General features: G+C 41.1%; 428 protein-coding genes, 3 tRNA genes and 1 pseudogene (1 of these 432 only partly in view). 223 read left to right on the forward strand and 209 right to left on the reverse strand.

Annotation, left to right across the window (positions count from 1 at the left end; translation table 11 throughout):
• The 10 genes and pseudogenes from EW142_RS01200 to EW142_RS01245 form a co-directional block, all read left to right on the forward strand.
• A pseudogene (locus EW142_RS01200) lies at positions 1–1,384 on the forward strand (hypothetical protein); the annotation flags it as partial.
• Between the two features lie 239 nt (positions 1,385–1,623).
• Positions 1,624–3,333 (forward strand): glycoside hydrolase family 3 protein, encoded by a 1,710-nt coding sequence (locus EW142_RS01205; protein ID WP_130608499.1) that lies wholly within the window; start codon positions 1,624–1,626, stop codon positions 3,331–3,333.
• A gap of 68 nt (positions 3,334–3,401) precedes the next feature.
• Complete coding sequence (locus EW142_RS01210; RefSeq protein ID WP_130608502.1) at positions 3,402–4,694, forward strand: glycosyl hydrolase family 17 protein; 1,293 nt, start codon at positions 3,402–3,404, stop codon at positions 4,692–4,694.
• A 37-nt stretch (positions 4,695–4,731) separates the two neighbouring features.
• Positions 4,732–6,228 carry a glycoside hydrolase family 30 protein gene (locus EW142_RS01215; protein WP_130608504.1) on the forward strand — a complete coding sequence of 499 codons (1,497 nt, stop codon included), beginning with the start codon at positions 4,732–4,734 and terminating at the stop codon, positions 6,226–6,228.
• A gap of 10 nt (positions 6,229–6,238) precedes the next feature.
• Entirely contained in the window at positions 6,239–7,804 is a 1,566-nt protein-coding gene (locus EW142_RS01220; RefSeq protein ID WP_130608507.1) for an MFS transporter, read from the forward strand.
• 41 nt (positions 7,805–7,845) lie between these two features.
• Positions 7,846–8,733: a glycoside hydrolase family 17 protein gene (locus EW142_RS01225; RefSeq protein ID WP_130608510.1), complete on the forward strand. Its 888-nt coding sequence runs from the start codon at positions 7,846–7,848 to the stop codon at positions 8,731–8,733.
• Positions 8,734–8,808: 75 nt separating this feature from the next.
• Positions 8,809–10,296, forward strand: coding sequence for a xylulokinase (locus tag EW142_RS01230; protein WP_130608513.1), 1,488 nt, complete (start codon positions 8,809–8,811; stop codon positions 10,294–10,296).
• Between the two features lie 4 nt (positions 10,297–10,300).
• Complete coding sequence (xylA, locus tag EW142_RS01235) at positions 10,301–11,626, forward strand: xylose isomerase (RefSeq protein WP_130608516.1); 1,326 nt, start codon at positions 10,301–10,303, stop codon at positions 11,624–11,626.
• A gap of 97 nt (positions 11,627–11,723) precedes the next feature.
• A tRNA-Arg gene (locus tag EW142_RS01240) sits at positions 11,724–11,797 on the forward strand.
• 254 nt (positions 11,798–12,051) lie between these two features.
• Positions 12,052–13,071 carry a hypothetical protein gene (locus EW142_RS01245; RefSeq protein ID WP_130608519.1) on the forward strand — a complete coding sequence of 340 codons (1,020 nt, stop codon included), beginning with the start codon at positions 12,052–12,054 and terminating at the stop codon, positions 13,069–13,071.
• Between the two features lie 96 nt (positions 13,072–13,167).
• On the opposite strand, the gene EW142_RS01250 is transcribed toward EW142_RS01245, so the two are convergent.
• The 17 genes from EW142_RS01250 to EW142_RS01325 all read right to left on the reverse strand — a co-directional run bounded on the left by EW142_RS01250 (position 13,168) and on the right by EW142_RS01325 (position 27,310).
• Positions 13,168–13,950 carry a hypothetical protein gene (locus EW142_RS01250; RefSeq protein ID WP_130608522.1) on the reverse strand — a complete coding sequence of 261 codons (783 nt, stop codon included), beginning with the start codon at positions 13,948–13,950 and terminating at the stop codon, positions 13,168–13,170.
• Positions 13,951–14,250: 300 nt separating this feature from the next.
• Positions 14,251–14,517: a hypothetical protein gene (locus EW142_RS01255; protein WP_130608524.1), complete on the reverse strand. Its 267-nt coding sequence runs from the start codon at positions 14,515–14,517 to the stop codon at positions 14,251–14,253.
• 187 nt (positions 14,518–14,704) lie between these two features.
• Positions 14,705–14,881, reverse strand: coding sequence for a hypothetical protein (locus EW142_RS16625; RefSeq protein ID WP_165395198.1), 177 nt, complete (start codon positions 14,879–14,881; stop codon positions 14,705–14,707).
• A 3-nt stretch (positions 14,882–14,884) separates the two neighbouring features.
• Positions 14,885–15,334: a hypothetical protein gene (locus EW142_RS01260; RefSeq protein WP_130608527.1), complete on the reverse strand. Its 450-nt coding sequence runs from the start codon at positions 15,332–15,334 to the stop codon at positions 14,885–14,887.
• 132 nt (positions 15,335–15,466) lie between these two features.
• Positions 15,467–16,072, reverse strand: a complete 606-nt coding sequence (locus tag EW142_RS01265) for a hypothetical protein (protein WP_130608529.1) — start codon at positions 16,070–16,072, stop codon at positions 15,467–15,469.
• On the reverse strand, positions 16,054–16,374 hold the full coding sequence (locus EW142_RS01270; protein ID WP_130608532.1) for a hypothetical protein: 321 nt from the start codon (positions 16,372–16,374) through the stop codon (positions 16,054–16,056). Before EW142_RS01270 ends, EW142_RS01265 begins: the two co-directional genes overlap by 19 nt.
• A 166-nt stretch (positions 16,375–16,540) precedes the next feature.
• On the reverse strand, positions 16,541–16,843 hold the full coding sequence (locus EW142_RS01275) for a hypothetical protein (RefSeq protein WP_130608533.1): 303 nt from the start codon (positions 16,841–16,843) through the stop codon (positions 16,541–16,543).
• Positions 16,833–17,192 carry a hypothetical protein gene (locus tag EW142_RS01280; RefSeq protein WP_130608536.1) on the reverse strand — a complete coding sequence of 120 codons (360 nt, stop codon included), beginning with the start codon at positions 17,190–17,192 and terminating at the stop codon, positions 16,833–16,835. The genes EW142_RS01275 and EW142_RS01280 overlap by 11 nt, the downstream gene beginning before the upstream one ends.
• Positions 17,182–17,487, reverse strand: coding sequence for a hypothetical protein (locus EW142_RS01285; RefSeq protein ID WP_205783209.1), 306 nt, complete (start codon positions 17,485–17,487; stop codon positions 17,182–17,184). The genes EW142_RS01280 and EW142_RS01285 overlap by 11 nt, the downstream gene beginning before the upstream one ends.
• The gene (locus EW142_RS01290; RefSeq protein WP_130608542.1) at positions 17,484–18,341 is read right to left on the reverse strand and encodes a helix-turn-helix domain-containing protein; all 858 of its coding nucleotides are present in this window, start codon (positions 18,339–18,341) and stop codon (positions 17,484–17,486) included. The genes EW142_RS01285 and EW142_RS01290 overlap by 4 nt, the downstream gene beginning before the upstream one ends.
• A gap of 3 nt (positions 18,342–18,344) precedes the next feature.
• A complete protein-coding gene (locus EW142_RS01295) occupies positions 18,345–18,671 on the reverse strand; it encodes a helix-turn-helix transcriptional regulator (protein WP_130608545.1) in 327 nt (108 codons plus the stop codon).
• Positions 18,672–18,780: 109 nt separating this feature from the next.
• On the reverse strand, positions 18,781–19,596 hold the full coding sequence (locus EW142_RS01300) for a hypothetical protein (protein ID WP_130608548.1): 816 nt from the start codon (positions 19,594–19,596) through the stop codon (positions 18,781–18,783).
• Complete coding sequence (locus EW142_RS01305; RefSeq protein WP_165395199.1) at positions 19,596–20,822, reverse strand: site-specific integrase; 1,227 nt, start codon at positions 20,820–20,822, stop codon at positions 19,596–19,598. Before EW142_RS01305 ends, EW142_RS01300 begins: the two co-directional genes overlap by 1 nt.
• A gap of 583 nt (positions 20,823–21,405) precedes the next feature.
• Positions 21,406–22,527 (reverse strand): serine hydrolase domain-containing protein, encoded by a 1,122-nt coding sequence (locus EW142_RS01310; protein WP_130608553.1) that lies wholly within the window; start codon positions 22,525–22,527, stop codon positions 21,406–21,408.
• Positions 22,528–22,819: 292 nt separating this feature from the next.
• The gene (locus tag EW142_RS01315; RefSeq protein ID WP_130608556.1) at positions 22,820–23,959 is read right to left on the reverse strand and encodes an alpha/beta fold hydrolase; all 1,140 of its coding nucleotides are present in this window, start codon (positions 23,957–23,959) and stop codon (positions 22,820–22,822) included.
• Between the two features lie 192 nt (positions 23,960–24,151).
• Complete coding sequence (locus EW142_RS01320) at positions 24,152–24,997, reverse strand: LytTR family DNA-binding domain-containing protein (RefSeq protein ID WP_130608558.1); 846 nt, start codon at positions 24,995–24,997, stop codon at positions 24,152–24,154.
• Positions 24,998–25,375: 378 nt separating this feature from the next.
• Positions 25,376–27,310, reverse strand: a complete 1,935-nt coding sequence (locus EW142_RS01325) for a sensor histidine kinase (protein WP_130608561.1) — start codon at positions 27,308–27,310, stop codon at positions 25,376–25,378.
• Positions 27,311–27,347: 37 nt separating this feature from the next.
• Here EW142_RS01325 and EW142_RS01330 point away from each other — a divergent pair, with 37 nt between their 5' ends.
• The gene (locus EW142_RS01330; protein ID WP_130608564.1) at positions 27,348–28,106 is read left to right on the forward strand and encodes a LytR/AlgR family response regulator transcription factor; all 759 of its coding nucleotides are present in this window, start codon (positions 27,348–27,350) and stop codon (positions 28,104–28,106) included.
• Between the two features lie 205 nt (positions 28,107–28,311).
• A complete protein-coding gene (locus EW142_RS01335; RefSeq protein ID WP_130608567.1) occupies positions 28,312–28,665 on the forward strand; it encodes a hypothetical protein in 354 nt (117 codons plus the stop codon).
• Between the two features lie 215 nt (positions 28,666–28,880).
• Here the strand turns inward: EW142_RS01335 and EW142_RS01340 are convergent, their stop codons facing one another.
• From EW142_RS01340 to EW142_RS01365, 6 genes are read right to left on the reverse strand one after another with little or no spacing between them, the layout of a single operon-like run.
• Positions 28,881–29,396 carry a hypothetical protein gene (locus EW142_RS01340; protein WP_130608570.1) on the reverse strand — a complete coding sequence of 172 codons (516 nt, stop codon included), beginning with the start codon at positions 29,394–29,396 and terminating at the stop codon, positions 28,881–28,883.
• Positions 29,389–30,594: a hypothetical protein gene (locus tag EW142_RS01345; RefSeq protein ID WP_130608573.1), complete on the reverse strand. Its 1,206-nt coding sequence runs from the start codon at positions 30,592–30,594 to the stop codon at positions 29,389–29,391. The genes EW142_RS01340 and EW142_RS01345 overlap by 8 nt, the downstream gene beginning before the upstream one ends.
• The gene (locus EW142_RS01350; RefSeq protein ID WP_130608576.1) at positions 30,594–32,792 is read right to left on the reverse strand and encodes a type II secretion system protein GspD; all 2,199 of its coding nucleotides are present in this window, start codon (positions 32,790–32,792) and stop codon (positions 30,594–30,596) included. The genes EW142_RS01345 and EW142_RS01350 overlap by 1 nt, the downstream gene beginning before the upstream one ends.
• A gap of 5 nt (positions 32,793–32,797) precedes the next feature.
• Complete coding sequence (locus EW142_RS01355; RefSeq protein WP_240740130.1) at positions 32,798–34,207, reverse strand: GspE/PulE family protein; 1,410 nt, start codon at positions 34,205–34,207, stop codon at positions 32,798–32,800.
• Between the two features lies 1 nt (position 34,208).
• The gene (locus tag EW142_RS01360; protein WP_130608579.1) at positions 34,209–34,697 is read right to left on the reverse strand and encodes a general secretion pathway protein; all 489 of its coding nucleotides are present in this window, start codon (positions 34,695–34,697) and stop codon (positions 34,209–34,211) included.
• Positions 34,694–35,110: a general secretion pathway protein GspG gene (locus EW142_RS01365; protein WP_130608581.1), complete on the reverse strand. Its 417-nt coding sequence runs from the start codon at positions 35,108–35,110 to the stop codon at positions 34,694–34,696. Before EW142_RS01365 ends, EW142_RS01360 begins: the two co-directional genes overlap by 4 nt.
• Before the next feature lie 725 nt (positions 35,111–35,835).
• Between EW142_RS01365 and EW142_RS01370 the strand changes: the two genes are divergently transcribed.
• From EW142_RS01370 to EW142_RS01395, 6 genes are all read left to right on the forward strand, one after another.
• Positions 35,836–38,994, forward strand: a complete 3,159-nt coding sequence (locus EW142_RS01370) for an RHS repeat protein (RefSeq protein ID WP_130608584.1) — start codon at positions 35,836–35,838, stop codon at positions 38,992–38,994.
• Positions 38,995–38,996: 2 nt separating this feature from the next.
• Positions 38,997–39,443 carry a hypothetical protein gene (locus EW142_RS01375; RefSeq protein WP_130608587.1) on the forward strand — a complete coding sequence of 149 codons (447 nt, stop codon included), beginning with the start codon at positions 38,997–38,999 and terminating at the stop codon, positions 39,441–39,443.
• 12 nt (positions 39,444–39,455) lie between these two features.
• A complete protein-coding gene (locus EW142_RS01380) occupies positions 39,456–45,038 on the forward strand; it encodes an RHS repeat domain-containing protein (protein WP_130608590.1) in 5,583 nt (1,860 codons plus the stop codon).
• Positions 45,031–45,624, forward strand: coding sequence for a hypothetical protein (locus tag EW142_RS01385; protein WP_130608593.1), 594 nt, complete (start codon positions 45,031–45,033; stop codon positions 45,622–45,624). Before EW142_RS01380 ends, EW142_RS01385 begins: the two co-directional genes overlap by 8 nt.
• 214 nt (positions 45,625–45,838) lie before the next feature.
• A complete protein-coding gene (locus tag EW142_RS01390; RefSeq protein ID WP_130608596.1) occupies positions 45,839–47,011 on the forward strand; it encodes an RHS repeat domain-containing protein in 1,173 nt (390 codons plus the stop codon).
• A 2-nt stretch (positions 47,012–47,013) separates the two neighbouring features.
• On the forward strand, positions 47,014–47,247 hold the full coding sequence (locus tag EW142_RS01395; protein WP_130608599.1) for a hypothetical protein: 234 nt from the start codon (positions 47,014–47,016) through the stop codon (positions 47,245–47,247).
• Positions 47,248–47,315: 68 nt separating this feature from the next.
• On the opposite strand, the gene EW142_RS01400 is transcribed toward EW142_RS01395, so the two are convergent.
• Positions 47,316–47,885 carry a hypothetical protein gene (locus EW142_RS01400; protein ID WP_130608602.1) on the reverse strand — a complete coding sequence of 190 codons (570 nt, stop codon included), beginning with the start codon at positions 47,883–47,885 and terminating at the stop codon, positions 47,316–47,318.
• A 224-nt stretch (positions 47,886–48,109) separates the two neighbouring features.
• On the opposite strand from EW142_RS01400, the gene EW142_RS01405 reads away from it, so the two are divergent.
• From EW142_RS01405 to EW142_RS01430, 6 genes are all read left to right on the forward strand, one after another.
• A complete protein-coding gene (locus tag EW142_RS01405) occupies positions 48,110–48,304 on the forward strand; it encodes a hypothetical protein (RefSeq protein ID WP_130608605.1) in 195 nt (64 codons plus the stop codon).
• Between the two features lie 9 nt (positions 48,305–48,313).
• Positions 48,314–49,447, forward strand: a complete 1,134-nt coding sequence (locus EW142_RS16950) for an RHS repeat domain-containing protein (RefSeq protein WP_130608608.1) — start codon at positions 48,314–48,316, stop codon at positions 49,445–49,447.
• Positions 49,448–49,462: 15 nt separating this feature from the next.
• Positions 49,463–49,903, forward strand: a complete 441-nt coding sequence (locus EW142_RS01415) for a hypothetical protein (protein WP_130608611.1) — start codon at positions 49,463–49,465, stop codon at positions 49,901–49,903.
• A gap of 435 nt (positions 49,904–50,338) precedes the next feature.
• Complete coding sequence (locus tag EW142_RS01420) at positions 50,339–51,481, forward strand: RHS repeat domain-containing protein (protein ID WP_130608614.1); 1,143 nt, start codon at positions 50,339–50,341, stop codon at positions 51,479–51,481.
• A 120-nt stretch (positions 51,482–51,601) separates the two neighbouring features.
• A complete protein-coding gene (locus EW142_RS01425) occupies positions 51,602–51,997 on the forward strand; it encodes a hypothetical protein (protein ID WP_130608617.1) in 396 nt (131 codons plus the stop codon).
• Between the two features lie 198 nt (positions 51,998–52,195).
• Positions 52,196–52,795: a hypothetical protein gene (locus EW142_RS01430; protein WP_130608620.1), complete on the forward strand. Its 600-nt coding sequence runs from the start codon at positions 52,196–52,198 to the stop codon at positions 52,793–52,795.
• Between the two features lie 140 nt (positions 52,796–52,935).
• Here the strand turns inward: EW142_RS01430 and EW142_RS01435 are convergent, their stop codons facing one another.
• Positions 52,936–54,186 carry an aminotransferase class V-fold PLP-dependent enzyme gene (locus EW142_RS01435; protein WP_130608623.1) on the reverse strand — a complete coding sequence of 417 codons (1,251 nt, stop codon included), beginning with the start codon at positions 54,184–54,186 and terminating at the stop codon, positions 52,936–52,938.
• Between the two features lie 359 nt (positions 54,187–54,545).
• Here EW142_RS01435 and EW142_RS01440 point away from each other — a divergent pair, with 359 nt between their 5' ends.
• From EW142_RS01440 to EW142_RS01485, 9 genes are all read left to right on the forward strand, one after another.
• Positions 54,546–55,325 (forward strand): hypothetical protein, encoded by a 780-nt coding sequence (locus tag EW142_RS01440; protein WP_130608626.1) that lies wholly within the window; start codon positions 54,546–54,548, stop codon positions 55,323–55,325.
• Between the two features lie 135 nt (positions 55,326–55,460).
• Positions 55,461–56,189: a hypothetical protein gene (locus EW142_RS01445; protein ID WP_130608629.1), complete on the forward strand. Its 729-nt coding sequence runs from the start codon at positions 55,461–55,463 to the stop codon at positions 56,187–56,189.
• A 3-nt stretch (positions 56,190–56,192) separates the two neighbouring features.
• The gene (locus tag EW142_RS01450; RefSeq protein ID WP_130608632.1) at positions 56,193–56,885 is read left to right on the forward strand and encodes a hypothetical protein; all 693 of its coding nucleotides are present in this window, start codon (positions 56,193–56,195) and stop codon (positions 56,883–56,885) included.
• A 1-nt stretch (position 56,886) separates the two neighbouring features.
• On the forward strand, positions 56,887–57,348 hold the full coding sequence (locus tag EW142_RS01455) for a hypothetical protein (RefSeq protein ID WP_130608635.1): 462 nt from the start codon (positions 56,887–56,889) through the stop codon (positions 57,346–57,348).
• Entirely contained in the window at positions 57,345–58,616 is a 1,272-nt protein-coding gene (locus EW142_RS01460) for a hypothetical protein (protein ID WP_130608638.1), read from the forward strand. Before EW142_RS01455 ends, EW142_RS01460 begins: the two co-directional genes overlap by 4 nt.
• The gene (locus EW142_RS01465) at positions 58,613–58,927 is read left to right on the forward strand and encodes a hypothetical protein (RefSeq protein WP_165395200.1); all 315 of its coding nucleotides are present in this window, start codon (positions 58,613–58,615) and stop codon (positions 58,925–58,927) included. The genes EW142_RS01460 and EW142_RS01465 overlap by 4 nt, the downstream gene beginning before the upstream one ends.
• Position 58,928: 1 nt before the next feature.
• Positions 58,929–59,384, forward strand: coding sequence for a prepilin-type N-terminal cleavage/methylation domain-containing protein (locus EW142_RS01470; RefSeq protein WP_165395201.1), 456 nt, complete (start codon positions 58,929–58,931; stop codon positions 59,382–59,384).
• Positions 59,384–60,523, forward strand: a complete 1,140-nt coding sequence (locus EW142_RS01475; RefSeq protein WP_130608646.1) for a type II secretion system F family protein — start codon at positions 59,384–59,386, stop codon at positions 60,521–60,523. The genes EW142_RS01470 and EW142_RS01475 overlap by 1 nt, the downstream gene beginning before the upstream one ends.
• Positions 60,524–60,957: 434 nt before the next feature.
• Complete coding sequence (locus tag EW142_RS01485) at positions 60,958–62,115, forward strand: glycoside hydrolase family 130 protein (protein ID WP_130608649.1); 1,158 nt, start codon at positions 60,958–60,960, stop codon at positions 62,113–62,115.
• A gap of 31 nt (positions 62,116–62,146) precedes the next feature.
• Here EW142_RS01485 and EW142_RS01490 read toward each other — a convergent pair whose 3' ends face one another.
• Positions 62,147–62,545: a winged helix-turn-helix transcriptional regulator gene (locus EW142_RS01490; RefSeq protein WP_130608652.1), complete on the reverse strand. Its 399-nt coding sequence runs from the start codon at positions 62,543–62,545 to the stop codon at positions 62,147–62,149.
• An 88-nt stretch (positions 62,546–62,633) separates the two neighbouring features.
• Here EW142_RS01490 and EW142_RS01495 point away from each other — a divergent pair, with 88 nt between their 5' ends.
• Positions 62,634–63,350, forward strand: coding sequence for an SDR family oxidoreductase (locus EW142_RS01495; RefSeq protein WP_130608655.1), 717 nt, complete (start codon positions 62,634–62,636; stop codon positions 63,348–63,350).
• Between the two features lie 23 nt (positions 63,351–63,373).
• Here EW142_RS01495 and EW142_RS01500 read toward each other — a convergent pair whose 3' ends face one another.
• The 4 genes from EW142_RS01500 to EW142_RS01515 form a co-directional block, all read right to left on the reverse strand.
• Positions 63,374–64,630, reverse strand: a complete 1,257-nt coding sequence (locus EW142_RS01500) for a serine hydrolase domain-containing protein (protein WP_130608658.1) — start codon at positions 64,628–64,630, stop codon at positions 63,374–63,376.
• 24 nt (positions 64,631–64,654) lie between these two features.
• A complete protein-coding gene (locus tag EW142_RS01505) occupies positions 64,655–65,413 on the reverse strand; it encodes a DUF6090 family protein (protein ID WP_130608661.1) in 759 nt (252 codons plus the stop codon).
• A 125-nt stretch (positions 65,414–65,538) separates the two neighbouring features.
• Positions 65,539–67,971 (reverse strand): ABC transporter permease, encoded by a 2,433-nt coding sequence (locus tag EW142_RS01510; protein ID WP_130608664.1) that lies wholly within the window; start codon positions 67,969–67,971, stop codon positions 65,539–65,541.
• A gap of 183 nt (positions 67,972–68,154) precedes the next feature.
• The gene (locus EW142_RS01515; protein ID WP_130608667.1) at positions 68,155–68,568 is read right to left on the reverse strand and encodes a hypothetical protein; all 414 of its coding nucleotides are present in this window, start codon (positions 68,566–68,568) and stop codon (positions 68,155–68,157) included.
• 207 nt (positions 68,569–68,775) lie between these two features.
• On the opposite strand from EW142_RS01515, the gene EW142_RS01520 reads away from it, so the two are divergent.
• The 7 genes from EW142_RS01520 (at position 68,776) to EW142_RS01550 (ending at position 80,498) form a co-directional block, all read left to right on the forward strand.
• The gene (locus EW142_RS01520; RefSeq protein WP_130608670.1) at positions 68,776–70,296 is read left to right on the forward strand and encodes a helix-turn-helix domain-containing protein; all 1,521 of its coding nucleotides are present in this window, start codon (positions 68,776–68,778) and stop codon (positions 70,294–70,296) included.
• 242 nt (positions 70,297–70,538) lie between these two features.
• Positions 70,539–73,556, forward strand: coding sequence for a SusC/RagA family TonB-linked outer membrane protein (locus EW142_RS01525; RefSeq protein WP_130608673.1), 3,018 nt, complete (start codon positions 70,539–70,541; stop codon positions 73,554–73,556).
• A gap of 15 nt (positions 73,557–73,571) precedes the next feature.
• A complete protein-coding gene (locus EW142_RS01530) occupies positions 73,572–74,984 on the forward strand; it encodes a RagB/SusD family nutrient uptake outer membrane protein (protein ID WP_130608676.1) in 1,413 nt (470 codons plus the stop codon).
• Positions 74,985–75,362: 378 nt separating this feature from the next.
• The gene (locus EW142_RS01535; protein ID WP_130608679.1) at positions 75,363–76,055 is read left to right on the forward strand and encodes a DUF4331 family protein; all 693 of its coding nucleotides are present in this window, start codon (positions 75,363–75,365) and stop codon (positions 76,053–76,055) included.
• A 20-nt stretch (positions 76,056–76,075) separates the two neighbouring features.
• Positions 76,076–76,858 carry a hypothetical protein gene (locus EW142_RS01540; protein ID WP_130608682.1) on the forward strand — a complete coding sequence of 261 codons (783 nt, stop codon included), beginning with the start codon at positions 76,076–76,078 and terminating at the stop codon, positions 76,856–76,858.
• A gap of 94 nt (positions 76,859–76,952) precedes the next feature.
• Positions 76,953–78,227: a tetratricopeptide repeat protein gene (locus tag EW142_RS01545; protein WP_130608685.1), complete on the forward strand. Its 1,275-nt coding sequence runs from the start codon at positions 76,953–76,955 to the stop codon at positions 78,225–78,227.
• 45 nt (positions 78,228–78,272) lie between these two features.
• Positions 78,273–80,498 carry a TonB-dependent receptor gene (locus tag EW142_RS01550; protein WP_130608688.1) on the forward strand — a complete coding sequence of 742 codons (2,226 nt, stop codon included), beginning with the start codon at positions 78,273–78,275 and terminating at the stop codon, positions 80,496–80,498.
• A gap of 93 nt (positions 80,499–80,591) precedes the next feature.
• Here the strand turns inward: EW142_RS01550 and EW142_RS01555 are convergent, their stop codons facing one another.
• A complete protein-coding gene (locus tag EW142_RS01555) occupies positions 80,592–81,383 on the reverse strand; it encodes an anti-sigma factor (RefSeq protein ID WP_130608691.1) in 792 nt (263 codons plus the stop codon).
• Entirely contained in the window at positions 81,383–81,919 is a 537-nt protein-coding gene (locus EW142_RS01560; protein ID WP_130608694.1) for an RNA polymerase sigma factor, read from the reverse strand. The genes EW142_RS01555 and EW142_RS01560 overlap by 1 nt, the downstream gene beginning before the upstream one ends.
• Before the next feature lie 284 nt (positions 81,920–82,203).
• Between EW142_RS01560 and EW142_RS01565 the strand changes: the two genes are divergently transcribed.
• Complete coding sequence (locus EW142_RS01565) at positions 82,204–82,587, forward strand: hypothetical protein (protein ID WP_205783210.1); 384 nt, start codon at positions 82,204–82,206, stop codon at positions 82,585–82,587.
• A 26-nt stretch (positions 82,588–82,613) separates the two neighbouring features.
• Here the strand turns inward: EW142_RS01565 and EW142_RS01570 are convergent, their stop codons facing one another.
• Together EW142_RS01570 and EW142_RS01575 are read right to left on the reverse strand one after the other, a co-directional pair.
• The gene (locus EW142_RS01570) at positions 82,614–83,681 is read right to left on the reverse strand and encodes an NAD(P)-dependent alcohol dehydrogenase (protein ID WP_240740131.1); all 1,068 of its coding nucleotides are present in this window, start codon (positions 83,679–83,681) and stop codon (positions 82,614–82,616) included.
• A 140-nt stretch (positions 83,682–83,821) separates the two neighbouring features.
• A complete protein-coding gene (locus tag EW142_RS01575; RefSeq protein WP_130608700.1) occupies positions 83,822–84,508 on the reverse strand; it encodes an arylesterase in 687 nt (228 codons plus the stop codon).
• 72 nt (positions 84,509–84,580) lie between these two features.
• Between EW142_RS01575 and EW142_RS01580 the strand changes: the two genes are divergently transcribed.
• The 8 genes from EW142_RS01580 to EW142_RS01610 all read left to right on the forward strand — a co-directional run bounded on the left by EW142_RS01580 (position 84,581) and on the right by EW142_RS01610 (position 95,114).
• Positions 84,581–85,270, forward strand: a complete 690-nt coding sequence (locus EW142_RS01580) for an ABC transporter ATP-binding protein (protein ID WP_130608703.1) — start codon at positions 84,581–84,583, stop codon at positions 85,268–85,270.
• 50 nt (positions 85,271–85,320) lie between these two features.
• Positions 85,321–87,822, forward strand: a complete 2,502-nt coding sequence (locus tag EW142_RS01585) for an ABC transporter permease (protein ID WP_130612372.1) — start codon at positions 85,321–85,323, stop codon at positions 87,820–87,822.
• 113 nt (positions 87,823–87,935) lie between these two features.
• Positions 87,936–88,076, forward strand: coding sequence for a hypothetical protein (locus EW142_RS16630; protein WP_165395202.1), 141 nt, complete (start codon positions 87,936–87,938; stop codon positions 88,074–88,076).
• A gap of 68 nt (positions 88,077–88,144) precedes the next feature.
• Positions 88,145–88,762 carry a collagen-like protein gene (locus EW142_RS16635; protein ID WP_205783211.1) on the forward strand — a complete coding sequence of 206 codons (618 nt, stop codon included), beginning with the start codon at positions 88,145–88,147 and terminating at the stop codon, positions 88,760–88,762.
• An 11-nt stretch (positions 88,763–88,773) separates the two neighbouring features.
• Positions 88,774–89,382, forward strand: coding sequence for a collagen-like protein (locus EW142_RS01595; protein ID WP_130608706.1), 609 nt, complete (start codon positions 88,774–88,776; stop codon positions 89,380–89,382).
• A 20-nt stretch (positions 89,383–89,402) separates the two neighbouring features.
• Positions 89,403–90,986 carry a hypothetical protein gene (locus tag EW142_RS01600; protein WP_130608709.1) on the forward strand — a complete coding sequence of 528 codons (1,584 nt, stop codon included), beginning with the start codon at positions 89,403–89,405 and terminating at the stop codon, positions 90,984–90,986.
• A gap of 54 nt (positions 90,987–91,040) precedes the next feature.
• Complete coding sequence (locus EW142_RS01605; protein ID WP_130608712.1) at positions 91,041–92,042, forward strand: hypothetical protein; 1,002 nt, start codon at positions 91,041–91,043, stop codon at positions 92,040–92,042.
• 99 nt (positions 92,043–92,141) lie between these two features.
• Positions 92,142–95,114 carry a response regulator gene (locus tag EW142_RS01610; RefSeq protein ID WP_130608715.1) on the forward strand — a complete coding sequence of 991 codons (2,973 nt, stop codon included), beginning with the start codon at positions 92,142–92,144 and terminating at the stop codon, positions 95,112–95,114.
• A gap of 30 nt (positions 95,115–95,144) precedes the next feature.
• Here the strand turns inward: EW142_RS01610 and EW142_RS01615 are convergent, their stop codons facing one another.
• Both EW142_RS01615 and EW142_RS01620 read right to left on the reverse strand, forming a co-directional pair.
• Positions 95,145–96,713, reverse strand: a complete 1,569-nt coding sequence (locus tag EW142_RS01615) for an aldehyde dehydrogenase (NADP(+)) (protein ID WP_130608718.1) — start codon at positions 96,711–96,713, stop codon at positions 95,145–95,147.
• 42 nt (positions 96,714–96,755) lie between these two features.
• On the reverse strand, positions 96,756–97,691 hold the full coding sequence (locus EW142_RS01620; protein ID WP_130608720.1) for a dihydrodipicolinate synthase family protein: 936 nt from the start codon (positions 97,689–97,691) through the stop codon (positions 96,756–96,758).
• 207 nt (positions 97,692–97,898) lie between these two features.
• On the opposite strand from EW142_RS01620, the gene EW142_RS01625 reads away from it, so the two are divergent.
• From EW142_RS01625 to EW142_RS01650, 6 genes are all read left to right on the forward strand, one after another.
• On the forward strand, positions 97,899–99,029 hold the full coding sequence (locus tag EW142_RS01625; protein WP_130608722.1) for an AraC family transcriptional regulator: 1,131 nt from the start codon (positions 97,899–97,901) through the stop codon (positions 99,027–99,029).
• 90 nt (positions 99,030–99,119) lie between these two features.
• Entirely contained in the window at positions 99,120–99,713 is a 594-nt protein-coding gene (locus EW142_RS01630; protein WP_130608725.1) for a YceI family protein, read from the forward strand.
• A 2-nt stretch (positions 99,714–99,715) separates the two neighbouring features.
• A complete protein-coding gene (locus tag EW142_RS01635; RefSeq protein WP_130608728.1) occupies positions 99,716–100,279 on the forward strand; it encodes a YceI family protein in 564 nt (187 codons plus the stop codon).
• Between the two features lie 114 nt (positions 100,280–100,393).
• Positions 100,394–101,104, forward strand: a complete 711-nt coding sequence (gene rpiA, locus EW142_RS01640; RefSeq protein WP_130608731.1) for a ribose-5-phosphate isomerase RpiA — start codon at positions 100,394–100,396, stop codon at positions 101,102–101,104.
• Complete coding sequence (locus tag EW142_RS01645; protein WP_240740132.1) at positions 101,104–101,883, forward strand: carboxylesterase family protein; 780 nt, start codon at positions 101,104–101,106, stop codon at positions 101,881–101,883. The genes rpiA and EW142_RS01645 overlap by 1 nt, the downstream gene beginning before the upstream one ends.
• Positions 101,884–101,905: 22 nt before the next feature.
• Positions 101,906–102,604, forward strand: a complete 699-nt coding sequence (locus tag EW142_RS01650) for a M15 family metallopeptidase (protein ID WP_417935716.1) — start codon at positions 101,906–101,908, stop codon at positions 102,602–102,604.
• A 7-nt stretch (positions 102,605–102,611) separates the two neighbouring features.
• On the opposite strand, the gene EW142_RS01655 is transcribed toward EW142_RS01650, so the two are convergent.
• The 3 genes from EW142_RS01655 to EW142_RS01665 form a co-directional block, all read right to left on the reverse strand.
• Complete coding sequence (locus EW142_RS01655) at positions 102,612–103,736, reverse strand: THUMP-like domain-containing protein (RefSeq protein WP_313790894.1); 1,125 nt, start codon at positions 103,734–103,736, stop codon at positions 102,612–102,614.
• Positions 103,737–103,809: 73 nt separating this feature from the next.
• A complete protein-coding gene (locus EW142_RS01660) occupies positions 103,810–104,910 on the reverse strand; it encodes an AI-2E family transporter (protein ID WP_130608737.1) in 1,101 nt (366 codons plus the stop codon).
• A 4-nt stretch (positions 104,911–104,914) separates the two neighbouring features.
• Positions 104,915–105,565, reverse strand: coding sequence for a DUF4159 domain-containing protein (locus tag EW142_RS01665; protein ID WP_130608740.1), 651 nt, complete (start codon positions 105,563–105,565; stop codon positions 104,915–104,917).
• Positions 105,566–105,604: 39 nt separating this feature from the next.
• Here EW142_RS01665 and EW142_RS01670 point away from each other — a divergent pair, with 39 nt between their 5' ends.
• Positions 105,605–106,390, forward strand: a complete 786-nt coding sequence (locus EW142_RS01670) for a DUF1223 domain-containing protein (protein ID WP_130608743.1) — start codon at positions 105,605–105,607, stop codon at positions 106,388–106,390.
• Here EW142_RS01670 and EW142_RS01675 read toward each other — a convergent pair.
• The 3 genes from EW142_RS01675 to tsaD form a co-directional block, all read right to left on the reverse strand.
• Positions 106,387–107,091 carry a 16S rRNA (uracil(1498)-N(3))-methyltransferase gene (locus EW142_RS01675; protein ID WP_130608746.1) on the reverse strand — a complete coding sequence of 235 codons (705 nt, stop codon included), beginning with the start codon at positions 107,089–107,091 and terminating at the stop codon, positions 106,387–106,389. The genes EW142_RS01670 and EW142_RS01675 overlap by 4 nt on opposite strands.
• A 3-nt stretch (positions 107,092–107,094) precedes the next feature.
• Complete coding sequence (locus EW142_RS01680) at positions 107,095–107,427, reverse strand: TfoX/Sxy family protein (RefSeq protein WP_130608749.1); 333 nt, start codon at positions 107,425–107,427, stop codon at positions 107,095–107,097.
• A 61-nt stretch (positions 107,428–107,488) separates the two neighbouring features.
• Positions 107,489–108,517: a tRNA (adenosine(37)-N6)-threonylcarbamoyltransferase complex transferase subunit TsaD gene (gene tsaD, locus EW142_RS01685; protein WP_130608751.1), complete on the reverse strand. Its 1,029-nt coding sequence runs from the start codon at positions 108,515–108,517 to the stop codon at positions 107,489–107,491.
• A 150-nt stretch (positions 108,518–108,667) separates the two neighbouring features.
• Between tsaD and EW142_RS01690 the strand changes: the two genes are divergently transcribed.
• The 4 genes from EW142_RS01690 to EW142_RS01705 all read left to right on the forward strand — a co-directional run bounded on the left by EW142_RS01690 (position 108,668) and on the right by EW142_RS01705 (position 116,105).
• Complete coding sequence (locus tag EW142_RS01690; protein WP_240740133.1) at positions 108,668–113,041, forward strand: translocation/assembly module TamB domain-containing protein; 4,374 nt, start codon at positions 108,668–108,670, stop codon at positions 113,039–113,041.
• Positions 113,042–113,171: 130 nt separating this feature from the next.
• The gene (gene pfkA, locus EW142_RS01695; RefSeq protein ID WP_130608757.1) at positions 113,172–114,158 is read left to right on the forward strand and encodes a 6-phosphofructokinase; all 987 of its coding nucleotides are present in this window, start codon (positions 113,172–113,174) and stop codon (positions 114,156–114,158) included.
• An 18-nt stretch (positions 114,159–114,176) separates the two neighbouring features.
• A complete protein-coding gene (gene gap, locus EW142_RS01700; protein WP_130608760.1) occupies positions 114,177–115,178 on the forward strand; it encodes a type I glyceraldehyde-3-phosphate dehydrogenase in 1,002 nt (333 codons plus the stop codon).
• A 75-nt stretch (positions 115,179–115,253) separates the two neighbouring features.
• Positions 115,254–116,105, forward strand: coding sequence for an N-acetylglucosamine kinase (locus EW142_RS01705; protein ID WP_130608763.1), 852 nt, complete (start codon positions 115,254–115,256; stop codon positions 116,103–116,105).
• Here EW142_RS01705 and EW142_RS01710 read toward each other — a convergent pair.
• Both EW142_RS01710 and EW142_RS01715 read right to left on the reverse strand, forming a co-directional pair.
• Positions 116,098–116,478, reverse strand: coding sequence for a RidA family protein (locus tag EW142_RS01710; protein ID WP_130608766.1), 381 nt, complete (start codon positions 116,476–116,478; stop codon positions 116,098–116,100). The two genes, EW142_RS01705 and EW142_RS01710, sit on opposite strands and share 8 nt — an antisense overlap.
• A gap of 18 nt (positions 116,479–116,496) precedes the next feature.
• A complete protein-coding gene (locus tag EW142_RS01715) occupies positions 116,497–119,187 on the reverse strand; it encodes a putative LPS assembly protein LptD (protein WP_130608770.1) in 2,691 nt (896 codons plus the stop codon).
• A 128-nt stretch (positions 119,188–119,315) separates the two neighbouring features.
• Between EW142_RS01715 and EW142_RS01720 the strand changes: the two genes are divergently transcribed.
• From EW142_RS01720 to EW142_RS01805, 18 genes are all read left to right on the forward strand, one after another.
• Positions 119,316–120,551 carry an N-acetylmuramoyl-L-alanine amidase family protein gene (locus tag EW142_RS01720; protein ID WP_130608773.1) on the forward strand — a complete coding sequence of 412 codons (1,236 nt, stop codon included), beginning with the start codon at positions 119,316–119,318 and terminating at the stop codon, positions 120,549–120,551.
• Positions 120,552–120,618: 67 nt separating this feature from the next.
• The gene (locus EW142_RS01725; RefSeq protein ID WP_130608776.1) at positions 120,619–121,581 is read left to right on the forward strand and encodes an MlaD family protein; all 963 of its coding nucleotides are present in this window, start codon (positions 120,619–120,621) and stop codon (positions 121,579–121,581) included.
• A gap of 6 nt (positions 121,582–121,587) precedes the next feature.
• Positions 121,588–122,913, forward strand: coding sequence for a 4Fe-4S dicluster domain-containing protein (locus EW142_RS01730; protein ID WP_130608778.1), 1,326 nt, complete (start codon positions 121,588–121,590; stop codon positions 122,911–122,913).
• A 9-nt stretch (positions 122,914–122,922) separates the two neighbouring features.
• Positions 122,923–123,714: a (Fe-S)-binding protein gene (locus tag EW142_RS01735; protein WP_130608781.1), complete on the forward strand. Its 792-nt coding sequence runs from the start codon at positions 122,923–122,925 to the stop codon at positions 123,712–123,714.
• A gap of 2 nt (positions 123,715–123,716) precedes the next feature.
• Positions 123,717–124,199, forward strand: a complete 483-nt coding sequence (locus EW142_RS01740; RefSeq protein WP_130608784.1) for an ABC transporter ATPase — start codon at positions 123,717–123,719, stop codon at positions 124,197–124,199.
• A 93-nt stretch (positions 124,200–124,292) separates the two neighbouring features.
• A complete protein-coding gene (locus EW142_RS01745) occupies positions 124,293–127,205 on the forward strand; it encodes a glycoside hydrolase family 3 N-terminal domain-containing protein (RefSeq protein WP_130608787.1) in 2,913 nt (970 codons plus the stop codon).
• A 28-nt stretch (positions 127,206–127,233) separates the two neighbouring features.
• A complete protein-coding gene (gene bshA / locus EW142_RS01750) occupies positions 127,234–128,376 on the forward strand; it encodes an N-acetyl-alpha-D-glucosaminyl L-malate synthase BshA (protein ID WP_130608790.1) in 1,143 nt (380 codons plus the stop codon).
• Positions 128,377–128,466: 90 nt separating this feature from the next.
• A complete protein-coding gene (locus EW142_RS01755; RefSeq protein WP_130608793.1) occupies positions 128,467–128,853 on the forward strand; it encodes a hypothetical protein in 387 nt (128 codons plus the stop codon).
• A 124-nt stretch (positions 128,854–128,977) separates the two neighbouring features.
• On the forward strand, positions 128,978–130,156 hold the full coding sequence (locus EW142_RS01760) for an OmpA family protein (RefSeq protein ID WP_130608796.1): 1,179 nt from the start codon (positions 128,978–128,980) through the stop codon (positions 130,154–130,156).
• A gap of 34 nt (positions 130,157–130,190) precedes the next feature.
• Entirely contained in the window at positions 130,191–130,997 is an 807-nt protein-coding gene (gene cysQ / locus EW142_RS01765; protein ID WP_313790895.1) for a 3'(2'),5'-bisphosphate nucleotidase CysQ, read from the forward strand.
• On the forward strand, positions 130,997–131,425 hold the full coding sequence (locus EW142_RS01770; RefSeq protein WP_130608799.1) for a DUF2061 domain-containing protein: 429 nt from the start codon (positions 130,997–130,999) through the stop codon (positions 131,423–131,425). The genes cysQ and EW142_RS01770 overlap by 1 nt, the downstream gene beginning before the upstream one ends.
• The gene (gene cysC / locus EW142_RS01775) at positions 131,410–132,000 is read left to right on the forward strand and encodes an adenylyl-sulfate kinase (RefSeq protein WP_130608802.1); all 591 of its coding nucleotides are present in this window, start codon (positions 131,410–131,412) and stop codon (positions 131,998–132,000) included. The genes EW142_RS01770 and cysC overlap by 16 nt, the downstream gene beginning before the upstream one ends.
• A 2-nt stretch (positions 132,001–132,002) precedes the next feature.
• Positions 132,003–132,908 (forward strand): sulfate adenylyltransferase subunit CysD, encoded by a 906-nt coding sequence (gene cysD, locus EW142_RS01780; RefSeq protein ID WP_130608805.1) that lies wholly within the window; start codon positions 132,003–132,005, stop codon positions 132,906–132,908.
• Between the two features lie 11 nt (positions 132,909–132,919).
• On the forward strand, positions 132,920–134,173 hold the full coding sequence (locus EW142_RS01785) for a sulfate adenylyltransferase subunit 1 (protein WP_130608808.1): 1,254 nt from the start codon (positions 132,920–132,922) through the stop codon (positions 134,171–134,173).
• A gap of 85 nt (positions 134,174–134,258) precedes the next feature.
• A complete protein-coding gene (locus EW142_RS01790; RefSeq protein ID WP_130608811.1) occupies positions 134,259–135,947 on the forward strand; it encodes a carbamoyltransferase family protein in 1,689 nt (562 codons plus the stop codon).
• A gap of 6 nt (positions 135,948–135,953) precedes the next feature.
• On the forward strand, positions 135,954–136,682 hold the full coding sequence (locus EW142_RS01795; protein WP_130608813.1) for a class I SAM-dependent methyltransferase: 729 nt from the start codon (positions 135,954–135,956) through the stop codon (positions 136,680–136,682).
• Between the two features lie 417 nt (positions 136,683–137,099).
• On the forward strand, positions 137,100–138,140 hold the full coding sequence (locus tag EW142_RS01800) for an MBOAT family O-acyltransferase (protein ID WP_313790896.1): 1,041 nt from the start codon (positions 137,100–137,102) through the stop codon (positions 138,138–138,140).
• 2 nt (positions 138,141–138,142) lie between these two features.
• On the forward strand, positions 138,143–139,090 hold the full coding sequence (locus EW142_RS01805; protein ID WP_130608818.1) for a hypothetical protein: 948 nt from the start codon (positions 138,143–138,145) through the stop codon (positions 139,088–139,090).
• 10 nt (positions 139,091–139,100) lie between these two features.
• Here EW142_RS01805 and EW142_RS01810 read toward each other — a convergent pair whose 3' ends face one another.
• The 4 genes from EW142_RS01810 to EW142_RS01825 all read right to left on the reverse strand — a co-directional run bounded on the left by EW142_RS01810 (position 139,101) and on the right by EW142_RS01825 (position 143,240).
• A complete protein-coding gene (locus EW142_RS01810; protein WP_130608821.1) occupies positions 139,101–140,153 on the reverse strand; it encodes a lipid II:glycine glycyltransferase FemX in 1,053 nt (350 codons plus the stop codon).
• Positions 140,150–141,238: a GNAT family N-acetyltransferase gene (locus tag EW142_RS01815; protein WP_130608823.1), complete on the reverse strand. Its 1,089-nt coding sequence runs from the start codon at positions 141,236–141,238 to the stop codon at positions 140,150–140,152. Before EW142_RS01815 ends, EW142_RS01810 begins: the two co-directional genes overlap by 4 nt.
• Positions 141,239–141,300: 62 nt before the next feature.
• Positions 141,301–142,542, reverse strand: a complete 1,242-nt coding sequence (locus tag EW142_RS01820; RefSeq protein ID WP_130608826.1) for a GNAT family N-acetyltransferase — start codon at positions 142,540–142,542, stop codon at positions 141,301–141,303.
• A gap of 62 nt (positions 142,543–142,604) precedes the next feature.
• Positions 142,605–143,240, reverse strand: a complete 636-nt coding sequence (locus EW142_RS01825) for a sugar transferase (protein WP_130608829.1) — start codon at positions 143,238–143,240, stop codon at positions 142,605–142,607.
• A 135-nt stretch (positions 143,241–143,375) separates the two neighbouring features.
• Between EW142_RS01825 and EW142_RS01830 the strand changes: the two genes are divergently transcribed.
• A complete protein-coding gene (locus EW142_RS01830; RefSeq protein WP_130608832.1) occupies positions 143,376–144,119 on the forward strand; it encodes a hypothetical protein in 744 nt (247 codons plus the stop codon).
• A gap of 27 nt (positions 144,120–144,146) precedes the next feature.
• Here the strand turns inward: EW142_RS01830 and EW142_RS01835 are convergent, their stop codons facing one another.
• The 20 genes from EW142_RS01835 to EW142_RS01925 all read right to left on the reverse strand — a co-directional run bounded on the left by EW142_RS01835 (position 144,147) and on the right by EW142_RS01925 (position 166,995).
• Entirely contained in the window at positions 144,147–144,743 is a 597-nt protein-coding gene (locus EW142_RS01835; protein ID WP_313790898.1) for a sugar transferase, read from the reverse strand.
• A gap of 71 nt (positions 144,744–144,814) precedes the next feature.
• On the reverse strand, positions 144,815–145,948 hold the full coding sequence (locus EW142_RS01840; protein ID WP_130608838.1) for a glycosyltransferase family 4 protein: 1,134 nt from the start codon (positions 145,946–145,948) through the stop codon (positions 144,815–144,817).
• Positions 145,949–145,970: 22 nt separating this feature from the next.
• Positions 145,971–147,872 (reverse strand): asparagine synthase (glutamine-hydrolyzing), encoded by a 1,902-nt coding sequence (gene asnB, locus EW142_RS01845; protein WP_130608841.1) that lies wholly within the window; start codon positions 147,870–147,872, stop codon positions 145,971–145,973.
• A 12-nt stretch (positions 147,873–147,884) separates the two neighbouring features.
• Positions 147,885–149,021 (reverse strand): glycosyltransferase, encoded by a 1,137-nt coding sequence (locus tag EW142_RS01850; RefSeq protein ID WP_130608844.1) that lies wholly within the window; start codon positions 149,019–149,021, stop codon positions 147,885–147,887.
• Positions 149,022–149,027: 6 nt separating this feature from the next.
• Positions 149,028–150,881: an asparagine synthase (glutamine-hydrolyzing) gene (gene asnB / locus EW142_RS01855; RefSeq protein WP_130608847.1), complete on the reverse strand. Its 1,854-nt coding sequence runs from the start codon at positions 150,879–150,881 to the stop codon at positions 149,028–149,030.
• A 23-nt stretch (positions 150,882–150,904) separates the two neighbouring features.
• Entirely contained in the window at positions 150,905–151,864 is a 960-nt protein-coding gene (locus tag EW142_RS01860; RefSeq protein WP_130608850.1) for an ATP-grasp fold amidoligase family protein, read from the reverse strand.
• A 9-nt stretch (positions 151,865–151,873) separates the two neighbouring features.
• Entirely contained in the window at positions 151,874–152,962 is a 1,089-nt protein-coding gene (locus tag EW142_RS01865) for a glycosyltransferase (RefSeq protein ID WP_165395203.1), read from the reverse strand.
• On the reverse strand, positions 152,955–154,097 hold the full coding sequence (locus tag EW142_RS01870) for an O-antigen ligase family protein (RefSeq protein ID WP_165395204.1): 1,143 nt from the start codon (positions 154,095–154,097) through the stop codon (positions 152,955–152,957). Before EW142_RS01870 ends, EW142_RS01865 begins: the two co-directional genes overlap by 8 nt.
• Complete coding sequence (gene murJ, locus EW142_RS01875; protein ID WP_240740135.1) at positions 154,098–155,447, reverse strand: murein biosynthesis integral membrane protein MurJ; 1,350 nt, start codon at positions 155,445–155,447, stop codon at positions 154,098–154,100. It abuts the gene before it with no gap.
• 43 nt (positions 155,448–155,490) lie between these two features.
• Entirely contained in the window at positions 155,491–156,603 is a 1,113-nt protein-coding gene (locus tag EW142_RS01880) for a glycosyltransferase family 4 protein (protein WP_130608858.1), read from the reverse strand.
• 69 nt (positions 156,604–156,672) lie between these two features.
• Positions 156,673–157,590, reverse strand: coding sequence for a hypothetical protein (locus tag EW142_RS01885; RefSeq protein ID WP_130608861.1), 918 nt, complete (start codon positions 157,588–157,590; stop codon positions 156,673–156,675).
• A gap of 12 nt (positions 157,591–157,602) precedes the next feature.
• Entirely contained in the window at positions 157,603–159,045 is a 1,443-nt protein-coding gene (locus EW142_RS01890) for an MBOAT family O-acyltransferase (protein WP_130608864.1), read from the reverse strand.
• Between the two features lie 38 nt (positions 159,046–159,083).
• Positions 159,084–160,361 (reverse strand): nucleotide sugar dehydrogenase, encoded by a 1,278-nt coding sequence (locus EW142_RS01895; protein WP_130608867.1) that lies wholly within the window; start codon positions 160,359–160,361, stop codon positions 159,084–159,086.
• 5 nt (positions 160,362–160,366) lie between these two features.
• Positions 160,367–161,695: a UDP-glucose dehydrogenase family protein gene (locus EW142_RS01900; protein ID WP_130608870.1), complete on the reverse strand. Its 1,329-nt coding sequence runs from the start codon at positions 161,693–161,695 to the stop codon at positions 160,367–160,369.
• Positions 161,696–161,727: 32 nt separating this feature from the next.
• Positions 161,728–162,726, reverse strand: coding sequence for an SDR family oxidoreductase (locus EW142_RS01905; RefSeq protein ID WP_130608873.1), 999 nt, complete (start codon positions 162,724–162,726; stop codon positions 161,728–161,730).
• 135 nt (positions 162,727–162,861) lie between these two features.
• Positions 162,862–163,887: a hypothetical protein gene (locus EW142_RS01910; protein WP_130608876.1), complete on the reverse strand. Its 1,026-nt coding sequence runs from the start codon at positions 163,885–163,887 to the stop codon at positions 162,862–162,864.
• Positions 163,862–164,251 carry a hypothetical protein gene (locus tag EW142_RS01915; RefSeq protein ID WP_130608879.1) on the reverse strand — a complete coding sequence of 130 codons (390 nt, stop codon included), beginning with the start codon at positions 164,249–164,251 and terminating at the stop codon, positions 163,862–163,864. Before EW142_RS01915 ends, EW142_RS01910 begins: the two co-directional genes overlap by 26 nt.
• A gap of 1 nt (position 164,252) precedes the next feature.
• Entirely contained in the window at positions 164,253–164,405 is a 153-nt protein-coding gene (locus EW142_RS16640; protein WP_165395205.1) for a hypothetical protein, read from the reverse strand.
• A gap of 11 nt (positions 164,406–164,416) precedes the next feature.
• Positions 164,417–165,748 carry an arylsulfotransferase family protein gene (locus EW142_RS01920; protein ID WP_130608882.1) on the reverse strand — a complete coding sequence of 444 codons (1,332 nt, stop codon included), beginning with the start codon at positions 165,746–165,748 and terminating at the stop codon, positions 164,417–164,419.
• 221 nt (positions 165,749–165,969) lie between these two features.
• Complete coding sequence (locus EW142_RS01925; RefSeq protein WP_130608885.1) at positions 165,970–166,995, reverse strand: NAD-dependent epimerase; 1,026 nt, start codon at positions 166,993–166,995, stop codon at positions 165,970–165,972.
• A gap of 313 nt (positions 166,996–167,308) precedes the next feature.
• Here EW142_RS01925 and EW142_RS01930 point away from each other — a divergent pair, with 313 nt between their 5' ends.
• Positions 167,309–168,817 carry a pectate lyase family protein gene (locus tag EW142_RS01930; RefSeq protein WP_130608887.1) on the forward strand — a complete coding sequence of 503 codons (1,509 nt, stop codon included), beginning with the start codon at positions 167,309–167,311 and terminating at the stop codon, positions 168,815–168,817.
• A gap of 22 nt (positions 168,818–168,839) precedes the next feature.
• Here EW142_RS01930 and asnB (EW142_RS01935) read toward each other — a convergent pair whose 3' ends face one another.
• Positions 168,840–170,654 carry an asparagine synthase (glutamine-hydrolyzing) gene (gene asnB, locus EW142_RS01935; protein ID WP_130608890.1) on the reverse strand — a complete coding sequence of 605 codons (1,815 nt, stop codon included), beginning with the start codon at positions 170,652–170,654 and terminating at the stop codon, positions 168,840–168,842.
• A 355-nt stretch (positions 170,655–171,009) separates the two neighbouring features.
• On the opposite strand from asnB (EW142_RS01935), the gene EW142_RS01940 reads away from it, so the two are divergent.
• The 4 genes from EW142_RS01940 to EW142_RS01955 are packed head-to-tail and all read left to right on the forward strand — an operon-like array spanning position 171,010 to position 177,224.
• On the forward strand, positions 171,010–172,098 hold the full coding sequence (locus tag EW142_RS01940) for a DegT/DnrJ/EryC1/StrS family aminotransferase (protein ID WP_313790899.1): 1,089 nt from the start codon (positions 171,010–171,012) through the stop codon (positions 172,096–172,098).
• On the forward strand, positions 172,095–174,041 hold the full coding sequence (locus tag EW142_RS01945) for a polysaccharide biosynthesis protein (protein WP_130608896.1): 1,947 nt from the start codon (positions 172,095–172,097) through the stop codon (positions 174,039–174,041). Before EW142_RS01940 ends, EW142_RS01945 begins: the two co-directional genes overlap by 4 nt.
• Positions 174,042–174,054: 13 nt before the next feature.
• A complete protein-coding gene (locus EW142_RS01950; RefSeq protein ID WP_130608899.1) occupies positions 174,055–174,819 on the forward strand; it encodes a polysaccharide biosynthesis/export family protein in 765 nt (254 codons plus the stop codon).
• Positions 174,820–174,851: 32 nt separating this feature from the next.
• On the forward strand, positions 174,852–177,224 hold the full coding sequence (locus EW142_RS01955; RefSeq protein ID WP_130608902.1) for a GumC family protein: 2,373 nt from the start codon (positions 174,852–174,854) through the stop codon (positions 177,222–177,224).
• 1 nt (position 177,225) lies between these two features.
• Here the strand turns inward: EW142_RS01955 and EW142_RS01960 are convergent, their stop codons facing one another.
• Together EW142_RS01960 and mnmE are read right to left on the reverse strand one after the other, a co-directional pair.
• Positions 177,226–177,966: a tyrosine-protein phosphatase gene (locus EW142_RS01960; protein ID WP_130608905.1), complete on the reverse strand. Its 741-nt coding sequence runs from the start codon at positions 177,964–177,966 to the stop codon at positions 177,226–177,228.
• Positions 177,967–177,987: 21 nt separating this feature from the next.
• A complete protein-coding gene (gene mnmE / locus EW142_RS01965) occupies positions 177,988–179,358 on the reverse strand; it encodes a tRNA uridine-5-carboxymethylaminomethyl(34) synthesis GTPase MnmE (protein ID WP_130608907.1) in 1,371 nt (456 codons plus the stop codon).
• Between the two features lie 84 nt (positions 179,359–179,442).
• Here mnmE and EW142_RS01970 point away from each other — a divergent pair, with 84 nt between their 5' ends.
• Together EW142_RS01970 and EW142_RS01975 are read left to right on the forward strand one after the other, a co-directional pair.
• The gene (locus tag EW142_RS01970; protein WP_130608910.1) at positions 179,443–179,802 is read left to right on the forward strand and encodes a DUF4870 domain-containing protein; all 360 of its coding nucleotides are present in this window, start codon (positions 179,443–179,445) and stop codon (positions 179,800–179,802) included.
• A gap of 230 nt (positions 179,803–180,032) precedes the next feature.
• Positions 180,033–181,046: a glycosyltransferase gene (locus EW142_RS01975; protein WP_130608913.1), complete on the forward strand. Its 1,014-nt coding sequence runs from the start codon at positions 180,033–180,035 to the stop codon at positions 181,044–181,046.
• A gap of 182 nt (positions 181,047–181,228) precedes the next feature.
• Here EW142_RS01975 and EW142_RS01980 read toward each other — a convergent pair whose 3' ends face one another.
• From EW142_RS01980 to EW142_RS02010, 7 genes are all read right to left on the reverse strand, one after another.
• A complete protein-coding gene (locus EW142_RS01980) occupies positions 181,229–181,939 on the reverse strand; it encodes a GNAT family N-acetyltransferase (RefSeq protein ID WP_130608916.1) in 711 nt (236 codons plus the stop codon).
• A complete protein-coding gene (locus EW142_RS01985; protein ID WP_130608919.1) occupies positions 181,846–182,205 on the reverse strand; it encodes a hypothetical protein in 360 nt (119 codons plus the stop codon). Before EW142_RS01985 ends, EW142_RS01980 begins: the two co-directional genes overlap by 94 nt.
• Before the next feature lie 415 nt (positions 182,206–182,620).
• A complete protein-coding gene (gene dnaN / locus EW142_RS01990; protein ID WP_130608922.1) occupies positions 182,621–183,739 on the reverse strand; it encodes a DNA polymerase III subunit beta in 1,119 nt (372 codons plus the stop codon).
• A gap of 117 nt (positions 183,740–183,856) precedes the next feature.
• Positions 183,857–185,524 carry a gliding motility-associated ABC transporter substrate-binding protein GldG gene (gene gldG, locus EW142_RS01995; RefSeq protein ID WP_130608925.1) on the reverse strand — a complete coding sequence of 556 codons (1,668 nt, stop codon included), beginning with the start codon at positions 185,522–185,524 and terminating at the stop codon, positions 183,857–183,859.
• On the reverse strand, positions 185,521–186,252 hold the full coding sequence (gene gldF / locus EW142_RS02000; protein ID WP_130608928.1) for a gliding motility-associated ABC transporter permease subunit GldF: 732 nt from the start codon (positions 186,250–186,252) through the stop codon (positions 185,521–185,523). Before gldF ends, gldG begins: the two co-directional genes overlap by 4 nt.
• Positions 186,252–186,554, reverse strand: coding sequence for a putative quinol monooxygenase (locus tag EW142_RS02005; protein ID WP_130608930.1), 303 nt, complete (start codon positions 186,552–186,554; stop codon positions 186,252–186,254). Before EW142_RS02005 ends, gldF begins: the two co-directional genes overlap by 1 nt.
• Complete coding sequence (locus tag EW142_RS02010; protein ID WP_130608933.1) at positions 186,555–187,385, reverse strand: SAM hydrolase/SAM-dependent halogenase family protein; 831 nt, start codon at positions 187,383–187,385, stop codon at positions 186,555–186,557.
• A 122-nt stretch (positions 187,386–187,507) separates the two neighbouring features.
• Between EW142_RS02010 and EW142_RS02015 the strand changes: the two genes are divergently transcribed.
• Positions 187,508–188,461, forward strand: a complete 954-nt coding sequence (locus tag EW142_RS02015) for a PhoH family protein (protein WP_130608936.1) — start codon at positions 187,508–187,510, stop codon at positions 188,459–188,461.
• Between the two features lie 4 nt (positions 188,462–188,465).
• Entirely contained in the window at positions 188,466–189,422 is a 957-nt protein-coding gene (locus tag EW142_RS02020; RefSeq protein ID WP_130608939.1) for a phosphoribosylaminoimidazolesuccinocarboxamide synthase, read from the forward strand.
• A 60-nt stretch (positions 189,423–189,482) separates the two neighbouring features.
• Here EW142_RS02020 and EW142_RS02025 read toward each other — a convergent pair whose 3' ends face one another.
• Complete coding sequence (locus tag EW142_RS02025) at positions 189,483–190,295, reverse strand: DUF5018 domain-containing protein (protein ID WP_130608942.1); 813 nt, start codon at positions 190,293–190,295, stop codon at positions 189,483–189,485.
• Between the two features lie 224 nt (positions 190,296–190,519).
• Here EW142_RS02025 and EW142_RS02030 point away from each other — a divergent pair, with 224 nt between their 5' ends.
• On the forward strand, positions 190,520–190,774 hold the full coding sequence (locus EW142_RS02030; RefSeq protein WP_130612387.1) for a DUF4212 domain-containing protein: 255 nt from the start codon (positions 190,520–190,522) through the stop codon (positions 190,772–190,774).
• The gene (locus EW142_RS02035; RefSeq protein WP_130608945.1) at positions 190,774–192,549 is read left to right on the forward strand and encodes a sodium:solute symporter family protein; all 1,776 of its coding nucleotides are present in this window, start codon (positions 190,774–190,776) and stop codon (positions 192,547–192,549) included. Before EW142_RS02030 ends, EW142_RS02035 begins: the two co-directional genes overlap by 1 nt.
• A 53-nt stretch (positions 192,550–192,602) precedes the next feature.
• On the opposite strand, the gene EW142_RS02040 is transcribed toward EW142_RS02035, so the two are convergent.
• Positions 192,603–193,286: a 3'-5' exonuclease gene (locus tag EW142_RS02040; protein WP_130608948.1), complete on the reverse strand. Its 684-nt coding sequence runs from the start codon at positions 193,284–193,286 to the stop codon at positions 192,603–192,605.
• Complete coding sequence (locus tag EW142_RS02045; RefSeq protein ID WP_130608950.1) at positions 193,286–195,205, reverse strand: DUF294 nucleotidyltransferase-like domain-containing protein; 1,920 nt, start codon at positions 195,203–195,205, stop codon at positions 193,286–193,288. Before EW142_RS02045 ends, EW142_RS02040 begins: the two co-directional genes overlap by 1 nt.
• Before the next feature lie 92 nt (positions 195,206–195,297).
• Between EW142_RS02045 and EW142_RS02050 the strand changes: the two genes are divergently transcribed.
• On the forward strand, positions 195,298–197,073 hold the full coding sequence (locus tag EW142_RS02050) for a MutS-related protein (RefSeq protein ID WP_130608953.1): 1,776 nt from the start codon (positions 195,298–195,300) through the stop codon (positions 197,071–197,073).
• Between the two features lie 56 nt (positions 197,074–197,129).
• Here the strand turns inward: EW142_RS02050 and EW142_RS02055 are convergent.
• Positions 197,130–197,203, reverse strand: a tRNA-Met gene (locus EW142_RS02055).
• Between the two features lie 137 nt (positions 197,204–197,340).
• Between EW142_RS02055 and EW142_RS02060 the strand changes: the two genes are divergently transcribed.
• A complete protein-coding gene (locus EW142_RS02060) occupies positions 197,341–197,724 on the forward strand; it encodes an START-like domain-containing protein (protein ID WP_130608956.1) in 384 nt (127 codons plus the stop codon).
• Between the two features lie 51 nt (positions 197,725–197,775).
• The gene (locus EW142_RS02065; RefSeq protein WP_130608959.1) at positions 197,776–198,630 is read left to right on the forward strand and encodes an aminotransferase class IV; all 855 of its coding nucleotides are present in this window, start codon (positions 197,776–197,778) and stop codon (positions 198,628–198,630) included.
• Here the strand turns inward: EW142_RS02065 and EW142_RS02070 are convergent.
• From EW142_RS02070 to EW142_RS02090, 5 genes are all read right to left on the reverse strand, one after another.
• Entirely contained in the window at positions 198,623–199,183 is a 561-nt protein-coding gene (locus tag EW142_RS02070) for a YqgE/AlgH family protein (RefSeq protein WP_130608962.1), read from the reverse strand. The two genes, EW142_RS02065 and EW142_RS02070, sit on opposite strands and share 8 nt — an antisense overlap.
• Before the next feature lie 123 nt (positions 199,184–199,306).
• Complete coding sequence (locus EW142_RS02075) at positions 199,307–199,579, reverse strand: HU family DNA-binding protein (protein WP_130608965.1); 273 nt, start codon at positions 199,577–199,579, stop codon at positions 199,307–199,309.
• A 175-nt stretch (positions 199,580–199,754) separates the two neighbouring features.
• The gene (gene fmt / locus EW142_RS02080; protein WP_130608968.1) at positions 199,755–200,717 is read right to left on the reverse strand and encodes a methionyl-tRNA formyltransferase; all 963 of its coding nucleotides are present in this window, start codon (positions 200,715–200,717) and stop codon (positions 199,755–199,757) included.
• A complete protein-coding gene (locus EW142_RS02085; protein WP_130608970.1) occupies positions 200,698–202,593 on the reverse strand; it encodes a RecQ family ATP-dependent DNA helicase in 1,896 nt (631 codons plus the stop codon). The genes fmt and EW142_RS02085 overlap by 20 nt, the downstream gene beginning before the upstream one ends.
• Positions 202,593–203,156: an AAA family ATPase gene (locus tag EW142_RS02090; RefSeq protein ID WP_130608973.1), complete on the reverse strand. Its 564-nt coding sequence runs from the start codon at positions 203,154–203,156 to the stop codon at positions 202,593–202,595. Before EW142_RS02090 ends, EW142_RS02085 begins: the two co-directional genes overlap by 1 nt.
• An 89-nt stretch (positions 203,157–203,245) precedes the next feature.
• Between EW142_RS02090 and EW142_RS02095 the strand changes: the two genes are divergently transcribed.
• The 3 genes from EW142_RS02095 (at position 203,246) to murA (ending at position 205,596) form a co-directional block, all read left to right on the forward strand.
• Entirely contained in the window at positions 203,246–203,533 is a 288-nt protein-coding gene (locus EW142_RS02095; protein ID WP_130612390.1) for a DUF493 family protein, read from the forward strand.
• A gap of 86 nt (positions 203,534–203,619) precedes the next feature.
• Entirely contained in the window at positions 203,620–204,273 is a 654-nt protein-coding gene (locus tag EW142_RS02100) for a DUF4290 domain-containing protein (RefSeq protein WP_130608976.1), read from the forward strand.
• 15 nt (positions 204,274–204,288) lie between these two features.
• Positions 204,289–205,596 carry a UDP-N-acetylglucosamine 1-carboxyvinyltransferase gene (gene murA, locus EW142_RS02105; RefSeq protein ID WP_130608978.1) on the forward strand — a complete coding sequence of 436 codons (1,308 nt, stop codon included), beginning with the start codon at positions 204,289–204,291 and terminating at the stop codon, positions 205,594–205,596.
• A gap of 405 nt (positions 205,597–206,001) precedes the next feature.
• On the opposite strand, the gene EW142_RS02115 is transcribed toward murA, so the two are convergent.
• From EW142_RS02115 to EW142_RS02150, 8 genes are all read right to left on the reverse strand, one after another.
• The gene (locus EW142_RS02115; protein ID WP_130608980.1) at positions 206,002–206,424 is read right to left on the reverse strand and encodes a BLUF domain-containing protein; all 423 of its coding nucleotides are present in this window, start codon (positions 206,422–206,424) and stop codon (positions 206,002–206,004) included.
• Positions 206,425–206,525: 101 nt separating this feature from the next.
• Positions 206,526–207,527, reverse strand: coding sequence for a pirin family protein (locus EW142_RS02120; protein WP_130608983.1), 1,002 nt, complete (start codon positions 207,525–207,527; stop codon positions 206,526–206,528).
• 1 nt (position 207,528) lies between these two features.
• Positions 207,529–208,413, reverse strand: a complete 885-nt coding sequence (locus tag EW142_RS16845; RefSeq protein ID WP_240740137.1) for a VOC family protein — start codon at positions 208,411–208,413, stop codon at positions 207,529–207,531.
• Positions 208,413–208,589, reverse strand: a complete 177-nt coding sequence (locus EW142_RS02130; protein ID WP_130608986.1) for a Lacal_2735 family protein — start codon at positions 208,587–208,589, stop codon at positions 208,413–208,415. Before EW142_RS02130 ends, EW142_RS16845 begins: the two co-directional genes overlap by 1 nt.
• A gap of 9 nt (positions 208,590–208,598) precedes the next feature.
• Positions 208,599–210,029: an amidohydrolase gene (locus tag EW142_RS02135; protein ID WP_130608989.1), complete on the reverse strand. Its 1,431-nt coding sequence runs from the start codon at positions 210,027–210,029 to the stop codon at positions 208,599–208,601.
• A gap of 75 nt (positions 210,030–210,104) precedes the next feature.
• A complete protein-coding gene (locus EW142_RS02140; protein ID WP_130608992.1) occupies positions 210,105–211,412 on the reverse strand; it encodes a cryptochrome/photolyase family protein in 1,308 nt (435 codons plus the stop codon).
• Positions 211,412–212,104, reverse strand: a complete 693-nt coding sequence (locus EW142_RS02145; RefSeq protein WP_130608995.1) for an SDR family NAD(P)-dependent oxidoreductase — start codon at positions 212,102–212,104, stop codon at positions 211,412–211,414. The genes EW142_RS02140 and EW142_RS02145 overlap by 1 nt, the downstream gene beginning before the upstream one ends.
• Complete coding sequence (locus tag EW142_RS02150; protein WP_130608998.1) at positions 212,105–212,596, reverse strand: SRPBCC family protein; 492 nt, start codon at positions 212,594–212,596, stop codon at positions 212,105–212,107.
• Positions 212,597–212,772: 176 nt separating this feature from the next.
• Between EW142_RS02150 and EW142_RS02155 the strand changes: the two genes are divergently transcribed.
• Positions 212,773–213,615, forward strand: a complete 843-nt coding sequence (locus tag EW142_RS02155; RefSeq protein ID WP_130609001.1) for a DUF2911 domain-containing protein — start codon at positions 212,773–212,775, stop codon at positions 213,613–213,615.
• A gap of 46 nt (positions 213,616–213,661) precedes the next feature.
• Here EW142_RS02155 and EW142_RS02160 read toward each other — a convergent pair whose 3' ends face one another.
• The 6 genes from EW142_RS02160 to EW142_RS02185 form a co-directional block, all read right to left on the reverse strand.
• Complete coding sequence (locus EW142_RS02160; protein ID WP_130609004.1) at positions 213,662–215,368, reverse strand: sodium:solute symporter family protein; 1,707 nt, start codon at positions 215,366–215,368, stop codon at positions 213,662–213,664.
• Positions 215,369–215,479: 111 nt separating this feature from the next.
• Positions 215,480–218,011 (reverse strand): PIG-L family deacetylase, encoded by a 2,532-nt coding sequence (locus EW142_RS02165; RefSeq protein ID WP_130609007.1) that lies wholly within the window; start codon positions 218,009–218,011, stop codon positions 215,480–215,482.
• A 115-nt stretch (positions 218,012–218,126) separates the two neighbouring features.
• A complete protein-coding gene (locus EW142_RS02170) occupies positions 218,127–219,080 on the reverse strand; it encodes a septum formation inhibitor Maf (protein WP_130609010.1) in 954 nt (317 codons plus the stop codon).
• Between the two features lie 36 nt (positions 219,081–219,116).
• A complete protein-coding gene (locus tag EW142_RS02175; protein WP_130609013.1) occupies positions 219,117–219,719 on the reverse strand; it encodes a Maf family nucleotide pyrophosphatase in 603 nt (200 codons plus the stop codon).
• Positions 219,712–220,239 carry a KdsC family phosphatase gene (locus tag EW142_RS02180; RefSeq protein ID WP_130609016.1) on the reverse strand — a complete coding sequence of 176 codons (528 nt, stop codon included), beginning with the start codon at positions 220,237–220,239 and terminating at the stop codon, positions 219,712–219,714. Before EW142_RS02180 ends, EW142_RS02175 begins: the two co-directional genes overlap by 8 nt.
• Positions 220,223–220,984 (reverse strand): Rossmann-like and DUF2520 domain-containing protein, encoded by a 762-nt coding sequence (locus tag EW142_RS02185; protein WP_130609019.1) that lies wholly within the window; start codon positions 220,982–220,984, stop codon positions 220,223–220,225. The genes EW142_RS02180 and EW142_RS02185 overlap by 17 nt, the downstream gene beginning before the upstream one ends.
• Positions 220,985–221,117: 133 nt before the next feature.
• Between EW142_RS02185 and EW142_RS02190 the strand changes: the two genes are divergently transcribed.
• The 4 genes from EW142_RS02190 (at position 221,118) to bshB1 (ending at position 227,805) form a co-directional block, all read left to right on the forward strand.
• Entirely contained in the window at positions 221,118–224,288 is a 3,171-nt protein-coding gene (locus EW142_RS02190) for a cytochrome c biogenesis protein CcsA (RefSeq protein ID WP_130609022.1), read from the forward strand.
• Positions 224,289–224,459: 171 nt separating this feature from the next.
• On the forward strand, positions 224,460–225,869 hold the full coding sequence (locus tag EW142_RS02195; RefSeq protein ID WP_130609025.1) for an MATE family efflux transporter: 1,410 nt from the start codon (positions 224,460–224,462) through the stop codon (positions 225,867–225,869).
• 33 nt (positions 225,870–225,902) lie between these two features.
• Positions 225,903–227,072 carry a trans-sulfuration enzyme family protein gene (locus EW142_RS02200; protein ID WP_130609028.1) on the forward strand — a complete coding sequence of 390 codons (1,170 nt, stop codon included), beginning with the start codon at positions 225,903–225,905 and terminating at the stop codon, positions 227,070–227,072.
• Positions 227,073–227,082: 10 nt separating this feature from the next.
• Positions 227,083–227,805, forward strand: coding sequence for a bacillithiol biosynthesis deacetylase BshB1 (bshB1, locus tag EW142_RS02205; protein WP_130609031.1), 723 nt, complete (start codon positions 227,083–227,085; stop codon positions 227,803–227,805).
• Here the strand turns inward: bshB1 and EW142_RS02210 are convergent, their stop codons facing one another.
• The gene (locus EW142_RS02210) at positions 227,806–229,893 is read right to left on the reverse strand and encodes a tetratricopeptide repeat-containing sensor histidine kinase (protein WP_130609034.1); all 2,088 of its coding nucleotides are present in this window, start codon (positions 229,891–229,893) and stop codon (positions 227,806–227,808) included.
• 308 nt (positions 229,894–230,201) lie between these two features.
• Here EW142_RS02210 and EW142_RS02215 point away from each other — a divergent pair.
• Positions 230,202–230,277: transfer RNA gene (locus tag EW142_RS02215), tRNA-His, on the forward strand.
• 49 nt (positions 230,278–230,326) lie between these two features.
• Here EW142_RS02215 and EW142_RS02220 read toward each other — a convergent pair.
• Entirely contained in the window at positions 230,327–231,883 is a 1,557-nt protein-coding gene (locus EW142_RS02220) for a M28 family peptidase (RefSeq protein WP_130609036.1), read from the reverse strand.
• A 176-nt stretch (positions 231,884–232,059) separates the two neighbouring features.
• On the opposite strand from EW142_RS02220, the gene EW142_RS02225 reads away from it, so the two are divergent.
• From EW142_RS02225 to EW142_RS02280, 12 genes are all read left to right on the forward strand, one after another.
• Positions 232,060–233,070 (forward strand): 4-hydroxyproline epimerase, encoded by a 1,011-nt coding sequence (locus EW142_RS02225; protein ID WP_130609039.1) that lies wholly within the window; start codon positions 232,060–232,062, stop codon positions 233,068–233,070.
• Complete coding sequence (locus EW142_RS02230; protein WP_130609042.1) at positions 233,071–234,321, forward strand: NAD(P)/FAD-dependent oxidoreductase; 1,251 nt, start codon at positions 233,071–233,073, stop codon at positions 234,319–234,321.
• Between the two features lie 83 nt (positions 234,322–234,404).
• A complete protein-coding gene (locus tag EW142_RS02235) occupies positions 234,405–235,328 on the forward strand; it encodes a hypothetical protein (protein ID WP_130609045.1) in 924 nt (307 codons plus the stop codon).
• 48 nt (positions 235,329–235,376) lie between these two features.
• The gene (locus EW142_RS02240) at positions 235,377–235,799 is read left to right on the forward strand and encodes a PaaI family thioesterase (RefSeq protein ID WP_130609048.1); all 423 of its coding nucleotides are present in this window, start codon (positions 235,377–235,379) and stop codon (positions 235,797–235,799) included.
• Complete coding sequence (locus EW142_RS02245) at positions 235,780–236,841, forward strand: isochorismate synthase (RefSeq protein ID WP_240740138.1); 1,062 nt, start codon at positions 235,780–235,782, stop codon at positions 236,839–236,841. Before EW142_RS02240 ends, EW142_RS02245 begins: the two co-directional genes overlap by 20 nt.
• Before the next feature lie 53 nt (positions 236,842–236,894).
• Positions 236,895–238,631 carry a 2-succinyl-5-enolpyruvyl-6-hydroxy-3-cyclohexene-1-carboxylic-acid synthase gene (gene menD, locus EW142_RS02250; protein ID WP_130609052.1) on the forward strand — a complete coding sequence of 579 codons (1,737 nt, stop codon included), beginning with the start codon at positions 236,895–236,897 and terminating at the stop codon, positions 238,629–238,631.
• Positions 238,632–238,672: 41 nt separating this feature from the next.
• Positions 238,673–239,014, forward strand: a complete 342-nt coding sequence (locus EW142_RS02255; RefSeq protein WP_130609055.1) for a DUF2853 family protein — start codon at positions 238,673–238,675, stop codon at positions 239,012–239,014.
• Positions 239,015–239,078: 64 nt separating this feature from the next.
• The gene (locus EW142_RS02260) at positions 239,079–239,912 is read left to right on the forward strand and encodes a CvfB family protein (RefSeq protein ID WP_130609058.1); all 834 of its coding nucleotides are present in this window, start codon (positions 239,079–239,081) and stop codon (positions 239,910–239,912) included.
• A gap of 147 nt (positions 239,913–240,059) precedes the next feature.
• On the forward strand, positions 240,060–240,659 hold the full coding sequence (locus tag EW142_RS02265; protein WP_130609061.1) for an SPOR domain-containing protein: 600 nt from the start codon (positions 240,060–240,062) through the stop codon (positions 240,657–240,659).
• 2 nt (positions 240,660–240,661) lie between these two features.
• A complete protein-coding gene (gene menA, locus EW142_RS02270) occupies positions 240,662–241,570 on the forward strand; it encodes a 1,4-dihydroxy-2-naphthoate octaprenyltransferase (RefSeq protein ID WP_130609064.1) in 909 nt (302 codons plus the stop codon).
• Between the two features lie 33 nt (positions 241,571–241,603).
• A complete protein-coding gene (locus EW142_RS02275; RefSeq protein WP_130609067.1) occupies positions 241,604–242,359 on the forward strand; it encodes a LytR/AlgR family response regulator transcription factor in 756 nt (251 codons plus the stop codon).
• 450 nt (positions 242,360–242,809) lie between these two features.
• A complete protein-coding gene (locus EW142_RS02280) occupies positions 242,810–244,858 on the forward strand; it encodes a sensor histidine kinase (protein ID WP_313790900.1) in 2,049 nt (682 codons plus the stop codon).
• A gap of 2 nt (positions 244,859–244,860) precedes the next feature.
• On the opposite strand, the gene EW142_RS02285 is transcribed toward EW142_RS02280, so the two are convergent.
• Positions 244,861–245,655, reverse strand: a complete 795-nt coding sequence (locus tag EW142_RS02285) for an SDR family oxidoreductase (RefSeq protein ID WP_130609073.1) — start codon at positions 245,653–245,655, stop codon at positions 244,861–244,863.
• Positions 245,656–245,701: 46 nt separating this feature from the next.
• Here EW142_RS02285 and EW142_RS02290 point away from each other — a divergent pair, with 46 nt between their 5' ends.
• The 6 genes from EW142_RS02290 (at position 245,702) to EW142_RS02315 (ending at position 253,142) form a co-directional block, all read left to right on the forward strand.
• Complete coding sequence (locus EW142_RS02290; RefSeq protein ID WP_130609076.1) at positions 245,702–246,754, forward strand: o-succinylbenzoate synthase; 1,053 nt, start codon at positions 245,702–245,704, stop codon at positions 246,752–246,754.
• Complete coding sequence (locus tag EW142_RS02295) at positions 246,745–247,683, forward strand: CPBP family intramembrane glutamic endopeptidase (protein WP_130609079.1); 939 nt, start codon at positions 246,745–246,747, stop codon at positions 247,681–247,683. Before EW142_RS02290 ends, EW142_RS02295 begins: the two co-directional genes overlap by 10 nt.
• The gene (locus EW142_RS02300) at positions 247,649–248,734 is read left to right on the forward strand and encodes an AMP-binding protein (RefSeq protein ID WP_240740139.1); all 1,086 of its coding nucleotides are present in this window, start codon (positions 247,649–247,651) and stop codon (positions 248,732–248,734) included. Before EW142_RS02295 ends, EW142_RS02300 begins: the two co-directional genes overlap by 35 nt.
• Before the next feature lie 32 nt (positions 248,735–248,766).
• On the forward strand, positions 248,767–250,113 hold the full coding sequence (locus EW142_RS02305; protein ID WP_130609081.1) for a M24 family metallopeptidase: 1,347 nt from the start codon (positions 248,767–248,769) through the stop codon (positions 250,111–250,113).
• A gap of 87 nt (positions 250,114–250,200) precedes the next feature.
• Entirely contained in the window at positions 250,201–251,994 is a 1,794-nt protein-coding gene (locus EW142_RS02310) for a hypothetical protein (RefSeq protein WP_130609084.1), read from the forward strand.
• Positions 251,995–251,996: 2 nt separating this feature from the next.
• Positions 251,997–253,142, forward strand: a complete 1,146-nt coding sequence (locus EW142_RS02315; protein ID WP_130609086.1) for a carboxypeptidase-like regulatory domain-containing protein — start codon at positions 251,997–251,999, stop codon at positions 253,140–253,142.
• Between the two features lie 2 nt (positions 253,143–253,144).
• On the opposite strand, the gene EW142_RS02320 is transcribed toward EW142_RS02315, so the two are convergent.
• Entirely contained in the window at positions 253,145–254,773 is a 1,629-nt protein-coding gene (locus tag EW142_RS02320; RefSeq protein ID WP_130609089.1) for an acyl-CoA carboxylase subunit beta, read from the reverse strand.
• Positions 254,774–254,839: 66 nt separating this feature from the next.
• Here EW142_RS02320 and EW142_RS02325 point away from each other — a divergent pair, with 66 nt between their 5' ends.
• The 3 genes from EW142_RS02325 (at position 254,840) to ettA (ending at position 257,793) form a co-directional block, all read left to right on the forward strand.
• Positions 254,840–255,823 carry a Gfo/Idh/MocA family protein gene (locus tag EW142_RS02325; RefSeq protein WP_130609092.1) on the forward strand — a complete coding sequence of 328 codons (984 nt, stop codon included), beginning with the start codon at positions 254,840–254,842 and terminating at the stop codon, positions 255,821–255,823.
• Positions 255,824–255,893: 70 nt separating this feature from the next.
• Positions 255,894–256,070: a CAL67264 family membrane protein gene (locus EW142_RS16645; protein ID WP_165395206.1), complete on the forward strand. Its 177-nt coding sequence runs from the start codon at positions 255,894–255,896 to the stop codon at positions 256,068–256,070.
• A gap of 31 nt (positions 256,071–256,101) precedes the next feature.
• Positions 256,102–257,793, forward strand: a complete 1,692-nt coding sequence (ettA, locus tag EW142_RS02330) for an energy-dependent translational throttle protein EttA (protein ID WP_130609095.1) — start codon at positions 256,102–256,104, stop codon at positions 257,791–257,793.
• Positions 257,794–257,797: 4 nt separating this feature from the next.
• Here ettA and EW142_RS02335 read toward each other — a convergent pair whose 3' ends face one another.
• Positions 257,798–258,478 carry a hypothetical protein gene (locus EW142_RS02335; protein ID WP_130609098.1) on the reverse strand — a complete coding sequence of 227 codons (681 nt, stop codon included), beginning with the start codon at positions 258,476–258,478 and terminating at the stop codon, positions 257,798–257,800.
• 64 nt (positions 258,479–258,542) lie between these two features.
• Positions 258,543–259,316 carry an MBL fold metallo-hydrolase gene (locus EW142_RS02340; RefSeq protein WP_130609100.1) on the reverse strand — a complete coding sequence of 258 codons (774 nt, stop codon included), beginning with the start codon at positions 259,314–259,316 and terminating at the stop codon, positions 258,543–258,545.
• Positions 259,317–259,482: 166 nt separating this feature from the next.
• Here EW142_RS02340 and EW142_RS02345 point away from each other — a divergent pair, with 166 nt between their 5' ends.
• Positions 259,483–260,370: a hypothetical protein gene (locus tag EW142_RS02345; RefSeq protein ID WP_130609103.1), complete on the forward strand. Its 888-nt coding sequence runs from the start codon at positions 259,483–259,485 to the stop codon at positions 260,368–260,370.
• A 72-nt stretch (positions 260,371–260,442) separates the two neighbouring features.
• Here the strand turns inward: EW142_RS02345 and fumC are convergent, their stop codons facing one another.
• On the reverse strand, positions 260,443–261,840 hold the full coding sequence (gene fumC, locus EW142_RS02350; protein ID WP_130609105.1) for a class II fumarate hydratase: 1,398 nt from the start codon (positions 261,838–261,840) through the stop codon (positions 260,443–260,445).
• A gap of 138 nt (positions 261,841–261,978) precedes the next feature.
• On the opposite strand from fumC, the gene EW142_RS16650 reads away from it, so the two are divergent.
• Positions 261,979–262,152, forward strand: a complete 174-nt coding sequence (locus tag EW142_RS16650; RefSeq protein ID WP_165395207.1) for a hypothetical protein — start codon at positions 261,979–261,981, stop codon at positions 262,150–262,152.
• 30 nt (positions 262,153–262,182) lie between these two features.
• On the opposite strand, the gene EW142_RS02355 is transcribed toward EW142_RS16650, so the two are convergent.
• The 3 genes from EW142_RS02355 to prfB form a co-directional block, all read right to left on the reverse strand.
• Positions 262,183–262,656, reverse strand: coding sequence for a hypothetical protein (locus tag EW142_RS02355; RefSeq protein ID WP_130609108.1), 474 nt, complete (start codon positions 262,654–262,656; stop codon positions 262,183–262,185).
• Between the two features lie 83 nt (positions 262,657–262,739).
• A complete protein-coding gene (gene arsC / locus EW142_RS02360) occupies positions 262,740–263,081 on the reverse strand; it encodes an arsenate reductase (glutaredoxin) (protein WP_130609111.1) in 342 nt (113 codons plus the stop codon).
• Between the two features lie 11 nt (positions 263,082–263,092).
• Positions 263,093–264,188, reverse strand: a protein-coding gene (gene prfB / locus EW142_RS02365) for a peptide chain release factor 2 (RefSeq protein WP_130609114.1) whose coding sequence is annotated in 2 segments (ribosomal slippage) — positions 263,093–264,124 and positions 264,126–264,188 — 1,095 coding nt in all. Because the reading frame shifts where the segments join, the coding sequence is not laid out codon by codon here.
• Positions 264,189–264,271: 83 nt separating this feature from the next.
• Here prfB and EW142_RS02370 point away from each other — a divergent pair.
• Positions 264,272–266,674 carry a zinc-dependent metalloprotease gene (locus tag EW142_RS02370; RefSeq protein WP_130609117.1) on the forward strand — a complete coding sequence of 801 codons (2,403 nt, stop codon included), beginning with the start codon at positions 264,272–264,274 and terminating at the stop codon, positions 266,672–266,674.
• 15 nt (positions 266,675–266,689) lie between these two features.
• Complete coding sequence (locus EW142_RS02375) at positions 266,690–267,715, forward strand: threonine aldolase family protein (RefSeq protein WP_130609120.1); 1,026 nt, start codon at positions 266,690–266,692, stop codon at positions 267,713–267,715.
• A gap of 6 nt (positions 267,716–267,721) precedes the next feature.
• On the opposite strand, the gene EW142_RS02380 is transcribed toward EW142_RS02375, so the two are convergent.
• Complete coding sequence (locus EW142_RS02380; RefSeq protein ID WP_130609123.1) at positions 267,722–268,048, reverse strand: YbaB/EbfC family nucleoid-associated protein; 327 nt, start codon at positions 268,046–268,048, stop codon at positions 267,722–267,724.
• A 137-nt stretch (positions 268,049–268,185) separates the two neighbouring features.
• Here EW142_RS02380 and EW142_RS02385 point away from each other — a divergent pair, with 137 nt between their 5' ends.
• From EW142_RS02385 to EW142_RS02395, 3 genes are all read left to right on the forward strand, one after another.
• Entirely contained in the window at positions 268,186–270,240 is a 2,055-nt protein-coding gene (locus tag EW142_RS02385; RefSeq protein ID WP_240740140.1) for a S9 family peptidase, read from the forward strand.
• Positions 270,241–270,312: 72 nt separating this feature from the next.
• Complete coding sequence (locus EW142_RS02390) at positions 270,313–271,353, forward strand: cysteate synthase (RefSeq protein WP_130609129.1); 1,041 nt, start codon at positions 270,313–270,315, stop codon at positions 271,351–271,353.
• Between the two features lie 124 nt (positions 271,354–271,477).
• Positions 271,478–272,737: a cysteate-C-fatty acyltransferase gene (locus tag EW142_RS02395; protein ID WP_130609132.1), complete on the forward strand. Its 1,260-nt coding sequence runs from the start codon at positions 271,478–271,480 to the stop codon at positions 272,735–272,737.
• A gap of 21 nt (positions 272,738–272,758) precedes the next feature.
• Here the strand turns inward: EW142_RS02395 and EW142_RS02400 are convergent, their stop codons facing one another.
• From EW142_RS02400 to EW142_RS02410, 3 genes are all read right to left on the reverse strand, one after another.
• Positions 272,759–273,625 carry a fructosamine kinase family protein gene (locus tag EW142_RS02400; RefSeq protein ID WP_130609134.1) on the reverse strand — a complete coding sequence of 289 codons (867 nt, stop codon included), beginning with the start codon at positions 273,623–273,625 and terminating at the stop codon, positions 272,759–272,761.
• A 32-nt stretch (positions 273,626–273,657) separates the two neighbouring features.
• Positions 273,658–274,776 carry a GNAT family N-acetyltransferase gene (locus tag EW142_RS02405; protein WP_130609137.1) on the reverse strand — a complete coding sequence of 373 codons (1,119 nt, stop codon included), beginning with the start codon at positions 274,774–274,776 and terminating at the stop codon, positions 273,658–273,660.
• A gap of 66 nt (positions 274,777–274,842) precedes the next feature.
• Positions 274,843–275,814, reverse strand: coding sequence for a transporter (locus EW142_RS02410; RefSeq protein ID WP_130609139.1), 972 nt, complete (start codon positions 275,812–275,814; stop codon positions 274,843–274,845).
• A gap of 84 nt (positions 275,815–275,898) precedes the next feature.
• Here EW142_RS02410 and EW142_RS02415 point away from each other — a divergent pair, with 84 nt between their 5' ends.
• Genes EW142_RS02415 through EW142_RS02430 form a run of 4 tightly spaced genes read left to right on the forward strand, consistent with a single transcriptional unit; the run spans position 275,899 to position 281,356 of the window.
• Positions 275,899–276,159: a DUF4834 family protein gene (locus EW142_RS02415; protein ID WP_130609142.1), complete on the forward strand. Its 261-nt coding sequence runs from the start codon at positions 275,899–275,901 to the stop codon at positions 276,157–276,159.
• A 24-nt stretch (positions 276,160–276,183) separates the two neighbouring features.
• Positions 276,184–278,625, forward strand: a complete 2,442-nt coding sequence (locus EW142_RS02420) for a YfhO family protein (RefSeq protein ID WP_130609145.1) — start codon at positions 276,184–276,186, stop codon at positions 278,623–278,625.
• A complete protein-coding gene (locus EW142_RS02425; RefSeq protein WP_130609148.1) occupies positions 278,625–279,899 on the forward strand; it encodes a glycosyltransferase family 4 protein in 1,275 nt (424 codons plus the stop codon). The genes EW142_RS02420 and EW142_RS02425 overlap by 1 nt, the downstream gene beginning before the upstream one ends.
• Positions 279,899–281,356, forward strand: a complete 1,458-nt coding sequence (locus EW142_RS02430) for a lipopolysaccharide biosynthesis protein (protein ID WP_130609151.1) — start codon at positions 279,899–279,901, stop codon at positions 281,354–281,356. The genes EW142_RS02425 and EW142_RS02430 overlap by 1 nt, the downstream gene beginning before the upstream one ends.
• Before the next feature lie 92 nt (positions 281,357–281,448).
• Here EW142_RS02430 and EW142_RS02435 read toward each other — a convergent pair whose 3' ends face one another.
• Positions 281,449–282,711: a hypothetical protein gene (locus tag EW142_RS02435; protein WP_130609154.1), complete on the reverse strand. Its 1,263-nt coding sequence runs from the start codon at positions 282,709–282,711 to the stop codon at positions 281,449–281,451.
• 115 nt (positions 282,712–282,826) lie between these two features.
• Positions 282,827–285,604 carry an excinuclease ABC subunit UvrA gene (gene uvrA / locus EW142_RS02440; protein WP_130609156.1) on the reverse strand — a complete coding sequence of 926 codons (2,778 nt, stop codon included), beginning with the start codon at positions 285,602–285,604 and terminating at the stop codon, positions 282,827–282,829.
• Positions 285,605–285,852: 248 nt separating this feature from the next.
• On the opposite strand from uvrA, the gene EW142_RS02445 reads away from it, so the two are divergent.
• A complete protein-coding gene (locus EW142_RS02445; protein WP_130609159.1) occupies positions 285,853–286,434 on the forward strand; it encodes an RNA polymerase sigma factor in 582 nt (193 codons plus the stop codon).
• A gap of 247 nt (positions 286,435–286,681) precedes the next feature.
• Here EW142_RS02445 and EW142_RS02450 read toward each other — a convergent pair whose 3' ends face one another.
• Positions 286,682–287,344 carry an endonuclease III domain-containing protein gene (locus EW142_RS02450; protein WP_130609161.1) on the reverse strand — a complete coding sequence of 221 codons (663 nt, stop codon included), beginning with the start codon at positions 287,342–287,344 and terminating at the stop codon, positions 286,682–286,684.
• Positions 287,345–287,397: 53 nt separating this feature from the next.
• On the opposite strand from EW142_RS02450, the gene bcp reads away from it, so the two are divergent.
• On the forward strand, positions 287,398–287,850 hold the full coding sequence (gene bcp / locus EW142_RS02455) for a thioredoxin-dependent thiol peroxidase (protein WP_130609164.1): 453 nt from the start codon (positions 287,398–287,400) through the stop codon (positions 287,848–287,850).
• A gap of 40 nt (positions 287,851–287,890) precedes the next feature.
• Here bcp and EW142_RS02460 read toward each other — a convergent pair whose 3' ends face one another.
• Positions 287,891–289,354 (reverse strand): TonB-dependent receptor, encoded by a 1,464-nt coding sequence (locus EW142_RS02460; RefSeq protein ID WP_130609167.1) that lies wholly within the window; start codon positions 289,352–289,354, stop codon positions 287,891–287,893.
• A 77-nt stretch (positions 289,355–289,431) separates the two neighbouring features.
• Here EW142_RS02460 and EW142_RS02465 point away from each other — a divergent pair, with 77 nt between their 5' ends.
• The gene (locus tag EW142_RS02465) at positions 289,432–290,217 is read left to right on the forward strand and encodes an MBL fold metallo-hydrolase (RefSeq protein ID WP_240740141.1); all 786 of its coding nucleotides are present in this window, start codon (positions 289,432–289,434) and stop codon (positions 290,215–290,217) included.
• On the forward strand, positions 290,214–290,708 hold the full coding sequence (locus tag EW142_RS02470; protein WP_130609170.1) for a hydrolase: 495 nt from the start codon (positions 290,214–290,216) through the stop codon (positions 290,706–290,708). Before EW142_RS02465 ends, EW142_RS02470 begins: the two co-directional genes overlap by 4 nt.
• Here EW142_RS02470 and EW142_RS02475 read toward each other — a convergent pair.
• The 11 genes from EW142_RS02475 to EW142_RS02525 all read right to left on the reverse strand — a co-directional run bounded on the left by EW142_RS02475 (position 290,705) and on the right by EW142_RS02525 (position 302,458).
• Entirely contained in the window at positions 290,705–291,364 is a 660-nt protein-coding gene (locus EW142_RS02475) for an alpha/beta hydrolase (RefSeq protein WP_130609173.1), read from the reverse strand. The two genes, EW142_RS02470 and EW142_RS02475, sit on opposite strands and share 4 nt — an antisense overlap.
• A gap of 10 nt (positions 291,365–291,374) precedes the next feature.
• Positions 291,375–291,698 carry a hypothetical protein gene (locus EW142_RS02480; protein WP_130609175.1) on the reverse strand — a complete coding sequence of 108 codons (324 nt, stop codon included), beginning with the start codon at positions 291,696–291,698 and terminating at the stop codon, positions 291,375–291,377.
• Positions 291,691–292,956 carry a dihydroorotase gene (locus EW142_RS02485; RefSeq protein ID WP_130609178.1) on the reverse strand — a complete coding sequence of 422 codons (1,266 nt, stop codon included), beginning with the start codon at positions 292,954–292,956 and terminating at the stop codon, positions 291,691–291,693. Before EW142_RS02485 ends, EW142_RS02480 begins: the two co-directional genes overlap by 8 nt.
• Positions 292,953–294,875: a BatA domain-containing protein gene (locus EW142_RS02490; RefSeq protein ID WP_130609181.1), complete on the reverse strand. Its 1,923-nt coding sequence runs from the start codon at positions 294,873–294,875 to the stop codon at positions 292,953–292,955. The genes EW142_RS02485 and EW142_RS02490 overlap by 4 nt, the downstream gene beginning before the upstream one ends.
• Before the next feature lie 149 nt (positions 294,876–295,024).
• On the reverse strand, positions 295,025–296,032 hold the full coding sequence (locus tag EW142_RS02495) for a glycosyltransferase family 2 protein (RefSeq protein WP_130609184.1): 1,008 nt from the start codon (positions 296,030–296,032) through the stop codon (positions 295,025–295,027).
• Between the two features lie 30 nt (positions 296,033–296,062).
• Positions 296,063–296,839 (reverse strand): sterol desaturase family protein, encoded by a 777-nt coding sequence (locus tag EW142_RS02500; RefSeq protein WP_240740142.1) that lies wholly within the window; start codon positions 296,837–296,839, stop codon positions 296,063–296,065.
• 283 nt (positions 296,840–297,122) lie between these two features.
• The gene (locus EW142_RS02505; RefSeq protein WP_130609187.1) at positions 297,123–298,817 is read right to left on the reverse strand and encodes a tetratricopeptide repeat protein; all 1,695 of its coding nucleotides are present in this window, start codon (positions 298,815–298,817) and stop codon (positions 297,123–297,125) included.
• 124 nt (positions 298,818–298,941) lie between these two features.
• The gene (locus EW142_RS02510) at positions 298,942–299,580 is read right to left on the reverse strand and encodes an SGNH/GDSL hydrolase family protein (protein ID WP_240740143.1); all 639 of its coding nucleotides are present in this window, start codon (positions 299,578–299,580) and stop codon (positions 298,942–298,944) included.
• Positions 299,581–299,736: 156 nt separating this feature from the next.
• Complete coding sequence (locus EW142_RS02515; protein ID WP_130609193.1) at positions 299,737–300,375, reverse strand: chloramphenicol acetyltransferase; 639 nt, start codon at positions 300,373–300,375, stop codon at positions 299,737–299,739.
• A gap of 6 nt (positions 300,376–300,381) precedes the next feature.
• The gene (locus EW142_RS02520) at positions 300,382–300,960 is read right to left on the reverse strand and encodes a hypothetical protein (RefSeq protein ID WP_130609196.1); all 579 of its coding nucleotides are present in this window, start codon (positions 300,958–300,960) and stop codon (positions 300,382–300,384) included.
• A gap of 10 nt (positions 300,961–300,970) precedes the next feature.
• Complete coding sequence (locus EW142_RS02525; protein ID WP_130609199.1) at positions 300,971–302,458, reverse strand: S10 family peptidase; 1,488 nt, start codon at positions 302,456–302,458, stop codon at positions 300,971–300,973.
• 140 nt (positions 302,459–302,598) lie between these two features.
• Here EW142_RS02525 and EW142_RS02530 point away from each other — a divergent pair, with 140 nt between their 5' ends.
• Positions 302,599–303,735 (forward strand): Gfo/Idh/MocA family protein, encoded by a 1,137-nt coding sequence (locus EW142_RS02530; RefSeq protein WP_130609202.1) that lies wholly within the window; start codon positions 302,599–302,601, stop codon positions 303,733–303,735.
• Between the two features lies 1 nt (position 303,736).
• Here EW142_RS02530 and EW142_RS02535 read toward each other — a convergent pair whose 3' ends face one another.
• The 5 genes from EW142_RS02535 to EW142_RS02555 all read right to left on the reverse strand — a co-directional run bounded on the left by EW142_RS02535 (position 303,737) and on the right by EW142_RS02555 (position 308,029).
• Positions 303,737–304,900 carry a serine hydrolase domain-containing protein gene (locus EW142_RS02535; RefSeq protein WP_130609205.1) on the reverse strand — a complete coding sequence of 388 codons (1,164 nt, stop codon included), beginning with the start codon at positions 304,898–304,900 and terminating at the stop codon, positions 303,737–303,739.
• A gap of 12 nt (positions 304,901–304,912) precedes the next feature.
• Positions 304,913–305,506: a hypothetical protein gene (locus EW142_RS02540; protein ID WP_130609208.1), complete on the reverse strand. Its 594-nt coding sequence runs from the start codon at positions 305,504–305,506 to the stop codon at positions 304,913–304,915.
• A gap of 102 nt (positions 305,507–305,608) precedes the next feature.
• Positions 305,609–306,424: a LytR/AlgR family response regulator transcription factor gene (locus tag EW142_RS02545; protein WP_130609211.1), complete on the reverse strand. Its 816-nt coding sequence runs from the start codon at positions 306,422–306,424 to the stop codon at positions 305,609–305,611.
• Between the two features lie 168 nt (positions 306,425–306,592).
• Positions 306,593–307,357 carry a TIGR02757 family protein gene (locus EW142_RS02550; RefSeq protein WP_130609214.1) on the reverse strand — a complete coding sequence of 255 codons (765 nt, stop codon included), beginning with the start codon at positions 307,355–307,357 and terminating at the stop codon, positions 306,593–306,595.
• 9 nt (positions 307,358–307,366) lie between these two features.
• A complete protein-coding gene (locus EW142_RS02555) occupies positions 307,367–308,029 on the reverse strand; it encodes an ABC transporter ATP-binding protein (RefSeq protein ID WP_130609217.1) in 663 nt (220 codons plus the stop codon).
• 155 nt (positions 308,030–308,184) lie between these two features.
• Here EW142_RS02555 and msrA point away from each other — a divergent pair, with 155 nt between their 5' ends.
• From msrA to EW142_RS02570, 3 genes are read left to right on the forward strand one after another with little or no spacing between them, the layout of a single operon-like run.
• A complete protein-coding gene (gene msrA / locus EW142_RS02560) occupies positions 308,185–308,748 on the forward strand; it encodes a peptide-methionine (S)-S-oxide reductase MsrA (protein ID WP_130609220.1) in 564 nt (187 codons plus the stop codon).
• A 2-nt stretch (positions 308,749–308,750) separates the two neighbouring features.
• Positions 308,751–309,353: a GTP cyclohydrolase I FolE gene (folE, locus tag EW142_RS02565; RefSeq protein ID WP_130609223.1), complete on the forward strand. Its 603-nt coding sequence runs from the start codon at positions 308,751–308,753 to the stop codon at positions 309,351–309,353.
• A gap of 36 nt (positions 309,354–309,389) precedes the next feature.
• Positions 309,390–309,671: a hypothetical protein gene (locus tag EW142_RS02570; protein ID WP_130609226.1), complete on the forward strand. Its 282-nt coding sequence runs from the start codon at positions 309,390–309,392 to the stop codon at positions 309,669–309,671.
• 57 nt (positions 309,672–309,728) lie between these two features.
• Here EW142_RS02570 and EW142_RS02575 read toward each other — a convergent pair whose 3' ends face one another.
• The 9 genes from EW142_RS02575 to EW142_RS02615 form a co-directional block, all read right to left on the reverse strand.
• On the reverse strand, positions 309,729–310,283 hold the full coding sequence (locus tag EW142_RS02575; protein WP_130609228.1) for a type 1 periplasmic binding fold superfamily protein: 555 nt from the start codon (positions 310,281–310,283) through the stop codon (positions 309,729–309,731).
• A 27-nt stretch (positions 310,284–310,310) separates the two neighbouring features.
• The gene (locus EW142_RS02580) at positions 310,311–312,707 is read right to left on the reverse strand and encodes a TonB-dependent receptor (RefSeq protein WP_130609231.1); all 2,397 of its coding nucleotides are present in this window, start codon (positions 312,705–312,707) and stop codon (positions 310,311–310,313) included.
• A gap of 58 nt (positions 312,708–312,765) precedes the next feature.
• The gene (locus tag EW142_RS02585; RefSeq protein WP_130609234.1) at positions 312,766–313,065 is read right to left on the reverse strand and encodes a hypothetical protein; all 300 of its coding nucleotides are present in this window, start codon (positions 313,063–313,065) and stop codon (positions 312,766–312,768) included.
• Positions 313,066–313,117: 52 nt separating this feature from the next.
• A complete protein-coding gene (locus EW142_RS02590) occupies positions 313,118–313,633 on the reverse strand; it encodes a DUF6787 family protein (protein ID WP_130609237.1) in 516 nt (171 codons plus the stop codon).
• A gap of 30 nt (positions 313,634–313,663) precedes the next feature.
• Entirely contained in the window at positions 313,664–314,119 is a 456-nt protein-coding gene (locus EW142_RS02595) for a DUF6146 family protein (protein WP_130609240.1), read from the reverse strand.
• Positions 314,120–314,186: 67 nt separating this feature from the next.
• The gene (locus EW142_RS02600) at positions 314,187–314,825 is read right to left on the reverse strand and encodes a DUF937 domain-containing protein (RefSeq protein WP_130609243.1); all 639 of its coding nucleotides are present in this window, start codon (positions 314,823–314,825) and stop codon (positions 314,187–314,189) included.
• Positions 314,826–314,900: 75 nt separating this feature from the next.
• Complete coding sequence (locus tag EW142_RS02605) at positions 314,901–315,851, reverse strand: D-2-hydroxyacid dehydrogenase (protein WP_130612412.1); 951 nt, start codon at positions 315,849–315,851, stop codon at positions 314,901–314,903.
• Between the two features lie 6 nt (positions 315,852–315,857).
• Positions 315,858–316,922, reverse strand: a complete 1,065-nt coding sequence (gene serC, locus EW142_RS02610; RefSeq protein ID WP_130609246.1) for a 3-phosphoserine/phosphohydroxythreonine transaminase — start codon at positions 316,920–316,922, stop codon at positions 315,858–315,860.
• 89 nt (positions 316,923–317,011) lie between these two features.
• Positions 317,012–318,061 carry an acyl-CoA reductase gene (locus EW142_RS02615; RefSeq protein ID WP_130609249.1) on the reverse strand — a complete coding sequence of 350 codons (1,050 nt, stop codon included), beginning with the start codon at positions 318,059–318,061 and terminating at the stop codon, positions 317,012–317,014.
• Between the two features lie 85 nt (positions 318,062–318,146).
• Between EW142_RS02615 and EW142_RS02620 the strand changes: the two genes are divergently transcribed.
• The 6 genes from EW142_RS02620 (at position 318,147) to EW142_RS02640 (ending at position 325,481) form a co-directional block, all read left to right on the forward strand.
• Positions 318,147–318,500 carry a 4Fe-4S dicluster domain-containing protein gene (locus tag EW142_RS02620; RefSeq protein ID WP_130609252.1) on the forward strand — a complete coding sequence of 118 codons (354 nt, stop codon included), beginning with the start codon at positions 318,147–318,149 and terminating at the stop codon, positions 318,498–318,500.
• Positions 318,501–318,548: 48 nt separating this feature from the next.
• On the forward strand, positions 318,549–318,674 hold the full coding sequence (locus EW142_RS16925; RefSeq protein WP_262708047.1) for a hypothetical protein: 126 nt from the start codon (positions 318,549–318,551) through the stop codon (positions 318,672–318,674).
• 66 nt (positions 318,675–318,740) lie between these two features.
• A complete protein-coding gene (gene ychF, locus EW142_RS02625) occupies positions 318,741–319,835 on the forward strand; it encodes a redox-regulated ATPase YchF (protein ID WP_130609255.1) in 1,095 nt (364 codons plus the stop codon).
• 115 nt (positions 319,836–319,950) lie between these two features.
• Positions 319,951–321,804: a DNA topoisomerase IV subunit B gene (locus EW142_RS02630; protein ID WP_130609258.1), complete on the forward strand. Its 1,854-nt coding sequence runs from the start codon at positions 319,951–319,953 to the stop codon at positions 321,802–321,804.
• 28 nt (positions 321,805–321,832) lie between these two features.
• Positions 321,833–324,460 (forward strand): DNA gyrase/topoisomerase IV subunit A, encoded by a 2,628-nt coding sequence (locus EW142_RS02635; protein ID WP_130609261.1) that lies wholly within the window; start codon positions 321,833–321,835, stop codon positions 324,458–324,460.
• Between the two features lie 64 nt (positions 324,461–324,524).
• The gene (locus EW142_RS02640) at positions 324,525–325,481 is read left to right on the forward strand and encodes a sterol desaturase family protein (RefSeq protein WP_130609264.1); all 957 of its coding nucleotides are present in this window, start codon (positions 324,525–324,527) and stop codon (positions 325,479–325,481) included.
• Positions 325,482–325,492: 11 nt separating this feature from the next.
• Here the strand turns inward: EW142_RS02640 and EW142_RS02645 are convergent, their stop codons facing one another.
• From EW142_RS02645 to EW142_RS02655, 3 genes are read right to left on the reverse strand one after another with little or no spacing between them, the layout of a single operon-like run.
• Positions 325,493–326,302, reverse strand: coding sequence for a TerC family protein (locus EW142_RS02645; RefSeq protein WP_130609267.1), 810 nt, complete (start codon positions 326,300–326,302; stop codon positions 325,493–325,495).
• A 2-nt stretch (positions 326,303–326,304) separates the two neighbouring features.
• Positions 326,305–326,682, reverse strand: a complete 378-nt coding sequence (locus EW142_RS02650; protein ID WP_130609270.1) for a DNA topoisomerase IV — start codon at positions 326,680–326,682, stop codon at positions 326,305–326,307.
• A gap of 42 nt (positions 326,683–326,724) precedes the next feature.
• On the reverse strand, positions 326,725–327,114 hold the full coding sequence (locus tag EW142_RS02655) for a helix-turn-helix transcriptional regulator (protein WP_130609273.1): 390 nt from the start codon (positions 327,112–327,114) through the stop codon (positions 326,725–326,727).
• Between the two features lie 286 nt (positions 327,115–327,400).
• On the opposite strand from EW142_RS02655, the gene EW142_RS02660 reads away from it, so the two are divergent.
• The 3 genes from EW142_RS02660 (at position 327,401) to EW142_RS02670 (ending at position 329,625) form a co-directional block, all read left to right on the forward strand.
• Positions 327,401–328,510, forward strand: coding sequence for a M14 family metallopeptidase (locus EW142_RS02660; RefSeq protein WP_130609276.1), 1,110 nt, complete (start codon positions 327,401–327,403; stop codon positions 328,508–328,510).
• A gap of 104 nt (positions 328,511–328,614) precedes the next feature.
• Entirely contained in the window at positions 328,615–329,094 is a 480-nt protein-coding gene (locus tag EW142_RS02665; RefSeq protein WP_073176813.1) for an Lrp/AsnC family transcriptional regulator, read from the forward strand.
• A 15-nt stretch (positions 329,095–329,109) separates the two neighbouring features.
• Entirely contained in the window at positions 329,110–329,625 is a 516-nt protein-coding gene (locus tag EW142_RS02670; RefSeq protein WP_130609279.1) for a DinB family protein, read from the forward strand.
• An 8-nt stretch (positions 329,626–329,633) separates the two neighbouring features.
• Here the strand turns inward: EW142_RS02670 and EW142_RS02675 are convergent, their stop codons facing one another.
• Both EW142_RS02675 and aroB read right to left on the reverse strand, forming a co-directional pair.
• Positions 329,634–329,972 carry a hypothetical protein gene (locus EW142_RS02675; protein WP_130609282.1) on the reverse strand — a complete coding sequence of 113 codons (339 nt, stop codon included), beginning with the start codon at positions 329,970–329,972 and terminating at the stop codon, positions 329,634–329,636.
• Between the two features lie 94 nt (positions 329,973–330,066).
• Entirely contained in the window at positions 330,067–331,122 is a 1,056-nt protein-coding gene (gene aroB / locus EW142_RS02680; RefSeq protein ID WP_130609285.1) for a 3-dehydroquinate synthase, read from the reverse strand.
• Between the two features lie 90 nt (positions 331,123–331,212).
• Between aroB and EW142_RS02685 the strand changes: the two genes are divergently transcribed.
• Entirely contained in the window at positions 331,213–332,385 is a 1,173-nt protein-coding gene (locus EW142_RS02685) for a proline dehydrogenase family protein (RefSeq protein WP_130609288.1), read from the forward strand.
• Here the strand turns inward: EW142_RS02685 and EW142_RS02690 are convergent.
• The 6 genes from EW142_RS02690 to porX all read right to left on the reverse strand — a co-directional run bounded on the left by EW142_RS02690 (position 332,382) and on the right by porX (position 336,908).
• Complete coding sequence (locus EW142_RS02690; protein WP_130609292.1) at positions 332,382–332,750, reverse strand: DUF4258 domain-containing protein; 369 nt, start codon at positions 332,748–332,750, stop codon at positions 332,382–332,384. The two genes, EW142_RS02685 and EW142_RS02690, sit on opposite strands and share 4 nt — an antisense overlap.
• Before the next feature lie 3 nt (positions 332,751–332,753).
• Positions 332,754–333,953, reverse strand: coding sequence for an alanine dehydrogenase (locus EW142_RS02695; RefSeq protein ID WP_130609295.1), 1,200 nt, complete (start codon positions 333,951–333,953; stop codon positions 332,754–332,756).
• A gap of 44 nt (positions 333,954–333,997) precedes the next feature.
• Positions 333,998–334,540, reverse strand: coding sequence for a hypothetical protein (locus EW142_RS02700; RefSeq protein WP_130609298.1), 543 nt, complete (start codon positions 334,538–334,540; stop codon positions 333,998–334,000).
• An 89-nt stretch (positions 334,541–334,629) separates the two neighbouring features.
• A complete protein-coding gene (locus EW142_RS16655; RefSeq protein ID WP_165395208.1) occupies positions 334,630–334,767 on the reverse strand; it encodes a hypothetical protein in 138 nt (45 codons plus the stop codon).
• Between the two features lie 177 nt (positions 334,768–334,944).
• A complete protein-coding gene (gene tsaE, locus EW142_RS02705) occupies positions 334,945–335,358 on the reverse strand; it encodes a tRNA (adenosine(37)-N6)-threonylcarbamoyltransferase complex ATPase subunit type 1 TsaE (RefSeq protein WP_130609301.1) in 414 nt (137 codons plus the stop codon).
• 5 nt (positions 335,359–335,363) lie between these two features.
• Positions 335,364–336,908, reverse strand: a complete 1,545-nt coding sequence (gene porX / locus EW142_RS02710; RefSeq protein ID WP_130609305.1) for a T9SS response regulator signal transducer PorX — start codon at positions 336,906–336,908, stop codon at positions 335,364–335,366.
• Between the two features lie 35 nt (positions 336,909–336,943).
• Between porX and EW142_RS02715 the strand changes: the two genes are divergently transcribed.
• From EW142_RS02715 to hisIE, 20 genes are all read left to right on the forward strand, one after another.
• The gene (locus tag EW142_RS02715) at positions 336,944–338,161 is read left to right on the forward strand and encodes an HD domain-containing protein (protein WP_130609308.1); all 1,218 of its coding nucleotides are present in this window, start codon (positions 336,944–336,946) and stop codon (positions 338,159–338,161) included.
• A gap of 32 nt (positions 338,162–338,193) precedes the next feature.
• Positions 338,194–339,231, forward strand: a complete 1,038-nt coding sequence (lpxD, locus tag EW142_RS02720; RefSeq protein ID WP_130612415.1) for a UDP-3-O-(3-hydroxymyristoyl)glucosamine N-acyltransferase — start codon at positions 338,194–338,196, stop codon at positions 339,229–339,231.
• Positions 339,215–340,618 (forward strand): bifunctional UDP-3-O-[3-hydroxymyristoyl] N-acetylglucosamine deacetylase/3-hydroxyacyl-ACP dehydratase, encoded by a 1,404-nt coding sequence (locus tag EW142_RS02725; RefSeq protein WP_130609311.1) that lies wholly within the window; start codon positions 339,215–339,217, stop codon positions 340,616–340,618. The genes lpxD and EW142_RS02725 overlap by 17 nt, the downstream gene beginning before the upstream one ends.
• Positions 340,619–341,404, forward strand: coding sequence for an acyl-ACP--UDP-N-acetylglucosamine O-acyltransferase (lpxA, locus tag EW142_RS02730; protein WP_130609314.1), 786 nt, complete (start codon positions 340,619–340,621; stop codon positions 341,402–341,404). It begins immediately after the preceding gene.
• A 4-nt stretch (positions 341,405–341,408) separates the two neighbouring features.
• On the forward strand, positions 341,409–341,975 hold the full coding sequence (gene efp / locus EW142_RS02735; RefSeq protein ID WP_130609317.1) for an elongation factor P: 567 nt from the start codon (positions 341,409–341,411) through the stop codon (positions 341,973–341,975).
• 6 nt (positions 341,976–341,981) lie between these two features.
• Complete coding sequence (locus tag EW142_RS02740; protein ID WP_130609320.1) at positions 341,982–342,920, forward strand: UDP-3-O-(3-hydroxymyristoyl)glucosamine N-acyltransferase; 939 nt, start codon at positions 341,982–341,984, stop codon at positions 342,918–342,920.
• Between the two features lie 58 nt (positions 342,921–342,978).
• Positions 342,979–343,851, forward strand: a complete 873-nt coding sequence (gene sucD / locus EW142_RS02745) for a succinate--CoA ligase subunit alpha (RefSeq protein ID WP_130609323.1) — start codon at positions 342,979–342,981, stop codon at positions 343,849–343,851.
• A 110-nt stretch (positions 343,852–343,961) separates the two neighbouring features.
• Complete coding sequence (gene fabG / locus EW142_RS02750; RefSeq protein WP_130609326.1) at positions 343,962–344,708, forward strand: 3-oxoacyl-[acyl-carrier-protein] reductase; 747 nt, start codon at positions 343,962–343,964, stop codon at positions 344,706–344,708.
• A gap of 5 nt (positions 344,709–344,713) precedes the next feature.
• Positions 344,714–346,747 (forward strand): vWA domain-containing protein, encoded by a 2,034-nt coding sequence (locus EW142_RS02755; RefSeq protein WP_130609329.1) that lies wholly within the window; start codon positions 344,714–344,716, stop codon positions 346,745–346,747.
• A gap of 12 nt (positions 346,748–346,759) precedes the next feature.
• Positions 346,760–347,575, forward strand: a complete 816-nt coding sequence (locus tag EW142_RS02760; RefSeq protein WP_130609332.1) for a prohibitin family protein — start codon at positions 346,760–346,762, stop codon at positions 347,573–347,575.
• 201 nt (positions 347,576–347,776) lie between these two features.
• Positions 347,777–348,634, forward strand: a complete 858-nt coding sequence (gene hisG / locus EW142_RS02765; protein ID WP_130609335.1) for an ATP phosphoribosyltransferase — start codon at positions 347,777–347,779, stop codon at positions 348,632–348,634.
• Positions 348,634–349,920: a histidinol dehydrogenase gene (gene hisD, locus EW142_RS02770; protein ID WP_130609338.1), complete on the forward strand. Its 1,287-nt coding sequence runs from the start codon at positions 348,634–348,636 to the stop codon at positions 349,918–349,920. The genes hisG and hisD overlap by 1 nt, the downstream gene beginning before the upstream one ends.
• A complete protein-coding gene (hisC, locus tag EW142_RS02775; RefSeq protein WP_130609341.1) occupies positions 349,917–350,963 on the forward strand; it encodes a histidinol-phosphate transaminase in 1,047 nt (348 codons plus the stop codon). The genes hisD and hisC overlap by 4 nt, the downstream gene beginning before the upstream one ends.
• Positions 350,963–352,099: a bifunctional histidinol-phosphatase/imidazoleglycerol-phosphate dehydratase HisB gene (hisB, locus tag EW142_RS02780; RefSeq protein ID WP_130609344.1), complete on the forward strand. Its 1,137-nt coding sequence runs from the start codon at positions 350,963–350,965 to the stop codon at positions 352,097–352,099. Before hisC ends, hisB begins: the two co-directional genes overlap by 1 nt.
• Positions 352,100–352,681, forward strand: a complete 582-nt coding sequence (gene hisH, locus EW142_RS02785; protein WP_130609347.1) for an imidazole glycerol phosphate synthase subunit HisH — start codon at positions 352,100–352,102, stop codon at positions 352,679–352,681. It begins immediately after the preceding gene.
• A complete protein-coding gene (locus EW142_RS02790; RefSeq protein ID WP_205783212.1) occupies positions 352,678–353,097 on the forward strand; it encodes a GNAT family N-acetyltransferase in 420 nt (139 codons plus the stop codon). The genes hisH and EW142_RS02790 overlap by 4 nt, the downstream gene beginning before the upstream one ends.
• On the forward strand, positions 353,098–353,883 hold the full coding sequence (locus tag EW142_RS02795; RefSeq protein ID WP_130609349.1) for a 1-(5-phosphoribosyl)-5-[(5-phosphoribosylamino)methylideneamino]imidazole-4-carboxamide isomerase: 786 nt from the start codon (positions 353,098–353,100) through the stop codon (positions 353,881–353,883). It begins immediately after the preceding gene.
• Complete coding sequence (locus EW142_RS02800) at positions 353,870–354,388, forward strand: DinB family protein (RefSeq protein ID WP_130609352.1); 519 nt, start codon at positions 353,870–353,872, stop codon at positions 354,386–354,388. Before EW142_RS02795 ends, EW142_RS02800 begins: the two co-directional genes overlap by 14 nt.
• The gene (hisF, locus tag EW142_RS02805) at positions 354,388–355,143 is read left to right on the forward strand and encodes an imidazole glycerol phosphate synthase subunit HisF (RefSeq protein ID WP_130609355.1); all 756 of its coding nucleotides are present in this window, start codon (positions 354,388–354,390) and stop codon (positions 355,141–355,143) included. The genes EW142_RS02800 and hisF overlap by 1 nt, the downstream gene beginning before the upstream one ends.
• 10 nt (positions 355,144–355,153) lie before the next feature.
• Positions 355,154–355,753: a bifunctional phosphoribosyl-AMP cyclohydrolase/phosphoribosyl-ATP diphosphatase HisIE gene (gene hisIE, locus EW142_RS02810; protein ID WP_130609357.1), complete on the forward strand. Its 600-nt coding sequence runs from the start codon at positions 355,154–355,156 to the stop codon at positions 355,751–355,753.
• A gap of 22 nt (positions 355,754–355,775) precedes the next feature.
• Here hisIE and EW142_RS02815 read toward each other — a convergent pair whose 3' ends face one another.
• From EW142_RS02815 to EW142_RS02835, 5 genes are all read right to left on the reverse strand, one after another.
• Positions 355,776–356,498, reverse strand: coding sequence for a GIN domain-containing protein (locus EW142_RS02815; RefSeq protein WP_130609360.1), 723 nt, complete (start codon positions 356,496–356,498; stop codon positions 355,776–355,778).
• 161 nt (positions 356,499–356,659) lie between these two features.
• Positions 356,660–357,325 carry a hypothetical protein gene (locus tag EW142_RS02820; protein WP_130609363.1) on the reverse strand — a complete coding sequence of 222 codons (666 nt, stop codon included), beginning with the start codon at positions 357,323–357,325 and terminating at the stop codon, positions 356,660–356,662.
• Positions 357,326–357,387: 62 nt separating this feature from the next.
• Positions 357,388–358,452 (reverse strand): hypothetical protein, encoded by a 1,065-nt coding sequence (locus EW142_RS02825; RefSeq protein WP_130609366.1) that lies wholly within the window; start codon positions 358,450–358,452, stop codon positions 357,388–357,390.
• Between the two features lie 13 nt (positions 358,453–358,465).
• Entirely contained in the window at positions 358,466–359,002 is a 537-nt protein-coding gene (locus EW142_RS02830; protein ID WP_130609369.1) for a hypothetical protein, read from the reverse strand.
• Positions 359,002–359,541: an RNA polymerase sigma factor gene (locus tag EW142_RS02835; RefSeq protein ID WP_240740144.1), complete on the reverse strand. Its 540-nt coding sequence runs from the start codon at positions 359,539–359,541 to the stop codon at positions 359,002–359,004. Before EW142_RS02835 ends, EW142_RS02830 begins: the two co-directional genes overlap by 1 nt.
• 167 nt (positions 359,542–359,708) lie before the next feature.
• On the opposite strand from EW142_RS02835, the gene EW142_RS02840 reads away from it, so the two are divergent.
• The 3 genes from EW142_RS02840 (at position 359,709) to EW142_RS02850 (ending at position 363,608) form a co-directional block, all read left to right on the forward strand.
• Positions 359,709–362,114, forward strand: coding sequence for a TonB-dependent receptor (locus tag EW142_RS02840; protein WP_130609372.1), 2,406 nt, complete (start codon positions 359,709–359,711; stop codon positions 362,112–362,114).
• 4 nt (positions 362,115–362,118) lie between these two features.
• Positions 362,119–362,976, forward strand: a complete 858-nt coding sequence (locus EW142_RS02845) for a DUF4249 family protein (protein ID WP_130609375.1) — start codon at positions 362,119–362,121, stop codon at positions 362,974–362,976.
• A gap of 191 nt (positions 362,977–363,167) precedes the next feature.
• Positions 363,168–363,608: a hypothetical protein gene (locus tag EW142_RS02850; protein WP_130609378.1), complete on the forward strand. Its 441-nt coding sequence runs from the start codon at positions 363,168–363,170 to the stop codon at positions 363,606–363,608.
• Positions 363,609–363,659: 51 nt separating this feature from the next.
• Here the strand turns inward: EW142_RS02850 and EW142_RS02855 are convergent, their stop codons facing one another.
• A complete protein-coding gene (locus EW142_RS02855; protein ID WP_130609380.1) occupies positions 363,660–364,466 on the reverse strand; it encodes a DUF1853 family protein in 807 nt (268 codons plus the stop codon).
• 75 nt (positions 364,467–364,541) lie between these two features.
• Here EW142_RS02855 and EW142_RS02860 point away from each other — a divergent pair, with 75 nt between their 5' ends.
• Both EW142_RS02860 and EW142_RS02865 read left to right on the forward strand, forming a co-directional pair.
• A complete protein-coding gene (locus EW142_RS02860) occupies positions 364,542–365,696 on the forward strand; it encodes a vWA domain-containing protein (protein WP_130609383.1) in 1,155 nt (384 codons plus the stop codon).
• A gap of 10 nt (positions 365,697–365,706) precedes the next feature.
• Entirely contained in the window at positions 365,707–367,179 is a 1,473-nt protein-coding gene (locus EW142_RS02865) for a MoxR family ATPase (protein ID WP_130609386.1), read from the forward strand.
• A 1-nt stretch (position 367,180) separates the two neighbouring features.
• Here EW142_RS02865 and EW142_RS02870 read toward each other — a convergent pair whose 3' ends face one another.
• Both EW142_RS02870 and EW142_RS02875 read right to left on the reverse strand, forming a co-directional pair.
• The gene (locus EW142_RS02870; protein WP_130609389.1) at positions 367,181–367,663 is read right to left on the reverse strand and encodes a hypothetical protein; all 483 of its coding nucleotides are present in this window, start codon (positions 367,661–367,663) and stop codon (positions 367,181–367,183) included.
• Positions 367,664–367,790: 127 nt separating this feature from the next.
• Positions 367,791–369,011, reverse strand: coding sequence for a DUF418 domain-containing protein (locus EW142_RS02875; RefSeq protein ID WP_130609392.1), 1,221 nt, complete (start codon positions 369,009–369,011; stop codon positions 367,791–367,793).
• Positions 369,012–369,166: 155 nt separating this feature from the next.
• Between EW142_RS02875 and EW142_RS02880 the strand changes: the two genes are divergently transcribed.
• Positions 369,167–370,042 carry an alpha/beta hydrolase gene (locus EW142_RS02880; protein WP_130612424.1) on the forward strand — a complete coding sequence of 292 codons (876 nt, stop codon included), beginning with the start codon at positions 369,167–369,169 and terminating at the stop codon, positions 370,040–370,042.
• Entirely contained in the window at positions 370,029–370,826 is a 798-nt protein-coding gene (locus tag EW142_RS02885; RefSeq protein ID WP_130609394.1) for an alpha/beta hydrolase, read from the forward strand. Before EW142_RS02880 ends, EW142_RS02885 begins: the two co-directional genes overlap by 14 nt.
• Positions 370,827–370,829: 3 nt before the next feature.
• Here EW142_RS02885 and cysM read toward each other — a convergent pair whose 3' ends face one another.
• Both cysM and epsC read right to left on the reverse strand, forming a co-directional pair.
• Positions 370,830–371,714 carry a cysteine synthase CysM gene (cysM, locus tag EW142_RS02890; RefSeq protein ID WP_130609397.1) on the reverse strand — a complete coding sequence of 295 codons (885 nt, stop codon included), beginning with the start codon at positions 371,712–371,714 and terminating at the stop codon, positions 370,830–370,832.
• A complete protein-coding gene (gene epsC, locus EW142_RS02895) occupies positions 371,707–372,495 on the reverse strand; it encodes a serine O-acetyltransferase EpsC (RefSeq protein ID WP_130609399.1) in 789 nt (262 codons plus the stop codon). Before epsC ends, cysM begins: the two co-directional genes overlap by 8 nt.
• A gap of 95 nt (positions 372,496–372,590) precedes the next feature.
• Between epsC and EW142_RS02900 the strand changes: the two genes are divergently transcribed.
• Positions 372,591–373,271, forward strand: coding sequence for a DUF2461 domain-containing protein (locus tag EW142_RS02900; protein WP_130609402.1), 681 nt, complete (start codon positions 372,591–372,593; stop codon positions 373,269–373,271).
• Here the strand turns inward: EW142_RS02900 and EW142_RS02905 are convergent.
• On the reverse strand, positions 373,263–373,670 hold the full coding sequence (locus EW142_RS02905; RefSeq protein ID WP_130609405.1) for a glyoxalase: 408 nt from the start codon (positions 373,668–373,670) through the stop codon (positions 373,263–373,265). The two genes, EW142_RS02900 and EW142_RS02905, sit on opposite strands and share 9 nt — an antisense overlap.
• A gap of 128 nt (positions 373,671–373,798) precedes the next feature.
• On the opposite strand from EW142_RS02905, the gene EW142_RS02910 reads away from it, so the two are divergent.
• Positions 373,799–374,698, forward strand: a complete 900-nt coding sequence (locus tag EW142_RS02910; RefSeq protein ID WP_130609409.1) for a DUF72 domain-containing protein — start codon at positions 373,799–373,801, stop codon at positions 374,696–374,698.
• Here EW142_RS02910 and EW142_RS02915 read toward each other — a convergent pair.
• Entirely contained in the window at positions 374,695–375,546 is an 852-nt protein-coding gene (locus tag EW142_RS02915; protein ID WP_130609412.1) for a phosphatidylserine decarboxylase, read from the reverse strand. The two genes, EW142_RS02910 and EW142_RS02915, sit on opposite strands and share 4 nt — an antisense overlap.
• Before the next feature lie 195 nt (positions 375,547–375,741).
• Between EW142_RS02915 and EW142_RS02920 the strand changes: the two genes are divergently transcribed.
• Positions 375,742–376,152, forward strand: a complete 411-nt coding sequence (locus tag EW142_RS02920; protein ID WP_130609414.1) for an acyl-CoA thioesterase — start codon at positions 375,742–375,744, stop codon at positions 376,150–376,152.
• On the opposite strand, the gene EW142_RS02925 is transcribed toward EW142_RS02920, so the two are convergent.
• Entirely contained in the window at positions 376,145–377,440 is a 1,296-nt protein-coding gene (locus EW142_RS02925; RefSeq protein ID WP_130609417.1) for a dipeptidase, read from the reverse strand. The genes EW142_RS02920 and EW142_RS02925 overlap by 8 nt on opposite strands.
• A 138-nt stretch (positions 377,441–377,578) precedes the next feature.
• Here EW142_RS02925 and EW142_RS02930 point away from each other — a divergent pair, with 138 nt between their 5' ends.
• Together EW142_RS02930 and EW142_RS02935 are read left to right on the forward strand one after the other, a co-directional pair.
• Positions 377,579–378,343 carry a hypothetical protein gene (locus tag EW142_RS02930; RefSeq protein ID WP_165395209.1) on the forward strand — a complete coding sequence of 255 codons (765 nt, stop codon included), beginning with the start codon at positions 377,579–377,581 and terminating at the stop codon, positions 378,341–378,343.
• 8 nt (positions 378,344–378,351) lie between these two features.
• Positions 378,352–378,714, forward strand: a complete 363-nt coding sequence (locus EW142_RS02935) for a hypothetical protein (protein WP_130609423.1) — start codon at positions 378,352–378,354, stop codon at positions 378,712–378,714.
• A gap of 411 nt (positions 378,715–379,125) precedes the next feature.
• On the opposite strand, the gene EW142_RS02940 is transcribed toward EW142_RS02935, so the two are convergent.
• Positions 379,126–379,989 (reverse strand): sigma-70 family RNA polymerase sigma factor, encoded by an 864-nt coding sequence (locus tag EW142_RS02940; protein WP_130609426.1) that lies wholly within the window; start codon positions 379,987–379,989, stop codon positions 379,126–379,128.
• A 236-nt stretch (positions 379,990–380,225) separates the two neighbouring features.
• Between EW142_RS02940 and EW142_RS02945 the strand changes: the two genes are divergently transcribed.
• Both EW142_RS02945 and EW142_RS02950 read left to right on the forward strand, forming a co-directional pair.
• Positions 380,226–381,737 carry a DEAD/DEAH box helicase gene (locus EW142_RS02945; protein ID WP_130609429.1) on the forward strand — a complete coding sequence of 504 codons (1,512 nt, stop codon included), beginning with the start codon at positions 380,226–380,228 and terminating at the stop codon, positions 381,735–381,737.
• A gap of 5 nt (positions 381,738–381,742) precedes the next feature.
• Positions 381,743–382,990, forward strand: a complete 1,248-nt coding sequence (locus EW142_RS02950) for a glycosyltransferase (RefSeq protein ID WP_130609432.1) — start codon at positions 381,743–381,745, stop codon at positions 382,988–382,990.
• Positions 382,991–383,060: 70 nt separating this feature from the next.
• On the opposite strand, the gene EW142_RS02955 is transcribed toward EW142_RS02950, so the two are convergent.
• Complete coding sequence (locus EW142_RS02955; protein ID WP_130609435.1) at positions 383,061–383,672, reverse strand: hypothetical protein; 612 nt, start codon at positions 383,670–383,672, stop codon at positions 383,061–383,063.
• Between the two features lie 98 nt (positions 383,673–383,770).
• Entirely contained in the window at positions 383,771–384,583 is an 813-nt protein-coding gene (locus tag EW142_RS02960; protein WP_130609438.1) for a hypothetical protein, read from the reverse strand.
• A 200-nt stretch (positions 384,584–384,783) separates the two neighbouring features.
• Between EW142_RS02960 and EW142_RS02965 the strand changes: the two genes are divergently transcribed.
• Positions 384,784–385,626 (forward strand): 1,4-dihydroxy-2-naphthoyl-CoA synthase, encoded by an 843-nt coding sequence (locus tag EW142_RS02965; protein WP_130609440.1) that lies wholly within the window; start codon positions 384,784–384,786, stop codon positions 385,624–385,626.
• 272 nt (positions 385,627–385,898) lie between these two features.
• Here the strand turns inward: EW142_RS02965 and EW142_RS02970 are convergent, their stop codons facing one another.
• Positions 385,899–387,233 (reverse strand): serine hydrolase domain-containing protein, encoded by a 1,335-nt coding sequence (locus EW142_RS02970; protein WP_130609443.1) that lies wholly within the window; start codon positions 387,231–387,233, stop codon positions 385,899–385,901.
• Positions 387,234–387,281: 48 nt separating this feature from the next.
• Between EW142_RS02970 and EW142_RS02975 the strand changes: the two genes are divergently transcribed.
• From EW142_RS02975 to EW142_RS02990, 4 genes are read left to right on the forward strand one after another with little or no spacing between them, the layout of a single operon-like run.
• The gene (locus EW142_RS02975; protein WP_130609446.1) at positions 387,282–388,163 is read left to right on the forward strand and encodes a pirin family protein; all 882 of its coding nucleotides are present in this window, start codon (positions 387,282–387,284) and stop codon (positions 388,161–388,163) included.
• A 34-nt stretch (positions 388,164–388,197) separates the two neighbouring features.
• Positions 388,198–388,626, forward strand: coding sequence for a 3D domain-containing protein (locus EW142_RS02980; protein ID WP_205783213.1), 429 nt, complete (start codon positions 388,198–388,200; stop codon positions 388,624–388,626).
• A 10-nt stretch (positions 388,627–388,636) separates the two neighbouring features.
• Positions 388,637–389,287, forward strand: a complete 651-nt coding sequence (locus EW142_RS02985) for a peptidoglycan recognition protein family protein (RefSeq protein WP_417935766.1) — start codon at positions 388,637–388,639, stop codon at positions 389,285–389,287.
• A gap of 4 nt (positions 389,288–389,291) precedes the next feature.
• On the forward strand, positions 389,292–390,755 hold the full coding sequence (locus tag EW142_RS02990) for a M14 family zinc carboxypeptidase (protein ID WP_130609451.1): 1,464 nt from the start codon (positions 389,292–389,294) through the stop codon (positions 390,753–390,755).
• On the opposite strand, the gene EW142_RS16660 is transcribed toward EW142_RS02990, so the two are convergent.
• From EW142_RS16660 to EW142_RS03000, 3 genes are all read right to left on the reverse strand, one after another.
• The gene (locus EW142_RS16660) at positions 390,752–390,919 is read right to left on the reverse strand and encodes a hypothetical protein (RefSeq protein WP_165395210.1); all 168 of its coding nucleotides are present in this window, start codon (positions 390,917–390,919) and stop codon (positions 390,752–390,754) included. The genes EW142_RS02990 and EW142_RS16660 overlap by 4 nt on opposite strands.
• A gap of 160 nt (positions 390,920–391,079) precedes the next feature.
• Positions 391,080–392,018, reverse strand: coding sequence for a 3-keto-disaccharide hydrolase (locus EW142_RS02995; protein ID WP_130609454.1), 939 nt, complete (start codon positions 392,016–392,018; stop codon positions 391,080–391,082).
• A gap of 98 nt (positions 392,019–392,116) precedes the next feature.
• Positions 392,117–393,211 carry a vWA domain-containing protein gene (locus EW142_RS03000; protein WP_130609457.1) on the reverse strand — a complete coding sequence of 365 codons (1,095 nt, stop codon included), beginning with the start codon at positions 393,209–393,211 and terminating at the stop codon, positions 392,117–392,119.
• Positions 393,212–393,385: 174 nt separating this feature from the next.
• On the opposite strand from EW142_RS03000, the gene EW142_RS03005 reads away from it, so the two are divergent.
• Genes EW142_RS03005 through EW142_RS03050 form a run of 10 tightly spaced genes read left to right on the forward strand, consistent with a single transcriptional unit; the run spans position 393,386 to position 403,032 of the window.
• Complete coding sequence (locus EW142_RS03005) at positions 393,386–393,847, forward strand: (2Fe-2S)-binding protein (protein ID WP_130609460.1); 462 nt, start codon at positions 393,386–393,388, stop codon at positions 393,845–393,847.
• 36 nt (positions 393,848–393,883) lie between these two features.
• Positions 393,884–396,118, forward strand: a complete 2,235-nt coding sequence (locus EW142_RS03010; RefSeq protein WP_130609463.1) for a xanthine dehydrogenase family protein molybdopterin-binding subunit — start codon at positions 393,884–393,886, stop codon at positions 396,116–396,118.
• A 4-nt stretch (positions 396,119–396,122) separates the two neighbouring features.
• Entirely contained in the window at positions 396,123–396,377 is a 255-nt protein-coding gene (locus tag EW142_RS03015; protein ID WP_130609466.1) for a MoaD/ThiS family protein, read from the forward strand.
• A 38-nt stretch (positions 396,378–396,415) separates the two neighbouring features.
• A complete protein-coding gene (moaA, locus tag EW142_RS03020; protein ID WP_130609469.1) occupies positions 396,416–397,405 on the forward strand; it encodes a GTP 3',8-cyclase MoaA in 990 nt (329 codons plus the stop codon).
• A gap of 24 nt (positions 397,406–397,429) precedes the next feature.
• Positions 397,430–398,038, forward strand: a complete 609-nt coding sequence (locus EW142_RS03025; RefSeq protein WP_130609472.1) for an NTP transferase domain-containing protein — start codon at positions 397,430–397,432, stop codon at positions 398,036–398,038.
• Positions 398,028–399,095, forward strand: a complete 1,068-nt coding sequence (locus EW142_RS03030; RefSeq protein ID WP_130612430.1) for a HesA/MoeB/ThiF family protein — start codon at positions 398,028–398,030, stop codon at positions 399,093–399,095. Before EW142_RS03025 ends, EW142_RS03030 begins: the two co-directional genes overlap by 11 nt.
• A 28-nt stretch (positions 399,096–399,123) precedes the next feature.
• A complete protein-coding gene (locus tag EW142_RS03035; RefSeq protein WP_240740145.1) occupies positions 399,124–400,341 on the forward strand; it encodes a molybdopterin molybdotransferase MoeA in 1,218 nt (405 codons plus the stop codon).
• Between the two features lies 1 nt (position 400,342).
• Positions 400,343–401,347, forward strand: a complete 1,005-nt coding sequence (locus EW142_RS03040) for an XdhC family protein (RefSeq protein ID WP_130609475.1) — start codon at positions 400,343–400,345, stop codon at positions 401,345–401,347.
• A gap of 3 nt (positions 401,348–401,350) precedes the next feature.
• A complete protein-coding gene (locus tag EW142_RS03045) occupies positions 401,351–401,956 on the forward strand; it encodes a nucleotidyltransferase family protein (protein ID WP_130609477.1) in 606 nt (201 codons plus the stop codon).
• Positions 401,953–403,032, forward strand: coding sequence for an amidohydrolase family protein (locus EW142_RS03050; RefSeq protein WP_130609480.1), 1,080 nt, complete (start codon positions 401,953–401,955; stop codon positions 403,030–403,032). Before EW142_RS03045 ends, EW142_RS03050 begins: the two co-directional genes overlap by 4 nt.
• Positions 403,033–403,036: 4 nt before the next feature.
• Here the strand turns inward: EW142_RS03050 and EW142_RS16665 are convergent, their stop codons facing one another.
• Both EW142_RS16665 and EW142_RS03055 read right to left on the reverse strand, forming a co-directional pair.
• Positions 403,037–403,180 carry a hypothetical protein gene (locus tag EW142_RS16665; RefSeq protein ID WP_165395211.1) on the reverse strand — a complete coding sequence of 48 codons (144 nt, stop codon included), beginning with the start codon at positions 403,178–403,180 and terminating at the stop codon, positions 403,037–403,039.
• A gap of 31 nt (positions 403,181–403,211) precedes the next feature.
• A complete protein-coding gene (locus tag EW142_RS03055) occupies positions 403,212–403,853 on the reverse strand; it encodes a GntR family transcriptional regulator (RefSeq protein ID WP_130609483.1) in 642 nt (213 codons plus the stop codon).
• Positions 403,854–403,942: 89 nt separating this feature from the next.
• On the opposite strand from EW142_RS03055, the gene treF reads away from it, so the two are divergent.
• Together treF and EW142_RS03065 are read left to right on the forward strand one after the other, a co-directional pair.
• Entirely contained in the window at positions 403,943–405,520 is a 1,578-nt protein-coding gene (gene treF, locus EW142_RS03060; protein ID WP_240740146.1) for an alpha,alpha-trehalase TreF, read from the forward strand.
• Positions 405,521–405,595: 75 nt separating this feature from the next.
• Entirely contained in the window at positions 405,596–406,690 is a 1,095-nt protein-coding gene (locus EW142_RS03065; protein WP_130609489.1) for a DUF2652 domain-containing protein, read from the forward strand.
• Here EW142_RS03065 and EW142_RS03070 read toward each other — a convergent pair.
• Together EW142_RS03070 and EW142_RS03075 are read right to left on the reverse strand one after the other, a co-directional pair.
• On the reverse strand, positions 406,687–407,010 hold the full coding sequence (locus tag EW142_RS03070) for an ArsR/SmtB family transcription factor (RefSeq protein WP_130609491.1): 324 nt from the start codon (positions 407,008–407,010) through the stop codon (positions 406,687–406,689). The two genes, EW142_RS03065 and EW142_RS03070, sit on opposite strands and share 4 nt — an antisense overlap.
• The gene (locus EW142_RS03075) at positions 407,000–407,425 is read right to left on the reverse strand and encodes an SRPBCC family protein (protein WP_130609494.1); all 426 of its coding nucleotides are present in this window, start codon (positions 407,423–407,425) and stop codon (positions 407,000–407,002) included. The genes EW142_RS03070 and EW142_RS03075 overlap by 11 nt, the downstream gene beginning before the upstream one ends.
• A gap of 181 nt (positions 407,426–407,606) precedes the next feature.
• On the opposite strand from EW142_RS03075, the gene EW142_RS03080 reads away from it, so the two are divergent.
• From EW142_RS03080 to EW142_RS03095, 4 genes are all read left to right on the forward strand, one after another.
• Positions 407,607–408,650: a helix-turn-helix domain-containing protein gene (locus EW142_RS03080; protein WP_165395212.1), complete on the forward strand. Its 1,044-nt coding sequence runs from the start codon at positions 407,607–407,609 to the stop codon at positions 408,648–408,650.
• A 97-nt stretch (positions 408,651–408,747) separates the two neighbouring features.
• Entirely contained in the window at positions 408,748–410,196 is a 1,449-nt protein-coding gene (locus EW142_RS03085) for a M61 family metallopeptidase (protein WP_130609499.1), read from the forward strand.
• 155 nt (positions 410,197–410,351) lie between these two features.
• Complete coding sequence (locus EW142_RS03090) at positions 410,352–413,600, forward strand: VPS10 domain-containing protein (RefSeq protein WP_130609502.1); 3,249 nt, start codon at positions 410,352–410,354, stop codon at positions 413,598–413,600.
• Positions 413,601–413,606: 6 nt separating this feature from the next.
• On the forward strand, positions 413,607–414,254 hold the full coding sequence (locus EW142_RS03095) for a class I SAM-dependent methyltransferase (RefSeq protein WP_240740147.1): 648 nt from the start codon (positions 413,607–413,609) through the stop codon (positions 414,252–414,254).
• A gap of 10 nt (positions 414,255–414,264) precedes the next feature.
• On the opposite strand, the gene EW142_RS03100 is transcribed toward EW142_RS03095, so the two are convergent.
• A complete protein-coding gene (locus EW142_RS03100) occupies positions 414,265–414,777 on the reverse strand; it encodes a hypothetical protein (RefSeq protein WP_130609505.1) in 513 nt (170 codons plus the stop codon).
• Between the two features lie 145 nt (positions 414,778–414,922).
• Between EW142_RS03100 and EW142_RS03105 the strand changes: the two genes are divergently transcribed.
• Complete coding sequence (locus EW142_RS03105) at positions 414,923–415,723, forward strand: hypothetical protein (RefSeq protein WP_130609508.1); 801 nt, start codon at positions 414,923–414,925, stop codon at positions 415,721–415,723.
• A gap of 70 nt (positions 415,724–415,793) precedes the next feature.
• Here EW142_RS03105 and EW142_RS03110 read toward each other — a convergent pair whose 3' ends face one another.
• Genes EW142_RS03110 through EW142_RS03120 form a run of 3 tightly spaced genes read right to left on the reverse strand, consistent with a single transcriptional unit; the run spans position 415,794 to position 419,071 of the window.
• Complete coding sequence (locus EW142_RS03110; RefSeq protein ID WP_130609511.1) at positions 415,794–417,956, reverse strand: xanthine dehydrogenase family protein molybdopterin-binding subunit; 2,163 nt, start codon at positions 417,954–417,956, stop codon at positions 415,794–415,796.
• A gap of 4 nt (positions 417,957–417,960) precedes the next feature.
• The gene (locus EW142_RS03115) at positions 417,961–418,446 is read right to left on the reverse strand and encodes a (2Fe-2S)-binding protein (RefSeq protein WP_130609514.1); all 486 of its coding nucleotides are present in this window, start codon (positions 418,444–418,446) and stop codon (positions 417,961–417,963) included.
• Between the two features lie 13 nt (positions 418,447–418,459).
• Positions 418,460–419,071: a hypothetical protein gene (locus EW142_RS03120; RefSeq protein WP_130609517.1), complete on the reverse strand. Its 612-nt coding sequence runs from the start codon at positions 419,069–419,071 to the stop codon at positions 418,460–418,462.
• Between the two features lie 129 nt (positions 419,072–419,200).
• Here EW142_RS03120 and EW142_RS03125 point away from each other — a divergent pair, with 129 nt between their 5' ends.
• Both EW142_RS03125 and EW142_RS03130 read left to right on the forward strand, forming a co-directional pair.
• The gene (locus EW142_RS03125; protein ID WP_130609519.1) at positions 419,201–420,043 is read left to right on the forward strand and encodes a dienelactone hydrolase family protein; all 843 of its coding nucleotides are present in this window, start codon (positions 419,201–419,203) and stop codon (positions 420,041–420,043) included.
• 152 nt (positions 420,044–420,195) lie between these two features.
• Positions 420,196–420,999 carry a universal stress protein gene (locus EW142_RS03130; RefSeq protein WP_130609522.1) on the forward strand — a complete coding sequence of 268 codons (804 nt, stop codon included), beginning with the start codon at positions 420,196–420,198 and terminating at the stop codon, positions 420,997–420,999.
• A gap of 34 nt (positions 421,000–421,033) precedes the next feature.
• Here EW142_RS03130 and EW142_RS03135 read toward each other — a convergent pair whose 3' ends face one another.
• Both EW142_RS03135 and EW142_RS03140 read right to left on the reverse strand, forming a co-directional pair.
• Entirely contained in the window at positions 421,034–423,265 is a 2,232-nt protein-coding gene (locus EW142_RS03135; protein ID WP_205783214.1) for a carbohydrate binding family 9 domain-containing protein, read from the reverse strand.
• 42 nt (positions 423,266–423,307) lie between these two features.
• On the reverse strand, positions 423,308–424,666 hold the full coding sequence (locus tag EW142_RS03140) for a helix-turn-helix domain-containing protein (protein WP_130609525.1): 1,359 nt from the start codon (positions 424,664–424,666) through the stop codon (positions 423,308–423,310).
• A gap of 245 nt (positions 424,667–424,911) precedes the next feature.
• On the opposite strand from EW142_RS03140, the gene EW142_RS03145 reads away from it, so the two are divergent.
• On the forward strand, positions 424,912–425,772 hold the full coding sequence (locus EW142_RS03145; protein ID WP_130609528.1) for a DPP IV N-terminal domain-containing protein: 861 nt from the start codon (positions 424,912–424,914) through the stop codon (positions 425,770–425,772).
• A 59-nt stretch (positions 425,773–425,831) separates the two neighbouring features.
• On the forward strand, positions 425,832–426,653 hold the full coding sequence (locus tag EW142_RS03150; protein WP_130609531.1) for a hypothetical protein: 822 nt from the start codon (positions 425,832–425,834) through the stop codon (positions 426,651–426,653).
• Positions 426,654–426,705: 52 nt separating this feature from the next.
• Here EW142_RS03150 and EW142_RS03155 read toward each other — a convergent pair whose 3' ends face one another.
• Positions 426,706–427,854, reverse strand: coding sequence for a phosphatidylserine decarboxylase (locus tag EW142_RS03155; protein ID WP_130609533.1), 1,149 nt, complete (start codon positions 427,852–427,854; stop codon positions 426,706–426,708).
• A 223-nt stretch (positions 427,855–428,077) separates the two neighbouring features.
• Complete coding sequence (locus tag EW142_RS03160; protein ID WP_130609537.1) at positions 428,078–428,683, reverse strand: hypothetical protein; 606 nt, start codon at positions 428,681–428,683, stop codon at positions 428,078–428,080.
• 169 nt (positions 428,684–428,852) lie between these two features.
• Here EW142_RS03160 and EW142_RS03165 point away from each other — a divergent pair, with 169 nt between their 5' ends.
• Entirely contained in the window at positions 428,853–429,386 is a 534-nt protein-coding gene (locus EW142_RS03165; protein ID WP_130609540.1) for a hypothetical protein, read from the forward strand.
• A gap of 79 nt (positions 429,387–429,465) precedes the next feature.
• Entirely contained in the window at positions 429,466–430,488 is a 1,023-nt protein-coding gene (locus tag EW142_RS03170; protein ID WP_130609543.1) for a DUF4405 domain-containing protein, read from the forward strand.
• Positions 430,489–430,658: 170 nt separating this feature from the next.
• On the opposite strand, the gene EW142_RS03175 is transcribed toward EW142_RS03170, so the two are convergent.
• The gene (locus tag EW142_RS03175; protein WP_130609545.1) at positions 430,659–431,222 is read right to left on the reverse strand and encodes a DinB family protein; all 564 of its coding nucleotides are present in this window, start codon (positions 431,220–431,222) and stop codon (positions 430,659–430,661) included.
• A 200-nt stretch (positions 431,223–431,422) separates the two neighbouring features.
• Between EW142_RS03175 and EW142_RS03180 the strand changes: the two genes are divergently transcribed.
• Positions 431,423–431,974 carry a hypothetical protein gene (locus tag EW142_RS03180; RefSeq protein WP_130609548.1) on the forward strand — a complete coding sequence of 184 codons (552 nt, stop codon included), beginning with the start codon at positions 431,423–431,425 and terminating at the stop codon, positions 431,972–431,974.
• A gap of 557 nt (positions 431,975–432,531) precedes the next feature.
• Here EW142_RS03180 and EW142_RS03185 read toward each other — a convergent pair.
• The 3 genes from EW142_RS03185 to EW142_RS03195 all read right to left on the reverse strand — a co-directional run bounded on the left by EW142_RS03185 (position 432,532) and on the right by EW142_RS03195 (position 435,933).
• Positions 432,532–433,656, reverse strand: a complete 1,125-nt coding sequence (locus tag EW142_RS03185) for an MATE family efflux transporter (RefSeq protein ID WP_130609551.1) — start codon at positions 433,654–433,656, stop codon at positions 432,532–432,534.
• A 127-nt stretch (positions 433,657–433,783) separates the two neighbouring features.
• Positions 433,784–435,256, reverse strand: coding sequence for a hypothetical protein (locus EW142_RS03190; RefSeq protein WP_205783215.1), 1,473 nt, complete (start codon positions 435,254–435,256; stop codon positions 433,784–433,786).
• A 152-nt stretch (positions 435,257–435,408) separates the two neighbouring features.
• A complete protein-coding gene (locus tag EW142_RS03195; RefSeq protein ID WP_130609556.1) occupies positions 435,409–435,933 on the reverse strand; it encodes a GNAT family N-acetyltransferase in 525 nt (174 codons plus the stop codon).
• 32 nt (positions 435,934–435,965) lie between these two features.
• Between EW142_RS03195 and EW142_RS03200 the strand changes: the two genes are divergently transcribed.
• The 3 genes from EW142_RS03200 to EW142_RS03210 all read left to right on the forward strand — a co-directional run bounded on the left by EW142_RS03200 (position 435,966) and on the right by EW142_RS03210 (position 438,032).
• Positions 435,966–436,871 carry a helix-turn-helix transcriptional regulator gene (locus EW142_RS03200; protein WP_130609559.1) on the forward strand — a complete coding sequence of 302 codons (906 nt, stop codon included), beginning with the start codon at positions 435,966–435,968 and terminating at the stop codon, positions 436,869–436,871.
• A gap of 106 nt (positions 436,872–436,977) precedes the next feature.
• On the forward strand, positions 436,978–437,793 hold the full coding sequence (locus tag EW142_RS03205) for an aldo/keto reductase (RefSeq protein WP_130609562.1): 816 nt from the start codon (positions 436,978–436,980) through the stop codon (positions 437,791–437,793).
• Between the two features lie 17 nt (positions 437,794–437,810).
• Positions 437,811–438,032, forward strand: a complete 222-nt coding sequence (locus EW142_RS03210) for a putative antibiotic biosynthesis monooxygenase (RefSeq protein WP_130609565.1) — start codon at positions 437,811–437,813, stop codon at positions 438,030–438,032.
• A 21-nt stretch (positions 438,033–438,053) separates the two neighbouring features.
• Here the strand turns inward: EW142_RS03210 and EW142_RS03215 are convergent, their stop codons facing one another.
• Positions 438,054–439,157, reverse strand: a complete 1,104-nt coding sequence (locus EW142_RS03215) for a hypothetical protein (RefSeq protein ID WP_130609568.1) — start codon at positions 439,155–439,157, stop codon at positions 438,054–438,056.
• A gap of 127 nt (positions 439,158–439,284) precedes the next feature.
• On the opposite strand from EW142_RS03215, the gene EW142_RS03220 reads away from it, so the two are divergent.
• Entirely contained in the window at positions 439,285–440,544 is a 1,260-nt protein-coding gene (locus tag EW142_RS03220) for a hypothetical protein (RefSeq protein WP_130609571.1), read from the forward strand.
• 37 nt (positions 440,545–440,581) lie between these two features.
• Here EW142_RS03220 and EW142_RS03225 read toward each other — a convergent pair whose 3' ends face one another.
• Both EW142_RS03225 and EW142_RS03230 read right to left on the reverse strand, forming a co-directional pair.
• A complete protein-coding gene (locus EW142_RS03225) occupies positions 440,582–441,586 on the reverse strand; it encodes a metal-dependent hydrolase (RefSeq protein ID WP_130609574.1) in 1,005 nt (334 codons plus the stop codon).
• A gap of 163 nt (positions 441,587–441,749) precedes the next feature.
• Positions 441,750–442,361: a hypothetical protein gene (locus tag EW142_RS03230; protein WP_130609577.1), complete on the reverse strand. Its 612-nt coding sequence runs from the start codon at positions 442,359–442,361 to the stop codon at positions 441,750–441,752.
• Positions 442,362–442,591: 230 nt separating this feature from the next.
• Here EW142_RS03230 and EW142_RS03235 point away from each other — a divergent pair, with 230 nt between their 5' ends.
• Positions 442,592–443,077, forward strand: coding sequence for a hypothetical protein (locus tag EW142_RS03235; protein ID WP_130609580.1), 486 nt, complete (start codon positions 442,592–442,594; stop codon positions 443,075–443,077).
• Between the two features lie 96 nt (positions 443,078–443,173).
• Here EW142_RS03235 and EW142_RS03240 read toward each other — a convergent pair whose 3' ends face one another.
• Together EW142_RS03240 and EW142_RS03245 are read right to left on the reverse strand one after the other, a co-directional pair.
• Positions 443,174–444,091 carry a helix-turn-helix domain-containing protein gene (locus EW142_RS03240; RefSeq protein ID WP_130609583.1) on the reverse strand — a complete coding sequence of 306 codons (918 nt, stop codon included), beginning with the start codon at positions 444,089–444,091 and terminating at the stop codon, positions 443,174–443,176.
• Positions 444,092–444,249: 158 nt separating this feature from the next.
• Positions 444,250–445,359: a type 1 glutamine amidotransferase domain-containing protein gene (locus EW142_RS03245; RefSeq protein ID WP_130609586.1), complete on the reverse strand. Its 1,110-nt coding sequence runs from the start codon at positions 445,357–445,359 to the stop codon at positions 444,250–444,252.
• A gap of 184 nt (positions 445,360–445,543) precedes the next feature.
• On the opposite strand from EW142_RS03245, the gene EW142_RS03250 reads away from it, so the two are divergent.
• Complete coding sequence (locus tag EW142_RS03250; RefSeq protein WP_130609589.1) at positions 445,544–447,736, forward strand: amino acid permease; 2,193 nt, start codon at positions 445,544–445,546, stop codon at positions 447,734–447,736.
• A 90-nt stretch (positions 447,737–447,826) separates the two neighbouring features.
• On the opposite strand, the gene EW142_RS03255 is transcribed toward EW142_RS03250, so the two are convergent.
• The 7 genes from EW142_RS03255 to EW142_RS03285 all read right to left on the reverse strand — a co-directional run bounded on the left by EW142_RS03255 (position 447,827) and on the right by EW142_RS03285 (position 454,204).
• Complete coding sequence (locus EW142_RS03255; RefSeq protein WP_130609591.1) at positions 447,827–449,017, reverse strand: hypothetical protein; 1,191 nt, start codon at positions 449,015–449,017, stop codon at positions 447,827–447,829.
• A gap of 201 nt (positions 449,018–449,218) precedes the next feature.
• Positions 449,219–449,920, reverse strand: a complete 702-nt coding sequence (locus EW142_RS03260) for a hypothetical protein (protein ID WP_130609593.1) — start codon at positions 449,918–449,920, stop codon at positions 449,219–449,221.
• Between the two features lie 58 nt (positions 449,921–449,978).
• Positions 449,979–450,374, reverse strand: a complete 396-nt coding sequence (locus tag EW142_RS03265; RefSeq protein ID WP_130609596.1) for a nuclear transport factor 2 family protein — start codon at positions 450,372–450,374, stop codon at positions 449,979–449,981.
• 83 nt (positions 450,375–450,457) lie between these two features.
• Complete coding sequence (locus tag EW142_RS03270) at positions 450,458–450,967, reverse strand: hydrolase (RefSeq protein WP_130609599.1); 510 nt, start codon at positions 450,965–450,967, stop codon at positions 450,458–450,460.
• A gap of 30 nt (positions 450,968–450,997) precedes the next feature.
• A complete protein-coding gene (locus EW142_RS03275; RefSeq protein WP_130609601.1) occupies positions 450,998–451,777 on the reverse strand; it encodes a GNAT family N-acetyltransferase in 780 nt (259 codons plus the stop codon).
• Positions 451,778–451,922: 145 nt separating this feature from the next.
• Positions 451,923–453,557 (reverse strand): hypothetical protein, encoded by a 1,635-nt coding sequence (locus tag EW142_RS03280; protein ID WP_130609604.1) that lies wholly within the window; start codon positions 453,555–453,557, stop codon positions 451,923–451,925.
• Between the two features lie 110 nt (positions 453,558–453,667).
• Positions 453,668–454,204 carry a DinB family protein gene (locus EW142_RS03285; protein ID WP_130609607.1) on the reverse strand — a complete coding sequence of 179 codons (537 nt, stop codon included), beginning with the start codon at positions 454,202–454,204 and terminating at the stop codon, positions 453,668–453,670.
• Between the two features lie 152 nt (positions 454,205–454,356).
• Between EW142_RS03285 and EW142_RS03290 the strand changes: the two genes are divergently transcribed.
• A complete protein-coding gene (locus tag EW142_RS03290) occupies positions 454,357–455,604 on the forward strand; it encodes a mechanosensitive ion channel family protein (protein ID WP_130609609.1) in 1,248 nt (415 codons plus the stop codon).
• 44 nt (positions 455,605–455,648) lie between these two features.
• Here the strand turns inward: EW142_RS03290 and EW142_RS03295 are convergent, their stop codons facing one another.
• From EW142_RS03295 to EW142_RS03320, 6 genes are all read right to left on the reverse strand, one after another.
• Positions 455,649–456,959: an APC family permease gene (locus EW142_RS03295; protein WP_240740148.1), complete on the reverse strand. Its 1,311-nt coding sequence runs from the start codon at positions 456,957–456,959 to the stop codon at positions 455,649–455,651.
• A 3-nt stretch (positions 456,960–456,962) separates the two neighbouring features.
• A complete protein-coding gene (locus EW142_RS03300; protein WP_130609612.1) occupies positions 456,963–457,682 on the reverse strand; it encodes a protein-L-isoaspartate(D-aspartate) O-methyltransferase in 720 nt (239 codons plus the stop codon).
• Positions 457,683–457,791: 109 nt separating this feature from the next.
• Positions 457,792–458,973, reverse strand: a complete 1,182-nt coding sequence (locus EW142_RS03305) for a PQQ-dependent sugar dehydrogenase (RefSeq protein WP_130609615.1) — start codon at positions 458,971–458,973, stop codon at positions 457,792–457,794.
• Between the two features lie 21 nt (positions 458,974–458,994).
• Entirely contained in the window at positions 458,995–459,861 is an 867-nt protein-coding gene (locus EW142_RS03310; RefSeq protein ID WP_205783216.1) for a sugar phosphate isomerase/epimerase family protein, read from the reverse strand.
• A gap of 99 nt (positions 459,862–459,960) precedes the next feature.
• Positions 459,961–460,188: a hypothetical protein gene (locus tag EW142_RS03315; protein WP_130609617.1), complete on the reverse strand. Its 228-nt coding sequence runs from the start codon at positions 460,186–460,188 to the stop codon at positions 459,961–459,963.
• Between the two features lie 109 nt (positions 460,189–460,297).
• Positions 460,298–461,373, reverse strand: partial view of a TonB-dependent receptor gene (locus EW142_RS03320; RefSeq protein ID WP_165395214.1) — the final stretch only. Its footprint extends 1,486 nt past the window's final position; the window shows 1,076 of its 2,562 coding nt (coding positions 1,487–2,562); its start codon lies beyond the right edge, outside the window; it ends in the stop codon at positions 460,298–460,300.

Below are 461,373 nucleotides of genomic sequence, written 5' to 3' on the forward strand. Positions count from 1 at the left end.
AAGCGTGGACCTTTCCAGCATGACCAACTTCCATATTGACGTGTGGACAGCCACCAGCTTTGACTTCGTGACCGGTGTGGTCGATTTTGGGGGAGACGGCTTCGGAAGCGGTAACGACACCCGTGGCGATGCCACGACTACGCTGGCGGCCGGTTCGTGGACCTCCATTGACGTGACCATCGCGGACCTTCAGACGGCCGGATTGACGGCAACGCCCACTGACTTCAGCCAGTTGATACTCGACGTGGTGACCGTGACCGGAACGGTGTACGTGGACAACATTTATTTCTACAATGATTCACCGGGCGGCGGTGATACACCCACCACGGCGGCACCTACCCCTCCCACGAGGGATGCAGCGGACGTTATCTCGCTCTTCAGCAACGCCTATACCGACATTACTGTGGACACCTTCTACGCTGGATTCAGCGCTGGCGGCGGTGTTGCGGACGTACAGGTTGCCGGTGATGATACCAAGCTGTACACCGATCTTGACTTCGCGGGCATCGAGACGCTCACGGCAAGTGTGGACCTTTCCAGCATGACCAACTTCCATATTGACGTGTGGACAGCCACCAGCTTTGACTTCGTGACCGGTGTGGTCGATTTTGGGGGAGACGGCTTCGGAAGCGGTAACGACACCCGTGGCGATGCCACGACTACGCTGGCAGCCGGTTCCTGGACCTCCATTGACGTGACCATCGCGGACCTTCAGACGGCCGGATTGACGGCAACGCCCACTGACTTCAGCCAGTTGATACTGGACGTGGTGACCGTGACCGGAACGGTGTACGTGGACAACATCTATTTTTACAATGATGGCGGTGGCGGCGGTTGTACAATTGGAAGTGCGCCAACGGGCCCAGCATCCACACTCCCCGTAGGTTTTGAAGATTGTGTAGGTTTTGATAGTACTTTTGGAGGTGTTACAGCTGTTTTGGCAGATAATCCCTCAGCCACCGGAATCAATACCTCGGCCACAGTACTTCGAGTAGATAAGCCAACTACGGCGAATTTCTTTGGTGGATTCCAAAATTCGGCTGGATTCGACACAGGGCAGTTCAATGGAAATTCAATAACAGTGACTTTCCAAGTCTATTCTAACTTGAATGACATCACGTTCAGGTGTGAGCTGATCGCCAACCCGACACCAAATCCGGACCTGGGCAACCCGCCTCCACAGTTTGCCACACTCGGAAGTAGTGACGCCAATACGTGGGTAGAGCTTTCAGTAACATTTACCCCTAACCCAGGAGCAGAGACGGATTATTACAACTTCCTTGTCATTAAACCAGATGACAATCAGGATGATCCCAATGGTTCGGAAACTGACCCACCTGCTGCTGATGGTATTTATTATATAGACAATATAACTGTCCAATAAGAAAAACGAATAGGACATTTCCATTTGTTTAGTTAAACTAAAGGCCGAGCCTATTAACTCGGCCTTTTTAAACCAAAATTATATCACATAGAGTAATTGCTAAGAAACTAGTTGGCATAGGTTGAACTGAAATGGCTATAAATCATCGCAAATTGGTTGTAATACGATTGGTTGTATTCATTTGCTTTATTACACCAACACGGAGCCAGGAAAAAATAAGTGAAAACAGGGATGACCTAATGGAAAAAAAGATAGACTCTTTACTAAGCGAAATGACCTTGAATGAAAAAATTGGTCAGATGACGCAAGTGCGACATTTTGATGATATTTCTGAAGAGGATATCAAGTCTAAGTTTATAGGATCTGTAATTCATACACAAGGCCCTCTACCTGGGAACAGTGCAAAGGAATGGCAGGAAAAGTTTACAGGTTTGCAGAAGAAAGCATTGTCTACCCGATTGGGGATTCCCTTATTGTTTGGGGTTGATGCCGTTCATGGGCAAAACACCTATGAAGGGGCAACCATTTTTCCGCACAACATCGGTCTGGGAGCAACCAGAAATGCAGAGTTGGTTGAAAAGGCAGCCAGAATTACCGCGCTTGAATCTCAAGCCACCGGATTCAATTGGGTCTTTTCTCCTTGCATAGCAATCCCCTACAATGAAAAATGGGGAAGGGTGTACGAGGCATTTTCTGAAAGTACCGAATTGACCAATGAATTGACAGTGGCTTCCGTTAAGGGACATCAGGGTATGCTATCCGATACCCATACCGTAATGGCAACGGCAAAGCATTTTGTTGGGGACGGGTCTACCGACTATGGCGTTGAGGGGGGCGAAACCTCCTTGCAAAGCGAAGAAATAAAAGCTCGGTTGATTTCTCCCTATAAAGTAGCCGTAGAAAATGGGATTGGCGCCATTATGGCTTCCTTTAATACCCTTTTTGGTAAAGCCATGCATGCGCACAAAGCAATGATAACCGATACCTTAAAAATCGGAATGGGCTTTGAAGGCATTGTGGTTTCCGATTGGAAGGGCTATTCAAGGTTTGGAGAGTTTGAAATCATTAATGCAGGGATTGATATAGTAATGGCCGTGGATGGCGATTTAGACCTATTTCAGAATGGGCTGAAACAAGCGGTTCAGACCAACCAGGTCTCTGAAGAACGCATCAATGACGCTGTTCGGCGCATTCTACGACAGAAGTTCAGGCTAGGGCTCTTTGAAAATCCTTATCCTGACACAAGTCTGGTTCAAAAAATCGGAATTCAAGAACATCGTGATGTTGCTCGACAGGCTGTCCGAGAGTCTCTGGTTTTGCTTAAAAATGAGAAAAACATACTTCCTATATCCAAAAGCACCTCCAAGATTGTAGTGATCGGCGAACATGCCAATAGCACGGGTTTGCAATCTGGTGGATGGACCGTGAACTGGCAGGGGACCCATGAGAGTTACAAAGGTGCAACAACGATTCTTTCAGGCATTGAAAGTCTTGCCGAGGGAGAAGTGATTTACGATGCTGATGCTTCTGGAAACCATTTTGATGCTGATGTGGCCATCGTTGTTGTTGGAGAACCACCTTATGCTGAGTTTTTTGGCGATATCGGTCATGAATCCAATAGTTTGACCCTCACCATGTCAGACAACCACCAAAATTACATCAATACCTATTCCACTAATGGGGTGCAAACCATTGTTGTGTTCATTTCAGGAAGGCCCATGGTTGTCACTGAACAAATTGAACGATCTACAGCCTTTGTGGCCGCATGGTTACCGGGTTCTGAGGGAAATGGCATCGCCGAAGTACTTTTTGGAGATTATAACTTTAAAGGAAAACTGCCGCATACCTGGCCAAAATCTATGGAGGATTTTAATGGGAAATTCGGCCCAAATTATTGGGATGAAACCAGCGAAATCCTGTTCCCATTGGGCTATGGTCTGGAGTATTAAAAACTGTGATCGAGCTAAAAAGGACTAGCCACGTGCAGATGAATATTGAAAAATAAAACAATGTAGTGATGAAAAAAGCCAGAAAGATAACAATTGCACTAATGGCCATTGTATTCTGTGTAGCTTGCAACAACAAGCAAAACAAAAAAGAAGAAACCAAAACTGAAACAATAAAAGAAGTGACGGCAAAGGATATTCTAGGTAACCCAGACTATTTGGCCATTTCCTATGGCGGTTATAGAGACACGATAAGAGAGATCCAACCTACTTTGGAAGAACTCAAGGAGGACATGAAAATTCTGTCCGCAATGGGAATAAAACTGCTGCGCACCTATAATGTGCAGTTGGAACAGGCACCAAATTTATTAAAGGCCATTCAAGACCTTAAAAAGGAAGACCCCAATTTTGAAATGTATGTGATGTTGGGCGCATGGATTGACTGCAAGAACGCATGGACCGATAAGGCGCCTGATCATAATGTGGAGAGTGATCAAAATGAAGGGGAAATAGCTAGGGCCGTTGCCTTGGCCAAGAAATATCCAGACATTGTAAAGATTGTGGCTGTCGGAAATGAAGCCATGGTAAAATGGGCGGAAAGCTATTATGTGCAGCCAGAGGTTATTCTGAAATGGGTAAATCATCTCCAAGAACTGAAAAAGCACGGAGAACTCCCAGAAGAACTGTGGATTACAAGTTCCGATGATTTTGCATCCTGGGGTGGTGGGGAAGACAGCTATCACACTGAGGATTTAGAGAAATTGATTAAAGCCGTTGACTATATTTCCATGCATACCTACCCTTATCACAACACCCATTACAACCCAGAGTTTTGGGGCGTTCCTGAGGAAGAGCAAAGTCTTTCAGAAATTCAAAAAATTGATGCTGCAATGGCAAGGGCCAAAGGCTTTGCCATGAATCAATACAAGGCAGTGTCGGATTATATGAAAAGTCTTGGGGTAGATAAACCTATTCATATAGGGGAAACGGGATGGGCCACCATATCAGATGGCTTTTACGGACCTGAAGGCTCCAAGGCTACCGATGAGTACAAAGAAGCCTTATATTACAATCATATCCGGGAATGGACCAATGAATCCGGAATCTCATGCTTTTACTTTGAAGCATTCAATGAAAAATGGAAAGATGCCCATAACCCTCAGGGTTCTGAGAACCACTTTGGATTGTTTACCATTGACGGCAAGGCGAAATATGTATTGTGGCAACTGGTAGATGAAGGCGTTTTTGAAGGATTGACCCGAAATGGGAATGTAATAACCAAAACCTACAATGGTGTTAAAGAAGAACTCATGAAAGATGTTTTGGTGCCACCGGCCAAAGAAGAACAGGCAGTCGCACATTGATTTATTTTCAATGCAGACTGCTAGAAAAAACACGAAAATGAAACTGATCTACAAACTTAAAACCGCCTTAATACTCACTGTGTTACTTAGTGCTTGTACCCAAGAAAAATTGGAGTTGGAAGTTTACGAAACTTCAGCCAATGGAAACCAACTTGACCCAATAACCGACTTTTCCACAAAATCTACGGACGATAGAATAGTGCTATTGCCAAATCAAGAATTTCAAACCATTACCGGTTTTGGAGGGTCTTTTACAGAAGCCTCGGCCCATCTTTTGAATCAACTGGGTCCTGAAAATCGAAAGAAGGTGGTTGAGGCTTATTTTGGTTCCAAAGGCGCCAAGTATTCTTTGACACGGACCCATATGAATTCCTGCGATTTTTCGGTAAGCAATTACTCCTACGCAGAGGTAGAAGATGACAAAGAATTGGAACATTTCACCATCCAAGAAGATAAAGACGATATCATTCCCTTTATTAAAGAAGCGATGGAGGCTTCCGAGGAAGGCTTCAAAATATTGGCCTCTCCCTGGACAGCACCCCCTTGGATGAAAGACAACAAGGATTGGCGAGGAGGTAAATTACTTCCTGAATATTATGATACTTGGGCGTTGTTCTTTTCAAAATACGTAAATGCATATGCCTCTGAAGGAATCGATATTTGGGGTTTTACCGTTGAGAATGAACCACTGGGCAATGATAATAACTGGGAGAGCATGCATTATACCCCAGAGGAAATGACCTATTTCGTACAAAACTATCTAGGCCCCAAATTGGAATCAGATGGTCATGATGTAAAGATTTTGGGGTATGACCAAAATCGTGAACATCTAAAGGAATGGGTAGATGAAATGTTCAAAACTGAGGCTACCTCAAAATACTATGATGGTACTGCAATACATTGGTATGCCAGTACTTTTGAGATATTCCCAGAGGCATTGCAATATGCTCATGATAAATCTCCCAATAAATATTTGATTCAGTCCGAAGCCTGTGTCGATGCGGAAATTCCAAAGTGGAGGGACGACCTGTGGTATTGGTCCAAAGAAGCGACCGATTGGGGTTGGGACTGGGCACCAGAGGAAGATAAACATTTGCATCCCAAATATGCACCTGTCAATCGTTATGCCAGGGATATTATTGGATGCCTCAATAATTGGGTCGATGGTTGGATTGATTGGAATATGGTGTTGGATAAACAAGGAGGCCCCAATTGGTTTAAAAATTGGTGTGTCGCGCCGGTAATTGTTGATCCAGAAAAAGATGAGGTATATTTTACCCCTATTTACTACGCCATGAGCCATTTTAGTAGATTTATCCGCCCTAATGCCATTAGGATCGGATTTACCAACACAGATGATGACCTTATGGTGACCGCAGCCAAGAACCCAGATGGAACAATCGCTGTTGTAGTATTCAACGAAGGGGAATCACCTAAAGATTTTGAACTGGCTTTAGGGGAAAAAACACAGATGATTTCAATAAGCGCCCAAGCGATTCAGACGCTGGTCATACAACCAACACCAACTAACTAAAACAACGATTATGTCAAACGTAGTAACACCCAAAAAAGATAAAGTCCCAGTGGGGCAAAAGGCCGCCTTTGGGGCAGGCCATTTTATTTTGAATATTCTACCGGGAACCCTGGGAGTGTTCATTCAATTCTTTTTGTTGACAGCTTGGGGAGTTGATCCTTTATGGGCAGGACTTTTAGGAGGGTTACCTAGGATTTTTGACTCTGTGACAGACCCCATTATGGGCTTTATCTCTGATAACACAAAGTCGCGATGGGGACGGAGAAGACCTTACATTTTTGTGGGAGCCATTGTAAGTGGCATACTTTTCTTTTTAATGTGGCAAATAGATGATAATGCTTCCCAATCGTACATCATTTGGCATGTAATGGTGCTGCAACTGTTATTCCTTATAGGAAATACGATGTTCGCGACACCTTTGGTGGGTCTTGGCTATGAAATGACTCCAGACTACAACGAACGTACCCGTTTGATGGCATTTTCCAACACCATGGGTCAAATCGCTTGGATGATTGTGCCTTGGCTTTATGTAATCATTCCAGATTCGAACACTTTTAACACCCAGACCGAAGGGGTCCGAACCATGGCTCTTATTGTAGGGGCGTTGTGTATCGTATTTGGAATTCTGCCCGCTATGTTTTGTCGCGGTATTGATTCTGCGAATATGGCAAATCGGAAAGAAATCAATTTTAAAACCCTTGCTGCCAATATGAAAGAATTGTGGGCTGGAATTGTTCAAGTTTCCAAAAACAAGCCTTTTATGAAACTTTGTGCGGCTACGTTTTTGGTTTTTAATGGGTTCCAACTGGTAGCAGCATTCGGGGTTTTTATCATTGTATTTTATATGTACAGTGGCAGCTACGAACTAGCAGGAACTTGGCCAGCCTGGTTCAATACCATAAATGCCATTATAACAGCCTTTTTGGTGATTCCCATTATCTCCAGAATGGCCAGCAAATGGGGGAAGAGGAAAGCTTTTATCATATCCACGGCACTATCTATTGCTGGATATCTTCTAAAATGGTGGGGCTTTGACAAAGAATTGAACAATAAGTTTAGTGAAACCGGACTGGGGAAAGGATTGAATTCAGCAGTAGGTTCGCTTTTTGAATCTTTAAATCCCGTTCTTGAAAATATTGGGATGTCATGGTTCAGCGTTGACCCAGGAAGTGATATTCCATGGCTAATATTTGTACCAATTCCCTTGTTTGCCTTTGGAATGGGAGGCTTATTTACCTTAATGATGAGTATGACCGCAGATGTTTGTGATTTGGATGAACTCGAGAACGGGATGCCTCGAAAGGAAGGCACTTTCGGTGCAATTTATTGGCTGATGGTTAAAATAGGTCAGTCCATTGCCCTGGTCTTGGGCGGATTGATATTGAAGATAGTTGGTTTCGATCCCAATGTAAGTGAACAAACATTGGATACCATGAACCGACTACGGGTGGCCGATATCGTAGTTCCTTCCTTAACGGCCGCACTGGCTATTTGGGTTATGTGGAAATACAGTTTAAATGAGCAGAGAGCAAGGGAAATAAAGGCGAAGTTGGTAGAGCGGAGAGGGGAACTTTAACCTATATTTGAAAAAGAAAAATTGTTTTATAAAGTAACACTATGTCTTCAAGTAGATCGGAAAAATTTTTGACCCTTGCAGCTCTTGACTACGAGGGAAAGTCCACAGCAGAATTAAAGGATCTATGTCGAAAATTTGTTGAACAGGGTATGCATGGTCTGTGTTTCAGCCCCTATTTGGAGGGTCAAAAGCCCGGTGACCAGATTTCAGAGGATCAAATACGAAGAAGAATGGAAATCATAAAGCCCTATACGAAATGGATTCGTTCTTTCTCGTGTACGGAAGGAAATGAGGCCATTCCGCGTATTGCCCGGGAATATGGTATCAAAACCATGGTAGGGGCATGGTTGGGAGATGACCCAGACATCAATAGAACCGAGGTGGAAAATCTATTGGAACTTGCACAAGAAGGCTATGTTGATATTGCCGCGGTTGGCAACGAAGTTTTGTTGCGTGGGGATTTGACCGAAGACGAGCTTTTGGATTTTATCCACATGGTCAAGGAAGCAATTCCGGATGTCCCCGTGGGTTACGTTGATGCATATTACGAGTTTGCAGACCACCCGCGAATTGCTGATGCCTGCGATGTGATCTTGGCCAATTGTTATCCTTTTTGGGAAGGCTGCGATTTGGACTATTCTATTCTTTATATGAAGGATATGTACCAAAAAGCAATTCGTGCCGGAAATGGGAAGAAGGTTATCATTTCAGAAACAGGATGGCCGAGTCAGGGCACGAACCTTGAAGGAGCTTACCCCTCCCTTGAAAATTCCTTGAAATATTTTATGAGTACCCAAAAGTGGGCTCAGGAGGATGACATTGAGATATTCTATTTCTCTTCCTTTGATGAAGGTTGGAAGGTAGGGGCTGAAGGCGATGTAGGAGCCTATTGGGGCCTCTGGGACATGCATGAAGAAACCAAATTCTAGGAGAACCAACAACGACTTTTTATCAGCCATTGGTGATGAGGGAACGATTCTTATCTTTGATAAGGACCTATACCTATGGCATCCAACTACTACTTAGGAATCGATATTGGAAGTTCTTCCATCAAGATTGCCCTTGTTGAAAATGAAACGGGAAAATGTCTTGCCCAGATTCAAGAACCACAAGATGAAATGTCTATGGTTTCCATTCAAAAAGGTTGGGCAGAGCAAGACCCGAAAGATTGGTGGAACTATGCATGCATTGGGGTAAAAAAGATAATTAAGGAGAGTGGGATTTCCGCCAATGATATCCATGGTGTTGGTATTGCCTATCAAATGCATGGCTTGGTTGTTGTCGATAAAGAAGGTCGTCCTTTGCGCAAATCCATAATATGGTGTGACAGCCGAGCTGTTGAGCTAGGGAACCGAGCTTTTGAGGAGCTGGGCCCTGAGTATTGTGAAACGCATCTTTTGAACTCCCCTGGAAATTTCACAGCTTCAAAGCTTCGATGGGTAAAGGAAAATGAACCCCATCTCTTTGAAAAGATTTATAAAATAATGCTTCCAGGAGACTATATGGCCTATAAGCTTTCCGGAAATATATGCACAACCCTTTCAGGCCTTTCAGAAGGAATTTTCTGGGATTTTAAAAGGAGTGAAGTCTCAAAAGAGCTTTTGGCTTATTACGAGTTAGACACTGATGTCATCCCCAAATTGGTGGAAACTTTCGGGGAACAGGGCACAGTATCGGAAAAAGGTGCTGCAGAAAGTGGTCTTTCCGAAGGCACACCCATTCTTTATCGTGCAGGGGACCAACCCAATAACGCCTTGGCTCTTGACGTATTCAATCCAGGTGAAATTGCGGCAACAGGTGGTACGTCAGGCGTGATCTACGCTGTGACGGATAAACTTTCAACCAGGGAAACATCCAGAATAAACAATTTTGCCCATGTGAATCATAGTTTGGATAACAATCGCATTGGGAAATTGTTGTGCATTAACGGGGCAGGAATCCAGTACCGATGGTTACGCAATACTTTGAACGTGTCTTCTTATACCGAAATGAATGATTTGGCCGCTGAAGTAAGTGTCGGTTCTGAAGGTGTTTTCTTGATTCCGTTTGGAAATGGTGCCGAGCGAATGTTGGGAAACAAAATTGTGGGTTCCAGCGTTTCAAATCTCGATTTAAATCGACACACCAATGCCCACATTTGCAGAGCAGCACTGGAAGGTATTGCCTTTGCCTTCGCCTATGGCATGGAAATACTGGAAAAAGATGGGGTAAAGACATCAATCATCAAAACTGGCAATGATAATCTTTTCCGCTCCGAGATATTTGCCAAGACGGTATCCACATTATTGGATACGGAAATAGAAATATACAACACTTCGGGGGCTGTGGGTGCAGCACGGGCCTGCGCTCTCAAAGAGGGTTCCTATGACGGTTTTTCTGCCTTTTTGAAAAAAGACAAGGGGGTAACCGTCTGCCCTGATAAAAATGTATCCGCTTATAGGAATGCCTACCAGAACTGGAAAAAAGAATTGCAAACAATCTTAAATAAATAGACCTATGGCAGTACTAGGTAACAAAGAGTATTTTAAAGGAATCGGAGAAATACCGTATGAGGGGAAAGAGTCGGATAACCCATTGGCCTTTAAGCATTACAATCCGGAACAGGTGGTTGCCGGGAAACCCATGAAGGAACACTTCAAATTTGCCATGGCTTACTGGCATACCCTATGCGGAACAGGAGGTGATCCCTTCGGACCTGGCACAAAGCAATTTCCTTGGAATGCATCTTCGGAACCCATAGCCGCAGCAAAGGAGAAGGCGGACGCAGCCTTTGAGTTCATTACAAAAATGGGATTTGAATATTACTGTTTCCATGATTTTGATTTGGTGGATGAAGCCGACTCCTTGGCCGAATCGGAAAAGCGTATCCAAACAATGGTGGATTATCTTAAACAAAAGCAAGAAGCATCTGGGGTGAAGTTACTTTGGGGAACGGCCAACTGCTTTTCTAATCCGCGTTATATGAACGGAGCCGCCTCCAACCCCGATTTTAATGTTGTGGCCCATGCTGGGGCTCAAATAAAGATTGCACTTGATGCTACGATTGAGCTTGGCGGTCAGAATTATGTATTCTGGGGCGGGCGTGAAGGCTATATGTCGCTTCTTAACACCCAAATGAAATTGGAACAGGACAACATCGGGCGATTTTTGAACATGGCCAAAGACTATGCGCGTGGGCAAGGGTTTAAGGGAAATTTTTTCATTGAACCTAAGCCTATGGAACCTATGAAACACCAATATGACTTTGATGCGGCTACCTCTATCAACACCATTCGGGAGTATGGACTACAAGATGATTTTAAATTGAATATTGAGGTGAACCATGCAACCTTGGCCCAACACACCTTTCAACATGAGCTTCAGGTGGCGGCCAATGCGGGCATGTTGGGAAGCATTGATGCAAATCGTGGAGATTATCAAAATGGTTGGGACACCGACCAATTTCCGAATAACGTAACTGAAATTGCCGAGGCCATGTTGGTGTTGCTAAAATCGGATGGACTTGAGGGTGGGGGAGTGAACTTTGATGCGAAAACAAGGCGCAACTCTACCGATTTGGAGGATATCTTCTTGGCCCATATTGGTGGGGCAGACACCTTTGCGAGAGGATTGTTGGTTGCAGATGCGGTTTTACAAAAGTCTTCATATGAAGATCTATTGGACAAGAGGTACGCCTCTTTCGCTTCAGGAGCAGGACAGAACTTTGTGGATGGAAAACTGACACTTCTTGATTTGTATCAGCATGCCCAAAGTAATGGAGAGGCCAAGCAAATTAGTGGGAAGCAGGAGTTATACGAGAATTTGCTCAATCAATATGTATAAACGTGAAAAGGAGGGACCATACCCCTTGGGTTTGGGATAGTTCAATTTTTATTGCAAAAAAACATAGGTTAATTGTATATTTGCACCCGCAAAACCAGGTCGCGTAGCTCAGCTGGATAGAGCATCTGCCTTCTAAGCAGACGGTCGAAGGTTCGAATCCTTCCGCGATCACACTAAAAATCAACCACTTACATTTTGTAGGTGGTTTTTTTATTTTAAAGTGTAACACATTTGTTACACAAAACCTCATTTAATGACCTGTGGATTGATATACAACTAGAGAATATTCTTCTTTATTAATTTTCATTTTTTATTCTTTGTTTACAAATTTGATATTCTGACTAAGTACTTTCTTTATTGAATTTTTAGCATGGACATTGAAATTTCCCAGTAAATGTTTTCAGACGAACTAATTTGTATAGGTTATGATTTGGCATTTACCTTTTTTGCTTTTTTTTATTGGTTTAATTATTTATTCCATTTACCGTCAATTCAAGTCAAAAACTCCGGAAAAGGGTTTCGAAATCCCTGAAACACTTGTTTGGGTCGACGATAACACTTCAATAAAGCCCCAACAAATTTTTGATTTTCAAAGAGAGCTGTTATTGCAAATATTTAGTTCTGAAGATGTAATTCGACGACTTGATAAAGATCATGAGGCCCGTAAATTGTGGTTTTTATGTCAAAAAATTATTGAGCAAAACTATTTGTGGAAGTTCCCTGGCGATGCGATCTACATGAAGGATTATTGTTTAGCGTCACTCACGTTTTCAGCATTAATCTTGTCCAGCGGCGGCAATTATTTAGACTTTAAGCTTGGAGATTTTACTAGTTCAGGTGATATGTCACTTGAAAAAAGGTTAAGGGCGATTTCCCGCGATAAAGACAACTACTATGCCTTGTTAGCCGAACTATATTTTCTAGGATGGAACATATCAAAGGGGTATAAGATAACCGCATTTGAAAAAGAAGGATATCCAGATTTCAAGATAGTGAATGATAGCTATAAATATCCCTTTGTAGTGGAATGTAAATGTATTTTGGAAAATACCCTAATGGTGAAAAGAATTCCAAAAATTATTGCAAAAGCGAATAAGCAAATAAAGGCAGTCAATGAAAAGTGCTATGGCCTATGTATTATTGATGTCTCAACAAAGGTTGAAATATTTATGAATAAAAGTGACCCTACTATTCCAGAAGAGATAATTGAAATTGAACGGATGGTTAAGAAATCACTTAAAAATAAAAATACAAGTGTTAGTGCTGTTATGCTATGTTGGAAAAAGATTTATCAGATTGGTAAATTTACGGAGGGTGACTTGTCTAATTGGATACGCTTGAGTTCTCATATTATTGAACATCCAAATGCAAAGCTTTCTTTTCCAAAAAACTCTAATTTGAGAGAATATGGATTAACCCATCTCTCACATATACGTATATCATAGTAATTAGACATTAGGCTTCCGAAAAAGGAGATAGTTTCTGATCGCAAATAGCTGATAAAATCGGTTGCTGATTCAGTAAAAGAAGAAAAAAGTGAATTACAGATTCTCTTTAGTCAAAAAAACCTCCTTGTCGTTTTCCTTTAGGTAATTGATTACAAGATTTTGTATTCGATAGGTTGCTGTGCTATACCTGAATTTTCCACTTTCGTATTGATTTACCAACACAAAATAATTTTTAAAGAACCTTGTACCTGTTGGGATATCAGCATATTCCATTTTCCATACATAGACCAATCCACTATTGATATTATCAAATTTGTTTTCCATATTATTTGTAAAGGGGGTATATAAATAGAACATATTGTTAATGGGAATGGTATTTATGTTATATCCATAACCCTCCTCCCGAGCCATTATTGCCGTCTTGAATGAAGGTGATTCGTCCAATACATCGAAATACAGTGCCAAAAATGAGTACTTGAGATTTGAAGCCACTCTTTGTCCAACATTTTTGAATGCAAAAACTACCTCCTTAATTTCTTGTTCTCCGGTAAACTTCATCCTAGTAAATGATGGTTGACTAATAATAATTGGTGCTTCTACCCTAAACTTTTCTCTTTCTAAATCAACAAGTTCTTTCGATTTTTTCACAATCCCCCGTAAAACAATTACCTGATTGTCCACACTATCTTTTAAATTTCTAAGTACTGTATCCACACCTGCTAAACTTCTACTGGTACGTCGTACCGCCTCAACATTATTACTTAAATCTGAGGTAATCCCCTCAGTTTTTTCCATAATTTCATTGGTTTTGACAATTAGCGAATCAGCTTTATTTACCAAATCATTATCATCTTTAACTTGAGTAACTACATCCATAAAAGACAGGATAGATAACGATGCAAGAGCTAAAAGGATGACCTTCCTTCTTAATTTCTTTTTGAAATTTTTGAACACGTCAACGTATTCATCAAACAAAAGAAATAAGGTAATGAAAGTAATGGCTATCTTAATTAACACCTAAGAATCGATTTATTGCTGTGATTATCCCTAACCAGGACTTTATTTTGAATATCAAAAGCCAAGGCAGTTGTTGTGTGAATCACATAGGTTTTTCTGTATTTAAAAAATATCAAAATGGAATTTGGATAGGTCTTTGAACATATACAATCATGTTTGTTACTTCGAATATTCGAATTCATCAAAATATTCTTTGTCTAAGTCAGGTGTGACATACTTTTTTACAACAGCAACTTCCTTCCCATCATTGTCCAAATAAGTTTGAAGAAATTGCACAAACACCATGTTTTTACTATCTCCTATACCAATAGTTTTTGTAATTCCAGTTCTCATAAGTTGAACTTCATACTCACCTTTTATTACTTTTTTTTGTACTTCGAGAAATTCCTCACTATTGTAGTTGGTAATATACTCTTGTTCGGACATAACAGTAAATTAAGTTTTTATTTTGAATGTTTTTTGCGAACCCACCGATCCCGTTCAAAGTAATATTCATAGTCCCCATGCTCTAATCTACCATACTTGTTTATTAGCCCTTTTAGAATTCTTTCAATGGCTTCGGGACGCTTTTTCTCCCTCCAAATGAGGCCTTCATTAAAAAGTTGTATCCCCGTTATCCTACTCCAGAACCTCCACAACAACTACACGGGCTTCCGGAAGCTTGCATTGTATGACGAAGCTTTACTATGGCTTCTCTGATGTCTTTATCCCAAACCTTACTAGTGTCAGATGTTAACTCTAGTTCCTTGGTTAATCTGTCCAATTCCTTTTTGATCTCATATTTGGTCATATACTATAATTTTGAAATTACTTTGCTAAGATCGGTCGAATTCATGGAGTTGTAGGCCCTTCTAATATCTTCAGTAATCAGTTCAGAACATTTTTCGGACTTTCCTGGTGGTGACTTATCCAAATCGACTAATGTTTCGTAAAGTTGTTTGAAATTATTCCAATACGATTGATAAATAACAGCTTTCTCCAAAGCGTCATGATTCCACAAAGATGACGTCAGGGATAAAGCATTAATTGCCTTAACAACATGTGGTGAAATTAAGTTTTCAGGATCTATTTCGTTAATATCGGTCCAAGCAAAATGCAGTTCAATTATTCCCTGTCGTTTAAACATTTTGATGTTGGCTTTATTGGCATCTAACGCAATTCTGTTTGCGCTCCTAGCTTCTGCAAAAGCTAGACCTGCAACTAGCAATGAGAAAATTGAAACAAAAAAGGCCCAAACCTCCATAGCAAGACTATTTTTTTAATCAAGAAATCTTAGTAAAAGGTAAATAAATGATGTGGTATGACCTAAAAAAACCGCCCCCAACTAAATATTGAGGACGGCAAAACAAAATCCAAAGAAAAAAAGTAAACTAGACTATGGCTTCAATTGTGCAATGCGTTTAACTGCAGGAACGAACACCTGTTCTTCCTTCCTACCGGGCGATAGTTCCACATGCTTGCGCAAGGCGTTCACCAACCTTGTTCTTTCATCCAAGTTGTAAACATCATTAGCAAAACCTTCGTTTAAGGTTTCACATAGCTCTTGGGCCATTTTAAAGGCTTCTATTTGACGTTCGTTATTGGCATAATGTGTATGCCGTTTTCGGACCTTATCGATTGTTCTCGGGCTTACTTCAACTCCATTTTCAGTGATGGTGAAGCCCACGGCGGCATGTCTGTTCGGCACGTGGGTAAATGCTGCCATGGCCGAACTACCGTCCAAACCGTTAAGATCAAGCACTACATTGACTTTAGCTTTAGGGTGTCCATATACGTGGCAAATGAGCTGCTCCAATGCGCTCCATCCTTGATTTAGCAACAAGTCCTTCTGCTCAATAGATAATTGATCTGGAAGCAGCTTTTGGGCTTCGTTCAAAGCGTTGTTCGCTTCCGCTGCCCAGGACTGATATTGCTCCATGGTTTTGGCTATTCCTTCTTTATTGACGTACAATAGTTCTTTTTTCATTTCCGTTGTTTCCATAATCTGCGTTTTTTATTCTTAGTTTGATTCATTAATCGTTTTGCTTGTGCAATGCTCTCCTCAGATGGCTCGACTATCTTGGTCACTACACCATCAAAGAATGTCAACAACTTACCATCCGGCATGAGATACTCTCCTTCTGCTGGAATTCCGTCAACGGTCGCATAATCCCCTACTGATGGATCGTCAGGTGCATCTAAATCTCTGAACACGATCTCAGTTCCACAACAATCTTGATAGGTGACTTGATTTCTTGGTGTTTTCCACAAACGGCGGCTGGCCCGTTCTTTTGTTGCTTTCATAATTCTTGATTTTAACTGTTATTTCTTCGATTTTGAACTTACATTTTGAAGTCAAACGCTGGTTTTTAACATACAGGTGTAATCCTTGGCGATTAGCTTTGTTTTTAAATATTTCATTTTCAATACTTTAAGTCACTATTTGACATAATGGTTGTTATAACACACCCTAATTTTCACCTTTGATGACCTCGATATCATCCTCTGAATAAGTGCGGATTATGGTAGGTAGCGATATCATCAAATGCGTTAAACTGTAATCCTGCAAAAGCTTCAGATAGTTACCGATATGGATTCGCCCGTCTTCTTCCAGTCCGATTGTTCCCCCCGTTGCTTCAACATACTCCTTAATCTGGATTGGCACCTCAACATAAGGGTCGTCGGCATAAACCGTGGGTGTTGGTAGGAAGCCCGGTCTTTGGGGCATGTCTGCCAAGCTTTTCATCAATTCAAGTTTTTGTTCATCGTCCATTTGGGTACTGTTTTAGTGTTTTCTGGATTCGTGCCTTTTCGACTTCGGCTATGTGCTGAAGCCTTTGCGTTTTGGTCATATTCAAGAATGCGTCAATATTGAAGGTGACATCTTCGACCTCGGTTCTTGATAGCTTCGGTATAATAAAATCACCAAATTTGATTATTATTTCCAAAGCCTTGGCAGGGTCTTCTTCTGCGACCTTCTGAAGCCATTTATTCAAGTTTGGTAGCTGCTGCGACACCAACATCTTAAAAGCTGTTCTAATCTCATTAGATGACTTGTTGGGAATTCCTTTTCTGGAAGACTTGGCCCCGGCTTTTGCTGCTGTATCCTTATTAAACTTCATCGTTACTATTCCGTTTGTTTAGCGGCATAGACAATACATATGATGCGACTAACTCCGCTGCCTCCTTAGCCTGTTTTGGGTTACTACTTGCTGTAAACTCCAACAGCCGTGCCGCCAACATTTCATCTCTCCGCATCTTAATAGTAACACTACCACCGGAATGAATCTTTACTACATCCGAAGCATCAATTTTAAGTTGCCCTTTTTTCTCTATCAGCTTTAATAGAGCTTCGGTCATTGGTCTTTTGCTTTCTGTTTTTTTCATGGGTTTGCTTTTTTTTTTGATTGTTTTCAACTTGCTTTTTTTTTGAACCTACTAAGAGGAGTTAAAGAGGAGATGGAAATATGTGGGCTACTTTCTACACAGATTCCTTTAGAAGTAACAAAGGCACCTCCTTTGAAATCATCATCTTCAGACATTTCCTTTGCAAACTTTTTATTTTGAATCCCTGGGTATTTTAATTCAATTACCCGTTTTTGATTTATTAGATTGCTTCCTAACATTTTGCTTTTGTGGTAGTTGCCAGCACTTTTGGTATTTTTGTTTTCAGAAGGTCTTATCAACTTATCAAAACCCAGATTGGATAGAGTACTGTTTAAACGACTTTCCGCCAGGTCAGCCACAGTCAAACCGTCTTTTTCCAATTGCTTCGCACGCTTAAGGTCAGACAGTTTCTTAGTGCTGCCTGAGGTAAGCTCCTCTAATAGTTTGATCCGTTCAGTCCGTTTCACAATCTGGGGTATTTGACTTTTCAAATTACTATGAACCCTTATGTATCTTGAACTCATTTTAGTGTCCGTGAATTTGCTGTAAATCAGCATTGGAAGAAGTTTCAACTTCCTTTGTTTTGGAAGGTGCCTGTATGTCCATTTTCGTCCTTTTACAGCGACGTTTCCGTTCTTATGCAATACCACCAAGCCAAAGTCCAATAACTTGCTTAGATAACGCTCTATTGCGGTTCTGGAAAGGCCAGTGGCAGCACTTATGGTAGCAGTTACGCCTTTCTTGCCAATCTTCTTGATTACAGCACCTTTCTTGTGAAATCGCAGGGTTGCGAAAAAGGAAACCAGATTATCACCTCCTTCATTGAAAAGAAAGTTGTATTCGAGATTTGTTAGTAGCGTGAAGCCTAATGGTTTTGGTTGCATTTCCTACTTTTTTGAGTTCAAAAATGCTTCTGCATCCGCTTCGATTTCGACCTTTGATTTTTGGTGACCTTCCTTTATCCAATTGAGGATTGTTTCACGATCGAAATAGAGTCGCTTACCTCTTTTATAACCACCGGGAAGTTCACCTTTTGAGTGCTTGGTGTAAACGGTTGGTTTGGCGATGTCCAACAACGAAGCAACACCATCAACCGTTAGAAACGGTTCCGGATTGTCTTTAGGCGCAAATTGTATTGAAGGTTTCTTTAGATCGAGGATGAGATTCTCAATGCTATTAAGCCTGGCTTCAAGTATTTCGAAAGGGTTATGCATTTGAAACAGCTTTTATTTATGATTAACTGCTGCAAATGTGTGTTATAGTTTGTGAGCCTAAAACTTATTAGGTTTCGTAGGTTTATTTTTAGGCTTGTTATCTATGTTTTTAGGCTTTGATATTAGAATTCTGCTTATTGAACTCTTTCCAATCCGTTTCGTTAAATCCGAAAAAGGACTTATCTAAAATGTCATAATATTTCTGCCTTAAACCAGCTTGCTTACTTTCTTTAATAGTAGAGTTTTTGTAAAACCGATAGAAGACACTTCTAACATCTTTTTTATTGTCAGGTGCACCATTGAACTTTTGTTTCACTGGGTTTCTCTTTATGAAAGTACCTTGAATAAAAATTATTAGCTGTTCTTCGGTTAGGTAGGGAATTCCCTCTTTATTGGTGCTCTTTGTTAATATCTCAAAAAAATCGAAAACTTCTTTGATACTGATTTTCGGGATTAGCTGGTTTTGCTGCTTAAGAAGATTCTCCTTGGTGGTATTATGGAACAGAGTTGATTCCATTTTACAACGCTGGATAAGACCATTGTAATAGCCTCTATATAATATTCTTTCTGAATTCAGCTTTAAATGGTATTCAGAATTTGATTTGGTTGATATTCGTAAGAGTTCCGTCACTTGATTTTCTCTTTCAGCTGGATTTGTAGAAACTAAAGGGTCTATTTCTTTAAGGGCTTTTACATAACCTTCTCCCTTCCCATAGTTATATCCTTCATAAAACTTATCGTAGAAAAACAAACGTTCGCTTTTTTCTAATTTGTTCAATTTTTCGGAAATAATGAACTGGGAGAATAAGTCATAAACTCTGACTTTGTTGCCGTTTTTATCTATTTGAAGAAACTCCTTATCGATGCGATTCTGTTTCCAGTCTTCAAAACTCACTTTAAAATCCTTGTCCAAAACAAATTCCATCAGTTAGCGGCTTTAAATCCTGTGGTAAGAACATTGGTCTGCTCTTTTATCTGATCGTCTTCAAAGCTGTCTAAATAGCTTTGAGTGACACTAATGTTAGAATGCCCCAGTAAATCACTTATCATTGAGACATTGGCCCCAGAACGCTTTAAAACGGTTGCAAAGCTGTGACGTGCGCTATACGTAGTAACGTGCTGAGGTATTTCAAGCTTCTTGGCAATGATTTGAATGTATTTGTTGATAATCTTGGTTAGTTGCTGGTAAACCTTTCTTTGCCGGTCTGGGGACATGGTTTTATCCAAGTGTGGGAAGATGAAATCCTTTTGATTTAATGAGGGCTGGCCCCACTTACGAATAACCTCTTTGCTTTCAGGTTTTAGGGCTACTCTGATGGCTTTTTTGTCTTTTTTGGTAGATGAGGTCTTAGAACGTTCATAGGTCAGTATATCGCCCTTTAAATCCTCCCATTTCAACAAACACAAATCCTTTACGTTCATTCCGTTGCATAGGTAAAGGAACATCCAATAATCCCTAGCCCTGGCCTGGGCATCATTTTCAGGTTCATAGTTGTAGATTTTGGCTACTTCCTCTAAGGTTAAAGCTTTCTTTACATTCCGCCCTGTCGTAATGGTATATTTACCATTGCCCTTCCCAAACGGATAATTGGCTTTATCAATGTTCTGATTGTTGAATATGGCCCTTAAAGCCCTTAGATAGATGCTAATGGTGGTAATACTGCGATTATTGTCGAGCATGTACTTTTCATATTTCCGCAGCCATGTAGGTGTTATTTCGGCAAAGGTCAATTTAGGACTGAAATCGGATAAACTTCTTTGCGCACATTCATAGGTTACAGCCGTACCTATTTTCCCATTTTCTCTGAGCTCCTTTATGCGTTCATCAAATGCGTAAGAAACATCCTGGTGAATGTCCCTGCTTTCAAAGTACCCTTCTTTGAATTTTGCGAAGGTGAAAACATTTAAATTTTCGATTATAGATATTGCTTTGGTCTTTTGGTAATTGAGACTTTTTAGAACGTCTTTTTCTTCCCTTGTCCGCCTTTGGGCGTACATTATCTTATCAAACTCCTCTGGGAGTAAATCTATTCCGGTAGAGAAGTATTTGCGGTTACGTTTGTGGGTAACTTTGATTTTGACAGAGCATTTACCGTCAGCCTTTTTTCGGGGATCTAAATAAATATCTGCGTATGCATCGATTTTTTTCACCTTGTTACACGTTTGTAACACAAATGTAACACAGCATCACAAAGTAAAACGATACGAATACAAAGTAGTTATTAACATAAATCTATTGATAACAGGGGATTTGAATTGATTTGTTTGTTTTTGGATGTTTATGTTTTGTTACGGATTTATGCCTTCTAAGCAGACGGTCGAAGGTTCGAATCCTTCCGCGATCACCTATAAATAAAAGGCTTCCAAATACTGGAAGCCTTTTTGTTTACCCGAAATATACCTACTTTTTAAGAGATTGGGAACAAAAACATGTTTATACATATTCTTTAAAAAGAATATCAATCACTGTAAAACAGTTATTTATAATTTAACCCTTTTCCAAGTCGGGCATTTCTTCCGCTCCAAAAGCAGACGGTCGTTATAGTTGTGGTTGTTTGAAATACATTTATTTACAAATAGTCTTGGCTGTAAGATCACTTGCTAACTTTACGATGTTTTCCAAGGGGATTTTTTCTAGTGACTTAACTATGGATTAGGTATTTTTAGGGTAGTTGCTGACAATTATAATCCTTTATTTAAGCTTTAATAGACCATACTCTATTACTTAATAGGGTTATCGTCTACCTTGTGAAACCATAAATATGAGGTTTTCAATTTTATCACTAACCGTTCTATTGGCTTCTCGATTACCTTCAATCACACCGCAGCTTGTTAAAATTAGGATGGCCACATCTTCTTCCACGAACCATCTGATTGCACTGTTATGTCCAAATGACTCTCCCCCACGGGACCAAACCTCTTTAGTTCCCCTCGATGTTGTGGTTGTGTACCAACCATATCCGATTCCCGTACCACTTCCAAGGGTTTTGTGCGGGCCAAATAAATTGCCCAATGATTCCTTATTTAAAATTTCATAGCCCTTAAGAGTCTGATAATACTGTTTTAAGTCAATGATATTGGTGGTTACACCTCCGGATGCCCGGTAACCCCAATTGGGATCTAGATTACCGGGAGGGAATTTTTTTTGCTTCTGGGCAAATAGGCTCTCGTTATCTTCGTCTGCCTCAAACCAAAAATCTGTACTCTCCATTTTTGCTCTTTCAAATAAATTTTCCCGAGTAAACTCCTCATAGGTAATCCCTGTTGAACTCTCAATGATGGAAGCTGCTAACCAATAGCCAGCACTAGAGTAGTTAAATTCGCCTTTTGGACCTAATGGTCTTTTATATAATAATCTAATATTGTCAATCCGGTTGGTTGCTCCATAGGTATCATATTCGCTGCTCAAACCAGATGTATGAATTAGCATATCATGAATGGAAATATTCCTGAAATCAGTTGGACAATTCTCGTCAAACATGGATAGGGAATCGGATGTTTTCAGTATGCCCTTTTGTTGAGCGATAAGAGCTACAGTACCGGCAATACCTTTTGTCGTGGAGGCCAGGTAAAATTTGGTGGAAGGCTTTATTAGGTTTTTTTTTAAAGAATCGGTCCAGCCATAACCATTTTGAAGAACCACACTATCGCTAACCGTTACGACCACGGATCCTGAAAATCCTATAGCCGTTTCTTTTGAAAGTAACGAATCAATACGTTTTCCTAACCCTTCACCGACAATCGTACGATCGCTATATGAATCATCCGTATTTCGGGTCTCTGAATGAGCAGAAGGTTTTTCTCTACATGAACTTAGAAGTACTATAACTAGAGCAATTAATAACCTTTCTTTCATCGTTTTTCTGAACTTAAGTTTGGTTTTTGTCGTTAAGTATGGCTTAGAAGATATATGGCTAAAACAAACAAGAGCATGGTTCCCAGACCTACTAAAAAGGAATGCTTGTGTTCGCTATAATGTTTCCATTTCCCTTTAAAAAGCTTGCTTACCCACATTACTAAACCTACTTAGGAGCTTAACTTAGATAACCCATTTTATAAATCCTTTAATTATACTTTTGACAATTCTAACTGTTGAGATTCATTTTATTTTTTTGAAGGCAGTTGTATTTAGAAAACTCTGAGCATTGTTATTCTTGTTTTAGTTGCTTCAACATTTTTTTTCCATTTTCATTTTCTGGATTCAACTCAATTGATTTCTCATACATTTCAATTGCTTCTGCTTTTCGATTTGATTCCAACAAGGCTTCGCCATAACTATCATATGCGTTAAAACTATTTGGAAATAAAATCGTAGTCACTTTAAAAACTTCTAGAGCCTTATCCAATTCTCCATTTCCCAAAAATGAATACCCCAATGCATTCAAATCCTGTTCTGAACGATTGTTCATCTTAGCTTCAATAGATAATTCCATCGCATTATCCAAAGCCTTTTGTAACAGCTCATTTTGGTGCTCTTCATCCAGTGTTTTTGAGTACGCTTTAATAATTGCATTTATGACCAAAGCCGGGTTATCTTGAAATACAGCATGACCACTTCCTTTGGCGACAATGTTTGTTACGTTGTCCTTGCCCCCAAGCTCCTCGTGAAGTTTTTTCCATCTATTGGAAAGTACATCAGGAAAACCTGGGAAGGAGTTTTCAGGAAAAATATTCAAAATTGGGATGTTTTCCGAGAAATTCAAGTTTCTTACATACCGCATGGTTTCATTAAAATTTACATTTAAATAGTAGTCGCCCGAAGGTTTTGGTATTGAACTGATATCTACATTTTGATCTCTCATTGTAAGTAACTCCTCATTCCAAAAATCTGGCGGAGTAGCATCGATCAAAACGACCGACCTTACTTTTTCAGGATGTTTGTGGGCGTATAGCAGATTATACAACCCACCGTAAGAATGGGAAACCAAAATAATTTCATTGTCAAGACCCAATTTTGAAAGTCCCTTTTCAAGTTCATTAATCCCATTTACTATTCCAAAATCCGATTCATTTTTAAGGTTTGGGTTTAACTCGCTTTTTCCAAACCCAGACCTGTCATATGTTATTAATGTTGTACCAGTGGCTTTATGTATTTTTTCCAAAATGTTGTTCCAAATGGAACCATCATTACCACCGCCTGATTCAAAAAGAATTGGTGTCCCAACACCCTTCATTATATTAAAGTGCAATTTTTGTCCACCAATGTCAACTAACGTATCTAGAGTTTGGGAATGCATGGAGATATAGGAGAAAAAAACTATTGAGAATTTTAAAAAGAAGTGTCGCATTTGGTTTTAGGATTAAGTTTTAAAAAAGTACAGCATCTATATAAATGATTGAAATATTGATGGGAAAACAAGCTTGGTATCTTAAGAATGGATTTGGCCTTATGATTATACTAGTTTTGCTTTGCAAACCCATAAAAAATACACAGAGCTTAATTTACGAAAAAGAAAGCGTTCGATTTTGTGGCGAAATGACTAGGTTTTGGTACTAGTGGATAAGTAGTTTTTGACTGAGGCATAATACGATTTGGAAACTGGAACTGAAACGCCTACATCTTTAAAGGAAATTGCCGCTTTATTGGAATTGCCTTCCAAACGCTCCACCTTATATGGATTCACAACAAAAGATCGATGTACTTTGAGTAGAAAAACAAAGTCCTTTAAAATTTTCTTTAATGTTCCTCGCATTAAATGTTTGTTATGATTACCATCTTTCAAATAATGTATCTCAATGTAGTTATCTTGGGATTGGATATACAAAAGGTGTTTTAGTTCTACGCTAAACCCAACTATTCCGGTATTTTCTTTGATGTCTAGTACATTTTCCTCTTTCGATACATACTCTTTCTTGAGGGGCGGATAAATTCGAATGGGAAACACCGATATTTTTAAAAAATGGAAAATAAAGAGGATAATCGGGTAAAAAGGCAATGCTATTATTAAAATATATTCTAAGAGGAAGCCTAAGGTAACATGACCATCTTTTACAACGATAAGGCGGTCATAAAGAAAAATAAGTATAACACTTATTAGGGCCAGAAAAACATCAAAAAGAATCAGTTTTACAAAATTGAATTTTACAGTGTTAAACCACCTTAGCAAAATTTCATAACCAATAATATAGACCACCGTGCAGATAAAGCCAACCCCAATTCTTACAAGTGTTATATGCGGATGGTCTATTATACTCTTTTCGTATGGCCTTAGTCCGATTAAAATCATGGAGACAAAAAAGCCCAAAAGAAAGGCCGAATACCAATATTTTTTTCGGTTACCACTTAAATAAAAACTTCGTTTATGGTTTTGTAAAGGATTGGTCATGGAGATTATAAAAAAAACTATCTTTTATGGATGTCCTATTTTGATGTTCAATTGTACTAAAATTTAATTACTTAATTTATTTTCATCGTTTATTTGAACTTCCTTCGATTACATTTTCTGAAGCAACTTTCCTTAGAATTTTGGTTTTTTCCTCGCTGACACTTGTCGATACAGCACATTTTTTCCAAAATTCTTTTATTAGCAAGTCAATGTCTTCTTGTGTGAGGTAATTATTATCTCCCAAATTCCCAAGAATAGCAGATTACCTATCAAAACTAAAATCTTCATCTGGCATCATGTTAATTGTTACTAAAATCATACGTTGACCTTTCTAGGAATTTTTTATTAAAGAAGGGTAAATCAAATGAAAAATACAGGCTAGTACTCCACAATATAGGGGATACTTATATCTACTGTTGTTCCATTTCCAATATTCTGATCTCTACCCTTAATTCTATAAAAAGCATCTGTCTTAAGATATTTGGCATATAACATAATGCGGTCTTTTAAGATATTGGATGACTGAGGGCTATCTCTTTTTTCTTTCGAAGAAGAAATAGCTTTAGAATATCCCTGCCCATTATCCAATATTGTGCAGTTTAGGACTTTTTTCCCTTTGTCAATACCTATTGATATTTTAATGATGTTATTCTGATTGTCAACAAAACCATGCTCAATGGAGTTTTCCACGAAAGGCTGTATGAACATGGGCGGAATCAGTTTTTCCTTTAATTCGTTGGAATTGTCGATTTCAATTTGATAGTCGAATTTTTTAAAAAAACTAGATTGAAGATCCAAATAATTCCTCAGGGCGTCTATTTCATCTCTAATTGGAATAAATTCCTCTCTGGAATTTTGGAGTGTTTGCCGAAGTAAACTACTAAATTTTAAAAGGTAAGACTGTGCATTAGATGGTTCCTTTGTAATAAGGCCGTGAACAGAATTCAAGGAATTAAAAATAAAATGTGGATTTAATTGGGACCTGAGAAGTCTCTGCTGTAACGAAATTATCTGGTATTTGCTTTTTAGTTTTCCCTGTTGAACCCAACCGTATACCAAGAGCAGGAAGATTATTATAAGTGCAAGAATTATATACAACACCGTGTTTCGCTGTCTTATCTTGGCTTTTTGGACTGCATTTAAAATTCCAAGTTCATTTATTTCATTTTCCTTCTCTTTCAAATCAAAGCGAGCCTGTAATTCTTCAATATTCTCCTTTAGAACAAGATCGTTTAATTGTTCAATCAAAACATTTTTCCTTTCAGCTTCTCTGAAAGCCATTCTATAGTTCCCTCCTTTTTTATAACCATCAATAAAAGTCTCCGAGAGTAATATTCTAAGGTCTAGCTTTTCCCTGCTAACTACGTCCAGGCCATTGGTGAAAATGGAATCCCTGATAGCGTTCAGTTCCTTCAAAGCGTTATTTACATCACCCTTGTGTATATCCAAATAGGCAAGACTTGCTTTCTTATTGAGCAACGAAATCAAACTTCTATTTGGCAATCTTTTTGATTCTATATAGGGCTTATCACTATTTGCCATTTTATAGTAATACAATGTCGAATCCAAATTGCCTGATTTTCTGAAAACATTTCCTGTATTTATCCATAGAGTTTCTTGAATCTCAATGAAATCAGGCTCCTCCTTTTCCTTTTCAAGTGTGGTCAATCCCTTTTTAAAATAGTACTTGGCCGAATCTAGTTGGTTCTCATACGAATGCAATATCCCTAGCTGGTTGTATATGTAAATTCCTTCTCGTTTCATATACCAATCATTTGTTATGAGATAATGGGCATATTTTTTAGCTGAGGAGATATATCCTAAATCGACATAGGAATACATAATATCCCGATAGAAGTAAGGTAAATATTTGCTAGGTCTGGCATAAAGTCTTTGCATTGTTTTTGCCAGTTCAACCCCCTTTAAATTGTATTCGACTGCTTTTCTATGATTTTCCTCGAGCCTAGCATACCAGCCTAGGATAAAATAAGGTTTGGTCAAAGCTTCCTGCTGGTAATTGTTCATGTCCCCAAATTCTTCAAAATATGAAATGGCTTTATTGGCAAAATAAAGAGCGGAATCCTTGTTGTAGTCGGAGCTGAAATACCGGTATGCGCTCAAAGAATAATACTTGCTCCATCCCTTTAATTCCTTATCTTTTTCCAGAACTTCTTTGAACTTTTTAAGTTTTAACCTGGTAATTGGTCGCATCTGGAAGGTATCTATATATTGTTGGGTAAAGAGACTTTCTTGGCTAATTCCTCCGACATGTAGGAGAATTGCGATAAGTACAACGAATATTCTATTGTTCATAGCTGGTAATGGAGGTCTAAAAATATTTTTTGGGTATATGAAAATAACCAATAAAACATCACTTAAGGTAGGTATAGTTGAGGATAATCAAATCTGTTCCTCTCAATTGAAGTTATTTTTATTAGAAGAGTACGAGAACATCAAAATTGTAGGGGAAATCGATACTGTAGGAAACAGTGACAAATTATTCAGTAATCAACCAGACCTTGTTTTTTTGGATATAAAATTGCCAGACGGAAACGCATTTGACATATTGGAAAAACACAAGGAAGGGAAGCATGATATAATTTTCGTAACAGCTTATGATACTTACTTCCAAAGGGCCTTTGAGCACTATGCCTTTAACTATTTGTTGAAACCACTGCAACAGGAAAAGATTAAAAGGGTTATGGATAGATATTTTCTCTCTGTAAGAGAAAAAAAAAGATTTGCACAAAACCACTACGATTTATCCAGTTTTATTTCAAAAAACAATTCCAAATTGCTCTTAAATCTTGGAGGTGAACACATTTTTATTAATATAGATGAAATTGTGCAGTGCCAGGCAGAGGGAAACTACACCCAATTTCTTTTGAATGACAACAAGAAATACTTAGCCAATAATACATTGAAGTATTTTACCGAGTTATTGGGACAAAAAGGCTTCTTTAGAGCCAACAGAAAAGTTCTAATAAACATCAACCATATCCGAAAAATTAAAAAAGGGGGCTATCTAGTTTTAAAAAACAACGAAGTAGTATTAGTCTCTATTCGGAACAGGAATAATCTCAATGCCATCATCCAAGATTTCTCTTAAACTGAAATAGTTACCGCTTAAATGTTTAAGACCTACACTTATTCTTTTTAGCTAGGACACCCTTATTGGAAAGCCTAATATTGACCGCATGAAATTGTAACGAATATTCTTACTCATCAAGATATTCTGTCTTACAAGTTTAGGGTAAATAGGGCAAGTCGAAAACCTATTAAAAGAGTAGACATAATTAAAATCCAATGAAGTAATGAAAAAGGTAGTTTTCTTTTTAGGCATGGTAATTCTATTTTGTTTTTCAGGAAGTTCTCAAAGCAATCCATTAATTGCAGATTATTCTTCCCAAGGTTATCAAACAGGTTGTGAGCTCGCTTCCACCTATGATGTGCAAACGTATCAAGCCACAATTTCTAATCCGCATTTTCCAGCAGATTATAAGGATGGTGTCAGGTTGGCTTGGCAAAATTGTCCTAAGCCCTCTCAACAAGGCGCCTTAACAGAAAGTCAATATGGAGATTTAATAGGCAGGTATTTTCAAAATGGACTATTGGCTATTATTTTGGACTATTACAGCGAACATCGACACACGTATCACAACGAATAATATTTTTTAAAGACGATCCGCTTTAGGATCGTCTTTATTAATCCGTGGAAACGTAAAGGAATATAGTTTTTCACTCGGTTAAAGTTATGTGTATTGATTACTAAATTGAGAGACTTCCTTTTTGATGCTTATTTCATTCGGGTTTGCGTGATTAAGCAGTGATTTTCGTAAATCCTGACCAAAAGAGACTTTTATCAGAAGAAATAGGAACCCCATCATTTGTATTCTTCTAAATATAGGGTGGATTGCAGCTTGCTTTTTCGTGTTCTTCGGTCTTTAATTTTTTGAAGATGAACATGTGCTATTCTTCCAATGTGGTGATTGTACTCAAGCTCAAATATTGTTCTTAATAGCCCGCTGAAATCTCCTTCCAATGTTATCTCATAGGTAACCAAAGTACCCTGGTCCAAGTCGACGGTGTGCGGAGGATTAAAATCCATTACAAATACTTGGTTCTCGTTTTTTAATCCATCGAAAATTGAAATCAAATTATTTTCGGTTTGATTATGGTTTAGACTGAAACTCTTTAAAATCGAATCTACTTGGGCTTCTCTGCTACTAAGGGCGGCCAAACGTTGGTTCAAATTAAGAATTTGGCTTTCGTTCTTACTTAATTCCTTGTGTTGACCATAGAGGTCGATGGTGTTGGAGATGGCAAAGTTGTAACATATGATTGCCAGCAATGGAATCATCACCAAAACAACCTTAATTTTCGTATTCGTATCAATCATTTATGTAAACCCTTAGTTCAAACAGGGAGGTTTTCTTATTCTGATAGTCGTATTCCAGAGTTTTCACCTTATTTACCCAACCTAAGTTGTCCAGTTTTGTGACCCAATCGGAAAAGTCAATACCACTCCCGGTAAGTCCAATAATTTTAATCTCATCCATGGCATAGGCCATGGGCTTCAAATCTTTTTTGGGTTTCAGCAAAGGTTGATAAATCACAGTTTCCAAAGTAATTGAACCAGGAACTGTTCGCCCCAATTCATCCAGATAGTAAGAAACTTTGGAGTTGGAGGTGGAAAGGGCCTTTTCCAGCCTTTTTTCTTTTGATTCCACACGTTCGTTCAATTGGGCAATGCTCTCAAGACTTTTTGCATTTACCGCTTGCTCGTTGGCTAAGTTTTGTATGGAACCGCGATAGTGATCGAAAAAAAGGAAGTTTACCATCAGAACGCTTAGAAAGAAAATTAACGAAGACCAGGTCAATAGATTCAAAAGTTTTTTGCCTTTGACTTCAATCTCAAGGCCTCTATTCAGTTCAGACATGCTTGAGTTTTTATTACCGGTCAAAAGAATATTTGAAGCTATGGTACCAAAAGCCAATAAATACTTGTTTTGAACCTGTAGTCCATTCAGACTGTAAACTCTTTCCTCCTCTTCATTTGTGGTGGAGATGGTGATGCTATTGCCCAAGGACTCCCTGGTCAATTTGTAAGAAGTGCCGATAATCTCCTTTTCATCGATATAATTCAAAAGTGTCTGGAGACCAGATAGACCAAGTGAGACAGAAAAAATAGAAACCTTCAAATCGTTGAGCCTTTCCAAAAAATCGAAAACGATATTTTTCCGAATAATCGACACAAAACGCTCGTTTCCAAGGGTGTATATTTCATAAAACAAAAGATTGTAGTCCATATTGGGGAAAAGGCTATTGGCCAGCGCCTTGTCCTCAAGTTTTGAATCTCCGGCACTTTTGGTGATTACATCCCTTGTATTGACGGTAAGAAACAAAGGAGTGGACGGCTCAATGCTTTTCGCCAATTTTTCAACATCCTCAAACTCTAGCTGTTCAACAATTTCCAACTCCTTTTTTTTCTTTTTTATTTTGACCAAATAGAGTTTTTGTCCATTGTTGAACTGACAGATTTCCAATCCGTAAAAATGATGTCCAATGGGGGTGTATTTGGAGAGCGTATCGACCACTAATAAATGACTGTAGGTTTGATCAGAATGGTTAGTTTTTGCTTGGAATCCTCTCTTCTTCGTTGGCTGAACAACCACTTGATTACGGGTATCCGCGCTAGAAAGGGAACACCGCTGCCCGTATCTCGTTTAACTTTTTCCTCCAAGCCGCCCAATATGGCCAAATCTTGGTTTTGCATTCGAATAATGGAACTGAACTCACGGGAGGTCAATCCTGGAGGGGCATCCTCGTCAATGCGTTCGCCACTGAAGTCGGATTGGATTACATTGATGTCCAAGGTGACCTGTCCATTTCCGGAGACCAGGGGTTTAATGCTTACCGCCAATTCCGCATCGATGGGCTCAAAATTTCGGATTTCGGATGCGGTCGGAATTTGTGATCCAAAGAAGTTTTGGCTTGTCACCACATAATAGGTGGTTTCCCCTATTGAAAGATTGGCACGGTGCCCGTTCAGGGTTGATAGTTTTGGGGTGGACCGAATTTTTATATTTCCATTTTCCTCCATGGCCTTTATGGTTGCAAAAAACTCAGGCACCACCTTACCAATGTTAAATGATCCAAATCCATCAAACCCACCAATGATTTTGTTTACGGTATTGGCACCCAAAGTGATATCTGCATTCGGGAATATGGCTCCTTGCGTATCCACGGGGCCATCACCGATGCCCCAACTTATTCCCGTTTCAACGGTTGCAGTTTTTCGCACCTCAATGAGCATAACTTCAATGAGCACTACGGGCACAGGTTTATCAATTTCCTTGATAAATTTTTTAAATCGATTGATGTTGGCCGCTGGACCGCTTATCAAAAAACTATTCAGTTCAAAATCTACTTTGATGTCCAAGTCGGCGACCACCTCATCGGGCAGAATACTGACTATGGCTTCTGCAGAAGAGCTAAAATCCCCAAATTGGGAATTACGGGCGTTGATGGTGCGACGGTTGTTCAAATTCTGTCCAACACGGTTTTGTGAGGCTCCAAAGCCGTTGGTATTTTGGAAACCACCACCTAAATAGTTGACCCCGCCGGTTACAGTTCTCCCGGCTGATCTGCCAAGTCCAGCGGATGGGGTAGGGTCACCCAATAATTCTACTGAGCGATACATCATCTGTACCACTTCAAAACGCCTAACACTCAATTGATCTACAGTACCGAAGAAATAAATATCATCCTCTTTTTTGAAAGTAAAGCTTAAGCCACCGTTAACCGATGTTGTATTGGGTCGCTGTCTTATATCGTTGGAATTGCGTGATGGATTATTCGGGTTTTGGGGCAATGGAGTTTGATAGGAGGCTTGGCTCTCAAAAATTTTGGTCAAAAGCTCATCAAAGTATATGTGCTTGGTCTTTATGCTGGCAAAGCCTGCTTCTGTCAAAGGAGTCGCCACATAGTAATCAAGATCAAGGTCAAAGGCCAAGGCCTGGATAATGTCAGCGACCGGAACATTCTCAAAATCCACAGTAACGATACGCTTGAGCGTATCAATGACCTGATAGTTGAAGTTACTACCTCGTTGGGAGGACATTGGATTCCCATTGGAGACTTCGTTCGAAGTGTTAGTTCGGTCGAAAAGATAAAAGCCCTCTCGGGATTTGGAGAAAATCAAGTTGTTGGTCTCGGCTAACTTCTTAAGAGCGACTTCAACAGGTACCTCCTTTAAATACAAGGTCAAGGGGATATTTTCCATACCGGGGTTGAACAATAAGTTTTGCCCAGTAACATCAATAATTTTTCGGAAAGTCTTGTCAAGAGCGTCTCCTTTGAGATCCAGGGATACCAAATTATTTATAGCATCAAAGGCGACCAATATTTCTTTTTCAGGAACAGGTTCGGGTTCGCGAATATATCTTCTTATGGAAAGGATGTTACCCGTAAAATCGATATCCAAATCAAATTCTTTACAAAGGAAGACGAGCAAATCTGAAACCGTAACATTTGAAAAGTTGTTTACCAGGTTGATGCCTTGAAGACTGGGATCAACATTCATGTTGATTTGGTGCACTTCCGAAACGGCGAGAAGAAAGTTGGAAAGGGAAACACTACCGACATTGATATCCAACTTCAGCTTTTCCGATAACCCTTTGTTATCTACCTGCAGGGCTTCCAAATTGTTTTGGATGGTAAGAATGCGGTTGTCGGTTTGCCCAAAGGAATAAAAGCCAAAGAGTAATACAAAGAACAACAAGTAGTGCTTCATGGGGGTTAGTTGGTTAACAGTGGGTATACCTCTTCAATGGAAGTGCTTCCGTCCTCGATAAGAGCCAGGGCATTTTCCCGTAAGGTAGTAATTTTATTTGCTTTTAGGTAAGAATCTACTTCCAATACATTGTTTCGAATTTCAGCGGATAGGGCTTTTGTGATTGGTATAACTTCGTAAATGGCTTTTCTTCCCTGGTAACCAGTATGATGGCATTTTGGACACCCAATTGCTGTGTAATGCTGTGTAAGATGGCTTGGTATTTTGAATCCGGTTGGAAAAAGATCTTCTTCAATTTCCCTTCGACTTTTGCAATTCGAACAGAGTTTACGAACCAATCGCTGCGCTACACTAAGATTGAGGGTACTGGCAATGAGAAAAGGTGGTATTCCCATATCAATCAATCGGGAAACTGTGGCCCAAGCGGAGTTGGTATGTATTGTGGAAAGTACCAAATGTCCGGTCAGGGCGGCCCTAATGGCCATGTTGGCGGTTTTTACATCCCGTATTTCCCCAACCATGATAATATCGGGGTCTTGTCTTAGGAAGGTACGGAGTGCACTGGCAAAATCCAGGCCTATATTTTCCTTGAGCTGCACTTGGTTTACACCCTCAAGGGTATATTCTATGGGATCCTCAATGGTGAGGATATTGGTTTTTTCATCGTTGAGAAGCTTTAAGGTGGCGTACAATGTGGTTGTTTTTCCTGAACCCGTAGGGCCAGAAATCAAAACAATGCCATTGGGGACTCTGGTAGCTTCTTTATACCGAAGCAGCTCAAGGGCATTCAGCCCCAATCTTTCCAAACTTAATCCTTGGGTACCTCTTTTTAATATTCTGAGTACAATTTTTTCGCCAAAAAGCGTGGGTAAGCAGGAAACCCTGATGTCGAATTCCTCAGTATCCCTTTTGACGGTGATTCGACCATCTTGCGGGAGTCGTTTCTCTGCAATGTCCATACTGGCCCGTATTTTGATCTTATTGACGATTGAAGCATAGTCTTCTGAAGGAATTTGATAGTGCTCCACCAATTTCCCATCCAAACGGAACCGGATACGGCAGTAATTTTCATAAGGTTCAAAATGGATGTCGCTACTATCCAATTCTTTTGCGGTCAGCAGGATGTTCTCCAAAAAATCAGGAGTAAATCGCAGCTGATTCCCATTGTCCTGCCTGCCCCTTCGATAATTGGCAGTCAGATAGTTTTGAAGGGTTTCAGAATCGGTTCTTTCAAGGGCGACCGGAGCATCCAAAACCATGAACAATTCGGTTTCCAGTGCTGTGGAGGGCTCAGCATCCGTTAGAAGACACAAGAGTTTATTTTCTATGGCCCTTGGCACAATACGATAATGAAAAGCCTGCTCTGCCGTGAGGCATTGTGTAAGTTGGGCTTCTATTTGGAAATCGGTCTTCAAATCAGTACAGGTATAGGGAAGGATTGGGAAAAAAAATAGAGTATGCCAAAACGGTGGCGTAGAAAAGACCCATTAAACCGGCCAGCGGAACGGTGGCCTCTTTCAATTTACTTTTTAAGGCTAGAAATGCAAGAAGTGAAAAAATCAGGGAAGCAACAAACAATATGGCGAACGTGATTGTGGGAAATCCTAAAGCGAGGGTCAAAAACAATAATATATCGCCCAAACCCAAGCTGTGGTCCACGAACCTTCTTCTTAATATGAGTTTTGCATACAGATAGGAAAGCAATAGAAAGGCGCCAACCAACAACAAGTTGAGAACAATATTCAAAAAAGGAACCAAGGGTTCTGAAGAAACCCTAAAATATAGGGTGCAAAGAAGGAGCCCAAGGATTGGAAAAATAACCCAATATACCTTTCGTTCCTTAAAATCCTGAAAACAAATACTTCCGAAGCAAAGCATGGCCATAATTTTTAGGAAGATGATCAATCCTTTACAATTTGTTTGGGATTCCCATTCTCATCGACCTCCCATACATTGAAGACACCATCGCCATCAAAGTCCGTAATAGCTTCTGCCCGTGCCGTGAAACTTGCATTATCGGCACTAACAATTTGGTACACGTAATTGGCTGTACCATTTTCCTTAACCGTTTTTGGGGGTTCAAAATCAATTTCAGAAATATCGGATGAAAATTTACTGTACATATATCGGTGTGTGGTCTGCGCATTGTAGATGGCCTTTAACTGCACTTGGGCCTCCACACTCTTGGCTTTGGATATCAAGGGCATAAGATTGGGCAAAGCTAAAAGCAACAAAATTCCGATTATGGCCAGAACAATTAAAGTCTCTTGGAGGTTAATGGCATGCACTTGTTTCTTGAAAAAACTACGGTCTATCATTATATAAAGTGTGAAGTATGATTCTTAATTCTAAAGTAAGAATTTTAACCCTATTATTTAAGTAAAAAAAAACAATTAGCAGGAAAAGAACACAATAAATGGGACAGGCGCGGAATTTGGCATGTATTCCCTTTGAAATTGAAAAAATGTGTATTCTGATGACGATAGTTGGAGCTAAATGCACTCAATATATTCGTAAGTATTTGGTTTTCAAAAATCTATTGGAGCATTGAAAAAGATTATCCCTTTCATTACTATTTTTTATGATAAATTATATTTCCAAATTAGAAGAAAATACCTACATTTAAGTCAGAATGCTGTCAGTCTTTTTTCTATTACAAACTTGATGTTGTCGCAAGCAATATTCAGATTTGATAATCCGACGCTTTAATCCATTTCAGTAATTTGAACAATCGCTTTTGTTGAATTTGGAGAGGACCTAAATTATAACCATAACCGATTAGATTAACTAACGCTTAACACTATTGCTATACACCCAAAACTGAATTCCGCAAATTGCATTCCGCCTTTCTGAGTATTTCCACTATTCATCCTCTTCTCACTAGAGTGATGTAACAACCTCTTCGCGGCTCCCACTTCATCTTGCTGATGACCATTTCGGTTAACAGCAACAGGGATGGCTATGGCCAATGCTTAACCATCAATTCAGATAGGGTTACTTAAAGTAATACACGATTAAAAACACTTTTATCAAACATTAAATCATGACAAAAAAGATTCTTCTAGCCCTCTGTCTTTTAAGCATACATTTTATGTATGCCCAAGGAACACCGCCCGAGACCGATTATGAACTCCCTCGAATTATTCCCCCAGCACCTGACGTGCAGCAAATGGAAAAATACGGTGAAATACCTGTGGGCTATTACACAGGTACACCCAATATCAGCATTGACCTATATGCAGTGCCCACGAGATCAGACTTGTCGGTACCCATTAGCCTAAGCTACCATCCTTCTGGGGTTCGGGTAGATGAGAAGGCCTCACGTGTGGGCCTTGGGTGGTCCTTGAATGCCGAGGGGGTAATTTCCCGCAGTGTTGCAGGCATTAAAGAGTTCACGGTTTCGCCAGGTACAGCTCGACCCGATGTAGGAACCTTTGATCCCAATGATTACGCAAACCGAATTGCGGATTATAATTATGCGGTTGATGTGGTGGCAGGGGACGAGGACTCTGAACCTGATGTTTTTCAATACAATTTTATGGGACGTTCCGGGAAGTTCATCTTTGATGAATCGGGTGATATCCATCTTATTCCCAAAGAAGCGTTTTCGATAACTACCAATCCCTTAATGACCCAGTTCACCATAGTTGATGAAATGGGCAACACCTTTTTGTTCACGGCCCAGGGGATGTCCGTTGTGGGTTCCAACTGCAGTCAGGGAGGAGCCTCCAACTATCTTGGGAACAATGTTTCTACCAGTTGGAAGCTTACACAGATCACCACACACACTGGAGAGGTTATAGATTTTCTTTACCGCACGTTCACCTATCAGTACATTTTGGCCAAAGAGGCGACGGATTACCATCCAATCAGTTTGCCTTTTGGTTGCTCCACAAAAGCTCCGGAGAATTGCGAAAAGACCATTACGCACACGGAACGCGTACTGGACCGCATTAATTTCTCAAGTGGTAATGTACAGTTCACCTATTCGGATGACCCATCCTATCCTATAAATGGTTCCAACACCCGAACTGATTTTTCTGGCAACCATGCCCTTCGAAAGGTCGCCATTTCCAATAGCAGCGGGGTGGTAAAAACCTTCGAGTTGGTATATGATTACTTTGGTCCAACAGGTACTTCAACCGAGGACGACAACCGCTTAAAACTAACGGAGCTGATCGAGGTGAACTCTGAAAAAAAGCACCGGTTTACCTATAATGAATCCGTCAACCTGCCACCCCGTTTCAGCTATTCACAGGATTTATGGGGATTTTACAACGGCAAGTCCAATACCACCATTTTACCGGAAACCTACCATGCAGGTACGCTGATAGCGGGCGCCGACCGTTCGGTGAGCACCACACACAGCCAGGCCGGGGTGTTGACCAAAATCACCTATCCCACACAAGGCACCTCTGAATTCTTTTATGAGTCCAATGATTATTACGAGGACCAGACCACGACCGAATACGTACCTGGGGGGTTCACTAGGTATGCCGATTTCGGTCCTCCCTACGACAACACCCATGCCTTTACCATACAGAGCTCCTACCAAAACATAAACTTAAATATCCTCAATCAGTGTGGTAATCCGCCCAGCCAAATAGTACTTCAAGATGGAGCCTTGGCCAAGATTCTCGATAGCAACAATCAGGAGGTGGGCCGTTATGTCTCCTCAGATGACCATGCTTTAACCCTAAGCCCTGGGAACTATACCTTGGAGTTTGAGGTGGATGGCAGTGCCTGTATGTTCAGGGCAAGGTTCTCTTGGTATGAGGAGCAGACCGTTCCGGCCCAAAACAAACTTACGGGTGGGCTTCGTATCCAGAAAATAAGAAATTATGATGGTGTGGATTACGAGGAACGCACCTACAGTTACAACAAGGCAGGTTCCACACAATCCAGTGGGTATTTACAGGGAATTCCCCAATTCCATTATGTTGTCTACCAACAGAATCAGTCGAACTCCAATATTTGCACCTATTTGGGCAGGGGGCATTCCAGTATTTATCCCTTGGCCACCGCTTTGGGGAATTCGGTTGGCTATTCTCGAGTCACCGAAATCAACAACAGTGAGGCGGGCAATGGCAAAACGGTGTATCACTTCACCAACGACATTGACACCTACAATGGAACAGGGCTCAAGTTTCCGAATATTCCCCCAACATCCTATTCTTGGAAAAGGGGCCTTCTTTTAAAGAAGGAAATGATGAACAGCGCTGGTAGCAAGGTGCAGGAGGAGATCAATACCTATGCCTTTGATACCCAATTCGTGGGGAACTCCTCAGAGAATTATGGCGGGGATAAACTGTCTGCCGGTTTTGTGATACGACAAGTGCAGGCCGAATTCTTCCCCACCAATGCCACTTTTGCCTGGGACCATTATTATATCACCAGTGCCTGGGTCAAACCCGTTTCCAAACAGACCATTAGTTATTTTCCGAACCAGGTAACCCGAACTGAGAACTATTATTATGATAACCCCACGCACCAGCAGCGTACCCGAATGGAGACCACCGATAGCCAAGGCTTGGCGCAACAGCAAAGGTGGTATTACCCTGATGATATACAGACGACATCTAGCTTGCCTGGAGGAAATCTTACTGGACCTGACTCCATTGTAATTGGCAAATTGAAGAAAAATGGCACCCACCCCAAAATCGGAGAGATTATTCAGACCAACCAGAAAACAGGAGGTTCTGAAATGATGACCCGAAAATTGTACGAAGTCTATGGTCCCAATGTGCTCCCCAAAAGTCTGAATTCCAAAAAGGACGGAACGGATATGGAAAGTAGAATCGTCTACCACGATTATGATGACCAAGGCAACATCATTGAAGTAGGTCTGGAAAATGGCACGCCTATCTCCTATATATGGGGCTATAATAATATGTATCCGGTAGCAAAGATTGAGAATGCCACATTTTCCCAAATTGAGTTACTATCAGGTTTTGGTTCTGGATTTGATCTCGGAAGTGGTGGATTAAATTCTACTCAACTCAACAGCTTAAGAAGTTCTTCGCTTTCTGAAGCCATGGTCACCACCATGACCTATGACCCACTTGTCGGCCTTACTTCAATCACCGACCCTCGAGGCTATACCACCACCTACCACTACGACAGCTTTAATCGGCTCTCTGAAATCAAAGACCAGGATGGAAACATCGTCTCCCACTATCAATACAACTACAAAAACCAATAGCCATGACCATTTTTCAACGATATAGTATTCTCATTTTTCTTGTTTGCACCTGCACGGTATGGGGACAAGGGAACAAAAAAGAACAGACACATCCCATTGTAGGATCTTGGACCTACGATGCCAGCACTTTTGAAGCCAGTCTCGAACAGAGTTCCAAAAGACGTTTGGATACCATTCCCCAGCATAAATTGACGATCCGGGGCTATTATGTTGGGCGTACCGAAACCTTTGCGCCAGATGGCCGATACACCATAACTCTTGCTGACGGAAGTACGCTTCAAGCCCAATGGGCGGCCCAAAACAATAATATTGTTTTGGTTACCACTCCAAGCGGGGATGTCTTCCGCAAGCGAATTTCCTTCCCAGCACCCGGTCGTATGGTGATAGAATCCATTGCTTCGGGCAACACCAAAAGTGTTATGAACGCCCTTCATTTTATCAAAAACTAAATCCAAACGGTCATGAAATACAAATCATCATTTTTTGCAACACACAAGTACGTTTTCGGACTGTTTTTATCGATGCTTTTCACAGCCATGGGCTATGGGCAGTATAGCCTAAATGGGCCCTCTCCTGTACCTGTTTCTCAGACTAGGACCTATACCATATCAGGTCCTGGAATTACCAATACCCATTGGACCGTATCTAGTGGTGTAACTATCACGTTGAGCTCAAATACCTCTATTACCGTTCGATTTACTAGCACCGGTACCAAGACCATTTCAGCCTCCATTTTAGGAGCCGATTGGAACGCCTATAGTGCCTCAAAGAATGTGAGTGTTACGGAAAATCCGCCTTCCAACCCTGGTAATCCCACACTTGTGAGTAACAATTGCGGGCAAATTACCCTTCAACGAAGTGGGAACCCACCAAGTGGGACTACTTGGTACTGGCAGGGCACCAATTCCAATGGAACAAGTACCAGTTTGGGCTCAGGTAGCACCTATACTACCACTAGCTCAGGAACATTCTATATTCGTGCACGGAAAAATAGCACAGGAACTTGGAGTACGGGCTCGGGCAGTTTGTCTGTTTCCAGAGTGAACTTTTTGCCTGGGACCATTTCCTACAGCGGCCAAACTTCTCTTTGTTACGGAGGAAATCCCCTTCAGCTGAATAACTACTCCTCGGCAAGTGGAGGCAGTGGCGGCTACACCTATCAATGGCAATACCAAGATTCGGGAAGCAGTACATGGAACAATATCAGTGGAGCCACTGGAACAACTTATAATCCTGGAAACATGTACAACACACGCTCCTACCGCAGACGGGTCACCTCCTGTAGCGGTCAGCAGAAGTATACGAACGTCATCACTATTTCCATTTACCCAAATTTAACTGCGGGAGGCGCCAGTGGTCCATCCGCGGTTTGTTATAACCAGCCAGCTACACTTTCTTCAACAGGTTCTGCTTCGGGAGGCAACGGGAGCATCGCCTATCAATGGGAACACCGGAATTTAAGTGGGGGTTCTTGGAGCCAAATCAGTGGTGCAATGGGTGTTTCCTACACAACCGGATCCCTGACGGTCTCCAAACAATACCGCCGAAGAGCAATTTCATGTAGCCAGACGGTGTACACCAACAACATTGATGTCGTTGTGCGCCCACAACTCTTGGCTGGTGACATTAATGGGGCCCAGACCGTGTGTTCGGGAGATAACCCCGGTGTACTCGGAAGTACAACAGCGGCCTCTGGGGGGTACGGGGGCATTTCATACCAATGGCAGTATGCAACGGGTTCAGGAGGACCCTGGAGTGACGTCGGGGGAGCCACTTCGGCTACGTATGACCCGGGCGCGCTAACCTCTTCCCGCTGGTATCGCAGGGAGGCCACCTCTTGCAGTCAAACCGTACATACCACCTCTGTTGCGGTGACGGTGAACACACCCACAACCTGGTACGCTGATACCGATTTGGATGGATTTGGTGATCCAGGGAACACAACTAGCAGCTGTACAAAACCAACAAATTATGTGAGCAATAATTTGGATGCCTGCCCCAGCATTTATGGGGTTTACAATGGATGCGGCTACGCGGCCCCAGCCCCCAGCGACGAAAATTACGTATATGTGCGCAACTTTCAGAAAGCAGTGAACAGTGCAACCAATCCGGCACTGATCACCAGTGATGCCGATGTCATTGAAGAGATCAACTATTTCGACGGATTGGGCCGCCCGCTTCAAAACATTGCCATAAAGGCAAGTGGAACCGGTGCGGTTCGCAATGTTTCGGAATGGGTGATGGACTGGACCCCTGGCAGTGGGGGAACCTCATTTTTTCAACAAAACGGAAGCACCTCTGAGAATGAACGGGAGGTGGGCACCAATCCCTTGGGAAAACAGGAACTCCTCTGGAAATGTGGCAATGATAGTAGTTCCGGTCCCGATGGCGGATGGAACACCGACTATTTCAATGTGGACAAAACGGCTACCTATCGCTATACGGTTTGGGTAAAACGCACACACTCCCAAGATGGAAAAACCTGGCACGGTACCCAAAACGTGAATAATCTTGATGGGACGGCCAACGGCAATCCCTATTTCTGGCATGGAGACCTGCCCCAATTGGATCAATGGTACCTTATGGTGGGAATCATCCATCCCCATTCGCACGGCACTACCGACACCGGAGTTAGCGGGGTATATGATTTACAGGGCAACAAGGTCATAGACGGCACAGAATTTAAATGGCGCTCGGACACCACTACTTCGCGATTTAGAAACTATCTATACTATGCCACGGATACTTCGGTTCGTCAATATTTTTGGAACCCTACCTTGCAAAAGGTCGATGGCTCCGAAGCTCCCTTGTCCAGCTTGGCCCAGCAGAACCTGCCCTTTGATATCATTACCCAATTTCACTATGATGATTACGGGCGACAGGCCGATGAGTTTTTGCCCTATTGCGAACCCAGTGGGACATTGGGTGCCCATAGAGGAGATATGGCGACGGCCACCCGCGATTTTTATGAGACCCATTACAAATCCGATTTCCCTACTTTGACCGGGGGCAATGTAAATGCCCATGCCGAAAAGGAATTCGAGGCCTCACCCCTTAATCGGGTTCTGAAACAGGCGGCACCTGGCGAGGCTTGGCGAATGAGCGGGGGAGCGACCATTGATTTTGATTACAATACCAATGGGAGCACCGAGGTACGAAAGTTTTCGGTATCACTGAGTTTTGCCAACAATACCCATACCCCTTCACTGGTTCAGAGTGGGCATTACGGACAATATGAGCTCTATAAGAACATCACCTATGATGAAAACTACCCCGGTACGGGCACGGACCATACCACCGAGGAGTTTATGGACAAAGACGGCAGGGTAGTGCTCAAGCGCACCTATAATGCTGGGGCGCACGATACCTATTATGTATACGACGAATACGGTAACCTCACCTATGTATTGCCACCCAAGGTGACCACCAGCAGTGTGAGCAGCACGGAGTTGAACGAGCTTTGCTACCAGTACAAATACGACCACCGCAACCGTTTGGTGGAAAAGAAACTGCCTGGCAAGGGATGGGAGTATATTGTGTACAACGCATTGGACCAGCCCATTATGACCCAAGATGCTGAACAAGAGCTCGATGATGAATGGTTGTTTACCAAATACGACCCTTTTGGTAGGGTAGCCTTCACAGGTATGGTCAGTTCAACGGACGATCGATCCACCCACCAGACAGCTGCGGATATTGAAGCGGACCAGTATGAATCACGAAGGAGTGCGGCCATCAACTATGAGACAGGTACTCTGGTCCCTGTATTTTATAGTAATGATGCCTATCCCAATACAGGAATTGATAAGATCTACACGATCAACTACTATGATGACTATTTGAATCCCACTGATATGGATAATTTAGACGTTCCTTCGACGGTTTTGGGAGAACCCAAGGCCACAAATGTGACCGGCCTCCCCACCGTGAGCAAGGTTCGGGTGTTGGACACCAGTCATTGGATCACCACCATCACCGGGTACGACCAAAAGGGGAGGGCCATTTATACGGCCAGCAAAAACAATTATTTGAGCACCACGGATGTTGTAGAGAGCGAACTCGACTTCCCCGGGAAGGTGCTACAGACCAAAGCTACCCATACCAAGGGGGCGAACCCTGCTATTGTCACCATTGATGACTTTACCTATGATCATATGGGCCGTGTGCTTAAACAGACCCAGACTCTGGGCGGGCAGACCGAAACCTTGGTGGAGAACGCCTATGACGAACTGGGCCAGTTGGTGCAGAAAAACGTGGGTGGCGGCCTACAGAACGTAGACTATGACTATAACGTACGGGGCTGGTTAAAACAGATCAACGACCCCAGCAGTTTGGGCAACGACCTGTTTGCCTTTGGTATCAATTACAATACCGTGGGCCATGGGGGCACGGCACTCTTGAACGGCAACATTGCCGAGACCGAGTGGAAGACCGCCAATGACAATACCCTGCGTTGGTACCGTTATGGGTACGATGCCCTTAACCGCATTACCAGTGCCACGGCCTACAGCAGCAATTACAATGTGAGCGCCATTACCTATGATAAAAACGGAAACCTGGAGACCTTGACCCGAAGGGGGCATACCAACAGCGGGGCCACCAGTTTTGGCAATATGGACGTACTTGACTATGACTACGACCTGGGCAACAAGCTCACAAAGGTCACCGATACCGGCAATGGCACCTACGGCTTTGCCGATGGGGTAAACCAGACCACGGAGTACACCTACGATGACAACGGTAATATGGAGACCGATACGAATAAGGGCATTACCGGTATTACTTATAACCATTTGAACCTGCCCACCAACATTTCGATAAACGGTGCTGGCGGCAGTGGAAATATCACGTATATTTATGATGCCACGGGCGTAAAATTAAAAAAGACCGTGGGAAGTTCTGTGACAGAGTATGCTGGTAACCATATCTACGAGAATGGCACCCTGCAGTTCTTTAACCAGCCCGAGGGCTATGTTACGCCCAATGGCGGTGGCGGCTACGACTATGTGTACCAATACAAGGACCATTTGGGCAATGTACGCCTGAGCTATTTGGACAATGGCAGTGCCACCGAAATTGTGGAGGAGAGCAACTACTACCCCTTTGGCCTTAAGCACAAAGGGTACAACACCGCGATATCCGCCAATGGAAACAGTGTGGCGCAGAAGTGGAAGTTTAATGGCAAGGAGTTGGAGGAGGACTTAGGATTGAATTGGCTGGATTATGGAGCAAGAAGTTATATGCATGATTTAGGTAGATGGACATCTATTGATCCTCATGCCGATAGTTATTTTTCAGCAACCCCATATAGTTCATTTGCAAACAATCCGATTTCCTTTGTTGACCCAACAGGTGAAGACATCAAATTCTTTCAATGGGTAGCTAATGAAGAATTATCTACGGGCGGGGAATGGAAGGAAGTGAGTTTCGACCAATTAGATAGCAATATTCAAAAAGGCTTAGAGAATTTTGCCAAGACTAAAGAAGGATTTGCACTCTTTTCTAAATTTGCGAATAAAGGAGATAAGATTGGATCTGTTGAATTTGGCTCTACAGGAGAATATGCAAATCATAATCTTGGTTTTGGTGAATTTGCTAATCAAGGTTCACCGGAAGGGTTTACAGATGACCCGATAAACCACAGTGTGTTTGGACCTGTTCGAGAAGGTAAAACGAATGATTATATAGACTTTTTCATAGGTCTAAATAGTAAAATTTCAAATAGTTTTGATATAAATTTCGCTGAAACTGTAGGTCATGAAGTTTTTGGACATTTGGAACAATATTTGGATGACTATATCAAGGCTTTTGAAGAATCGGGAGCAAATGCGGCAAATGCCGTGTTTTCGGAATATAGAAAGAAGAATGAAAGGGGATATCAGGATCATTTTGACTTGGCTGGGGGTAAAGTCCAAAGGTATAACACCTTCGTTACACAATTAAAAGCTATTTTCAATCCTGCTCAGGTCCAAAAACATGTCAACGCGGAAATGAAAAAGACTCTAAAGGCTGCGAAAGCACAAAAAGCGAAATCAAATGATTAGAAAAGTTGTTTTTTTGGTTTTAATGATAACAATTCTCTTTTCCTGTAAAAAGAGAACGGAGGTGGAGGCTATTACTGAAGCTTACTTTTACGAAATTAGGTATAGAGATTCTGATAAAATCGATTATAGTTATAGGCTTTATGAATCTAGCGCCGACACACTAAAAATTAAGGCTCTAGCCTATGACGTACTAGGAAATGAGCTGAAAAGACATGGTGATGGAGGCTTTTATTTGAAATCAGAAAATAAATTATATATGTTAGAGGGATTGAAATCAAACCCGTCATTAGGTGAAATCGTCTATGATTTCTCTAAAAAAGATTGTACGAGATATTTCCACCCTTTCCACAGGCAAGTTACAAACTGTTTTATAGGAAAAACTGTTGATGACAAATATAAATTTAGTTCCACACAAAATGCTACTGACGGTTATGATTGGGAGATTATTTTGGACAAAAATTATCGCTTAATTGAGAAACGCAGTAGGTCACCTCTAGAGAATTTTAGGTCTGAGATTAGAGTTGATAAATCAAAGGTGCCTGAAACTGTAGTAAATAAGGTCCTAAGCTCTCCCCACTCTCATTAGTCTTTGGTTAGTGGGGTAGAGCCCCGCTACCGCTAGATTGCATCTAGTGGTGGGGTAGAGTAAGCAAAAAGAGAACCACGGCAGCAATGTCGTGGTTTTTTTAGGTTTCATTTAGATTTACGATGCCACGGGCGTTAAATTGAAAAAGACCGTGGGAAGTTCTGTGACAGGCTGGAGCCCGACTGCCGATACGGTAGGCGTTTAAAAATGTACAGTGTACATTTTTGGCGAACAGGCCAGCTGGCGCGTTGGCCGGGGTAACCATATCTACGAGAATGGCACCCTGCAGTTCTTTAACCAGCCCGAGGGCTATGTTACGCCCAAGAGCGGTGGCGGTTATGACTATGTGTACCAGTACAAGGACCATTTGGGCAATGTACGCCTAAGCTATATGGACAATGGCAGTACTACCGAAATTGTGGAGGAGAGCAACTACTACCCCTTTGGCCTTAAGCACAAGGGGTACAACACCGCGATATCCGCCAATGGAAACAGTGTGGCGCAGAAGTGGGGATACCTCGGACAGGAAATCCAAGATGAGCTGGGACTAGATTGGTTGACTTTTAGATATAGGAACTACATACCTGAGTTGGGAAGATTCTTTGGTGTCGATCCCATTAGTGAAGAGTATTTTTCTATTACCAATTATCAATTTGCACATAACAATCCGATTTGGAAAGTGGAAATTGAAGGTTTAGAAGGAGCCACTTCTACAGGTAACGGTAACGATGATACCACTAATCACGAACCGGTAAAGGTCAAAACGCAAGAAGCTTTTGTAGGAGATGGCCCCTTAGGTCCAGCAGTAGGTACAAAAGTTGTACAAGAAACTGTCAAAAGAACAGTAGGCCAAAAAGTGCTGGGAGCGCTAACAAATATTGCTAAAGGTGGTGGTACGCTCATTACAGCATTATTGATGCCCCAAATGGCTCATGCACCAACAGGAGACAATGCGCCATCAAATGTTGAAAACTTTGCTATTGATGAGAAACTAAGGCCTGATAACCTACAAATAAATGTTCAAGGTGAAAGCGACTCACCTATACAAAGATTCGATGATACTTTGATTGATGTAGAATCTAGTGTAATTTTAGAGACTTTTGGCGGTGATGGTGATATTACCAGTGAATTTGAATTAACAGAAGACCAAGCTCTTGATGTTGGTATGGATTTTGTTGGTGATGATTATAAAGAATTAGGAAAACCCGGATCAGGTGTGTTCCGAAGCAACGTGCAAAATGAAGATGGGACATACAATCAATTTAGAATTGATAATAATTCCTTGGAAGGAAAACACAAACCAAAGGTGCCACACGTGCATTTGGAAATAATAGACCCTAGTAGGAAAGAACCTTTAGTTAACAACCATATTAGAATAATACAATAGAAATGGAAATTAAGTATGATGTTTTAGGAAAAATAATAGAAGGAAAAAAGACAGGATGGTATGTCAGGTTCATAGACGATAGTGAAAATACAGGAGGATTTTACATTTATAAGTTCGAAGATCCCGATAGCGATGAGGGTTTTGATACTTGGCTTGAAACCGAAAATGATGTTAAAGGTTATATCTATGAAAGTGAATGGAAGATTGAATGGATGCAGGAAGCAGAAAGTCCTTAGTTATTAACGGTTATATGAAGTTTCTTTAATCAAAGCCAGTCCCTTGTATTTGGGGCTGGTTTTTTGGTTTAGGGATTCTTATATAGCTCTCTCGCCATAAGTTCATTCCACTTTTCAGATTGCTCAGCATTTAGCCCGTGCTCCGATTCAGAATCAAAAACATGCTGGATACTATCGGAAATGGCGAAAAAATATTCGATAACTTTATACTTTTCCATGTAGGAGGAAAATATCATTTGATTCACACTATCCTGTGCTTTTCTTCTGTATATTTCAGTAATATCAAAGTGCCTTTTTTCATGCTCTAGAAGTTCAGATAATGCCCTTTGGTCTTCAGAGGAATCGTCAAAAGAAGCTGTATCAATCCAAGACTTCCCAATTTCATCTGACGTGAAGAGCACTGCAGCAGGATAGTTGTAGACTTTGCTTATTTGACCAGTAATCATTGGATGTACCATTGCTGTGGTGTCTGATTCAGCATTTTCCCATATTCGAAAATGGGATAAGTCCAAAGGCTTCTCTGACCAGAAATATCTATCAGATTTACGCAGCTTATAAACTATTCTATCAGGAGTAACCAAACATATGAGATTCAAAACCAGTAATCCGGTGAAGAACTTTTTATAATCTTTTGACACTATGCATTTCTTTAAAATGATGCCAATTGTTATTGTTAAGACTATTGGAAATAATAGGTTATAGTGTAGAAATTTAAGTTTAACCACAATAACAATAACGGTCAAAAAAACAAGTGGAATTAAAGTAATCTTTGGGAACTTGGTTTTAATAGTTGAAGGATTTTTGATTTCTGTAAAGTTAATTGTTAACCGCTAAAAGCAATAATTAAAATAATGACTTTGCAATGAAAAATACAGAGCGCACAACCGCTACCGCTAGACTGCGACTAGTGGTCAGGACAAGAGCAAGTAAAAACACAACCACGGCAGCGATGTCGTGGTTTTTTGGTTTCCAGTATATTTATGATGCCACGGGCGTAAAATTGAAAAAGACCGCGGGAAGTTCTGTGACAGGCTGGAGCCCGCCTGCAGGCGTTTAAAAATGTACGGTGTACATTTTTGGCGAACAGGCCAGCTGGCGCGTTGGCCGGGGTAATTATGTGTACCAAGGGGGCACATTGCAGTTCTTTAACCAGCCCGAGGGCTATGTAACGCCCAAAAGCGGTGGCGGTTATGACTATGTGTACCAATACAAGGACCATTTGGGCAATGTGCGCCTCAGCTATTTGGACAATAGTGGCACCACCGAAATTGTGGAGGAGAGCAACTACTACCCCTTTGGCCTTAAGCACAAAGGGTACAACACCGCGATATCCGCCAATGGCAACAGCGTGGCGCAGAAGTGGAAGTTTGGTGGCAAGGAGCTTGACGAAAGCTTGGGTCTTGAGACGTACGACTTTGGTGCGCGCAACTATGACCCTGCATTGGGCAGGTGGATGAACATTGACCCGCTTGCGGAGAAGATGCGTAGGCACAGCCCGTACAACTATGCGTTCAATAATCCAATGTTCTTTATTGATCCTGATGGGATGGAGGCGATGGCTCCGGATGATATCAAAATTTATGGAAAGAACGAAAATGGAGAAAGGCAACTTATAGTAAATCTAAAGACAGATAAAGTACATCTTGAAATTGATACTGATGTAACAGTACCTACGCTAATGGACCCAATTACCAATCAAGATACTGAACAACCGATATTGGGTGAGCACAAAATCGATCCATTATTACCTAATATCAAGGATTTGCCCAAAAATTCTAATGTTGTACTTTCAGTTGGATTAGAAATTACAGTGGTGGAAGGAAAAAACAGGAGTTTGGACGTAGCCTTGTTTAGAAATGAATCAGGAGTCGTGGATGCTGCTTCTACTTTTGATACTAAGGGAGAGACGAAAGGGTTATTTGGAGGTGGAGGTATCCAAGCAGGAATAGTCGCCTCCAAAACCGGAGCGCCCCTTACAATTCAGGATTTTGAAGGACAATCAACTACTTATAATCTTGGTTTAATGCATGCAGGAGGATCTTTTATTGATTCAGAATCATACTCTGGTTTCTTAATAGATGTTCCAAATGCTGGAGGGTCTTCCGGTTTTTCAGTATCAAATAATTTCTCAGAAAATATTGCTAATGTTGGTAACTTTAAGAATTATTCCAAGACCGGTACGACTATTAAAAATCAATGATAATGTAAACTAGTTATGGGAAAGCTTAAACCATTTTTTTTCTGTGTTGTTGTTTCAATAACATTCTCCTGTGATTTTCTCGAAGGACAGGACAAACCACAGATTTTTCCAGAATATGATTACAGCGCCATTGAGGAACTGGTTCTGTACGAGTTTGAAACAGACAATCAAGTTGTCATAAACGATTTTAGTACTATTGAGAGGATACGGCAAACATTTCTCGATCAGGAGAGCTACTTCAAAAATGAGCTCAGAAAATTCAATGGTGTAAAACCTGATTATTCAATTACTTTATTCAGTTTGAAGGATACCCTCGAGCTCATGGTCTATCCAACGCCTATTGAAGATAAAATTGAATTAGGTTTCACTGAGAAGTACGATCCGAAGAATCCTATGAAAACTAGATTGGTTCATAGATTTTATATGAATCGTGAAATATTGGAATTATTGAGATAGAATCGATGGTTTTATCTATTTGATAATAGAATTCAACTAATCAAAGCCAGTCCCTTGTACTTGGGGCTGGTTTTTTTGAGTAATGGAAATAATGACTTTGCGATAAAAAATTCAGAGTGCTTTAGATGGCAAATAGCTACACCTAACTTGTACTACCGAAAATTTTGAAGAAGCTGGTTATTTCTGTTATTCGGAGAATAGAGCTCGTTGTGAATTTCAAAAAGCGTATTTCACGTGAATATGTCCAATATTGAGAATTGTAACCTATTAAATTACGGATATTTTTTATGGTACCGTCAGATTAGGTTTTTTTTATATGGGCAGGTGCAGAAACAAACATCGCTCCCAATACAAATGAAATTGCATCCTCAGCTCCCGCTAGTCTGCGACTAGTGGTACGGAGCAAGAGTAAGCAAAAAGAAAACCACGGCAGCAATGTCGTGGTTTTTTGGTTTCCAGTATATTTATGATGCCACGGGCGTAAAATTGAAAAAGACCGTGGGAAGTTCTGTGACAGAGTATGCCGGTAATTATGTGTACCAGGGGGGAACCTTACAGTTCTTTAACCAGCCCGAGGGCTATGTAACGCCCAAAAGCGGTGGCGGTTATGACTATGTGTACCAGTACAAGGACCATTTGGGCAATGTGCGCCTGAGCTATATGGACAATGGCAGCACCACCGAAATTGTGGAGGAGAGCAACTACTACCCCTTTGGCCTTAAGCACAAGGGGTACAACTCCGCGATATCCGCCAATGGAAACAGTGTGGCGCAGAAGTGGAAGTTTGGTGGCAAGGAGCTTGATGAAAGCCTAGGTCTTGAGACGTACGACTTTGGTGCGCGCAACTATGACCCTGCATTGGGGAGGTGGTTTGTAGTTGATCCCAAGGCTGATGATATTATGCAAGTTGACCTTACTCCGTACAATTATAGTTGGAACAATCCTACTAACATTAATGACCCAGATGGAGAATGTCCTTGGTGTTGGGGGGCTGTGATTGGTTTTGCGGTAGAATATGGGTCACAAGTTGCTGAAAACCTTATAGCAGGCAAGGATTTAGGTGATGCCCTAACGGATGTAGATGGAGGAAAAATTTTAATTGCTACTGCCACTGGAGCAGCTACAGGGGGTCTATCAAGTATTAAAGTCGTAGGTGCAGCTGCAAAGATTTATAAGGGAGTTGCTGTAAGCTCTACCGCTGCAGGTGGAAATATATTGAAACAAGGAGTAGTAGATGAAAACAAGACCGTAGATCCCTTTGAAATGGCAACAGATGCTGTTCTAGAAAATGTTGAATTACCCAAGGTCAAGTTGCCTGAAGTCTCCGATGAAACAATCAAAACAGCCGAGAGAAATCTAGACAGAGTAGAAAGAGTCGCGGGAGACAATCCTAGACCTTCTCGAGCGGAAGCAGTCAAGGAATCGAAAAAGGAAGTTAAAGATTTAAAAAATAAGCAAGAGACCGTTAAGAAAACAAATGAAGTAGGTAACGCGGCAAAAGATGCAGCAGTGAAAGAAGTTGCAAAAAAAGGTCTAGAAAAACTGTCTAAGGATTTTCAATTCAATAACAAAATGTAAGTATAACGGCCAATTCTAATATTGATAGATATAACTAATCTGACGAAGTTTTAATAAAGAGAAGGTCTTTGAAGATTATCAATTTAGATTAAATCAATAATAATAATCTGTTTTTTGAAAATGAAGAGAAACTGGCTCAATGTTCTTTTTTTAGTAGGGGTAGGTTTAATGGTAGTTGTTTCATGTGTGATTATCATAAAGACTTTAGAGAAAAAGTCTATCACTGATCATGGAATAGAGGTTTTGGCGAAAGTTGTAGAAGCTCCAAGCTCTTGTGACGACCTCGGTAGAAGGCCCCCTTACAGTAAAATCGAATATAACAATCAAATATTCATTAAAAAGACTGGAAATCAATTTTGCCATCTTGTCTCAAAGAAAGACAGTGTGAAGATGCTAACTAATAGAAAGGGAGACGAACTTTTGTTCCCAAATGAATATAACCCTGCACAGTTTGTATACGCCTCACTATTAATTCTTATAGCTGTTGTAATTACTATAAGAAAGTTTTGGTTTTAAATTGATTGCGGTTAATATGAATATCCTCAGCTCCCGCTAGTCTACTTCGGCAAGCTCAGTACAGGTGCGACTAGTGGTACGGAGCAAGAGTAAGCAAAAAGAAAACCACGGCAGCGATGTCGTGGTTTTTGTGTTATTTTGGTTTCGAGCGGTTGCAAACTGGGGGTAGCGGGGTGAACTTTAAATACACAATAAGTAATGAGAAATTTAATTTTGCTGTTGTCCTTTCTTGCGGTCTTATTAGGATGCAAGGACAATAAAAAAAACAAAGAAAGCCCTGTTTTGGAAGAACGTCAGGCAAACACGGAAGAAGTAGAAGTAGCGAAACAAAAACCCGTTGCTTATGGTCCAATGGATAGCGAATTGGTGGATTTAATCAAGGAAATCGTAAATGATTACCCTATTAAAAAAGTTGAAGAAACTCCCGAAAACGTACACCAATCTTATTATGTAAGCTTTTTTAAGGTAGGTTCTGACACACTTTTAGCACTTTGCAGGCAACCATACTTTTTTGAGGGCTTCCCGGATTATGCGTTTGCTAAAAACGAAACCCCAAAAGAAAAGCCCGAATACGTAGGTATGGTAGAAGATGCTGACATGCCGATATTCATATTCGATTCAGATGGTGTTGGTAATTGCTTTTATAAAAATGCACCTTTGGTCAAGGAATACCCGGAAAAATATTTAACCGATGAAGGTAAATCCCATGCACCTGAAATTCCACCCATTTACAAGTATAAAGTCCAAAACGGTAATTTTAAGTTTTTGGGCAAATCGAAAAGTCAATGGATAGACTGACCCCTCTCCCGCTAGTCTTTGACTAGTGGTGGTATTGAGCTTGAGTAAGTAAAATGGTAACCACGGCAGCGATGTCGTGGTTTTTTGTGGTATTTTGGTTTCCCATCACATGCATACTGGCGGTAGCGGGGCTTCCGAATCTAGCTTTTGGCAATCGTAGATATCCCATCAAGAAGTCTATCCAGTTCGTTTTCCAAATTGTAAAGGTTTGGCGTAACCCGTACAACGGTTTGGTTGTTTAATTTCCGAATAACCGTAAAGATGTTGAACTCATTTTTTAGCCTATCAACAATTTCCGTAGCGGAGTGGCCATCAATTGCAAAGCTTGCTATGCCACAGGACATTCCAGATTCCAATGGGGTCACAATATCCACCCTATCCATTTTTTTGGCCTCTTCGGCCCAATACAATTGCAATTCTTTTAGACGGCTTTGCTTCTTTTTAATGGTAACGGAATTATGGAATGCTATGGCTGCCTTTAAAGTCATAACCACCGGGGCGGCAGGAGTGCCGTAGTGCCCAAGCTTTTGTATATTATCTTCATCTAACTTCACATCTCCGTATAGCGGTTGAATATCCCTTATTCTATCTTTTTTTATGTACAGTAAACCCACTCCCAGCGGATTGCCGAACCATTTATGGAGATTCACCCCTATAAAGTCCGATTGCAACTGTGGAAACGTGTAATCTATCTGGCTGAAACTATGGGCTGCATCGACTAAAACGTCAATATTTCTTTCTTTGGCCAAGGCACTGATCTCGGCCACAGGCAAGATCTGGCCTGTTAAATGCGTAAGATGGGTCACTAAGATGCATTTGGTTCGGGGCGTTATGGCATCCTGATAGGCCTGTACGACTTCGTCTTGGGTTTTGGGCAGCAAGGGAACATCCACATATTTCAACTTTATTCCTTTTCGTTCCTCCAGCATTTTAAAGGTTTCTATCATGCTATGGTAATCATGATGCTGAAGCAGTACTTCATCGCCCTTGTTTAAGGATATTCCTTGAATAAGGATGTTCATCGATTCCGTCGCATTTCGGGTGATGAGAAGTTCGTCTGGTGATGCTCCGGTAATAGCTCCTAGCTGTTTTTTAATTTCCGGGATGTCTTTTTGGTAATAGACTTCCCTCATATATTTTGAAGACCGAGTATTTATTAGTTCTATATTTTTTCTATAAGCTTCTAGAACAGAATTCGGCTGCACTCCAAAATATCCATTTTCTAGATTTATGAATTCAGATGAAACAGAATAATGCTTCTTTCGAAAGGCCCTCCAGTCTTCAGATGATGTGATCTTTGGTTGGGAGCTGGGATAAGCGGCTACCAGTTTTGAAAGAGGTGCGGATAGGCTAGCTAAACTGACCAATTTTATTGCCTCTCTTCTTTTCATTTTATGAAACCTTAGAACACGAATTTAATAAAAATGAAGTTCCCCGTTTCCACTGGTCCGAGCCTGAGGTGAAGTAGGATAAAAAGCCAGTCCCTGTATTTGGGGCTGGTTCTTTGTTCTAATTCGTTTCCATCAAATACGAATTGGTTGGAGTATAGGTCATCTAGTTCTTCTAAAAAAGGCATTTAGGAGTAAACAACAAATCCATAAAATCGTTGCATATATGCAAAATTTTGGTTGTAAAAAACGGGTAAATTCTTAAAAATCCCTTCTTTTTTATAAATTATCGTAATTACCTGACTATCAACAAAAACAAAACCTTAACTTTAGGGAAGTCGCTAATTCAAATACCAATTATCATGAAAAAAGTAATAAGCCTCGCCTTTATGGCGTTTTTTGGCAGTGCTGCCATGTATGCCCAAGGCACAGTACATGCCGCTTGCGAAGCAAGCGTTGTAGGGTATACCGAAACTAGGATCCCTTCCAATTTCTTTACGTTTGCCGATTTAAAATCAGCCAATGCCCAAGGTACAACCGTTCAAATCTCGGATGTTCTGGGAAGCCCTTACCTAGCGGATGCTTTTCAAAAAGGTGCTTTATTTTATGGGGAAGAACGTGTAGGCACTTTCTATGCCCGATACAACGGGTTTAATAAAGAAATGGAAATCAAAAAAACCAATTCCCCCGATGAGGTGGCCAAAGCATTGGTCAAGGATAAAAACCTAAAATTTGTTTTTGACAACCAAGATGTGTTAAAGTTTGTCGCCTTTATGGATAAAAAAGGGAACAGATATGATGAGTATTTATTGACCAAAAGCAAAGGAGATAAATACCAGCTTATGGAAAGACCCTTAGTGACCTATAAAGAGGGAAAAAAGGCTGCTAATTCCTTTATGCTCGATGTGCCGAGCAAATTCGTACACCGTACTGAACTGTATGCCTTGGACCTCAATACGAATATTGCAAGTCAAATTCCAAGTAAAAAATCCAAATTGATTGATTTTTTTGACGACAGTGAGCAAATTCAAATTGCAGCCTTGATCAAGAAAAAATCGTTGAACATTAAAGATTTCAACGACTTATCCCAGATATTTGATTTTGCTAACACTATTAGTCGGGATATTGCCTTCAAAGAATAATAGCCCAGGTACTACTGCCCTGAACCGGCGGTGACCTAACTTTTATAACCAGCCCCTTATATTTGGGGCTGATTTTTTGATAGAAGTACGAAAAAACTGTACAATTTTGTTATTTTTAATACACAAAGTTGTACGATGCGAAGTACGTTTCTTTTTTTATTTTCTACCATTCTGGTTTCCATGCTTTTGGGATGTTCCAGTTACAAAACCAAAAAACAGGAATCCCAATTGGTGCTGCCCGAACTGGGCAATGTGGTGCAGACCCAAGGCGATATGTTCTACTCCACCGTGGAACCTGCGGGTATCCCTTCCTGGCCCACCCTTAAGGTGGAACTGCAACAAATGCCCTTTAATACCAAAAGCTACACCACTTATGCGCGATTGATGCAACGCGCTGCGCGAATCAATTCCATTTCCTATAATGATTCCCTGCCCTATAAGCCCAAATATGTTCGGCTACAGTTAACCGATAAAGTAGCCTTGACGCAAATGCTCAACTCCGAAGCCCATGAAAGTTTACGGGAGTATTTGACAGCGGACGATGCCTACAAACTGGTAACCGGTTTGGATTTGGCCTTATCCGAAAGCGAATTGGTGGTATTCTTGAACGCGGAGGCCGTTCAATTGCAGAAAGATGAATATGGCTCCCTAAAAGTGGTCTTGATCAATGGCAATCAGCAAAACAGCTTTTTCTTTTCCGAGCTCCAGGTGTTCGATTATCAGCTGTCCAGTTTCTGTTGGGGGGAAGATGTTCTGCACCGCAAAAAAATCAAAAATCTGATTGCCGAAGGGGAACGTTGCCCTAAAGGTACCTTTTTAAAGGCCCGAAAGATGGAAAAGGACGAATCCTACTTAAAGTTCTAAACTATGAAATGGAAAATAGGGATGTACGTAGCGGCTGTGGTGCTTTTTTTGACCGCTTGTGAAGATATTTTGGAAGAAGTGGACCTCTCCGACCGACAGGTCGCCATCTTTGCCCCATTGGATAGCACGGTGGTCAACTCCAATACCGTAAACTTTAATTGGGATAGGGTAGAGGATGCCACTGCCTATCGCTTTCAGTTGGCTGCCCCAAGTTTTGTGGATACCCAGCAATTGGTCCTGGACAGTATTTTTGAGGTGGATACTTTGGGCAGGGTAAGCACGCAGATTCAGCAAGAATTGGTCAACGGCAACTACGAATGGCGAATAAGGGCCCAAAACAGTGGTTTTGAAACCCCATATACTTCCAGCACCTTTACAGTCAACGGTGACGAAAATGTGGATTTGGACCCGCCCAATACCCCGCAGCTTATAGCACCGCTGAACGGAGCCTCCCAAGATGAAGCCACGGTAAATTTCAGTTGGACCCGTGAAGATGTTCCCGGCACCGCTGAGCGGGACAGTATTTATTTCTTTTCGGATGCCGGCCTTCAGAATTTGGTCGGAAAAGATATCGGGGCCAATAAGGCATATGCGGCCAACTTTGCTTCAGGAACTTTTTATTGGTTCGTAAAGGCCTTTGACGCCGCCGGTAACGAGAGTGACGATAGCAGTACCTTCAGTTTTACAGTAAACTAAGATGGGAAAGAACATTAAAACCTACATACTGTTGGGTGTTGTGCTCATCATCTGGGGAGTTATCGCCTATCGCATCTTTGCTACACTTTCCCCGGAACCTCAAAAACAAAACTCCTTTGTTGCGAAGAGTTACGCTCCCATGGAAATGGCAGCCCGGGACACCTTTAGCATCAAAGCCGATTATCGGGATCCATTTTTAGGCACCCTGACCAGCTCGAAACCCAAGAAAACACCTCAAGCCAAAGTGGTGAAAAGGGAAATTCCGTCAATTGATGTGAGGTACACCGGTTCCATGTACAATAGCAGCACCAAAAAACGAATCTATTTTGTGACCATTAATGGGCAACAGCATCTATTGGAAAAAGGTCGGTCGGTCGCTAAGATCACTTTAGTTCGGGGTTCAGAGGGGAGCATTACCTATCGCTATCATGGGGTATTAAAAAAGGTAAGCCTTACGCCATGAAGTACAAGAAAAAAATAAGAGGGGGATCCCTGCAATTTGTCCTCTTCATTGGAGCGGTAATTGCAGTTCTGTTGCTCACTTTTGTGTTGTTGAGCTATACCCATTTGCTCTTTTCGAAGAAAACAGATCGGTTTGTGGAGACCATAAAGCGTACAGACCTGGTGCTTCAAATGGCATTGCAAGAAGAAAGTTCAATGGAGCGTAATTCCCAGCGCTTGCCCAATGATGGCATCAGTACGGAAATAGACCAAAAATTTTGGGGTGTTTATAGCTTAAATACAGTGACCGCAACCTTCCAAAAAAATAGTTTTACCCGAGTGGCATTGACAGGGGGGAGGCTTCCTGGCCCCACCACCGCGTTGTTCTTAAAGGATAACGACCGACCTATGGTCATTGTGGGGCGTGCCAAGATTCAGGGTGATGCCTTTCTTCCAAAACAAGGAATACGCCCTGGTAATATCGGAGGACAAGCCTTTTATGGGAATCGACCCATTCAAGGAAGACAACGTTTGAGTAGCCGACGGTTACCGGGAATTGATGGTGAAATACGCTCGTCGATAGCCCAACTACTGGCAGAGGCCCATCAAAAAAACATTGTGCAGCCAAGTCTGGTTACTACAAACGAGATCAAAAATTCGTTTAAGGAGCCCACCCTGTGGTTGGATGGGGATGTTTTGAATCTTTCCGGAAAAAAACTGATTGGAAACATCATTGTTCGAGGAACGCAACAATTGGTCATCGAACCTACCACCCATTTACAAGATGTTATCCTGGTCGCTCCCCAGGTCATCATCAAAGATGGGGTAAAGGGTACGTTTCAGGTAATTTCATCCAAAAACATCTCTGTAGGAAAGGAATGCGAGCTTTCTTATCCATCCGCTTTGGTTATTTTGGACAGGGAGAAAAATAAATCTGCAGGAAGAAACTCTTTTGGGACATCCCCGGAAATTCTTATTTCCGACCATAGCATTGTAAAGGGGGTGGTGAGCTATTTTAATGAGGATGATAAACAGCGCTATTATCCTCAGATCAGAATTGATGCGGATGCACAAGTGGTGGGCCAAGTGCATTGTGAAAAGAATTTGGAGTTAAAGGGAAGGGTCCTGGGCAGTGTAACCACAGCATCCTTCATTGCCATGGAAAATGGGAATGTGTACCAAAATCATTTGTTCAATGGCGAAATGGATGTTACCCAAGTTCCTGGCGAATTTGTAGGTGTGGGCTATGCCTCCAATGCTAAACAAGGTGTTGCCAAATGGCTGTATTGAGAAAAATAAAAGCTTCAACATTGATGGAAACCATGGTGGCCACGGTTTTGATCGTTGTTGTTTTTATGATAGCCAGTTTGGTCATGAACACCCTGATGGCGGCTCAGGTGAAATCCAATTTAAGTCCAATAAAAGAACATCTACAGCAGCTGGAATATGCTTGTATGAACAAACAGCTTACGGTGCCCTATTATGAAGAATGGAAAGGTTGGGAAATAGCGCTGACCCAAGAGGGTGCCATGATTCTCATAGAGGCGACCCATTTGGACAACCAAAAGCAAGTGGAAACCCTTGTGATACAAAATGAGTGAAATGAAATCAAAAATAAAGGCTTTCACCCTTAGTGAAATGTTGGTGGTTCTGTTGATCACCGTAATCGTAGTAGGGCTTGCATTTTCGGTTTTAAACTTGGTGCAAAAACAGATGTTCGCTGTACGCGAGGATTTAGAACTAAGAAGTGGGGAAAATGAATTGAAGCAGGCCTTATGGCGCGATTTTCGAACGTTTTCCAGAATTTATGGGAATCGTATCGACGGCAGTATACAGTTGGAGAACCCTTTTGAACAGGTTCGCTATCAATTCCAGGAGAAGGTGGTCCTTCGAAATCTGGACACTTTTCGGGTCGAAATAAAAAACAAGGATTTCTTTTTTTTGGGCAATCCCATTGAAACAGGGGAGTTGGATGCTTTGGGACTTGGAGTTCGAAATCAGGAGGGAGCATCCATTTTTGTGTACAAAGCAAATGCTGCTGAAACCTATATGGACTAATGGGATTTAAATTAGAAAACATAGCGACAGAGACATCCACTGATGTTACCAAAGGTCCGGAGCGGTCCAACATTTGGCAGAAGGAAATTGCCCTTTTTGGTTCTACATTTTCCAACAAACGCAAAGAAGATTTTTATACTGAACTCAGTGTTCTATTGAAAGCAGGCATTACGCTAAAAGAAGCCTTGGAGCTGATTCAAGAAGGCCAAAAAAAGGAAAAGCTACAGAATTTCATACAGGATATGGCCAAAAGTCTGGTCTTAGGGAGTAGCTTTTCCGATACCATAAAAGATAAGAAAGAATTCACCGAATACGAATACCACTCCATACGTATCGGTGAAGAATCTGGGACTTTGACTGAGATTACCAAGGAGTTGGGAAGTTTTTTTTCCAAGAAGAATGAGCAGCGTAGAAGCTTGATCAATGCGCTTACCTATCCCATAATAATTTTGGTGACGGCGGTTTTAGTGGTTCTTTTTATGCTTCGGCTTGTGGTTCCCATGTTTCAAGATATTTTCGAACAAAATCAGGTCGACCTGCCCTGGATAACGAAAATGGTGGTTGCGGCATCAGATTTCTTTACCAATTTTGGCTGGTGGTTGGTAATCGGTGTCTGCATTCTGCTGATAGTCAGAAAACAGCTCTTTAAAAACCCCAGAATCAGGGGGTTTCGTGATTGGTTCCTATTAAAAATTCCTTATTTGGGAAGTTTTGTGAAAGCGGTGTACATGGCGCAATTGACGAGGGCCATGAGCCTTTTGGCAGCCTCGAAGGTACCCATGCTCAACAGTATAGAACTAGCGGGTAAAATGATAGATTTTATTCCAATAAAAGAAGGATTGGATGAAATTAACAAAAACATTCTTCAAGGAAATAGTCTCTCCAAAAGCATGATGCTGGCTGGGGTTTTTGATGCTAAAATGATTTCCTTGATCAAAGTGGCCGAGGAGACCAACCAAACCGAATTTATTTTTGAGCGCTTAAATCACCAATACAGCATAGAGGTACAACAAAAATCCAAACTACTTTCAACGCTTTTGGAACCCATGATCATCCTATTTGTTGGATTTTTTGTAGGTGTTATTCTTGTTGCCATGTATTTGCCCATGTTTAAATTGGGAGGTGTTTTGGGTGCTTAGTGGGGTATTCTTTCGAACTTATTCTGGACTTTAAATAAGTTTAAATACACAATTATATTAATATAAATTGCTTAGAAAATTAGTAAACCTGCCTTCTAAGCAGACGGTCGAAGGTTCGAATCCTTCCGCGATCACCACTTCGAACCCCCAGTATTTCTGGGGTTTTTATTTTCGATACTTAGATGCCACATGTAATTGAGCATGAAATAGGATTTTCTTCTTTTTATCCCCCGAAAAATAAGGTCGATGGAAATGTCCCTCTGTACCCACAAAATCACCAAGTCCTTTTGCTTATTACCATCAATGGGCTTTGTACATCTTGCCTAGTCCCAAGTACATTTTCTCTATATTTATACTGGCTGCCCGTGAGACCTGCCCTATGCCGTCATGTTCAACCCATTGTCTGCAATCGAAACAATTGAATATAAAACGAAATGAAACCATTAATACCGCTATGTATTGTGTTCCTCTTTTTCGGTTGTGAACCCAAAAAACCTATTAAAGAGTTTCAGTATAACAATGCTGCAAATTGGGCCTTCCCGTATTTTGAAAAAGTAGATAGCATCAATCCCATTTTAAGCCCTTCCCCTGAATTGGGATTTCTAGAGCCTATAACAACCGATACTGTGAAATGGGAAGAAAGGAATGTCCTTAATCCAACGGCTGTCGTAAAAAACGACCAGGTTTATCTATTGTACAGAGCGCAGGATTCAAGTGGAACTTCACGAATCGGAATGGCCACTAGCACCGACGGTCTTCACTTCCAGAAAATGCCTTTCCCCATATTTTATCCGGATAATGATTCTATGAAAATTTATGAGTGGAATTATAAAAAGAGTTTACCCCAACAACCAAACTCAGAAGATTGTTATTTCTGCTATTTTGATGGTGTTGAAGACCCTAGAATTATACAAAGTGAAACAGGGGATTATATAATGACTTACACCTCCTATGACGGAAAAACAGCGCGATTAAGTATTGCCACATCAAAAGATTTGTTTTCGTGGGTCAAACATGGCTTGGTATTGAAGGACGAGAAGTATAAGGATACTTGGTCCAAAGCCGGAGCAATAGTAAGTGAACTACAAGGAAACCAAATAATCGCAAAAAGAATCAATGGGAGGTATTGGATGTACTTTGGCGATACAAATATCTTCTTGGCATCATCTGAAGACCTTATCAATTGGGAAGTGGCAGAAAATTCGGAGACTGGTAAACGGATTTCTGTGCTACATCCAAGAATGGGTTACTTTGACAGTCGATTAGTAGAACCTGGGCCTTATGCTTTGATAAGGGATGAGGGTATTCTATTGATTTATAATGGCAGCAACGCTGAAAACTACAATGATTCAAGTTTACCAAAATTTACATATTCTGCAGGTCAGGCACTATTCGATAAAAATTTGCCTTATAAACTAATAGATAGGACAGAAAACAGCTTTATCCGTCCGGACAAAGACTATGAGAGAGTAGGTGAGGTTAATGAAGTCTGTTTTGTGGAAGGGCTAGTTTATTTTAGAGAAAAGTGGTTTTTATACTATGGAACGGCTGATTCTAAAATTGCTGTTGCCATCTATACCGATTCAAGGTAGTAAGAAAAACATCAAACAGCATAAAAAACCACTACCTGTGTTTAGTTCTTGGCTCCTCTTTGAAAGGTCCAACAGAGTATTTAGCTGCAATGTCGTTCTCTTTGCCCCAGTCATAAATCTTCCGTAAAATAGGAAGGAACGATAAACCTAGTTTTGAAAGCTTATATTCAGTTCTTGGAGGGATTTCCTTAAAATCGGTCTTGTATACCCACCCTTCCTCAACTAAGGATTTTAACTGTTGGGTCAGCATCTTTTGTGAAATGTTTGGGATGGCTCTAAAGAGCATATTATATCTCATGGGACTGTCTCTAAGTTGCCAGATTATCACTAGTTTCCACCGCCCACCAATGGCCAGCCATGTAGATGTTATTGGACAATCTTCCAATATTGATTTTTCATTGATGGAATTTGAAGAGTTGGACTTTCTCATTATTGAAAACGAACAAAATTGTATGTATACCCTGATTTGTTAGTAAAGATACCCGATAATACATTTGCTGAAACAAAAATTACGGACTATGAATTTGAAAGAAAAGCAAATCTTGGTTGTAGGCGGCACTTCAGGAATTGGCAAAGCAGTGGCGGAGCTAGCATTTGGCTACGGGGCAAAAGTTGTACTTACCGGACGCAATGGTGAAAACGCGTTTAAAGTAGCCAAAACAATTGGCCCATCCGTTGAAGGGGCTCAGTTGGATATAGTCAACGACTTGGAGATAGAGGCATTTTTTAAAGGCATAGACAGCTTGGACCACATTTATATCGCTGCTGGATCTACCAAATTGGGTCCTGTAACCGAGGGCGAGTTGGAAGAAAATATGAAAGCCTTTGATACAAGAATCTTGGGAAGTCTCAGAGTGGTCCGCGCCGCCATTGAAAAAATGAAAGATTCAGGCTCTATAATTTTCACCGGAGGAGTCTCTACCGATAGACCCATAAAGGGTGCTTGGGTCTCAGGCTTGGCAACTTCGACTGCAGAGCAAATGGCCAGGGTCTTGGTGATGGAGTTCCCACATGTTAGGTTCAATGCCGTGGCTCCAGGATACACAGATACACCAATGTGGGACCACATTTTGGGCGAGGACAAGGAAAAAGTTTTGAAAAATGTAGCCGCCTCCCTTCCTGTAAAAAAAATCGCATCCTCCGAGGAGGTTGCATCTGCTGTAATCTTTTTAATGTCCAACGCGTCTGTTACGGGAGAAATCATCCATGTGGATGGAGGCGGGAGGTTGGTTTAGATTTTAATGCCTTAATTGAGCTTTCAACGTTCGGTTTGTTGGCCCATTCTTTTTTCGTACACCCCTAATTTATCCCAAATGTTATAGAACTCATCGGCACCTTCTCTATCAAGATCTGTGTTCACAAAAAGTAATTTTCCAATTTTGGTTTTGGGATCAAAGAACATAAAGGTTGATACTCCGGGATCCCCTCCCATATGGCCTATCTGCCCGATAGGGGTGTGCCCAATAAAGAGTCCGCTGTTATACTCATCATCAAACGGTCTATCCGTGTCCCGTTCCTCTTCAAAATTGCTTTCTGAAAGAAACTCGCTAAAGAAAAGTCTATAACTCTTTTCGGATAGTAATTTACCGTTACCTGAACCCCCCCTAATAATTTCGGAAAGATATTTTGCTTTGTCGGTAACCGAAGTTATCAGTCCGCCATCTGGGTACGTAATCAATTTATAGTCCGGTATTTGTTTACCATCGACGGTAAAAAGTTGCGTTAGTAATGTAGTGTCCAGCTCGGCAGTATTCCAGCCAGAAGAAGTCATTTCCAAAGGTGCCAAAATGTGTTTTTTTGTAAACTCGGCATATGAAGTTCCTGTGACAATTTCTATTATGTAGGCCGCTAGTGTGGCACCAACATTGGTATATTCATAGAGCTGACCAGGCTTGTTTTCCAAAAAGTTTGTACGCTGGTACCACTCACCCTTGGATGATAAAAAGTTTTTTAGAAACAAACCCATATCCATGTCCGATCCGGGTGCATTGAAGGCTTCGGCGCTAGGTATCGATTTGATTCTTAAAGTATCTTCCGTATTCTTAAGAATGTATGACTTCTGTCCATACAAATCACCATCTTGAATGGAAGAGGTGTGGGTCGCGAGGTGCTTAATGGTTATGGTATCTTCGGGATGAAAGGGATTGAATATCTCGAATGGCAAATAGTTGTTCACCGGATCTTCCAGGCTTAGTTTGTCCATTTCCTGAGCTTTCAACAAGGAAATACCAATAAGTGTCTTTGAAACGGAAGCAATGTTCTGAAGTGTTTTTATGGTGTATGCACGTTCCGGGTCAACATTTGAGTGGCCAAATCCCTTGGCATATAGGGTTGTATCTTCATTGACAATGGCCACACCAAATCCCTTAATGGATCCTTGCTTTTGGATTTCAGCCAACTCATAGGACAATGAGTCCTTTAAAATCTCAAAGCTTGGTGCATTTTGAATATTTGCTTCCCTCTTGCAGGAAAAAAATGCAATGCATATTAAAGTGATCAGTAAGGTTCTCTTCATGAATATTGTGTCTTTTAGCTTTTTTTATTTTTTTAGCTCCGATTGACAAATTGCAATTATTTCATCAATATAGGCCCGTAGTTTTTCTTGATAGCCAACTCTAAGGGTTTCGAGCCATGTCTTTGAAATCAGGAAGCCCAGATAGGCATCATTTCCCATAAGTTTTTTTATGGGCGCATCAAGGTCTTTACTATTTACTATCACTCCAAGTTCCTTACGTTGAATGTCGTGAATAAGGGCTGGAGCAACATCAGCGGATATCTTGTTCATCTCGACTAAATAGCTCATAGATTCTTCATGGTCCTCAAACCCTAAATTGATATCTGCGGCGAATTGGGAGAGAATCCTTTTTAGGTTATCATTTTCCAGAATTTCAATTTTACCGGAACTTACCATGGCATCGTAGGTGCCCGTCACAAATCCAGCCTTCCACCACGACTTGGCTCCGGAAGCAACCCAGAATCTAATGGAATCCGTATTCATGGTTTTTTGGTCCGATTGCATTGCACCAATTAGGGACCTGCTCATTTTAATCATATCCTTTTCCCGACTGATGGCTTCATCAATTCTATTTTTGTTCTCCTCAAAGTCCTCGATTAGTGCAACGAGCAATTCTTCTTCTTCGATATTCCGCTTTCTTGCCTCGCTCCAATTGTTGATTTGTAGTGCAATCAAAATTCCAATAACTACAAGTACTATTTCACCTATCGCATAAAGCAAATACTTACTGAATCTATTTTCTTTCAATAATGTCTGTCGAATTTTCCTAAAAACTTTTGACATAGGGAACATGTTTGATTTAAGCGGAACCTAGTAGGCTTTTTCGTTATTCCCTAAAGATAACTGATTGCGGAATTTTTAGGAGCGGAATTTTTTCGGATACTGAATAAGATATCCATTTAGAAGGTCTATTCCGTCCTTAAGCAATTTACAGGGTTAGCCATTGCAGCGCGTATAGTCTGGAGACTAAGAGTTAACAGGGCGATCAACATACTGCTAAGTCCAGTTATCGCAAAGATCCACCAACTTAGGTCTACTCTAAAGGCAAAGTCCTGTAACCATCCCTCCATGGCCCACCATGCAATGGGCACTGCTATCCCAAATGAGATGAGCACCAGCTTTAAAAAATCCTTGGAAAGCATTGTCACAATTCTTGAAACCGAGGACCCCAGTACCTTTCGTATCCCAATTTCCTTGGTGCGCTGCTCAGCTATGTAAGTCGCCAGTCCAAATAATCCAAGACACGCAATAAGAATGGCTAGGAAGGCAAAGGTCAATGCTACCTTTCCGACACGTCGTTCCTGATGGTACATGGTGTCAAAGGATTCGTCTAAAAATGAATAGTTGAACGGCATCTCAGGTGCCACATCTTTGTATTTATCTTTAATTGAAGCAATCATTCCCGCTATGTCCGATGTTTGTAGTCGATAGGCGGTCCTCCAGCTATTATTACCCAGTCTTAGTGACACAGGGCCTATATTTTGGCGCAATGATGAGAAATTGAAGTTTTTAACTATACCAATAACTGTATAGACCAATGGATTGTTGTCCCTATCGGCCGTGTATAATTTCTTGCCAATGGGTCTATCAAAACCCGCTAGTTTGGCAGCGGATTCATTAATGATTATTGCAGTGGAATCTGTGCCAAACTGAGAGGAGAAGTTTCTGCCCTCAATTATTTCCATGCCAAGGGTAGAAATATAATCATAGTCGATTCTCCAATTTTGCATATTGAATCCGTTTGATTCGGTCATGACGGCTTCTGTTGAAAACGAGGAGTCGGATCTTGATGAATTCGAAACGGGAAGATACCCAGCAAATGAGGTTGATTTGATACCGTTTTGTTGCTCTATTTCCTTCCTTAAGGTTACACGCGATGGATTAGGAATCCCTGAATTATCCACAATCAAGACCTGATCTTTATCAAACCCTACTTGGGTGGTCTGTATGTAATTCAATTGTTTATATATGACTAGGGTCGCTATTATTAACGCTATTGAAGTTGTAAACTGAAACCCCACCAAAAAGTTTCTTAGATTGTTTTTTTTATGTCCAGATGTCATTTTTCCTTTTAAAACCGTCAATGGACGAAAAGCGGAGAGAAAAAAGGCAGGATATATTCCAGCCAGTGTTCCGACCACAAAAGGCAACATCAGCAATGGAATAAGGCTAAATGGATGCAATAACATAGAAATGCTCATTTCCTTTCCTGCAAGCGTATTGAACCAACCCAACGACAGCCAAACCATTATCAAAGCGAAAAACAAGGCTAGGAATGTAATCGATATCGATTCCACCAAGAATCCATAAATAAGGGATTTTCTTTTTGTCCCCAAGACCTTTCTTATACCAACTTCCTTTGCTCTGCCGGAAGAACGTGCAGTGGTCAGGTTGATAAAATTTATACAGGCGATTAGAAGAATAAACAGTGCCACTGCAGAAAAAATGTAGACATATTGGATATTGCCATTAACCCCCATTTCCACTCCTCTTGAGGAATACAAATGGATATCGGTCAAGGGTATTAACGAGTATTCAAGTCTATTGCCTCCTTTTTCGAACTCTTCCATACTATCTATTTGCATGTATTCTGATGCCTGAGGAAGAATATATGTTTGGATGATCTGTTCAAAATTTTGATTGAAAACCTTATAATTTGTTCCAGGCCTCATCAAAACATAGGTATGAAAGTTATGGCTAAGAAAATTTCCGAATGGATAATCCACATTGTGCATAGAGAAGAAGAAATCGAAATTGAAATGGGAATTCTTCGGAATATCCTCAATGACCGCCGTTATCTTATAAGGTATGTCCTGATCGTCATCGGTTTCCAAGACTTGGCCAATTGCATCGTTTGCTCCTCCGAAATATCGCTCCGCAGTTGATTGGGTGACGACCACAGTATTAGGTTCGTTCAATGCAGTTTTGAGGTTCCCAATAATGGCAGGGAGCGTAAATACACTGAACAATGTAGAATCAACATGAGTGACTCTTTCTTCTTTGATGAACTCATTACCCTTTTTAATCAATTTGGAACCGCTTGAATTATAAAAACGCACATACTCCTCCACTTCTGGATAGTCGTTTTTTAAGGTTTGTCCCATCGGGTCTGCGCTTACTGCCATATTAAGGTCAGTACCCCCAAATCGAAGGTCTGAATTTACTCTGTAAATCCTATCGGCTTTCTCATTATACTGGTCATAGCTTAATTCGTCGGCAACGTACATTGCTATCGCAATAAAACAGGCTAAACCAATTGAAAGCCCAATGATATTGATTACTGTAAAGCCCTTGTTTTTAAGAAGGTTTCGCCGGGCTAGTCTTATGTAGTTTTTAAGCATGGTCTTGGTCTCTGCATTTGATTGTTCTTGGACTTGGAAAACAACTTTAGGTACCTCAAATGTTTTTAACCTAGGCTTGTTCCTACAGAAAAGATATCCTTTTTGGCATTTTGTTACAGTCCCACAAAACAATCCTTTGGGACCGTGGGTTGCTGTTCATTATATGCAAGGGGATCCTTCTAGCTATTCAACGGGAATCTCGTAAGTAAGGAATTGGCTTTCGCCGTTGGAATCTCTGCCGGTGAAGAAATGAAAAACATGGAGTTGGTCGTAAAACACCTCAAACTCGAAAGTAGCTGTACGTTCTTCAATGTCTAGAGTACAGGCTTCTTCAGGAAAACGACTGGCTATGGGGATAACCTGTCGTTCGGTCTGCCCTGTACCTATTATATCAAAGGTTTCGAAGAAGGTGCAGGCATCTGGGTTGAGATAGGTTACTTCAATGGAATACACCTCCCCAACAGTAAACGCGTCGGGAAAGTTTGCCTCAGTGACCTCCAAGAGCACAAACTGAAAGCCCGTGGAACCATCATCGTCCCCGCAGCCCATCAAACCGAGCAGGCCAATCATTAGAATAAGGAGGGTCGTTCTTTTCATACGGCTCTTTATAATGGGATGCATGTCCTTGGCGAAGGTTGCTTATCAGACTTTTTAGAGAAATAAATAGTGGTTTTGAACCTAGCTTTGAGCTTACCGGATAAGATTTTTAGGCAATTTTAGGGCTGTTTCATAATATCCTATCGGGAGTTATATATTATTTATATTGGATTTTATATTTCAGCCATAATTTGGGGATAATTGCCGATGGAAGGTAGGAAACTAAGTTTTATAAGCTTTACACTAATATTCTGGATAGGGTTACATGGCATTTCCCAATCTGGGAGCGATACCCTTTTGCTTGATCTTAGCGGAAATAACAGTTTTGAAATTGGGGAAGGGAATTATACCAAGGGTCGCTTCGAGCTCGCAATAGCCTATTATAAACAAGCGCACCTGCTTCAATATCCCGATAGCGTTGTTCTCTTTGAAAAAATATCCAAATGTTATGGGATCTTGGGTCAAAAGGAACAAGCAACAGAATATCTACGAAAATATATCAAAAGCAATTTCGATGTCTCTATCCTTGAAAGCTCCGAATTTGAAACCATACGGGATTCGAAGAACTTCAAATCTATCGAGAAAAGCTATAGGCCCAATTTGAGTGTTTTCGCTTTGGTCTATTTCAATATAGGATTGATTGGTTTTTTTCTTTTCCTACTGCTTAATGTCAGAAAAACCAAGGACATTCTTGCTCAAAGGCTTATTAGTTTCTATGTGCTCTTACATAGTATATTCATTGTGCAAATATGTATGTACATTACCAACTACCGATTTAGTTTCCCTCATATTCTTTTTGCTTCTGCCTCTTTTTCCTTTCTGTACGGACCATTGGTCTATTTCTACTTCAAAAGGGTTACAAGGGGACACCGGTTTAAATGGATAGATGGTCTGCATTTGTTGCCCTGTCTGCTTTATATCCTTAAAAATTCCCATCTGTATCTCTCAAGTGGACAGCAAAAACTGATGTTCATGCTGAATTTCAAGGGTGTGAAAATCCTAGATTGGGTGATTTTGGCCAAAATAATCTCCCTGATTTTATATGGCCTCTTTGTTTACCTTTTGTTTCGAGAAAACAAAGACAGCCAAAAGGAGGCACAGGCAGGAAGGGAAAACATTAAATGGCAAAAGTTCTTCATGACCTTTTATATTCTCTACATAATAGGATATGTATTTTACATCATTAGTGTGACTCTTGGCAGTATTTCCCCATTGGTACCAATTCATACATGGATTTCTTTTATGTCCTTATCCGTATTATTGGTGGGATATTTTGGTTATGCGCAACCAAAAGTTTTTGCAGGGACCATAACGGTCAAAGATGCCATTCTTTTTAAGTATAGTAAATCGGGTCTTACCGAATCCTTTTCAAAAGAACTTAAACAGCAACTTGAGATTTTAATGACCAAGGAAAAAGTATACCGTGAACATAATCTGGACCTTGAAGCATTATCGAATAAATTGGGTACCAACAGACATAATACATCACAAGTCATCAACGAGCATTTTGGCATGAATTATTTTGATTTCATTAACCACTACAGAATTGAAGAGGCAAAGCAAATGCTATTGGAATATTCCAGTTCGGGTTGGAAGTGGGAAATTTTGGATATACTCTACCATGTTGGTTTCAACAATAGGATGACATTCAACAAGGCATTTAAAAAGTATACCTCCTCAACCCCCTCGGCTTTTAGAAAAACCAGCCAATTGAAACCTCTTGGGTAATCTGCGATTTTCGCCACCGATATAATCTATTATCGGACGTTATCAGACCTGTATCGAAATCCACTTCTTTTATTTCGCAATTGTAAAGGTAGGGCGGTGAGAGGCCTTACTTCCTACAGAACAGTATCCATTTGGTTTTGTTCTCATTTAGATGAAGTGTTTTTGAATTAGCTATCTGCGCACCTTCCGCCCTCCTTTCTCAGTTGCACAAATTCTTAATTACTAACAAAACTCAAAACTCTATGAAACTAAGAAGACTTTTCGGGTCAATGGTTCTGTTGCTGTTGTGCGTCATTACCGTAAGGGCCCAAGAGAAAACAATCACCGGTACGGTCACCGATCAAAATGGACTACCTCTCCCTGGGGTAAATATTGTGGTGGTGGGTACAAATACCGGTACTCAAACCGACTTCGACGGTAATTATTCTATTAAAGCCAGTGTTGGCCAATTCCTTTTATATAGCTATATCGGCCAAAGGGACGAAAGAAGGACTGTAGGAAGTAATAGTATCATCGATGTCGATATGAGCGAAGACGCCGAGGCCCTTGATGAGGTCGTGGTGGTAGGATATGGCGGTCAGGAAGAACGCAAGATTATACAGAACGTGGGCATTGTTAAAGAAGAAGCGATTGAAAACCTCCAAGTAGTCTCCGCGGATCAACTTTTACAAGGTCAAACAGCGGGCACCCAGATTGTCAATGCCTCTGGAGTGCTTGGATCAGCCGCAGTTATACGTATTCGAGGTGTAAATTCAATTAATTCGGGCAGCCAACCCTTAATTGTTATTGATGGGGTGCCCATTACCGATAATATAAATACATTCAACTCAGGAGGTAATACTGGGATAAACCCTTTGTCTTATGTAAACCCAAATGATATTGCCACCTTAACCATACTGAAGGATGCCGGAGCTACTTCAATATATGGTGCGCGTGGAGCTAATGGGGTTATTCTAATAACTACAAAAAAGGGAAAAAGGAACTCTCGAACGACAGTTACGTTCGACATGAACACCCAGTTTTCTGAATCAACCGACGCACCTGACATCCTTACAGCGGATGAATTTAGAAGCTTTAAAGCAGAGGTTGCCTCTATTCAACAAGGTACGACCGTGACACCAGAAAGTTTGGGCCTAGGATCAATTGGCTCTGGCGGAACAGATTGGCTGGGAGGTGTTCAAAGAACTGGAATTTCCCAGAATTATAATCTAGGTGTGAGAGGAGGTTCTGAAAAAACATCGTTCTTTTTTGGATTGGATTATCAAGATTTGGAAGGGTTCGTAATCGGTAACAATTTGGAAAGAGCTGGTGCAAGGCTCAATCTGGACACCAATGTGAATGATTGGTTGAAAGTAGGAATGAACCTTGGAGTTACCAATACGCGATTGAATAGGATTTCCGTTGAAAACTCCATAAATGCGCCATTCACGACTGCGTTTCTTCAAAGCCCCATAGTTTCAGCCTTTGACGATGAGGGAAATTTTGCTCAATCGGGGTCGTTTATCCCCAATATATTTGCGAGAGTTGCTCTAGATACAAGGGAACTCAAAACATTCCGTGTTATCGGAAATGTTTTTACCGAAGTTAGTTTTTTACCCGGATTTACATGGCGTTCTGAATTCGGTATCGATAGATTGGAGTCGGATGAATTCATAAGAAATGCTGAGTTCAATACTCCTGGCGGTAGCGCTTCTTCCTTAAAGGCCACCGATGAAAGATGGCTTACCAATCAGATATTGACTTACAGCGACCAATACGGTGATAGTCATAACTTAACCGTTCTTTTAGGTCTGAACTATGAGGAATCCCTTCAAGCCAGGCTTAATATCCAAGGAACAGGTTTTCTAAGTGATGACCTTCGGAACTTGGGATCTTCCTCTACTCCTACAATTAATGAGGGCTTTAGAAATCCTACCAGGTACTATGGTCTTTTTTCAAGAGTCACCTATGATTATCAGGGGAAATATCTCGTGGAAGGTTCGGTAAGAAGGGATGGCTCATCGCGTTTTGGGGCAAACAATCGATTTGGATATTTCTGGTCGGGGGCTGTGGGATGGACGCTTTCAGAAGAACCCTTTGTAAAGAATTTGGATTTCTTCGATTTTTTATCCCTGAGAGCCAGTTTGGGTACGGTTGGAAATGACCGACTTGGTACTTTTCCCTCCTTGGGTCTCTTCAGTGCGGGTGCAATAGCCGATTATAACGGTGAATCCGGAGTGATACCTGCTCAGCCGGAAAATCCTGATATCAAATGGGAAGAAAGTGAGACTTTGGATATTGGTCTTAAATCTACATTTCTAAATGGTAGAATTAGTTTCAACACGTCCTATTTCAAAAAAAAGACCAGCGATTTATTGTTGAATCAAGTACTCCCACCATTAACTGGTTTTTCTGCCATCAGTAGGAATATTGGGGTCATGGAAAATACAGGTTGGGAATTCGAGCTTAATACCATAAATGTGCGCACCACGGACTTTCAATGGAACACCTCAATAAACCTTACCACCATAGATAATAAGGTATTGCAACTCAATGAGGATGCCGCAACGGATGCGCAAGGAAGAAGAATTATTGACGGAGCAATCCAACGTGCTATCGAAGGTGAGTCATTGAACAATTTCTTCCTAATTCGCTACCAAGGTGTAAATCCACAGACCGGAGATGCCGAATGGCTGGATATTAATGGAAATCCAACAACAAATCCTGGGACAGGAGATAGGGTGGTAACAGGTAGTCCGTTACCAGATTTCTCTGGAGGTATGACAAACACATTTAAATACAAGAATTTTGACTTGTCTGTGTTGATGAACTATTCATACGGGAATGATGTTGTAATTGATGGGCTCCGATTCGCTGATGGAAATGATGCTCTCGGAGGAATTGTCAATATCAGAAGACAGAACCTAAATTTCTGGAGACAACCGGGCGACCAAGCTTTTCTTCCTAGCCCTACAAGTAGCACATTTAACCTTTTCAATCAGCGATCAACAGTACAACAGCTAGATGCTTCTTATTTAAGAGTGAAAAATGTAACTCTTGGATACAACATGCCGAAAGCCATACTGGACAAATTGGGCAACACCCTTACCGGTTTACGATTTTATGCTACCGCTATTAATCTATTCACCTTAAAGGCTGATGAAATGGATGGAATAGATCCTGAGGTTACCGATGATATCGATCCATTGTTCCAAGGAGAATCGTTTTTTACAGCACCACAGGCGAAATCCTACCTCATTGGTGCCAGACTTCAATTTTAACAAAAAAAATAAGAGATGAAAAAAATAAATAAATCGATAGGAATTCTTTTACTGGCGATGTTGATGGTCTCATGTGAAAACCGTCTTGAGGTTATACCAGAGGACAATGTAGCATCTAATACGGTGTTCAACAGCTTCGCCACTATCAATGGTGCTGTGGTTGGTACCTATAGCAAAAATCAAAGTGGAGACCTCAATGGAATGGCTCAACTAATTTCGGAGTTTATGTCAGATAACGTGAACTTCGTGGGTAGCTTTCCCAGTCTTCAAGAAATCGATCAGTATCAAACATTGGCTACAAACACGAGTATCGATAACGTCTGGATTGACGGGTATGAATTGATCGGAGCTGCCAACAATGTAATTGTCAACCTACCAGAGGTTACCGATGTTTCCAACCTCACCGAAGAGAACAAGAGAGTTTTTGTTGCCGAAATGAAGTTTCTAAGGGCGCTAACGTATTTTCAACTTGTTAATCTGTTTGCCCAACCATTTCAATTTTCGGGAGGTACAAATTTTGGTGTGCCAATAATAACGCAACCATTTGGGGGAGGTGATATATCAGAGTTTCAATTGGAACGGTCCACGGTTAATGAGGTTCACTCATTTATTGAACAGGATTTGTTGGAGGCTATTGCCGATTTACCCGAAGATAACGGTGTTCGTGCCGAGGCGGGATCGGCAAGGGCACTTTTGGCAAGATTGTATCTGTATCGCGAACAATGGCAAAACGCCGCGGATTATGCCAACCAGATAATTTCATCGGGGGAGTACAGTTTGGCTGCAGATTATGATTTCTATGACGCAAATTCTACCTCTTCAGAGCATGTTTTCGTAGTAGTCAATACACCGACAGACGGTCCTCAAGAAGCCAACGGTTCAGATGAAACATACACGAATTTCTTTAATCCCGCCCCAGGTGGTAGGGGTGATGCACCCTTCACTCAGGATTTGATTGATGAATTTGCCAACGAGCCGGGTGATAGGCGTTTTGATGAACTTTCCCAAGCTGCATCGGATGCGGGTGGTAACAACACTTTCTTTACAACAAAATATCCCGATATCACAAATAATGCCTCCGACGGCATGGTTTTAAGGGTAACGGAAATGCTTTTGATACGTGCTGAGGCGAATCTAAGGGGTGGACTATCAATTGGCGGAACGCCCCTTGATGACATCAATCTTTTACGTACTAGGGCAGGGCTTACAACCCTAGTGTCTGTGGATTTGGACGATATCCTTTTGGAAAGAAGAAAGGAGCTATGCTTTGAAGGTCATCGTCGTATGGATCTTTTAAGAAATAATTTGAATTTGAGGCCTGGTGGAGGCTCTGAATCTGCACCAGGAGCCAACAAGGTAATATTTCCCATTGTTGATGATGAAATAACGAACAATCCAAACATAACCCAAAATCCGGGTAACTTTTAAAATGATCTAAGAACATGTCGGTTAAAAGAAGCCGACATGCTTTATGCTTTAAGATCCAATTTTGAGATTGGTGAATTTTGACTAGGTCAAAGAAAAAAGCAAGGGACTTTCAGCACTCAATGTGCTGGATGTCCCTTTTTTTTGTCATTCTCATTTTCTTGAATTTATCACTGTTGAAATTGGAAAGCCGGTTATCACTTGTGCTTGCTCAATTGTGAATAGTTAGCTGGCGTTTTGTTTGAAGTTTTCAAAGAGACTCACAACCGCACCTAAAATTGGAATTCATCTTCTGTTAACAGAGTTTTAACAACTAAAACTGAACCTCCAATAAATCACTCCGTAGGTAGGGCAAACAATTAAAAATTAAAAATGTTTAAAATGAGAAAAACAACTAAACAATTGTTAGGAGTTGGTGCCTTGGTATTAACAGGAGTGATACTGCTGTCTGCCGATCATATTGATGCACCATCTTCTAGAGGCACTACCGCCGACATTGCGGACTTTTTTGCCTTTGAACCCACTGAGGGATCGGACAACACCGTTTTTGTGGTGGATTTGCAATCCGATGTTCTTCCTGAACTGGCCTATGGTAGTTTCGATGAGGACGTCCTTATTGAAATCAACATCGATTTGGATGATGATTTGGTGGAGGATACGGTCATACAGGCTATACCAAGAGATGGGAGAATGTATTTTTTTGGACCAGCAGCCCCCGCTCAAACAGGCCTTAACAGTGAAGTATTGATCAATGCACCATTGGGGGATGTTGAAATTTCCTCGACCAGTGCCGTAGTAGAAACCACCGCAAACGGGGTTTCACTCTTTGCAGGCCCAAGGCAGGACCCTTTCTTTTTTGATTTCTTCCAGTTCAATGCAGTAATCAATCCTGAAGTTTCTTCGGCGCCTGGAGGATTTTTTGCCCCGAATGAGGCACAAGATACGTTTGATGGTGCAAACACCATGGCCATTGCGGTGGAAATCCCCAATAGCCTTTTGGGTACTCCAACGGCTACAAATGCCCTTGGATTAACGGTATACAACACCTGGGTTACGGCAAACAGAAAACAATAATGGAACTTAAAACGATAAAGATGAAATACAATAGAATACAATACCTTTTTTGGTCATTCGCATTAATTGCGTGCTTTACATCTTGCAGCAATGATGATGATGTGCAGGCAATGATGCCTGAACCCATGGCCACCTGTGATGATAATATAATGAACGGAGACGAAACGGGAGTGGACTGCGGAGGTTCGTGCATACCCTGTGAAACCATGTCAATGGACCCCGATTTCAGTGGAACGTTTGCTCAGGTGGATTTTATGGGACGCCCTGGTATAAATACTACTCTGAGCTTCGATATGGACGGGCAACCCAGCGTTAAAGATGCACATAACGTAGCAATTCCTTCCGAAATGGTATTGGGTTTCCAAGCAGGTTTTCAGGCCAGACTGGAACAATACCACGATGTGTACGCCAACAAATTGGGGCTTGACCCGAATGACGTGGATTACGAATCCAATATTTTAGGGCTCGATGCCGCTACTTTAACAACGGTTTTAGCCGCTGATGTGTTGGAGGTCGCTCCAAATCTTCCGACCACCTATTTTGATCCTGGTACCGATAACAACAACGATGGTATCCTTTTGGTTCCAGATGGCGATGAGGTTGCATTGACAGGAAGAAAGCTAACCGATGATATTATCGATGTTTCCCTAATTCTGTTCTTTGGCGGAGCCCAAGGTGACCGTTTTAGTGGACAGGATCTTGATATGGACGGTACTTCAGACTTACCTAGACTTACTTCAGATGGTGTGGGTTTTACTGGAGAAGTGCTCTCCGAGTTTCCATATATCAGCAACCCAGAATAACAATTCAACTTTTGAATAAAATAGGGGAGAGGACCATGAGGTTATTCTCCCCTTGATAAAGTATTTCAGCATAAACAATTTTAAAAACAACACCATGAGATTTCTTTTCATTTTGGCACTTATACTAGTGACCCATTCATGCGACAGCGAGAAACAATTCGCAACAAATGTCAAGGACTATGAAAAATACTTAAACATGGAAGCCTCTAAAACGACTTCCAAGTATTTTGAACTGTGGAATTCAAAGATCACTTCGGATAGCACCCAATTACTAAGTTTCGGTAATGTAGCAAGTGAATACAACAGGTTTTTTCAGAACACAGGAAATATTAAGTATTTAAAAAAGGCTGAAAAAGCCCTGAAAAAGGCAGTAGAGATTGCTGCGGTGAACAAATCAGGGTACTTAAGGGCATTATCAAGAAATTACATCTCCCAACATCGATTTCAGGAAGCACTTGAGTCGGCTCTTTCTGCCAGAAGTTTAGGAAGCGGAGTAAAAGAATCGCAACAGCTACTTTTTGATGTGCATATGGAACTCGGGAACTATCGCACCGCATATCATTACCTCGATAGTATTAAGGATATGGCCAACTTTGGCTACCTCATCCGAGCTGCAAAATATAAGGACCACAAAGGTAATTTGGATGGAGCTATTGCCTTTATGGAAAAGGCAAAACAGAAAGCAGAATCGTCCAAAAATAAAAAGTTAATGGTCTGGACGTATACCAACCTTGCCGATTTTTACGGCCACGCAGGTCGCTTAGACGAATCCTATGGCCACTATCTCAAAACCTTGGCCTTGAATCCCTCCAATGCATACGCCAAAAAGGGAATTGCCTGGATTATTTTTTCGCATGAACGAAATGGTAAAGAGGCTTTGCGAATTTTGGATTCGGTGGAAGGGTATCACGCTTCTCCCGACCACTATCTCTTAAAGGCTGAAATAGCTGAATTTATAGGCGATGAAACAGAGAGAATGGATAATTTGAAAAAGTACGGGAATTTGGTCGGGAATGCTTCATACGGTCTTATGTATAACCTTCCCAACATCCAGTTGTACCTAGAAGAATCGGAAAAATTGAATATGGCCATTCAAATCGCAAAGGATGAGGTTGCCAATCGGGCAACTCCAGAAACCTATAGCATGTTGGCCCTTGCCTATCTCAAAAATGGGTATGACCAGAAAGCTCTTACCATTGCCAACAGCGAGGTCTACGGAAAATCGTTTGAACCAGAAGTTTTATTGCGCTTGTTGAAGATTTATAGGGCAAATGGGCAGTACGACCGAGCTACTAATTTGAAGAAAGAACTGGAAGAAGCAATTTTTGAATTGGGTCCTCTTTCCCAACAAGTGATTGCATCCCTTTAGCAGCACTCTTTAACTGGATAACTGTTACAACACCACACCTAAGCAATGAGAAGTATAGCTATTATCTGTTGTCTTTTGTTTATGGGCAAAATGACGGCACAAAAAATCTATGGCAGATTAGTGGATGAAAATCAGATTCCCATAGAAGGAGCCTATATTTTCAATATCCAATCAGAGTCACATGCCCATACCAATGAATTGGGAACATTTAGAATTAAAGAATCCCAGATTGGGGATACGCTTCGAATAGGAGCTTTGGGATATAGTACAATACTGGTTCCCCTTCAAGAGAAATCTTATGTAGACCCCTTGGAAATTGAGCTTGAAGAATCCGCTTTGGAATTGGGAGAGGTGGTAGTGCGTCCAAAAACCAATGCACTTTCCGTACTAAGCGCAATCGATTTAAAGGTCCGTCCTGTAGGCTCCTCCCAAGAGATCTTACAGAAAGTTCCGGGGCTGGTCATAGGCCAGCATGCTGGCGGGGGTAAAGCAGAGCAATTGTTCTTAAGGGGTTTTGATATAGATCACGGAACGGATATCGCCCTTGCCGTAGATGGGATGCCCGTAAACATGGTGTCACATGCCCATGGTCAAGGATATTCCGATTTACATTTTGTGATTCCCGAGACCATCGATAATATCGATTTTAACAAGGGTCCCTATACTGCGGACAAGGGTAACTTTGCCACCGCGGGCCATGTTGATTTTAAGACGAAGGAAGTCTTGGAAAACAACAGGGTTGGGTTCGACTATGGAGAGTTCGGTTGGAACCGTGGTTTGGGGATGTTCAATCTCCTGAAAACCAAAAAAGATAAGGCCTACGTAGCAGGTGAGTTATTGCGTTTTGATGGTCCCTTTGAAAGCAGTCAGAACTTTTCAAGGGTAAATCTATTTGGAAAATATACCAAGCAACTTTGGAACGATGCCAAACTATCTATGGGGGTGTCTTACTTTACCAGCAAATGGGATGCATCGGGACAAATTCCTGAGCGAGCGGTAAATTCCGGACGTATTACGCGGTTTGGTGCCATAGATGATACAGAGGGAGGTACTACTTCCAGGAGCAGTGTTACTCTAAAATTTCAGAAGCCAATCGGCAAACAAGGTTTTATTACTTCAAATGCTTTTTTCAGCAGGTATGACTTTGATCTCTTCTCAAACTTTACTTTTTTTCTGGTTGACCGGGAAAATGGGGACCAAATCGTTCAACGCGAATCTCGTAACCTTTTTGGGTTCAATACGGTGCTGAACCAAAACATTGAATGGGGAGATATTGATTTAAGATTACGCGCCGGAGTCGGACTTCGCACCGATATGGTTCAAGGAAACGAACTGTCACGAACGTTAAACCGAGGTACTGTTCTACAAAATATTCAGTTGGGCGATGTTAGGGAATCTAATTTCAATAGTTTTTTGGAAGGAAGAATTGAATTTGGAAAATATGCAATTGTTCCGGGTATACGCCTTGATCACTTTAGGTTTGGATACCTTGATAATCTTAGAACAGACCAGGAGGAAGGGAAAGTTAAAAAAACAAGGCTTTCCCCAAAATTGAACTTCCTTTTTGATCCAACCGAAAATTTGCAACTATTTCTAAAAACCGGCATTGGCTTTCACTCCAATGACGCTCGTGTCTCAGTTTCCCAAAATGGAGAAGATGTGCTCCCCGCGGCTTATGGTGTAGACTTGGGATCACTATTTCGAATAAATTCAAAGATTTTTGTGAATTCCGCACTTTGGTACCTGCATTTGGATCAAGAATTTGTCTATGTGGGTGATGCTGGTATTGTGGAACCCAGTGGACGTTCTGAGCGTTACGGTCTTGATATGGGTCTTCGTTATCAAATTAGTGACCGAGTCTTCTTCGATTCAGACCTTACCTATACAGTGGCTCGAAGCAAAGATGAACCTAGAGGTATTAACTACATTCCTTTGGCACCTGATTTTACGGCTTCGGGAGGAGTTACGTTTTACGGACGCAATAAGTTTTCAGGCGGTATTCGATATCGTTACTTGGACGACAGACCTGCCAACGAGGATAACTCGATTGTGGCCGAAGGGTACTTTGTTGTAGATGCCAATGCGAACTACGAACTAAGTAAAGGACTGACCTTGGGGCTTTCCATTCAAAATCTATTCAACACCGATTGGAACGAAACCCAGTTTGCCACACTTTCCCAGCTTCGTAATGAATCTCAACCCACAGAAGAAATTCACTTCACACCAGGTGCTCCATTCACCGTACGGGCTAGCCTTCAATATCGATTTTAATTTTGTGACCAGCCCTGATTTACTTAACGAAGATCAGTAGTCCTTTCAATTTTAGGGCCGCTTAGGAAAGTAAACAAAAGTTATTGGGCGAATTTAAGATGAAACCGTTCCCAACACGTACAATTGTTCAAGGTTGGGGGCGGCACTTCCACCTTCAGGTTCCAAGGTAATTCCAAAAGCCTCAGATGCATTGGAATTCACCAGGGTAAATACGCCGTTATCATTGCTTTCAAAATTTTCTAAAAGGCCGACACTGGTTGGCGTAAGCGGGTCTAGGGTAAGTGACCAAACCTGATATGCCATTCCTTCAGGAGGTTCTGGTAAGCCCTGTGCATCAATAAAGAGTTGCCCTTCCTCTTTGTTCCAATACGCCTTGGCAAAAGATTCTGGGGATACGCTTTGCCCACCTAATTGGACAACCACTACATCTTTGTTCCTTAATTGGTCCAATAATTGGGTAGATTTCTCAAGCGATTCGTTGGCTTCTTTAATTTCTTGCTCCAGTTTCTCAATTTCCGTATTGGTAACTTCCATCCCCGAGTTTAATTGCTCATTTTGATTGTATAAATAAACAATCCCCAATGCACAGACCACTGCAGCGGCCCATCCTACGTAAGGTTTCCATGAGGAGGATTTTTTCTCCATGGGAATGACTTTGCCCTCTTGCCCCTCCAACTTTTGTCTTATGGCGTCAAAGGAGGGAACACTCTTGGGACTGGCCGATCGGGAGACAGCCAAAATGGTATTTTCTACCTCTAGTATTTCTTTTTTGATTTCAGGATACATACGAGCATAACGTGCCACCTCCAAATTTTCCTTTTCGGTAAGCTGGCCCGCAACATACAGTTCTATAATACCTGATTCTATATATGCTTTGGTATCCATCAGTTATTTTTCATGTTTTCCCTCAGTTGGGAGATACAATTTCTATTTCTTGTTTTGACCGTACCCAACGGGATATCCAATGCTTCAGCTACTTCTTTTTGAGAATACCCCTTAAAATACAAAAGGTCAATAATTTGTTTGCATTTCTGTTTCAATCCTACTACCCAATTTTTGAGCTGACTCGAATTCATTTCATCGTTTTCAGATTCGTTGGGCTGGTCCAGAATACCTACGAACAAATCTGCTGATAGGTTCAGTTTCTGTTCTTTGTGGGATTTTGAACGCAATTCGTCGATTGCTGCATTTCTGGCAATGTTTAAAAGCCACGTAAAAAAACGGCCTTTGGAACTGTTGTAGGAATCCGATTTTTGCCAAACCTTCATAAAAACATCCTGGCAAATCTCTTGGGACAGTTCATCATCTTGAACTATCGAATTGATAACGCCGCAAATGTTGGTAGCATACATTTCGTACAACTTTTCAAAGGCTTTAGTGTCCTTGAGTTGAAACCGTTGTATTAAATGCTCGAGGTCCATTGCATGATTTGTTTAAAAGTATGTAATGGGGGAGTACTTTCCAAACTTGAGGTCATTGCAACAAGCGGATTTTAAAATTGATCATAAACAAAAACTTATAATCATTGGATAGATTATTGGTGTAGTAGATGGAAGTTGGCTTGGTAGAACTATCTGGCTCAAAATCTTCAGATGGGAATCATAAAAGGCCGTTTTAATGTTTTTAAGGTGAAGAAAGTCATTTTAATTTCCAACCTGTTGCGGTAAATTGGGAACAAAGGCATTCAGAATTTAACAAAGCAATTATGTGGAAATATGTTTTGGCCTGGCTGCCCATGGTAATTATCGCAATTGCCAATGGACTGCTGCGGGAAAGGTTCATCGCCAATCGAATAAAGGAATTATATGCACATCAAGTCTCAACGCTGATATTAATCCTTTTTTTTGGAATTTACATATGGCTTGTCTTTCAAATGTGGAGACCTGAATCGCCCCAACAAGCTCTTAATATCGGATTGTTTTGGCTTGTGCTGACCGTAGTATTTGAATTTCTATTTGGACACTATATTGCAGGTCATACTTGGAGTAAACTACTTGAAGATTACAACATCATGGCCGGACGCGTTTGGATTCTGGTGCTTATTTGGGTTACTATAGCGCCCTATGTGATTTATGAATTACAGAAATAGTTTATGCTGATTACATTCTGGACAGCTTATTGCCTTAATGCATTTCTACTTCCTGCAACATCGTGTTGCTTTTGATTGGAACCGTTGTTTTGGGTTACTGATACTACAATTTTTCCGTGGTGAAGTCCATTCCCAAACCGTCGAATCGCTTGGGGTATTTTTTCAAAACTGTAAGGGCCATCTATAACACAACCAATCTTGTTTTCTTCGCAAAGTTTATTGATGTACTCCAAGTCCTTATTTGCCTTTAACATCACCATGTGCATCCGTTTCTGGCTAAACAACCTTAGTAATGGCTTCATATAAATCAGTTGCAACAAGTTGCCAGACCTACCTCCAATTGAAACATATTTACCCTTGGGTTTAAGAACCTTTAAAAATTTCGATAGGGATCGATTGGTCTTGCAATCAAGGATAAGATCATATTGCTCTCCTAACTTGGTAAAGTCATGTAGTTTATAGTCAATAACGTGGTCAAACCCTTGAGTTTCCATCGCTTTTAATTTTTCACCTGTATCGACCCCAGTAACATTTGCGTTGTAAAGTTTTGCTAGTTGAATTCCAAATGAACCAACACCGCCGCCGCCGCCATTGATTAGAATCTTTTGGCCTTCTTTGATCTGTCCCACGTCTCGAAGACCTTGTAAGGCGAGCATTGCTGCATGCGGAATAGTGGCTGCCTCTTCAAAACTCATACCATCTGGCTTTAGGACAATCGCTTTTTCGTCTATACAAAGAAACTCGGCAAAGCTGCCAAAGCCAAATTCAGAGATGTCACCATAAACAGCATCACCGGCTTTAAATTTTGTTGCATTTTTTCCGACCTTTTGCACAATTCCAGCAAGCTCCATTCCCGGTATCCTTAATTTTCTCTTGGGGCGGAATAGTCCAAAGAACAGACGATAAGCAAAGGGTTTTCCAGTAGCAATGCACCAATCGTAGTCATTGATTGTGGTTGCACAAACTTTAACCTGAACCTCGGTGTCTTTTGGTTCGGGCTGTTCAACGTCTAGAAGCCTAAGAACTTTTTCAGGCTCTCCGTAGTTCTTGATGTTATATGCTTTCATTTTTACTAAGATACCAAGCTGAATCAAATGAAGTTGCTTTAACTATGCGCAGGGCCTTGTTTTGTAGTGCAAGAGATTACCGTGCATTTGCCAATCGTATATTTGAACTTTGACCCTAACTCGTTTTTTTAAAGTTCAAAAAATTTCATAGTTCAAACAACATTGGCCTACTGTACCGACTGCTGCAGCACCTTCCAAACATTGTCCCGAACAATTTGATGTCCTTCTGCAGAAGGATGTATGCCGTCTTCTAAATTGAGTTCTGGGATACCAGCTACGCCTTCCAGTAAAAAAGGAATCAAAGCGATTTCATTTTCTTTGGCCAATTCGGGAAATATTTTCCGGAATTCAGTAGTGTATTCAGGCCCCATGTTAGGTGGAATTTGCATTCCGGCCAGTACAATCTGGGTATCAGCATTCTTTTTCCTGACCAAATCGATCATGGCTTGCAAATTGTTGCGGGTTTCTGTTAAAGGAATACCGCGGAGCCCATCATTGGCACCCAACTCCAATACAAACACATCGACCTTTTGGTTCAATACCCAAGCCAAACGATTACGTCCGCCTGAGGTGGTCTCCCCACTAAGACCTGAATTTATCACAGTGTACTGGAGACCCAACGAATCCAAACGGTTTTGAATAAGCGCTGGGAAAGCCTCTTCGAGTTCCAGACCATAACCTGCGGTAAGGCTATCCCCAAAAAACAAAATCACTTTTTCGGTAGTATCATCAGCGATGGTGGTATTCGAGTTGCTATCGGTATCTTGGGTGGCTGCAGCTTTCTTTGGGGCATCTCCACAAGAAATCACAAGGAATAGCAGAAAAAAATAACGAAACTTTAAGAGGTCTTGCATGGGTTACGGGCCTTAAAATCAAAATCAATTGCCTATTTTTCTTGTTTGAGAAAAACGGAAGCAAAAAGTGCTATGTCAAAGATATTAAACGTAGAGCACCTGGGGAAGACCTATACGAGTGGCTCAAAACAATTAACGGTGTTGGACGATATCAATTTCAGCATTGAAGAAGGGGAAACCTTCGCCATTGTGGGGCCTTCAGGCAGTGGGAAGACCACCCTTTTGGGGCTCTGCGCTGGGCTGGATTATCCCGATACTGGAATGGTTGAACTGTGTGGCACAGACCTGGGCAGTTTGAACGAAGATGAGCGTGCTGGATTACGCAACGAAAAAGTGGGCTTTATCTTTCAGAATTTTCAATTGTTGCCCACTCTTACGGCCCTTGAAAATGTTGTTGTCCCATTGGAACTGCAGGGGGCAAAAAACCCAACCAAAGTAGGCCGCGAACTTTTGGGTAAGGTCGGTTTGGGTGACCGTATGCACCACTATCCCTCACAGCTTTCTGGCGGGGAGCAACAACGTGTGGCCCTCGCCCGGGCGTTTTCAAATAGTCCCTCTATTTTGTTTGCTGATGAACCTACGGGCAATCTCGATCAAGATACGGGTGATCGAGTGGTGCAACTGTTGTTTGAGCTGAACCAAGAGGCAGGAACCACTTTGGTCATTGTCTCCCACGATTTGGAATTGGCCCAAAAATGTCAACGTCTGCTGCGATTGCGAGGTGGCAAAGTAGTCTCGAACGAAGTTTTGGTCGAGTCGTGAGAAATTCCCCCAAAAAAATATCCCGAGCAGGATGGAAATGGCTGCTGAAAATGGCCTGGCGCGACAGTAAGGCCAGTGGCAGCCGCCTACTTTTATTTATGGCCTCCATCATCTTGGGGATAGCCGCGGTAGTGTCCATCCAATCTTTTAGTGAGAATTTGGAAGAAAACATTGCCATTCAATCCAAGATCCTAATGGGAGCGGATTTTGTCATCGATAGCAACAAGCCCCTTAATGAAAAGGTGCTAGCCATAATTGATTCTTTGGGTGGTGCTGATGGGCGTTCCGTTGGATTTGGATCCATGGCGATTTTTCCGAAAACCGGAGATACCAAATTGGTCGGAGTACGGGGTATGGAAGGGGCTTATCCATTTTACGGTGAAATGGAAACAGAACCTGTTACAGCGGCGCAAACCTACCAAGAATCTGGAGGGGCTTTGGTCGATGCAACACTTATGTTGCAATATGGTCTGCAACAAGGGGATTCAGTCAAATTAGGTAATACCGTTTTTCCTATAGCTGGAAGTTTGATTTCTGCCCCGGGAACCTCGGGTGTAGGTGCCTTGGTGGCACCCCCTGTGATCATTCCCTATGATGCCGTGGAGGGTACAGGTCTCATACAAGTGGGAAGCCGAATCGGATATGATTATTATTTCGTGGCCGAACCGGAGCAAGATTTAGTTGAGTTGGATGAAGTGGTCGACCCACAACTCGACGTTGAAAATGCGGATTTGGATACCCATATCAGTACGGCGGAACAGCTAGGGAGAAGCTATGACAATTTCGGCAAGTTCCTCAATCTTATTGCGTTTATTGCTCTGCTACTGGGCTGCGTGGGTGTTGCCAGTTCGGTACACATCTATGTCAAAGAGAAATTACGATCTGTGGCCGTATTAAAATGTATTGGGGCTACACGAAGACAAACTTTTTTGATTTATCTATTGCAAATCGCCGGCATGGGTCTCCTGGGCGGAATTTTGGGGGTGCTGTGTGGATTGCTACTCCAACAGTCATTTCCTTTGCTGTTAGAAGGTTTTTTACCCTTCGAAGTGCAGATTTCCCTCGTACCGAACGCACTTTGGTCCGGATTGATATTGGGAGTATTGTTATCGGTATTGTTTGCATTAATGCCCTTACTGAACACATGGTTTGTTTCGCCTCTGCAGGTATTACGGGTAGAAGAGAACGGGTATCAAAAATCACGAAAAGCACAGTTGTGGGTCTTGTTGGGGATTGTACTGTTCATTTTTTCCTTTTCTTTCTGGTTATTGGGAAGCGCACGTTATGCACTCTATTTTGTTCTGGGTATTTTGGTGGTATTTGCTCTTCTCGGCGGTGTAGCGACACTATTTATGAGGGGCATCAAAAAATATTTTCCGACTTCTTGGGGGTTTACGGCCCGGCAGAGCCTCTTGAACCTGTATAGGCCCAACAATCAGACTACCGTCTTGGTCTTGGCCATTGGTGTGGGCACTTTTTTGATCAGTACGCTTTACTTCACTAAAGATATTTTACTGGCCCAAGTTTCATTGGAAGCTTCTGAAGATACACCCAATCTCATACTTCTGGACGTGCAGAGTGATGAAAAACTGGCTGCTGCCAATAGTATCGAGGCATCAGGACTTCCAGTTTTGAATAACATTCCCATTATCACCATGCGAATGCATCAAATCAAAGAACGCCCAGTAAGAGAACTTATCCTTGATTCCACTGTAACCATGAATCGATGGGTTTTGTTTCATGAATTCCGGGTCACCTATCGCGATTCTTTGGTCCCCTCGGAACGTACTGTAGAGGGTACATGGCCCCTTGAACGGCAAGGTAATGGGATTATTCCCATATCGATATCGGATAATGTGGCGGATGGCGCACAAGTCAAAATAGGAGATACCATTGTATTTAACGTGCAGGGCGTGTTAATGGAAACCAAAGTAGCCCATCTCCGAGAGGTGGATTGGGCCCGTATGCAGGTCAATTTTTCCATTCTATTCCCTTCTGGGGTTTTGGAAGAGGCTCCGCAGTTTCATGTATTAACAACGAAAGCTCCGGATGCAATTAAATCGGCCGAATTGCAGCGTGACCTGGTACGAAAATTTCCTACCGTGTCCATTATCGATTTGCGACAGATTCTTACGGTCATCGAGGATATTTTGGGCAAAATTGCTTGGGTCATTAACTTTATGGCTTTCTTCAGCATTTTAACCGGGATTATTGTTCTTATTGGGTCGGTACGGACAAGCAAGTACCAAAGAATCAAAGAAAATGTGCTTTTGCGGACTTTAGGAGCAAAAGGGAAACAAATTCTTCGAATTACCACTCTCGAATACCTCTACTTAGGCCTTTTAGGCGGGGGCATTGGAATTGTTCTGTCTTTGTTGGGAAGTTTACTGCTAGCACGTTTTGTCTTTGAGGTCAGTTTTGTGCCATCGAGCGTTCCTTTTTTAGTGGTATTGCCTGGTATTATGGTGCTGGTGCTTCTTATCGGATTGTTGAACAGCAAAAGTGTGTTGCAAAGCCCACCACTCGAAGTGCTCCGCAAGGAGGGAGTGTAGAATCAACCAGTATTCCCATTTAACTATTACTCCAAATTGATTTTATTTCCTTTTCAGGTGGGTTGGGAAACCACAAGGAATTCCAAATTCACATTACCCTTGTTTCGAATTTGATGAACGACTTCAGCATCGATGTGGATGTCATTCCCGTTGCCATGGATTTGCCTCATGTTACATTTCCAAAAGTATTGGTTACATATCAAAAAAGTCAGAGAGCAACCTATATCTACTTTTGGGACATCGACGGATTGTAGGTTGTAAAAACATTTCGGTCCAAAGAGAACTTCCCCTAAAAGCTAACCGTAACAATAATTCTGAAGGTATGAAAACAAAACATTTCATTTTTATGATTATCCCATTGGCACTTTGCGCCTTATTGGCTGGGTGCTCAGGAGAGGATGGTGAAATCGGACCTCAAGGTCCACAGGGAGAACAAGGTGAGCAAGGTCCTGCAGGTGCTGATGGTGTTGATGGAATTGATGGAATTGATGGAATTGATGGAATTGATGCCAACTCAACTGTGATTTCATCCGGATGGTTTGAAATCAATACTTGGGATACTGATTTATCGGCTTTCAAATTTCAAAGGATTCCTGATTTGATATTGAGCGATTTTCAAATTGAAAACAATGTTTTTTTGGTATATCGTAGATATCAGATGACCCCAACCTTTACGGCTATAAACCTATTGCCTTTGTACGAACTTGATATCAATGGCGACATCGAGTTGGCTATCCAGAACAGAATCAGTGGGAATGGACTATTTCTTCAAATAGAATCCTTTGGACGTTCGGTGGCAAACGAAGAGTACTTGGGTCCCAGCACCCAATTTCGGTACATGATCATCGAGCCCGCATCAACTTCAGACAAAAAGAACAGCATAGATTTTTCTAAAATGAGCTACCAAGAAGTGGTTGAATACTTAGGCATAAATCCATAAAACAAAATGATATGAAAAGTTTCAATTATTTCGGGACAATAGGTCTAATGTTGTGTATTATTTTCTTTCTGTCGTGCAGTGCCAAAGATGGCGAAGTAGGCCCCCAAGGTGAACAGGGACCAACTGGCCCTCAGGGTGAACTCGGACCTCAAGGAGTCCAAGGTCCACAAGGGGAGACTGGACAAGATGGTGAGGACGGCCAAGACGGTAATGCCAATGTGATTTTTTCAGCTTGGATACGAGCCGATTGGAATTCGTTGGACCTCCCAACAGTTAAGGAGATGCATGTTCCTATTGACGGGATTATTAATAATGATCTTAGGGACAAGACCTTGGTTTTTGTGTACTTCCGTCAATGGGGAGATGGCAGAATCCACGTAATGCCAAGTGAAGGCCGCTGGAGCAACACCTGGTATTCATTTACCTTCGGACTTATTTCAGTGAACGGAATAACCATTGCACTTGAAAGTACCGATGGTGTCACCCTAACAGAAAATCAGTATTCTGGGGACAGAAATAATAGATTCCGTTACGTCTTAATTCCGGAAAGCGCCCAATCCAGTAAACTGGATTACTCCAACTATGATGCGGTCAAAGCCTTTTATAGCTTCCCCGATTAACATTTATAAAACCATACATAATGAAAAAGATAGTCTTGATCGCAGCTTTGCTCATTCTAGGAAATCCGCTATTGGGCCAGACCAAAAAAATGACTGCATTTAAACCGGTACAACACGGTTTTAAATTCGATAATAGCTTTAAGAACATCTTTATTGATGCTATTGACTGGAGAACAGGTGGACTATGTGGGGGTATGTCTTATTCCGCCTTGGATTATTATTATGCAAGAACTATCTCCACCCCAAAAACTTCCATCCGTCCCACAGAAGGTAGCCCCTTGCAGAAATATTTGTACGACCGTCAGGTGACCTCTATTACCTCCAATTTGGATAAATGGGCGGAAATTGGGTTTAATCCTGGTGGCGCACGAAATGGAGAGTTCTTTAATTGGGGAGTGGAGAACAAAAAGGGGAGCAGAATCAATGAACTCCTTTCCTTTATCGACCGTGGCAGACCCGTGCCTTTAGGCTTGCAAAGTGTTGGTGAGAAGGACTCAGACCCCGGCAATCATCAGGTTTTGGCCATTGGCTATGATTTCGGTACAGTACAAGATTTGGCGAACGGAGCTTATAAGCGCAAAATGAAAATCTACACCTATGATCCCAATTATCCCAACGACATCAATACGTTGGTGCCGAATTTCAAAGAACAGGTATTTTACTACCTGGAGAAACCATACATGCGTTGGCGCACCTATTTTGTAGATAAGAACTATCGTGCCAAGACTCCCATTCGAATGTCCTTACGAGACTATCCTAAAGATGGTAAGATTCATGAATTGGTTTTTGAGTTCGGTGTGGGCAAGGATGACCTCCGAGGTGGAAATGACAACCTGAACCTTACCATCATGTTCCATAATTCACAACCCCAGAGGGTTTATAACGTAAATAAGGGTAGTAAGTGGATTGATAATTATGCTCAGTTCATTACCATTCCTCTACGGAGGCCGGCAGCTCTGAATACCATCAAATCGGTTCAACTCAATACAGTTTCAGGAAATGACAATTTCAACCTGAACCGCCTTCGAATCCATGCCAAAGGTTACAATCTGAACAGAAAGATCTACGAAAGAATGGGAGCTCCTCTAAAACGCTTTACCGGAAAGGATAAATCCTTTTTGGCTATTATCAAGAATACATCACCCAATACAGTCTCAACTTCCGGTACAAGAACTTCTAGTACCGCTGGTTCAGGCAGAACCACACCAGTAAGACAGCCTATCGATAAACTACGATTTTGGATTCGAACTGGAGATGATGACTTAAGAGGGGGGGATGACAATCTGAATATTGTTGTACATTATAGAGACGGACGAACACAAATGGTAAAAAATGTGAATAAAGGAACACGATGGAAAGACCACTCAACCAACTCCTTGGATATTAAATTGAACAGATCCATATATTCCACCTCGGAAATCGCAAAAGTGGTTTTACAAACTACCTTTGAAGGTGGAATGGGAGGTGACAACTGGAATCTTAACTATTTGCATATCGAGGCTTATAAAGGCAATACCAAAGAGAGGGATTTATACAAACAGGGGTCAGATGACACACGATTGTATCGGTTTACGGATAAAAGTAACGCTTTTGTGGCAAGATAACTCTATATAAAAATGCGTTGTAAAAACTCTTGGACAAAATGTGTTTTAGGCTTAATGATAATTGCCTTCGGGGTGGCCTGTGGTGGTGATTCTGAGAGTGAGCCCCCACCACTTTCGGCATGTGAAACAGGCTCGAATCCCAATGTAAATTTTACAGCTTCTTTTACCGATCTGGATGATATTGACCATATTGAGCCCCTTGGAGAAGTACAGGCCTTTCATAATTATTCAGCACATTCGTATGTGTTCATCAAAGCAGGAGTGACCGAGGTTCCGGTTTATGCCCCCGCTGATATGGACTTGATCAACGTTACCGATGACGGAGCCGACTTTGGTTTGATGTTCCGTGCTAGTTGTGAGGTAGTACTCCGTTTTGGACACATCACAAATCCCATTACTTCGATTCGGAATCTAGCAACAAATCAAGGAATTAGCATGTTCGAGGGTCAACCTCCAACCTTATTGCAAGTTTCCGCAGGAGAGCTGATTGGCACTACCTCGGGCACGGTACAGGCCAAAAGTTTTGATTTTGGGGTATATCACAGTGAACGACCGCAGACCTTTGTGAACAACGAACGTTTTCATCCCGTGGAGACTTTTAGATATTCCAGTTGTCCGTATGATTATTACTCCGGTGCTTTGCGGAACCAGATGTACGACCTTTTTGGCCCCAAACCTTTGGCTCAGCCTTTGGACTGCAGGGGACCCAGGGGAGTCACTGGCACCATTGCAGGACCATGGTTTGATACGGAAGAAGTGTTCTCTACACCCTATTTTGGACAGACTGAGTTTTCACCTTTGGTGGTGGCCACGGCCTTGAATGGAACTGTGAAGATAATTCGCGGAACGGAACCCAATGTATACAGAATTGATCTAGGAGCGGCAAGTTATGCAGACCCCGAGCAAGTGACCAGCGAACACTGCTATGAGCTATCCACAGGGGGCTATTTTTACTTGCAGTTGCAACCCGATGGCACATTACATGTGGTTAGGGAAACTGTTGGAAGTTGTCCTTCGGAATTTCCTACATCTGGGTTTACGGTCTATTATCGATAGATAGCATTTAGCAGTATGCTTATCATGTATGGCGCTTGCGAAAACCAAAGGTGAATTTTTGTATTTTGAAATACCCTAAGAAGGATTAAATAACTGAAAATGAGATTCTGTCTTTTCCTTATTCTTGTTGCTCTACTCAGCATTAAAACGTTTTCACAGCAGCATAAGGCAGATTCCCTGCGACAGGTTATTGCCTCTACTTCAAATGATTCCTTAAAAATTGATGCCTACCTAGGATTTTATGACCTTTATCAGAATTCCCACCCTGATTCCGTAAAGTATTACTTAAATCAAGGTTTGTTATTCACGCGCAAGATAAGGGACTTAAAAAACCATGCATATCTTTCAACTTTTCTTGCCTTTGTCGACTACCGACAGGGCGCTTTTGTGGAAGCACACCAGATTCTGGATCGTTCTCTAGCCCTAGTAAAAGGTAATCCCGAATATCTATCGAGCGAACTGAAATTGTTGAATTGGAAAAGTGTAGTACTCCAAGGTCAGCGAAAAATTGATTCAGCTCAGGTGATATTGACCAAAATTGTTGACCTTTCTGATGATTTTCCCTTGGAACAACTAAAGGCACATTTGATATTGGGCAATATTGAATTAAGAAAATTGCATTTTCAAAGGGCCTTGTATTTCTATCACAATGTTGATTCCATTTGCCAGGCCAATCAGTTCGAAAGTAATGCCTGTGTTAGCGCCCTTGCAAACTCTGGGCTTGTATTGATGGAAATTGGACAATTGGATGAATCACTGAAGTATTTGGAGAAAGCGACTCAAAAATTTCTTCACGAGAACGATGAGATTGGAGTCCTTGCCATTTCTGATGATATGGCCCGTATACATTTAAAGAAAGGAAATCTTGATTTGGCGGAAAAAATTCTGGTAGAAAGAAATGCTCGTTTAAAAGAGAGTAACTCATACAAATTGGAGGTGCAGGGGTTAAAGGTTTTAAACAAAGTTTACAGGGAACAATCCAATTTTGAAGAGGCTTTGCCTGTTCTAAATAGAGCACTTTCCCTATCTGAAAAAATCAACGACACGGTCAGCATCACAGAGGTATATATTGATTACGGTAAATTCTATACAGAAACACAAGCCTATGACCAGGCAGGGGTCTACGCGGATAAGGTAATTGACTTACTCGATACATCCCATCAAATTGAACTGCTGGATGAATACTATCAACTAGAATATAGAATAAGTGTTTTTGAAATTCTTGTAGCCATTCAATTGGGCAACAAAGATTTTAAGACAGCTTTGGGGCTTAATGAAGAACTGCAAGAGTTCAAGGATAAGTTTAGTGCGGTAAAAGATGCGAGAACCATTAGCGACATTGAATCCAAATACCAAAATGAAAAGAAACAAAAAGAAATAGAATTACTTACCTCAAAAGCCCAATTGGTAATCCAAAAAGCCAGAAACCAACGGAATCTTTTAATAGCGGGTATTTCTATTTTGGGCCTTGCGTTCGTTACCGTATTTCTTCTGTTTCGAAACAAGCAAAAAACCAACCAAAGGCTCAGGGAACTGGAATCTGCCAAATCCAAGTTCTTTGCCAATATTTCCCATGAGTTTAGAACTCCCTTGACGCTCATATCTGGTCCTGTGGCTCATCAATTGTCTAAGGATGACCTTTCATCTGATGACAAAACAGATTTAGGTTTGATACAACGGAACGCGAATCAATTACTCAAATTTGTGGATCAAATACTAGATCTTTCAAAAATAGAAGCGGGGCGAAGAAAACTAAGAGTTTCCAAAGGAAACTTGGACCTTTTTCTAAAACATCTGATTGAGCCTTTCCGCTATCAGGCGAAAAAAAAGGATGTGACCTTCAATGATATAATTGATATTCAAAATGAAGTGTGGTTTGACCGGGATGTTGTGGACAAAATTGTTGCCAATCTCTTATCCAATGCCCTAAAATACAATCAGAATAAAGAAAAAATTGTTTTTAAGGCTGTGGCGAAAAATCAAGAACTGATTCTGACTACAATTAACGGGAACGATGATTTAACAGAAAAAGAACTCCCTCTATTATTTGATCGTTTTTATCAGAACAATACGATACATCAAGGATTTGGCATAGGACTTTCTTTGGTAAAGGAGTTGGCAACCCTGTCCTATGGTACGGTACATGCCCATAGGCCCGATGATAAAACAATTGCTTTTGTTGTAACACTGCCCCTAACGAAAATCGCATTTTCCAAGGAGGATTTGATTATGGAGGACAAGATGCCTGAAATCATCAAAAAACCAAATGAGGAAGCAATTTCTGAACCTTATGAAAAAGATGAAGAGCTTGGACAAAGTTCGCTTCCCGTTTTATTGGTCGTGGATGATAATGCTGAAATCAGACTCTTTATTAAAACCCTTTTCAAAAAGGAATATCATATTCTTGAAGCCGAAAATGGAGAGGTTGGAATGCAAATTGCGCTTCAAACGATTCCCGACCTAATTATTTCTGACATCATGATGCCCATAAAAGATGGGATAGCAATGAGCAATGCTCTAAAGAACGATGAAAGAACGTCACACATTCCTATTGTACTACTTACCGCAAAATCAGGGGAGGAAAATGAGCTCACAGGGTTAAAAACAGGCGCAGATGCTTATATGGTCAAACCCTTTAAGGAAGAAAAACTGAGGGTTATCATTGAAAAGCTAATCGCCACAAGAACCGCAATCCAAGAGAAGTTCAGCAAGCAGTCATTGATGAGAATAAAGGGTGTTGAGCTTACCAAAGTAGATACACGCCTTATGGAACGAATTCAACAGATATTGGATGTTGAATTGACGAATCCGGAGTTTAATGCAAAAGCTTTTTCAGAACAAGTGGGATTGAGCCGTATGCACCTACACAGAAAATTAAAGGCATTGACGGGACTTTCCACTTCTGAATTTATTAGGGTCCAACGCTTGAAAATGGCCGCCAAGTTACTGAAGGAAGGGCACACCAATATTTCAGAAGTGGGATATGCCACAGGATTCAATCAACCGGCCTACTTTTCAACGGCGTTCAAGCAGCATTTTGGGTATTCGCCTTCCGAATACGCTACAGTTTAATAATAAGATGGAAAATTGACCATGGTATTTTTATTCCCGGGTTTTCATGCCGTTGACCGTCCTTAGTATTTTCAACGGGTTGTCTTGTTTCAATTCTTCGGGCAATAGGTCATCTGGCATATCTTGAAAGGAGACTGGCCGTACAAATCGCTTAATGGCATCCATTCCCACAGAAGTAAATAGGGCATTCGAGCTTGCTGGAAATGGGCCTCCATGATGCATGGCCGGGCATACTTCAACACCCGTAGGAACACCGTTGAAAATAACCCTTCCTGCTTTTTGCGCTAGTATTTCTGATAGTTCTAGGGCATTTGCCAAATCTTGTGCGTTTCCCATAATTGTTGCGGTCAATTGCCCGCGTAGATGACTCGCTACTTGCAGCATTTCCGGTTTATCCTCACAAACCACAATTAGGGTAAAGGGACCAAAAACCTCCTCTTGCAAGTCTACGTTATCCATAAATTTTGAAGCAGGAACACTGGCAAAGGACGGACCCGCCTTCCAGTCATCATTTGAACTTTTATGCTCAAACATAGGGGTGACACCCGAAATATCGAAGCAAGATGCTTTTCCCCTGTTGTATGCCTTATAAATACCTTCGTTCAACATAGTATCGGCGGAAAGCTTTTCAAAGGCAATTTTTAAAGCAGTTATAAAACCATCAGCTTCCTTACCTTTTTCTAGTACTAAAATACCCGGATTAGTGCAGAATTGCCCTGCTCCTAGATTCACGGAATTTGCAATGGTACTGGCCAGTGTTTCAGCATTTTCACTCAACTTTCTGTTCAAAATAAAAATAGGGTTGTTACTTCCCATCTCAGCATAAACTGGAATTGGAGTAGTACGACGATTGGCCAAATCGAACAAAGCCTTACCCCCCGTGTATGAGCCTGTAAAGCCAACAGCTTTGATCAAGGGATGTCCCACAAGTTGTTGTCCAGTTTCAACACCTCCGTTCAAGGAGGCAAAAACGCCCTTGGGCAAGTTATTCTTTTGCGCCGCCTGTATTATGGCACCGGCGACCAAATGGTTGGTCCCCAAATGTGACGGATGCGCTTTTACCAGTACCGGACAGCCTGCTGCCAATGCCGAGGCGGTATCGCCCCCTGCTGTTGAAAAGGCCAAGGGAAAGTTACTAGCGGTAAAAACGGCAACCGGACCCAGAGCCACGGACATTTTTCGAATATCAGCCCGTGGAAGCGGTTCACGATGTGGAAGGGCCTCGTCAATAATCGCATCTACCCAATCACCTTCTTTCAGAAGGTCTGCAAATTGCAAAAGTTGATTACAGGTTCTTCCGAGCTCCCCGCGTATTCTGCCTTCCGGAAGGCCAGATTCTTCCATGGCCTTATGGACAAGGGTATCCCCAAGGGATTCCAGTTCCAAAACGATATCACTCAGAAAGCTTGCTTTCTCTTTACCGGATGTTTTTCTGTAGGTTTTCCAGGCCTCGTTGGCATTTTCTGCAGCGCTATTGATTTCATCTGAGGTGGCAACAACGAATTTTTGTGGTATTACGGTTTGTGTAACCGGATTGATGGATTGAAGATTTTCTCTGCCAGTCATTTTTTGGATGTTGCTATTTGTATTCTCTTTCATCACCTACGGTATTGCTTTTAGCCTTGAACCTCTTTGATTGTCTTAAATAACTGAGTCAACTTCAATACTCAAGTAGTCAGGTAATTTCGGTCGTGTAGCCATTCCTTTTTCCAGAATGTCCAGCACCCGTTTTCTTTCCTCACCCGTTAAAACTTGTCGTGGAGGTCTAACATCTTCGGTTCCAATCCCAGTGATTACTTCTGCCAGCTTAATGTTTTGCACCAATTGTGGGCTGATGTCCAACTCCAAAATAGGTAAAAACCACCGATATATTTGGAGTGCCTCATCAATCCTGCCAGCCTTCACTAAGCGATATATGGCTACAGTCTCCGCGGGAAAAGCATCGACAAGCCCAGCAACCCAACCGTCTGCACCCATCAAAAGCTCTTCCATAGCCAGGGTATCCACCCCGCATAAGATTTTAAAACGACCTCCAAACGCATTTTTCAGTCGGGTGACATTGGAAATATCCCGGGTACTTTCCTTTACTGCTTGAATGTTCTTTAATGGGATGAGTTGTTCAAAAATCCCAAGGGTTATCTCAATTTTATAATCCACCGGGTTGTTATAGAGCATAATGGGCGACTCCGTGCTTGTGGCCACAGCCTTGATGTAATCTGCAACCTCTTGTTCCGTGGGCTTGTACATCATCGGCGGCAGAAGCATAAAGCCATGTACACCAATGGCATCAGCAGCCTTGACCAACTCTATGGCTTTTTCCGTGGCGCCTTCCGCTACGTTCATTATCACATCAATTTTGTCCCCAAATGCTTCCAATGCGACTTGGGTCAAAGTCAAGCGCTCATCATGGGTAATGGTACTGCTTTCACCCAATGAACCCCCAATGATAATGCCATCGACACCTGCTTCTGTTTGAAACTCTATGTTTTTTAAAAACATGGGAATATCCAAATCCCCATTTGATTTGAATTTGGTCGTAACTGCAGGATAAACCCCGGTCCATTTTACTTTTCGCATACGAGTTGTTTTCAACAAATGTAAACTATAGATGATCAAGTTAGAAGAATCTATTTATCAATAAAAGCTACTTCTGTGAGCTTAAAACTACATTGGGATTGTCGCTGGAAGATTCAACCCAATAAAAGGAATATAGCAGCAATGAGTTAACTTTGAAATCAACCAATCCTTTGCTTTGCAAGTACGAGGATTATTTCGGGGAATTTTATGATTGACATCTGGTCAATAGCAATCATCGTATTTGCCGTTCAAGGCCTCTTCGTACTTTTTTCTCTTTTGACCTCTGCCAAGAGGAGAACGAAAAAAGAGGGTCTGTTCTTGATTCTTATCGTCATAGTACTATTGTGGTACCTGATAGAATTTCTGTTTGTTAGAAATAAAATCAACGTAGGACTGAATATTTTCTATGGAACGCGCTACGGGTCATGGTTGGTTTTAGGCCCTTTGGCGTATTACTATTTCAAATCGATTACCGAGCACGAATGGAGGTTTTCCAGCAGGAATTGGGTTCATTTTCTCCCTTTTGCCCTTTGCGTATTGTTTATTCCTTTGATTCTCGAAAATACAATAAATGATAGGCAGGTACACTACGGAATGCTTTCGGTTTTTGACCACCGAGAAAAAGTCATAGCACCAATACAATACTTCTATTCTGTTATTTTCATCGCGCAATTTCTTCACTTGGGTACTTACTTGTACTCGAGTCTGAAGTTAGTGACCCACTACAAGAGTTTGTTGAAAACAGCATATGCCCAAATACACAAAAAGGTGAATTGGTTAAGCGCATTTTTGATTGTCTTTATCTTCATTCTGGTATTCACGTCCCTTTTCCTTTTCATTTTGTTCAAAACGGATATCTACAGAAGACATCTGGATTATCTCTATGTGATGCCCATAGGGCTATTATTTTATATGATAGGCTTTTATCTCATTGATGTGAATTGGGAAACTGTGGACAAAAAGATGGTCAAATATGCCAATAGCTCTTTGGACAAAGAAAAGCTTGAAAGCTATATCATAAAACTTGACGGTTTGATGATCGATGAACAAGTGTATATGAACCCGGAAATTCGTCTTAAGGATTTGGCGGGAAAAATGGACATCAGCACCCACCATCTGTCCCAAATTATCAATGAAAACTATGAGAGTTCGTTCTTCGACTTTATCAATAAACATAGAATTAAGATGGCCAAGAAACGTATTGCTGAGAATCCCTCTAGGTTGTTAATTGATATAGCATTCGAGTGCGGATTCAATAATAAGACTTCCTTCGTTAACGCCTTCAAGAAGTTTGAAAAAATGACACCTTCGAAATTTAGGGATACGCATTTTTCTTAATTTTTTCCTAAAACAAGCCAATAGTTATAAAGGTTGCCATGGGTAAAAAATTCCAACGCTAATATTACCTGAATCTTTAAAACAAGTACAATGAAAACTTTTTCAGCCGCTATCCTTGTTGGTTTGGCATTTCTGTTCTCACCTTCCAACACCCTTCAAGCCCAAAAGTATACGATTGATTCGGGCCATAGCAATATTCAAATTAAGGTGGAGCGTTTTGGGGTGGTGGACGTCGTTGGCAGGTTTAAAGACGTTAGCGGAACTATTGTTTATGATGCCCAAGATGTAATGAAAACAGGGGCAGAGGCCACAATCAAAGTTGAGAGCTACGACGCCAACAATCCTGGAGGTGAAGCAGCCGTTAAAAGTCAAGCATTTTTGCATGCTGAGAAATATCCTGAAATTCGTTTTTTAGGAAAATCCATATCAGCTAAAGATGGGGAAAACTTTCTGGTCGGGGACCTTACCATTCATGGAACTACCCAAGAAATTGAACTGCCCTTTTCAATTAAGGGACCATTGCTTGACCTTCCTTCCAAGAAACAGTCCATTGCCTTTAACGGATCCATAGTTATTAACCGGCAGGATTATGGTGTGAGCTTTGACAGAAAATTGCCCAATGGGACCCTTCTCGTAGGCAATGAGGTGGAAATAACACTGAACGTTCTTGCCCTTGAAGAGTAAAGATGTCCAATTGTAGATTTGTTTGGTTTACTCTGTTGGTGATAGGTTTGTTTTCAGCATCAGTAAAAGCTCAAAAGCATACGTATTATTTTGACCAGATTGAATCTAAGATTGCGTTTGAGGTAAGTCATTTAGGTTTTTTGACCGTCACAGGAAATTTTGGAGAATTCTCGGGAACCTTGGTTTTAGAAGAAAATTTCCTACGATTTGTGGATTGCAGCATTCAAGTTAAAAGCATTTATACCAACGACAAGTCTCGGGACAATACACTAAGGAGTGAAGCCTATCTCGACGTTGCTACTTATCCCAATATTATATTCTCTACTCGGTCAATTAGTCATACCGGTCAAAAATTGAAGGTGAGTGGGTTTTTGAAAATTAAAAATGTACAAAAACCCATAGATCTTACTTTTCAATCCGATGTTGACCAAGAGCGGGTTGTTCTTACGGCCCATACCATTGTAAATCGAAAAAACTTTGAACTAGACTTTGGTGCCATGGATGGGCTTATCGGTCAGAATATCAAAGTAGACCTAAAATTGGTGGGGACCAAACGGGTTCGTTGAAAAAAATGCATTGACCAAGATTTCGACTTTTTCATTTCCCAATTGGCTTTTTTGATTGGCAGGATGAAAGGCATATCCCTATCTTTAGGTCCATCGAAACTATTGCCTTTCTCTATGGAATTGGAAAAAAAGAAAGCCGCTGAAGAGGCGGTAAAATGGGTGAAAAACGGAATGGTCTTGGGGCTAGGTACAGGGTCCACAGTAGAGTTTATGATACAAGCTTTGGCAAAGCTCGTGGCCAAAGGCCTTCAGGTAGTAGGTGTTCCTTCTTCGGAAAGAACCAAAGAATTGGCGGGGAATTTAGGTATACCTTTGACCACTTTGGATGAGGCTGGTATTTTGGATTTAAACATTGACGGAGCCGATGAGTTTGACTCGAATTTCCGACTGATCAAAGGGGGAGGTGGAGCACTGTTGAGGGAAAAGATAATCGCATTCAATTCCAAAGTAAACTTAATTATTGCCGATTCCACAAAACAGGTGGAGAAGTTGGGAAAATTCAAGCTACCGATAGAAGTCATTCCTTTTGCCAAAAAAGGAGTTTTGATGAAATTGGAACATATGAACTTGCATCCTGTTCTTAGGCTGCAATCTGGAAAGCCCTTTACTACAGACGAAAACAACCTCGTCATTGATGTGGACATTTTTGCAATTGAAGATGTGGAGGCTTTGAATCACACTTTAATGGAGATTCCCGGGGTTGTTGAAACAGGACTTTTTTTGAATTTAGCCGATGTGATACTCATGGGGAAGGACTCTAAAGTACTGGTTTTTGAAAACAACTCGGTGCAAACAAGCTTTCGCGTACATACGAAAAACACTTAATGAGCATGCTAATCCGAGGAAATCGCACTCAAACTTTTGTAACTTTCCGCATGCAATATTCCAAAACAGTTGCTGCTTTGTTTTTGCTGTGCAGCTTTCTTTTATTGAAATCTTGTGCCGCCCAAACCAATTTGGTGGAAGGAGAGTTGGATACGGTTACCAAAGAAAATCTTCAGTACTATTTGTATTACCCAGAAACGTATGAAGCAGAAAAAGATGCTTCTTTTGGTTTATTGTTATTTCTTCATGGTGGAGGTGAAGCAGGAAGGGACTTACGGGCCTTAACATCTGATGGACCACCCAAAATGCTTGTTGAGGGCAAACAGTTTCCCTTTTTGGTATTGGCCCCGCAAAACCCACACAAGAAAAAATGGTGGAACACCCAAGCTGTGATGCAATTGCTCGACTCCGTAGTTGCAAATAGTAGGGTGAATCCCAAACAGATCTATTTAACGGGACTAAGCCGGGGTGGGAGTGCAGCCTGGGAGCTGGCCACCCAATACCCTGATACATTTGCCGCAATGGCCGTCGTTTGCGGAATGACGCCCATACCCTATGCGCACTGGATTGATAAACATATGCCTATCTGGGTTTTCCATGGCGACCAAGATGAGGTGATTCCCGTTTCGGAGTCAGATGATATGGTCCAAAAACTGACTGCCATGGGATACAATGTCAAATACACGAGATATGAAAATGTAGGTCACAATGCTTGGAGCAAAGCCTACACAAATGATGAGTTATATGAATGGTTCACTTTACAAGAACGCAAGGATTAGTTCAATCCTACTAAGCTTTCTTTTGCTTAGTTTACAATTTGCTTGCCGGGAAAAAGCACAACCCATCAAAACGGATTCTACAATTGAGATTCCTCCTCCCGTGACAATTGATTCTTCAAAGAAGGAAGTATTGGCAAAAACCCGATTAAAATCCTTCAAAAATATTGCCGACACCACTTTTGTTAGACTGGCCAATTATAGTGATGATTTTGTGTACGATATGCGCTACGCAACAGAAAACAACTTTCTTAAGGCCCAGGTTTACGATTGCCCGGAATGCTATACCCGGGTAAAGACCGCGAAGGCCCTCATAAAAGCAAACGCCGAGTTCATGGAAATGGGGTATAAAATCAAGTTCTTCGATTGCTACAGGCCTAATTCGGTACAGTATAAAATGTGGGAAATTGTTCCAAATCCCCAATACGTGGCCAACCCGGTTAAGGGTTCTATTCACAATAAGGGTGGGGCGGTCGATATAACTTTGGTAGATTTCGATGGAAACGAAGTGGCCATGGGTACTGATTTTGATTTTTTTGGAAAGAGGGCCCATCACGATCATTTGGATTTGCCCGAAGCGGTATTGAAAAATAGAGCAATCCTGAAATCCATCATGGAGAAACATGGATTCTGGTCCATTCGAACCGAGTGGTGGCACTACAACCTTTCTGCTGGTTCAAATGACCAGGTGGCAGACTTTAAATGGGAATGTCCAGAAGATTAAACATTCTCTACTCTGTTGACAAAACTCGTCTACATTCGATGATGATTAGACCTTCATCATGATTTTTGGTGAAAAAAAGATAAGTATCACCTCCGTCCAAAATCTTGTTTTTCTTCCGGATTTCGGCTACGGTAATGGGGAAGTTTCGAACCGTGATATTGGCTTTTTGTCCTTTAAATCGTTTTATGTTTTTCTGGGAAAACGACTCAACGGATTCAATTAGAAATCGCCTCCCTGGAAATTTCAGCAATTCTTCAGAGGTGTACAGATGGGAATTTAAATGTAGTTTGGCCAGCCCTAACCTTTCCCCTGTTAGTTTAAATGCTCCAGATTTCAGGATGGCCGCATTGGGCTCATAAAGGTACTTTTTGGGTGCATCAAGTACCAATGCCGCTTGTTTTTCTTGCGATGGAATGAACTCAAAGGTATCAGTATCTTGGTTCAGTAAATTCACCGTTTTGAATATGCTTTCTCCTTCAAACCCTTTCTCCAAAAGATATAGCACCTCTTTTACTTCGTTGTCCACAGCAACCACATGAACCTCTTTTACGAATAAAAGCTCTCTTATGGCTTCGGAGATGTCCAAAATAGGAGACGTTTTAATAAGAATATTTTTGGTTCGCTCAAAAAGGAAGAAAAGATTTTCCGGCACGTTTGGTAGACAATCCTGAAGCAGGATTACTTTCTTTTTCAAATCATTGCGCCGGGATGGGTCAGCATAGATCCAATCAAAACTTAAATCGAATTTTTTTAAAAAGCTGAGACCATCTTCGGGAATGCAACGAACGTTCTTTTTGCTCAGCACTTCAAAATTATATTCGGCTATTTGGCTAAGCTCCAAATTAACTTCACAATGGTAAATCGTGTCCACCTTCTTTGAAAAATAATAGGAGTCGATGCCTAACCCTCCGGACAAATCCAAGAGTGTTTGCCCAGTTACCAAATTCGATTTGTACGCTGCTGTCCGTTCAGAACTCGATTGTTCAACACTGAGTTTATTGGGGTAGAAGATATTCTGCGTCGAGAACCAAGTAGGAAGCTTATCCTTGCATTTTTTTTTGGCCTCCAACTGTTCTGCCAATTCCTTTTGCGAAATCCCTTCAAAAAAAGGTTTTTTAAGCAATACTGACACGATGTCAGTATTCCAGTTTTTATTTATAAAATCCTGTACACCAGTATTTAATATTAATTTATTCAAATAAAAACTATAAGTTTTTGGTCAACTTTTTTACAAAGGCATTTTCGGCTAAAAACTCCTTTAAAATAACCTTGATTGCGGTGTAGCCAGGTACCGCAACGACCATTCCAACTACGCCAAAAAGAAGTCCGGCAATTATGATGACCAGAAAGATTTCCAAGGGATGTGACTTTACACTCGTAGAAAAAATAAATGGTTGTGAAAAGAAATTGTCAATCAATTGGCCTATGACAATACCTATGAGCACATAAGTCGCCTTAGGTAAAATTACCGCACTAAAATCGGCTCCTAAAAAACTAGTCATGGTTAATGTAATCATGACAACACCGCCGATGATGGGACCGATGTATGGAATGATATTAAAGAGCGCACAGAGAAAGGCAATAACAATGGCATTTTCTACCCCGACGATAAACAAAGTGATGGTATAAATGATAAACAGAATTAGTAATTGAAGCAGAATGCCGGCAAAGTAACGGGACAGGAGTCCATTAATTTTATCGATTGAGGCCACTAGGTTTCCTTCCTTTTGATCGGGAACAAAGGTCAAAATCCCATTTTGCATAAGCTTACTGTCCTTCAAAAAGAAAAAGGAAATAAAGAGAACCGAAAAAAGCCCAATGCTAAAATTGCTTAAAACGTTAATAAAAGAATTCAGAAAATTGGGAATAAATCCCAAATCCAACCCTTGAATCACGCTTTCCTCCAAACCAGATTCCTCGATTAGGTCAGTGACCCGGTCTGTTGTGGCGCCAAAATATTCCAAAATCTGAAAATATAGGGTGTTGAGATCCGCTTTTAAGGCCTCAAGATCCAATAAGGATAGGTTTCTGCTCTGTTCCGATATCAAGGGAATAAATAGGGAGAGGATACCCACAAAAATACCGAGCATAAAAACCATGGTAGCCACTACGGCCAAGGTATTGGGAAATTTGAGTTTCCGTCTAAGAAAAATAACTACGGGTCTACCTAAAAGGGCTATAACGGCGGCTATGGCCAAATACGCGATAACAGACTTCACCTTAATGAAAAAATAGATCAAGAGGACAACTGCTACAATTATTCCGACGGCCCTTAGTATCCCATTGGAAACGGTTTTTGCGTTCATTTGGCTAGTTTTTAAATGCGTATTCAACAATATTTGCGCCCATTCGAAGGGCTTTTAATCGCACCTCTTCAGGATCATTGTGCACTTCGGTATCTTCCCATCCATCCCCAAGATCACTCTCATAAGTGAAAAGGAGCACCAAGCGCCCCTGCTCAAAAATTCCAAGTGCCTGTGGGCGCTTGCCGTCGTGTTCATGAATTTTGGGCAGACCATCAGGGAATACAAACTTTTGACTGAAAATAGGATGGTCTGTCCCAAGTTCCTCGAGTTGTTTGGCTGGAAACACTTTTTCAAGCTCACGTCTTAAATAGGGCTCCATACCGTAGTTATCATCCACATGCAAAAATCCTCCAGAAAGTAAATATTCCCTCAGGTTTTGGGCTTCCTCATCAGTGAAGAAAACATTACCGTGCCCGGTCATATGGATGTAAGGAAATTGGAAAATGGACACGCTACCCACCTCTACCGTTTGAGGTTTGGAACCTATTTTGGTGTCGATATGATCATTACAAAATTGAATCAGATTGGGAAGCCCAGTTGGATTGGAATACCAATCGCCTCCACCACCATATTTTAAAATGGCAATCTCCTGAGAATTACCCACATGTATCACAAAAAAAGTTAAAAAAAGACCCCAAAAGGTAAGTTGTTTCATGAATATTCGAATAACCTTAATATCAAAAATACTCTATTCATGTTTAAAAAAATCATAATTCCGTCCGCAGCTTTTTTCCTGATGTCGGCTATGGCTTTTTATACGGCCAAAATGGAAGGTCCCCTCCATGAACCTCAAGATACTGTTGAAACGACCGCCTATGAGCCTATAGTGGTTTTGGAATTGTTCACCTCCCAAGGATGCTCAAGTTGTCCGCCAGCGGATGAACTCTTGGATCGAGTAAAAAAGCAATATCCCAAGGAGGTTTTTGCACTATCATATCATGTTGATTATTGGAATTATATCGGCTGGGAAGATCCTTTTAGCAAATCTGCATTCACAAAAAAGCAAAGGGATTACAATGTGAAGTTCCAAAGTAGAAGTAACTATACACCACAGTTGGTAGTCAACGGTCTTGAGCACATGGTTGGGTCCCATACGGCGAAGGTGTATTCGAAAATTGACGGATACAAAAAGCAAAGCCCTCAAAATCAAATTTCGATTGCAAACCTTGATGTTCAAAACAAAGATTTGGAATTCGAGTATGACGTGGAAGGAGATTTAAAAGGAAAGCAATTACGAGCCGTTTTAGTCTTGGATGAAAGGACAACTTCTGTGAAAAGAGGGGAGAATCGAAACAGAACATTAACGAACACCAATATCGTTGTTGCTGAAAAGTATCTTCCTGAACTGCAATCAAATGGGAAGTCAAACATTGAGATTCCTGCAATTATTGGAAATAATGAGAGTTTCACGCTTATACTTATTGTGGAGTCGGAAAATTTGGATATCACTGCTGCCGCAAAATCGAAAGTGCTAGGCTAGCTATTGGCCAGTGCAACTATGGCGCATGCTACAATAGCTGCGGTCTCAGTTCTCAATCTAGTTTTGCCCAAAGAAACGGGTAGGAAACCTTTTTTTAAGGCCGTGGAGATTTCCTCTTTCGAGAAGTCACCTTCAGGTCCTATCATGATCAGAATGGAACTATCGGGCACAATCCGGCGTTTTAACTCCATTCTTTCCCCATCGTCGCAATGAGCAATAAATCCTGTTGCATTATGATCTTGAGCAACAAAATCTTCATAGGCTATGGGTGGGTTCAATTTAGGTAAGAACGTTTGTAGGGATTGTTTCATGGCCGATTGAAGCACCCTTTCCATGCGCTCCAACTTCAGCGTCTTTCTTTCTGAATGATCACACAGGATGGGAGTGATTTCATCAATTCCGATTTCTGTTGCTTTTTCAAGAAACCATTCGTAACGATCATTCATTTTTGTTGGTGCAACGGCCAAGTGAAGCCTATGTCTTTTGGGGATGGTCTTTTCTTCTTCGGTGATTTGAACTTTGCATTTGCGAATATCAGCTGCCAAAATTTTTGCGGTATACAAGGATCCCTTACCGTTTGTTATATGAAGTTCATCGCCCTCTTTTTTTCTTAGAACCTTAACAATGTGACGACTTTCGTCCGCAGAGAAAAAGAACTGGGCGCTGCTGTTATCCAATCGCGGATTGTAGAATAGTTGCATGACCTAAGATTCAAGTTTGCTTTTGGCATGTTCCAAGCCCATTTCAATCCAGTATTGAAGCTGTTCCTCGGTTTGGAAACCCTCTTCCGAAACAAAAACAAATTCCTTCATGGGCTTTCCAGTGAAATTCATGGGTCTGGTGAATGGCTTTGAAAGTTCTTTATCCATTTTATTGGAAGGAACCCTGACCACCATTTCGTCCTTGATTACCCCAACCGTCATTTTTCCTAAATAGAGGAAAGAAAGGCCCCCAAACATTTTCTTTTCGGAAAATTCTTCAGGAAAAAGCCTTAGGGCATTTTGAATTCGTATGACCAATTCTTGATTATATGCCATGAAGTGATTTTAGGGCTAGCGGTGCTAACAGTCCTAAATTAACCATTTAGCCGTACAAAACTCAACTTCCAATGGCATATCTTGCTTTGGCAGCGATGCTCTGATTCGTAAACAACCCCTCTTTAAATTTAAGATACCCCACAATACCTATCATGCCAGCATTGTCCGTACAATACTGAAATTTGGGAATGTAGGTCTTCCAACCCAGTTTTTCTTGGGCTTCGGTGAGCCGGGCACGAATTCCCGAGTTTGCGGCAACCCCACCACCTATGGCAACCTGCTTTATTCCAGTTTGCTCTGCAGCCAACTCAAGCTTGCCCATCAATATTTCAAGAATGGTGTATTGTACTGAGGCGCAAAAGTCGTCAATGTTCTCTTCGACAAAGTTTGGGTTCTCCTTGGTTTCGCGTTGTAGGAAATATAAAATACTGGTTTTAAGCCCACTAAAACTAAAATTTAGCCCCTCTACCTTAGGTTTTGGAAATTTAAAGGTATGGGGATTGCCGTTTTTAGCATGCTTATCCACCAATGGGCCTCCAGGGTAGGGTAGTCCCATTAGTTTGGCACTTTTGTCAAATGCCTCACCCACAGCGTCGTCCAAGGTTTCTCCCAAAACCTCCATATCAAAATAATCGTTCACCTTGACGATTTGCGTATGACCACCACTGATGGTCATGGCCAAAAAAGGAAAACTGGGAGCGACCATTTCCTCGTCGTCAATGAAGTGTGCCAAAATATGGGCTTCCATATGGTTAACTTCAATAAGTGGAATGTTCAGGCCCAAGGCCATTGATTTTGCAAAGGAAGTGCCCACAAGCAATGAGCCCATAAGACCAGGACCTCTTGTGAATGCTATGGCTGAAAGCTGTTTTTTGTCGATATTTGCCTTAGCTAAGGCTTGATGAACCACAGGTACAATGTTTTGTTGATGGGCCCTCGATGCGAGTTCGGGCACAACACCGCCATATTGCCTGTGTATTTCTTGTGTGGTCACCACGTTGCTCAACACCTTGTTGTTGCACAAAATTGCAGCTGAGGTATCATCACAGGAAGATTCAATGGCAAGAATGTAGATTTTTTCTGTAGACACAGGCTTTGGAATGGAAATTGAACGTGCAAAGGTAAAACATAAAGCCCTATCAAAAAATTTAGAAAAATACTGATACGACTCCTACTGTCGGTTCTTGTATTGATGGTATTGGGCTCATTGATTCTTTCTATTCCTGCGGTTCAAACACGAATGGCCAAATATGCAACAGACACCTTGAATGCAGAATTTGGCACCAATATTTCAATAGACAGGCTTAGTCTTTCCTTGTTTAGTTTAAATACCGGGCTGAAAGGGATTTATGTTGAGGATTACAAACAAGATACGCTGATTTATATCCAAAAACTATCTACCTCCATATTGAATTTGCGCAATATGGCGAATGGGAAAATGGAGTTCGGGGAAATCGATTTGGATGGCCTGTTTATGAATCTAAAAACCTATCAAGGTGAACGAGACACCAACCTCGATGTTTTTGTGGCCAAATTGGATGATGGACAACCCAGAGCTCCTGGGACGCCACCATTTTTTATGTCTTCCGAAGAAATTGAAATTTCGGATGGAAGATTCAAATTGATTGATGAAAATTTAGAATCGGAAGAAACCTTGAATTTTACCAATCTCAGGGTTTTGGCCGATGATTTTCAGATTCTGGGCCCCGAAGTGACTTTAAAAATCAAAGACTTGTCCCTATCTGATAAAAGGGGGTTGGAGTTGGAAAAACTCTCTACGGATTTCACGTATACCAAACAACAAATGCGGTTCGATTCTTTACGAATCAAAACCACACAATCCCACCTTAAGGGGGACTTGTTGTTCAGTTATAACCGAGAAGATTTTTCAGAGTTTGTGGATAAGGTCAATGTGCTGGCCAATTTTAACGAATCGACCATTGCATTAAATGAAATCAACACATTTTATAATGAGTTTGGCACAGAAAAGGTAGTATCCTTTTCTGGAAACATCAGCGGGGTTTTAAATAACATTTCAGTTCAAGAACTTTTCGTGGAATGCGAAAACACCGGCATCCGTGGTGATTTCAATTTTGAGAATCTGTTTTCGTCTGAAGCCCCCTTTGTTATGCGGGCCGATATCAACAATATTACCTCAAATTATTACCAGCTTCGCTCACTTTTGCCCAATATTCTTGGAAAAAACATTCCTGGGTCCTTCCAGAAGTTGGGCCAATTTACCGTAAGGGGAGACGCAGAAGTGACTGAGACCTCCTTAGATGCAAAGGTGAACTTGGTGACAGCCTTGGGCAGTAGTTATACCGATTTGCAAATGACCAATATTCAGACCATTGATGAGGCCTCCTACATAGGGTTCATTTCCTTAATCGATTTTAATCTGGGCTCTTTTGTCAATAATAAACAATTGGGGCTTACATCTTTGGACGTGAATGTTGAGGGCAAAGGGTTTATTTCGGAATATTTGAATACCGAGGCCATTGGAGAAATCTACAAATTGGAGTTTAATGGCTACGAGTACAATGGCTTACGAGTGTCAGGGATTTTTAAGGAAGAATTGTTCGATGGTTCACTAGTGAGCAATGATGAAAACTTCAAGTTCGACTTTGAGGGTCTTGCCAATTTTGCTGATGATGAAAACAAGTTCAATTTTATTGCATCAGTGGATTATGCGGACTTGAAGAAACTCAATTTCATCAATGATAGTGTTTCAATTTTTAGTGGAAATCTAAATATGGATATCCAAGGTTCAACCTTGGATGATATGAACGGGCAAGTGCGTTTTTCAAAAACTACCTATCAGAATAAGAATGATACCTATTACTTTCAAGATTTTGCCGTATCCTCCACATTTGACCAAGATACCGTTCGTACGGTGGAAATAAATTCGCCCGATATCATAACAGGATACATGAAGGGTAAGTTTAAGGTTGAAGAATTGGGAAGATTGGTCCAAAATTCCGTTGGGAGCATCTATACCAATTATAAGCCCTATGAAATATCCAGTGGACAAAAATTGGACTTCAACTTCAAGATCTACAACAAAATTGTGGATGTATTCTTTCCAGAGGTCACCTTCGGGCCCAATACTTTCATTCGAGGTAACATCATTGCAGACCAAGGAGATTTTAAACTGACCTTTAAATCTCCAGGAATTGGTGCCTACGGAAATACGTTTGATGATTTGGAGCTGAAAATTGACAATAAAAACCCGCTATTCAACACCTATCTTTCCGTAAGTGATATGTCCACCATTTATTACGATGTTCAGGATTTTAACCTGATCAACACTACTTTAAAGGATACCCTTTTCTTTAGAACGGAGTTTAAGGGCGGAAGAGGCTTTGATGATAGTTACAATCTCAACTTCTATCACACTTTCAATAACCAGAACAAATCTGTAATAGGATTGAAGAAATCCGAACTGAACTTCAAAGGGAATACCTGGGTACTCAACAAAGATGGTGACAACAAAAACAAGGTCATTGTCAATAGAACCTTAGATAGCATTCGAATAGAGGATGTGGTCATGGACAATAACAACGACGAGCAAATTCGCCTTCGCGGTGAGCTCGCTGACTCCACGTATAAAGATCTGGACCTTCAATTCAAAATAGTTTCGTTAAGCAAAATCACCCCGGCAATTGATAGTCTAAAACTTGATGGAACAGTGAATGGCTTCCTGAACATTCTTCAAAAAGATGGAAAGTATTTGCCCACTTCGAGCCTTAATGTGGATAACTTTAGTGTAAACGACATGCGATTGGGAGATTTGGAAGTGGGAATCTTTGGTAACAACGACCTTACCCAGTTTGGGGTCAGTACATGGCTTGATGACAATGGGAAGGAACGTCTCAGCATCAATGGGAAGGTGACCAACCGAAACCAAAATACCCAAGTGGATCTATCGGCCAATTTCACCGATTTTGCATTGGAACCCTTTAGTCCCTTGGGGGAAGATGTTATTTCCAACATCAGGGGAAGCCTCATCGGTAGCGTAAAAATTGTGGGGGATGCATCCAACCCATCCATAAATGGAAATTTAAGTTTGGTTGATGCAGGTATAGGAATACCATACCTGAATGTAGATTATGACTTTGCACCATATTCAAGGGTGCGGTTGTTCGATCAAACCTTTTACTTTGAACAAGTAGGCCTATCGGATGTTGTTGAGGGAACAACAGCTACCTTGGATGGAACCATCAATCATACGGCTTTTGGGGATTGGTCTCTTGACCTTGATGTCGACACGAAAAATGACAGGTTCATGATTCTCAACACCGGGTTTAATGAAGAAGCACTGTACTACGGCACAGGATTCATCAACGGTACCGGAAGCATTTTCGGACCTACCGATGCTTTAAATATCACGGTGGATGCAAGCACTGCCGAAGGCACCTCCTTAAAAATACCGCTGAGCGATGTCACCAGTGTTGGGGACTATTCCTTTATCAATTTTGTTGAAAAGGAAGGTGTGGAAACCTTTAGGGAAGAGCGGGTTCTTCAAGACTATCAAGGATTGGAAATGGCCTTTGATTTGGTGGTGACCCCCGATGCCGAAGTGGAAATTGTAGTGGATCAAAATTCAGGAAGCTCGCTTAAAGGAACGGGGGAAGGAATTCTGCTTATTGAGATCAACACCAACGGGAAGTTTAATATGTACGGGGAATTTGTAGCGGTTACCGGGGAATACAACTTTAGATATGGGGGTGTAATAGATAAAAAATTTCAGGTTCGACCCGGGGGGACCATTCTTTGGGAAAGAGACCCTTTGGCCGCTCAGTTGAATCTGGAAGCCGTCTATGCGCTTAATGCAAACCCCGCACCCTTATTGGACAACCAAGGTTTTACGGGAAGGATTCCCACAGAAGTGGTCGTGCGTTTGGATGGGGAGTTGGAAAATCCAAATATCAACTTTGACATTGATTTTCCAGGAACGAATTCCGTTATACAATCCGAATTGGAATACAGACTTCAAGATCCTACGGTCAAGGAACGGAATGCCTTCTTTCTTTTGGCACAGGGCACTTTTGTCAATGACCAAACAGGAATTAACCAGCAAGCTGTTACCGGAAATCTGATTCAAACGGCCTCAGGTTTGTTAAACCAGATTTTGGCAGGGGAGAATGACAAATTCAATCTCGGGGTTTCCTACGAACAGGGCCTTTTGGACCCCAATGCGGATATCCGAACCGAGAATCGCATCGGTGTTACCGTCTCCACCCAAATTTCAGACAGGGTACTGGTCAATGGAAGGGTCGGGGTGCCAGTGGGCGGAGTTTCAGAGACTGTTGTGGCTGGGGATGTTGAGGTCCAGGTGCTTTTAAACGAAGAAGGGACTCTTAGCGCTAAAATTTTCAACCGTGAAAATCAGATTCAGCAGTTTTTAGCAGAACGGCAAGGATATACTCAAGGCGTAGGTCTTTCCTACCAAGTGGACTTCAACAGTTTTAAAGAGCTTATGCAAAAGGTTTTTAAAAGGAAAGAAAAACTGGAAAAAGAGGAACCCAAAATAGAATCCACTGAAATCATGGGAAAAGACAGCCTTATACGTTTCAAACCAAAGCGAAGTACGGCAAAAACTTCAATCAAATAGGGCCTAATTCCTTCAAATCCCAAGAAAATAAATTACGAAAACGTTTGCGAAACTCCTTGATTTCAAATAACTTAATCTGTCATGAATTAATTAAATAAAGTTTCCTAGTTTTGGCTTTTTAAACTTTTGAATGGCATCAAAAATTAAGAAAATTGGAGTGTTTACCTCAGGGGGAGATTCACCAGGAATGAATGCAGCCATTCGCTCCGTGGTGCGTACCTGTGCGTATTTAAAAATTGAGTGTGTCGGTATCTATAGAGGATACCAAGGAATGATAGAAGGCGACTTTAAGCCAATGGATGCCCGTAGTGTAAACAACATTATCAACAAGGGCGGAACCATTCTTAAATCTGCCCGCTGCGAAGAATTCAGAACCAAAGAGGGCAGAAAAGAGGCCCATGACCAGTTGGTCGCTGAGGGCATAGATGCCCTAGTGGTCATTGGGGGAAATGGAAGTTTCGCTGGAGCGCTTCTTTTTAATGAGGAGTACAATTTCCCAGTAATGGGAATCCCTGGAACCATTGACAATGATATTTTAGGTTCTTCCTTTACCATCGGTTTTGATACTGCAATCAACACGGTGGTCGGCGTAATCGATAAGATACGGGATACGGCCAGTTCCCATAATAGACTCTTCTTTGTGGAAGTAATGGGGCGCGATGTAGGACACATTGCATTGAACGCAGGAGTTGGTGCTGGAGCTGAGGAAATTTTAATTCCCGAACAAAATTTGGGTCTGGAACGATTGCTTGACTCTTTGAAAAGAAGTAAGAAGTCGGGTAAATCTTCTAGTATCGTTATTGTCGCCGAGGGCGATAGGATTGGTAAAAATGTATTCGAACTCAAGGAATATGTTGAAGAACATTTACCTATATACGATGTAAGGGTATCCGTATTGGGACATATGCAACGAGGTGGTAATCCCACTTGTTTTGACCGTGTGTTGGCCAGTAGAATGGGAGTGAAAGCAGTTGAAAGTCTTTTAGAGGGCAAGTCCAATTACATGGTTGGAATTCGAGACAACAAGCTAATACTTACACCGATAAGCGAAGCTATTAAGGCCCATACAGAAGTTGACGAAGAACTCATTAGAGTTTCAGATATAATGACTACATAACTAAAACCAAGTATAAAAATGTCAAATTTAAAAATTGGAATCAACGGATTTGGAAGAATAGGAAGATTGGTATTCAGGGCTTCCGTTCAACGGGACAACGTAGATGTTGTTGCCATTAACGACCTCTTGGATGTTGAACATCTTGCCTATTTGTTGGAGTACGACTCCGTACACGGGAGATTCGATGGAACCGTGGAGGTAAAAGACGGACATTTGGTGGTCAATGGTAAGACCATCAGAATCACCGCAGAAAGAGACCCAAAAAACCTGAAGTGGGATGAGGTAGGTGCTGATATCGTTGCAGAATGTACAGGGATTTTCACAACTTTGGAAACAGCCCAATACCATATTGATGGTGGTGCCAAAAAAGTGGTTATCTCCGCACCTTCCAAAGATGCTCCCATGTTTGTAATGGGTGTCAACCATCACGAAGCCAAAGCTTCGGATGCGATTGTTTCAAACGCGTCTTGTACCACAAACTGCCTTGCTCCAGTTGCCAAGGTATTGAACGATACCTTTGGTATCGAGGAAGGTTTGATGACGACAGTTCATGCCACTACAGCCACACAGATGACTGTTGATGGACCTTCACGAAAAGATTACAGAGGAGGAAGAAGTGCTTTATTGAACATTATTCCTGCTTCCACAGGTGCTGCAAAGGCAGTGACCAAGGTAATTCCTGCACTTCAAGGAAAACTTACCGGTATGGCCTTTAGGGTACCAACGGCTGATGTTTCCGTTGTTGATTTGACCGTAAGATTGGAAAAGGAAACCTCCTATGACGAAATCAAGAAAGCCTTTAAGGAAGCTTCTGAAGGAGCTTTGGCCGGAATTTTGGGCTATACTGATGAACCCGTCGTCTCCCAAGATTTTGTAGGCGATGCACGTACCAGTATTTTTGATGCCGGCGCAGGAATTGAACTTAATTCCAAATTCTTCAAAATCGTTTCATGGTATGACAATGAAATGGGATATTCCAACAAATTGGTGGATCTAGCGGAGTATGTTTCCAAGCTATAGAGTGATTATCCTTTAAAAAACCATCCCGGAGTCCTATTTATGGGCTCTGGGATTTTCAACCTAAATACCTAACCTATGATCCTTATTGTTGATAGCGGGGCAACCAAATCTGACTGGATCGCCCTAGATGACAAGGGAGAGCAATTATTTCTCACGCAAACCTTGGGGCTTAGTCCAGAAGTGCTTACGCGCGAAGTGATTGAAGACCGTATGGCCAATAATTTTGAACTCTCCAAGAACAAGAATAAGGTCAGTCACTTATACTTCTACGGCGCAGGATGTGGTACAGACCGAATGAAGAAGTTTTTGGGAGACATTTTCAAGGATTTTTTCCCCAAAGCCAAGGCCGAAGTAATGGAGGATACCTATGCGGCTATCTACTCCACCACGAAAATTGGACACCAAGGTATCGTCTGCATTTTGGGAACAGGATCTAACTGCAGCTATTATGATGGGCATCAACTGTTCCAAAAAGTTACTTCTTTGGGATACATCCTTATGGATGACGGCAGCGGAAACTTTTTTGGAAGGAAGCTATTAAGGGATTACTATTTTCATAAAATGCCGCAGGATCTTGGGATTCGCTTTGCCAAGGAGTATGACCTGGACGCAGACGTTATAAAAAACCACCTATACAAACAGCCGAACCCCAATACCTATCTCGCTACTTTTGCAAGATTTATTATTGAAAATAAAGACCATCCGTATTGCAAGGGAGTTATTGATAAGGGATTGCAGCAGTTTGTGAACAACTACATCATGCAGTTCGAACTGGCCACTAAGGTGCCTATTCACTTTGTTGGAAGTATAGCCTATTTCCTTCAAGATGAATTGACAACGGTCTTGGAGAGAAACGACCTTATCGTAGGGTCAATTCGACAACGCCCGATTGATGGGCTAGTGGAATTTCACCGGCAGACTATTTAATTGCAATCATCGAGATTTCAACATTGACGAATTTAGGAAGGTTGGCCACTTCAACCGTTTCACGGGCCGGTGCCGTTGCGGCATCAAAATAAGAACCGTACACTTCGTTGATTTCTGCAAATTGGTGCATGTCCTTGATAAAGATTGAGGTCTTCATCACATTTTCAAAGGTCATTCCGGCTTCTTCCAAAATGGCTTTGAGGTTTTCCATGGATTGCCGTGTTTCTTCTTTGATATTGCCTTCAACCAAAGAACCTGTGCTGGGATTAATCGGAATTTGACCAGAGATGTATAATGTATCTTTTATCAAAACGGCCTGGTTGTATGGGCCTATTGGAGCAGGAGCTTTAGGGGTGTTGATGATGGTTTTCATATTGTCGTTTTTAAATTTTTATCTCACGCTTCTAAAAGGCTGGCTTCGATTTTCCCACTTAAGGTCGCTAAGAATGGAACTCTTTATCCCAATAAAGAAATACCAACGTTCAAACTGCCCAAAAGGGGTCCAATCGAAACTTAATCGGAAACTGTCCAAATCCCGATTGAAATTGAACCGGGTATCCGTGAACCCTTTATTTCTAAAATCATAGCCCGAATTGAAGCCTACTTCCCATTTCGGGGTAAGCTTAACATTGCCCGAGAACATTAAAGAGTGATTCGTTATCTCTCTTTGCCTGTTATTGTTGTTGTAGGTCGCCACGTAGGTAAGTCGCATATCCCAGGGCAACTTATTCGTAAAGGCCGGATTTTCGACATCCCCATCATCGTTTTCCTCCCGCCTAAAAAAGGTTTCTCCCGTTTGCACACCATCTAGGGCGAAAGGATTATCACCATATTGGGGATCCTGGTTCTCTTCCCCCAATGTTTTCCTTCCCCCTTTTTTAAACATTTCACTATTTATGGAAAAACCCGTATTGATACGGGCAGAGGTAAGGCGCAACAGTCCACCACCATTGTTGATGTTAAAGGTGTTTATTCTTCTTCCATTATTGTCAATGGCATAAGGGTCAAATGTTGCGGCAAAATTAATGGGTACATTTCTGATAATTTCCGTGGCCCCGTTCATGTTGATGGGACTGAGTTTTAAGGAATCAGCCTCAAAATTATAACCTGCAGAAAAAGTGAGGTTGCTCAAAATACTCACCTTCCGGGGTTCGATAGCGGTTGAATCTTTATCGCGAACCTTTGCTTCAAGCGTATTCTGCAATGAAAAGTTAAGCGAATTGCTCCTATTTAGCGAAGGTCGCCCATAAAGACTGGTTTCAAAAGGGGTAAACTGGACTTCCTCTCCATCACCATCAATGTACGAATCAAAAAACTGCTCAAATGAGGGAGCATAGCTATAGCTAATGGAGGGCCGCATAACGTGACGAATGGCCTGTATTTTTTTATCTTCTCCGAAATTAAAGGTTCCGTATAATACCGTACCAATGCTGGCACCCATACTATAGCGATTGAAGCGGTCAAAACCAGATATGGTATCGGTAACCACCTCCTGTTGGTCGGCATCAAATCTTCTTTGGATGGTTTCCAAGGTCCATACATCCTCATAATTACCATTCAAACTGACACTTAAGTATTTGGCCAACTTAAAGTTGGTGGCCAGTGGAATTCGATGGCGTGCACCAATACGGGCATCGTCGAACATGGCACTGGTAAAAAAGTTTTCCTCATCGGTGGTAAGTGTGTTCTGCGCGTTTACGTCGTATTGAAAATTGACATTCTGTATAATCCCTTTTTTGATACCGTCCCTTTCGGCAAAAGGAAAAATACGCTCCATGCTCGCTTGAAAAGTAGGGAGGGACATAGTGATTTGCTCCGTACGTGAGTTTTGGGTATGCGTCAAAGTCATACTCGCATTTACCGAAGGATATGCCGGAAAGGTTTTGGCATAGCTGATGGACGACGCAAAGGTGTTGGTCTGAACATCATTACGATTGTTCTGATTCAGGGAATTTGAGAAAAATTGACTGCTTCCCAAGTTCACCGATGCTGAAAACCGTGAATTGGGATTGGATTTAGGGTCCTGTGTATGCCGTATCTGAATGTTGTAATTACTCGATCGACTGAAATCATCAAAACCCTTTTGACTCTGTATCAGGTTTTCAAAACTAAAATTGATGTTCCCCCTAAACTTATAGCGTTTGGTATAAATAGAGGCCCCGCGAAAGCCATAGCTTCCATTGGTATAGAAATCCCCTGTGACACTTAAATCGATGTATTCGCTTATAGGAAGATAATACCCCCCATTTTGTATAAAATACCCCCTTTGCGGGTCGTTACCGAAGGTCGGAAAAATCAATCCGGCCGTTCGACCTACGGTCAGCGGAAAATAAGCAAAAGGCAGAGCAATGGGAGTAGGTACATCAACTATGTACATATTACTAAAGCCGGCAATAATTTTCTTTTTTGGGACAAACTTTGCTCTTCGAATGCGAATGTAATAGTCTGGGTCGACTGTATCTTTTGAAGTGGTAAGCTTGGCCTCGCTCAAAAAGTAAACAGAGTCATTTTCCTTCTTGGTAACCTCGGCATAGAATTTCATGGCATCACTTCCCAGTTGTCCCAGTCCTGCTTGCTGTTCGCTTCGCGAGTTCCAAATCAAGGCCTTTTGGGTGTCGAAATTAAATCGGATGGAATCCGGTCGTACCTCATTGTCCCCTTGTTTAAAATAGGGGAGTTGCGTATACGTCCCTGTTGAATCCTTTATCCGTCCGGCGTATACTTCGTTTTTTACATAATCCATCACAATGATGCCTGCCTTGAGCTCCGTATCTTGATAATAAATTTCCGCTTCGTTGTAGAGGTAGATTTTGTTTTCAGACTGGCTTAGTTTTACATAATCCTTGGCCCTGTATTTAATCTGATCCGTTAAGAAAGAAGGCTGTTTTTGAACGGAATCCGTTGCCGCAGTATCAACACGAATCGAATCGTTCAAAATATTTGCGGGAAGCAGCGGAGCGGTAATACTATCCTGCACGGCTTTAATGGGCAAAGGGGTAATTGGATCTTCCTGTGCCAAAAAAGTTGTGTGGATGCCTATGAGTGCAAATAGGAATACAAAGAGATGTTTGTTTGATTGCAACGTGATAAATCCTATTTTTGTGCTAGTTTGGCTCAGTTTTTGGGCTCAAACTTACATATATTTTTTCTTCCGTTATTGGGCAATTACAATATTTTAACCTTAATGGAAAGCTAAAAATCAGTAGTTCTATGAATACATGTCGGTTTGCTTTTTTCTTTGTATTACTTCTAATTCCTCCTCTATCCTCGTTCACCAAGAATAATACCGAACTACTTCAAAAAGATAAATTTGTTGTGGTATTGGACGCAGGTCATGGTGGACACGACCCTGGTAACCTCGGAAATGGGTATCTCGAAAAGAACATCGCACTCCAAATTGTATTGAGTGCAGGCAGGGAACTCGAAAAAGACCCAGATATTAAGGTGGTGTATACAAGAAAGGACGACACATTTGTGGATTTGTTCGTGAGAGGAAAAATTGCGAACGAGGCCAATGCTGACTTATTTGTCTCGGTACACTGCGATTCCCATTCATCGGATGCACATGGTGCGGGCACTTTTGTTTTAGGATTGCATGCCAATCGACAGAACTTTGAAGTGGCCAAAAAAGAGAACTCTGTAATTTACTTGGAAGACAACTACGAAGAAAGATATGCCCAGTACGATATCAATTCTCCCGAATCGGTGATTGGTTTGACCATAATGCAGGAAGAATTTTTACAGCAGAGTATCTATCTCGGTAAGAAGTTGCAAGATAACTTCACCAAAAGTTTGAAAAGGAAAGACCGCAAGGTGGAACAGGCCGGCTTTATTGTTTTGCATCAAACTTTTATGCCCAGTGTTTTGGTGGAAACAGGCTTTTTGACCAACAAAAACGAAGGGGGTTATCTGAATTCCACAAAAGGGCAAAACGAGATGGGAAAGGCTATAGCCAAAGCCATCAAATCGTATAAGGCCGACCTAGGTAGTGGTTTGGAACTGGAAACTCCCAAAGAGAAGGTTGAGGACTCTACTGTGGACCTCAATATTCCCAAGGAGACATCATCCACGAACGAAAAGGTAAGCTCACAAGAAACCAAACCCAAGGAGACCAAGCCCGAGGAAACAAAAGTCGTAGAAAACACTGAGGTTGCATCCAATACAACTGAAAAACAGGAGCCTACGGCCAAAAAAGATGTTATATTCAAGGTACAGCTTATGGCCAGTTCAAGAAACATCAACCTAACTCCAGGTAACTTTCGTGGATTGGACATGCTCTCAAAAGAGCCCTATAAAAATCTTTATCGCTATATGTACGGCAATGCGGAGAGTTATGAGGAAGCCAAGCGCCTTAAAACCAAGGCGGATGCCCAAGGGTACACCACTTCCTATATTGTGGCCTATAAAAGTGGGGAACGGGTTCCCTTGAAGAGCGTAGTCAAATAGCTATTTAAAACCTTGACAACCTTGTAAAAAAAGCCCTAATTTTGTTTGGAACAGTAAACCAAGCCTTTTGAAACTTACCAGGGAAATTAAAGCTGGGATAATTGTATTGACTGGGATATTCGCCTTTATTATAGGATACAATTACCTTAAGTCCTCCTCACTTTTTGAAGATACCAAGACGTTTTATGCGGTATATGACCATGTAGGTGGTCTACAACCCGGCACCCAAGTGACCATTAATGGCTTGGCCGTTGGAAATGTCAATAGCATCCGTTTCAAGGATAGTTCAGGTAAACTTCTGGTAACTTTTTCAATAAATAATGACTTTGAGTTCTCTAAAAATAGTAAAGCCGAATTGTACGACACAGGGATTATTGGAGGTAAGGGGATTCAAATAAATCCTGTTTTTGACCAAGCCCCGTCGGCACAATCCGGCGATACACTTACCAGTGTCACCAAGCCAGGCCTTACAGAACTGGTTCAACAAAAACTCACCCCGCTACAGCTTAAAGTTGAAGGGGCTGTGTCTCACGCGGATTCGTTATTGATGAATGTAAATGCGATTTTGGATGAGCCCACTAAGCTTGAACTTCAAAGAGGGATAGCAGGGCTAAGTGACCTTGTGGCCTCTTTCAAATCCAGTGCTGATAAGTTGAATGTTCTTCTTGAAAATAACAGCGAACAATTGGATAGTTCCATTAAGAATGTGGGTAACATCACGTCAAATTTTTCCAAGCTTTCAGATTCCTTGAGCAATGCTGGCCTAGCTGAAACAGTTTCGAATTTTCAAATCACCGTTGAACGATTGAATTCGGTTTTGGGTAAAATAGAAAAGGGAGAAGGTTCTTTGGGCAAATTGGCGAAAGACGATAAATTGTACAACAACCTTGCAGAAGCTTCTCGCGAGCTCGATTTGTTGTTGCAAGACTTTAGATTAAATCCCAAGCGATATGTGAACGTATCGGTTTTTGGTAAAAAACAGAAAGACTACGAACTTCCCGAAAACGACCCTGCATCCCAAAAACAATAATCCACAATGCAATATATCCCCAACATCGTATTTGCAATAGCCCTTATTTTGGGTATTGGTTACTTCATCCGAAACGTTAAAAAACTATCGCGTAACATAAAATTGGGTAAAGATGTGGATGTTAGTGATAACAAGCCCCAACGATGGACCAATATGGCCAAAATTGCATTAGGACAAACCAAAATGGTGGTTCGGCCCATTGCGGGATTGATGCACATTATTGTTTATGTCGGATTTATCATCATCAATATTGAAGTTCTTGAAATTATATTGGATGGTCTTCTGGGGACCCATCGTATTTTCGCACCCTTGGGAGCAGTTTATGATTTTTTGATAGGCTCATTTGAAATTTTAGCGCTTCTGGTCATTGTGGCTGTGGTAGTTTTTTGGATTCGTAGAAATGCTATCCGCCTGCAGCGATTTATCAAACCAGAAATGGCAGGTTGGCCCAAGAATGATGCAAACCTGATTCTATATATTGAAGTGGTGTTGATGCTTCTTTTCTTGACCATGAATGGGGCGGATTATCAATTGCAGCAACTAGGCGCCGCACATTACGAACAAGCGGGGGCATTCCCAGTTAGCCAGTATATTGCCCAATTGTTTGATGGGCTTACCATTTCGAACCTTATTCTGATTGAACGCACGGCCTGGTGGCTCCATATTTTGGGAATATTGGCATTTTTGAACTATCTCTATTATTCCAAACACTTGCATATTCTTTTGGCTTTCCCCAACACCTACTATGGAAAGTTGAAACCACAGGGTGAATTTGATAATGTGGAAGCTGTGACCAATGAAGTAAAGTTGATGATGGACCCTTCTGCCGACCCCTTTGCTGCTGCTGATGAAAATCAAGCGGATCCAGACAAATTTGGCGCTTCGGATGTTTTGGATTTAAATTGGGTACAATTACTGAATGCCTACACCTGTACGGAATGTGGTCGATGTACTTCGGAATGTCCGGCCAACCAAACCGGAAAATTGCTTTCTCCTAGGAAGATTATGATGGACACCCGTGACAGATTGGAAGAAGTAGGAAAAAATATAGATGCCAACAAGGGAGAATTTGTTCCAGACGGAAAACAATTGCTGGATGACTATATCACCCGGGAGGAACTTTGGGCATGTACGACCTGCAATGCATGCGTTGAGGCATGTCCTGTAAGCATTGACCCTCTCTCCATAATTGTGGAGATGAGACGATTTTTGGTCATGGAGCAATCCGCTGCACCATCCGACCTTAATAATATGATGGGCAATCTGGAGAATAACGGAGCCCCATGGCCCTTTAATCAAATGGACCGATTGAATTGGGCTCAAGAATCTTAATACGAGTGTATGTCAGATAATATGAATGTGCCTACCATGGCGTCCCTTTTTGCGGAAGGAAAACAGCCTGAAGTACTTTTTTGGGTAGGATGTGCCGGAAGTTTTGACGACCGTGCAAAAAAAATCACCAAGGCCTTTGTCAAAATATTGAACAAAGCAGGAGTAAGTTTTGCTGTGCTTGGAACAGAGGAAAGCTGTACCGGTGACCCAGCAAAGCGGGCCGGAAACGAATTTCTTTTCCAAATGCAGGCCATGACCAATATTGAGGTCTTGAACGCATACGAAATTAAAAAAGTGGTCACGGCATGTCCCCATTGTTTCAATACCATAAAAAACGAATATCCGGGCTTAGGAGGAAACTATGAAGTAATCCATCACACTCAATTTTTAAAGCAATTGGTGGATGAGGGTAAGATTTCCATTGAAGGTGGCACCTATAAAGGAAAACGAATTACCTACCATGACCCCTGTTATTTGGGGAGGGCCAACAACGTTTTCGAAGCGCCCCGAGAGCTGATTCAGAAATTGGATGCTGAGCTTGTGGAGATGAAGAACTGTAAAAAACGCGGTCTTTGTTGTGGTGCAGGAGGTGCACAAATGTTCAAAGAGCCTGAAAAGGGAGATAAGGACGTGAATGTTGAACGAACAGAACAAGCTTTGGAGACCCAACCCGAAATTATTGCTGCGGCATGTCCGTTTTGTAATACGATGATGACCGACGGAGTCAAAAACAAAGAAAAAGAAGCTTCAATTGCGGTATTGGATGTTGCCGAGTTGATAGCGAATGCACAAGATTTATAATTATGCTAGTACCTTTCAATACATTACCCGATAGTGCTCGCGTTTGGATATATCAGGCCAATCGGAGTTTTACGGAAGAAGAAATCAAGGAAATCGAACATTATTTGGGAGAGTTCATTACGGGCTGGACGGCACACGGCAGTCAACTTAAGGCAGGTTTTGAAATCAAATATCGACGTTTTATCATCATTGCTTTGGACCAATCCCATGCCGGCGCTTCGGGCTGTTCCATTGATGCATCGGTTCATTTTATTCAAGGCCTCGAAACCAAGTATAAGGTTAATTTGATGGATCGTATGAATGTATCCTTCAAACAAGGAGAATACGTTGCTTACAAACCGTTGAAGGATTTCAAAAAGATGGCCAAGAATAAATCCATCTCCAAGGATACGGTGGTATTCAATAATTTGGTCACCAACAAACAGGAATATTTGGAGCATTGGGAAGTTCCTGCCAGTGAAAGTTGGCATGCCAGATTTATATAATCTTTATCCTTATTTTGTCTTAAATAGCCTTTGTTCTTCGATGAAATGCAATATTTTTATCGGTAATAAGTTTATGACCTATATCGAAGATTTATGAGGATAAACTTTTACTTCCCTCTTTTCTTACTGATGTTTATGAGTATCAATGGACAAAACAGTCCTTTGATTGCCCAAGATTCCCTGGCCCAAATCCAATGGGTAGAATCGCAGTATCAGGCTATGTCCGTTGAAGAAAGAATTGGACAGCTGCTGATGGTCAGTGTGTCTTCCAACCAAGGTCAATCTGCTTTGGATGAGATGGAACGTCTCATTCAAGAACATAAAATTGGAGGGGTGATATTCTCCAAAGGAGGACCGGTAAAGCAAGCACAGCTTACCAATAAATTTCAGTCCGCGTCAAAAATCCCTTTGCTAATTGGAATGGATGCGGAATGGGGACTCGCTATGCGTCTAGACTCTACCTACGCTTTTCCTTGGAATATGACCCTTGGTGCCATTTCCGATAGCTCAGTTATCGAGAAAGTGGGATATCAAATTGGGAAACATGCCAAACGTATTGGAGTGCATATCAATTTTGCACCAGACCTTGATGTAAACAACAATCCCAGAAACCCCATTATTGGCAATCGTTCCTTTGGTGAGTCAGCAGCAAATGTAGCCGTTAAGGGCGCCGCTTTCATAAAAGGAATGCAAAAGGCGGGAGTCTTGGCATCAGGGAAGCACTTCCCGGGACACGGCGATACCGATATGGATTCCCATAAAGCGCTACCTCTAATAGATGTTACTAGAGAACGAATGGATTCCATCGAGCTATTTCCCTTTAGGGAATTGATAAATAAAGGATTAAGCTCCGTTATGGTTGCCCATCTGGAAGTGCCTGAATTGGATATACGCGAAGGACGGCCTTCTTCTCTCTCAAAACCAATCATATCTGGACTCCTCAAGAACGATTTAAACTTCAAAGGACTTGTAATCACGGATGCCCTCAACATGAAAGCAGTATCTGAATTTGGAGAAGATGGGGGAGTGGAGCTGGAAGCGTTTTTAGCTGGAAGTGATGTATTGCTAATGCCCAAAAATGCAGAATTGGCAAAACAAAAATTACTTGAGGCTTATCAATCGGGGATTGTCACAAATACAAGACTTGAAGAGTCTGTGAAAAAGATTCTAATGGCCAAGTACAGGGTGGGCTTACATCGCTATGAACCTGCACAATTGGAAGGTATCATTCAGGATTTGAACAGTATAGACAACAACCTACTTTATGAGGAAGCCATCGAAAACGCTGTAACGGTGGGCAAAAACAATTTTTCCTTAATGCCCATTAAAAATTTGGAAAATAAACGTATCGCCTATGTGAAGTTTGGGGATGCGGATGGCACCTCTTTTTACAAGATGCTTTCCAACTATGCCAAGGTAACTTGGATTGAAGCCAAGGATATTGCAGGGTACAAGAAGCAGTTGGCCAACTACAATGTGGTCATCATTGGGCTTCATAAAAGCGATGAAAGTCCATGGAAGCCCTATAAATTTAGCGAGAATGAACTTTTTTGGTTACAGGAAATTGCAAGACTGCGTACAAGCAATACCATCTTGAGCGTGTTCACAAAACCTTATGCCCTTTTAGATGTAGCCGGCTTTGAAACCATTGATGGTTTGGTGGTTGGATACCAGAACAGCCCAATGGCCCAGGAAAAAGCAGCCCAGGCCATATTTGGCGCCATGGGCACCAAAGGAAAACTGCCGGTATCCATAGGTTCAGAATTCCCTGTCGGTTCTGGAATTGAATTAAAGCCCTTACAACGATTGGGCTACAGCTTACCCGAACGCGTGGGATTGAGTTCCAGGGGACTGGCTACGGTAGACAGTTTAGTGCAGATAGGTCTTGATTCCCTCATGTTTCCGGGTGCACAAGTGCTCATAGCCAAAAAAGGTAAAGTGGTGTACAACAAGAATTTTGGTAAACCCACCTACAGCTCTGAAGAAAATATCACAGGGGAAAATATTTACGATCTGGCTTCCTTAACAAAAATTCTCTCCACCTTGCCCTTGATCATGCGGATGGAGGAAGAAGGCCATATTGCACTTAACCATACTTTTAAAGACCTTATTCCGGAATATGAAGAAACCGAGCTGAAGGATGTGACCGTACTAAAGGCATTATCGCATTATGGTAGATTGCCTGCATGGATTGCTTTCTACATTGATACTTTGACCAAAGAAAGACGCCCCTCACAAGAGTTTTATCGATATCGACCTGTTGACGGATTTACAAAGAAAGTAGCAGATAATTTGTACATCACCGATGCATATCAAGATTCCATTTACAATCGAATAGGACGGCAGGAACTTAAATCCAATAGATATCGCTACAGTGATGTGGCGTATTATGTATTTAAAAAGTACATAGAGGAGTTTTACGATAAGTCTTTGGACAAACTTATTTCTGATTTTTTGTTCACTCCAATGGGACTGCAGCGTACGGCATTTAATCCGCTCAATACGTTTTCGGAAGAAGAAATTGTTCCTACTGAGGAAGATCAATACTTTAGGTATCAAACCGTGCAGGGCTATGTACATGATATGGGGGCCGCCATGCAAGGTGGAGTAGGAGGGCATGCAGGTTTGTTCAGCAATGCGAACGATGTGGCCAAAATTATGCAGATGTATTTACAAGGGGGATCCTATGGAGGTAAGCGGTTTTTCAACGAAAGAACAATCAAAAAGTTCAATACGTGCTATTTCTGCCATAAAGAGGTGCGAAGGGGAGTAGGTTTCGATAAGCCTCAATTGAAGGAAAAGGGACCTACCTGTGGATGTGTTTCATCAAAAAGCTTTGGCCACAGTGGTTTTACAGGAACCTATACCTGGGCAGACCCTGAGGCAGAGATTGTTTATGTGTTTCTTTCCAATAGAACCTACCCTACGGCCAGAAATACCTTATTGGTGAAATCCGCATTGCGTACCAGAATCCAGCAGGCTATTTATGATTCCATTATCAATTAGTACGCAAATATTCCTTTAGATTTGTCTTATGAAGATTGCAATCGTTTGTTATCCAACATTTGGTGGAAGTGGCGTAGTGGCCACAGAGTTGGGCATCGCTTTGGCCGAAAGGGGTCATGAAGTACATTTTGTAACCTATAAGCAACCTGTTCGGCTTGAATTGTTGAGCAACAACATTCATTTCCACGAGGTCCATGTCCCAGAATATCCTCTTTTTCATTATCAACCCTATGAGTTGGCGCTTTCCAGTAAACTGGTGGATACCGTTAAACTCTATGGAATTGAACTGTTGCATGTGCATTATGCCATTCCACATGCCTACGCTGGGTATATGGCAAAGAAAATGCTACAGGAAGAGAACATTTATGTGCCCATGATCACCACTTTGCACGGTACAGATATCACTTTGGTGGGCAAGCACCCCTATTACAAGCCAGCAGTGACCTTTAGTATCAATAAATCTGATGTGGTCACCTCGGTTTCAGAGAACTTGAAACAAAGTACGTTGCGCATTTTTGATATCCACAAAGACATCGAGGTCATTCCCAATTTCATAGATTCAAAGAAATACAGTCAAGAGTATACGGATTGCCAACGCTCCTTGATGGCCAATGATGACGAACGAATTGTGACCCATATTAGTAATTTCAGAAAGGTAAAGCACATTCCAGATGTGATCAACGTGTTCCATCGAATTCAAAAGGAAATGCCAGCCAAATTGATCATGGTCGGTGAAGGCCCCGAAAAGGAAGGCGCAGAACGATTATGTGACCATTTGGGAATAGCAGATAAGGTCGTGTTTTTGGGAAACAGCAATGAAATTGATCGTATTCTTTGCTTCTCCGATTTGTTCCTTTTGCCTTCAAAATCTGAGAGTTTTGGACTTGCTGCCCTCGAGGCGATGATTAATAGGGTTCCCGTAATATCCAGCAATACAGGGGGTATTCCAGAGGTTAACATCCAAGGTGTTTCTGGATTTTTAGCGGATGTAGGGGATGTGGATGAAATGTCGAAAAAGGCGATTTACATTTTAAGCGATGATGCTATTCTTGAGAAATTCAAACAGAATGCTCACGAAGTAGCCTCCAAGTTTGATATTTTGAATATCTTACCCTTGTATGAAGAGGTTTATGAAAAGGCCTACAGGTCAAGATATAAAAACAGTTATTAGTCTTTCCTTATGAAAACGGGTTGGAACATATGTACTTTTTTGATTTTTTGCTGTTTGGTTTCATGCAAGGCCCAAAAAGAAGCAAATAACATGGAAGCCGAACAACAGAGCGAAATCACCTTGGTTGACCATGATGGATTCAGTGGTTTTTTCGAATATGAAACCATGGTGGTTAGGGATTCAAAAAGCCTGGCCAAGTTTTATGCCCAAGTGAATAAAACAAGAAAACCGGGATTGCCCGTACCCCAGATAGATTTCTCCAAAGAAACGGTAATAATTGTGTGCTCTGGTGAACAAAAGGGGGAAATGGAGACTAAGCTCATGTATAAAGAAGAAACTGATAATGAATTGGTTATCAATGTAGAAATGCAGAAGCCCGAAAAAGGGAGCGCAACAGGTAACTCGGTGGTTTCCTATCCCTTTTACCTTTATAAAATTCCTCATACCTCGAAGTCCGTCGTCATCCAAAGACCTTAATTTCTTACATTTCCCACTTCAAAATTTGACTGCTTGTCGAATTTTGTGACACTTCAAGGTACAAACTCAATCTTTTTTGAAGGTTGCCCCTAATTTTGTCTTTAGTAACCTCAAATCTTAACCAATGAAAAAGGTTTTACACTTTGCAATTGTGCTTTTTTTTGCAGTTTCTTTTACTGGTAATGCCCAAGATTTGGAATTAACGGCCAAAGATACTATCGTGAAAAGTTCATGGATGGTTTCCCTAGGGATAAATGTTGTGGATGACTCAGGAGATGAGTTTGGAAACCTCTTGGATATTGAAGATGGATGGAACATGGTTCCTTTTCCTTCGAGAATAAGTGTGGGCCGGTATTTCAAAAATGGGGTTGGACTAGAAGCGATTGGTACGTACAACCGCTATAAGGAGGGAAAAGTGATTGATAATGAAATAAACACAGAGGATATCGATTACTTCGGCATTGACTTTAGAGTGAGTTATGATCTCAATCAAATTTTGGGAGAAACTGGTTTCTTTGATCCTTATGTTGGTATCGGCGCAGGATACACCGATGCGAACAATGAAGGTAGAGGAACGTACAATGCAGTTGTAGGATTCAGGACTTGGTTTTCCGATCACTGGGGATTGGATTTTAACTCCACTGGAAAATGGGCCATGAGCACGGAAAACGCAACCAACCATATTCAGCATGCCGTTGGTGTGGTGTATCAGTTTGATATTGAAAAAGGACTGTCTCAAAAAGGTGAGGAAAAGCTTGCATTATGGCAAGAATTGGAAAAAGAACAACAGCGTGTACAAGATTCCATAGCTGCCAAACAAAGAGCTGATGAAGAAGCTCGCTTGCTCGCAGAGCGTTTGGAAAAAGAAAAAGAAGCAGCGCGATTGGCGGAAGCGGAGAAAAACAAAAAAGAAAGTGAGCAATCTCGACGAACCTCCATCGAAAATGAGCTAAATGCCCTTGGGAATGTATACTTTGCTCTAAATTCTTCATATCTGACAACGCGGGACAAGGAACTTCTTGATAAATTGGTCGTGATTTTGGAGACCACACCAAGTTTAGAGCTTGAAATTTCTTCGCATACCGATTCCAGAGGAACCGATAAGTATAATCAATGGCTTTCCGAAAGACGGGCAAAGCGAACCGTAGATTATATAGTGGATAAAGGGATAGCTTCCGATAGGGTAGAACCTAGTGCATTTGGTGAAACCCGATTGGTCAATGAATGTGGAGATGGAATCTCTTGTGAAGAGGAGAAACATCAAAAAAATAGAAGATCTGAGTTTGTGATTAGTCAATACTAGACGCGAACCACGAATTTTTGGAAAAATCAATACATTGATAAACCCTACCGAACTACTCGAGACCGCTATTACCGCAGCTATTGAGGCTGGACAGGCCATAATGTCGATTTATGAAAACAGTGCTGTCGACTTAACTTTAAAGGACGACAACTCTCCTCTTACCAATGCGGATTTAGCCTCTAATTCGATTATCATGGGTTACTTAAAGAAGACGGGTATCCCTATCATTAGCGAGGAAAACAAAAAAATTGAGTATTCCGTCCGAAGGGATTGGAAGACGGTTTGGCTGGTTGACCCACTGGATGGAACAAAGGAGTTCATTAAAAGAAACGGAGAGTTTACAGTGAACATCGCACTAGTTGTGGATGGAGTCCCAACGATGGGCGTGATTTATGTGCCGGTAAGCAAGGAACTATTCTTTTCAGAGAATAAGGGAGAAAAAGCCTTTAAAACTGTAGTGGGCCCAAATTTTAAATTCAACAAGGAGTTTTTGAAGGATCAATACCGCATAACACCCAATGTTGAAGTCAAAAAGGCAATAAAGGTAGTTGGAAGTAGGTCACACATGAATCCTGAAACGGAAAACTTTGTTTCCCATCTACAAAAGGAACATAATGAGGTCGAAATAGTTTCGAAAGGAAGCTCCTTGAAGTTCTGCATAGTTGCAGAGGGCAAAGCTGATATTTATCCGAGATTTGCCCCAACAATGGAATGGGATACTGCGGCCGGGCATGCAATATGCAACGCTGCTGGACTTACAGTTACCTCAAAGGGTACGGAAGAAGAACTTCGTTACAACAAAGAAAATTTACTTAACAATCATTTTATTGTGAAGAAGTAATGGAAGCAGTTTCTTATAAACGACATCTTGCTAAGACCATTACTTGGAGGGTTATTGGAACCTTGGATACTATAGTTCTATCGTGGTTGATTACTGGAAACCCACTTATGGGCTTTCAAATAGGAACTTCAGAATTAATCACAAAGATGGTTTTGTACTATGTGCATGAGCGAGTCTGGCTGCACGTTCAAGTTGTCAATAGTAAGCGTAGGCATTTGCTGAAAACCATCACGTGGAGATGTATTGGAACCCTGGATACGGTGGTGATATCCTGGATAATATCTGGTGACCCCTTTATTGGATTTAAAATAGGAGCTGTAGAAATTATAACAAAGATGGCTTTATATTACTTGCACGAACGTGCATGGTATCGCATTAATTTTGGGCTAGACAGAAGACAAAGAGCAAAAAAGTGGAAAAGAACATAATAACATACCAATACAAAGTAAGTGTTGAGGAAAGGAGGAAGTCCAACGGACATAACTCATTCCTTATCTTCTTTACAGGTCTTTCTGGTTCAGGAAAATCGACCATAGCCAATGCCTTGGAGCAAAAATTATTTGAACTTGGGATAAAAACCTATGTTTTGGATGGGGACAATGTTCGTAGGGGTATTAATAAAAACCTATCTTTCAGTCCAGAGGACCGTTCAGAAAATAACAGAAGAATCGGGGAGATTGCCAAGCTGTTTGTGGATGCAGGAGTGGTTGTACTTGCGGCCTTTGTGGCTCCGTATGCCAAGGATAGAAAACATATACAGCAAACGGTCGGGGAAGAGAACTATGTTGAGGTGTTTGTAAATGCCAGTTTGGAAGAATGCGAAAAAAGGGATGTGAAAGGATTGTATAGGAAAGCCCGAAAAGGAGAAATAAAAAATATGACCGGAATATCAGCGCCCTACGAAGCTCCCATTGAACCCGATGTGGAGGTAACACATCTAAACGCTTTGGAAGAATGCGTTGAGATCATTTTTAAGAAAATCAAACCAAAACTTCAGAGGTGACCATGAGTAAATATTATTTAGATTATTTGGAAGAACTGGAATCTGAGGCAGTTTATGTACTGAGAGAGGTTTGGGCACAGTTCCAAAATCCGGTGATATTGTTCTCCGGAGGAAAAGATTCAATCGTAGTTACCCATTTGGCCCAAAAGGCCTTCCATCCCAGCAAAATCCCTTTCGCATTATTGCATGTAGATACGGGACATAATTTTCCGGAAACCATAAAATTCAGGAATGATTTGGTCCAGTCCTTGGGTGTTAGACTATTGGTGGGTTCAGTTCAGGAATCCATTGATACCGGAAGGGTATCTGAAGAAAAAGGTAAAAATGCCACTAGGAACGCACTTCAAATTACCACATTACTCGATGCCATCGAAGAAAATAAAATTGACTGCGCCATAGGTGGGGGAAGAAGAGACGAGGAAAAGGCAAGGGCCAAGGAAAGGTTTTTTTCGCATAGGGATGATTTTGGACAATGGGACCCAAAAAATCAACGTCCGGAATTGTGGAATCTTTTCAATGGGAAGCATTTTGAAGGAGAACATTTTCGAGTATTCCCTATTAGCAATTGGACTGAAATGGATGTCTGGAATTATATCAAAAGAGAGAACATACAAATACCCTCATTGTATTTTGCCCATGAACGCGAAGTGGTTTGGAGGAACGACTCTTGGATTCCAAACTCGGAATTTCTACAATTGGATGATAGGGAAGAAATCGTTCAAAAGAAAATACGGTTTAGGACCCTAGGCGACATAACCATTACCGGAGGTATTGAATCCAATGCCGATACCTTAGAGAAAATAGTTGATGAAGTTGCTGCAATGCGGCATACGGAACGGGGTAACCGCAGTGATGATAAAAGGTCTGAAACTGCTATGGAAGACAGAAAAAAACAAGGATACTTTTAAGCTTAAGAACAATGGTGGATAACAATCAGTTATTACGATTTACAACTGCTGGCAGTGTGGATGATGGTAAAAGTACACTTATAGGACGCTTGCTGTATGACTCCAAATCAATTTTTGAAGACCAGTTGGAGGCTATTGAAAACACGAGTAGAAAAAAAGGTCATGAAGGCGTTGATTTAGCCTTATTTACCGATGGTTTGAGAGATGAAAGGGAGCAGGGCATTACCATAGATGTAGCCTACAGGTATTTTACGACTCCCAAAAGAAAATTTATAATTGCCGATACTCCAGGGCACATTCAATACACCCGTAACATGGTCACTGGAGCCTCCACTGCCAATGCGGCCATTATCTTGGTAGATGCCCGGCACGGGGTAATCGAGCAGACGAAAAGGCATGCTTTTATAGCATCATTGCTTCAAATTCCGCACATCATTGTTTGTATCAATAAGATGGACCTAGTTGATTTTGATGAATCGGTTTATCATAAAATCACCGCTCAGTTCGAGGAGTTTTCATCCAAACTTTTGGTAAAGGATATTCGATTTATTCCGATAAGTGCATTGCTAGGGGATAATGTGGTGAACCGTTCAGAGAACATGGGGTGGTATCAAGGAGCTCCGTTATTACACACTTTGGAAACACTGCACATTAGTAGCGATTTGAATAAAGTGGACGCTCGTTTTCCAGTTCAAACTGTTTTACGACCCCAAAGCGAAACTTTCAGGGATTATCGGGGCTATGCCGGAAGGGTTTCAAGCGGGATTTTTCGAGTTGGGGATGAAGTTACGGTGATGCCCTCTGGGTTCACTTCTACAATTAAATCTTTGGATACCATTTCCGGTCCTTTGGATGAGGTCATTGCTCCCATGTCAATTTCAATGACTCTGGAAGATGATATCGATGTGGCAAGGGGGGATATGATTGTTCGCTCCAATAATAAGCCCGAGGCGAAACAAGATTTGGAAGTAATGCTCTGTTGGTTGAACGATAGCCCAGCTTCGCCCAGAACCAAATTCACGGTAAAACATACCTCCAATGAACAAAAGGCAATGATAAAGGAGGTGATATATAAAATAGATATCAATACACTTCGCAGGCGCACCGATGATGTAGAATTGGGGATGAACGACATATGCAAGGTAAAACTAAGGACCACCAAACCCCTTATGGTCGATTCGTATCGCGAAAATAGAGTTACGGGAAGTATCATCTTAATAGACGATAGAACAAACGAAACCGTGGCGGCAGGGATGGTCGTTTAGCCTAAGCCTAACCATTATTTAAAGAAAGAATTTCAGAAAACAATCAAACACAACTTCAACCAATACCAGACTAAAAAATAAATTCATGACAATTTTAGGGTTAAATTATTACTTCCATGACTCTACGGCCTGTATTCTTGTGGATGGACAACTTGTAGCGGCCATAGAGGAAGAACGGTTGAATAGGGACAAACATACCCGAGTATTTCCACAAATGGCGGTTGACCGCTGTTTGAAGATAGCCGGGTTGACCTATTCTGATATTGATCATATAGCAGTATCGATTAAACCTACACATAATCTTGGAAAAAAAATGGGGCATTGTGTAACCCATTTGAAGACCTTGAAACCTTTTATTAACCATGAGTTTGTTCATGCGTATAACAAACAGAAAGGATTTTGGAACTGGTACAAGTACCACTACAATAGCAAGAAAGAGGGTCCTGAGGTACACTTTATTCCACACCACTTTAGTCATGCCCCTGGGTCGTTTTTCGTTTCTCCGTATAAGGAAGCGGCATTGTTGGGAATTGATGGTTCTGGGGAATGGGCAACCACTTGGTTGGGTTATGGTAAGGATAACGAGGTAAAATGCCTAGGGGAATCCTTTTTCCCCCATTCATTGGGATCATTCTATGAATCCATTACCCAGTTTTGTGGTTTTCGAACAAGTTATGATGAAGGAAAGACGATGGGCTTGGCCCCTATGGGTGACCCAGAAGTGTTTAAGGACGAAGTGGGAAAAATGGTCCGCGTGGACGAAAAAGGAAGTTTGCACTTTGATTTGAGTTACTTCAATTTTCAAAACATGAGTTGGAGGAGACTTTCACCAAAATTCTATAAAACATTTGGTAAGGGCCGAAAGCACGGGGAGGATTTTGAAAAACATCACATGGATTTGGCCGCGGCTTTTCAGAGGGTCTTGGAAGATAGAGTATTGGAAATCTGTGATATCCTGCACAAAAAAACAAAGGCAGATTATCTTGTGATATCCGGAGGAGTTTCCTTGAATAGTGTAATGAATGGTCGCATAGTGCGCGAAAGCGCCTTTAAGGATGTATACGTTATGCCCGCAGCAGGGGATAATGGAACCGCTATAGGAGCGGCATATTACCTATATAACGGACTGTTCAAAAAAGAGCGCAATTTTGTTCATGTAGACCCCTATGTCGGGACCAGCTACACCAATGAGGAGATAGAAAAAGTCCTGAAGGGCGCAAAATTGGATTATGAATATCATGAAGATATTTGCGAAAAGGCGGCATCACTTCTTGAAAAAGGGAAAATTATTGGATGGTTTCAAGGAAAAATGGAAATCGGTCCCAGAGCTTTGGGCAGCAGAAGTATATTGGCCAATCCGGCCTTTCCCGATATGAAGGACAAAATCAATGCCGAAGTAAAGTTTAGAGAGGCTTATCGTCCTTTTGCCCCATCGGCAATTGTTGAGGCCAAAGATGACTTTTTTGATTTAGAGGTTGAAGCACCATTTATGTTAAAGGTTTGCAATGTACTACCAGAAAAACAAAGTGTAATTCCTGCAGTGACCCATGTTGATGGCAGTGCTCGACTGCAAACCGTAAGAAAAGAACTTCATCCAAGATATTATGAGGTCATTGAAAAATTGGGTAAGAAAACAGAGGTTCCGGTAGTTTTGAACACAAGTTTCAATATTCAGGGAGAACCTGTTGTAGAATCGCCTAAAGATGCCATAAGATGCTATTTTTCCACAGGACTGGATGCTTTGGTCATCGGAAATTATGTGTTAGTGAAGTAAGTGAATATGGAAAGTTTTTTCTCAGAAGATTATGAGGCCCACACAATCCACAATTGGATTGATAGGGCCAATGTTAATAGTACTGAGAGGGAACTAATTGATAAAGTATTAAAAAACAAGGATTCCATTGCCATGGAAGCCGGAACAGGTTCGGGAGTGATTGCCTTCTATCTCGAGTCTTTGGGAGTAAAGGAAGTTCATGCTTTTGATATCATCGAGGCCATGGTAACCAAAGCTAGAAACTCTGCCAAGGAACGAAATTCAAAAGTGAACTTTGAGCAAGCCAATGCCATTGCACTTACCTGTTACGCGGACTCCAAGTTTAACTACCTTTTTTATCTTCAGCAAGTGTTGAGCATGGTACCGTACAAAGAACTTCCCAGTGCGTTAAAAGAAGGTCTTCGGGTGGGGTCCGATGATGCAACCTATGTGTTCAGCTTTATGGACTTCAGCTCAAGATGGTATAATGGCCTTTTACTTTTTTTAAGAGGTATTGCACTTTTGCTGCAAGGAGTTAAACCTAAATATCGTGGAATTCCAGAACTGGTCGTCGATGGAAAGTATAATTTTAAATTTTTTGGTAAAAATCAGTTCTGTATTCAGTGGTATCGATTAAGGGAAATTGAGGCCCTTGTCAAAAAAATGGGGTATCAGGTGCTAGAGTCCTATAGTGGTGGACAAATATATTCGAATAGCCAGCAAAACCTATTCTTGATTTGTAAAAAGAAGGTCTAATACTACATCGCCATGTTATTCAATAGTTTGGATTTCTTCATCTTTCTGCCTATTGTCTACATCTGCTATTGGGCTTTTTTACGTAAGACAGGCCAGAGAAATGTACTATTGGTCATATCTAGCTATATCTTTTATGGTTGGTGGGATTACCGGTTTTTATCCTTGATATTGATTTCTACGCTCATAGATTTTTTTGTTGGGCAAGCTGTGTATAATTCCAACTCCGTTTCTAAAAAACGCCTATTCGTATCTATCAGTGTTTGTCTAAATCTTGGGATTTTAGGTTTTTTCAAATACTTCAACTTTTTTGTTGACTCCTTTTTGGATTCGATTCGCTTTTTTGGCATACAAATGGAACCGTCATGGACATTGAACGTAATACTCCCGGTGGGGATATCTTTTTACACTTTTCAGACATTGTCCTATACTCTTGATATCTATCGTGGAAAATTACAACCAACCCATAATTTCATTTCGTTTGCGGCTTTTGTTGCCTTTTTTCCACAATTGGTGGCTGGACCGATTGAAAGAGCTTCCAATTTACTCCCGCAGATTTCCAGAACCCGGGTGTTTCGGTATAACCAGCAGGTCGAGGGGTTACGTTTGATGTTATGGGGATTATTTAAAAAAGTAGCAATTGCTGATTCTTTGGCTCCTATTGTGGATGATATTTTTCTTAATCATGCAGCATATCCTTCATCGACTTTATTGCTTGGTGCTATTTTCTTTGGGTTTCAGATTTACGGCGACTTTTCTGGCTATAGTGATATTGCCATCGGAACCGCAAAACTGTTTGGCATTGAGTTAATGTCCAACTTTAAGTTCCCCTATTTTTCTAGGGATATTGCCGAATTTTGGCGAAGGTGGCACATATCTTTATCTACTTGGTTTCGCGATTATCTCTATATCCCATTAGGAGGGTCTAGGGTTAAAAAAATATTGACCATTCGAAATGTTTTTATAATATTTTTGGTGAGTGGTCTATGGCATGGGGCCAACTGGACCTTTGTCGTTTGGGGCCTTCTACATGCCGTATTGTTTCTGCCGCTTTTTTTCCTAAAATCGAATAGACGTTATTTGGACACACCCAATGTTCTTAATTCGGTACATACGTTTTTTTCTGAAGTGCCCCGCATCTTATGGACCTTTGCGATGGTAACTTTCGGTTGGATATTTTTCAGGAGCGAATCCTTGGGGGAAGCGGTTCACTATTTCCAAGGGATGTTTGATTTTTCTTGGGATTCCTACCTTCATCCGAGGGGATACCGTATGATTGATTATTTTATTCTCCTTATTTGCTTTGTCCTTTTTGAATACTTTATTCGAAAAGATGAGCGAAATCCACTTGGATTTTCGCATAGATCAATACGTTGGGCTAGTTACTGCCTCTTGATGTTTTTAATCATACTGTTCTACGATGATGGTGTGGACCGATCATTTATTTATTTTCAATTTTGATTATGGCAAAGTTTATCGCACGTTGTATTTTTTTTGGATTTGTATTCTTCCTCTGCTTTGAACTTTTGGTGCGTGCTTTCCATTTACACAATCAGAGGCCCATAAGATATTTGGATGAACAAGATGTGGAGAAATGGGTGCCACATCAGGAGGGGTATTCCGTTGTGGGCAATCGAAGGCAGAATGTGGGTCACTATAGAATCAATTCTTTCGGATTTAATTCAGTTTACGATAGTTATAGACCTAAAGAGTCAGAGAAATCGGTGGCTTTGATAGGTGATTCTTTTATAGAAGGATTTCATCAAGATTTTGACAACTCCTTAGGTCAAAAAATTGAAGGGAAACTCAAGAGTAATTCTAAAGTATTTGAGTTTGGTTATGCAGGCTATGATTTTGCCGATCAATTGCATCTGATTCACTCATATTCGGTACTTTTCGACGATATGGACCAAGTATTGATCTATATGCGTTTTATTGATGACCTTGAGCGGTCTGAATACGAGGTAAGCAGCAGATTGTCGTTAGATACACCGATAAGCAGACTGGCCAAACATTTTAAATCTATTGTTTATTTAAAGGATATCGGGCTATTGGACCCCGTAACCCACGCTATCTCCAAATTGGGCAATTTACGGGCAAAAAACAGGGTGTCAGATTCTACCGAAGAGACCGAAAGCGACATTACTTTTGCTAGAATCCAAAATTTCAAGGATTTGGTAGACTTTTATGACTATGATAAAAGTAAGAATGTGCTTTTGGTGGATTATAGGCTTTGTCCTTCCGAATTTTTGGATTTTTTGAAAGAAAACGAATTCAAAACCATAGACTTTGGAGAATCCTTGGCCCGGTCGAAAAGCCCCACTGACCTAATCTATGACCAACACTGGAATGATCACGGTCGGGAATTGATTGCCAAGGAAATTGCAAATTACCTTAATAACTTTGACTAGGGGTTTTACCTTAATCTGCGACAGGTTCATACCTATACAAGGGAAAAAATGCGGTTTCCGTTGTACCATCTTGTTTTAATTTTGCCTGTGACAGTTCGTCGTATTTTTTTGGATTTACAATCAATTTCCAAACCTTAAAGTCCTTAAAGTCTTTGGAAAAAGAAGACTTGAACATTAAAAGGGAATCATTTTGGCTGCCGAGTCCTCCACCAAGATTAAAATAGGTATACCCCTCTTCAGTTCCCTTAATCCGCATGGTATCGATCAAAAGGCGTACAGGTGTTATATCGAGATAATCGGTTAAGGTCCCAGAGATATGATATTGAATGATATTGTTGGTTTTGACCATCATGGCGGCAGAAATAATCTCCCCGGTCTCTTTCAATTCAGCAAAGAGAACATCCGTATCTAATTCGGGGCTCTCAATAAAGTTGAAAAAGTAATCCTCACTGAAATAATAGCTTTTATCCGCATTTACCCTGTCCATGTTTTCATAATAGAGCTCTTTGAATTTTAGGATATCCTCTTTAGTCTTACTTATTTTGACGGTACAGAGTTTTCGAACCTTATTAAGGTGCCTCTTGGTGCTCTTGGAAAATAAGGTCCTTTGCTCATCCAAATCTTTGGTGAGATCTATGTTTACAATAGAGCCTAAAACCTCAATGTCGCCCAATTTTTCGAGTATTGCCTCTTGATTTGGTATGTATGGGTTTAATCTGGAGAAGACACTGATGATGTTGTTCTTTTCAAAAAACCCTTTCAGGTGTACTATAAAGTCATCAACAATTTCCCTAGAAATATCCTCTGAGCTGCACAATGGTCCGGGATAGCCATAAACTGATGTGGCATCAAAGAGATTGGCCTCCCCTGGAATTGATCGTATCAACAAGGGCAGATGTATAAAACTCGTTTGGTTTTCATAGGCCAAAAGAATTGCATTTTCATCAGGTTGCTTTGATAAACGATGGTAATCAAACGTATGATAAAAGTCGTAGTGCTCGTGCTTTTTTAGAGCATTGTTCCACTCTTCTCTGGTCGAGATTGGTGCCAAGGTAGATTTCATGCGGGTATAGGTTCTCTGTATTTAGGGAAAAATCCGGTTAATTGGGGGTTTGTGTTTCCACTGTTTACATGTTTTGGATTTCTGTCCGCCACTATGGCATCATAAATCCCAGGCAAAACAATTTTTCTTCCTGTATAAAAAACTACATCCTCTTGCTTCGGAAAGAAAGATTTCTTGTATTGGTACAGACTGTCTTTGTCGCTTCGGCCACCACCTAAAACATAATTTTCCATTCCATTTTGTACGGCCCATTTCATAACGTTTATTTTCAGAAAATCATTGGGTCTGGTATGAAAATAATCAGATCGTGTACCCCCAAGGAAGGAATAGAGCGTCTGTCCATAAATGAGAACCAGTTCTGTGGAAATGGCAACATCATCCTTATAAACTAAAGCAAGAAGACACTTTTCAGGATTTTTATTGATAAAATTTTCAAAATATCCGATTTCGAAAAAATAATTATCCTTCGCTTGATTCCGCTTCATGGTCGATGTGTAGATTGAGTAGAAAATTTCAATCTGATCTTTTGTAATATTCTGGTGATACAGTTTAAAGTCCAAGTCATTGTTCACAGCTCTGCGATAATTGTTTCGCACTTTGGGTTTGAAACTTGTCCACATAACATCCTCATTTTGGATGGTTCCCGACACATTGTTGAGTGTATGGACCAATTGGCCATTGTAGCCTCTGTAGTTTCCGTTTAGGGAAAATCGTATAAACTCAGAAATAACATTGTTGTTTACATACCAATCATCCAATTTCTTCCAAAAGTCTTCAAGGTTTGATTCGGTAACACACTGTTTAAGAGCAGGACCCGCATATCCATAGGGAGAAACCACATCAAAATATGCAATACTATCCCGTTTCTCCACAGGTCTTAAAAAAAGTGGCATAAGTATTTTAGGTTCCCCAAACTCAAAATATATGCAGGCATAGGGTATTTTTTGATGTCCCGCATCATTCGTAATTAGCTCTGGCCTGAGAAATGGATTTTGGAAGTCTATACCGTCAAGCAATTGGGTATACAATTTCAAGGAATCCTCTTCCTGTAGATTCAAAATTTTCAGTTCTGTGTTTTGATCCATATTATTTGAAGTATTATGGGGAGAACTCTCTTAATTTATAGAATTGAAGGGAACTAAATGATTTAATAGGTTAAACTTAATTGTTTTTTCGTTCCAATGATGTGAAATTTATTGTCTTGAATCACCTTGTACACGGAGACCTCATTAAAATGTTCTTGGGTTGAATAAATAAAGTCAACCAAAATTCTTTTGATCTCCAGATATTGCGGTTCGTTAATATCTATTTTTTGACCATCTGACGGAAGCGCAACATCAACATTCTCTATTTTGGATAGGCCAATAGCCCCACCCTTCTTTTTTTTCGAAACCCTTAGTTGAAACCTTATTTTATGGTATAAATCATTGAACCCACGATCTCGTAATGATTGTAGAAACCTAAATTTTATACTTTTTTGGAGTCTCATCATCTTGCAAGACAATGATGACTTATCATAATAGATGTGGTGTTCATGTTGATAAATTTCATCGGTCCAATTTTTTTTGTACCCATATTCCCCTTTGCCCATGTCGAATTTCTCGCAACCGCGCTCCATGCAATATTCAATAGTCTTAATTAGGCCGATGGTGCCCAATCCAAACTTAGCGTAATCGCTATCATAAACTGGGGTGATTGCATGTGATATTTTGTCAAAGTGATAGGTTAATCGAATAGATATTGGTTCTTCTTTGTTATAAACAACGTCCAATGTAGCATTTCCTCCTTTAAGGAGCGAGAAGGTCAATTCGCGGTTGAATTTCCAAGTTTCTGGTCTTAAGCTTTCATAGTATTCACCTTTGCGATCAAATTTCTTCTTTAGCAGTAGATAGAAAGTTGAAAAAATAAGATCAAAAGTTTTCTCATCAATTTCCTGCCCATGGCTGTAGTAAGAAATATCAAAACACTTTTCAAGTCTCGCTTTTCTACTACGAAAACTTTTCAGGGATTTTTTAGACAACTTTTCAGCAAGGTAGTCGTCAACACTAATAAACCGGTGTAGATTGCAAATAAACCCCTTGTACTCCTTTATAACGTCATGACCCAATTTTTTGCCAAAATCGCTTTTCACAGGATTTATTTCGTTGTAACTGGGAACATTGTAAAGAATGAACACTTTGCCCAATAGATCTTTTTGTTTGTCAAGATTCAATTGATAGTGTAGAGCAGGGGATAGGGTACCACCTATTACCTGAAAAATACTACTTCCTTTTCCACCGACGAAGGTTATATTTGGAAACAAGCCAAACTCGAATAGATTTTGCCCTTCTCCCAAAAACCTTTTGTAGGTCTCTTTGAATGCATTGGAAGTTATCAATTGGTCTTTCATTTGAAACGTAATACTGTAAACGTTACTCTTTAATTCAGTTCTAAGCTTATTAACCGATTAGGCTAACTCCCCTCTTCATTTGATCCTCTGAAAAAAGACATTGTCTCATTTTCATCGGTATTGACATCCCTCGGAAATAGTATTTTTTTAACGGTCAAAGCCAAGATTCTCAGGTCCAGAAAAAGACCAATATGGTCCACATAGTATAGATCATGGGCAAATTTTTGTTCCCAAGAAATGGTGTTTCTGCCATTAACTTGGGCCCATCCTGTAACCCCGGGTTTTGCATCATGCCTTCTCATTTGTTCTTCTGAATAATATTCTAAATATTCCTCTCTGAGTGGTCTGGGACCAACCAAACTCATTTGGCCTATAATGACATTGATAAGTTGTGGAATCTCATCCAATGAATATTTTCTGATGAAAGTGCCAAAAGGGGTGATTCGTTCCATATCTGGGAGTAATTCACCATGCGAATCCCTTTTGTCGTTCATGGTTTTGAACTTGATAATTTTAAAAATCTTTCCTTTTAAACCGGGTCGACGCTGAATAAAGAAAACCGATCCGCTATTGTAAAAAGCCAACAGGCAGCATACCAAAAAGAAGATTGGTAATAACAGTATGAAGGTGATTAAGGAAACAATAAAATCAAAAAACCGTTTAATCGGTAAATAAATTTGTATTTTATTTTGCTTCATAAAGTCATACTTTTTGAACTGTAAGTATTTTTGGGCAAATGTTTGCAAAAAAAAAGAAATGGGCCAATAAATCGGACGTCCGCTATTTATTTTTGTTGTTAGGTATTCTTCGTTATGAATTTAAAAAAACTAGTATTGTCCTCACCTTTGGCAAAAGTGGCCAAAAATAGTGAGGCTTTTCTCGACGCTGCAAAGGTAAATCTATCCAGACAACCTTCAAATAAGCAGAATACGGCATATTTAATATCCCCTTTTAAAACAGGGACCTATTATTTAAGCAGCTGTTATAAAAGTGATTATGTTCAACAGCAGCCCATGCAATATTTGAGCCTAAAAAAGCTCGATAAGAATTTCAGCACATTTTTTGAAAAGAGAAAGGACTTTTTGAATTTGAAATTGGAGTGCTCGGGTTTTTGGTCAGTCTACCTAGAGGAATTGGCGAATGATGACTTAGCAAAAAACCTTACCTATATATGTTTATTAAGGCCACCCTCAAAATGGATAAGTTCAGTAATCAATTATTGGGGCATTCTTGATTACCTCAAATTCGATTACCTGAATGAGCTTTTTTGGAAAAACAAAGTAGGAGTGGATTTAACGGATTTCAATCTAAAGACCGAAAAAGAAAAGGCTATGGTTCTAAATCGTTTGGCTGATTTTTATATGGACTTTACGAGAAAAACGGCATTATTGGAAAATGTGATCTACTTGGACCTTAACAAGATTGATGAGCAGTTGCCAATAATCGATAAGTTGATTGAACTTGAATCACAACCGCAAAAGGCTTCAAAAAATAAGAACAAAACCAAAAGTTTTGAATACTCCAATCCCGATTTGGATAGGGAATACAAGGAGATGACGGATAAGCTCAGGGCATAGAAAGGCTAAAGATAAGTTTGTGATGCCCTATTTCCCTTGCATTTTTTTGTAGGTAATAAAGTCTACCATTTTAGAGTAAGGGTCGACCTCTACATCTTCTCGCTTAATTACTTTAATTACAGTTTTGAATAGGATGACCAAATCTGTTTTTAATGAAATACGGTTTACATATTCAATGTCTTTTTCCAAGCGCTTGTCCCAATAAAGCAAATTTCGCCCCGAGATCTGAGCGAGACCTGTAATGCCGGGCTTAACGTTATGTCGAGTTCTTTCAACACTATCGTAATACGGTAAATAACTCATTAATAGAGGTCTCGGACCAATAAAACTCATATCTCCCTTTAGAACGTTTATCAATTGGGGAATTTCATCCAAAGAAAATTTCCGTACGATTTTACCAACTTTAGTGAGGCGCTCCGTGTCAGATAGAAGATTTCCATCCTTATCCTTCAGGTCTCGCATGGTTTTGAATTTTACCAAAGTGAAAGTTTTCTCATATTGTCCCGGCCTTTGCTGAAAGAAAAGAAAACTACCGCCGTGGTAGGACACAAACAAGAAAACAGAAACCATTAGCCAAATGGGCAGCGTCAACACCAACATGGTGAGTGCAAAAAAGAAATCCATAAGTGGCTTAAAAATTTTTACGTAAAAAGAACCCATAGATGCTTTTGATTTATTGCCAAAAAATGAATTGGCTATTCCAACGAAGATTCAATTACCTTGATTAAGTCTGCATTTATTAATTGTACATCGAACTTCTTTTTGGCCAGTTCATTACTGGCTTTCCCCATTTTGTTGATTTCAGCTGTATTTTCCAATAAAAACTGCATGGCTTCTATTAAGCTATCTAAACTTTGGGGGGCTATCAAAAATCCATTTTCCCTATTGACCACAGTTTCTCTACATCCAGGCGTATCGGTTGTAATTACTGGCAGTCCTACTGAAAGTGCCTCAAGGATTGATCTTGGGACGCCCTCCCTGTAATAGGTCGGCAATACAAACACATCAGAACGCTCAAGAAACTCGGGTACAACGTTTGAACGGCCGTGATATACTACAATTTCGCTTTCATGAAATTGGGTCAAATCTTCAAGCTTTATCGCTGAAGGTGATTTATCAGGTGCTCCGATAATATGAAATTCGGCCAAAGGGAATCGCGGTTTAAGCTGCTTGGCTGCTTCAATATACAGATGGATTCCTTTTTCACGGATTAAGCGCGCTACAAACAAAAAAATGATTTTTTCAGAATCGATTTTCTTTTGGCGAAAAGGATATCGTTCCAAGTTAACACCCGAGCCGTTTACTATAGACGTTTTTTGTTTTTTGGAGAGAATTTTGAGTTTCTGAAAAAGAGCCAAATCATCTTTGTTCTGAAAAATCACGGCCTTATTACTTCTAATAGACAGTTTGTACAATACTTCCGCAATGTTTTGGAGAAATCTAGCCTTTTTCGAGGTTGCAGAAAAGGTAAATCCCAAGCCCGTAATCAACGAGACTACTCTTGCTTTTGTCATTTTTGCAGCAAAAGAGCTGTAAAGAACCGGTTTTAACGTGTAGGGAAAAACAATATCGACCTTGTGTTGTTTAATAATTCTTCTTAGCTGAAAAATTGACTTTATATCTTTAATGGGATTAAGTCCTGTTCGCTGAAGATGATAAGATAGGGGTGAGGCTCCCATTGCTCTAATCTTGGATGCTACTTTTTCGCTCATCGATGGGGCAAGCGCCAGTACCTCAAAGTCATTGGCGACCAACTCTTTGATAAAGTCTCCGCGAAAACCTATCAAGGAAGCGTCATAGGAACAAACAAGCATAATTTTTCGAGCCATGGTCCAATATCTTTAAGTCTTTTTATAAGTGGGCGCCGTTGTGGGTGTACCATTTTTGAAAACAATAAAAGCCCCATACTCTAAATGTACTGTCTCGCTTACCAGATAGATGGTCTTTTACCAAATTTATTATCTGTGGGATGTTGAAAATTCCCTGCTCCTCCAAAAACTTTGGTTCAATGTAGGATTCCAGTTCTTTTCTTAGACTTAATCGGAGCCAATCACCTACAGGCGAACCAAATCCACTTTTACTTCTATCCAAGAAGTTCTCTGGAAATTGATCTCTAAAAGCTTCTTTAAGAATGTATTTTTTGTTCCATCCCTTCATGAGGAAGTTCTCGGGTAACGAATTGGTGTATTCCCAAAGAGCCCTATTGAGGAAAGGAGCCCGACATTCCAGCGAGTTCATCATACTGGTACGGTCCACCTTGGGCAGCATTCCTCCTTCTAAACTTAGAACCCAATCTACCAACCTATAGTCGGTTAGTGAAATTGGTTTAGCAATGCCCAGTCTTTCTTTATATGGATCAAAGATGTTTTGATTCAGTAAAGTCGGGTTTAATATCTCTTTGATATGATTATCCGTATTATTTAATGAAATGATATCCCAATAAAACTCGTTGGCATAGTCAACCGCATTCAAAAACTTTCGAATCTTAAACCGTATACCTCTGCTATCGTCCTTATCTTTTAAAAGGCTTGTAGCCAACCTTGTGAACTGCCGATGTAGTCCCTCGGGAACCAATCGGGTATATTTTCGGTTCAACATTCCGATGTAATATTTGTTGTACCCTCCAAATACTTCATCTCCACCGTCTCCGGTAAGGGCTACTTTAACATGCTCTTTGGTCTTTCTGGAAATCAGCTCTGTAGGCAACGCCGCGGTATCGGAAAACGGCTCATCAAAATTGATTAATATTTCATGAATATTGTCCTTTAGGTCAACTTCACCAATGATAAACTCATGATGATTACTGTTGATATGTTTCGCCACCAATCTGGACTTGTCTGTTTCGTCAAATGAGGTCTTGGTAAACCCAATTGAAAAAGTATCGATTTTCTTACCGGTATGTTGCGATAGACATAGCGAAACAATAGAAGAATCTACCCCACCGGAGAGAAAGGTCCCTAACGGCACATCGGATATTGAACGACTGGCAACACTCTCATACACCAACTCCTTTACATGTTTTTTGGCCTCGTCGAAACTGACATTTTGTTTCTGAGGATACGTATAGGGAGTTATTTCCTTTATTTGAAAATCGTGTTTGTTTAGATCATAAACCATATAATGGTTTGCCTCGAGTTTATGAATGCCTTCATAAATGCTATAAGGGGCTGGGATATAGGTCAGCCTAAAGAATAAATTAAGACCATCGACCGAAATTGGAGGCTTGGAGGTTAGAACCTTCGTTATGGACTTTAACTCTGAGGCCCAAATAAAAGAGTCATCCATTTTTGTGTAGTACAGGGGCTTTTCTCCAAAAAAATCCCTTGCCACAAAGACTTTATTCTTGTGTTGGTCATAAATACTGAACGCAAACATGCCATCTAGCATGGAAAAGGATTCCTCCCCGTACGTTTCGTAGAGTTTGAGGATAACCTCAGTATCACTTTGGGTATTGAATGTCTTTCCCAAATCCAATAAGGAAGACTTTAAGGACCTGTAATTGTAAATCTCGCCGTTAAATACAATAACGATTTTCCCATCCTCAGACTGAATAGGTTGTTTTCCTGTTGTCAAATCAATGATCGAAAGGCGCCTCATGGCCATGCCCAAGGAAAAACTATCACCAGAAAAGGTACAGCTTCCATCATCATCGGGCCCCCTATGAATGATGCTGTCATTCATAGTTTTCAATTTGCCGTGCAATTCCTCTTGGGACGCTTTTTTTAGACTAACAAGTCCATTGATTCCACACATTTAAATAACTAATTATGGATTGAAAATTGAGTTTTTATATTCCTCAAGGATACCTGCAATAGCAAAATCTGAAATCCTTTTTTTTAGATGGGGAGCATATTGGTTTTTGAAATCCTTATTCTGGGTCATGGATACAATGGCCTCTTTCATAAGCTTACTGTTTCCAACCGGCACCAAGGTACCGTATTCAGATGGCATTAATGCATCCAACTTTTCGTTTTGTACTTCAAGTATTTCAGAAGGACCTGCTTTGCAATTTGTTGAGATGATGGGTAACCCACATGCCATGGCTTCTAATAGAACGTTTGGAAAACCTTCATGGTTCGATCCAAAAACAAAGATATCGGCACCTTTTAAATACTCAAATGGGGTGTCGATAAAACCTAAGAGATAAACGTTGTCCTGAAGCTTTTTCTCATTTATAATACCCTCCAGCTCTGATCGTAGCTCCCCATCACCCAAAATATACAGCCGAATATTTTTTTGATCTGCAATGGCTTCTATCAGCATTTTATGGTTTTTACCGGCATCAAGTCTGCCCACCGTAATTAAATTGATATAGTTCGGATCGAAAAAATCTTGTTTTATACCTGATTTTTCCACCTTCGATAAGTCGATGGGATTGTAAATAACGTCAATAATGGTTTTGGGAACTTGGAAGTTGGCAACCAGATCTGAGGCGTTTCCGTTTGAATTGGCAATTACCAAATCAGCTTTTTTATAGGTTTTTTTAATAAGAACCTTATTTATCTGGCTTTTGAGATCACCATAGCCATATTGGAGTGATGGGAATGCTCTTTCACTTATAATTCTTTTAGGACCCTTATGGAAAAACCTGGATAGAATATTGATATAGTTCGGCCTTGTCATAAGACTTAGCGAATGGGTAATATTCTTTTTTTTACATAGCATGGCATACTTGTAAGCGAGAAGAGGCACCTTCGCTAACTTGGTGAATCCAGATTCACTAACCTTGGATTCATCAATGTAGTATATCGGAATGTCCTTGGGTATGTCATAAACAATTTTTCGGTTCATCATAATCAGAACCACATTCAACTTTTTAGAATGGAAATAATTTAGCAAATTGGAGACCACACGCTCCGCACCACCTCCGCCAAGTGAATAAATGAGTATTCCTAGAGTCATTCCTTTTTATTTGATGGATAGACCTTTGCCATTAGTTTTTAACCATTGCTTCAGAACCAATAGTTTCCAAATCAAAGAATATCTGTTCCAAGATCCTGTCATGTGTTGGTCGATCATTTTAGTTACCTCTCCTACCTTGATTCCTGGAATCGCCTTCAGCTCATTTTCACTTAACTCTGAGAGTACAAAGTCTTTTAAATCTTTTTTAAACCACTCCTTAAACGGCATGGTAAAACCAGCCTTGGGTCTATCAAATATTTCTTTGGGAGCATGTTTGTAAAGTATGTCCTTTAGAATTCTTTTTTGATTTCCTTTAATGAACTTATAATCAGTTGGGAGAGATCTTGCAAAGTCCACGACCCTGTAATCCATTAAAGGAGCCCTTGCTTCAAGGGAGTATGCCATAGTAGCTCTGTCCACTTTCGTATTAATATCCCAGTTCAAATATGTTTTGAGATCGAAATCAGACGCTCTTTCATAAATGTTCTTGTTCTTATGGAACAGGTACTTTAACTCTTCAAATTCAAGAGTGTTCCTTGGGGTTTCCAACCAAGTAGCATTGGAATTGGACATGGTACGCAAGTAAGCTTCGTCGATGTTTTTGTTCTTGATGGTCTCAGAAATGATCTTTAGCCTATAATTCGGAGCCAGCTTTAAAATCTCGGCTCCAAAGAGTCTCAAAAACTTAGGAATGGCGTAAATCTTACTAAGATAGGTCAACCAATTATATCGGTGATAGCCCAGAAAGCTTTCATCACCTCCATCACCAGACAATGCTACCGTTACATGCTGTCTGGTATATTTCGCCAATAACATGGATGGGATCGCCGATGAATCGGAAAAGGGCTCATCGTAAAAATCAGTGAAATTTTCAACTAGGTCAATACCTTCTTTGGGATCACATTCGATGATGTGATGATCAGTTTGAAGATGATTGGCCACTTCCGCTGCATATTGGCTTTCATCAAAGCCCTTTTCATTGAACTTAACGGAAAATGTCCTGATTTTTTCACTTGTGGTCTTGGTGGCCAAAGCAGCGACAAGAGAGGAATCTACACCGCCCGATAAAAAAACTCCCACAGGAACATCCGCTACCAGTCTGATCTTAACCGCATCGGCGAGTATTTCTTCAAGTTCATCCTTTGCCTCACCATATGAACCAGCGAAAGAAGGGCTTTTTGAAATGTCTATATCCCAATAGGACTCTGTTTCGAAATGCCTTGAGGTAATATCGTAAACAAAAAGGTGTCCTGCGGGCAGTTTATTAACTTCGTTAAAAATGGATGAGGTATCTGGAATGACCCCCCAGGAAAGGTAATCGAGAATTGCATTCTTTGATATTGATAAATGCTGATTATGCAATTGTATTGAGGACAATTGGCTTGCAAATTCAAACCCCTCGCCAACGGTGGAATAATAAAACGGCTTTTGACCCAACCTATCCCTAGCCCCAAATAAAATTTGCTTTTTGGCATCGTGGATCACAAAGGCAAACATACCATTGAATTTTCGCACACAATCTTTACCATATTCCAAGTACGCAGCGCAGATTACCTCTGTGTCACTAGTGGTCCTAAATGTGTACCCTAGGTTGCTAAGTACTTTTTTTACTTCGTTGTAATTGTAAACCTCACCATTGTACACAATCGATATGGAATCGTCATAGACAAAAGGTTGGTGCGACCTTTGATCGAGGTCCAATATGGAAAGCCTGTTATGGGCCAGGCTAAGTTTTTTCCCATTTGGCAAATCGATTGCCTTATACCCATAAAAATCGGGACCTCTAAAATTTGTCAACTTCATCTTTGCTGCAACCTCTTGGCTGCTATAAGGCAATAAAGAACCGTAAATACCGCACACAACTTTTACAATATTGATTTACATTAATTCTTGGAGGGATGATTCGGCAAAATCAACATATCACCCAATTTCCTATCCCATTCGGCAGGAAGTATGGGTCTATTTCCACCATCGGTATGAAACGTTATTTCACCGAAATACAACTTTCCATTCACGTCATACCAATCTATTCGAACATATGAAAAATCTTTTGCCAAAGATTCGGACAAAGAAATCATTTTTTGAAGATTTTGGGGTTTCTCAACGTCATAATCACTCGGATTGGTCAATTTCCCATTTTCTTTTGGTGAAGGCCACCGATATGGTTGTCTTTGCCATTCTTTATTGTAGAAGTTTCTACAGTGATTACCAGAAAATCTCCCGATATCTACCTGTAGCATGATAACCTCGCCATTAAAACAGTGCATTTTGTAGTCTTTGGCAGGATCCCCGTTTTGATCAAGCAATAATTTTTCAACAATTATTCGGGGTTCAATGTTTTTATACTGCCATTCTTTTGAGCTGTAATAGTAATTTTTTTTCAATCTTTTTCTTAGGCCCTTTTGGACTTGTTTCCAATCGATTGATGATTTATCCCTAACCATTATTCCTCCACCGCTATCATGGTTGGTCTTAATAATAAAGGGATGATTGGGCATGTTTTCCGGAGCAATATCATTTGGGTCTTTGGACTGAAAATAAAGGGGGACAAGATATTCTTCCCCTATTCTTTTTTCAATATAGTCTCTTACAGCGTACTTGTCGGAACATATGGTATGCACGGGTGTTCTGTCATTTAATTTTAGCCAGACTATTTTCTCGTTCAATGTCTTGGGGTTCTCCAGATCAACCTCCCGATTAAAGGATTTTCTAAACCCGCGTTTTGCGAAAGCCTTTTCAGACATCACCCTATTCAAATAGAAATTATGGAGGTTTATAAATTGTTGAATTACAATATGACCAACTTTTGTTCTCTTATATAGATATTTAAAAAGTTTTTTCATACAGATCGGTTAGTTGTCTTTTTTAGTGGTACAATTGATGATTAAATCTTCATATTTGCCCAGAATAATATCTTGATGGTATTTATTCAACACTGAATCTGAAACAGCAGTGGCATCCCATTTTTGATTCAACGCTTTTTTGATATAATGAACGAATTCGGTATGGGATTTGGCAATGTAACCGTTGACTCCGTCTTCAACAATTTCGTTTATCCCTCCAGGAGCCTCAAAGGCAACTACTGGTGTTCCAACAGCACAGCTCTCCAATAAAGCGTTTGGAAAACCCTCAACAAAGGAACCCTGAAGAAATAGATCATTTTTGGCCAAGTATTTGGGAACCTCATTTGTAAATGGAATGTGGGTAATACGGTCTTGGATTCCAAATTCCTTTACTTTTTCAAAAACATCGGGTTCCAGGGCGCCATTACCTATGATGGTATACTCAAAATCAAAATCCAATTCTTTAAGTGCTTTCAACAACCTTAAGTGTCCCTTTCTTGGTTCCAAACTACCCACTGTAATGAGTTTTTGAACACCGTTGGTCGGTTTGACTTTTTTTTGCGGCACAAAATTTCTAGTAATGGGATTGTTTATTATAACCAATTTCGAAGTATTTATGGGAGAGTTATGCTTTAACTCCTCATACATATCTTTAGATTGGCAAATTACGACATCCAGAAATCTGTACCCCAGTGTTTTAAATACCTTTGGATAGGACCTATTTGTTTTTTCAGGATAATTTTTCAGAACGCTAGGTATATTGACCTCTCTTCCTATGAACGTAACTTTGGGAAACAAGGGGGCCATTAAACCCATAATGATATTTAAATGACTCAATGCACTGATTACAACCTGAGGTTTTATTTTTTTCAGGGCCGAGTAAATGGCTGGTATGGATGACAGAACGCGTGGCTTGTTTAGGTAGAGTATTTCGATGTTTTTCACATCGAACGCTTTGTCTTTTTCAAACCCCAGAACAATCAAAGTGACTTTGAATTTATCCTTGTTCAGATGCCCTGCCACGTAGGACATAACTCTCTCGGTACCTCCGGCGCATAAAGAGGGTATTACAAAGACAACGTTTATCCTATCAATCATTTTTTTGGACTCCAGATTCATTTCGCTTAAATTCAATTAACCTTGCATAAAGGAACAAAGTGAAGAAGATGTTAGAGAACTTCTCAAAATAGGTGTGTCCCACGAGCAATGAGGTAACAACGACTATATTTAGAAAAAAATATTCGGGCTCTGAATTATAATAAAAAACACCTTTGATGAACAACGTCCCGATGATCCAAATTAAGACCAGAAAAGGTATAATTCCGGCCTCGCCAATCACCATTAAATAGGTATTGTGAACCCCTGCCCATAGACCAAAATGCCTTCCTTGAAGTTTTCTGTAGCCATTTCCCAAAAAAGGCTTGTCAAGGATTATGTCGTAGTAGGTGGCCCAAGTATCTGCTCTTGAGTCGCGGTTTATTGTTTCTGTGTGAACTTGTTCTTCACTATCAAAAAGACTATTGAGCGCCTCAAATCGAGAAGTGTTTAATTTCAAACCTTCGCCCCCAAAGGTTAATATCAGAACCAATACGGCTACACCAATAGCAGGTGTGACCATGTTTTTCTTGCTTTTGACCATACCCAATAGGTTCATCAAAATCCAGATGGAAAAGAAATATCGTGACAGTGTCAACAAACCTGCAAAGGAGAAAACAAGTTGTCCGAGTAGCTTTAGTTTGCTATTCTTGATGCCATAACTGATTGAGAAACCTGATAAGCATATTATTGCGGCATAGTTTGGGTTTAGGTAAAATCCACTGAACCTCCCATAGTTACTGCCAAAGTGTGCGTCTATATTGGCAAAAAACACAGAGTGACATACAACACTTAAGGCTCCAAAAATTAGAATGACATAGATTTCATTAAGGGTTGTTTTTCTGGCCAAGTCTGCACAACAAACAACAATCAATATGAATTTGATAAAGTTGGTGAAAAATTCCCTGTCGCTTACTCCAGTATAGTTCAATCCTGCAAGGGTGTAATAAGTAAGGCCCAAAATGATGAATGGCCACATAAGCCCTTTTTTGTCTTTGTTCAAAATGTAGTAAACCATGGCTAAAGCAATGGTGAGATAGCTTGTGGCGGATCCCATGGCAGGGCTGATATAAAACAGTGCGAAGGTTGGAAACCCCCACAGAATTAATATCAAAATGATGTATTTTAAAATCTTCACCTATTCCCTGTTAACTCGATTATTCAACCTAATGGTATACCGAAGTAATATTAAAAACCTAATAATGACCACACATGTGGTACAAATGGCAATTCCATATACCCCGTAGAGCTTCATAAATATGATATCCAAGACTACGTTGAGGGAAGCTCCAATCAAGGAGACCAAAGCCATGAAATTGTTCTTGTTGATGCTGGTTAAAAAGTTCACCAATACCATTCCACTAATAGTAAAAGGTACATAAATCAAAAATATTGTTTGCACTTTGCTTACAATCTCGGTGCTCTCCGCTGTAAATGAATTCCGTTCAAACAGAATTTTCACCAAAGGATTGGATAAGGCAATGAAAACAATGGTTGCCATTAGGCTTATTACAAACAAATGGCGCAATATTTTAAACAGTGATTGAAAGGCCAATTTCTCGCTCTGTACCGCCTGCTTTGAGAAAAAGGGCAAAAGGACACTATTTATGGCAACAATGGCAATAGTGGTTAGTAAGGCTGGAACTTTTAGACCAAAATTAAGCGCTGCAATGGACCCAATGGCCAACTGTGCCGCAAAAAACTGATCGGTAACAGGTAATAATCCCGTCAAAAACCCTGAAGATACCTTGGCAGGAAGCTGAGCAAACATGAGCTTCACATTTTCCGATTTGAAATTGGGAACTCCGAGTATCAGTATTTTTTTTCTCGTGGCGAACACCAACAGCACAAGTAACTGCAAAAAGCTACCTATTAGAGTGCCCAAAGCCAATGCCAATTCGGGCGCTGAGTCTTTCAGTCCAAGGATAGCCAACAGGATTGCTATTGGGATAAGTATTCCGCTCATAACCGGAATTACAAATTCGTTGTTTAAGTGCAAAAGTTTTGAAATCAACGAAGAAATTCCCCATAGCACTATGCAGGGTACAACATAGTAGAATTGAGATTTAATAAGTTGATAATAGATATCGGTATGACCCTTAAAAAAAAACTCCACGTAGACATCGGTGACCAAAACCGATACCACAGTAAAGAACAACGATATACCTAAGGTTATCGCAAAACCATTTGCCTGAAATGCGCCAAGTTTATTAGAGACTTTTGACTCACGCACATAATTTGGAATGAATACAGTACCAATGGCACTTAAAAAAACGTTGTTGATAAAGTTGGGAATCAATACAGCGATATAGAAGGTATCCAGTATCTCCGATAAGCCATACGTAGAAGCAATAACTGTTTCTTTGAAAAAACCAAACCCCTTGACGATCATAGTCAAAACGCCAATCAACATTACATTCCTTGAGACGGGGTTTTTTAAATAACCCATCCCTTTGGAAATCATAAGCTGTATGGAAGGAATTTTCAAAATATTCAGGTTTTAAGCTTAGCTCGGCTTTGGTAAAAGCTTTCTACAACGCCTTTGTTTTTATTTTTTGGATTAATTTTTCTATAACACTTTTCCATTGATTTGTAACCGGACCAACTTCAAAATAAGTTGTGCTCTTAACGGCCTCGTTTCCCAATTGCTCTCGAAAAGACTTATTTGAAATTAGAGTGTTCAACCTTTCCTCCAATTGTTTTTGAGATTCAATGGGAATTAGAAAACCGTTTTCTCCATCTGTAATCAATTTTGAGGGTCCTGTAGGGCAATCGGTGGATATGCAGGGCAGGCCAAAATGCATTGCCTCCAACAAGGCATTAGGAAATCCTTCATATTTTGAAGGAAAGGCAAAAATGGATGCTTTGTTATAGTAATAGGGCATATTGTTGGTGTTGCCCACCAGTTGTACTTTATTTTCTAGGTTCAGTTCCCCAATAAGAAGCTCATACTCCTTTCTTTTTTCACCTTCACCAATAATTACAAGCTGCCAGTCTTTATTATCAATACGGGAGAAGGCTTTTATCAATGTATCCTGCGATTTTTGCGGTGTTAATCGACCTACGTTTAGGATAACGTTTTCCTTTTTAGAAGTGAAGTCAACGGAGTTTGTTATCTCTGGCGCAATGGGATTGGGCAAAATGATTATCTTTTTTTCAGGCACATTGGGCTTGAAATAGTCCTTGATTTCTTCAGTCTGAACGACAAGAAAATCGGATTTTCGATATAACAATCGCCTTAAAGTTTTCCACATTTTTGGAGTCTTTTCAAATAATGGAAAAATACGCTCGCTAACAATGCAAGGAATTCTATTTCTCTTTGAAGCAAGAATAGTTAGAATGTTTGCACTTGTAATAAATCCTAAAAGCAGTTGAATCTTTTCTTCTTTGACAATGGATGAGATTTTTCTGTAAAGCTGAAAATTACTTGTTATGGCCTGCAAAGGGTTCTTGCTTGGCGCAATACTTTCCTTGCAATACAGAATTTTGACATTTTCATTAACCTGGTAATAGGGTTCGGACTTGACCAGTGTAATAATGTAAACTATATAGGATTTACTCAATTCGTTGGCCAAAGTGGTCACCACTCGTTCCGCACCCCCAGGGGATAAAGACCCAATCACAAACGAAATTTTCTTCTTCATTAAGGTGAGGTTTTTGAGCTAGTGGTTCACATTGGTTTCTTTGGGCACATGCAATAAATAATTGCCCTTCTAATTCTGAAATTTGGTTTTGATTTTGTTGGGTTTAATATCTTGAATGAGGTGTTCCGTGAACTTTTTGGCACCTTTATGGTTTAGATGGTTCATATCTTGGTAATCCGAATCCGAGAGTTTAAAAAAGGAATAATCCAAAAAGGTAACATCTTTAAGATTTGAGCTATAAAAATCATACAACAACTCAAATTCTTTCTTTTTCTTCTCATTGTTTAAATACACTTCATGTATTGGGGTACTTATTAAAAGGAGTGTTATGCCATTGCTTCTACAAAAATCAACGATATCGAAAAAATTCTCTTTCTCAACTTGGGAATACTCAAGTGCACGTTGGACGTTGTTCCTCTGAAAACGCTCGATGCTTTCCGCCAATTTATTTCTATTCGAATATTGAAACTTCCCCAAATCCCTTTCTTTTATCCCTCCCTTTAAAAGTAATTTTATAGAATATTTTGGCATTTCCAATATTCCTTGAAACACTGCCAACGGCTTGGATTTTAGAAAGAACTTGAAATCTTTAAAGGACATCAAATCTGTGTAAATCCTAAACTTACTTTTAACATGAGAGGAATTTAGCAACCACCTTTCATCATATTCTGTAAGCAAATTATGGTTGGAAAAAGCGAGAAGCAACGTGTCAATCTGAGGGTTTTCTTGCTTCATCCGTTTAATTTTCATGAGGGAATAAATATAGGAATCGGCGCTGTGTGAAAGGTTTACACTGTTTTTCCAAATCGAATCGTTGATGGCATACTCTGTATGCGAATCTCCTAAGATCAGAATATTTTGATGAGGTTCCAGTTTGTATCCATTGAGTTTTAGCAAAAAAGAATTGAAGAAAAAAGAAACTATGCATACCAACAGAAATATGCCCAAAAACTTTAAACAACCCCTTATGAATTTTCTTATGTCCATGACAATTAAAAGTTAGAACTGAAAGTATATGAAATCCTGCTGGGCCCCTCCATACCAGAACAATGAAAAGAACAATAGTACATATAAAGACCACCTGAAATGCCTAGGAAGTTTACCTTGGGTAAATTCAAGAGCGTGCTTTCTGTTTCTTTGGAACCATTCAACGCAAATCATAAAAGCTATAAAGAACAGCGTAATCAACCATTCTTGAAAGTTTGCAGGAATTGAAAAAATGGAAAAGGTAAATGTCTTTTTAATGTACAACACGGCATCGGTAACACTGGGAGCTCTAAAAAATACCCAGGCCAAAAGGGTAAGCATGAACGTAACCAGAATTTGAAACAGCTCTGTTACGGAAGAGAAAATTTTGCCTTCGGCAACGGTGTCCGTATGAATGCGATTTTTATTCAGCAACATAATCGGAACAAAATACAGTGCGTTCAAAAATCCCCAAGCAATGAACGTCCAATTAGCTCCATGCCAAAAACCGCTTACTACAAAAATTACAAAGACATTTCTAATTTTTTTACCAATTCCACCCCTGCTACCGCCAATGGGGATGTATAAATAATCCCTGAACCACGTAGAAAGGGAAATATGCCATCTTCGCCAAAATTCGGCAATATCTCTTGAGAAATAGGGAAATGCAAAGTTTTGCATTAGTTTAAAACCAAACAAACGGGAAACTCCGATGGCTATATCTGAATATCCTGAAAAGTCGCCGTAGATCTGAAGGGCAAAAAAGAAAGCTCCAAAAACCAATGTGCTCCCAGAAAGGTCTGCGTAATTTTCAAAAATAATATTGGCAAAGCGTGCACAATTATCCGCTATGACCACTTTTTTAAAAAGTCCCCACAAAATTTGTCGCATCCCATCCACTGCTTCGGAATACACGAAGACTCGTTTTTTGTAGAACTGGGGAAGGAGGTTGGTTGCCCGTTCAATAGGACCGGCCACCAACTGCGGAAAAAAGCTGACGAAGGCGAAAAAAGAAACTATGTTTTTGGTCGGCTTTAACTTGCCATTGTATACATCGATGGTATAGCTCAAGGTCTGAAATGTATAAAAGCTGATACCAACAGGCAGAATGATATTCAAGGAACTTGCCCCGATATCTCTTCCGAAGAAAGTAAATGCTTCAACAAAATTCTCTAGAAAGAAATTATAATATTTAAAGAACCCTAAAAATCCCAAGTTGACCACCAGACTTGCCAACAGAAGTAGATTTCGGGCTCTCTGAGCTTGTGTCCTTGATAGTAAAAGGCCGACGGAGTAATCTACCAAACTACTAAAGACAATAAGCAGAAGAAACCTAGGATCCCACCAGCCATAAAAAAAGTAGCTCGCAACAACCAACAGCACATTTTGAACAGTTATGTTCTTATGAAAAACAAACCAGTATAACAGGAAGACTACTGGCAGGAAAATGGCAAAATCTACAGAGTTAAATAGCATTTGGGTTGGTTTTAATACTTCAGATCAAGGATTTTGATTTAAAGTCTGCCATCAAGTCTACTTTGTAAGACCCCTTTTACGTCATACAACACGCCATTTTCTTTCAAATGGGAATTCCAGTCGGTACTCAAAAATTCTTTATGGGCAACAGCAAGTACAATGCTATCATATTTGGCACCAAGCAAAACATTGCTTGAGCTGAGCCCGTATTCATACTTTACCTCTTCAACAGATACCCAGGGATCATAAATGTCCACATCTGCACCATATTGCGCCAAGTTATTTATCACGTCTACTGTTTTGGTGTTGCGTACATCAGGGCAATTTTCCTTAAAAGTGATGCCGAGGACAAGAATTTTGGAACCCTTTACCTTAATATCCTTTTGTATCATTAGCTTAACGATTTCTGAAGCGACATATTTACCCATGCCATCGTTCATTCTTCGTCCTGCAAGGATTATTTCAGGGTGATACCCGTATTCTTGTGATTTTTGTGCTAAATAATAAGGGTCCACTCCAATGCAATGTCCACCCACCAATCCGGGTTTGAAGGAAAGAAAATTCCACTTTGTGCTAGCAGCGGCCAATACTTCGTGGGTATCTATGTCCATCAAGTTGAATATTTTAGCCAATTCATTTACGAAAGCTATATTGATATCCCTTTGAGAATTCTCTATTACCTTTGCCGCTTCCGCAACCTTGATGGTACTGGCCAAGTAGGTGCCTGCCTCAATGACGGAGGCGTATAGGTCGTCTACTTTTTTCGCCATTTCTGGGGTAGAACCCGAGGTTACTTTTAGGATTTTTTCTACCGTATGCTCTTTATCACCGGGATTGATTCGCTCAGGAGAATATCCAACGAAAAAATCTTCATTGAGCGTTAAACCACTGTGCTTTTCTAGAATGGGAGCGCACTCGTCCTCTGTGACACCTGGGTAGACCGTGGATTCGTAAATGACCAAATCTCCTTTCTTCAATACTTTTCCAACGGTTTCACTTGCTTTGAAAAGTGGAGTCAGTATAGGTCTTTTCGTGTCATCAATAGGTGTAGGAACTGTAACGATGAAAACGTTACAATCGGACATTTCCTCCGAAGTATCGGTACAATAGAGTCCATTTTCGCCTGCGTCTTTGGCTCTTAGTACGGACTTTAAGCTTTCTTCAGAAACCTCCATAGTACTGTCTGTCCCATTCATTATCTCCCTTATACGCCCAGAATTGATATCAAAACCTGTTACCCTATATTTTGTGGCAAACAAGCGCGCTAGCGGTAGCCCAACGTATCCTAGACCTATGATGGCAATTTTCTGTTCCATTCAGATTACTTTTTTCCGATTTGAAAATATTCAAAACCAAGTGAAGATATCTTCTCGTGGTTATATTGATTTCTACCATCAAAAATCACAGGCTGTTTAAGGTGTCTTTTTAATTCTTCAAAATCAGGAGATCTGAACTCTTTCCACTCGGTCAACAGTATCATGGCATCTGCCTGGGACAAGGTTTCATATTTAGAATCGAAATATTCGACATTTGGGACATCTTTAAGGTAAAAATGCCTGGCCTCATCCATGGCCTTAGGGTCATACGTCTTAATTATAGCACCCCGTTTGGTAAGTTCTTTAATGATATAAATGGCAGGGGCCTCGCGCATATCATCGGTTCCTGGTTTAAAAGCCAGTCCCCAAACCGCAAAGGTTTTTCCGGTCAAGTCCTCACCAAACCTCGAAATCACTTTTTTGGCAATAACCAGTTTTTGAATATCGTTTACGTCCTCTACTGCCTTTATCAGCTTGGGAAAATACCCATTCTCCTCGGCTGTCTTTTTTAAGGCCTTCACATCTTTGGGAAAACAAGAGCCGCCATATCCGCTTCCTGGATATATGAAACTGTAGCCTATACGACTGTCCGAACCAATACCGATTCGAACCTTGTTCACATCGGCATCAACAAGCTCACAAATGTTGGCTACTTCATTCATAAAGGAGATTTTGGTGGCCAACATGGCGTTGGCAACATACTTTGTCATCTCAGCAGATCGTACGTCCATCGTTATCAAGCGGTCCATACTGCTGTGAAAGAAAGGGGAGTAGAGTGAGCGCATTTTTTTTGTGGCTATTTCACTATCCGAGCCAATTACAACCCTATCAGGTTTCATGAAATCACTAATGGCATCTCCTTCCTTTAGGAATTCAGGATTGGAAACCACATGAAAGTCAACTTCCACATTTCTTTCGTTAAGTTCTTTGGAAATGGCTGCCTTTACCTTATCGGCAGTTCCAACTGGGACAGTGGACTTGTCTACCACGATCAAGGGATTGACCATATTTTTCCCAATATCCGAGGCGACTTGAAGAACATACTTTAAGTCCGCAGAGCCATCTTCTCCCATTGGGGTGCCTACGGCTATAAAGGCTATATCACAGTTTTCAAGATTTTCTGACAAATCCGTGCTGAAATGTAATGTCCCGTTTTTCGTATTGCGAAGAACCATAGCCTCCAGACCGGGCTCATAGATAGGGATAATGCCATTTTTAAGATTTTCAATTTTCTTTGAATCCACATCTACGCAAGTGACGTGGTTTCCCATTTCCGCGAAACAGGTTCCGCTTACCAATCCTACATAGCCTGTACCGATTACTGTTAATCTCATGGTGGTAGATAAATTTATTTGCTTTTAGTGATCTATTTTAAGTTTTGCCAGTACCAAGCCACAGCTTGTTCAAGGCCCTGACCAATATTGAAATTTGGAGAATACCCTAGTAGCTGTTTTCCTTTTTCGATTGAAGCTAGGGAGTGAGGAACATCTCCAGTTCTTACAGGACCATACTCAATTGGGATAGTTCCAATTTTCGGGTCATACTGACTTAAATTTTCTTTTAGAAGAAGTACCAGTTCGTTTAGATTGGTTCGTTCCCCATATGCAACGTTATAAACTGTATTCAGGGCATCTGGGTTCGTGGCCTTCATGGCCAAAACATTCATTTGAACCACATTGTCAACATAGGTAAAATCTCTTGAATAGGTGCCATCCCCATTGATTTTGGGAGACTTATGCTGCATAAGTTGAATAACAAATTTCGGAATTACCGCTGCGTAGGCTCCGTTGGGATCCTGCCTTCTGCCAAAAACGTTGAAGTACCGAAGTCCTATCGTTTCTAAACCATATGTTTTACTGAATATATCGGCATACAATTCATTTACGTACTTAGTTATGGCATAAGGTGAAAGTGGTTTTCCAATTTCATCTTCAACTTTTGGCAGTTTTTCTGAATCGCCATAGGTCGAAGAGCTTGCAGCATAGACAAAGCGTTTAACCCCTGCATCCTTTGAGGCCCATAACATGTTTAAAAACCCTGATACATTAACCTCATTACTTGTAATGGGATCGTTTATCGACCTTGGTACCGAGCCCAATGCGGCTTGATGTAGAACAAAATCGGCCCTGGAACATGCCTTTTGGCAGTCTTCCAAATTTCTTATATCTCCTTCGATCAAGCTAAAACTTGAATTTGAAAGCAAATGTTCAATATTCTTTCGGTGACCTGTGGAAAAATTGTCCATGCATGTAACCCTGTTGCCATTTTTGACCAATGCCTCACACAAATTTGAACCTATAAAGCCTGCGCCACCTGTAACAAGTACATGTAAATTGGAGTCTAGTTCTGGTAGGGCTACGTCCATATATCAGCCAAGAGTTTTATTTGGGTACAAAGATGAAAAAAGTAACAATGAAAAAGGCATATTTTGTTTAAAAGGAAGGAAATTACGACAAAGCACCATTTTATCTGTTCAAACCGAATATAAGCCTAAAAAGCATCAAATTTGATAAGATCTTAGTTCGGAAAGTTGAGTGTATACATTTTGACATTCGTCTAAAAGAAGTTTGTTACAGTCGGGTTTGGTGTAAGTTGATGGAGTATGTTTTTTACTAGGGGGGAATGTTGTTTCGAAACCAATTTCACGAGCAATGTGTTCGTAAACCACATCGGGTTCTTTTATGAGATCTTCAAAACCGATAAACCACGTATCTTTCAAAGGCGTTTTTAATACATAGCGATAATAATTTAGCCAAATTGCCAGCCAATAATCTATACTTTCCATATCAAATTCGCCCCTGTGACTTGTAAACTCCTCGGTTAGTAGAAAGGGTTTATGATTCAATCCAAATTCATGATGGCCTAAGTAATTAAAATAATCCAAAGCAAATGGATCCTCCGTTTGGTTTTTAGAGAAGCTTTTGTGAAGCTTCATCAAAGAAGAAGCATGTGATAAAGGATCCCTAAACAAAATGAAAGTTTTCTGGTTTTCTATTCTTTGGAGGGCTGACAGCCTTAAAACATTGTTGTTGTTTTTGGAAATGTACTTGTTTTTACCCTTGGCGAGACATATTAATGAGACATACAGCAAATATTTCTTAAATATTTCGTCATCTACATCATGTATTGAAAGACCGTCCTCTTCTATAAAACTATCCTTCAAGAAGGCTTTCCAGAAATATTCATCAAATTCTTCAGGAGAGTTCCCATCTATAATTATACCATCTTTATGGGCTCTTTCATGCGCTTTGATGTTTGATTTCCGATTCCAAAGATTAGGACTTAAAAGAAACGGCATATTGGCATACTGCAAGGAGGCATACTCACCACTTTTAAAAATTTTGTTCATTACAGCGGTCGTACCTGAACGTGCCAGTCCGGTTACGAATACTACCTGATCAATAGGCAAAGCTTTGGCGCGTTGGCCGTATACCATTTCATCCATTTCCATGGTCGCTTTGGAAATGCCGTATTTTGATAAGTATAGTTTGTGCAGAAATTTATCTGTTGCCGAATAGCCTGCCATAGTTTTTTTTGAAAATCATATATAAGATAACGACGGCAATTGGTGTCAAAAGACCCCACCAGGTCAATAAAATATCCGGATTTAGAGAACCATCGAGTTTTTCCAATACAAAAAGGCTAAGAAACGGCAGGACGAAAAGAAAAATTCCCAAAATGAGCTTTCCAATTAATTTCAACTGTTTTGAAATTTGTTGAAAAAGCATTTTTTGCTTAGCCTCATCAGACAGCTCCTTATTGGACATTATCTGAAACTGTTCCTTATAGGATGCGGTCAAATTTTTAAGGGTGCTTGGAAGCTTCGAGTACTCAAAAAGGATGCAGGACAGTACTGTCAGTACCGCCAAAACAATGATTGACAGTCCCAAATTATTCCTTGTGAAATTTACTTTTCATAAAACCGAAAAAACGTTTTAAAGGAATCCAAAAAATTGCGGCCAAGAAGGCCACAAAGGTTAGAAAGATTCCGGTAATTACCGCTAAAACGCCTCCTCCAAGTCCAGGCCCTAGATACAGAAACATAGTTTTTAATTTTAGTTTATTATGCGACTCCAAAAAAGACTTGAAACATTTTCTTTGTCAAGTCTCTTCACGTATTCAATCTTTTTGTTGAGTGAATCACCTATGATAATCCTACCATTGTTGGTTTCTTCAACAAAGATATCACCATTCGGCAGTATATCGCACCTGCCGGAGGTGATTGTTCTAATTTTTTCTTTTTCAAATAGTTGGGCATACGGTGTTGAAATTGAATCCTTACTAAAAGAATAAAGGTATGCCTGATTGTTCGGTCTTGCTTTTGAAAAAGACAAATTTGTTGTCGTTAGTCTTGGGTCAACCCGACTTTCTTCCCTGATGATATCATTACCAAAAACCACAATACCATCATCACCGTAAAAATCGGCATCATGTTGATTGTACCACGGACCATGTTGTAGCCAAATGATTTTGTTGGTTTCCGGTCTGTATAAAAACACCACACTAATATTTCTGCAAGAAACCAACAAATCCCCCTTTCTCCAATGATCGGAATCATATAAAGCGGGCTGCACATCGTTCAGGTGGATAGGGTCACTAATGGTCTGTCCCTTATACAACAGCATGTCCAAATACCCGTTGTCCACCAAGATTTGAATAACCGATTTACTAAAGGATTCTTCTCCGGTGTTTTTATTAATGATGGTAATATGATCATCCATTAGGGTAGTCTTGTATGCATCATGTTCCCCGGGAAGAAAATCGTACTCTTTCGATATAAAGGGCCGTGTGCAGAGATAAAGGTTATCCTCTAAATCTCCTTCAATGGTATGATGATATACTTGATCATTTTTCAACCAAACCAGCTCGCTGTTTTTATCGATTTTCGCTAGTAAACTCGTAAGTTGAGCCGTAAAGTAAAGCGAACTATCACTATCCATGTAGGCGTGCATAAAATACAAATCACTGTCACGGGCAGGTCTTTCCGGATTTTTTTCGTTATACGCCTTAAGATACAGTGACTGGTTGTCAGGACTCCATTTTTTTAGCAGATTCCCTGTATTGATATCCAATAAATCGAACGTTTGTCCAAATTTTTCAGCTTTGTAGGACACCAGTACCTTGGGGTATTCATTTGAATTAGGTTTCTTTAGGTAGTTGAAACCATCTTTGGCTTCCGCATTGGAAACAAAAAATTCAGGCTTTGATAGTATTTTTTTGAAGTTGGAAGGAATTTCTGCCATAAACTTGATTGGTGTAGTAAGAAAACCAAGTCTAGAGGCACCTCCATCTTCCGATAAATACACATTTCGAACACTTGACGACAGAATGACCGAAAAGAAGAATAAGCCTACAATTATGATAAATGCGTAGCGCAATTTTTTCATGGGTATAAAGAAAACAATTTTAATACTCGGATGTTAAAAGCCAGTTTATTAATTCGTTATTATCTTCAAATAACTCGTTGTTCTGCTACTTGACAAAATCGTAAAAGCTTTATCGTTAATTGGTTTCGGACATCATAGGGAACACTAGGGGTTGCCTAACACCTTCTTTTTGAAATCTATACGCAACGGTTACAGGAGCAATCCGAGAGAAAATATTTGCTTTAATGCTTCGAATAGTAATTCTTGTACCAATTGATAAATTTACGCACCCCTTCGTTAATTGGGGTATTGGGACGGTATCCGTAGTCCCTCTCCAAATCAGCAACATCCGCCCAGGTTTTTTCGACATCTCCAGGTTGCATGGGCATTAATGTTTTTTCAGCTTCGACCTCAAGATTTTGTTCAATGGCTTTGATAAAATCCCCCAGTTTTACTGAATTACTGTTTCCGATATTGTAAACCTTGTACAAATCCCTATCCATGTTCCCGTTAATTGGCTTTTCAATGATTCGTACCACACCCTCTACTATATCATCAACATAGGTGAAATCCCGTTGCATATTTCCTTTGTTGAATACTTTTATGGGATTTCCTTGGGTTATGGCTTTTGTAAATAGGAAAAGTGCCATGTCTGGTCGTCCCCATGGGCCATATACGGTAAAAAATCGAAGTCCAGTGGTAGGAAACCCATATAAGTGACTATAGGTATGGGCCATCAGCTCATTGGATTTCTTTGAAGCTGCATAAAGGCTGATCGGATTATCTACTTGTTGGTCTGTTGTGAACGGGATTTCCTTGTTGGTTCCATAAACACTGGAACTACTTGCGTAGACCAAGTGCTCAATCTTAAAATTCCTGCAGCACTCCAAAATATTTAAAAAACCTACAATATTACTATCTATATAAGCCTCGGGATTTTCCAAACTATATCTCACACCGGCTTGTGCCGCTAAATTACAAACGACGTTAAACCTTTCGCTCTCAAAAAGCTTTGGCATGGCTTCGCGATTTTCCAAGTTCATTCGTACAAACTTGAAATTTGCATTTTCAGTACTTGTTGTGATGGAATCAAACCCAGAAGCATCTTTTTTGGAAATCCCAAGATCTTCTAGGCGATTGTATTTCAAATTGACATCGTAATAGTCATTGATGTTGTCAAGCCCAACAACTTGATGGCCATTTTTAATGAGGTTTTGGCAAACGTGGTAGCCGATAAATCCTGCAGCGCCTGTAACAAGAACTTTCATTCAATCCCTTTTTTTAATAGTGCTCCGCAAAGCTATTATTTATAAATGTTTCTTTCTATTAAGAAACTGGGATTTTCGATATATAGTTTGTTCTCAAAGATTTCCGCATTCACAAAATTTTTAGTATGTAGTGTATTTCATCGATTTTTTTGTTAAAAAAAACCTTTTCAACGATCTAATTGGAAGTTTGCCCCGTAGATAGGGGGCTTTGAAAAACGAAAGCTAGCCAAAAGACGCATTTCATCGAAAAAATGGAACTTTTGGTCGAAATTAAAATTATGAAAATTAACTTTACATACCAAAATCTTACGTTATGTGCTTAAAATCAATAAGCTCTATTAGATTGCACTTTCTTTTAATTCTTTTTACATTAAGTATAGTTTCCTGTACTAAGGACAACGATTTGTTTACAGAAGCAATTGAGGACAGCATTGAAAAAGAAAATCAAGAAACAGGAGAATCTGGAGACGAAGTATCCGATGATGATACAAGTAATGGAGATCCAAACATAAATGAAGACGATAAAGCATCTGAGTTGAAAGCTTTCCCAACAGCTTTCGGTGCTGGCGCATTCACATCGGGAGGTCGAGGTGGCCAAGTTATTCACGTGACCAATTTAAATGACAGCGGAGAGGGCAGTCTTAGAGCAGCGTTACGGACTACGGGCCCAAGAATTATAGTTTTTGATGTTTCTGGTGTGATTACTCTGAATAGTAGAATAATCATGGATGGTAGGGATTATGGAAACGTTACGGTTGCCGGGCAAACCGCTCCCAGAGGTGGAATTACTATCAGAGGTGGTAGAATTTGGTGGGCTAATTCAGAAAACATTATTGTTCGATACCTAAAATTTAGAAACGGGAACCAGAGTGATAATGGAGATTGTATGACAATAGCGAGAAGCTCAACTGTTATCGTTGACCATTGTTCATTTTCTTATTCTAAAGACGAGGCTTTGGATGTAAGTGGAGATGCGAACCCTCCTAGTGATGACATTACACTGCAAAACAATCTTTTTGGAGAGTGTAAAACGGCTATGATTGTAGGATCTAACACTGCCGAAGGTTACGGAAGCGTTTCTGTTCTAAGAAATGCCACAGCCAATGTGGGATGGCGTTTTCCAAAAGCAGGCGGTGCCGTAGAATTGGACGTTATAAATAATGTGCACCATAACTGGAGATTTAGAACCATTAGAATGGACGGATTTGATTATACGTTAAATCAAATAAATAATTATTACCAATCAGGTTCCAATACTACAGGTGGGTCATTGCACAAAACGTGGACCAATACAAACATGTCACCAAGAATTTATTCCTCTGGTAACCATATTTCAGAAAATATAAAGCCAGCAGGCTATGATTCAAACTCCTCAATGGCATGGGAGGAATTTTCTTCAAGTGTAATTGAACCCAGACCAGAATGGTTTGTTGGTTCTGAGCTACCCATTCAAGGTGCTCCAGCCCCAATAATGACGGCTTCTGAGGCCCTAAACTATGTGATTGGAAACACTGGGTCTTATCATTATATCAATAATGAGGGCGGTGTTTCTGTGTATAGAGATTCATTGGATGAGGGATATTTGGAGCTCATCAGCAGTGATTCAGGCCAGGTTGTTATGAAAGAGGCAGCCTATGGACAGATGCCTACAAGCATGCCTTCAGAATCTAGACCTGGTAACTACGATACCGACAGAGACGGAATGGCAGACCCATGGGAAGTATTTATCTTCGGAGACCTAAGTAAGACTGCTAATGGAGATGAGGATGGTGATGGATATACCAATATTGAGGAATTCTTGAATCAAGTCGATTCCGAGTAATTTTTGTATTCCATTTATCATACTAGGATACAATCTCTTTATTTTGTTGATTTAACCATTTAGCTAAAACATAAAGTTTCCAAATGGACTCTGTATGGTCGTACGCACCACTCATATGTTCTCCCAATACTTTTTTGCAATATACCGTATTGAGATTTGGAATAGAGCTTAAGAAGGTATCATCTATGGTTTGAAGCACGTCATTCTTTAACTCGTTTCGCAACCAGTTGGTCAAAGGCATAGAAAAACCTCTTTTCGGTAAATTGAATAAATCTTGAGGCAGGTAATCGGAAAGCAAATCGCGAAGAATTCTTTTCTTGTTCCCCAATCTTAACCGGTAATTGATAGGAAGCGTTCGTGCAAATTCTACTATTCGGTAGTCTAGAAAAGGACTTCTAACTTCAACAGCATAGGCCATACTTGCCCTATCCACTTTTACATTGCTGTCGTTCTCTAACCACAGTTTGGTATTGAGATCGGCAGCTTGTTGGATAAAATCTTTGCTCAAAAGTCTGTAGTGGTCATATTTTCGAAGCCAACCGTTCTTACTTTGAAGCAAAAGTAGACCCATACGGGAGAATATTCTTTCCATAAATTGGTGCTTACGTCGGACCAATAGTGCAGAGGAAATACGAGGTTGTACATTAACAAACACCTTAATAATGCCCAATACTACTTTTCGGAGATGATAGGGCATGTTCATAATCAGTCGGTATTTCAGAAGTGACTCGAAATGTCCATACCCCAAAAAACTTTCGTCTCCGCCATCTCCTGATAGCGCAACTGTTACATGCTTTTTTGTCATTGAATTGAGCAACAATGAGGGCAAAGCGGAATCATCCGCAAACGGTTCATCATAAACCTTTAGAAGGGTTGGCAGATTTTCGAGAATATCGTCTGGATTACAAAACAAGGTCTTATGATTGGTATCCAAAAGTTCGGCGTATTTTTCTGCAACGCCACTTTCATCTTTGATTTTGTCATCAAAGCCAACGGTAAAAGTATTGAGCTTTGTGTTGTTTATTTGTGAGGCGATGCTGGTAACCAATGCAGAATCAATACCGCTGGAGAGGAATGACCCCAATGGTACATCGGAATAGAGCCTTATTTTTACAGCATCTTTAAGTAGAAGTTTTAACTGTTCCTTTGCTTCATTATAAGTTCCTTTGAATTTCTGTACTTTTTGTAAGTCCCAATACCTTTCAATTTTCAATTTTTTGTCCTTAAGGGCATATTCGAAATAACAACCAGGTTCTAGCTTTTGAACTTCCTGGTAAATGGAATAAGGACTTGGGATGAACTTACAATCCAGATACATTGAAATGGCATCTTCGTTAAGGGTATAACCCTTGTTTTGGGCAATGGGCCCCAATTGACTACAAACTTCGAAAATTCCATTCGCCAAAGTATAATACATGGGTTTCACCCCCATTCTGTCCCTGGCACCAAAAATAGTGTCGGTTTCAGAGTCATGAATGATGAACGCAAACATACCGTTGATTTTCGACAAAACCTTTGATCCCCATGCATGATAGCCTATTATGAGTACTTCAGTATCGCTTTCGGTATTAAAGCTATAACCATTGTCCTCGAGCTCAGCCTTGACTTCTAGGTAATTATAGATTTCCCCATTGTAAATTATTGTGAGGTTCTTGTACCGAAAGGGTTGGTTGGACCTAGGATCCAAGTCCAATATTGAGAGACGGACATGGCCAAAATGTAAATTCTCGATTTTGAGATAACCAGTGTGGTCGGGCCCACGATAGTCTATCAAAGCTAATTTTGAAAGAAAATCCTCCTTTGCTTGAGGTTGATCACTGAATAAAAATCCGCACATGCTGTTTTCTTGAGTTGGCTATTTATCTAGGATATTGTCCCAGAACACGCAGGTTACGCTTTTTTCGGCCAAATTTGGCAACAAATTTACATTCTATGTTGAAGTAGGCAAGAACCACCCAAATAATACTTTGTAAAATCACCAAGAAACCCTTACACACAAGCTATTATGCTTTTTTAACCAAAAAATTAGATTGGATGAACGACTGAGTTCATTGTACCATATACCGAAAATTACTTAAGATAAACGATTAATCATGTGAATATTTCTCTATTCCAAAAGCCTGCTGTTATTTTATGAAAAAATTATCTTGGAGATAAAGGTGTCTAGCAAAATTTGGCTTTCTTCACCCCACATGGGCGGTACGGAAGAAAAGTATGTGGAACAGGCTTTCAATACGAATTGGATAGCTCCTTTGGGTCCTAATGTTCAAGGATTTGAACAGGATATTGAAGAATATATAGGATCGGACGTTCACGTTGCCTGTTTGAGCTCGGGTACAGCAGCTATACACTTAGCTTTACAACTGTTAGGCGTGGGGCAAGGTGATGAAGTACTCTGTCAAAGTTTCACTTTTGCCGCTTCCGCCAATCCTGTAACCTATCTGGGAGCTTCTCCTATTTTTGTTGATAGTGAGCCTGACACCTGGAACATTTCCCCTGAACTTTTGGAAAAAGCGATTCTTTCGAGGCTCGAAGTTGGTAAAAAACCAAAAGCTATAATAGCTGTCCATCTTTATGGAATGCCCTATAAAGTAGATGAGATTTCATCTATTTCACAGAAATATGACATCCCGGTCATTGAAGACAGCGCTGAAGCCTTAGGAAGTGAATATCATGGAACTAAGTGCGGGAGTTTTGGAGAAATGGCAGTATTATCGTTTAACGGAAACAAAATCATTACAACCTCGGGAGGCGGAGCTCTGTTGTCTAAAAACAACGATCAAAAGGATAAGGCAATTTTTTTGGCTACCCAGGCAAGGGATAATGCACCTCATTATCAACATACCCATATAGGCTATAATTACAGAATGAGCAACGTCCTGGCAGGAATAGGAAGAGGTCAAATGGAAGTTCTGCAGAATAGGGTGGATGCACGAAGATCCAATTTTGAGTTCTATAAGAAACATTTGTCAGAATTGACTCAAATCAGTTTTTTGGATGAAAAGGAGGGCTACTATTGCAATAGATGGTTAACTTGTATACTAACCCCTTCTTTTGAAATTAGAGAGAAGATACGACTTGCTTTGAATGAAGAGAATATCGAATCAAGACCATTATGGAAACCGATGCACCTTCAACCGGTTTTTGCTGGTGATATAACGTTTGTTAATGGGGTGAGTGAGGATTTGTTTCAAAGGGGCCTTTGTTTGCCCAGTGGCTCTAATTTGGAACAGAGTGATTTAACGCGTATCTGCGGTATAATTGAAAATACGATAGGATGATTAGAAAATACTTATTTGAGAACCGTAAGCACTACGCCTCAAAATGGACAGTACTTTTCATCGATTTATGTATTGTTGCCATTTCTTTTATAGTAGCGTACTTTATTAGGTTCAATTTGAGCTTCGATTTCGATGTTCAAAAATTATGGACCCAACTTCCGGTAGTTATTGTGCTTTTTCTCGTTGCATTTTTAATATCTGGAAGTTATAAAGGAGTTGTTCGCCATACCGGAATTAAGGATGTATATGCAATTTTCAATGCGATATGTTTAGCCAGTATTGGCGCGATAGGTGTGGTTTTGACAAACCGTTTTTTGGAATTGGTCAACGAATTCACGATACCTCTTTCAATTATCATTATTAACAGCTTACTTACTTTCTTGGCTCTTACTTTCTCTAGGTACGTCTTCAAACTGGGCTACGAAAGGTTGATTCAGACAAATGAAGTCCCTACAAAGAATGTAATGTTGTACGGAGCCGGTGAATCGGGGATCATTACGCATAACACCCTGACCAACCATTCTCAAATGAAGGTCAAGGTTGTTGGTTTTGTCGATAACAACTTGCAGAAGATTGGGAAGCAAATCAATGGCGTAAAGGTATTCGACAAGTCCATTCTTACACCAGAATTTGTTAGATTCAACAACATTACCGAGATAATCTTTTCTATACAAAACATTCCGCCAAAACAGTTACGTGGATTAGTTAATGAAATTGTAGATCTACCCGTTAAAGTCAAAATAATCCCTCCGGTTGAGGATTGGATAAACGGGGAACTCAAAGTGTCCCAGATCAAGCGGGTTCAAATTGAGGACTTACTCGATAGACCACCAATTAAGATTAAGAACAGTCGAATTGCCAAAGATTTTGACGACAAGGTGATCATGGTAACAGGAGGTGCAGGATCTATAGGAAGTGAGTTGGTGAGGCAGATATGCAAATACAACTATAGAACACTAATAGTTGTAGATCAGGCTGAGTCGGCCCTATATGATTTACAGCAAGAGTTAAAGCAATCAGGGTTTTTTAATTATGTCCCTGTAGTCGGGGATATTAGGGACAAGAACAAAATGCGTGTTCTTTTTGAGGAATATAAGCCTGACAGAATTTTTCATGCCGCTGCATACAAGCACGTACCACTTATGGAACAAAATCCATACGAGGCAGTGAAAATCAATGTAGCCGGCACCAAGAATATTGTTGACCTTGCCGTTGACTTTAAGGTGGAAAAATTTGTTTTTGTATCAACGGACAAGGCAGTGAACCCTACCAATGTAATGGGGGCCACCAAGCGGATTGCTGAAATGTACATTAGTTGCAGGCAACAAGAAGGAAAAACCAAATTTATCACCACACGATTCGGTAATGTGTTGGGTTCAAATGGTTCTGTTATACCATTGTTTAGAAAACAAATAGAAAAGGGAGGTCCTTTAACGGTTACCCACAAAGAAATCACCCGATATTTTATGACTATTCCGGAAGCTTCCCAACTGGTCTTGGAAGCAGGCGCCATGGGCAAGGGAGGAGAGATTTTCATATTCGATATGGGAGAGTCCGTTAAGATATTGGATTTGGCCAAGAACATGATTCGATTATCGGGATTAAAATACCCTGAAGAAGTTGACATTAAAATAACGGGACTTCGTCCAGGGGAAAAGTTGTACGAGGAGTTGTTGGCCAATGGGGAAAACACCCTTCCCACATACCATGATAAAATTATGATTAGTAAAGTAAGGGAAATAGATTATGGCAATACCCGATCAATGATTGACGAACTATGCATCTCCAACCTATTTTTCAAGGACAATGTAGTTCAATTAATGAAAAGGATAGTCCCAGAATACATCTCCAACAATTCTGATTTTTGTAAATTGGACACGAAGAAGGGGGAATTCAACCCAGATGAGGATAAAAGCAAGATTGTTTCTCAACTCAACAACTAAATACTCATATCCAATGAATCTAAAACTCAAGCTGGTATGCTTATCAGCATCAGCATTACTTGTTTTTTCATGTGCCTCAAAACAGGAGGTGGTCTATTTCCAAGATGCCCAAGAATTTGAAACCTTGGTTGACGATAATTCTTTCACCACCAAATTCAAAGTGGATGATTTGATCAGTATCAATGTTTCAACATTGGACCCCGAGGCCAGTGCACCCTTTAATCTCTTTCGGGGAGCTGAAGAAGGCGGCATTCGACCTGAACAAGTGAACTATTTAGTGGATAAAAATGGTGAAATTGATTTTCCTGTTATTGGAAAGGTAAAGATTGCTGGGTTGTCTCCGAGCGAAACACAAGAATTGCTCACGGAAAAACTAAAAGACTATCTAAAAAATCCAATTATTAACATTAGAATTCGAAATTTTACGGTTACTATTTTAGGGGCCGTGAACAGACCTGGGACATACCAAGTGAATGGAGAACAGATTACTATTTTGGAAGCAATTGGTTTAGCTGGTGATATCAATATAAAAGGTAGACGGGATAATGTAATGGTGGTTAGGGACTTTGACGGTACAAAGGTTTATAATCGTGTTAACTTAAACAGTAAGCAGGCATTTAAATCTCCCGTCTATTATTTAACGCAAAATGATGTTATCTATGTTGAACCAAACCGATCAGGAAAGACAGCATCAAATTTGGACCAAAGAGCCTCTATTGCGGTTTCCATAATTTCCGTTTTGATTACATCAACTGTGGTATTGCTTACAAGGAATTAATTATATAAGGACACGTTTTTAATCCCTAAATCATGAACAAATCTGAAATAGATCTAAAAGGTTTATTAACAGTATACACAAAACATTGGAAGTGGTTCGCCGCCTGTACAATTGTAGCGCTTGGTCTTGCTTTTCTAAATCTGAGATATGCAATACCCCAATATAATGCCTCGGCTAAAATTCTAATATTACAGGAAAAAACCGCCACTTCGGAGTTAAGTGTACTACAAGATTTAAATGTACTACCTGGGGGGAAAACAGAGATAAAGGATGAAATTCAAATCCTTAGGGCCCGAAGCAATTTCATGCAGGTAATTCGCGATCTTCGGCTTAATGTGCGTTACTTCGTAATGGGTAACGTTAAAGATACCGAGCTCTATGGTGATGCGAATTACCCCTTTTCGATAGACTTTTTGGCGGCAGACTCAATTATCAATAAATCCGAACATGAGTTCTATGTGGATCTAAATTCAGACACATCCGTGATGTACTCTGAATTTGAAAACGGTCCGTTTAAAAATTATGACTTTGGCACCAATATCAGCACAAAAATTGGAGACATTGTATTGACACCTTACTGGGATCGAATGAATCGATTTCAAAATAAGCGGTTGAAAGTAGTGGTTAATCCAATACCTTCTGTAGTTCAACGCTATCGGTCCAAGATAAAAATCAGTCCTGCTGATGAACTTTCCAACATAGTTAATATATCCCTTACCGATGCCATACAGAAACGGGCTATGGATTTGATTGACAACCTCATAGCGACCTATAATAAAAATGGGGTAGAGGACAAGAAGGCGGTAGCGGACAGAACTTCTAGATTTATCAATGATCGTATAGCAGATATTTACAATAACCTCTCGAGTGTTGATGAATCTGCAGAGACTTTTAAGTCAAGCCGCGGAATAGCAGATTTGGGTTCGCAGTCTAGTGTAAATTTCACACAGAGTGCGGCTGGCGAAAGGGACTTGCAAGATGCCAGTATTCAGTTGAATATCGCTAACTCCATGAAGGATCTCATAAGCAATCAAAGTGATTATGAGATTATACCGACCAATGTCGGGCTGTCCGATCAAGGGATTTCTACTTCGGCCCAGAGATATAACGAGCTGGTGGCTCAGCGAAATCGGCTTTTAGAAAGTTCAAATGAGAAAAACCCGGTAATTGTAAAGCTCGACCAACAGTTGGAAAGTCTAAGAAGAGGTATGCAGTCCAGTTTAAACAATGTGACCAATAATCTTGACTTGCGGGTAAACAGTTTAAGCAAACAACTCTCCCAAATCAACTCCCGTATCTATGCAGCTCCCAGTAATGAGAGGGCGCTAAGGGATATTTCAAGAAAGCAGCAAACCACAGAGTCATTATACCTTTATCTTTTACAGAAGCGAGAAGAATCCCAAATTACTTTTGCTTCTGCCACACCAAAATCCAAGGTTGTCGATGCGGCCTATGCTGAAAATCCATTTCCGGTATCTCCAAAACCAAAAATCATTTATTTAGCGGCTCTTATGGTTGGCCTTATGATTCCTTTTGGGGTAATTTATACCAGTATTTTGTTGGATGATAAAATCCACAACAAGATAGACTTAGAAAAAATGGTTCAGGGCATACCCGTGCTAGCTGAGATTCCCAAATTGGGCAGAAAGGAAGAAAAATTGGTGAAAAATGCGGATAGGTCTGTTTTGGCGGAATCTTTAAGAATCTTAAGAACAAATTTGGACTACACCCTTAGATCAAAGAAAAACAGTAAAAGGGGAAGTATTATTTTTGTAACATCCAGTGTTCCTGGGGAAGGAAAAACCTTGGTTTCCTCGAACTTGTCCATGATATTTGCCGACACCAACAAAAAGGTCCTATTAATTGGTGCTGACATCAGAAATCCCAAGCTGTACACTTTCTTTTCAAACAGTAATGAGATCGATCAACTTGGAAAACCGAAACATAGAGCCACTGTTGGCCTTACGGAATACCTACTGGGTAGTGCGAAGTCGGTTCGTGATATTGTAAATACGACTTTGGTCCATTCCAATACCATTGATGTAATCTATTCTGGAAAGATTCCACCCAACCCAACCGAATTGTTGATGAGCAGTCGCATGAAAGACTTGTTGGATGAGGTATCCGAATTATACGACTATATCGTTGTTGATACGGCTCCCTTGATGGTAGTTACCGATACACTTCTGATTAATCAATATGCGGATAAGTTGCTTTACATAACCAAAGCAGGGGTTACACAAAGAAAAGTTCTTGATTTCCCTCTTAAATTGCATAAAGAAGGAAAGCTAAAAGGATTGGCATTCGTAGTCAACAATGTGAAGGGCTCTAATTTAGGTTATGGCGGAAGGTATGGCTATGGATATGGAAAAACCGTCAAAAAATGGTGGAATTTTGCCTCCTGATTCAATAAAAGTTCAAAATCGTATTCTCAATTATTGGCAGTAAGAGATTCAAGGTGCTCTTTCGGATTCTGATTTCCTTTATCTGACTTATGTGCGTTATATGATGAGCATCTGAGGAGATAAAGTCAATATACCCGGCCTTGAGCAAACTAAGTGCTACCTTTTGAATTTCTGGACCATAATAACCTCCCAAAGACAGAATATTGAGCTGAAACGATATTCCTTTTGATTTAAAGGACTCGTATACACCAAATGTATTGTGGTAATAGGCGTATCGTTCCGGATGGGCTAATATGGGAAACAATGATTTGCGAGCTATTTTTTGGATAGCACCTCCGAAACTCAGTGAGGGTTGCAAATAGGACATTTCAATTAATATATACTCATTATTTAAGGGAAGCACGGCTTCGGCCTCCAGAATATTTTCAAAATTTTCATCGATCATATGTTCTGCGGCATAGTGTACTTTAATGTCGGTTAGTCCCTGCAGGGTTAACTCTGTCTTCAAAATATCAAACGCCTTTTTGATGGTGGAAGGCGTATTTGGATAATAATGATGCATGATGTGCGGGGTACAAATAAAACTGGTCACCCCAAATTCTGAGAATGCCTTTATGAGATTTATAGAATCTTCGACCGTTTTGGCCCCATCATCAATTCCAGGTAATATATGGTTATGTATATCTACCAGTCCATGAAGATAATCCGCTAAAAAAACTTTTCTTTCGAAAAAATGGAACATAAATTTTTTCTACGTTTCTATTTACTTGCCAATACAAAAGTTGGAAAATATATTTCCTAAAAGGTCATCGGTCGTAACACTTCCTGTGATTTCTCCCAAGTGGAACAAAGCCTGACGAATGTCAATGGCAAGAAGGTCACTGGAGATTTCAATATCCATACCTTCCTTTACTTTTTGAATTTCCTCAAGTGCTTTTAAAAGGGCATCATAGTGCCTACTATTGCTCACGATGGTTTCATCCCCGCTTAAGGCTCCTGTATCGACCAAACCAAATAATGTTTCCTGCAACGTATCAATTCCTGTTCCGTTTTTAGCAGAAATGAACAGAACATTTTGAATTTCTTCTTCTATATCATGAATTTGCTTTTTTGTGAGCCTGTCCAGTTTATTGCAGATGGGTAGAATCCTTTTGTTGGGATATTGGTCTTTGAGATTGTTTAGCTGTTCCCTATCAAAATCTGGGCCATCAAAAAGAAAAATGATGAGCTTGGCCTGCTCTATCTTTGAGAAAGTACGTTCAATTCCAATTTGTTCTACTTCATCCCGTGTGCTCCGTATACCAGCTGTATCAATAAATCTGAAATTTACCCCTTGAATACTTATAGAGTCTTCAACCGTGTCGCGGGTGGTGCCAGCGATACTGCTCACGATTGCCCTATCTTCATTCAACAATGCATTGAGAAGTGTTGATTTTCCAACATTGGGCTGCCCTACTATGGCAACGGGAATGCCATGTTTCAATACATTACCCAAGGCGAATGAATCTATCAACTTTTTAAGTACGGCACTTATTCTGCTCAGCAGCTCATTAAATTGCTCTCGATTGGCAAACTCTACATCCTCTTGCGAAAAATCAAGCTCTAATTCAATTAGGGAGGCAAAATTTAGAAGTTCCTCTCTCAAACTTTCTATTTCCGAACTAAAACCGCCCCGCATTTGGTTCAAGGCTATTTCATGGGAAGCCGCACTGTCACTGGCTATCAAATCGGCGACTGCTTCGGCTTGACTCAAATCCATTTTTCCATTCAAAAAAGCCTTAAGTGTGAACTCTCCTGCTGATGCTGCCCTGCATCCCTTTCTCAATATTAATTGAAGTACTTGTTGCTGAATGTAAGGTGACCCATGACAAGAAATTTCCAACACGTTTTCACCTGTATAGGAGTTGGGTCCCCTGAAAACCGATACCAGAACTTCATCCAAAACCTTTTTTCCGTCAATAATATGACCTAAATGAATGGTATGGCTTTTTTGAAGGCCAAGCTTTTTACCGCGTACCGATTTGAATATTTGGTCACCGATGACAATGGCATCTTTACCAGAGATTCGAATAATCGATATGGCTCCTGTTCCTGAAGGAGTTGCCAAGGCTACTATGGTATCTTCGTAAGACATGAGGGCAAAAATACGAATTAGTTGAGTGTAACATTATGGCAAAAATAGATACTCATAAGTTGTAACATCAATATCAATCAAAAAATGGAAATCATCAATCAAAATGTATTACGCAAAGACAATACACTGTTGTCAATTACACACCTAACCCAATTGTTACACTATGTAACAGGGTTTGGCGGATTCATCGTACCACTAATTCTTTGGCTATCCTCACGGAAAACTGTTGAAGGCATGAACGAGCACGGAAAGGCTGTTATCAATTTGCAGTTAAGCCTACTGTTGTACATCCTAATTAGTATTCCTGCGATTTTATTACTGGGATTGGGAATTTTAGGTTTAATCGGTGTGGGAATTTTAGGATTTGTTTTACCCATTGTGAATGCGGTAAAAGCGGCAAATGGAGAGTCTCCTTCCTATTTCTTAACCATCCCCTTTATTTAGGACGAACTCAAACTAGGTTTAATCATTGCCATTTACATATGATTTTACCTAATGTAGCCTGAAGGCCCGACTGTGGAAACCCATAGATGTTTTGGAGTTTTTTTGGTAACACCTTTAATCTAAGGGCTCTATGTTTTTGTTGTTTATCATAGCAAAGGGTCTTGTCATAGAAATAAACTTAGGTTTAGTTCGTAATGCTCTATATTGCCCATGGTTAAATCCATTGGGCAATGTTTCTGAGTATAATTCTCCCCATATACAATTCTGAAAAGTATCTCAAAAGATGTTTGCAAAGTCTTCAAAAGCAAGGGTTTTCAGCGGAACAATATGAGATTATCATGGTCAATGATGGTTCAACGGATGGCAGTGGAGAACTCATTGAAACTTTTGCTCAATCTCATCAAAATGTAATCGCCAAACACCAGGCGAACCAAGGTGTTGGCGCTGCACGTAACGCGGGATTGGACATGGCCAGAGGGAAATATATATATTTCATTGACCCAGATGATTACCTTGCTGAAGATTCTCTGTTTTTTTTGACCAATATCTGTGATTCCCAAAACCTTGAAATTCTTGAGTTTGATTTTGTCGAGACCGAACAATTGGATCTCTCAAAGACCAATTTTCCAGATATCAGCGAGATGGGAATCATACAAGATGGGATATCCCATTTGGGTCAACGACAGTTCAAAAGCTACGTCTGGAGCTACATTTTTGACGCTGATTTTCTGAAAAAGTCCGGAATACGTTTTATTGAAGGAAAATGGATGGAAGATGCCATTTTCTGTGCTGAGATTCTTATGAAATCTAAAGCGGTTTCAAGAATTCCATTGCGTGCCTATCGATATGTGCAGGTATCCGGTTCCGCTATGCATAATAGGGAAGAGGGTCACAATATTAAAATAATGAACGATTTATTGAACGCTGCAGATAGGTTCTCCTTCTTGATTGATGAGCTACAGAATGAGGGGAAGACACTGGCAGCAAATAAACTTATTGTAAGGCAACAATCGTTTTCCTTTTTTCTTTTGGTAAGGGCACTCCGTTCCAAACTACCGTTGAAGTCAATTTACTCATATATGGAAAAGTTGACGGCCGCAAGGGCTTTCCCATTGACCTCCTTTATCAGTGATAGCTATAACAAGTGGTCTTATCGCATTTTGGTGTTTTTTTTTAACGGGAAGGGACGTTTTCGGGTACTATTTTATATATACAGAGGAGCCAAATCCTTACTAAGAAGATAAAAGGCTGGAAAATTTTTGAGGAAAGACTTTAGTTCCTATTAATCCTGGCATTCCAGTGCTACGGGTAGTTTTTGGAAAAATTGAAATCATATTCCGAAGGGGTACCTCGAAAAACCCTTTCAACTACATCATGCCTTAGTTTCACCATCTATTAAATTTGACTGTAAAATTAATTTTTTCATTTAGGTAGTCCCATCTGTCTGTCTATATTCTCTGGTCCTGAATCTTTCAACCTGCATCCAGCGTCCTTGGTACAAATCCCTGGACCTTTTGAACCTTCGATTTTTGATTGCAATCAAATAATGCTTAGCTTCTAAAAATATGCCAATAAAGTAGGCGTATACTTTTTTTCCAAAACTCTTTTTGGGGTACATAACATGGGTCGCATAATAATAAATGGCGTTCGAAAATTTAATTTTATACTCAAAATTGCCCCATCCTGTGTCCAATAATCTGAGTCCATTTAAAAAACACCATTCCAATTCTTTTATAAACATTATTTTTCCTAAGCTGTACCTGCTGAACTTTTTATCATATGAAGTTATGGCTGAGTTGAGAACATTTTTGATAGTATGTCCCAATGAGATAGCTATGGGTTGACTTTTGTGACGCAATACAAAGAGAATTGAAGAGCAAGATCTAATCCTTCCAAGACTTTGGTCGACATAATAATCCCATTTGAGTAGAGCCGAATGCTTGTGGGTACGACCAACAAAGCGATCTTCTATGAACCTTTTAAGGGTTTTCATAAGAGAATGGTAGAGATCAGGGTCAATTTCACCATAATGGATTTCCAATCTTATATCGTAGTCTCTTTCCAGCTTTTGTAGATCTTGCCGAAGAGTTTTATACGTTTTTTTTTTAAGGTGTTCCTCAAATAAGCTGTAGCTGATTTAAATTCTGTCAGATCCATTGCGTAACCCAGCTGATAGGATCTTGAGTAATACCCAAAATGGGGATTGACAAGATCACCATCACCAAAAATGTAGGGAGGTACGTTATAAATGCAGTTTATCCTTGACTTTTGGTATTCCGAAAGATTTCCAGAGTTGTAAACGGAATCTGGCAAGCCACTTACATGCTCATAAAATGGTGGAACCTTGTTTTGTTCAAAGAATTTATGAAAGAAGTTATGCGATAAGGTCAGGGGTATTTTCATATTAATCAAATATTACCGATTATTTGAGCTTTTTGTGAATTGTAGAAAGAAAAGGGGGACCTTGTTCTGTAATATAAAACAACTCTATTCAAACTCAAAACACATTGCCCTACTATTTCCTTGGAAACCACAAACTTCGGCCCAAATAATTTCTTCGCAACCGCTGCATTTCAAAGGAATTGGAATAATTAATGGCTGCACGCCTTAAGGAAGAGCTCCTTCCGCAATGGTAATGTTTAAGTAAGTATTAGGTCCCTGCTCGATTATACAAAAAAGGGCAGTATCAGTTAATTTTGCAGCAGTTGTTTCAGGAGAATTTATTGGACGGAACAAATAATGCAGTCTCAGTTCTTGTAAAAACCACAGACCAATGGAAATACGGTTGCAGCACAGAAACTAAAGGGTAGAGGTTAACCTAGTTGTTCAACATTACAGGCATGACCAACATGGTTATATGTTCCCCTTCATCCAAGCCATCGGCAGGGGTAAGGATACCCGCTCGGTTGGGGAGGCTCATTTCCAAGGTTACGTCATCGGAAGAAAGATTGCCCAACATTTCAACTAGAAATCTTGAGTTGAACCCTATCTGCATATCGTCGCCTTGGTAAGAACATGATAGCCGCTCTTCGGCCTTGTTGCTATAATCCACGTCTTCAGCGGAAATATTCAATTCGGCACCAGCAATTTTGAGTCGAATTTGATGGGTAGTGCGATTGGAGTAAATCGAAACCCGGCGTACTGAGCTTAAAAGCTGTCCCCGGGATATATTCAGCACATTCGGATTTTCTTTGGGAATCACCGCCTCGTAGTTGGGATATTTCCCATCAATCAATCTACATATCAACTCTGTGCCATCAAAAATGAATTTGGCATTGTTGTCATTATACTCAATGGTGACTTCAGATTCAGAACCTGCCAAAATACCTTTCAAGAGATTCAACGGTTTTTTGGGCATAATAAATTCTGCAACTTCGTTGGCCTTCACATCATTTCGTTGATACTTGACCAATTTATGGGCATCAGTGGCCACAAAAGTCAAATTCTCAGTGGAAAATTGAAAAAACACACCGCTCATCACCGGCCTTAGGTCGTCATTGCCAGCGGCAAAAATGGTTTTGTTAATAGCGGTGGCCAAGATGTCGCCCATAATAGTGGTAGAACTGGGGTTGGACACTTCCACTGCTTTCGGAAATTCTGCACCGTCCGCATAGGCCACGGCATATTTTCCATGGTTGGAGCTAATTTCTACGGTATTGTTATCCTCGACCACAAAGGTTAAAGGTTGTTCGGCAAAAGTTTTTAAGGTATCCAATAAAAGTCGCGCTGGAACGGCGATCAAACCTTCCGATTCTGAATCAACTTCCAATACCGAGCTCATGGTGGTCTCAAGGTCGGAAGCGGATATGGTAAGCTTGGTTTCCTTTAAATCAAATAAGAAATTGTCCAGAATGGGCAGGGTGTTGCTATTGTTGATCACACCTCCCAAAACCTGTAAATGCTTTAATAGATAGGTACTGGATACTATAAATTTCATCAAAGAATTTCTTTAGAAATTATCACCAAATGCTCCAAAAAGAGCTCAGCGAAAACAAAATCGATAAAAACAAATATATCTCAAATGCCTGAAGCAAAGAAACAAATTTATCAACACTTAAGTCGAGAATTTCTTTTTTCGATAGTAGCCAAAAATAATTCCAAATAGAAGGGTCAATATCGTGGGAACACCTATATTCAGTAGTTGCCACTTTGTTTTCTGGGCTACAATTTTTTCAGGATCGAGCAAGGGAATGGAAACCCTCTTATTACGGATGTTTATAAGTCCGGTGTCATCCAAAAGATAATTGATGCAGTTCACTAAGAATTCCTTGTTCCCATAGTTACTATTGGTCCATTTATCGTATCCAAGCTCCAAAGGTTGTCCGTTTCGGAGCTGATTCCTGATAAGGTCTCCATCGGAAATTACAATCATTTGATTTTGAGGTCCTTCATCCAGGCTTTCATTTAGTTTTGCGGGTTTCACACGGTTCTTATACGCAGATGTGAAGGCACCTTCCACCAAAACCGCCAAAGGATGATTTCCATCACTATAGGATTCCTTATCGGGAGGGCTATTCAGGATATCAAGGCCTATTTGTTTGGGTACTCCTTCCACTTTGGAAAGCGGCGAGCTTCGCAAGAGCACTGTTTTTTGATACGCATTCGCCAAAGTATCAAGAGTATTCGCAAACTGGTATCGGACTGCTTCAATATTGGTGTTGATGGGATGGTCATTGTTGGAAAAAACCATGGGATTGTAATACCAGGGTACCGGATTGTACTGTGAGTCATTTCCTTCTCCGGAAGCCAAGACAATTTGGGTAAAATAGAGGTCATTGACCAAAACGGGATTTATGCGGATACCGTATTTGAAGAAAAAATCCTTAAGATTTAATTCCCTTGGAAGAGCCAGTGCACTTCCGCCACCTTTGAATATACTGTCAACCTCCATGGCTACTTGATCAATCAACCAAATGGATTTCCCTCCTTGGATAATAAACTGGTCTAAAACATACTTTTCTTGATCGGAAAATGCTTCTGTAGGCTTTGCAATCAGTGCTAAGTCATAGTTTTTTAGCTGCTTCAAGACCTCTGATGGATTTGCCTCTACCGAATCCAAGGTTATCGCCCCAAGATTGTAGTAATCTCGAATGGAGGTAAGGTAATCAGCAATGAAAATATCATCCAATTCTCCATTTCCTTTTAGGACCGCCACCCTTTTTTTCTCTTTGATGTTCAATTTGGTAAATGCATCGGCGAAAGCGTACTCCAATTGTTGTACTGAATTGTTGATACGTTCTTCTGAAGAGGAACCCAACTTGTTTTTAAGCAAAGGAACCTTCATCGTCTGGTTGTTGTAGGTTACCATGGCCCAGGGAAAAATGAGTTCCTGTGAAACCTTTCCACCCTCTTCAACGGTTACATTGGCAGGTGTGAGACCGATTCGTTGCAAATCTAAAATGGTTTGTTGCGCTTTGGATTCATCCTCAAGCGGATTTACCAGATTGTACTTGATGTTCTTGTTATGGTCGGCAAACGAGGCAATCAATTGAAGGGTTTCTGTTTTGAGCCTCGCAAATTCAGAGGGTATTTTCCCATCCAAAAGAACGTCGATTATAACAGGGCCATCAAAGGTCTGGCTAATTTCAATAGCTGGGTCGGAGAGGGTATATCGGGAGTCCTCGGTAAGGTCGAACCTTTGGTATACAAACGCTCCCAGCAAATTCAAAACGATGACCGCAACCAGTACTTTGGCCAATGAAAAAAGAAGGTTTGATTTCATTTGGGCAGTTGTTTTAGTCGAACTAGGGTCAAATACAAAAACATCAGGGTTATGGAAATAAAATAAAGCAAATCACGCGTGTCTAGTACTCCACTGGCAATACTATCAAAATGGGCCCTTGCGCCCCAATATTTTAAAATGAGCTGGGTGCTACCATCCGAGAAAAGTGTGGATAGGGCCTCGAAACCATAAAAAAGGAAAAAACAAAAAAGCACTCCAAGGATAAAGGCCACAATCTGATTGTCCGATAGGGTAGAGGAAAACAGTCCTATACTTGCATAAGCAGCAATTAAGAAGAGCAAACCAAAGTACGAGCCTAGTACCACACCAAAATCATAGTTTCCACTGATAACCCCCAATTCAGAAATCGCGAACACATAGATAAAGGTTGGAACAATGGCAACTAAGCAAAGGGTAAACGTGCCCCAAAACTTACCCAAAACAAGCTTCCAAACCGATATGGGCTTAATCAACAAAAGTTCCAGGGTACCCAACTTTCGTTCTTCCGAGAAGCTTTTCATGGTTATGGCTGGAATCAAAAAAACGAAAATCCACGGGGCCAGAAGAAAGAATTTGCCCAAATCGGCAAATCCATAATCGAAAACATTGTATTCTCCTTTGAAAACCCAAAGAAATAATCCATTCAGTAGTAAAAACAATCCCACAATGAGATACCCAATGGGCGAGGTAAAAAAAGACTGTACTTCTCTTTTAAATATGGCAAACATCAGAATTCATTTGAGGATTGAAGTTTGGCGACACTCCAGGCTTCTGGTTTTTCGGAGAACAGCTTTTTGGTCTCACCCCAAACCTGCTGAAAAAATGTTGAATTTCTATAATTTTCCAAGGATGACTGATTTGCCCAAATGCTGTAAGTGAAAAATACATTCGATTTGTTCAAGTCTTGATAGAGTTCCAAATGGGAGCAACCATCAAATGCTACAATCTGTTTTTTCGAATTTTCGAAAATTCGCTCAAAACTAGAGATATTTTCGGGTTTAAAGGTCAATTTTACAATTCTTACCAACATTTAAAGAAAATTAATGGTTACCGTATCTCTATAATTTAATCCCAATAGGGTAGAGGCGCCCCCAACACTGTTCAGGTCACTCTTATAAATGGCCAGCTCCACAAATCCGGCAGAATTAAAAAGTGCCAAGGCATCTCCCGGGCCCTTTCGTTGCGGTTTTCCTAAATTGAAATTGATGATTCCGTTATATGTATTGTGAATAGCCTTGATTTTATTGGTTCTCGCTATAATTTCAAAATCCCTTCCATTTCGATAAGCTTCAAACAAACTTTTTTGAATATTGGTTATAACATTGCCATAGTTATCAATGTAGATAATATTTCCCACTATGCTCTGGCCATCATTCGTAATTCGGGGTTGAAATTCCTTAAGTATCTTCAGCCCATCAAAAGGTCGCCCAATAACCTCCAATTTTCCACCTCTTGCAATATGGCAGGCAACGGGCACAAAAACATGTAGCTCGGCAAATGAGCTGACCTCAGTCTGGGGAATGTTGATTTCCATAATTTTTTCAGGCTCCACTTCCGATGCAATCAATGACATTACACCATTGTTGGCTCCGACAAAAAAATGACCATCCACCTGAACCACAAGGTGCTCATTTTCTGGGGAAAGCTCAGAGTCGACACCAATAATATGTACTGTACCTTTTGGAAAAGCTGAGTAAACATTTTTTAAGATATACGCACACTCTTGGATGTGAAAAGGGCTTATTTTATGCGAAATATCAACAATGTCTATCTCTGGCAAGTTACTGAGAATGGTTCCTTTGATGGCGCCTACAAAGTGGTCTTTTTGTCCAAAATCTGTAGTTAAGGTTATGATTGCCATGCCATACTGTTGATATATTTTTCCTTGCCCAAAATGAATTTTGGTTAAGTTTGTGGGATAAAAATAAACAAATTAGAACGAAAAGATTCCGTCGAAAATAACCCTAAAACACTCCACTTTTTTTGAACGAACTTATAATTGAACTTACAGAAATAAGCCCTCAGGATTTTTTTGGGCAACGCAATGAAAATATCGAACTCCTTAAAAAGTATTTCCCTAAGCTTAAAATTGTAGCCCGGGGCAACAAGATTAAGGTATACGGAGATGAAGAACGCTTGGAGGAGTTTGATAAAAGGTTCGATATGCTCACATCCCACTTTGCCAAATACAACAAGTTGGATGAGAACATGATTGAACGCGTTTTGACCAGCAATGGGCGTGAAGATTACGAATCAACGACTTCGAGCGGGGAGGTTCTGGTGCATGGCGTTAGTGGCAGATTAATAAAGGCACAAACCGTTAATCAACGGAAAATGGTTGATTTATGCCGTGAAAATGATATGGTTTTTGCCATTGGTCCTGCTGGTACTGGAAAAACGTATACCGGTGTGGCCTTGGCGGTAAAGGCATTGAAAGAAAAGCAGGTAAAACGTATCATATTAACTCGACCGGCAGTTGAGGCCGGTGAAAATCTTGGATTTCTTCCGGGTGACCTTAAGGAAAAACTGGACCCTTACATGCAACCATTGTATGATGCTTTGCGGGATATGATCGCTCCTGAAAAGTTGGCAAAATACATTGAGGACGGTACCATTCAAATAGCACCAATGGCGTTTATGCGAGGTAGAACGCTTGATAATGCGTTCGTTATTTTGGATGAAGCCCAAAATACCACCCACGCCCAAATGAAAATGTTCTTGACCCGAATGGGGAAGAATGCCAAATTTTTGTTGACCGGTGATCCAGGACAAATTGATTTGCCAAGAAGGGTGATTTCAGGTTTAAAAGAGGCCCTCCTCATCCTCAAAAACATCAAAGGTATAGGCATTATATACTTGGACGAGAAAGACGTTATTCGACATAAACTGGTCAAGAAGGTAATCGATGCCTATAAAAACATAGAACACCAAAATTAAGGGTATGGCAAATACCTTAATGGAGACCAACTTCCATTTTCCAAATCAATTATCGGTATATAAAGGTAAAGTACGCGAGGTGTACACGCTAAAGAATGACCTTTTGGTGATGATAGCCACAGACCGCCTTTCGGCATTTGATGTGGTTATGCCCAAGGGAATTCCTTACAAGGGGCAAATTTTAAATCAGATTGCCACCAAAATGATGAAGGCCACTGAAGATTTGGTGCCCAATTGGTTGTTGGCCACACCCGACCCCAATGTTGCCATTGGAAAGGCCTGCGACCCCTTTAAAGTTGAAATGGTAATTCGCGGATACCTTTCGGGACATGCAGCTCGAGAATACAAGGCAGGAAAACGAACACTTTGCGGGGTTGCCATGCCAGAAGGAATGAAAGAAAATGACAAGTTCCCCAACCCGATTATCACCCCAGCGACCAAGGCGGACAAAGGATATCATGATGAGGATATTTCCAAAGAGGACATCCTTGCCAACGGAATCGTATCAAAAGAGGATTATGAGGTTCTGGAGGGTTACACCCAAAAGCTCTTTCAAAGGGGAACCGAATTGGCCGCAGAACAAGGTCTCATTTTAGTTGACACGAAGTATGAATTTGGCAAAACCAAAGAGGGGGAAATAGTCTTAATTGACGAGATTCATACACCCGATTCGTCGCGTTACTTTTATGCCGAGGGTTATGAGGAGAGACAAGAAAGGGGTGAGAACCAAAAACAACTTTCCAAAGAATTTGTTAGACAATGGCTCATTTCTAATGGATTTCAAGGCTTGGAAGGTCAGACCGTGCCCGAAATGAGTGATGACTATATTGAAACCGTTTCTGACCGATACATTGAACTCTATGAGCAAATAACTGGAGAGACTTTTGAGAAAGCCGATTTGTCCCATATTCAAGAGCGTATAGGACAGCATGTATCCGATTATTTAAGTGGCGCAGAATAAATTGGTGTTGAAACCTCAAAGGGGATTACCGGCGTTTAATACGTTCACTTTGGGTAATCATCAATCAAACTCGATAACGAAATAGAGTCGGTCGTCAACTTCGTCCAAATCATTCCATTGGCCTGCATTGTTAATTGGCGTATCCCTTAAAACCATGCTTAGGGCATTTTGTGCTTCCCCACCATCGGGTTCACGGCCCCAGTTGTTGAATAGGCCTCCGACAGCCATTCCATTGAAGTCTCCCTCCCAGAATTGAGGCCCACTACCATCATTATCGCCGTCCAGTATCCATACACCTTCGGTTTCAAAATCGTTGCCACCCATCCAAACGGCAGCTCTTTGCAGGTTTTCAAAAACAAAATTGCCGTTGGTAAGGATCTCGACAAATACACCTTGATTCTCCGCCAAATCATTGATTTCAATCAGATAGCCACCACGAGAAACCGCAAAGGCCGCTGCATCAGCCCAGGTTCTTTCCTCACGAATCAATTCATATGATTTACCACCAACAGTGAAAGCATAAACATTTACGTCAACAATTACGGTATATGCATTCACCTCACCATTTTCTGCGGTAACAGCGTAAATAACAGGATTGGAAAAGTCACCCTCCTCATCAGACTCCGGATTGATCGTTGCGCCCGTTGGAATGCCTATTGACGGGGTCAAAGCGGTCAAATCGGTCCCTTCGGGAAGAATAAGGGATATGATGTTTTCCTGGTCGTTTATGGTACCTCTTACTCCAGAAATTATAAAACTGCTAATGTTGTTTTGATCACTCCCGGTTGGTGGTGCATCATCCGAAGTATCGGTACTGCAGGAGATAAAAAGCAATAAAAAAATTGCAAAAAGGGCTGGATTCTTGATGACCATAACTGTTTTTTTATACTTTGAATTAAACACTTTTTTGTTTAGATGCCAACTTTGTGAAAAGGTTCCTCATTTTTTTCATTTATGTTAAGATTGTTTAATGCAGTTTCAGACTTAAGTATAAGTGTCAAAATTTAACTCGATTTGGATGGAAAGGTATTTTACTTTGAAGAATTTGTCGGAAGGTTTATCAGGAGATTTCATATATTCCAATGATAAATACAAAAATGAACACCGATAACCGAAAAAAATACTGGCGAGAGAACCTTAAATACCTTGCCATTTTACTTTCCATTTGGTTTTTGGTTTCCTATGGTTTTGGAATTTTGTTGGTTGATGAGTTGAACACCGTCCGAATGGGAGGTTTTAAATTGGGCTTTTGGTTTGCTCAACAAGGTTCAATTTACATTTTTGTCATTCTTATTTTCGTTTATGTCCGCTTGATGAACAAACTGGACAAAAAATATAAGCTCGACGAATAATGGACATTCAAACCTGGACCTTTATTATAGTCGGATTTACTTTTGCCCTTTATATTGGAATTGCGATATGGTCACGTGCTTCCTCGACCAAGGATTTTTATGTAGCTGGTGGAGGCGTATCTCCATTGGCCAACGGCTTGGCAACAGCTGCCGATTGGATGTCCGCAGCTTCATTTTTGGGAATGGCCGGTATTATTGCCTTTTCGGGCTATGATGGATCGGTTTATTTAATGGGGTGGACCGGCGGTTATGTACTTTTAGCCCTACTTTTAGCCCCCTATCTTAGGAAATTTGGCAAGTTTACCGTACCAGACTTTATTGGTGATCGGTACTATTCCAATGTCGCTCGTACAGTTGCTGTTATCGCTGCACTTTTTGTCTCTTTCACTTATGTTGCAGGGCAAATGCGGGGTGTGGGGGTGGTTTTCTCCCGATTTTTGGACGTAGAGGTAGATACTGGAGTATATATTGGCATGGCGGTGGTTTTGTTCTATGCCTTTTTGGGTGGGATGAAAGGAATAACATATACCCAGGTAGCGCAATACTGTGTACTGATTTTTGCCTTTATGGTACCTGCCATATTCATTTCCATAATGGCCACGGGTAATCCTATTCCTCAAATTGGTTTTGGTTCGGCAGGTGAGGACGGGGTATATCTGTTGGACAAACTTGACGGGTTGATGACCGATTTGGGATTTACCGCATACACCGATGGAACCAAGTCCAAGATGGATGTATTCTTTATTACGGCGGCTTTAATGCTGGGCACTGCCGGACTTCCCCATGTAATTATTCGATTTTTTACGGTACCAAAGGTGAAGGATGCACGAAAATCTGCAGGCTATGCTCTTTTGTTTATAGCCATTTTATATACCACGGCACCTGCCATTGCGGTTTTCGCACGTACCAATCTTATGGAAACCGTTCAAAATAAACCCTACAAGGAAATCCCGGAATGGTTCACCAAATGGGAAAATACAGGACTCATCGCATGGACCGACAAAAATGAAGATGGAAGAATTCAATATTTACCGGGTACCGCTATCAATGGTAAGAAGCCAGAATTTTCAGAGTCTCGTGGAGAATTGGGCGAACGCTTGATCTACAATTTCAGTGAAGAAAAAAATGAACTATACGTAGACCGAGACATCACGGTTTTGGCCAACCCGGAGATTGCAGGCCTACCCAATTGGGTGATTGCTTTAGTAGCCGCAGGTGGCCTCGCCGCTGCATTGTCAACCGCAGCGGGACTACTTTTGGTAATTTCTACTTCCATTTCACATGATTTAATCAAAAAACAGTTGGCGCCGGGCATTTCTGATAAACGTGAATTGGCTATTGCACGATTTTCTGCCCTATTGGCCGTCGTGGTAGCTGGCTATTTCGGGATAAACCCACCAGGTTTTGTGGCTTCAGTTGTCGCTTTGGCCTTTGGATTGGCTGCTAGTTCCTTTTTTCCAGCCATAGTGATGGGAATTTTTAGCAAGCGTATGAATCGTGAGGGGGCTATTTTTGGGATGTTGGCCGGACTGGGCATTACTAGCTATTATATTGCCCGTTTTAAATTGGGATGGCTCGGAAATCCTGATATGAGCGAAGAAAAAGACTGGTGGTGGGGCATATCCCCCGAAGGTTTCGGGACAGTGGGTATGTTGGTCAATTTTGGTGTTGCCATCATCATCTCAAGTTTTACCAAAGCTCCGCCAAAAGAAGTAAGGGAAATTGTTGAAAATATCCGCATTCCAAGCAATGCGGGAGATGCAATCGGGCATTGAAATCCTCGCTATATCCTGAGGAAGTGAAAGAAATCCTTAAAACGAGATCGTAACTACCAAATACTAAAACGTGGGGGATACTGTTTTTTGAACAACTCCTTAATGTCCTTCGGTTTTAATCGTTGAAGAATTTCCATAAAGGCATAAGCCGTAATGAGGGCATCACCGAGTGCCGTATGTCTATCCTTTTTAGAGATATCAAATTTTTCCGCAAGTTCGTCCAAAGTGTATTGTTCCTTTTTCTGCAGCATTGAGGTGGCCAACAGGGTTTGCTTATATAATAAGCTGGTATCCAATGTTTTATTTTTCAATTTTGGAAGTCCTAATCTATTTAATGCTTCATTGATCATGTTGACATCAAACAGTACATGATGGCCTACCAAAACAGCATTGCCGATATAATCCAAAAACTGTTTTAGGGCATCCAACTCAATAAGACAGGTTGTTTTTTCCTTCTTGAGTATACCATGTATTTTGGCTGTTTCGGCATCGTAGTAATTCTGTGAGAGAAACACTTCAAAACTATTCTTCACTTCAAGCATACCATTCAATAGCTTAACAGCTCCGATACATAGAATTCGGTCTTGAGTCACATTGAAACCAGTTGTTTCGGTATCCCAAAGCACAAAGGTGGTTTGCTCAATTTCCTTGGGTTCTTCTTCGGAAAACTTGGCTTGGTATTCCCACCAAAAATTGGGAAGCACTTCTTTTTTTTCTCGTTTGAATCTAGATTTCATTACCCTAAGAAGCTTTTGACCTGAAACCGGACCTGTAATAATTCTTGGATTTCTTTTAAGGTTTTGAAGGTACGTTTTAATTTGATTTTCTCCTCTTTATCCAGCTGGTCCAAGGCAATAAAACGCCCTGAATCGTTATGTTGAAGTCCCTGTATGGTTCTAAATTTTAACAACGCTTTGCTGGCGTAGGAACAGGCAAGGTAGAGTTCACTGTTTTGAGGTTCAAGTTCCGCCAGCTTCTCATACCGTTCCGCGGTGTTGTTGATGGATTTCACGTTATGGGAAAGAATCAAAACGCGAGCCGCGTCAATCATAGGCATTAAAACCCGTTGCTTGAGGTCAAAAAAGTCCTTGTGCTGTCCATCTTGTTCTACCAAAAATTCCCGGAAGAAACCACTGGGAGATGGGTTCTGCAAGGCACCACTAGCCAAATGGGTTAAAAACAAGGGATGTTTTCGTACTTCTTCAAAAATGTGATTGGAGAGCTTGTCAACTAGTACTTTTTCTCCATAAGTTACATTGTAATCAAAAAATATGGACGATAGTAGTACTTCATCCGGACCTGGATTGCTTATCCAAAAATTGGTGACCTCTTTCCATTCCTTAAGACTATGGCACCAAAGGGGGTTGGAGGCCATCATTTCGGCCGGACAGTACTCGAAACCAATGGTATTAAGTTCTTTGGTCACCAATTCCCCTAAATTTTGAAAAAAGGCAGAAGTTTTCTTGAGCTGGGCTTTTGGAACATCCTCAAAGAGGATGGCATTGTCTTGGTCAGTATTGAGAAGCTGCTCTCCACGACCCTGGCTTCCCATGGATAGCCATGCAAACTTTACCGGAGGCGGACTTTCCAGACTAGCCACAACAAGGGTAATTACTTGTTTTATGGCAGCGTCCTTTAGTTCCGAAATAACTTTTGAGACCAATCGAATTGGAATATTCTGCTCCAAATATCCTCGTAAAAGATTCATAATCCCATGCCTAATGGCCCGGAGTTCTTTAGTAGAGTTGCAGCGCTTAATGGCTCTCATTAGCACGGCAGGATTGTTGCCCAGGGCAACCATAACATCGTGTTTGGATAAAATGCCAACAACCGGCGTGTCAGGAGTACCATCTTCGGTAAGGCATAAGTGGCTGATATTGCTTTTCATCATGGCCATTTGGGCTTGCGTTATGGTAAGGTCCTTCGGGTAGGTAATCACTGGAGAGGTCATTACCTGTTTTGCAGTACCGGTTATTGGGACTTCTCCGGAAAGCACCTTGTTTCTCAAATCTTTGTCTGTTATAATGCCAACAGGGAGCTTTTTTTTGATGACCAAAATCGAACCAACGTGGTTATCGGTCATTGTATGGGCCAAGCTATTTAGTTTGGTATTCTCAGAACATGTCACCAAATCCGTTGAATAACTGACCTTTTGAAAATCCAACAGTCGATTTTCCGGAGGCACCACCTCCTTGTTGGATACTCCGTACAGACTTCCCCTATATTTTTGAGAGTATGGATTTCGGGTATTTGAGGCAAAACTTTCAATTAAAAAGTTTCCCACCAGGGGATTGTCAAGGGCTATGGGCTTAAATTCCCTAAAAGGAATGGCATAAAGTATACTTTCTTCGTGGGCTATTGCATCTAACTGATAATTCTCGTTGGCCACTAAGGGTCTAAGGCCAAAAATATCTCCTTCATCACAAATGTCTGTGAGATGCTTGGCGTCTTTGTCCGTTAACGCGACCGCACCTTTATGAACAACATAGAAGAATTCATGGGGCGTTTCATCCTTAGAGAAGATGATACCATTGTTGGGCTTGTACAAGATCGTCACCTCGAAGGCCAATCGCAACAACTCGTCTTCGGTAAGATTCGTAAAAGGTGGAAAGTCTTTTAAGAAATCAGCAACCCTTTCAGAAATAGTGTTCTTCATAACCCAAAGTTAGGCACAAAAACCATACTGTGGTTATGGAGGCAGGTAAAGCAGGTCCGCCTTATATTTGCGGTCTAGAAAATGAAGTTTTTATGGCTGGTCCCCACAACTTTTATCAGAATGCAATTGAAACGTACAAAAACTTGGTTCGGCTTGATAAGAAAGCTCTAAACCTTATAAGTACGCTTCGCATTGCTGTTTTCCTTTTGACCGCTGGCCTCATCTATTTTTTCTATCCAAACAAGGAGATTTTGGTTGGTATTTCCATTTTGGGAATAGGCGGCTTCGTATTTCTTTTGCGGATGTATGAATCCCGTAAGTCAACCTTTAGGTTAAACCAAGAACTTCTACGAATCAACCAGGAGGAAATTCGAATGCTGAACCATGATTATTTGGACCGTTTTGATGGAATCCAATTTGAAGAGCCAAAGCATTTTTTCAGTTCGGATGTTGACCTTTTTGGCAGAGGGTCATTTTTTCAGTATTTGAATCGGACAGGGCTGACGGAAGGCATACGCCTTTTGGCGGATTTAATGAAATCCAACGATATCACAGATATTGAGAAAAGACAGCAAGCCATTAAGGAGCTGTCCCAACTTAACGACTGGAGGCAGAATTATACAGCTATCTCCAGAATCATCAAAACAGAAACAACTACAGAGTCCATATCAAAATGGCTGAGGGATTATACATCTTTTGTGCCTACGTACCTCAAATGGGTTCCAGCCATTTTTGGTGGGTTGTCCGTAATACTTGTATCCAGTGCTATCTTGGAGCTACTGAACCCACAAATCGTTTTTTATTGGTTCTTATTTGGATTGACCATTACAGCGCTGTTTGTTCGTAAGGTAAACTTGTTGAGCTCCCACGTCAGCAAAATTCGCGAAACGGTTCAGCAATACGCCCAGTTGCTTCGGGAAGTCGAAAATCAACATTTCGACGCAGCGGTCCTGGCCAAGGAAAAAGACAAAATCAAGTCAGGTAGTGCTAAGGCATCTGCTATTTTTAGTGAGTTTGCTTCTGCTTTGGACGCCCTTGACAACCGCAACAATCTTTTGGTGGCTCTGCTTGGAAATGGATTTTTCCTATGGGACTTAAAATGCACCCTTCACATTGAAAAATGGATTGGAAAAAACAAAGAGCTTGTGGAGCAATGGTTCAGGACCGCAGCATTTTTTGACGCGTATAATTCCATGGCCACTTTTGCCTTTAATCACCCGGATAACATTTATCCCTCAATCCTTCCTCAAAAAGGAACATTGATTGAAGCCAAGGAACTAGGACATCCGCTGATACCTCCAAAGGAGAGGATTTGTAGCGATGTATCGCTGAGGTCTTCTGATTTTATGATCATAACCGGTGCCAATATGGCTGGAAAAAGTACTTTTCTCCGCTCCGTATCGCTGTTTGTTGTGATGGCTAATTTGGGCTTGCCCATTTGTGCAAAATCTTGTAAATACCACCCCATTAAGCTGATTACGAGTATGCGAACCACGGATTCCTTGACCGATAACAGTTCGTACTTCTTTGCTGAGCTCACGAGATTACAATTTATTGTGGAGGAACTGGACCGTGGTTCCTATTTAGTGGTTTTGGATGAAATTTTGAAAGGCACGAACAGCGTGGACAAGACCGAAGGTTCCAAAAAACTGATTGAAAGGTTAGTGGCTATGGGGGTGCCCGGAATTATCGCCACCCATGATTTAAGTCTCTGTTCTCTCGAAAATGAACTTAATGAGGTTCGCAATTACTTTTTTGAGACAGAAATCAAAAGGGACGAATTACATTTTGATTACCGATTGAAGCAAGGTGTCTGCAAGAATATGAATGCCTCATTTTTGCTTCAAAAAATGAGAATTGTTGAATAACTTCATTTTACGCAATACCCAAATAAAAAACCCAAGAACAGTTCTTGGGTTTTTTGTAGCGAGAGGGAGACTTGAACTCCCGACCTCAGGGTTATGAATCCTGCGCTCTAACCACCTGAGCTACCTCGCCATGGTGCGTTTTAGCGGGTGCAAATATAAAGTTTAATTTTTGCCGAATCAAAATTCATTATTATTTTATGATATGATATTTATTTTCATATCTTACCCAATTATATAATTTGTTGAAAGGAAAAATCAAATACGAGAATGTCCGACAAAATAAAATTTGAAATAGAGTTCGTAATACAAGCTTCCCCCCAGTTGTTATATCAATATATTTCTACGCCTTCAGGGCTTTCTGAGTGGTATGCCGACAATGTAAATTCACGGAGTGAGAAGTTTACATTTATCTGGGATGGTGCCGAAGAGAACGCCAAGATGCTAAAGCGGAAAAGCGACGAATTTGTTAAGTTTTCATGGGAGGAAAATGAAGATGATTCCTTTTTCGAAATGAGAATTATCGTGGATGAAATCACCAAGGATGTTTCACTTTTTATCACCGACTTTGCGGAGGAAGATGAAGTTGATGAGGCCAAGATGCTTTGGGAAAATCAAGTGTCTGACTTAAAACAAGTCCTCGGTTCCAAATAAAAATTCTGCACTAAAACGTATCTTTGGCCTTGATTTTTCAAGGCTTTTTTTATGGTGAATTTTGATGGGGTCCTATTCCCTGAAAACCAAGGAATTTTGGGATATGATAATAGGGCTTTTAAGTTTGGGGATGGTGTCTTCGAAACCCTTAGAGCTGTAAATGGCACTTTGTTTTTTTGGGAGGACCATTATTTTAGATTGATGGCATCGATGCGCATGTTGCGTATGGAGATTCCGATGAGTTTTACCCTTGAATTTTTAGAAGAGGAAATCTTGCGAACCGTATCGGCAAATGAACGGTCCGAATCGCCTTCCCGCGTACGGCTAACGGTATTTCGAAAGGATGGGGGAAATTATGGTCCATTGAGCAATGAAATTTCTTATTTAATAGAGGTGAAAGCCATGCAAGCTTCTTTTTATCTAATCGATGATAAGCCCTATGAAGTAGAGCTTTACAAGGATTTTTATCTCAACAAAGACCTGCTTTCCAACCTGAAGACCACCAACAAAATACTAAACGTGGTCGCTAGTGTTTATGCCTCCGAAAATGGATACGATAACTGCTTGCTCATCAACACCGATAAGCAAGTGGTGGAAGCCATTAACGGGAATCTTTTTTCGGTGAAGGGCAATGTAATAAAGACTCCGCCACTGCAAGATGGTTGTCTTAATGGGATTGTGAGGAAAAAACTGATGGAAATTATTAACTCAGGTACCGAATTTGAACTGGAAGAGGCTTCCATTTCCCCCTTCGAGCTTCAAAAAGCCGATGAGCTCTTTATTACCAACAGCATAAGCGGAATAATCCGTATAACAAAATACCGGAAAAAGAGCTATGATTCTGTTGTGGGCAATAATCTGTTGGGGAAACTTAATGCAAAGGCTCGATTGGAAGCTACTAGTTGAGCGTAGGGTTTTCTGGAGCATTGGACCAAAGGAGGTAATCCCCGCCCAGTTCCAACATTTTTTCCTTCCAAAAGGCATTGGAGGATTTCTCTAGAATAGAACTTTCATATTCATTTTTGACAACTACCCAAGAATTGGACAATAGTTCTTCGTCCAACTGGTAAGAAGCCCAGCCTGAATACCCTAAAAAGAAACGGATATCCTGTTCGGTGATGGTTTCATTATTGATAAGCTCAACCGTCTTATCAAAATCGCCTCCCCAAAAAATCCCATCAGAAATCTCGATGCTATTATCAATCAAATGAGGAACCTTGTGAATGAAATAGAGATTGTCCTGCTCTACAGGTCCGCCATTAAAAACCTTAAAGGGAATGGTGATTTCGGAAACTAAATCACAAATGTTATAGTCAAGAGGTTTGTTCAGAATAAACCCTACGGAACCTTCTTGGTTGTGTTCCGCCAAAAGTACTACGGACCGATTGAACGAAACATCGCCCGTAAGAGAAGGCTCGGCAACGAGCAACTTACCTTTTGTAGGTTTATCTTCGGTCATTTTGAGCGTTTCTTGTTACTAAATGTAATATATTCTCCTTAAAATGCAAAAACCCACTTGATCCAAATAAAAAAGCACTTCCGGGAAGGAAGTGCTTTAATATATTTTTTTAAACCTAATTGATTAGTTAACCGCAGAACTCAATTCAGCTCCTGCCTTGAACTTTACAACGTTCTTAGCTGCAATTTGGATAGTTTGTCCAGTTTGAGGATTTCTACCTTCTCTTGCATTTCTTCTAGACACTGACCAAGAACCAAAACCTACCAAAGAAACTCTGTTTCCTTTTTTAAGTGATCCCTCAACATTTCCCAAGAAAGATTCCAATGCTTTTTTAGCTGCTGCCTTCGTGATGCCTGCATCAGCTGCCATAGCATCGATTAATTCTGTTTTGTTCATAATGGATTTAATTAATTGTTGTTAAAAAAAGTTTAATGCTGAACAAATTTATATGGATTTGGAGTTCACGCAAGTAAAACCAAGGGAAATCAAGGTTTTTGTTGATAACTTCAAACGTTTGTTGATAAAGTCGCTATAAAAATGGCGCTTTTGCCAGCCCAGTGATAGTAAGGGCTTAGCGCATATGTGAGCTTTCGTTGAGTTGAAACCCCTGAAGTACTTCCGAAGTCTTCATTCTTCGTTTGCCCGGAATTTGGATTTCCAGAAGTTCTAGACACCCATTTTTTGTCGCAACTTTCAAGCTTTTTTTATTGGATAAGATAGCACCTATTTTCTGGTCATGTTCAACGAATTCTTTTCGACTTGCAAAAACCTTTAAGGTCATTTGTTCATCATTGTGCACTAAAAAAGTCCAAGCCCCAGGATAGGGGCTCAAGCCACGGATATGGTCATGGATTTTATCCAAAGGTTCCGTCCAATCGATTCTACAAGTGTCTTTATGAATCTTGGGAGCCTGCTTTACTTTGGTGAAATGCTTTTGGGGCTTGGTCTCCAAGTCTCCTTCAGCTATCAGTCGACATGTTTCGACCACCAGTTGACTTCCCTTTACCATGAGTCTATCATGAAGGCTACCGGCACTGTCCGAAGGAAGAATGACCTCAGATTCTTGAAGAATAATATGCCCCGTGTCAATTTTTTCATCGATAAAGAAGGTGGTCACCCCTGTTTCTGTTTCGCCATTGATTATGGCCCAGTTAATGGGTGCAGCGCCTCTGTATTGTGGAAGTAGGGATGCATGAAGATTAAAGGTGCCGTATTCGGGCATTTGCCAGACCACCTGCGGCAACATTCTAAAGGCCACAACCACTTGAAGGTTGGCTTCAAGTTCCCTAAGTTCCTTTAAAAAGACCTCACTTTTTAATTTGGTAGGTTGTAGGATGGGAATTTCTTTTTCTTTGGCAAATCTTTTTACTGCAGATTCCTGTATTTTTCTACCTCTACCTGCAGGTCTGTCAGGAGCAGTAATCACTCCCACCACATTAAATCCTGCACGGAGTAACGCCTTTAAGCTGCCAACAGCAAAATCAGGGGTGCCCATAAATACAATGCGCAATGCTCTATTTTCCTTTGCGGACATATTTGTTTTCTGAGTTTAGTTGAATGATTTCATCTTCCAATAGGGTTTGAAGGCATTTTAAAAGTTGGGATTCATCTATCTGCAGCCTTAAAAACAGTGCTCTGGACGAAAGGGGCTCCTCATTGAGCGCTTCCAGAATTGCTTTTTCACTTGTCACACTTTCTTTTCCCATTTTTTGGATACAAATATCGCATTTACCGCATGCCGAGGTGGTTTTTTCACCGAAATAGTGTAAAATAAACTGACTTCGGCATACTTTCTCATTTTCAACAAAGGCCAACATTTGCTGCAGGTTTTGCTCTTTGGTTTGATTTAAGGAGCTTATTTTTTTTCCAAAGGTGTTAATCGTACGGTCATCTTCCCGGGGCATCAAAAAGGTCACTTCCAAATCACTTTTGTTTGCTTTGTATTCTAGAATTCCATCCACCTGTAGCTGTTCAAGAGCTTTAAGCAGGTCAGATTCAGAAATCCCGGTTTTCTTTGAGATTAGAAGCGTGTTGATTTTTGTCTCAAAATCTGTTACTCCACCATAGGTTCTCAAAATGGTCTGAATGAGATTTTTCATTTTGGGATGCTTTTCAAAATAGGCAAAAATATCTCGCTTGGAGGTGATGAATCTGAGGGTTGTTTTTTGACTGAACACATCTGTGAGGCCTATCACGGAATTCTGGTCTAAAAGTTTCAGGCCTTGGTAAACTTTATTGGTATTTAAGTTGTATTGTTTGCAAAACTGATTGAAATTCAAGGGAAAGGGCTCCAAAGGCAACTCCCCGTAGGAAATCTGAAAATAATTACAAAGCTGCTTGTATAATTGTTTTAAATAAGCTGTGTCGGGTAGGGAGGTGAGAAATTGTCGCTGTGCCATGACCTTGTCTTCGTTGTTGGTCAGCATGGTTGCCATGGCTTCATTTCCATCCCTACCGCCCCTGCCGGCTTCTTGAAAATAGCTTTCAAGGCTATCCGGAATTTGGTAGTGGACAACCAAACGAACATCGGGTTTGTCAACGCCCATACCAAAGGCATTGGTGGCCACCATGATAGGTACTTTGTTGGATAGCCAATGCTCTAAGCGTTGTTCCTTCTCGGACCTCAAAATTCCGCCATGAAAGAATGTGGAATCAAAACCATGCCTATTTAATTCAGCACTTAACTGTGAGCACATTTTCCTTGATCTGACATAAATAATGCAGCAACCTCTGGTCTGAGACAACAGTGTTTTTAACTGGAACCATTTATCTTCCGTATGTTTTACCGAGAAGGCGATATTACTCCTTTTAAAGGAGTCCTTAAATGTTATAGGTTCCTTTAGGTGAAGCAGGCTAAGAATATCGTCAGCAACACGGTTTGTAGCGGTCGCGGTGAGGGCCAATACCGGAACATTGGGGTGTAGATCTCGTAGAACCGCACATTCCAAATAGGCGGGACGAAAGTCATTGCCCCATTGCGAAATGCAATGGGCTTCATCGATGGCAATGAGGTTTACGTTCATCCCTTTGATTCTTTCTTGTACCAAAGATTGCTGCAGTCTTTCGGGTGAGAGATATAAAAATTTATAGCCCCCATATAGACAATTGTCCAGTAAGTCATTTAGTTCCTCAAAGGAGATGCCCCCAGTAAGTGCAATGGCCTTAATGCCTTTGGCTTTTAGTTCGCCGACCTGATTTTGAATCAAGGCGACCAGAGGTGATACCACAATGCAGATACCTTCCTGCAGAAGTCCAGGCACCTGATAGCAGATAGACTTGCCGCCCCCTGTGGGCATTAAGGTGAGTACATCCTTTTTGTAAAGAACAGCATCAATGATTTTTTTTTGGGACCCCCTGAAATCAGTATGGCCCCAATATTTGTTTAAGATAGATCTGGGCGTTTCCTGCACTACTGAGAGTTTAGGTTATCCAAAATGTAGTCAATGCGTTGTTCAACCGGACTTTTTGGAACAATAAGGGGCTCGTAGCCAAAAGTGGTGTACGTATGTAATAAGGCGTTGTGAATTTGTTCTGCTTCTGCATAGGTCTCCAGACGTTCGTTATCCGAAACATAAATTTGTTCCCAGGGCGGCAATAGGAATATGGTGTTGTATCGATAATTTTCGCATGCACTTACAAATTCCTCATCATAATCTTGGTCAAAAAAGTCCATATAAGCCAAAACATCCGGAATGCCCCTATCAAAAAAGCTTACAGGGTGACTTAGGTTCAAGGAATGCAGATAGTGCTGGGTTCTCCCTGATAGTAAATCCTTATTGAACTGAAGTGAGTCTTCAACGAATACAAGGGGGTTTGAAACAAAGGAATCAATCTTTCCTTCGGTCTTTGCTTTGGACGTCATATCCCTTATAATCTCATGAAAACAATGGAATCCCTTTTCTTCCAAACCATTGATAATGGAAGTTTTTCCTGTTCCCGGGGCCCCTGTGACCACTACCTTTTTCTTGCCCAAATGGAATTTGTTTAGTGAACAAAGTAAGGAAATCAGACTAAGGAAAAAAAATTCTGATGTATCCTATTATCTTTGTAAAAAATAGTGGCATGGAGCATGATAAATCTGAGGAATTTTATACAAGACTTAAGGAACAATTATTGGAGAACACCACTTGGCCCTCCGACTACTTGTACAAGTTCATTATTCCCACAGATGAAAAGCGAATAGAGCAAATCAACAATATTTTCAATAATACAGGAGCAGTTATAGAATCGAAAAAGTCCAAAAAAGGAAATTACACCAGTATTTCGATAACGGTGCACCTCAAAAATCCCGACGAGGTGATTGCCAAGTACAAAGAAGTCTCTTTGGTGGAAGGGGTTATTTCCCTTTAAACGGGTGCATTGTTATAATTTTACTATTTTGCAGTCGTTATTAGGTAATACTTCCCAATCCATTTAATTTCATAATACATCACAGTTTGAATTTAGTAGAACATTTAGAATATAATACGGAACGTCAAAAACTTCACATTCCGGAATACGGACGTCATTTTCAGAAAATGGTGGACCATGCGGTTTCCATAGAAAATCGCGAAGAACGTAACAAAGTGGCAAAGTCCATCATCAGTGTGATGGGTAATCTACAACCCCATTTAAGGGATGTTCCGGATTTTCAGCATAAACTTTGGGACCAACTTTTCATTATGTCTGATTTTAAATTGGATGTTGATTCTCCCTTTCCCATAACTTCGCAAGAAGTGCTTCAGCAACGTCCAGAACCTTTGGAATATCCACAAAACCATCCAAAATATCGTTTCTATGGAAACAATATTAAAAGAATGGTCGATGTGGCCATAAAATGGGAAAAAGGCGACATGCGAACTGGCCTGGAATATGCCATCGCCAATCACATGAAAAAATGCTATCTGAATTGGAACAAGGACAGTGTTGAAGATGCGGCAATTTTTGAACACTTAAAGGAACTCAGTGATGGACAAATCGATTTGGCTCCAGCCGGTGAAAGTTTGACAGAGAGCGATCAATTTTTGAAAAGCCGTAGTTCAAAATCCAACAGAAATGGTGGTAGCGGTAAAAAAGGACAACGCGGAGGAAGGTCCAAAAAGCGATACTAAATTTCAGCAAATAACATGGGGACTTTTAGGATAGAGGGTGGTCATCAGCTTAATGGTGAAATAACACCTCAAGGGGCTAAAAATGAAGCCTTACAAATTCTTTGTGCCGTATTGCTTTCGGCCGAAAAGATTACGGTAAATAACATTCCGGATATTATCGATGTCAATAAGTTAATTGCCTTGTTGGAGGACCTTGGTGTTAAAATCCAGAAAAAGGGTAAAGGCTCTTACACTTTTAAAGCAGACGATGTCAATTTAGATTATTTACAATCGGACCAGTTCAAAAAAGATGGTCGAGGTCTAAGAGGCTCAATTATGCTGGTAGGCCCGCTTTTGGCCAGATTTGGAAAGGGTTACATTCCAAAACCTGGGGGAGATAAAATTGGAAGAAGGCGACTAGACACCCATTTTGAAGGTTTTATTCAACTCGGCGCCAAATTCAGGTACAATAAGGAAGAGTACTTTTATGGAGTAGAGGCTGAAAAACTAAAAGGCACTTATATGCTGTTGGATGAGGCCTCGGTTACGGGAACAGCCAATATTGTGATGGCTGCGGTTTTGGCAGAAGGTACTACCACCATATACAATGCAGCTTGTGAACCCTATCTGCAACAGCTTTGCAAGATGTTGAACCGTATGGGCGCCAAAATCTCTGGAATCGGTTCTAACTTGTTGGTCATTGAAGGTGTGGAAACTTTGGGAGGCACCGAGCATACCATGCTTCCCGATATGATTGAAATTGGGAGCTGGATAGGTTTGGCAGCGATGACCCAAAGTGAACTTACCATTAAAAATGTCAGCTGGGAGGATTTAGGACAAATCCCTACGGTTTTTCGAAAGTTGGGAATCACACTTGAACGCAGAAACGATGATATTTTTATCCCTAAGCATGAGAAAGGATATCAAATACAGAATTTTATAGATGGTTCTATTTTAACCATTGCCGATGCACCATGGCCAGGGCTGACCCCTGATTTGTTGAGTATTATTTTGGTTGTTGCAACTCAAGCTAAGGGAGAAGTACTGATTCATCAAAAAATGTTTGAAAGCCGTTTGTTCTTTGTGGATAAACTTCTTGACATGGGAGCGAAGATCATCCTTTGCGATCCTCATCGTGCTACCGTAATTGGGCACGATTTTAAGTCGACCCTAAAGTCGACCACCATGGTTTCTCCTGATATTCGAGCAGGGGTTTCCTTGTTGATTGCTGCACTTTCAGCCAAAGGAACATCTACCATTCAAAACATAGAGCAAATTGACCGTGGATACGAAAATATCGACGAGCGCTTACGAGCTATTGGCGCGCAAATAACACGAGTTTGAATCTAGTCTGCAAAATTGATAAGAAATAACAGGGTCCATAGCGCTGTTCTCAACCAATTTTTCATTTTAAGCTTTGTAATAATTGTATCTGTTTGATGGCTTTCCTCAATTTTGGAATGAAGTGGTACAAAAACCATAAAGGTGGTCAACCATAAAGCAAGTACCATTACCAATCGCGCAAGGGTTGCAATATTGACTTCCAGATAAATGGAAAAAAAGCATAGAATCAGTTGACCTAGCATTAACGGAAGCACAACATAAGTGACTCTTTTTGTATAGCTTCTGTGCCAACGGATTAAATCGTTCTTCTGGTAATAAGCAAAACTTGGATAAATAACCAATTGCACTAACCAAACGAGCACCAAAGTACCCGAATCGAATATCAAATTTGCGAGTGATATGAATTCAGCCAAAAAGAATCTCCCTTACATTGGTGAAAAAAGGTATGGCCAACTTGCTGGGCTTTTCATAGGCGCCTGACTTTGCAAAGAAATCATCAATTTGCTTCATTTTGATGTAGGAAGAGCTACCATTTTGTCCATAATCATGGAAAGCCATACTCCAGTCATCAAAAATGCGTTCAGAACGAGGTTCTTCCATCAAGGTGATCACTTCACGATGTCTTGGATCTTTTTTGATTCGGTTGTATAAGGACAAAACCTCTTCTTTTGTTCCCTCTAAAAGTTGTAAAAAATGATTGTTGTGGTATAACAGACAACCTGTTATACCATGGTCGGCATTGGAATCCCTAGCATCACTGAGCATTTTGTAAATCTCCGATAAAGTAAAGGATTCACTGGCCACCGAGCGGTAAACTAGCGAATGCATTGTTATGTATTATTGGTCAAGGTACCCTTAAAATAGAATTTTTTCTTGAATTGATTGCACCCCTGTATCAGGATTTATGAATTATGAAAAGAAAACCAATATTATTTCTCAATGATTGTGCCGTCAGGATAGAGAGCAAACCTGCCCTTCTCACGATCGTGAACATTATCGGGATAGGGCCAGGGCCAGCCTCCAAATTGTGTGAGCCTATACTCTTCCATAGCCTGTTCTATCTCGGCATTGGTGTTCATAACGAAGGGCCCATATTTGGCCACGCGTTCGTCGATAGGGTTTCCCTGAAGAAGAAGAAAATGTGCTTTTTCCTTCCCTATGGTAATGGTAACATCTTCGGAACCATCTAGACTTATCCCAAAATTTGGATTCACTTTTCGGTCTCCAAAATAAATCTCTGAACCTTCATAAAAATACAAGGTCCTATTTACATTGGTTTTTGCCTTTGGCAGTACATATTCTGATTTCTCATCTACCTTTATATTCCAGATAGCTACTTCATTTTCGGCCTTTGCCGCCCATGAGTTGGGTGCTGGAGAATTGGCTTCCGAACCTTTGTAAACCCCGGCAATAACTTTTATGGCAGCGTTGGATTCTTGTACAACCGGAATATCCTCATGCCAAAGCATTTTAAAGTGAGGCTCTACTAACTTGTCAACTTTTGGTAGGTTCAACCAGATTTGAAAAAGCTCCAAGGGATTTTCTTCACTTTGCTTTAGTAGCGGAAACATTTCAGAATGCTGCACTCCTCTTCCGGCTGTCATCCATTGCACATCCCCCTCCCCAAAACGTCCAGCCGCTCCGAGGGAATCAGAATGGTCACAAAAGCCCTTGTTCACAATGGTAATGGTTTCAAATCCTCGATGCGGATGGTAGGGAAAGCCAGGTATCGTGTTGCCATGGTACATCCGCCATCCATCTTTTATGGTGAAGTCATTGCCTATATTTCGACCTTCCAGAAGCTTGGGGTCCGGCCCCATGGTCTCTTCACCCTTAGGATAGTGATCTAAATGATAGACACAAAAGAGAAATGGATCTTCAGTTTGCCATGGAAAGCCCAAAGGGAAGGTATGTTTGATGCCTGTGCTCATGCTAGTGTTCCGCCGTATTGATTTCAATCCAATATCCTTCGGGATCTTGAATATAGATTTGTTTCACCCCATCTGCTCGGTCAGTAACAGAACCTTTGTTACCCGGCCAGTCATAGAAATCTATTTCCTTGGTTATTAATCGCTCGATAAATGCTTCCAAATTCTGAACAGATAGACAGAGATGGATACTCTTGTCTTTTTTGAACTCAACAATATCTTTTTTGATTAAATGGAGTTGCGAATTACCAAACATGGAAAACCATCGAAAGCCCGGCTTTCCTTCTGGATGGGGAATCTCTTCAAAATTGAATATGTCCCTATAAAAATCTCCGGTCTCCATCAATTTGGTTACTACCAATGATTGATGATCAAAATGGAAATTTAGTTTATCCAAGGGCTTAGCGCTAAACTGCGTTTGCAAATATAGCTGCTTCCACTGACCATCCTGATAATCCCCAACCTTGAAATTATAGGTATTGTCATCTATATATTCCCACATATCGGTGACAGTTGATTCCCCATACGAATAGGTATATCGAATATTCTTTTCCTCCGAAGTTACAGTTCCCGAAGTTTTGCCACCAAAAACATCAAATTCCCAGAACTCGATTTCCCCAGTCTGTGAGTTGTATTTACGAACCCCATGGTTTCTAGGACCGTATTCCGTTTGTTCCTTGTTGATGTAGCCTTTGGATTCGGCCAATACGAGAGTTTTGCCCAGATCATAATGAAACCTGATTTCTTGTTTGAATTTAGAACCATCACCCCATGAACCTTCGGCAAACCAAGTTCGCCCGATTAGATTCTCAAAAAATGCCAAGGGATTCTCTTGACTTTGGCCTATGAGTCCAAGAAATAGGAAAAATAAAAATATGAGTCGTTTCATTAAGAATCTTTTGTGGAAAGTGCTTCTATCCTTTTTTGGATATCGTCTGCCTCGGCATACTTGTTATCGCTCTCTGTTCTGTTGATTTTGGAAAGTTCAAACGCCTCTTTCATGAGCTTTTGATACTTCTCCTGCAATTTTTCCAATTCTCCCTTCTTCTTAAATAGTCCAAACATGGTTTTGATTTAATTTTGACCAATAGGGGGTGGGCCCTCAGGTACTATGGCCTCATAGACTTCATCCCCTTTTCTTTGTATATATTCTGCTTTAACCTTTTCAACCAATTTGTCATCTTCAAATAAGTCAACCATGGTCATGCCCATCGCCTTGGCCGCATAGACCATCCCTTTATGACCAATGCTCATGCCCCCACACGCGACAACTGCCCAGGAGTGCCATGGGGTGTCCTTTGGTGCTGTGGTAACCCCTAAATTAATATTGGCCACATTCCAGCTAACGTCACCTACATCAGTTGAACCTCCCCCTGGGTGTTCCTTGGTTTCTTCCAGAGGAAGGATTTTGCTATCCATTCCAAGTTGGGGCTTTCCGGTAACCTCCTGAATTTTCTTCCCAAAGGCAATTTCTTCATCTGAATAGGTAATGGGGCCTAAAAGTTCCATATTCTTTTGCATGATTTCCCCTCCAGCACGATTCACCAATACTTCATAAATACCAGAAATGAGCGAGATTTTATAATCCACATTGGCCATGATGGCCGCACCTTCGGCCATTTTTTGAACTTGTTCATATACCGGCATCATCCCACTGCGTTTTGTATCGCGGACCCTTACCCATATTTTGGAATAGTCGGGCACTACATTCACCACTTGTCCACCATCTTGAATATGATAGTGAATTCGGACAGTAGGCTTTACATGCTCACGATAATAATTGATACCTGTGGTGTACAACTCCAACGCGTCCGAAGCACTTCTACCGTTCCACGGATCTGCGGATGCATGAGCTGCCTGACCGAAAAACTCCACTTTAAAATCCACCAGAGCCAAGGAGCTCTGCACGTCTGCCTTCATTTTAGCAGATGGGTGCCAGCTTAGGTTTACATCAACATCGTTCCAGAGCCCTTCACGTACCATCCATATTTTACCAAAAAACTTTTCTTCCGAGGGTGTGCCAAAGAACTTGACCGTTCCCTTGAGTTTTCCTTGCTCTATCAACTCTTTTGCTGCAATAGCTGCTCCTAGGCTTCCGGCACCAAACAAATTGTGTCCACAGCCGTGGCCCGCAGCTCCTTCGTTCAAAGCCTCTTTGGTAGGTTGCGCTTTTTGTGAAATCCCCGGGAGGGCATCAAACTCTCCTAAAACACTGATAACCGGACTGCCAGAACCATAGCTGGCCACGAAGGCCGTTGGCATTCCAGCAACACCTCGCGCTACAGTAAAACCATTTTTCTCAGCATAATCAGCAAGTATTTTCGAGGATTGATGCTCGTCAAAGGCGGTTTCCGCCAATGCCCAAATAGAATCACTGATTTTAATTAGATTTTCTTGATGTTTTTCAACAGAGGCGATTATCGCCTTTTTGTTCGAGTTCAGCTTTTGGCCCGACACCGAAATGCATAGGAAGCAGGCAAAAAGAAAAAGAATTGTTTGTTTCATTTTAGTGTATTTGAATTAGTCTGTGCAATGCCGGAAATAGAAATTTCATAGAAGACTAAAAATACTAAAAATGGTTCACCCCACCGCCTCTTTATACACTTTAAGACATCGTTCGCGAGCCATTTTATGGTCCACCATTTTCTGGGGATAATCCAACTCCTGAAGTTCTGGAACCCATTGGTTGATGTATTCTTTTTGTTTGTCAAACTTGTCAACTTGGGTCATTGGGTTAAAGATTCGAAAATAGGGAGCAGCATCAACACCGCTACCGGCGGCCCATTGCCAATTTCCCACATTGCTCGCTTGTTCGTAATCCAGTAGTTTTTCAGCAAAATAGGCTTCACCCCATCGCCAATCGATAAGCAAGTGTTTGCAAAGGAAGCTCGCCACCAACATTCGAACCCTGTTGTGCATGTAGCCAGTAGAGTTGAGCTCGCGCATACCGGCATCCACCAGAGCATATCCGGTTTTTCCATTTTTCCAGAGCTCGAACTCCTTCTCGTTATTTCTCCAAGCAATACGATCATACTTGGGTTTGAATGCCTTATTCACCGTATGGGGAAAATGCCATAAAATTTGCATAAAAAATTCACGCCAAATCAATTCACTCCAAAATACCTCGTTTTCTTCGGCGATTGCTTTCTTTACAATTTGGCGAATGGAGACCGTCCCGAACCTTAAATGGGGTCCCAGCCGAGAGGTGCCTTTATCCTTGGAAGGAAAATTTCGTGTGGCTTCATAATTTTCAATGAGATTTGGAGTAACTACAAAATCAGGTACTTTTATGTTTGATGTGGTAAACCCAATATCTTCCAAATTTAGATTGGGAAGCTCCGTTTCATTAATTAGATTCCCGAACGAGGAATAGGTATCGTAGTTGACCAAATGGACGGAAGGTTTGAAGGCTTCTTTCCATTTGTTTTTGTAAGGGGTGTATACGACGTAGGGCTTGCCATCATCTTTGACCACTTCATTTTTTTCGAAAATCACTTGATCTTTGAAGCTTTTAAAATCTATTGACTGTTGGTTAAGAAAATCACCGATTTCTTGGTCCCGCATTAAGGCATAGGGCTCATAATCATGATTGGTGAAAACGGCCTTGACAGTATAATTTGGGACCAATTCCTTGAAAACGCCAAGAGGATTGCCAGAGAACATCGCTATACCGCTTTGGAAATCCTGTTTTAACTCCAAATTCATTTTTTGAAGCTGCATATGAATGAAGTTTAGCCGAGGATCGTCTTTAGGGAGTTCTTCAAGAATATTACTATCAAAAATGAAAATGGGAAGTACTGGATATCCTGATTTCAAGGCATGATAAAAACCCACGTTATCTTCGAGGCGTAAATCCCTTCTGAACCAAAAAACCGCTACTTCTTTCACTAGCTAATGTTCAAAGATGACATTCCCCCATCTATTCCAATAACCTGACCAGTTACCCAGCTATTTTCTTGCCGAAGCAGAAACGAGGCCATATTGGCAATGTCCTTTGCCGTTCCAACTCGTTTCAGGGGATGGCGCTGTGACATCATTTCCTTCTTCCTATCATTGCTCAAAAGTCGGCCCGCTAGCGGAGTGTCAACTAGGGAAGGAGCTATGGTATTCACTCTAATTTTTGGGGCATATTCGGCCGCCAAAGATCTGGCAAAACCTTCAATCGCCCCTTTGGCAGCAGAGACACTGGTATGAAAGGGCATGCCTGTACCCACTGCGACTGTGCTAAAGAACACCATACTTGAGCCTTCTGCCATTTTCGGAATAATTGTTTTCACAGTCTTTACCAAACCGAAAAAGTTAATTTCCATGTCTTGCCGAAAAGCGTCTTCCCCAAGCATCTTAAATGGCTTAAGATTGATTGAACCCGGACAAAATACAAACCCATGCAGTTCTTCGGGCAAATCAAGGGTAGAGATATCATCAGAAGTTACATCAAATACCAAGTGGGTAACGCTCAAATTTTCAAGACCATCTTTGGTTCTTGAAGCGATAAAAACATTGTACTCGCCCATTATTTGCCTGGCTATCTCAAACCCAATACCATAGGACCCACCCACCAATAAAATATTCTTTTTCATTTAGATGTTTTTAAGTTCCAATTTTGTCGGGTATCCCTCTTTGGCACCAAAAAGTTCGGTAAGTTTCTTTTCACGAAACTCAAAAATTTGTCGCAACTGTTTCTTAACCAAAATGGGATGTATCAATCTTCCAAGGAATCCTAGAGGAAGTTTGTAGTCAACAATATCTTCCATTTCCACACCGCCATCAACTTCCTTAATAAAATGCTTGTGATGCCACAATGCGTACGGACCAAACCGTTGTTCATCCACGAAATATTCGTTCTGGACCACATGGGTGATTTCTGTGACCCATTTCACCGAGAAAAATGGAAATGGGGTAACGATGTATTGAATGATTTGACCAGGAAACATCGGTCTATCGGCTCCATCCAAAATATGGAAACCCATATGTTCGGGAGTGATGACCTTTAAATTTTCTGGACTGGACAAGAAGTCCCATGCCTCTGCTTTAGAGATGGGCAATACTTGTCGGGAACGAAGTTGATACATGAACTAAAGGAATTTTCACAAAGATAAGTTTAAATTGTTTAAAGAAAAACATAAAACATTAAACAAAACTTATTTTAGCATACACTGTGGTCATGGCTCTTTTAAGGGTTTGTTAACAGCCAACCCCTTGCTTTATCTTTAGTTTTGTTTCACTAACAAATCTAAAACACTTTCAAATGAAAAAACTAGCGTTATTCCTTTTTGTGGCTCTGCTTTCATTCTCTATGGATGCTCAGTTACAGACTCCTCAACCTAGCCCATCTTCTAAACTTAAACAAACTGTTGGTTTAACGGAAGTTGTGGTAGAATATTCAAGGCCGTCCATGCGTGGTAGGACTATTTTTGGCAATTTGGTTCCTTATGATGCTCTTTGGAGAACGGGTGCCAACAAGAACACAACCATTAGTTTTAGTGATGAAGTTACAGTAGATGGCCAGACCCTCAAAGCTGGTGATTACGCCATTTTCACTAAACCGGGTGCGACTTCTTGGGAAGTTATTTTCTATGCAGACACTAACAATTGGGGTACACCCCGTGAGTGGGATGATAGCAAAGTTGCTGCAAAGACAACTGTTGAGGTTTATCAAATGCCAATGCCTGTTGAAACCTTTACCATGACCATTGATGACCTTCATAACAATGGAGCGACTCTGGGAATGCTATGGGAAAATGCTTATGTCGGCGTAAAATTTGAAGTTCCGACTTTGGCCAAGGCCGAAAAAAGCATCACTCAAGTGATGGCCGGTCCCGGCGCCAATGAGTACTATGCTGCGGCCTCTTATTATTTTGATGAAGATAAAGACTTGGAAAAAGCCAGAGAATGGATTGACAAGGCAGTTTCACTGAATGATAAAGCTTTTTGGGTAATGAGAAAGCAATCTTTGATCTATGCCAAACTAGGCGATAAGCAAGGAGCTATCGAAGCTGCCAAAAAATCGCTTGCTGCTGCCGAAAGTGCTGGCAATGCTGATTATGTGAAATTGAACAAGGATTCTTTAAAAGAGTGGGGAGCTTTGTAACCCCCTCTTTCATTGTAAATTATTAAGGCCCTTTCTGGGCCTTTTTTTATGTCTTTAAAGGGGGCTTATTCAGAAAACCATCAAAGACCTCCAAGAGCAGGGCAAGAAGTATGACCAATACACATCCGAAGGCATTTAACCAGAGGTAAGACATCCAGTCCATATACCAACCAATAATTACGATGATTTGAGTGATTATAGCCGCCAGAAACACGGAGTTACCTTTCACAAATTTGAAGAAAAATGCCATCAAGAAAATACCAAGGACATTACCGTAGAAAATGGAACCAATGATATTAACCAATTGAATTAGGTTGTCAAACAAATTGGCGACACAGGCAATGATTATGGCCAAAACACCCCAAAGCAAGGTAAAGGCTTTTGTGGCTCGGAGGTAATGTTTTTCATCTTTTTCCTCTTTTTGATTTCGCTTGTATAGATCGAGGGCTGTGATAGTGCCCAAGGCATTAAGTTCTGATGCCGTGGATGACATGGCCGCAGATAAAATAACGGCCAATAATAGGCCAATAAGGCCAGTTGGTAAATTGTTTAAAATAAAATGTATAAAGACATAGTCTTTGTCATTGGTTTCCACGGATTCATCCGCTTGGGCAATAAGTGTTCTTGCTGCTTCCCTATTTGCTTTTTCTTTCTGGTTTATTTTAGCAATATCTTCCTTGGTTTGGGCAATCTTATTGTATTCCTTTAAATCCAACGCGGCTGAAAAGGCGTACTGGGCCATTTTCTTTTCTTGTTCCAATGTTAGGTGCCCTTGCTCAAGAGATTTATACTCCTCATTGTACTCCGAATTCAATACCGCTTCGGTGGCTGCGGGATTAAAATTTAAGGGAGAGGGATTGTATTGGTAAAAAACAAAGACCATGGCTCCAACCAATAGGATGAAGAACTGCATGGGAATCTTAAAAATACCATTGAAAATAAGTCCCAACTGACTTTCTCGAACCGATTCTCCAGAAAGATAACGTTGCACCTGACTTTGATCAGTTCCGAAATACGCTAAGGCCAAAAAGAAACCTCCCGTAATTCCGCTCCAAAAGGTATACCGATTGTTGGTGTCGAGGCTAAAATCCAAGATTTTGAGCTTGTCATTGGCCCCAGCAATTTTTAGGGCTTCCCCAAAAGAAACACCGGTAGGCAACGAGCCTAGGATAAAGAAAAAAGCAAAGAACATCCCCACCATAATGATAAACATTTGCTGCTTTTGTGTCATGCTTACCGCTTTGGTCCCTCCTGAAACTGTGTAAATGATTACCAAGATGCCAATGATGATGTTCAGGGTTCGCAAATCCCATCCCAAAACAGCAGATAATATTATCGAAGGTGCAAAAATGGTTATTCCCGCAGCCAAACCGCGCTGTACCAAAAATAAAATGGCGGTTAGCGTTCTCGTTTTAAGGTCAAAACGGCCTTCCAACATTTCATATGCAGTAAAGACATTTAGCTTTCTATAGATGGGAATGAACACCACGCAGATAAATATCATGGCCAACGGAAGACCAAAATAAAATTGGACAAAGCCCATACCATCATGAAATGCTTGACCAGGAGTGGAAAGAAAGGTAATCGCACTTGCCTGGGTGGCCATTACCGAAAGACCAATTGTCCACCATTTGGCGTCGTGCCCTCCGAAAACATAATCATCCACATTTTTACTGCCACGGGTCTTCCAAACTCCGTAAGCCACAATAAAAAATAGGGTGCTTCCAAGAACAATCCAATCCAGTAAACCCATGCTGTCGGTTAGTTATTTGAGATCATGATGTAATAGAACGAAGCGATATATAGGATATTGAGTATAACAACCAGGGTATATTCTTTTTTCCAATGAAATTTGTTCTCCATATTATCCCTTTATGTTGCTTTCTGATTTTACTTCGCTTTTTCCTACGGAAAGCATGTTAGCGAAGAGTTTGAAAGCGCCTGAAACCCCTTCGGGCAACTCCCTGAAAAAACTCAAACCGGTGTAAATATAGTTTCCTTGGCCATGCGGAGCGACCAGAAGCGCTCCATCCTTTGGTGTTTCGCCTTCGTCATTCATGGACAAAATGGGCGTGAATTCAGGTGCCCATTGGTTTGGGAAGTAAAGGCCCCGTTCTTGTACCCAGCCTTCAAAATCTTTTTCTTCTATTTTATTGGGAAAGTTGACTAGAGAGTGATCTTTTGCCAATATGCGAACGTCAGCGTTTTCGTCGGTCACTCTATCGCGTGATACGGTCAGCTCGTAAGGAGCGATATTCTCAAATTGCTTTCGCCACCTTCCAGCCGTATTGTACTGTACAATTAAATTTCCTCCATTCTCCACATATTCCATGAGGAAAGGTTGCTTAAATTTGAGCTGTTCCACCACGTTGTACGCTCGAATACCAACCACCACGGCATCATACTTAGCCAATGTTCCCGCTTGAATGGAGTTGGGATCAACAATATGGACCTGATACCCGATTTGCTCCAAGCTTTCGGGGACCTTGTCACCGGCGCCAACAATGTACCCTATATGTTCTCCCGTTTTCTGAATATTCATGCGAACGACCTTGGCTTTTGAAGGCAATAGAATCGACTGCTTTGGTACGTGGTTGTATTCTATTTCCACCAATTCTTTGTCATATACATTCCCATTGATGGTGGCCTTGGGTTTGATATAGCCCTCGTGATCTCCAACCGGAGGAGTTACCTGAAAGACCAACGTTTGTTCCTCACCTTTCTTTTCAATAGAAAAGGGAATACTTTCCGGTAGGATGGTCCAACCTTCAGGGTGACCTAACTCAAGGCTTCCAGAGACACCGTCCTTACCAGCTTTAACATGGACAGAAATGTTTTTTGCTTCCGGGCTGGCGAAAATCAACACCTTATCAACAATCTCGGTGGTCACTTCAGGTAAAACTTCAAAAGGCTCATAAAGCTCTCCTTGATCAGGTTTGGAAAATCGACGAATCACTGGTTTCATAAAGGAAATGCTAACTCCCTCAAATGAAAGGGTGAACAAAGCCGAAAAAGCACTGGGATTTTCTGCTTTTCCAATCATTTTTTGATCAGCGACCTTATACATTCCCAAGCTCCAGGGTTCTTTCAACCAATAGGGGTCTGATGTTGACTGGGAATTGGAAACATCTAAATCCAAGGTCAAATTTTCTTTTTTGTTTTCGGCCAAAGCCAATTCAGGAGAAAGGGCATTAGTTGTACCATCGATTTGCACGGTATGCAGAACCACATCCAAATTACTGCGATTCAATACTTCAATATTGAGCTTAGATGTATTCCCTGGAGTCGTGGAGGAAGATTCAGCACTGACCTCAAGATAAAGACCGGCACAGGCAAGAATGATGGATTTCAATTCTTCTGACTTCAATGTTTTCCAGTGCTCATCCCTGGTTTGTTGCAAAAGTTGATAGGCCTTTACCAAATCAGGAACATGTTTGGACGGATTCTCAAAATCAAAATCGTTTTCTATAGCATACAGGATATCGCCAATCGCTTTTCCACCTTCAATCCGTGACCAACTTGTGTCGATTCCTTCAAAAAGGTTAGGCCCAGAAGGCAAACTTCCTTTCAAAAGCTCCACATACTCGTCCTGGCTACCGCGCGTGGTCAAGCGACCAAATCCTTGACATAAGTGTTGACTACTGGCAATTGAGGCAATTTCATTGTTGGAAAGTCCCAATTCAGGATAGTATACACCAACATCTAGCTTGACCAAATTGGATTTATCCGCTTTCTCGAAATTTTCCCGGCTACCATAAAACCACCAAGAGGTATTAAAGAATGTACGTTTGGGCTGCCATACCCCTGCGTGTTCCAATTGCTCCGGATAGGCTTTAGGGTCATTTGCCAAATCGTAAGCCTCCACGCTTAGCATGGCAGATGTGGTATGATGACCATGCGTGGACCCAGGGGTCCTATGATCAAACCGATTGATAATAATATCAGGTTTTAAATTGCGAATGGCCCAAACCACATCACCAAGTACCTTCTCTTTGTCCCAAATTTTTAAGGTCTCATTCGGATGCTTCGAATAACCAAAATCGTTGGCCCTGGTAAACCATTGCTCCCCGCCGTCCACACGTCGAGCAGCCTGAAGTTCCTGGGTTCTTAAAACACCTAGCAATTCCCGTAATTCAGCTCCTATTAGATTTTGTCCCCCATCACCTCTGGTTAGTGACAGGTAAGCGGTACGCGCTTTATCATGATTGGATAAATAGGAAATAAGGCGTGTATTTTCATCGTCAGGATGGGCAGCCACATAAAGCGCAGTACCTAAAAAATTTAATTTTTTGATACTGTGATGAATCTCGGTTGAGGTAGGTTTTTGAGGCTTCTGTGCTAGCGAATTGGAAACGATGAATACAACTGTCAACGTTCTTATCCAGAAGTTGTGCATTGGTAAGTTTTTAGCGGTTGACCAAATATAGAAAGATTCGTACCAGGCTGAATGGTATTTAGAACATCTTTAACAAGGGGCGATTCTGCCAGAGTGCCTTGAAAAGTTATGTGAATCAAAGCCCCAGGCTATCCCTAAGAACAAGATCATCATTTCCGTTTTGACCCCAATATGCAGATTTTAGGGACTTTAATTTTTTGGCACTTGTCGTCATTACCTTGGCATTGGGTCCAAATCCGCTACGGAATTCTTCTGTCCAACTTTCTATGCTATGCGGAAAATTGGAATCAAAGTTGATGCGTAGTGTACGTTCCAACTGAGGGTAGGTGATGGAATATGTTGACAGACCGTTCTGTTTGGTGAGCGAAGCGGTAACATCGTAAGCTTTTAACTCTGTATGTCTCAATCGCACATATTCCAAAGAAGGAATCATTTTGAATTCTCCTTCCGGTAGATCGTTGGGATCAATTCTGATTTTGGTCCAAATCTCATTTTCGAGAACCTCTTTTTCAAGCTTAAATTCTTGGTCTGCCTCAGATTCAAAATAGGAGTGCGACATAAATTCAAAAGCATCTCTATTATTGAGCTGAGAATACACGTGCCCACACCATTCCTGCATGGATAAGCTCGTCTTTATGGCATGTTGGTTGTCATAAACGGGGTAGAAGGTGCTGGACATCACCGAATATGGATAAATGCCCGTCAAATATTTTTTAGTAGCGTTTAGTTTAAGAACAGGAATATTTGTTGCATTGTTCCTGTCGGCCTTTACCTGTTTTTGTGAGAGAAAGGGTTCAGTCACGTAAATCAATACGGAAGTACCTTGTCTTAGTTCGCCATATCGGGCTTGTTCGAGTTCGTAGGACGTGATTTCTGCATTTCCGGCATACCAATATTTTTTAAAATCTTGTGATAGTGGTTTTTTGGCTGCAACTTCTGCCTTTTCATTCGCAACAATCTCATTATTGAGAGCCATTTCTTTGCTGGAGTCTGCTGTTTTGCCCATGCATGCTCCCAAAAAAAGGGTGGTGGAAAAGATAATGATAGGTAGAAGGGTAGAAGTTTTCATGATAAAAGAGATTTCTATAAAATTACGCATCCCACCTCAAGAAACCATGTCCATTAACGTTTTGTAAACGAGATGGGTGGGTAATCCAACTACATTGGTATAGGAACCTTCAATCTTGGAAATGCCAATCATTCCAAGCCATTCTTGAATGCCATAAGCTCCGGCCTTATCAAAAGGCTTACATTTTTCCACATAATAGGCCAGTTCCTCATTGGTAAATTCTTTGAACTTTACCCGTGTTGTCTCTGAAACGGTTTTTTGACCATTTCTTGTTGTAAAGCATACCGATGTTATCACCTCATGCCAATCTCCGGAAAGAACTTTGAGCATTTCGATGGCTTCCTCTTTATTATTGGCCTTGGCCAAGGATTTATTTTTATGCCAAACCACCGTATCTGAGGTTAGTAGAATCTCATTTTCTTCCAATTCTGATTGGAATGGGACTGCTTTTAGCTCGGCCAAGTATCTTGAGATTTCTTCACTTTTGAACCCTGCGGGATAAACCTCATCCACGGATTTTTTACGCACCTCGAATTCTAACCCCATCTCTTCCAGAAATTTCTTCCTTCTCGGAGAACCAGAACCCAAAATAAGCGTGTAATCACTTAGTTTTTGGGCTAGGGCGTGGGATCTAGTCATTTTTGGCGCTGAAGTTATCATTCCAGTGCCCTCTTACTTTCAGCACTTGTTCGATGATGTCCCGTACGCAACCGTCACCACCATTTTTATGGGATACGTAATCGGAAATTGCCTTTACCTCGGCGACAGCGTTTTGGGGTGATGTGGCCAAAGCCACCATTTTCATAGGTGGAATGTCCGGAAGGTCGTCCCCCATATAGACTACGTTTTTTGGGTCAATGTTGTGTACATCGAGATACTCTTCCAAAGGCTCTTGCTTATGGTGTGCCCCTAAATAGATATCGGTCACACCGAGCCCTTGTAACCGTTCTTTTACACCAGGATTGGTTCCACCGGAAATAACACAGACATTGTACCCTTTCTGCAGGGCAGTCTTTAGGGCATAACCATCTTTTACGTTCATTCTTCGCAACATTTCACCTTTGGTGGTCACCAAAACCGAACCATCGGTAAAAACCCCATCCACATCAAAGATGAAGGTGGTAATATCGTTGAGCAGTTCTTTATAGTTTTTCTTCATAGGTTTTTTTTATCGCCTTACTGAGCAAGGCATAAAGTTCGGTTTGATTTTTATCTTTCAATAATTCCAAATGTGCTTTTATACTCTCGTTATCTCCACGTTTTGCAGGTCCAGTTTGTGCTTCCAAAGGTGATAAATCCATTACTTTTTGTGCTGTTTCTAAAACTAAAGGTTTCAAAATGTCGAAAGGGAGCCCTTCTTCTTTGCAAATTTCGGCACCAATTTGGTATAAGTGATTGGTAAAGTTATTCACAAAAACAGCAGCGAGATGCAATTTTTTTCGTTGGTGTGAATCAATTTCAAAAACTTGATTGGAAATGGCCTGTCCGAGTTTCTCCAAAATTTCAACACCCTCTCGGTTTTCAGCTTCAACACAAATGGGAATTCCTACAAAATCTACATTCCTGTCTTTGGAAAATGTCTGTAATGGATAAAAAACACCTCGATTTTGGGATAAAATCAAGTTCATGTCTGTCGCTCCCGAGGTATGGGCCACTAGCCCTGTTTTGTATTTAAGTTTTTCGGAAATTGTACCGATAGCCTTATCAGAAACTGCCAAAAGGTATACATCGGCGTCTTTGATAGCGTCGAAGTCCGAAGCGATTTCAACTTCGCCCAAAAATGAGTTAAGGCTACCCTCATCGCGTCCAAACACCTGTACTATTTCGACCACATCGGTTGTTTGAAACGCACGAAAAAGATGATGGGCTACATTTCCTGTACCAATAAGCACTACCGAAAGCATGATCAAAACTACAAATTTAACCCAAGCCGCTTTTTAAAATAATTAACAAATCTGTTTAAGCTTTTCCACTTTAATCTACATAAGAAACTGCCAAAAAGGTAGTAATTTTGCGAGCCGAAAACAGCGTGTACCTATGGTCGATATTTTGAAGAAAACACTCTTCTCCACCAAATTGATGGCAGTTCTTTTCCTTCTTTTCGCTGCAGCAATGGCAATAGGTACTTTTGTGGAAACTTGGTACAGTACTGAAACTGCACGCATTTATATCTACAACGCCACTTGGTTTGAGGCCATTATGGTGTTTTTTGTAATCAACTTTGTTGGCAATATCTTTCGGTATAAGCTTTTGGCCTGGAACAAATGGCCCATTCTCACTTTACACCTTTCTTGGATTTTAATCATACTAGGGGCCTTTGTAACCCGATATATTAGTTATGAAGGCATTATGCCGATACGGGAAGGAAATGCGGAAAGCCGTTTTTATTCCGATAAAACCTATCTCACCGCTTTTGTAGATGGGGACATCAATGGTGAAACCAAAAGAAGGGTTTTGGAAGATGACATCTTGGTTACTTCTGAAGGCAAACGCGCCAGCCTTCCATGGAAATCTGATTTCAATGGTCAGCCTTTCACTATTTCCTATGTGGATTTCATTCGTGGGGCAGAGGAAGGATTGATTCCTGATGAAAATGGAAAGGAATACTTAAAAATCGTTGAAGCGGGTGACGGAGAGCGACACGAGCACTATTTGGAAGATGGTCAGGTCGCAAGTATCCATAATGTTCTTTTTGCCCTGAACAAGGAAACGCAAGGAGCCATAAATATCTTTTTTGATGAAGAAGGGTTCAAAATCAAATCTCCTTTTGAAGGAAGGTTTATTCGAATGGCAGACCAGTTTCAAGGGGAAGTGGTCAACGACAGTTTACAGATTCTGCAGTTGAGATCTTTATATACCATGGCGGGAATGCAATTTGTAATTCCAGAACCTTTGACCAAAGGAAAATATGGAGTGGTCAAAGTTGCGGAAGATGAAATTACAGAGGCTACGCAAGATGCTTTGGTCGTTGCCATTTCGGCGAATGGAGAAACTCAGGAAATCAAGCTATTGGGTGGCAAGGGGAGTTCTGATTTTTCAGATAAAGTCAATGTCGCGGGATTGGACTTTTCTCTGAGCTACGGGTCAAAGATTCATGAGTTACCCTTTGCCATTCAACTCAACGATTTTATTGCGGAAAAGTACCCCGGCACGGAAACGGGCTATGCTTCATTCATGAGCAAGATTACGGTCAATGACCAAAGGCCTTTTGACTATGACATCTATATGAACCATGTATTGGATCATCGGGGATATCGTTTTTTTCAATCTAGTTTTCATCCTGATGAAAAAGGTACAGTCCTTTCGGTAAACCATGATTTTTGGGGCACCTGGATTACGTATATCGGGTATTTTTTGTTGTATATAGGCCTTATGGGACTGATGTTTTCCGGTAAAACACGTTTTAAAGAATTAGCAAAGTCATTGGAGAAAATTCGGAAGCAGAAAGCCGCATTGACCATAGGACTATTTGTTTTTGGAGTTTTTTCAACATTTGGACAAGAACAGCCAGCGGATGACCATCTGCATAATGTTCTTCCAACCCAGGAGCAGGTTGATTCCCTAATTCAGACCACCGTGGTTTCCAAAGAACATGCGGAACGATTTGGGGCTTTAGTAATCCAGGACGAGGGAGGAAGGATGAAACCCATTCACACCTTCGCCTCCGAAGTGTTGCGAAAAATAAGTGGAAAGAATACCTACAAAAATCTCGATGCCAATCAGGTTTTTCTTTCTATGATGATGAATCCTGGGGTGTGGTACAACACGGAATTCGTTGCTTTGGCCAAGCGTGAAAATGATAGTATACGAAAGATTATAGATGTCCCTTCAGGAACAGAATTTGTAAAGGCCACCGATTTTTTTGACGAAAAAGGGGGGTACAAACTCCAACCTTATTTGGAAAAGGCCACCTCAACAACAAATCCGTCCAAATTTGAAAGTGATTTTAAAAAGGTAGGGGAGCGGCTGAGTTTATTGAACATTGCCCTTAGCGGACAGATTGTTAAAATATTTCCGCTTTTGAACGATGAGAACAACAAGTGGATTTCGGCCATCGAGTATCGTGGAGGACAATATCAGGTGTCTGATTCGTTGTACTCCAATTTTATTCGCAATGCCGTTCCTTTTTATTTGGGCTCTTTACAGAAGGCCATTGCAACCGGTGACTATTCCCAGCCTGATAAATTACTTGAAGCGTTCAAGCAAAACCAACAAAACCACGGGAGCGAAGTTTTACCCACTGAGCAAAAAATAAAAACAGAAATTCTTTATAACAAATTGGACATCTTCAACCGGCTTTATAAGTACTACGCTTTGGTAGGAGTGTTGTTATTTCTCGTTTTGGTGTTTAGAATTTTCAAAGACCGTGAGATTTGGACTGTTTCTGCTTATTTTCTGAAAGGTCTACTCATCATTTTCTTTATTTGGCATACAGCCGGACTTATTCTTCGGTGGTACATTTCTGGGCATGCCCCTTGGAGTGATGCCTACGAAAGTATTTTGTATGTATCATGGGCTACCATGGCCATGGGTCTGGCCTTTGGGCGAAAAAGCGAATTGACCATAGCGGCAAGCGGTTTTGTAACCTCCATGTTACTATGGATTGCCCATCAAAGTTGGGTTGATCCCTCCATTGCCAATTTGGTTCCTGTCTTGGATAGTTATTGGTTGATGATTCACGTTGCGGTTATCGTGGGAAGCTATGGTCCTCTAACGGTAGGAATGATTTTAGGTGTTGTTTCTCTTTTATTGATTCTTCTGACTACCAAAAAGAATAAAAAACGGATGGAGCTCAATCTACGCGAGTTGGTCACCATCAACGAACTTACACTTACCGTCGGATTGGTCATGCTCACCATAGGAAACTTTTTGGGGGGGCAGTGGGCCAATGAAAGTTGGGGACGCTATTGGGGATGGGACCCTAAGGAAACCTGGGCGTTGATTTCCATTATGATATATGCCTTTGTTCTCCATATGAGATTGGTACCTGGCTTGCGGGGCAAATGGACCTTTAGCTTTGCCAGCATCATTGCTTTTGCCAGTATTATGATGACCTATTTTGGAGTAAACTTCTACTTAGTTGGCCTTCATAGCTATGCCAGCGGTGACCAAGTGATTACCCCTTCGTTTATATGGTATACCGTTCTTGGGGTCTTTATTTTAGGTGGCTTCAGTTTTTGGCGATACCGTTTACATTACATAAAATAATTTCGAAATTATTTGTGGTTCAAAAAAAAATCCCATCTTTGTGCCATCATGAAGCTATAAGAATTATGTACAGCATAGATGTCACCGGCTTTAGGCCCAAAAAATAAGTGGAACACTTTCCATTTAGGTTGACTCTACCTTCTCTTTTTTTTGCAACATAATTCTTTTAAAATGACAAACTCACATACTTCATCACTTAAAAAATTCTTTAGTTATTTCTGGATTGCGGTAACCGGCAAAGAATCCAACTTTACCTCGGGCAGCATTCGTAAGGCCATTTTCATGCTTTCCATTCCCATGATTCTGGAAATGCTCATGGAATCCATTTTTGCCTTGGTAGACATTGCCTATGTCTCCCAAGTAAGCGTAAATGCCGTGGCTACAATTGGTTTAACGGAATCGGTGATTACACTGGTGTATGCCTTGGCCATTGGTTTAAGCATGGCAGCAACGGCAGTGGTAGCACGAAGAATTGGAGAAGAAGATGTAGCGGGGGCCCGAGTGGCTGCAGTACAGGCTATTGCACTTGGAATATTGATATCCATTGTTTTTGGTATAGTCGGCATTTTTTATGCCAAGGAGATTCTGGGACTGATGGGAGCTGAATCTGACCTTATCGCCGAAGGACATGGATATACCCAATTTTTGATTGGGGGTAATGTGACCATAATGCTTCTCTTTCTAATAAATGCCATTTTTAGAGGTGCCGGGGATGCCTCTATTGCCATGTGGACTTTGGTGCTTTCCAACGGACTGAACATTATTCTGGACCCCATTTTTATTTTTGGATTGGGCCCTATTCCTGAATATGGAGTTATGGGTGCAGCCATTGCCACGAATATCGGAAGAGGAACAGCAGTATTGTTTCAAATCGGGATTTTATTTTTTGGATGGAGCCGTATTAAGCTCATGCTTAAGGATGTGGTGTTGAACTTCAAAGTGATGCTCAACCTTATAAAGGTTTCCATAGGTGGAATTGCCCAGTTTTTGATTGGTACCTCAAGTTGGGTCTTCCTGATGCGCATCATGTCCGAATTTGGTAGCGAAGTGCTTGCTGGGTATACCATTGCCATTCGGGTGATACTCTTTACTTTGATGCCCTCATGGGGAATGAGCAATGCGGCCGCGACCCTTGTTGGACAAAACTTGGGCGCCAAACAACCCGACAGGGCAGAAACATCTGTTTGGATAACTGGAAAATACAATGCCTATTTTATGGGTCTTGTCTCAGTGATCTATTTCTTTTTCGCAGACAACATCATCTCACTGTTTAATGACAACCCCAGCGTGGTTGAAAATGGGGGGCTTTGCTTGCAAATAATTGCACTAGGCTATGTTTTTTATGCCTACGGGATGGTAGTTACCCAAGCCTTTAATGGTGCAGGGGATACCAAGACCCCAACAAAGATCAACCTCTTGGCATTTTGGATCTATCAATTGCCGTTTGCTTATTTGGCAGCCTTGACCTTTGAATGGGGTGCAAAAGGCGTGTTCATTGCGATTACTTCGGCCGAAGTATTGCTGGCTGTAATTGCTATGGTGTGGTTCAAAAAAGGAAAATGGAAAGAGGTGCAAGTATAGCCCGTTTCGTATCTTTAGCTAAAATTTATTGGCATGAGTCAAACGAAAAAAGGCTTGAATACATTATGTACCCATGAAGGTGCTTTAGAGGATACGCTATTTAAGGGAGCGACCTCTCCTTTGTACATGAGTTCTTCCTATGCATTTGAGGATGTTGACCTAAAAAGGTACCCAAGATATTTCAACACGCCCAATCAAGAAGCGTTGGGGAAAAAACTGGCCGCCTTGGAACATGCCGAGACTGCCATGATTTTTGGTAGTGGAATGGCCGCCATTAGTACTGCTTTAATGGCTTTTTTGAAGGCTGGGGACCATGTTGTCTTTCAGCAGACCCTATATGGGGGAACCTATAATTTTGCGGTGACCCAACTTGAAAAATATGGGATTACCTATACTTTCACAGAAGGTTGGGACGTAGTCGATTTCGAGGAAGTGATTCAATCAAACACTAAAGTGATTTATTTGGAAACCCCTTCAAATCCACTTTTGACCATAACCGACATGAAAGGGGTCGCTAATTTGGCCAAGGAAAAAGGCATTTTCACGTTGATTGATAATACATTTGCGAGCCCCATCAATCAAAACCCAATCGATTTTGGTATCGATGTGGTAATGCACAGTGCCACCAAATACATGGGAGGTCATTCTGATATCTGTGCAGGCGTTGTCGCCTCATCTAAAGAAAATATGGATCGCATTTACCAAACGGCGATTTGTTTTGGTGGGAGTTTAAGTGATTATACGGTTTGGTTGTTGGAACGGAGCATTAAAACCATGGCACTTAGGGTAAAGGCTCAAAATGAGAATGCGCTTCTAATGGCCAAGTATCTTGTATCCAATCCCGATGTTGCTGCTGTCAATTATCCAGGTCTAGAGACCCATCCTGAACATGAATTGGCCAAATCGCAAATGAAAGGCTTTGGAGGAATGCTTTCCTTCGAGCTCAAATCTGAAATTGATGTTTCCCATTTTTTTAGAAACCTTCGACTGATAAAGCCCTCAATGAGTTTAGCTGGACTGGAAAGTACAATGATTTCCCCGGCGAAAACCTCTCATGCCCTCATGAGTCCAGAGGACAGGGAAAAGCAGGGTATAAAGGATTCGTTGGTTCGGTTTTCATTGGGAATCGAAGAATTGGAGGACTTGATAGGCGATATCGAACAGGCCATATCCGAAACAAAATCAGTTTCTTTACCGGTATAATTATTCATTTATGAAATTGGACATTCTAGTGTTTGGTGCCCATCCAGACGACGCAGAACTTGGAGCGGGAGGTACCATTGCCAAAGAGGTTTCGAGAGGAAAAAAGGTTGGTATTATTGATTTGACACGTGGCGAATTAGGAACCCGTGGGACTGCTGAGATTCGAGATAAGGAATCTGCCAAGGCTGGAGAAATATTGGGAATAGCTATTAGGGAAAACATGGAGTTTGCCGATGGTTTTTTTAGCAATGACAAAGCCCATCAGTTGGAAATCATAAAAATGGTAAGAAAATATCGCCCTGAAATTGTGCTTTGCAATGCTATTGATGACCGACATATTGACCATGCCAGGGGAAGTCAATTGGTGAGTGATGCCTGTTTTTTAAGTGGATTGGTTAAAATTGATACGAAGATGGAGGGGGAGGATGAATGGCAGGAGGCGTGGCGTCCCAAGTTGGTGTATCATTTTATTCAATGGAAAAATCTAGAGCCCGATTTCGTTGTCGACGTTTCCGATTTTATCGGAAAAAAGGAAGAAGCCATCATGGCATATGGTTCCCAGTTTTTTGACCCCAATAGTGACGAGCCAGAGACACCCATCAGCAGCAAAACATTTATTGATAGTATAAATTACCGAGCTCGAGATCTTGGGAGATTGGTCGGGGTTGATTATGCTGAAGGTTTTACCGTTGAACGCTTTGTTGCCGTTGACAACTTGGATTGCCTGATTTGATCAGCTGGCTTGTTGGTATTTCTTTTCGGCTTTGGGCAAGGTAAAATAGAAAGAAGACCCTTTTCTTAAGGTACTCTCCACCCAGATTTGTCCGCGATTCTTTAGAATCATCTCTTTGCAGAGTGATAAACCAAGTCCGGTACCACGTTCATTATTGGTGCCATACGTGGTGATATTGTTGCTTTCCGCAAATATCTTTTTCTGGATTTCCTTGTTCATGCCAATCCCTGTGTCCCGAATCATAATTTGCCATGATCGATCTTTTTCTTGGGCTTCAATGGTAATCAAACCGTCTTCTGGAGTAAATTTTATGGCGTTGCTCAGTATGTTCCGCACAACAATATCAATCTGATTTTGATCGGCCCAAATGGGGACACTTTCAGGCAGTTGATTAATAATTTTGATTGATTTTCCTGCCGCCACTTCCGATAGCAATTGAATATTTCCGGTAACCAATTTTTCCATGTAGATGCGTTTGGGTTTGGTAACAACCCCATTCAATTGGGTTTGACCCCAAGAAAGAAGATTGTTGAGCGCAAAGGAAATATTTTCCACATCATTCCGAAGCTTGGGAATGAATGATAAGAATTCGGTTTTACTGATTTCTCCTTGAGTAAAAAGTTTTAAGATACCTTGTAAGCCTCCAATCGGTCCTCTTAGGTCATGTCCAATAATGGACAACAACTTGGTTTTGGTTCTATTTATTTCGTTGAGTTGCGTTTCGCGTTCGCTAACTACTTTTGACTTCTCTTTCAATTCTCTATTCAACTTCTTCTGAATGTTTTCGCTCCTACGAATAATAAAGATAACCGTGCATAGAATCAAAACGGCTAGGATAGAGAAGTAGATGTAATTTCTCTGCTTTGCCAAAGCGGTTTCATTGGCGGCTATAAGTTCTTGCTTTTCTTGCTGATACTCCAATTTGGTTTCGAGCAGCGCCAGACTTTGGCGATTTTTATCCTTGGATAGGGAGTCGGAAAGCTTTTTAAAAGTTTCTAGATAAGAAAGTGCCGCCTCGCTCTTATTTCCCTTTTTATGTAGTTTATATAGGGTTTCTGAGCAATCAATAAGACCTTGCAGTGATTTTATTTTCTTCGATAGCCTGAATCCCTCGTTGGCAAATACCATAGAAAGGCTATCTCGGTCTAGACCGAGATATACATTGGCCATACCGTTCATCAGCTGAATTTTCTCGCGATCATCATCCAATTGATGTGTATGGAGCATACTACTTTGATCATACCAATATAGGGCCCATTGGTATTTCTTTTGCTCCAAATAAATACTTCCTTTTACTTCATAAGCATAGGCCAACCAATCGTATACCTTGTGCTTTTCAAAAGTGTTGATGCTATTGTTGATATTGAACATGGCCAACTCATAGTTTTTGGCATCTTTATACAAAGAGGCCATGTTACTGTGGGTTTCTGCCTTAATAATATCATTGCCAATTTCTTGATTGATGGTCTGGACCTTATCATAAAAGATAAGGGCATTTTTAAAGTCTTTCTGATCGGCGTACAAAGCGGCAATGTTCTCATTTAAAATGGACAACATGTGCTTGTTTTCCGTTTGTTTTGCCAAATCGATTCCCTGAAGATAAATGTTAAGGGCTTCCGCGTAGTTGCCCATATACGCATAATCATGACCCAACCCATTGATGATGCTGAGTTCGCATTTTGTAGCACCTACTTTTTTGGCAATACGCAGTGCTTTTTTGAAGTAGCTTAACGATTTGTTCTGGTCACCTTGGTCCGAGTAGTAATTACCGAGCCCTTCCAAAGCTTTGATCTCACCAAGGCTGTAACCAATCTCTCTACTTAGCTCAAGTACTTTCTTTGAGATATTATAAAGACTATCGTTATTAATGAAGCGGTATTCCCTGGCTAGATTGGCCAACAAATCGATATGGGTGGTATCCTTAACATTAAATCTATTGGTAGATTCCAATCGTTTCAATCGGTAAGCGATACTATCTCTCTTACTTTTTTGGGAGATGGTCGGAAGGGTAAAAAGAACCATCATACCAAGAACAAGGACACGTCTTAGCAAAAGTTGTAGGTGATTTGTTTTAGTGATTTGGGGCATCTACACCTTGTTTCTATAATTGGATAAAAATAGATGCTATAGGAATATTCTGTAAGTTAATGTTGTGAAATGCGGAAAAATGTATGTTTGATGTTATGAAACCTGCTGTTTATCGATATAATGCCAATTTTTAGTTTTACTTGGGGTAGCGCTTACCGTCGTACACTGATAGTTTTTGAATTCAGTTTAGGGCAATACTCTCAATCAATTTAATTGAGATTGTCTGTATGGATCAGATGTCCAGCCAGAAATATGGATTTCTTTTGATAGAAATAAGAAAAACATTTACCTTTGCGTCCGCTTTAAATGGTGGTTGTAGCTCAGTTGGTTAGAGCGCTGGATTGTGGTTCCAGAGGTCGCCGGTTCGAACCCGGTCTTCCACCCATAAAAAAGCCCCTTTAAAGGGGCTTTTTTCGTTTTAAGGACTCAATATCTATTTGGAAACTTTATCTACAACAACCTTGTTGGCCCTATTGGCAACTTCCCATGCAGTATGGAAAATGAGTCGTGAACGATTCTCCAACAGATCATAGTTTATCTTATCAGCTGTGTCCCCAGGCCTGTGATAATCAGCATGGGTACCGTTAAAATAGAAAATTATGGGAATGTTGTTTTTTGCGAAATTATAATGGTCACTTCGGTAATAGAATCTATTGGGGTCATTTTCGTCATTATAGGTATAATCCAATTCTATTTGGCTATACTTGGTGTTTACTTCTTCGGACAGATTGTGCAGTTCTGTACTTAATTTATCAGAACCAATAAGATAAATGTAGTTTCGGTCTCCCTCACGCTTTGGATCAATTCTACCGATCATATCAATGTTCAAATTGGCAACAGTGTTTTCCAAGGGAAGGATAGGCTCATAATCTGTATAGTACTTAGAACCCAATAACCCTTTTTCTTCCCCTGTCACATGTAAGAATACAATAGATCGCTTGGGTCCATTACCTTCCTCTTTCGCCTTCTTAAAAGCTTCTGCAATTTCTAGTAGGGCAACGCTGCCCGATCCATCATCATCCGCACCATTGTTGATTTGTCCGTCCGCATTGACACCAATATGATCTAGATGTGATGAAATGACCACATACTCATCTGGTTTTTCGGTTCCTCTTAAGAGGGCCACCACATTTTCTGAATCCACCTGACCATTCCCGCTAGAAATTTTTAGATCAACCTCGGAATTGATTGCCTTCGGCTCATTATCTTCAACAATATCCTTTTTTAGAACTTTGCTGGCGGTTTCATTGAGAAGTACAATAAAATTATCACTGGCCTCTTGTTTCAGTGACATTTTGCCACTTTTGTTGTTCTTCATGAATTCGTAGTACCCCTTGAACCTGGGGTAATTTTCTGAATCAAAATACAGAATCCCTTGAGCGCCTTTTTCAATGGCCAATTTGGATTTCTTCTCCATGGCTTGTGACATGTTGCTCCAAGCTGATTTCTCGGTGGTACCGGTCAAGGTATAGGTTCCATCTTTGTTTTCTGGTTCCCCAGATTTAATCAATACAAGTTTCCCTTGAACGTTTAGATTGGTATAATCCGAATAATCACCCTCTTCAATGCCATATCCCAAATAAACAACCTCTGAATAATTCCCCATGGCAGTAGTGAAAGTAATCACATCTTCACCCAGGTCGAAAGAAGTACCATTTAATGAAATACTTCCAACGGGCACACTCGCAATTTCCAGGGGCACTTTCTGAAAATAATTCCCATCACTTTTTGCAGCTGGAATGCCGAGCTCTTGATACTCCTTTCTTAAATACTCCACAGCCTTTTTTTGTCCAGGCGCTCCAGTTTCCCTACCCTCAAATTCATCTGAAGCATAGATGTATAGGTGGTCTTTTAATTCCTCTTGCGTGATGGTTTCCGCATATTCGAGAGGATTGACCTCTTTTTTAACAGCAGCAGTTTCACTCACCGTTTTCTGAGAGGAATTGCAAGCTGAAACCAATCCAAGGAAAACCAAAATCATTTTTTTCATGTGACGGTATTTTTCAAAATTTACCAAAAGTAGTCAAAAGATTGCAACCCCGTGAAATTGAAAGGGTTCGAAACATTGGATTGGGGTCTTGGTCCCAACCTTAATTCGACGTACGCCTAATTTGGGACGATATCGCTATATTGGATAAAAATTCAATACCGAAGAATTCAATTCTTATGGCAGTACATGTATTCAAATGTATTGATGCGCATACCTGTGGAAATCCAGTCAGATTGGTCAAGGAAGGTGCCCCTGATTTGATTGGCCAAACCATGGAGGAAAAGCGCCAGCATTTTATGCGGGATTACGATTGGATCAGGAGAGGCTTAATGTTCGAACCTAGAGGACATGACATGATGAGTGGAAGCATCTTATATCCACCTCATAAAAAAGAAAATGATGTTGCCATATTATTCATAGAGACCAGCGGATGTTTGCCTATGTGTGGGCATGGAACCATAGGCACGATGACCATAGCATTGGAAGAAGGGTTAATACAACCGAAAACTCCTGGAAGAATTCGGTTGGAAACCCCTGCAGGACTTGTGAAAATAGATTACCATAAACCCAAGGATAAAGTGGAATGGGTCAAAATCACCAATGTGCCCAGTTTTATGGCAAGTGAAAATCTAAAGGTCGACTCATCAGTTTTGGGTGAGCTGCATTTTGATGTAGCCTATGGTGGAAATTTTTATGCGATTATCGATGAGCAGGAAAACTTTTCAGGAATGCACAACTATTCTGCAGGAGAACTTGTAAGTCTTTCACAAGAACTGCGAAAAAAAATCAACACAAAATATCCAGGCCGCTTTGTTCATCCCCAAAATCCAAATATCAACAAGGTATCCCATATTCTGTGGACAGGCCAGCCTTTGGACCCTTCATCCAATGGTCGAAATGCAGTTTTCTATGGGGATAAAGCCATTGATCGTTCTCCATGCGGTACTGGGACATCAGCAAGAATGGCACAACTACATGCCAAAGGGCAGCTAAGCCTTGGGGATGAATACATCCACGAGAGCTATATTGGATCCACCTTTAAGGGAAAGGTTGAGCAAGAAACCTTAATTTCGGGCATAAAGGGAATTATCCCTAGTATTAAAGGTTGGGCAAAAGTCTATGGTCGTAATACAATCACCATAGACACCGAGGATGATCCCTATGCCCACGGTTTTCAGGTGATTTAGATGAGTAAAAAAGTCATTGTTGTTGGTGGTGGTATTGTAGGTTTGTCATCTGCCTATTTTTTAGCTCAGGAAGGACATGAGGTTATCGTAATAGATAAATCGAATTTAGATTCAGGAGCTTCTTATATCAATGCAGGATACATAACTCCAAGTCATATAGTTTCGTTAGCCGCACCTGGTATGATAACCAAAGGACTTCGGTACATGTTTGATTCGTCCAGCCCATTTTATATGAAACCGCGCTGGGACCTTGATTTTTTTAAGTGGGCCTGGAGCTTTAAAAAGTCCGCGACAAGCAGAAAAGTAGCACGTGCTATGCCCATAATCAGAGACCTTAATTTATTAGGGAGGGAGCTCTACGACAGCTTTAAGACATTGGATACGTTTGAGGACTTTCATTTAGAGAATAAAGGGCTTCTTATGATATACAAGACTGAAAAGGAAAGGGACCACGAGGCCAAAACAGCATCCAGGGCCGAGGAACTTGATTTAGAAGTCACTCATCTAAATCGTCAAGAGCTACAAAAACTGGAGCCCAATGTCCAGATAAATGCTTCGGGTGCTTTTTACTACCTATGTGACCGTCACATGACTCCAAGCACTTTTATGCAGGCCCTGCAAAACTATTTGTTGGGTAAGGGAGTCAAAATAATTGGGAATGAGGAAGTACAAGATTTCCACTTAGAAGGTGACACCATAAAATCCATACAAACCGACAAACAGGTTTACGACTTGGAGGAGTTGGTGTTGGCATCAGGTAGCTGGACTTCAAGATTGGCCAAAAAGCTTAATGTTAGAATTCCGTTGCAAGCCGGAAAAGGCTACGGCATCAATGTTACCACGGATACTGGGATTTCCATGCCGGCACTGCTCTTGGAAGCCAAAATTGCGGTAACTCCGATGAGAGGTTTTACCCGTTTCGCTGGCACCATGGAATTTTCAGGAATCAACGATACCATTCGAAAAGAACGTATCGAAGCAATAGCTAGTAGTGCTGGTGATTATTACGAGGGATTGCAAATTAACGACAAGGATAAAAGAATGGCTGGCTTTGGTCTTCGCCCTGTGACACCAGATGGATTACCCTATATTGGTAGGGCATCTAAATTTAAAAACCTAACTATAGCCACTGGGCATGCTATGATGGGGTGGAGCACGGGCCCCGCGACCGGAAAGTTGGTCTCTGAATTGATTTCAGATAAGAAGATTTCTATGGATATCGAGCCGTTTTATCCAGAACGCAGTTTCTAAAAGGCAATTTTTAAAATTAAATTTGGGTTATGGCACTGGTTTTGATTTTATTATTGAAAGCATACTGCTAATTTTGCAAAACCATGAAGAACCTGTTTAGCGTCATACTATTATTTCTTCTTTTTGTGAATGGACTCTTTTCGCAGGAGCTCCAGATTTTCAAAGTTGAAGACTTTGATTTGAAGGGAAAGGTGAAATCATGCTTGGTTATTACGGATTATGGAAGGGAACTTTTTCAATTTGATGAAGAAGGTAGATTGGTCAGCACGGTGACACAATACAACGAATCGGACCAAGACATTACGTATTATAAATATGAGGAAGGAGAGCTTGTAGAAAAGCGTATGGAGAGTTACAAGGATAACATTTTGGATGTTACTACCTCCATGGTCAATTTTTTTACTGTGGATACTACGGCTCAAAGAAGGGTAAGTGAAAAGATCATATCCTATGATAAGGAATTTCTAGAGCAACAGACCTACGAGTACGATAATCAGGAACGACTAATGAAAATTACCTCCTCCAACGCCGATGGTGTGGATGATATTACCCTTTCTTATGAAACAAATAAGGATGAGGAAACCTGTAGCTATTTCTTCAATGGTATTATTGAAAAATCCATTAGGACATCTGAAAAGAAATCCAACACTACTAAGACGAAGATTGTATTGACCAAGGAGTTTGTCGATGGTGAACCGAATAAGGCGGTGGAGGAAGTCTTTGAGGGTGAGGGGGCGCTAGTTTCAAGAGAATCCTTTACCTATGACCTTCAAAAGAAGCGTTTTGCCTCGGACAAAAAGATGTTTTACAGTTACGACACCAATGGTATGCTAACGAAAGAAGTCACTCAGACCAGCAATTCAAAATCTATGAAGGAATACATTTACCAGTTTGATGACAGCCTTGACAAAAATTGGGTGCGACAAATTGTTACTCCAGGAAACAGCTACACATCCCGAAAAATCGAATACTATCCCCAGGAGAAAACTGAAGATGTACCCAATTAAATGGTGTCGCGTAAACCCTGAGTCCTAATTTTTTTATTGAAAACTACTATGACCGAACACAAGGAAAAAATTCTGGCAATCTGTAATCAAATCCGAAAGAACACATTGATGGAAACTCTGGAGATTGAGTACGTTGATGTTGGGGAAAACTATCTAATCGCCAGAATGCCTGTCAGCCCAAGGGTACATCAACCTGACGGGGTTCTTCATGGAGGGGCTTCGGTTGCCTTGGCCGAAAGTGTGGGAAGTGCAGCTTCTTACATCTTTTTGGATGGGCAGGAATTCTATGTTCGGGGGATAGAAATTGCAGCTAACCATGTAAAGTCAATTCGAGAAGGCTATGTGTATGCAAGAGCAGCTATTTTGCACAAGGGCAGAACAACACAACTTTGGGAAATAAAAGTAACCAATGACTCCGGTGAATTGATCTCCAATTGCAAGTTGACCACGATTGCCCTACCTAGAAAATAAAGCATTGGACAAGGTTCTCAACAAAGGTGAAGACTGGATACAACGGAATTTGCCATTTTGCATCTATCGAAAACCAAATTCGGATAAGGTCCAAGGAGTTTTCCAAAATACCGATGAGCTTCATAAAACAGAGAAGTTTAAAGAAGAAGGCTTTGTTTTTGCACCATTTGATTTATCAAAAGGAGCTATCTTAATTCAACCTGATGAACGCATTGAGTCCACCCATATCTTGGAGGAACAAAAGGTGGTGAGTACCATTCCCCAATCAGAGGAGGGGAAATTGTTCCATATCAATTTGGTTTGCAAGGGTCTGGAGGTTATAAAATCAGGTGAGATTCAAAAAGTGGTTTTATCTCGCAAAATCGATGTGCAGACAAAAAGGCAGCCTATTGAACTTTTTACCAGTCTCCTGAACTCTTATTCGAACGCATTTTGTTATTTGTTCTTTCATCCAAAAATAGGCTTGTGGTGTGGTGCAACTCCGGAGACTTTGGTCTCCATAAAACAAAGAAAGTTGACAACCGTTTCCTTGGCAGGGACCTTACCTATCATTGACAATAGTGTTCCTTACTGGGAAAAAAAGGAATTGGAAGAACAAGGCGTTGTCACATCGTTCATTCAAGAAAAACTGCGCCCATATCTCAAAAAAATTCATTCCGGAGCGTTGGAAACCGTAAGGGCCGGAAAACTTTGGCATCTTAAAACCCCTTTGACTGGTGAGTTGTTGCCGGATGCAAGTGTTGTATCGGTGGTTAGAGCACTTCATCCCACACCTGCTGTTTGTGGGCTTCCAGTTAATAAAGCCACAGCTTTCATTTTGGAAAATGAAGGATATGACCGAACCTTTTACACCGGATTTTTGGGAGAGTTGAACTTGGAAGGAAAGAAAGAAGTTTCACTTTTTGTCAACCTGAGATGCATGCAACTTGAGGGTGGCAACGCTCGAATTTTTGTAGGTGGCGGCATTACCGCAGAATCCATCCCGGAAAAGGAATGGGAGGAAACCCAGAACAAAAGCCGAACCATGCTGAACATGCTCTAATTTCATAATTCTCTTTTAGGGAAATAGGCTTTTGGAACGTATTTTTGTAATCCATGATATATTCTGATATACCCTCAGCACAAACCTTGGTTTTGTTCTTTAAGTCGTGGGGGATCAAAAACATCGTAATTTCTCCCGGTTCCAGAAATGCACCGCTTACTTTAGGTTTCTCAAAAAACTCCAATTTCAATTGTTTTAGTATGGTTGACGAAAGAAGTGCGGGCTTCTTCGCTTTGGGTATGGCCTTGCAGTTGCAAGAACCGGTAGCTGTATTGTGCACATCAGGTAGTGCCCTTTTAAATTATTATCCCGCAGTTTGTGAAGCTTTCTATAGCGATATTCCGCTCATTGTGGTTTCCGCCGATCGACCTAAATATAAAATTGATGTAGGGGATGGGCAGACCATCCGACAGGAAAATGTTTTTGCCAATCACATTGGATATTCTGCAAATTTGAAACAAGATGTAAGCCATTTTCCTGAAACCATTCAACAATTTAGTCCCGAGATGCTTATGGAATCCCAAGAGGATATTCAAGCATACAATGAAAAGGAAATTCAAACCGCACTACAGGTAGCAAGCACCAAAAGGTCACCCGTACATGTCAACTTACCCTTTGAAGAGCCCCTGTATGGTCAAACCAAAGACCTTCAGATAACAGCGCCCAAATTTGACCAACGAGATTTGGTAGATGTGGAAACCGAGGATTATGGAACCTATGCTTCCGTTTGGAATTCCAGCAAACGTAAAATGATTCTGGTAGGGGTTAACCCTCCCAAATCGGTCAATACTGAAGTATTAAATAAACTAGCTGAGGATGATTCCGTTGTTGTGTTTACCGAGACCACATCCAATCTTCATCATCCAGACTTTTTCCCAAGTATCGATAGCATCATTGCACCCATAGAAAAGTCAGCCAATAGGCAACAGCTCTTTGAAAATTTACGACCCGATTTGCTCATCACCTTTGGAGGTCTTATTGTTTCAAAAAAAATAAAGGCGTTCCTCAGGGATTTTCAACCCAAACAACATTGGCATGTTGACAAAAAGAAGGCCTTCGATACTTTTTTTAGTCTTTCTGAACATATTAAAACGGATGCAAACACCTTTTTGCGCAACCTTGCCGTTACAAAAACCGGAGACCAAGACTACAACCCTTATTGGAAGAAGGTTAGGGATGCTTATGAGTTAAAAAGGGAAGATTATTTGGAACAGATTCCGTTTTCCGATTTCTGGGCAATGGACCAAATTCAAAGGGCAATTCCCAAGGGTTATCAAGTACACCTATCAAATAGTTCCACGGTGCGATATTCCCAGTTGTTTCCAATGAATGAATCGCTTGCTGTGTTTTGCAATCGTGGTGCCAGCGGGATAGATGGGAGCACCTCTACTGCGATCGGGGCATCTATTTACAATGACACGCCAACCATTTTGATAACAGGTGATCTTAGTTTTTTCTATGATAGCAATGGTCTTTGGACCAATGCCGCTCGGAAAGACTTTCGGATTTTAGTGATCAATAATTCGGGCGGAGGAATTTTTAGAATACTACCAGGAAAAGAGGAATCCGAGGAATTTACCACATTCTTTGAAACCACACATTCGCATAAAGCCAATCACTTGGCAAGAATGTATGGGTTTGAATATCAAAATGTAAGCAGCAAACAAGAGCTTTCAAGTGCATTGAAGAGCTTTTACAATGCCTCTGAAAACCCTAAGATTCTAGAGGTTTTCACACCCCGATTGAAGAACAACAAAATTTTGCTCGATTACTTCGATTTCATATCTTAGAAGTATTATCAATCCCTTTAATTTTAAGAACACTGACTATTATGAGCAAAAGAGATGAATTGGTGGAAAAGTACGCCGCAGATATAAAGGATAAGTTTGGGCAAACCCCAGATATGGACCTTCTTTACAAGGTTGCTGTTGGCTTAGGGCCTGCCATTTACAACCTGGACGCGTCCAAGGTTTCTGGGTCGGACGACAAAGAGCTTGAAACCGTAAAGAATAATTTTTTGATAAAAAAACTAGGCCTTCCGGACAATGGTGATCTTTTGGGAGCCATAAATAGCGTAATAGACACCTACGGCCGTTCAGATAAGAATAAGCATAGGGCCGTAATTTATTATATGCTGACCAAACATTTTGGAAAAGAATCTGTTTATAACTAGAAAGAAAACAAATCGGTTTTAAGCTACCCTCGGGTAGCTTTTTTTATTGACTACATTTACAAAGATGATTGAATTGGGAAACTTTAATACCTTAAAGGTGCTTAGAAGCACCAGCGTAGGATTGTTTTTGGGAGATGACGAAGACACCGAGATTTTGCTCCCCAACAAGTATGTTCCGGCTGATTTTGAGATAAATGATGAACTGCAGGTATTCTGTTATTTGGACAATAATGAAAGACCCATCGCCACCACGTTGCAACCACTGGTTCGCAGAAATTGTTTTGCATATCTCGAGGTAAAGCAGGTAAGTCCCTTTGGGGCCTTCTTGGACTGGGGTTTGGAAAAACATCTTTTGGCGCCATTTCGCGAACAGCGAGTTAGGATGGAGGAGGGAAAGAAATACGTAGTGTATTGTTATCTGGACGAAGAATCATTTCGTTTAGTGGCTACCAGTAGAATCAATCGTCATTTAACCAACGTAGGATTTGATTTGCCAGTGAACACCAAGGTAAATCTACTTGTGAGCCGAAGAACACCTCTAGGGTGGGAGGTAATCATTGATGATAAATTTTTGGGATTGCTTTTCGAAAGCGATGTTTTTCGGCCAATCGCAGTTGGGGATTATTTGGAAGGATATATCAAAAATGTGAGGGAGGACAACAAAATTGATGTAACCCTACAACCTTTGGGAACCAAGATGCTCGAACCATCGGCCCAATTGGTGCTGGATAGGTTACATGAAAGTGGAGGATACCTATCACTGCACGACAAATCATCACCCGATGAAATCAAAAATGCTTTGCATTTGAGCAAAAAAGCCTTCAAAAAGGCCATTGGAATTTTATACAAACAACGAAAAATACTAATTAAAGACGACGGTATTTATTTGTCGCAATAAGTGGCCCCAGCAAGCTTTGCGTTGAAAAAAAATTGAAGCTCCAAGTTTTTTCTATTTGCAAAAAGTTTACATTTGCAATACAGGGAAGCAGTAACTTATTGATGCTTATCTAGTTAACTGAACTCAAAAACTTTAACTCCATTTAATATGCCATTTATCGAAGAAAGCGATTTATTGGATCTTCATAAGGATATCGATAAGGCCCAAATCATTAATGAGAGACTTTTAGACCAAATCAAATTCAAGAATAAGGATTTACGCAAACTGAAATTGCAGCGAAATGTGTTGCTTTCCATCTCGTTGCTTTTTATAGTAAGTGTCTTGGCCATTACGTCTTACACCGCAGGATTCAGCAGCAAAAATGCATTGGAGAACCAAAATAACCTCCTAGTTTCCATTGATAGTTTGGACGCCATTAAAACCCGAATAGACAATCTTAAACTTCAGAACCAAGAACTCAGTTTAGTTCATGAATTCTATTTGGCAAAGGCTTTTTTGGAAAAGGAAAAGATTTATTCCGTGCAAATAAAATCCTTTGTGGATAACAATGTCACCTTGGCCTCCGAGGCCCTTACCAATACTTTGTTTGTAAAGACTAACCCTTTCTACGCTTATTCCTTGGGTAATTTTGAAACTTTGGATGAAGCCCGGGTGTTTAGAAAGCAATTGGTTCAAATGGGCTTTGAGGATGCGTTCGTCGCCTCTTACCAAGACGGGAAAAGGGTACAAATAGAAGACCCCTATTAGATTTGAGCCCATTTAAGGCATGGCTCCTTGCAGCCAGGTTACGCACACTGCCACTTTCATTATCAGGAATCATAACGGGAACCGCCTTGGCCTTAAGGGAAGGTTTTTTTGATACAACGATATTCGTACTGGCACTCCTTACCACAGTGGGCTTCCAGATTACCTCAAACTTTGCCAATGATTATGGAGATGGAGTTAAGGGGACAGATAGCGAAGGTCGAATAGGACCTCAACGAGCACTGCAATCGGGTCTTCTTTCTAGAGCCTCGTTAAAAAGAGGGATAGTCATATCCGTAGTTCTAAGCCTTTTATTGGCAACACTACTGTTATTAGCGGCTTTCGGGACGGAGAATATCGGATATTTTACCTTATTTATAGTCTTAGGCGCCCTCAGTGTTTGGGCCGCCATACGATATACCATGGGCACCAGCCCATATGGTTATAGAGGATTGGGTGATGTAGCTGTTTTTATTTTCTTTGGTTTAATAGGAGTATTGGGAAGTATGTTTTTGTACACCAAGTCTCTGGATTGGACAGCATTTTTGCCAGCCATAACCATTGGTCTTTTATGTGTCGGAGTATTAAACCTAAATAATTTAAGAGATGTTGACTCGGATAAAACCCATGGAAAAAATACACTAATAGTATTTATGGGATTTGAGAATGGAAAACGATATCACCTGGCTCTAATAGCGCTCTCTTTTTTGGCCATGTTGTATTTTGGTTGGGCAACCCGTATCCCATGGCAGCATTCATTTTATCTGCTGGTTTTTCTGCCCATTGGCCTCCATCTTTTAAAAGTAATGAAGACAAAGCAACCCAAATTGCTTGATCCGGAACTAAAGAAATTGGCCCTAAGTACCTTCCTTCTGTCAGTTTTGTTCATGATAGCAGTTAATTATTTTTTGTAATTTTGAGTACTAACCCACTAAACTTAACGAAACTTGGAACATCTCATTAAGATATTGATTGTTGAGGATAACGTAATTATCGCCGACGACATGCAGTCCATGTTGGAGGAGATAGGGTACGAGATTGTTGATAATGTGATTGTTTACGAACAAGCGGTTGAAGTATTAAAGAATAATCATGTTGATTTGGTCCTGATTGATATCATCCTGGCATCAGATAAAACAGGAATCGACCTTGGAAAACATATTCGTGAAAAGTATAATATACCTTTCATATTTGTCACTTCAAACTCAGATCGGGCCACAGTAGAGAATGCCAAAACGGTGAAGCCGGATGGTTATTTGGTAAAACCGTTTGAACAGCAAGATCTTTATACCTCCATAGAAATAGCACTTTCGAATTTCAATTATTCAAGAAAGGAGAACACTAAGGAAATCGCCGGTAGTGAAGGCGATGCTTTTACTTCCAATTCGGTACTTAAGGATTCCATATTTGTAAAAAAACAACACCTTTATTATCGTATTCAATTTAAGGACATACAATTTATCAAAGCGGATAATGTTTATTTGGAAGTGAACACAGCAGACAAAAAGTTTTTGGTTCGCTCACCTTTGAAGGACTACTTGGAAAAATTGCCAAAGAATAAATTTTATAGGGCCCACAAGTCCTATATTGTCAATGTCGATCATATTGATGCCATTAATTCAAAGGACATTATGATCAACAATAACCTTATTCCGATATCCAAAGATTTTAAGGAGTTCATTATTTCTTCTATGAACAGCTAGGAAAAAGAACGCATAGGATTTAAAAGTGCCCTTTAAGGGCACTTTTTTGTTTCCGGTGGGATAACCACAACTTTTCTACTGTTCACAACATAAGTTTCACTAAAAGCAAGACTAAAAATATCTTTAGAGTGTAATTAGTCAAGAAAAGTAATTTTTCATTTTCATATAGTGTTCTCGTAAAAGGGTCTTGTTTTAATAACAAGGCCTTTTTTGTTTTATCTATGCTGAGGGAATCATTTATTCCATGAACGGCACAAAACATCGATAAATGGTACTTTCATATACACCATTTTACTTTTCACAACAGAAATCGGCCATTTCACAACAATAGTGAACATCTCAATGTTAATGGATTTAATTTTGAATCAAAAGAACCGTTCTATACATAGAGATTTCTTCGCAGGGCACATGCACACCTAATGGCAATTATCCCTGCTTAAACTGCTTTTTGTGACTAGTACGGCGTCAAAAAATAAGAACAAAACACAAAATCCTTTAGAACCTAAATCCTATTTGGAGTATTATCGAATTGAAGTAATGAAATTATTCCTGAAAACCTCAATTATTGCTTTAATCACTGTGTTTTGTCATGCCTCTTGGGGTCAGGCCATTCAAGATGATGAGATCAGCGTTTTGAATCAATTTCAAGACGCACCCAACTCAGGTGAGCGCTTTGATATTTTCTTTAATTCAATGGATAGGTATAACGTGAATTCTGCCTACGATTGGTTGGATACCATCAAAATATATTTATCCAATTCCCAAACCACCAATGATTCAATTGCCTTGGGCCAATACAAAATGATGCAGGCCCAGATTTATAATGATTTGGGGGACTACGATAAGAGTATTGCTCTTGCCAAAGAATTATATGCGGCCAAAGATTCCATGAACAGGACCTCCATAAAAATAGTTCTTGATGTTCTCGACGATAATTACGCCAATCTCCAGCTGTATGACAAGCAGATAGAAATACGTAAGGAAAAACGTGAAATAGGCATCACCGAAAACGTGGCCTTCTATGACATTTACAGTAACCTTGGTTTGCACCGTAAGGCTAGAAACCAATACATTATGGAGGTAAAACCTACGATTGCCGACAATGACTCGTACGGTCTGGCCGAATATCATAGCAAGGTGGGTAACTATTTAAGGTTGGATAATTCCGCCCCGACGGCCATGAGCGAGCTTAAAAAAGCGAAGGCGTACCTTGATGTTTTTATCAACGATATATCAAAAGAAAAAACAGAACAACAACTTTTCGATGCGGACCTCTTAAAAGCTGAAATAGAAGGTAATATAGGAAAGTGCCATGTACTTTTGGGAGAATATGAAGAGGCCATTCCCTTGTTGGAAAGTAGCATTGAGGTGCTGAAATCCTCGCCAAGCAACGGACACCAGAGCGAGGTTATTGAAAACACGCTCAACTTGGCCGATGCCAATCTTCAACTGGAGCAATTTAGAGATGCAAAAAAGAGTTTGGACATTGAGTTTGATAATATCAATGCCCTACAGGATATTAAAAGAAACAGTCTTCTTGCCGCCTTTTATGATAGGGTGGAAAACTATCAAAATGCCGCTACATATTATAAGCGTAACGAAAGAATCAAAGACTCATTGAACCAAAAACAATCCTCTTTGATTAAACAGCAATTGGTTACCATTGTTGCCAATGAGGATTTGGAAAATTCACAACGTTTGATTGATGAGCAAAAACGTATCAATGAGCTGGCACGAAGCGAAATGAAAGCCAAGGATGAACGTATCAACTTGGTATTTATCTCGTTGATTTTCACCTTGCTTGGATTCGCTGGCTTGGTCTATGCCTACTTAAAGAGTATTAAAAACCAGCGTTTGATTGCCGAGCAAAAACATATTATCGAAAACGCTTTGGTTGAAAAAGATTCCCTGCTGAAAGAAATCCATCATAGGGTGAAGAACAACCTTCAGATGGTGTCGAGTCTGTTAAGTCTTCAAACGAAAAACACCCGAAGTAAATCGGCTATTGAAGCTTTGGAAGAAGGCAAGAGTAGGGTAAAGGCCATGGCATTGATTCATCAAAAATTGTATCAAAACGATGATCTTTCAGTTATCGAAATGCAAGGTTATATTGAGAGTTTGATCAATAGTGTGCAATCAGTATATAAAAAAGGAGGCCACAATATTAGCATCACTATCGATGCTGAAGGAACCGAATTGGACATTGATCGTGCCATCCCATTTGGATTGATTCTGAACGAATTGGTTTCCAATTCCTTTAAGTACGCCTTTCCGGAAAATGACGAAAACGGAAAGATTTACATCCACCTTAGAAAGAATGGCGAACAAGGTTATTTTGAATACACCGATAATGGGGTTGGTCTTCCTGAAGATACCGAGGAACGAACGCATTCCTCCATGGGAATTCGACTAATGAACCGATTGGTGAACCAGCTTCAATCCAAATTGAACATTGATAAGGCCGGCGAAGGCGTCCGCTTTTGGTTTAACTTCAGTTAAGACTACCTCACCTGACTTTTCATAACAACCTTGTGCAGCATTTTTGGAAAAAATCGCTTTAGGTATATTCCCCGTATTTCACTTCGGCCAATGTAGACTTCAAATTTTTCGTTTCGCATAGCCTTCACAATTTGTTTGGCTACTTGTTTGGGGGGCAATCCGCTTAGGGTAGCGGTATCGTTTTCTTTTTGCAACGAACCATCCCCAATCAAGGCATTTTTGGCAACATTGGTATTTACAAATCCTGGACAAACCATGGTTACTTTCACATTGTCTTTATCGTGTTCCATTCGAAGAACATCAAAAAAACCATGAAGCGCATGTTTTGCTGCGCAATAGCCCGAACGATAGGGTGAACCAAATCGACCCATTATGCTGGTTACGGTCACAAAATGCCCTCCATCATTTTCAACGAAATGTGGCAGTAAAGCCGTACTCAGCGCCACAGTGCCCAAGTAATTTATATCCATGAGCTTGCGGTAAACCTCAAAATCGGTATCCAATATCAATGACCGTTGGCTTACACCTGCGTTGTTGATTAGAACATCTACCCCGCCAAACAATGAAATTGCCTTTTGTATTAGTTCCTTCATCTCGTTGTGACGGCTCAAGTCCATGGTTAGGACTTCTATGTTGCCCCTTGGCTCACATAAGGCCTTTACTTTCTCCAATTCCTCGGCATTTCTCGAAGAAATGATAAGATTACATGCTTCCTTGCTTAAGGTTTCTGCCAGGGCTTTGCCTATTCCAGATGAAGCCCCGGTTATCCAAATGGTTTTTCCTTCTAAGTTATACATGCCTTGAATTTTTGTGTGAAAATATAAGTAAATTTGAGAGCATCACATGAAAGCGACTTACAAAAGGCACCTTCTCAATTTTAAGACCCCCAGCGGAACCTCAAGAGGCGTTATGACGGAGAAAGAAACATGGTTTTTGGTATTGAGCCATGACGGTTCTTACGGGATTGGTGAATGCGGTTTGTTACGAGGATTGAGTATCGACGATGTGGAAGGGTATGAAGCGAAACTTGCCTGGGTGTGCAAAAACGTTGATTTGGGATTAGAAAAACTTTGGGAAGAGCTCACGGAATTTCCCTCCATTCAATTTGGATTGGAACAAGCTTTTATTTCATTACAAAGCACCGATTCCTTTGAATTATTCCCTTCAGCTTTTACCAAATCCGACATCCCTATTGCCATCAATGGATTGATTTGGATGGGTGACAAGGAATTCATGTTGTCCCAATTGGAACAAAAACTTGAGGAAGGCTTCCACTGTATTAAAATGAAAATTGGAGCCATTGATTTTAAAAGTGAACTTTCCATCCTTAGATCTATTCGCGAGAAATTCTCACCTTCAGAAATTGAATTGCGCGTGGATGCCAACGGAGCCTTTTCCGCATCCGAAGCTTTGGACAAATTAAAAGTGCTCGCCAAATTCGATATCCATTCCATAGAACAGCCCATAAAGGCTGGACAATGGGAAGCGATGCAAAGATTATGCGCTGAAACACCTTTACCGATTGCTTTGGATGAAGAACTTATTGGTATATCTGATGTAACAAAAAAGGAAGAACTACTACAAACCGTGAGACCTCAATACATTATTTTGAAACCAAGTTTGATAGGAGGATTTCGGAAAAGCAAGGAATGGATTGACTTGGCGAACAAGTACCGAATAGGGTGGTGGATTACTAGCGCTTTGGAGAGCAACATTGGCTTAAATGCCATTGCCCAATGGACCTTTTCACTCCAAACTAAAATGCCACAGGGTCTGGGCACGGGAAGCTTGTTCACAAATAATTTTGAAAGCCCTTTGGAAGTTTCCGAAGGCAATCTTTTTTATAAACAAAACAAGAATTGGCAGAAAAACTTAATTCATAATTTATGTATATAGAACAAGGATACAAAGGGAGTTTAGGTCTTTGGAAATATTTGTTTCTCCCTATCGGGTTTATAGCTTTTATGGCATTCAACTACTTGGCCACTATCAATTCCCCGGTCAGTGTCGAAGACACGTTAAATCAACTTATAGATCAATTGGGCTCGAATATTGTTTTGATCATTCTATTGGCCCCTTTGGCGGCAGGTTTGTTTGTGGTTTTGGGATGGACGTACTTGGTGCATCAGCAATCCATAACCTCATTGACCACATCGCGCAAGCGAATTGATTGGAAACGAATTTTCTTTGCCTTTTTTCTTTGGGGCGGATTAACTGTTTTACTCACAGGAATTGATATCTATTTCTCTCCCGAGGATTATGTTTGGAATTTTGACCTACAGAAATTTATACCCTTGGCGATAATAGCGATTATCTTAATACCCCTGCAAACGAGTTTTGAAGAATATATGTTTCGGGGACATATCATGCAGGGTTTGGGGATTTTTGCCAAGAACAGATGGGTTCCTTTGTTTGTGACCTCCATTTTGTTTGGTCTAATGCATATTGCCAATCCCGAAGTAGAGAAGTTGGGATTGGGCATCATGGTGTTTTATATTGGAACCGGTTTCTTTTTAGGTATTCTTACCTTAATGGATGAAGGTTTGGAACTTGCACTCGGCTTTCATGCGGCCAACAATTTGATTACCGCACTTCTGGTAACTGCGGATTGGACCGCCTTTCAAACCCATTCTGTCTACAAAGACATAGCTGAGCCTGTGATTGGTTGGGATATTTTAATTCCCATTTTTGTGGTATTCCCATTACTTTTAGTTCTTTTTTCCAGGAAATATGGATGGAAAAACTGGAAAGAAAAGTTGTTTGGACGAGTAATGTCGGAAGAAGAATTTAATGCAATCAATGAAAGCGAATCCAAATTGGTATAATATTCATGAAGCTTTTAGGCTCAATGGTATTCGATACGCCTTTGAGGATCTTGGCGAGATAGGCTATAGTCTGGTCAAGGAAGGTGAGGATTTTGAAATTGGCATAGGCGACTTTCTAATGGATTGGGCTTCCGAAAAACCCACCTTAGAGGTACAAACTTCGGGTTCTACAGGTACTCCAAAGACTGTAGTTCTTAAAAAAGCGCAAATGATAAATTCTGCCAGAGCAACGGGAGCTCATTTTGAGCTATCCGAAGGAGACAGTGCTCTTTTGTGTCTCCCTTGCACGGGTATCGCCGGAAAAATGATGTTGGTGCGTGCCATGGTCTTGGGCCTTCGATTGGATTACGTAAGACCCTCCTCCGATCCTTTAAGCGATACATCAAAAGGCTATGACTTTGTGGCAATGGTACCGCTTCAACTACAGAATTCACTGAAACATCTTGACCGCATAAAAGCTTTGATTGTGGGCGGCGCTCCGGTTTCAGTGATGCTAAGAAATCAGGTCAAAACACTCAAAACCCAGGTTTTTGAAACCTATGGCATGACAGAGACCATTACCCATATAGCTTCCAAAAAGCTTAGCGATGAAAGTAGTCGCTTTTTTAGGGTACTTCCAAATGTCAATATATCACAGGATGATAGGGGATGTCTGGTTATTGACGCGCCGAACATTGCTGAAGACAGTATAAACACCAATGATCTTGTGGATTTGGTGGACGAAAACACTTTTCAATGGCTAGGTCGAGCAGATTCCATAATCAATTCTGGAGGGGTTAAATTGGTTCCTGAACAAATTGAGGAAAAAATATCCGAAGTTATGACCCATAGGTTTTTTCTCACCGGTCTTCCTGATGAAAAACTAGGACAGAAACTAGTACTTCTTATTGAAAATGGAAATTTGGACAAAACTGAGGTGTTGGAAAACCTGACAAAGTTGAAGAATCTCTCAAAATATGAGATTCCAAAAGAAGTAGTGTTGCTTGAAAATTTTGCCGAGACCAGTACCGGAAAAATACTTCGGGCGGATACGGTTCAGAAAATAAGGTAAGTTTTGTACTTTCAAATCATAAACCAACCTTCATGAAAAAGACCATACTTCTTTTAGGCTTCCTTCTCTTTTTTAAAGTACAGGCGCAGCACATACTTCCCGAGGCAGAACGAGCAAGAGTAATTGATGAGATATTGGCGGAACGCTTTAACGCACTATTGCCCCAACTTATGGATGCCGCCAATATCGATATGTGGATTCTGATATCAAGGGAATACAATGAGGATCCTGTTCTAAAAACAATGCTTCCCGCAACCTGGCTCAATGCAAGGCGCCGGACCATTTTACTTTTTTACAGAAATCAGAAACAAGGAACTATTGATAAGTTGGCCGTGGCCCGTTACAATGTTGGCAAGAACATTGTTTCAGCTTGGGATAAGGAAAAAGAGCCCAATCAGTGGAAAAGGTTGATGCAGTTAATTGAAGAACGAAATCCGAAGAAGATTGGATTGAATTTCTCCAAAGATCATAACATTGCAGATGGATTGGACAAAACCGACTATGAGGAATTTATGTTCAATCTTCCCAAAAAGTATCGCTCTAAAGTGGTGTCAGCAGAACAATTGGCGGTTCGCTGGATTGAGACACGGACCGACCGGGAAATGATTATCTACAATCAGCTGGTCGACATTACCCATGCCATTATTGCAGAAGCGTTTTCAGAAAAAGTCATTACGCCAGGAGTCACCACAACTACCGAGGTAGAGTGGTGGATGCGGCAAAAAGTTACCGATTTGGGACTTGAGACTTGGTTTCATCCAACGGTAGACGTTCAACGCACAAGTGAAAAACTTGTCGGTCATTTATACTCTTTTTCGGGCAGGCCAGATGATTTGGCCATCCTTCCTGGGGACTTGCTACACTGCGATTTCGGTATTACGTATTTGCGTTTGAACACCGATTGTCAAGAATTGGCCTATGTACTGAAACCGGAAGAAAAAAAAGCTCCCGATTATTTGGTCAATGCCCTTAAAGATGGAAATAGGGTACAAGACTTCTTGACCACGAATATGGTTAGAGGAAAAACCGGGAATGAAATACTGGCCAAAGCCTTGAGTGACGGAAAAGATGCGGGACTCCGTCCAGCCATATACACCCATCCTTTGGGGTCTTACGGGCATTCCGCTGGAACGACAATTGGCATGTGGGATTCTCAAGGTGGCGTCATGAAAGATGATGGTGAAAACTATCCACTTAATCCGAATACCGTTTACGCCATTGAGCTGAACACCACGGTCACTATCGCAGAATGGAAAAGGGATATTCGTATCATGTTAGAAGAGGCCGGATTTTTTGGCGAACAAGGGTTTCGATATGTAAATGGCCGACAAACCGAACTATTACTTATTCCCAGAATTAAGGAACATTTAGGAAATTAAAGTTGTAGCAGATTCTTCTTTTAAGTAATTTACTGCAAATAAGGCCTTTAGAGGTCAATTTGTTGTAATCTTCTTAATCTATTAGCTATGAAAAAGTTCTTTACACTCCTATTTTTTATTGTATGCATTACTTCCGGAATTTCTCAAGAAAGATTGATTCAAGGTAAGGTGATCAACGGCCAGAGTTCCCTTGACAAGGTGGACATTCAAGTACTCAACAAAGGAATCTCGGAAACGACCACAAACGATGGCAGCTATAAAATAGTGGCTGACATCGGCGATGTCCTCTTTTACAGCGCCGAAGGAATGGAGTCCGTCCAAATTCGAGTAGAGGATGTTACCCGAATACTTAATGTTGAAATGTTTCCAAGAATTGAAAAACTGGATAACGTAACGGTTACCAAGAGTCGAAATAACACTCAGAAGGAACTTGAACTGCTTTACAGAACCAATCCCAACATTATAAAAACAGCCTTTGGCTATTTGGATAAATCCAAAGCGTCTTATACAGCAAGAATATTGCAGGATGAGCAGATTTTACCTGGGGAGTTTGATTTGGCCAATGTGCTCAGAAATAGATTTCCCGGTATAAGGGTAAGCGATGGTTTTGGCTTTGGTCGTGGTCCCCTGGAAACCCAGGGCACTGGTTTTTCCGGACTTAATGGCTTTGGCAATGGAAGAGCAGTATTTCTTCGTAGCGGATGGCCTGCCTTGTTCGATATCGATGGACAAATTTTTACCAATTTTCCTGACTTCATAGATGTTCAGAACATAAGTCGTATGGCCGTGATACCATCAGCGGCCGGCACCGTGCGTTATGGCAATCTGGGTAGGGGGGGAGTAATCGTGATTAACACCAAAACCGGAACACCGGAGTTGGTGGATAACAATGGATTGCCAATTGATATAGCACGAAGGACAGATAATTTTTACAATGGGGATGCCCTTAATGAAGAAACTATCTCTAAAAATGCCCCCACCTATTTAAAGGAGCTTAGAAATGCCGCAACCTTTACAGAGGCCAAAGATGTTATGGAAAGAAATTCGAGCAAATATTCCAGTTCACCTTATTTTACATTGGATGCGTACCAGTATTTTGCTGACACATGGAAAAACCAATCCTATGCGGACCAAATTATTGATAATGCCTATAGCACAATGGGTAACAATCCAGTTCATCTAAAATCTTTGGCCTATATCTACGAATCCCAAGGAAGGTTGAATAAGGCCGAAGATGCGCTTCGTGAAGTGTTTATCCTCAGACCTCAGTATTCACAATCGTATCTCGATTTGGCCAAAGCAAACCGAAATCTTGGAAATATGGACAGAGCGGCGATTTTGTACGCGCGATATTTTTATCTTTTGGATGAAGGATTTATGCAATTGGACACCACGGCTTTTTCGACCATTGTCAACAGAGAGTTCAATAATTTTTTGGCACTTGAAAAGACAGAAATTGCTGGAGCTGTTAAAAATAGTAAACTAAAGATTGACAAGGAGGACTTTGAAGGTACGCGCCTCTTTTTTGAATGGAGCGATAGCGAGGCGGAATTTGAGTTACAGTTTGTAAACCCTGATGGACAATATTACACTTGGAAGCACACCTTGAAGGACAATGCCAAGGATATCCGCAGGGAAAAAGATTTTGGCTTTTCGTGCTCGGAATACCTTATTGATAATTCAATATCCGGTGTTTGGAAGGTCAACGTTAATTATTTAGGAAACAAAAGCCTTACTCCCTCGTATTTGAAAGCAACGGTGTATTATAACTACGGGACCAAAGCGCAAAGGAAGGATGTAATGGTGTTCAAATTGGACATCAAAAATGCGAACCGTGAGCTTTTTAAAGTGGAAAATATATCGGCCAACGTATCCAGGTAGATATGGTTGAAAAGATTTTAGCTTCACTTTTGCTTTTTGGTATTCCATTGTTTGTATCGGCCCAAAAGGACTACAAGGGAAAAATCGTGGATGCCAAAACCGGAAATCCGGTGCCTTATGTAAATATTGGGATTGTAGATAGGGGAATAGGGACGGTAAGTGATGAAGACGGAATTTTTCATCTTGAACTGACTCAAGAAATCTTAAATACTGAAGAGGAAGTACTGTTTTCATCCTTGGGCTATGAACCGCTGAAAATACCCATCCCAAACCTTGAATATCGGTACAACGATTACCCCTTAATAAATTTACAGCCGTCGGTAGTGGAACTCCAAGAAGTGGTGGTGTCCAACATCGACTCGGAATTTGTAGATCAAAATGTGGGCTACAGAAACCTTGGGGAGAACATCTTTGGCTATTGGAAAGAGAACGGAGCCCTAGGAGGGGAACTGGCGACTCGCATTCATGTAAAGAAAGGTCTTCGAAAACTAAATTCTTTGGGATTTGAGATATGGTCCAGCACATCTGACAGTGTACTACTTCGCATCAATATTTATGATATCGAGGGTCCTTTTGGAGCACCAAAGACCAATCTGAACACTTCAAAAAAAAGCATCATCTACATGGTTAAAAAAGGTCAGCGCTTTGGGCGTGTTGACTTAAATCCATACTCCATATTTGTACGCAACGACTTTGTTGCTTCACTCGAATTGTTAGAGGTTTATGGAGGTGAGGAGTTGGGTCTTGTTCTGGCAGCTTCCTCCTACGAAACTGATTCGTTCAGAAAGTATGCAAGTCAAGATAAATGGGAAAAATTGCCCAATTCGGCCATGGCCTTCTTTTTGGAATCCTCATTTATGGTACCGACAAAAACAGCTGAGCGTATCAACAAGCGTCAAGAAAAGAAAAAGAAAAAGCTTGCAATGATATCCGGATTTGTAATCAATAGAGGAAGGATGCTTTCAGACGTTGTTATAATCAACATGCGCACCAAAGAGCAGTCAAAATCCAACGAAAACGGCAGGTATTCCATACATGCCAAGGAAAAAGATGTTTTGTCCTTTACCTTGAACGGCTTTGAGACCCGATATTATAGAGTAAGCAAAAAGAGTACTCTCAACGCAAATTTACAGCTGCCACCCCAATAAACTTAAACTTGGAGTACACCCATATTAAAAGGTTTTTGAATAGGAGCATGGTTGGCTGCCTCAATCCCCATTGAAATCCATTTTCTAGTGTCCAAGGGGTCAATTATCGCATCCGTCCAAAGTCTGGCTGCAGCGTAATAGGGAGAAATCTGGTTATCGTAACGCTTCTTGATTTTATCAAATAGCTCCTTCTCTTTGTTGGCATCAAGGGCCTTTCCATTTTTTTCTAATGCCGCTTTCTCGATTTGCAACAATACCTTGGCCGCTGAGTTTCCACTCATAACGGCTAACTCCGCACTCGGCCAAGCCACGATAAGCCGAGGGTCGTAGGCCTTGCCACACATAGCATAATTACCGGCACCATAACTGTTTCCAATCACAACGGTAAATTTCGGAACTACAGAATTGGCGACAGCATTCACCATTTTGGCCCCATCTTTAATGATGCCTCCATGCTCACTTTTGCTCCCTACCATAAAGCCTGTAACATCCTGCAGAAATACCAAAGGAATTTTCTTTTGGTTGCAGTTCGCAATAAAACGTGTGGCCTTATCTGCAGAATCCGAATAAATAACACCACCAAACTGCATTTCCCCTTTTTTGGTCTTTACCACCTTTCGCTGATTGGCAACAATTCCGACGGCCCATCCATCAATGCGCGCATAACCGGTGAGAATGGTTTTACCATAACCCTCCTTGTAAGGTTCAAATTCGGAATTGTCCACCAAACGCTTGACAATTTCGAGCATATCGTACTGGTCGCTTCGCTGTCGGGGAAGGATCCCATAAATATCTTCAGGGTTTTCAGCAGGGGCCTTAGATTCAATTCGACTGAATCCTGCATTTTCGGCATCCCCAATTTTATCTACAATGTTTCGAATGGTATCCAATGCATCAGCATCGTCTTTGGCCTTATAATCCACCACACCACTAATTTCAGAATGGGTAGTTGCACCACCTAAGGTTTCGTTGTCAATGCTTTCCCCGATGGCGGCTTTTACCAAGTAGCTACCTGCCAAGAAAATGCTTCCTGTTTTATCGACTATCAGGGCCTCATCACTCATAATTGGTAAATAGGCACCTCCCGCAACGCAGCTACCCATTACTGCGGAAATCTGGGTGATTCCCATGCTGCTCATAACGGCATTGTTTCTGAAAATTCGCCCAAAGTGTTCTTTGTCGGGGAAAATCTCATCTTGCATGGGCAAGTACACCCCGGCACTATCAACAAGGTAAATAATGGGCAAACGGTTCTCAATGGAGATTTCTTGGGCCCTTAAGTTCTTTTTCCCGGTGATAGGGAACCAGGCTCCGGCTTTGACCGTGGCATCGTTGGCGACAACCACAAATTGTTTTCCGTGGATATATCCGATTTTCACAATAACCCCACCTGAAGGGCATCCTCCGTGTTCCTCGTACATGCCATCACCCGCGAAGGCTCCTATTTCAATGGCTTCTTTGTCCTTATCGAGTAAATAATCAATCCGCTCACGGGCCGTCATCTTTCCTTTGGCGTGGTGTTTTTCAATGCGACTCTTGCCACCCCCAAGTTTAACGGTAGAAAGCTTTTTACGTAAATCTGAAATTTTTAGTTTGTTGTGGTCTTCGTTTTTATTGAAGTTTATGTCCATAATTTGCAAACCATTTTCGGCATATCGGCTAAAGATACGGAGTATTAATCATTACTTTTGGGTTCTATGCATGGTAAAATTAGATGGGGTATCGTGGGCCCAGGAAAGATTGCCCATAAGTTCGCAAAAGACGTCAAAATCACTTCGGATGGGGTACTTTCAGCGGTAGCATCCAGAAGTGTTGACAGAGCTCAGGAGTTTGCCAACGAGCATAAAATTCCAAATGTATTTGGTAGCTATGAGGCTATGTTCCAATCTCCAGAAGTGGATGTGGTTTACATAGCCACCCCGCATAATTTTCACAAACAATTGGCTTTAATGGCCATGCAACATGGCAAACATGTACTTTGTGAAAAGCCCTTGGGTGTAAATTCTGAAGAGGTAAAGGAGCTGATACGAGCCGCAAAGGACCACAATGTGTTTTTGATGGAAGGCTTGTGGTCAAGGTTCAACCCTTCTATGCGAAAAGTAAAAGAGTTGGTGGATCAAGGTAAAATAGGTCAGGTTTCGTATATCCGGGCAGATTTTGCTTTTTATGCCTTAGATCGGGACGAGTCGTCGCGCCTGTTTAATCCGGAATTGGCATCGGGTTCTATTTTAGATATAGGCATCTACCCCATATTTCTCTCGTATTTGATTTTGGGTAAGCCTTCGGCCATAAAGGCATTTGCAAATTTTCATCCCAACGGTACAGAAATACAGACTTCAATCCTGTTCAAGTATCCAAACGCATTGTCCGTGCTCTATAGCGGATTGACCAGTACATCAAAAATGGAAGCTGAAATCTCTGGAAGCGAAGCCGAATTGCTTTTACATCCCAGATGGCACGAAACCAACTCATTTTCCTTCAAAAAACAGGAAGAACTAAAAACCATAGAGCTACCTATGAAAGGTGGAGGTCTTTATCACGAAATTGAAGAAGTTCATAATTGTCTGAAAACAAATAAATTAGAAAGTGAACTTTGGAGCCATGAAGACAGCTTGGTTTTAGCAGAACTTATTGATGAGGTACGTCGGCAAGTAGGTGTGACCTTCCCCTTTGAAGCCTAAACCCAGAAGAGATTTAGACATTGTCTTTTTTTTGCGATATTTGGTCCACTATTGAATTTATACTATGGGAATGAACAAAAACACCGTACTGGCCTGGGCTACTTGGATCATGATTTTTGTGGGGCTTGGAATGATTGCATTGGGAGCATTTAAATACGACGAGGTCGCTGGTTATGGATTCGGAGCAGTAGGTGTTGGTTTCTTTGCCATTGCATGGGTTTTTAACGCCCTCAAGGGTAGGGTATAGCTTTCCTTTTTCTTAACTAAAATACTGCTGGATGTCAGACGATAAAAAGGTCATTTTTTCAATGTCCGGGGTGACCAAAACGTTTAAAACTGCGAATACCCCAGTTCTCAAGAATATATATCTAAGTTTCTTCTACGGAGCGAAAATTGGCATCCTGGGACTCAATGGCTCAGGAAAATCCACCTTGCTCAAAATAATTGCGGGAGTGGATAAAAACTATCAAGGTGATGTAGTATTCTCTCCGGGCTATACTGTAGGCTATCTGGAACAGGAACCCCAATTGGATGAAAACAAAACCGTTCTCGAAGTGGTTAAGGAAGGTGTGGCCGAAACCGTTGCTATTTTGGACGAGTATAACAAGATCAACGACATGTTCGCGCTTCCTGAAGTTTATGAAGATGCGGATAAGATGCAGAAGCTTATGGATAAGCAGGCCAGTCTGCAAGACAAGATTGATGCTTCAAATGCTTGGGAATTGGATACCAAACTTGAAATCGCCATGGATGCCCTCAGAACCCCAGAATCTGACAAAAAGATTGGCGTTTTATCAGGTGGGGAACGAAGAAGAGTTGCGCTTTGTCGATTGTTGTTGCAAGAACCTGATGTTTTATTGCTGGATGAGCCGACCAACCATTTGGATGCGGAATCGGTACATTGGTTGGAGCACCATTTAGCCCAATATAAGGGAACAGTCATTGCAGTTACCCACGACCGCTATTTTCTGGACAATGTGGCCGGTTGGATTTTGGAATTGGATAGGGGAGAAGGTATCCCTTGGAAGGGCAACTACTCTGGATGGTTAGATCAGAAGGCGAAACGATTGGCCCAAGAAAGCAAGCAGGCCTCAAAACGTCAGAAAACCTTGGAGCGAGAGCTGGATTGGGTGCGACAAGGAGCCAAAGGGAGACAAACGAAGCAAAAAGCCCGTTTGAAGAATTATGACAAATTATTGAGCCAAGATCAGAAGCAACTCGAGGAAAAACTGGAAATCTACATCCCAAACGGACCACGATTGGGGACCAATGTTATTGAGGCAAAGGGAGTGAGCAAAGCTTATGGCGACAAACTCCTCTATGAGGATCTGAACTTTAATTTGCCCCAAGCAGGAATCGTAGGCATCATTGGACCAAACGGAGCAGGGAAGACGACTATTTTCCGAATGATTATGGGAGAAGAGACTCCCGATAAAGGGGAATTCGTTGTTGGGGATACCGCTAAATTGGCCTATGTGGACCAAAGCCATTCGAATATTGACCCCGACAAAACAATCTGGGAAAACTTTAGCGACGGTCAAGAACTGATCAATATGGGTGGACGTCAAGTCAATTCGAGAGCCTATCTCAGTCGATTCAATTTCTCCGGAAGTGAACAAAACAAAAAAGTCAACATGCTCTCTGGAGGGGAACGAAACAGGCTTCATTTGGCAATGACCTTAAAAGAAGAAGGAAACGTGTTGCTTCTGGATGAGCCAACGAACGATTTGGATGTAAATACCCTACGCGCTTTGGAAGAAGGTTTGGAAAATTTTGCGGGTTGTGCTGTTATCATATCCCACGACCGTTGGTTCCTAGATCGGATTTGCACCCATATTCTTGCCTTCGAGGGAGATTCGCAGGTTTATTTTTTCGAGGGGTCTTTTTCAGACTATGAAGAGAACAAAAAGAAACGCCTTGGGGCAGATATCATGCCCAAGAGAATCAAGTACAAAAAGCTTATTCGCTAGAGAATCACTTGCGATTTAGGTCTTCTAGACCTTGTTCCAAGATTTTCTTGGCTTCTTGTAGATAGGCCTTTTGATGCGCGACCAATCCATCGGGATTATCACTATCATTTGAATGGGGATTCAATGTTTTGGAAAGAAGCACCAATTTTTCCACGGCCTTCCGAGCAGAATCCAATCGAGCGTTGGCGTGATCATCAAAAACCTTGACCATCTGCTGCTCAAACTCTGTGTTATCATCTGTTTCAGAAGCCTTGTAGGCTTCATTTTCAATTGTTGTTTCTTCACTGTCCTCAACAATAACATCGGCAGGGTCATTTTGCGTGCACTCATCCAAAGCGGTTATCAATTCATGGATCTGAGCGATGGATTTTTTGGTAAAGAAACGACCTGCTTCCCAGTCATATGGCTCAATGGCTTTTTCCAAAGTTTCCATGGCATCCAAGGTCTTATCCCCAGATTTTGCGCAACCACACTCTTCTTGGTACTGTTTTGATTTTTCCAAAGCCTCCAGAGCCCGTTCAGCAAAATACATTTGATGCTCAAAATTGGTAGCAGTCATTCCCTTTTTGGCATGGTTCAAACTATAGGCTACTTTGGCATATAAGTTGTCACATCGGTTGGCTTGTGAAGTGAATACAACGCAGAAAAACGCAAGAATGCTCAGTGCATAAGTTCTTTGTGCCATGGTTCGATTGATTTGGGTTAATCTTAGTGCTTTAACGATGATATTGCAGGAATAGTATAAATTCCTAAAAATCATCGTTGGGATACCAATCCAGCTGGATAACCTGTATGTTTTTGTTTCCTGAGGCAACCAACGATTTAAATTTGACCACGTCGCTTACATCCGGTCTTCCTCTGTAATGATATGGGTATACCTCCTTAGGTTGAAATTCCAAAACGGCATTGGCTGCACTTTCTACGGTCATTGTATAGGGTAGGTTCATACAAATAAATGCCTTGTCAATGTCTTGTAAGGCTCTCATTTCGGGAATATCCTCGGTGTCCCCAGAAAAGTAAAGTCTTTGTCCATCCATGATTAAAACATATCCATTGCCCCTTCCCTTGGCATGAAATTTCAAGGCTTCTTCCCGTAAGTTGTACATGGGTATGGCCTCGACTTTGATGCCATAGCGCTCTTTTGAATCCCCATTGTTCAATACATCGATTTGGGGCGTGAATGCGTCCGGCATTTTGTCCGCCACAGCTTGGGGCACCATTATTTTGGCCTTACCGGTATCCAAAGCTTCAAGGGTTTTCAAGCTGAAATGGTCTCCATGGATATCCGTTATCAGAATCAAATCTGCTATGCCGTGTGATTCATAACTGGTTTTTTCTCCAACGGGATCAATGTAAATGGTGAGTTCATTCCATTTTAAAACCGCAGAGGCATGTTCAACGGGAATAATTTCTATGGATGGGCTTTCTTTTGAGGCCAGTTTTTTGTTTTCCTGGCCCAGTACTCCTACTAATCCTGTACAGTAAAAGGCAATAACAAAACTATATAGGTGACTTTTTTTCATGGCAGTTTCTTATCAAATTCCCTTAAAAATAAGATATGCAGCTAATTGCTGTATTTTTTTTGAGATTTATTTCACTATTAAAAATCCAAAATGAAAACCCTAGCGTATATAACACCGAACACAATTGATAAATACACGTAAACCAATATCAATTAATTTGAAAGTTATGACTGAAACAAAAAGTAACAACGGGTTAAAGGTAATAGCAGGTCTGCTTGGGGTGGTACTTTTAGGAACCATTATCTATACAGTAAGCCTTTACCAAGATAAAAAGAAAACCACTACGGCTCTTCAGCAAGAAAAGGATTTGGTGGTTGAAGATTTGAATAGCTTGAAATCTGAATATGACAAAGCTATTTTGGAAAGCAACGCTACAAATGAGGAATTGGTAGCTGCTAGAGACAATATTGCAAAGTATATTGACTCTGTACAAGGGATGAAAGCTGATATTGCTTCCCTATCTCGTTACAGAAGACAAGTAAGTGTGCTTAAAGCTGAAAGAGAGGAACTTTTAAAGCAAGTGGATTCTTTGACTACTTCAAACACTTTGTTGGCCATGCAAAGAGACAGCACATTTGTTGAGCTAGAAAAGCAGGCTGTTTTCAGCGACTCTTTGGTAGTACAAAACACACAATTGGCCGATGCTGTTGAAAGAGGTTCTGCACTTAGCCTTTCTACCTTCACTGTTGATGCAGTTAGAGAACGCAACAACGGAAAATTGGTTTCTACTTCTAGAGCCAAGTCCACAGATAAGTTTAAAGTATGTTTTACCGTAGCTGATAATGTTATCGCTGAGGCGGGTGACCGTGAGTTCTTCATTGAAGTACTTGACCCACAAGGCAACGTTTTGGGAGATAGCTTCTCTAAGTCTACTGAAGAAGGCTCTAGCATTACGTATAGCAAGGGAACAAACTTCTATTATGAGAATGGTTCTTTGGATGTTTGTGATTATATCAATAAGCCAGCAAGTGATTTCCAAAAAGGAAACTACATGGTGAATGTTTATGACAACAAATTGAAGTTGTTGGGAACTTCCAAGTTCATCCTGAAATAGTACACTATCCATATAAACACAAAAAGCCCGTTCCATTTTGGTCGGGCTTTTTTAATGGGGTGTTGTGAAAGACTATTTTAAGCCTCCCACCATATCTTCAGGTTTTACCCAACTGTCATACTCTTCCGCCGTCACATATCCCAAATTGATGGCTTCTTCCCGTAAAGTGGTCCCATTCTGATGTGCCGTATTGGCTATTTCTGCGGCCTTGTAGTACCCAATTTTAGTGTTGAGCGCAGTTACCAGCATCAAGGAATTGTTCAAGAGTTTTTTGATGACCTCGTGGTTGGGTTCAATTCCAGAAGCACAGTTTTCATCAAAGCTCACACAGGCATCTCCCAATAGTTGGGCCGACTGCAGAATATTGGCCGCCATAACGGGTTTAAATACGTTTAGCTCATAATGACCCTGAGTGCCACCAACACTAATGGCGACATCATTTCCCATGACTTGTGCGCAAACCATGGTCATGGCTTCACATTGGGTAGGATTAACTTTGCCAGGCATTATGGAACTACCGGGCTCATTGGCAGGGATTATGATTTCTCCAATTCCTGAACGAGGCCCTGATGCCATCATTCGAATATCATTGGCAATCTTGTTTAGGGAAACAGCCAATTGTTTCAATGCCCCATGACTCTCCACAATAGCATCATGGGATGCAAGGGCCTCAAATTTATTGGCCGCTGTCTTGAAAGGTAATCCTGTAAAATCCGAAATGTATTTTGCTACAAGTACGTCATAACCCTTGGGCGTATTGAGCCCGGTTCCTACTGCTGTTCCACCCAAAGCCAATTCACTCAAGTGATCTAACGTATTTCTAAGGGCTTTTAGTCCATGGTCCAATTGGGCCACATAGCCCGAAAATTCCTGTCCCAAGGTTAGGGGAGTGGCATCCATCAGGTGAGTACGTCCAATTTTAACCACAGCCTTAAAGGCTTTGGCTTTTGAATCGAGTGTATTTCGCAGTTGTTCCACACCTGGAATGGTGACCTCTACAATTTTCTTATAAGCTCCAATGTGCATCCCCGTTGGAAAGGTATCATTGGAGGACTGGCTTTTGTTCACATCATCGTTTGGTGTAATGGTCTTTTCGCCTTCCCCAATCTTTTTTCCTGAAAGCTCATGGGCCCTATTGGCAATCACCTCATTTACATTCATATTGCTTTGGGTGCCGGAACCTGTTTGCCAGATGACTAGGGGGAATTGGCTATCGTGCTTGCCCTCCAAAATCTCATCGCATACTTGGGCAATTAGATCTCTTTTTTCTTCAGATAGCACTCCGAGCTCATGATTGGTATATGCTGCCGCTTTTTTTAGGTAAGCAAATCCATAAACAATATCCAGAGGCATCGAACCGGCAGGACCGATTTTAAAATTGTTTCGCGAACGTTCGGTTTGTGCTCCCCAATATTTGTCCGAGGGCACTTTTACCTCGCCCATGGTATCTTTCTCAATTCTATAATCCATATCCAAAGTGTTAGATATACAAAGTTAGGGCTTAACACTTTTTCTACCATGTGGATCAACCACTATCACATATTTTTTTATTTGGACTTGTTTTTTTAATGCAATTCAGGGTATCTTTGTATCTCAAAACGCAGAAAAATGTTCGAATTCGACCAATACTTAGGATTTTTAGCATTCTTGACCATACTCACCATTGGTTTTTGGTTAATGATTTTCTTGTTGACTTTTGTAGTCCCCTATTGGTTGGTAGGAAACCTGCGTGAAATGCTTAAGGAAAGACGTGAGGCCAAACGGGCTCAACTTGACAAATAAAAAAAGAGGCCTTTCGGGCCTCTTTTCATTTTAATCCTTCTTGGATTTCTTTTTCTTTTTCTTCTTCAGTTTTCGGGTATCAAAGTTGTTTTTTTGAAGCTCCATATAGGACTCATATTTTTCTGGAGGAAGCCCCGCTTTAATATCAGCATCCTGATTTTTGGATATTTTTTCCAATTCCTCCTTCATCTTATCGGGTTCCAATTCCAATATTCCCAATTCTATACGTTGTTGCACGTATTTTACCAAAGTTGTCCGAACTACTGCCTCTTCGAAAGGATCCAATGCCAAGGCCTCTGATATTGAGGGCATGCGCTCCTCCACCAATTCTTCCGCAGTCTTGGGTTCCGGAGGCTTTGGGGCACTTTGTGCTTGCGGAACCGTACTTTGGCCCCGACCATACCGACTACCAAAACGGTTACCCCGACCTACTTGCCCAAATAGCGTCTCCATACCACTAAAAAGAGTAATGGCCACCAATAAAATCAACGTCTGTCTTCTCATTTTCTATTTCATTAAATGCAAGCTGGTCAATTGTGCCTCTAAGATACTCACAAATAGAGGCTTTGACAAATGAGTGTCCCTACCTAAAGGATATCTTTGATTCTTTCTGCAGGTCTTGCCACTACAGCTTTGTCTCCATTAACCACGATGGGCCGCTCAATAAGCTTTGGATTTTCAACCATAGCTTTGATGATTTCCGAGTCGCTCAGGTTTTTCCCCTTGTACTTCTCTTTCCATACGGCCTCATTGGTTCGTACCAACTCCATGGGTTTCATTCCAAGGTATCCCAATACTTGTGCCAACTTTTCTTGAGAGGGAATTTCATCCAAATACCTCACCTCTTCAAAGTCCAATCCCTTTTCCTGCAGATAGGCAAGCCCTTCTCGAGACTTTCTGCATCTGGGGTTATGATAAATTTTCAACATCTGTATATATTTTAGTCCTCTTTTTGACCCATCATCATGAGATAGGATTTTAAAAAAGCATCGATTTCTCCATCCATTACAGCATCTACATTGCCCGTTTCTTCTCCAGTCCTTACGTCCTTTACCAATTTATAGGGATGCATTACGTAATTTCTAATTTGCGACCCCCATTCAATCTTCATTTTAGAGGATTCTATTTCGGCCCTTGCTTCCTGTTTTTTTCGAAGTTCAATTTCATAGAGCTGCGATTTCAACATTTTCATGGCCGTGGCCCTATTGTCATGTTGCGAACGTGAATCGGAACAAGAGATCTGGATTCCAGTGGGTTTGTGAACCAACTGAACCTTCGTCTCAACCTTGTTTACATTTTGACCACCCGCTCCGCTAGACCGAGCTGTTGTAATTTCAATATCCGAAGGGTTTACTTCAATTTCAATGGAGTCATCGACCAGGGGATACACATAAACCGAGGCAAATGAGGTGTGGCGTTTAGCATTGCTGTCAAATGGAGAAATACGTACCAGACGATGCACCCCATTTTCACCTTTTAGCCAGCCAAAAGCATATTCACCTTCGATTTCCAGAGTGACGTTCTTTATACCGGCAACATCCCCATCCTGATAATTGAGCTCCTTGACTTTATACCCATTTTTTTCACTCCACATAATGTACATCCGCATAAGCATTGCAGCCCAATCACAACTTTCGGTACCCCCAGCACCGGCCGTAATCTGCAAAACAGCGGTAAGTTCATCCCCCTCATCAGAAAGCATGTTTTTGAACTCCAAGTTTTCGATGGCCAACTGGGCTTTTTCAAACTGGGATTCAACCTCGGCTTCTTCGACTTCACCGCCTTGTTGAAATTCGATAAGCACCTCTAGATCACCGATCAAGGTTTTGGCGGTGTTGAAGTCTTCCACCCATTTTTTTTTGGATTTTATGGATTGCATTTGGACCTGCGCCTGCTGTGGATTGTCCCAAAAGCCAGGAGATAGGGTTTTCTCCTCTTCGTTTTCTATTTCAATGAGTTTGGCATCAATGTCAAAGATACCTCCTTAACGCACCAAGGCGTTCGATAAGATCTTTCTGTTGATCTGTACTTACCATACAATTAAATTTCCAGCAAAAATAAGGTTTCGGTACGGCAGGACAACTAAATTTACATATTTTTAAAGTCAAGATTCACGAAAATGAAACACATCCAATTATTATTGCTCTCAGCGCTTTTTTGCCTCAATTTTTCCATCGGCCAAGAATTGAAAAAAGCGGCCGACTATCAAAAATTCAATGGCTTTTTCAACTATTATTATGATGATAAAAATGATAAGGTCTTCTTAGAGGTGGAAAACCTTGAAGAAGAGTTTCTCTATGTATATTCTTTGAGCAGCGGTATTGGAAGCAATGATATCGGATTGGACAGAGGGCAATTGGGCAATGAGCAAGTTGTGTTCTTTAAAAAAGCGGGCACCAAACTATTACTTGTCCAACCCAATCTAAAATTTAGAGCGCTAACGAAAAACGAATTGGAACGAAAGTCCGTGGAGCAAGCCTTTGCCAAATCGGTTTTACATGGATTCCCAATTGTTGAAGAAGCCAAGGGACGCTATTTAATTGACATTACGGAATTTTTGATGCGCGATGCCCATGGGGTCGCATCAAGATTAAAAAGTAGAAAGCAAGGCTCCTACAGCCTGGATACCTCCAAAAGTGCCTTTGCCTTTGAGCGCACGAAAGCCTTTCCTAAAAATGTAGAATTTGATGTGACGCTTACCTTCAAGGGTACTCCTACCGGCGACTGGATCAGGTCAGTCGCACCCAATCCAAATTTGGTTACAGTTGCGCAACACCACTCCTTTGTTGAATTGCCCGATGATGGGTATAAAAAACGGGAATTTGACCCTCGATGTGGATCCTATCCTTTTACCTACTACGATTATGCAACTCCTGTGCAAGAACCTATCTTGAAACGTTTTGTGAGACGTCATAGGCTTGAAAAGAAAAACCCGAATGCTGAAGTGAGCGAAGCTGTGGAACCCATTATTTACTATTTGGATAATGGCACACCGGAGCCTGTTCTTTCTGCCCTTATGGAGGGTGGGAAATGGTGGAATCAGGCCTTTGAGGCAATTGGATACAAAGACGCTTTTCAACTGAAGATTTTGCCTGAAGATGCCGATCCCTTGGATGTACGATACAATGTTATTCAATGGGTACATCGGTCTACAAGAGGTTGGAGTTATGGAAGTAGTGTTACCGACCCAAGAACCGGAGAAATCATCAAAGGACACGTAAGTTTGGGAAGTTTGCGAATTCGTCAAGACTTTATGATAGCGCAGGCCTTAATGAACAAGCCTTTTGGGGAAAGGGATGACAATTATCAACCCATGTTGGAGTTGGCCCTAGCTAGAATCCGGCAACTTTCGGCGCATGAAATTGGCCATACCTTGGGTTTTGCGCATAATTTCGCCGCAAGTACCAACAACCGGGCCTCGGTGATGGACTACCCACATCCGCAGTTTGAATTGATTGGGAACACTATTGATTTTTCACAACCCTATGATACTGGAATAGGAGAGTGGGACAAGGTATCCGTCGCGTATTCCTATACCGATTTCCCCTCGGGAGAAGACGAAAAATCAGGACTCAATGCAATTTTAAAAAAGGCCCAGGATGATGGCCTTCGCTATATTTCAGATCAAGATGCGCGACCTAGGGGTGGGGCGCATGCATTCGCTCATCTATGGGATAACGGAAGAAATGCCTTCCAAGAGTTGGAGAAGGTTTTGGATATTCGAAAAACAGCCATTCGCAATTTCTCCGTGGATAACATACGAAATGGAGAGGCCAATTCTGTGTTGGAGGACGTTTTTGTCCCGTTATATTTTTTCCATAGATATCAGACTGAGGCCGCCGCCAAGCTTGTTGGCGGATTGGACTATAACTATGCAGTGAAGGGAGATGGCCAACGTACTGTAGCTTCCTTAAATGTTGCAAATCAAGAAAAGGCGCTTCAGACACTTCTTAGAACCCTTGATGCTGAGGAAATCGCCATTCCAAAGGAAAAAATGAACTTGTTCCCGCCTAGGGCGATAGGATATAACCGAACCCGTGAGTCCTTTAAAGGTAGAATGGGCGTATCGTTCGATGCGCTTTCAGCGGCGGAGACCGCAGCTGACATGACTCTGGGATTGTTGTTGCATCCCGAAAGGGCGTCACGATTGGTACAACAGAAAAGTTTGGATGAGGACCAATTGGGACTTCAAGATGTTTTGGATAATTTGATGAAAGAGACCCTTAAAAGCAAAAAGCGGGAACCATATCATTTAGAGGTCCAGAATACTATCAATTTCAGGATACTTCACCATATCATGAACTTGGCGGCCCACAAGGAAGTGCATCCGCAGGTAAATGCTCTGGCATATCAAGCTTTAAAGGAGTTAAAAACCTACCTTTTGACAAGCGAAAGAAATGGTATTTCTGAAGAAATGGTCCGAAGAATTGATGCATTTGCGAAAGAGCCTTCCAAGTTTAAGGTTTTGGCTTCTCCAAAAATTCCCGATGGTTCTCCCATCGGAATGGATTGTATGAACTAAATCCACTTTTCTCGAATGAAGATTAATTTGATCAGCGATACAGTCACACGCCCCTCCCAAGGCATGTTGAGGGCAATGATGACCGCGGAAGTGGGAGATGATGTTTTTAAGAATGACCCTACCGTAAATGCACTTGAGGAAAAAGCAGCGGATTACTTCGGAATGCAATCCGCTTTGTTTTTCCCAAGTGGCACCATGACAAATCAAACTGCCATCAAGTTGCACACTCAACCAGGTGACCAATTGATTTGTGATAAATATGCCCATGTTTACAATTATGAAGGAGGAGGTGTAAGCTTCAATAGTGGTGTTTCCTGTAAGTTAGTGGATGGACACAGGGGAATGATGACCTCGGAACAAGTGGAAAAAGCCATCAACCCTCCTGATTTTTATCATAGTCCGTTGACAAGCCTGGTCTGTATTGAGAATACGACCAATAAGGGAGGTGGGGCCTGCTGGGACTTTGAAGAATTAAAGAAAATTAGAAAGGTTTGTGATGCCAATGGATTGGGCTACCATTTGGACGGAGCAAGAATTTGGAATGCACTGGTTGCCAAAAAAGAAAACCCTAAAGCTTATGGGGGTCTCTTCGATTCTATAAGCGTTTGTTTGAGCAAAGGTTTGGGTTGCCCTGTGGGTTCTGTTTTAGTGGGGGATGAAGAACTGATAGGAAGAGCATTGCGAATACGAAAAATATTGGGTGGGGGCATGCGTCAATCCGGGTATTTGGCCGCTGCAGGTATCTATGCTTTGGACAACAATATTGATAGACTGGCAGAAGACCACCAAAAAGCCAAGGAGATTGGTGAGGTTCTCAGCGAATTGTCCTATATCAAAAAAGTGGAACCGATTGAAACCAACATTATTATTTTTGAAATCAATGCTTCGATGTTCACAGAGGCAGAATTTCTTGCAAAACTGGTACAAAACAATATTGAAATCATTGGTATGGGCCAGGGTAAGCTAAGAATGGTAACCCACTTGGACTATACTGATGAAATGCACGAACACACCCTAAATGTGCTCAAACAAATAGCCTAAAAACCTTTATTTAAAAAGAGAATCCATGCCAGGAATGTTGGGCATACCTTCTTTGGCAACGGCTCCCAGTTCTGCTTCTTGAACACTTGTCGCTTTTTCAATGGCCTTATTCAGGGTTAGGATAAGATAATCCTCCAACTGTTCCCTATCGTTCAATAAACTATTATCGATTGTAAGTGATTTCAGTTCTCTATTGGCAGTAAGTGTGACCTTTAGCAAGCCATCTGCCGAACTCTCATCAATCATAACCGTATTGAGTCTTTCTTTGGTAGCTTTTACCTTTTCTTGGGTTTCTTTGAGCTTTCCCATCATTCCCATGAAGTCTCCAAACATAATCTTCGATTTTATTCGTTTTCAAAAGTAGTAAATAGATTAAAATCAAATCAATGACGCTTCGGTTAACATATATCTTCATTCCAATTTTCTACCTTATTTTTGTCGCCGCTTGTAAAAAGGAAAACCACACATTTATGGATTCAAAACCACCCATTGCCAAGAAAATTCCCAAATCGCTGGAACTCCACGGGGATGTGCGAATCGATAATTACTATTGGTTGAACAATCGGGAGGATGAAGAGGTCATTGATTACCTAAGTGCGGAGAATGCCTATTATGAGCAAATGACGGCGCATACCAAGACTTTTCAGGAAGAATTGTTCAAGGAGATGAAGTCAAGAATCAAAGAAGATGATGCTTCCGTACCTTATAAACTGAACGGATTTTGGTATATCACCAAGTATGAGACTGGGAAGGAATATCCCATTTATTCACGTAGAAAGGAAATTTTGGAGGCCGCCAATGAGGTGATGTTCAATTGCAATACAATGGCCGAGGGCCATGATTATTTTCATTTACGGGGGATTTCTGTAAGTCCGAATAACAAACTTGCCTCATTTGGTTTGGATACCATTTCCCGCAGGCAATACCACATCCAAATAAAGGATTTGGAAACCGGAGAGATACATCCAGATAAAATCGAGAATACTACTGGAAGTTCCGTTTGGGCCAATGACAACAAATCCATATTCTACACTAAAAAAGACCCGGTCACTTTAAGGTCAGACAAGATTTACAAGCACGTTTTAGGAACCCCGAGCGAGGAAGACGAGCTGGTTTTTCATGAGAAGGATTCTACATTTTATACGTTTGTTTATAAGACCAAGTCCAAAGAATACATCGTAATTGGTTCAACAAGCACACTTACTTCAGAATATCGATTTATAAAGGCGGACAACCCCAATGATGAGTTCAAGGTGTTTGCACCAAGGGAAAGAGGGATTGAATATTCCTTGGCCCATTATCAAGACTACTTTTATATTCTTACCAATAAAGACAGCGCGACCAACTTTAAATTAATGCGTACTTCTCTGGACAAAACGGGCATCAAAGACTGGCAAGAGTTTATTCCGCACAAAGAAGACGTGCTTTTGGAGGATCTTGAGATATTTAAGGACTATTACGTCCTCTTGGAGCGTGAAAACGGTCTCAACCAAATACGAGTTTCACGATGGGACGATTCCGAGAGCTATTATCTTCCTTTTACTAGCGAGACCTATGTTGCAGGACCTTTTGTAAACCTTGATTTTAATACCGAGAAATTCCGCTACTATTACAATGAAATGGGTTCTCCTTATGCCATTATCGAATTCGATTTGGCCAAGAACACCAAAAAAGTACTCAAGCAGCAAGAGGTTTTGGGCGGGAAATTTGACAAAACCAATTATCGAACACAAAGGCTATGGGCAACAGCAAGGGATGGAGTCCAAATCCCAATTTCCATGGTTTACCACAAAGACACCAAGCTAGATGAACAAAATCCCTTGTTGCAATACGCATACGGTTCTTACGGAAGTACGGTTGACCCCTATTTTTCCTCGGTCCGTTTGAGTTTGTTGGATCGTGGGTTCATCTATGCCATTGCACATGTTAGAGGTGGAGAATACCTGGGAAGACCTTGGTACGATGATGGAAAGCTCTTGAATAAGAAAAACACTTTTACTGATTTTGTTGATTGCTCTAGATTTTTGATTGAAAACCGATATACGAGCCCAGAACATCTTTATGCCAGTGGAGGTTCGGCAGGAGGCCTGCTCATGGGAGCTATTGTGAATATGGCACCAGAGCTCTACCACGGTGTAATTGCCTCCGTTCCGTTTGTGGATGTGGTCACCACCATGTTGGACGAATCCATTCCGCTGACCACTGGGGAGTACGACGAATGGGGCAATCCCAATGAAAAAGAGTACTATAAGTATATAAAATCGTATTCGCCTTACGACAATGTAGAGGCCAAACCATACCCAAACCTTTATGTGAGCACCGGTTTACATGATTCACAGGTACAATATTGGGAGCCCGCCAAATGGGTTGCCAAGCTCCGGGATCTAAAAACAGACGATAATATATTGTTTTTGGATACGAATATGGATGCAGGCCATGGAGGGGCTTCCGGTCGTTTTGAATCCTTAAAGGAAAAAGCTAAGGAATATGCCTTTATTCTTGATTTGGAGGGAAAGACCCTATAAAATAAAAAATGCTATTTTTGCACCGGTTAAATTTTCGATTCGTCGATTTTTAAATCCTCATCTAAACCAGTTATGAAGAAACCGATAAATGCGCACAGCAATATCCTGGATCTGATTGGAAGTACCCCCCTGGTTCAACTCAACAACATTGCGGCCCCCCTCACTGGAAACTTCTATGCGAAATTGGAATCGTTCAATCCTGGCCATTCCTCTAAAGATAGAATCGCTTCCTTTATTATTGAGGAAGCCGAACGAAAAGGTCTCCTTAAGCCTGGAAGTACCATCATTGAGACTACTTCAGGGAATACGGGGTTCAGCCTGGCCATGGTAAGCATCGTTAAAGGGTACAAATGTATTTTGGCAGTTAGCTCAAAATCATCTCCAGATAAGATTGATATGCTACGCTCTATGGGAGCCAAAGTATATGTTTGTCCCGCCCATGTAAGTGCAAACGACCCAAGATCATATTATGAAGTTGCCAAACAACTACATAGTGAGACAGATAACTCCATTTATATCAATCAATACTTTAATGAACTCAACATAGAGGCACATTACAGAACCACCGGTCCTGAGATTTGGGAACAGACCAATGGACAAATCACACATTTAGTGGCTTGTAGCGGAACAGGAGGTACCATTTCGGGTATTGCACGATACTTAAAGGAAAAAAACCCCAAAGTGAGGATTTTGGGAGTTGACGCCCATGGCTCTGTTTTGAAAAAGTATCATGAAACAGGGGAATTCGACCATAATGAAATATACCCATATCGTATTGAAGGATTGGGAAAAAACTTGATCCCATCTGCTACCGATTTCAACTGTATTGACCGCTACATAAAGGTAAGTGATGCGGATAGCGCACATATGACTAGAAAAGTAGCATGCACGGAGGGAATCTTCGGTGGCTACACCACAGGTGCTGTGGTTCAAGCGATGTATCAGTTGAATACCGAAGAAGAATTTGATGAAAACAGTAATGTTATTGCCATTTTCCCCGATCACGGTTCACGATACATGAGCAAGGTATACAGCAACGAATGGATGGAGAATCAGGGCTTTTTCGATACCAAAAATGTTGAAACTCCTGAACGCATCGAGTATATCAAATAACCACATTTTTGTTTATAAGTAACTGAACGACAATGACTTTCATTGTCGTTTTTTTTGTGCACAATTCAATTATGTGAGCTTGGCAAAAATCTATATTTTTGCAGTTCAAACAATTTCAAGGTAGATGAGAGACTTATTTGATAGAATCATTGAGAATAAGGGGCCTTTGGGAAAATGGGCTTCACAAGCTGAGGGGTATTTTGTTTTTCCAAAGTTGGAAGGGCCTATTTCCAATCGGATGAAGTTCCAAGGGAAAGATGTGATTACATGGAGCATCAATGATTATTTGGGGATGGCAAATCTACCAGAAATCAAAAAAGTGGATGGCGACGCCGCCTATGAACATGGTTCAGCCTATCCCATGGGCGCGCGTATGATGAGCGGACATACTGATTATCATGAACAATTGGAGCAGGAACTGGCCTCCTTTGTTAGCAAAGAAGCATCTTATTTATTGAATTTTGGATATCAAGGATTTATGTCGGTTATCGACGCCCTTGTATCCAAAGATGATATCATTGTGTATGATGTAGATTGCCATGCTTGTATTATTGATGGAGTTCGATTGCATGTCGGCAAACGCTTCACTTTCAAGCACAATGATGTGGAAAGTCTAGAGAAAAACCTCGAGCGCGCAACAAAAATGGCCCAGGAAACAGGTGGAGGAATCCTGGTAATATCCGAGGGAGTTTTTGGAATGCGTGGCGAGCAAGGTATATTAAAGGAAATTGTTGCTTTAAAGGACAAGTTCAAGTTTCGATTACTTGTGGATGATGCACATGGATTTGGAACTTTGGGCAAAACTGGTGCAGGAGCTGGCGAGGAGCAAGGGATTCAAGATAATATCGATGTTTATTTGGCCACCTTTGCCAAGTCGATGGCAGGAATCGGGGCTTTTGTTGCCGCCGACAAAGAAATCATTGAATTCTTAAAATACAATCTTCGGTCGCAGATGTTTGCCAAATCTTTACCCATGATTTATGTAAAGGGTGCTTTGAAAAGGTTGGACATGCTGCGAACTATGCCCCAACTTAAGGCCAAACTTTGGGAAAATGTCAATGCGCTTCAAAATGGTCTCAAAGAGCGTGGTTTCGATATTGGTACGACAACCAGTTGCGTTACTCCAGTATATTTGAATGGTAGTATTCCTGAGGCCATGGCCTTGGTAAAGGATTTACGTGAAAACTATGGTATTTTCTGTTCCATTGTGGTTTATCCGGTAATTCCTAGAGGATTGATCCTATTGCGTATGATTCCTACAGCTACTCATACCATGGAAGACATAGCGGAGACCTTGGATGCCTTTTCGGCCATTCGAGATCGACTTCAAAATGGGACTTACAAAAGACTTTCGGCCGCTGTGGCTGCCGCAATGGGCGAATAAAGGTAAATTAAGCCTCCCTTCTTATCTAAAATATCTATCCAGTATGGATAGAACCGCATTTCTATAAGTGTTTCCAAATAAGTTGAGATGTACTAATAGGTAATACAGCTGATATATCTCGGTAATCTCGTGAGGATTGTCATGTTTTGGCATTATATCATAATAGGCCTTATAGAAAGAAGAGTCAAATCCGCCAAACAAGCGGCTCATGGCAATGTCCACTTCTGAATGTCCATGGTACACACTGGGGTCGATGAGATGGGGAGTGCCATCTTTTGCTATTAAAAAGTTTCCACTCCATAAATCACCGTGCAGCAAGGAGGACTTTACAGGTCCAATAATTGAATTACAGATTTTCAGAGTTTTTTCTTTTGGAGGAACGCTTTCCTCAGAAAGTAGGCCCTTGTTCACTGCTATTTCCAATTGGGATTCGATTCGCATTCCTACATAGAATTCAGCCCAATTTTCACTCATTATATTGTTTTGGGGTAGGTGCCCAATAAAATTGTTCTCTTTGGCGCCAAAGGTCGAAGAAGTAGATGTCAAGTGCAATTCGGCTAACTTTCGTCCGAGTAACCTAAAATCTTCCGTATTGGGGTTTTTACGGTCAACGAATTCTAGTACCAAATATCCATTCCCATTTATTCTTCCGTAGTGGTAAACTTTTGGGACCTTGATTGTTTTAGTGGCTCCAAGTTGTTCCAACCCTTTGGCTTCTGCAATAAACAAATCTTCGGCCCAAGGTTCCGTTGAAGTTTTTACAAAGAATTTAGACTTTGGTGTAAATACTTCATACGCTTTTGATATGTCGCCACCATGTACGGGGCTATATTCCAAAATGGGAGTATCGAGTATCCTTTCAAGATGGGGTTTAAGTTCTGCAAACATTTGAATCTACAACTTGCATTCAAATGTAGCTATTATAAATCCTTACGGTATGTACTTCTTTTTTTGTGGGTTACAGGGTTGAAGCTCTTCCACATTTGGCGAATTGCGGTATTTTCAGCCAACTCTGGCGTTCTTATGCAGTTCACAATACCTTTTTCCTTAAAGGTTTTATAGTATTCGTTGAAAATTATTGCAGTAACCCCCTTGTTTTGATAGTCGGGATGTATTCCAATGAGATAAAAAATAACATCCTTACTATGTTTCTTTGCTTTCAATAGGTGAAAAATTCCCGTTGGGAGGAGTTTCCCCTTGGATTTTTGAAGCGCTTTTGAGAAAGAAGGCATTACAATGGCAAACGCAACTATCTCGTTGTTCGAATCCACAACAAACTTGATATATTCCGGATTGATGAAACTGATATATTTCTTTTTGAAGTACTCTTTCTGAACATCAGTAATCTTGACAAAGGAAGACAACTTGGAATAGGTCTCGTTGAACAAATCGAACATTTTGTCTACCCATGGCATGATATCGGCACTTTTCGCAAAGTTAAGTTCCCTTAAGCCATACCTCTTTTTTATCAATAAATTGGCTTTGTAAAAGATTTTGGGGTCAGTGCTTGCAAAAAGAAACTTGTTCTCTAAATAATTCTTTTCCTTACGGAAACCATGTTTTTCATAGTGGGATTGATAGTATTCGTGGTTGTACCAAGTTATCATAGTTCCGATATGATCAAAACCTTCGGTAAGTACACCTACCTTGTCCAAATTGGAGAATCCTACAGGGCCCTCCATGAATTGAAGGTTGTTGTTCCTGCCAATTTCAGACACTTTGTCCAAAAGCGCTTTGGAAACCTCCAGATCATCAACAAAATCAAACCAACCGAAACGCATTTTGGGGAAACCTTGGTCTTTCACTTCCAACCAATTAATAATGGCAGCCACACGACCTACAAGCTGATTGTCCTTAAATGCCAAGAAAAAGGAAGCCTCCGCATTTTTGAATACAGGGTTCTTGTTGGGGTCAAAAGATTCCATTTCATCTTTAATGATAGGAGGAACCCAATACGGAGAATCTTTGTAAAGGGAGAAAGGGAATTTCACAAAACGTTTTAAATCGGCTTTGGATTCTACCTTTTGAACAGTGACCATAGACTTGTTTTCTAAGGTCCAATAATAGGAATATTATAGGCAGTAGAAAAATGTTGAGGGCAAAACTTAGAAGTCGTCTTTCTTCTTCTTTTTGCGACGCTTCTTTTTGTAGTTTTTCCTTTTGATGCCTCCATTTTGTCCAGCACTTTGACTCTCAATGGGAATCAACTCATCCTTGTGAAAATCGAGTCGGTAGGAAAACCCCAGAACAGTGAATAAACGCGAGGGTGAAGTTTTGAAGTTGGAACCAAGGTGGAAATCCGCCTGAAAATTTTGGTTGATCAAATAGGCTACCCCAGTTCTTAGTAAAATATCGGAATAGCGATCGCTGTTGAACCCTTGGGTTTCAAAGAAAACGCTCCATTTTGGATTTCTAAAAGCGTGTGTCAATGAAACGGCATAGCTCCACTCTGGAAAATCGGTGCCGATTCGGTCATAAGCGATGTTGCTGATAAGAACAAAGCGCGGTGAGAGGCGGCTTTGGGTTGCAATGGCGGCTCTTGGGGAAACCACAGGATCACCTTCAAAAAACGGATTTTCACCGAGATTAAAGGTAGCACCGGCATACAGGGAAACCGCTGGAATTAGGTTCTTCCATTGAAAAACATTGTTCGCCCTCCAGCTATATAAATTGGGTTTGTTGCTCTCGGGATTTTTAAAGGGATCGAATATCAAATATTTGATACCTGCACGATTTCTTGAAAAATCAGTTCGGGTTTCATCAAGATCTAGTTCTGTAAACGTGAGATTTTGAGTGATAAATGAGCCTTCATACACAATTTCAAGTTGCTCAAAAAGCAAGCCATAACGGATGGAGAAATCCGCTCCAAAAATATTGGAATCTGTGTTTAAACTGGCATCGTCCTGTTGTTCATAAAGGAATCCGATTTCCGCTTGAACCACATTTTTACCAACAGCATAGGCACTTACCGCTCTTCCCGGTCGGTTTGAATTGATGACATCGGTATATTGTGCCGAAGATAAAATGGGTGCAAAAAGAATTAAAAGAAATGTGATTTTTTGAAAACGGAAATCCATATAACTGATTTTAATAGTATTTTATGATACTTTGGTGGACATTACGTGACTAACTAAGTAATTTTGATTCACTAGTCTAGCTATATGGTTTTATTACAAACGATTTTAGTACTCATATTAGTATACTACGCAGTCAAATTGCTATTGCGTTGGTTGGCTCCAAAATTGTTTGGTTATGCCATGAAGAAGACGCAGGAACGATTTGGACAACAATTTCATACGACGCAGGGTACTCAAGAACCAGACGAAAAAGAAGGAGAAACTTCTGTTTTCCAAAGACCTTCACGCAGGTTCAAGCCCACAAAAAAAGTTGGAGAATACATAGATTTTGAAGAAATTGACTAATATTTGTTGATTCAAAATCAATCCATGAACTTTTCCCTGAAAGCTTTGATTACCCATTTGAGCGTAACAGCTTTTTTCATTTTGGTTTCCCTAGTGTATTTCTATCCGGTATTGCAGGGAAAGGCCATTTTTCAGTCCGATATTGCCCAATATAAGGGCATGGCCAAGGAAAGAAACGACTACAAAGAACTTACAGGAGAGGAATCGTATTGGACGAACAGCGCGTTTGGGGGGATGCCAACCTATCAATTGGGTGCCAACTATCCACACGATTATGTAAAAAAATTGGATAGGCTTATTCGTTTTTTACCCCGACCGGCGGACTACCTATTTCTATATTTTATTGGCTTTTACATTTTAATGTTATGCCTAAAGGTCGAATACCGATTGGCGCTTTTGGGAGCATTGGCCTTTGGTTTTTCTACCTATTTGATCATTATTTTGGGAGTGGGCCATAATGCCAAAGCCCATGCATTGGGGTATATCCCCATGGTTTTGGGAGGTATTGTTTTAGCATTTAGGAAAAAGTACGTCTTAGGTTTTCTTCTAACCGCTCTGGCGATGGCACTGGAGATAAGCGCCAACCACTATCAGATGACCTATTATTTTATGTTGTTGGTTCTGATACTTGGAATCGTTTATTTGATTTATGCCATTAAGAAACGACAACTAAAATCGTATTTCATAGGGGTTGGTGTTCTGATTGGAGCAGTAGCCCTATCGATAGCCGCGAATGCAACGGGATTGATGGCGACCAAGGAGTATGCGGATTGGAGCACACGGGGAACTTCGGAACTTACCATAAACCCAGATGGGAGTCCCAAGGCGCCATCGAGTGGATTGGACAGGGAATACATTACGCAATACAGCTACGGAATAGCGGAGTCATTGAATTTGTTAGTGCCTCGATTCTTTGGAGGTTCCGGCAGTGAAGATTTAGGACGAAAGTCTAAATCCTACGAATACCTTACAGGTCAAGGACTTTCCCCTAGTAAGGCACTAGAATTCTCAAGTGCGCTGCCACTTTATTGGGGAAATCAGCCAATTGTAGCAGCACCTGCCTATGTTGGGGCGGTGGTCTTTTTCCTCTTTGTTTTGGGGATATTTTTGGTCAAAGGAAAACGAAAATGGTGGTTGGTAATTGGAGCGCTCTTGTCCTTGCTGCTTTCATGGGGCAAAAACTTCCCGCTGCTCACTGATTTCATGATTGACTACTTCCCCCTATACAACAAGTTTAGAGCCGTTTCCTCGGTTCAGGTAGTGTTGGAACTCTGTTTACCGGTTCTAGGAATTTTAGGATTAAGGGAGCTCTTCAAATCCAATACCAAGATGAAAGTCAAACTCAGAACTTGGAAACTGGGTCTTTTTATCACTTTGGGCATAGTCGTATTTGTTTTTCTGCTAATGGGATTCTTCGACTTTACTGGCCTAAGGGATGAAACCTACCGCACTTATTTTGGCGATGAGTTATTGACCATGATTCAAAGAGACCGCGAAGCGGTTTACATCAATGATACCCTTCGGTCACTAATTTTCGTTGCACTTACCGCTTTGGTCTTATGGTTGTTGATTAAAGAGAAAATCAATAAGAATCTGGCAATCCTTGGATTGTGCCTTTTGGTACTTTTCGATTTGGTAGGAGTAAATTTGCGCTACGTTAATGAGGGCGATTTTGTTCGGCAACGACGGGTGAATGTTCCTTTTCAGACTGCTCAAATCGATGAGTTGATTCAACAAGATAAAAGTGTCTTTAGGGTTTTTGACCCTCAAGAGGGTCTCAATGGTGCCAGGACTTCCTTTTTTCATAAATCAATTGGAGGATACCATGCAGCCAAGCCACAAAGACTTCAAGAACTTTTTGAGCACCATTTGTACCAGAACAATGTTGAAGTCCTCAACATGTTGAATGTAAAATACATTATTCAGCAAGATGACGAGGGAAATAGTTTCCCCGCCATCAACGACCAAGTGAATGGCAATGCATGGTTTGTGGAAAAATTACTCCCGGTTAGTTCGGCAAATCAAGAAATGGAAACGCTAAAGTCTTTCGATTCCAAAAAAGAAGCGGTGGTCAATACCCAAGTATATCCCCAAATGACCAAACACAGTTTTGTGGTTGATTCAACTTCGGTGATTCGGTTAATGGAATATCGACCAGACTACTTGAAATATGAATCGAACAATCCCAATTTGGGCTTTGCAGTTTTTTCCGAGATGCACTATCCCCAAGGATGGCAAGTTACGCTGGATGGAAAGCCAGTGGAATACCAGAGAGTAAATTATGCACTTCGTGGATTGAGGGTGCCCGAAGGTCAACATGCCATTGAATTTAAATTTGAACCCGAAGTTGTTGAAAAAGGAAGCAAAATTGCCTTGGCCAGCAATGCGGTTTTAGGATTGGCCATTGTTTTAGGTCTTGGGTTTTCAATGTTCCGTAGAAAAGGCCAAAAGAAAGGGAAAACCTGATGCAAAAGGTTTTGATCATAACGTACTATTGGCCCCCAGCGGGAGGACCAGGAGTACAACGTTGGTTGAAGTTTGTAAAGTACCTTCCAGAATTTGGTTATCAGCCCATTGTTTACATTCCGGAAAATCCCAATTATCCAATCTTGGATAAGAATCTTTTAAAGGAAGTACCAGAGGGCCTTAAAATTTTGAAAAGCCCAATTAAGGAGCCCTACCGATGGGCCTCCTTGCTTTCCAAAAAAAACACCAAATCCATCAGTTCAGGTATAATCCCCGAAAAGAAACCAACCCTTGTCGAACGACTGTTACTTTGGATTCGTGGAAATTTCTTTATTCCTGATGCAAGGAAAGCATGGGTAAAACCTTCCATTGCTTTTTTGTCAAAAGTTCTAGTGGAAGAAGATATCAAGACGGTCATTACCACTGGACCTCCGCACAGCCTACATTTGATAGGAATGGGTTTGAAGGCTAAATACCCGATTCAATGGATTGCAGATTTTCGGGATCCATGGACCTCTATTGGTTATCACAAAAGGCTTAAGCTTATGGCTTCCTCGGCGAGAAAGCATAAGACCATGGAGCACGAGGTATTAAACAAGGCCGATAAGATTATAACGACCAGTGAAACAACAAAACAGGAATTTGAGGAGATTACCAAAAAGCCCATTGCGGTAATTACCAATGGCTATGAACAGATAGATAGTTCGGCGGGTATGGGTAAGGCTCAACATTTTACGCTTTCCCATTTTGGTTCCCTCCTAACGGGAAGAAATCCGGAGAGCCTCTGGACAGCCCTGCAAGAGCTCGTTCAAGAAAATGAAGATTTCAAGAGTGCGTTGCGCATCCAACTTGCTGGGGTTGTGGGCCAAGAAGTACTTCAATCCGTTCATGCCCAGGGGTTGTCCGGTTTTGTGGATGAATTAGGCTACCTCTCCCACCAAGAGAATTTAAAAAAGCAGCAAGAGTCTCAAATATTGGTGTTGCTGGAAATCGATTCCAAGGAAACCAAAGGTATCATTCCAGGAAAACTTTTTGAATACCTTGCCGCAAAACGACCCATTCTGGCCATAGGCCCCAAGTATTGGGAGTCCGCACAGATGGTTTTGGATACCCAGTCAGGGCGCGTATTCCAACACAATGAAAAGGATGCCCTAAAAACTGTACTTTTAGAATGGTTTGAAAAATATCAAAGGGGAGACTTGGGAATTAATTCCAAAGGAATTGAAAAATACCACCGAAGGAGTTTAACCGAGGCCCTGGCTAACTTTATCTAATGGGAGTTGTACTCAAACAGTCCATAACCAATGTTTTGACCACCTATTTGGGATTTTTCTTTGGTGCCATCAACACGCTTTTTCTTTATACCTCCATTTTACCCGAGGCCTACTATGGGTTGGTCACCTTTATCTTGGCATCAGGCGCCATCTTGATGCCCCTGATGGCTTTTGGCGTACATAATACTATGGTTAAATTTTACAGCAACTATCAAGATTCGGAGAAAGATGGTTTCTTATCCTTGATGTTGTTGCTTCCCTTGGTTATGATAGTGCCCTTGGCCGTAATCGTTTTTTTACTGAAGGAACCTATTTCCGATTTTATTTCCGTGGTCAACCCTATGGTGGGTTCGTACTTATGGTATGTTTTTTTGGTGGGTATCTCGATGGCCTATTTTGAAGTGTTTTACGCCTGGTGCAAAGTGCATTTAAAATCCACTTTCGGCAACTTTATGAAGGAAGTATTTGGCCGTATCGGTGTGATGATCCTCCTAGTTCTGATTTATTTCGACTCCATTTCCCTGGAAACGTTTTTCAAATGTCTTGTTGGTCTATATATCCTTCGAACGGTCATTATTAAGCTATACGCTTATAGCATTCGTTTTCCGAAATTTAGCTTCAATTTCCCAGATAACATCAAAGATGTTTTAACCTATTCGGTCTTGATTATTTTGGGAGGTTCCGCGGCGCTCATCTTACTGGAGATTGATAAGGTAATGCTCAATCAATTCCTTCAGATTGAGAATATAGCTTATTATGGTGTGGCGGTCTATATTGCCACGGTAATCATTGTACCCTCAAGGGCCATGCATCAGATTACTTATCCTTTGACCGCTGAGCTCTTGAATACTGGAAACCATTTTGAATTGGAGCGCTTATACAAAAAGACTTCTTTGACACTTTTTATCGCGTCAGGAATTTTGTTCATTCTCATTGTTTTGAATTTGGATGACCTGTATCTATTGTTGCCAGAGAATTATCGGGAAGGATTTGCCATTGTTTTCTTAATAGGATTTGCCAAGGTATTTGACTCTCTTTTGGGAAACAACAATTCTATTTTATACAACTCCAAATATTATAGGACCATTCTCCTATTTGGAGTGGGATTGGCTGTATTGACGATTGGCTTAAACTTGGTATTGATTCCCATATATGGTTTGGAAGGTGCGGCTTTGGCCAGCTTCAGTTCCATTTTTCTGTTCAACCTGACCAAATTGATGTTTGTGAAGTTGAAATTTGGAATGCTGCCCTTTACCAATGCAACCTTTAAGGTTTTAGCAACTCTGATCTTTTTGGGCGTGTTGTTCAGTGTATTTAATTTTCCATTTCATCCCATTGCCAATATTATTTTAAAATCAGGCATCATTTTGGTTATGTATCTGGGAATTCTACATCGTTTTGAAATATCTGAGGATGTGTCCGGAGTATTGTCTAAATGGCTAAGGAGAAAAGAGTAGGACTGTCGCCTTTTTGGAATCGCATAAAAAAACCCCGCAGCGGATAAATCCAAAACTGCGGGGCAAACAACTAACCAACCTAAAAACTATCTTTATCGAATCCTTGAGCTTCTACTCCTTGAACTCGTGTTATTACTTCTTCTTGAAACTGAGTTTCCAGAGTTTCTTTTTACAGTAGTAGAAGAACTTCGTTTCACCGTTCTTTTCGGGCTGCTACTTCTACTGACCACGGATCTTTTTGTGGCCTGAGGCTTTTTATAGGACCTCGTAGTAGTGCTCTTCGTTACCGTTCTACTTCTTGGGGTAGTGGTTACCTGACGTTTACTGACACTCCGGCTATTCGGCGTTCGTGTCGCCTCACGTTTGGCTACCGTTCTACTTGTCGAATTTCCACGTTTGTAGTTACTCTGCTTAATGGTTCTCCCAGAACTGTTGCTTCTTTTCACAGTATTGGAGGAACGGTTCACCGAGTTACCTCTGTTATCTGTAGACCTTCGTGTTGTCGTATTCCGGTTTACTGAGTTACCTCTGTTATCCGTAGACCTTCGAGTTGTAGTATTCCGGTTTACACTGCTTACACGATTTGAATTGGATCTTGTTACAGAACGTTCAACCGATCTACCGTTTCTTCCGAAATCATTCCTTCTTGTATTGTTATTCCTAACAGCTACCCGTCTATCATTTCGGTAAATGTTGGCCCTTCGAACACTTCTATCATTTCTATAGGTATGTCCAATTCTGGCGTAAGATCTTCTGAAATTATTCCTATAAGGTCTATAGTACGTGTATCGAATTGGGCTATAAAACCTTCTATATGGTCTTGTGTATACATTACAGAAACCAACTGCAGGTCTTACAAACCACCTATGGAAAGGTCGGTATACATAATGTCTGTTATATATGTTTATAAATCCTGTATAGTGACTAAATACTCCACCTCTATAGAAAATATTTAGGCCTCCCACACGTCTCACGCGTCCATTTCTGTACCATACGTCCACGCCACCAATTTGAGAGACACGTCCGTAATAGTCATAAAAAATGGGTATATTCTCTACTTGTATCACGGCACCGTAGTCATCGTACTGAACGAAGGGATTATAGTTAAATCCTGAGTTGAAGGTTACGCCAACATTTCCAATACGAGCCCCTACACCAACATTGACACGGTTATCGATAAAAAAGTCGAACTCCCCGTCTGGGTATACTGAAAAAGTTATCCCATCTTCAACGAAGATGAAGGAGTTACCATATCGATACGTACTTGTGATGAAAGTATTGTCTTCCATCGTGGCTGCTTTGGAACCTGTAGCTCCAAAAAGCATCGCTGCTAAAATGAGTACTAACTTTTTCATATCCTACTGTTTTAAGTTCCCGAATGCAACTTTTACATTCTGACTAGGTAATACCAAACAGCGTGCCAAAAAAATTGAAAGGTCAGTAACTAACTGTATATTAAGTTTTTAAATCTTAAATTTTCTCTTTAAGATATTTCGCAGTGAAGGAGTCCTTGTTTTGAACCAATTCTTCGGGAGTGCCCTCGGCAACCAAGTGCCCTCCGTTTTCACCACCTTCCGGACCGAGGTCGATAAGGTAGTCTGCACATTTGATCAATTCGATGTTATGCTCAATCACAATAACCGAATGTCCTTTGGCAATGAGTTCATCAAACGACTTGAGAAGTTTTTTAATATCGTGAAAATGAAGTCCCGTTGTGGGCTCATCAAAAATAAAGAGCGCCTTTTCTTTAGTATCCCCTTTTACTAGGAAGGAGGCCAATTTTATTCGTTGTGCCTCACCCCCGGATAGAGTAGAGGAAGACTGCCCCAAAGTGACATAGCCCAAACCAACATCCTGCAAGGGTTGCAGTTTGGATACAATTTTCTTTTGAGTATGGGTTTTGAAATGAGCTATGGCATCATCAATGGTCATATTTAATATGTCATCTATGTTCTTGCCTTCAAATTGAACTTCAAGAATGTCCTTTTTAAAACGTTTCCCTCCGCAGACATCACATTCCAAATGTACATCGGCCATAAACTGCATCTCCACGGTGATTTCACCTTCACCTTTGCATTTCTCACAACGGCCTCCATCCACATTAAAAGAAAAATGCTTGGCTTGATACCCTCGGATCTTACTCAACTTTTGGGAAGCGAAGAGACTTCGAATGTCATCATATGCTTTAATGTAGGTAACAGGGTTTGACCTTGAGGAACGCCCGATGGGATTCTGGTCCACAAACTCCACATGTTTTATATGGTTGTATTTCCCATCTACTTTGGTAAACTGACCCGCTTTTTCACCATAGCCACCTACTTCTTTTAATATGGTGGGGTATAGAATTCGCTTGACCAAAGTACTCTTGCCACTTCCCGAAACCCCTGTGACCACCGTTAGCATATTCAATGGGAAGGTCACATCGATATTTTTCAAGTTATTTTCTCGGGCACCTTTTATTTGTATATAATTTTTGGAGTTTCTCCGTTCTGAAGGAACCTCAATGGCTTGATTACCATTCAAATAATCGGCTGTCAAGGAATTGGCCAATAAAATGTGCTCAAAACTTCCCGTAGCTACCACTTGTCCGCCCAAAGTTCCAGCCTCGGGGCCAATATCAATGATTTCATCGGCAGCTTTCATAATATCCTCATCATGTTCCACCACAATGACCGTATTTCCCAAATCGCGAAGTGATTTTAAAACTTCTATCAAATTTTCGGTATCCTTGGGGTGTAATCCGATACTGGGTTCATCCAAAATGTACATAGAGCCGACCAAACTACTTCCCAAGGAAGTGGCCAGATTGATACGTTGACTTTCCCCACCGGATAGGGTATTGGATTTTCTGTTGAGGGTAAGGTAACTTAAACCCACCTTGCTCAAGAAATCCAACCGAGTAGTGATTTCCTTCAATAACCGATTGGCAATTTTGCTATCATGGGCAGAAAGTTCCAAGTCTTCGAAAAAAGGAACAAGCTTTTTTATGGGCAGCTCGATTAAATCGGAAATCGACTTTCCATGGACCTTTACGTAGTCCGTTTCTTTGCGTAAACGTTTCCCTTTGCAAACAGAGCATTTGGTCTTACCACGATATCGGGACAGCATCACTCGATTTTGGATTTTATAGCTCTTTTCCTCCAGTAGCTCAAAAAACTTATGGATTCCTATAAAGTGGTCATTCCCATCCCAAACCAATTGTTTTTGTTCTTCCGAAAGTTCGAACCAAGGTTTGTGGATTGGAAAATCGAATTTATACGCAGAATTGACCAATTGGTCCCGGTACCAGCTCATACTTTCCCCCCGCCAGGGAAAAACCGCACTTTCATATATAGATAATGAGGTGTCTGGTACAACCAGATCTTCATCTATACCTATAATGTCACCATATCCCTCACAACGCGGACAGGCACCGTAGGGATTGTTGAAACTGAAAAGATGAACATTGGGTTCTAAAAACTTCATCCCATCCAGCTCAAATTGATTACTAAATTCTTTGATAGAACTATCCGCTAGGTTTTCAATGGCACACCTTCCCTTTCCTTCAAAAAAGGCATTGTCAACAGCGTTCCCCAAACGGTTGTAAAAATCCTCGTCGTCTTTAACTACAATACGATCCACCACCAAATCGAATTCCCTGCCGATATCCGCGGGTGCCTGGTCTATACGCAAAACCTTTCCTTTATATTTTAGTCTGGCGTATCCCTGCTTCGAAAAAAGCTGAAGTGATTTTATAGAGTCCCTGTCTTCCTTTATCGTAATGGGGGCCAATAACAATAGCTTTGTGCCCTCCTCCAAAGGTTTTATATAATTAATGACATCGGTTACCGTATGTTTTTTTACCTCCTTGCCTGAAACGGGGGAGATGGTCTTTCCAATTCGCGCATACAAAAGTTTCAGATAGTCGTATGCTTCCGTGGTTGTGCCCACTGTAGACCGGGGGTTGGTAGAATTTACTTTTTGCTCAATGGCAATGGCAGGCGCTATACCTTTTATATAGTCAACTTTCGGCTTGTCCAACTTTCCCAAAAACTGTCGGGCATACGAGGATAGGCTTTCCACGTAGCGGCGTTGCCCTTCCGCATAAAGTGTATCAAAGGCTAATGTTGATTTCCCAGACCCCGATAATCCTGTGATTACCACTAATTTATTTCTTGGGATAACAACATCGATATTTTTAAGGTTGTGCAGTTTTGCACCTTTGATGATAATATTCTGTTTTGAATCGACGTTTTGCAGAGAGGCCATTTGTTAAAATTAGGGGGGTAAAGATACAATACACCGCACTTAATACGTATATTGTTTCAGTTAACATCTAAAAATGCCCAAATCACAACATAGTTTTTTCACGGGTATTTGATTTTTCTATCTTTGAGTTGTAATTAAAAACCTGATAGGCCTATACAGCAATAATTACTTTTTTTAAAATTAACTAATTAACACCGCCACCTTTCTGGTAAAGGAGGCCCCTAATTTTAACCAAAAAAGTAATTTGTATGGAACTACAGATTGACGACTCGATATTAGTAAAGAACTACATTGCCGGAGACGAAAAGGCTCTTGAAGTACTGATCAACAGGTACAACCAAAGAATTTCCAGTTTTATTTATTCTAAAGTTTTGGACAGGGATGTCGCTGAAGACATCTTCCAAGACACCTTTATTAAGGTTATTAAAACCCTAAAGAGAGGTTCTTATAGTGAAGAGGGTAAGTTTTTACCCTGGGTGATGCGAATTGCGCATAACCTTATCATCGACCATTTCCGTAAGAATAAAAGAATGCCCAAGTTTGAAGGCAGCGATGATTTCAACATTTTCTCTGTTATCAAGGATGATAAGTTGAATGCAGAAAAGCAAATCATCAAAGATCAGATTGATCGCGACATTACCTCACTTATTGAGGAGTTGCCCGAAGATCAAAAGGAGGTGCTGGTGATGCGTATCTATAAAGACATGAGTTTTAAGGAGATATCCGAAAATACTGGGGTAAGCATCAATACTGCCTTGGGAAGAATGCGGTATGCCCTTATCAACTTGAGAAAGATAGTAGACCGCCATAATATCGTTTTAACGAATTAATCTGCATTCTGTCGAACACCGCAATATTTCGATTTCAGCTGCGTTATCTAATTGTAACATTAATGCTGAAATATGGAAAATATTTACTCTGAAGAACAAAAAACCACTAAGTCAGTAAAAGCCCGAAAGGAGACTATCGATTTTTTACTGAGCTATTCGAAGTCAATCCGAGTAGTTGGCAACAAAAAAAGGAAGTTCGAAGTTGTTCTCAACTAAGAACTTAAAAAACAGCAAAAAAGAACCGCAATTAGCGGTTCTTTTTGTTTTTATGATATTCGTTCAAGACTGTTTTTCGCCCGATGGTCTTTGTAATAACATCTTTTTCCAAGTCCCAACCGCGGGCAGGCGAGTATTCCCGACCATACCAAATGATTTGTAGGTGCAATTTGTTCCATACTTCCTTTGGAAACAATCGTTTTGCATCCCTTTCAGTTTGAACTACATTTTTACCACTGCTGAACCCCCAACGATAGATGAGTCGGTGGATATGGGTATCTACCGGAAACGCAGGTATTCCGAAGGCTTGGGATACGACTACGCTTGCGGTTTTATGCCCAACGGCGGGGAGTTCCTCCAAAAGTTCAATGCTTTCCGGCACTTTTCCGTCGTATTTGTCAATTAAAATCTGCGATAGACCATAGATTCCTTTCGACTTCATGGGCGATAACCCAACTGGTCTTATAATTTCCCGAATTTCATCCACAGTAAGCTTTACCATATCAAAGGGATTGTCCGCCTTGGCAAACAATAATGGAGTGATTTGATTTACCCGAACGTCCGTACTTTGCGCAGATAGCAAGACTGCAATCAACAGGGTATAGGGGTCTTTGTGGTCCAATGGGACAGGAATGGTAGGATAAAGTTCATCCAATGTTTCCAATACATAATTTACTTTATCCTTTTTCGTCATTTTTGTTTAATTTTATGCAAAATTAGTTAAACAATTATAATATTTAGACAACCATGAACACGCTAAAAGTAGGGGATAAAGTACCTGAATTTTCATCAAAGGACCAAGATGGAAACACAATCAATCTCAGCGATTATATAGGAAAAAAACTTGTGCTTTTTTTCTATCCCAGAGCCAATACTCCTGGTTGTACCGCTGAGGCCTGCAATCTAAGAGACAATTATGAATTACTGAAAGAGCAAGGCTTTGAGCTTTTGGGTGTTAGCGAAGATTCCCAGAAAAAACAAGCCAACTTTAGAAACAAATTTGAATTTCAGTTTCCGCTACTGGCCGACGAGGACCATACCGTTATTGAAACTTTTGGCGTATGGGGTCCAAAAAAGTTTATGGGCAGGGAGTATGACGGCTTGCATAGAACCACTTTCGTTATTGATGAGGAAGGTGTAATCGAAAAGGTCATAGAAAAAGTCAAGACCAAAGACCATGCAGCACAATTGCTAAACTAAAAACTGAAAAAGCACCTTAAGAGGTGCTTTTTTATTGATTTTAGGGTTGAGCTTCTTCTTTTTCGGGTATTTCTTTCCTAGTGAAAAGCTGTTTTTCCTTAATTATTTCGGCAATACCCTCGGGTAGCATTTCTTCCCATCCCTCTTCGCCATCGGTGATTTTTTTCAAAACCTCTCTAGAGAAGATGTCCATTACCTCTGGGTCATAATCAATAATGTCCATCACCTTCCCATTATACTTGAAGAACTTGTAGAGCTCCTTCATTCGAGGATGGACCTTTACATTGTTGCTGGTCATGATCTGTCCGGTGTCCTTATCTTTCATGGGGTACAAATACACTTTCAAATCTTTAAAGAAGAGTTTTCCGAAGGCCTCTAGAATGCCACCACTTAAATGGCGGTAATATTTTTCATCAAAAACATCCACCAAATTATTGATACCCATGGTGAGACCAATTCGGTTCTTGGTGTAGTTATTGAAGTATTCAACGAGTTTGTAATATTCCTGGAATTTTGAAATCAATACTGTATGACCCAAGGAACTCAATAACTCCGCACGGTCCAAAAAGTCCTGCTCATCAATTTCCCCGGATGCTTTTAAGTTGGATAAGGTAATCTCAAAAACCACAATGGTATTTTCATATTCCACGGTCTGCTCACGAATGAAAATATCGTAGGATTTCTGGAACATGTCCATATTAACTTTGGTAACCGGCCTAAAACTACCCCGTAATGCCAGAATATTCTTTTTATAAAGGATGGAAGCCGGTAACAAGTTGTTTCCATCAGGACCGAACATCACCGCATCGGTCATGTCGTTACGAATAAGCTGAAGGCTAATCAATCGATTGTCAACATCCTTGAAATTTGGACCTAAAAAGTTGATCATGTCAATTTCTACGGTATCCTTATCAATATGATCGTAGAGGTATTTCAACAGTTTTTTAGGTCTATCGTGTTTAAAGAAAGCCCCGTAAATAAGATTTACACCCAGTATTCCCAAGGTTTCCTGTTGTAATCGTGCTTCGTTTTGCTTAAAGCGGATGTGCAAAATAATCTCATCGTATTCCTTCTGCTTGGGATCCAACTGAAATCGAATTCCTACCCATCCATGACCTTTATAGCGTTTTGAAAAGTCGATAGTAGCCACGGTATTGGCATAGGTAAAGTAAAGATAGTTTGGATTGTTTTCCCTAGAGATACGCTCCTCCACCAATCGCATTTCGTGGGCCAACATCTTCTTAAGCCTTGATTGTGTCACATATCTGCCATCTTCCTCAATCCCATAAATAGCATCACTAAAGGCCTTATCATAGGCACTCATGGCCTTTGCTATGGTTCCTGATGCTCCGCCCGCTCTAAAAAAGTGCCTTGCAGTTTCTTGGCCGGCCCCAATTTCAGCAAAGGTTCCGTAAATATTCTGATTGAGATTGATTCGAAGAGTTTTTGCCTTTATCGAGGGGATATTCTCAAAAGCGTGTTCATCGCCGGCAACAGTAGACATGTGGATATGGTTTAGTTCTAACAAAGTTACACTCTTCCCCAAATCTATTAAATAAATAAGTCATAATTTTGATTTTAATGGATGATATGCTGACCATTACTTTCTTAGGGACGGGAACTTCACAAGGCATACCCGTAATCGGAAGCGATCACCCAGTTTGCTTAAGTCAAGATCCTAGGGATAAAAGACTTAGGGTTTCTGTGATGCTTTCATGGAATGATTTTAACTATGTAATCGACTGTGGGCCTGATTTTAGGCAGCAGATGCTGACGCATAATGTTAGAAAACTTGATGGTATTTTATTCACTCACGAACATGCCGATCATACCGCTGGAATCGACGATATACGGCCATTTTTCTTTCGACAGGGGGACATACCTATCTATGCCCACAAGCGGGTTATTTCTGAGTTAAATAGGCGGTTTGACTACATTTTCGCCAATGAAAACCGGTATCCTGGAGCCCCCGCAGTACAGGTCAATGAAATTAAAAAGGATGAACCCTTCTCCATCGGAGATTTACGGGCCATACCCATTGAAGCTTTCCACAATCGCTTGCAAGTGTTCGGATTTCGTATAGAGGGGTTTTCCTATCTCACGGATGTAAAGCGATTGGACGAAGATCAATTGCAAAAGCTAAAAGGTTCCAAAGTTTTGGTGGTGAACGCCCTTCGAGAAAAACCTCACCATTCCCATTTTAATTTGGAAGAAGCTTTGGAGTTTGCAGAGGAGGTAGGCGCAGAGGCTACCTATTTTACGCATATTAGCCATTATATGGGATTTCATGCGGATGTTGAAAAAAAACTCCCAAAAAATGTATTCTTGGCTTACGATAATCTAAAATTGAACGTTGAACTTGTATGAAGAACAAGATATTTCTGTACTTATTTGTATTCGCGGCACTTATTGCCCTTTTTCAATTTGTGAGCACCGGTAATTTGCAGAAAGAGCTGAACGGTGACATCGAAACGTTGCAAAGTGAGGTTGAAACTCTCAAAGATTCCATTCAGAAGGCCCAGTTGAAAATTCTGGATATCCAATATTTTTCATTGGAGAACAATGATGATGCCTTGGCTTATTATGAGCATTTGAACCTTGAAAATCCATCAAGATATATTGAGGACAAGTTGTTGGAGACCAATGAAAGGAGAGGGGACAACCCTTTGATTCCATATGAAGGAATGAACGGGGATTTCAAAATCAATAAGATCAAAGTGATCAACCATCGATGGATTTTGGCTGATTTTTCAGACGGGAAATTCTGGGGGGATTTGGTGATCAGATATGATTTGAAAGACGACTTGAGCGTTGATTTCACCTTAGTCGACCACCTACTTTACACCAGGAATAACTAAGGTTGTGATTCCAACCACTTTAGAAAAGAATAGAAGTTTTGGGGAGAAACCCCGTGACCTATGGGAAATTCCTCAAATTTGAACGAAATGTTCAATTTATTGAAAATGTCTGGAGCCTTTTGGGCCCATTCAATAGGGATAACCTGATCTACCTGACCATGTGAGGCATAAACCTTGAGATGGGAATGGTCTTTGCTTTCATGATTTTCCAATAGTATACTTTCATTAATATAGCCACTTAGGGCAATTACATTTTTAATCCGGTCAGGATAGGAAAGGGCAACAGCGTAACTCAGCACGGTACCTTGGCTGAAGCCCAAAAGCGTAATGTTTTGGTCATCAAGATGATATGCCGCAATGGCCTCATCAATAAAATTCAAGATTTTATCCCGAGCTTCTTTGGCCTGGTCATTGTCGCTCCATTTTCCATATTCTGCATCAAAATTTATAGCATACCAGGCGTAACCAAAAGGGTCAAGATTGAATGGGGCACGAACCGAGATCACAGTATATTCTTCAGGCAATTCCGAAGCGAATGAAAATAAGTCCTCCTCGTTGCTACCGTACCCATGAAACATGAACAATCCAGGAGTTTTTTCGGTTTTGAGCGATGAGTGTCTTATCAAATAGGTCAATGATAATGGGGTGGGGGACATCGATAGATTTTTATGGAATAAAGGTAAACCATTTTTGAAAATAGCTTCCCAATAGGGGAAGTGTATTCTTTTTGGACTGGATGGCCGAAACTAAACCATAAACCCAACAGATCAAATACAATCCATAAAGAAACAACCACCCTGAATCGATATCCGAAGAGTTAAGAAAGATGGCAATGGCATGGTATAACAGGTGAATGCCAAAAGCTTGACGAATATGAAAACGAGCAAATTCGTTTTTGGGTTCCATATTCATTGTGATAGCTATAAGACACCCAATAATGGTGATATAGGAAATGATGGCCGTTGTTTTGCCCGGCTTCGAACTACTCAAAATTGGATAAGGCTATTTGGTTATTGTTGATGGTCCCATAAACCTTACCCTTAAGGGTAGTTTCCAAAAACATACTGTTCTTAGAGGTTGATTCAATATGCTCTGGTCCAAATACCCAGTCGACATTTGGGTTGAAGAGGCACAGGTTGGCTGTAGCTCCGGGTGCTATTTTTGGTTCGCGAATAGCAAATCGTTCCCTTCCCTTGGTCAGCAACGCTATGGAATCTTCCAGTCCAAAAAGTCGATTTAAGCTTCCAAAGGCAGATTCAAAGCCGATGGTGCCCTCAAGGGCATGGTCAAACTCCACCCGTTTTTCTTCTATGTCGATGGGCGTGTGGTCTGTGGTAACATAATCAATCACACCGTCCTTCAAACCTTTTATCAACGCTTTGCAATCCTCCTTGGTGCGCAAAGGAGGCACCACCTTAAAATTGGTGTTGAAGTCCTTCAAACTATCATCGGTAAACATTAGGTTGTGTATGGCAACACTGCAGCTAACGTCCAATCCTTTTTTCTTAGCTGCTGCAACGAGCTTTACCGAATTTTTGGTGGATATGGTAGGAATATGAAGTTTTCCCCCCGTATATTCCAAAATAAACAGGTCCCGCGATATTTGGAGTTCTTCGGCCAGGGCCGGAATACCCTTAAGACCAAGAACCGTAGAGTTCTCTCCTTCGTTTACAACACCTTTTCCTTTAATGTTTCCATCCTGAGGATAGGAAAACACCAAACCATCAAAATTTTGGGCATACAAGAGCGCAATCTTTAAAAGATTAGGATTGCTTATTTGCTTTTTAAAATCGTAAAAACCGACCGCCCCCGCGTTTCCCATATCGAACAGCTCGGCTAGGTCTTTCCCCTCCGAATTTTTGGTCAAAGTTCCCAAAGGATGCAGGTCCGTGGTTTTCCCTTTTGCTTTTTCCATTACAAAAACAATGTCGGAACTGGTATCTGGCAAGGGGTTGGTATTGGGATTTAGTATGATATCGGTATACCCAGAAATGGCTGCAACATCAAGTCCATTTGCAAGCGTTTCCCTTTCTTCATATCCTGGTTCCCCAAAACTTACTCCAGAATCCATCCAACCTAAGGAAACATGTAAATTTTTGATGTCGATTATTTTAGTGGGGGAAGGGACGTCAACGGAAGAAGAAATGGTATCAATAATTCCGTTTTTTATGAAAATATCCTTCTTTTTCAAGTGCAATCCCTTGTCTTGGGGGTAAACTATTTTTGCAGACTTGATCAGAATGTTCATGTAACGAATTTTTGAATGATCACTTCTATTAGAGCTAAAAGCAGCGCAAAAATAACAAACCATTTCCAATATGAGGCAACGCTGCTTTTTTCATCAAGGTATTGAAAAAGTGATGCCATGGAATCCTTGCTTTCCATCGCATTGATATTGTCAATGTCCAAATAGCTTAGTTTACTCTCTGTTCTTGGATAATTAAAGCTGATTTTCGACAGTACCTCACTCTCGGTTTTGATTTCAAAAATCCCCGATATTTTGGGCTCCTCATCAAAGTATAACCGCACCTTATTCGAAAATGATTTTTGTAAGGGGATAAATTGCATTGTTTCATGGCCCACATTCAATACGTCATCATTTCCCAATTGCACTGGAACGTCAATAAAGCTGGTTGTGCCCAGGGTTTGATATAGTTGGGGAACCTGAAGACCAGATAACGCCATATTGTAAAACGTGGGCACAATGAGTGGGGAGTTTTTAAAATTGCTTACGCTTCTTTCCAAGGAGGAAGTAAATAAATAGAAACCATCATCACCCAACAAAAAAGCATCATCCCCTTCAAAGGAAATAATATTGGGTGCTCTGGACTGTACTCTAAAATGGGATTTTGCGTGTGGAAATTGAAAATTATCAACTCTATTTTCAAACACATTCCGATAGATCGGATGGTCAAATGAGATTTTGCTTATCCGGGTTTCAACTGGAACTTGCTCCAGAAAAAAGGTCCCGAAAAAATTGGATACCAATGGGTTATACATGGAGAAATCGCCTTGTGCAGAAGGAATGACAATCAAGGTGCCCCCTGCTTCCTTAAAGCTTATCAAAATGCGGTTCAATCCCTCAGGAATGTTGACCAAGTCATCCAGTATTACCACATTTTGATTGTCCAAAAGACTGTAATCCAACTGGTCGAGGGTATATATTGAAAGTGCAAACTCATCCTCTGTAAACAGTCGTTTTAGATAGTCTCCTTCATCCTCGGAAACAGCCAATACCCTTATTTTGGGCCTTTCGTCAATGTTAAAAAAAAACTGGTTGTCGTAAGAAAGACTATTATCCGTTATTTGCAAAAGTCCATCTATGGCTTCGTTACCGGGAATGGAGAATTCCACTTCGGTGTTGGAAGATTCGCCAAAAGTAATCGCCGATTTTGCAATGAGAGTATCACCATTATACAATGAAAGGGGAATGGCCTCAGCTTCACTTATGCCTGACACATATACCTTAAGGCGTTCTTGTTGGGAGTTGTTGTTTTCAAGGTAAACGGAATCAATGCTTACATTGGCTGTGGTTTTTGGGGTCATTTGTACCCCATGAAAATTAAAATTCTTCCCTTGTTCAAATTCAGCGTCGCCCAGTGTGTTTTGGAAATCAGACAAGACAATAAGATTCTTTTCACTGCTTGGGCTGTCAGAAAATAAAGTTTCAGCTTTTAACTGTATATCTTCCAAACTTAATTGCCTAGGGGTATTTGGCAATTCCAAAAGACGATTTTGAATGTCCTTTATGGTCACATCAGTAAAGGTCAGTGTATTTGTAAATAGGCTGAATACTTGTTCCTCATCTGAATATTTTATGAGGTCTTGGACGGATTTCTCAAATAGGGACAAGCCATTGGATTTAGCTTGCATACTAAATGAATCATCCAAGTAAACCACAGTTTCCTTCTGCAACAACGCACTTTCCTGAGCGGTGAAAGGCTGTGCAAAAGCAAATACCAAGGCCGCGACCAAAAGACATCTAGTAACCAGCAATAACCATTTTTTTAAGGTGTTGCTCTTTCTTGATTCCATGGTCACCTTTTGAAGCATTGCCACATTGGTGAAAGGCGTTTTCTTAAATCTACGAAGTTGAAAAAAGTGAATAAGAATGGGAATGATAAGCAGCGCTAGAGCCCAAAGAATTTCTGGATGTTTGAATTGCATTCCCAAAATGATTGCTCAAATATACCGATTAAAATAATCTTGATTTATATGCGGTGTTGTTAAGACTATGGTAATTTACTCCTTATGGATTGCTGGAAAAACAAATAGTTGAGAGTTTGTATGACCAAAAGGGGGAGGTCTCCGCCTTATCAACAAAAGAAAAAATAGTCGAGTCTATTTTTATGGTGTAAGCGTTCTAAATAAGATTTGATTTCTCTTTGTGATTGCTCATTGGCAACTGTAATAAGGCTTTGTGGATTTTTAAGGGATGGAAGTAATGAAAAATGGTGAAGGGATTGCCCGTATATGGTTTTGTTTATTTTATTGGGATTATCACAGAGCCAAGTAAAGGGAATTTCATTTTCCACCAGTTTTTTGGCGATGGTCTTGCCTTTAAACCCTGCTCCCCATACTGCCAAGGGACGTTTTTTATCGTAATCCAACTTTAAGAAATAATGCATTTTAATTTCCAAAAAATAGTTCTGGGCATAATGTTCACTGGTTCTTGAGGTCCGATGGTCATAGTCTCTCCACAAGTGAAGCAATTCAGGGCATGGGATGATTTTTAATCGGTTCTCATAAAACCTAAAGGTAAGATCGTAGTCCTCGGGATAGCGGTTTGGATTAAATCCATCACATTTTTCAAAGTCTTCCCGGTATGCCATCCAACATGGGGAAGGAATCACACATTCCTTATAGATTTCATCATAATTGGTAGCGGTCGCAGTTAATCGATTTAACCAAGCTTCATACTTTGCGTATCCATCGCTGATGCCCCGATGCGAGAAGTAGCGCACCTGACCTACGGCCAAATGACCCTTACCCGTTTTATGCAATGCCCTAACCATCCATTCCAGACGATTTGGCGTCATGACATCGTCAGAATCCATTCGGGTAATGAAGTGGCCCGAACACTTGGAATATGCCATTTGCAACGCATGAATGATTCCCGTTCCCTTGTTCTTTAAAACTTGGATACGGGAATCATTGTTTGCATACTCCTTAAGAATTGAAAGGCTGGTGTCCTCGGAATCGTCGTCCACAGCTATCAATTCCCAATTTTGATAGGACTGTGTCAAAACCGAATCTAAACATTCGGGTAAAAACTGCTCTGTATTCTTAAACGGAACCAAAACACTGACCAAAGGTGCATCCATTGGCACAATTTAGTCAATCGAAAGGTGTTCCTATGGCTTATCGCGAGAAATATCCTTAAAGGTCAACATCTCCCAGAGCTTGCTTGAGCCACCATCATAAAAGCCGGTTTCATGCTCAAACTTCTTTGGGTTTTTAAAAGTGCCAAAAATCATGTCAAAAAGAGAAATATCCGAATAGTTATAGGCGTGAATGCCCTTCGCATGATGCAAGGTATGTGCCTCTGGCCTTTGAACTATATATCCAATCCATCTCGGTGTGCGAATATTGCTGTGCTGAAAAATGGAGAAGAAGGTTGTGGTAAGAATGATTAAAGTTGTAGCCTCTGGAGTGAAACCAGCTACGACCACCAAGCAAAGGCTTCCCAAAAAGGTGAACCCAATCATATCCATCGGACTAAAGAAAAAAGCTCCATAACTATCCATACGCTCGGCACTGTGATGCATTTGATGAAAAATTTTCCATAATGCATCACTTTTATGCATACTTCGGTGCCAAATGTAAACCCCAAGTTCGTACAGCATAACCCCGACAAAAGCTCCACCAAGGGTACCCAGTGAACTCAGGTCAAACAACTGGTAGCTGGCCAAATATCCGTCCCATATCATTGGAAGATAAGAGGATAGATAGAAGAAAATAATAAAAGCGGTGATACCCTTGATTTTCCAATATTTTACCTGTGGCAACTTTCTAGCCGGAAGTATGGCTTCCCAAAGCATCAGAAAAGCGTACATGCCCAAAACAATAAACGTAATGGGGTCTAAAATCAACTCAAGAGGAGTTGGCAATTGCATAATAATTTCTTTCATAACTCAACTAACTTAAAAATGATAAAAAAGGCTGTCCAACAAGATTCTATTGAGCAGCCAAAAGAAGACTGTTTGTTTTTTGCGGTGCAAATGTATAGGGGCAAATTGGCCGACTCAAGAAATAAGGGTATATGGATGGTAGTCCCCCTTGGATTTTAGGTAGACATTAAACGGAAAAACGTTAACTGAAGGGCAACCATAGGTAGACATAAAATTTTAACTATCTGACATATAGTGCTTTAAAAATGTTAAGAGAAATTACTAAAAAACAGAGTTTTTTGGGTTAAATATCCCGCTCCAGCTGCAAAAAGTAGTCCAATAACTCCTGTTCGGGCTGTAATTCCAGCTTTTTACGAAGTCGATAACGGGCGGTTTTTGCACTTTCGGGGGATATTCCCAAAATGCTGGCAGACTCTTTCACGTTCAAATTTAAACGCACCAAAGCCGCTATTTTTAGGTCATTGCTGCTTACCTCAGGATGTTTTTCGTTAAGGCGGGAAATAAAAGTGCTATGGACTTCCTCAAAAAACCGTCTAAAATCTTGCCAATCCCTGTCCATATTGGTGTTGATTTTGAGTGTCCTTTTCAATTCCAGAACTTTTTTCTCCATGTCCTTCCCACCTTTTCCTAGCTCATTGATTTGTTGTTCCAGTTGGGCCAGAAGTTGATTTTTCTGGACAAAATTTAAGGTATATGAAGTAAGCTCTTTGTTTTTAAAATTAAGCTTGTTTTGAAGCTCCTGTTCTTTCAAATGCGCGTTTTCCAGTTCAGTTTTGGCTAGAGCTTCCTTGGATTGTGACAACTGCTTCTGTTGAGCTATCAATTCCTTGTTTTTATTGTTTTTTACCTTTTGATGGCGGAACATTAAAAAACCGATGGTGCTTATGGCAATAAGTCCCAGAGATAGTAGAAGGTTCGTTAGGTTTTGAACCTGCTCATTTTCTTTCAGAAGGGCAATTTCCTGTTGTTTTTGACGTAATTCGTTGTCAAATGCCAATGCAGCAATTTGTTTTGACTTTGTGGCATTAAAAATGGAATCTTTTAGAAGAATAAATTCATCATATAGAATCAACGCCTCCCTTAAATTGCCCTCTTCCTTTCTTAGAAGCTTGAGTTCCCTTAGGGCACTAAGTTTATACTTTCTCAGTTTTTTCAAATTGGCATCCGCATAAGACGCTATCAAAATTTCTTCCGCCTGTGGAAATTCGCCCCTGAGCCTATGAAGCCGACCCATTTGAATGGTACTGCTCAGCAAACCATCTTCATCATCGATTTTTGTGCTAAGTTCCAGCGCTCTTCCCAAATGATAGCTCGCCAATTCGAGTTGGCCAAGGTTAAGGTTAAGCCTTCCCAGCCGGTTATGGGCCTCTGCCTGACCATATTCAAAATTGTTTTCAGAATGTATCTTCAATGCATTGGTCAAATATTCCTTTGCTTCCGGATATTGTTTTTGCTCCATAAGCACTGTGCCTATCTTAGTGAAGGTCGTAGCTATGCGGTCGGTTAAATTGAGAGCTGTATAGGTGTCAATGGCCTTGTTGTAAACTTCCAAAGCTTTAGAATATTCCTCTATATCGGCGTATACCATTCCTGAATTCATGAGTGCATTGGTTGCTCCCTCCGAATCTCCAATTTCTAGATATACCGTTTGGGAATCATTTAGATTTTCCAAGGCTTTTTTTGGATGCCCCTGGGTCCAATAGGCCACTCCAAGAACACGTTGGGCCATGGCTATTCCAGATTTATAATCTTGTTCAAGAGCAAGACTCAATGCCTGATTGCCGTATTCGAGGGACTTTTGTGAATCAATGACCCAATAGTTGTACCCCAATTGATTAAGAATATTGACTTTTTCTACAGGAGTACTCTTACCAAACTCTAAAGTGTCGATAAGCGAATTGATTTCTTCAAGGGACTGCGCATGGAGATGTCCCATTGTAGATAGAAAAACCATTAAAGCCAAAAAAATCCGCTTCATCTCTGTGTTATTGGGCACCTTATAGCACAAAATTGCGCAAAATTATGGGTTTTAGATAGTTTCCTCTAGGAAAATCACAGATGATGACGCTTAAGCGGAAGCTTTCGAAATACTTTGAGAAGCATTACTCACTTGGCGTATTCAACGCATTTTTAATTTCTGATTCAATCACCCCCTCCATAATCATATACCCTTTTTTAGTGGGATGAACACCGTCTTCCGCTAAATCTTTGGGAAGGCCATTTCGCTCATCGGCCATGGCGGAAAAGTAATCAGCGTATGCTACCTTTTCTTCTTTGGCCAATTTTTTAAGTAGCTCATTGAGTTCTGGAATTTTGATATTGGGTTGTAAACCAGGTCGCCATGAATAGTCGAAGGCAGGTAGTACCGAACATAGAATAACTTTAATGTCATTTGCTTTGGCCAATTCAACCATGGAAAGGATGTTATCCCGTATTTGCTCAAGTGTCATGGGGCCTGTATTGCCTGCAATGTCATTGGTTCCGGCCAAAATCACAACAATATCTGGATCAAGCTCGATGACATCTTGGCGAAAACGCAGAAGCATCTGGGGTGAGGTTTGACTACTAATACCTCGATTCACATAGGGTTTGCCTTTGAAAAACTCCGGATGCGCCACAGACCATCCTTCGGTAATCGAATTCCCCATAAAAACTACACGCCCCTTTTGTTTTCCATAAAGTTTAAAGACCATATTCGCTTCCTGGTATTTGGTAAGGTTGGCCCAGTCCTGTGCTTCCATCTCTGAATTTTGAAACAAACAAAGAAAGAAAAATGGAAGTAATACCAATTTTTTTGCATGAAACATGATTGGATTTTCTCTAAAATTAAGGATTTAATCGAGTAGAAGAGGTGATGAAACTTCGAACAAATTCAGCGAAACGATTTATAAGTGGGGCTATCTATCTCCAATACTCCGAAGCTTCTGCTCAACTTTTTCGAAAAAAGCTCCCATATGTCTTCCATCCACTAAGGCATGATGCGCTTGAACGGAGAGAGGCATCATGGTTTTGCCTTCTTGTTGAAAAAATTTGCCCCAACTGATTCGAGGAACCGAGTCATGGGGATGATAATGCATGGCATGTTGCATGCTTGTAAAGCTAATCCAAGGAATTGCAGACATAAAAAGCAAGTCGTCCCTTCCCGGTTCATCCTCAATGGAAGGATTGGTTTTCATGGCATCCCGGACACTCTTGGCTTCTTCAATAAAATCATTCAAATTGGATTGGAACGTGACCGTACAAAAGCTAAACACATCTGCCTCATCGGTTGGGACCGTGAAGGAGGGGTGAACCATCGAATGCTCTATTATCTCGTTGTTACGAACGCGCCATCTAAACTCCTTTACCTCATTGGCGGTTTCCGAAAGTAAATGCACCAAACTATAGGTCGTAGGCAATTGTTGCTTTTTAATTTGGGCTAAAAAATCAGATATCTCAACATTGGCCGTGATGTTGAAATGCGGATGATTCATGGTATTGAAAAACTCGAAATGCTTTTTCCTGTGGGCATTTTCAAAAACGACCTTCTTTTCCAAAATTGGCTAGTTCTTTGGAGGGGTGATCATAATATGGGCCCTATGTGTACCTGGGTCCATTAACCAAGCATGGCCGGGTGGAGTGGGGGTGGTAGGTAGTCCTGTGGAAGCCCCAGTGGCAAAGGGGATGTAAAATACATACCTCACATAAGGATTTTCAATTTCCTTGGTTTCCTTGTTCACAGTACCTGTAAATACACAGAGGGTTGCCTTATCGGGCATTTTCAATTTACCTGACTTTACCTCATTCTCCCGGATATCAAAGATTTCCTTGAATTCCTTTCCTTGAGCCTTCAGCTCCCTTCCCCTGGCCATAAAGGGTTCGAGGTCTTTATGATATGCAGCGGTGGAAAACTTTTCGTCGCCAGGGTTGTCCGCCAAGGCAATATAATCGTTGGTTCCTTCCTGCAAAGTCATAAAATTACCGTTTGCATCATACCCATAAACCTTGGCACCATCTTGGTAATCTTGGGGTACGGCCATCAAGGCTGTTTTGATTTGCCAATCCTTAGAGGGAATTTCTTGGGCAACCCCAAATGGCATTGCAAAAACAATACATGTCAACAAAATAACAATCTTTCTCATATGACTTTATTTAATATTTGGCACTCTTCCCTTTGGTTACGGTTCTCAAGATAAATGCTCGGATATCTTCATTGGCCTTTTGCAAATCTTCCCTTCGCAAATACATCATATGACCCGAACGATATCCCTTAAACTCAAAGCGGTCTTTCATTCTTCCACTGGGGTCTACCTGCCACATGGTATATTTTGCATTAAAATAGGTGGTGGCCCCATCATAGTAACCAGATTGTACCAAAACATTTAAATAAGGGTTTTGCGCCATGGCTTGCCGCAAGTTATCTCTGGTATTATCGTCTTCATTGTTCCAGGGGCGTACTGGACCAAACATATTGTACTTGATATCTGTTTTAAACTTAAGTTCTTCTTGCAAATAATAATTGATGGCCGGGGTGAAACTATGCAGCCATGAAGTAATTTCGGAGTTGTAATCGGGACGTTCCCCAAAAAGTTGTTTATCCATTCCACGGTAGCGACTATCCAATCTTCCCACAGTGTAGCCTCCATTTTCCTTCAAAAGATTTTTCCAAAAGAATGAGGTGGGTACATCAAGATTATGGTCGAGAATGTCCTTTTCCCGCAAACCGGAATAATAGGCCATTTTTTTGGCAACCTCAGAACGTTCATCGCCCGAAATAAATCCACCTTTGGCAATTGCGGGGATAAGGGTATTGATGGTGTATTCCTCTGCTTCCGGAAGAACTTCCAATAGGTCCTTACTTTGCAAAGTTGATGGAAGTGCTTTATGATGCCATGCGGCAGCTGTGTAATACGGAAGGTTAAGAGCACTTGAAACCGGTCCACCCACCCGAATCACCTTGTAATCGGCAGGGGAGACCATGATCACGCCATTAAGGTACATCCACTGTTGATTTTGTAATGCGAGGGAAAGGCCCATCACCCGGGTTCCCCCATAGCTTTCACCAACAATGTATTTGGGAGAACGCCAACGGTTGTTTCTTGTGACAAAGGTATTCAACCACTCGGCAAGATATTTTATGTCGGCATTGATGCCAAAGAATTTATCCCGATCGACTTCATCGCCCATTTCAGGAATAGTTCTGGAATAACCGGTGTTGGCAGGGTTTACATAAACAATATCGGTGACATCCAACACTGAAAAAGGATTCTGTTTTACTCCATAGGGCTGAACGGGATAACCCTCATCATCAATTTTTAAAATTCTTGGACCCGTATACGCCAAATGCATCCACACTGAACCAGAACCTGGCCCTCCATTAAATGATATCAACAAGGGGCGTTCGTCCCTATTTTTGACGTTGTTTCTTGTATAGTAAGTATAGTGCAATGAAGCTATTGGTTTTCCCATCTCGTTCCAGACAGGCTGAGTACCAGTGGTGGCGGTGTAGTTAAAAGTGGTTCCGTTTACGGTCACACTATGCTGTGTAGTGACCGTGGTATCAATAGGAAGTTTCCTTTCTTGGCCAAAGGCAAAAATCGCAAAGGCCAGGGTGCAAAATACAAGTAATTTTTTCTTCATTTTTCTGAATTAGTCATCTTTAAAAGTAGGGATTTTGGCAGACATTTTAAACCTGTTATTTTTTTGGTAAAAATCGTTGAGGCTCACATAATTGGTATGGCAAAACGGTATCTTTAAAAGTATCACCAAAAAACAAGGTCATGAACAAACTCTCAAGAAGGAAATTCAGTACAACCCTTGCCAAAGGCATTGGTGGAGCGGCTCTTGTGGCCTCAACCCCCATTCATTGTATCGTCCCTGGCAAATCCGATAAAAAGAAATTGGGAATTGCCCTGGTAGGATTGGGTAGTTATAGTACCTACCAACTGGCACCCGCCCTTCAGGATACTCAACATTGTTATTTAGCAGGTATTGTAACGGGAACATCTTCCAAAGAAAAGGTATGGGCCAACCGCTATGGGATTCCGAAAGAGAATATTTATAACTACAGCAATTTTGATGAGATTGCCTCAAATGACACCATAGATGTCGTTTACGTAGTATTGCCCAACAGCATGCATGCCGAGTTCTCCATAAGGGCAGCACAAGCCGGAAAACATGTAATTTGCGAAAAGCCCATGGCCATTAACGTTGCAGAGTGCGACGAGATCATTACCGCTTGCAATAGGGCAGGAGTCAAGCTGGGGATGGGATATCGCTTACATTCCGAACAGTATACCCAAGCCATAAAGGAATATGTTGCCAATAAAACCTTCGGCGCCATCAATTACATTTCTGCTGATGCGGCCTACAGGTCGATGTCAAATCCCGGTCAATGGCGGTTGAACAAGAAGTTGTCTGGAGGGGGAGCTCTGATGAATATGGGGGTCTACGCCATCCAAAGTGTAATTTATGGGACCGGGGAGAACCCCATTTCAGTTTCTGCACAGGAGTTTAGTACACGCCCTGAATATTTCAAAGAAACCGATGAGACCATCACCGCCCAATTTGAGTTTCAAAGCGGAGCGGTAGGAAGCATAATGACATCCCATAATGTTCGCGCAAACCGACTTTTTGCCTCTTGCCAACGGGGTTGGTTTGAATTAGACCCGGCAAGCACTTATATTCCATTAGCTGGAAGAACCTCTCGGGGGGAATTGAATTTTACCCAAGAAAGCCAACAAAAACTTCAAATGGATGATTTTGCCAAACACATTCTTTTGGAAACACCAAATCTTGCTCCAGGTGAAATGGGTAGACGCGATATGGTTATTGTTGAAGCAATTTACGAGTCCATTTCCAAAGGAGGACAGAAAATACCTCTGAATTTTGAAGCAGGCTATGGTTTTGGGGGATAAACTACTCCAACAGGGTTTGATATAACTTATCTCTGATTTCAACAAGTTTTACATGTAAAGGACTTTCGGTTACCGTTCCAATATTTATGGCAATAAACATATATAGTTCTTTATCGGGGAAATATCTCAATTCGCATCCGGCTCCAAGTCCACCACCAGTATGGCCATAGAATTTGTGGCCAGCAATCTCGTTTGTGGCTAGACCTAATCCATAGGCCGGTTTTCCATCTCGCATTGCCCATGTCATCATTTCTTTCAAGGTGGATTCTTTAAGCAGTTCACCCTCTAAAAGAGCCTTTAAAAATTGAACGGCTTCCCGGGTCGTTGTGACAATACCGTCATCTCCCACCATATAGGCCACATTTTGTTGCTGTACAAAGGAAACATTTTCTAAAATCCCATTGCTATACCGGTCCCAGTAGCTTTTAGGAAGCTTTTCACCTTGCAGTTTTAGCGGAGAGATTTGATAGTATGTATTTTTCAAATTCAACGGTTCAAAAATCTGGCTTCGGATGAAGTCACCATGATTCCCCGTGATTTTGTCGACAATCATGGATAGCAACACATAATTGGTGTTCCTGTAGGAATATTTGCTGCCCGGTTGAAAATCGAGGGGCTTCCCATCAATGTATGAGATATAGTCCACACTCCTGAAAACCGTTTCAGGGTGTTGTAACAGGGTAGTGGCATAGTTGGGATTGAAATTATATTCCGGAATTCCAGAAGTATGATTCAACAACATTCTTACTGTGATTTCATCAGCTTGCCTAATCATTTTAGAAATGCTGGGATTTAAATATTTGGTTATTGGAGCATCCAAATCAAGCCTGTCTGTTTCGTATAGCTTCAAAACAGCCACGGCCATATAAGTCTTTGCAATACTCTGAAGATAATGAAGATGGTCATTGGTCATTGGACTCTTTTCTTCCAAACTGGCGAGCCCTTCACTTTTTAGCCACCATCCGTCAGCATCCAATAGGGCAATACTTGCACCGGGACATCCATTTTGGGTAAGTTCTTTGAGTATTTCTGATACTTTTTCACCTTTTGGATAAGCCTCGTTTATCGAAGTTGAATTCACGTCTGAGGTCGACAAACCACTTTGTGCCCAAGTATTTTGCAAAAGACCCACAACACAGATGATAAGAAATATTGTTTTTTTCATGATACCAGGATTTTAATCTTCAAAGTGAATTCGTGTTCCAACTTCCAAAAGGGTGAAGGGTACAATGGGTATGCTTTTATTGTACTTGGTAGCTATAATGAACTGATAGTTTGCATAGGGAGATATGTAGGTTTTTTGGTCAAAATTGTCATACCCAAAACCGATGCCAGCAGGCAAAACAAACATTCCTTTTCCTTTTTTGCCAACATTTTTCCAACCCTTATCAGTGGGTTTATATGAATCTTTGGGTCTTTTGGCAAAAAGATAGCCTGCTCCTAGCTTTAGTTCACCAAAGGCGTCGGAGACAATATCGGGCCTCCATACGGCTTGGGAATGGACCAATAATCCACCACCAACATTTCGATTTCCATACCATGAAACTTTGAACTGTTGAACCCAATTTCTATTGCCATTATGGCTCACCTCAGTTCCTATGCCTATGCCGATGTTGGAAAACAGTTTTTTGTTTTTAAAGGGCATGGAAAGGGAATGAAATTCGATGCTGATAATTAACGGGAAATTCCGATGATTGTCGTTACCCGGGCTTTGTGACCGGGATGTAAGTGCAAATAGCACACACAAGACTAGTATAAAAACTGATTTCATTTTTGATTGATTTGATTCCTCAAAAGTATTGGTGGGATAAACTTTAAATCAATCAAAAAACCAGGTTTTCCGGTGAGATGTATCAAAAAAAACCATGAAACGTCAATCGATATTCCGAAACCAACGTTTAAATGTGGGGGCTTTGGTCCGGCTTACCGGTATTTCTTCGGGTAGTGTCCCGGTTGATGTCAACGTAATCCCTAATTTTCCATTCTCCAGCTTTTTAAAACCAGTAATGGTGTTTCGGTTCACAACAAATTGGCGATTCAACCGAAAAAAGAATTTCTCTGGTAGCCGATTATTGATCTTTTCCAAAGTTGTATCCAGATAAAATTGCTTACCATTCTCCGAAAACAGTACGACAAAGTCACCTTCTACAGAAAACCCTAATATCTCGCCAAAAGGCACTTGAATTTCAGCTTTCCCTTCTTTGACAAGAAACCCTGTTTTAAGCTTTTCCTTTTCAATTTGAACTTTTTGTTCTGTACCTAGCCATTTATAATAATAGTGAATCATAATGTAGATGGCATTGATTACGAAGAACCAAATAGAAATGATAAATAGGTCATGGGAATAAAAACTAGGATGCGCCCATTCACCCTTGACTATCAGACTGGACAACTCGGTCAAAAAACTGATGATAAAGAGGCCTACAAAGGTGGTCAGTAGAAATTGAACCGTGACACGCTTGATAAATCCATCGACATAGGGCGTCTTATTGTCCAGCCATAAAATTACCTTTCTTGCTCCCAACCAGGCTACATATCCAGTAAGCGTGTCCAAGGTATAGGTAAATATGAACCACCAATTGAATTGTACGTTGGAATAGGTTAGGTAATAGTTGAACGCACTTATAAAAGGTATAAGGATTAGAAATAGAGGTATATCGGGATAATATGGAGAACGTTTCTTTACCAATGGTCCATTAAAAATTGATTACCTAAAATAGGGTGTTGAGCACATAAATAAAAATTAGTGCTATCAATTAATTGCAAACCAACAGCTTAATGACCGATGGGATGGGCTTCAATGTCTAAAAAAAGAAAAACTAATTCAAGTATCCAGGAATCGACAAAATTGAAGGCTCTAAAACTTTTCAAACACCCCAAGTCCAAAGAGGGCAAAATCGTATTTTACCGGATCTTTTGGATCTAGTTTTCTAAGGTTTTTATCCAATTCTTCCAACGCTTTTGCATCGTTCTGCTTGCGCTTTAATAGTCCAAGCTTTCGGGCGACGTTTCCTGAATGGACGTCCAATGGACAGGAGAGTTGGGAGGATTGTAAAGATTTCCAAAGGCCAAAGTCGACTCCGGTCAGGTTATCCCGAACCATCCAACGCAAAAACATGTTGATGCGCTTGGCGGCAGAGCCTTTCAACGGGTCCGAAACATGCTTTTGGGTTCTTTTTTCATGCGATAATTCGAAGAATGTCTCTTTGAATTTTGATATGGCCGGCTGGAGCGAGCTTGAATCTTGGTGTTTTGAAAAAATAGCTTCAAGTCCTCCGTAATTAGAATAAATGTTTTTAAGACTTTGAATAAAGTATCTCAGATCCTTGCCATTAAATGTTCTATGGATAAATGAATCCAACCGTTTTAAATCCCCATCCCCATGGTTCATGATGAAATCAAAAGGAGTGTGGTCCAACAGCTCCATCATTTTATTGGCATTGTTGATGATACTCTTTCGATTACCCCATGCTATGGTTGCTGTAAGAAAACCGCTGATTTCTATATCCTCCTTTTCTAAAAATTGGTGGGGTACCTGCAAGGGGTCGTTCTCCAAAAACTTGGGATTGTTATAGAGAATCACCTTTTCATCCAAGAAGTCCTTGAGCTCATTTTGGGTCATACCGAAAAATCAGGAAACAATCAATCCGTCAACCATCGTCAACTTCCGGTCTGCCATATCGGCTAAATCGGTGTTATGGGTTACCAATACAAAGGTTTGCCCAAACTCATCCCGAAGTTTAAAAAATAAGTGGTGGAGCTTATCAGCGCTTTCAGAATCCAGGTTCCCGCTGGGTTCGTCAGCTAGAATAACCGAAGGGCTGTTGATCAATGAACGTGCTACCGCAACGCGTTGCTGTTCCCCACCGGATAACGCATTGGGTTTGTGATGATATCTGTCTGAAAGGCCTAAAAAGTCAAGAAGTTCTTTGGCTTTTTGCTCTGCCTCAGCTCGAGGTGTTTTTTTAATAAATGCTGGAATACAAACATTTTCCAAGGCCGTAAATTCAGGAAGTAGTTGATGAAACTGAAAGATAAAACCGATTTGACTATTTCTAAATCGAGCTAATTCTTTTTCTTTCAATTGGTTGAGGTCATATCCATTGATTACCAATGCACTATCTTTTAAATTGGAAGGTACATCCAAAGTGCCCAGAATTTGCAAAAGAGTGGTTTTTCCTGCTCCTGAAGCACCCACGATGGAAACCACCTCTCCCTTATCCACGGTTAAGTCAACACCTTTTAAAACTTCAAGTGACCCAAAACTTTTTTTGATGTTGGTAGCTTTTATCATAATGATTTATTACCGCCGTGAAAGTAGTAATTCCCGATGAGTGGTCAAAAACTGTAAAGCCAAATAAGTTTTTGATTTTTTTTCGACTATTTAACTGAGCAAAATAGGCCGAATCGATTGTCGGTTCGACAACATTGTTTAACTTTACATTACATATGGATAAACAAAATAATTCTGAATTCGAGACCGCCATTTTTGCTGGCGGTTGTTTTTGGTGTACAGAAGCAGTTTTTCAACGCTTGAGTGGGGTAGAGCAGGTAATTTCCGGGTATACCGGTGGAACCATCAAAAACCCAGCATATCGTGAAATTTGTACAGGGAGAACTGGCCATGCCGAAGCTGTCAAAATCATTTTTAACCCTACCCAGGTTTCGTATACAGAGCTTTTGGAGGTATTTTTTGCCACTCATGACCCTACAACGATGAACCGTCAAGGGAATGATGTTGGCACGCAATATCGCAGTGAGATTTTTTACACTTCTGAAGGTCAAAAAGAGGAAGCGGAAAAGTTTATTGCTTTGTTGGAATCTGAAAAAGTTTTCCCTTCCAAAATAGTCACGGCTATATCAGAGGAAAAACCGTTTTATAATGCAGAAGTGGAACATCAGAACTATTTCAACGATAATTCAAATCAGCCGTACTGTCAGTTCATTATCAATCCGAAGATCAAGAAACTGGAAAAACACTACGCACAGAAATTAAATACGACCCTTAAGTAACTATGGCACCTTATCAAAGTTTAGAAGAATATAATATTGAAATCACTAATGAAGTAAAGCAGCGCTTCTCTGGAATCATTGATGAAATTGGAGAAGACGTTTCTCGCGAAGGTCTTGTGAAAACTCCGGAGCGAGCTGCCAAAGCCATGTTGTTCCTCACCCAAGGTTATAAACAGGATGCTGAAGGCGTATTACGTAGTGCAATGTTCAAGGAATCGTATAATGAAATGGTTATAGTCAAAGACATTGAGTTGTATTCCCTTTGCGAGCACCATATGCTCCCGTTTTTTGGAAAAGCCCACATTGCATATATTCCGAATGGCCATATTGTTGGCTTGAGTAAGCTGCCCAGGGTAGTGGATATTTTTGCAAGAAGACTTCAAGTGCAGGAACGATTGACCGAACAAGTTCTCGATTGCATCAACGATACCCTGAAACCTCAAGGTGTGGCGGTTGTAATTGAGGCAGCCCACATGTGCATGATGATGCGAGGTGTTCAAAAGCAAAATTCGGTTACGACCACTTCCGGCTTCAGGGGCGCTTTCGAAAGGCAAGAGACCCGAAATGAGTTTCTAAGACTTATTGGCGGAGATTTCCATAGCTAATTTTTCCATGTCATTGCTATTTTCTATTTTTCCGAAATGGCAAATGACAAAGATTCAAAATACCAAAAACTACTTTTAGGACTCCTTTTTGATGGCATTGGAATGCTGTCTTTTGCAATACCGGGCATTGGGGAGTTTTCTGATGTCATTTGGGCCCCTTTGGCGGCCTGGTTGATGACACGGCTTTATAAGGGACGGGCCGGACAAGTTGCGGGAACGGTTGCTTTTGTAGAAGAGCTGGTACCTGGCTGGGATTTTGTCCCTTCTTTTACATTAATGTGGGTGTACACCTATTTGATTTCCTCCGAAAAAAAATAGGGAGCCTTTTCAAGAACTCCCTATTCTAACCAAACTAACTCAATTACGAATTACGATTTATTGAATGGTGATATTGAAGGTCTCAGCAATATCGGTTTCTCCACCTGCATCAGCCAAGGTACCATCATTAGGTTTTTTGGGCTCATGACGTAAGGTGACGGCCAAGGTCGCTGCTCCAGCGCCACCAGTGGTCAATGTAAATATCAATCCAACCGGATTCCCATCGTCGTCTTGATCACCATAAGTGATATCGGTAATATTTCCGGTTGGAATATAGAAGAACTGATGTTCATCGTCTTCCTCAGCCACCTCTAAAGTGATATTATCAGCTGGGGTTACGGTTTCGTCCAAAACCACTACAGCTCCCCCATAAGTTGTGTTCGCAGCCAAATCATCAGATACGGTAACCACAGGAGCATTTGGTCCGTCTCCGTCCAAATCTTGGGTCTGAAGTGTTACCGTGGTACCTCCACCTTGGGGAACCAAAGTGATGGTCATTGTGGTTATAGTTTCCTCTTCGTTAACTTCCTCTGGAGCATCGTCGTCATCGGAACATGACCAAAAGGTTAATCCTGCTACTGCAATAAGTGATAAGATTTTAATTGTTTTCATGATTGTAATGGATTTATAGTATTGTTTTTAATAATTGAGTTTTAATTGTAAAATGATATTTCTTCCCAAATCGTCGGCAAAAAAGCGTTGGCGATTCAGGTATTCTCTAAAACTGGTATCCAGCAGATTGTTAATTCGCAATGAGGTGGTCAATTTGGTAGTCTCCCCCAATTGAAAGCCCATTTTGGATTGTAACCCTAAAAGATGATAGGCGTCAGGAGCAGTATTGATTTCCAAAAGCACTTCTTCTTGTTGCTCTGGCGAGAAGACCGTAATGTTGTCGGGCACTTCATTTTGCCGCAACACATATTGACTTTCCAAGGAAACTTCAAAGTCATTCCATTCAGGCTTTGAAAAAGTGACACTGTTTCTAAAATTTCCTGATGGAATATTGATTAGGGCAATATCGTTTTCCGTGTCGTTGCCCTTTACCAATGAGAAACCATGTTGACTTCTCCACCGTGTTGACCAATTGGAATAAGCCGAAACGTCGACCCCCAGTAGACGGGCGTTGGTCTGCCGATATTCCCAAACTGGGAAAGCACCCCGAATGGTAAATTCCACTCCGGTAGGTTCGAGTAGGATAAAGTCTTGTACCCAATTGACAAAGGGTTCAAGGGTAAAACCCCAATGGGCAAAGTCTTTTTGCCACGATGCAATAAATTTATGTGAGGTTTCACTATCAATTCTCAGGTCTCCGAGCTCAATACGTGCTGCAGAATGATGTAGGCCATCACTGAACAGCTCAGCGGGATTGGGAGCCCGTTGTGCCAAGGCGTAATTAAATCGCAACAACGAACCGTTAAAACCGTACTTGGCTCCGATGGTAGATGAAAAATTGTGATAATTCAAAACAGGATTTACCAAAAGTTGGGTTCCTAGGTCTTCTACCACCAAATCTTGGAATTCTGTATCATAGCCCCTTTCTTCCCAACGTGTGGTTCGATAGAACTTTTGTGCATCAATTCGATTGAAGTCATAACGCAATCCAGCTTCAAGCAACCACGCATCATTCACGCGAAACTCTCCCACCAAAAAACTTCCGAAATCATATTTATCATAATCAGGAATCAAACGCCTGACCCCGGTGGCCGGGTTCGCAAAGTTTTCCTGATACCGCCCCAATAGGCCAAAATGAAGATCAAAGCGTTCTTTGGCATCCCACTTAAAATCTGTAGTTAGGGTATGTGTGGTCAATTCCAAGTCTAGGGAAGCTCTATCATCCAATTCTCCTCTCCGAACATCAAATTCGAACCTGCGGTTGTTTTGGAAATCGTATTGCACATTTAATTTTCCAAGACCTTCAAAGCGACGATAAAATTTTGCTTTTCCCAAGTGGTGGGTGACCTCTTGTCTTGGATTTTGCAAATCATAGGTAAAAGGCCTGATAATTTCTGGTTGACCGTTGTTGATACTTCGAATGAGGTCGTCAACATTACCGATATGGGAGGCACGTAATATGGCGATTTCAGAATTGAAATAAGAATATCGTACATCCCAGCCCCATGCAAATTGGTGCTTTCCAAATTGAAGGGTCCCTCCAATTTCTTGTACACCGGTATTGGAAAGGATGTAATCGGGAGCTTCATGATCACCCAAACGTTTATAGGAACCCTGACCCTTCACGAACCATCCTTCTCCGAAGGCACGGGTTAATTCAGAAGAAGCGCTTCCACCTCTTCCATTGGAGACACCGTTTAAGAAGGTCCTTCCGTATAGGGTATCCTTAGCAGGAATTCGGGCTTGTTCCATAACAACCACCCCGCCAATGGCATCACCCCCATACTGTAGCGCTGCAGCCCCTTTGATTACAGATACGGCGCCGACCGAATTGATGTCGATATTTGGAGCATGTTCATCGCCCCACTCCATATCCTGCATTCGTACCCCATCATTGAGGATCAAAACCCTACTGCCATTCAACCCATGAATCACGGGCTTTACAATATTGGCCCCAGTATTCAATGATGATACGCCACCTATCTCTTTAAGGGCATCACCCAAACTTCCCGAACTGTAAGCTTCCAAAGTTGCCAACTTCACAGATTCTTCAAGGGCCGTATTGGTTTTTTTGTTCAACACTTCCCCAACCACTTGAACTTCATCCAATTCTTCAAGGTGATGTTCCATCTTGAGTTCTATGAATATGCTTCTATCGATACGCCTTTGAACCAAAATGGTATTGCATTCAGGGTGAGATATCTCCAACTGATACATTCCGGCACATAAGTTTGAAATCTCGAATTTGCCGTCCAAATCCGTTGTGGCGGAAAAAGGTTGACCCACTATTTGAATAGTGGCATTTACCAAGGGCAGCTTGGAATGATAATCGGTTACTTGTCCCGATAATGTGTAATTACAATCCTGTGACCAAACCGTAAATGGTGTTGTGAACACAAGAAGGATGAAAAGCATTGCTTTCATTCTTAAATCAATAAATTAGGGTATGCAGGTTTCCTATAAGGAAAAAAAGATTAAGGGATTATAATATCCCAGGAGGAGGTCTGGAAAAGTAGGAGTAGTGATTAAATAATCCAGAAACTTGGTCCGTTTCCTTAAGAATTTTGTAACTGACTGGAAAGATTGAAGGGGTGTTAACCTCTGTACTCAAATCGAAATTAAAGCTCTCGGTTTGATTTTCAAGCGCAATCTCACAGATATCGCAGTTCTCGATAGTTTCAAGATCACTATCCTGATGGGCATATACGTGTAGCGCGGAGACCTTTACGCACATGACACCCACTAAAAAGAGGAGTCCTAAAATTTTTCTGATTTCAGGCATGAAGCAAATCTAGATAATTTGTGCGATACCTATCTGTTAACGAAAACATAATTTAAGGGATCAGGAAGCCCAATCCCATTCGTTTGAGCATTTTTTTTTCAAAATTCCAAAAGAATTGAAATTGCCCAAAAAGCCAACCAAACAGAATTAAGAGCAATTGATAAATCGGAAGAATGATCAATATGCGCACCGGCCAATATAGCCAGCCGCTAACGGTTTCTTTTTGTAATCCTATCATTTCGGTCACAGGCTGTGCCAATTTAGCCGAAATGCTCCCTGTAACCGCAAAGACGATGAAAATGGCTATCATTTCCCAACGATACGTTACCACCCACTTGTTTTTCAATTTCTTAAAGCACCACAAAAAGAAACGCAAAAGCAGAAAGTAAAAAACACCTGAAAGGATGATGGTGAAGGGCCATTCGGCGTAGGTATTGTTCAAGGAAAACAAATGCAAAATTCGCCTTGAAATAGTGTAGGCAGTAACCAGAACTAAAAATGCTCCTAGGAAAGGGAATAAAAATTGCCAATTTTGGGTGATGTCCCAACGACTCTTAATTTTTTCCATCTATCAGAAATAGACGGCAAAAATAAGACATTAAATTCTAGGTAAAAAGGGGCCTAACCTTTGATTGTACTTTCTTTGAAAATAGATGAAATAGTTGTACAACTTATAATTGACCTCATAACCATAATCTACAAAAGGATCGTAATCGATGGGGAGCTGGTACAATTGCGGGTCGTATCTAAAACGTTCAATAAACCTTCGGTTCCATTCCTGTACGTAGAAGTCGTTTCGTATTTCCATAAACGACTGCGAATAATACCCTTCAGGTCTTGCGAGCGTGCGGAGCCACATGTTGAATCCTGGATCAAAAATGATGATTTCATATTCTGATTCTTCGTCCTTGATTTCAACGGGATCCCCTTCCTCCGATTCGAAATAGGCTTTCTCTTTTTCCGTAACTTTAACATCACCTTCTTGTGCAAAACCAGGAACGGAGAACACTGCAAAGCAAATCAAGAAAACGAATCGTGTTAGTATCTTTTTCATCTTTATAAGTTACAAAAAATGCCGTTTGAATTTCAAACGGCATTGTTAATTATTGTTAAGGGAAATTCTATTTTCCAAAAAGCCCGCCAAGGAGTCCTCCGATACCGCCGCTCTTTTTACCACCGCTGTTTAAAACCATTCCGGCAAGGTCATCAATAACGCTTCCATCTCCGTCGGAATCCAAAAAAGTTTCAATCAACGATTGCTCCTTTTGCGTATTGCTACCGCCCATAAGTCCGCCAAGCAATCCATTCAATCCATCAGGACTGCTAACATTTTGTTGTCTGCTTTGTTTACCGAGGTAACCCAATAAAATTGGGGCCGCGATTTTAAGAATTTGTGAAATGGAACCTGCATCAATTCCTGACCTGCTACTTAAGGCATTTTCAACTTGTGGTTGTTTGGAACCAAAAACGTGACCTAATATACCAGCACCATCGTCCATAACGTTTTGATCTACCCCGCCTCCGAAAAGACCGCCCAAATCATCCAAAATACCGCCATCATGCTTTGATGAAAGTGCATTCATCAGTCCTTGCGCACCTCCTGGGGTAGAAGTGTTCTTTTTCATTGCACCCATCAAAAGGGGCATGGCCATGCTCAACACATCGGCAGTTTTGTTTTCAGATTGACCGGTTTGCCCAGCAACTCCGCTTATTAATTGTTTGCCCATAGGGCTGTTCAAAAGATCTAATAATCCTGACATGTTTTAGTGTTTAGAATAAGGTTTTCAATGTACGAAAAAGAAGTCTTTAAATCTGCAGGAGACCAAAAAATAGCATCACTTTAGAAGTTTGATAACCTGGGTGGCCAATTCCACCCCAATACGGTCTTGGGCTTCTTGAGTGGAGGCCCCAATGTGCGGAGACATGGAGATTTTGGGATGCATCAAAATGCGAATCTCAGGCTTTGGTTCGGATTCAAAGACATCGAGCCCCGCAAACGCTATTTTTTCATTGTCCAAGGCCTCAACCAACGCTACTTCATCCAACACCCCTCCTCTTGAGGCATTGACCACTCCTGCCGTGGGTTTCATCATCTCAAACTCCTTTTTTCCCAATATGTAGCCATTTTGGGCAGGAACATGCACACTTACAAAATCAGATTCTTTCAGTACCGTATCAACGGATGAGTTTTGAAGTTCAAAGGACATTTTTTGTCCATCGAAAAATGGGATTTCCAGAGAAACCTCATTTGTGTGATGGTCGTTGTACAATACATTCATACCCATTCCAATGGCCATTTTGGCCGTAGCTTGTCCAATTCTACCGAATCCTATAATCCCCAACGTTCTTCCTCTTAATTCGGCGCCTTGGGCATAGCTTTTTTTCAATTGCTTGAATTTCGTATCACCATCCAAGGGCATATTTCGATTGGAATCGTGCAAAAAACGGCTACCAGACAATAAATGGGCAAAAACCAATTCTGCCACGGATTGCGAAGATGACGCTGGGGTGTTCACCACATGTATTCCTTTCGATTTGGCATAATCCACGTCGATATTGTCCATGCCGACACCACCGCGACCAATCAATTTCAGATTAGGACAAGCATCTACCAATTCTTTTTTAGCTTCGGTAGCGCTTCGTACCAAAAGGCCGGTAATATTGTTCTCGTTAATGTAATTCGCTAGCTGTTCTTGTGCGACTTTGGTTGAATTTATCTCAAAACCCTCTTTCTCAAATAGTTCAATGGCAGATTGTGAAATGCCATCATTGGCCAAAAGCTTTATCATCTACTATCCTTTTTTCTCCAATTCGCTCATGATGTCAACCAAAACCCCAACACTTTCAAGTGACATGGCATTATACATTGATGCTCGATATCCACCAACGGAACGGTGACCGTTGATTCCACTAATCCCGGCTTCTTTGCATTTTTCGTCGAAAAATTCTTTTAGGGTCTCATCGGTAATATTGAAGGTGGCATTCATATTGGAACGATCTTCTTTTGCGGCAAAACCAGAAAAGACAGGATTCAACTCAATCTCTGAATAGATAAGATTAGCTTTCTTCTCATTGATTTCCTCAATAGCAGCAATTCCTCCGAGGTCTTTTAACCATTGAAGGGTCAACATGGAAACATACACCGAGAAAACAGGAGGGGTATTGAACATACTGTCCTTGCCAGCATGCACCGAATAATCCAACATTGAGGGGATTTTTCGGGAGACCTTTCCTAAAATATCATTCTTCACAACGACTAAAGTGGTTCCTGCGGGCCCCATATTTTTTTGAGCTCCTGCATAGATCAAATCAAATTTGGAAAAGTCCATCTGTCTGGAGAAGATATCAGAACTCATGTCACAGACCAATGGCACGTTCGTTTCGGGAAACTCTTTTATCTGTGTTCCAAATATGGTATTGTTCGAAGTCAGGTGTAGGTAATCCAAATCTTTTGGAATCGCATATCCCTTCGGGATATAATTGAAATTTTGGTCCTGAGAGGAGGCTACTTCCACAATTTCACCAAACAGTCGTGCTTCTTTGATTGCTTTCAAACTCCATGTTCCTGTATTCACATAGCCTGCTTTCTTCTCTAGAAGATTGTAGGCGGCCATAATGAATTGCATACTGGCCCCTCCTTGAAGAAAAAGGGCGGTATATCCTTTGTTTTCCAACCCCAACAACTCAAGGGCAAGGGAGCGAGCTTTTTCCATAATGGCCACAAATTCCTTGCTTCTGTGGGATATCTCGATGAGGGACAATCCGATGCCGTCCAGTTCAACAACGGCCTCAGAGGCCTTTTTCATCACCTCTTGGGGTAAAATGCAGGGTCCTGCGCTAAAATTGTGCTTTTTCATTGAAAGCGAAATTTTGTTCGATTTTAAAAAGTAAGGCGTAAAGGTCTTAAAAAAACTTGGATGAGAAAACTTGTGTGGAAGGAGAGTTTTTACTTAAGAGAAAGCAGGAAATCCATAGTGTCAATGCCGTCTGCATAATCATCCAAACTTGGGTTTTGTGTTTGGCCAAAAGCTATCTCACTCTTCATAAAACCTTTTGAAACAACACATTGAATCTCCGCTTCATATTCTTGAAGCTTTTCGATCAAAGAAGGAACATCTTCGTAGTATTCATAAAACAAGGAGGCTATAGGTGAGGATAAACTTTCACCTTCTTTTAGAATTAGAAAACCGTTATCCAATATTTTCATATTGCTCATGAGATAGACCGCCTTATTGTAATCATAGTTGTTGGCATACTTATGCTGATGAATGATATCCTTGAAACCGTAAACCGAATTAAAAAGCTTGTCAAAGTCATAATTCTTTGGCACATAAATTTTGGAGACGTTTCGACACCCCAAGCCGTAATACCTAAAAATATCTTCTCCCAGAGCCTCAAGCTCCGCTTCGGATTCATGACCGGTCAATACCGCGACTGAATTTCTATTTTTCCGGATGATGCTGGGATATTTTCCGAAGTAATATTCAAAATAGCGACTGGTGTTATTGCTGCCGGTGGCAATGACAGCTCCAAAATTTTCAAACTTTTCTTCTGTAAATTGAATGCGGTCCGCCAGTAAAGGCTCCTGCTCAATCAAATAGTTAGTGAGAAAGGGGAGCAAAACCGTGTCATTCGAAGAAAGTTTGACCAATACCTGATTTCCGGACAGCAAAACGCATAAAAAATCATGGAAACCAACCAAGGGAATATTTCCTGCCATTACAATTCCGATGGTCTTAGGTGCTAGGTTGCTGTTAAACGGATATTTTTTCAGCCATTGTTCCAAATGGGTTTTGGTAAGAAGCTTTCCCCAATTTTTTAGGGCAATAATGATATTTTCGACTGTAAACCAACCATTTTGATGTTGGGCTTTCTGCAGTACCTCAGAAAAATCGGTAAGCCCATCTATTTCTGGATGGTCTTGTTTTTCAACAAATTCCGTGATAAAGCTTCCAAGTTTAACAAAAGCTTGCACTATGGACTTCTGCTCCGTCATTATATTTGTAAACTAATTTGGCAGGGTTTATTTTTGTCCAAAAGTACACATGCTGAAAGGATTCAGCTAAAAGAAAAAGAAAATTATGGCAATCATTATAACAGATGAGTGCATCAACTGTGGTGCATGTGAACCGGAGTGCCCCAACACCGCCATTTATGAAGGTGCACAGGAATGGACCTATAGCGATGGGACTTCGTTGGCCGGAGACGTGGTATTGCCTGATGGCAAAGCGGTCAATGCAGATGAAATTCAAGAACCCATAAGTGACGAAATCTATTATATCTCACCGGACAAATGTACGGAGTGCATGGGCTTTCATGAAGAACCGCAATGTGCGGCAGTTTGCCCTGTGGATTGCTGCGTTCCCGACGAAGACCGTGTGGAAACGGAAGAAGAGCTTCTGGGAAAACAAAGATTTATGCACCCTGAAGATTAAAGAAGAAATTACCTAATTTGACCCGGACTTGATTAGCCCGGGTTTTTTATGGAAGAAAAAGAAGTATATAGAGGGTTTTGGCAGCAATTGGGATGTGTCCTTTCCTTGATAGCCATATTGGGAATTTTGTTTCTTATCGGTTTGGGAATCTACTTTTTCTTGACAGGGGCTTAGTCACATTTTCCCGACGGTGCATACGAAAGTTCCACTTATATTTGCAGCCTCAAAACAACAAATTACATGAAAGCAGGTATTGTAGGATTGCCCAATGTAGGGAAATCAACTTTGTTCAATTGCCTTTCCAATGCCAAAGCGCAAAGTGCAAACTTCCCATTTTGCACCATTGAACCCAATATTGGAGTGGTCAATGTTCCAGATACCCGTTTGCAAAAACTAGAATCCTTGGTCAACCCCCAACGTGTAATTCCTGCAACGGTTGAAATAGTGGATATCGCTGGATTGGTGAAAGGAGCAAGCAAAGGTGAAGGTTTGGGCAACCAGTTTTTGGGCAATATTCGTGAAACTGATGCGATTTTACATGTTTTGCGCTGTTTTGATAATGACAATATTGTGCATGTTGATGGTTCTGTGGACCCAATTCGGGACAAGGAAACCATCGATATGGAACTGCAGCTGCGAGACCTTGAAAGCGTTGAGAAAAAACTTGACAAGGTAAAGCGCACTGCAAAAACAGGAAATAAAGAAGCTCAAAAAGAGGAAGTGGTGCTCATTCAGTTAAAAGAAGGCTTGGAGGCCGGAACCTCTGTTCGGGCCATTCCCATTAAGGAGGATGACAAAAAAGAATATGTACAGCCGCTTCAGCTCATAACCGATAAACCGGTGATGTACGTTTGCAATGTGGATGAGGCTTCGGCCGTATCAGGAAACGAATACGTAGATAAAGTAAGGCGGGCCGTGGCCGGGGAAGATGCTGAAGTCGTTGTATTGGCCGTTGGTACCGAAGCGGATATCACCGAGTTGGAAACTTATGAAGAACGTCAGATGTTTCTTGAAGATTTGGGATTGACCGAACCCGGTTCCTCAAAATTGATTCGAGGGGCATATAGATTGCTGAATCTTGAAACCTATTTTACTGCAGGAGAGAAAGAAGTTCGCGCTTGGACCATTCCGGTGGGAGCCACAGCACCACAAGCTGCTGGTGTAATTCATACTGATTTTGAGAAGGGTTTTATCCGTGCGGAGGTAATTTCATTTCAAGACTATGAGTCATACGGTAGCGAGAACAAAGTCAAGGAAGCTGGAAAGATGCGCATAGAAGGAAAAGAATACATTGTCAAAGATGGTGATGTAATGCATTTTAGGTTCAATGTGTAATACCTAAGAATTTAGTTGCTTCCATCTATCAACAGTACTTGTTGATTAATTTCTGGTCCCGCTACTTTTATTTTTGTGGCTAAATTTTATATTAGCTAGGATTAACCCCAAGGTAATGGCTGAGAACCAATATACAGAGGACAATATTCGATCACTCGATTGGAAGGAGCACATCCGCCTGCGCCCTGGAATGTATATTGGTAAATTGGGCGATGGTTCTTCTGCGGATGACGGCATTTATATTTTGCTCAAGGAAGTCATCGATAACTGTATCGACGAGTTTGTAATGGGTGCAGGAAAAACCATTGACATTGCCATCAAGGAAAATATCGTCACTGTTAGAGATTACGGTCGCGGTATTCCTCTTGGAAAAGTAGTCGATGTTGTTTCCAAAATGAATACCGGTGGAAAATACGACACCCGCGCTTTTAAGAAATCTGTCGGTCTTAACGGAGTAGGAACCAAGGCTGTGAATGCACTTTCCACCTATTTCAAGGTAGAGTCCACTAGGGATGGCAAATCTAAATCTGCTGAGTTCAAGACCGGAAATCTCACCAATGAGGAGCTTCTGGAAGAAACTTCCAGACGTCGAGGCACCAAGGTAAGCTTCATTCCAGATGAAACCATATTTAAAAAATATAAGTACCGTAGCGAGTATGTGGAGCGGATGCTCAAAAACTATGTGTATCTCAACCCCGGGCTTACCATTGTCTTTAATGGGGAAAAATTTCATTCTGAGAATGGGCTAAAAGATTTATTGGAGGATAATAACAATGTATCCGACATGCTCTATCCCATCATCCATTTGAAGGGAAACGATATTGAGGTCGCCATTACACATAGTAAAACACAATACAGTGAAGAGTACCATTCGTTTGTAAATGGACAACATACCACCCAAGGCGGAACCCACCAAGCTGCATTTAGGGAAGCCATTGTAAAAACCCTCCGTGATTTTTATGGTAAAAATTATGAAGCCTCCGACATTCGTAAGTCCATCATTTCCGCGATTTCAATAAAGGTAATGGAGCCCGTCTTTGAGAGTCAAACCAAAACCAAGCTTGGTTCTACGGAAATGGGAGGGAACCTCCCCACAGTTCGAACCTATATCAACGATTTTGTTGGGAAGTATTTGGATAACTACCTGCATAAGAATTCTACTACCGCTGAGGCACTGCAACGAAAAATTATCCAAGCCGAAAAAGAGCGCAAAGAACTTTCCGGAATTCGAAAATTGGCCCGAGAACGTGCCAAAAAGGCCAGTTTACATAACAAAAAACTTAGGGACTGCCGAGCGCATCTTCAAGATATGAAGAATGACCGTCGCTTGGAAACGACCTTGTTTATTACCGAGGGTGATTCCGCTTCGGGTTCGATCACAAAATCCAGGGATGTCAATACCCAAGCGGTGTTCAGTTTGCGTGGAAAGCCCTTGAATTCTTATGGGATGTCCAAAAAGATTGTCTATGAGAATGAGGAGTTCAACTTACTGCAAGCTGCTCTGAATATCGAGGAATCTCTGGAGGACTTGCGATACAATAATATTGTAATTGCTACGGATGCCGATGTGGATGGAATGCATATCAGACTTTTGTTGATTACCTTCTTTTTGCAATTCTTCCCAGAATTGATCAAAGAAAATCACTTATACATTTTACAGACACCACTTTTCCGAGTACGAAACAAGAAGGAGACCATTTATTGCTACAGTGAAGAAGAGAAGCGAAATGCGATTGAAAAACTTTCCGGTAAACCCGAAATAACCCGTTTTAAGGGATTGGGGGAGATTTCTCCGGATGAATTCAAACACTTCATAGGCGATGATATTCGTCTGGAACCTGTAATGCTTGACAAAGCCTTGAGTATCGACAACCTTTTGAAATTTTATATGGGGAAAAACACCCCAGACCGCCAAGATTTCATCATAAATAACCTTAAAGTAGAACTTGATTTAGTAGAAGAAAATTAACTGCAAACTAAACAAATAACCCTTCTGAATGGAAGAGAATGAAGCTTTGAACGAAGAAGGTTCGGAAAACCAAGAAAACTCCCAAGATACACTTACCAGAGTAACCGGAATGTACAAGGACTGGTTCTTGGACTATGCCTCCTATGTCATCCTTGAACGAGCCGTTCCCGCCATTGAAGACGGGTTCAAACCCGTCCAAAGGCGTATTATGCACGCCCTTAAAGAGTTGGATGATGGACGTTATAATAAGGTTGCGAATGTGGTAGGGCATACCATGCAGTATCACCCTCACGGTGATGCCAGTATTGCCGACGCTATGGTCCAATTAGGACAAAAGGACCTCCTTATCGATACCCAAGGAAACTGGGGTAACATCCTTACTGGAGATGGAGCGGCAGCTTCCCGATATATAGAGGCTAGACTTTCAAAGTTTGCCTTGGATGTTGTTTACAGCCCTAAGATTACGGAATGGCAGTTGTCTTATGACGGACGCAAGAAAGAACCTGTAAATCTTCCAGTGAAGTTTCCCTTGCTTTTGGCACAAGGGGCGGAAGGTATTGCTGTTGGACTTTCCACCAAAGTATTGCCCCACAATTTCAATGAACTTATTGATGCTTCTATCAAGCACTTAAAAGGACAACGCTTTAAGTTGTATCCTGATTTCCCTACCGCTGGAATTATTGATGTAACCAATTATAACGATGGAATTCGAGGAGGGAAGGTTCGTGTAAGGGCAAAAATAGCTACATTAAATAAAAACACACTGGTAATCAATGAAATACCATACGGAACCAATACTTCTTCTTTAATTGATTCCATACTGAAAGCCAATGATAAGGGTAAGATAAAAATCAAAAAAATCGAGGATAACACGGCTGCGGAAGTTGAGATTTTGGTTCATCTTCCGAGTGGAATTTCCCCTGACAAAACCATCGATGCGCTTTACGCTTTTACCTCTTGTGAATCTTCCATTTCACCACTTGGATGTATCATTAAGGACAACAAGCCCTTGTTTATTGGTGTAAAGGAGATGCTTGAAAGATCTACCGATTTTACCGTAGAACTTTTAAAGTCTGAACTGGAAATTCAATTGGGGGAACTAGAAGAACAATGGCATTTTTCCTCTCTTGAGCGAATTTTTATTGAGAACAGAATCTACCGGGATATTGAGGAAGAAGAAACCTGGGAAGGCGTTATTTCAGCAATTGACAAGGGGTTGAAACCTTTCACTAAAAATCTAAAACGCGCTGTAACCGAAGAGGATATCGTTCGATTGACGGAGATTCGAATCAAGCGAATTTCCAAGTTTGATTTGGAAAAAGCACAGCAGCTTATAGATTCATTGGAGGAAAAAATTGCGCAGACCAAACATGATTTGGAACATTTGGTGGACTTCGCCATTGCTTATTTCAAAGAACTTAAAAAGAAATACGGCAAGGGGAGGGAGCGCAAGTCGGAAATCAAGATTTTTGATGATATCGAGGCCACCAAGGTGGTAATTCGCAATACAAAATTGTATGTCAACCGTGAAGAAGGTTTTATAGGCACCTCTTTGCGAAAAGAAGAATATGTAACGGACTGTAGTGATATTGATGATATCATTGTTTTCACCAAGAAGGGCGAAATGATGGTGACCAAAGTGGATGCCAAAACCTTTATTGGAAAGAACATTATACATGTGGGTGTCTTCAAAAAGAAAGATAGCCGTACCACCTACAACATGGTATACAAAGACGGAAAAGGTGGCCCCAGCTACATTAAACGGTTCAACGTAACGGCCATTACACGAGATAAGATATATCAATTGGCCGGCAGCAAAGCCAGTGCCGACGTGTTGTATTTTTCTGCCAATCCAAATGGGGAAGCCGAAATAATTACTGTGATGCTTCGACAATCGGGAAGTATCAAAAAGTTGAAATGGGACTTGGACTTCGCCGATGTTTTGATAAAGGGCAGGGGGTCAAAAGGTAATTTAGTTACCAAATACGCGGTAAAGCGTATCGAGCTGAAGGAAAAAGGAGTGTCCACTCTAAAACCCAGAAAGATTTGGTTTGATGATGTTGTCAGCCGTTTAAATGTGGATGAGCGAGGTGAGCTCCTGGGTGAATTCAAAGGAGACGATTTACTTTTGATTGTTGATCAAAAGGGAAAGTTGAAAACCATCCCCCCCGATTTGCTTACCCGGTTTAATGATGATATGGTGGTGTTGGAAAAATGGAATCCGAAAAAACCTATTTCGGTGGTACATTTCGAGGGAGAGAAGGATCGCTACTATGTGAAGCGATTTCTCGTGGAAAATCCAAATAGGGAAGAACAAATTACATCGGAACACCCAAAGTCGTTTTTAGAGTTGATATCAACAGATTGGCGCCCAGTAATTGAAATTGAGTTCGCCAAACCTCGTGGGAAAGATGCCAAGCCCAACCAACAGGTCGATTTGGAAGACTTTATAGCTGTAAAAGGTATCAAAGCCATCGGAAACCAACTTACTTCCGAAAAGGTTAAGAACATCAACGCTCTAGACCCACTACCTTTCGAAGAGCCTAAGGAAGCCATTCCTGAGGATATTGAGGTGATAGATGAAGAGTCCATAGATATCTCTGATAGAGATGTAAAAACAAATAATGACGATTCTGATCAGCCAACATTGTTTTAGTCACTTATTCTGCCTATTTTGGCGGACAAGTACACACACCTAGCCATTAGCTGAAATATTTTATATGGAATTTACGAACCCGCTGGTTTACGGCGTGCCGGTTTTTATTGCCTTTATTTTATTTGAACTGACGTATAGTATCTCTCACGGAGACGACCATATCTACAACTGGAAGGATTTGGCGGCCAGTGGATTTATGGGGGTAGGTTCTGCGATTTTAGGCGCTCTTTTTAAAGTAGTTTTCGCCATTGTTTTTTTTGAGTTTGTGTATGAACTTTGCAACCCCTTGGTAGATGGCGTCCGGCGAAATTTTTTAGGTTATGAATCCTTCAGCTATGCCTGGTACGTATGGTTGTTGTGTCAACTTGCTGATGATTTTACCTACTACTGGTTTCATCGGGCCAATCATGAAATACGTATCCTTTGGGCGGCCCATATCGTTCACCATTCCTCGGACAATTTTAATTTGGGAACCGCGGTTCGCAATGGATGGTTCACCATTTTGTACAAGCCTTTTTTTTACATGTGGCTCCCTGTGATCGGCTTCCCACCAGAAATGGTCCTGGTATGTTTAGGGATTGAGGCCCTTTGGCAATTTCAATTGCATTCAGTATATGTGCCCAAACTTGGATTTTTGGAGAAGATTTTCAACACGCATACCATGCACCAAGTTCATCATGCCCAAAATATTGAGTATCTGGATAAGAACCACGGGGGGTTTCTCAATATTTTTGATAAACTTTTTGGCACATGGAAAGAGCTGGATGACTCCATCAATGTTAAGTATGGGGTAATCCATTCGCCCAACTCTTTCAACCCCATGGTCATTTTAACCCATGAGTTTAAAGACATCTGGAGCGATGTACGCAAGGCAAAAAAACTTTCCCATAAATTCATGTATGTCTTCGGACCACCGGGATGGAGCCCTGATGGAAGTACACTTACGGTAAAGCAACAGCAACAATTGTTCAGAAAACAAAAGCAATTGCAACCATCAGTGCTGTTCGAAAGGCCCAATTAAATTAAGGGCTCTTATCCTTCGGAGGCTTCTTTTGCTCTCTGGTTTTTCTTCATTCTGAGATCAAAAAATTCTACCATAAGGGAAAATGTAATGGCAAAGTACAAGTACCCCTTGGGAATGGCGCCAATTTCATTATCGAATACAACTAAGTGCGATAAATGCGCGGCTTCTGTGATGAGCATGAATCCGATAAGTATCAAAAAGGATAATCCTAAAATTTGTACTGAGGGATGACGGTTCACAAATTCTCCAACAGGGTTTGCGAATAACATCATGATAACCACAGAGACCACAACTGCAATGATCATCAAAACAAGAGCGTCAGTGGTATTAGGTGAGATTCCATTCGTCATACCGATTGCAGTTAATATGGAATCGAAAGAAAAAACAATATTGATAACGGTTATTTGAACAATGGCATTCATCAGGGAAGAAGAGCGTGATTTGGTCACCTCTCTTTCATCATGACCTCTATCCTCAATCTTTTCATGAATTTCCTTGGTACTTTTATACAGCAGAAACAAACCGCCCAGAAAAAGAATCAAAGCCTGCCAGCTTATTCCCCCATGGATCCACGATTCATCCAAAATTAAAAAAGGTTTTTTCATCTTGGTGAGCCATGTGATTCCAAAAAGCAACAGTATACGCATACCCATGGCCAGTATCAATCCTAGGTTGGTCGCCTTTTTTCGGTCCTTTCGGTCAAGTTTTCCTGCAGCGATGGAAATAAAAATGATATTGTCAATTCCTAGAATAATCTCCAGAAAAGTGAGTGTCAATAGGGCCATCCAGGCATCCGGACTGGTTAAAATTTCAAACATGGTCAGTGTATTTTGTAAGCGGTTCCTTTAAATTTTCGGGATTCTCCGATTGCGTTGTACTCAAAAGTATACGAAGAATCCGCAGTTGTCAATATTTTAATATGGATCGATTTTTCCTCGGCCTTGCTCTTCGGGTTTTTATTTTTGAGGATATACTCACAATCATTTATCCAACGTATGGAAGAAGTGTCTCTTTTTCCTTCAAAGAGATCGATTTCAATATTTTCGTCACGAATGAAAGTAGTAGTTTTTTTTTCACCGTCGATTTCTGCGGTAAATGAAAAGCTTCCGGTCTTAAAGTCAGTGCAGTTTCTATTTGGTGGGGAACTACAGGCTATAATTAGACCGAGTGCGATATAACTTACTATTTGCTTTGTCATGCTTGCAAAGTAAATCCAAACTCTGCAATTAAAAGAAATTGCTCAATGCTTTTTTGTCTCAAATGATTCAAAGGTGCCATCGGAATAGAATAAAACAACCCTCAGAACTTCCTTTGCATCCTTTAATGGCAAGGATAATCTTTGCTTTTTTTCTTGCTGCAAATTTGAAGGTTCGGAAATGTTCGGGGTAGGAGATTCCATCTCGGCTGAATCAGAAGGAAAACTTCCCTTCCCATTGAGCAGCCAATACAGATTTACTTCAGGAAAGGTTTGTACCACTTTCATTATAAAATCGAGACTAGGTCTATTACGTCCATTGAGTATGTGTGACATGCTCGACCGCTGCACCCCAATGCTGTCAGCAAAAGCTGAAACCGTAAGATCATAATGCTCTAAGAGTCTTTTTAAGCGTACTACAAATTCTTCATTCACAAATGTAAATTTATAGTGCTAAAAGTACGAACAATTAGGGGTAGTCGGCTCAAACAAGTATAAAAATTTATTAAAAAATTAAAATAATACATTTATATAAATTGTATTAAATCACTCTTTTATAATACTTTAAACAAATATTTTTAGAAGAGCAAAAAGATACCTCCCAGCGGTCACACATTTGTAAAAGATAATTAACAAATGTCAAGCAAAGTGGTCAAATTGGATTTTATTTTGATTACAAATGTAAATTGAATGGTATTTACTTTTGTAACTTTATAGTCAAATGCCGAGAGACCTACATTCCGATTATAAGGAACCCTCATTATCGGGGAGATACATTACCCTGAATCAATTGAAAGATAATTGGCTCAAACCCTTGTCCACCTATTCCAATATTGTGGGTAAGTCCGTTCTCGAAAAGGATATCATAGCATTGACTATGGGGACAGGACCCAATAAGGTACTTATGTGGTCTCAAATGCATGGAAATGAATCAACCACCACCAAGGCGGTTGTCGACCTCACCAACTTTCTTTTATCCAATAGCGAAGAAGCAAAAGCCATTTTGGACTCCTGTACCTTAAAGATTGTACCTATTCTGAATCCTGATGGTGCAGAGGCATACACCCGGATGAATGCCAATAACATTGATCTAAACCGGGATGCTAAAACTAGAAATCAACCTGAAAGTCGAGTTTTAAGGGGACTATTTGATTCTTTTCAACCGAAGTTTTGTTTTAATCTGCATGATCAGCGCACCCTTTTTAGTGCGGGCCCGTATCCCAAATCTGCAACGGTTTCCTTCTTATCGCCCGCGAGCGACGCTGAGAGAACTATTACATCCTCAAGGGAAGAGGCGATGAAGCTTATAGTGGCCATGAACCAGGTCTTGCAGACCTTAATACCCAATCAGGTGGGCAGATACGATGACTCCTTTAATGAAAACTGCGTTGGCGATGCCTTTCAAATGGAAGATGTTCCAACTATATTGTTTGAGGCCGGACATTACAAAAATGATTATCATCGTGAGCAGACTCGTAAGTATATTTTCTATGCGCTGTGGGAAGCTATACGCATTATATCAGCCAACAGTTCTACTTTGTTTAACGTCTCAGAGTACTTCAATATCCCCGAAAATGAGAAATTGTTCTTCGATATTTTAGTACATAATGCTCATCTAGTCAATACCAAACTAGAGAAAGGAAGCTCCATGGGCATTCGATATACTGAATCTTTAGACGGTGATTTTATTGATTTTATTCCGAAAATACAGGGACGGGGGGATTTATCGGGCTTTTTTGGCCATAAAGTTTACGATTGTTCCCATGAGAATGACATGAGGTCGATTTTGGCGGAGAAAAAAATCTTGAAAGTACTTAACAGCTCAGAATAGAATTTTGGTCAATTCTTGAACATTCTTACATTTTTTTTACAAAAAGTGGTTTTTTTTTACGTAATTTTTCCTAATTAACTACTTTTGTTGAAAATACTAACACTATGAGCAAAGTAAAATTAGACGAAATCGATCACCAAATATTGGATATGTTAATTGACAATACTCGTACCCCGTTCACGGATATTGCCAAAAAATTATTGATTTCGGCAGGGACAGTTCATGTCAGGGTTAAAAAAATGGAAGAATCTGGGATAATTAAGGGCTCGTCCTTAACCTTGGACTATGTAAAACTTGGGTATTCGTTCATTGCCTACGTTGGTATCTTTTTAGAAAAAACGCATCAGACCAAGTTTGTTTTAGAGCGATTGAACCAAATTCCTTATGTCACTGTCGCCCACATAACAACTGGTAAATTCAACATATTCTGCAAAATACGTGCTCGTGATACGACCCATGCTAAAAATATCATTTTCAAAATAGATGATATCGATGGAATTAGCAGGACCGAAACTATGATTTCCTTAGAGGAAAGCATAAACGATAAAAAACGTTTAATGCACACCATTTTCAACGAACTGTAAGTATATACCTCTTTCATGCTGTCTTCTGATTTGCTCCCTTCGGAATATCATCCGTACTACGCTGGGTATATCAATATTGTTGATGATGTCCACTTGATGTCTGCCCTTCAGAAAGGAAGGGATGTGTTTTTGGATTTTGTCTCAACGTTTCCTGAGAGTAGGTTGCACTATGCCTACGCAGATGGAAAATGGACTGCAGCCGAGGTACTTGTTCATATACTTGATGCTGAGCGTGTATTTCAATATCGTGCCTTTCGCTTTGCTCGAAATGATAAGACAGCCTTACCGGGCTTTGAACAGGACGATTATGTGTTGGAATCGAAGGCGAATGATAAAAGCAAGGAAGAAATTCTTCAAGAATTTACGGGTATACGTGATTCCACATGGGCCCTTTTTGCTTCTTTAAATGAAAATGAGCTTAAAAGAGAGGGGTCTGCAAGTGGCTCATTGATGAGTGTGAGGGCGTTAGGGTTTGTTATTTGTGGTCATCAGAAACATCACCTGGGCATTTTAAGAGAGCGTTATTTATAGAACCAATCCTAAAACAACGGGTCACTTTCGTTTTCACCATCTGATTCCAAATCGTTGTTTGGATGGACTTCTCCTTCTGCTGGAAAAGCGACTTCCGGCTCTTCTTTTTTAACCAGCTCTTTTTCAATGTTTTCTTCAAAACTGGAAATAAAATTGGAAAGGCTTTTACTGATTTTTACCAGATAAATGGTATCCTCGGTACGTACTTCTACTGCTTCTACAATTTCTCCACTTGGTTTTTTTAGGGTGATGATGTCGTCATCGCCATATCCATAGGGATAAGAATCAATAAGCCGGGCGGCTACGGAGTGATCCAACTTCCTGTAGTCTATTAAAATTCGTTTCATGGCAGGTGGTATTGGTTTACCTACCTAAACTATAAATTTTTAGAGCGGTTGTATCCAAAGAGTTGTCAACGCCAATTTTTTGTGTATGTAAAGATTATTCTTTGTAGTAAGCGAAGGCTTTTTGGAAAAGATTCTCGGGTACCTTCACATCGGTCAAGGCCGACCCGATTTCCTGGAGCAACACAAAATTTATATTGCCATGGGCATTCTTCTTGTCATACTTCATTAAGTCGATAATGTCCTTGATATCCTCTTCTTCGAAATCCACGCGATTAAAATGACTTAGAAAAGTTTCTTTGATTTCTTGAAGTGACAACTTGGACAAACCTTTTAATTCATGGGATAGATAACCTTCTAAAATCATGCCTACTGCAATGGCTTCTCCATGAAGTAATGGGGGTTTATGGGAGCTTTCCAAAAAATAAGATTCTATTGCGTGCCCAAGGGTATGGCCAAAGTTTAAAATCTTTCGAAGTCCTTGCTCCGTTGGGTCTTCGCTAACCACTTGATTTTTTATAGCAATCGATTTTTGGATGGAGCCGGCTGTAGAAAAGTTTTTTTCCGTTCGAAGGCACTCCCAATAAGCGGCATCTAGAATCAATCCGTGTTTTAGCATTTCAGCATATCCGCTTTTGGTTTGCCTGGTATCCAATGTTTTTAACAATTCAGGAAAAACCAAGACCATTTGGGGTTGATTGATAACCCCAACTTGATTTTTCAGCGAACCCAAATCCACTCCAGTCTTTCCCCCAATCGAAGCATCCACCATAGCCAGGAGGGTAGTGGGGATATTGATAAAATCGATGCCTCTTTTAAAAGTCGACGCCACAAAACCACCTAAATCCGTCAAAACCCCGCCACCTAAATTGATCAGCAAACTTTTGCGATCAGCTCCACGGTTGGATAATTGTTGCCATAGGGCATAACAGGTTTGAATAGTTTTATGTTCTTCCCCAGGAGTGATTTTCAAGACATGGTCGATGTGTTTGGCCAGTATGGAATTCAACTTTGGAAGACAGTGCTTTTCGGTGTTATCATCCACCAGAACAAATATTTTGGAATAATTGCTTCGTTGCAAATGCTGTGTCAACGTAGCCTCTGCCAACTCCTCAAGGTATACCTCGTACGTATCTGATGTAATAGGGTCCATAATGCAAATGTGACACTAAATAAAGACTATTTTTATAGATAATCTTATCGAATCCCTACTTATATTTGATTTGTTATTAGATTGTCAAAAATGCACATGAATTTTGAGAATACTGCAATCGCTTTTGACCTAAAAACCGATTCGGAACTCGAAAGGGCCTACTTCCTTTTCAAACTGATTGCCAACGAACCTCTTGTTAGGATAGGTACTGCCGTTACCAATTTTGCCATTAAGGCCCATTTGCCCATTGAAGGGTTGATACGGGCCACGGTATTCGACCATTTTTGTGGTGGTACCCATGAGGAAGACTGCATGCCCATAATCGACAAGATGTTTGAAAAAGGGGTGTGTTCCATTTTGGATTACTCGGTGGAAGGGAAAGAGATAGAAGACCAATTTGACTTTGCATTACAAAAAACGCTCGAAGTACTTGACTTTGTGAAAGAGAAGGATGCGATTCCCTTCGCCGTTTTTAAGCCCACAGGTTTTGGGCGTTTTGAACTGTACCAGAAAGTCAGTGAAAATAAACCCTTGACCGAAGATGAGAAGGCGGAATGGCAGCGTATAATTGACCGATACCACCAAGTTTGCAAAAAGGCTTTTGATTTGGATGTCTCTCTTCTTATCGATGCCGAAGAAAGTTGGATGCAAGAAGCTGCCGATGACATAGCGCTGCATATGATGCGTAGATATAATAGGGAAAAGGCTGTGGTTTTCAATACGGCACAGATGTACCGATGGGATAGGTTGGCGTATATCCAAGAAATTCATGAGATAGCTTCCCAAGAAGATTTTGTGGTGGGACTAAAGGTCGTTCGAGGCGCTTATATGGAAAAAGAAAATGAAAGGGCTGAAGAACTGGGGTATAAAAGTCCCATTTGCACCTCAAAACAAGCCACCGATGAAAATTTTGACGCGGCAATAGCCTTTATGATGGAAAATTTAGAACGCATGGCCATTTTTGCTGGAACGCATAATGAACTGAGTTCTTTGAAATTAGTGGAGCAAATGGTAGATATGAAGATTGCCAATAACAATCCTAAAATATGGTTCGGCCAACTTTTTGGAATGAGTGATCATATCACCTATAACCTATCCAATGCCGGATATAATGCGGCGAAGTACGTGCCTTACGGCCCGGTTAAGGATGTTATGCCCTATTTGATTCGCAGGGCTGAGGAAAACACTTCAGTCGCTGGGCAAACTACTCGCGAACTTTCGTTGTTAAAAAAGGAAAAGGAACGAAGGAAGTTGGATATTTAGTAGCTGAGACTTTCTACTACAATACTGTCCTTGCAGTTTTGAACTTGGAGTATTCTTTTACGATTATCAATATCTTTTTCGATGCGATAGATTTTGCATGGCTCTGATTTCGTATCACTATTTCTAAAATCAATATCGCCATCCTTTAAAAAGGATTGAATCAATATCGTGTCGCGAAATGTTTCCTGCAATTTATCCCCAAATACCAAAGGCTTGGAGCGGAGGTCTTTCAAAACCCTGCAATTGGGAAAGTAACAGAATTCCGTTCCCGTTTCCTCTGACTTTTTCTGAAGAAAGAAAACCAAAAAAACAATACCAATGGAAAGGCCAACCAAATACCAACCCAAGCGCCGTAAGAATGCCATGGACTAAAAAATAAGAAAGTTAATATCGCTATAGGAAAGCCCGAACCAATCCCCAACGGATTTGTTGGTCAAAATGCCGTGATACATATATAACCCGTTGCGCAATCCGCGATCGAAACGAAGGGAATGTTCCAGACCACCATCTTCCCCGATTTTCAGCAAATAGGGGGTAAAAATATTGCTTATTGAAATAGAGGATGTCCGTGGATAGCGTGCTGGAATATTGGGCACCCCATAATGGATGACATCAAACTTTTCTACGGTGGGTTTATCGTGGGTGGTGATTTCTGAAGTTTCAAAACAGCCACCCATATCAATGCTCACATCAATAATAACAGCTCCCTTTTTCATGTTTTCCACCATGGAACTGGAAACTATAACAGGAGTGCGGTCCTTACCTCGGGTTGCACCGATGGCCACATCACATCTCTTTAAAGCCTTCAATAAATTTTTGGGTTGTATTGTAGAAGTATAGATGGTTCGGTTTAAGTTGGTTTGTAGGTTCCGCAATTTGGTCAAGGAATTATCAAATACTTTGATGTTGGCACCTAGTCCCAGTGCGGAACGTGAGGCGAATTCACCAACAGTACCTGCTCCAATAATGACGACTTCAACAGGAGGCACGCCACTGATATTTCCAAACATCAATCCGTTTCCCTTGTTGGTGGTAGCCATAAGTTCAGAGGCGATGAGGATGGAAGAAATTCCGGCAATCTCGCTTAAAGATCGTACAGCGGGATACTTACCATCTTCGTCCCTGATATATTCAAAGGCAATGGCGGTCAATCTTTTTTTCGCCATGTTTTCAAAGTAGGCCTTGCTTTGTGTTTTTATCTGAAGGGCCGAAATCAAAATGGTTTGCGGATTCAACAAATCCATTTCGGCGAGGGTAGGGGGCTCCACTTTTAAAATGAGCGGACAAGAAAATACTTTCTTTACGTCGCGAGTAATCTCGGCACCGGCATTGGTATAATCCGCATCCGAAAAATTGGCACCCTCTCCGGCACCTGCTTCTACCAATACACGATGCCCATGGGCCGTAATGGCGTTGACGGCATCGGGGGTAAGACAAATTCGTTTTTCTTGGTATTGGCTCTCCTTGGGAAGACCGATAAACAGTTCTCCCTTTTGCTTTAAAATTTCGAGGGTTTCTTCCTGGGGTAAAAGTTGCTGTTTGCTAAAGGGTGAGGAGGGTTGGTTCATACGATGTAAAGCTATTCACAATACCTTTAAGGTAACGAACAAATTTACATTTTTTTCGAAAGGGTCTGTTGGCGTTGTTCCAGTTTCTCACGCTCTTTACGAAGTTCTTCCTTTTCTTTAAGGATTTGAAGTTCAGTGTCCATAGCGTCGAGATCAATACCATGCACGTGTTTATCCACTAGTTTAACCCTAATGAAATAAACTACGGGAACAACTACCATGGTTACAGCAATCACATATAGAATTTCGTTCTCGTCTATTATCTGAGATTCATAGGTCAGAACGCTGAACAGTTGAAAGCTATACATGGCAATGGGTATCAAAATAGCATGGTACCACCAATGTTTACAGGTGGCAAACCATATCACCAATAATAGCAGTGGTGTGATTTTAAGAAGATAATAGTAGAATGCACTACTAACATCGGAAAAACCATTATTGGAAAAAGTAATTCCCAAAAAGTTTAATTCCGTGCCATCAGAAGGCATATATTTCCAACAATAGTGGATAATTGGGGTGATTGCTATAATTAAAGTGATCAGGCCTTCAATAACTAACTTGCGCCTGATTTTATTTTTGTCACTCATATAGACATAACTGCCAACCCTTGAAAATATTGTACAAAAAAACCCTTCATAAAAAATGAAGGGTCTTTTAACCGTAATCTTAGCTCGGCTTAGAACTTAATTTGATCCTTTTTTCGAATGCTTGGCACATCTTCCAAAGTATCTTCAACAATGACTGAGGTTGACACAACTGTCATTGCCAAAAAAGCAACAGCTAAGAGTCCAAAAAAAACTTTTTTAGTGTTCATCGTAAAAGAGTTTTTGGTTAATAAATGAATTCATCTATGGTTCAAAAGTAGGAAAATATTTCAACCTACCCTACACTTCGTCGATAAAAATTGCATTTTATCCTAAAAACTCAACATTTAATCGAGAAGCACTTGCACAATAAATGATTTGTTTGAAGATAACTGTAATGAATGGGTTCAGGGATTTAACTCGACTGAACGTGTGTTTTCATCGATGAAGCGTAAATGCACCTTCTCCGAATTTTCGGGCAAAAGGGAGGTGATTTTCTCTGGCCATTCAATGAAAATCCATGCATCGGAAGATGTATAATCCTCAAAGCCAAGGTCTAAGGCCTCAGCTTCCGTTTCAATACGGTAAAAATCGAAGTGGTAGGCAAGCAATTCATCCGATCCATCGTGATATTCGTTTACCAAACCAAATGTGGGACTACTGGCATAGTCTATTCCCCCTAGCCGTTTTACCAAAGCTTTGATTAAAGTGGTTTTTCCGGCGCCCATCTCACCAAAAAAACATAAGGTTTTGTTTTTGACCGATTTCACCAATTGCTCAGCAATTGCATCAATCTCTTGAAGTGTAAATTCCGTTTTCAATCTTATTATTTAGCCTCCAAAACTACAAAAGGAACAATCATTTCCTCCAAGGAAACACCACCATGTTGATAAGTGTTTCGGTAATATCCGACATAGTGATTGTAATTGTTGGGATAAGCAAAGAACAAATCGTTCTTGGCAAAGATAAAGCAGCTACTCAAATTAATGTTGGGCAAGTGAATTGACTGCGGATTTTTAGTGGATAGAACATCCTTTTCCTCAAACGTTAGACTCCGACCGGTTTTGTATCGAAGATTTAAGCTGGTTTCGCGGTCACCAATTACCTTTGAAGGTTGCTTTACGTTAATGGTGCCATGATCCGTGGTCAAAATCAATTTCATGCCCAAATCCTGGGCTTGCTGAATGATCTCCAATAGGGGAGAATTTTTAAACCAGCTAAGCGTCAAAGATCGGTAAGCCTTATCGTTTGATGCCAACTCTTTGATGACCTCCATTTCGGTTTTGGCATGTGACAGCATATCCACAAAATTGTAAACCACGACGGTCAGATCATTGTCTTTTTGCGACCTAAAATTCTGCGCCAGATGTTTCCCCTGTTTGAGACTACTTATTTTATGGTACTCCCAATTCAAGTTGAGCCCCAAGCGTTTCAATTGTTCGCCCAAGAACTCTGCTTCGAACAGATTTTTACCACCCTCGTCAGTATCGTTCTTCCACCAATCGGGATATTTCTTTTCCATATCCAAAGGCATGAGTCCAGAGAAAATAGCATTACGGGCGTATTGGGTCGCTGTAGGAAGTATACTGTAATAGGAACACTCCTTTTTCTTTTTATAATGCACGCCGAGAGCTTCCTCAAAGGCCCACCATTGGTCAAACCTAAGGTTGTCAATAACCACCAAAAGCGTTTTGCTCGATTGCAGTTCTGGCTTGATCATTTCGCGAAAAAGCGTATGTGACATAATGGGTCCATCATCACCATCAAACCAATCCTGGTAATTCTTGTCCACAAATTTGCTGAACTGTGAATTCGCTTCAACTTTTTGCGATTCCAGAATTTCGAACATTCCAGAGTCTTCAATTTCCTCCAATTGCAGTTCCCAATAAATCAACTTTTTATAAAGCTCGGCCCATTCCTTATGACTGTTCACCATGGAAAGGTCCATAGCGATTTTTCGAAACTCCTGCTGATAATTGGCCGTGGTCTTTTCCGAAACCAATCGCGAATTGTCAAGACTCTTTTTAAGCGAGAGTAAAATTTGATTGGGATTGACGGGCTTAATGAGGTAATCGGCAATTTTTGAGCCGATGGCTTCATCCATAATGTACTCTTCCTCACTTTTGGTGATCATTACCACTGGAATAGAGGCATCGTGTTTTTTAATCTCGTTGAGGGTCTCCAGGCCAGAAATGCCCGGCATGTTTTCATCCAAGAAAACAATATCGAAAAATCGCTCATTTATTTCTTCCAAAGCATCCTGCCCACTTTGGCAAGTGACCACTTCGTAGTTTTTCTTTTCCAAGAAAAGGATATGGGGTTTGAGCAGGTCTATTTCGTCATCCACCCATAAAATTGTAATCTTGTTCATATAGTGCCTATCTTTACAATCTTAAATTAACTTCCTTGGTGCAGACCAAAAAGCTTAAACTCTTCAACGATCCAATTTACGGTTTTATTGGAACTCCAAATGAACTTATTTTTCGGCTGATAGGCCATCCGTATTTTCAGCGGTTGCGAAGAATTTCCCAAATGGGTATGTCCTACTTGGTTTATCCAGGGGCCCACCACACCCGATTCCATCATGCTTTGGGAAGTATGCACTTGATGACGAAGGCCATTCAGGTTTTAAGATTGAAGGATATAGAGATATCTGAAGAGGAGGAAAAGGGCTTGTTGGGGGCCATTTTGCTTCACGATATCGGGCATGGTCCTTTTTCACATGCTTTGGAGGGATTCATTATAGATGGTGTAGGTCATGAAACACTTTCACTGGAATATATGAAGGCACTCAATGAGGAATTCGATAGTGCCTTGGACCTTGCCATTGAAATATTCAATGGAAAATACCCGAAACCCTTCTTGAATCAGTTGGTTTCCAGTCAGCTCGATATGGACCGATTGGACTATTTAAAGAGGGACAGTTTTTATACCGGAGTGACCGAGGGCAATATCAACTCTGAAAGACTGATTTCAATGCTCAATGTGGTCGATGGCAATTTGGTTGTGGAGGAGAAAGGGATATATGCTATTGAAAAGTTTCTGATGGCACGAAGATTTATGTATTGGCAGGTGTACTTGCACAAAACTAGCCTTGTTGCCGAGCAGTTGCTTATTCGAATTATGCAGCGTGCGAAGGAATTGATGCCAAATCAATCAATTTTAGGTGAAGATTCAACATTATATCGTTTTCTATTCGAAGAGAAGGAAGTTGGTGTCAATAGGGATAGGTTAAGTCAATTTGCTTTATTGGACGATATAGATATTTTGGCCGCTATTAAAAAATGGAGGTTCCATGAAGATTTTGTGCTATCAAAAATGTGCCAAATGCTTTTAGATAGAAACTTACTTACTATCAAATTAAAGAAATCACCCGTACAGCCTGAAAAGGTGGAGGCCAAATTAAATAGCACAAGCGGACAATTTGGTATTTCAAAACAAGAAGCAAGCTACTTCGTTTTTACTGGAGAAATTTCCAACAACACCTATAATCAACAGGAACAAGAAATCAACATTTTAAAAAAGAATGGGAAAGTAGTACACCTTTTAAAGGAATCTGATGCTTTGGGAACTGATTTCATTTCAAGAAAGGTGACCAAGTATTATCTCTGCTACCCGAAATAAGCTGTTTGGCAAATTTTGTTACTTTTGCAGCAATGAAATTCACGGCCACCCAAATTGCTGGTATTTTAGAGGGAGAAGTAGAAGGAAACCCGCAAATCGCAGTACACAAATTATCGAAAATAGAAGAGGGAGAACAAGGTTCTTTAACGTTTCTCGCCAACCCTAAATATACCTCTTACATTTATTCGACAAAAGCTTCAATTACTATTGTCAATAAAGACTTTGTTCCTGATCAGGAAATTTCTACAACTTTGATTAAGGTGGATGATGCCTATAAATCCTTTTCAAAGCTTTTGGAATATTATGATAAGGTAAAGAACAACAAAATTGGACTTGAGTCTCCCTGTTATATAGGGGACAACGTAGCCTATGGAGAAGGTTTTTATTTGGGAGCATTCTCATACTTGAGCGACAACGTGAAGATTGGGGACAATGTGAAAATATTTCCCAACGTCTACATCGGAGATAACGTAACCATTGGTGATGATGTTATTGTTTTTGCCGGCGCCAAAATTTACTCTGAGTCCATTATTGGCAATGGCTGTGTAATTCATAGCGGAGCTATAATTGGAGCCGACGGGTTTGGATTTACACCCAATGAAAAAGGGGAATACAGTAAAGTTCCACAAACCGGAAATGTTATATTGGAAGATAACGTGGATGTTGGAGCGGGTACCACTATCGATAGAGCTACCTTAGGGTCTACCATTCTAAGAAAAGGCGTAAAACTCGACAACCAAATACAGATTGCCCATAATGTAGAAATAGGGGAGCACACCGCCATAGCCGCCCAAACGGGTATTGCAGGCTCTACGAAAATTGGAAAACACTGCTTGATTGGCGGCCAAGTAGGCATTGTAGGACATATTACTATAGGGGATCGGGTGAAAATTCAAGCACAATCAGGTATTGGGCGAAACATTAAGGATGACGAAGTACTGCAAGGTTCTCCGGCCTTAAACTATGGTGATTACAACAAGTCCTACGTCCATTTTAAAAATCTTCCAAAACTAGTCAACAAAATAAACAACATAGAAAAACAAGTAGAAGGTAGTGAAGACAAACGTTAAGCAACGCACTATAAAGAAAAAGGTTACGCTGAAGGGAGTAGGTTTGCATACGGGTGAAAATGTTACCATGTCCTTTCTTCCTGCTAAGGAAAACCATGGTTTTGCCTTCAGGCGGGTTGATTTGGAGGGAGAGCCCATAATAGAGGCTGATGCCAACTATGTGGTGAATACCCAAAGGGGCACCAATCTGGAGAAGAATGGCGTAAAGATTCATACCTCTGAACATGTGCTGGCCGCTTTGGTAGGTCTTGATGTCGACAATGTGCTCATAGAGCTGGATTCTCCAGAACCACCCATTATGGATGGATCTTCAAAATTCTTCGTAAAAGCACTCGAGGAAGCTGAAATCGTTGAACAAGAACTTGACCGCGAAGAATATGTGGTTAGAGATGTTATTTCATACAGGGATGAGACCACAGGGAGCGAAATTACAGTTATCCCCTCGGATGCCTATCAGGTCACTACCATGGTAGATTTTGGGACAAAGGTTTTAGGCACCCAAAACGCCAATTTGGAAAACTTAGCGGACTTCAAAACGGAAATAGCCGACGCACGAACATTTAGTTTTCTTCACGAATTGGAAATGCTTTTGGAGCATGGTCTTATCAAAGGTGGCGATTTGAACAATGCCATTGTTTATGTTGACAAGGAGATTTCTGAATCAACCATGAAAAAGCTTGAGAAAGCATTTAGGAAAGAGAAATTGTCCGTGAAACCAAATGGCATATTGGACAACCTTACCTTGCATTATCCCAATGAAGCAGCACGACACAAGTTGTTGGATGTGATTGGCGATCTCGCACTTACGGGTACTCGAATCCAAGGAAAGGTCATTGCGAATAAACCTGGTCACTACGTCAACACTCAGTTTGCTAAAAAGCTTAAAAAAATAATCAAACAGGAGCGAAGGAATTCAGTTCCTGATGTTGATTTGCATGCAGCGCCGGTCAAGGACATCAACCAAATTATGGACATGCTTCCGCACAGACCTCCATTTTTATTGGTGGATAAAATCATGGAATTGTCCGAGGAACATGTAATAGGAGTGAAAAATGTCACAATGAATGAGCCTTTTTTTGTGGGTCATTTTCCTGGAGCACCTGTTATGCCGGGGGTCCTTCAAATTGAAGCCATGGCCCAAACAGGAGGAATTCTGGTTTTAAGCACGGTTCCTGACCCGGAGAATTATTTGACATATCTCCTGAAAATTGACAATGTAAGATACAAGCAACAAGTTGTTCCTGGAGATACCCTTATTTTTAAGCTCGATTTGCTTACACCTATCCGAAGGGGTATCTGTCAAATGCAAGCACGTGCCTATGCAAATGGCAGACTCGTATCTGAGGCTGAGATTATGGCACAAATCACCAAAGTAAAAGGAAACTAGATGAATCAACCCTTAGCCTACGTACACCCGGGCGCCAAGATTGCGAAAAACGTAGTTATTGAACCCTTTACCACCATCCACAATAATGTAACGATTGGGGAAGGCAGTTGGATTGGTTCCAACGTGACAATAATGGAAGGAGCCCGTATCGGGAAAAACTGTAATATATTTCCTGGTGCCGTTATTTCAGCAATGCCCCAAGATTTAAAATATCAGGGAGAGGAAACCACTGTGGAAATCGGTGATAATACAACCATTCGTGAATGTGCTACCATAAATAAGGGCACATCGGACCGAATGAAAACCAAAATCGGCAACAACTGTTTAATTATGGCCTATTGCCATGTTGCACATGATTGTATCGTTGGTGATGGTTGTATTTTTAGTAACAATTCTACACTCGCGGGCCATGTGACCATAGGTCAAAATGTGGTTTTGGCTGGTATGGTGGCCGTACACCAGTTTGTTTCCATTGGTAACCATGCCTTTGTTACCGGAGGTTCTTTGGTAAGAAAAGATGTACCCCCTTATGTGAAAGCCGCAAGAGAGCCATTATCTTATGTGGGAATAAATTCTGTTGGACTTCGCAGACGAGGATTTGAGTCCGATAAAATCCGTGAAATCCAGAATATTTACAGAATTTTATACCAACAAAATTATAACAATACCCAAGCCGCATCCATTATCGAAGCTGAAATGGAGGCAACACCTGAGCGAGATGAGATTCTTCAATTCATTAGGGATTCCCAACGCGGTATTATGAAAGGTTACTTTAGTTCAAATTAATTCTATGGCCAATACATCTGATATACGAAAAGGGTTGTGCATTAGATACAACCACGATATTTATAAAATTGTGGAATTCCTTCATGTAAAACCTGGAAAGGGGCCGGCTTTTGTGCGGACCAAGTTAAAAAGTGTCACTACAGGAAAGGTTATCGACAACACTTTTTCCGCAGGGCACAAAATTGAAGATGTGCGGGTGGAGACCAGGTCATACCAGTATCTGTACGCCGAAGGGGATACCTTTCACTTCATGAATACCGACGATTACAATCAAATTGCATTGCAAAAAAGCTCATTGGACTCACCAGAGCTTCTAAAAGAAGGGGAGGTTGTCACCATTATATTTAACACAGAAGATAGCTTGCCTCTTTCGGTTGAAATGCCAGCAAGTGTAATCCTTGAAGTCACCCATACCGAACCAGGAGTTAAAGGCAACACGGCAACCAACGCCACAAAACCCGCTACCGTGGAAACTGGAGCGCGTATCAATGTGCCTTTGTTTATCAATGAAGGGGATAAAATAAAAGTGGACACTGAAAAAGGTGCCTATATGGAACGCGCAAAGGAATAGTACCCAATGAAATTTCCGAGAACTCAGACCTTAAAGGAAATTGCCCAACTTATTAACGTTGAATTCGTTGGCTCCGACGATTTTCCTGTAGAGGGGATGAACGAAATCCATGTTGTTGAAAAGGGAGATATCGTTTTTGTGGATCATCCCAAATATTACAATAAAGCACTTCAATCAGCGGCGACCGTAGTTTTGATAAACAAAAGAGTGGAATGCCCGGAAGGTAAGGCCCTGTTGATTTCAGATGATCCATTTAGAGATTTCAATAAGCTGACAGTTCATTTTAGACCATTTCAAGCTTCCAATAACTCCATCTCATCTAGTGCTACCATAGGGAAAGGCACGGTAGTTCAACCTAATGTCTTTATTGGTAACAATGTGACGATTGGAGAAAACTGCTTGATTCATTCCAATGTGGCGATTTACGATAATTGCGTGATTGGGGATAATGTTACTATCCACGCTGGAACCGTGCTCGGTGCAGATGCTTTTTATTATAAAAACCGCCCAGAAGGATTTGACAAGCTTATTTCTGGAGGTAGGGTGATTATACAAAACAATGTGGATATTGGCGCAGGATGCACCATCGATAGGGGAGTTACCGGAGATACCACTATAATGGAAGGCACGAAACTTGACAATCAAATACAGATTGGGCATGATACGGTTATTGGAAAAAAATGCCTAATTGCTTCCCAAACCGGAATAGCAGGCTGCGTGGTGATTGAAGATGAAGTAACCTTGTGGGGACAGGTTGGCGTAATCAGTGGAATTACCATTGGTAAAAAAGCTGTGGTTTTGGCCCAAACCGGAATCTCTAAGTCGTTAGAGAGCGGTAAAACCTATTTCGGAAGCCCAGCTGAAGAAGCAAGAGAGAAAATAAAACAAATAGCCTTTATAAAACGTATTCCTGAGCTATTTGAAACTTTGAAAAAGAATTCCTGAATTTGATTGGTTCAAATAACCATCAAAGCATATTTTTGCACAGCAACAAGATAAACTTATGAGCGTCTTAGTAAACAAAGATTCGAAAATAATCGTACAAGGTTTCACGGGTAGTGAAGGTACCTTTCATGCAGAACAAATGATTGAATATGGCACCAATGTGGTTGGCGGTGTAACCCCCGGAAAAGGAGGTCAAGAGCACCTGGGGAAACCCGTATTCAATACGGTGGAACAGGCCGTGCAAGAAGTGGGAGCCGATACCACCATCATATTCGTACCACCTGCTTTTGCTGCTGATGCCATCATGGAAGCGGCCAGTGCGGGGATTAAGGTGATCATTACCATTACCGAAGGCATCCCAGTAGGGGATATGGTGAAGGTTTATGATTACATAAAAGATTTTGATTGCACACTTGTGGGTCCAAATTGTCCCGGAGTCATTACACCTGAAGAAGCCAAAGTCGGAATTATGCCTGGTTTTGTGTTTAAAAAAGGAAATGTGGGAATCGTTTCAAAATCGGGTACTTTAACCTATGAAGCTGCTGACCAAGTAGTTCGACAGGGCTTGGGCATTACAACTGCGATTGGAATTGGAGGTGACCCCATTATTGGCACCACGACAAGGGAAGCGGTTGAACTATTGATCAATGACCCAGAAACTGAATGCGTGGTCATGATTGGTGAGATTGGTGGACAATTGGAAGCTGATGCAGCGCATTGGTACAAGAACAGTGGAAGTAAAAAGCCCATCGTAGGTTTTATTGCCGGGGAAACCGCACCTGCAGGAAGAACCATGGGGCACGCTGGAGCCATTGTAGGCGGTAGTGATGATACGGCCCAGGCCAAAAAGAGAATCATGAAAGAATGCGGTATTCATGTTGTGGATTCACCAGCAGAAATCGGTTCCAAGGTAAAACAGGTGATGGCCTAGCAAAGCGTTAAAACTATTGTAAATCCCGTTTGTTACGGGATTTTTTTTCGCCATTACCTAAAACAACAACTATATTTGAGTAATAACCATTCAGAGAAACAACACAGACCATGAAACTTTTAGAAGGTAAGAATGTAATCATTACAGGAGCCAGTCGAGGCATCGGAAAGGGAATCGCTGAAGTATTTGCCAAACATGGGGCGAATGTCGCTTTTACCTATAGCTCCAGCGAAGGACCTGCATTGGAATTGGAAAAAGAGCTTAAAGCTTTGGGGGTAAATGCAAAGGCTTATAAGAGCAATGCGGCAAGCTTTGCTGAATCTGAAGCTTTGGTGGCGGAAGTTTTGGAAAATTTCGGAAGCATTGATGTATTGATCAATAATGCAGGTATTACAAAGGATAATTTGCTGATGCGAATGGGGGAAGCAGATTTTGATGCGGTTATCGAAATCAATTTAAAATCCGTCTTCAATATGACCAAGGCTGTTCAAAGGACCATGCTTAAACAACGCAAAGGCTCCATCATAAATATGAGCAGCGTGGTTGGTGTAAAAGGGAATGCGGGTCAGGCAAATTATGCTGCTTCAAAAGCGGGAATGATAGGATTTACCAAATCCGTAGCCTTGGAATTAGGCTCAAGAAATATTCGGTGCAACGCTATTGCTCCTGGGTTTATAGAGACTGAAATGACCGAGAAATTGGATGAGAAGACCGTTCAAGGATGGCGCGATGCAATTCCATTAAAGCGTGGTGGCGCTCCGAAAGATGTCGCCAATGCATGTCTTTTTCTTGCCTCTGATTTATCCGCTTATGTTACTGGCCAGGTGTTGAATGTGGATGGAGGTATGCTAACATAAATTGCATGGAAATACGCACGGCATTACTTATTCTTTTGTCTGCCTCTGCGGCTTTTACCATAGTTTTTTATCAATATTTTTATCGAAACCCTAAAAAAGGAAGTCTTAAGACGATTCTAGCCGGCTTACGGTTTGTTGCCCTTTTTTGTGCTTTCCTGCTCTTGGTCAACCCGAAGTTGGTCAAGAATGAGTACTTTCTTGAAAAGGCGAATCTTATTTTTTTGGTCGATGACTCTGCTTCGATGCAACAATCCAATAAATCGGAAGAGGCCCTCAAAGCGCTGCAAGTATTGGAAAGTAATGAGCAACTCGCCGACCGTTTTAACGTGCTCAAATTTGGTTTTGGTGGCCAATTGTTGAGTGCCGATTCCTTAACCTTTTCTCAAACCAATACCGATGTTTCAGATGCGCTTTCCAAAACCAACGAACTTTTTGTAAATACCAATAATGCGATACTTCTTTTTTCCGACGGCAACCAAACCCTTGGGCGTGACTATGAATTTCTTGACCTGCAAAACAACCTACAAGTAAATTCATTGGTGGTGGGCGACACCACATCATATGAAGATATTTCAATAGAACAAGTGAACACCAATACCTACGCTTTTCTACGAAACAAATTTCCAGTTGAGTTCACCGTGAAATACAAAGGGAATCAACAAGTGCGCAAACTTTTAACCTTGACTCTGGATGGAAAAAGAGTATATCAAGAACGCATTTCATTGGATGGAAATGCCAATAACCAAGTGATCAATGCACTTGTTGAAGCCGAGACTGTGGGTTTGAAATCGTTGATTTTAAACGTTGAACCATTGGAAAATGAAAGAAATACCGCCAATAACAGAAAGGAAGTTGGACTTGAGGTGATTGATGAAAAAACGAACGTCACCATCATTACCGATTTTCTGCACCCCGATGTTGGTGCGCTTCGCAAATCAATAGAATCCAATGAACAACGAAAAGTAGCCATCGAAAAGCCGAGTGTCGACTCTAGGGTATTGGAGGAAACTGATGTTTTTATCCTTTATCAACCCAATAGTAGATTCAAGGAGATTTATGATTATCTCGAAAACAATGCAGTGAATTTTTTGACCATAACAGGTACAAAGACCGATTGGAGGTTCCTCAACCAGGTACAACAAAGTGTTTTTAAGGAGAGCTTTAATCAATCAGAAGAAGTAATTCCGGTTATGAATAATTCTTTTTCCACCTTTGGTCTTGGCACTTTTTCAGTTGAGGGCTATCCACCTTTATTAAGTAATTTGGGCGATGTGGAAATCAAAAAGGAGAACGAGACTATTTTGTTTCAACGCATCCGTGGTGTGGATTTGGACAAACCTTTATTTTCCTTGATAACCGAAGACTCTGGCAAAGAAGCAATTTTGTTCGGAGAGAATATTTGGAGGTGGAGGGCAAGCGCTTATCGAGATCAACAAAATTTCAATGATTTCGATGATTTTATCGGAAAAATGATGCTCTATTTAACCAGCTCTGCTCGGAAAAGCCGCCTAGAATTGGAATACAAATCGGTTTACGAAGGAACAGGTAGTGCTGCTATTCGGGCCTTGTATTTTGACAAGAGCTTTAATTTCAATCCCAAAGGGACCATAACCGCAATTGTAAAGGGTCGAGATAGCGATTTTGGAAGGGAGACCCCCTTGTTGTTGAAAGGATCATATTACGAATGCGATTTAAGTGATTTGGAACCGGGCACTTATGATTTTACCGTTACTGTCAGAGAAGAAAACATCTCGCGTTCCGGGGTGTTTAGGATTCTGGATTTTAACGCAGAAAACCAAATGTTGCCATCAAACCACAAAAAGTTAAAGAGGTTAGCTGATAAAACGGGTGGTGCACTATACTTTCCCGGAGATTTGGAAGTAGCCATTAATGATTTGATGGACTCCAAACAGTTTGTTCCCATCCAGAAGAGCAAGCAAAATGTCGTATCTTTAATCGACTTTAAAATTCTTTTGGGCCTAATAATTCTAAGCCTTGCCTTAGAGTGGTTCATTCGAAAATATAATGGATTAATATAAAAGGGAATATGTATGGATAAATTACCAAAAATTGGATTGCCCATCATTGTTGCGGTGATTCTTATTATTATTTTAATTTCTAAATCAGCGGTTACCATTGGTTCTGGAGAGGCCGGGGTATTATATAAAACGTTTAGTGATGGGGTAGTTACCGACAAACCACCATTGGGTGAAGGTTTTCACTTGGTTGCTCCCTGGAACAGAGTGTACATATATGAGGTAAGGCGACAGGAGATTTTTGAAAAAATGAAAGTGTTGTCCTCAAATGGTTTGGATATTCAACTGGATGCCTCTGCATGGTATCAACCAAACTATAATGAATTGGGAAAATTACACCAAGAAATTGGTGAGAACTATTTGCAGCGAATCATCTTACCTACCATCCGATCGGCAGCCCGTAGTGTAGTGGGACGGTATACACCAGAACAATTGTATTCCAGTAAACGGGATGCCATTCAAGCGGAGATTTTCGAGGAAACCAAAAAGATTGTGGAAACCCAACATATTCTTTTGGATGATATATTGGTAAGGGATGTCACACTTCCTCCTACAATCAAGGAAGCCATTGAGCGTAAATTGAAGCAAGAGCAGGAATCCCTCGAATATGAATTTCGTTTGGTTACCGCTCAAAAAGAAGCAGAACGCCAACGTATTGAAGCACAAGGAAAGGCAGATGCCAACAGAATACTTAGTGCATCATTGACTGATAAGATCCTGCAGGACAAAGGTATCGAGGCCACACTTAAATTGTCACAGTCGCCAAACGCAAAAGTAGTTGTGGTGGGGTCTAGTGGCGATGGATTGCCCCTCATTTTGGGAAATAACTAATTAGCATTTTTTTGATAAAAAAATAAATTCTAATTTTACAACAGAATGAGAAATCAAAACACACATCATCATTTTTATACTTGCACTCAAGCGAGGTAGAAATGTATTGACGTCTGTGAACTATATTTTAACCCGTTTGAGAAATCAAACGGGTTTTGTTTTTAAGTTCGTTTGGTTTCTTGGCATAATTTGAAAAAGAAAATGAGCAAAATTCGAATTGCGGTCCAAAAGAGTGGTAGACTCAATGAAGACTCGCTGAAAGTCTTAAAGGACTGTGGAATTTCAATTGACAACGGAAAAGACCAGCTGAAAGCCACGGCCAGAAACTTTCCTTTGGAAGTTTTTTACCTACGCAACGGAGACATCCCTCAATATCTTAGAGATGGAGTGGTGGACATTGCCATAATCGGCGAGAACGTTTTGGTTGAAAAAGGGGTGGATATTGCCATTGTGGAAAAACTGAATTTTTCAAAGTGCAGGGTTTCCTTGGCGGTTCCAAAATCGATGGAGTATTCTTCAGTAAAAGATTTTGAGGGTAAACGTATTGCCACCTCTTATCCCAACACCGTGAAATCTTACTTGGAATCAAAAGGAGTAAATGTTGATTTGCACATTATCAATGGTTCGGTAGAAATAGCCCCCAATATTGGTTTGGCCGATGGAATTTGCGACATTGTGTCCAGCGGAAGCACTTTATTCAAGAACAATCTCAAGGAGGTGGAAATTATCTTAAAAAGTGAAGCAGTCCTTGCAGTCTCTCCGCTGATTTCCGAAGAACGAGATGCCATACTACAAAGACTTCGATTCCGAATTAATTCCGTTTTACAAGCACGGAATCACAAATATGTACTTCTCAATGCACCTAATGATAAATTGGATGAGATAATTGAAATCCTTCCGGGAATGCGTAGCCCTACGGTTTTACCATTGGCCCAAGAAGGATGGAGCTCCGTGCACACGGTAATTAATAGGGATACCTTTTGGGAAGTGATTGACGAATTAAAACAAGCAGGCGCCGAAGGGATTCTGGTATGTCCAATCGAAAAAATGGTACGCTAATGCAACGAATACGTTACCCTAAAAAAGAAGATTGGAGCGAAATTTTACGCCGGCCCACCCAAACCGTTAAGGATATTGAATCCATCGTGGAAGCTGTTTTCAAGGATGTTGAACAAAGGGGTGACGAGGCAGTAATGGACTATACCCAACAGTTCGATAAGGTACGCTTGGATTCGATACAGGCTACTCAGAAAGAAATAGAAGCTGCATCGAGTCAAGTCTCAGCTGAATTAAAGCATGCTATTCAACTAGCAAAAGGTAATATTGAAAAATTTCACAGTGCCCAAAAATCGGAGAAGGTGGAATCCGAAACAATGCCCGGTGTAAAGTGTTGGCAAGAAAAGCGGCCCATTCAAAAGGTAGGATTGTACATTCCTGGAGGAACCGCCCCCTTATTTTCAACCATACTCATGTTGGCAGTTCCGGCAAAAATAGCTGGATGTGAAGAAATTGTTCTATGCACCCCACCCAATGAGAATGGACAGATAAACCCTGTGATTCTATACACGGCCCAATTGTGTGGCGTTTCCCAAATTTTTAAAGTAGGGGGGATTCAAGCTATTGCAGGGATGACTTTTGGTACCGATACTATTCCAAAAGTGTATAAGATTTTTGGACCAGGTAATCAATATGTAACAGTTGCCAAACAAATTGCCACCAAATATGGAGTGGCTATAGATATGCCAGCAGGCCCCAGTGAACTGCTCGTTGTCGCCGATGACTCTGCCAACGCAGCCTTTGTAGCCTCAGATTTGTTGAGCCAAGCAGAACATGGAGTGGATAGTCAGGTTATTTTGGTTTCAACCTCAGAAAACTTCATTTCGGAGGTATCCAAGGAAATTGAAGCGCAGTTGATAGATTTGCCGCGAAGGGAAATTGCGAAGCAGGCCATTGCCAACAGTAGATTGATTTTGGTGCAGGATGACAATACAGCTCTCGCTTTAATAAACGAATACGGTCCGGAACACTATATCGTCTGTGTTGAGAACGAGGAATTTTATATTCAGAACACAATAAATGCAGGTTCTGTTTTTATTGGGAATTATACTCCTGAAAGTGCTGGGGATTATGCCTCTGGAACCAACCATACTTTACCTACCAATGGCTACGCCAAACAGTACAGTGGTGTAAATTTGGACAGTTTTATGAAGAGCATGACATTTCAAAGAATCACAGAGGAAGGAATTCAAGGAATTGGTGAAGCCATTGAGTTAATGGCGGAAGCCGAAGGGCTTCAAGCCCACAAGAATGCTGTGACCCTTCGTTTAAAAAGTTTGCAAGAATGACAGCTTTCGATATTAACGATTTGGTCCGTGAGAATGTAAAGCGGTTGAAACCTTACTCTTCCGCAAGGGACGAGTATGTTTCTGACGGCTCAAAAATGATTTTTTTGGATGCCAATGAAAATCCTTATGAAACCGGATTAAATCGCTATCCCGATCCTCAACAGCGAAGTTTGAAAACGCTTTTGGCAGAGCAGAAACAGATTTTGGAACAGAATATACTGCTAGGAAACGGGAGTGATGAAGTACTTGATTTAATTTTTCGTGCCTTTTGTGAACCCAACCAAGATAATATAATCACTTTGCCACCAACCTATGGCATGTATAAGGTTTTGTCCGGCATCAACGCCATTGAAAACCGAGAGGTGTTTCTCACCAAAAATTTTGAACTGGATGTACCCAAGATTTTGGATGCAATAGATGATAAAACAAAAATTATTTTCATTTGCTCTCCTAACAATCCAACTGGAAACACTTTTCAAAAGGAAAAAGTCAAACAAATATTGGAGAATTTTAGCGGACTTGTGGTAATTGATGAAGCGTATATTGATTTCTCGAATAGCGACAGTTGGTTGTCTGCTCTCCAGGAATATCCAAACCTGATAGTTACCCAGACAATGTCCAAGGCATATGGTATGGCCGGCATTCGATTGGGAATATGCTATGCTTCTATGGAGATTATCGCTGTCCTAAATAAAATAAAACCTCCTTATAACATAAATCAATTGACGCAGTATCAGGCGCTGAAAAGGGTTTTAGATGATACTATGGTGCAAGAGGAAGTGACACAGATTTTGGAAGAACGAAAAAAATTGATCGACAAGTTGAAGGGAATTGGTTTTGTTCAAAAAATTTATCCTACTGACGCGAATTTTGTATTGGTAAAAGTGGATGATGCAAATAGGAGGTATGAGCAATTGTTACAATTGAACGTGGTAGTTAGGAACAGGAGCAATCAACCCCTTTGTGAAAATACATTGCGATTCACGATTGGAACTCCAGAAGAAAATCAACAGTTAATGGCCCTTTTAAATAAAATAACGTAATGGGAAAAAAGGTACTTTTTATTGACAGGGATGGCACAATTATAAAGGAAACAGCAGATGAACAGATTGATTCCTTTGAAAAAATCAGCTTTTACCCAAAAGCATTCACCTATTTAGGGAAAATTGCCAAGGAACTGGACTTCGAATTGGCCATGATAACCAATCAAGATGGTCTGGGAACGGAAATTTTTCCAGAAGAAACGTTCTGGCCTGTCCATAATTTCATTTTAAAGGCTTTTGAAAACGAAGGCGTGGTCTTTAATGAGGTTTTTATAGACAGGACCTTCCCGAAGGACAACGCGGACACGAGAAAACCAGGCACTGGACTTTTGACCCAATATTTTTCTAAGGAATATGATTTGGGGAATTCCTTTGTCATTGGTGACCGTCTCACGGATATAGAATTAGCAAAGAACTTGGGTGCAAAAGGAATTTATATCAACGATGAAACCCATTTGGGAACTAATGAAATTACTGTAAAAAGGGAAGAACTTGACCCCCACATAGCTTTGGAAAGCAATGATTGGGAAAAAATTTATGAGTTCTTAAAACTGGAAAATAGAACAGCCTCCATCGCAAGAAAGACCAACGAAACGGATGTGCAGATTTCCTTAAATCTGGACGGAACCGGGAAAAGTAAAATAGACACGGGACTGGCATTCTTTGATCATATGTTGGACCAATTGGCGCGTCATGGGCAGATGGACCTCCAGATAAAGGTCAAAGGAGATTTACAAGTAGATGAGCACCATACCATTGAGGATACGGCCATTACCTTGGGAGAGGTTTTTGCAAAGGCTCTGGGCAACAAAATGGGAGTAGAACGATACGGGTTTTGTTTGCCCATGGATGATTGTTTGGCTCAGGTCGCACTCGATTTTGGCGGAAGAAATTGGTTAGTTTGGGAGGCTGAGTTCAACCGGGAAAAGGTAGGGGACATGCCCACTGAAATGTTCCTGCATTTTTTCAAGTCGTTTTCTGATGGAGCCAAGGCCAACTTGAACATTAAGGCAGAAGGCACCAATGAGCATCACAAGATTGAAGCTATTTTCAAGGCGTTTGCCAAATCCATAAAAATGGCGGTGAAAAGAGATGTCGAAAAGATGGTGCTGCCATCCACCAAAGGAATGCTATAAATGAAAATTGTAATCATCGATTATGGTGCGGGGAACATCCAAAGCATCAAATTTGCGATAAGGCGATTGGGTTACGAAGCAACACTCAGTGACAATCCCGAGGAAATAAAACAAGCAGGTCGTGTTATTTTTCCTGGGGTTGGTGAGGCAAGTTCGGCCATGGCCAAGTTACGGGCAAGCGGGTTGGACCGTCTTATACCCCAACTAACCCAACCTGTTTTAGGTATCTGTCTGGGCATGCAACTCATGTGCAAGGGTTCAGAAGAAGGGAATACCAAAGGCTTGGATATTTTTGATGTGGATGTGGTGAAGTTCCCAGAATCGGTGAAAGTGCCGCAAATAGGCTGGAATGAAATTTCAAACTTAAAGTCGGGCCTTTTCACATCTATTACAGAAAATTCACATATCTATTTGGTACATAGCTATTATGCACCTACATGCGAAGATACCATAGCCGTTTCGGAATATGCCTTGCTCTATAGTGCGGCCCTTGGCAAGGATAATTTTTATGGAACTCAGTTTCATCCTGAAAAAAGTAGTTCGGTAGGGGCCCAAATTCTGAAAAACTTTCTAGAGTTATGACCCCAATGAAGGTTTCAATTTCCACGGATAAAGGTAAAATGGATATTGGGTTGATTCATGAGTACCTTTCCAAGCAATCCTATTGGGCCAAAGGTAGAAGCTATGACCTCGTGGAAAAATCCATGGCTAACTCCCTTTGTTTTGGTGCATTTGATGAAAACGACAAGCAAATAGGTTTTGCCAGAATTGCTACTGATTATGTGGTTTTCGCATGGCTAATGGATGTTTTTGTAGTGGATGATTGTAAAGGGAAGGGCATTGGTAAACAGCTGTTACAAGCTATACTCGAACACCCGAACCTTACCCCAGTAAATGGCATTGGATTGCGAACAGAAGATGCCCATGATTTTTATGCGAGTTTTGGGTTCGAGGAAATACCCAAACCCAACACCTGGATGTTAAAAACGAAGAGCTAGATGAGAATCATACCCGCAATAGATATCATTGATGGTAAGTGTGTGCGCTTGTCAAAAGGGGACTATGCCACCAAAAAAGTTTATAACGAACACCCATTGGAGGTGGCCAAAGAGTTTGAAGCCCATGGCATTGAGTATCTTCATTTGGTGGATTTGGACGGAGCAAAGTCGAAACACATTGTCAACCATAAAATTTTGGAAACCCTTGCCTCAAAAACAAAACTCAAGATTGACTTTGGAGGGGGACTAAAGACCGATGAGGATTTGCGTATTGCGTTTGAAAGTGGCGCAGAGCAGATTACTGGAGGCAGTATTGCTGTAAAGGACAAAACGACCTTTTTGGGTTGGCTCAAAAAATACGGTAAGAACAGGATCATATTGGGTGCAGATGCCAAGGATGAAAAAATTGCGGTTTCAGGCTGGCAAGAGGAGTCAAATTTGGAACTTGTTCCTTTTGTCAAAAACTATCAAAGTGAAGGTGTCCATTATGTGATTTGTACGGATATCAGCAAAGATGGCATGCTGGAGGGACCTTCTTTTGACTTGTATAGCAAGCTATTGAAAAAAACGAAAAAATGGGAGACGCGAATAACAGGAAGCGGTGTTGAAGATGTAGAGATAAACGGAATAGCCCTGATTGCCAGTGGGGGAATTTCCCATTTTGATGAACTGCAACAATTGGCCGATTTGGGCTGTGAAGGTACCATCATAGGTAAAGCTATCTATGAAAATAGAATCAGTTTAAAACAGCTAGAAGATTATATATTGAACCATGGAGTACTCTAAGACCTTTCAAATGGAGTTTGTGGCACAGGCTATTTATCGCATGGAAGAGAGCTTGCGAATGGTAAAAAAATGCATGGAACAGCTTTCAGAAGATGTGATTTGGAAAAAACCAAATGCGGTTATGAACAGCATAGGCAATCTTATTCTTCATTTGTGTGGAAATATAACCCAATACGGCATTGCTTCCTTAAGGAAGATAGAAGACAAACGGAACCGGGATGAAGAATTTGAGGTACAAGATGGTTATAGCAAAGCGGAACTTATGGAAAAATTGGAATACACGGTAAGAGAAGCAACAAATGCCTTTAGGGAAATTGAACCTGAGGAATTTTTACGAAAAAGAAAAGTTCAAGGGTTTGAGTTTTCAGGAATTGGAAACATAGTTCATGTAGTAGAGCATTTTTCATATCATACGGGTCAAATTGCGTTGTGGACCAAATTACTAAACAATCAAGACCTTGGATTTTATGATGGAATTGATTTAACCGTTAAAAACGATACATAATGCTCACAAAACGCATTATACCCTGTTTGGATATCAAAGACGGACGCACTGTCAAAGGGATAAATTTTGTAGACCTTCGAGACGCTGGTGACCCTGTTGAACTGGCGGCGCTTTATGCGGAAAAAGGTGCAGACGAATTGGTGTTTCTTGATATTTCGGCTACAGAGGAAAAGCGAAAAACATTGGCCGATTTGGTGTATCGAATAGGAGAAAGAATCAATATTCCGTTTACGGTAGGAGGGGGAATTTCATCAGTTGAAGATGTTGATATCCTTCTGAAAAATGGAGCGGATAAGGTCTCAATCAACTCTTCAGCGGTTAAGAACCCCCAGCTTATCAATGATTTGGTTGCCAAATTTGGTTCACAGTGTATTGTTGTGGCCATAGATGCCAAGGAGATTGAGGGCGAGTGGAAGGTTCATTTGGTGGGAGGTAAGGTACCTACGGATGTTGAACTATTTGAATGGGCCAAGGAGGTAGAAGAACGTGGGGCCGGTGAAATTCTTTTTACATCAATGGACCACGATGGCACCAAAAATGGTTTTGCCAATAAAGCTTTGCGCAGGCTCTCACAAGAGGTGAACATTCCAGTGATTGCTTCAGGTGGAGCTGGAAACATGAAACATTTTCTCGATACTTTTGTTGATGGTCAGGCAGATGCAGCTTTGGCGGCCAGTGTATTTCACTTTAAGGAAATTGAGATAAAGGATTTAAAAGAATACCTTGAGCATGAGGATATTCCCATGCGATTATAAAAAAGAAGACATGAACCTGAATTTTGATAAGAGTCCCAATGGATTGATTCCAACAATAATTCAAGATGCCACTACAAAAACTGTTTTGATGCTGGGATATATGAATCATGAGGCTTTGAAAAAGACGGAAGAAACACAAAAAGTCACCTTCTTCAGCCGAAGTAAAAACCGACTGTGGACCAAGGGCGAGGAAAGCGGGAACTACCTGCATTTGGTAGACATACAAGAAGACTGCGATTCCGATACGCTTTTGATTCAAGTAAATCCCGAAGGTCCCACTTGTCACAAGGGAACCGATACATGTTGGGGAGAAAGTAATGAACAGAACTTTGGCTTTCTTTCAAAATTGGAGGAAATCATTGCTTCCAGAAAGGAAAATAGCCAAGACGAAACCAGCTATGTTGCTTCGCTTTTCAGAAAGGGCATCAATAAGATTGCCCAGAAAGTAGGGGAGGAAGCGGTGGAAACGGTTATTGAAGCCAAGGATAATGATGACTCCCTTTTCTTGAATGAAAGTGCGGACCTACTTTTTCATTACCTAATACTTCTAAAAGCAAAGGGATTTACCTTGAATGATGTGGTTGTGCTTTTGAAAAGTCGGCACAAGTAACTGCAAGCAAACAGCAAACAATTTAATCGCGTTTGTTTATTCTGGCATCTCCAGATAATCGTTGACGAACGATTTCTGCTTCGCCCCGATAGTTCAATTCACTGTCTCCAGTGGCATTCACATCGATGGTATTGGCAACCGAAAGAAAAGCAATACTATCCCCGCTCAGCGTTAGAATAAGATCCTCAATGGATAAATCGTAATCCCTTAACTCACTATCGCCACTTAAATCCGCATTCAATCTGCTGGCCTCTCCAAATACATCCACTTCAGAATCTCCGTTGATGTCTATTAAGAGGTTGTTTGTATCTACTTCCCCCAAGAAGCGACTGTCTCCCAAAACATTTATCGAAACATTTGTGGAAAGCAGGACATTTTCCAATTCAACAAAGGAATCCCCCGAAATGCGGTAGCTGGAAATGTTTTGCGTAGTGATATATACTTTTAAAGTGGCATTGCCACGAATACTCACTCTATTTTCCAATTGTACTCTTAACCGATTTTCGCCTTTTGAAACGATGATTCTATCTTGAACGTTGGTATTAGCCTCAACTGTAATGCTCTCCTCGGTATCCGAAAACCGAACGAAGACATCGAAATCACCTGAAACTTCCAGTTCATCGAAATCCGTAAATGAATATTCCCGGGTTGAGACTTCATTGGAAACTTTGATTGATTCCGTGTCGCATGAAGCCAATAAAAAACCAGTGGCCAACACAAGGCCATATATTATGTTTGTTTTCATTTGATTTATGTTTAAAGTTGTTTATCCTATTCGTATTGGTACCCAATTGAAGTGGATGGGAAACCAATTCTCTTTGTCGTCTTTGGTAAATACGACCTCATTTTTTGAGTAAACTATTTGGGTCTGAATAGCTGATGGCCGTTTTTTTCTTCTGTTTTTCATCAGTCCAATTGTTTTTTATAGCGGTTTCTACCCATATTAAAAATGCCCAGTTTGATACCAATTTCAGTACTAAAACCATTGATTCGGTCTATAGGACTGTCGGTCAATTCAATTTTACTGGAGAATCGATATTTTACCCCAGCTTCTATTTGCGCGTATCTCGAAATATTAAAAAGAGCGCTTACTCCAGGTTCCAATACAAAAACTGCATCCAAATCATCATCATCAAAGTCGAAATCCTCCTCGTTTTCCACAATATCGCGATCCACGTACCCTACAGCACCGCCACCAATGAAAAAGGGAAAGGAGAGGCTAACGGCTGATTTTCCAAAGAGGATGGGTTCTAAATGAAATCCTGCGTAACCTGCAAATAAATCATCGTTGTCACCACTTCTAGGATTAAAAATGTTTTGTCTGGAATACAGTCCTTTGGCCAAAAACCCTACTTCGAACTGCTGATTGGCCACATAGGCCACCTTAAAGCTTCCGATGTAAGTGTCCTCTCCTTCAATTTCGCCATACCCAATACCTATGCCCATGTACACGCCGTGCACTACATTTCTACGGTCGTTAAAGGTTATGTAATTCCCTTCATCGTCTTGCGCTTTTAATACAAGTGAGAAGAGAAAAAGAAATACAGGGATTATTATTTTTTGACTGTTCATTATTATAGGCTGTTTTGATTGATTTCCTTTAAAGACAATGGAATTTTTAAAGGGTTGCACTTTCACAAAGATTTTTCACGTATAGTCACAATTCCTTTAATTCCATTAATAGTTATGGTCCCTTCTTTGCCTTTGCCATAGGTGGCTTCAATTTTTCTAAGCTTTCGACCTTTGTCCAACATATCAGATTTTACATTTTCAAAAGATTTGGGCAATCGGACCACTCCTTGTTCTATCGTTGCATTAAATCGATGAGAAAAATCGGTCACGGTCAAACTAATGTCGGAAGACTCTTGTTCTATGGCAATATCGGTCTCTTGGCCCTTAATCTGGGTAACCTTAAAGTCCGAAATCTTCATGGTTAAATCGACACCTCCGGTCAAGCGTTCCAAATTCAGGGTACTGAATTTTAGATTCCCGTAAATTGCACCCACTTCTGTTATGGTAAGGTCATCTTTATTGGAATAGATTTCCAAGGTATTTACCGAACCCAGTTGTATTTCGGTGCCGCTACTGTTCAATCGCAGATTTTTGGAGTTTTCCATGTCCAATTCGCCGTTCTTTAGGTTTAAACTGGCATAATTTAGGTTTCGCGCTCTGACTTTACCAAACTTTAAAAGGATGTCAGCCTTGTTCAAGTCATCATTCAACCAAAGGTTACCATGCTCAATCAGAGTACTTAATTCTCCACTCCATCCTTCAATAACCAAATCACCAAACCGGTTGGTCACTTTAAGTTCCGCTTTTTTTGGAAGAAAAACTTCATAATCAATTTGTACTCGGCTCCGGTCAATATCAATAGGATTGGTGCGGTTAAACAAATCGGCAAACCAGCCAGTATTCTTGTTGGAAATCTCCGAAGTGATGGAAACATAGCCACTACTTGATTTGAATTCTGGGTTTATCCTTCCTAACAAATCTTGGGCATTATCTCGTCTTCTATGGTTTACCTTAACATCGATTTTAACCAAAACTTTATCTTGTTCCCATCCTGTCACAGTGATGTTGCCATATTTGTTTTCCAACTCCAGCTCACCTGAATTGGTAAGTGGAAAACTTTTCTCAATGGTTTTGGATACCCTTTCCTGGGCGGTACTTATTAGTACCGAGAACAGTGTAAAGGCCATCCACAGGAGTTTTTTATAATGTATAGCCATAATCTTCATCGGGTTTTTTAGCATCGTTTATTTGGCGTAATAGATTTTCAATGAGTTCAATACGTTTTTTGTAATTGGCCACGATGGCCTCAAGCACGCGCTCATTGTCAAGGTTTTTTCGCATCTCTTTGCGAAGAGTCTCGTATTCGGCATCGAGTTCATCCATAAAGGACAAAAACTCTTGCTTATCCATTTCAGAGAGATTGGGATTGTCCTGTACCAATTGTACTTGGTACGACACCAAGCTTTGATAGTGCATGTCTATTTCCAGTAATTCTTCAGAGACAAATTGGTTTTCCATGGTCGTCCTTGGTACTAGCAAAAAGCCCATGGTAGCAATACCCAATACTACTGCTACACTGGCAGCAATTCGAAGTAATGGGCGTTTCCAAAGTGGAATTACCTTAGTTTTTGGTTTGTGCAACTCTTCGGAGATATTCGCCCATAATTTGTCGCGATTCGCTTTGTGCTCATCAAATTGCGCGGTGTTTTCCCGAATATGCTTTTCAAAATTGTCCATTACAATTCGCTTATGATTTCCAATAATTTTTTCTTTGCCCTGTGATATTGTGATTTTGAGGTACTGGTCGAAACCCCAAGTATTTCCCCAATCTCCACATGGTCATAACCCTCAATCAAATACAGATTAATTATCTGTTTGTATCCGTTCGGCAATTTTGCGATGCCCATCTTTACCTTCTGTAGATCAACAGCATCGGCTTCAATGGGCTCTTCGTCCGCCAAATGAAACTCGTGTGCCTCCATCGGCACTATAGCGACACGTTTGGTCTTTAGGTAGTTGATACTTTTGTTAATGACAATTCGTTTAAGCCAAGCACCAAAACTGCTTTCATACTTAAAACTGTGCAGTTTTTTAAAGGCGTCCACAAAACTGTCCTGTACAACATCCTCTGCATCTTCCTTATTACCCAAAAACCGAAGCCCAACGTTGAACATGGCGTCTACATACAGGCTATACAGTTCGTATTGCGAACTGGGATTGCCGGTCTTGCACTGTTCGACCAGGGTTTGATGTGTAAATCGAATGTCGGTTTCCAAAGGTTAAGGTTGATGCCTTCTGAGTTAAAGACAACAACAAAAGTAAAGGGTTGCACATGCTTAGAAAAAGTTTTGATCAGGATTAAAATTTCATCTTGAATGCAACCCTTAATTTTTTCACCTGTCTCTTGGTGGTGAAAATCTTAAAACCATCAAAAATCAAAAACATGAACAGTAAAGAACACCTGAGTCCAGCACTTAAAACCATAGTTTGGTTGCTCTGGGCTTATTTTATGGGCTGCCTTTTCGTTATGGGCCAAAGTAGTCATACCATCAGTGGCACCATTACCGACAAAAGCAATGGGGAGACCCTTTTTGGGGCCACTGTCTTTCTCACCGGAACCACCATTGGGGGAGTAACCAACGAGTATGGTTTTTATTCCATAACCGCGCCAGAAGGAGAGTATGTACTCAATATCTCGTATATGGGCTATACCGACATGAATATTGAAGTCCATTTAAACCAAGACCTCAAGCATGACGTTGAGATTTCCGAATTTTCTACCAAACTCGAGGAAGTTGTGGTCACCGCAGAAGAACCTGAACGGGCCATCTTGCGCAAACCCGAAATGAGCGTTTTGAAAATGAACGTAGCAACCATCAAACAAACCCCCGTGGTTTTGGGTGAAGTAGACGTTTTGAAATCACTGCAATTGTTGCCAGGGGTGACCAATAATGGCGAAGGCACGGGAGGCTTTCATGTTCGAGGTGGGGCGCAGGACCAGAACCTTGTCTTATTGGATGAAGCTATTATTTACAACACCTCCCACATGTTTGGTTTTTTTTCGGTCTTCAATGCTGATGCCATTAAAGATGTAAAACTCTATAAAGGAGGTATTCCAGCACGCTTTGGAGGTCGGGTATCCTCTGTATTGGACATCCGTCAAAAAGATGGGAACAGTAAAAAGTTTGCCCTGACCGGAGGTGTTGGGGTCATTTCCAGCAGACTGACTGCAGAAGGGCCAATCTTTGGTGACAATGGATCTTTTTTAATAGCAGGTCGACGTTCTTATGTGGATTTGATTTTAGCAGCAGCGGGAGAGGACAATCGGGTTTCCTTCTACGATTTGAACCTAAAGACCAACTACAGCATTAACCGAAACAACAAGCTCTTTTTGAGTGGCTATTTTGGCCGGGATGCTTTTGACTTTGCCGGTATTTTTGAAAATAGTTACGGCAATGGCTCGGGAAACCTACGCTGGAACCATATCTTTAATGACCGATTGTTTTCTAATCTTTCCGCCATAGTAAGTCGATACGATTATGACTTAAATTTTGACCAAGATGATTTTGAATGGGTTTCGTCGATTACCAACTATAATCTTAAATACGATTTAAAGTATTACTTAAACGACAGCTTTTCGCTTGACTTTGGAGCCAATGGTATTTATTATGATTTTGACCCTGGACAGGTACAGCCTACCTCACCAGACTCACCTGTAAATCCATTGACGTTGGACCAAAAAAGGGCACTTGAAACGGGGGTCTATATCAACGCAGAGCATAAACTAACAGATAGATTTACTGCGCAATATGGCTTACGGTACAGTTCTTTTTCGCGGCTGGGAGGACAACCCATTATGGAGTATGCCAATGGACAACCAGTTATATACAATTCTGAGCTTGGCATTTACGAAAGGGGCGAGGCTATTGGAGAAACAGATTTTTCCCGAAGGGAAGCCATTGAGACTTTTGGTAATTTGGAGCCTAGAGTTTCGTTGGCCTATCTCTTGAACGAAAACTCTTCCTTAAAAATGGGATTTTCAAGAGCAGCGCAGTACATTCATTTATTATCGAATACCTCCTCTGTAACTCCTTTGGATGTGTGGACACCCAGTGGACCCTTCATTAAGCCTCAACTGTCAAACCAATATGCCTTAGGTTACTTCCAAAACTTTTTGGATAAGAGCTATTCGTTGGAGGTGGAAGCTTATTACAAAACTGTAAATAATCGAATCGATTACATAGATGGCTCAGAACTGATTGGTCAGAACACCATTGAAACAGAAATCTTGAATGGTGAAATGCGAGCCTACGGATTGGAGCTTCTATTACGAAAAAATGAAGGGGATTTGACAGGTTGGATTGCCTACACACTTTCAAAATCTGAACAGCGTACACCTGGGGGTATGGCTGGAGGTCCAGGAATCAACGGAGGCAATTGGTACAATACATTTTTCGATAGAACGCACGATATTTCCATTACAGGTTCCTATCGATGGAATGACCAATGGAGCTTTGGTGCAAATTTGATTTTTCAAACAGGAAGGCCTGTAACTTTTCCCAATGGTCAATATCAATATGAAGATTTGTCCATTGCCAGTTATGCACCTCGCAATTCAGACCGCTTACCAGCCTACCATCGCATGGATGTATCGGCCACCTTTAAACCAAGAAAATATCAAAACAAACGCTTTAAAGGCGAATGGGTATTGAGTATTTATAATCTGTACCACAGAAAAAATGCAGCTTCCATTTCTTTCGGTCAAAATTTGGAGACTGGAGCCAACGAAGCAACCAGAACTGCCATTTTTGGGATAGTGCCCTCATTGACGTACAACTTTAAATTTTAGACCAATGAAAAAGATCATAAAAATTGCATTAACCTTAGTAGTTGCTGTTTTTGCTTCCTGCACTGATGTAGTTGATGTAGAAGTACAAAACGGACCCGAACGTTTGGTAGTTGAAGCTTCCCTAGATTGGGAAAAAGGAACAACGGGCAACATACAGACTATTCGATTACGAAAATCAACTCCATTCTTTGATACAAACAATGTTACCGATGTTACAGGGGCATCCGTAGTGGTAACTAATGAAACTAGTGGTGCCAGCTATATTTTCGCGGATCAAAACAATGGTGAATATCGAACAACAAGCTTTCAGCCGATATTGGGGCAATCCTATTCTCTTCGCATTGATTATGATAACGAGGTATATACCGCGCGCGAAACCATGACATCCGTTACCAACATCACAAATGTTTTTCAGGATCGAGAAGATGGTTTTGATGATGAAGCCTTGGAGGTACATGTGGTGTTCACCGACCCTCCAGAGGAAGGAGATAATTATTTGTTCAAATTTCAAAGAGAAGGGGACCTTTTGCCCGATTTAGAAGTCGCTGAAGATGAATTTGTCAATGGCAATGAAATTGATTGGTGGTATGAAATTGACGACGACGATGACATAGAGCCCTTTGAACCTGGAGATGTGGTCAATATTGAAATGTACGGAATCTCCAGACCTTACTATGACTATATTAAGATTCTTATTGACCAATTGGGAGGGGTAGGAATATTTGAAACCACCCCGGTAGCGGTAAAAGGCAATTGTATCAATCAGACGAATCCGGATAATTATGCTTTTGGATATTTCCGATTAACTGAGATGGTAAAAACCAGCTACACCTTTGTGGAAAATGAACAAAGTTCCAATTGAGAATAGTCAGACTGTAAGTTGAAAAGTCAAGTTTAGGTTGGTTTGATGTGAAAGTGTCGGGTTGCTAGCGCCCGGCACTTTTTATTTGGAACAATTGTTAAAGTATTCTCAAAAGTGCAAACAGATTTTCAACAGAATGCAACCCTGAAAAATGTTATCTGTCTTTAAGACAACATAAAAAAATAAAGTTAATGAAGCGAATAGTAGCAACTGTAGTTTTTGGAATAACAGCCTTGTACGGAGTACATGCCCAGGAGTACAAAGTAATTACCAGTGTGGAATCCATAGTACCCAGTGGGTTGGGCCGATCAAGGATTATTACCGCCCAAGAAGATAAGGATTACAAGGAGTACACCAGTGTCCAAACCGAGGAGGACAACACGAGAAACAAATCAAGTAGGAGTGATATCAGGGTGAAGAACTTTGAAGAAACAAAATTATTGAACTTTTTTAACCTCGGAGGAATTCGGTTTCAGAACATTGCGGCCAACGATGCACTCTTATCCTCCAAAATAAACGATATGATTTCTGAGGGTTGGGAATTGGCCTTTGTTACCAGTGCTGTGGAGAGCGCCGGAGGAAAAGGTGATGCGAATGGTATTTTTATCACACGATACATTTTTAAACGTTAGGTTGATTGATCGGTACATGGTAAAGCCTTCTGAAAACGGAAGGCTTTTTTTCTACCACCAAACCACAAAGAATTTCTCAAACTCGTTTTGCGATTTACGCATCCAAACCATCGGCGCATTTTGCTTTATCATTCTCAGATTGATTTCCATTAAGATTTCAAAATGGGAGCTCCACTGTACATTTTCATGAGGAGCTATGACCCATTCTTGTTTGAACGGAATATAAAATTGATAGGAACTGAATGCAGATCCCTCAAAGTCCTTAAATCGAAGCCAGTGACCAACTACGCAAGCATTGTTTAGAGGCCGGATATGTACTTTCTCTGATTCGTACGGTTGAAAAAGTTGGGCCTTATAACAAACAAATTGCTCTAGATTTTCGAGGTCCACGTTTCTTTCCAGCAATTTCTGCCTCGCTTCTTCCTTTTGAACCAAGGCAAATTGCTCTTTTTTGATTTTCTCCAGTTTGGTGAAGAACATATCCCTACGATTGGGACCCATCAAACGATGTATGGGTTCGGAAATGCTAGGGTCAATGATGTAAAACTTATAGGTCAATTCGACATGTAAAAAAGAATCCCGCTTTTGATCACTCAGAACAAAATCAATCTCTCCAATGGTGTTCTTTCCATTTTTTATACTGATGTTTTGTAGTAAAATTTCATAAGAACCCTCCCATTCAATCAACTGGGCAAAAACATGTTCCATTTTATGTCCCAGTCTTATATTCCCAGGGATGCTTTTTGGTGAAAAATTCTCGAAATCCACACTAGGAAAATCGAACTGACCCACACCGAACTGTGTACCGCTCCATAAGGGAGGAGTGCTGTTAAAACCAATAAACATATCATTCAACATCAACGGTGGGCATGAAGGGCGTTAAGTTTTTTCTAAATGCAAAGTCAATAAGAGCAAATGTCTTATTTTTATATAATGGCTATGAATTTAAGAAAAGGGTTTCGTTTTACTACCTACGAAGCGCCTGATCAGACCCCTTTTGAAAAGCTTTTCGAGATTTTCCAAGAATTGGTGACCCATACCTCTGGCGATGTGGAAGAGGCCTTGGATTGGCTTCGTGAATTGGATAAGGAATACGAGCTTACTGATGATGACTACACCATTGATGATTTTATTGAGGATTTAAAAGCTAAAGGTTACATCAGAGAGGAGTTCGATACTGATGGTGAGCAAGGAGAAGGGGAGGAAGGTGACGGTAACGGCGGTGGTCTTTCCATTACGTCCAAGCTAGAGCGGATGCTCCGTCAAAGGGCTTTGGACCAGATTTTCGGTAAGATGAAACGAAGGGGCTCGGGAGACCATAAAACTGGAAAGCTTGGAAGTGGTGATGAGCATACAGGGGAATTTCGAGAGTATCGCTATGGAGATTCTCTGGAACGGATTTCCATGACGGAGAGTCTTAAAAATGCGCAAATCAACCACGGAATGGATGCCTTTACACTCAAAGAGGACGATTTAGTGGTGGAAGACACCCAATACAAGGCACAAATGAGCACGGTTCTTATGATTGATATCAGCCATAGCATGATTTTGTATGGCGAGGACCGAATTACTCCTGCGAAAAAGGTAGCCATGGCCCTGGCAGAATGGATTACCACCCGGTATCCCAAGGATACCCTTGATATTTTGGTCTTTGGGAACGACGCCTGGCCCATTCCGATAAAAGATTTGCCATACTTGAAGGTGGGACCTTACCATACCAATACTGTAGCGGGCTTACAATTGGCTATGGACATGTTGCGTAGAAAGCGAAACACGAACAAACAGATTTTCATGATTACCGATGGAAAGCCGTCCTGTTTGAGATTACCCAATGGCGAATATTACAAGAATAGTGTAGGCCTAGACGATTATATTGTAGAAAAATGCTATGGTATGGCACAACAGGCCAGAAAATTGCATATTCCGATTACCACATTTATGATTGCCCAAGACCCTTATTTAATGCAATTTGTAAGGGAGTTTACCAAAGCCAATAAGGGCAAGGCCTTTTACACAGGGCTCAAAGGGCTCGGTGAGATGATTTTGGAAGATTACGAACAAAACAGAAAAAAAAGAATAAAAGGATAGCATCGCTATAATGAAGAAAGTAAACCTCAACGATATCAAAACCCTAGGGCAACTAAAAAAGTCTGGGTACGAAAGCAAGAGCATCAAAGATGAACTGCGTGATAATTTGCTGCAAAAAATAGCCAATGGTGAAGAAACCTTTAAAGGTATTTGGGGCTATGAAAATTCGGTCATCCCAGAGTTGGAACGTGCGATTTTATCAAGGCACAACATCAACCTCCTCGGGCTTAGGGGACAGGCAAAAACACGACTGGCGCGTTTGATGGTGCAGTTATTGGATGAATGGATTCCCGTGATTTCAGGTTCGGAAATTCACGACGACCCGTTTGAACCCATTTCGAGATATGCCAAGGAGTTGATCAAGGAAAAAGGTGAGGAAACTCCGATTGAATGGTTGCATCGTGAAGAGCGTTTCTACGAAAAATTGGCTACACCCGATGTGACAGTGGCTGACCTCATTGGAGATGTCGACCCTATAAAGGCCGCTAATCTAAAACTTTCATATGCTGATGATCGTGTAATCCATTTTGGAATGATACCTCGCGCTAATCGTTGTATTTTTGTAATCAATGAGTTACCGGACCTTCAAGCAAGAATTCAAGTAGCGCTTTTCAACATATTGCAGGAAGGTGATATACAAATTCGTGGTTTCAAGCTTAGGTTGCCTCTGGACCTTCAGTTTGTATTTACGGCAAATCCCGAGGATTATACAAATAGGGGCAGCATTGTTACCCCATTAAAAGATAGAATTGGTTCTCAAATTCTGACCCATTACCCGGATACGGTTGAGATTGCCAAAAAAATCACGAAACAGGAGGCGCAGATGGATGCTCGCCAAAAGGAATCCATACATATCCCTGAAATGGCCATGGATATTCTGGAGCAAATAAGTTTTGAGGCCCGTAACAGTGAGTTTGTAGATGCTAAAAGTGGGGTTAGTGCCCGAATGAGCATTACCGCATTTGAGAACCTTTTGAGTACCGCTGAACGACGTGCCCTAAAATCTGGGGATGCGGAGACCACGGTACGGTTAAGCGATTTTATGGGGGTAATTCCATCGATTACCGGAAAGATAGAGCTGGTGTATGAAGGTGAGCAGGAGGGGGCCGGTTCTGTTGCAGAGACGTTGGTTGAAGATTCCATAAAGACGTTATTTGGTAAATACTTCCCAAAAATTGACAAGCTTGAGCACAAAGATGCAGAAAGTCCTTACGACAATCTTATCGCCTGGTTTTTTGATGGTGAAGGATTCGAGCTTTTGGATGAAGATTCAGATGAAGCCTATAAGCGAAAATTGGATTCTGTTACGCCGCTCAATCATCTACTTAATGAGTATCAGCCTGATACAAGCAAACAAGATTCCTATTTTTTGAAAGAGTTTTTGTTATGGGGACTGGTATCGCACAAGAAACTGAGCAAGTACCGTTTCACTGAGGGATATCAATTTAAGGACCTCTACGGAAGTTATATCCGCGGACTTTAGCCTATTGCCACATGTTTAAGTTGTCATTGAAGTTTTCAAAATTGTAAACTCCAATGTGTCGCTTTCTATGCCAAAAAGAGAGGAGACTCAATAAGAACAATAGGCAATATAATACCAGGATCAAAACACCAATTGGTAAAAATGTACTCGGTATTACGTGTTCTTGATAATCCGAAATAGATCCGATGATCATAGCGCTATCATAAATCTTAAAAAGATATACCACCATTACCGCATATAGCGCATACTCTAGATTGCGCATTTTGGGATCTGGCAATTCATCTTCAGTGATCTTGAACCATATCACATACAAATAAAGGAAATGGACAAGACTTAACAATGGAAATATATAATTGTCCGGTTTGGTGAAGTAAAACTTATTGGTGTAAACCCCATAAAAGTTAAGGACCACCAGAATTGTGAGCACCAGCAAGGTGGCAATATTGCATCGTTTCCAATTGAGTATGCTGGCGATTAGGTTCATGTACTACCGATTTGGGACGTTCAAATTTCAGAATAAAACGATAGCCATGACCTATTTATTTTCCCAAAATCGATGAAGAGTTGACAATGTTGGGTAAGTCGTTAAATACGCGGTAAAAGTCCTCGGATTATCTTTTAAGAGGAAATTTCCGTAAAAAAGTTCCGGTTCGCCAAAGCCATTCCAGAGGACCATATCGAAATTTCTTTAACCACCAGTTGCTTAAGATCATTTGAAGGGCAATGACCAACAAAGCGATACCAAAGGTATAGATGTTTCTGAGTTCCCCTAAATAGCCAAGCCCCCATCCAAACAATATAAATGTGCCCAAAACGCTTTGGAAAAAATAATTGGTCAAGGCCATACGACCGTATGGAGCAAATTTTGATAGCCATTTTCTGGGCTTGGTACGTTTGTAGAGAATTACAAATATGCTAATCAGTAAAAAGGTCATGGCAATATTGTTTAGGTCATATGCCGTTAAACCAAACATGGCGATCCATTTATCGAATGTTACATTGGGCCCCATGCTCCCGAAGGTAACCGCCATTAATCCACCAGAAACTACAAATAAGACCAAGGACCAAATCCAGGTACGTTTAATCAGCTTGCCGAGCTCTTGGTATCTTTCAAAAAATCGCATTCGCCCAACCAATAACCCTAAAAGGAAGAATCCAAAAGTTAAATAACCACGACCGAATATACCCAATTGAAAATTTGCCTTGTTCAAATGGCTGTCATAGGCGTTGGTTGCAAAAACATCAGTTATTGAACCGTTTTTTAATATGTCGAAATAAGCCAAAACCGAGGGACTATCGGGTGTCATGTCCATATCTCCAACTAGATTCGACCCACCCGTGAAATAAAAGACAACATATCTCCCCAAACCAATAAACAAAAGCGCTGTAATGCCCAAAATCCACTTGTTGTCGATTTTATAAAAAGGAATCAATAAAACTCCCAACATAGCATAAATCGTCAAAATATCTCCAGCATAGAAAAGACTATGCAGATATCCTATGATCAGAAGGAGAATCAACCTCCAGAGAAACCGACCCGCAAAATTGTTCCCCTTCTTCGCCCCATTTTCCATTTGAATGAAGAAACTTAGTCCAAAAAGAAAGGAAAAAAGCGCAAAAAACTTTCCTCGCAGGAAGAGACCGATAAACCCATCCACAATGTTATCACCGATTCCTTGGTGGACTGCTTCATTGAACGCAGTGGGAGGTGGGGCCGCAATATAGTTTTCCACTAGGTGGACAATAACAATTCCAGCTAATGAAAAACCCCGAAGGGCATCTATGATTTCAATACGATTTTGGGGCTTGTTGCTGGGAGTAGAAACTTGCATGACAGTTCGTTGATTGATGGTTATTTATGATAGTAACAAAGAATAGGACAACAACCCAAAACATTTGTTACAGTTTTTAGAGAAATAAAGTACAACAAATGTGACTAAAATTGTGTGTTTCTATTTTTTTGTATTTTGGGATAAATGTTGAAATGATGCAAAATTGGATTTTCGTTCTGCTGATAATCTTGGCGGTTTATGTGGTTTTCAGCGTTTTGTTATACGTTTTCCAGGATTACTTTCTTTTCAAGCCGGAAAAACTCCCAAGTGATTTCGCATTCCACTATAAAAACCAAGAAATAGAGGAATACAATGTTGAAACGCGGGATGGTGCTGTAATCAACGGGTTACGCTTTAAAGCCAAAAACCCAAAGGGCGTTGTTTTCTACTTAAAGGGAAACTCAAAGAGTATTCGGGGATGGGGCAAGTTTGCCGTCGATTTTACCCGACATGGCTACGACGTGATCATGGTGGATTACAGAGGATTTGGGAAAAGCACGGGCAGAAGGACCCAAAAGGCCGTAAAACGCGATATGCAGGTCATCTATAATAAAATCAAGGAAAAGGTCTCTGAAAAATACATTATCCTGTACGGTCGCTCATTGGGATCTGGGTTTGCCACAAAATTGGCTTCCATGAACAATCCTAGAATGCTGATTTTAGATGCTCCGTATTATAGTTTGAGCAAGGTGGCCAAGAAATTTATTCCCTTTATGCCCCTGTCCTTGCTTATTAAGTTCCCGATGCCCACTTACAAATGGTTAAAGTATGTTAACTGTCCCATACATATTATTCATGGAACGGACGACAGACTGATTCCTTATAAGACCAGTGTTCGATTGTCGAAGATCAAACCTGAAAACACAAAATTATATACGGTGATCGGGGGTGGTCACAAAGACCTACATACCTTTGAATCCTATCATAGAATGTTGTCGGAAATTGTAAATTCCCGACCTAACAAAGTTAATCTGGAGGGCTCTAGCATTGACGTAGTACATTCTTCAAAAGCCGCTAATGCGAAGGTTTAAGCGTTTTGGTCTTTTTATATTTGCCATCGTATTTATTCCACTGGTTATGATAAGTCTCTTACAAGAGAAACTGATTTTTTTGCCCACACAGCTTCCACAGGATTATGAATATTCGTTCAACAGGGAATTTGATGAGTTTTTTCTGCGGTCTGAAGATGGTGCCCAACTCAATGCACTTCATTTCAAGGCTGAAAAACCAAAAGGACTTATTCTATACTTTCACGGCAACGCAGGAGATTTATCGCGTTGGGGTCTCATCACCTCCAAATTGGTCGATTTTGGATACGATGTTTTAGTGATGGATTATCGCAGCTACGGTAAAAGCACAGGCAGATTGAGTGAAAGGACACTTTACTCAGATGCTGAAATGTTTTTCGAACATGCCCTGAAAAGCTACGACGAGGAGCAGATTATTGTTTATGGCAGGTCCTTGGGAGCGAGCATTGCCACAAACCTTACCTCAAAAAACCAACCGCACAAACTAATTCTTGAAACACCGTTTTACAATCTTGAGGATGTGGCCAAGGAACGTTTTCCATTACTTCCTATAAATCAACTGCTCCGCTACAAAATGGAATCGAATGAATTCATTCAGAATGTAAAAATACCTATCCGCATTTTCCACGGTACGGCTGATAGGGTAGTATCCTATGAATCAGGAAAGCGCCTTTACGATGCTATACCCCTTTCGGATAAAAAACTATATACCATTGAAGAAGGTGGACATAACAACCTTGATGAATTTGAAGCGTATTGGGAGGCATTACGTTCGGAATTGAAATAATCCCTAATCAAACAAGTCAGACGAAAGATAACGATCACCACGGTCACATACAATGGAGACAATGGTACCGCTTTCCAAAGTAGCTGCTAAGCGAAGAGCAACGGTAGCTGCACCGCCACTGCTCATTCCAGAAAAAATGCCTTCTTCTTTGGCCAATTTTTTAGCCATTTCCACAGCTTCAGCTTCACTGACCTCCATGATGCGGTCCACTTTCTTCGGATTAAATATTTTGGGAAGGTAGGCTTCTGGCCATTTTCGAATGCCAGGAATTCGAGAATCATCTGTCGGTTGTACCCCAACAATTTGTATAGCTTTATTTTTTTCCTTTAAATAGGTTGAAGTGCCCATAATGGTCCCTGTGGTTCCCATACTTGACACAAAATGGGTGATTTTCCCATTGGTATCTTTCCATATTTCAGGACCTGTGGTTTTGTAATGTGCCTTCCAATTATCGTCGTTGGCAAACTGATTGATCATCAAATAGCCTTCGTCCCGTACCTTGGCCTCTGCATAATCTCGCGCCCCTTCGATGCCAACATCTGAAGAGGTAAGGGTGACCTTGGCTCCATAGGCCCTCATGGTCTGCACCCGTTCTTTAGTGGAATTCTCCGGCATCACCAATTCGATTTTCAGATTGTAGATGCCAGCAATCATCGCCAGTGCAATTCCTGTATTTCCGCTTGTAGCTTCAATGAGCTTGGAAGATGAATCGATGTCGCCTCTCTCCAAAGCACTTTTTATCATGTTGTAAGCAGGCCGGTCTTTGACACTCCCTCCAGGATTATGCCCTTCCAGCTTAAAGTAAAGCTTTACGTTGGGATTGGTATTCAACACCTTCGATTCCACCAAAGGAGTGTTCCCAATTAGATCAAGAACCGTTTTAGACATCAGCAGTTTTTATGTGAATTTCAGGGGTGTGGAATACTTTTGAATTTGCGGGCACCGAAGCAGTGAGCCAAGCATTTCCCCCAATGACCGAGTTTTCTCCAATAACGGTTTCCCCGCCAAGAATGGTCGCATTGGCATAAATAGTAACATTCGATTGTATGGTAGGATGCCTTTTCACTTTTTGCAAGCTTTTTTCAACATATAAAGCGCCCAAGGTAACGCCCTGATATACTTTTACATTATCATGAATAACGGCAGTTTCTCCAATGACCACTCCTGTCGCATGATCGATAAAAAAAGACTTTCCAATCTGCGCCCCGGGGTTGATATCAACACCTGTTTGTCGGTGAGCATACTCGGTCATTAGTCGGGGAACCAAAGGAAATTCTTTTTTATAAAGTTCATGGGCAAGTCGATAAATGGCAATGGCATAAAAACCAGGGTAAGCCATATATACCTCTTGAATGGATAAAGATGCAGGGTCGCAATTAAGAATGGCCTCGGCATCCAAATTTAGATTTTCAAGGACCGATGGGAGTTTGGCAACATAGTTATCCCATAGTTTATGACAAGGTTGCTGAATTTCCCAACAGGCCAAATCCACCAGCCTCCGAAATTTGTTTTCAAGTATATCCAAATTACTGGCTACTGGCGTATTCACATCAAACAGCGTATAAAACAGCAAGTCGGTGAATTCTTCAGTTTCTCTTTTTAACCTATAGTCCAAATAGGGTTGTTTCTTATGACCTTGCAGCTCCTGAATAATTTTTTCCTTATCCATACTTAAAAGTTAAAGTTTAAAAATAGATAAAACCTTACCACAGCAATAGCTAAATGTATAACTTTAGCTAAAATATAACACATCAATTCCATCCAGTGAAATCAACAATAATCTCTAAAAAAGCATTTGATTTTTTAAATAGACTTGCAAAAAACAACAACAGAGACTGGTTTGAGGCCCATAAACCTGAGTTTAAGAAGCTGGAATCAGAAATCAAGTCTTTTTATGCGCAGGTTCAGGAAAACCTCAATGAGCATGACGATATTGAGAAAATGAAAATGTTCCGAATTTACAGGGATGTTCGCTTTTCAAAGGATAAAACACCGTATAAAGCCCATTTTGCGGGTTCTTTTTCTAGGTTGGGTGCGCATCTTCGTGGGGGCTACTATTTGAGATTGAAGCCTGGCGAAACTTTTTTGGCCACAGGTTTTTGGGAACCCAACAAAGAAGATTTATTCCGAATACGTAAAGAATTTGAAATGGATGCGTCCGATTTCCGAAAGGTCATTGGCGAAAAATCATTTAAAGCCGTTTGGGGAGAGATTCAGGGAGATGGAGTGAAAACTGCACCCAAGGGTTTTGATAAGGAACATCCAGAAATCGATTTAATAAAAAGAAAGCAGTTCATTTTTGTTCGAAACTTTACGGATAAAGAGGTCTTATCAGAAGATTTTATCAATGAAGTGGACAAATCCTTTAAGGCCATCCGCCCATTTTTTAATATTATGAGCGATATTTTGACCACCAACCTTAACGGAGAGTCGATTTTAGACTAAAACCTTTTCCTCGAGCAGCAAAACCTGGTCTTTGAGCCTTTCAATCACCATATTCATCATGCGTTTGTTAAGGGCCGATGAATTGTTCAGGTATAAATTGTATTCGTCAACTGTGAAATGACCTATGACCATTCCCTTTAGGGAATTTCTGAACTTAATGTCTTTCTGAATGGATCGTTCAATGTATTCCAGCTTTTTGTCAGCGGTCAATTCGTAAAAAGTTCCTTTATGCTTTCGAATGTAATTTTTAAAAACCTCCAGTAACAGAGCGTTCTGAAACTTGATTATGGGCCTGAGCGTTTTGTTTTGAAACCGCTCATCGGAACTCATATTTTCATGTAATCTAGCTTGTGGGATTTCAGGACGGATGTCCGTGAGGCCATTGGATCGAGAATCCATATCGATTAGTTTTAATAAAATTACAGAATCAACAATTGTGCAAATTTTGAACCCGAGATAGTTTTTAACGATGTTATGAACAGAGTTGGGGAATGCGTAAATTGCTTCGATAAATCAATACTGCCTCAATGAAGTTTGGAAAAGTAGAACACCCGGAATTAGTGGATTTCACGATTCCCAAAGATCACCCAGATACTGAGATTCTTTTGTCCCCATACAAGAATGGCAAACACCCTGAATTTTTTGTGGGCTGTGCGAAATGGAACAGACAAGACCTAAAGAATTTCTACCCTCGGGGAACCAAAGACGAACTGGTGTATTATGCTTCGCAATTCAACAGTATTGAACTAAATGCCACTTTCTACCGCATTTTTCCTGCGGAACAATACCAAAAATGGTATGACAAAACCCCTGAAGGGTTTAAGTTTTTTCCAAAGATGACCAATGAAGTGAGTCATTTACGTCGATTGAACGATAAAGTATATGAAATAGCCGACCGCTATTTGGAGGTCACCTCACTGCTAAAGGAAAAATTGGGAACCATTTTTTTACAAATGCACAACAACTTCAATCCGAAGAACTGGGATAGGGTAGTGCGCTTTGTGGAATATTGGCCCAAGGAGTTTCCATTGGCCATGGAGTTTAGGCACACCGACTGGTTCAACGATGAAAAGGTTGCCAATGAATTGTATCATTTGTTGCAGGAAAATAATATTGCCAATGTTTTGGTCGATACGGCTGGCAGAAGAGATTTAATGCATATGCGGCTCACCAATGATGAGGCGTTTATACGTTACGTGGGAGCCAACCATGAATCTGATTATCCCCGTTTGGACGATTGGATTGCCCGCTTGGAAAAATGGAAAGAACTCGGCTTGCACAACATCCATTTTTTTGTACATCAAAACTTGGAACTTGAGTCTCCCTTGTTGTCGGCCTATTTTATAGAAAAGCTCAATAAGCAACTAGATACCAAACTTCACGTTCCACAGACGGTGATTGGAGGTAAAACCCAAACTTTGTTCTAGTAGGGAATCCCGACCTCTACAAAGGTGTTTTTAGTGTGAAATCTAGGTGATATGGGAGCAGCCATACAACAGGTTGACCCCAGATAGAAGAGGGAAAGCTCTTGAAGTTTGGACACTTCGCCGCCTATTTCAATTCCGGCAGAAAGCTGAATGGTCCCTACAGCAGGGCCACCAATAATGGAAAGGTGCCAAACTTTGTTGTTCGCATCTGTGATATCGATATTATAACGTTCGTTTCTAAAAGCTGGAAGGGAAGGATTCTGTTTGTAAATCCAAGGACGCAATATCACCAAATCACCAGGCACGTGTTGAATTCGTGTTATGGTACCATCGATAGGGGAATGAATTCTATGGTAGTTTTTATTATGCAAAAATACATTCGTGAAGGTGTAATTTTTTGGAATATCCCTTTCGGACAATCCAAAAACTGTCGCAACGGAACGAACATCCGATTTTATCTGGACAAACTCGAGGTTCTCAACTTTTTCTTCATCACACAGAAGTCCCTCACAGGGCCAAACATAATCACTATCATTAGCGGGTAATTCCTTGAATTCACGAATAAAAAAGTCTTGAAAACACTCAAAATCGTTCTTTCCATTCGGTGGTTTAAACTTTTGTAGATAGTCCTTATCCGAATAGTTCATCCGGATGTAAGGCTCAATGATTTTCTTGGAATATGGTTTATCATAAACAGAACTATACCAAGAAGAAAGGCTTCTTTGTAAATTGCTGGGGAGATTCCCCCAGACTTCAACCGATAAAAATTTGTAGAATTTTGCCCTCCATTCGGGCACTTTGAAAACAGTAAAACTTGGATCCGAATAATATTCCGTAATCGAGTTCATTTTTGGCCGTTGGTATTGATTGACGGTTGAATTTATTGGGATTAATTTTTTTATGCCAAAGAATTAAGAAAAGTTTATTTAATGATTAACATTTTTTATAAAAAATGAAATCTTATTGTTAAAACACCTAAGTATTATTCCTGAAATGGTTTATACCTTATTTTTAGCATAATTATCCCCCCTAAATTTTGTCTTATGAGATTTCACACCAGAAAATGGGTAAAGCCCGAGGATTTAAATGCCAATGGCACCTTGTTCGGAGGTAAGGTACTGGCTTGGATAGATGAGGAAGCGGCACTATACAGCATTGTACAGTTGGAAAGTAAAAAGGTAGTTACCAAATACATATCCGAAATTAACTTTATGAGCAACGCCTCTAAAGGCGATATTGTAGAGATTGGAATAGAGGTGGTCAAATTCGGAAATACCTCAATTACTTTGAATTGCGAGGTTCGTAATAAGATGACCCATGAAAGTATTGTAACCGTTGATAACATTATCATGGTCAATTTGGATGAAAAGGGGAATCCTACTCCACATGGGAAGACCAAGGTGGAATATGTAAAGGACCGTTTGGCCAAAAAGGAGGAAGAACGCTCTAGTTAAGGGTAGCTGCAATGGCCTGTACTTCGTCTAGGACACGCAATAGATTGCCCCCCCAAAGCATTTCAATTTGTTCTTCGGTATACCCTCTGTTTACAAGTTCCAAGGTAACATTGAAGGTTTCTGAGGCGTCTTTCCATCCTTCAATTCCACCACCTCCATCAAAATCAGAGCTAATGCCCACATGTTCAATACCTATCAGCTCAACCATATAGTCAATATGGTCCACAAAATCGGATACATTTACTGCTGATGGGGCGTTGGAATCCTTACTTGCTTTTTCATCGGCCAACTTTCTTACAATGGCATAGTTTTTCATAAACTCATTTCGCTGTTGGTCGGTCAATGACCTAAATTGGGAACGCTCATACCATGCCACTCCCAACGAGTCCGCCACGTTTTGATAAATACTTTTCATATAGGCAGCTCTGGCTTCATGCTTTTCCGTGTTGAGATAAGCACTAAAGGCCACGGTCTGTACAACACCGCCATTTTCTTTCAATAACATCAATTGCTCATCATCCAAATTCCTACTATGGTCACAAAGGGCCCGAGCAGAAGAATGAGAGGCGATAATTGGTGCTTTGGACAGGGCAACCATTTGCTTCATGGATTCTTTGGACGGGTGGGAAATATCAATCATCATCCCCAAACGGTTCATTTCGCCGACCGCTTTCTTCCCCAACTCGCTCAAACCGTTATGGAGCCAAATACTATCTTTTTCCCCTGTATTGGAATCACAGAACTGGCTATGGCCATTATGGGAAAGGGAAATGTAGCGAGCTCCTCGTTTTTGGTATTCCTCAAATTTAGTAAGGTCCTCTCCAATGGGATAGGCATTTTCCACACCGATCATCGCCACCTTTTTGCCCGCTGCTTGAATACGTTTTACATCATCTGCGGTAAGCGCAAGTTCGATTTGATCTGGGGCATATTCTTCACACAATCTGTGTATGGCCTCAAACTTTGAAATGGCATTTTCTGATGCTTTTGCGTATCCCTCTGTAGTTAATGAATCTTGACCGGTATAAACAATAAGCCAGGCAACATCCAAGCCCCCTTCTTTCATTTTGGGGAGGTTCAGCTGTGTATCCAAATTCTGTGTGTAGTTAATACTATCGGTAAAATTCTTCACATTGATATCATCATGTGTATCAATGGTGATTACACGTTCATGAATGCCTTTCGCCTTTGCCGTAAGGTCTTCGGAGCTGTCGTTGGTGCTATCTGATTTTTTTTCTCCACAAGAAAACAACAGAAGGCCAGTAAGTACCAAGAGTATTTTTTTCATATCACAAAATTATACCTACAAATAAAGCATTTTGACAACAAAATCCGAGAGGTTCCAAACAATAAATTGGCTCGGCCCCTATAATTGGACATATTAGGGTCAATCACACTAAGGAAATCTATTTTGGGGACAAGCGAATTGCTACGGTATTTAGAAAAGCTGGAAATTGGTTTAAGCAGCTTTTCTTATGAAGAATTGACGACTTCTCAAGCGGGAGAGCTCAAAAAATCATTTACGGATTTTAAAAACGACTTGGAAAACAAAGTTTTTGGGGTTCCTCCATTGAATGAGCTGGATGCTATTTTTGAAGAAGTGGGCATAAGCAGTCTTCCGAAAGAATCATCTTCCAAAACAGCCACACATAAAAGTTTAAAGCCAATTTTCGTACTGTTACAGCAGCTGGAATCCATTTCGATTGATAAAAAGCAGCAAGAACTTTTAAGTAGACTCACAGAGCAAATCTACTTCGCATTTACACAATTGAGCACTCCGGACTTATCTGAAAATACCAACCAAATTGAAAGACGTTTGCAGGTTCAGCGCAGGAGCAAAGTAGACCTATGTACATTGTGGGAAGAATGTATGCAACAAATGGACCTCCTGGAAGAATTTGTTCGTTTGTACAAGCAAAATGTTTTGGAATTTATTGGGAAAATTAGAATCAATCTCCAGAGTCAAAACTATCAAGGGATTGATTTTTCCTGTCAAAAATTAGGTTCTTCCCTTCGGATGCTCAAAACCTTGAGCCTTCTTGAAATTACCGAGCAAATGTCTCTGGAATGCAAAAACGACCACGACATCAAACATCTCAAGTTTTTATACGGACAATTTTTGGTTGAATATCCGAAAGTGGAAGAACTTTTGGACTTGGAACTGGAAATGCTCCGTAAGAAATCCAAATAGTTGCCATTATGGTGATAGAAGAATCTTTACCAGCCTATCATAACAGTATTTTTTTTCAACTGTTCAACCATGCCTCTGATGTAGATTCAAAGTTGATTCTGCTAGATCAGGTTTTAGAGCTTGGTGAAGAGCAGGATATTCCCTTATTGGAAGAGTTGGAAAGTACATCGGAACTCAAAGTAAGTAACCGGGCCTATGAAGTAAAACTTGAGCTTTTAGCGAGGATGAATCCAGACAATGTCAGTGACGAGGACAAATTGCCCATGAACCTGTGCTTTTTGTATGAGGAGTTTGAAATACGACCTGCCAAAGTGGACAATGATCCAGACATTGATTTTGATCTTTCTTTGGAAATTTTGTCCGATGATTGAAAAGATGACAAAAAACAATGATGGTTTCACAACGAAATAGCAGAAATTCACCACAATTAATTGTGGGTACATAATCTTTCTACTAGGTTTACGTTAATATCAATAACCCAAACAATAAACCGTCCTAATATTATGTTATACGATACCTACGGAGAAGAATACTTGGCATTTCTTCAAGAACTAAATGAAATTTTGAGCATCAACGAACTTGTAGAGCTCGATTACCTATAGAAAAGAATAACTCCCAAACTTTGTCCAATGAAAAATCAAAACTCGGAAAACACAGCATACGTGAATTTTATTCAGAACCTAAACAAAATGCTGAACGAAATAAACATCACCCAGCTGAATTACCCCAATAGCTAAATAAAACCAAGGGCATCAAATCGATGCCCTTTTCTTTTTTCCAATCTATCCCAAATATGATTTAAGATTTTTGCTCTTCGAAGTATGTCTCAATTTTCTGATTGCCTTTTCCCTAATTTGACGCACCCGTTCCCGAGTTAAATCAAAAGCGCTTCCAATCTCCTCCAAGGTCATTGACGGTTCATCCCCAATACCGTAGTAAAGACGAACGATATCCGCTTCACGGGGTGTCAAGGTGTCCAAAGCTCTGTTGATTTCGGTGTTCAAGGATTGGTTCATTAACCCTTTGTCGGGCTTGGCAGATTCGTTGATGTTAAGCACGTCATACAGGCTGGATGTTTCCCCTTCCTTCAAAGGAGCATCCATGGAAACATGGGGTCCGATGTTTTTCAAGGATTGTTTTACCTCAGTTATGGTCATATCCAATTCCTTCGCAATTTCTTCAGCCGAAGGAGGACGTTCGTGAGCTTGTTCCAAATAGGAAAACGTCTTTTTTATTCGATTTATGGTTCCAATCTTGTTAAGCGGTAAACGCACCACTCGCGCTTGTTCGGCCAGTGCTTGAAGAATAGATTGTCGAATCCACCAGACTGCATATGAAATGAACTTGAAACCTCTTGTTTCATCAAATCGTTGAGCGGCCTTTACCAAGCCCAAATTACCCTCATTAATAAGATCGGGGAGGGTAAGCCCTTGATTTTGATATTGCTTGGCCACAGAGACCACAAACCTAAGGTTGGCTTTTGTCAATTTCTCCAATGCCACTTGATCACCTTGCTTTATCCGCTGTGCGAGTTCCACTTCTTCTTGGGCAGTGATCAAATCAATTTTGCTGATATCTTGTAGGTACTTGTCAAGGGATTTGGATTCTCGGTTCGTAACTTGCTTTACGATTTTCAGCTGCCTCATCTGAGATTGTGGTTTAGGGTTATTGGGGAATGATATTACTTCAACCACAATGATTTTCCAATAAAATCTGAATATAGTTATCAAAATGTTATGAAGAATTTCCTTGCGGCATTAACCTTTCAATATGCATTGTTGATAGTATCTTAATATTAAACCCATGTTAAACCCGTAATCGGGTTTAAAAAACGACTAATTTTGTAAGGTTTGATGTTTACGAAAACCTAACGCCACTTTCTTTGGAAATCCAAAAAGCAATTAAGAAGAAGACGCTCTACGACTACCAAGAAGAAGATTTGACAAAAATCTTTGAGAAAATCCATGAGCTACCACCCGGAACCAACATTCTCTATCAGCTTCCCACTGGTGGTGGAAAAACAGTGGTTTTCTCTGAAATAGCTAGAAAATACATTCAAGAGACAGGCAAAAAGGTTGTGGTGTTAACGCATCGAATTGAACTCAGCGGACAAACCTCAAACATGTTGCACGGTTTCGGTGTGGCCAATAAGATCATCAATAGCGACGTCAAAGAGCTCTATGATCAGAACGATTATATGTGCTTCGTGGCCATGGTGGAGACATTGAACAATCGTCTACAGGAAGAAAAGGTTCAAATCAATAATATCGGACTTGTTATTATTGATGAGGCCCATTACAACTCTTTCCGAAAATTGTTCAAGTATTTTGAAGAAGCGAACATACTGGGGGTTACGGCAACACCTTTGAGCTCGAACATCAAGCTTCCGATGAAGGACCATTACAAGCATTTGATCATTGGCAAATCGATTAAATCTTTGATTGAAAACCGCTTTTTGGCCAAAGCCAACTTATACAACTATGATGTTAGCCTACGTACCCTTAAAATTGGTATCAACGGGGATTATACGGTAAAATCATCAGATGAGTTTTATGGGAATCAGAGTATGTTGGGCAAGTTGGTTTCTGCTTATGAAGAATTGGCCAAGGGGACAAAAACCTTGATTTTTAATAATGGAATTAGTACTTCGCTCTATGTTCATGAAACGTTTAAAAAGGCAGGGTACAACATTCGGCACTTGGATAACAAGAACACGGCCTCAGAGCGAAAGGAAATATTGGATTGGTTTGCTAATACTGATGATGCGATTTTGACCTCAGTTAGTATTCTTACCACAGGTTTTGATGAACCCACGGTGGAATCCATCATACTAAATCGTGCTACACGTTCCTTGACTCTTTATTTTCAGATGATAGGAAGGGGATCCCGTGTACTGCCCAACAAGGATGAGTTTAATGTTATCGACATGGGTAACAATGTTGCTCGTTTTGGCCCTTGGGATTCGCCTGTGGATTGGCAAGAAATCTTTCACTTTCCTGATTTCTATTTAGAGAACATCAAGAATGATGAAGATATCGAGCGGGAATTTGTTTACGAAATGCCTGACGAGCTAAAGGCCAAGTTTAGCAAGTCTAAGAACATCCATTTTGATGTAAAAGCGGAGTACAAAAAGGTGTTTGCGCAAGGCCTGAAATCCAAACTGGTTTTGGAACGCAGTATTGAGCAGCATGCTCAAATTTGTGTGGAAAATAGTGTAGACGTTTTTGATGCGCGTATTTTGGCCAAAGAGCTCAAAGAAGAGATTGCCTACCGAGTGCGCCAATATTCGTATTGCATCATGAACAACACCAAAAACTACAAAGAGTGGTTGGAGGAAGACTATGAACGGAAACTACGCTCCAGCATCTCACGCAAGTTTGCGGCCATGATGTAGATTCGATGAAAAAAGTTCTTATTATAGGCTCTGTTTGGCCCGAACCTTCCACAACTGCAGCTGGGCATCGTATGCAGCAATTGCTAAACTCTTTTTTAAACTTTGGTTGGGTCACCACTTTTGCATCTACAGCAGCTAGGACGCACTTCTCGTTGGATCTGGAGAAAATAGGAGTGAGGACGGTTCCAATTCAACTGAATCATAGCAGTTTTGACGATTTCATACGGGAATTAGATCCCAATATTGTTGTGTTTGACCGGTTTATGGTTGAAGAGCAGTTTGGGTGGCGAGTAGCAGATAACCTTCCAGATGCCGTTCGGATTCTAAATACTGAAGATTTACACTCCTTAAGAAAAACTCGTGAGGAATGTCATAAAAAAGGGGAGAAGTTCACCCTTGGCCAATGGAAGTCCAATGACATGACCAAGCGGGAAATTGCTAGTATTTATCGAAGTGACCTTTCATTGATGGTATCTACTTTTGAAATGGAATTGCTGCTGGAAAGACTTAAGCTGCCAAAGGAGATTGTGATGCATCTGCCCTTTATGTTGGATGAAATTATGGATGAAAGCACAATATCGTGGCCCTCCTTTCAGGACCGAACTGGATTCATCACGTATGGAAATGGGAAGCATACGCCCAACGTGGATTCTATTTGGTATCTAAATCAAAAAATATGGCCATTGATTCGAAACGAGTTACCAGAAGTCACCTTAAAAGTATTCGGAGCCTATCTGCCCCAGCACATTGAGCAATTGCATAAACCTAAAGAAGGGTTTCACGTATTGGGTTGGGCGGAAAATTTAGATGCTGAGATTCAAAGCTCGCGTGTGTGTTTGGCACCCATACGATTTGGAGCTGGAATCAAGGGAAAACTCATACAGTCCATGCAAAATGGAACTCCAAGTGTAACAACGAATATAGGGGCTGAAGGCATGAATGATGAGTCCGATTGGCCAGGAAAAATACAAGATGACCCGCTGGAATTTGCCGAATCTGCCATTGAACTCTATACTAATCGAAAAATTTGGGAAAGAGCTCAGATGAGAGGTATGGAGCTGATTAATCAAAATTATTGTAAACATTCGCTAGAAAAGAGGTTAAAATCAAAGCTAGAGCATATAGCACTTAACCTTGTTACTCATCGTTCCCAAAACTTCATTGGGCAACTTCTTCAGCAACAAACCATTGCAAGTACCAGATTTATGGGGAAATGGATAGAGGAAAAAAATAAAACTAAAACGGATGGTTAGTAAAACATCGAAGTCTTTGGTGCCAGATGCCTATTAGGATGAAACTCTTACTACAATCTAATAATCTTGCTTAGATTCTTTCAATATTCTTCTCTTTTTGCCAAAGCTTATAAAATTCAAAGGAGTAAACGAACAGAAAAAAAATCGCCCAAGTTTTCGATAGATCTTCAAACGAAAGTCGTAGTATGGTATTGGTTCCACCAAATGCATCTATTAAAATCATAATGCCAAAAAAAAGCCCTCCTAAATAAAGGCTGTATGTTTTTAGGGTTTTAGTCCAAAGTAGCTGCTTAAAGGAAAACAGTACCACAAGTTCAAAAACACCTATCGCTCCCAGTAAGTATGCATCATTGAAACCCAAGTAGTACCCCATTCTTTCATGAATCATAAACCTCTCGTCCATTGCCAAAAAGAGAAACAATAAGGATTGAAAAACTAAGAATGGGAGAATTTTTTTGGTGTTTTTTTCTTTTTTCCTATCCAATGTTAAACACAGTATGAAATTATAGGCGATTAAAACCAAGAACACCGTGGTGATCGTGGTGTTAACGGCAAAGAAAATAACATCTCCCTCAATATCAGAAAGATATTCCCTGACATAGGTCTGCCCAAATTGCAATTCAAAAAAAATAATGAGAACGCTATATAAAGCAAGCATTAATATCCCAAATCTATAGGCCATGAGAATCAACTTTTTTATTAGTTCATAATAGTTTGGTGGAAAAATGAAAATTATTGATTGATTTCATTTTCCTGTGCTCTTAGGATATAGGGTAAGGTTCACCCCTGTTCATGGACGGGATGTCCCATTATATAATATCCAAGGTTTTTCCCATTGGCTTTTTTAGCATCACCAATGGACCATTTATAGTTTTTACTTTTATCCGATCCTAGCAATTGTTCAATATCCTTAAAGGTATAAGTTCTCATCAAAGATGCTTGCCCATCCCAGGCGTACACCAATGGGATTAAAGGTATCAGATAGGTAAATATCACCTGTTTAAACGATAGATTTTTAACAAAAGGGGTCATACCCCAGGTCATAAGCATTAACACCAGCAAGGAAATTGGCAAAAGCAATACCCAAACCAAAAGCGGAACGTTGTTTTTTGCAAGTTCATAAATCAAAATAGACTCATTACTCTTTTCAGCTGACTGTAATATGTTTTGGGCAGTTTTTGGGCTCATATGATGAAAACTGGCAATCATGGTTTTAAGTCCAGCAGGCGCCACACTTAAATTAGAAGCATCCACAGGGGCCTCATGATAGGATAGGTGTGATAAATTCTTCTCCTTTAAATGGGAAATAATCTCTGCATTTGGATGAAGATCGGTCAGTATTAACCTTAAGGGCTCTTCCCGTTTTTCGTTTAGCAATGTGATTACATCCAACATCGGACCTCCAGAACCAGAACCTAAATCAATGATTTGGTCAAAATCGGACTTCTGTTTCGTTTTTAGTATCAATTGCGCAATAACCTCAGAGGTTCCCATCATACTATGCAGTACTTTAATAAGGCCTGTAGCCCCATTCCTAACTACTTTGGGCAACCAGTTAAAATCTTCAAATTCAAATAGTTCAATGCGTTTCATAGTAGGTTGAATTCCCGATGAACAAAAGGTTAGCGCTACAAATTTCGTGGAAATTCTAAGTAATTAATAAAATATTGACAGACTTTTGGTACAGTTTTGCCCCAAATCTTACCGGAATACTTCAAAATGGACAAAGTCGACCTTTGAAAGTGAATACCAAAATGTAAAATCCGTTACTTTGCAGATATCAAAAAGTACGTATGAAATCACCCAATTGGCAAACAGCCATCGAGTTCGAAGATATTACCTACAAAAAGTGTGACGGGGTTGCCCGAATTGCCTTTAACCGACCAGATATTCGCAATGCTTTCCGACCGAAAACTACCAGTGAATTGTACAAAGCCTTTTATGATGCCCAAGAAGACACCTCTATCGGTGTGGTATTGCTTTCTGGGGAAGGACCCTCTTCCAAAGATGGTAAATGGGCCTTTTGCAGTGGTGGAGATCAAAAGGCTAGGGGACATCAAGGCTATGTTGGCGAGGACGGTTACCATCGTCTAAATATCCTTGAAGTACAACGACTAATCCGTTTTATGCCCAAAGTGGTCATCGCGGTGGTTCCGGGTTGGGCCGTTGGCGGTGGGCACAGCCTGCACGTTGTGTGTGATATGACCTTGGCCAGCAAGGAACATGCGATTTTCAAACAGACAGATGCCGATGTGACTAGTTTTGATGGCGGATATGGCTCAGCATATCTTGCAAAAATGGTCGGTCAGAAAAAGGCTCGTGAGATTTTCTTCTTAGGTAGAAACTACTCTGCCCAAGAAGCCTTTGAAATGGGTATGGTAAATGCAGTGATTCCCCACGATGAGCTTGAAGATACTGCTTACCAATGGGCACAGGAGATTTTGGAAAAGTCTCCAACCTCCATTAAGATGCTGAAATTCGCTATGAACCTTACCGATGACGGTATGGTGGGCCAACAAGTGTTTGCCGGTGAAGCTACGCGCTTAGCCTATATGACCGAGGAGGCGAAGGAAGGAAGAAATGCATTCTTGGAAAAACGTAAGCCCGATTTCGGCAAAGACAAGTGGATTCCTTAAAAAACGTTTAGGCTCTCAACGGGGAAATTACAAAGATCAGCTTTATTAAAATTAGCGCAATTCGTGTCATCTAGAATGGAATAGGCCCAAATCAAAAAGAGCCTTGCCACTTGGGTCAAGACTCTTTTACGAGAACACTATATGAAAATGAAAAAATTTACTTGTCTTTATCTTACACTGTAAATCTACGTCGAGAGTTCCCGTAAGCGAAAATTTTGTTGTGAAGTGGCGTTTCCTTGTGGTTAGTTGCCCATTTCATGTGTTTTAGCCCCTTAACGTACTGATTTTGTGACCTCAGAAAGAAACCGATTAGCGTCAAAATCAGGCTCTTCGGCGAGCCCAGTGCGCACTATGACCATACTTTTGGACGGGATCATAAATACATGTTGACCCTGAAAACCATTGCAAGAAAATAAATCGCCAGGGACATCAGGGTACTTCCCACCGGCATTCAACCAAAAATGGGCACCATATTTTTCTTCGGAATCTGGTGTCGGTTCAGTAATATAGTCTACCCAGGCAGAATCAAATAGCTGTTTCCCGCCCCAAGATCCTTTATCCAGATACAATTGCCCAAACCGCGCCCAATCACGGGTACTTGCCCATGCATAGGAGGAAAGTACATAGTTTCCCTTTACATCGGCTTCCAATACCATGGAATACATTCCAATTTTGTCGATGAGTTCTTTGTAGGGGAAATCCAAATAGTCTTGGTGGCTTCGAAATTGCTGTCTCAGTATGCCTGAAAGCAGGTTGGTAGTTCCAGAAGAATAATTCCATATTTCAGTGGGCGGGGCAATCAAATCTTTTTCTTTTTGGGACCAAGACATATCGTCCTCCAAAAAGAGCATTCGGGTCACATCTGAGATTTTCGTATAATCCTCATCCCATTCCAATCCGCTTTGCATACGCAACAAATGATTTAGGGTAATATCCTTGCGCTCATCTTGTTTCCATTCAGGTATGGGCGCTGGCCATTCCATTTCCAACTTACCCTGATGTTCTAGAATACCGTAAAGAGTTCCCAAAATACTTTTGGTCATCGACCATCCTAAAATGGGGGTGTCCTTTGTGAATCCATCCAGATATCTTTCGGCTATCAGATGTCCTTTGTACAGAATCAAAACTGTACGGGTTTTCTGAACTTCCAAATTTTCAAAAGCCAAGCCCACGGCTTTGTTCAATCTGTCGTAGTCTATTTCGGGAAACAAACTGTCCTTAGGTTCTCCTTGTCCATAAGGATAGGGGATGGTATCTCTTGGCTGAATTCGATTCGGAGTCAATCGGAATAAATCCTTTTCATCACCACCATTCACCAAGACAGCGCCCAAACCTTCCCTATAAATGGCTTTTCGGTTCATCAGTCCATAAACGGAAGCTGAGGCATATTTGTCGTCTTGATTTACCTCCGATTCCGCCAATTTTACCAAAGGCATGTTCGTGTCATTCTGAACGAGCGAAGCCTCTGACCTCCCGGCCAGAAAGACTCCTGATGCCATATATTTTGATGCATATCCGCTTATGATGTTTAGTTTGGAATAATTAAGATAGAGCAAAATTGCGACACCTATCAGCAGTAGTAATAGAATGCGTTTAAAGAGTTTCATGGATGAAGATTTGTTGTAACTTAATCGCTAAATATAAACATTTACCACATGTCTAACATTGGTTTGATCATCGAAGAGCGCAGTCGGGATATCGGTGATTTTTTAGTGGGACGTTTGATTCCATTTAGAAAGAAGCGCATGATAGGTCCTTTTATCTTTATTGACCATATGGGGCCAACGCAGTTAGGTCCCAAACACTATATGGATGTTGATCAACATCCCCATATTGGACTTTCCACTTTGACCTTTATGTTGGAAGGTGAAATTATGCACGAAGACAGTTTGGGAACAAAGCAACGAATCAGCCCAGGTTCTGTGAATTGGATGACCGCCGGTAGCGGGGTTTCCCATTCGGAAAGAACTCCGGTCGATTTACGAAATGGAAAAGTGTTTACCGCTCATGGATATCAAATCTGGGTGGCGTTGCCCAAGCATCTGGAAGATATGCAACCTGCCTTTCATCACATTCCTGAAGACCAATTACCACAGTGGAAAGATGGCAATGCCGAATTTACCTTAGTTGCTGGTGAGGGGTATGGAAAAAAGTCTCCGGTGCCTGTTTACTCTCCTTTGTTCATGATTCAGATAAAAGTGAAAACATCATATCAACTTAATGTTCAAGACGCATTGAAAGGAGAAATCGGAATTTGTATTGTTGAAGGCCGTATCGAGGCCTGCGGACAGACCATAGAAAAGGGCAACATTTTGGTTTCGAAAGTAGAAGATACCTGTAATGTAAAGCTTCAAGCCGACACCCATTTGTTGTTGTTTGGTGGCGAACCTTTCCCAGAAGAACGTCATATTTATTGGAATTTTGTTGCATCCAGTAAAGAGAAAATAGAACAGGCCAAGGCGGGTTGGAAAAACAAAAGCTTTCCAATGATGCCTCACGATACCAGCTACGTTCCCTTGCCCGGCGAAAAAAAGTAGTTTCCCTATCTTTAGTCTAGCTAAATAGGATCCTTTGAAAAATCTATTTTGGTGCGCATTGTTGTTTGTCGCTTGCCAAGAACCGCCTCAACAGGAATCGGATGAATCGATGTTCGAATGGCGTGCCATTGAGGTAACGGCCTCCGCCTACAATTCTGTTCCATGGCAGACCACTGAAGAAAACTCAAATATTGCAGCTTGGGGCGACACCCTAAAACCAGGAATGAAAAGTATTGCAGTTTCACGTGACCTGATAAGAATGGGATTGACCCACAATACCATGGTAAAAATCGGTTTGTGGCCCGACACCTTTTACGTGAAGGATAAAATGAACCGAAGATGGAGAAACCGGATTGACATATATATGGGCTTGGATATTAAAAAAGCAAGGGAATGGGGAAGGAAAAAAATTGATATTTGTTATGCCATACCTTTGGATACCATTAACTCTGAAAATAAATAAGTTTATGCGCATGTTTTTTTTGGGCGTACTCCTTTTGTTCTTTTGCAACTGCGGTGTACAACGAACTATAGTGGAAAAACCTATTGTTTTTGACGAACAACGTATAGAACTTACCAAACAATACTTATCCCAGCGGTATAATCTGGATCAAGGAACACCAGAAATTGTTCCCAAAATGATTGTCCTGCATTGGACTGCCATTCCGACTTTTGAAAAGTCATACGAGGCTTTTGAGAATTCTACCTTACCCAATTGGAGACCGGATATAGAAAGTGTGAGCGGGCTAAATGTATCAGCCCATTTTTTAGTGGACCAAGATGGTATTATTTACAGATTGATGCCCGAAACGACCATGGCAAGGCATGTCATAGGCCTGAATCACAGTGCCATTGGTATTGAAAATGTTGGAGGCACAGAGGGAACCCCATTAACAAGAAAACAATTGAAAGCCAATATCTGGTTGGTGAATTATTTGGCCACCAAATACGATATTGATCACTTGATTGGGCATTATGAGTATACCTTTTTCGAAAACCACCCTCTTTGGTTGGAGGTTGATGATGGGTACCGTACGGAAAAAACCGACCCAGGGGAAGATTTTATGAAAAAGGTACGGAGGGCCACAAAAAAATTTAATTTTGAACCATTACCCACAAAATAGATTCATGAAACATCGACTTTTCTGTTTTCTTTTCACTTGTGCATTTGTTATGGCTGCACAAGAAAATATCACCACACAACTTTATGATACGTATGAAAATTATAAAGAGACATCCCTAACCAAAAGGCGCATCAAACACCATCAAATTCAGCCCTTAATTCAAAAATTTGATGCTAATCCAAAGTTCGATGTGCAAAAAGTAGGGGAGTCGATTGAGGGGCGTGACCTGCATTTAATTAGTATAGGAACGGGAGAAGAAAATATTTTTCTGTGGTCTCAAATGCATGGGAATGAGCCTACGGCCACTCAGGCCATATTTGACATACTCAACTTTTTGGATGCTCCAGAATTTGCAGCCGAAAAGCAGGAAATCTTGTCGAAGTTAAAACTTCACTTTTTGCCGATGCTGAATCCCGATGGGGCAGAGGTATACCAAAGAAGAAACGCTTTGGGCATTGATATCAATAGAGATGCGCTCCGATTACAATCTCCCGAAGGGAGAACCTTAAAACGAATTAGGGACAGCCTCAACGCAGATTTTGGGTTCAATTTACACGACCAGAGCACCTATTACAACGCCAAACTTACTGACAAACCAGCGACTATATCCTATTTGGCCACGGCCTACAACTATGAAAAGGATATTAACGAGGTGCGATCAAAAGCAATGCAGGTGATTGTTTTTATGAATGATATTATTCAAAACTATGCACCCGGACAGGTAGGGCGCTATAGCGATGATTTCGAACCCCGGGCCTTTGGTGACAATATTGCCAAATGGGGCACTAGTTTGATACTTATAGAGTCAGGAGGTTATGCCAATGATGAAGAAAAACAGGAAATTCGAAAATTGAACTATGTTTCCATTCTTTCAGCTTTATATTCCATTGCAAAAGGGAACTACAAACAAATTCCTATAGAGGAATACGAAAAGATTCCAAGAAATGATCGGAAGCTATTTGACCTCAAAATTGAAAATGTGACCTATGAGTTATTGGGAAAAGAATATATTTTGGATTTGGGAATCCATAGGCAAGAACTGGATTTGGAGGGGCATAATGAATTCTATTACCGTAGTGCAATCGTTGACCAAGGGGACCTTTCCACATATTACGGTTATGAGACGTTTGATGCAACGGGGTATACCATTGTCGCACCTAAAATAGCCCCCGAAACTTTGAAAACCAATTCAGCGAAGACTTGGTCGGAGGGAGAAAACCCATGGAAATCAGGCTATGCATATCTTAAAGCGCAATTTCTGCCACCGGTACCTTTTTTGGAATTTCCAATGCACATGGTCTCGGAAGATTTTCAATTGGATGATTTGAAGCTCCAACCTAATATCAATCCCACCTTCTTCTTAAGAAAAGATGGAAACATTACCCATGCAGTAATCAATGGTTTCTTGTTGGACCTTAACCAGCCCTTGGAAGGTCAAAAATTTGGTAATGCCTTAATCTATCGTTAGTATCCGAATTGAATATTCAAATTGGAACCGTAGCTGAGTAATACGACCAACATGGTGAAAAGGGTACAAACAATTGAGGCAAACAAGGAAAGAACCAAAGTCTTGTAACCCTTGGATAGCGGTCCTGCCGCGCTGTTTTCGATGATTTCTTTAATTACATCCATAGCAATTTTTTTGAGTTAAACTTTTGAGTTTTAGTTTAGGATGCAATGGTCGTTGTTCTATAGTAAAACAACTTTCGGGCCAAAAACCCTACTTATAGAGGTGGACCCCAGGGTACGGCATAAACGTAGAATTGAAAAAACTGACTATATACTCCCCCCTTTATTGAATTGGGGTAACCACAAAACTTTTAAACTCCACAGGGCCGTGGTCCCCTTGAATCATAAAAGAACCTGGCTCACCTTCTTTGCTATCTAAAGCACCACCGGTGATTCCTGGAATATTTTGGTCATTGATGACCGTTTTCCCATTGGCCACAACTGTTACCCTTCGTCCAATAAGTGTAATGTCATAGGTTTGCCATTCTCCAGGCGCTTTGGCAGCATTCTCGTTGGGTTCCAAAAACCCATAAACGCCGCTAAAGTTTATATCAGAAGGTTCAAGGCCTTTATGGTCGGCGATTTGGACCTCGTAGCGCCCTCTCAAGTATATCCCACTATTGCTGCCTTCAGGGTATCTGAACTCAGTATGTAGCTTAAAACCCATGAATTTTTGGTCTGAAATAAGGTTTGCTCCTGATTTTGGACTGGTAAGGATACCGTCTTTCACCAGCCACTGATTTTCGGCATCGGTATGCCATCCGGTTAAATCCTTTCCATTAAAAAGTTGGATGGGCTCACCCCATGTTGGGTTTTCGTTGTACGAAATTTTGGGAGCACGAACTCCGGACCAGTTTACCTTGGTTCCATCCGTATAATACATGATTCCTTTGAGCACACCATTTTCAAGACTTCCCTCAAACTTCATGTCTTCGCCCTTGGGTTCCCATTGTCTTGGAATGGCAAAAGAAAAGCCCGTATCGGTCGACTTGATTTCCGAAACGGGGCGTGCACTTCCAAAAGCAAAAACAAAACGGCCTATCAAGGTTTCATGGCCAGAGTTTCTGACCTCCAACCAAGAGGGTACTGTTTTACCCATCCACTCCATTTCAAGGTCCCAACGCCCTTCCAAAGGATGGGCTTTTTGGGCATGGACGGATAATAAAGACATAAAAAGAATACTATAAACGGAGAATTTCAAAACTCTTTTGGATGCATTCATGATCGTGATAGTTTAAGAGATTGAAGATACTTATTTATCTAAAGATAAGGCAGCCCATGTCTAAACTTTACTATCCTTTTTCTGCTGTAAAAATGTGCTTACTCACAGCCCCCTGTGAAACCATCAGCCTTGAACTTGGTCTGTACAGCACCCTGCAGGCCGCCATCCGTTAGCTGAATGACCAGATTGCTTTCACCACTGCCATCCCGTTTGGGGGTGCAGTATTCAAACAAGTAAAAACTGTTAGCTTGTTCCGACACCCTTTGTGAAATTTGATTGAAAGTGGCTTCCAACTCCTCTGTATTGGAAGCAAAAACGCTTGCTGTTTTCCCTATTTCCGACAAAACTTCGGTATCAATTTCAGCCCCAAGCCCGATACTGAAAAAGGAAATATTCCTGTCTGCTTGATTCACCGCTCTCAAAGCAGCTTCCTCGGTAAATCTTGATGCCTGGTCTGTACCATCAGTAAACAAAACCACAGAGGCGGCCTTTACGATGGAATTCTGGCTGTTTTCCTCGATCAAATCTTCAGCGATATCGGTAGACTTAATGACTGCTCCGTACAAATCTGTGGATGGGTCATTACTGATATCCTGGGTAATACCATCAATGGCAGCAATCAACTCGGTGGCCGAAGAGGTAAGAGGATTCAACAGATGCAATTCATCTTCACCATCGAACCAATAAATGGCCATTCGAAAAGACTCGGTTTCCGGTTCGGGGATGACATTGGTCACAAAACTCGAAGCAGCGGTTTTCAATTCCTCCAAGCTACTTTCCAAAACACTGTTGCTTAGGTCAAGTACTAGTAGAGTGTTATTATTGAATACTTGGGAGTTCGGAGAAATTCTCGCCAAGGACTCCGACGACGAAATGGTATTGAAACAGTCATCATTTCGGCCTTGTTCATATATGGTAAATTGGTCGGCGGTCAATCCGGAGATTGGGTTTCCATTGGTATCGGATACTCTGAAAAGTATGGACACCTTTCCAGGTAGCGCAGTGCTTTGATTCTGTATGGAAAGCAGCAGTTCGTTTTCTCCGAAACCCAAACAATCATCAGGTTCCTCACCTTGACCCAATTCACGTTGGTTAATGTCAAAATTTACATCATCGTCAGCGTTTCCGCAGGAAAAAAATACTAGAATAATAGAAAGGGATACGAAATAGCAAAAGAGGTTTTTCATTTTCATTGTTTTTTGATCTCTCTTGCTCAACGTTGATTTTTATTGAAAATTATCCAATGGAAGAAGATAAACTTTAAAGAAAAGTTAAAAAGAGTGCGGTCTTGTTAAAAATGAAGCAGTCCAATCAATTTTTGGTAACTTCAATCACGTTTCATTTAAGACTAATCAATTCAAAAAACTATGCCAACGTATCAGATTAAAGTAAATGGGGTTTCCCAAACTGTTGATGTTTCTGAAGACACTCCGGTATTGTGGGTTCTGCGCGACCATCTTGACCTCGTAGGAACCAAATATGGATGTGGAATCGGGCAATGTGGTTCTTGCACCATCCATGTAGACGGTACTGCCATGAGAAGCTGTTCCTTGACCTTATCTCAAATAGAAGGAAAAGAAATTACCACTATTGAAGGTCTGTCTGAGGATGGTTCGCATCCGGTTCAACAGGCTTGGAAAGAAGTTGATGTTCCTCAATGTGGATACTGCCAAGCTGGCCAAATTATGACGGCCTCCGCGTTCTTGGAACAGAATCCCAGTCCAACTGAAGATGACGTGAGAAACGCCATGCACGGCAATGTTTGTCGATGTGCGTCCTACACCCGAATTCGCAAAGCAGTAATGATTGCTTCAGAAAATATGGAGTAACCTTATTGTCAACTTTCCATCCTTAAAAACAACAAAATGTCAACAAATAGCTCAAAAAAATTAAGTAGAAGGGCCTTTATTCGAAATTCCTCTCTCGCCGGGGGAGGTATGATCATAGGCTTTAACCTTTTGAACTCTTGCAAGCCCAAGGTTGTCGCTGAAAAGGCGATTGACCTAGCAAGCTTGGATTACAGCGATTTCAATGCGTTTATAAAAATTGCAAAAAACGGTGCAGTTACCATATTCTCTCCCAATCCTGAAATAGGCCAAGGTGTGAAAACCTCAATGCCAATGATCATTGCTGAAGAATTGGACGTAGCCTGGAAAAATGTTCATGTGGTTCAAGGAGTACTGGATACTGAAAATTACCAACGACAGGTTGCAGGAGGTAGCCAATCCATCAGATTTGGATGGGATGCCCTGAGACAAACTGGAGCTAAGGCAAAGCATATGTTGGTTAGCGCGGCAGCTGCAAGGTGGGGAGTTGACCCATCAGAATGCACTGTAAGCGAAGGAGTCATCACCAATGCGGCTGGTGAAACCTTGGGTTACGGCGATGTGGTGGAAGAGGCAGCACTTTTGGAAGTCCCTGAAGAAGTTACCTTAAAGGACCCAAAAGACTACAAAATTATGGGCAAGGACGCTTCCAATGTAGACATTGATGAAATCGTAACCGGGAAACCTTTGTTCGGATTGGACTACAAAGCCGATGGAATGGTATATGCTTGTGTTCTTCGCCCACCTTCCTTCGGACAGAAATTGGTTTCTTATGATGATGCGGAGGCCCGTGCCATGCCCGGGGTTATTGATGTGGTCACCATTGGAGAAAAAGTAAGGGGGCTTTTGGCTGAAGACCCAAGCTTCGGAAGCAAAATCTCTTCAAGTGATAAGGTTGTCGTTATTGCGAAATCCACTTGGCAAGCCATGAAAGGCAAAGAAGCCATTAAGGCCGTTTGGGAAGAGGAATCAAAGGTTGAGAGTACAGAAGAACACGATAAAATTCTTAACGATTTATTGGATGGGAATAAATTCAATACGATGCGTTCCGATGGAAACATTAAAAAAGCTTTTGCCGAAGCTGATGAAATATTGGAAAGAACCTACGAATCGCCTTTTTTACCCCATAATTGCATGGAACCCATGAATTTCTATGCTGATGTGACCGACGAGAAAGTACATTTGGTAGGTCCAATACAAACACCGGCTTGGAAGGCAGGATTGGTTTCCAAAATGCTGGGAAGGGAAGAAAAAGACATATATCTTGAAATGACTCGGCAGGGTGGCGGTTTTGGAAGAAGGCTATATGGTGATTTTGTGATAGAAGCTGCTGAGATTTCTGATAAAATCAAAAAGCCTGTAAAAGTTGTTTATTCTAGGGAAGATGATATGGAGGATGGCATTTATAGAATGGCCCTCAAGTATAGAATCAAAGCAGGAATCAAAGATGGAAAAATTACCGCCTATCATTTAAAGGAAGCTGCCATTAATGATAATATGTATGGGTTGATTCCTAATTTTTTCCCTGCTGGCGCCATTGAAAATTACCAAGTAGATGCGGCTAGTTATGATAGCAATATTACGACAGGAGCTTGGAGAGCCCCATATACCAACTTCTTGGCATGCGCCGAGCAGAGCTTCTTTGACGAGCTTGCCGAGTTGATGGAGGTGGACAAGATTCAAATGCGATTGGATTTACTCGATAAGGTGAAGCCAGAAGAAGATGAGCGCATCCAATACTCACCGGACCGAATGAAAGATGTGATAAAGATGGCTGTGGAAAAATCTGGTTGGGGAAATAAGCCAAGCAACGTCTATCAAGGTTTTGTGAATTACTACTGCCATAATACCCATGTGGCCGAGGTGGCAGATGTGGAGATTGAAAATGGAGAGCCTGTAGTCAAAAAAATTACCTGCGTGGTGGATTGTGGTATAGTTGTAAATCCTTTGGGAGCCCTTAATCAGATAGAGGGAGGCGTGATTGATGGTGTTGGGCATTCCATGTATGGGGAATTGGCTTTTAAAAATGGTAAACCAATGGCAAACAATTTCGATAAATACCGCTTGATTCGTATGAAGGAAGCTCCTGTAGTGGAGACCTATTTTATCGAAAATACACTGTCACCAACAGGATTGGGCGAACCAACACTTCCACCTGCTGGAGGAGCCATCGCCAATGCATTCAAAGCGGCCACTGGAAACAGACTCTATAAGCAACCATTCATAAAAACACCCGAATTATTAAAAGTACCTGCTAAGGAAATTATTGGTTGATCATATGACGATACTTTTGTTTGGAATCACGAAGGACATTGTGGGAAGTCCCACTTTGTCTGTTCCTACTGCTAGTGTGACCGGAAGAAAAATACCCAAGACCGTCAAAGAATTGAAGCAATTTCTGGGAGAGACCTATCCGGAACTTAACAAACTGTCCTCGTTGGCCATTGCGGTGAACAACAGCTATGCCGAGGACGAGCAGCTTATCAATGCTTATGATGAAATTGCATTGATTCCACCGGTTAGTGGGGGATAAACCAATGAAATGCTATCTTAGAACTGTTTTAGGAACCTATGGCTTTAATAGATAATCACGGGAGACAAATCAATTATTTGCGATTGGCGGTTACAGATAGATGTAATCTCCGTTGCAACTACTGCATGCCCTCCGAAGGCATTGATTTTGTGAAAAATGACAAATTGCTTTCCATTTCCGAATTGGAGAAGGTGAGTAAAATATTGGTTGGTCTTGGCATTGATAAAATTCGAATAACCGGGGGAGAACCCTTCGTCCGTAAGGATTTGATGGTACTTCTTCGCAGCCTCTCCCAAACGGAAGGGCTGAACGATATTTCTGTGACAACCAATGCGACCCTTATAGGTCCTCATATAGATTCCTTAAAAGAAATGGGAATCAAAAACATCAATGTTAGCTTGGATTCCATAAATCGGGAGACGTTTGAGCGTATTACACGACGCAAGCAATTTGATACGGTGCACAATAATCTCATTCGTTTAATTACGGAAGGTTTCAATGTTCGTATCAACTTCATTGTGCTCGATGGGCAAAATGAACAGGATATCATCCCCATCTTGGACGTTATGAAACACCATAATGTTTCCGTACGGTTTTTAGAGGAAATGCCTTTTAATGGAGGTTCAAAGAACTTTTCTACCATCAAATGGAACTATAAGGCCATCTTGGAGCACATTGGGAAAACCTACCCTGATTTTGAAAAATTGGAGTCGCCCAAGACATCTACCTCAATTAATTATAGAATTAAAGGGCATCAAGGAACTTTCGGTATCATACCCTCGTTCAGTCGTACTTTTTGTGGGTCTTGCAATCGACTTCGGGTAACAGCTACTGGAGATGTAATCACGTGCCTCTATGGAAAACCCAAGGCCAATCTGAGGGAAATCGTGAGGGAGCATTCTTCGTCCGAAAAGGTTGAAGAAGCCATTATAACGGCTATTGGAAATCGTGCCAAGACCGGTTTTGATGCCCAAAAAGAACATGATTCCACCGTTTTTGACAACTCCATGACCTCTATAGGTGGATAATTGGAGAAAACCAAGTATTAAAAAATGAAACATACGCATCCTGAATTATATGGTCTTGTACTTGCTGGTGGGAAAAGCACCCGAATGGGTTCGGATAAACGTCTGTTGCAGTATCACTCGGTTCCGCAGCAGAGCTATATATATCAACTTCTGGAATCCGTTTGCAAGCGCACTTTTTTAAGTATTCGGGATGAACAGAAATCCGAGATGGAGGAGAACTTTGAAGTAATGATGGACCAAAACGAGTTTCGAGGCCCCTTCAACGGAATACTTAGTGCCCATAAAGCTTTCCCTGATGCAGCTTGGCTGGTATTGGCCTGCGACCTTCCTCTGATTGATGAAAAAACACTTGCTCTTTTGGTTTCAAAACGAAACCCAGAAAAAATGGCAACATCCATGGCGACCAACAAAACAGGACTACCGGAACCATTGGTAACCATTTGGGAGCCTACTGGACTAAAAAAAGCCATTGCGTATTTAAAAACGGCTGAAAGCTCTTGTCCAAGAAAGTATTTGCTCAACTCCGAAATTGAGTTGGTTTTCCCTGGGAACGACGAAGTATTGTTCAATGCAAATTCTTTGGAGGATTATGAGCATATCAAATCGAAATTGGAACCAACCCATGGCAAATAGGTACATCCGACAAACAAACCTCCAAGATTTTGGAGAAGAAGGCCAGAAACGACTTGCCCATGCAAGGGTGCTCGTTGTTGGCTTGGGAGGCCTGGGAATACCTGTGGTTCAATATTTGAATGCTATGGGCGTGGGCACATTGGGACTTGTGGACCATGATACGGTTGACATCCACAACTTGCAGCGTCAGGTGTTGTATTCGGAAGCGGATAGCGGACAATCCAAGTTAGGCGTAGCCTTAAAAAAACTTAGGAATCAGAATTCAGAGACCAACCTCATTCCGCATGATACATTTCTGACCAACAAAAATGCATTGGAAATCATCAAAGAGTATGATGTAGTGGTAGATGCCACGGATAACTTTCCTACTCGATATTTAATCAACGACGCCTGTATCATTCTTAACAAACCTTTTGTATATGGGGCATTGCATGCCTTTGAGGGGCATGTGAGCGTTTTCAATTATCGGCAAGGACCCACTTACCGCTGTCTTTACCCAGCAATGCCCGCGGGAAATGAAGTTCCCAACTGCGACGAAAATGGGGTTTTGGGAGTTGTTCCGGGAATCATTGGGTCATTGCAAGCGTTGGAAGTGGTTAAAATCATCACTGGAATTGGGGAGGTACTCTCAGGACAACTTTTGATTTTTAATGGACTCCAGCAGGACCACATCAAAATTTCATTTAACTCCAAATCGGAGAATAGAAAGATAAAAGCTTTACAGCCATCCTATGAGTCTCTTGATTGTGAGCTTGCACCCTCCATATCCAATGAGGAATTTCTGAAAATTCGCGCTTCTCAAGATTCGTTATCCATTATTGATGTTCGCACAGTTCGTGAATTTGAAAATAGTCATCTGGAAGAGGCCCATAATATTCCGTTGAATACTTTGGCACTTCCTGCAGATTTGTTTCTGGAGAACAAACCCATTTATGTCATCTGCCAATCAGGAAAACGAAGCGAGAAAGCGGTCATTGAATTGACAAAAGTCTATCCGAAACATACTTTTTACAATATCTTAGGGGGAATGAACCAAATGAGGACCCAGACCTCCTAAAACGCTTTGAGGCATCTTTATTTTTAGAATGACTGACCCACACAACGAATTGATTCCTTTTGAAGAGGCTTTAAACCATGTTTTGGAATATTGTCAGGATTATGGGGTAGAGCAGGTAGGCCTCGGAGAATCCCTAAACCGTGTTTTGGCGGAACCTATTGAAGCCGATAGAGATTTTCCGCCCTTCGATCGCTCAACCAAAGATGGAATTGCTGTCAACTTTAAAGGGATGCAGTTAGCAGAATCTCATTTAAAGATTCAAGGAATCGCACAGGCAGGTTCTTCTCAGATTACATTAAAGGATGACGCTCATTGCATTGAGATTATGACGGGAGCCGTACTCCCTGAAAACTCAGATACGGTAATCATGTACGAACACCTGGAACGGAGCAATGACAATTTTAAGGTGCATAAAGCGGTAAAAAAAGGTCAAAACATTCACAGCCAAGCCAGTGATGTAGCGAAAGGGGAGATACTTCTTCCCTCAGGAACAAGAATTACAGCCTCCGAAATTGGAGTTTTGGCCTCTGTTGGGAAATCGAATATTCAAGTAAAGAAGTTACCTGAAATTGGAGTAGTAGCCACCGGAAATGAGCTGGTAGAGGTCAATGAAAAACCCCTAGCACATCAAATTCGAAAATCGAATACCTATTCCTTAACAGGATTGCTAACAGATCTGGGCATTTTATCCGAATCCTACCATTTTAAGGATGACGCGGAGTCCTTAAAAATTGAGTTGGAAGGTCTATTGCATAAAAAGGACGTTCTTTTGTTGAGTGGAGGGGTCTCCAAAGGGAAGTTTGACTTTCTTCCGGAAACCTTTGCCAAACTTGGCGTTGAAAAAGTGTTTCACAAGGTGCTTCAACGCCCTGGGAAACCCTTTTGGTTTGGGAAACATGTAAAAACCAATACACTGATTTTTTCATTTCCAGGAAATCCCGTATCTACCTTTGCCAATTTCCATGTATACTTCATCCCCTGGCTTAACAAAACTTTGGGATTGTCATCAGCCCGAATTACTGTATTTTTAAAGGAATCTGTTGAAAATACTACGGGTTTGACTCTCTTTAAAGGTGTTAGGGTTCAAGTAATCAATGGCCAATTTGAAGCAGAAGTAGTCCAAACAACAGGTTCAGGGGATTTAGTTGGCCTCACAAAAATTGATGGTTTTGTACAATTGCCATCAAACACAAAACTTGAAAAGGGCACGCTTGTTCCCTTGGTGCCCACCAAAACGATTGTCTAGCATGACACATGAATTGAAGAAAATTGTTGAGCGCTACCAGCAAAGTAAAGAAAATAGAAAAGCAGTGTTGGCTTCAGTAGTTGCACTGGATGGGTCTTCATATCGGCGACCTGGTGTAAGAATGCTACTTTTTGAAGATGGTGAGATGGTAGGAGCTGTGAGTGGAGGCTGTGTTGAAAAAGAAGTTTTGAGACAAGCGAGTTCGGTTTTTACTTCCGGTGTACCAAAGGTTATGGTGTATGACGGTAGATATCGATTGGGCTGTGAGGGAATTCTTTATATTCTTTTAGAACCTTTTTCCCCGGCCGATGATTTTTTGAGCGAATTTTGGGAAGTGGTGTCTTCTCGAAAACCATATTCCATTACCTCTTATTATGTAAAAGACCATTCTGAAAACAGCAATTACGGTTCCCTTTTCGATTTCAATGGACAAGCCATTCCATTGTCTGCAAATCGCATTGAAATTTCTGAATTATCGGTTTTTGAGCAAGAATTGAAGCCTTGCTTTCAACTGGTAATTATTGGCGCGGAACACGATGCTGTCCAATTGTGTCAGTACGCAAATCTTACGGGATGGGAAGTTACCGTTGTGGCCAGTCCTAGGGAAGAAAAAACAAAAGAGCACTTTCCCGGAGTTCATCGCTTTTTACAATTTGAACCGGAGGGGTTGGATTTAGCTCTTGACGAACAAACTGCTGTGATCTTGATGACACATAGTTTTGTTAAGGACTTGGGCTATCTTCTCGCTCTTCGAGAAAAAAAATGTGCTTATCTCGGACTGCTTGGACCTGCCAGGCGCCGGGAAAAATTGTTTGATGAAATTCTCGAGAGACATCCTGAAATATCCGAAGAATTTCTAGAAGGCGTCCATGGCCCAGCTGGGATTGACATCGGTGCCGAGACCCCACAGGAAATTGCCATCTCCATCCTTTCTGAAATATTGACCGTTTTCAATAAGAAGGAGCCGCAACTTCTCAAAGAAAAAACCGGCACGATTCACAGTTGATGTATGTCAGATGCCATTCCTATTCTTATTCTGGCCGCTGGTTCTTCCTCTCGAATGGAGGGAGCAATTAAGCAGTTACTCCCATGGGGGGAAACTACCCTCTTAGGTAATGCAATAGAGCATGCAAAAGCTGTAGGCGACCAAGTCTTTGTGGTTTTGGGTGCGAATTCCGAAGAAATCCTGAAAACGCTTCCCCAAGAGGTAAATATCATTCAAAATCCAGAATGGGAATCGGGTATGGGAAGTTCCATATCAAAAGGCATTCAGGATATTTTGGTCCAACAAAAAGAGATGGAAGGTATATTGATCATGCTGGCCGACCAACCTCTTATGGATTCTGATTTTTTGAAAAAACTAAGGCAGCTTTATACACGGAACGGCCCTAAAATTGCCGCTGCCCAGTATAAAAACAAGTTCGGGGTCCCTGCGATTTTTCATCATTCTTTGCTTTCCGAACTCTTGGATTTGCATCAAGATTTTGGAGCAAGGCAGATTATAAATAAGTATTCGGAAGATGTTTTAGGCCTTGACCCGAAAGGGAAGGAATTTGATGTGGACACCAAAGAAAAATATACCCAACTAACGGATAAAATGAATTTTAAAATATGAGAATCAATACGATTACCCTAATTGCTTTTGGTCTTTGTTTAACCGCTAATGGCCAACAAATGAGTTTTGAGGAATACAACCCCAAATCCACCCTGGTGGTTCCTGAAAATCCCGTAGAACGAGCGAAGTTCACATTCATTGATGTGCACAGTCACCAATTTCGAATGGCCAACCAAGACTTATCGGAGTTGATACGACATATGGATCAAATGAATATGGGGGTTATGGTGAACCTTAGTGGAGGCTCAGGTTCAGGGCTTCAGGCGATGCTGAAAAATGTAAATGAGAATTATCCCAACAGGTTTGTAATTTTTGCCAACGTGGACTTTAGTGGGGTTGGAAATCCGAATTGGGGCAATGAGGCCGCATCGCAACTTGAAACTGACGTTCGAAACGGGGCCAGGGGTTTAAAAATTTATAAAAGCTTGGGTCTTAGAAACCGAGATATTGCTGGGAATCGTATCGCGGTCGATGATTCACGGCTGGATCCTGTTTGGGCAAAATGCGCGGAATTGGGAATTCCGGTTTTGATTCATTCTGCAGACCCAAAATCGTTTTGGGATCCAATGGATGAAAACAACGAACGCTGGCTCGAATTAAAAACTAGACCCCGCAGGAAGCGCTCCGAAACCAATCCTGCACCCTGGCGACAAATTATCGATGAGCAACACCGAATGTTCAAAAAGCACCCAAACACAAAATTCATCAATGCCCACATGGGGTGGTATGCCAATAATTTGGGAAGGCTAGGGGAGTTGATGGACGAAATCCCAAATATGTATGTTGGAATTGGTGCAATTATCGCAGAGTTGGGGCGTCAACCCAAGCAAGCAAGACAGTTCTTCATTAAATATCAAGATAGAATCCTATTTGGAAAAGATAGTTGGCAGCCCTCCGAATTCCCAACTTATTTTAGGGTGTTGGAGACGGCCGATGAATACTTTCCGTATTACAAGAAATACCATGCCTTCTGGGCGATGTACGGGCTGGATTTACCAAACGAGGTACTGCGAAAAGTATACTACAAAAATGCGATGAAGTTGATTCCGGGATTGGATACTTCCTTGTTCGAATAGTACCTTATCGACCGGATGTTCTTTCCTGTGGATTGATTTCTGCAGATTCCAAATCTTGGAAAATGCCACATGAGACCTGTTTTTTCAATAAGGATTTGGACTTCTTCCGTTTAACGAGGTTTTCGATTTCCCTGTTCAAGTATTGCATAAGAGGTTTTTTACAATAACGGGTACAGTCTTTAAATATTTTGGGTAGTGTCCAATTGATTTTGAATATGTTTTAGTGCATTTACCCAATGCATTTTTAAAATTAAAGCCGCGGTCGGAACATTGTCTTCTTCAATGGCTTCGATAACTGCCTTATGTTGTGCATCTATTTGTTCGTAAAATGAGACATCTTGTTGCAACGCTTGCTCATAAAATAACAACCGGGTCTTTAGGTCCGTTACGATTTGAACCAAAATGGGGTTATTACAACTTTGGACCAAAATTTCATGAAATCGAAATCGCAACTGAATTCGTTCATCCAAGTTTTGCGTCACGGATGATTTTTGAAGGATATTGTTCAAATCCGCAATGGAAGAGGGCGAAAACCTGGAGTTTTCAAGTGCCATAACCTCCAATTGGGCAATGGTGTCATACAGATGTTCGGCTTCTGTCGCGCCAAGTTTTTGTACGATGAATCCCCGATTTGGTATCGCCTTTATGATTCTCGCATGTTCCAACTGGCTTAAAGCCTCTCGTATGGGCGTGACACTGATGCCTATTTTTCTTGAAAGAGCAGCCAGGTTGATGGTTTTCCCAATCTGTAGTTCCCCTTTGCCAATTTGCTTCAAGAGATGCTCTTTTACCTGATCTCTTAAAATTTGAGGTTGAATCATGACTTGAATATACAAATCATCTGTCAATGGGTTACTTTTATATTCCCTGATTCATATTATCTTTAGAGCTATCCTAAAAACCAATGAAAATGAAAAAGTGGTCTATCGGCCTATTGGTCGTCCTTTTCCTTCTAAGCTGCAAACAAAAAGAAGTTGTATCCGCGGATATCGCCCTGTATGAAACCCAATTTTTCAAGGACATTCAGCTTCAGGCCATTTTTAAGGATTCTAAAACCTTTGTGGATTTAGTACCTAAAGAACATGCTTCCGTCTTGGAGTCCAAGTACCTTTCCGAAAAGGACAAACCAGAATTTGACCTTGCCCAATTTGTTGCTGATAACTTCGAGGATAAATCCATGAAGGCCCTTGAATTTAAAACCGATACCACAAAAACGATGTACGAGCATATCACCTCCATGTGGGATAAACTGACACGTGGACCTGATAGTTTGATTCCGAATTCCACAAGAATCCCCTTGCCCCATAAATATGTGGTTCCAGGAGGTCGGTTTCAGGAGATCTATTATTGGGACAGTTATTTTACCCTGGAAGGATTGGTAGTGGATGGGAGAGAAGACTTGGCCAAGAATATGGTTGATAATTTTAGCTTCCTTATCGATTCCATCGGATTTATTCCCAATGGAACACGTGATTATTACCGCTCTAGAAGCCAACCTCCTTTTTACGCCCTGATGGTGGATGCCGTTTCAAGAAATGACAGCACAGTACTTGCCAATTACCTACCACAACTTTTGAAAGAATATAACTTTTGGATGGGCTCGGAAGGTGAACTCCAACCCAACAAAGCCAATCGACATGTTGTCCAATTGGGTTCTGGGGCAGTATTAAACCGATATTGGGATAAAGAAAATACACCCCGCCCAGAGGCGTACAAGGAAGATATCCATCTGGCAAGCGGTGCGGCCAATGATTCACTGCAAAAAACTCTTTACAATCATTTGAGATCAGGGGCAGCATCGGGATGGGATTTTAGCTCCCGCTGGTTCGGAACCAAAGGTGAATTCAATTCCACGGAAACAGCGAATATTTTACCGGTGGATTTGAACTGTTTGTTATTCTTTCTGGAGAATACAATTTCGAAGGCGTATGACTTAAAAGGAAATCAGGAAGAAAGTGATGCTTTTGCCCAAAAGGCAAATCAAAGAAAAGAAGCTATTGAATCTCTTTTTTGGAATGAGGAAAATGGCTTCTTCCATGACTATAATTTCAGTAAGGGAGGCTTGACCAATGAGCTTTCTTTGGCGGCTGCCTTTCCGCTATACTTTGAATTGGCCTCTGCTGAGCAAGCAAACCGTGTAAAAGATGTTCTTATGGAAAAATTCTTGAAGGATGGAGGACTAGTGACCACTTTGGAACATTCAGGGCAGCAATGGGATGCCCCCAATGGATGGGCTCCGTTGCAATGGATTGCGGTTAAAGGACTTTTAAACTATGGGCATGAGGAAGAGGCTAAAGAAATTATGACTCGCTGGTTGGCGCTGAATGAAAGAGTTTACAAAAACACTGGGAAGATGATGGAGAAATACAATGTTGAGGATCTTTCATTGCTTTCTGGTGGAGGAGAGTATGAAACCCAAGATGGGTTTGGTTGGACCAATGGTGTGGCCCTTGGATTCAAACAGATGTTAGATGACATGGAGGATTAGGTCTTCATCTTATTTTACATAGTAAGGTTATTGCTGGAAATTCGACTCAGTTTTCATACCATCATCAATCAATAAATGGCAAAATCCCTATTGTTCATTCCAGATATCTCTGGATATACGAAGTTCATTCAAACTACTGAAATTGAGCATAGTCAGCACGTTATTTCCGAGCTTTTGGAAGTGTTGATAAGTGCAAACACCCAAGGTTTACAGCTTGCAGAAATAGAGGGCGACGCTTTATTTTTTTATAAGGAGAATACTATTCCATCACAGGAAAACCTTTTGGCACAGATCGAGGCTATGTTCACGGCATTTTATAGCCACCTAAAATTGTTGGAGCAACACCGCATCTGTCCATGTAACGCCTGTGCCACGGCACCTAATCTTGAATTAAAAATCATTGCGCATACCGGTAATTTGACACATATAGAAGTTCAAGGAAATCGCAAACCTTTTGGTGAACAGGTTATTGAGGCGCATAGATTGCTCAAAAATTCGGTGGATAGCGATAATTATGCCCTAATCAGTAGAAAGCTTGCCTTGGAAATTCAACTTTCACCGTATTATTCCAGCAAAGTTTTCCGGTTTCGTCAAGGTTCGGACCAGTATGATGACCGAAATATGGAATACGTATATTCTCTGATTGATACGGAAACCTTGCATCTTAAAGCACCTGAAGAATTGCAAACAGTCAGTTTTGACCATCCTCCCCAGCTTACAAGCTCAAAAGAATTTCCGATTTCTGCACCTCAATTGTTGGAATATATTACCAACTATTCATACCGGGATTATTGGGTGAAAGGCGTTGATAAATTTGACTATAATGAAAATGAGGTCACACGTCTGGGAACCAAGCATACCTGTGTGGTCAACGGTAAGAATCTCGATTTTACCACGATAACCAAAGAGGCAGAGGAAGGGAACTTGATTTATGGGGAAATCACAAAGAGCCCTCCAATTGTAGACGAGTTGTATCAGTTTTTTGTAATTACACCATTGGGAGAAAATAGGTGTAGACTAGAACTACAAAACTATTGGAAAGCCAAATCTCCTATAAAAAAAATACTGATTTCTTTAGTGGGCAAAAAGTCCTTCAAAAAAGGAATGGAAAAAGCTCTTCAGGGCTTACATCAGTTTATCACCAATAAAGATTCTGGAGTTTCCCCTTAGGAAGGCTGGTCCAAATAAGTCCCCAGATTGTTCAACGAATCGTCCCAGAAACGCTCGTAGAATTTCAACCAATGGTTGACCTCTTTCAAAGGTTCAGCATCCGCAAAGCAATAGCGTTCCCGCCCTTTTGAGTTGATATGAATAAGCCCAGCATCTTCAAGCGTTCTCAAATGTTTGGTAACACCCTGTCGACTTATCTGAAATTGACCCGAAATCTGTGTGATGGGCATTGCAGCCGAAGCAACCACCAAGGCATGAAAAATTTCACGCCTGGTGGGGTCGGCTATGGCTTTTAAAACCCTTGTGATTTTATCCTGCATGTACCTCTTCCGTTAAATACCCAGCAAGAAGTGACACGCAGTTGTCCCAACCTCCGTTGAAACTTTCAAACATTTCCACTGCAGATTCTGCAGGGTAATTTGCTATTCCTGAATGCTCCAAATACAACTTGGTTTTGCCTTCCAATTCTTGTAGCTCCCATTTTACCGTGGTCTCCGTATCGGTATCCTGTACTACCCATGTGTAGACCAAGGTGTAAGGGTCGGCTTGTTTTACGGTCCCGGTAATAGGAACACAACCCTCTTCCTTAGAGGTAAAGGTATATTCATAGCCAACTTCGGCTTTAAAATCCGCCTGAATAAACCAACTTGAAATTTCCTCGGCTTTGGAAATGGCATTCCAAACCTTGTCAATGGAATGGTTAAATACTTTTTCTTTTTGAATTACATTTTTCATGACTGTTCGTTTATTTTAGATTAATATGCAACTATATGGTTGCAAATATAAACAACATTTTTTAATACGCAACTATTCGGTTGCTTTTTAAATTTGAAAATCTTTGTAACGTCCCTAGCATAGAATCGTCTATCAGTAAACGGCAATGATGGACGTTGAGATACTCAAAGATATATCCCTAATGGCGAATACAATAGGGGCAGGGAATTGTTTTCTGCTGGCTGTTTCCTACTTACGAATGACAAATTCAGGTAAAGCGCACAACATAGGGATGCTTTCTGTGCTGTTTTTTATTATTGGAATGGTAATCTTGAATACGGTTCTCAATTTCGCGGATTACAAGGGTCTTGTTTACGGATTTGAACCTATTACCAATGCTTTGACTTTTGCGATAGCACCGGTTTTGTATTTATACATTCGGTCTCTTAGCTTTCAAAATCAAACTGTTGGATTGAATTCAAAACACCTGATACATTTTTATGTTTTCCTATCAATTACAATGGTTGCCTTGTTATTTCCTGAAAGTTCGGCTGGAATTTTCAGCAGCGAAATCATCAATGGTAAGGTTATGATACCCTTATGGAATCTACATTTTCTTTGCTATTTGGGAGCCTCCTATCTCCTCCTTCAAAAAAATGACAATACAAAAAACAAACAGCCAAAATTTATTTTCTGGAGTATAGCATTCATTTGGGCCCTCAATTTGCTTTTCTACCTGTTTAGGACTTTCGTGCACGGGCTTCCCAATCTCCTTTACCTAAATATTACTTTGCTTTTTACCGCGGTAATGCTTTGGTTTTCTTATGCAAGGCTTGTGGTTTACAATAAAAGTGAATCGCTAAGAATTCGCAACATCCAAAATGGGAATAAACAATTGATGAATCTTAACTTGGAATCCATCGTTGCTGATATTTTGAAGAATCAATATTATCGTAATCCAGAATTGAATATTCGAAGGCTTTCCCGAGAACTTGATATTCCATATCACGAACTTAGCACCTTGATCAATAGCACATACCACAAGAACTTTAATGAGTTCATCAACGGATTTCGAATCAAGGAGGTTGAGGAAGCATTGAAATCAGGAGAGCACACTTCGCTTACAATTATGGGTATCGCCCAAAAAGCGGGTTTTAGGTCAAGCTCAGCCTTCTATTCCGCTTTTAAAAAAGAAAAAGGAACCACCCCAAAGGCTTTTATCGCACGCCACTGTCATTCCGCTTAGACTTTGTTCGGATTTGCAAAAGTGGACATCTCTCATTATCAAAATGTCGTTTAATTGGATAGTATTGTGCTACTATTCATCAATTAAATCCGACAAAATGAAAATTTCATTTAAACTATTTCTGCTGATGATGTTTATCATGGGCATCATCAAAGCAAAGGCACAACATCAATATCAGGTAGTTGTGGAGAATCCAAACACCATACGTGTGAATGCGACACTCTTGGTTCAAGGAAAGGAATTGCATCTGCCCATAATGTCTGCCGATAACCTTCCTGACGGTCCAGCAGCACTTATTAAAAATATACAGTTGACAGATTCAAATGGGAATCAAGTTAAAGTGGAGAGTTCCAAAAACAATGGAAATTATTTCACCTGGCAAATGGAGAAAACGGCTACTAAACTCAACCTTCAGTATGAAATAGATATGAAACATGACCAATACAAATGGCCATTTGGAGTAGAGGAGATTTCCTATAGAACGGAAGAAGGTTTTATGATTGTCGGGCGCTATCTGTTTATTGTTCCCAATTTTGGCGAAGAAGATCGCTACGCAGTAGATTTCGAGTTACCAAAAGCCTGGTCTGTCAGTAGCCCATGGAGTACAGATTCAACGTTTCATTTTTCAGAATTGAGTGGCAGTGAACTCCGTGACAATGTATTGTTTGTAGGCACGCATAGGGAAGAAGCAGTAACGGTCGGACCAACGACCTTGCGATTGGTTCTTGGGCCAAGTCTTCAAGAAGACAAGGCAACCATTCTCAGTTATCTCCGACCCAACATGGAGGCAATCGGAACTCTATTTGGAAGTGCCCCAAAAAGCTCCTACCTCGTTGTTATGCAAGAAGGACCTATAGCCGGTGGCGCTTTCAACCAAAGCTACAGTATGTTGGTGGAAAAGCCCATTAATAAGGCATCTTCAGCTTTGTGGGGACACGGTATGATCCACGAAACCTTTCATTTATGGAATGGACGGGGTCTAGTTCCCGAAACCCAAATGGAATGGTTTAAGGAAGGTGTTACTGAATATCTGAGCATTCAAATCCAATCAAAAACCAAATCCCTGCCTAGAAAAAATGTAGAAAAAAAATTGGAGAATGCCTATCGTCGATATTTTCTTGCTACCATGATGGGACAATCCAGTTCTTTACAGGAAGCAGGCAACAACAAGCATCAAAATCGAATGAAGATTTATGGTCTTGGGACTTTCTTTGCTTTCATTTTGGATATTGAAATCAGACATGCCAATCAAAATTCAAAAGGTCTGGATGAAGTAATGCGCTTGATGTATCAGGAAATGGCTATAAAGGAAGAAAGATATACCTTGGAAGACGTGAAACGCTACGTTAATATTGTAGCGGGCAAAAATCTGGATACCTTGTTTGAATCCTACGTTACGGGTACAAAGCCATTGAATGTCAATATGCATTTGAAAAAAGGGGGTATGCTATTGAGCACCATGTTTGACGAGGCTTATCTGGACTCTGACCCGCAATCAAGTTCGTTTGGAAAATCAATTCAAAACGCCGTTTTGGGCTGGAATTAAGGTCGAGATGAAGATTGGTGAGGTTTAGAAGAAGGCACTGAAATTTTGTTGGCAGTTGCCCTGAGAAAAGAATCATTTTATTTCACATTTCATTTAGATATTACGACTAGTGTTTTGGTTATCTTACGGTGCTAATTCAACCAAAACTGACACAGATGATTCGTTCTTTCAAAACTTGTTTTGCCTCATTTCTTATTGTTTTACTTTGTTCAACCACCTACGCCCAAAAACCTGACTCTACTACTTTCAAAGGTCTTAAATTTAGAACTTTGGGTCCTGCACTGACCTCTGGTCGTATTGCAGATATTGCCATCCATCCCAAAAATGAAAGTGTATGGTATGTGGCTGTGGGTTCAGGAGGAGTCTGGAAAACTATCAACGCTGGTACCACTTGGGAACCCATTTTCGATAAGCAAACGTCTTACTCCATTGGTTGCGTGACCATAGACCCCAACAATCCAAGTACGGTATGGGTAGGCACTGGAGAAAATGTCGGTGGTCGCCATGTAGGTTTTGGTGATGGCATTTATGTGAGCCATGACGAGGGAAAAACTTGGAAAAACATGGGCTTAAAAGCCTCAGAACATATTTCTAAAATCATGGTCCACCCATCCAATTCCAATATCATTTGGGCTGCTGTGCAAGGTCCCCTTTGGAGCAAAGGAGGGGAGCGGGGGCTATACAAGTCCATCGATGGCGGAAAAACTTGGAACATAACATTGGGGAATAACGAGTGGACCGGGGTTACCGATATTGTTATGGACCATACCAACCCAGATGTACTGTATGCGGCCACATGGGATAGACACAGAACAGTTGCCGCCTATATGGGAGGCGGACCCGGGTCAGGAATTCACAAAAGTGTTGATGGCGGAGAGACATGGTCCAAATTGACCAATGGCATACCTAAATCCAACTTGGGTAAAATTGGATTGGCCTTATCACCCTTTAATAATGAGGTTATTTATGCGGCCATTGAATTAGATCGCAAAAAAGGGGGCGTATTTATTTCAAGAAACCAAGGAGCCTCATGGACCAAACAATCCGATGCCGTTTCTGGGGGTACAGGCCCACATTATTATCAAGAGCTATACGCCTCCCCACATCAAGAAGGCAAACTTTACCTGATGAGCAACTACGTTCAGGTATCTGATGACCATGGAAAGCATTTTGAACAAATGAATGAGGATAAAAAGCATGTGGACAGCCATGCCATGGCCTTTAAAAAATCAGACCCCAATTATGTGCTCTTTGGAACTGATGGTGGGCTTTACGAATCCTATGATCTAACAAAAACATGGCGATATTTTAGAAACTTGCCGGTAACACAGTACTATAAGGTGGCTGTGGATGATGCGGAGCCTTTTTATCATATTTATGGCGGAACTCAGGATAATGGTTCTCATGGAGGACCATCACGCACCAAAAGCAAAGCTGGAATATTAAGTCAAGATTGGTGGATAACCTTGGGAGCGGATGGTCATCAGTCCGCAACGGAGCCAGGTAATCCAGATATTACTTATGGAGAATTTCAACAAGGATGGTTGTGGAGAATTGACCAAACCACAGGTGAGACGGTCTTTATACAGCCGCAGCCCAAAGCAGGTGAACCACATGAACGGTTCAATTGGGATGCTCCCATTTTAGTGAGCCCACACAAGCCGACGCGATTGTACTTTGCATCGTATCGTGTTTGGAAATCTGAAAATAGGGGGGATGATTGGACTGCTATCAGCGGAGATCTTACAAGAAATGAAGAGCGTCTCGAATTGCCCATTCTGGGCAAAAAGCAAAGTTGGGACAACCCTTGGGACGTTGGGGCCATGTCCAACTACAACACCATTACTTCTTTGGCCGAATCCCCAATCCAAGAAGGGTTGATCTATGCGGGTACCGACGATGGTATTCTTCAGGTATCGGAGGATGGTGGAAGCAATTGGCGTAAAATTATGTTGGGGAACATCAAAGGCGTACCCAATAGAGCTTTTGTCAATGATGTACGCGCCGATTTGTTTGATGCCAATACCGTTTATTTGGTGTTGGACAACCATAAGGAAGGAGATTACAAACCCTATCTTCTTAAAAGTAGCGATCGAGGCAGAACCTGGAATTTTATGAATGGTAACCTTCCAAAAACACTACTGACTTGGCGCGTGGTTCAAGACCATGTGAAAAAAGATTTGTTGTTTGCTGCAACAGAATACGGTGTCTATTTTACCAATAACGGAGGTTCCAATTGGATGCCACTAAAAGGAGGATTGCCTACCATTTCTTTCCGGGATATCACCATTCAACGAAGAGAAGATGACTTGGTTGGGGCATCATTTGGAAGGGGTTTTTATGTATTAGATGATATTTCCCCATTAAGGGAATTCAATTCAAGCACCATGTCCACTCCAACCTTGTTTAAAGTGAAGCCGACCTATTGGTATGTGGAAAAAGATGAAGTCTATGGTCAGGGGAATGCAGAATTTGCTGGAAAAAACCCAGCATTTGGAGCTACATTCACGTATTTCCTTCCAGATAAATTAAAGACTATTAAGGATACACGTAAGGAGCGGGAAAAGGAATTGAACAAGCAGAAAGCCAATATTCCATTTCCGGGATGGGATGTATTGGACGAAGAGAAAAATCAGGAGAAGCCCAATATTGTGCTCATGGTTAAGGACGCCAATGGGAATTTGGTAAACACCGTAAACGGTACAAACAAAAAAGGGTTCAATAGAGTGGCCTGGGATTTGACCTATGCCAGCAGAACGGGCATACCTTTAAAAAAGCCCAAAGGTGACGATAGCTTTTTTAGCTCGCCCTTTCAAGCGACACCGGGAAATTATACAGTCGAACTGAACCAATGGGTCGACGGAGAGTTAAAATCGCTATCCACACCACAAAGCTTTGAGGTAAAAAGACTCTCAACCGGGGCTTTGCCGCCCAAACCTGTTGAGGAAATTGTTGCTTTCCGTACTGAATTTCAAAAATTCAGTCAAGATTTGATGGCTACAAACAAAGTATTGGAAAAGAGCATGGCAAAAGTGGACGCCATGAAAAGGGCCTTCAAGCAAGCACAACGACCTAGTGCAGCTTTGGCTTCGAACATTTATAAAGCTGAGAAATTGTTGCAATCCCTAAAAACTAGCCTAAAGGGTAGCGGAGCTAAAAATGAAGTAGGGGAGCGCAATCCACCTTCTCCGGAAGATGGCTCATTTATTGGATACGTCGGTCTTGGAAATACGTATGGCCCTACGGGAAATCAGAAGGCGGCCATGGCTAGGGCCAAAAATCAATTGCAAGAAATCAAAAAAGAACTTAACGCCGTTGCAAATACTACCCTGCCTGGTCTAGAAGCAAGTTTAAAGGCAGCAGGGGCACCATGGATAGAGGGACAGGGACTCATTAACGATTAATACTATATGAATTTGAAACAAATAGGGCTTATGTTGGGCCTTCTGGTATCCATCCAGATTCAAGCACAATACTCCGCATACGATTGGGAAGATAGGGACACATGGATGAAGACTACATCACTTTTGGCTAAGGCAGGAGTTGAAATTGGTGATTCAGTCGCCGATATCGGATGTCACGAAGGCTATTTGTCCATGCATTTGGCCCGAAAGGTCTCCACTAGCGGTAGGGTGTATTCTGTGGATGTAAGAGACGACCGTTTGGCCACCTTGAGGAGGAATGCGAATGACAGAGGATTTACCAATATTGTGACCATACTAGGGGACTATGACGATCCCAAATTACCGGATAATACGCTAGACCACGTTTTTGTGATTGATACCTATCATGAAATAAGAGCACACAAAAAAGTACTTGGCCATATTCGAAAAGCCTTAAAGAAAGGTGGTGGTTTAATGGTCATGGAAAAACTGAAGAAAAAGGTGCGTGGGAAATCCCGGGAAGATCAAGTGGATGCCCATTCACTATCTATGGGCTATGTAAGGAAAGAACTGGAATTAGCTGGGTTTGAAATCGTAGATCAAATCAACGATCATGGTCTTTGGGAGCGGGAAGCAGACAAACAAATGTGGGTTCTTTTTGCGATAAAACCTTAGGGTACTTAGGTTATTGCGCCCTTCTTTGGTAGACATAGCTTTGGATACCAGGTAAATCTTGACCAATTTGGTTAAAAAGACGATCCCCTGATATGGTAAGGAAACTTAAAGCAGCATTTCCGCCAAAACCAACTGCGGACTGGTCTGCAAACCATGTTCCGGTTCCTATGACGGTTTCTGAGCAGTCAATATTAAATTGGTCCCCGGTAATTGGGGTTATCGTCAAATCAGTTTGTTCCAGGGTCCAAACAAAATCTCCATCAATCAGCAAAGTTCCTGAAATACAATCCAACTCATTCATCAAATTAGAGGAAGCTGTTCCATCATTATTCAAATCTTGACCTGGATTAATGTTGACTTCGACCAAATCCCATAACCCGATAACATCAAAGTTCAAGGGGTCAGCATCTTCCACGCCATCGTCGACATTGCAGGAAAGGATGGTGAGCAAGAAGGTACATCCCCACAGTAGTTTACAATTCTTCATCGCTTTTTTTCGCAATTTATATAGAAGTTGTTCCATATTCCAAAAGGTTGCTTTAAAATCCCTTCCATTTAAAACGGAAAAAACCTGTTTCACCTTATACGTTGGTCGATAATTCAGCGAACTTCATACTAAAGATGTTCCTTTTTCGTTTCAGAAGCATAACCCCAATACCCCACGTATTATGAACAAGCTATTGAGAAAAATACCAACACTACTTGTTTTAGGAACACTAATGGTCTTAACTCAGGCCTGTAGCGAAGATGCAGAGCCAGTAGGCGGTGATATTGAATTGTCCCAAACCGAACTTCAAACCATTCTTGATGTAGATGATGCGGCAGGAGTAGCCGACCAGGCATTGACCGAATTATTTGCCAATAGTGGCGCTGCCACCAAAGGTTTGTCCTTAACCCAAAAGAATGATTGCTATTCTGCGGAATATTCACAATCTGGTTTTGTGGCTACATTCAACAATTGTGTGCTCAACGGTACTGATAATGTAAATGGAACTTTAATAGTGACCTACGAAGTTGGGAACGAATCCGCAGCATTTACCGCTACCTATCAAGATTTCTTTGTTGGAACCTTAAAGATTAATGGGACTCGAAGCTATACGCTTACAGCAAACGCAGAGCAAAATGCTTTTTTCTTTAATGTAACCAGCGAAATTTCGGTAGAATTTGAGGATGGTAACGTCATTTCAGAAAATGGAACAAAAACCTTTGGACTTATTTTCGGTGATACCATAGAAACCACGTCGTTTACATTATCCGGATCTTGGACCGTGACCGCCAATGGAAATACCTACGCTATTGAAAGCGACGAGGACCTTGAAGGAAACTTTGGCTGTGAGCACTTCACTTCCGGAAGCATGGATGTAGAGAAAAACGGATTGACCGTTAATGTTGATTTTGGAGATGGAGAATGTGATGACAAGGCAACTCTGACATATCCCAATGGTGCCACTGAAGAACTAACACTATAAAAAACATTGCTGAAGAAGAAACAAAAAGCACCGAGAAATTCGGTGCTTTTTTTATGCGATGTGGTTACCCCTAGGCCTGCAAGGGCATAGCGGTCAAGCGTTCCCCTGTTAAGCGGTACACTGCATTGGCAATGGCTGCACCTATGGGCCCCAGGGGAGGTTCTCCCACAGGACCCGGTTTGTCAATACCTTGCAACAACACCACATCAATTTCTTTGGGGGCATGTTTCATTAATGCCATTTGATACGGTCCGTAAATGGTTGGTGAAAGTTCGCTATTTCTTATTTCCATTTTTTCAAATAGGGATGCACTAATACCCATAATGATAGAACCCTCACACTGGGCTTTTACTTGATCCGGATTTACCGCTACTCCAGGGTCCATGGCACAGGTCACCTTATGCACTTTGATTTTTCCATTTTTCAGGGACACTTCGGCTACTTGGGCGCAGGGGGTGCCTGCATCCGTTGATGCTGCAAATCCCATAGCTCTTCCATCAACTATTTCATCGGTGTAGTTCGCTTTGACCGCTGCTGCTTGGATAACAGCTTTAAGTCGCGTTCCTGCCTCATCATCTTGGATATGTGCCAACCGGAATGAAACAGGGTCTTTTCCTGATTTAACAGCCAACTCATCCATAAAGGACTCCCAAGCAAAAGTATTGGCCAACAGCCCTAAACTTCGCCACCAACTGGTCGCAAAGGGGAGCTCCACATGCCATGATACTGTTCTTATATTGGGAATGGCGCTATATTGACAAAATCCACCGCGAATGGCTCCTACATCAGCTCCCAAAATGGAATGTACAAAACCAGGAAGTAGAGGAGAATCTATAGCCACATCCCCACTTGAGAAGTCGTGGCGAATGGCCTTGATCATTCCTGACTCATCCAGATTTGCCTTTAAAACATGATGGGTAGGGGGACGGAACATATCATGTTGGAACTCCTCCTTCCTTGAGAAGCAATACTTTACGGGTTTTCCTACAATTCTGGACATCACAGCCGCTTGAACTGCGTGGGGTGTATGCAAACGTCGTCCAAATCCGCCGCCCAAATAGGTTGGAACAATATTCACTTGCACTTCATCAAAGCCTAAACGCTTGGCAACTTCCTTTCGAGTGAGATTGACCACCTGAGTCGATATGTGTATGGTCGCTTTATCACCATTTACGTAAGCCAAAACCCCGTTGGGTTCAATTTGGGCGTGGGCTCCAATTGGACTTGAAAATTCCATTTCAATAACTTCACTAGAATCATCAATATCACTTCCTTCTTTCTGAATTAATGACGCATTGCCTTCACCTACTTGAAGTATTGCTTGAATCTCTTCTGAACTCCAATCCCGTTCAACGGACCAATCGACTTTAATGGCCTGCTTTGCATTTTCTGCTTCGCTATAAGATCGGGCAACCACCCCAACAAAGTCTTCCTCCTGGATAATCTGAACCACCCCTGGCATACTCTCTGCTGCCGAAGTATCTGAGCTTACGAACGTGGCCCCAATCTTATCGGGTCGCACTACCGCGCCATAAAGCATATCGGGCATTTCAGCATCCAATCCAAAGATGGGGTCGCCAAAAACCTTGGCTTCCAAATCGATGCGTGCAATGGGCTTACCTATAAACTTGTACTCTTTCAAATCGCGAAGGGGAGGAGTGTTAGGCACTTCCCATTCGGTAACATCTTTTACTGCATCTGCATAGGTAATGGAATTACCTGCAGCGGTCAACTGCGCATTTTCCGAAGAAATCTCATTCACTGAAACTCCCAGTTTTTTAGCTCCTTCGACCTTAATCATTTCTCGCATGGTCGCTGCCAATTCGCGAAGGGGTTGCCACAAACCGGCTACGGAAGTACTCCCTCCAGTACTGAAAGTGTCGATATTTCCCGTATCTGTTTGGGCGTGCACAATTTGGATTTGATTCATGCTCACATCCAGTTCATCTGCAGCCATCTGGGCAAGACCGGTAAAGGTTCCTTGCCCCATTTCTACCTTGGGGGAATGCAAAATTATTTGATTGTCCGATGTGACCTCAAACCAAATCATGGGCTCCATACCGCTCCCCATATAGGCCATATCCATAGAATTGGCATAGGCCAGAATATTTCTTCGAATGGGATTTCGGAAAAGATAGGTGCCCACGGCCAATACACCCAGAGTACCCAATCCACCACGCACCAAAAACTTTCGTCGTGATACTTTCTTTCCTTTTTTATTGGTCTTGCTCATAATCTTAGGAATTGATGGGGTCAATGGATTCAGCTTTGATCTGCGCGGCTTTGTGGATGGCCTTTCGCATACGGTAATAGGTACCACAACGGCATACGTTAATAATATTTTTGTCGATATCTTCATCGGTAGGTTGGGGAATCTTTTCCAAAAGTGCAGCTGTGGCCATCATAAAGCCAGGTTGGCAATATCCGCATTGGGGAACAATTTCCTCAATCCATGCTTGCTGTACAGGATGGGGATTTTCCTTGTTTCCCAAACCTTCGATGGTGGTAATGGACTTACCTGCCGCAAACTTCACAGCATATGAGCAGGAGCGTACCGCCTCACCATCAATAAGCAGGGTGCAGGCGCCACAGGCGGCTTTTCCACAACCAAATTTGGTTCCTTTGTGGTTCAACATATCCCGAATGACCCAGAGCAAGGGAGTATTCCCATCCTCGATATCCATAGATTTTGCTTGGCCATTTATTTGAAATGATATCGTCATACAATTATGTTTTTTATTCTGAGGGAATTACTGCCCCGTTCTCGAACCATTCTTTTACAGCGGCGATGTATTCATCTTTCGGAACGGGAGGTACTTCTCTTAAATTTCCATTGGCATCCAGACCCGGGTTCCAGGCCCAAAGCACTAATTCATGCTCGGTAAGGTGGTGCAAGGTTTCTTCTGGAGTTCTCCCGCCATTTCGTTCAGCATCCATCATGGATTTCGCGATTTCAACTCGACTCAAGCCCTCCCATTTCATTTTATCTGGGGCCAGAGACCATTCTGGTGCACCTGGAACACCTGAATAATCATTGTTTTCCGATTGGTGACAGGTCGCGCAGTTCGTAGCCTGGTAGCCCATATTTTCATCACCACGGGTTATTCCAAAATAATGCGGGTGGCTATCAGCTCCCTGCTTTGGAACATTGTCATTGGGGTGACAGTTTACGCAGCGCTCGTGGGTAAGCACCTGCATCATTTTATCAAAGGCTTCTGAACTTGAAGCGTTCTCAACCGAATCGGTTTCCGATACATAATACGTGTTATACCCTGTGCTGGAAGCGAGGCCAAATCCGAAGATTACAAGGCCGAGAAAAAGCAGGGAGAAATGAAGTCTTTTTTTCATGGTCAGTGGAATCGTAATTGCGGGCTTATTAAAGATAATTGGTTTTTATTGAACTTCAAAGCCACACACAACCATCGACAAAATTGCATTACAATGGTTATCTTTAAGTCTATCTTAAAACTTATAGAAATGAAACGACTGACCGCTTTTATGCTTTGCCTCCTTGTAATTGGTATGGCTTCCTGTAAACAAAAATCCGAAAGCAAGACCGCAGAAGAAATAGAGGCAGAGGAACTTCCCGCCAAAGTGATGGGGCAGGAGGTAACCTATGCCACCGACTCCACCAATTTAAAAGGTTATATCGCAGTTAATGAAAATATTGAGGGGAAACGCCCCGGCGTTCTTATCGTTCACGAATGGTGGGGCCATAACGATTATGTTCGCGAACGGGCCGATATGTTGGCTGAAATGGGCTATACGGCTTTTGCAGTGGACATGTACGGCGATGGAGTGCAAGCGAATCACCCTGATGACGCTGGTAAATTCGCCATGAGTGTGTTTAACAACCTCCCTGAAGCCACGGCGCGCTTTAATGCCGCTTTAGAACTTTTAAAATCCCAAGAATCTGTGGATCCTGAAAAAATTGCAGCTATTGGGTATTGTTTTGGCGGAAGTGTGGCCCTGACCATGGCCAACACAGGAGCGGATTTGGATGCTGTAGCTGCTTTTCATAGTGGAGTACAACTTCCGGTAATGCCAAGTAATGACTTAAAAGCCAGGGTTTTAGTTTGCAACGGTGCTGCTGACCCCTTTATTGCTGAAGAATCCGTGGAGGCTTTTAAAAAGGCGATGGATTCGGTAGGGGCGAATTACGAATATGTTTCCTATCCTGATGTAAAACATAGTTTTACCAGCAAGGCTGCCGATGCCAATGCTGAAAAATTTGGACTGCCCTTGGCTTACGATGCTGACGCCGACACAAAATCTTGGGCAAGCCTACAAAAACTTTTCGAAGAGGTTTTTTGGAACTAGAAACGGCGGAAATCAACAAAAAAAGGCTCAAAAGCTCCTTTTTTGTTGGGTTTTACTAATCAAAAGTTAAACTAATAAAAGGTAATGGTATTCGTATTATCTTTAGAAACAACCTTTCAGTAAGTATTCTTAAACGCCTAAACCTAAAGACTATGGATACCAATACTGCAATACCCAAGTATTTTATTTCTGTTTTGATGGACTCGTCCAAGGCTTCGCATACAGCCTTGACCAATGCCGTGCAATTGGCCAAAACCCTTGGCGGAAGGGTAGAGGTCTTCTACGCTAAAGCCCCTACAGATGTTGTAAAGTTTGATAATCAATTGTCTGCCATGCGCGCCATTCACGAGGAAAACCGTAGCTCGAAGAATCGCATAAAGAATGAAATCAAGGCCATCAGTCAGGAAGAAGGGCTTCCCATTTCTGTAAAAACGGGCTATGGGAATCTAAAAACGGCCGTCAAGGATTATGTGAATAGCCAAACCCCAGACATTATCGTACTGGGTCGGCGAAAATCCAAAGTGACGGGTTTTTTGACCGATGGAGTAACCGACTTTGTCATCAATGAATGCCCATCACATGTGTTGATTTTGGGAGAGGACGATAAATTTCATTCGTTTGCTAACATTTCTCTCGGCGTATTTGGAAATACCTTAGAAGAAAAAGACTTTGAAATCGTGAACGACCTCAAAAACAATAGTAGCAAACCCGTTCGGTTGTTCAATATAAAAAGCGAAGAAGGCACCCAAGAACTCGAAAGTAAGCTACAGCAAACGGTGAGTTATGTGTTTTCGGAAGGTGCCAATGCCATTGATGGTTTGACCTCTTACGTAAAACGGACCAAAACAGAGCTTTTCTGTATGCCCAAAAGAACAAAGGGCAAAGGGTTTGGCGCAAATTCTACCAAGCAGGTGATGCGAAAGTTGGACGTTCCCATATTGATTATGGCCGGTTAGATTGCCAGTATATTCCTTTTGATAAATTACTTGACTAGTTCAACAAGTCGAAGCGATGGGTGTATTTAATAGTCAAAACCTGATTGTTTAAAAAATCGAGGTCGTTGTCGTCCTTGACGATATTGAATACGACAAACAAACCGGTATTGGCATTCTGTAACCATCCAAATCGAGCATTGACCGAGGTGATTTCTGACACATTGTTCCGTTGTATCAAACTCTGCAAAAAGATACGGGGGGTAAAAGAGTAGGCAAGGCGAAGTCCCCCAACGAGGGCAGTCGTATTACCGGTGTCCAACTGAATATCGTTATGACTCATGATGAGAGAGGAGACAAACTTATCGCCAATTCTGAAATTGGCCGTACCACTGTTGGAATAGCGCATACCATTAAAATACCCCCCAATAAAGGTTCGGGTACTGACCGAAAAAGCATTATTGGGATTGGTGATCAAAATAAACTGTAACTCCTCGTTCGTATAATTCCCCACGGGAACCGTCACATTGGAGATATCAAACGGCTGCAATACCCGCTCTTGTGTAAAATTAATACCCGTATGGATTTCAAATCCGCTATTGAACTCCCAGTGATTGTCCACATGCAGGAAGCCGGTAATCTGCTGACCTTCAAAATTCCAGTAGCCTCGGTAGGAGACGTGGGGTCGAATCTCCAACAGTTTGCCCACGTTCTTCACCCGATGCGCCTTAAAAATGAGGAATTCAGGCTTCTTAAATGCGGTTCGCTGCAAAAAGCCCACTTCGGGATTGAACCCTGGAGCCACTTCTGTATAGCCCGCCCGTAGATTCCAGCCGTCCCAATCGTAGTTGGCCAAAAATTTGAAGGCGTGGTCTTTTTCATCGGTGTTCGGGGTGTTACTGCTCGCTACAAATCCTGAGATTTCGGCCTTGTTCCCGATGCCCCATTTGCCGTCCACGGCAAAAACACGGTTGTAGTCGTCATCAAGACCTTCGAGTCCCTGACGGTTGACAAAAATGCCACCCATAGAACTACGGGAGTTGCCAAAATTATGGTTCACACGGGCCACGGAGAAGTTGTTTTGCGTGAACCCAATTTCATCCACATCCTCTGTGAACATGCTCAGGAGGCCAACATTGGTCTGACCCACTTTTCCAGAAACCCTTGCACCCCCAAGGATAGGCACCAAGCTTCCATCATCATTGATTCCGATGCGCCGACTAAAGAACAAATCGACCTCCCCAGGACTTCCTACTGTAAATTGCCCTGCATTTTCAAGGAAAAAAGCCCGCTTTTCTGGAAAAAATAGGTTGAATCGGTCCAAATTTACCTGTTGGTCGTCCACTTCCACTTGGGCAAAATCGGTGTTATAGGTCAAATCCAAAGTAAGGCTAGGGGTGATGCTATATTTTACATCAACACCCACCTCTACATCCGATTCAATATCATCATCTTCCGTATTGGCCTCATCTCTAACGAATCGGGTAAGACCATAGGGAATCAATTTTAAATTCCCGGGAGTTTTAAGGTTGAGCCCTGTTAATTTTCCGGCCAAGGAAAGGCGCTTCATATCGAAACCCAATGGGAGGGAGGTCCAATAGGCCGTTTCAGTATTCTTGCTGATGTTCCGGCGAAAATTTAAGCCCCACATTTTGTTATCTCCGGCAGCAAAGCGCAGCGAACGTAGGGGAATAGCAAACTCGGCACTCCAACCGTAATCGCCCATCTGTGTTTTTACGGACCAGGTGGCATCCCAATTTATATTGGTTCCCCCAATCACTCCACCTTGTTGGCGGTTCGCATTAAAATTACCTTTTCCTTCGTTATCAATTTGGGCATCGTACTCCATGCCCTGAGCATTGGTGCCAAAGAGAAAGCCGTTCTGCTGATCGTTGTAGGTGTCGATGATAAAGAGAAAACTGTCCTCATCGTTCAGGTCAGCATCACGCCGGGAATCGGATACCACCAATTTTTCAGGTTCCGTATCGTAACAGACCACGGCCACATAAAAAGTAGTTTTGCTATAGGCTACGCGTATCTCTGTTTTTTCGGAAACCGGGGCGCCGTAGGTAGGCCTCAACTGAATAAGGGGTTGGGCCAGGGGAACCGTCTCCCACAAAGCCTCTCGACGAATTTCGCCATCTACTTCTGGATCTTGCACTAAAAAAGTGGCTTGGTAATACGGCCGTTCAACGGAGCTGGTCGCTGTGGAATCTTGTTGGGAAAACAATACAGGGGAAACGAGCAAAAAGGCCATTAAGGCCCATAACTTGGACGAGAGTAATCCCATAAAGGTTGGTTATTAGTCACCTAAATATACAGTTCTTTTGAGCTAACTTCCCAATTCCTGTCTGATAAACTCTCTGGGGGTCATTCCCAGTTGTTTTCGAAAAGCGGCATTGAAGCTTGACTTGGATTTAAAACCAGATTGATTGGCGATTGCCTCAATGGTCAATTTTCGATTGTCCCGATCTTTTAGTTTATCTGTGACTTCATTGACACGATATTGATTTACAAAGTCATAAAAACTTATGCCCAATATACCGTTGAGAAGTGCACTTAGCTGTTTTGGGTTTAAGTCCAGGGCATGGGCCAAGCGATCTAAACTGAGATTGGTATCCAGATATACCTTTTGATTTTCCATCACGTGATGCAACTTGTTCTTTAAAATTGAGAGGTCTTCAGAAGTCATTGCCATGCTTCCGTTAACAGTGGTAATGCCTTTGTTCAATAAAAAGAACTTGGAATTGGAGAACACTTCTGCACCCAACCATAATAGTACCAAGGCAAAAACCAACCAAAGTGGATTGTACGAAACCGTGGCGACCCCAAAATCATAAATCCAATAATTTATGAAGATCATAGCGCCCCAAACCACAAACGAAAGTGTGGTTCCGGCCAGAAACCGAATAGCCCAAGACACTAGGGTAGCATTTTTGCTGGGAAGCTCTTTCTTCCAAGATTGGAACAGGCGATAGGACAGAAAAATATAGATGAGTCCAAGCAAAACTGCTAAAATCTGCTCCCCATGGCTGTATTGAACCTCAAAGGGTGAAAACATGAACTGTAATTTCATGTGTTCTGGTGCCACCAACAAGAAGGTATAGTACAAAAAGGAAATTGCTGCGGGCACAAAATGAAACCAATAGGTCGGTTTCCATTTAAAAGGGTTTTCCAACAGGCTTTTTACATAGAGCCATATCAATGGCCCCAAAAGTAAAATGAACGATATGGGGATAAATAGACTTTTGTACGAATTGGTGAGGCTATAATTTACCGCGTAGAGCTGGTTTTTAAAGCCGTACAATGAAATGACCAGAATGATGCCTGCCAAAAAAACACTTAAGGATTTGCCCTTGAAGCTTTTGAGCAAAAAAAACAGGGACAACAGGATCCCCATGGCAAATACCGGGTAAATAAGTTTAGTGTACAATTGTCCTAGCATGCCAGCTTCCAAAAAGGGAGCAATCGTAGTATCGACCGTTTCCGAAAATCCACTGGAGGTTGGCACCAATTGCATTTGGCATTCTGGACATAAACCTGGTTCTGCAAATAAATGGGTGTCTTGGGCACAGCCACAGGGAGGGCATCGATACATGGTGTTTTCTAAGGTAGCTGGGTGGCCCTTCTGAATAGGATAGGTCCAAACCGATGCCAACATCAAACAAATGACCAAAAGTCTTTTTCCCATTTCAACCCTGTATTGAACCCTTAATCCTAAAAGTAGTAAATAGACTCCTAAAGATTCTGTTAAATATCGGAGCCTCTTGCTTTCCCTCCAATTTAAAAAGTTTCAGTTCGTATACATAAATGTACGTTTGGAAGATTCCATACAAATCCGCAATCGACAAGAACGGTGTTATCATCTTCGAATTATAATTTGATTCGGCAAAAGGGACAGCCTTAAAAACAAACGCTAACAAATTATATGTGAAAATGCGCTTTTACACCTTCATTTTAACAGTACTGTTGGGATACTCCTTAAGTTTTTCCCAAGTTTGGTCACCAGACGGCAATACCATTGCGTTCTTCTACATCCATGCGGTGGAAGACATTTATACGGTAGACAGCAATGGCCATAATTTTAAGGTATTGGAAGGCCACCCTGAGCGAGATTTTGCGCCGCGTTGGTCCCATGATGGAAAGCATATTTTGTTCACCTCAGTTCGTGATGGGCATCATGAAATCTACCGATTCAATAGGGAAGGGGCTGCCCTGAAAAAGCTCACCGAAAGTGAATTCAACAGCGAGGATGGCGACTATTCCCCTAATGGGAAATCTATTGTTTTTTCAAGTGACCGAACTGGCAATCAAGAGCTTTTTATCATGGATAGTGATGGGAAGAACCTAAAACAACTTACCCATTCCCCCGAGCTGGAAAGTACGCCGCGTTGGTCGCCCGATGGTTCAAAAATTCTTTTTAGAAGAAGTCCCGATAAGGATGCGGAAGCCGACCTGTTTACCCTGGATATCGATAGTGGGGAGCTGGTGCAATTGACCCATACGCCTGAAGGGGAGTTCCATCAAAGTTGGTCGGCGGATGGCAGTCAAATCTGCTTTGTAAAAGTAGTGGAGGGGGTCTTTGAAATCCATAGCATATCGGCCAAGGGAGGGGAGAGCAAAAAGTGGGTAAGCAAAGAGGGATTTCAGGCCTTCTACCCGAATTGGTCGCCCGATGGCTCCAAAATTGCCTTCACCCGGGATGTAAGTAAGGGCACAAAGCCAGGTCTACCTGCCCTTTTTATAGTGAATCGGGAAGGGGAGGAAAAAATGCTTTGTAACAAGAACAGTTTCTGAGGAAGCCCTAGCACTCTAAAAATATTATAAAACCGAGATAGATCAAAAAACGGACCGTCATGAAAAAAAACAAAGCTTTAACCCTTATTGTCTTTATTTTTCTAGCTTGTGCAAGCCATCAACAACTTAAGGCACAAGAAGATACCTACATTCATGTGGAGTATATAAAACTGCCTACAAACGCCTGGAACGATTACTGGACCCAGATGCAAGAAGTTTGGAAACCAACATATGAGGCCATGATACAAAAGGGTGAACTAAAGTCGTGGAAGCTCTTTTGGGTGCGCTTTCCGGCCGGGCAGGAGATTCCCTATGATATTGTGAACGTCACCTTTCACAAAGATTCTGTTGGCATGTCTAATAACAAGGTCTCCAGCTTTTTTACCAGCAAGCAGGAGGGGAGCACGCCCTATGCCGAGGCCACCATCAATTTGATGAACATCACCAATACGGTGAAGACCGAGACCTATCAAGTGGTGGAAGAAGCCCATGGAAGTTTTGAGCTGGATTCATTGGCAAAGACCAATCAAAACTATCAAATTGACTTTATGGACTCGGCACAAGAAAAGGCCGATGCCTATGTTCGCATGGAGGCCGAAGTATTTAAACCTATGCATCAGGTGGCCCTAAACGATGGCCGACTGAAAAGTTGGGTATTGTGCCGACGTACCAGCCAAGATGATGATGCCATACTACAGCGGTTTATGATTTTTAACCAATGGAGTTCGTGGGCCAATTGGCAATCTGCCGGTGGACTGCAGGATTTTCAAAAAGTAAACCCCAGTTTGGACCAAGAGGGCTTTAATGACATCTTTAGACGGATTGGACATTTACGACAAATGACCAAATCAGAAATGTGGACCATTTGGGATGAGCTTTGATAGCTTTTAATGTTTGCCCATAGGTCACAACACTTCACCAAAAATTTTATTTCTACTTCATGGGCGTCAATTTTCCTATTTGTTGGCCTTGTTTGACGTTCAACGAACTGAAGGCACCTTTTTGGAAAATAAGAAGTACGGTAGACCCGCCATAGGCAAAATAACCCACCTTGTCGCCTTTGTATATTTTCAGTGGCTTTGTGTCATCAACATATTTTAGGTGTTCCTCGAATACAACGGAACCTATGGTCTGCAGACCTATGGGAATCATGCCTATATATCCGTATTGTTCGGTTTTTATGACCAAGTAACCATGCCGGAAATTCTCGAAAACACTATAATCCTTGTTGTAGGCAACATTCCCATTGTTGATAATGTCTGGAATATCTGGCATCCCAAACAAAAGCTTGCCCACATCTTCCCGAGCCTCGACCACGGTACCTGATATGGGCGAATGATAGTGGTGGTAATTGTCGGGTTTGAGGAATACAGCCAGGGCAGTTCCTCCCACAAATTTTTCGGCATACTTCGAATCCTCCAATAGTGCATTCAGGTTGAGTGTCATTCTTCCCTTTGTAGGGATTTGGGTCTCCAGTTTTAGATCATTGTTGATCATATTGATTACGCCATCAGCAGGGGATACCAAAGCCGAATTGTCCGCAATCGCATCAACTTTACGGGCACCCGGTTTTAGGTCTCGTGTAAAGAAATGGTTGAACGATTTGAAACCCTCCAAGGGAACGGTGAAATCATCGTGGTCTATTGATTTATCCTCTAGCCACGTAGTGATTATTTTTGCAGATTCAGGACTGTCCATGTACTTTCCCCTTTCTTCAATGAAATCTAGGGACCAGCTATAACCAGGCTCATTCAGAATAAACTTCATGCCGTGAGGGTTGTGGTAGTAAAGCATGGAGAATTCAATGATTTTATCAAGTCCGTTCTTTGTGTTTGGGAGAAAATAGAACCATTCGTTCAGAAAAGCGTAGAGGTCATCAATTCCCTTATTTTTCCACGGATTGGCCGTTCCGTCGGGCATGTCCTGCAAGTTGGCGAACATTTCCTTTACCACGTTCCGGAACGCTGCATCCGACGCATATATTTCCTTAAGTTTTTTAACGGGGGGACAATCGTTTTGGGAATGGGCTACATTAATAAACAATAGCAGAGTCATGCCCAGTGTGAAGATTTTACGTTGCATAATATTTGTTTTTATTGGTAATGAGGGGGAAGGATGAACTTATTCAACAAACATAATTACATAAAATGGTGCACCTTGCCAAAGCTCCGTATGGTTTTAACAAACACATTAGAATAAGTGGGGGGCAAAGAATAGGATAGGCAGCAGGGGTTATTCAAACTTCTATTTTACATAATATAAATTATAGTACAAATGCAAGGAGTTTCTTATTTTAGTAGAATAATCAAACCCATATGAAACATTCCGTGGTCTTGGCAGCGTTTTCCTTTTCTTTTCGATAGTATTGAAAAGTAACCACAAAACCTATGGATATAAGAAGGATCATCATGACCGAGGACAGGAATGGAAGTCCCATCTGACGCATGATATAATTGGATTTGCTTGGAAACTCCAAGTGCATCAGAATCCCAGCAGAACTTGGAACAGGCCCCTTTAAGTCCGTGGTGAAAGTATTCTTTGTGTTGATCGGATGGTCGTTGGAAATACTGCTTTTGCAAAAATCAAACCTGTACTTTAAATCGATGTTCGAGGCAAGAAGCTCGGTACGGATAATGGAATCCACACTCTGCCATTCGTCCTTGGACTCAAAAGTCGCCTTGCAAGAGCTGTTGGAATCGTTCCCCAGGCAATAGTCGTTCACGCTCTGACACACCTGATAGTCCTCGGACACATTATTGACTATGGATTCAAGGGCCAGTGAAGCCTTTTCATTGAAATGCGCTTCCTGTTCGATAGCGGCGGTATAGACATATACTATCTGATTGGCCAAGAGCCCCAACAACAGCATCGAAACGATGGCCATCAACAGGTATGTTCTTTTGTGTCTCACGTGGTCAAATTTAGGTATTAATCGTCCGTATCCCAGAAAATTAACCGCGCTATAACATGAAATAACCGCGCTATAACCCACATCATGGAAGGGTTTCATTTAGTTTGTGCATCAGTATGAATAGTTTGCGTCTTTAAAGGCGGCAATTAAAATTAAAAACATGCATATCATGAGATTAAACCCAAAAACAATCGTATTTCCGGCCTTCTTGGCATTTGGAATGTTATTTAGTACCAATGCCGTAGCCCAGACTTCTTTTTGTACGGATAAGAAAGAGGCCAAGGCTTCCTGTGCCATGGATGAGGAGGGCAAGAAAGCCTCTTGTGGTACTTCGAGTAAGGCGATGGCCGAATCCACCTCCGGATGTTCCCCTTCTGGATGTCGCGGGGCAAAGACGAAATTTGGAGAGGCCAAGGTCATCAGCAACCTTCGTTTGGACCTTATTGCAGTTAAAGCGGAAATGGAAAAATCAAAGAGCCCTGTGTTCGAATCACGGGTGTACGATATTCACGGCATCGTTGGTGAAACCGATGATGAAAGCCTACAGATCATTGTAAGGGAATTGAAGATCATGGAGGAGGCATTTGCCGAAAAACTGAGATACACTGCACTTGCGTTCAACCTTCCAAAGAACAAGGCAAAGCAAGTGAGCTATTTAAAGGGTCGCATAGAGGGGCTTAAAGAGGTGCTATCTACCCAATAGATAAAAGATTTGTTAATCGGGAATCCCCAATTGCCCATTGGGGATTCTTCATTTTTACCATCAAACGAAGCCATAGCAAATGACGTTCAGAAAAATCATAAGCCTTTCTGTGGGCTTGAGCTTTATGGTTCTGCTCATTACCGGGATACTGTCCTATTTCAACGAGTATTCCCGCATAACAGCCACTTTACACACTGTTTTCGGAATACTCTTCACCGCAGGTGCAGTACTGCACATGAGGAACAATTTCCGCTCCATCAAGATGTACAGTAAGGGCCGGATTATATTGTTTGTTTCACTGGTTGCGCTAATGTTCATATCCGCCGGATATTTTCAGGTAGAGCCATTGGGGTCCATGATGGATTTTGGGGCTAGGTCCAAGGCCAAGGCCAAAAAGGAACTTAATCTTTCGGAATACGAGGTCATCGAAATGAATGGCCAAAAGGCTATTGAGCTCACTATAAATCTATTGCGTTCCGAGCACTATTGGCATCCCCAGATGGCGGTTTGGCTTGAGGATGATAATGGAAACTATCTCGAAACACTATTTGTATCAAAGGCCACGGCCAAAGGATTGTTCTTTGGGGGACGAAGCAAGGATAATTTCAAGGAGTTTGATGAAGCGAAAGATGCGGTAGGCGACTTTAGAAGGGTCAATGCATTGCCCGTTTGGTCACACAAAAGAGGGGTCCAATATTCCGATGGGATGTACGTACCTACCCATCGGGACGATTTTCCAGATGCGATTACCGGTGAGACCATAACAGACAACTTTAACCTGAATACTTCGACGGATAGGACAACAAAGTTCAGGGTGAGAGTGGAGCTGAACGTTGCTTTTGACGACAATGAGTATTATTCCGAGTACGACTTCCCGAACGATGAAGTTTTCCATAGTGGTACTGGGCAGTTGGGGCAACCTTCCATTATTTTCGAAACTATGGTCGATATGGAGGACGGTAAACAATATTATTTGATGGAACTTGTGGGACATGGGCACCAATCCGGGCAGACGGGTGAGCTCTTTACCGATCTGTCGACCCTTACCACGGCAAAACGGATTGTGGAAAGGATAGTTGTCGGTGCTAAGAAAAACACATAGCCAAACGTACAATAAATCCAAGATCAAAAATGTTCGGATAACTTGTTTGGGTTTGGGGCAAATTTGACAGCAACAACGAATGGCTCTATTCTCAGTGTATCACTCCAGGTTTTATCGTCTATAAGGGCAAACAGGAAAGGCTTCATGCGGTACATTATGATACAGATGTTTTATTTGGGGAAGCGGTTCTTTATGGTTGCTATTTGCCCCATATGGTTGGCTGAATGTTCCATCACATGGTACCAGATATAGTGGTAGTTTAATCCCTCTTCTATATTCGATGAGAACCAAGCATCATCTTTGGTTTTGAGTCCATTTAGGGTTTTTTCACGGACTTTATCCCATAAATCCAAATAATACCTAATCGGCTTACCTTTGAGTATGCTTTTTACTTCTTCATTAAGTTCTCCTGCCATACCCAATTCCGTTCGTTCATCTTCTGTCCATTCTCGGCCCTCCAATGTCGCTATTTGGTAATAGGATTCCGTAGACACCAAATGCATGAGCAATGATCCTATGCTATTGGCATCAGCATCATACAAGAAATCAGTTTGTGATTGGTCCAAGTCTTTAACTTGTTGGGTAATTCTGTCTTTTAGGTCTTCTAACATATAGACCATTAGACCAATCTGTGGTGAATAACCTTCAACCGATTTTAGTTCTCCTTGTGCGTTCAACAGTATCATTGGTAATAAAAGCAGCAAAAGGCTGATTTTTGTTTTCAAGGATTTCATAGTATCGTGTTCAGATTAATACGTTGATATGAAAAGAAATTCTAAGTTACTATTTCTGGTCATACAAATGTTTATGTGGGTAAAACTGCCCCAATACTTCCGACCAAGCTGTTCAAGGTTAACTTGTATAACAGACTGATACGCGTCATTGTAGGCCACAGTCTTCAGGAATACTTTTGGGGTCAAAAAACTTGAAAACCATGAAATTTTGTGTATTCCTTTTTTCTTTTTTGTTTTTGATTGTTGCATACGGGCAAGATGCCGAAGAGCAAACAATAAAAACTACTGTTGGTTTTGAACTGGATGCGGTACCCTACATATTCGAGGGATATTATGGTTCAGTCTGGGTGGGTCACAATCATTTTAGGTATAGGGCGGTAATTACAAAAATAGAGACACCGAGCTTTATCTTGGAAGATGGCTTTACCAATAATGAAATGAGAGTTTATGCCGCTATTGTAGATTATTTTTTTAAACCTGACTTCAAAGGTTGGTGGATTGGGCCTGGTCTGGAGTACTGGGATGCCAGTATACAGACCGATGCCCAATTGGAAACAGCAGAATACAACAATTTCATATTCACGCTTGGCGGCGGGTATGTCTGGAAATTTCACAAGAATTTTTATTTGAACCCTTGGGCGGCAGTACATCTCAGGATTGCAGGTGATACAGAAGTAAGTGTAGATCAAAGTAGCTATGAAACACCACTTATCGTACCTGAAATCTCACTCAAGCTAGGTTGGCATTTTTAATCCAATGATTGATATTATGCAAGGCCCAGAGTTACATCAAAATATTGGAACTCCCCTTCTCCCCTTCTCCGCTATATCGAGCTTCAAAGGGTTCGTTTAGAGTTTGGCAGAAACCGTATTCCATTTGGAATATATTGACCTTCCCAATAGCCTAATTTTAGTTTTCAAAACACTATCTATGTAAATTTAACGTTAATTAAATGTAAATTAATTATTTCTTTATTAAATTTGGGGTGTATATATTGCTTATACGAAAGCATGATGAAACGGATTAAAAGCATTTTGTGTGTGACTCTTGGGCCTTACAACCATCTTATTGAATACTTAAGAGCCTATGGGCGTAAGTTCAGGAATTTTCAGAGATTGATTTACAGCGTTTGATGTAAACATCCAATGAAGCTGGCTCTAGGTAGTTTTTTGCAAAATGCTGAGTGTAGGCTTTCTCCCTTGTCAAAAATTTTATGGCTTCTACTTTGGATTTTAAAAATGTAACTTCCCTATTCTCCTTCTCGGCTCTTTGAAGCTTCGATGGATTTGTTTGTAGTTCTGCAAGCGAGTTAACTTGCAATACGCTGTTTTTTGGCACGAAATACCTGCAAGGTCAATGCACCATAGGTCACCGATAGAATGATGACAGCAAGCGCGATACCGGCGTAAGGAATCATGGCGACCAAACGCAATAGAATGGCAAACCCCAAGGCCACAAAGGTCACAGGCCAAAAGCCCCAATCTTTATCTTTACTGTTCCTCAGATAATAAGCCATCAAAATAGCGGCAACGACCTGGCCAAACACCAAACTAAACACAAAAACGGCAGCAGCAAAAAGTCCTAATTTGATACCTATGGTTATAAAAAAGGTAATGAGGATCGCGACAGGGATCCCGATCAAGTAGATCAAGCCAAAGCCAAAGCTCTTTAACCAATTGTCCTCTAAACCTTCCACAGCACTTGCAAAGGCATTTCTAAAGAGGGCATGGAAGAACAGAATGGCCAAAAAGGAAGAAAAGATATAGATCACCCATTTTTTCACTGAGCTAATCCCAAGTACAATTGCTGATATTTGTGATTCTTCCTCAAGATCTTCATTGAACTGGGCATTGGCATTCACCAAGGCATTGTTGAAATTTATTTCTCCACCGCTATCCCAGTATTCCACATCTTTATGGAATTTCGCGTTGGTCCCTAGTGTAAGATCTTCTCCCGCTATCTTTGAGGGTCCCCGTATGGTTCCGTCGATGGAGACATCCCCTCCGCTAATTTTTAGCCCTTCGATAACTTCACCATTGACAGTAACGTCGCCGCCGTGGCAGACGAGCTTACCGTTTATCAGGGCATTCTCTGTAAGGATAATTTCCCCTCCAAAAACAACTAGGTCGTCCCCAATCTCGGAGTCAATGGTTATTCTTCCTCCGGCAACACGAACATCATCGGCTATAGGGCCTTCGACCGAAATTTCTCCACCAGCCGCGGTAAGGTCGCCATCAATACGGTCTTTAACGCTAAGGCTTGCGCCCGCCATAACCAGGTCGCCCTGTACTGGGGCATTTACTTTGATGGTTTCTCCAGCGACGTAAGTATCGTCGGCCTGTGCTTTGTCGATTAAGATTTCTTTGCTTTCCTCATTCTGACCAAATGACAATGCAGAAGAGAGTACAAGTAATAAAGTTGCTAGTTTTTTCATAAGTGCTCGGTTTTCTATCAAGCACCAAAGCTACTCGCTGTCAAAGGTTTAAGCAATGATATAGGTCATTATGAACCCTTCCCCTTTCAACGGTGAGAAAGTGGTAGGTGCCTTACGTTCTGTTTCGCTATTCTGGTATATTAATATTCCAATCATAGACGTCAACCAGTTCATTTAATAGTGGAATTTGTCTATCTATAATAACGGCCAGGTCATTAAAAATAATTCGACCTTCGGTTTTAGGGTTATTGTCCTGACCCAGAAAAACGGCGTCCAGTAATTCGGACTCATTCAGAAAACGCGAGTTGGTCAAATCGATATGGTTGATATCATCCAAACTCTGCGGAGCAGCAAGCTGCTTTAAATGTACCGAGGATAAATTCAAGAATTCCAGCTGGGTTTGTTGGGTGATGTCCAACTCTTCAATATAATTGGCATACAGGTTTAAAAACTTGATTTCGGTATTGTTCGATAGGTCCAGCTGCGTAAGGCTATTATTGGTGATGTACAAATTCTCCAAGTTTACGTTGGCGCTCAAATCTATTTGCTCCAATTCGTTGAGCTGCAGAATCAAGGTGGTCAATTTTTGGTTTTGGGAAACATCTAATGAACTCATCTTATGACCTCGAATGGTTACATGGTACAGTTCGGGGTGCAATGCCAGGTTCAGATTCTCAATGGTTCCGGTCACTCCCAGAAATTTTAGGTTGGTCAGGGTGGACAAGCCCTTGATCTCGGTATCGAAATCGTCACTTACCACCAATATTTCCAGCAATGGGTTTTTGGACACGTCAATGGAGTTCAACTCGCCAAACCTTACAGCCAGATGGTTCAGTTTAGGAAATCGCTCCAAAATGGAATCAATATTGGGCAAGGTGTTGTCGCCCACTCCCAAGAAAGTTAAGTTGGGCAGTTCTTCCAGCTGAAGGGTTTGAATTTTATCACCCTTGCCATTCCCAGTAATTTGTAGGTGCAGTCCGGTGACTTCTGTAACATCCGTAGTGCTCAGTGTTATGGTATATTCCCCTGCGGCAGCATAGCGGTGTTCTATTCTATCACTAGGTGCCTGAATTTCGGAAGGGGCTTCGGCCACCTCTTCACTTCCATCACCCCAATCGATATGGTACAGCGAACGGTATCCTTGCATTACCGTTACATCAATAAATCGCAGTCGGTTTTGGCCATCTGATTCAGATTGCACCCTAAAAGTTGCCACTTTTTGATTTTTGTAATGCTCAAACTGTAGAGTAAGCGGATTATCTATTGTGTAATTTTTTAACTCTTCTTGGGTGGCATATATTTTGATCTGCCCGAAGGCCGGGTCTTCCACTTCAAAGATGTAGGTGCCTTCAGAATTTAAGTCCACTTCAACTTCCTGCACCTCGTTATAGGGAATAGCGTTCTGTCGGTTGACCATTCCATTTGCCTGGGTTATGGTTAAATCCCCTACTCCGGAAGTGTCCGTATTGGTAACAATCTCAATGGGAAGTAATTGAGTTGCGCTGCCTTGATCGTTGGATTCCTCTTTTTCACAAGAAAAAAGCATGAAAAAAACTAAGTATGCAACAAGTATTCTGAGGGATTTGAGGCGGAAGGTCATTGGATAGGTTTTTGGATAATATCTAACGTAAGAATGCTAGAATTAGTGCCTGTCGCAGATGACATTTCCAGCCAAAAATACTCCTAAAGAAGCATACCTTTTGATAGCTGTTGGCAATATTTAGGGGTAATTACCTATTAAACCAAAGTAGCTTAGTGATTTACCAACCGCTTTGCCATCGCCATAAACTCAAAAGTGTCTTTTCCGATATTGAATTGGTGCTCGCCCACGGTTTTGAAGTTATTTTTTTCGTAAAAGCGGATGGCTCTTTGATTTCCCTTATAAACAGATAGCCAAATGAGCTCACATCCACTGGCTTTTGCTTTTTTGAGCAACACATCTTGCAGGCGTTTGCCAATTTTCATGGATAAAAAATCCTTTAGGACATAAATTTTCTGTAGTTGACCTGCCTTCTCCGAGGGAACAAAATCAGATGGAGAATGGAGTTTTAGTTTGGCATAGCCTACCGGAAGACGGTCAACAAGAGCTATCCAATACGCATTGTTTTCTTTTTGAAGACTTTGCTCAATCTTATCAACAGAGAAAGTGGTGTCCAGATAGTTTTTTAATCCCTCCCGGTCGGTGAACAAGTTGCCAAAAGTTTCGGTGAATGTAATTCTTCCCAGTAAAGCAATCGAAGAGGCGTCTTCTTTATTCGCCAATCGTATTTCTTCCATATACTGAGGGTTTCATTTTATATATTTAAGCATTGAAAGGTAACACTTCATATTTTAAAGGTATCTCCGAATTGCTCGATGGCCTGAAAACGGTAAAGCCATTGAGTGAACACTTTCATATTCATAAATTTAGTGATACCCCGAATAGTTGGCTGAAGGAAACGCAAATTTTTCGAAGCAACACCTACGCCATTATTCTGATGATACAGGGCGAGGCAGATTACAAAATCGGACTTTCGGACTATCATATCGGTGACAGCAGCCTTTACTTTATGGCCCCGGCGCATTTGCGCTATTACAATCGACTTTCCGAATGGGATGGCTATGTGCTACTTTTTATGGATGAATTCATTTTGAACAACAGTTTAAAAAAGCTGGTTACCGGCTTTAAGGGTTTCAAAATATCATCGGAAGTGGTCATTAACCTCAATAAACAAGCGCTTGAAGAATCGGAACGTATTTTTAAATACCTATATGACGTCTCTTATTCCGACAGCAAAACCAAGTTTAAAAAAGCTGAAGCCTTGTTGGAACTTTTAATGATTCATATGACAGAATTGTACGACACACAGTTTGAGACTCAAAATGCATCGAAACCACACCGCATTTTTAAAATGTTCGAACACATTGTGGAAGATCATCTTTATGCTATTATCCAAGACAAGGCGGAAAAGCAAATTACCATAGGGGAGATAGCTGAACGGATTCATGTAAATTCCACTTATTTGGGTGAAGTCATAAAGAAAGCCACAGGACGCACGCCCAAAGAAATCCTGTCGGACCGTTTTGTTTTGGAGGCAAAGTCTTTATTGGGCAATACTGATATGGCCGTAAATGAAATTGCCTACTTTTTAAAGTTCCAAGATGCCTCCAACTTCACCAAATTCTTTAGAGCAAAAACTGGTATTTCACCTACCAAGTACAGAAATTTTAAGTAGAATTAATTCAAAAACTGGGATTTTCACCAGTATCACTTCGTTCTTCACCACATAATCACCTTCCTTTTGAAGGACATTTGTACCATAAAATTTAAACATCGTACAAATGAAAACTAAAGACACTTTTACATTAGGAGATTTCGAAATCAACCGACTAGGTTTTGGAACAATGAGAAGCACAACTGGTAATGGCATTTGGGGAGACTCCCTCAATAAGGAAAATGCGATTTCAGTTATTAGAACAGCCATAGAAAATGGCGTGAACTTTATCGACACAGCCGACTCTTACGGACCTTATACCTCCGAACTTTTGGTAGAAGAAGCCGTGCGACCTTTCAAAGACAACGTGCTTGTTGCTACTAAAGGTGGCGCGGTTAAGTATAAGCCGGGGGCCGTATTGGCCAATGGCCACCCATATTATTTGCGTACCGCTATTGAAGGGAGTTTGCGAAGATTGCAGCGGGAAACCATAGACCTGTATTTTTTACATCGGGTTGACCCTAACATCCCCATTGAGGATTCGGTGGGTGCCTTGGCCCAATTTCAAAAGGAAGGGAAAATAAAACATATTGGTATCTCCAATGTCACTGTTGAGCAATTCGACAGAGCGCAATCAGTAGCCAAAATCGATGCCGTTCAAAATGCCTTCAATTATGGTGATCGACGGTATGAGGACGTGGTAAAGCAAACCACTGACCAAAACATTGCCTTTATCGCCCATACACCGGTTGCAGCAAACCAGTGGGACATAAACGCCTTGAAAGCGGCCAATGAAAAGGGAATCTCGGTTAACCAACTTTCCTTGAAGTGGTTATTGGACTACGCAGCCAATGTTATCTCCATTCCAGGTACATCTTCCCAATCACATCTGATGGAGAATTTGACATCGAAAAATGTGCACTTGGAAACACTAAATGTTTAAGAATAAAAAAGAGTACAATGAAAAAGCTAAAAAATGCAGTAATAGTTTGGGTAGCCATCTACCCAACTATTACTTTGATTATGGTAGTTTTCGGAGAAATGCTGTCCGAATTGCCCATTTATTTGAGAACCTTAATCCTAACACTAATTTTGGTTCCTGCCATGGTCTACTTCCTAATTCCATTTTGGACCAAGGTGTTTAACAAACAGAACATTGTTCAGGAGGATTTAAATAAATAAACGAATTCCAAGGAAAGACCACTATTCTATTTTCAACCCTTGGGTATTGGCAAACCTGCCAGTGACCAACCAGCCCCCAAAATTTTCAGAAACAGCCAATAATAGTGTGTTCTTTCCTTTTTTTAGATTTAGATACACGGCATCAAAAAGTCCGATGGTGCCCAAGTAACGGTAATCCCTAGTCCGAAACCCATTGTTTCCTTTGTAGATGGGCTCGCCGTTTAATAGGACCACTACTCTATCACTGTATCCGAACTCAAACAATCGGGTTTCATCTTTATTTGCTGTGATGGTGAGTTTGGCAAAAACGGTATTGCCCGGGGTATCATCCCGTAGTTCCACTTTTCTTGAAATATTGGCGGCAACCCCTTCTTCCAAGACTATTTTTTGGCCCCATTTGCGTCCATTGATGACTGATTGTACGTTGTTGGGATTGTCCAATAGTTTTTCTTCAAACTTATCGGATACCTCCCATTGCGCTATAGCACCTTCTATAGGCTCCCGTTCGCCGGGATTGAAATCCTTTAGCTCAAATTCATCTTTGTTTACCTTGAAGTTGGCCAAATGAATGCCGTTCGCCAAACCGCCAGTGAAAGTTAAGCCTCCAGCCTTGGCCTCATGAAACAATTGCCATGACAAATTGGGTTTTTCGGCATGGTCTAGATACACTTGGGCCTTATCATCATGTACCACTATTTTAACATGCATCCACTGGTCTACCGGATAGTCATAAACAAACGAATACTTTGGCCCAAAATAAAACTGCCAAGGGGTAATCCCTTTGAATACAGCAACCGCCTGGTTGGCATCAGGATTGCCCGATTGATGGGGACGGATATAAAACTGCTCGGCATCTGAACCATTCGATCTAAAATAGACTCCAGGAAACCCTCGGGTCTCTGTCATATAAATATCATATTCAATGGTCCCATTTAAAAAATTGGCATCTTTTAGTGTCATCGAACCCGCCTGCAGATAAATGGCATCTTTCCCCTTAAAGGATTCCAATACATAGGATCGGGCATTGATATCCCAATTCACCGTATCCAAGGGAATGATCTCCTGTGACAGGGCAATAATCGAATGAAAAAGTAGGAACGCAAAGAAAATAGTTGACTTGCTCATGTTTTTGATTTTTGATGATGCTAAGAAAAAAGTAAGCGGGCAAATGAAGAAAACAAGTTCGTTCAAGTTGATTCATTCCCATTCATGCGTTGGAATTTTTGCAATCTTTGTGGTCTAACACCATGTAATGTATCACGAACTGGCATACGTTCAAAAATGTTTGGAGCAGATTGAAACGCAACTGGGATGGGGCGCTTCCGATTCGTGGCACAACGACATGTTTGTGGAGCTCAGCGAGCGCATTCAGCAAGAGACCAAAGTGCTTTTGAGCCCTGTGACCCTTAAAAGGGTCTGGGGGCGAATCGACTATAAAAGCGCTCCGAGTATTACCACATTGAATACCCTAGCAAAATTTGCCGGTTTTGAAAACTGGCGAGATTTTAAGGGAAATCTCCCCGAGAAAAAAAGTTCGGGTATAACGAGAAAGATACGGGCCAATTTGGGTGTTATTATGATGAGTGCTTCGGTTATGACCTTGGTTTTTATTTCTTTTTACTCCTTAAGGGGTCCGTCCCAAGTAGAGGAACCGATTGATGTTTCAAAAGTGGTCTTCAATAGCAGGCCTATTGCCAAAGGCTTACCTAACTCCGTGGTCTTTGACCTTGATTTGGGAGAAATCAAATCTGACAGTATCCATATCCAACAATATTGGGACCCTACAAAGACCATTGACCTCCAACCAGGCCAAAAACAAGCCACAGGACAGTACTATTTTCCGGGTTATTTTAGGGCAAAACTTTTGGTGGATGGAAAAGCCATCAAACAACATGATCTTTTTATTAAAACCCAAGGTTGGTTGGGCACTCTGGACTATCGCCCTATTCCGAAATACTTAAAATCCCAAGAGGTGTATGAAGGCAACCTTGCTTTTCCCAAAAGAGCGATTGAAGAAATAGAAGCCAGTGAGAAGCCTATAAGATCTACCTTTCACAGGGTCATGGATTTTGAAACCATTTCAGGTGATAATTTTGAGCTTCGTTCCACCCTTAAAAATACCTATCGGGATAAGTGGGCGGTGTGTCAAATGGCCTACATTATTGTGTTAGGTACCAAAGGTGCTATGGTCATTGCATTGGGCATTCCAGGTTGTGCCTCTGAATTATGGGTTATGATGAACGACGTTTATCTCGATGGAAAGGAAAAAGATCTTTCGGGCCTAGGTATTGATCTGTCAGAACCCAAAGAGATTAAGGTTCTGGTGAAAGAAAAGAAGTTAACCGTTAGTTTTGCAAATCAAACCCTTTTCGCCGGCAGTTATAATGAAACTATTGGCAGAATAGCAGGACTTCGCTATCGATTCTTGGGCACCGGAGAGGTGCACCAAAGTATACTTTCCGATTTGGACGGTGAGACCGTCATCGATTTTATGGATGATGACGCACTTTAACCTTACTTTTTAGAACAGGGACTAAATGAAAGCCCATCTAGGGCCTCCCCTTTATGCGTTCCCAAATTTGGGATAAGAGGTAATTTGCATCTCGCTCCGTTTTTGGAGTTTCTGTGGCCCTAATGCGGCCATTTATTTCTTCTAAAAGATAAGTGAAGGCAAAAAACGGGGGCTGATCCTTACGGGGTACAAGCCCAAACCGCAAATCATAAAAATACCATTGGTCCATTTTTTGTTCTATGATGAACCATCCTTCTGTTATGGTCATCAAACGTTGTACATTGGGAAACTTCATCATTATTGTCGATTCCTTTCGATTTTTGGGATAGGTTTCAAAACGAATAGGCGCAGTGTCAAAAAGAGAATAATCAGCAATGAGATAGCTGTCAGCCGTTTCAATATTGGCATTCCACAATAGGGTAGTCAATGGTGCGGGACGCGTGCTGATATTGCTATACGCTATTTGTTGGTCGTTAAGCGCTTGCTCAAATTTTTGATTCACTACTTCCTTGATAACCAACGTTAATATGAGATATCCAGTTGAAATGCCCAATCCAGCTATGTTCAGACGTCTTCTCATCTTTGAATCCCTTTTATAAAAAAGAAGCACTAGGGTCAGTAACAAAAATGGAAGGGTGTACAAAGGGTCAATCACAAAAATTGAATTAAAGGCCAAGCGCACTTTAAATGGCCAAAAGAGTTGTGTTCCCCAAGTTGTGAAAGCATCCAGCAAGGGGTGTGTGAAAAGACCCAAAAAAAAGAGCTTGGCCCAAGGTTTCCAACCTAAATTGTGCTTTCGCTCCAGCTTATTGACCAACCATCCCAATATGGGAGCCAACAACACGCCAAAAACTATGGAATGGCTGAACCCTCGATGCAGCTCGATGGCCGTGATGGTGTCAGTTAAAAAATTAGCGATAACATCCAAATCAGGAATCGTGCCTGCAATGGCACCGTAAAGCAATGCTTTGTTCCCTACTTTCTTTCCTAAGGTGGCCTCTCCTACCGCGGCTCCTAAAACTATTTGGGTCAGTGAATCCAAATAAAATTCTTTAAGCGCTAAAATAGGGATTCCTAAAATTATAGCTCGTCAGAAACGACAAGCTGTCCTACTCTACTTAAAGGTCAATGAAGGTGGTTAATTCGAACGCAGCTAAACTCAATGTCCCACTGCCAAAGTTGTTGGGTATAACTTCTTACAGGGTCTAATGTATTCCTCTACAATTGTTCTCCAAAGTCACCTGAATTTTATCTATTTCCGTGGCGCCTGGTGGCAACTCTTCCGTTGTCAAGCCTTCATAAGCATTAGCTGCCTTCCATTGGGCAATGGTTTCACTAAAAAAAGCTGAGGCTATGGAATCGGTTTCATACACAAACAAATCATAGGCCTCTCCTTGGTCCCCTCCGAAACGGGTCACCACTTGCCACTTGCCATTTTCCTTATAAGAGGTGTTGGTCCAGTCGGACTGTGGATAGAATTTTTCATCTGAGGGTCGTAGCAGTACCCAAATATCCTTGTTGTGATTTTCCGGATATACGCCCATACTAAGAATTCGGCAGTTCACTGCGTCGCCAGCAACGGGAGAGATGACCTGCACTTGTGTTACCGGATATTCCACCTGCAATTTGTTACCTGTGTCGAAAGTCTCATTTATGGGAATGGGATTCATAGAGCCGTAAGTAAACCCTCCGTAAATCAACAATACAATCCCAATACTGGCCAAACCTACACTTAAGCCTGGATTTTTTCTATATAATATGGCAAATAAGATAAAGATGATGCCTCCAACTACCGAAATGATTACACTTGTGAACATTTTAAAGCAATTTTAATCGTGAATTCAATGTTTTATGAACTTCTTAACAATATAAGTATTTTTAGGGCACAATGCTAAGCAAAATGGTCACTGCGGGGCTTATACAGCAATCGACCACTAAATCGTCACTCACGTTAATGTATTGGAATTAGGGAAAGAAATTGCGCTGAAATTATCAAAAAAATGTCCAAACACTCCTAAAATATTCGTCTTTTATAAAACTACTTCTCATGAAAAAAATATTTTACCTAGCCCTCCTTTTTTGTTCAATAATTTTAGTGGGGAACATCCATGCTCAAACTCAAGGAGTTTTTTCAGAAACCCTCTTAGGTGGCTGGAACGGTACTGGCACTCTTTTTAATCAAAAGGCCTCATTTAAAATGCAATGGGAAAATGAGCTGAATTCCAAGTTTATGGTGCTAAATTTTGAAAACAGGTTTAACGATAAATCGGGTGTGGAAAGAGTAATGAACGCCAAAGCTTATTATAATTTAGAACAGAATAAAGGGGTTTGGTTTGATTCAAGAGGAATGATATTACCCTTGGTTTTGGAGATTAACAATGACAGCATGACCGTTTTATGGGGAGACCAGGAGACTGAAAAAGGAAAGACCATTTATTCCTTGGTTGATGATGAACACATGAGCGTTGAGGACTTCGTGTTCAAAGATAATTCCTATATGCTTTTTGGGAGGGCACTCTATCTTAAGGAGTAAACAAAATGGGGGTTCTACTTAGTAAATTGAAGTGAGTAGAATTTTCTTGAATCCTTAACTTCCATGATTTCCGTAAATCGTTTTAACCTTGATCAACTAAGGGGCTTTGCCATTGCGAAATTGGGAGGGGGTCATCCCTTCAAATTTTTTAAAAGCTTGGTTAAAGGATGATAAGCTGCTAAATCCTGTATCAAATGCGATTGAAGCAATGGTATATTTCATGGCATTTGTATCCGTCAGTAATTTTTTTGCATCCTGAATCCGGTGATAATTGATGTAATCATTGAAATTTTGCTTGGCATTTTGATTAATCGCACCTGAGGTATTTTGTGTACTGCTGTTCACCCTTTTACTAATGCTGGCCAAGGAAACGTCCGATTCCAGGTAAACTTTCTCTTCCATCACAATCTTATGAATTTGCTGGAATAAATTGGCCTTGTCATCCACATCAAAGACATCTCCATTCAGGTACGTGACCTTAAGTTTAAAAGCCTTATAACTCAAAAAATAAATCACTACAGAATAAACAATTGGGCCGACGATATAGGGAACGGTATCCTCTATAAGGTTGAAAACATATGAAATCCAGATGAGTACAAATCCGGCCAAAAGCATTTGCAGCCATCTCAAAAGTGCAGATTGGGATTTGGTCCGGATAAGCTTGTCTAGGCGTTTATTCACCTTGTACACCGCTCTGCCCGACCAGAAAATATAGAATGCCAAGTGGAAATAAATGAAAAGAATGATGCTGGCAAATAGAGCAATGCTTTCTTTACTACTTTCATCAAACCAACTTTTATTGACAAAAAAACTTAGTACAAATATCAGGGCAAATGGAAGTGCTTCAAGCAGGTAAGAATATAGTAATTTAAAATTGGCCCTAGTCATCGCCCGCACATACCAGCGTAACAAGGGCCCTATTATCAAGAGAAATGATAAACCGGCAAAAATAAATTGCGGCTCCAAGTCCTTTCCAAAGTAAAGCATGACCGATTTACCGATACGAAAGGCCATGAAAATCAATATCAGGCCAAGCAAAACATTAGGTTTTGTTCGCTTTTTGTGATCAAAAAAGAACAGGTAAAGGGCAAAAAACACACCGTGCAAAAGCCCAGCACCGCTAATCAAAATAAGAAGTATGTCTAGAAAACCCAATGAATATTTTTTCTAATTTAAGGAGTTTCTGCCATCCGTTCTTCCATTTTTTTAGCAAAAGACACCAAACCAATCAGGTCAAAAAACTGTCCAATTTTACCCTGCATCGCGGCAATAATACCATGTTTTGCAATAAGAACCCTTTTAATGGGCCTATTGGTATCTTGGGACATCTTTTCAATTTGTTCTTTTGCCATACGGGAACCTTCACTGTGGTAGGTGTTTAAGATGGTAACGGCATTTTCTTCATCCGTGATTGTTCTAAGCTTTGGGGTATGCCCCAGTTGCCGAATCATGGTTTCAGCAACCGACCAGACAGACCACGGGTTTTGTCCTGTCACAATATTGCCATCATAACTGATATTGTCCAAATACATGGGCCCCTCAATAAATTGCGCCCCTTGTGAGGTCAGCTTATCCTGAAGAAGAAACGGAAAAATTGTAGCCGCATCTGGAATCAACAGCAGCTCTTCATCATTGGTAAAACTACTGACCTTCTTGTTGGCCAAAATAGATTGACCATTGTCCAATTTTACATTGACCAAAGCTGCCGGACCATGACATACCGCCCCAACAACCTTATCAGATTGATATAAGGTTTTAATAATATTCTGTATGGATTCATTTTCGGGGAAATCGAACATTGCGCCTTTACCTCCGACGAAGAATACGGCCTCATAGGTTTCCTTATTTACTTCTTTTACAGGGATGGATTGGTTTACTTTCCTTTGTGCATCCGTATCGTTTAAAAAGGCATAATCAAACGGACCCATATCTTCATCATCAATCACCACGGGCGGAGTCCCCCCTTTTGGGCTGGCAATGTCCACCTCATAACCATTGGCCTGAAACACATAGTAGGCCCTTGCCAATTCAGAAAGTTCATAGCCTGTACTTTTGTCGCTATTGCCCATCGTGTCCGTGCTGGTGACCACAACCAAAATCTTGCCTCTAACTGGAATGACGTTTTCGGTTAAATAGGGCAAATCATTCACCGAAGTAGATTCAAGGGATTCACTTCTAGGTGGAATAAGTCCCATAAACCAAAACCCGAAGATTACAAGAATAATGATCAGGGTACTCAAACTTAGCAGTGTCCACTTGAGGACTTTGTATTTTTTGAACATAATATTTCGTTTTAAATTTTAGGCGAAGCAACCACAAGTATTGCAGAAAAGCTGTGTAAATGATAATTCCGTCAGAACATTTCTCATTTTGTTTTGAAAAGTAAAGGCGTAGGAATCTTTCATTTTATCAAATGTTATGAACTTTAAATCACTATTTTAATACTCAAATTTGACCACACCATACATGCAGGAACAACCGACTAGCCTCAAAAAGTTTGGAACCTTTGGTGGAGTGTTCACTCCCACCCTGTTGACCATATTAGGGGTCATCATGTATCTTCGGTTAGGTTGGGTAGTCGGCAACGCAGGTCTTTTGGGAACCTGGTTGATTATTATTATTTCATTTTTGATTACCCTTTGTACTGCACTTTCCATGTCGGCCATAACTACCAACATTCGAATAGGTGCCGGTGGGGCTTACGCCATCGTATCCCAAGCTTTGGGTTTGGAGGTGGGCGGTAGTTTAGGTATTCCACGATATATTTCTCAAGGTTTGGCCGTCACCATGTATATTTTTGGTTTTCGGGAAGGTTGGATGGGCATCTTCCCAGACCATAATGCCTTTTTGGTTGATATTATTGTTTTCGGAGTGCTTATCACCATTGCGTATATCAGCGCCAACCTCGCGATAAAGACCCAGTTCATTATTATGGGCATTATAGCATTGTCCATAATTTCCATCATCATTGCAGCATACGAAGGTTCCATGACCATACCCACTAGTGAGGCGCTAAGTTGGGGTTCTTTTAAGGGATCCATAGAAAATGGGTTTAGTGGAAGCGATTTTTGGCTGGTTTTTGCTGTTTTCTTTCCGGCTGCTACTGGAATTATGGCAGGAGCCAATATGTCTGGTGAACTAAAAGACCCTAAACACAGCATTCCTTCCGGAACTTTATGGGCCATTGGGGTAAGTTTTGTCATTTACATGTTGATGGCTTTTTGGATTTCGAGAAGTGCTTCAGAAGAAGAGCTTTTGAACAACTACTATGTTATGGTCGAAAAGGCATACATCGGTCCTTTGATTTTGGCCGGAATACTTGGAGCGACCTTCTCTTCGGCCTTGGCATCCATTGTAGGTTCCTCACGAATTTTGTTTGCCATGGGAGAACATAAGGTACTCCCCTTTTCCAATTTCTTGGCTGGACAAAGCAACAACGGTCAGCCACGAAATGCCATGTTGGTTACGGGAATTCTTATTTTTATTACTCTTCTGCTTCGCAACATCAATGCAGTTGCCCCTTTGGTGACCCTATTCTTTTTGATTACCTATGCCATGATCAATATTGTGGTCATCATCGAACAAAACTTGGGCCTGATCAGTTATAGACCTGTTTTTAAAATCCATAGATGGGTGCCATGGTTTGGATTGGTCTCTTCGGTATTTGCCATGTTCATCATCAATCCTACTGTGAGTTTGGTATCCATCGCCATTGTTTTGATGGTCTACTGGTATTTATCACGTCAGAATCTGGAAACTCCTTTTGAAGATGTACGCTCAGGTTTGTTCTTTTCCTTTGCCGAATGGGCGGCAAAGCACACCTGGGGCATGAAAAAAATGCAACAGCGTGCCTGGAAGGCCAACTTGATGGTGCCGGTAAGGGACATCAATGGCTTACGGGGAACTTTTGAGTTTTTGCGGAATATTGCCAAGCCCAAAGGTTCTATAAAACTATTGGGCATTGAAGGCTATCATGAAAATAGCACACTCGCAGAGGAATTAGAGGCCATTTCCGAATCATTTCGTCAGAAGGAAGTGTTCTCCTCTACTTCGGTGATACATACGGACGAATTTGCGAAGGGCATCAACTATAGCAGTCAGGCCTTGCAAGGGGCATTTTTTAGACCCAATATCATCTTTTTAAATCTACAGAACCACGATGATTATGAAACCGAGCTTCGCCCAGTGATGAAAGAGTCCATTCGGTTGGAAATTGGGGTGCTCTTGTTTTTATCCCACCCAAAAGCCTTGTTGGGTCAACGAAATACCATCAACGTTTGGGTGAGTGACCGAAGAAATAATTGGGATTTGGGCTGGGATATTGGGAACTTGGACCTATCCATGCTTGTAGCCTACAAACTAAAGATGAATTGGAAGGCACGTATTCGGATAATTACCGTCATAAGTGACCCTAAGGAAGAAGCGAACGCCAAAAAATTTTTGAATTTGTTGATCAACTTGGCCCGACTGCCTGAAACGCTAACCGAAGTACATGTTGGTAATTTCCATACCGTGGTGCAAAGCGCACCTTCAGCCGATCTCAATATCTTTGGGATGGATGCTGACCTTAAGTTCGATTTTGTAAAAGAAATGTCGGTTAAAACCCAGAGTTCTTGCTTGTTTGTGAAGGATTCGGGGCATGAGAGCATTTTGGCCTAGAATTATTGGGACCTACCAATTTTTTGGATCTTTGCAACTCCATACAATCCATATTACATCGGTACTTTCAATAAACTTCGGTCGGCGTAACTACCTACTTCGAATAAGTTCATTTTTGGTAGGCTTTTGATAACTGGAAATGCTTTCAATATATTCAGGTATTGAGGAGACATTATTTTGAGATAAAAACTCATCTATTTTTTCTTCATGTAAAATTTTGATTCGTCTTCCAAGTTCGGTTTTGAAGGAATTGGTATAAATGAAATCTACCTTGCCGGAGAAATGAAGTTCATCAAGTGGTTTCAAGAAAACCAGTGCATCATATGCGTCATACATCGCCAAACCCGCTTCCACATTCAACATATGATTTCCAATATAGCCTGCTTGACCAAATACATTATCTTGAAGTGAAAATGCAACAGGTATATTACCGTTCAGACTCAAAGCTTCATCCCAAATTCCATTCTCCATTTTAACCCACTCGTAGGTATACTTTGCCAATCCATCTGAAGTGGCGTTAGCATTCGATTTCGCTTTTTTCATGATTGAAAGTGTGGCGTTGTGAATCCTAAGGGAATACGTTTTGTTAGGATACCATTGTTTAAAAAAAGTGCCGCAGTTCCAGTAAAGCTTTCCCCTTTTATCTCTTACCTGTTTATATGCGTGTCTTGTATTGGTAAGAAAGATCCCCTTTTTTCCTTCGGCAAATTCACCCATATAATCTATAATAGTTTTGTACATAAAATAATCTCTAGCCACAAGAGACTTTAAAAAAGCATCATAATCTTCTCGTGTATGAATACCTTCCCAATAAATGGGTTGATCAACGGCTTTTACTTTTATCTTCTTGGATTTTGAATGATTTAAGTCCCAAACCGTGGAAAGAAGGTCAAGATAGGTCTCATATCGCCAACCATGCCCGCTAAAATCATCTTGAAATACCTTAAGTAGCAAGCTTTTATCCTTTTCTGCACTTTGTAGATAGGCATCTATATGTCTTTGTTGATTGATTCCAAATACTTCGATAAAAACGTACTCGATTTTGTTTTCATCCATACCTAAAAGCTTTTCATAGTACTCGAAAGGCTCTAATGCATTATGCAAGGCGTCATCAAATATTAGTAAATCGTAGGTGTCCAGTTTCCTCTGGGCAAACTTCAGCGGATTTTCTCCTTGTGTTTTAATCACTTGCACATAGTCTTCCACCTTTTGGGAAACACCATGAGAATAAGCAAAAAGTAATACAATCATTGAAGTAATCTTGAGGACGGCTTTGCTCATCAGGTGCGGTTTTTTTTGTTCACCTTAAAGACTCAGAACAAAAACAAACGTTACAAAGCATCGCTATATCCGTTTCACTTGTGGCTTTGCTGGTTTATTATGCCAACTATTGTGAAAACTTTGAAGCGATTGGAAATCGCTTTTGTAATTCACTTTAAGTTTTAAATACCCTGGGCTTCTGCCCTTTCTTGAAAATTGGGCTCAATCAATTTCTGAATCCAATAGTTCAACAAGTTCATTTATTTCATCAAGAGCCCTGTGATACACCGCATCTTTTTCTCCCATGATTCGCGCGGAGAGCACAAAGAAGTTTTGAAATTGAAATCCGAATAAGAATTCTTCATCATGTACTTGACCACTTTTAAAGCTTATGGACTGAATCAAATGAGGTGACAGTTCCATAACCACATCAAGGTGAATCGATTCCATACGGTTGATGTAAATGTAAGTTTCCTCCAACTGTCGCAAGCGTTCAATAATCTCTTGGTTTTGTAGTAATTTAATTTCTCCACTGTTCACCATGGTCTCATAAATATTGCCTTGGCGATCAAAATCAGAATAATTTAGGAGGTTCAAACCTATTCTGCCCAAGCTGTCCTTTTGGTTTCTATCTTGTTTATCAATGATGTCCATGGCATATTGGAACTGTTCACCGTTGGTGTTGTTATATTGTATCTGTCCACGAATGTTGCCCGCATCGTCCAACAGTTGTTGCTTGGTATTGCTATAGAAATTTTGCTCGGCATCCTTATCAATGCGAACCTTGTTTTGATTATTGATATTCAACGCGATTAAAATTCCGACCACTACAAGGGCAGTTTCTCCAACGGCATATTTGAAATATTTCAACATTTTGCCTTCCTCAATAAAGTCCCTCCGCATGGTTCTGAAAAATTTAATCATACTGGTTAGGTTGAGTTATCTAATTCATTATTATATAGGTATTTACATTTAATTTATCTCAAGTATTCAGTGTCTTTACTTTTGCCGTATGTACACCAGGAATATCCCAGACCTCTCTGATTTTGCCATCCAATATTCGCCAAACTACCACCACATCGGTTTCAATTTCCTTATCTGGCAAAACCATAGTGTTTTTGGTATAGGTCACCACGAATTCGTCACCCCAGGTGGAGATGGATTGGGGATGTACTTGAAAAGTGCCCTGGGTAAGCTCGGATATTTTGTTGAAAAAAGCTTGAAAGCCTTCAAATCCGATATAATCTCCTTCCATATCAGGTAACTCTGGATTGTAGTAATGGAAGATTGCATCGTCTGCTACAATTTCAGCAGCCGAAGCGATGTCTGCCGGATTAAACTTTTCTAAAATGGAAATATTTGGATGTTCGTGGTTCATATCTATTTGTTTTGTTGATTCGCCAAAATTTGAATAATCGAAACATCATATCGTTTGTTATTTGTCTTGAAACAACAAGGCTCTTAGCCCAATTCAGCAAAAAAGACCATATAATTGTGCCCTTGCTCCTTTGCACATTTTGGACAATAGGCATAGTGTACATAATAGTCTTTTACCTTTTTTCCCTGTTGGGCAAGGTCTTGGTCGATTTGCTTCATGAGTTTGGGTATCGCTTTAAAGGGCGCATCAAAAACACGAGTCTCAAATGTCCCACTTAAGGTAGTATTATTTGAGTTGGAGATTGGGCCCGTTACGGACAGAAACATTTCAGACTTGAATGCGCTAGGATCATGAAAAAGCAACAATACTTGCTCCTTATCCTCAACAAGTTTATGGGCGTCCTCTGCCAGTTTTACCATTTTGGTCACCTTGGCACCAATCATAGGGGGCAATGGTATATGGAACAATGTGGGCACCGAGGCCCTTATAAACGGTTTTTGGTTCCATTCAAAAGTTTTACCTTCCCACTTTTCAGGATGAAACACGGGACAGCATTCTTCTTTAATCTGTTTTGATTCTTTTACTACTTCCATGTTGTTTTGCTAAAAAACTCTCTTTATGTTTTATTGACTCGCTTGGCCCAAGGTGTGTTTCTTTTTCAGAATGTTCCTAAATCGAGTGCCGCTGAGATAGTGATCTTCGACCAATTTGCCATCATGCATCAAACTAAAGACCCCAAAACCAGAGGGTGCATTTTTGGCCTCTTCTGCCGTATTGAGTTTTTCCACTTTCAAGTCCACCTCAAAATCAGCCGCTGCATGCAGCATGGCTTCCACAGATTTTTCATGCCACGGGCATTGGTCTGCATAGATCAAATGCCAACCCTGGTATTGCGATTGTTGACGTTCCCAATCTCGTAGTTTGGGATCGCTTGCTTTACTGTTCCATTTCTTGCTCAATAAATCAAACCGTCCTCTAGTATCCACCACTTGATATCCGTTCTTGGCAAAAATATCACTATCTGCCATCCATGATCCTTTACTGGCCATTACACATACACCAGACATGCCATTGGCCAATGCCTGTTTTTCGCACTCCTCCACCAGCAAGGAACCATAACCTTGGTTTCTGTCCTTCTTGGAATAAACGTACATGCAATGTATGAACATGAAATCCGGTCCATCTACAGGTCGCCATGCAGATTGCGCAGGCACATACTCAATGAATCCAATCATCCTGTTTTTATCTCCCTTAAGAATGTTTATGCGAAGCCCTTCGGCATATCGTTCAGTGTACCATTGATGTTTGCAGGCAAAGGCTGTGCTTTTAACATCTTTAACGCAGAATAGGGTTTCCTCTTTGGCATTTTGGGGGGTGACCTGAGTGATAGCAACATTTTCCATTTTAGTGTGGATTTGATCTATGGAAAATTAAGTCTAGTAGCAAAAACCACAAATGATATGGGTCAGTAAACAAGCCAAACTAAACACCATCAAAATTGGACTTGTTCGTTTCAATAAAACCCTTGCATACCAAATTGGACTCCGGTCACTTTAAAGCATCCAATCTTTTTTTGGCAAGTTTGCCAGCCGGACCTGTGGCATCCAAGCTGATTGTCTTCATGTAATACTCCTTGGCTTTTTCAACATTTCCTTTCTTTTCATAGGCCTCGGCTAATGAGGACCAAGTATATGCCGATTCAGGAAAAAGCCCAGCGGATAGTTCAAACACAAAAATGGCTTCCTGGATTTGGTCGGAGTCCAAAAGCCCATACCCTGCCCTATTAAATTCCTGCTCAAATCCAACGTGGGCGTACAAGGGGTCATTCACCAATCTTTTGGCCTCTGTTTGTAAAAGCTCCATTTTACCTTCCATAAACAGTCCTCTCAAATAGGCCATTGGGTCCCTTACAAATCCTTCTCCATCAAAACTCAAGGCCTTGGCCAATACAGGGTCTTTACCTGATTTGTAGTCGTCGAAACGTAATTCAACAGGGATATCCGCAGGCATATAAGGCCCATTTTCCCATTGTGGTTTGTCCTGCCACCAAGCAAAAGATAAATACACCGGAAGTTTACTATTGGGCAGTACCACTTTACGATTATCCCCATAAAAATTGATGTTCTCTCCGGTAGGTTCTCCCACGAAAATTACATTGGTATAATTGCTAAATTCATTCACCAAGTTTTGACAGGCCGAAAAAGTACGTCTACCTAGAATCACATACAGCTTACCAGTCTGATTAATCTTTTGCGTCTCAATGATACCTGTGATTATGGGTTTATTTTTATAGTTATTTCCTCCTCCGTTCAGACGTACATCGATGACCAACCGTTCCACAGGGTTGTTTTCAATAAATTCGAACAATCGCTTGTAAAATGCTGGAATAGGTTCACCCAGATCATCTTGTATTTGACTATGCCGAACATATACTGCCTTCTCCTCGGGGAGGTGTTCGAAATAATAGATTTTGTCCAGATTCTTCAGATACAAAGGGGGTTGGGCAATATCTCTTGCGCTTACCCAGTCAGAGTCGGGTTTTACCTCCCCATAGTGCAGAGGGAACTTCAAATTCTCACTGGCTTGTACCTTTACTGTGAACTCTTTTCCCTCTTTTTCGAGAGTCAGCGTCAATTCTGTTTTTAGGGTATCCGTTACACCTTGGGCGTGCAGTACTTCCGGAAACAGGGCTGTGTTGATGCCATAAGCCTTAAAAAATTGATCATTCTCAACTGGCTCAACTGGATATATGGCCTTTAAGACCTCCTTCATATCCTTCCCCTCAATTTCAAGGATTCGGGCTCCAACAAAATCTTTATATTCTTCTTGTATACCCGTAATGTAAATGCCATCTGAAAATTGAAAAAGCTGCATGGGGAGTTTATGAAAAGCCACTGGGCTGTCTCGAAAGCTCATTCGGGTATGACCGTACTTAAAAAGCCCAATGATTTTTGAAAACCCTACCACGACCTCATGGGCTTCCATATCGGGGATTTCGTTGTAAAAAGTCTCGACCGCTTTGTCGAATTCTGAAGCAGTGACCTTTTTAAAAAGAAAAGGATAGTCCTCATGTACTATTTCCTGAAGAAAGCGAAGGTCCTTTTGCCAATCGACAGCAGATAACGTTTGAGCATGTCCTTTGAAGAGAACAAGGCACGCAATAAAGAGTATAAAGGTTCTCATAATTAGTAAATAGTTAGTTGTTTATAAGAAGGGTTTTTATTCATTTTGTTACAGTTTCAAAGGCTCAATTATTAGTGACAATGGCGCGCTTACATGATTCGGAATAATGCTTATTCCTTTGGAGTAAAATTCAAAATGGTAAGGTATTGGGTCCAGGGACCCACTTCATTTTTATAATGCTTTGCTAGTACCCTTGATATCTGGGCAATATGGCCCAGGTCATGCACCACCCATGCCGATAGGAGCTGAGAAAGTGTAACCTCCCCCAGTCCAGGGTGCATACCTTTCCGTTCAAAATCATCGTTGGTAAGATTCAAGGACTTTAGCGTTTTAATATTCTTGGCCCGAAGCATCTCAAATTCATTGAGTAAGTCTTCAAAGTTTTTGCCTTTTGAATTTTCAAATTGGGCAAAACGGTCATAGGGCTCAAAAGGTATTTCTGGCCCATGTTCCAAAATATGTTGGGTTCTTACCAACCAATCCGTGTTTTCACCATGAATCAGATGTCCAACCACATCAAAGGGACTCCAAGAATCTCTTCCTTCATTCGCTGTGCTCCATTCCTCACCCACATCAAAAAGAAGGCTTTTTAGAACACCTGGTGTTCTTTCCAATATTGAAATAGCTTGGTGCAATTCAAATATCATAACATAAAATTTGTGTTGTTCCTTCCTGCTAAAAAAAAGACACTCTTAAATTAAGACTTTAAACAAAGAGCACCAATTTTATAAAAGTGAAAGCCATTCCATTACTGCTCACTTAGTGTTATTTTTGCATCAACTATTCTAGTTGAACCACTATGAAAACAAATTATGGTCGATGGCTGCATGATTATCTGTTAAAAACAGGTATGAATGAGAACACTGCTGATTATATCAATGTAATTATCCTGTTGACAGGTATACTTGTCGTTGCTTGGTTGCTTGATTTTTTGTTGTGGAGATTATTGAGGTCCTTGTCTGTGCGATTGGCTCGGCGAACAAAGACCAATTTTGATGATTTTTTAGTGGCCAACCGGGTCCCCAGATATGTAGCGCATATATTCCCACTTCTATTGCTGTTTGAGCTTATCCCAGTAGTTTTTACCGACTTTAACTACGGCGGTACCCTTGCACTTAAGGTCATCATGATTTTGGGTGTGATTTTAGCCCTGATTCTCATCAAGAATTTGCTTTTGACCCTGAAAGACTATCTGCGCACCCTGCCGCAACTGCGCGACAAACCATTGGACAGCTATATTCAGGTCTTTATGATTTTTGCCTGGATTGGGGGCCTTCTCACCATTTTTGCTATTCTTACGGATACGACCATTTGGAAGTTCTTTACGGCCCTCGGTGCTGCCTCCGCAGTGATATTGCTAATTTTTAAAGACTCCATATTGGGATTGGTAGCAAGTATTCAGGTCAGTATCAACGATATGGTCCGTATTGGAGACTGGATAACCTTTGAGAAGTACGGAGCGGATGGTGATGTCATTGAAATCAGTTTGGCCACAGTAAAAGTCCAGAATTTTGACAAGACCATAACCACCATTCCAACCTATGCCTTGGTTTCAGATTCTTTTAAGAATTGGCGAGGCATGAAGGCTTCGGGAGGAAGGCGAATAAAACGGGCATTGATCATTACCCAAAAGAGCATCAAATTTCTCACGCCAGATGACTTGCAGAAGTTGGAGAAAATCGAGTTGATCAAGGATTATCTTCTACTGCGAAATGAGAAAATCGAGACATTTAATCAAGAACGCGGGGTGAACAAGGAATTGGCCATCAATGGGAGAAACCTCACCAATATTGGTGTATTTCGAAAGTACGTGGAAAGTTATGTGCAAGGACATTCAGCCATCAATAAAGATATGACTTTGATGACACGGCAATTAAGCCCCACTCCACAAGGAATCCCTTTGGAAATTTATGCGTTTAGTGCTGATAAGCGTTGGGAGAATTATGAATATATCATGGCCGATATTTTCGATCATTTATTGGCTGCGTTGCCCTATTTTGATTTGGAAATTTTTGAACTTCCCACCTCATTGGGGAGTAGCAAATAAGGAAGGATCAACACGCTCTAAAGACAGCTTGACCCTTTGCTGATTTAGAGTTTTTTGCTATAGATTTTATCCGCCTGATAAACCAAGTAGCCCACAATTAAATTAAGAAGACCCAAACCGCTTTCCCATGGTTGGGCAATCAGCAAATAGGTCAATACCCAACCGCTGAATGCTAAAAAAATTATCTGGGGAATTGGAAAAAGAGGACTACGGTAGGTTTTGCTGGATTGTACATTTTTGTTTTTTTTCCGCACTACGAATACCCCGGCAACTGCCAGTGCCGCAAACAATTGCAGAACAAATCCGCTGTAAATCAATACTTGTTCAAAAGTCCCTGTCAGAAGTAGGGTCAACGTAATCAAGGCTTGAAGCCAGATGGCACGCACGGGTACTTGTCTTCCGCTTTTTTTTGAAAACCATTGCCATAGCCTGTGGTCCTCGGCCATAACCTGGGTAACTCGTGGTCCAGCCCACACCATAGCACTGATGCTGGAAACCAACATCAGGGCAATGGCAAAACTAATCAGTTCACCTCCCCTTGCCCCAAACAAAGCATTTGCTGTAATTTGTCCAATTTCCAACTGTCCTTGGAGTGACTCCAAAGCGTTTTGTCTTAAAAAAACAAAATTTAAAAGAAGGTAAAGTAAACTGACCACTACTGTTCCGAGTAAAAGTGCTCTTGGCAGTGTTTTGCGAGCATCGTGAATCTCGTCCACAATGTAAGCCGCTGCATTCCAGCCCGAATAGGAAAAGGTAACGAACACGAAAGAAACGGCAAAGGCTGATGATAAGATCTCTTCTTGCCAACCTTTGTCCCATATTAAAGCGGAAGCTTCAGGGGTTTGGGTCAAACCAAAATAAATGAGAGTGACAATCAGCAATACCTTTAATACGGTAGTAAAGTTTTGAAGTGCGCTACTCTTTTGAATGCTCATGGAATGAAAAAAACTTATGAGGACAACCACGCCTATGGCCAGAAATAGTTCAGGGATACCAAGGTAGGGTCCAATGTATTCCCCCATGGCCATACCAGCAAGAGCAACTGGGGCCGAAAAACCAATGGTCAGTGAGACCCATCCCGATAAGTAACCTAACAAAGGATGAAAGGCTTTGGAAAGAAAATGATATTCTCCACCGGAACGCATCCAGTACGTTCCCAATTCCGCATAACTCAGTGCGCCACACAATGCCATTAAGGCGCCCAGAGACCAAAGTAATAAGATGGACCAGCTGTTTTGCGTACCTACTAACTGAAATCCCAAGCTTGTAAAGATACCTGCTCCAATCATGTTGGCCACAACTATGGCCGTCGCGGTAGGCCACCCTATGGTGTTGGTCTTGCTTTTGCTCGTCAACACCTAACTTTTATTCTTGGTTTTATCCCTAGTAAAAGGCACGAAGCGCACGGGCATTACATTCTTTTTGATAATCTTATCTTTCTTTTTGGTGACCAGAACCAACTGACGTACAGCATTGTGGGGACCAACGGGGATTATCATTCGCCCCCCCACCTTTAATTGATCTAAGAGAGGTTGCGGAATGGCTTCAGCTCCCGCAGTGACCATTATGGCATCAAACGGAGCTTTTTCTGGCCAACCGTGGTAACCATCGCCCTGTCTCACAATAGCATTGTCATAGCCCAAAAGCTTTAATCTTTTTTTGGCAGTTATGGCAAGCTCCTTTACTATTTCAATGGTATACACAGAATCCGCAATTTTTGACAGCACAGCCGCCTGATAACCAGATCCTGTACCAATCTCCAAAACTCGGTGGGAAGCCTTTAATCGGAGGGCTTGTGTCATGTAGCCCACAATATAGGGTTGGGAGATGGTTTGTCCGTTGCCGATGGGTAGCGGACCGTCGGAATAAGCAAAAACTTGCTTATCCTCAGGCACAAACTCATGGCGGGGAACGTTGAGCATGGCCGATAGTGTAGCTTGATGGGTAATTCCCCTAGCTTGGATTTGTGTTTTCACCATCTGACTTCGCTGTAAAGCATAGTCTGCTTGGCCCATGGCCAAGGAAGCCATCAGAAAGAAGAAAATTCCAGATATCCATGCTTTGGTTATGCCCTTCATTTCGTTTTGCATGGATAATAAAGTACAAAACTATTGCTGAAGCCAGATTGACTTGGCTCAGTTTTAAGAAAGAATTGGGTGAATAGAGGTAAATCGCATTTACCACCGATCAACCTTCAAAGGTGACTCGGTAAATGGCATCACCATAATCATCGGAAATCAACATGGAACCGTCTTTTAAGAATAGAATATCCACAGGTCGACCAAACTGATCTTGGGTATCATCATCCAACCAACCATCAATAAAAGTCTCGTAGCTTACCGCTTTGTTACCATCCAGTTTCACTAAGGAAATTCGATATCCCACCTTTTTGGAACGGTTCCAAGATCCGTGTTCTGCAATAAAGGCATACTGTTGATACTTCTGAGGAAACATAGCGCCTCGATAAAACTTTACAGCCAAAGGAGCTACATGAGCTCCTAGAGGTTGTACAGGAGGAACAAACTCTGAACATGGAAACTGGTCACCGAATTCTGGGTCTTTAACGGTTCCCCCATGACAATAGGGATAACCAAAATGTTGCCCTATTTCAGTAATATGGTTTAACTCACAAGGGGGTATGTCATCTCCCATCATGTCCCTTCCATTATCGGTAAACCACATTTCTTTCGTCTCTGGATGCCAACTAAAACCAACAGTGTTTCGCACACCCTTGGCATAGATTTCACGATTGCTTCCATCAGCTTCCATTCGAGTTATGGTTGCATACCGCTCATCTTCATTGCTGCTTTCACAAATGTTACAGGGAGCACCCACTGGGACATAGAGCTTACCGTCGGGTCCAAATGCAATATATTTCCACCCATGGTGAAACTCAGTAGGGTAATCATCGTAAATGACCTCTGGGGCAGCTACTTTTCCCAATTGCTCTTCAATATTGGGATATTTTAGAAGGCGATTCACTTCAGCTACGTAAAGTGCGCCGTCCTTATACGCAATGCCATTGGGAACTTCCAAGGTACTGTCCAGCACCATGATTTTATCCGCCTTAAAGTCGTCATTCTCATCTTGAATTGCATAAACTTTATTTTCATTTCGTGTACCCACGAACAAAGTACCCTTATCGCCCATGGCCATGGATCGGGCTCCATCTACCCCTTCAGCGTATATGGATATTTTAAATCCCTCTGGAAGGTTGAGCCTATCCAAAGGCATACTGGACTGGACTGGAATTTCCTCCTGATTGGACGATTCTTTTTCCGCCTTATCCTTTTTTTCATTGCAGGAAATACCTAGCACCATCAAACAGATTACGCTAAGAGTTGAGAATTTGAAAATGTTTCGAGTCATATTTAAGAATGGATGAACTATTTATAGATATTGTTGTAAATGCTTTTTGAAGTAGGCTGCACTATCGGTTATACTTTGGATGGAATTAATGGCAAAGTTGCCCCCTTGCTCTAAATAATAATATTGCAGACCGGAATCTTTTGGGTTGGGAAGGATGGTATGGTAATCTATAGATCCATTGCCCAATTCGGTATAATCCCGAGTGATTTTATCCATGTCTTTAATATGCCACATAACGTATCGCCCAGGCTGTTTGGCCACCCAATCCGCAGGCTTGATTTGGGACGAATGCATGACCCAATATAAATCCATTTGTAGTTTTACCAGTTCCGGGTCCGTTTCGGCCAGGATAATCTCATACCCCATTTGGTCTCCGTGTAGTTCAAACTCAAAACCATGGTTGTGGTAGGCAAAACCCAAACCTGCATTGGTAACCTGCTCCCCTATCTTGTTCAATTTGTTTGAAAGCTTTTTAAATCCTTCGGAATTTCTGAATTTCGGGTCAAGCCATGGCCAGGTAATATAGTCTTGATCTAAAATTTTGGCTCCCTCAATACACTGGTCTACATAACGTATCAATTGGGATTCCGGTTTGTCAAAAAACTCATGGAGGCCATAATGTCCGCTGGATGTGGTAAGACCAATATCGCTCAATACATTTTTAAACTCTGAGGTTTTTATTCCGTAATACGTATCCTCTTCTCCATTGTATCCATAAATCTCGAGGTCCTCGTACCCCAGTTCCTTTACTTTTTTAAGACTGCCCAAAGGATCTTTTTCCATGGCATCCCTAATGGTAAACAATTGTAGGCCCATTTTATATTTGGACAAGGCTTTGGAAAAAGGCATTGAAAAACTAGTTGTGGAGCTTACTATTCCTGCAGTCAAGAAAGCTGATTTTTGAACAAAGTTTCTCCGATTCACAAATCGTAATTTAGGTTGACCCAATTATGAGGTCTTACCAAAAGTAAGCAAGTTTTTAATGAATCAATCCTCAAGCTGGCCAATAGGATGGTCTTCATAGAAATCTTCAAAGGTCTTATCCGTTTTGTAATTGTCGGTAAGCACTTTATAAACCATGTAAATTAAAGCCACCTGTCCAAAAAGGGTTGCATAAAATAACCAATGAAATGGGAAATTCATTCCAGACATTAACACCAGGATGACCAACAAAAGTGTTGTGAAGGCTACCATGCCCATTGCTGTAGTTTTCATAGAACTGTTTTATTGTAAATTAAAACAAAAATGTAAACGGGAAAATAGCTTAATACAACATTAACAGAAGTTTCCAATGGGTTGGATAGCCATAGTAACCTGTAATTCCTTACTCCACAAAGAATGTGGCTTCCTCCTGCAGTAATTGACCGTCTTCAAGTACGCCCTCCAAAACAACTTTATACTTTCCGCTACTATCATCAGCAAAAAAAGTAATCAAGGCCCCTTTCTCTGGTGATATCTCCAAATTCGGTTCCCAATGCAATGTATTCCGATAATCGGGTTTGGCATGCTGCGGTTTTGGAAAGTTATAGTTAGGTGCAGTGAACCTATCGGGCTTGTCGAAACCTTTAACCGTTAAATTGAGAATACCGGGATAGACCTTTTCCTCAAAGTCAAATCTTCGGCCCCGATCGGTATAAATGGCTATTACACCATTAGATCCCCTGGCGCCATAATAGCTTGCTTGTGCGCCTGTGAGCACGTCAATAAACATAATGTGGACCGTATCCATACTCAACAAATCAAGACTACCCCCTGTTGAAGTATCATAGGGCGGCAATGGCACCCCATCAATAACAAACAAAGGACTGGTGGACAAATTGATACTATTGAATACCGCCCGTGTCAAACGAATCGATTGATTAGGGTAGGTACCCCTCACCCGCACGCCTGGAATCATGGACATGATATCCAATAAACGCATTCCATCGGTGACATTGGTGGAATCCAACAGGAGCCGATGCGTCGGTCTTGGGTAAGGCGTGATTTCATTGAGTCCCTCTTCAACAATTTGTCTGTTACTTTTGACCTTTCTTTTGTCTTTTACCACAGTTTCTTCCAATCTGATGATGTCTGGGGGCAAATCAAATTCCAAGGATTCTCTCCTATAGTCTTTTGCAGCCTCACTTACATAAGGGGTTGCAGAAATGTCGTGTCGATTTGATTTTTCCAATGCGAGACCTTGAATCAAGGGAAGAAAAGGTAAGCTGTCAATGTTGATGGCTAGATTCTTTGCCTGTTCCTTTTTTCTGGCCAAGGGATCCATAGCATCCAAAACCACATCTACCGTGTCGTCAAAAGCCAATGGACCGAACATAAAATTCCCTTGGCTATCGGTGTTTTTTGTTTCATAGTATGTGCTTCCCTCTAGAATGCCCAAAGTTATTTTTGACCGCTTAGGTA

The sequence above is a fragment of the Flagellimonas allohymeniacidonis genome, assembly GCF_004296335.1.
Classification (GTDB): Bacteria; Bacteroidota; Bacteroidia; order Flavobacteriales; family Flavobacteriaceae; genus Flagellimonas; species Flagellimonas allohymeniacidonis.

Coding starts and splice junctions, on each gene's coding strand:
- EW142_RS01205 (WP_130608499.1), top strand. CDS start 1,624: ATGGAAAAAAAGATAGACTCTTTACTAAGCGAAATGACCTTGAATGAA.
- EW142_RS01210 (WP_130608502.1), top strand. CDS start 3,402: ATGAAAAAAGCCAGAAAGATAACAATTGCACTAATGGCCATTGTATTC.
- EW142_RS01215 (WP_130608504.1), top strand. CDS start 4,732: ATGAAACTGATCTACAAACTTAAAACCGCCTTAATACTCACTGTGTTA.
- EW142_RS01220 (WP_130608507.1), top strand. CDS start 6,239: ATGTCAAACGTAGTAACACCCAAAAAAGATAAAGTCCCAGTGGGGCAA.
- EW142_RS01225 (WP_130608510.1), top strand. CDS start 7,846: ATGTCTTCAAGTAGATCGGAAAAATTTTTGACCCTTGCAGCTCTTGAC.
- EW142_RS01230 (WP_130608513.1), top strand. CDS start 8,809: ATGGCATCCAACTACTACTTAGGAATCGATATTGGAAGTTCTTCCATC.
- xylA (WP_130608516.1), top strand. CDS start 10,301: ATGGCAGTACTAGGTAACAAAGAGTATTTTAAAGGAATCGGAGAAATA.
- EW142_RS01245 (WP_130608519.1), top strand. CDS start 12,052: ATGATTTGGCATTTACCTTTTTTGCTTTTTTTTATTGGTTTAATTATT.
- EW142_RS01250 (WP_130608522.1), bottom strand. CDS start 13,950: ATGGATGTAGTTACTCAAGTTAAAGATGATAATGATTTGGTAAATAAA.
- EW142_RS01255 (WP_130608524.1), bottom strand. CDS start 14,517: ATGTCCGAACAAGAGTATATTACCAACTACAATAGTGAGGAATTTCTC.
- EW142_RS16625 (WP_165395198.1), bottom strand. CDS start 14,881: ATGACCAAATATGAGATCAAAAAGGAATTGGACAGATTAACCAAGGAA.
- EW142_RS01260 (WP_130608527.1), bottom strand. CDS start 15,334: ATGGAGGTTTGGGCCTTTTTTGTTTCAATTTTCTCATTGCTAGTTGCA.
- EW142_RS01265 (WP_130608529.1), bottom strand. CDS start 16,072: ATGGAAACAACGGAAATGAAAAAAGAACTATTGTACGTCAATAAAGAA.
- EW142_RS01270 (WP_130608532.1), bottom strand. CDS start 16,374: ATGAAAGCAACAAAAGAACGGGCCAGCCGCCGTTTGTGGAAAACACCA.
- EW142_RS01275 (WP_130608533.1), bottom strand. CDS start 16,843: ATGGACGATGAACAAAAACTTGAATTGATGAAAAGCTTGGCAGACATG.
- EW142_RS01280 (WP_130608536.1), bottom strand. CDS start 17,192: ATGAAGTTTAATAAGGATACAGCAGCAAAAGCCGGGGCCAAGTCTTCC.
- EW142_RS01290 (WP_130608542.1), bottom strand. CDS start 18,341: ATGCAACCAAAACCATTAGGCTTCACGCTACTAACAAATCTCGAATAC.
- EW142_RS01295 (WP_130608545.1), bottom strand. CDS start 18,671: ATGCATAACCCTTTCGAAATACTTGAAGCCAGGCTTAATAGCATTGAG.
- EW142_RS01300 (WP_130608548.1), bottom strand. CDS start 19,596: ATGGAATTTGTTTTGGACAAGGATTTTAAAGTGAGTTTTGAAGACTGG.
- EW142_RS01310 (WP_130608553.1), bottom strand. CDS start 22,527: ATGAAAGAAAGGTTATTAATTGCTCTAGTTATAGTACTTCTAAGTTCA.
- EW142_RS01315 (WP_130608556.1), bottom strand. CDS start 23,959: ATGCGACACTTCTTTTTAAAATTCTCAATAGTTTTTTTCTCCTATATC.
- EW142_RS01320 (WP_130608558.1), bottom strand. CDS start 24,997: ATGACCAATCCTTTACAAAACCATAAACGAAGTTTTTATTTAAGTGGT.
- EW142_RS01325 (WP_130608561.1), bottom strand. CDS start 27,310: ATGAACAATAGAATATTCGTTGTACTTATCGCAATTCTCCTACATGTC.
- EW142_RS01330 (WP_130608564.1), top strand. CDS start 27,348: ATGAAAATAACCAATAAAACATCACTTAAGGTAGGTATAGTTGAGGAT.
- EW142_RS01335 (WP_130608567.1), top strand. CDS start 28,312: ATGAAAAAGGTAGTTTTCTTTTTAGGCATGGTAATTCTATTTTGTTTT.
- EW142_RS01340 (WP_130608570.1), bottom strand. CDS start 29,396: ATGATTGATACGAATACGAAAATTAAGGTTGTTTTGGTGATGATTCCA.
- EW142_RS01350 (WP_130608576.1), bottom strand. CDS start 32,792: ATGAAGCACTACTTGTTGTTCTTTGTATTACTCTTTGGCTTTTATTCC.
- EW142_RS01365 (WP_130608581.1), bottom strand. CDS start 35,110: ATGATAGACCGTAGTTTTTTCAAGAAACAAGTGCATGCCATTAACCTC.
- EW142_RS01370 (WP_130608584.1), top strand. CDS start 35,836: ATGACAAAAAAGATTCTTCTAGCCCTCTGTCTTTTAAGCATACATTTT.
- EW142_RS01375 (WP_130608587.1), top strand. CDS start 38,997: ATGACCATTTTTCAACGATATAGTATTCTCATTTTTCTTGTTTGCACC.
- EW142_RS01380 (WP_130608590.1), top strand. CDS start 39,456: ATGAAATACAAATCATCATTTTTTGCAACACACAAGTACGTTTTCGGA.
- EW142_RS01385 (WP_130608593.1), top strand. CDS start 45,031: ATGATTAGAAAAGTTGTTTTTTTGGTTTTAATGATAACAATTCTCTTT.
- EW142_RS01395 (WP_130608599.1), top strand. CDS start 47,014: ATGGAAATTAAGTATGATGTTTTAGGAAAAATAATAGAAGGAAAAAAG.
- EW142_RS01405 (WP_130608605.1), top strand. CDS start 48,110: ATGAAAAATACAGAGCGCACAACCGCTACCGCTAGACTGCGACTAGTG.
- EW142_RS01415 (WP_130608611.1), top strand. CDS start 49,463: ATGGGAAAGCTTAAACCATTTTTTTTCTGTGTTGTTGTTTCAATAACA.
- EW142_RS01420 (WP_130608614.1), top strand. CDS start 50,339: ATGTCGTGGTTTTTTGGTTTCCAGTATATTTATGATGCCACGGGCGTA.
- EW142_RS01425 (WP_130608617.1), top strand. CDS start 51,602: ATGAAGAGAAACTGGCTCAATGTTCTTTTTTTAGTAGGGGTAGGTTTA.
- EW142_RS01430 (WP_130608620.1), top strand. CDS start 52,196: ATGAGAAATTTAATTTTGCTGTTGTCCTTTCTTGCGGTCTTATTAGGA.
- EW142_RS01435 (WP_130608623.1), bottom strand. CDS start 54,186: ATGAAAAGAAGAGAGGCAATAAAATTGGTCAGTTTAGCTAGCCTATCC.
- EW142_RS01440 (WP_130608626.1), top strand. CDS start 54,546: ATGAAAAAAGTAATAAGCCTCGCCTTTATGGCGTTTTTTGGCAGTGCT.
- EW142_RS01445 (WP_130608629.1), top strand. CDS start 55,461: ATGCGAAGTACGTTTCTTTTTTTATTTTCTACCATTCTGGTTTCCATG.
- EW142_RS01450 (WP_130608632.1), top strand. CDS start 56,193: ATGAAATGGAAAATAGGGATGTACGTAGCGGCTGTGGTGCTTTTTTTG.
- EW142_RS01455 (WP_130608635.1), top strand. CDS start 56,887: ATGGGAAAGAACATTAAAACCTACATACTGTTGGGTGTTGTGCTCATC.
- EW142_RS01460 (WP_130608638.1), top strand. CDS start 57,345: ATGAAGTACAAGAAAAAAATAAGAGGGGGATCCCTGCAATTTGTCCTC.
- EW142_RS01470 (WP_165395201.1), top strand. CDS start 58,929: ATGAAATCAAAAATAAAGGCTTTCACCCTTAGTGAAATGTTGGTGGTT.
- EW142_RS01475 (WP_130608646.1), top strand. CDS start 59,384: ATGGGATTTAAATTAGAAAACATAGCGACAGAGACATCCACTGATGTT.
- EW142_RS01485 (WP_130608649.1), top strand. CDS start 60,958: ATGAAACCATTAATACCGCTATGTATTGTGTTCCTCTTTTTCGGTTGT.
- EW142_RS01490 (WP_130608652.1), bottom strand. CDS start 62,545: ATGAGAAAGTCCAACTCTTCAAATTCCATCAATGAAAAATCAATATTG.
- EW142_RS01495 (WP_130608655.1), top strand. CDS start 62,634: ATGAATTTGAAAGAAAAGCAAATCTTGGTTGTAGGCGGCACTTCAGGA.
- EW142_RS01500 (WP_130608658.1), bottom strand. CDS start 64,630: ATGAAGAGAACCTTACTGATCACTTTAATATGCATTGCATTTTTTTCC.
- EW142_RS01505 (WP_130608661.1), bottom strand. CDS start 65,413: ATGTCAAAAGTTTTTAGGAAAATTCGACAGACATTATTGAAAGAAAAT.
- EW142_RS01510 (WP_130608664.1), bottom strand. CDS start 67,971: ATGCTTAAAAACTACATAAGACTAGCCCGGCGAAACCTTCTTAAAAAC.
- EW142_RS01515 (WP_130608667.1), bottom strand. CDS start 68,568: ATGAAAAGAACGACCCTCCTTATTCTAATGATTGGCCTGCTCGGTTTG.
- EW142_RS01520 (WP_130608670.1), top strand. CDS start 68,776: ATGGAAGGTAGGAAACTAAGTTTTATAAGCTTTACACTAATATTCTGG.
- EW142_RS01525 (WP_130608673.1), top strand. CDS start 70,539: ATGAAACTAAGAAGACTTTTCGGGTCAATGGTTCTGTTGCTGTTGTGC.
- EW142_RS01530 (WP_130608676.1), top strand. CDS start 73,572: ATGAAAAAAATAAATAAATCGATAGGAATTCTTTTACTGGCGATGTTG.
- EW142_RS01535 (WP_130608679.1), top strand. CDS start 75,363: ATGAGAAAAACAACTAAACAATTGTTAGGAGTTGGTGCCTTGGTATTA.
- EW142_RS01540 (WP_130608682.1), top strand. CDS start 76,076: ATGAAATACAATAGAATACAATACCTTTTTTGGTCATTCGCATTAATT.
- EW142_RS01545 (WP_130608685.1), top strand. CDS start 76,953: ATGAGATTTCTTTTCATTTTGGCACTTATACTAGTGACCCATTCATGC.
- EW142_RS01550 (WP_130608688.1), top strand. CDS start 78,273: ATGAGAAGTATAGCTATTATCTGTTGTCTTTTGTTTATGGGCAAAATG.
- EW142_RS01555 (WP_130608691.1), bottom strand. CDS start 81,383: ATGGATACCAAAGCATATATAGAATCAGGTATTATAGAACTGTATGTT.
- EW142_RS01560 (WP_130608694.1), bottom strand. CDS start 81,919: ATGGACCTCGAGCATTTAATACAACGGTTTCAACTCAAGGACACTAAA.
- EW142_RS01565 (WP_205783210.1), top strand. CDS start 82,204: ATGTGGAAATATGTTTTGGCCTGGCTGCCCATGGTAATTATCGCAATT.
- EW142_RS01575 (WP_130608700.1), bottom strand. CDS start 84,508: ATGCAAGACCTCTTAAAGTTTCGTTATTTTTTTCTGCTATTCCTTGTG.
- EW142_RS01580 (WP_130608703.1), top strand. CDS start 84,581: ATGTCAAAGATATTAAACGTAGAGCACCTGGGGAAGACCTATACGAGT.
- EW142_RS01585 (WP_130612372.1), top strand. CDS start 85,321: ATGGCCTGGCGCGACAGTAAGGCCAGTGGCAGCCGCCTACTTTTATTT.
- EW142_RS16630 (WP_165395202.1), top strand. CDS start 87,936: ATGAACGACTTCAGCATCGATGTGGATGTCATTCCCGTTGCCATGGAT.
- EW142_RS16635 (WP_205783211.1), top strand. CDS start 88,145: ATGAAAACAAAACATTTCATTTTTATGATTATCCCATTGGCACTTTGC.
- EW142_RS01595 (WP_130608706.1), top strand. CDS start 88,774: ATGAAAAGTTTCAATTATTTCGGGACAATAGGTCTAATGTTGTGTATT.
- EW142_RS01600 (WP_130608709.1), top strand. CDS start 89,403: ATGAAAAAGATAGTCTTGATCGCAGCTTTGCTCATTCTAGGAAATCCG.
- EW142_RS01605 (WP_130608712.1), top strand. CDS start 91,041: ATGATAATTGCCTTCGGGGTGGCCTGTGGTGGTGATTCTGAGAGTGAG.
- EW142_RS01610 (WP_130608715.1), top strand. CDS start 92,142: ATGAGATTCTGTCTTTTCCTTATTCTTGTTGCTCTACTCAGCATTAAA.
- EW142_RS01615 (WP_130608718.1), bottom strand. CDS start 96,713: ATGAAAGAGAATACAAATAGCAACATCCAAAAAATGACTGGCAGAGAA.
- EW142_RS01620 (WP_130608720.1), bottom strand. CDS start 97,691: ATGCGAAAAGTAAAATGGACCGGGGTTTATCCTGCAGTTACGACCAAA.
- EW142_RS01625 (WP_130608722.1), top strand. CDS start 97,899: ATGATTGACATCTGGTCAATAGCAATCATCGTATTTGCCGTTCAAGGC.
- EW142_RS01630 (WP_130608725.1), top strand. CDS start 99,120: ATGAAAACTTTTTCAGCCGCTATCCTTGTTGGTTTGGCATTTCTGTTC.
- EW142_RS01635 (WP_130608728.1), top strand. CDS start 99,716: ATGTCCAATTGTAGATTTGTTTGGTTTACTCTGTTGGTGATAGGTTTG.
- rpiA (WP_130608731.1), top strand. CDS start 100,394: ATGGAATTGGAAAAAAAGAAAGCCGCTGAAGAGGCGGTAAAATGGGTG.
- EW142_RS01645 (WP_240740132.1), top strand. CDS start 101,104: ATGAGCATGCTAATCCGAGGAAATCGCACTCAAACTTTTGTAACTTTC.
- EW142_RS01660 (WP_130608737.1), bottom strand. CDS start 104,910: ATGAACGCAAAAACCGTTTCCAATGGGATACTAAGGGCCGTCGGAATA.
- EW142_RS01665 (WP_130608740.1), bottom strand. CDS start 105,565: ATGAAACAACTTACCTTTTGGGGTCTTTTTTTAACTTTTTTTGTGATA.
- EW142_RS01670 (WP_130608743.1), top strand. CDS start 105,605: ATGTTTAAAAAAATCATAATTCCGTCCGCAGCTTTTTTCCTGATGTCG.
- EW142_RS01675 (WP_130608746.1), bottom strand. CDS start 107,091: ATGCAACTATTCTACAATCCGCGATTGGATAACAGCAGCGCCCAGTTC.
- EW142_RS01680 (WP_130608749.1), bottom strand. CDS start 107,427: ATGGCATATAATCAAGAATTGGTCATACGAATTCAAAATGCCCTAAGG.
- EW142_RS01690 (WP_240740133.1), top strand. CDS start 108,668: ATGGCCAAATATGCAACAGACACCTTGAATGCAGAATTTGGCACCAAT.
- pfkA (WP_130608757.1), top strand. CDS start 113,172: ATGGCATCAAAAATTAAGAAAATTGGAGTGTTTACCTCAGGGGGAGAT.
- gap (WP_130608760.1), top strand. CDS start 114,177: ATGTCAAATTTAAAAATTGGAATCAACGGATTTGGAAGAATAGGAAGA.
- EW142_RS01705 (WP_130608763.1), top strand. CDS start 115,254: ATGATCCTTATTGTTGATAGCGGGGCAACCAAATCTGACTGGATCGCC.
- EW142_RS01710 (WP_130608766.1), bottom strand. CDS start 116,478: ATGAAAACCATCATCAACACCCCTAAAGCTCCTGCTCCAATAGGCCCA.
- EW142_RS01720 (WP_130608773.1), top strand. CDS start 119,316: ATGAATACATGTCGGTTTGCTTTTTTCTTTGTATTACTTCTAATTCCT.
- EW142_RS01730 (WP_130608778.1), top strand. CDS start 121,588: ATGCAATATATCCCCAACATCGTATTTGCAATAGCCCTTATTTTGGGT.
- EW142_RS01735 (WP_130608781.1), top strand. CDS start 122,923: ATGTCAGATAATATGAATGTGCCTACCATGGCGTCCCTTTTTGCGGAA.
- EW142_RS01740 (WP_130608784.1), top strand. CDS start 123,717: ATGCTAGTACCTTTCAATACATTACCCGATAGTGCTCGCGTTTGGATA.
- EW142_RS01745 (WP_130608787.1), top strand. CDS start 124,293: ATGAGGATAAACTTTTACTTCCCTCTTTTCTTACTGATGTTTATGAGT.
- bshA (WP_130608790.1), top strand. CDS start 127,234: ATGAAGATTGCAATCGTTTGTTATCCAACATTTGGTGGAAGTGGCGTA.
- EW142_RS01755 (WP_130608793.1), top strand. CDS start 128,467: ATGGAAGCCGAACAACAGAGCGAAATCACCTTGGTTGACCATGATGGA.
- EW142_RS01760 (WP_130608796.1), top strand. CDS start 128,978: ATGAAAAAGGTTTTACACTTTGCAATTGTGCTTTTTTTTGCAGTTTCT.
- EW142_RS01770 (WP_130608799.1), top strand. CDS start 130,997: ATGGAAGCAGTTTCTTATAAACGACATCTTGCTAAGACCATTACTTGG.
- cysD (WP_130608805.1), top strand. CDS start 132,003: ATGAGTAAATATTATTTAGATTATTTGGAAGAACTGGAATCTGAGGCA.
- EW142_RS01785 (WP_130608808.1), top strand. CDS start 132,920: ATGGTGGATAACAATCAGTTATTACGATTTACAACTGCTGGCAGTGTG.
- EW142_RS01790 (WP_130608811.1), top strand. CDS start 134,259: ATGACAATTTTAGGGTTAAATTATTACTTCCATGACTCTACGGCCTGT.
- EW142_RS01795 (WP_130608813.1), top strand. CDS start 135,954: ATGGAAAGTTTTTTCTCAGAAGATTATGAGGCCCACACAATCCACAAT.
- EW142_RS01805 (WP_130608818.1), top strand. CDS start 138,143: ATGGCAAAGTTTATCGCACGTTGTATTTTTTTTGGATTTGTATTCTTC.
- EW142_RS01810 (WP_130608821.1), bottom strand. CDS start 140,153: ATGAAATCTACCTTGGCACCAATCTCGACCAGAGAAGAGTGGAACAAT.
- EW142_RS01815 (WP_130608823.1), bottom strand. CDS start 141,238: ATGGATCAAAACACAGAACTGAAAATTTTGAATCTACAGGAAGAGGAT.
- EW142_RS01820 (WP_130608826.1), bottom strand. CDS start 142,542: ATGAAAGACCAATTGATAACTTCCAATGCATTCAAAGAGACCTACAAA.
- EW142_RS01825 (WP_130608829.1), bottom strand. CDS start 143,240: ATGAAGCAAAATAAAATACAAATTTATTTACCGATTAAACGGTTTTTT.
- EW142_RS01835 (WP_313790898.1), bottom strand. CDS start 144,743: ATGGATTTCTTTTTTGCACTCACCATGTTGGTGTTGACGCTGCCCATT.
- EW142_RS01840 (WP_130608838.1), bottom strand. CDS start 145,948: ATGGCTCGAAAAATTATGCTTGTTTGTTCCTATGACGCTTCCTTGATA.
- asnB (WP_130608841.1), bottom strand. CDS start 147,872: ATGTGTGGAATCAATGGACTTGTTAGTCTAAAAAAAGCGTCCCAAGAG.
- EW142_RS01850 (WP_130608844.1), bottom strand. CDS start 149,021: ATGACTCTAGGAATACTCATTTATTCACTTGGCGGAGGTGGTGCGGAG.
- EW142_RS01860 (WP_130608850.1), bottom strand. CDS start 151,864: ATGAAAAAACTTTTTAAATATCTATATAAGAGAACAAAAGTTGGTCAT.
- EW142_RS01865 (WP_165395203.1), bottom strand. CDS start 152,962: ATGATTGATAGGATAAACGTTGTCTTTGTAATACCCTCTTTATGCGCC.
- EW142_RS01880 (WP_130608858.1), bottom strand. CDS start 156,603: ATGAAGAAGAAAATTTCGTTTGTGATTGGGTCTTTATCCCCTGGGGGT.
- EW142_RS01885 (WP_130608861.1), bottom strand. CDS start 157,590: ATGGACATAAGAAAATTCATAAGGGGTTGTTTAAAGTTTTTGGGCATA.
- EW142_RS01890 (WP_130608864.1), bottom strand. CDS start 159,045: ATGCTATTTAACTCTGTAGATTTTGCCATTTTCCTGCCAGTAGTCTTC.
- EW142_RS01895 (WP_130608867.1), bottom strand. CDS start 160,361: ATGGAACAGAAAATTGCCATCATAGGTCTAGGATACGTTGGGCTACCG.
- EW142_RS01900 (WP_130608870.1), bottom strand. CDS start 161,695: ATGAGATTAACAGTAATCGGTACAGGCTATGTAGGATTGGTAAGCGGA.
- EW142_RS01905 (WP_130608873.1), bottom strand. CDS start 162,726: ATGGACGTAGCCCTACCAGAACTAGACTCCAATTTACATGTACTTGTT.
- EW142_RS01910 (WP_130608876.1), bottom strand. CDS start 163,887: ATGGCAGGCTATTCGGCAACAGATAAATTTCTGCACAAACTATACTTA.
- EW142_RS16640 (WP_165395205.1), bottom strand. CDS start 164,405: ATGTTTCTGTATCTAGGGCCTGGACTTGGAGGAGGCGTTTTAGCGGTA.
- EW142_RS01920 (WP_130608882.1), bottom strand. CDS start 165,748: ATGAAAAAATTGCGCTACGCATTTATCATAATTGTAGGCTTATTCTTC.
- EW142_RS01925 (WP_130608885.1), bottom strand. CDS start 166,995: ATGAAAGTTCTTGTTACAGGCGCTGCAGGATTTATCGGCTACCACGTT.
- EW142_RS01930 (WP_130608887.1), top strand. CDS start 167,309: ATGTGCTTAAAATCAATAAGCTCTATTAGATTGCACTTTCTTTTAATT.
- asnB (WP_130608890.1), bottom strand. CDS start 170,654: ATGTGCGGATTTTTATTCAGTGATCAACCTCAAGCAAAGGAGGATTTT.
- EW142_RS01940 (WP_313790899.1), top strand. CDS start 171,010: ATGGGCGGTACGGAAGAAAAGTATGTGGAACAGGCTTTCAATACGAAT.
- EW142_RS01945 (WP_130608896.1), top strand. CDS start 172,095: ATGATTAGAAAATACTTATTTGAGAACCGTAAGCACTACGCCTCAAAA.
- EW142_RS01950 (WP_130608899.1), top strand. CDS start 174,055: ATGAATCTAAAACTCAAGCTGGTATGCTTATCAGCATCAGCATTACTT.
- EW142_RS01955 (WP_130608902.1), top strand. CDS start 174,852: ATGAACAAATCTGAAATAGATCTAAAAGGTTTATTAACAGTATACACA.
- EW142_RS01960 (WP_130608905.1), bottom strand. CDS start 177,966: ATGTTCCATTTTTTCGAAAGAAAAGTTTTTTTAGCGGATTATCTTCAT.
- mnmE (WP_130608907.1), bottom strand. CDS start 179,358: ATGTCTTACGAAGATACCATAGTAGCCTTGGCAACTCCTTCAGGAACA.
- EW142_RS01970 (WP_130608910.1), top strand. CDS start 179,443: ATGGAAATCATCAATCAAAATGTATTACGCAAAGACAATACACTGTTG.
- EW142_RS01975 (WP_130608913.1), top strand. CDS start 180,033: ATGTTTCTGAGTATAATTCTCCCCATATACAATTCTGAAAAGTATCTC.
- EW142_RS01985 (WP_130608919.1), bottom strand. CDS start 182,205: ATGAAAATACCCCTGACCTTATCGCATAACTTCTTTCATAAATTCTTT.
- dnaN (WP_130608922.1), bottom strand. CDS start 183,739: ATGAAATTTATAGTATCCAGTACCTATCTATTAAAGCATTTACAGGTT.
- gldG (WP_130608925.1), bottom strand. CDS start 185,524: ATGAAATCAAACCTTCTTTTTTCATTGGCCAAAGTACTGGTTGCGGTC.
- gldF (WP_130608928.1), bottom strand. CDS start 186,252: ATGTTTGCCATATTTAAAAGAGAAGTACAGTCTTTTTTTACCTCGCCC.
- EW142_RS02005 (WP_130608930.1), bottom strand. CDS start 186,554: ATGTTGGTAAGAATTGTAAAATTGACCTTTAAACCCGAAAATATCTCT.
- EW142_RS02010 (WP_130608933.1), bottom strand. CDS start 187,385: ATGGCAATCATAACCTTAACTACAGATTTTGGACAAAAAGACCACTTT.
- EW142_RS02020 (WP_130608939.1), top strand. CDS start 188,466: ATGGCAAATACCTTAATGGAGACCAACTTCCATTTTCCAAATCAATTA.
- EW142_RS02025 (WP_130608942.1), bottom strand. CDS start 190,295: ATGGTCATCAAGAATCCAGCCCTTTTTGCAATTTTTTTATTGCTTTTT.
- EW142_RS02030 (WP_130612387.1), top strand. CDS start 190,520: ATGAACACCGATAACCGAAAAAAATACTGGCGAGAGAACCTTAAATAC.
- EW142_RS02035 (WP_130608945.1), top strand. CDS start 190,774: ATGGACATTCAAACCTGGACCTTTATTATAGTCGGATTTACTTTTGCC.
- EW142_RS02040 (WP_130608948.1), bottom strand. CDS start 193,286: ATGAAATCTAGATTCAAACGAGAAAAAAAAGAAGTGCTTCCCAATTTT.
- EW142_RS02045 (WP_130608950.1), bottom strand. CDS start 195,205: ATGAAGAACACTATTTCTGAAAGGGTTGCTGATTTCTTAAAAGACTTT.
- EW142_RS02050 (WP_130608953.1), top strand. CDS start 195,298: ATGGCTGGTCCCCACAACTTTTATCAGAATGCAATTGAAACGTACAAA.
- EW142_RS02060 (WP_130608956.1), top strand. CDS start 197,341: ATGTCCGACAAAATAAAATTTGAAATAGAGTTCGTAATACAAGCTTCC.
- EW142_RS02065 (WP_130608959.1), top strand. CDS start 197,776: ATGGTGAATTTTGATGGGGTCCTATTCCCTGAAAACCAAGGAATTTTG.
- EW142_RS02070 (WP_130608962.1), bottom strand. CDS start 199,183: ATGACCGAAGATAAACCTACAAAAGGTAAGTTGCTCGTTGCCGAGCCT.
- EW142_RS02075 (WP_130608965.1), bottom strand. CDS start 199,579: ATGAACAAAACAGAATTAATCGATGCTATGGCAGCTGATGCAGGCATC.
- fmt (WP_130608968.1), bottom strand. CDS start 200,717: ATGTCCGCAAAGGAAAATAGAGCATTGCGCATTGTATTTATGGGCACC.
- EW142_RS02095 (WP_130612390.1), top strand. CDS start 203,246: ATGGAGCATGATAAATCTGAGGAATTTTATACAAGACTTAAGGAACAA.
- murA (WP_130608978.1), top strand. CDS start 204,289: ATGGGGACTTTTAGGATAGAGGGTGGTCATCAGCTTAATGGTGAAATA.
- EW142_RS02115 (WP_130608980.1), bottom strand. CDS start 206,424: ATGCATTCGCTAGTTTACCGCTCGGTGGCCAGTGAATCCTTTACTTTA.
- EW142_RS02120 (WP_130608983.1), bottom strand. CDS start 207,527: ATGAGCACAGGCATCAAACATACCTTCCCTTTGGGCTTTCCATGGCAA.
- EW142_RS16845 (WP_240740137.1), bottom strand. CDS start 208,413: ATGAAACGACTCATATTTTTATTTTTCCTATTTCTTGGACTCATAGGC.
- EW142_RS02130 (WP_130608986.1), bottom strand. CDS start 208,589: ATGTTTGGACTATTTAAGAAGAAGGGAGAATTGGAAAAATTGCAGGAG.
- EW142_RS02135 (WP_130608989.1), bottom strand. CDS start 210,029: ATGAAACAAACAATTCTTTTTCTTTTTGCCTGCTTCCTATGCATTTCG.
- EW142_RS02145 (WP_130608995.1), bottom strand. CDS start 212,104: ATGAAAAAGAATATTTTATTGGTGGGTGGGTCCTATGGTATTGGGTTT.
- EW142_RS02150 (WP_130608998.1), bottom strand. CDS start 212,596: ATGTATCAACTTCGTTCCCGACAAGTATTGCCCATCTCTAAAGCAGAG.
- EW142_RS02155 (WP_130609001.1), top strand. CDS start 212,773: ATGAAAAAACTAGCGTTATTCCTTTTTGTGGCTCTGCTTTCATTCTCT.
- EW142_RS02160 (WP_130609004.1), bottom strand. CDS start 215,368: ATGGGTTTACTGGATTGGATTGTTCTTGGAAGCACCCTATTTTTTATT.
- EW142_RS02165 (WP_130609007.1), bottom strand. CDS start 218,011: ATGCACAACTTCTGGATAAGAACGTTGACAGTTGTATTCATCGTTTCC.
- EW142_RS02170 (WP_130609010.1), bottom strand. CDS start 219,080: ATGAAAACTTCTACCCTTCTACCTATCATTATCTTTTCCACCACCCTT.
- EW142_RS02175 (WP_130609013.1), bottom strand. CDS start 219,719: ATGACTAGATCCCACGCCCTAGCCCAAAAACTAAGTGATTACACGCTT.
- EW142_RS02180 (WP_130609016.1), bottom strand. CDS start 220,239: ATGAAGAAAAACTATAAAGAACTGCTCAACGATATTACCACCTTCATC.
- EW142_RS02185 (WP_130609019.1), bottom strand. CDS start 220,984: ATGCTTTCGGTAGTGCTTATTGGTACAGGAAATGTAGCCCATCATCTT.
- EW142_RS02190 (WP_130609022.1), top strand. CDS start 221,118: ATGGTCGATATTTTGAAGAAAACACTCTTCTCCACCAAATTGATGGCA.
- EW142_RS02195 (WP_130609025.1), top strand. CDS start 224,460: ATGACAAACTCACATACTTCATCACTTAAAAAATTCTTTAGTTATTTC.
- EW142_RS02200 (WP_130609028.1), top strand. CDS start 225,903: ATGAGTCAAACGAAAAAAGGCTTGAATACATTATGTACCCATGAAGGT.
- bshB1 (WP_130609031.1), top strand. CDS start 227,083: ATGAAATTGGACATTCTAGTGTTTGGTGCCCATCCAGACGACGCAGAA.
- EW142_RS02210 (WP_130609034.1), bottom strand. CDS start 229,893: ATGCCCCAAATCACTAAAACAAATCACCTACAACTTTTGCTAAGACGT.
- EW142_RS02220 (WP_130609036.1), bottom strand. CDS start 231,883: ATGAAAAAAATGATTTTGGTTTTCCTTGGATTGGTTTCAGCTTGCAAT.
- EW142_RS02225 (WP_130609039.1), top strand. CDS start 232,060: ATGGCAGTACATGTATTCAAATGTATTGATGCGCATACCTGTGGAAAT.
- EW142_RS02230 (WP_130609042.1), top strand. CDS start 233,071: ATGAGTAAAAAAGTCATTGTTGTTGGTGGTGGTATTGTAGGTTTGTCA.
- EW142_RS02235 (WP_130609045.1), top strand. CDS start 234,405: ATGAAGAACCTGTTTAGCGTCATACTATTATTTCTTCTTTTTGTGAAT.
- EW142_RS02240 (WP_130609048.1), top strand. CDS start 235,377: ATGACCGAACACAAGGAAAAAATTCTGGCAATCTGTAATCAAATCCGA.
- menD (WP_130609052.1), top strand. CDS start 236,895: ATGATATATTCTGATATACCCTCAGCACAAACCTTGGTTTTGTTCTTT.
- EW142_RS02255 (WP_130609055.1), top strand. CDS start 238,673: ATGAGCAAAAGAGATGAATTGGTGGAAAAGTACGCCGCAGATATAAAG.
- EW142_RS02260 (WP_130609058.1), top strand. CDS start 239,079: ATGATTGAATTGGGAAACTTTAATACCTTAAAGGTGCTTAGAAGCACC.
- EW142_RS02265 (WP_130609061.1), top strand. CDS start 240,060: ATGCCATTTATCGAAGAAAGCGATTTATTGGATCTTCATAAGGATATC.
- EW142_RS02285 (WP_130609073.1), bottom strand. CDS start 245,655: ATGTATAACTTAGAAGGAAAAACCATTTGGATAACCGGGGCTTCATCT.
- EW142_RS02290 (WP_130609076.1), top strand. CDS start 245,702: ATGAAAGCGACTTACAAAAGGCACCTTCTCAATTTTAAGACCCCCAGC.
- EW142_RS02295 (WP_130609079.1), top strand. CDS start 246,745: ATGTATATAGAACAAGGATACAAAGGGAGTTTAGGTCTTTGGAAATAT.
- EW142_RS02300 (WP_240740139.1), top strand. CDS start 247,649: ATGCAATCAATGAAAGCGAATCCAAATTGGTATAATATTCATGAAGCT.
- EW142_RS02305 (WP_130609081.1), top strand. CDS start 248,767: ATGAAAAAGACCATACTTCTTTTAGGCTTCCTTCTCTTTTTTAAAGTA.
- EW142_RS02310 (WP_130609084.1), top strand. CDS start 250,201: ATGAAAAAGTTCTTTACACTCCTATTTTTTATTGTATGCATTACTTCC.
- EW142_RS02315 (WP_130609086.1), top strand. CDS start 251,997: ATGGTTGAAAAGATTTTAGCTTCACTTTTGCTTTTTGGTATTCCATTG.
- EW142_RS02320 (WP_130609089.1), bottom strand. CDS start 254,773: ATGGACATAAACTTCAATAAAAACGAAGACCACAACAAACTAAAAATT.
- EW142_RS02325 (WP_130609092.1), top strand. CDS start 254,840: ATGCATGGTAAAATTAGATGGGGTATCGTGGGCCCAGGAAAGATTGCC.
- EW142_RS16645 (WP_165395206.1), top strand. CDS start 255,894: ATGAACAAAAACACCGTACTGGCCTGGGCTACTTGGATCATGATTTTT.
- ettA (WP_130609095.1), top strand. CDS start 256,102: ATGTCAGACGATAAAAAGGTCATTTTTTCAATGTCCGGGGTGACCAAA.
- EW142_RS02335 (WP_130609098.1), bottom strand. CDS start 258,478: ATGGCACAAAGAACTTATGCACTGAGCATTCTTGCGTTTTTCTGCGTT.
- EW142_RS02340 (WP_130609100.1), bottom strand. CDS start 259,316: ATGAAAAAAAGTCACCTATATAGTTTTGTTATTGCCTTTTACTGTACA.
- EW142_RS02345 (WP_130609103.1), top strand. CDS start 259,483: ATGACTGAAACAAAAAGTAACAACGGGTTAAAGGTAATAGCAGGTCTG.
- fumC (WP_130609105.1), bottom strand. CDS start 261,840: ATGGATTATAGAATTGAGAAAGATACCATGGGCGAGGTAAAAGTGCCC.
- EW142_RS16650 (WP_165395207.1), top strand. CDS start 261,979: ATGTTCGAATTCGACCAATACTTAGGATTTTTAGCATTCTTGACCATA.
- EW142_RS02355 (WP_130609108.1), bottom strand. CDS start 262,656: ATGAGAAGACAGACGTTGATTTTATTGGTGGCCATTACTCTTTTTAGT.
- arsC (WP_130609111.1), bottom strand. CDS start 263,081: ATGTTGAAAATTTATCATAACCCCAGATGCAGAAAGTCTCGAGAAGGG.
- EW142_RS02370 (WP_130609117.1), top strand. CDS start 264,272: ATGAAACACATCCAATTATTATTGCTCTCAGCGCTTTTTTGCCTCAAT.
- EW142_RS02375 (WP_130609120.1), top strand. CDS start 266,690: ATGAAGATTAATTTGATCAGCGATACAGTCACACGCCCCTCCCAAGGC.
- EW142_RS02380 (WP_130609123.1), bottom strand. CDS start 268,048: ATGTTTGGAGACTTCATGGGAATGATGGGAAAGCTCAAAGAAACCCAA.
- EW142_RS02385 (WP_240740140.1), top strand. CDS start 268,186: ATGGATTCAAAACCACCCATTGCCAAGAAAATTCCCAAATCGCTGGAA.
- EW142_RS02390 (WP_130609129.1), top strand. CDS start 270,313: ATGAAGAAACCGATAAATGCGCACAGCAATATCCTGGATCTGATTGGA.
- EW142_RS02395 (WP_130609132.1), top strand. CDS start 271,478: ATGAGAGACTTATTTGATAGAATCATTGAGAATAAGGGGCCTTTGGGA.
- EW142_RS02400 (WP_130609134.1), bottom strand. CDS start 273,625: ATGTTTGCAGAACTTAAACCCCATCTTGAAAGGATACTCGATACTCCC.
- EW142_RS02405 (WP_130609137.1), bottom strand. CDS start 274,776: ATGGTCACTGTTCAAAAGGTAGAATCCAAAGCCGATTTAAAACGTTTT.
- EW142_RS02410 (WP_130609139.1), bottom strand. CDS start 275,814: ATGGATTTCCGTTTTCAAAAAATCACATTTCTTTTAATTCTTTTTGCA.
- EW142_RS02415 (WP_130609142.1), top strand. CDS start 275,899: ATGGTTTTATTACAAACGATTTTAGTACTCATATTAGTATACTACGCA.
- EW142_RS02420 (WP_130609145.1), top strand. CDS start 276,184: ATGAACTTTTCCCTGAAAGCTTTGATTACCCATTTGAGCGTAACAGCT.
- EW142_RS02425 (WP_130609148.1), top strand. CDS start 278,625: ATGCAAAAGGTTTTGATCATAACGTACTATTGGCCCCCAGCGGGAGGA.
- EW142_RS02430 (WP_130609151.1), top strand. CDS start 279,899: ATGGGAGTTGTACTCAAACAGTCCATAACCAATGTTTTGACCACCTAT.
- EW142_RS02435 (WP_130609154.1), bottom strand. CDS start 282,711: ATGAAAAAGTTAGTACTCATTTTAGCAGCGATGCTTTTTGGAGCTACA.
- uvrA (WP_130609156.1), bottom strand. CDS start 285,604: ATGGCCTCTCTGCAAAACGTCGATTCAAAACAGAATATTATCATCAAA.
- EW142_RS02445 (WP_130609159.1), top strand. CDS start 285,853: ATGGAACTACAGATTGACGACTCGATATTAGTAAAGAACTACATTGCC.
- EW142_RS02450 (WP_130609161.1), bottom strand. CDS start 287,344: ATGACGAAAAAGGATAAAGTAAATTATGTATTGGAAACATTGGATGAA.
- bcp (WP_130609164.1), top strand. CDS start 287,398: ATGAACACGCTAAAAGTAGGGGATAAAGTACCTGAATTTTCATCAAAG.
- EW142_RS02460 (WP_130609167.1), bottom strand. CDS start 289,354: ATGTCTACTGTTGCCGGCGATGAACACGCTTTTGAGAATATCCCCTCG.
- EW142_RS02465 (WP_240740141.1), top strand. CDS start 289,432: ATGGATGATATGCTGACCATTACTTTCTTAGGGACGGGAACTTCACAA.
- EW142_RS02470 (WP_130609170.1), top strand. CDS start 290,214: ATGAAGAACAAGATATTTCTGTACTTATTTGTATTCGCGGCACTTATT.
- EW142_RS02475 (WP_130609173.1), bottom strand. CDS start 291,364: ATGTCCCCCACCCCATTATCATTGACCTATTTGATAAGACACTCATCG.
- EW142_RS02485 (WP_130609178.1), bottom strand. CDS start 292,956: ATGAACATTCTGATCAAGTCTGCAAAAATAGTTTACCCCCAAGACAAG.
- EW142_RS02490 (WP_130609181.1), bottom strand. CDS start 294,875: ATGCAATTCAAACATCCAGAAATTCTTTGGGCTCTAGCGCTGCTTATC.
- EW142_RS02495 (WP_130609184.1), bottom strand. CDS start 296,032: ATGGATGCACCTTTGGTCAGTGTTTTGGTTCCGTTTAAGAATACAGAG.
- EW142_RS02500 (WP_240740142.1), bottom strand. CDS start 296,839: ATGAAAGAAATTATTATGCAATTGCCAACTCCTCTTGAGTTGATTTTA.
- EW142_RS02505 (WP_130609187.1), bottom strand. CDS start 298,817: ATGAAGCGGATTTTTTTGGCTTTAATGGTTTTTCTATCTACAATGGGA.
- EW142_RS02510 (WP_240740143.1), bottom strand. CDS start 299,580: ATGGAAGCACAGGACTGGGCCAACCTTACCAAATACCAGGAAGCGAAT.
- EW142_RS02520 (WP_130609196.1), bottom strand. CDS start 300,960: ATGAGAAAGATTGTTATTTTGTTGACATGTATTGTTTTTGCAATGCCA.
- EW142_RS02525 (WP_130609199.1), bottom strand. CDS start 302,458: ATGAAGAAAAAATTACTTGTATTTTGCACCCTGGCCTTTGCGATTTTT.
- EW142_RS02530 (WP_130609202.1), top strand. CDS start 302,599: ATGAACAAACTCTCAAGAAGGAAATTCAGTACAACCCTTGCCAAAGGC.
- EW142_RS02535 (WP_130609205.1), bottom strand. CDS start 304,900: ATGAAAAAAACAATATTTCTTATCATCTGTGTTGTGGGTCTTTTGCAA.
- EW142_RS02540 (WP_130609208.1), bottom strand. CDS start 305,506: ATGAAATCAGTTTTTATACTAGTCTTGTGTGTGCTATTTGCACTTACA.
- EW142_RS02550 (WP_130609214.1), bottom strand. CDS start 307,357: ATGACCCAAAATGAGCTCAAGGACTTCTTGGATGAAAAGGTGATTCTC.
- EW142_RS02555 (WP_130609217.1), bottom strand. CDS start 308,029: ATGATAAAAGCTACCAACATCAAAAAAAGTTTTGGGTCACTTGAAGTT.
- msrA (WP_130609220.1), top strand. CDS start 308,185: ATGGATAAACAAAATAATTCTGAATTCGAGACCGCCATTTTTGCTGGC.
- folE (WP_130609223.1), top strand. CDS start 308,751: ATGGCACCTTATCAAAGTTTAGAAGAATATAATATTGAAATCACTAAT.
- EW142_RS02570 (WP_130609226.1), top strand. CDS start 309,390: ATGGCAAATGACAAAGATTCAAAATACCAAAAACTACTTTTAGGACTC.
- EW142_RS02575 (WP_130609228.1), bottom strand. CDS start 310,283: ATGAAAACAATTAAAATCTTATCACTTATTGCAGTAGCAGGATTAACC.
- EW142_RS02580 (WP_130609231.1), bottom strand. CDS start 312,707: ATGAAAGCAATGCTTTTCATCCTTCTTGTGTTCACAACACCATTTACG.
- EW142_RS02585 (WP_130609234.1), bottom strand. CDS start 313,065: ATGCCTGAAATCAGAAAAATTTTAGGACTCCTCTTTTTAGTGGGTGTC.
- EW142_RS02590 (WP_130609237.1), bottom strand. CDS start 313,633: ATGGAAAAAATTAAGAGTCGTTGGGACATCACCCAAAATTGGCAATTT.
- EW142_RS02595 (WP_130609240.1), bottom strand. CDS start 314,119: ATGAAAAAGATACTAACACGATTCGTTTTCTTGATTTGCTTTGCAGTG.
- EW142_RS02600 (WP_130609243.1), bottom strand. CDS start 314,825: ATGTCAGGATTATTAGATCTTTTGAACAGCCCTATGGGCAAACAATTA.
- serC (WP_130609246.1), bottom strand. CDS start 316,922: ATGAAAAAGCACAATTTTAGCGCAGGACCCTGCATTTTACCCCAAGAG.
- EW142_RS02615 (WP_130609249.1), bottom strand. CDS start 318,061: ATGACGGAGCAGAAGTCCATAGTGCAAGCTTTTGTTAAACTTGGAAGC.
- EW142_RS02620 (WP_130609252.1), top strand. CDS start 318,147: ATGGCAATCATTATAACAGATGAGTGCATCAACTGTGGTGCATGTGAA.
- EW142_RS16925 (WP_262708047.1), top strand. CDS start 318,549: ATGGAAGAAAAAGAAGTATATAGAGGGTTTTGGCAGCAATTGGGATGT.
- ychF (WP_130609255.1), top strand. CDS start 318,741: ATGAAAGCAGGTATTGTAGGATTGCCCAATGTAGGGAAATCAACTTTG.
- EW142_RS02630 (WP_130609258.1), top strand. CDS start 319,951: ATGGCTGAGAACCAATATACAGAGGACAATATTCGATCACTCGATTGG.
- EW142_RS02635 (WP_130609261.1), top strand. CDS start 321,833: ATGGAAGAGAATGAAGCTTTGAACGAAGAAGGTTCGGAAAACCAAGAA.
- EW142_RS02640 (WP_130609264.1), top strand. CDS start 324,525: ATGGAATTTACGAACCCGCTGGTTTACGGCGTGCCGGTTTTTATTGCC.
- EW142_RS02645 (WP_130609267.1), bottom strand. CDS start 326,302: ATGTTTGAAATTTTAACCAGTCCGGATGCCTGGATGGCCCTATTGACA.
- EW142_RS02650 (WP_130609270.1), bottom strand. CDS start 326,682: ATGACAAAGCAAATAGTAAGTTATATCGCACTCGGTCTAATTATAGCC.
- EW142_RS02660 (WP_130609276.1), top strand. CDS start 327,401: ATGCCGAGAGACCTACATTCCGATTATAAGGAACCCTCATTATCGGGG.
- EW142_RS02665 (WP_073176813.1), top strand. CDS start 328,615: ATGAGCAAAGTAAAATTAGACGAAATCGATCACCAAATATTGGATATG.
- EW142_RS02670 (WP_130609279.1), top strand. CDS start 329,110: ATGCTGTCTTCTGATTTGCTCCCTTCGGAATATCATCCGTACTACGCT.
- EW142_RS02675 (WP_130609282.1), bottom strand. CDS start 329,972: ATGAAACGAATTTTAATAGACTACAGGAAGTTGGATCACTCCGTAGCC.
- aroB (WP_130609285.1), bottom strand. CDS start 331,122: ATGGACCCTATTACATCAGATACGTACGAGGTATACCTTGAGGAGTTG.
- EW142_RS02685 (WP_130609288.1), top strand. CDS start 331,213: ATGCACATGAATTTTGAGAATACTGCAATCGCTTTTGACCTAAAAACC.
- EW142_RS02690 (WP_130609292.1), bottom strand. CDS start 332,750: ATGGCATTCTTACGGCGCTTGGGTTGGTATTTGGTTGGCCTTTCCATT.
- EW142_RS02695 (WP_130609295.1), bottom strand. CDS start 333,953: ATGAACCAACCCTCCTCACCCTTTAGCAAACAGCAACTTTTACCCCAG.
- EW142_RS02700 (WP_130609298.1), bottom strand. CDS start 334,540: ATGAGTGACAAAAATAAAATCAGGCGCAAGTTAGTTATTGAAGGCCTG.
- EW142_RS16655 (WP_165395208.1), bottom strand. CDS start 334,767: ATGAACACTAAAAAAGTTTTTTTTGGACTCTTAGCTGTTGCTTTTTTG.
- porX (WP_130609305.1), bottom strand. CDS start 336,908: ATGAACAAGATTACAATTTTATGGGTGGATGACGAAATAGACCTGCTC.
- lpxD (WP_130612415.1), top strand. CDS start 338,194: ATGAAATTCACGGCCACCCAAATTGCTGGTATTTTAGAGGGAGAAGTA.
- lpxA (WP_130609314.1), top strand. CDS start 340,619: ATGAATCAACCCTTAGCCTACGTACACCCGGGCGCCAAGATTGCGAAA.
- efp (WP_130609317.1), top strand. CDS start 341,409: ATGGCCAATACATCTGATATACGAAAAGGGTTGTGCATTAGATACAAC.
- EW142_RS02740 (WP_130609320.1), top strand. CDS start 341,982: ATGAAATTTCCGAGAACTCAGACCTTAAAGGAAATTGCCCAACTTATT.
- sucD (WP_130609323.1), top strand. CDS start 342,979: ATGAGCGTCTTAGTAAACAAAGATTCGAAAATAATCGTACAAGGTTTC.
- fabG (WP_130609326.1), top strand. CDS start 343,962: ATGAAACTTTTAGAAGGTAAGAATGTAATCATTACAGGAGCCAGTCGA.
- EW142_RS02755 (WP_130609329.1), top strand. CDS start 344,714: ATGGAAATACGCACGGCATTACTTATTCTTTTGTCTGCCTCTGCGGCT.
- EW142_RS02760 (WP_130609332.1), top strand. CDS start 346,760: ATGGATAAATTACCAAAAATTGGATTGCCCATCATTGTTGCGGTGATT.
- hisG (WP_130609335.1), top strand. CDS start 347,777: ATGAGCAAAATTCGAATTGCGGTCCAAAAGAGTGGTAGACTCAATGAA.
- hisD (WP_130609338.1), top strand. CDS start 348,634: ATGCAACGAATACGTTACCCTAAAAAAGAAGATTGGAGCGAAATTTTA.
- hisC (WP_130609341.1), top strand. CDS start 349,917: ATGACAGCTTTCGATATTAACGATTTGGTCCGTGAGAATGTAAAGCGG.
- hisB (WP_130609344.1), top strand. CDS start 350,963: ATGGGAAAAAAGGTACTTTTTATTGACAGGGATGGCACAATTATAAAG.
- hisH (WP_130609347.1), top strand. CDS start 352,100: ATGAAAATTGTAATCATCGATTATGGTGCGGGGAACATCCAAAGCATC.
- EW142_RS02790 (WP_205783212.1), top strand. CDS start 352,678: ATGACCCCAATGAAGGTTTCAATTTCCACGGATAAAGGTAAAATGGAT.
- EW142_RS02795 (WP_130609349.1), top strand. CDS start 353,098: ATGAGAATCATACCCGCAATAGATATCATTGATGGTAAGTGTGTGCGC.
- EW142_RS02800 (WP_130609352.1), top strand. CDS start 353,870: ATGGAGTACTCTAAGACCTTTCAAATGGAGTTTGTGGCACAGGCTATT.
- hisF (WP_130609355.1), top strand. CDS start 354,388: ATGCTCACAAAACGCATTATACCCTGTTTGGATATCAAAGACGGACGC.
- hisIE (WP_130609357.1), top strand. CDS start 355,154: ATGAACCTGAATTTTGATAAGAGTCCCAATGGATTGATTCCAACAATA.
- EW142_RS02815 (WP_130609360.1), bottom strand. CDS start 356,498: ATGAAAACAAACATAATATATGGCCTTGTGTTGGCCACTGGTTTTTTA.
- EW142_RS02820 (WP_130609363.1), bottom strand. CDS start 357,325: ATGAACAGTCAAAAAATAATAATCCCTGTATTTCTTTTTCTCTTCTCA.
- EW142_RS02825 (WP_130609366.1), bottom strand. CDS start 358,452: ATGGCCTTTACACTGTTCTCGGTACTAATAAGTACCGCCCAGGAAAGG.
- EW142_RS02830 (WP_130609369.1), bottom strand. CDS start 359,002: ATGGACAATTTTGAAAAGCATATTCGGGAAAACACCGCGCAATTTGAT.
- EW142_RS02840 (WP_130609372.1), top strand. CDS start 359,709: ATGAACAGTAAAGAACACCTGAGTCCAGCACTTAAAACCATAGTTTGG.
- EW142_RS02845 (WP_130609375.1), top strand. CDS start 362,119: ATGAAAAAGATCATAAAAATTGCATTAACCTTAGTAGTTGCTGTTTTT.
- EW142_RS02850 (WP_130609378.1), top strand. CDS start 363,168: ATGAAGCGAATAGTAGCAACTGTAGTTTTTGGAATAACAGCCTTGTAC.
- EW142_RS02855 (WP_130609380.1), bottom strand. CDS start 364,466: ATGTTGAATGATATGTTTATTGGTTTTAACAGCACTCCTCCCTTATGG.
- EW142_RS02860 (WP_130609383.1), top strand. CDS start 364,542: ATGGCTATGAATTTAAGAAAAGGGTTTCGTTTTACTACCTACGAAGCG.
- EW142_RS02865 (WP_130609386.1), top strand. CDS start 365,707: ATGAAGAAAGTAAACCTCAACGATATCAAAACCCTAGGGCAACTAAAA.
- EW142_RS02870 (WP_130609389.1), bottom strand. CDS start 367,663: ATGAACCTAATCGCCAGCATACTCAATTGGAAACGATGCAATATTGCC.
- EW142_RS02875 (WP_130609392.1), bottom strand. CDS start 369,011: ATGCAAGTTTCTACTCCCAGCAACAAGCCCCAAAATCGTATTGAAATC.
- EW142_RS02880 (WP_130612424.1), top strand. CDS start 369,167: ATGCAAAATTGGATTTTCGTTCTGCTGATAATCTTGGCGGTTTATGTG.
- EW142_RS02885 (WP_130609394.1), top strand. CDS start 370,029: ATGCGAAGGTTTAAGCGTTTTGGTCTTTTTATATTTGCCATCGTATTT.
- cysM (WP_130609397.1), bottom strand. CDS start 371,714: ATGTCTAAAACGGTTCTTGATCTAATTGGGAACACTCCTTTGGTGGAA.
- epsC (WP_130609399.1), bottom strand. CDS start 372,495: ATGGATAAGGAAAAAATTATTCAGGAGCTGCAAGGTCATAAGAAACAA.
- EW142_RS02905 (WP_130609405.1), bottom strand. CDS start 373,670: ATGGATTCTCGATCCAATGGCCTCACGGACATCCGTCCTGAAATCCCA.
- EW142_RS02910 (WP_130609409.1), top strand. CDS start 373,799: ATGAAGTTTGGAAAAGTAGAACACCCGGAATTAGTGGATTTCACGATT.
- EW142_RS02915 (WP_130609412.1), bottom strand. CDS start 375,546: ATGAACTCGATTACGGAATATTATTCGGATCCAAGTTTTACTGTTTTC.
- EW142_RS02920 (WP_130609414.1), top strand. CDS start 375,742: ATGAGATTTCACACCAGAAAATGGGTAAAGCCCGAGGATTTAAATGCC.
- EW142_RS02925 (WP_130609417.1), bottom strand. CDS start 377,440: ATGAAAAAAATACTCTTGGTACTTACTGGCCTTCTGTTGTTTTCTTGT.
- EW142_RS02935 (WP_130609423.1), top strand. CDS start 378,352: ATGGTGATAGAAGAATCTTTACCAGCCTATCATAACAGTATTTTTTTT.
- EW142_RS02940 (WP_130609426.1), bottom strand. CDS start 379,989: ATGAGGCAGCTGAAAATCGTAAAGCAAGTTACGAACCGAGAATCCAAA.
- EW142_RS02950 (WP_130609432.1), top strand. CDS start 381,743: ATGAAAAAAGTTCTTATTATAGGCTCTGTTTGGCCCGAACCTTCCACA.
- EW142_RS02955 (WP_130609435.1), bottom strand. CDS start 383,672: ATGGCCTATAGATTTGGGATATTAATGCTTGCTTTATATAGCGTTCTC.
- EW142_RS02960 (WP_130609438.1), bottom strand. CDS start 384,583: ATGAAACGCATTGAACTATTTGAATTTGAAGATTTTAACTGGTTGCCC.
- EW142_RS02965 (WP_130609440.1), top strand. CDS start 384,784: ATGAAATCACCCAATTGGCAAACAGCCATCGAGTTCGAAGATATTACC.
- EW142_RS02970 (WP_130609443.1), bottom strand. CDS start 387,233: ATGAAACTCTTTAAACGCATTCTATTACTACTGCTGATAGGTGTCGCA.
- EW142_RS02975 (WP_130609446.1), top strand. CDS start 387,282: ATGTCTAACATTGGTTTGATCATCGAAGAGCGCAGTCGGGATATCGGT.
- EW142_RS02985 (WP_417935766.1), top strand. CDS start 388,637: ATGTTTTTTTTGGGCGTACTCCTTTTGTTCTTTTGCAACTGCGGTGTA.
- EW142_RS02990 (WP_130609451.1), top strand. CDS start 389,292: ATGAAACATCGACTTTTCTGTTTTCTTTTCACTTGTGCATTTGTTATG.
- EW142_RS16660 (WP_165395210.1), bottom strand. CDS start 390,919: ATGGATGTAATTAAAGAAATCATCGAAAACAGCGCGGCAGGACCGCTA.
- EW142_RS02995 (WP_130609454.1), bottom strand. CDS start 392,018: ATGAATGCATCCAAAAGAGTTTTGAAATTCTCCGTTTATAGTATTCTT.
- EW142_RS03000 (WP_130609457.1), bottom strand. CDS start 393,211: ATGAAAATGAAAAACCTCTTTTGCTATTTCGTATCCCTTTCTATTATT.
- EW142_RS03005 (WP_130609460.1), top strand. CDS start 393,386: ATGCCAACGTATCAGATTAAAGTAAATGGGGTTTCCCAAACTGTTGAT.
- EW142_RS03010 (WP_130609463.1), top strand. CDS start 393,884: ATGTCAACAAATAGCTCAAAAAAATTAAGTAGAAGGGCCTTTATTCGA.
- EW142_RS03015 (WP_130609466.1), top strand. CDS start 396,123: ATGACGATACTTTTGTTTGGAATCACGAAGGACATTGTGGGAAGTCCC.
- moaA (WP_130609469.1), top strand. CDS start 396,416: ATGGCTTTAATAGATAATCACGGGAGACAAATCAATTATTTGCGATTG.
- EW142_RS03025 (WP_130609472.1), top strand. CDS start 397,430: ATGAAACATACGCATCCTGAATTATATGGTCTTGTACTTGCTGGTGGG.
- EW142_RS03030 (WP_130612430.1), top strand. CDS start 398,028: ATGGCAAATAGGTACATCCGACAAACAAACCTCCAAGATTTTGGAGAA.
- EW142_RS03035 (WP_240740145.1), top strand. CDS start 399,124: ATGACTGACCCACACAACGAATTGATTCCTTTTGAAGAGGCTTTAAAC.
- EW142_RS03040 (WP_130609475.1), top strand. CDS start 400,343: ATGACACATGAATTGAAGAAAATTGTTGAGCGCTACCAGCAAAGTAAA.
- EW142_RS03045 (WP_130609477.1), top strand. CDS start 401,351: ATGTCAGATGCCATTCCTATTCTTATTCTGGCCGCTGGTTCTTCCTCT.
- EW142_RS03050 (WP_130609480.1), top strand. CDS start 401,953: ATGAGAATCAATACGATTACCCTAATTGCTTTTGGTCTTTGTTTAACC.
- EW142_RS16665 (WP_165395211.1), bottom strand. CDS start 403,180: ATGCAATACTTGAACAGGGAAATCGAAAACCTCGTTAAACGGAAGAAG.
- EW142_RS03055 (WP_130609483.1), bottom strand. CDS start 403,853: ATGATTCAACCTCAAATTTTAAGAGATCAGGTAAAAGAGCATCTCTTG.
- treF (WP_240740146.1), top strand. CDS start 403,943: ATGAAAAAGTGGTCTATCGGCCTATTGGTCGTCCTTTTCCTTCTAAGC.
- EW142_RS03065 (WP_130609489.1), top strand. CDS start 405,596: ATGGCAAAATCCCTATTGTTCATTCCAGATATCTCTGGATATACGAAG.
- EW142_RS03070 (WP_130609491.1), bottom strand. CDS start 407,010: ATGCAGGATAAAATCACAAGGGTTTTAAAAGCCATAGCCGACCCCACC.
- EW142_RS03075 (WP_130609494.1), bottom strand. CDS start 407,425: ATGAAAAATGTAATTCAAAAAGAAAAAGTATTTAACCATTCCATTGAC.
- EW142_RS03080 (WP_165395212.1), top strand. CDS start 407,607: ATGGCGAATACAATAGGGGCAGGGAATTGTTTTCTGCTGGCTGTTTCC.
- EW142_RS03085 (WP_130609499.1), top strand. CDS start 408,748: ATGAAAATTTCATTTAAACTATTTCTGCTGATGATGTTTATCATGGGC.
- EW142_RS03090 (WP_130609502.1), top strand. CDS start 410,352: ATGATTCGTTCTTTCAAAACTTGTTTTGCCTCATTTCTTATTGTTTTA.
- EW142_RS03095 (WP_240740147.1), top strand. CDS start 413,607: ATGAATTTGAAACAAATAGGGCTTATGTTGGGCCTTCTGGTATCCATC.
- EW142_RS03100 (WP_130609505.1), bottom strand. CDS start 414,777: ATGGAACAACTTCTATATAAATTGCGAAAAAAAGCGATGAAGAATTGT.
- EW142_RS03105 (WP_130609508.1), top strand. CDS start 414,923: ATGAACAAGCTATTGAGAAAAATACCAACACTACTTGTTTTAGGAACA.
- EW142_RS03110 (WP_130609511.1), bottom strand. CDS start 417,956: ATGAGCAAGACCAATAAAAAAGGAAAGAAAGTATCACGACGAAAGTTT.
- EW142_RS03115 (WP_130609514.1), bottom strand. CDS start 418,446: ATGACGATATCATTTCAAATAAATGGCCAAGCAAAATCTATGGATATC.
- EW142_RS03120 (WP_130609517.1), bottom strand. CDS start 419,071: ATGAAAAAAAGACTTCATTTCTCCCTGCTTTTTCTCGGCCTTGTAATC.
- EW142_RS03125 (WP_130609519.1), top strand. CDS start 419,201: ATGAAACGACTGACCGCTTTTATGCTTTGCCTCCTTGTAATTGGTATG.
- EW142_RS03130 (WP_130609522.1), top strand. CDS start 420,196: ATGGATACCAATACTGCAATACCCAAGTATTTTATTTCTGTTTTGATG.
- EW142_RS03135 (WP_205783214.1), bottom strand. CDS start 423,265: ATGGGATTACTCTCGTCCAAGTTATGGGCCTTAATGGCCTTTTTGCTC.
- EW142_RS03140 (WP_130609525.1), bottom strand. CDS start 424,666: ATGGGAAAAAGACTTTTGGTCATTTGTTTGATGTTGGCATCGGTTTGG.
- EW142_RS03145 (WP_130609528.1), top strand. CDS start 424,912: ATGCGCTTTTACACCTTCATTTTAACAGTACTGTTGGGATACTCCTTA.
- EW142_RS03150 (WP_130609531.1), top strand. CDS start 425,832: ATGAAAAAAAACAAAGCTTTAACCCTTATTGTCTTTATTTTTCTAGCT.
- EW142_RS03155 (WP_130609533.1), bottom strand. CDS start 427,854: ATGCAACGTAAAATCTTCACACTGGGCATGACTCTGCTATTGTTTATT.
- EW142_RS03165 (WP_130609540.1), top strand. CDS start 428,853: ATGAGATTAAACCCAAAAACAATCGTATTTCCGGCCTTCTTGGCATTT.
- EW142_RS03170 (WP_130609543.1), top strand. CDS start 429,466: ATGACGTTCAGAAAAATCATAAGCCTTTCTGTGGGCTTGAGCTTTATG.
- EW142_RS03175 (WP_130609545.1), bottom strand. CDS start 431,222: ATGAAATCCTTGAAAACAAAAATCAGCCTTTTGCTGCTTTTATTACCA.
- EW142_RS03180 (WP_130609548.1), top strand. CDS start 431,423: ATGAAATTTTGTGTATTCCTTTTTTCTTTTTTGTTTTTGATTGTTGCA.
- EW142_RS03185 (WP_130609551.1), bottom strand. CDS start 433,656: ATGAAAAAACTAGCAACTTTATTACTTGTACTCTCTTCTGCATTGTCA.
- EW142_RS03190 (WP_205783215.1), bottom strand. CDS start 435,256: ATGACCTTCCGCCTCAAATCCCTCAGAATACTTGTTGCATACTTAGTT.
- EW142_RS03195 (WP_130609556.1), bottom strand. CDS start 435,933: ATGGAAGAAATACGATTGGCGAATAAAGAAGACGCCTCTTCGATTGCT.
- EW142_RS03205 (WP_130609562.1), top strand. CDS start 436,978: ATGAAAACTAAAGACACTTTTACATTAGGAGATTTCGAAATCAACCGA.
- EW142_RS03210 (WP_130609565.1), top strand. CDS start 437,811: ATGAAAAAGCTAAAAAATGCAGTAATAGTTTGGGTAGCCATCTACCCA.
- EW142_RS03215 (WP_130609568.1), bottom strand. CDS start 439,157: ATGAGCAAGTCAACTATTTTCTTTGCGTTCCTACTTTTTCATTCGATT.
- EW142_RS03220 (WP_130609571.1), top strand. CDS start 439,285: ATGTATCACGAACTGGCATACGTTCAAAAATGTTTGGAGCAGATTGAA.
- EW142_RS03230 (WP_130609577.1), bottom strand. CDS start 442,361: ATGTTCACAAGTGTAATCATTTCGGTAGTTGGAGGCATCATCTTTATC.
- EW142_RS03235 (WP_130609580.1), top strand. CDS start 442,592: ATGAAAAAAATATTTTACCTAGCCCTCCTTTTTTGTTCAATAATTTTA.
- EW142_RS03240 (WP_130609583.1), bottom strand. CDS start 444,091: ATGGCCTTTCGTATCGGTAAATCGGTCATGCTTTACTTTGGAAAGGAC.
- EW142_RS03245 (WP_130609586.1), bottom strand. CDS start 445,359: ATGTTCAAAAAATACAAAGTCCTCAAGTGGACACTGCTAAGTTTGAGT.
- EW142_RS03250 (WP_130609589.1), top strand. CDS start 445,544: ATGCAGGAACAACCGACTAGCCTCAAAAAGTTTGGAACCTTTGGTGGA.
- EW142_RS03255 (WP_130609591.1), bottom strand. CDS start 449,017: ATGAGCAAAGCCGTCCTCAAGATTACTTCAATGATTGTATTACTTTTT.
- EW142_RS03260 (WP_130609593.1), bottom strand. CDS start 449,920: ATGATTAAATTTTTCAGAACCATGCGGAGGGACTTTATTGAGGAAGGC.
- EW142_RS03265 (WP_130609596.1), bottom strand. CDS start 450,374: ATGAACCACGAACATCCAAATATTTCCATTTTAGAAAAGTTTAATCCG.
- EW142_RS03270 (WP_130609599.1), bottom strand. CDS start 450,967: ATGGAAGTAGTAAAAGAATCAAAACAGATTAAAGAAGAATGCTGTCCC.
- EW142_RS03275 (WP_130609601.1), bottom strand. CDS start 451,777: ATGGAAAATGTTGCTATCACTCAGGTCACCCCCCAAAATGCCAAAGAG.
- EW142_RS03280 (WP_130609604.1), bottom strand. CDS start 453,557: ATGAGAACCTTTATACTCTTTATTGCGTGCCTTGTTCTCTTCAAAGGA.
- EW142_RS03285 (WP_130609607.1), bottom strand. CDS start 454,204: ATGATATTTGAATTGCACCAAGCTATTTCAATATTGGAAAGAACACCA.
- EW142_RS03290 (WP_130609609.1), top strand. CDS start 454,357: ATGAAAACAAATTATGGTCGATGGCTGCATGATTATCTGTTAAAAACA.
- EW142_RS03300 (WP_130609612.1), bottom strand. CDS start 457,682: ATGAAGGGCATAACCAAAGCATGGATATCTGGAATTTTCTTCTTTCTG.
- EW142_RS03305 (WP_130609615.1), bottom strand. CDS start 458,973: ATGACTCGAAACATTTTCAAATTCTCAACTCTTAGCGTAATCTGTTTG.
- EW142_RS03315 (WP_130609617.1), bottom strand. CDS start 460,188: ATGAAAACTACAGCAATGGGCATGGTAGCCTTCACAACACTTTTGTTG.